The sequence below is a fragment of the Cellulomonas sp. NTE-D12 genome (assembly GCF_027923705.1).
Lineage (GTDB): Bacteria > Actinomycetota > Actinomycetes > Actinomycetales > Cellulomonadaceae > Cellulomonas.
In genome coordinates, this window is record NZ_AP026442.1 from 3,311,383 (window position 1) to 3,684,286 (window position 372,904).

Below are 372,904 nucleotides of genomic sequence, written 5' to 3' on the forward strand. Positions count from 1 at the left end.
CCTGGTGGGCATCGGGGCCGTCCTGCTGTGGCGGCGGCGCACGACGGTCGCAGCCCGCACCGTCCTGGCCGGCACCACGCTGCTCACCGCGGCATGGGCCTGGCAGCTGCTCGGCCGCTCGTCCACCTGGCTGCCGTGGCTGCGCGTGGCGATCCTGGCCGCCGCCGTCATCGCTGCCGTGCTCCTGCTGGCCGGTCCCGGGCTGGTGGGTGGGCGTGCCGGCCGGCGCATGGCCGGCGTCGGCGCCGCGGTGGCCCTGGCCGCCTCGCTGGCCGGGCCCACCGCGTACACGCTGCAGACGGTGTCCACCGCGCACGCCGGCTCCATCGTGACCGCCGGGCCGACCGTGGCCGGCAGCGGGTTCGGCGGCGGTCCAGGCGGGATGCGCGGCCAGCTCCGCGGTGGCCAGTTCCCGGGTGGCACGCAGGGTCAGCCCCCGGCGGGTGCACCGGGCGGGACGACGGGTCAGCTGCCTGGCGGTCAGACGGGCACCGGCACCGCACCGACCCAGGGCTTCGCCGGCGGACGGGCCGGCGGCGGCGCCGGCGGCATGGGCGGCCTGCTCAACGGCACGACGGTCAGCGCCACCCTCACGACGATGCTCGAGGCCGACTCCTCGCGGTACCGCTGGGTCGCCGCCACCACCGGCTCGCAGAACGCCGCGAGCTACCAGCTGGCCACGCAGCAGTCGGTGATGCCGATCGGCGGCTTCAACGGCTCCGACCCGTCACCGACCCTCGCGCAGTTCCAGGCGTGGGTCGCCGCCGGCCAGATCCACTACTACATCGGTGGCAGCGGCTTCGGCCGGTCGAACGGCGGCTCGGACGTCGCCAGTCAGATCAGCACGTGGGTGTCGTCGAGCTTCACCGCCCAGACGGTCGACGGGGTGACGGTCTACGACCTCACGGCCCCGGTATCCGGCTCGTCGTCGGCCTCGTCCGCCACGTCGTCGACGGGAGCCTGAGCCGCGACCATCGTCGTCACGTCGGTGCGGGGCAGGTAGGCCAGCGCACGCAGACCGGGCCCGGCGGTCCGCTCGAGCAGGAAGTCCCCGACCAGCTCGAGCGGGCCACCGGGCCCCGCCACGTGCCAGTGCGCGGTCACGACGAGACGGGCCGCACCGAGCCCCACCACGTCGACCCGCCCCAGCCGCGGCGCGGGCAGGTCGGACATCGCACGCTGCCTGCCGACGACGGCCGCGACGAACCGCTCGCTCGGCAGCGCCGTCGTCGACGGCGGGGCGCCGCCGACGATGCTGGCACCGCCGACCAGGATCACCGGCCCGAGCAGCCGCTCGGCCACCGCGGGGTCGTCGAGCCGGGTCCAGTCCTGGAGAAACTGCCGGACGGCGGGATCGAGGCCCGCCAGAGAATCGTCATGTGAAGACATGACATTCTATTATATCACAATTCTTGCATTTGTGTCACATTTGTCCGCCGTCGAGCGCTACCGCTGCACCGGCATCGACTCCAGCACGGCGCCCGAGTCCGCATCGAGCACCACCAGCTGGTTCCCGCTGAGCCCGCTCGGCGGCCGGAAGTCGGGGATCTGCCCGCAGGTGCGCCGGTCCCAGCTCGAGACAACGCGGCCCGTGGCCGCGTCCACGAGCGCGGTCCGTGGGTGCTCCCGCAGCTGGGCGGGCCAGTCCGCCGGATCGGTCAGCACGTTCCCGTCCGCGTCCGCCGGCGTGGAGCTCCACCAGCCCTCGACATCGCCGGGGAGCGGCGGCTGCGGCGGGAACTCGGCGCAGAGCGTCGGCGTGGGCGTCGGACTCGGCGGGCTCACGGGCGCGCTTTCGGGTCGGGCCGCCGCACCTGCGACACCGCACCCCCCGAGAAGCAGCACCGTCGCCACCGCCGCCGCGGACCCGTACCTCGTGCCCATCCCGACCGCCCCCTGACGTCACCGTCACCGTAGCGGCGGCGACCTCTCCGCCGAGGCCGTTCGGGCGTCGTCGCGCCCACCACCCCTGCCACCGGCGACCGCCCGCCTACCATCGGCGGATGCCCGAGCCGACCCTGCTGCTCCGCCCCCTGACGACGGCCGACGAGGCCCAGGCGCTGCTCGCCGAGCGCGAGCTCGCCGCCGAGGGTTTCGACTTCCTCGTCGGGCGCGACGGCCGGCCGTTCGACCGGTACGTCGAGCTCGTGGCGGCGACCCGGGAGGGGCACGACCTGCCGCCGGGCTACGTGCCTGCGACGTTCCTGGTCGGCCTGGTCGACGGCGACCTCGTCGGCCGCGTGTCCGTGCGGCACCAGCTGAACGAGCACCTCGCCCGCGTCGGCGGGCACATCGGCTACGGCGTCCGACCGGCCTTCCGCCGGCGCGGGTACGCGACCGCGCTGCTCCGCGAGGGCCTGGCGATCACGGCCGGTCTGGGCATCGAGCAGGCGCTGGTGACGTGCGACGACGCCAACCTGGCGTCAGGGGCCGTCATCGAGCGCTGCGGCGGCGTGCTCCAGGACGTGCTGGCCGACGGTGCCGCACGCGTGCGGCGCTACCTCGTACCGACGAGCGCGGTGTAGACGAGGGCGGTGCAGCCGAGCGCGGTGCCGACGAGCGACGAGGCCGCCCGGCTCAGAGCGGGAACGCCGTGTAGGCGGCGTACGCGTCCGCCGCGGGCGCGACCAGCATGAACACCGACTCGCCGTTGGTCCACACCGCCGTCGCGGTGCCGTCCCCGGAGTCCACCACCGAGTAGGTGCCGACCGTCGCGCCACCTGCTGTGACGTCCCCCGACCGCGGCAGCCCCGCGGTGGCGGTCGAGCTCGCGCCGGCCGACGGGGTCGCGACGGCCGGGGCCGTCGGTGCGGGCGTCGCCACCGCTGCGACCAGGGTCGCCGCGAACGCCTTCGCCTGGTCGGCGGTCTCCCACTGACCCGCCCGCAGCTTCAGCGTGTGCGCGGACCCGTCCGTGTACGTCTCGTCCCACGCCTCGAGGGCACCGGCGTTCTGCCACGCGGTGTCCGCCGTCGAGGTGGCGAGCGCGTACTGCAGCACGCTGCTCGGCAGCGCCTTGGCGAACGCGGAGGTCGCCTGCCGCGCGACCGCGGTGACGGTCGGGGTGGGCGACGGCAGCACCACGGTGGCGGCCGCTGCCGGCGAACCCGTCGCGCCGCTCTTACCCGAGCGCTGCGACAGCACGACGCCGACGACGATCCCGGCGACCACCACCACGGCGGCGACGATCGCCACCGGGAGCAGCCAGGCCGGACGCGCGCCGGTCCCCGACCCGCTGTGGTGTGCCGTCTCGCTCATGCCGTCCCACCCCCGCACCGCCGGCCGAGCGCCGGACGGACGGCAGCCTATCGACGCGCCCGCCGCGTCGTGCCCCTGCTCCGGGGCCGTGTCGGTGGCCCCGGCTACCGTCCGACCCGTGACCAGCACCTCCGTCCGCCGCCCGGCGACCCCACGTGGTGACGCCGCGCGCGCCGACCGCAGCCGCCCGGCCTTCCGCTGCGTCGAATGCGGGTGGACAACGTCGAAGTGGGTGGGCCGCTGCGGCGAGTGCCAGGCCTGGGGGTCGGTGTCCGAGGACGTCGGGCCGGGCGGCGGGGCGCCCCGCACGGCGGCGGTGGTGCCGACGCGGTCGCCCGCGCGGCCCATCGGCGAGATCGACGTCGAGGCCGCACGGGCCCGCCCGACGGGCGTCCCGGAGCTGGACCGCGTGCTCGGCGGGGGCCTGGTGCCCGGCGCCGTCGTGCTGCTGGCCGGCGAGCCGGGCGTCGGCAAGTCCACGCTGCTGCTCGACGTCGCGGCGCGCACGGCCGCTGCCGGCCGCACCGTGCTCTACATCACCGGCGAGGAGTCCGCGGGCCAGGTCCGGCTGCGCGCCGACCGCATCGGAGCGCTGCACCCCGGACTGCTGCTCGCGGACGAGACGGACCTCGCCACCGTCCTGGGCCACGTCGAGCAGGTCGACCCCGACCTGCTGGTGCTGGACTCGGTGCAGACGGTCGCGTCCGCCCTGGTGGACGGCACGGCCGGCGGTGTCGCGCAGGTCCGGGAGGTCGCCGCCGCGCTGATCGCCACCGCCAAGAGCCGCGACCTGCCCGTCGTGCTCGTCGGTCATGTCACCAAGGACGGGTCGGTGGCCGGTCCCCGCACGCTCGAGCACCTGGTGGACGTGGTCTGCCAGTTCGAGGGCGACCGCCACTCCCGCCTCAGGATGCTGCGCGCCACCAAGAACCGGTACGGCCCGACGGACGAGGTCGGCTGCTTCGACCTGTCGGAGCGCGGCATCGTCGGCCTGGCCGACCCGAGCGGTCTGTTCGTGTCCCAGGCGCTGCACCCGGTGCCGGGCACCTGCCTGACCGTGACGCTCGAGGGCCGCCGCCCCCTGGCCACCGAGGTGCAGGCGCTGGTGGCGCCCAGCGCGGCACCGAACCCGCGCCGGACGACGTCCGGCGTCGACTCCGCGCGGCTGTCGATGGTGCTCGCCGTGCTGCAGCGCCGGCTCGGCGCGCGCCTGTCCGACCAGGACGTCTACGTGTCCACCGTCGGCGGCGCCCGGGTGGTCGAGCCGGCGGCCGACCTGGCGCTGGCGCTCGCCACCGTCAGCGCGCGGGAGGACGAGACGCTGGTGCGGGGGCTGGTCGCCGTGGGCGAGGTGGGCCTCGCCGGCGAGATCCGGACGGTGGCCGGCGTGGACCGGCGGCTCGCGGAGGCGGCTCGGCTCGGCTTCCGGCGGGCCGTGGTGCCGGCCGGCAGCCTCGAGGGCCTCGTCGTCCCGGAGGGCATGCAGGTGATCGGCGCCGGCGACCTGGCACAGGCCGTCGACGCCGCGGGCGTCGGTGTCCCCGCCGGCGTGACTCGGCTGCGGGGTGGCCAGCACGGCTGACCTGCTGCGCGTCGACGCCGACGTGCCCGCCGCTCGGGCGGTGCCATCTCACCCGAACGCCCGCGGACCCCTCCAGGCTCCCCGCAGCATCGGCCTATACCATCGCCTGGTGCCTGCGCCGTCCCAGGAGGAGCTGCTCCGCTCCACCCTCAGCGCCGTCGCGCCCGGCAGCGGCCTGCGCGACGGGCTCGAGCGCATCCTGCGGGGGCGTACCGGCGCGCTGATCGTCCTCGGCATGGATCAGGCCGTGGAGCGCCTGTGCTCCGGCGGGTTCGTGCTGGACGTCGAGTTCAGCGCCACCCGCCTGCGCGAGCTGTGCAAGATGGACGGCGCCGTGGTGCTGGACCCGGCGACCAACCGCATCGTCCGCGCCGCGGTCCAGCTGCTGCCGGACCCCAGCATCGAGACGTCCGAGTCGGGCACCCGCCACCGCACCGCCGAGCGCGTCGCCAAGCAGACCGGCCTGCCGGTGATCTCGGTGTCCGCCTCGATGCGGATCATCGCGATCTACGTCGGCGACGCGCGGCACCAGCTCGAGGACTCGACCACAATCCTGTCCCGCGCCAACCAGGCGCTGGCGACGCTGGAGCGGTACAAGGCCCGGCTGGACGAGGTCAGCGGCACCCTGTCGGCGCTGGAGATCGAGGACCTGGTCACCGTGCGGGACGTGTCCGCCGTGGTGCAGCGTCTGGAGATGGTGCGCCGCATCAGCGAGGAGATCGACGGCTACGTCGTCGAGCTCGGTTCCGACGGCCGGCTGCTGGCGCTCCAGCTCGACGAGCTGATCGCCGGCGCCGGTGCCGACCGGGCTCTGGTGATCCGCGACTACGTCGACACCTCCCGCCGCGACGTCGACCAGGTGCTCGCCGCACTGGCCGACCTGACGTCCACCGAGCTGCTGGACCTGGCGCACATCGCCCGGGTGCTGGGCCTGCCCGGCAGCACCGACACGCTCGACGGCGCGGTCGGGCCCCGCGGCTACCGCCTGCTGTCGCGGGTCCCCCGGCTGCCCAGCACCGTGGTCGACCGGCTCGTCGCGCACTTCGGCGGCCTGCAGAAGCTCCTCGCGGCCGGCGTGGACGACCTGATGTCCGTCGACGGTGTCGGCGAGCAGCGTGCCCGGTCGGTGCGCGAGGGCCTGTCCCGGCTGGCGGAGTCCAGCATCCTCGAGCGCTACGTCTAGCGCCCGTCCCGCTCCGGTCGTCCGACGACCGTCCGCACCGGCCCCGTGCCGGTCCGGCTCAGTGCAGGACGAACACCGCCGGCCCGCCGGTCGCCCCGGCGAGGTTCACGGCGGCCTGGTAGGTGCCCGTCCCGGGACGTGACTGCCCACCCGGGCATCCCGGCGCCGACCGAACCCGGTTCCACGGCACCTGGGTGGTGTCCGACTGGCCGGCGGCCAGCAGCAGCGTCCGTCGCGGTGCGTTGGCCGCCGCGCAGTCCTTGGACGACCACACCCGGTCCGCACCGGAGGTGATCACCACCTCGCGGTAGGCGTCGCCGGCGTCGACCAGGCACGGCGCCGTCCCGGTGTTCTTGATGGTCACCGTGAACGTCGGGCTGACTCCGGCCGGCACGTCCACCGCAGCCGGGGTGAGGCCCAGCGCGAGCTGCGCCGGCTGGCAGTCGGCGACACCCCCACGCAGGGACGGTGTGGGGGTCGGCGTCGGTGACGTGCTCGCCGGCGCGGCGGGTGCCGCGGCCGCGGTCGTCCCCACCGCTGAGGTCGTCGTCGACGGGGTGAGCGGTGTGCGGGCGGCGGCACGGTCCGCGGCCCGACCGGCCCACGGGTGGATCACGACGAGCACCAGGAGCAGCAGCACCAACGGCACACCGAGCACCACCGCCCGCCGCACCCAGTACACCCGGGCCGGCAGCCTCCGGCTCGTCGTCGCCACGTCCGTAGCCCTCCGTCGTGCAGCCGGCAGCCCCCACCGGGCGCCGTCGGGCATCCACGCTACGAAGCGCAGGGAACGGATCGGCGCAGGACGCGCCCGAGCGACCCGACGACGACCGGGCCGGGCACCTACAGCTCGAGCCGGACGATCGCCCGCCCGTGCCGGGGCCGCGCCACCAGCTCGAAGCCGGCGCGCAGGAACAGGTGCAGCGTCCCCCGGTGCAGCGAGTCGCCCTCGGGCTCGGACCGCTCGGACGTGTCGGCCGGGTACCCCTCGAGCCAGCCGGCGCCGGACGAGCGTGCGTGCTCGACGGCCGCGTCGAGCAGGGCGGTGGCAACCCCGCGCCGACGGAACCCGGCGCGCACCACGAAGCAGGTGACGGACCACACCCCGGGGTCGTCGGGCTGGATGCCCGGCACCGACATCGCGCTGCAGCTGCGGGCGCGCACGAACTCCACGCGCGGCGCCACGGAGCACCAGCCGACCCGTTCGCCGCCGATGCTGGCGATCACCCCGGGGGCAGGCAGGTCCTGCGCGATGCGATCGGCGAGCCGGCCGCGCAGCTCCGTCGGCGTCAGGGTCCGCTGCTCGACACCGGACAGCCGGTCGGCCTGGCACCAGCAGTGTGCCGCCTGCCCGTGGGCGCCGATCACCTCGTCCACGTCGCCGATGGACCGGCACAGGGCGGTCTTCACCAGCGGACGGGCGGAGACCACGGGGATCCCGGCGGTGGTGGGCGGCGGCTGGTGAACGCCGGTGGTGGTCCCGGGCGTCGCGGACCGTTGCGTCACCCAGTGGGTCCGCACTCCGGTGTCCGCCGACGGACCGTCGACCATGTCATAACGGTACGCGTGGGACGCGCTCCCTGTCCCGGGACGAACGTCTGGGACCATGGTCCGGTGCTCGACGGCCCGGCTCCGCACTCGTCGGACGCCGCGGCGCTGCACGGCACGCTCCTCGACTGGTACCGGGACAACGCCCGTGACCTGCCGTGGCGGGCGCCGGACCGGACGCCCTGGGGCGTGCTGGTCAGCGAGGTGATGCTGCAGCAGACCCCGGTGGTCCGGGTCGAGCCGGCCTGGCGCGCCTGGATGGACCGCTGGCCCACCCCTGCGGCACTGGCCGCGGCGTCCACGGCGGACGTGCTGCGCGCGTGGGACCGGCTCGGGTACCCCCGGCGCGCGCTGCGGCTGCAGGAGTGCGCGTGCACGCTCGTGCAGCGGCACGGTGGGCAGGTGCCGGACGACCCGGACGAGCTCCTCGCGCTGCCCGGTGTCGGCGAGTACACCGCCGCGGCCGTGCTGGCGTTCGGGTTCGACCGTCGGTCCGTGGTCCTGGACACCAACGTGCGCCGCGTGCTGGGCCGGCTGCTCGGTGGCACCGCCCTGCCACCACCGGCCCAGACGGTCGCGGAGCGGCAGCGCGCCGCCGCCGTGGTGCCCGACGACGACGCCACCGCCGCCCGGTGGGCGGTCGCGACGATGGAGCTCGGCGCGCTGGTGTGCACCGCGCGGTCCCCCCGCTGCGCGGCGTGCCCGGTGGCCGACCGCTGCGCCTGGCTGCTGGCCGGGCGGCCGGACGACGAGCACGCCCACCGACGCCGCACCCAGGCGTTCGCCGGCACCGACCGGCAGGTGCGGGGCCGGGTGATGGCGCTGCTGCGGGAGGCGCTCGAGCCGGTGCCCGCCACCGGCGTGGAGGCCGTGTGGCCCGATCGCGTCCAGCTGGCGCGGGCGGTGAACGGCCTGGTGGCGGACGGTCTGGTCGAGGTTCTCGTCCCCGCGTCGGACGACGAGCCGGCGGCCTACCGACTCCCCGCCTGACCCCGGACAGCTAGAGCTCGAGAAGCATCCGGGTGTTGCCCAGCGTGTTCGGCTTCACGCGCGCCAGGTCCAGGAACTCCGCGACGCCGTCGTCGTGCGAGCGGAGCAGCTCGGCGTAGACGGAGGGGTCCACCGGCGTCCCCTGGATCACCTGGAAGCCGTGCGAGGCGAAGAAGTCCACCTCGAAGGTCAGGCAGAACACCCGGGCGAGGCCGAGGTCCCGGGCCCGCGCCACGAGCCCGCCGAGCAGAGCGTGCCCCACGCCGTGCCGGCGCTGGTCCGGGCGGACCGCCAGCGTGCGGATCTCGGCGAGGTCCGACCACATCACGTGCAGGGCGCCGCAGCCGACCACCTCGTCGTCGACCACGGCGACCAGGAACTCCTGGACGGCCTCGTAGTAGCCGACCCACTCCTTGGGCAGCAGGATGCGCTGCTCGGCGTAGGGCTCCACCAGGTCGTGGACGGCGTGCACATCGGCGGGCAGGGCGGCCCGGACCACGACCTCGCTCACGCCGGTCACGGTACCTGCCGCCCGGCGCAGGCCCCGACGCAGACCCGACCCGGCCCGGCGTCGGGCGGGGTCCAGTGCGGGCGCAGAGCCCTACGTCCGCGAGCGCTGCCGCCCGAGCCGCGGCACGTCGACGTGCTCGAGCAGGCCGGTGGCGGTGATCTCGTCCACCACCAGGTCGGTGACCACCCCGGCGCGCAGGGCGGCGAGCAGCGGTGCGACCTTGTTGTCGCCGGCGACCACGCACACGCGCCGCGGGATGTGCTTCAGCTCGTCCGGCGTGGGCCCGGTCGCGCGGGCGTTCAGCGGCACGTCGGCCCACGAGCCGTCGGCGCGCAGGAAGACGGTGCACACGTCGCCCACCACGCCCTCGTCGTGCAGGGCCTGCACGTCGGCGTCGTCCAGGTACCCGGCCGAGTACACGTGGCTCGGCACCGCCCCGGCCACCGCACCCACGCTGAACAGGGCGATGTCCACGCGCGCCTGCATGTCCAGCACGCGGCGCACGGACCGTTCGCGCCACATCGCCGCCTTGGTGTCCGGGTAGTCGAAGAAGGCGGGCACCGAGAAGTGGTGCACGCCCGCGCCGAACGCCGTCCCGAACGACGAGATCAGGTCCGACGCGTACTCGATCCCGCTGGTGCGCATGTTGGCCGCGCCGTTCAGCTGCACCACCACGGACCCCCGGGTGGCCTTCGGGGTCAGGTACCGGGAGACGGCGGCCAGCGTGGTGCCCCACGCGACGCCGAGCACCATGTCGGAGTCGAACCACGAGGTCAGCAGCTTGGCGGCGGTCATCGCCACCTGGTCCAGCCGCTCGACCGTCCCGGCGGAGTCCGGCACCGCGACCACGTAGGCGTCCACGCCGAACGCCGCGGTGAGCGAACGACCGATCCCCGGTGCACGCGTGCTCGCCGGGCGCAGGGTGATCTCGACCAGGCCGGACTGCCGCGCGCGCTTGATCAACCGCGACACCGTCGACCGCGAGGTGCCCAGGTGCCGGGCGATGACCTCCATCTTCATGTCCTGCAGGTAGTACATCGACGCCGCCCGGAGCACGTCCTGCTCCCGCTCCACGTACACAGGTGCCTCCTCGCCCCTGCGTGCACATTTGTGCACTGCTGTTGCGCGTACGTTCCGCCGCTGCCGAGGATAGGGCGAATCCGGGCCGTTCGTCCTGGGCCATCGGCCCGAACGGCCGCGACACCGTCGTCGCGAGAACCCGGGCGAACGTCACCAGCACCGAGGAGCCAGCCACATGAGGACCGCCCCGCTCACCGTCCAGGCCCGGACCGACTCGTTGGAGCGGTTGCGTCGCTCGACGGAGCGGGACTCCGAGCTGGACATCCTGGTGATCGGCGGTGGCGTGACCGGTGCCGGCATCGCGCTCGACGCGGTCACCCGCGGGCTGGACGTGGCGATGGTCGAGGCGCAGGACTGGGCCAGCGGCACGTCCAGCCGCTCGTCCAAGCTGGTGCACGGCGGTCTGCGCTACCTGCAGATGCTCGACTTCCACCTGGTGCACGAGGCGCTGACCGAGCGTGACCTGCTCATCTCCAAGCTGGCCCCGCACCTGGTCAAGCCCGTCAGCTTCCTGTACCCGCTGGAGAACCGCGTCTGGGAGCGCGCCTACGTCGGCGCCGGCGTGGCGCTGTACGACACGCTGGCCACCGCGTCCGGCACCCGCCGGGCGATGCCGATCCACCGCCACCTGACCCGCAAGGGCATGGAGCGGATGTTCCCGGACCTGCGGCACGACGCCGCCATCGGCGCCATCCGGTACTGGGACGCCAGCGTCGACGACGCCCGCCTGGTCGAGACGCTCGTCCGCACCGCCGTCTCCTACGGCGCGCACGCCGCCTCGCGCACCCAGGTGCTCGACCTGCACACCACCACCGGCGGCGCCGTCAGCGGCGCGCTGCTCGAGGACCTGGAGACCGGCGAGCGGTTCGACGTGCGCGCCCGTGCCGTCATCAACGCCACCGGCGTCTGGACGGAGAAGACCGAGGCGCTGGCCCGCAGCGGCGGCGGCCTGCGGGTGCTGGCCAGCAAGGGCATCCACATCGTCGTGCCGCGCGCCCGCATCCAGGGCGACACCGGCCTGATCCTGCAGACCGAGAAGTCGGTGCTGTTCATCATCCCGTGGTCCCGCTACTGGGTGATCGGCACCACGGACACCCCGTGGCACCAGGAGCTGACCCACCCCGTCGCCACCAGCGCGGACATCGACTACGTGATCGAGCACGCCAACGCGGTGCTCGCCCGCCCGCTGACCCGCGACGACGTGATCGGCGTGTGGGCCGGCCTGCGGCCGCTGCTGCAGCCGGGCACCAAGGAGGGCACCAGCTCCGCCAAGGTGTCCCGCGAGCACACCGTCGCCTCCCCCACGCCGGGTCTGACGGTGATCGCCGGCGGCAAGCTGACCACCTACCGCGTGATGGCCAAGGACGCGGTGGACTTCGCCATCGGCTCACGGGCGACGACGCTGCCGTCGATCACCCACGAGGTGCCGCTGGTCGGTGCCGAGGGGCTGCGCGTGTTCCAGCGGCAGGCCCGGGCCATCGGGCTGCGGTACGGCTGGGAGCAGCACCGCATGGACCACCTGCTGCACCGGTACGGCTCGCTGCTCGGCGAGCTGATCGACCTGGTGGACGCCCGTCCCGAGCTGGCGCAGCCGCTGCACGGCGCCCCGGCGTACATCGGTGCGGAGATCGTCTACGCGGCGACCCACGAGGGCGCCCTGCACCTGGACGACGTGATGATGCACCGCACGCGGCTCAACTACGAGCAGGCGGACAAGGGCGTCGGCGCGCTCGACCAGATCGCCGACCTGCTGGCGGCCGAGCTCGGCTGGGACGCCGCGACCCGCGAGAAGGAGATCGAGGCGTACAAGGCCCGGGCCAAGGCGGAGCACGAGGCCGCCGAGCAGCCCGACGACGCCTCGGCCGAGCGCGTCCGGCTGCAGGTGCCGGACCTGTCGCCGATGCAGCCGCTCGAGGGCGTCGCCACGCCCGGGACCGGCACCGGCTCGGTCGGCCCCGGGTCGGCCGGCACCACGGGGCACGCCTGACGGCTGCCCCCCTCAGGACCCCCGCGACCGATGTCGCGGGCGATGCAGACAACGACGTCGACGAAAGAGGTCCACGTGAACTACACGATCGGGCAAGCCTTCATCTCGGAGGTGCTCGGCACCGGAATGCTGATCCTTCTCGGTGGCGGCGTGGTTGCCAATGTGATCTTGCCCAGGAACAAGGGTTTCAACGGCGGGTGGATCGTCATCACCTTCGGATGGTGCATCGCCGTCATGGCCGGCGTGTACGTCGCCTTCAAGTCGGGCGGCTACCTGAACCCCGCCGTGGTGCTGGGCGTCTGGGCCTCGGGCGCCAAGACGCTGGCCCCCGGCATCGACATGACGGCGACGAACGCTCTGCTGTTCATCGTCGCCGAGCTGCTCGGCGCCTTCATCGGTGCCGTGCTGGTGTACCTCGCCTACAAGAAGCACTTCGACGAGGACGCCGACCCGGCCACCAAGCTGGGCGTCTTCTCCACCGGCCCGGCGATCCGCTCCTACTTCTGGAACTTCGTCACCGAGGTCCTGGGCACCTTCGTGCTGGTGTTCTGGGTGCTGGTGTCCGGCAAGACGCCGGCCCAGATCGGCCCGCTCGCCGTGTCGCTCATCGTGCTCGGCATCGGCCTCTCCCTCGGTGGCCCCACCGGGTACGCCATCAACCCCGCCCGTGACCTCGGCCCGCGCATCGCGCACTTCGTGCTCCCGATCCGCGGCAAGGGCTCCAGCGACTGGGCGTACTCCTGGGTGCCGGTCTTCGGCCCCATCGTCGGCGGCGTGCTCGCCGGCCTGACCGGTCACTGGTTCGTCGGCTGACCACCCACTGACAGCACTTCCTGAACGACCCTCGACGAGGAGGCACCATGGCTGACAAGTACGTGATGGCGATCGACCAGGGCACCACGAGCACCCGCGCGATGATCTTCGACCACGCGGGAACGGTGGTCTCGGTCGGCCAGAAGGAGCACGAGCAGATCTTCCCGAAGCCGGGCTGGGTGGAGCACAACCCGAAGGAGATCTGGGACAACACGCGTGAGGTGGTCGGCCAGGCACTCGGCAAGGCGAGCCTGAACTACGACGACCTCGCCGCGGTCGGCATCACCAACCAGCGCGAGACCACCGTGGTGTGGGACCGCGAGACCGGCGAGCCCGTCTACAACGCGATCGTCTGGCAGGACACCCGCACGCAGAAGATCGCCGACGACCTCGGCGCCCTCGGCGGCGGTGCGGACCGGTACAAGGCCCGCGTCGGTCTGCCTCTGGCCACCTACTTCTCGGGCCCGAAGATCCGCTGGATCCTCGACAACGTCGAGGGTGCCCGGGAGAAGGCCGAGGCCGGCAAGCTCGCGTTCGGCAACACCGACTCGTGGGTGCTGTGGAACATGACCGGCGGGGTCGACGGCGGCATCCACGTCACCGACCCGACCAACGCCTCGCGCACCATGCTGATGAACCTCGACACGCTGACGTGGAACGAGGAGATCGCCGGCGAGATGGGCATCCCGCTGTCGATGCTTCCCCAGATCCGCAGCTCGTCCGAGGTGTACGGGCACGGTCGCAAGGGCGGTCTTGTCCCGGGCGTGCCGATCTCCGGCATCCTCGGCGACCAGCAGGCGGCGACGTTCGGCCAGGCGTGCTTCGAGGTCGGTAACGCGAAGAACACGTACGGCACCGGCAACTTCATGCTGCTGAACACCGGCACGTCGCCCATCCCGTCCAAGAACGGCCTGCTGACGACGGTCTGCTACAAGATCGGCGAGCAGCCGACGGTCTACGCGCTCGAGGGCTCGATCGCCGTCACCGGATCGCTGATCCAGTGGCTGCGGGACAACCTCGGGTTCATCCAGAGCGCGCCCGAGGTCGAGCAGCTGGCCGAGACGGTCGAGGACAACGGTGGGGCGTACTTCGTCCCGGCGTTCTCGGGCCTGTTCGCGCCGTACTGGCGTGGCGACGCCCGCGGCGTCCTCGTCGGCCTGACGCGGTACGTCACCAAGGGCCACATCGCGCGGGCCGCCCTGGAGGCCACCGCCTTCCAGACCCGCGAGGTGCTCGACGCGATGAACGCCGACTCCGGCGTGGACCTGACCGAGCTGAAGGTCGACGGCGGCATGGTGGCCAACGAGGCCCTCATGCAGTTCCAGGCCGACATCCTCGGCGTGCCCGTGATCCGGCCGAAGGTGGCCGAGACCACGGCGCTCGGCGCGGCCTACGCGGCCGGCATCGCCGTCGGGTTCTGGAACGGCGAGCAGGACGTCATCGACAACTGGGCCGAGGACAAGCGCTGGACGCCGTCGATGGACGACGCCGAGCGTGACCGCCAGTACCGGTTGTGGAAGAAGGCCGTCACCAAGTCCTTCGACTGGGTGGACGAGGACGTGCGCTGAGCGCACGCTGACCCGACGAGGGGTCGCGACGACGGGTGGAGAAACCGGCGTCGCGGCCCCTCGTCGTGCGTGCCGGCGGGCGACGGGCGGCTCCCACCCGACGGGCCACCCGTCCGGTCGCGTGTCCGGCGTCACGTCGGCTCGGCCAGGAGGGCCGTCAGTCCCCGTGCTTACGATGCGCGGCGTGACGACGACAGTGCAGGTGGGCCACTCGGACCTCGCGGTCCTTCCGCTGGCTCTGGGGGGCAACGTGTTCGGGTGGACGGCCGACGAGGCGACGAGCCTCGACGTGCTCGACGCGTTCGTCGACGCGGGCGGGTCGATGGTGGACACCGCCGACGGGTACTCCCACTGGGTGCCGGGGCACACCGGCGGCGAGAGCGAGGCGATCATCGGCCGGTGGCTGGCTCACCGCGGCCGGCGGGACGACGTGGTGGTGGCGACGAAGGTCTCGCGGCACCCGCAGTTCCTCGGCCTGGCACCGGACACGATCCGCGGGGCGGTGCACGCCTCGCTGCAGCGGCTGGGCACCGACCACATCGACCTGTACTACGCGCACTTCGACGACCCGTCCGTGCCGCTGGCCGACTCCCTCGGGGCGCTGTCCGCCCTGGTGGACGAGGGGCTGGTGCGCTACCTCGGCATCTCGAACTACACCCCCGACCGCATCGACGAGTGGCTGGCCGTCACCGAGCGGGAGCACCTGCACCGGCCGGTCGCGCTGCAGCCGGAGTACAACCTCGTCGAGCGCGGGTTCGAGGACGGGCTGCAGGCCCGTGCCGAGACGTACGGCCTGGGCGTGTTCCCGTACTACGCGCTGGCCTCCGGGTTCCTCACCGGCAAGTACCGCGCCGACGGCTCGCCGAGCGGTCCGCGGGCCGGCCGGGCGGCGCAGTACCTCGAGGGCCGAGGTGCCGCGGTGCTCCCCGTGCTGGACGAGGTCGCGGCGGCGCACGGCGTCTCCGACGCGACCGTGGCGCTGGCGTGGCTGCGCCGGCGGCCGACGGTCGTGGCGCCCATCGCGAGCGCCCGGAGCCTCGACCAGCTGCCCGACCTGCTCGCCTCCACCACCCTCGAGCTGGCGGCCGACGAGGTCGCCGCGCTGGACGCCGCCTCGCGCTGACCCCCGCGACCGCGGGCGGACGGCGAGGCTGTCACCGGTCGCAGGTACCGTGCCGTCCATGCGCCTGGCCACCTGGAACGTCAACTCGATCCGTGCCCGCGTGGACCGGGTGCTCGCCTACCTCGAACGCACCGGCGTCGACGTGCTGGCGATGCAGGAGACCAAGGTGAAGGACGAGTCGTTCCCACGGGAGGGCTTCGAGGCCCTCGGGTACGAGGTGGTCACCAGCGGGTTCAGCCAGTGGAACGGCGTCGCGATCGCGTCGAAGGTCGGCGTGACCGACGTGGAGCACGGTTTCCCCGGCCAGCCGACGTGGGGCGACCCCGGGGCCGTCGAGGCGCGAGCCGTGGGCGCCACCTGCGGCGGGGTGCGCGTGTGGAGCCTGTACGTGCCCAACGGTCGCGACGTGGGCGACCCGCACTTCACGTACAAGCTCGAGTGGCTGGACGCCCTGCGGGAGGCCGCCGGCGGGTGGCTGCAGGCCGACCCCGCGGCCCGGATCGCCATGGTGGGCGACTGGAACATCGCCCCCCTGGACACCGACGTCTGGGACATCGGCTTCTTCGCCGGCCGGACGCACGTCACGCCGGCCGAGCGGGAGGCGTTCGAGGCGATCGCGGCTGCCGGGTACACCGAGGTGTCCCGCCAGCACGTCCCCGCCGAGCACACCTACACGTACTGGGACTACCAGCAGCTGCGGTTCCCCCGGAACGAGGGCATGCGCATCGACCTGACGTACGCCTCACCGGCCCTCGCGGCGGAGGTCACAGACGTGGTCATCGAGCGGAACGAGCGCAAGGGCAAGGCGCCGTCCGACCACGTACCGGTGGTGCTGACGATCGCCGACTGACGGCGCCGGACGTGCGGGTGGCGGCTGCTGCCTGCGGCCGGTCGGGCGAGGCGACACGGGTGCGCCGGTCGGCACAGATCGCCCGCCGACCAGGGCATACGTGTGGGAACGCTGCGCTACGTTGCGGCCCATGAGTCAGGACCCGGGCGCCCCAGGCAGCTCTGCGCAGCAGCCCGACCCGTACGCCGCACCGATCCCGCAGCCCGAGGGTGGTGGCAGCGCCCCGGCCCCGATGTACGCGCAGCCGAACCCCTACGGCGACGCACCGGTGTCGGGGCAGGCGCAGCCGGGGCATCAGCCGACGTACGGGCAGGAGCCGTACGGAGCGGCGCAGCCGTACGGACCGGCGCCGGTCTACGGGCAGCAGCCGGTCTACGGGCAGCAGCCGGTCTACGGGCAGCAGCCGGTCTACGGGCCACCGGGGCAGGTGCCGACGTACGGTCCGTACGGCTACCCCACGGGGCAGCCGTACGCCCCGGCGGGTGGCTGGGACACCCCCAAGACGGACCCGATGTCCATCGCGGCACTCGTCGTCGCGCTCAGCGGGTTCCTGGTCGGCCTCACGTTCCCGGTCGGCCTCGGGCTCGGCATCGCCGGCATGGTGCGCACCAAGCGCCGCCAGCTCCAGGGGCGTGGCCTCGCCATCGCCGCCGTGGTGGTCGGGGCCGTCGGGACGCTGCTGATCATCGGGTTCATCGTGCTGATCGCCGTGCTGGGGAGCAGCGGCAGGTTCGACGACTCGGCGTCGTCCTCGTCCCGGACGTCGTCGGGACCGGTGCACAGCGGCTCCGCGGCCGGCACCACGCTGCCGGAGTACCGACTGGTGCAGGGGCTGACGCCGGGTGAGTGCCTGCAGGGCGACGCCAGCTCCTGGTCGCTGGCCGACGCCGTCCCGGTCGCCTGCACCGCCCCGCACAACCTCGAGGTGGTGTCGGTGTACACGCTGGCCGAGCGGCCGGTGAACAGCACCGACGAGCCCGGTGCCGAGCTGGACAAGGCCCTGTCGACCTGCGAGGACGACGTGCTGGCCGCGAACTCCGCGCTGCTCGGCGCGGACGACTGGTCGGACGTCTGGCCGCCGCACCCGGACCAGTGGGACGCCGGCGAGAGGTCCGCCTACTGCCTGTGGGGCACGGACTCGACCGTCACAGGCTCGGCCACGCAGGGCTTCGGGGCGCAGAGCTCCAACCTCTGACCCACCGCGCCGGTCCCACCGGCCGCCCCGCACCGCCGGTCCACACCGCCCGTCCACCCTGCCGGCCCGACCGGCCGCACGTTCGCCCGTCAGACCGCGGCGATAGCCTGACCGCACCGCCGCCACAGGAAGGTTGCACCGATGGTCGACGTCGACCGTGTGCTCGCAGCACTGACCCTCCAGGAGAAGGCCGGGCTGACGTCCGGTGCGGACTTCTGGCACACCAAGGCCGTCGAGAGGCTGGAGCTGCCGGCCGTGATGGTGGCGGACGGGCCGCACGGCCTGCGCAAGCAGGTGGCGGAGGGCGGCTCGGCGGAGCTCGGCGAGTCGGTGCCGGCCACCTGCTTCCCGACGGCGGCCGCCCTCGGCTCCACGTGGGACCCCGACCTGCTGCGGCGCGTCGGGGCGGCGCTGGGCCGCGAGACCAGGGCGAACGGCGTCTCCGTCCTGCTGGGCCCCGGCGTCAACATCAAGCGGACCCCGCTGTGCGGGCGCAACTTCGAGTACGTCTCCGAGGACCCGTTGGTGGCGGGGGCGCTCGGCGCGGCACTGGTCGAGGGGGTGCAGAGCCAGGGCGTCGGCACGTCCCTGAAGCACTTCGCGGCGAACAACCAGGAGACCGACCGCATGCGCGTCTCCGCGGACATCGACGAGCGGACGCTGCGCGAGATCTACCTGCCGGCGTTCGAGCGGATCGTCACGCAGGCGAAGCCGTGGACGGTGATGTGCTCGTACAACCGCATCAACGGCACGTACGCCTCGCAGCACCCGTGGCTGCTGACCCAGGTGCTGCGGGACGAATGGGGGTTCGACGGGGTCGTCGTCTCGGACTGGGGTGCGGTGCACGACCGGGTGGCGGCCCTGGTGGCCGGCCTGGACCTGCAGATGCCCGGCGTCGGGTCGCGTCCGGACCTCGAGGTGGTGTCGGCGGTGATCGACGGCCGGCTCGACGAGCAGGTGCTGGACCGCTCCGTCCGCCGCGTGCTGCAGCTGGTGGACCGGGCGCAACCGGCCGTCGCCGACCCCGGCACCGCCGACCTCGACGCCCACCACGAGCTGGCCCGCGAGGCGGCGGCAGCCGGTTCGGTGCTGCTGCGCAACGAGCGGGTGGCCGGTGCGCCGCTGCTCCCGCTCGAGGCGGACGCGGCCCGCGGTGCCGTCGTCGTCGGCGAGTTCGCCCGCACCCCGCGCTACCAGGGCGCGGGGTCGTCGCAGGTGCGCGCGACCCGCGTCGACGACGCGCTGACTGCGCTCCGGGCGGTCACAGGGGTGGAGCTGCCGTTCGCCCCCGGCTTCTCCCTGGCGGGTGATGACGAGCACGACGAGGTGCTCCGCACCGACGCCGTGGCGGCGGCGCGCGACGCGTCCGTCGTGCTCGTGTTCCTGGGCCTGCCGGCCGCCGACGAGTCCGAGGGGTACGACCGGCCCCGCTGGGGCCTGCCCGACAACCAGGTGCGCACGCTCGCCGCGATCGCGCAGGTCAACCCCAGGATCGTCGTGGTGCTGTCCAACGGCAGCGCCGTCAACGTCTCGCCGTGGCGCGAGCTCGCGCCGGCGATCCTCGAGACGTGGCTGTCCGGGCAGGCCGGCGGCTCGGCGGTGGCAGACGTGCTGCTCGGCCACCGCTCCCCCGAGGGCCGGCTGACCGAGACGATCCCGCACCGGCTGGTGGACACCCCGGCGTTCGGCAGCTTCCCCGGTGAGGGCCGGCACGTCCGGTACGGCGAGGGCGTGCTGGTGGGCTACCGCTGGTACGACGCGCGTGACCTGGAGGTGGCGTACCCCTTCGGGCACGGGCTGACGTACACGACGTTCGCGTACGACGAGGTCGCGGCCCAGGTGCACGGCGAGGGTGCGGCCGCCACCGTGGACGTCAGCGTCCGGGTGACCAACACCGGGACGCGGGACGGTGCCGAGGTGGTCCAGGTGTACGTGGGCGACCCGGAGGCGTCCGTGCAGCGGCCCGTGCGTGAGCTGCGGGCGTTCCGCAAGATCTGGCTGGCGCCCGGCGAGTCGCAGGTGGTGAGCCTGACGCTGACGGCGCGCGACCTGTCGTACTGGCACCCCGACCTGCGCCGGTGGGTGGTGGAGGGCGGCACGTTCGTCGTCGAGGTGGGCGCCTCGTCGCGGGACCTGCGCGGTTCCGTGGAGGTCGAGGTGGTCGGCGAGCCGATCTGGCCGCCGCTGACCGCCATGTCCACGGTCGCGGAGTGGTTGGCCGACCCTGCCGGCGGTCCCGCGCTGCGGGCGGCGCTCGAAGACGGCGGGGTCACCGAGCTGGCCGCCCACTGGTCGGCGGAGCTGGCGCAGGTGCCGCTGCGGGTGGCGGTGGACCTCGGCATGGCGGCGGGCTTCGGTCCCGACGAGGTGAACAACCTGGTCCGGGACGTGACGGCGGAGGTACCTGCCTCCTAGTGCCAGGCCGGCCGCGGGTCAGTCGGCGAGGTCGGCGTCAGCCGGCCAGGTAGGCCGTGAGGCCTTCGACGACGAGCGCATGGTCGTCCTGCTGCGGCAGACCGGACACGGCGACGACGCCGACCAGCCGGCCGTCGACCCGCAGCGGGAAGCAGCCGCCGTGCGCCTTGTAGGTCTCGTCCAGGCCCGACGACTCCTCGAACGTGGTGCCGTCGACGCGGTACCGGGTACCCACCGCGAACGACGAGTGACCGTAGTGGCGCACCACCTTGGCCTTGGCTCCGATCCACCAGTCGTTGGTGGTGGACGAGCCGGGGAGGGCCCGCTGGAACACGGTGTGCGGCCCGTCCGGGGTGTCGACCTCGACCCGCACCACCACCGGCAGCTGCCGCTGCTCGGCCAGCGCCGCGACGGTGGCGCCGAGCCGGGCGGCGTCGTCGTACGTCAGGTGCGGCAGCACCAGGCGCTCCTCCTGCGTCTCGAGCTCGGCCAGCAACGCGGGGTCGGAGAACTTGACGGGGGTCGCCTGGGCGGCGGACTGGGCAGCGTCGTCGGTCACGCCGCGACGGTACCCCGGACGACCTGGCCTCCGGCCGGCGAGATGGGCACATGCACGCGAGCGGGGCATATGCACGTGCCCATCTCGCCTGGATGTGCCCGCCTCGCGGTCCAGTGCGGGGTGCGGGTCGGGGCCGCCGTCAGGCCAGCACGCTCGGCGAGCCGGTGGTCACCGACAGGGTGCCGGTGTCGTCGCGGTCCACCACCACCGTGTCGCCGTCGTGCACCTGGCCGGCGAGCAGGGAGCGGGCCAGCCGGTCGCCGATCTCCTTCTGCACCAGCCGGCGCAGCGGCCGGGCGCCGTAGGCGGGGTCGTACCCCTCGAGCGCCAGCCACTCGCGGGCGGCGGGCGTGACGTCCAGGGTCAGCCGGCGGTCGGCGAGCCGACGGGCCAGCGCGGCGACCTGCAGCTCGACGATCTGCCCGATCTCGTCGATCGACAGCGCGTCGAACAGCACGATGTCGTCCAGCCGGTTGAGGAACTCCGGCTTGAACGCCGAGCGCACGGCCGTCATCACACCCTCGCGCCGGGCGTCGTCGGACAGCATCGGGTCCGCCAGGAACTGCGAACCGAGGTTCGAGGTCAGCACCAGGATCACGTTGCGGAAGTCGACCGTGCGGCCCTGACCGTCGGTCAGCCGACCGTCGTCCAGCACCTGCAGCAGGATGTCGAACACCTCGGGGTGGGCCTTCTCGACCTCGTCGAGCAGCACCACCGCGTAGGGACGGCGCCGCACCGCCTCGGTCAGCTGGCCGCCCTCCTCGTAGCCGACGTACCCGGGAGGAGCACCGACCAGACGAGCGACCGAGTGCTTCTCGGAGTACTCGCTCATGTCGATGCGGACCATGGCGCGCTCGTCGTCGAACAGGAAGTCCGCGAGCGCCTTGGCCAGCTCGGTCTTGCCGACGCCGGTGGGACCCAGGAACAGGAACGAGCCGGTGGGGCGGTCGGGGTCGGAGATGCCGGCGCGGGCCCGACGGACGGCGTCGGAGACGGTGGCGACGGCCTTCTTCTGACCGATCAGCCGCTCACCGAGCACCTCCTCCATGCGCAGCAGCTTGGCGGTCTCGCCCTCCAGCAGCCGGCCGGCGGGGATGCCGGTCCAGGCGGCCACCACCTCGGCGACCTCGTCGGGACCGACCTTCTCGGCGATCATCGGGGTGCTGCCGGCGAGGTCCTCGTCGGCACCCTCCTCCGACGACTCGGCGGCGGCGATCTCCTTCTCCACGGCCGGGATCTCGCCGTACATCAGGCGGCCGGCGGTGGCCAGGTCACCCTCGCGCTGCGCGCGCTCGGAGTCGGCACGCAGCTGGTCCAGGCGGGCGCGCAGGTCGCCGACGCGGTTGTGGCCGGCCTTCTCCTTCTCCCACCGGGCGGTCAGCGACGCGAGCTCCTCGCGGCGGTCGGCCAGGTCGGCGCGCAGCTTGCCGAGCCGGTCGCGGGACGCGGGGTCGTCGGCCTCCGACAGCACGACCTCCTCCATCTCGAGACGGGTCACGGCACGCTGCAGCGCGTCGATCTCGATGGGGCTGGAGTCGAGCTCCATCCGCAGGCGTGAAGCCGCCTCGTCGACCAGGTCGATCGCCTTGTCGGGCAGCTGGCGGCCGGAGATGTACCGGTCGGACAGGGTGGCCGCGGCGACGAGGGCGGCGTCGGAGATGGTCACCTTGTGGTGCGCCTCGTACCGCTCCTTGAGGCCACGCAGGATCGCGATGGTGTCCTCGACGGACGGCTCGCCGACGAACACCTGCTGGAACCGGCGCTCGAGGGCCGGGTCCTTCTCGATGCGCTCGCGGTACTCGTCGAGCGTCGTCGCGCCCACCAGGCGCAGCTCCCCGCGGGCCAGCATCGGCTTGAGCATGTTGCCGGCGTCCATCGCGCCCTCGCCGCCGGCGCCGGCGCCGACCACCGTGTGCAGCTCGTCGATGAACGTGACGATCTCGCCCTCGGCACCGGTGATCTCGGCGAGGACCGCCTTGAGGCGCTCCTCGAACTCGCCGCGGTACTTGGCCCCCGCCACCATGCTGGCCAGGTCGAGGGAGACGAGGCGCTTGCCGCGCAGCGACTCCGGCACGTCGCCGGCGACGATGCGCTGGGCGAGCCCCTCCACGACGGCCGTCTTGCCGACGCCCGGCTCGCCGATCAGCACGGGGTTGTTCTTGGTGCGGCGGCTCAGCACCTGGATCACGCGACGGATCTCGGCGTCGCGGCCGATCACCGGGTCGAGCTTGCCGTCGCGCGCCTGCTGCGTCAGGTCGACGCCGTACTTCTCGAGCGCCTTGAACGTGCCCTCCGGGTTGGGGGTGGTCACACGTGCGTTGCCGCGGACGGTGGGGAGCGCGGCGACCAGGGCGTCGCGGGACGCGCCGACCGCGGTCAGCGCCTCGGCGATGCCGGACTGGCCGGTGGCCAGGCCGATCAGCAGGTGCTCGGTGGAGACGTAGTCGTCGCCGAGGGCGCGGGCCTCCTTCTCGGCGGCGTCCAGCGCGGTGACCGTCTGGCGGGAGGCGGACGGCTGCGACACCGAGGCGCCGCTGCTCGCGGGCAGCTTCACCAGCATCGCGCGGACCTGGCGGCCGAGCGTCGCCCGGTCGGCGCCGACGGCGTCGAGCAGGCCGTTGGCGACCCCGCCCTCCTGCTCGAGGAGCGCCGACAGGACGTGCGCCGGCTCGAGCTGCGGGTTGCCCGCGGCCGTCGCGTGCTGGATGGCGGCGCCGAGCGCCTCCTGTGCCTTGGTGGTGAACTTCGCGTCCACGGATGCGCCTCCCTGGGCGTTGCCGGATGTCGTCTGCTGCTGCCGATGAGGGCAACGGCGCCGAAGTTGAGTGTATTCCGCTCAACTCTGAGCGCCAGTGGTCGCGGGAGTGGCGCGAGCGAGGCCTCCGTGATCCTGGATCGGCGTGTCGTACAGGAGGGACGAGGCACACACTCGCCGACGTGGGCGACCCGGGCGTCCGCGCGCGCAGCGACACGCGAGAGGCGTTGTACACAGCTGCGCGGAGCCCCCCGGTGTCGAACAAATGTTCGATAGACTCTAGGCATGGAGCGGGGCAGAGGCGTGGTGACGGCGGCGGGCGACGGCCCCCTCGCCGACGTTGCTCGCTGGCGCGCGCTGCTCGCCGGGTGGGCCGGCGCAGCCGGCAGCCCATCCCAGCGCGGCGGCCCTGTGGCGGCACCGGGTCCGGCGGAGCTGGACCAGGCCGGCCGCATCCAGCTGGTGGCCGCACTCGAACAGCTCAAGGCTGCCGCGGCCGGACTCCAGGCGCGGCTGTCGGTGGACTTCGACGCGCACGAACGGCAGCTGCAGCGCGATGCCGGCGTGCCGCGGGAGAGGCGTGGACGCGGTGTGGCGGCCCAGCTCGGGATGGCGCGGCGCGAGTCTCCGCATCGGGCCGCCGTTCTCCTCGGGGCGGCCAAGGCACTCTGCGCCGAGCTGCCCTGCGCCTTCGCTGCACTGGCCGACGGGCGGCTCTCCGAGTACCGGGCGACGCTCGTCGTGCAGGAGACCGCCTGCCTCGAGCCTGAGGAGCGAGCCGCGGTGGATCGGGCGCTGTGCGCCGATCCCGGCACCCTGGACGGGGCCGGCACCCGACGGCTCGTCGCGATGGCGCGCGAGCACGCGTACCGCGCCGACCCCGCCGCCTTCGTCCGTCGGGCGGCTCGCGCCGAGAACGAGCGGAGCGTGACCCTCCGTCCGGCGCCCGACACGATGACGTACCTCACGGCTCTCCTGCCGGTGGCACAGGGCGTGGCGGCCTACGCCGCGCTGCGACGCGTGGCCGACTCGGCTCGGGCCACCGGGGACGGACGGGGGCGCGGCCAGGTCATGGCCGACACCCTCGTCGAACGGCTGACCGGTCAGGCGGCGGCCGACACGGTGCCGGTCACCGTGTCGCTGGTGATGAGCGACGCAGACCTGCTCGCCTCCGGTCACGGTGCCGCGGTGCTGGACGGCTACGGCACGGTGCCGGCGCAGGTCGCACGGACGCTTGTCGCCAACGGGCTCGATGCGGACGCCGCCTGGCTGCGTCGGGTCTACACCGACCCACGCGGCCGGGTCGTGGCGGCCAGCTCGCGCGAGCGGTTCCATCCCGAGGGCCTCGCGTCGCTGCTGCGCGTCCGCGACCAGGGCACCTGCCGGATGCCGTACTGCGACGCCCCCGTCCGGCACCTGGACCACGTGGTGCCGGCCGCGCTGGGCGGTCCGACGGACGCCGAGAACAGCCAGGGGCTGTGCGAGGCGTGCAACCACGCGAAGCAGGCAGCGGGCTGGCGCCAGGAGAGGTCCGAGGGAGCGATGCGGCACACGGTGGTCACGACGACCCCGACGGGACAGGTGTACCGGAGCGTCGCGCCGGAGCCGCCGCCACCGCTGCGGCGCTCGGACGACGACGCCGGCGTGGGCCACCCGCCGGAGACCTGGGAAGCCGCACGGCCCCCGGGCGGGATCGACGCTGCCTTCGCACGCCTCGTGGCGCTCGCCGCCTGACGGCATCCGCCAGCCGGGCCTCAGACCTCACGTTCCTGTCCGCTCTGTTCGCCGGACGATCACCGGCGCGTCGCCGAGCGTCCATGAACCGGGTCTAGCGTCGAGGGCGACGACAACCACGAAAGGGCGACGATGACCCTCACGCTGACGCTCGTGCGACACGGGCAGACCCACTTCAACGCACGCCGGCTGCTGCAGGGCAGCTGCGACTCCCCCCTCACCCGCGTCGGCCGCGAGGGGGTGCGCACCACGGCACGGCACCTCGCCGACGTGCCGTTCCTCGCGGCGTACTCCTCACCCTCGGGACGCGCGGTGTCGACCGCCGTGGAGATCCTGCGGCACCACCCGGACCTGCGGCTGCGCACCGACGCGGACCTGCGCGAGTACGACTTCGGCACCTTCGAGCGGCACCCCGAGCGGGACCTCGAGGCCGTGCTGCCGTGGACCGAGCTGGTCCCACAGGTGCTCGACGGCACGCACCCCGGCCTGCCGAAGGGTGAGCACGCCGCCGACTTCATGGCACGCACCCGCCGGGCCTTCTCGCTGATCGCCGACCGGCACCCGGACGGGGACGTGCTGGTGGTCGGGCACGGGCTGGCGCTGGGCGCCTGGCTGTCGACCATCCACCCCGAGGGACTCGTCGCGCTGCCGAACGCGTCGGTGTCCCAGGTCGAGGTTCACCCCGACGGCTCGACGCGCGTGCTGAGCATCGGGCTGGACGTCGCCGGCCAGGGCATGGTGGCCGCGCGGCCCGTACCGGTCCGGGAGGATGCGCTGCCGCAGGCGGTGTAGCAGGATCCGGCGCATGGCGGACGACGACGTCACCAGCGAGGTCACCGACGTTCTCGGCGAGCCCTGGCTCGCCCGCACCATCCCGCTGCGACCAGACGGCGTCACCGCGCGCACCGGCATCCCGCCGGTGGCCACGCTGGTGCACCGGGACGAGCCGCCGCGACGCCGGGCGGTGCTGTACGTGCACGGGTTCGTCGACTACTTCTTCCACCCGCACGTCGCCGCGGCGCTCGCCGAGCACGGCTACGACCTGTACGCCCTGGACCTGCGGGACTACGGCCGTTCCATCCGCCCCGGCCGTCCGCCGGACGACGTCACCGACCTGGGCCTGTACTCGGAGGAGATCGACACCGCCGTCCGGATGCTGCGACCCCGGTACGAGCGGCTGGTGCTGCTGGGCCACTCGACCGGAGGGCTGATCACGGCCCTGTGGGCCGATGCCCGTCGCGGGCTCGGGCTGGTGGACGCGCTGGTGCTGAACAGCCCGTGGCTGGACCTGCGCGGCAGCTGGGCGCAGCAGCACCTGCTGACGCCGGTGCTCGACGTCGTCGGCCGCGTCGCACCGACCGCCGTGGTCGCCCGTCTGGACCCGGAGTACGGCAAGGCCCTGCACTCCGCCACGGGCGGCGAGTGGGACTACGACCTGGCGTGGAAGAACTCGGACTTCCCGGTCACGGCCGGCTTCATCCGCACCGTCCGCCGGGGGCACGCCCGGGTGGCGCGCGGCCTGCACGTCGACGTGCCGGTGCTGGTGCTGCGCTCCGACCGCAGCGGGCCGAACAAGGGCTGGCACGACGAGCTGGTGACCACGGACTCGGTGCTCGACGTCGAGCAGATCGCCGCCCGCGCCCCGCTGCTCGGCGACGACGTCACGCTGGTGACCGTCGCGGGCGGCGCGCACGACCTGGCGCTGTCCCCCGCACCGGCGCGTGAGCAGTACCTGCGCGAGGTGACGGACTTCCTCGCCGCCCGGCTGCCCGAGTCGGAGCCGTCGGACCCAGCACCGTCGGCTACGGCTCCAGCGACGGCTCGTCCGGCTCCGACAGCGACAGCACCGCTCCCACCACCGCCGGCCGCTGCCTGAGCGACGCCTCGAGCCGCGCGAGCGCGTGCGACGCCTGCTCCTCCGGCTCGTCGCCCACCAGGTCCACGGCGCCGACGACGAGCACCTGCCCGGCACCCATCACCTCGAGGCGCAGCGAGGTCACCCGCGCCACCTCGGGCCGCTCGAGCAGCGCCTGCAGCACCATGCGGTGCACCTGCGGGTCCGCCGTCTCGCCCACCAGGAAGTCCCGGTTGCGCTCGATCAGCACCACGGCGACCACCCCCAGCAGCAGCCCGATGAGGATCGAGCCGACCGCGTCGGGCACCACCGACCCGGTCAGCTGGTGCCCCAGGATGCCGGCCGCCGCGATCACGATGCCGACCAACGCCGCCGAGTCCTCGAAGAACACCGCCCGCACCGTCGGGTCGGAGGTGCGCAGCACGTGCTCGCGCAGCGTCCGCTGCCGTTTCGCGGCCTGCCCGCGCAGCTGCCGCCACGCCTGCGCGAACGACGCGCCCTCGAGCACGAACGAGATGGCCAGCACCACGTAGGCGACCGTGAACGAGGCGGCCGGCTCCGGGTGCATCAGCTCCTGCACGCCGTGGGTCACCGAGACACCGGCCCCGACCGCGAACAGGCCGATCGCGGCGAACAGCGACCACACGTACACCTCGCGGCCGTAGCCGAGCGGATGCGCGGCGTCCGGCGGCCGGTCCGCCTTGCGGTGCGCGATCAGCAGGAACACCTCGTTGCCCGTGTCCGCCCACGAGTGCGCGGCCTCGGCGAGCATCGACGCCGCTCCCGTGACCACCGCGGCGACGGACTTGGCCAGCGCGATGAGCAGGTTGGCCCCCAGCGCCACGATCACGGTGGTCAGGGACTCGCCGCCGGCGCGGGACTCGCGGGCCACCTCGTGCGTCATGCCCCCTGGTTAGCACAGCCTCTCCGGTGTCGCGCGTGCGGCGGCGGTGATGTGATGGCGCCATGACGACGCAGCAGGTGCCCTGGTCACCCGGTACGGCGTGCTGGGCGGACATCACCGTGCCGGACCTCGAACGGGCCACCGGGTTCTACGGCCCGCTGCTGGGCTGGCGGTTCGAGACGGGCGGTCCGGAGACCGGCGGGTACACGCAGGCGTTCGTCGGCGACCGGCAGGTGGTCGGCCTGACGGAGCCGATGGGCGAGGACCCGGCTCCGCCCGCCGCGTGGTGCGTGTACCTGGCGACGGACGACCTGGCGACGACCGTGCAGCGTGCCGAGCAGCTGGGCGGCCGCACCCTGCTGGGGCCGATCGACGTGATGGGCTTCGGGTCGATGGCCCTGCTGACCGACCCGACCGAGGCCGTGGTGGGGCTGTGGTCGGGTGGCTCGCACATCGGCTGGGAGGTGGTCGACGAGCCGGGCGCGGTGGTGTGGACCGAGCACATGTCCCACGACCAGGCCCGCGCCCTCGCGTTCTACGACGGGCTGTTCGGGTACGACGTGACGGACCTGTCCGCCCCCGACTTCGACTACGCATCGGTCGCGGTGGACGGCGAGACGGTGCGCAGCGGGATCGGCGGCTACGGCCCGGGTGCGGGCGCGCAGGTGCCGGCCGCATGGACGGTGTACTTCCAGGTGCGGGTGGCCGACGACGCGGCGGCCCGCGTCACCGAGCTGGGCGGCACGGTGGTCAGCCCACCGGAGGACACGCCGTACGGCCGGATGGTGCTGGTGAAGGGTCCGTTCGGCGAGGTGTTCGCGCTGATGGAGCCGCCGGCCGAGCAGCCGCCGACGGGGACGCCGCCCGCCTGAGCCCTCCGCCCGGGCCGCCGGGTAGCCTGCGCCCGTGACCGGCGCCTCCCCCGACGACTTCCACCACGTCGCGGCGGGCCCGCACGAGCCGCTGCGGACGTTCCACCCACGCCGGGCGGCGCTCGGCCGCGACCGGGCCGACGCGCTGAACCGGCTGTGGCCGTGCTACGGCTTCTCGGTGCACGACGAGGCGCTCGGCCGCGGCCCCCGCACGCCGGACGGCCTGCTCGACACCGACGCCCTGTTCGGCCGGCATGCCCCGCTGGTGCTGGAGATCGGCCCGGGCATGGGCGAGGCCACCGTCGAGACCGCGGCCGACGACCCGGCGCGGGACTACCTCGCGGTGGAGGCGCACCTGCCCGGCGTCGCCAGCCTGCTGTCCCTCGTCGAGCGCGCCGGCCTGACCAACGTCCGGGTGGGCCACGGCGACGCCCTGCAGCTGGTGCGCGAGTCGATCGCCGCGAGCAGCCTGGCGGCGGTGCACGCCTTCTTCCCCGACCCGTGGCCCAAGGCCCGTCATCACAAGCGCCGGCTGATCCAGCCGGACCACGTCGCGCTGCTGCGCGAGCACCTTCTCATCGGCGGCCTGATCCACACCGCCACCGACTGGCCGGACTACGCCGAGCAGATGCGCGAGGTGCTCACCGCGGACCCGTGCCTGGCGGACGCCTCCGCAGACCCGCCGCAGGCAGCACGACGCCGCACGACGAAGTTCGAGCGGCTGGCCCTGGCCCAGGGCCGGACCGCCGTCGACCTCGTCGTGCGGCGCGTGTGCTGAGGCGCCCGCGAGGGCCTAGAACGAGTGCACCGGCTGCGTGTGCCAGATGCGGTCGATGTAGTCCTGCATCGACCGGTCGGACGAGAAGAACCCGCTGCGCGCCACGTTGAGGATCGCCGAGCGGGTCCACGCCTCGGTGTCCGCGTAGTGCTCGTCGACCCGCGCCTGCGCCTGCAGGTACCCGTCGAAGTCCGCGAGCGCCATGAACGGGTCCTGGTGCAGCAGGTTGTCCACCACCGCGGCGAACATGCCCGGGTTGCCGCCGCCGAACGCGCCGGAGGCGATCAGGTCGATCGCGGCCTTCAGCCGCGGGCTCGACTCGTAGAACGACATCGGGTCGTAGCCCTGCGCCACCAGCTTCTCCACCTCGGGCTCGAGCATCCCGAACAGGAAGAAGTTGTCGTCGCCCACCAGCCGGCGGATCTCGACGTTGGCGCCGTCGTCCGTGCCGATCGTCAGCGCGCCGTTCAGCGCGAACTTCATGTTGCCGGTGCCGGACGCCTCCTTGCCGGCCAGTGAGATCTGCTCGGACAGGTCGGCGGCGGGGATCAGCGTCTCGGCAAGCGTCACGTTGTAGTTGGCGGGGAACGCCACCGTCAGGGCGCCCTTCACGCGGGGGTCCGCGTTGATCGTCGAGCCCACGTGGTTGATCAGGCCGATGATCTTCTTCGCCATCTTGTAGCCGGGCGCCGCCTTGGCGCCGAACGCGAACACCCGCGGGGTGATCGAGGTCGGGTCGAGCTCGCCGGACAGGATCCGCTCGTACAGCGACACGATGTGCAGCACCTTGAGGGTCTGCCTCTTGTACTCGTGCAGCCGCTTGACCATCACGTCGAGCATCGCGCCCTCGGGCAGCACGACGCCGTCGCGCTCCGCGAGGACGGCCGCCAGCCGGGCCTTGTTGTCGGCCTTCACCGCACGGAACCGCTCACGGAACTCCTGGTCGTCGGCCAGCGGCTCGAGGCCGGACAGCATCTCCAGGTCGGTGACCCAGCCCGGGCCGATCGCCTCGGTGATCAGCTGGGACAGGCCGGGGTTGGCCAGCCGGACGAACCGGCGGGGCGTGACTCCGTTGGTCACGTTGGTGAACTTGTCCGGCCAGTACTCGGAGAAGTCCGGCAGCACCTTGTCGCGCAGCAGCTGGCTGTGCAGCTCGGCGACGCCGTTCACCTTGCAGCCCGCGACGGTGGCCAGGTACGCCATCCGAACGGCCCGGACGGGCTGCTCCTGGATGATCGACATGCGGCGCACGTGCTCCTCGTCGTCCGGGTACGCCGTGCGCACCTCGGCCAGGAACTCGTCGTTGATGCGGTAGATGATCTCGAGGTGCCGGGGCAGCAGCCGGCCCAGCAGCTCCGTGGGCCACACCTCGAGGGCCTCGGGCAGCAGCGTGTGACAGGTGTAGGCGAAGCACTTCTGGGTCAGCGCCCACGCCTCGTCCCAGTCCCAGCCCTTCTCGTCGACCAGGATGCGCATCAGCTCGGGGACCGCGATCACCGGGTGGGTGTCGTTGAGCTGGAAGATGATCCGCTCGTCCAGGTGGTGCAGGTCGAAGTCCTCCGGCAGCACCTCGTCGATGAAGTCGCGCAGCGAGCACGCGACGAAGAAGTACTGCTGCTGCAGCCGCAGCTCCTTGCCCTGCGGCGTGGAGTCCTCCGGGTACAGCACCTTGGAGATGTTCTCGGCGAAGGTCTGGCTGCGCACCGCCTCCGGGTACCGGCCGGCGTTGAACAGCTCGAGGTCGAACGCGTTGCTGGCGGTGGCGCTCCACAGGCGCAGGGTGTTGACGCGGCCGTTGTGGTAGCCGGGGACCATGTAGTTGAAGGGCACGCCCTCGACGCCCCACGCCGGCACCCACCGGGTGCGCGGTCGGCCGGCCTCGTCGACGTACTGCTCGGTGTGCCCGCCGAACTGCACCTGCACCGAGTGCTCGGGGTGCGGGAACTCCCACGGCGAGCCGAGGGACAGCCAGTTGTCCGGCTGCTCCACCTGCCAGCCCTCGACGAAGGTCTGCTTGAAGATGCCGTACTCGTACCGGATGCCGTAGCCGATGCACGGCACGCTCATGGTGGCGAGGGAGTCGACGAAGCATGCCGCCAGCCGGCCGAGGCCGCCGTTGCCGAGGCCGGGCTCGACCTCCTGCTCGGCGATCAGGTCGAGGTCGAGGCCGAGGTTGGCCATCGACTCGCGCGCGATGTCCTCGAGGTCGGTGGCCAGCAGGGCGTTCTCCAGCTGGCGGCCCAGGAGGTACTCGGCGGACAGGTAGGCGACGGACTTGGCCTGCGCCTTGCGCTGCCGGGTGAGGGTGTCGAGCCATCGGGCCATCAGGTAGTGCCGGACCGCTCGCGCCAGTGCGAGGTACTGGTCGTTGACGGAGGCCCGGGACAGGGTCACGCCCTGGCCGAAGTTGAGCTCGCGGAGGAACTCACGCGTGAACTTCTCGACGGTGTGCTCGGGAAGGATCACCGGGGTCGAGGAGAGAGGTTGGTTCTCGGTCACCGGCACACGCTAGCGGGTGCAACGACTTGCAGGGAATTTCGCAAGACAGAATCTGGACAGATGTTCAGACGACGCTCGCGAGCGGGCCGCCGCCGAGCCTCAGGACGCACTCCCGGGCGATCACCATGCCGGCCGCGGCGGCCCCGACAGGGTCGTCCGCGCGCAGCCAGGTGGTGAGGAAACCGGCGCAGAACGCGTCGCCCGCACCGGTCGTGTCGACGGCGTGCACGCGCTGCGCGGGCAGCGCGACGGGCTCCTCGCCACGGCGCGCGACGACCGCCCCGTCGGCGTCGAGCGTCACCACCACCGTGTCGTAGTGCGCCCCCAGCCGGCGCGCGGCCTCCACCGGGTCGGCCGTGCCGGCCAGCAGCGCGGCCTCGTCGCGGTTGGGGAAGACGAGGGACGCACCGGCCGTCCAGGCAAGGAACTGCTCCGGGCCGACGTCCTGCAGGAACGCCACCGAGCTCGGGTCGACGGACACCGGCACCCCGGCGGCCCGGGCACCGGCCATCAGGTCGAGGGCGGTGCCGCGGGCCGGCTCCTCGAACAGCGTGTAGCCGCTCAGGTGCAGCAGCGCGGCACCGTCCAGCACGTCCGGCGGGACGTCGTCGGGCGTCAGCGCGACGTTGGCACCGCGGTCGGTCAGCATCGTCCGCCCCCCGTCCGCGTCGACGATCACCACGATCGTGCCGGTCTCGCGCTCGGGGTCGGCGGCCAGGTGCGGGTCGATGCCCAGGCTCGCGAGCCGGGCCGCGTGCAGGTCGTGGTCCAGCGCACCGACGCGGCCGACGAACGTGACGGCGTCGCCGAGGCTGGCGAGCCAGCTCGCAAGGTTGGCCGCGCTGCCGCCCGGGCGGCGGACGATCTGCGCGCGGGTGTCGGTGTCCGGGGCCACCGGGCCGAGCGGGCGCACCAGCACGTCGTTGATCACGTCGCCGACGACGACCACGCGTGGTCGGGCCACGGTGCTCAGCCCTGCCGGCGCGCGGCCCAGGCCGTCGCGATCTGCCCGCCGAGCCGGATGTTGTTCACCACGATGTCGAGGTTCACCTCGAGGCTCGCACCGTGCGTGTGCGCCTGGAAGTAGTCCAGCAGGAAGGGTGTCACGGCCTTGCCGGTGATGCCGCGGCTGTCCACCAGCGCGAGCGCCTCCTCCAGCACCGAGTCGTGCACCGCCGGGTCCAGCTGCTGGTCCGCCGGGATCGGGTTGGCGACCAGCACGGCCTGGCTCTGGCCCAGCGCGTCGCGGGCGGCCATCACGCCGGCGATCTCCTCAGCCGAGTCGACCTTCCAGTCGATCTCGAAGCCGGAGTCCGACAGGTAGAAGCCGGGGTACCGGGTGGTTCGGTAGCCGAGCAGGGTCACGCCGAGGCTGTCCAGCCGCTCGAGGGTCGCGTGGATGTCGAGGATCGACTTGGCACCGGCCGAGACCACGGTGATCGGCACACGGGACAGCATCGTCAGGTCGGCCGACTCGTCGAAGGACTGCGCGGCGCCCCGGTGCACGCCGCCCAGGCCGCCGGTGGAGAACACCCGGATGCCGGCCAGGTTGGCCAGCACGGCGGTCGCCGCCACCGTCGTCCCGCCGGTCACTCCCTTGACCATCGCCACCGACAGGTCCCGGCTCGACACCTTCTCCACGGTCTCGTCCTCGGCGATGCGGTGCAGCGCCGCGTCGTCCAGCCCGACGTGCGGCACGCCGTCGACCAGGGCGATCGTCGCCGGCGTGACGCCCGCCTCGGTCAGCGTCGCCTCGAAGCTGCGGGCCGCCTCGAAGTTGCGCGGACGCGGCAGGCCGTGGCTGATGATCGTCGACTCGAGCGCGACGACGGGACGTCCGTCGGCCAGCGCCGCGGCGACGGCGTCGGACAGGACCACGGGGCTGCTGCTCACTTCTGGACTCCTTGCCGGGACGTGGTCCGCGCGGGTGCGCGCGGATCCGGCCCCAGGATGCCCCTGTCCGGGCTACCGGCGTGACACCCCCGGTTCTAGCGTGGTGACCAGCGGGAGCCCTCGCCGCGGCGTGCGCACAGGGGTCGAACCGGGGCCGCGCGGGGCCGGAGCGGGACGGACCGCGGTCCCGGGCGGGAGGTCGACGATGACACGGCGGGCGAGCTTCTACTGGAGGTTCTTCGGACGACCGGTCGGCCGTCTGGGGAGGGTCGGCACGCGCCTCATGGTGCGGATCAACCGGAACAACTACGCCCGGATGGCGGCGGCGCTGGGGCTTCGGCCGGACGACGACCTGCTCGACGTCGGCTGCGGCTCGGCGATGCTGCTCGCGGAGCACGCGAAGCGCGCGCGCCACGTCGCCGGCCTGGACGCCTCCGACCTGCAGCTGGACGTGGCGCGGCAGCGGCTGGCCGACCGCCTGGCGGCGGGCACCGCCGAGCTGGTGAAGGGCGATGCGGCGGCGCTGCCGTGGGCGGACGGCCGGTTCAGCGTGGTGACCTCGATGTTCTGCCTGAAGTTCGTGCCAGACCCGCTGAAGGCGCTCGAGGAGATGTTCCGGGTGCTGCGTCCGGGCGGTCGCGCCGTGGTGGCGCTCTGCGACCGGCTGCGCGACGAGAAGGCGTCCGGCACCGTGAACGCCTGGGGCCAGTGGGGATGGAACGCGTCGGACGCGCGGCTGCTGATGGAGAAGGCGGGGTTCGCCGAGGTCACGTCGTCGGTGATCGGCAGCCCCGCGTCGCAGCTGGTGCAGGGGGTGCGGGTGGCGTAGCGGCCCTAGTGCTCTCCGACTCCCGGAAGCTGCGGTCACGCGTGCGGGTGGATGGGGCCTACTGCTGCTGCGCCTTCCTCACAGCGCGCGCCGTGCGCCACAGCTCCCCACCGATCCACACGACGAGGAAGAACGGCAGAACCCACGTGAACAGGGAACGGTAGATGAACCAGGAGGCGTAACCGCCGGCGGCCAGGGCCAGCAGCACCTGAACCAGCATCCGACCCCAGTTCACGTGACGTACGACCTCTGAGGCAGTGAGCACGGGACAGCCTTCCATCACATCTGCACAGCGAACCTCGCCGTTGAAGGCTAGTAGGGCATCGACATCGACACGCTGACCGTTGGCAGCGGGCTCCGAGAACGTCTGATGCGTGGCGGTCGAGCAAGGGGGGCCTGGCCGTGCGTGCGGCCAGGCCCCCTCGTCGGCTACCGCCCTCCGGTCAGGTGTTGCGCTGGTAGGTGCGGAACGCGCGCGTCGCCACGCCCGTCAGCACCACGGCCAGCCCGGCGAGCAGGCCGAGGTGGACGAGCACCGTCCCGGCATCGGCGTGGCGGCTCAGGGCCTCGCGGCCGACCACGACCGCCCACTCGAACGGGTTGAACCGGGCCACGGTCGCCACCCAGCCGGCCGACAGCCGCGTGTCCATCAGCGCGGAGCTGAGGAACATCAGCGGGATGGTCAGCAGCTGGGACAGGCCGATCAGCACCGTCTGGTCCCGCGTCAGCAGGGCCGCCGCGTTCGACAGCGCCGAGAACGCCGCCGTCAGCAGCGCCGCGCCCAGCAGCAGCAGCAGGATGCCGCCGGCACCGCCGCCGAACCTCGCGCCGCCCAGCCAGGCCACGCCGAGCACCACGACGGTCTGCAGCACGGTGAGGACCGACTGGTAGACGAGCGTGGACACCATCAGCGCCCCGCGGCTGGTAGGCGACGTCAGCAGCCGGTCCATCACCCCGCGGTCCATGTCCTGGATGTAGGCGGTGCCGGCCCAGGCGCTGCCGGACAGGGCCATCATCATGACGATCCCGGGCGTGAGGAACTCCAGGTAGGACCCCCCAGCACTGAAGCCGGGGATGTTCACCACGGACCGGAACAGCTGGCCGAAGAGCAGCAACCAGATCATCGGCTGCAGCAGGTTCATCAGCACGAACATCGGCACGCGCCGAGCGGCGCGCAGGTGCCGGGCCGTCAGCAGCAGGGTGTGCCGCAGGCCGGTGAACGGCGCGCGTCGCGCCTCGACCGGCACGGCCGGCGACCGGGTGGTGGTCACGGCGCTCATGCCGCCACCTCCACGTCCGCACCGGCAGCGGAGTCGAAGCGGTGCCCGGCGTGGGACCGGTACACGTCGTCCAGGCTCGGCCGGGCGACCGTCGCCGAGGCGACCACCACCCCTGCCGTCTCCAGCGCCGCGAGCGCCGACGGCAGCACCGCGGCGCCGTCCGCCGTCCGGACGCGCACCTGCCGCCCCTCGACAGTCACGTCCGCGCTGCCGGCCACGCGCCGCATCACCTCGGACGCCCGTGCGACGTCGGTGGTCTCCCGCAGCTCCACGGCGACCGCGTCCCCGTGCAGCCCCGCCTTCAGCTCGTCCGGCGTGCCGGACGCCACCACGCGACCCCGGTCCACGATCGTCAGCCGCCCGGCGAGGTGGTCGGCCTCGTCCAGGTAGTGCGTGGTCAGCAGCACGGTCATCCCCTCCGTGCCGGCCATCCGCTCGATCTCCGACCACAGCTCGCTGCGCGCCTCGGGGTCGAGGCCGGTGGTCGGCTCGTCGAGGAACAGCACGCGCGGCCGGTGCATGAGGCCGATGGCGACGTCGAGCTTGCGGGCCATGCCGCCCGAGTAGGTCTTCACCTGACGGTCGGCGCTCACGTCGAGCGAGAAGCGACCGAGCAGCTCGGTGGCCCGGGCACGCGCCGCCGAGCCGGTGAGGCCGTGCAGCCGGCCCGCGAGCTCGAGGTTCTCCCGGCCGGTGTCCATGGGGTCCGCCACCTGCTTCTGGGCGACGAAGCCGATCAGCCGACGCACCTGGTCGGGGTGCCGGGCCACGTCCGCACCGGCCACCAGCGCGGTGCCGGAGTCGGGACGGGACAGGCTCGCGAGGATCTTCACGAGGGTGGACTTCCCGGCGCCGTTGGGTCCGAGCAGACCGAACACGCTCCCCGGCTCGACGCCGAAGCTGACGCCGTCCAGCGCGGTGACGCGCGGCTTGCCGCGTCCGCCGGGATAGGTCTTGACCAGCGATCGCGCCTCCAGCGCGAGCGCTGCTCGTGGTGCAGCCATGGTGCTCCTCCTTGCGGTCGGAGCCGTCCCGTCGTGCCCGTGCGGCGATACCATCGCGGCACGGCTCTGAGCAGACTGTTCGCACAGGTTTCAGTTCACGCTGGGACGACTCGGTGCCAGGTGGCTCGGATGTTGGCGCATCCGGGCCACCACTGTTCTGCGGTCCTCCGGCCGGTCGGTCGGAGGGTGGTGCACCCGGCGGTCAGGTCGACCGTCGGGAGATCGTGGTCACGGGGCGGGGCGGTGGCCCTGCCCCTTCGCCGCGCCCTCGGGCGTCTGCGGGGCGTCGCCCGCGGTGAGGACCGGCGCCAGCTCGGCCGCCAGCTCCTGGTGGGACCGGCCCTGGGCCAGCTGGTCGTGCAGCTGGGCCCACAGCCCGAACCCGCCCAGCTCCCGGCGCTCGATGCGCCCGGCCAGCTGGGCGACATAGTCGCGCTCGGCCTTGAGCATCGCGATCCGGTAGGTCAGCTCGACGACGAACAGCTCCGGCAGCCGGCTGACGACGTCGCCGGCCGCGAGCGCTTCACGCTCGGTCAGGTCGGCGTCCAGGCGGGCGAGCCGCTCCTGCAGCAGCCGGGCGGCGTCCGCCGGCGGCAGCATGGCGAGCAGCGAGAGGCCCGTCTCGAAGGCCGGGTACTCCTTGACCGGCTGGGCGATCAGCTCCCGCAACCAGGCGTCCGTCTCCTGGCGGCCGGCCGGCGTGATCGCGTAGACGATGCGCTCCGGCCGGTTGCCCTCGCGCTCGGTGCGCTCGACCTCGATCAGGTCCTTCTTCACCAGCTGCTGGATGACGGAGTACAGCGACCCGAAGTTGAGCCGGATGCTGTCCTCCTTGCCGCGCTCGCGCAGCGTGGTGGTGATCTCGTACGGGTACATCGGGCGCTCCCAGAGGCAGGCGAGCACCGCCAATGCCAACGGGTTCGACACGGGCCTGGTGGCCATCACTCACCTCCGGATACTCGCGCCAGAGTATTCGTGCTCGAGTTGTGACGCAAGACCCCCCACCGGATTCCGCTCGGACGGCTCGACGCAGCCGATGGGAAGGGCGAGTCACCCGTCACCGACGGTGATCGACGGCCCGTACCGCCCAGGAGTCACGATGACCGCGTCCGCCCTTCCCGTGTCCCCCTCGTTGCCCGGCTCGGCGCCCAGCACGGCCGCCGCCGCACGCAGCGGCTCCGGCTCGGCGACGGGCCTGTGGGCGGCGCCCGTCATCGCGGTCGCGGGTGGCGTCGCGGCGGTGCTCGTCGGGTCGGCACCGGCGTCCTGGATCGCCGTCGCGGTCGGCGCGGTCCTCGCGCTGGCGTTGGCTGCACGGTCGGTCTCGGGGCTGCGCCGGTCCGTGGCCGACCTGGAGGAGCTGGGGCGGGCGGGACGGTCGGGCGACTTCACCCGCGTCGCCGAGGCGGCGGCCGGTGACGGCACCGGTGTGACCGCGCTGGTGCGCGACGCGTTCAAGCGGCTGACCGGCCCGATGAGCGCCATCACCCCGGAGATCTCGCTGCTGACGATCGCCGGCGAGGAGCTCGGCATCATCGGTCAGACCATCACCGAGGGCGCTCGCGGCACCAGCGAGCAGGCGAGCCGCATCGAGCGGTCGGCCCGCGAGGTGTCCACCAACGTCTCCACCGTCGCGGCCGCCACCGAGGAGCTGCGCACGTCGATCAGCGAGATCGCCAAGACCACGTCCACCGCCTCGCACGTCGCCCGGGAGGCCGTCGGCTCCGTCGCCGCCGCCTCGCAGACCATCACCGTGCTCGGCGAGTCCACCGCACGCATCGGGGAGATCATCAAGGCGATCACCTCGATCGCCGGCCAGACCAACCTGCTGGCGCTGAACGCCACCATCGAGGCCGCCCGTGCCGGTGAGGCCGGCAAGGGGTTCTCCGTCGTCGCCGCCGAGGTGAAGAGCCTGGCCCAGGAGACGTCCAAGGCCACCGAGACGATCACCGACATGCTGAGCCGCATCCAGGCGGACTCCCACGAGGCCGTCACCGCGATGGCGGACGTCAGCCGGGTGATCGACGAGATCTGCGAGTCGCAGCTGACCATCTCCTCCGCCGTCGAGCAGCAGACCACCGTCACGCACGAGCTGAGCCAGACGGCCCAGGGCGTGTCCGACGAGGCCGAGGCGATCGCCGGTGCGATCGCGACCGTGGTCGACCTCGCCACGGTGAACGCGGACGCCGCGGCACGCAGCGCCGTCGCCGTCGGCGAGCTGACCCGGATGGGCACGGCGATGTCCCGGGAGACCAGCGGTCTGACGCTGACGACGGTCGAGGAGACCGGCTACTTCGACATCAGCTGGGACCGGGCGCAGAACCGCCTGTCCGACGTCTGCGTCGGCATGTGGAGCAAGGCGACCTGCGACGACTACGTGCGGGTGCTGTCCGCCGCGTACCGCGAGAACCGCCCGGGCTGGACGTTCCTCGTGGACTTCAGCGCCCACCCGGCGCAGGCCGAGCAGGTGCAGCGGACCCACGAGGCGATGATGGCCGAGGCCGTGAAGAACGGGCTGACGTGGTGCGCGTTCATCGCGTCGAACCCGCTGGTGGCCATCCAGATGCAGCGGCTCTCGGCCAAGACGGGCTTCCCGGTGACCTACGTCGCCACCCGTGAGGAGGCGCTGGCGGTGCTGGCCCAGCACTAGGCCGCCCACCGACGATCCAGCGTGAGCCGGGACACCGCCGCCGAGATCGAGCAGGTATGGAGAAGCCGCAGCCGGACCCCTGTCCGTAGGTTGACGCCATGACCGACACGAAGAAGACGAGCGGGTTCACCGCCGAGGAGCGCGCCGCCATGCGCCAGCGCGCCAAGGAGCTCAAGGCCCAGCAGTCCGCCGCGGAGTCGCTGCAGGCGGTGGTGGACCGGATCGCCGCCCTGGAGGAGCCGGACCGGACCAACGCCGAGCGCATCCACGCGATCGCGCTGGAGGTCGCCCCGTGGCTGCAGCCCCGGCTGTTCTACGGCAGCCCCGCCTACGCGAACGCGGAGGGCAAGGTGCTGTTCTTCTACCAGGAGCGCGCCAAGTTCAAGGTCCGCTACGGCAACCTGGGCTTCTTCGACGGCGCCCAGCTGGACGACGGCTCCCTGTGGCCGACGGCGTTCGCGATCACCGAGCTGTCCCCCGCCGACGAGCAGCGGGTCGCGGAGCTGGTGCGAAGGGCGACGGGGCAGTCGGCCTGAGGGCCCCGCACGAGGGACGAGCCCCGGACACAGCAGAGGCGCAGCACCGCGCGGGTGCTGCGCCTCTCGTCTGTGCGCCCGAAGGGACTCGAACCCCCAACCTTCTGATCCGTAGTCAGATGCTCTATCCGTTGAGCTACGGGCGCCCGGCCCGCGAACGGGCCACAGGAGAGGGTACAGGGTCGGACGCGGTGCGCCCAAACGGGCGCTGACCAGCGCGCTGTGCTGCGGCGTCGCATCCCTGCGCGGTCCATCCCTGCCCCCAGGTGTGGTTTACAGACGACAACACTGCTCTCTCCTCCGGTCGGATCACAGAGCCGTCGGCCACGCTGCGCAGGACGGCGACTTCCCCGGCGAACCGGCTCCTGAACCGAGGGCCATCGCCACTGCGTCGTCGACTGACCCGGGCTCGATGGAGCTCGGGCCCCGTGCACGCACAGGACACTCCGGGGCGCCGAATCACCCATTCGAGTAGGCGCGGCCTCCGTGCGGCTGAGCCCGTCGTTGGGACAAGCGGAGACCGTAGAGGCGAGTCGGGAGGCCTCCGGGGAGGGCGAGACCGTCGTCGTCATCAACCCGAACCTCGCCTCCCGGGCCAACGAGCTTCAGCGGCGCGAGCTTCGAGCGGCGTACCCGATGCCGGTCAAGCCCATCGCGCGCCTCGGGCGATGAGGACCGTGGGCATGAACGGGCAAGAAGTGGGCCGGCTCGGCCGCTGCTGGTACCCAGCGTCGAGACTTGCCGATCCTCGTTGAGGTGAACGAGCGATTTGCGGTCTAGACCAGCGGCCGTTCGGGGTGCCCACAGCCGCACGACTCGCGATGCGAGAGGCGAGCCGCGAGCCGCACGGTCGTCGGGGCCGCGTCCGGCTCGGCCAACCTCCGCAGCAGGAGTCGCATCGCTTCTCGACCCGCCTCGCGTGCCGGCTGCTCGGCGCTGGTCGGCGGGCTACGCAGCAGGTCGGGCGTCGGCAGGCTGTCGAAGGACACGAACGCGAGGTCTTCCGGGATCCGCACACCAAGGCCTGCCGCGGCACGCAACGTGCCGACGGTCATCGGTGAGCTTGCCCCGACGATCGCGGTGGGTCGGTCGGCCCGCTGGAGCAGCTCCCGGACTAGCGCCTCCGTCTCCTCCTCGTCACCGACGCCGGTGAGGACCAACGACGGGTCGACGGGCAGGCCCGCATCGGCGTGCGCGCGCTCGTACCCGCTGTAGCGCTCGCGCAACGTCGGCACGTCCAGGTTGCCCGCGGTGATGGCGATGCGGCGGTGGCCGAGCTGCAGGAGATGGGTGACCAGGGTGCGGACCGCGGCCTCGCTCTCCACGCCCACCTGGTCGAGCGGCAGGTTGGAGAGCCGGTCGAGGAGGACGAGCGGCACACCCTGTGCCTTCGGCCACTCGATCGCCGCATCGGTCGACCGAGCGGCCCGGGCGAGGATCAGGCCGTCGACACGACGGGACTGCAACGCCTCGATCGCTCGAAGCTCCTGCTGAGGGTCTTCGGACGAGTTGGCCAGCAGCAGCACGAGGCCGGCCTTCCGCGCGGCCTCCTCGACGCCGCGGACCATGTCGGCGAACGCCGGCTGCCCGCTGTCGGAGATGACCAGCCCGATCGACTCGGTCCGATCGCGTCGCAGCGAGCGTGCTGCCGCGTGCTGCGTGTACCCGGTGGCCTCGATCGCTTTCAGCACACGGCTTCGGATCGGCTCGCGGACGGTCTTCGTGCCGTTCACGACGTGGGACACGGTCGACGTGGACACGTCGGCGAGCCGCGCCACGTCGATGATGGTGGGTCTGAGTCCGACCGGCGTGCTGCCGTTGCCGTTGTTCTGCTGGGCCGCGCCGCGGCCACGCGTGGGCTCCGTCATGGCCTAGCCCTTCACCGCCCCGAATGTCATACCGGCGACGACGTAGCGTTGGAAGATGCCGTAGAGCGCCAGCTGCGGGAGCAGCACGAGTGTCGCGGACGCCATCATGGCGCCGTAGTCCACCGTCCAGAAGCCCTGGAACTGCGACACGCCGAGAGAGATGGTCGTCATCGCCGGGTTGTTGATCAATGTGACGGCGAACGGGAACTCGTTCCAGACGTAGATGATGTTGAGGATCAGCAGCGTCGCGATGACGGGGCGCATCAGTGGGAACACCACGCGCCACGACAGGGTGAACAGTCCTGCGCCGTCGATGATCGCGGCCTCTTCGATCTCGCCCGGGAAGTCGGCGAGGAAGCCGGTGAAGAGCAGCACGTTGAAGGGAAGCTGCGTCGCGATGTAGGGCAGGATCAGCGCGGCGTACGTGCCGTACAGCCCGAGCTCGATGTTCAGCTTGTACACCGGGAAAAGCAGGATGTAGACGGGGATCGCCAGCCCGGCGAGGAAGTAGAAGCGCAGGGACTTCTGCAGCCCCGGGCGGCGGAACACCATCCGGGTCAGCGCGTAGGCGGCCGTGAAGGAGATGACGACGCCGACGGACACCGACACGACCGCGAGGATCAGGGTGTTCTTGTACATCGTCATCAGGTTCAGCGTCGACATCGCCGTGCTGTAGTTCGCCCAGCTCAGGTGCGAGAAGTTCAGCGGGTCGCGGAGGATGTTGTCGTTGCTCTGGAACGACAGGAGCACCACCCACGCCATCGGCAGGATCAGGACGAAGGTGACCAGGTAGGCGACGATCGCCGCGATCCCGAGCCGACGTCGACGAGGACCTCGCGGCGACGGCGGAGCGTCCGGCCGCGCGAGGCGCGGGGCAGTCGTGCTGAGCGTGCTCATGAGGCCCTCCTCCGGCGCATGAACGCCATCTGTGCCACGGTCACGACGACGCCGAGCAGGCTGATGACGACCGCCAGCGCCATGCCGTAGCCGTACTTCTGGTTGGAGAACGTCATCCAGTACGTGTAGCTGACCAGCGTCTCCGACAGGTGGACGGGACCGCCGCCGGTCAGCTGGAACACGAGCTCGAAGATCTTGAAGACACCGGTGACGACGAGCACCGTGGTGATGCCGAACGTCTCCTGCAGCATCGGGACGGTCACGTACCGCAGTCGCTGCCAGCCGGTCGCGCCGTCGAGGGAAGCCGCTTCCATCACGTCGTGGGGAAGCATCCGGATTCCCGCGTAGAAGATGGTCATGATGAAGCCGACGGTCTGCCAGGTGTAGACCACCCCGATGGACCAGGGGCTCAACGTGGTCCCCCCGATCCACACCGGCGGGTGCTGAACGCCGAGGGTGTGCAGCAGCGAGTTCACCAGGCCGATATGCGGGTCGAGGATGAACACCCAGATGAGGCCGATGAGAATCGGCGCGATCACGTTCGGGGCGAAGATCATGGCCCGCAGGGCGCCCGCACCCTTGACACGTCCGCTCAGCAGGTGAGCGAGGAAGAACGCACCCGGCAGCAGGATGACGAGCGAGACCAGAAGGATGATCCCCGTGTTGCGCAGCGACCCCCAGAACAAGGTGTCGCGCACCATCTGCACGTAGTTCTTGCCACCGACGAGCTTCGTGGAGCCGAACGCCTGCGCATTGGTGAAGCTCTGGTACAGCGAGTACCCGATCGGGTACGCGAAGTACAGGCTGTAGACGGCGAACGCGGGAGCGATCATGAGCGCAAGGGCCCGCCGGGTGCTGAGCCACTTCACGTCGGCTCCTCCTGTCCTGTGTGACCGCTCGGGGCAGACCGCTCACCGCGGACCTGCCCCGAGCGGCGGTTGCTCAGTGGATCGTCTTCTGCACCACGTCGAGGGCCTGGGACGGGGAGTACACGCCCTGGATCACGCCGTAGATGCTGTCGTACATGGCGCCGGAGGTCTCCGCCGACACCACCAGGTCCGGCTGCGCGGCCGGGCTGTGCCAGCCGTCCTGCTGCAGCACCGCCAGGACCGAGGCGAAGACGGGCTGGGCGCTGGCGTCGACCTTCGGCTTGTAGGTCGTGACCGGCGTCTGCGCGTTGTCCACGAGGATCTGCTGGCCTGAGTCGCCGTAGTAGAACGCCATGAACTTCTTGACCGCGTCGAGCTTGGCCGCGGACTTCTTCACCTCAGCGCTGACCACCAGCGGCGCGGAGGGCGCGTTCATGTACAGGTTCTGGTCACCGACACCATCGGAGAACGTCGGGCCGGCCCAGAACGTGGTGTTGGCCGCGACCGAGCTCTTCTGGATGTCGCCGGCAGCCCAGACGCCGGAGTCGAGCATCGCGGCGTTGCCGCTGGTGTACTCCTCGACCGCCTGCACGTAGGTCTGGGTGGAGACGTTCTTGGAGAACGCGCCGGCCTTGGCCAGCTGCTCGATGTGCTGGTAGAGCCGCAGGAAGTCGGCGTTGTTGTAGCTGCTCTTGCCCGAGAGGATGTCCTGGTACTTGTCCTCGTACCCGTACCTGTCGAGCATCGTCAGGAACGCCCACACGCTGTAGGCCGACTTGCTCGCACCCTGCGCGATGGTCGTGACCCCGTTCTTGGACAGCACCTGGGCGACGTTGAGCAGGTCGTCGAACGTCTTGGGCTCGCTCAGGCCGTACTTCTGCAGGATCGCGGTGTTCACGTACAGACCGGTGACCAGCGACTGGTAGGGCACCCCGTACTGGGTGCCGTTGCTCGTGTAGCCCGACAGCATCGCCTTGGGGAAGTTGCTCGTCAGGTTCCCCTCCTGCAGGACCGGACCGAGGTCGAGCAGCTTGCCCTGCTGCGCCATCTGCGAGGCCAGGGAGTTGTAGACCCAGAAGATGTCCGGGAGGGTGCCCGACTGGGCCGCGACCTGCATGGCCTTCTCGTGCTCGTCGACCGTCTGCCCCTCGATCTTCACCGTGATGTCGGGGTTGGCCTTCTGGAAGGCCTGGACGATCGCGTACGTGGCGGGGTCCTGCTGCTGGACGTTGGGGTTCTGCATCGACAGCGTGATCTGAACCTTGCCGCCGGCCGACGAGCTGCCGGCACCCGCCGAGCCCGAGCTGCAGGCTGCCAGGCCGAGTGCCGTCAGCGCCGCCAGCGCCACTGCGGCTCCGCGCGGGTGTGCATAGCCCCACCGTCGTCGCTGGTTGTTCATCGTCTGCTCCACTCCTGTCGCACGTCGCTGTACTGGGCCGTCGGTCGATCGGCGACCGAAGGGTCGGGCCGGGCATCCGCACCACGGCTGCGGTCCCCAGGGCTTGCTCTTGGCAGTGCTCGGTGGCTCCGCGCCGACCAGGTCACGGTGCTCGACGATGAGCGAGGTCGACGCGAAACGTTTGCCTGGCGACCGTAGAGCCGCTTGCGGCGCATCGTCAAGTGGCTCGCACGCCGACGCCGTACCGGCCACCGCGGGAATGTGTCCGCCACCAGCACGGACATCCGCCGACGTCCACACTGCCCCGGGCCGGCCGCTGCGCGTGCGCCCCCACCTCGGGTGCTTGACGCAGCCCTCGCCGAGCACCATGCTGCACCCGACCGACAAACGTTTCGATGCCTGGCGGCCCCGATCTCTTGAGGCCCCGTCGCGAGTCGGCGCCTGCCTGCCGCAACGAGGCGACGCCGCGGTGTGCCGGACACTGCTGCCCGAGGCACCGAGGATGGGAGAACGACGATGGACCGTGAATCCGCGCCCGCGAAGGGCATCCTGGGAGACCTCACCCGCACCCGGGACGTGCGAACGGCACGCTCCTCGAGCTGGGACCAGACAGGGCGCAACCGGGACAACTGGCTGATCCGCCCCGGCGAGGAGCGGGTCCTGGCCGACATCGAAGGGCCGGGGGCGATCACCCACATCTGGATGACGCAGTCGTGCCGGCTCCAGCCGGGGCCGGGCCAGATCCCCCCGGACGTCGTCGGCGTGCCGATGCTCGAGATCCACAACGCGCTCGGAGTCAGCTGGGAGGTCGTCGACCCGGACTACTACCGGAAGGTCGTCCTGAAGATCTACTGGGACGACCAGGAGACCCCGAGCGTGATCGCCCCTCTCGGGGACTTCTTCGGGCTGATGAACTCCCTCTCGGGGTCCTACGAGTCGCTGCCGCTGTCCGTGTCGGCGAAGGAGGCTGAGCTGCACACGTTCGGCGGCTCCGCGGCGTTCAACAGCTACTTCCAGATGCCGTTCAACAAGCGGGCGCGAGTCGTCGTGGAGAACCAGAACGACGTTCCCTACCTGCAGTACTTCTACATCGACTACGAGCTGTACCCGCAGCCGCTGGCCGAGGACGTGGCCTACTTCCACGCGCACTACCGGCAGGCGCGTCCGTGCAATGGCTGGGGCCCGGACCTGCAGTCCAACGCGATCGAGGTCAACATCCCGGACCTGGACGGCAAGGACAACTACGTCGCGCTCGAGGTCGAGGGCCACGGCCACTACGTCGGCTGCACCCTGGCCGTCCGGCACTTCCAAGGGTCCTGGTGGGGCGAGGGCGACGACATGATCTTCATCGACGACGACACCTGGCCGCCCAGCCTGCACGGCACCGGCATGGAGGACTACTTCGGGCACGCCTGGGGTATGCAGCACAACAGCTACCTGATGAACGGCACGATCGTCCACGAGGAGGACGTGCCCGGCTTCCACCACAGCTACCGGTTCCACATGGTCGACCCGATCCGCTTCACCACGCGCATCAAGGTGTCGTTCGAGCACGGCCACGCGAACCACCTGTCCGACGACTGGGCCTCGGTCGCGTACTGGTACCAGACCCTGCCCACCGCACCGCTGACCATCCCGCCCGTCGAGGAGCGGCTGCCGCTGCGCCCGCGCGACGCCGTCGTCACCTCACCCTTGCCGCCGCTCAGCCCGGCGCAGCAGGCGGCACGAGAGGCGACCGCTGCGCGGATGGAGAAGTTCGTGGCCGAACGCGACCGGGTCCGTGCCGAGCGGGTCCCCGAGATCGACTCCTGGGAAGCGGGCAACGCCGCACAGGCGCGGGACGTCCGCGCACGCTTCGACCGGCAGCACTGAGAGCGACGGACACCGATGAGCAACGACCTGACGCGCCCCCTCATCCACTTCACCGCACGGGAGGGGTGGATCAACGACCCGCTCGGACTGACGTGCCACGAGGGCCAGTACCACCTGTTCTTCCAGTTCGTGCCCGGGCAGACCGAGTGGGGCCCGAACCAGCGGTGGGGGCACGCCACCAGTCCCGACGGGCTGCACTGGACGGAGGGACCTGTCGCCCTCGAGCCGGGTGACGGTGACGACGGCGTGTGGTCCGGCAGCATCGTGCAGCCCGACGGCGAACCGGCCGCGCTGTTCTACACGACGGTGCAGCTGGACGACGTCCAGATCGGCAAGGCCCGCATCGCACGCCCGTCCGACGCCACCTGGACGACCTGGACCAAGGGGGCCGTCGTCGCAGAGCTGCCCCCGGGCGTGGACGTCGTCGCGTTCCGCGACCCGTACGTGTTCCACGACGGCACCACGTGGCGCATGCTCATGGGCGCGGGACTGCCCGACGGCACCGCCACGGCCCTGACCTTCGCCTCCGAGGATCTCCAGGAGTGGCGTTACGACGGGTTCCTGGCGGAACGGCATCGCGACGAGACGACGCCGGTCTGGATGGGCGCCGTCTGGGAGTGCCCGCAGCTGTTCCGCCTCGGCGACAAGTGGGTCCTGACCGTGTCGGTGTGGGAGCCGTTCGTCCCGTACTACGAGGGCTACGCGATCGGCACCTATGAGGACGGCCGGTTCACGGCCGAGTCGTGGGGTCGTCTCTCGTACGGGCCGTCCTACTACGCCGGCTCGGCGTTCGAGGACAGGGACGGCGAACGCGGGCTGATCTACTGGCTGCGAGACGTCGACGGCCCTGCCGGGACGTGGGCCAGCGCACACTCGCTGCCGCACCACCTGACACTGGCAGGCGATCGCGTCGTCGCATCGCCCCACCCGAGCCTCACCAAGGCAAGGACAGCCGGAAGCACGGACGTCCGCGACTCCGCGACAGACGCCGGCAGCACGGTCGACATCACGATGACCCTCGACGGGCCCGGCTCACGAGCGACGCTCGCCGTCGGCGGTGACGCGGTGCGTGTCGTCGCGGCGGCTGCCGAGGTGACCGTGTCGACGTCGGCGGGAACGTGGACCATGCCGATCGACGGCGTGGACGTCCGGGTCGTGCTGGACGGGCCGGTCGTCGAGGTCTTCACCGCTGGTGGAGTGCTCGCCGCCCCCGTCTCCATCGATCGGGAGAACCGCGTCACGGTCGAGGGCGGCGCCAGCGCCGACGTGTGGACCCTGTCCTGATCTGCGAATCGTTGGACAGGCGCGCCGCGTTGTGGCCGCGCCTGTCCAACGATCCAGCCGGTTCTCCGCGGTCATCGAGAACCTAGTGACTGCGTGAGCCCGGCGTCCTTCAGGCGTCGGGCCGAGCCATCGCACCGCGCGGTCCGTACCCTTCCCCGGGGTCGCCCCTCGCCCTCTCACGCCTGCGGCCGGCGGGTAGGCCGCACGGTGAACCCCCGGTGCGCCTCCCTATCCGCCAGGGGCCTGGTGCGCCCTCGCGCGTGACCGCTTCGCTGAGGGCTCCTGGGATCGACGAGCTCCAACCTGGACCCCTCGCGTCGTCAGTGACCTCGAGGTCCGTCCGACGCTGCCGGACATCCCGACGGACGACGCGCTCCGCCCCCCAGGTGCGCATCGTGGCCGCTGTTCCGCACTCCAGCGCGCCGTGTCCGAACCGTGACGTGACGCGGGTTGACGCCCGGAGACGGACCCCTCTACCTTGTGCGTGAACGTTTTTGCAAAACGTTTGCGCACCCGGAGTCGCGGTGCGTCCCGACAGGACGAAGGAGTCCCCTCGATGAGGTCGTGGGAAGTTGGATCGCGCCGCCTGGTGCGACGTTCAGTGGTGGCGGGTCTGGCAGCAGCCACGCTTGTCACGGTCGCTGCCTGCGGCGCGGGTGGCACCACCAGCAAGAGCACCTCGTCCGGGACCGCAGGCGCCGGTGGTGGCAGCGGAACACTGACGGTGCTGGTCGAGGGTGGCGGTCACGGTGAGCTCCAGCCGGTGGCCGACAAGTACACCCAGGAGACCGGCACGAAGGTCACGTTCGTCGAGCTGCCGTACGACGGGCTGTACGACCGGCTCAACAGCGAGCTCTCCTCGGGCAACGTGTCGTTCGACGTCGCTGCGCTGGACGCCGTCTGGCTCACCGCGTTCAAGGACGGCCTGACACCGATCGACGACCTGTTCACCGACAAGGTCAAGGGCGACACGTTCCCGTCGCTGCTCAAGGAAGCGCAGTCGGGCGGCCACTTCATCGGCATGCCCGTGTGGACCAACGCCGAGCTGCTCTTCTACCGCACGGACCTGTTCAACGACGAGTCCAAGAAGGCGGCCTTCAAGGCCAAGTACGGGTACGACCTGGTGGTGCCGACGACGTGGCAGCAGTACCTCGACGTGGCCAAGTTCTTCACCCAGGACAGCGCCGCAGCCAACGGTGGCACGCCCAAGCTGTACGGCACGGACGTCAAGGGCAAGGTCGAGACCGAGTGGCTCGCCACGGTCCTGCAGGCCGGCGACAAGAACGTCGTGCTGGACGACAGCGGCAAGGTGATCATCAACGACTCCGCCCACAAGAAGGCGCTCGACTACTACACGCAGCTGGCGACCAAGGACAAGGTCGCACCGGCCGGCGCCTCCCAGATCGACTGGGCCGCCGCGCAGAACCTGTTCAACCAGGGCGGTCTGGCCATGACCCGCTTCTGGGCGCACGCCTACACCCAGATCCCGAAGGACTCCCCCGTCTACGGCAAGGTCGGCGTCGCACCCATGCCGGCGGGTGACGGCGGCATCGGCGCCATCCCCGGCGCGTGGTACCTGTCGGTCCCGAAGGCCACGAAGAACTCGGCCGAGGCCAAGAAGTTCATCGAGTTCGCGTACGAGAACAACGCGCTGGGGCTGAACACCACCCTGGGCCTCGCGGCGACGAAGTCGGCCCTGCAGAGCGCGGCAGCGCAGGCGGGCCACGAGAACCTGAACCCGCTGATCACCACTCTCGGCTCGAACGGGACCCAGCCGCGGCCGGCAAACGCCAAGTGGCAGCAGATCGTGGACACCGTCCTCGTCCCGATGATCCAGAAGGCCGTGGACGGCAACGGCACCGACAACCAGAAGCTGCTCGACGACGCCAAGAAGCAGATCGAAGGCATCGTCGGCTGAGCGGCCCGGGTGTGGCCGGCGTGCCCTGCAGCGTCGGCCACACCCGCCCCACCACGCGTCCCCATCCCCGTAGCGCGGCAACGCCGCCGGCAGAAGGTTCCCTGTGCGTCTCACCGACCGACGCTTCGCCGCACTCCTGATGGTGCCGGCGGCGCTCTTCCTCGCAGCCTTCGTGGCCTGGCCCATCGTGCGGCTGGTCATGAACAGCTTCTACGACATCTCGCCGATCGCCGGAGGTCCGCGCACCTTCGTCGGGCTGGGCAACTACACGACCGCCCTGGCCAGCTCCGGGTTCCGCAGCTCGGCTGTACGGACCCTGGCCTACACCGTTCTCGTCGTGTCCGCGGAGTTCGTGCTCGGCCTGGCCACAGCGCTCCTGTTCAGCGCGATCGGCCGCCGGTCGGCGGTGTTCCGGACGATCTTCATGTACCCGCTGATGATCGCGCCGGTCGTGGCTGGACTGCTCTGGCGGTTCCTGCTGATCGACAACTCCGGCATCGTCAACGCCCTGCTGGCCCGGGTGGGAATCCTGCACTCCGCGAGCGACATCGGCTGGCTGTCGAACTCCCGGATCGTGCTCTTCTCCGTCGCCATCCCCGACATCTGGCTGACCACAGCATTCATGGCGCTCGTCCTGTTCGCCGGGCTGCAGAACATCCCCGGCGACGTCATCGAGGCGGCCCGGCTGGACGGCGCCAAGGGCTGGACGCTCCTGAGGCGGATCATCGTGCCGCTGCTGCGCCCGGTGATCGCGGTGACCCTGATCGTGCGCGGCATCGATGCCGCCAAGGCGTTCGACATCATCTTGATCCAGACCGGCGGTGGCCCTGAGAACGCCTCGCAGACCCTGAGCCTGCTGATCTACCGGACCATGGTCCGGTTCGGCGAGCCCGGTCTGGCGAGCGCCATGGCGACCATGTACCTGCTCGTCATGCTGGCCGTGGCGGTCGCCGCGGTCGTGACGATCTGGCGGCCGGGGGCCGACGCATGAACGGCCTCGAGATCCGCCGACCGGCGACCCGGACCCTGCTGTGGGCTCTGCTCGTCACGGTGGTCGTGCTCTATGCCTTCCCCTTCCTGTACCTGCTCCTGACGTCGTTCAAGCCCCCGCTGGAGACGCTCGCCGTCCCGCCGACGGTCCTGCCGTCGCGCTGGACCGCCGCCAACTACGCGGCGGTGTGGGCGTCCCATGGAGTGCCCGCGTCCTTCATCAACAGCATCTCCACCGCCACGATCAGCACCCTGCTCTCACTGGTGCTGGCGGTACCCGCCGCCTACGCGATCACCAGGTTCCGCACCCGGGCCGGCCGCTTGTTCGTGATGCTGGCGCTGATCACCCGGATGGTTCCGCCGGTGGCCGTCGGCATCCCGCTCAGCTCGACCATCAACAGCCTGCACCTGCTCGACACGCCCACGGGACTGGCGATCGCCCACACGACGATCTCCCTGCCGCTCTCGATCTGGCTGATGTCCAGCTTCTTCGAGGCCGTTCCGGACGAGCTGGACGAGGCGGCCAAGGTCGACGGCTGCTCGCGCCTCGGAGCGTTGTGGCGCGTCGTGATCCCGGTCGTCTCCGGCGGCATGGCAGTGACCGCGATCTTCGCGTTCCTGGCGTCGTGGAACGAGTTCCTGTTCGCCCTGCTGCTGACCAGCGTCCGCGCACAGACCACACCCCTGGCGATCGCGAACTTCCAGACCCAGTTCGGCCTCGACTGGGGGTCGATGACGGCGCTGGCCGCCCTCTACTCCATCCCCGTGATCCTGCTGACGCTCCTGCTCCAGCGGCACATCGTCGCCGGCCTCACGCTCGGGGCTGTGAAGGGATGACCGTGACGCCGGCACGACTTCGACCCTCGAGCACTTCCCGTCCGACGGCGGTGGTGGCACGACCCAGGCAAGCAGGGCACCAGGAGGAACACCGCATGGCCAGCAACAACCGCTACGACGTCACGTCGTGGCCGGTGGGCGACCCGTACGAGGACCTCGGTGAGGTCATCAACAGCATCCTCGCCGACATCAAGCGCAGGCAGACCGCCACGGATCTGGACGACGGCGGCAAGCCCGGCGCCGTCATCTACCTCCCACCGGGCGACTACCACCTTCGCACGCAGGTGCACATCGACATCAGCTACCTGCGTATCGAAGGCTCCGGACACGGCTTCACGTCGTCCAGCATCCGCTTCAACGTCCCGGAGAACGAGTGGCCCGAGCTGCACGAGCTGTGGCCGGGCGGAAGTCGCGTGCTGGTCGACCTGCCTCCGAACGACGGTGCCGACCAGTCGGTCGCCGCCGCGTTCTCGGTGGAACGTGCCGGCAGCCCTCGGATCAGCTCCGTCGAGTTCTCCAACTTCTGCATCGACGGCCTGCACTTCGAGCCGGACGGTTCCGACCTGCACCCGGAGAACACCTACCGGAACGGGAAGACCGGCATCCTGGTCGCCAGTACCAACGACTCGGTCCGCATCACCGGGATGGGGCTGGTCTACCTCGAGCACGGGGTGTCGGTGTGGCACGCCGATGCCCTGTCCATCCACGACAACTTCATCGCCGAGTGCGGTAGCTGCATCGAGCTGCGCGGCTGGGGCCAAGCCTCGAAGATCACCGACAACCTCATCGGAGCGGGCTTCCGCGGGCGCTCGATCTTCGCCGAGAACCACGGTGGGCTGCTCGTCACCGCGAACAACGTGTTCCCCCGCGGGGCCAGCAGCGTCGAGCTCGCCGGGGTGACGCGGTCGAGCATCACCAGCAACCGGCTGCACTCGTTCTACCCCGGGATGGTGACCCTCACCGCGGCCTCCTCGGAGAACCTGGTGGCCTCCAACCACTTCCTCCGCGACAACGAGCCGTGGGCGCCGTTCCTCGGGATCGACAACGGGCTGGACGACACCACGGGGCTGCTGCGCATCGAGGGCAGCGGCAACTCGGTGATCGGCAACCACTTCTCCGAGATCGTCGACGCCACGAGGATCAGCCCCGCCAGCGCGACGCCCGTCATCATGCGTGTCGCCTCGGGGAGCGGCAACTACCTGGCCAACAACCACGTGGTTGCCAGCGACGTCCGGGCCGGCACGGGCGACTCCGCGTACGCGGCACAGGTCGACGCTCTCCTGACCACGGCGTCGTCCGGACAGCTGCCGGTGACCACTGTTCTGGTCGACGCCGCATCGTTCGGCAACACGGTCCTCGACTCGGGTGACGAGACACAGGTAGCCCTCGACCGGGCCGCCAACGCGTTCAGACCGACACCAACCATTGGCGGCTTGGTCGGATGAGCACCCGAGGACTGAGCCTCTTTCGCGAACGGTTGGCAACTGCGCCGATGGACCAAGCCGCGCCGCCGGGACGCGCTACCGCAAGCCGCGCCGTGAGCCATTCGCAGCCGGTTCGACCCGCATAACCTACGTGTGCTGCGCGACCCACGCACGCAGCACCAGCCGTGAGGAGTATCAGCGAAGTGGCTCGACGAGTCGGCATCAAGGACGTTGCCCGGGAGGCGGGCGTGTCCCTCACGACGGTCTCGCACGCCCTGAACGACTCGCTGAACGGCCGGGTCAACGCCGAGACCCGCGAGCGGATCAAAGAGGTCGCCCGGCGGCTGAACTACCACCCGAACCGGCTGGCCCGCGGGCTGCGGACCAACAGCTCCGGGATGATCGGACTGCTGACCGAGGAGATCGCCACCACTCCGCACGCCGGCCGGATCATCCTCGGAGCGCAGGAAGCCGCCAGCCGGCACAACCTGACCCTGGCGATCATCAATGCCGCCCTGCAGGCCGATGCCGACGAACGACGGAACGACGTGGTCGCCCTCCTCGACCGCCACGTCGACGGCATCATCTACGCGACCGTCTACCACGACACGGTGACCCCGCCGCAGGAGCTGCTGTCGGTGCCGGCGGTGCTCATCGGTGCGACCGACCGGACCGGGAAGCTGCCGTCTGTGGTGCCGGACGAGCGACAGGGCGCCGCGGACGCGGTGCGTGACCTGCTGGCCGTCGGCCACAGACGCATTGCCTTCCTCAACGGTTGCGAGGACGTCCCCGCGACCCGCGGGCGACTGCTCGGTTACCACGACGCGATGGCCGAAGCTGGTGTCCCGGTTGACCCCAGGTTGCAGGCTGAGGTCGAGTCGGAGGCTCGCGGTGGGTACGCCGGAACGATGCGACTGCTCGAGCAAGGTGGGGACCCGACCGCGATCTTCGCCTACAACGACCGGATGGCGATGGGCGTCTACCGCGCTCTCGCGGAGCGGCGCCGACGGATCCCTCAGGACGTGTCTGTCATCGGCTTCGACGACCAAGCACCGATCCCCGAAAGCCTGTTCCCGGGACTGACCACCGTGGCGCTGCCGCACTACGAGATGGGCGCGTGGGCCGTCGAGACCCTCGCCACGCTGCTCGGGGACGAGGCAGCCACCGCAGACTCCGTGCTGATGCCCTGCCGCACGGTCCAGCGCGAGTCGATCGCCAAGCCGCACAAGACGCGGGCGCGGACTGGCACGGCCGCGTCCTGAAGGCTGCGAGCGCGCGGCCGTCCGCGACTCCCCTGTGTTTCTCGGACTCTCCTTGAGTAGAGGTGATTGCATGCCCAACGGCGTCGATGTCGACGTGCTAGGCGAATGTGTCGCGGACACCATTCGATACAGCGCCCAGCACGAAGTGACCTACCCCGGCGGGAGCGCTGCGAACGTCGCGGTCGGGTTGGCCCGACTTGGCCGGCGCGTCGACTTCGCCACCTGCCTGGGGGACGACGAGCACGGACAGCTGATGCGTGCGCACCTCGCACGCGAGCACGTGTACGTGACCAACGTCGCGGCGGAGGGCACTCCGACGCCCTCGGCGGTCGCGGTGCTCGACGAGAGTGGTGCGGCTGCCTACGAGTTCTCGGTCACGTGGGCAGAAGGCCCGAATCTGCCGGCACCGCGAGGCTCGCATCTGCACCTCGGCTCCTTCCCCGTCTTCTTGTCTTCGGCCCCTGCTGAGCTGGACGCTCTGCTGCAGTCCGTTCGGGACCACAGCTCGCTCAGCCTGGATCCGAACGTCCGCCCCGAGCTGATGGGTGACCCGCACCGCTCGCGCGAGCGGCTGGAGAGCGTCCTTGGGTTCGTCGACGTGGTCAAGGCCAGCGACGAGGACATCGCCTGGCTGTACGACGGGGCCGACGCCGAGTCGGTCGCGCGAGGCTGGCTGGAGGCCGGTCCAGGCCTGGCTGTCGTCACGATGGGCGCCAACGGGTGCTTCGCGGTGAGCCAGCACGGCACGTGCCGTGTGCCGCCGGTTCGCGTGGACGTGGTCGACACGGTGGGCGCCGGCGACACGCTGATGGCGGCTCTCATCGACGGCTTGATGGATGCCCGCACTCTCGGGCCCCGGTCCAGCCACCGTCTGGCGGGACTGGACGCGGACGAGCTGCGGAAGGTCCTAGCTCGCGCTGGTCGCGCCGCGGCGATCAACGTCTCGAGGGCAGGAGCCAACCCACCGTCCAAGGAAGAACTCGACGGCTGACGCCCGCTGCCGTGCGCGACGGTTTGCGGGCGTCAGCCGTACGGGGCTAGCGGCGCCGACTGACTTCCCGCACCTCGACGCGAGACAGCGGCGAGGTGGCCAGCAGGCGTTCGCAGAAGGTGATGGTCCCGTCGGCCGCGAAGACCTCGACGACGGATCCGTCGACGATGATCGTGACGTCGATCTCCTCGCTCGCGGGAAGGGGAGCAGTCGCCGCCACGGCGGTTGCCGCCGGAGGCATCTCTCCGCAACCGCTCCGGTCGAGGCTCAGCGTTCCCGCGTCACCATCGACCGTCAGAACGACAGTCTGCTGATCGCGGTCGTCGAGAAGCCTGACGGACGCTGACGTGCCGTGCCCGCACGGCAGCCGCAGGTGTGTCACGGCCGGGCCGCCGCCCTCGTGTCCGCCCAGGACCGGCCGTTGCCTCAGTCGGCGAACTCCGTCCGTCCCTGTGACGACGTCGAGCTGGCGTACGAGTGACATGGCTCCACGCCACGGCGCGGAGGGCAGGTCGCGGGCGTACTGCCATGAGTCCGCCCACGCGATCGTCAGCGCCCGGCCGTCCGGAACTCCTCCCCATGCGACGGCGGCGTAGTAGTCGTGGCCGTAGTCCAGCCAACGGGGCGACTCATCGCCGTCGGGCACGAACGTGTAGCCGTCGAAGTCCCCCAGGACGTACTGGCTCGCGGATCCACCGGTGGGGCCGCCGGGGTTGACCGACAGCAGGAGGACCCACGCACGGTCGCCGTCCGCGGTCGGGACCGTGAGCAGAGCCGGGCACTCCCACAGCGCCTCGGTGGTCCAGGCGGGCCCCACTGTCGACGAGAAGGCCCACGAGCGCAGGTCACGGGAGGTGTAGAGGGACAGCCGGTGGTCGACGGACTCGGCGACGACCATCACCCAGTGGTCCTCGTGCCAGAAGACGTAGGGATCACGAAAGTCCGACGCGCCGACGTCGAGCACGGGGTTGCCCTCGTAGCGCCGCCAGGTGAGCCCCTCGTCGTTGCTGACGGCGAGGGATTGGGCCTGCACGCCAGCACGCGGAGACGGAGAGCGGTAGGCGCTGGTGTAGACGGCCACCATGGCGCCGGCCCCGAAGCCGGCGGTGTCGTCGGTGTCGACGACTGCGCTGCCGGAGAACACCATCTCGTCCGGAAGGGCCGGGATGGCGGTGCCGAGGTCGGTCCAGTGCACGAGGTCCGTGGAGGTCGCGTGACCCCACGACATCTCGCCCCACTCGGGACCGAACGGGTTGGACTGGAAGAACAGGTGGTAGGTGCCGTCGTGGAAGACGAGCCCGTTGGGGTCGTTGAGCCAGCGGTCGGCGGTGGTGAAGTGCCAGGACGGTCGCAGAACGGTGCTCACATCAACCCTTCACACCGGAGGACGCGATCGACCCGATGAACGCCTTCTGGAAGGCGAGGAACAGTGCCAGCACGGGAAGGGTGATCATCGACGCGTACGCCATGACCTGGCCCCACGACACGTTGAGCTGGAAGAAGTACTGGATGCCGATCATCACCGGCCGCAGCTCCTCGGACTGCACCACCATCAGCGGCCACAGGTAGGAGTTCCAAGCCGGCAGGAAGGTCAGGATCGCAACCGTGGCGATCGCAGGCCCGGACAGCGGCATGACGACGTTGCGGTAGATCCGGAACCACCCGGCCCCGTCCATCCGGGCCGCCTCGTCCAGCTCCTTCGGGATCGACGTGAAGTACTGGTAGAAGAGGTAGACCGAGAACGCGTTGGCCACGAACGGGATGATCTGCACCTGGTAGGTGTCCAGCCAGCCGGTCGTCAGCTGCAGGTGGAAGCCGTTCATCGTCAGCCACGGCAGCTTGTTCACCCACCACACCAGAGGCAGGGCAAGAGTCTCGAACGGCAGGATCAACGTCGCGATGATCCCGGTGAGCACGAGCTGCTTGCCTCGCCACTGCAGCCGCGCAAGGGCGAAGGCAGCCAGGGAGTTGACGAGCAGACCCAGCACGACCGTGAGCACGGAGATGCCGATCGAGTTCATCAGGAACCGGGCGAACGGCACTCTGGCGAACACGGCGCTGTAGTTGGCGAACGAGACGTGGCCCAGCGGCACGAACGCCCGCCACGAGCGCAGGTCGGCGAAGATCTGCAGGTCCGGCTTGAGTGAGGACACGAAGAGGAACAGCAGCGGCCCAGCGAAGAGCAGGGCGAGCAGGATTCGTCCTGTCTGGACGAGCCAGCCGGCGCGCCGGCGGTGCGCGGAACGGCCCGCGCGAGGCGGGTTCTCGACGACGGTGCTCATGGTCAGTCCTTCTCGCGAGTGAGGAACCGCTGCACGCCCGAGACGATCAGGACGAGCACGAAGAAGACGAGGGAGATCGCGGAGGCGTAGCCGGTGGCCAGCTGCTGGTACCCGGTGCGCACCGCCATGTAGACGACGGTCGTCGTCGAGTCCAACGGGCCGCCCTGCGTCATCACGCTGATCTGCGTGAACAGCGACAGCGCTGCGATGGTGATGGTGATGAGGATGAACGTGCGGGTGGCGAGCAGGCTCGGCCAGGTGATGTACCGGAACCGCTTCCAGCCGACTGCACCGTCCAGGTCCCCGGCTTCGTAAAGCTCAGCAGGGATGGTCTGAAGGCCGGAAAGCCAGATGATCATGTGGAAGCCGACGGCCTGCCAGATCGACATGACGATGATGGCCGGCATGGCGGTGCGCGGGTCGTTGAGCCAGTCGATCGGTGCATAGCTGGGATGCACGGCGCTGATCAGCGCGTTGAGCAGACCGTCCTTCTGGTACAGGAACCGCCACAGCAGCGAGACCACGACCATGGAGGTCACGACCGGCACGAAGTAGACGGTCCGGAAGAAGTTCGTCCCTCGCACCTTCGCGTTGACGAGCAGTGCCAGCACGAGTGCCAGACCGGCCTGGATCGGGACCACCACGACGGCGAAGTAGAAGGTGTTGCGGAGCGAGGCCCAGAAGACCGGGTCGGAGAACAGGTTGGCGAAGTTGTGCAGCCCGACGAATGTCGCCGGTCGTGGCGAGATGAGGCGGGCGTTGGTGAACGCGAGCACGAAGGCGAGCATCACCGGCACGACGATGAACAGGATGAGCAGCGCTACAGCAGGCCCGGCCATCCACAGGGCGGTCAGTCCTTCGTGGCGTCGCGCCGCGTGCGTTGCTGCTGGGACATCCCGCCGCCCGCGGAAGGCTCGTGCCCGAGCTGGGGAGATGACGGTCATGACAGACCTCCGGATGGGTCGCGCGGGCCGGCCGTCGGGCGGCCGGCCCGCGCGGGGACGTCAGAAGGCGTAGTCGCCGTTCTGCTTGATGTCGTTGTCGATGTCCGAGACGACCTTGTCGAGGATCGTCTTGGGGTCACCGCCGGAGAGGATGTCCTGCGTGGCCTTCTGGTACACCGAGGTGATGAACGGGTAGGCGGGCGTCACCGGGCGGACCACCGCGTACTTCTGGGCGAACGTGCGGAAGATCTCCGAAGCGCCGCCGGCCGCGTACTCCGGCATCGTGGCGGCCGCTGCGTCCGTGGCGGGGATGGTGCCCGTCGCCTTGGCCAACGCCGCGACGTACTTCGTCTGGTGGCTGAACTTCAGGTATGCCTGGGCGCCAGCGGTGTTGTCGCACTGGGCAGTGATCGCCCACTGCCAGGACCCGCCGCCGACCTTCGGCCCCTGGCCCAGGTCCACCGGCGGGATGACCAAGGCGTCGTCGCCGAACGCCTTCGTCACGGTCGCGTCGGCCCAGCTGCCCGAGTACAGGATCGCGGACTTGCCGTTCGCGAAGTCCGCCGTCGGGTCCGCGCCGGACTTGGCCGACATGTAGCCGTCCTTGACCAGGCCCTGCATCCAACCGGCCCAGTCGATCGCCTGGGCGCCGTTGAGCACGCCGTCAGCCTTCTTGTACGTGCTCCGGTCGATCAGATCGCCCCCCGCGGACTGCAGGAAGGGCGAGTAGGCGTAGGTGATCCACTCCCCCGTACCGCCGGTGCCCAGGTCGAGCGCGTAGGGGTACTTCCCGGTCGCCTTGAGCTTGGCCAGGACGTCCGCGAACTCGCTCTTGGTCCACGGCTGGGCGACCGTGGGCACCCGCGCCCCGACCGACTGCAGGATCGACTTGCGGGTGTAGAAGGCCAGAGCCACGTCGTAGTGGCCGAACGAGTAGACCTTGTCGTTCACCTTGCCCACCGTGCTGGCGAGCTGGCCGCTCCACTCGCTGTCAGGAAGGCCCAGCGGCTTGATGTAGCCCGCCCACGCCCAGTTGGGCACGTTGGGCGAGTCGATGTCCACGATGCACGGCAGCTTCTTCGCCGAGGCCGCCGCGACGACGGCGTCGTTGTACGACGCCTGCGGGAACGACTGGAGCTTGACCGTGTACTGCGACTGGCTCGAGTTGAAGTCGTCGACGATCTTCTGGTCGGCGGCGAGCTCGGCGTCGTTGCCGCCGTTGTGGGTCCACAGGCTGATCGTTCCGCCACCCGCGCCGCTGCTCTGCGGCGAGGACGACGAGCCTGACGAGCAGGCGGCAAGCGTGGCGACAACCGTCACGGCTAGGCTTGCTGCCGCGAGGCGTCGAACGGTGTGACGTGACACTGAAGGCCCTCCGAAATCACTGGATGTCGCTCATCTGGTGGTGTTCGACGCCGGAAGGCGTCGGCAGGATCGCCGCTCCGGCCGCTACCGGGGCGGCGATCCGACCGAGGCTCGGTGCACGACCTCGCCTCGGAGCTCTGCATGGCGCACCGGCGACGGCTGACCCGTCGCGCGCGCCGCGATCTCCACGTACAGCTGCTCAGCCGCCCACGCACCCATCTCGAGATGGGGCAGAGCGACGGTCGTCAACGCGGGGTCTACCGCCGCTGAGAGGATCGCCAGGTCGTCAAAGCCCACGACCGACAGGTCATCCGGGATGCGCAGGCCGAGCCTGCGTGCGCTGTTGTACGCCCCCATCGCCATCAGGTCGTTGAAGCAGAACAGGCCCGTCGGCCGGTCCGGGCGGTCGAGCAACCGCATGGCGGCCTCGGCCGCATGCCCTGCCGTGGGTGAGACGTACACCACGGTGACGTCCTCGGCAGGGATGCCAGCCGCGGCTGCGCGGGCAAGGAACCCGGCGGGGCGACCAGACGCGGCGGGGATGGGATCCGCATTGCCGATCATCGCCAGCCGTCGGTGTCCAGCGTCGATCAAAACCTGGGCCGCGTCCTCGCCACCCGCGTACTCGTCCGGGGAGACCCACGACCGATCGTCGGTGGTGCGGGCGTTGAGGACGACGACGGGTGCTCCGTGCAACGAGGCCGGCACGGTGACGACCCGGTGGTACATCGCGGCGTAGAGCACTCCGTCGATGTCGCGGCTGAGGAGCTCGCGGATCTCGCGGTTCTCCAGCTCCGCGTCGTAGCTGGTGTTGGTCACGAGCAGCACTCCGTCGTGCTGCCGCACGACCTCCTGTGCACCCAATATCAGCTTGCCGGCGAAGGGAGTGGTGGCGATCTCGTCGCCGACGAACCCCACGGAGTCGGAGCGCCGCGTGCGCAACGCCCGCGCCACGGCGTTGGCCGAGTAGCCCAGTTCGGCAGCAGCCGCATGCACACGAGCGCGGGTCTTCTCGGACGTACGGGTCCCCGGCGTGTTGTTCAGCACGTGCGAGACAGTCGTCGGCGACACGCCAGCACGGATCGCCACGTCACGGATGCTCGCCCGCTCGCTCATCATCGCCTCTCGCCCCGTTGCGGTTGCGACCCCGGTAAATCGGTTTGGCAGGTCGGTGACAAAACGATGTACCAACACGGGCGCACGTGTCAAGCCCGCAGGTGCAGCCGCCTCGATGGGGCTACCGAGTGGGCCTCAGGCGCTCGCCGTGCAGGGACGCCAGGTCTGCCCGCGGTGACTGACCGCCGAGGTCGTGCCAGCGGCGCGCCCTCGGGTCTGAACGGCGGAGGGTTCAGGACGGCCGCATCGCATGGCACCTGCTGGCGCCTCGTCCCGGTAACGGTCGGCCCACTTCTTGCCAGCCGCAGGCGAGCGCGAGTGTCGGCGACGCCTGAAGACTGATCAGGGATCGTCGGCTGAAATCTGACCAGGCTGCCGTGATCCTGCGGAGGGTGATCGGTGTGGAGGACTGGGCTGAGGTCCGTCGGCTGCGTCGGGTCGAGGGGATGGCGCTCTCGGCGATCGCGCGCGAGCTCGGCATCGCGAGGAACACGGTCAAGAAGGCGTTGGCCAGTGATCGGCCGCCGAAGTACGAGCGAGCTGCGAAGGGGTCGTTGGTCGACCAGGTCGAACCGGTCATCCGCGGGTTGTTGGCTTCGTGCCCGACGATGCCGGCCACGGTGATCGCGCAGCGGATCGGCTGGGCGCACTCGTTGACGATCTTGAAGGACCGAGTTCGGGTGCTGCGCCCGTACTATCTGCCGTCGGATCCGGCGACCCGGACCAGCTACGAGGCCGGGGCGCGGGTGCAGTGCGACTTGTGGTTCCCGCCGGTCGACGTGCCGCTGGGTGCCGGGCAGGTCGGGTCCCCGCCGGTGCTGGTGATGGTCGCGGGCTACTCGCGGATGATGTTCGCCACGATGCTGCCCTCCCGGCAGGCGCCGGACCTGATCGCCGGTCACTGGTTGCTGCTGTCGGGCATGGGTGTGGTCCCGCGCGAGCTGGTCTGGGACAACGAGGCCGCGGTCGGGTCCTGGCGCGCGGGCAAGCCGAAGCTCACCGAGGACTTCGAGGCGTTCCGCGGGGTCCTGGGCATCGGGGTGCACCAGTGCCGGCCGCGGGACCCGGAGGCCAAGGGGCTGGTCGAACGCGCGAACGGCTACCTGGAGTCGTCGTTCCTGCCGGGGCGCACGTTCACCGATCCGGGCGACTTCAACGCCCAGCTCAGCGAGTGGTTGCCTCTTGCGAACCGTCGCTCGCATCGGGCGTTGGGCTGCAAGCCCGTCGAGCGGTGGGCCGCGGACCGCGACGCGATGCTCGCCCTGCCGCCGGTCGCTCCGCAGCTGGGCTGGCGGGCGCGGGTCCGGTTGCCGCGCGATCACTACGTGCGCCTGGGCTCCAACGACTACTCGGTCGACCCGGTCGCGGTCGGCAGGTTCGTCGACGTGGTCGCCGACCTCGAGCGAGTCACCGTCAGCCTGGGAGCCAAGACCGTCGCGTCCCACGAGCGGTGCTGGGCGCGCTGGCAGACGATCACCGACCCCGCCCACCGGGCCGCAGCGCTGGCGATGGCGTCGGCTGCGGCGCACCGGCCGACGATCCCAGACCCGGCCGATGAGGTCGAGCAACGCGACCTGGGCGCCTATGACGCCGCGTTCGGTCTGACGGACGTGGCCTGATGACCACCAAGACCCCGACCAGGGACGTGACCAGCGAGCTCGCGTTCCTGACCCGAGCGCTGAAGGCCCCGACCCTGCGGGACGCAGTCGACCGGCTCGCCGAGCGGGCCCGCGCCGAGTCCTGGACCCACGAAGAGTTCCTGGCCGCCTGCCTGCAACGCGAGGTCGCCGCCCGCGAGGCCCACGGCGGGGAAGGACGCATCCGCGCCGCGAGGTTTCCGGCCCGCAAGTCCCTGGAGGACTTCGACTTCGACCACGCCCGCGGCCTGGCCCGCGACCAGATCGCCCACCTGGGCACCCTGGACTTCGTCACGGCCCGGGAGAACGTGGTGTTCCTCGGCCCGCCCGGCACCGGCAAGACCCACCTGGCCACCGGCCTGGCCGTCCGGGCCTGCCAGGCCGGCCACCGCGTCCAGTTCGCCACCGCCTCCGAATGGGTCGACCGGCTCGCCACCGCTCACCACGACGGGCGCCTGCAAGACGAGCTACGCCGGCTGGGTCGCTACCCCCTGATCGTGATCGACGAGGTCGGCTACATCCCCTTCGAGCCCGAGGCCGCGAACCTGTTCTTCCAACTCGTCTCAGCCCGCTACGAACGGGCCTCCCTGATCGTCACCTCCAACAAGCCGTTCGGCCGCTGGGGCGAGGTCTTCGGCGACGACACCGTCGCCGCAGCGATGATCGACCGCCTCGTCCACCACGCCGACGTCATCGCCCTCAAAGGCGACTCCTACCGCCTCAAGAACCGCGACCTCGGCCGCCCACCCGCGGCCACCACGGACTGAACGACAACCAGGCAGGGTGGTCAAGATTCAGCCGACGACCCCTGGTCAGGATTCAGCCGTCGTTGACAGCGAGGAGTCAACGCGGCGTTGGCGTGGCTGGCGTGAGACATGAAGGCCTCTTGTGGCCGGAGCGGTTCTTCGACAGCTCCACTCCACTACGGGAGGCCTTCCCTCATCTACACATCAGACCGCGGTATCGCACGATCTCGACCAACCTGCCTGGACATCACAGCTAGAGCGCTCGGTACTGCTCCTCCGTGACGTGCTCGAGCCAGACGGTCGACTGAGCGGGATCGTCGGCACCCTCGGACATCGCCAGGTGCTCCATGAAGTCGTCGGCCGTCGCGCCGTGCCAGTGCTCTTCACCCGGCGGGCAGTACACCGTCTGACCCGGCAGCACCCGCACGACGCCCTGGCCACGAGACTGCACGAGCGCGACACCGGACAGCACGTGCAGGGTCTGGCCGCGGGCGTGCCGGTGCCACGCGGTTCGGGCCCCCGGGGCGAACCGCACGAGCCCGACGACCATCCGCTGGTCGCCCTCCTGCGGTGCGGCGAGCAAGTCGAGCCACACGTCCCCGGTGAACTGCGCAGAGGGGTTCTTGATGGTCGGTGCCTTGCCGATCATCCGCATCAGCGTGCCTCCTGACTGGTGGTGATCGGCTCGGTCGTGAGGGTGGTGGCGGCCCAGGAGGCCAGGAGCTTGAGGCCGTCGTCGGACGGCGATCCGGGCACCGCGGAGTACACGTTGAGCTGCAGGCCCGGGTCGGCGGGCAGGACCAGGGCTTCGTAGTCGAGCTCGAGCATCCCGACGGCGGGGTGGTGGAACACCTTGGTTCCCGAGCGGTGGTACCGCACGTCGTGGGAGGCCCAGAGCCGGCGGAAGTCCTCGCTGCGGGTGGACAGCTCGCCGACGAGCTCGGTCAGGCGCTTGTCGTACGGGTTGTGGCCGGCCTCGGCGCGCAGGATCGCGACGGCGTCGTGCGCCATCCGATCGGCCTTGGCGCCCCAGAAGTCACGCGCGGCGGTGGGGTCGAGGAACTGGAAGCGGGCGGTGTTGACCGGCTGGCCGGGGACGTGCGTCGGGGAGTCGTACAGCGGCGCGTACAGCGCGCGGCCGAGCAGGTTCGCGTGCAGGACGTCGAGGCGACCGTTGCGGACGAACGCGGGCGCGTCGAGGGCGTCGACGACGCGCCGGACCGCGGGGCGCAGCACCCGGGCTGGGGCGCGCCGAGCGCGCGAGCGTGCGGCGCCGGAGGCGTTGGCGGCGCGGGCCAGGTCGAGCAGGTGCCCGTGCTCGGCCTCGTCGAGCTGCAGCGCCTCGGCCAGGGACTCCAGGACCTCTTCGGAGACGCCGGCGAGGTTGCCGCGCTCCATGCGGGTGTAGTAGTCGATGCTGACGCCGGCGAGCATCGCGACCTCCTCGCGTCGCAGCCCGGGCACGCGGCGGTTGCCGCCGTAGGCGGCCAGGTTCGCGCGCTCGGGTGTGATGCGGGCGCGCCGAGTGGTGAGGAACTCACGCGTCTCGGCTCTCAGGTCCATGTCTCGACGGTACGTTTCGCCGCTCCCGGCCGGGAGGTACTGGCGTTACCGGGCACGACCGGCACTCCCGAGCACGCCCGGAACGCCGTTGCCTGGTGGTCATGACGACGACCGCACCCCCACGTACCACCGCCCCCGCCCTCGGCACCGCGACCGCGCCGACCCGACGGGGGCCGGGCGGTGTGCTGGCGATCATCCTGGTCGGCTACTTCATGGTGATCCTCGACAACTCGATCGTGATCACCGGCCTGCCGCACATCGCGACCGAGCTGAAGCTGTCGGCCGGGGCGTCGGCCTGGGTCCAGAACGCCTACCTCCTGACGTTCGGGGGCCTGCTGCTGCTCGGCGCCCGCGCCGGGGACATCCTCGGCCGGCGGCGCATGTTCGTCGTCGGGCTCGCCCTGTTCGCCCTCGCGTCCGTCGCCGTCGGCCTCGCCCCGACCGGAGCCAAGCTGATCACGGCACGAGCCGTGCAGGGCGTCGGGTCAGCGATCTTGGCGCCGTCGACCCTCGCGCTGCTCACCGCGTCGTTCCCCGAAGGGCCGCAGCGCACGCGAGCGACGTCGGCATACGGGGCGGTGGCCGGGATCGGCGCCAGCGTCGGCCTCGTTCTCGGCGGGCTGCTGGCAGACCTGTGGTCCTGGCGCGTCGGGTTCCTGGTGAACCTCCCCATCGGGATCGCGATGCTGATCGCCGGCCGGCGGATCCTGCCCGAGACCGCTCGCACCCCGGGCCGGTTCGACCTGCCCGGCGCGCTGCTGGCCACGCTGGGGCCGGCCGCGCTGGTCTACGGGTTGGTTCGCGCCGGCGAGGCCGGCTGGTCGGACCCGGTCACCATGTCCTCGATGACCGCCGGCGCCGTGCTGGTCGTCGCGTTGGTCCTCGTGGAGCGTTCGGCCGCCGAGCCGGTGCTCGTTCTGCGGTTGTTCTCCGACCGCGAGCGGGTCGGCGCTTATGTCGCCCGCGCATTGTTCCTCGGGGCGATGATGGGCTTCTTCATCTTCACGAGCCAGTACCTGCAAGACGCGTGGAACTGGACTCCGCTGGCCGCGGGGCTCGGGTTCCTGCCGATGACGATCGTCAACTTCGCCGTCGCGATGGCGGTGCCGCGCTTGCAGCGCCGGACCTCCGGACCGGTGCTCCTCGTCGTGGGGCTCGCGTTGGCCACCCTCGGCATGGCCGCGCTCGGGCTGGTGGGCGAGCACAGCGTGTACTGGCTGGGCGTGGGCGTACCCATGGCGCTCATCGGCGCCGGGCAGGGCCTGGCGTTCGGGCCGCTGACCAGCTCGGGGATCGCCCGCGTCGACGCAGCTCATGCCGGTGCGGCGTCGGGGGCCGTGAACTCCGTGCACCAGCTCGGCGGCGCCCTCGGCATGAGCCTCGTCCTGGCGATCTCCACCACCTACCCCCAGGCCATGCGCGCCGGCGCGGTGCTCCTCGCCGCAGCCCTGGCCGGCGCCGCTGTGCTGGTGGTTCCTGCCGCCCGGTCCCGGCGAGCGGGGTAACACCAGACCCTCCCCGCCCCGGTCACCGGTACCTAGCGTGAAAGGCATGACGATGATCCCGACCCTCACCCTGAACAACGGCGTGACGATGCCCGCCCTCGGCTACGGGGTGTTCCAGACCCCACCCGACGAGACGGTCGTCGCGGTCCGCACGGCCCTCGAGGTCGGCTACCGACACATCGACACCGCCGCCGCGTACGGCAACGAGCGCGGCGTCGGCCAGGCGCTGGCACAGTCCGGCCTGACCCGCGACGACGTCTTCGTCGAGACGAAGGTCTGGGTGTCCGACTACGGGTACGAGCAGACGCTGCACGCGTTCGACAAGGCGACCGGCAAGCTCGGCCTCGACCAGCTCGATCTGCTGATCCTGCACCAGCCCGCCCCCGACCGGTTCGACCTGACCGTCGGCGCCTACCGCGCACTGGAGAAGCTGCTGGCCGACGGCGGCGTGCGGGCGATCGGTGTCAGCAACTTCATGCCGCACCACCTGGACTCCCTGCTCGAGCAGGTCGAGGTCGTGCCCGCGGTGAACCAGGTCGAGCTGCACCCGTACTTCGCCCAGCCGCAGGTCCAGGCCGCCGATGCCCGCCACGGGGTGCTCACCCAGGCGTGGTCTCCGATCGGCGGGATCACGTTCTACCCCGGCTGGGGCGACGACGACCGGCGCAGCACCCTGGACGACCCCACCATCGCGTCCATCGCAGTCGCCCACGGTCGCACCGCGGCGCAGGTGATGCTGCGCTGGCACCTGCAGCAGGGCCGCTCCGCGATCCCGAAGTCCGTGACCCCGTCGCGGATCGCCGAGAACTTCGCCGTGACCGACTTCGAGCTGACCACCGCGGAGCTCGCCGCGATCGACGCGCTGGACACCGGCGTGCGCGGCGGGCCTGACCCCGACGTGCCGCGCCCGGAGTTCTTCGCCCGCGCCATCCCCGAGGCCTGAGACCACGGGCCAGACCATCCCTGCCCGTCCACCGACGGGTCCTGCATCACCCCTTGGAGCTACTCGTGCTTGCCACTTTCATGTACGGCGCCGGCGACGTGCGCGTCGAGACCGCGCCCGACCCGGTCATCCAGCAGCCCACCGACGCGATCGTGCGCGTCGTGCGCGCCTGCGTCTGCGGGTCCGACCTGCACCCGTACCACTCCAAGCCCGCCGCGGGCACCGGCAACCCGATGGGTCACGAGCTCATCGGTGTCGTCGAGGAGACCGGGACCGCGGTGACCTCGGTCCGCAAGGGCGACTTCGTCGTGGCACCGTTCGCGTTCCAGGACAACACCTGCGCGTTCTGCCGCGACGGCTTCCAGACCTCGTGCGTGCACGGCGGCTGGTACGGCTCGCCGCAGACCGGTGGGCTGCAGGCCGAGCTGGCCCGCATCCCGCTGGCCGACGGCAGCCTCGTCGTGGTCCCGGACACCGACCCCGCCACCGCCGAGCCGGGTCTGCTCAACTCACTGCTGGCGCTCTCCGACGTGTACCTGACCGGGTACCACGCGGCGCACATGGGGCGGGTCGAGCCAGGCAAGACCGTCACCGTGATCGGCGACGGCGCGGTCGGCCTGTCGGCGGTCCTGGCCTCGAAGCGGCTGGGTGCCGAGCGGATCATCCTCATGGGCCGGCACACCGACCGCACCGACCTGGGCCGCACGTGGGGCGCGACCGACGTGGTCGCCGAGCGCGGCAAGGACGGCATCGACCAGGTCATGGACCTGACAAACGGCGAGGGTTCGCACGTGGTGCTCGAGGCCGTCGGGCACATGCCCGCCTACGAGCAGGCCTACGGCATCGTGCGCCCCGGCGGGGTGATCTCCCGCGTCGGGGTCCCGCAGTACGAGGACGCACCCGTCGGGTTCGGCTCGTTGTTCGGCAAGAACGCCACCCTGACCGGCGGCCCGGCGCCGGTGCGCGCCTACCTCGAGGACGGCATCACCCAGGTCCTGTCCGGCCAGATCCAGCCGGGCCTGGTGTTCGACCGCGAGCTGCCCCTGACCCAGGCGCCCGAGGCCTACCGGCTCATGGACTCCCGCGAAGCCCTCAAAGTCGCCCTGCGCCCCTGACCCTCACGACTCCTCCACCCAGCTAGAAGGACCCATGCCTACCCAGGCCGCACGCACCACCCACGACGCGCTGTTCCCCGGGCACGTCCCCACGTTGGACCGCACCGACCCCGAGCTCGTGGAGATCTTCGAGGACTTCGCGTTCGACGAGGTCCTCGCCCAGTCCCGGCTCGAACCGCGACTGCGGCTGATCACCCAGCTGGCCGCGCTCATCGGCGCCGGCGCGCTGAGCGAGTACCGCGTCATGGTCGGCGCCGCCCTGACCGGTGGCGTCACCCCCGTCGAGGTCAAGGAAGTGCTCTACCAGGCGGTGCCGTACGTCGGGATGGGCCGTGCGTACGACTTCGTGCATGCCACGAACGACGTGCTGACCCCGGCCAACCGGCGCCGCTGAACCACCCCCGCAGCCAACAGAGATGAGGAGCCCGACCATGGGCGACTGGGACCAGGCCACCTTGGCCACCATCGACCACGCCGGCGAGATTCACCTCGCCGCCTACCGGCCGGACGGAACACTGCGACCCGCCACCATCGTCTGGCATGTCGTCCTCGACGGCGCCGTCTTCGTCCGTTCCGTGCGCGGAGAGGAGGGAGCGTGGTACCGCGCCGCCCGCCGCACTGGCACCGGCACCGTTCGGGTCGGGTCCGCACACGCCGAGGTCACCTTCACCCCGGACGACACGCACGACACCGCGATCGACCGCGCGTACCACGCCAAGTACGGCAACGGATCACCCGTGCGCGCCATCACCAGCGCCGAAGCAACCGCCACCACGCTTCGTCTCGACCCCCGCTGACCGGGACGCGCCGCCGCGGTGGTCGATGGGGAGACAGGGCCGCGTGCTCGACTGACCCGGCGGGCACCTTCGTTTCCCTGGGGGCGGTCTGCGTTCTGCAGCTGACCACAGGTGCGTCGCGGATCCCTCATCCACTGCGGGCGCGACGCGCGCATCGCCTGGTACGCGGACGGAAACTCCAAGCCGTCCGCGGTTGAACCCGGCTCAGCGTCAAGAGCAAGCCCACAAGCGCACAGCAGGCTGCCGGGCAGCTCAGGGGCGTACGCCACGATCAAGGCCGGCCTCCCGCACCGGCAGATCCGGTTGCTCAGCGACCTGCTGCCGCCCGCTTACACGTGCTGATCGACCACCGGCGCGCGCAAACGACCGGGACCCGACCGAGCGAAGATCCACATCTCGTTGGCCCCGACGCCGGGAACGACTTCGCGGTACCCAGCCACGGTCAGGCGACCGGCATCAGCCGCACAGTAGACGACCGCCTGGGCGCGTGGCATCCGCCGGCCGTACAAGCGAGGTCCGTCCACAGACCGGGTGCGACGCCGTAGACAGCCTGCAGGTGCCCGAGGAACCGCGGCTGACGCCACTCGTCGGTGATCCGGGCCCGGCCTCGACCTCCAGAGCCCGGCGCAGCTCATGCCGAACAACGCGCGTGCCGTGCGCCCAAACCGCGGCGAGGCCGTCGTCGACCGCCAGCGAGCCCGGTCCCGGACGCCACGGCACCGCGCTACTCCTTCGTCGCGCCGCCCGTCGTGTTCATCATCCGGCGCTGGAACACGAAGAACAGCACGGCCACCGGGATGGTCATCAGGGTCGCGGCGGCCAGCTTGATCGGGAACTGGGAGCCGGCGCTCAGCGCCCCGGACGCCAGCTGCGCGGTGCCCTTGGTCAGCGTGAACAGCCGCGGGCTCTGGGTGGAGACGATCATCTGCGGCAGCTCGTTCCAGGAGGCCTGGAACGAGAGGACGAACAGGGTGATCAGCGCCGAGCGGGACATCGGCAGCACCACCGACCAGAACCGGCGGAACACCCCGGCACCGTCGATCCGCGCCGCCTCCTCCACCGACGGGGAGACCGACTCGAAGAAGTTGCGCATGATGAACACCCCGGCGGCGTCCGCCAGCATCGGCAGGATCATCCCGGGGTAGGTGTCGTAGATCCCGAGCTGCTTGATCACCAGGAACTTCGGGATCAGCAGCACCACGCCCGGCACGGCCATGACGGCCACCAGCCCGGCGAACACGGCGTTGCGCCCCCGGAACGGCAGCCGCGAGAGCGCGTACCCGGCCATCGAGTCGAACAGCACGCGGCCGGCGGTGACCAGCACGGTGACGATCACCGTGTTGGTCAGCCACAGCGGCAGGTCGGACTGGAACAGCCGCTGGTAGGCCGCCGTCGTGAACGTCTTGGGGATCAGCGAGACGGGGTTGTTGGCCGCGTCCTGGTCCGTCTTGAAGGAGTTGGCCAGGGAGACGACGAACGGGAAGACGTAGACCAGCGCGATCCCGACGAGCACCGCGTACCGGCCGGTGACGCCCAGCGGCGACCGGCGCCGCCGCACCCGGGTGCGCACCACCGGCCGGGTCACCGGCGCCTGAACCGCTGCCTCAGCCATGGGACCGCCTCCGCCGTGGCGTCCGCTCCCGCAGCGCCAGCCGCTGCAGCACGGTGAACAGCACGATGATCGCGAAGAGGATGAACGCGATCGCCGCGCCCCGGCCCCACGCGTTGTTGATGAACGACTGGCTGTAGGACAGGTAGGCGGGCGTCAGCGTGGTGTTGGCCGGACCGCCCTTGGAGCCGACGTAGATCTGGTCGAACAGCTGCCACGTGCCGATCAGCCCCAGCGTCACCACGGTGAACGTGGTGGGCCGCAGCATCGGCAGGGTGACGTACCAGAACCGCTTCCACGGCCCGGCGCCGTCCATGACGGCCGCCTCGTCGATCTCCTCGGCGATCTGCTGCAGCGCCGCCAGGTAGATCAGCATGAACGTGCCCGACGTGGTGAAGATCGCCATCACGATGAAGACGAGCATCGCGGGGCTCGGGCCGGCCACCCAGTCGAACCACGTCAGCCCCAGGAACCCGTTCCCGGCGGGCGCGTGCACGCCGACCGCCTGCAGCAGCAGCTGCACCACGCCCCGCGTCTCGGTGAACCACCCCGGTCCCGTGCCGCCCAGCCAGCCGATCACCGCGTTGACGGTCCCGGAGGCGGAGAACAGGAACAGGAAGATCACGGTGATCGCCACCGACGAGGTGACGGACGGGAAGTAGTAGGCGGTGCGGAACGCACCCTGCCCGGCGATCCGCCGGTTCACCAGCACGGCGAGCAGCAGGGACACCGCCGTCTGGACCGGCACCACCAGCAGCACGTACCAGGCGTTGTTGCGCAGCGAGGTGCCGAAGTCGGACTGCGCGAGCCCGGGCTTGGCCAGCAGCGCCGCGTAGTTGGCGCCGCCGACGAACTTCACGGTGGACGAGAAGGGGCTGCCCAGCCCGCTCCAGCTCGAGACCGACACCCACGCGGCCATCGCGATCGGCAGCACCAGGAACAGGCCCAGGATCACCAGCACCGGGGCGGTGAACAGCCAGCCGGCCACCCCGTCGCGACCCCGGATGCCGGGACCGCGACGGGTGGCCGACCTGGCCGGCGCGGACGTCGTGCCCGCCGCGCGCGCCATGACGGTCTCCATGCCGGTCTGCCTCAGGACAGGCCGGGCAGCGCCTGGAGGTTGGTCTGCACCTTGTCCAGGATCTGCTTGGGATCGGTGCTGGACAGCCCGTCGAGCTGGGAGTCGAAGTTCTTGATCACGTCGCTGATGCCGGCGACGCTCGGGATCGACTTCGACGAGGCGGCGCTGTCGAGGAACGCCGTCTGCTCGGGGAACTGCTGCTTCCACTGGTCGGCGATCGACTGCACGCTCGGCATCACGCCGAACGCCTTGGCGAACCCGAGCTGCTGGTCCGGCTGGGTCAGGTACGTGACCAGGTCGAGCGCGCCGCCCTTGTTCTTCGACTGCGAGGCCATGCCCCAGCCGCCGTCGTACTGGATGGTGCCCTCGCCCTTGGGGCCGGCGGGCAGCTTGACCACCTTGTACTTGACCGACGAGTAGTCCTTGGTCATCGCACCGGAGATCCAGTTGCCCTCGATGGTCATCGCGGCCTTCTGGGTGCCGAACGCCTCGCCGCCCCAGCCCGCACCGAGCTGCGACGCGTACTTCATCGCACCGTCGGACAGCAGCTTCTTGGCGTAGGTCAGCCCCTGCACGTTCGCGTCCGAGCTCGCGGCGGCCTTGCCGTTGTCGTCCACCAGCCAGCCGCCGGCCTCGGCCATGAACACACCGAGCCGCTCGAACTGGCCGGACACCGCCAGGCCCACGTGCTGCGGCGTCGTCAGCTTCTGCGCGACGGACTCCAGCTGGTCCCAGGTGGTCGGGTAGTCCTTGTCCGTCAGCCCGGCGGCGGTCCACATGTCCGTGTTGATCACCAGGGCCAGCGTCGAGAAGTCCTTGGGCGCGGCGTACTCCTTGCCGTTCACCGTGAACGCCTTGACCAGGGACGGGTAGAAGGAGTCCTTGTTCTTCAGCTGCGTGACGTACGGCTCGAGGGAGCCGTTGCTCGCGTACGTCGCCACCGAGTCGTTGGTCACGTAGAAGAGGTCCGGCGGGTTGCCGCCGGCGAAGCCCTGCGACAGCTGCTGGCCCAGGTCGGAGGCGACGTTGACGGTCGCCTGCGTGCCGGACTGCTTGGACCACGCGGCCACGGCGTCCTTGACGGCGTTGGTCTCCGCGTCGCCCGATGTGCCGATCAGGATGGTGAGCGGCTGGTGGTTGTCGGACGCCACGGCGGACGACGAGGCCGAGGCGGAGGCGGCGGGTGAGCCGAAGCCGCCGCCGCTGCTGCACGCGGCGAGGGTGGCGGTGGCCGTCAGTGCGGCACCCGCGGCGAGGAGCGCTCTCCTGGTGATCTTCATCGATGTGCCTCTCTAGCGCGTCGGATGGTGGACGGGTCAGGGGTGCGCGGCGGGCGCCGCGACGGAGCTCTCGCGGACGACGAGCGTCGGCACCAGCAGGCCGGAGTCGGCCGGGTCGCTGGGCCGCCCGTCGAGCTGGGCCAGCACGCTGTCCAGCGCCCAGCGGGCCGCCTGCTCCAGCGGCTGGCGCACGGAGGTGATGCCGAGGGCAGCGGCGGTCGGGCTGTCGTCGAACCCGACGACGGCGGCCTGCGCCCCCGCGGCCTGCACGGCGCCCCAGGCGCCGACAGCAAGCGAGTCGGAGGCGCAGACGAACGCCGTCGCACCCGCCTCGAGCAGCCGCCGCGCGGCCTCCGCACCGGACCGGATGCCGTCCGGCTGCGCGGAGTCCAGGCCGTGCCGGTGCCGCGTCGGCACGCCCGCGGCGCTCATCGACTGCTCCCAGCCGCGGCGCCGCTCGTCACCGGTCCCCGAGCCGGCGGGCCAGCCGACGAACGCGATCTCGGTGTGCCCGAGGCTGCGCAGGTGCTCCGTCGCCTGGCTGGTGCCGGCGGCGCCGTCGACGTCGGTCCACGCGTGCTGCGACTGCTTGCCGGACGCCTGCCGCGCCCACGGTCGGCCGAAGACCGCGTACGGCACGTGCCGCTCGGTCAGCCACCGGTACCGCGCGTCGTGCGCGTGCGTGCCGACCAGGACGAACGCGTCGACGCTGCGCGCCCGGGTCAGCCGCTCGAACTGGCGCAGCTCGGCCTCGTCGGAGTCGGCGGTGTAGAGCATCACGCGGTGGTCGTGGGCCTCCGCGTCGCTGGTCAGCGAGTGCAGGAAGGTGTCGAGCACCAGGCCGCTGATGCCGTCCAGCACCGGGTCGAGGCGGTAGGCCAGCACGCCCGAGCGGGCGGTGCGCATCTGCCGGGCGGCGGCGCTGCGGACGTAGCCGGTCTCCTCGATGGACGCGAGCACGCGCTTGAGGGTGTCCGGCTGGAGGCGCTCGGGGCTGTTGAGGGCGTTGGAGACGGTCTGCCGCGAGACGCCGGCGTGGGCGGCGACGCTCGAGACGGTGGGACGACGCCCGTCGCTGCTGTCCGGCGCCATCGCCAGCTCCTCTCCATCAAGGGCCTTGCCAGGAGCTTTGATCGATCAACTAGGATCGCGACTGCGGTTTGATTGATCAAATGCCCGGCGTGAGACACAGAGTCGGCCATCGACTTCGTACTGTCAAGCGATGCCCGACGGGGAGCCTGAACCATGAGCGAGCACCTGCAGCCCTTCCTGCACGACCTCGAGCTCGTGTTCCGCGCGCCCACCCAGGCGTGGTCCGCGCCCGACGGGCAGATCCGCCCCTCCGCACCCGGCCGCGCCACCGTGCAGGGGGTGCTGCACTCCGACGTCCGGGTGCTCAGCGAGGCGGTGCTGACGGTCGAGGGCGCCGAGGCGGAGCCGGCCGGCACCGTGCGCGACGGCGGGTCGGTGACGTTCGTCGGCCTCCCCCGGCACGTCGACCAGCCCGGGGCGGACCCCACGGTGCGCCTGCTCCGTACCCGCAGCGCGGAGCCGGGGTCGGTGTCCGAGACCCTCGAGCTGCGGTGCGCCACCGCCGAGCCGACCACGGCACGGCTGACCCTGACGCTGTCGTCGGACATGGCCGCCATGGAGGCCATCAAGTCGGGCACCACCGTCGACGCGGTGCCCGCGGCACGCACGCCGTCCGGGCTCGTCTGGACGGCGGACGACGTCACGGCCGAGGTCGAGGCCGAGGGTGCCGCCATCGACCTCGAGGACCCCGCTCGTCCCGTGCTGCGGTGGACGCTGACCGCGGCAGCCGACCGGCCGGCCCGCGTCACCTGGCGGCTGGTGGTGCACGACGGGATCGCGGTGGTGACGGGGGTGCGGACGCCGTCGCCGCTGGCCATCCCGGCCTTCGGCGCCTCCGCCGACCTACGACCCCGCCGGTTCCTCGACCAGTCCCTCGCCGACCTCGACGGCCTGCGCATGGCCCTGCCGTCGCTGCCGGACCAGGAGTTCCTCGCCGCCGGCGCACCCTGGTTCTTCACGCTGTTCGGCCGCGACTCCCTCTGGGCGGCTCGGTTCCTGCTCCCCCTCGGCACCGAGCTGGCGGAGGGGACGCTCACCGTGCTGGCGTCCTTGCAGGGCACGACCGACGACCCGGCCTCCCAGGAGGAGCCCGGCAAGATCCTGCACGAGCTGCGCCGCGCCGCGCTGACCCTGCCGTCGGACGGCCTGGCGCTGCCGCCCGTGTACTACGGCACCGTCGACGCCACCCCGCTGTGGGTGTGCGTGCTGCACGACGCCTGGCGTGCGGGGATGCCGGTCGAGGCCGTCCGACGCCTGCTCCCCCACGCCGAGCGCGCGCTGGCGTGGACCGTGGCCGGTGTCCGCGCCGGCTACCTCGCCTACCAGGACACCACGGGCCACGGGCTGGCCAACCAGGGCTGGAAGGACTCCGGCGACTCCATCCAGTTCCGCGACGGCCGGCTGGCGGAGGGCCCGATCGAGCTGTGCGAGGTGCAGGGCTACGCGTACGAGGCACTGGCGCACGGCGCGGACCTGTTCGAGGCGCTGGGACACCCCGGTGCGGAGGCCGACGGCACCGCGCCGGCCGCGCTGCGCGCCGCGGCCGCCGACCTCGCCGAGCGGTTCCGTCGGGACTTCTGGCTGGAGGACCAGCACGGTCCGTACGTCGCCATCGCCCGGGACGGTAGCGGCGCACCCGTGGACACCGTCACGTCGAACATGGGCCACCTGCCGGGCACCGGCCTGCTGCGTCCCGACGAGGAGGACGCGGTGGCCCGGCGGCTCGTGCACCCCGAGCTCAGCTCCGGCTTCGGCCTGCGCACGATGGCCACGTCGAGCACCGGCTACTGGCCGCTCAAGTACCACGGCGGCTCGGTGTGGGCGCACGACACGGCGATCGCCATCCGCGGCCTGCTCGCCTCGGGCCACCACGCCCAGGCGCAGCTGCTGGCCGAGGGACTGCTGCGCGCCGCGGAGTCGTTCGGCTACCGCATCCCCGAGCTGTACTCCGGCGACCCGACCACCGGCCCCACCCCGCACGCCCTGCCATACCCGGCAGCGTGCCGACCGCAGGCCTGGTCAGCGGCGTCCGCCGTCGTGGTCGCCCAGGCGCTGGGCTACCTCTGAGGGATCTGCCCGAGCGCCGCTCGCGCGCCGTCCCGAACGGTGTGGAGCGCCCGCTCGGCGGCCGCGAGGTCGGCCGGGTCGACGGCCTGCCAGACGGGTCCCATCAGCTGGTCCACCCGACCTGTGACCGTGACGATGAGCCGGCGCCCGGCCTCGGTGACCCGCCCCTCGGCCACCAGGCCCAGCGCCGCGAGCTGGTCGATCAGGTCGTCGGCGTCGGCGAGGTGCGCCTCCGCGCGGACCACGTCCGCCGCCGCGCGGGTGCCGTCCGTCTGGGCCGTCAGCCGCAGCGCCACCCACTGCCGCTGGTCGATCCGCGTGCCCGCGAGCACCTCCCCGAGCAGGGCGCCCAGCGCCTTCTCCGTCTGACCGATGAGCTGGGGACCGAAGCCTGTCATGGCACTCTTCCTTTCGTTGGCGCTGCCAACGGTATCGCACCGTTGGCGTCGCCAACAGACCAGTAGGCTCGGTGGATGGTCACTCCCCTGGACGAGCGCGTGACCTGGCTCGTCACCCGCGTGCACGCCCGCAGCCACGCCTTGCTGCAGCAGGCGTTCGCCGCCGGCGGTTCACGGCCGTACCACTACCGCGTGCTGCTGGCCCTCGCCGAGCACGGCCCCGCCAGCCAGGCCGAGGTGGGCCGGGTCGGCGGCATCGACCGCAGCGACGTCACGGCCGCGCTCGACGTCCTGTGCCACGCCGGCTTCGCCGTGCGCACTCCCGACGGCACCGACCGGCGCCGCAACGTCGTCTCCCTCACGAGGGGGGGACGACGCGAGCTCGAGCGGCTGGACGCCGTGCTCGACGACGTCCAGCACCAGCTCCTGGCCATGCTGACCGACGACGAGCGCCGTACTCTGCGGGAGCTGCTGACCCGCGTCGCGACGGCTGACCCGGGCGCCGTCTGAGGCGCCTACCGCTCGACGATCTCGTTGCGCTCGTCCAGCACGACGACCCGCGGCACGTGCCGGTGCGCGTCCTCGTCGCTCATCACGCCGTAGGCGACGATGATCACGCGGTCACCGACGTCCACGAGGTGCGCCGCGGCGCCGTTGATCTGGATGTCCCGGCCGCCGCGCGGCCCCGGGATCGCGTACGTGGTCAGCCGCGCACCGTTGGTGATGTCGAGCACGTCCACCTGCTGGTTCGGCAGCAGGTCGGCCGCCTCCATTAGCTCCTCGTCGACGGTGATCGAGCCGACGTACTCCAGGTCGGCCTGCGTCACCGTGGCGCGGTGGAGCTTGGACAGCATCATCGGCCGCTGCAACGTGCTCATGGCGCGGATCCTATGCGCGATGCCTGACGGCACCCTGGGACGGCCGGGCGCGAGAGAGGCCAGCGCACCGGGTGGTGGCTGGCCTCGTCACGGGCTGATCAAGAGCAAGAGCAAGAGCGAGCGGAGACGGTGGGATTTGAACCCACGGAAGGGGAGACCCCTTCACGGCCTTAGCAGGGCCGCGCACTAGACCTGGCTATGCGACGTCTCCAAGACGGTGGACAGGCTACAGGTGCCCTCGTCGTGCACCAAAGCGGCGGCGCGCCTCAGTGCTCGAAGCCCCACTCGCGGTCGGTGAGCATGCGGGCGATCGCGAGCCCGACTGCGAGCGCGGTGACGATCAGCGCGGCCGAGACGCCGTACCCCAGCGCCTGCATCGTGTCGCCGTTGCTGATGTAGTACACGGCCCGGTAGGCCGGCACGCCCGGCACCATGATCGTCACGGCCGGGACGTACACCGTGATCCGAGGGACGTTCATCCGCGGGGCGATCCAGGCGGCCAGCAGGCCGATCAGGCAGGCAGCGACCGCGGCGGCGGCCTGCGGCGGCCAGCCCGCCAGCGTCACGGCGGCGATCCGCAGCGTGTTGGGGATCATCGCGACGAGCGCCGCGACCACCGCCATCCGCCACGGGCTGTTGAACATCAGCGCGAAGCCGAGCACGCCGACCGCCGACGCCAGCACCCGCAGCGCCATCAGCACCGGCAGGCCCATGGCCATCGCCCGCGGCGGGTCGGGGCTCAGCCCGACGATGATCGACACGCCCCACACCGCGAAGGCGGCCGAGACGAAGATCATCAGCGCCCACGTCAGCCGCGCCACCCCGGCCGAGAAGTCGAGCTTGGCCAGGTCCAGCGCGCCGGTGACCAGGGGGAAGCCCGGCACCAGGAACAGCGCCGCCGCCACGTACCCCGCCTCGTGCACACCCCCGGTCAGCGCCGCCCAGTGCAGCAGCTGCACGAACCACAGGTACACGACGCTCGACAGCGCCGCAGCCAGCATCGTCACGCCGAACTGGTTGAACCCCTTGTGCAGCAGCACCCGACGCAGCCCCTGCCCCACCCCGGCACCGAGGAACGCGCCGATGATCTCGATGGGGCCCGCGTTGTTGAGGAAGGCGAACGCCGCGCACGCGAGCGCCGCCCACAGCGCGTTGAGGATCACCGGGTACAGCGGGGGCTTCGCGGCGATCCGGTCGACCTCGGCGCTGACCTCGCCGATCGTCACCTTGCCGCGAGCCTCGAGGCGCTGGGCCATCCACTCGAGCTCCGCCAGCCGGTCCGTGTTGACCCCGAGGGAGCGGACCTCGGCGACCTCGGTGCGGAACGAGCGGCCGCGGTGCGAGGTCGTCGTGATCTCGGTCAGCGTGACGTGGGCCTCGTGGCGGTCGACGTCGAGCGCATGGGCGACGCGGGCCATCGAGGCCTTCACCCGGTAGGAGCCGGTCCCGGCGGACAGGCTGAGCTTGCCGACCCGCAGCACGACGCCGGAGCGCCGGATCAGGTCGAGCTCGTCGTCGTCTGGCTCGGTGGGCACGGCACCATGATGACGGCCGTCAACGGGCCCCCACGGGACGTCTGGCCCGGCCCGGCCGCCTGTCAGGCGGTCTCCAGCGCCCGCTGGAGGCGTTCGAGCGTCCGCGTGTCCGGCGTCATGCCGAGACAGGTGAGCGCCACCGCCAGCTCGCCGCGGCTGACGGGCCTGACGGCCGTCGCCCGCACCAGGCTCGCGGCGCGCTGCACCGCGTCGGCCGAGGCAGCCGGCGGCCGCAGTGCGTGCCGACCGTCCCGCTGCATGCACCGGACCGTAGCGGGCCGGCGCCCGTTCCGTCACGTTCGGGGGATTCCTCCCGTCCGGACGTACGGACCACCGCCCTGACCCGGCCTGGCGGACGGCCCACGCCAGTAGTCTCTGCCGAGGGTCGGCAGCCCACCGCCACCGCCCCGGACCACACCCACGTCGGAGGCGCACGTGCACCACCACGGACCCGAGGAGCCGGCCCACCACCACGGCTCCCACACCGGCGACCCGCAGCGGATCGCCGCGGTGTGGCCGTGGGTGCGCGACCAGCTGGCGCCCAGCACCGGCCCGGTGCTCGAGGTGGGCTGCGGGCCCATCGGCGGGTTCGTCCCCGCGCTGCTCGCCGAGGGTCGGGACGCGGTCGGCGTCGACCCGGTCGCCCCGGACGGCCCCGCCTACCGGCAGGTCACCGTCGAGGACGTCACGCCCGACGGCTCGTTCGGTGCGGTGGTGGCGAGCACGTCGCTGCACCACGTGCGGGACCTGGACGCCCTGGCCGAGCGCCTCGCCGGGCTCCTGCGGCCCGGCGGTCGGGTGGTGGTGGTCGAGTGGGCGTGGGAGCGCATCGACGCCGCGACCGTGCAGTGGTGCTTCGAGCGGCTGCCGGAGGGGTCCGCGGACAGCTGGCTCGGCCGGCAGCGGACGGCCTGGCGGGAGAGTGGTCTGCCGTGGGACGAGTACGTGCGGCAGTGGGCCGTCGCGGAGGACCTGCAGCCCGGCGCCGGCGTCGGCCGGGCGCTGGCGAGCCGGTTCCGCACGCTCGTCGACGAGGACGCGCCGTACTTCTACCCGTACCTGACGGTCGACGAGGACGCCGAGCGGGCCGCGGCGGCCACCGGCGAGATCCAGCTGGTCGGGGTCCGGTGGGTCGGCGTGCTGGACGACGGGGGGCTCTGAAGGCAAGGTGGCCGGGATGGGCGTCAGGGGGCGGCGCGGCGCGACACGCGCCTCGGTGGGGCGTGCGGTGGCGATCGTCGCGGTCGCCGCCCTGCTGGTGCTCAGCGCCGCCCAGGGCGAGGGCGCGGTGCTGGCGCCGACCTGGGGCACGTCCGCCGAGGCCGCTGCCACGGTCCCCGCCGGTCCCGTCAGCTGCCACGACGGCGCGATGCAGATCGTGGCGCACGAGGACGACGACCTGCTGTTCCTCAGCCCGGACCTGCTGCACGACATCCAGTCGGGTCGGTGCGTGCGCACGGTCGTCGTCACCGCGGGAGACGCCGCGCAGGGGACGGCGTACTGGAAGTCGCGGGAGCGCGGCAGCCAGGCGGCGTACGCCCAGATGGCCGGCGTACGGGACGCGTGGACGACGACGGACGCCGGCGTGCAAGGGCACCCGATCCCCCTGCTCACGCTCACCGCCGACCCGCGCATCTCGATCGCCTTCCTGCGCCTGCCCGACGGCAACCGACGCGGCACCGGCATGCGGGTGCACGACCACGAGAGCCTGATGCGCCTCTGGCAGGGCGCGATCCCGACGATCACCGCCGTCGACGGCTCGTCGACCTACACCGCCGACACGCTGACCTCGACGCTGGCCGCACTGGTGAACGCATTCGCCCCGACCACCGTCCGCACGCAGGACTGGACCATCCCCTTCCAGACCGGCGACAACGCCGACCACACCGCCACCGCGTTGTTCGTGCGGTCGGCCGACCACGCCGTCACCTCCGCGCACGTGCTCCTCTCCTACGGCGGCTACCCGATCTGGACCCGACCCACAGTGGTCCACGGCGCCGACCTGCGGGACAAGACGGCCGCGTTCGTCGCCTACGCCCACCACGACCCCCTCATGTGCCTCGAGCCGTGGTGCGCGGACTCCGTGGTGGCGGCGCTGCGGCTCAGCCGCCAGTACGTGGTGGCGTCGCAGACCACCGTCGGCCCCGGAGCCGGCTGAGCCCGCTGTGCGAACGGTCGCCGGACCAGTGGCACGGGTGGCCCGTCTAGGCTGCTCCCCTGGGACCGGGGCGCCACGCGCCCGCACGACGGACCGTCGACGGTCCCGGACGCGAACCCGCTCGGACGGAGGCCCATGCTCGACGTCGTCTTCCGCCGGCACCACCGACGGACGAACCTCGTCGTGGCGGCCGGCCTGGCGCTTGTCGTCGCCGGCACGCTGACGGCGTGCGGCTCGGAGTCGAAGAAGCCGACGCAGCCCGCGGCGGCCGTCAGCACCCCACCGACCAGCACCGGCGACATCGCCGCGGCCATCCACCTGGCCGATCTGCAGAACGCCGAGCGGCCGGACACCGTGTTCTCCGCCGGCGCGACGCCGACGTTCACGCTGGTGGACGGCAAGGCGAAGATCACGCCGCTGCACGGCGCGAACGCCAAGCAGTGGGCGCCCGGCAACTACCGGCTGGTGGTGCGGTGCATCGGCACGGGCACGCTGACCGTCGAGCTGCAGATCGGTGAGTACCTGACCTGGACGACGCTGCCGGCATGCAGCGCGACGTCGTCGCCCGGGGTCATGGGGCTGACGCTGCCGCGCCGCGGCACCGGGATGTCCGTGACGATCACGCCGAGCGTGGACACCCGCGCGGCGGTCGCCTACCAGGTCCGGCTGCTGCAGCCGACCGACTGACGGGTTCGGCGCCCGCTGTCCGGCCACCCGCGCGGTGGTGCGTGGTGCGTGGCGGAGGGCAAGGGATTCGAACCCTTGGTGGGTTGCCCCACAACGGTTTTCAAGACCGTCGCCTTCGGCCGCTCAGCCAGCCCTCCAGGTGTGCCGGACGCTAGCAGACCCCTCGACGTGCTGAGGTAGGGCCGTGCCTTCCTGGATCACCGACCTGTGGCGCACCGCCACGTCCCCGCAGCCTGCGCCGTCCGCGGCCGTCGTGCTCGGCACCGCCGCTGCCGCGCTGCTGCTGCTGGGCGTCCCGACGGCCTGGCGCGCCCTGCGGCACCTGGTGACGATCGTGCACGAGGCGGGTCACGCGACCGTCGCCGTGCTGGCGGGCCGCAAGCTGTCCGGCATCCGCGTGCACTCGGACACCTCGGGGCTGACGACGTCGCGAGGCGCCCCCCGCGGTCCGGGGATGGTGCTGACCCTGGCAGCCGGGTACCCCGCACCGGCGATCCTGGGGATCGGTGTCGCGGCCCTGGTCGCCCGGGGGTACGCCGTCGGCGCCCTGTGGCTGCTGCTGGTGCTGCTCGCCCTGGTTCTGGTGCAGATCCGCAACCTGTACGGGCTGTGGGCGGTGCTGGCGACCGCCGCGGTGCTCGTGGGCGTCACGGGCTGGGCGCCGGTGACGTGGCAGGTCGCGGCCGGCCACCTCGCGGCCTGGGTGCTGCTGCTCGGCGCGCCGCGGGCGGTGCTCGAGCTCGCGTCGTCCCGACGAGGACGCCGCCACGACGGGTCCGACCCGGGACAGCTGGCGGTGCTGACCCATGTGCCCGGCGGGCTGTGGGTCCTGCTGTTCGGCCTGGTCACCGTGGGTGCGGCGGTGCTGGCGGGGCGATGGCTGCTGGTCGGCAGCCGTCTGATCGGCTGAGCCGACCAGGCCTCGACCAGGCCTCGACGCGGACCGTCAGTCCGGCAGCCGGTGCTCCAGCAGCACGACGTCGCGCCACTGCCCCGCCATCGGGCCGTAGCTCATGCGCCCGAGCCGGCTGCGGGTGCCGACGGTCCGGAAGCCCGCCGCGGCGTGCAGCGCGATGCTGGCGGTGTTCTCGGGGAACACCCCCGACTGCACGGTCCACACCCCGGCCTCCGCCGTCGAGCGCAGCAGCCCGTCGAGCAACGTCCGGCCCACCCCGCGCCCGCGGGCGTCCGGGTGCACGTACACCGAGTGCTCCACGACGCCGGCGTACACGCACCGGTCGGACACCGGGCTCGCCGCGACCCAGCCGAGCACGGTGCCGCCGTCGTCCAGCGCGACCAGCCGGTGCTCCGCAAGCTTGCCCGCGTCGAACTTCTCCCACGTGGGCGGCTCGGACTCGAACGTAGCGTTGCCCGTGGCGATGCCCGCCGCGTAGATGTCCCGCACCTGTGGCCAGTGCTCGGCCGTGAGCGGCGCGAGCCGAACCTCGCTCATGCCCGCACCCCCGGCGTCAGCACGTCGGCGAGCGCGGCCAGCGCCTCCGGCACCACGGCGTAGTACGCCCACGTGGAGCGCTTCTCGCGGGTGAGCAGTCCGGCGTCGTGCAGCACCTTGAGGTGGTGGGACACCGTCGGCTGCGACAGGCCGAGGGGTTCGGTCAGGTCGCACACGCAGGCCTCGCCGCCCGGGCTGGCGGCCAGCATCGAGACGAGTCGCAGCCGGGCCGGGTCGGCGAGCGCCTTCATGCGGTGCGACAGGGTGACGGCCTGCTCGGCGGTCAGCGGCGCCTGCATCAGCGGCTCGCAGCACGCGGCAGCGTCCGCCGGGGCGGGCTGGATGACGGGGAGCTGGACGACGGTCACCACTCCATGATGCCGCATACATCGACGTCTGTCACCATTGACACTGATCGATACCAGTGCCATCTTCCATCGCATCGACGGACATCGATCAATGGAGACTGTGATGAGCCAGACGGATGCAGACGCCCTCCGCGAGCAGGTGCGGGCCCACTACGGCCAGGCCGCGACGGAGGCGTCCGCGTGCTGCTCCCCTGCCGCGTCGTCGTGCTGCTCGACGCTCGACGCCGGCCCTAGCCCGTTCTACGGCGCCGAGGACCGCGCCCAGCTGCCGGTCGCGGCCGTCCGGGCGTCCCTCGGCTGCGGCAACCCGCTCGCGGTCGCCGACCTGCGGCCGGGTGACCGCGTGCTCGACCTGGGCTCCGGCGGCGGCATCGACGTGCTGCTCTCGGCGCGGCGGGTCGGGCCCACCGGCTACGTCTACGGCGTCGACATGACGCCCGAGATGCTCGCGCTCGCCCGCGCCAACGCCGCCGAGGCGGGAGCGACCAACGTGGAGTTCCGGGCCGGGACAATCGAGGAGCTGCCGCTGCCGGACGCCGCCGTCGACGTGGTGATCTCCAACTGCGTGATCAACCTGTCGGTCGACAAGACCGCCGTGCTGCGCGAGGCGTTCCGGGTGCTGGCGCCGGGCGGTCGGTTCGGGGTGTCCGACGTCGTCGCCGAGGACCACCTGACGCCGGCCCAGCGTGCCGAGCGCGGGAGCTACGCCGGCTGCGTCGCCGGCGCGCTGTCCCGCCGCGAGTACCTGGACGGGCTGACGGCCGCCGGGTTCGCGGACGCGACCGTCGAGTTCACGAACGAGGCAGCCGACGGCATGCACAACGCGGTGATCCGCGCCCGCAAGCCCGTCGCTCAGTAGGCCGCGGGAGCGCCCGTGGGGTCCGTGCCGACCGACTGGACGGCCGGGCCCCCGAGCGCCTCGCCCTCCCACGCCGTCACCAGCCAGCCCTCTGCGGTGCTGCCCTCGAGCACCACCGCACCCGTGTTCGTCAGTGGCCGGGCCGCCGCGAAGCCCGCGTCCACGTTCGCCGACCGGCCGGCGACCCACACCCGGATCGCGGTGCCGTGGCTCACCGCCACGGCACACCCGGCACCGGTCGCCTCGATGGCCGCCACCGCCTCGTCGTACCGCGCGAAGAACTCCCGTCCCCCCGCCGCACCGGGCATCACCGTGTCCAGCCGCCCGTCCGCCCACCCGAAGGCCGTCCCCTGGTACCGCTCGACGCTGGGACGGTCGGACCGCAGCGTCAGGTCGCCGGCGTCCACCTCGCGCAGCCCCGCCAGCACCGTCACGGGCAGGCCGCGGACCTCCGAGAGCGGCGCGACGGTGCGCTGGGTGCGGATCATCGTCGAGGCGAACAGCGCCGCGACGGGCTCGTCGGCCAGCGCCGCCGCCAGTGCGGTGGCCTGCTGCGCACCCAGAGGCGTCAGCTCCGGCCCGGGCGTGGTGGTCTCCAGCTCGCCCCGCACGTTCGCGGCGATCTGGCCATGGCGGACGAGGATGAGACGCAGCGGGATCACTCCAGACTGGTGGCGGCCCGACGATTTTCCCACAGCCGACGACGGGCACCTCCGGTCCACGGTCCCGGCCGGCGGTCCCGCCCGGCAGTCTCGGCCGACTCAGCCGACCCGCTCCCACCACCGGTCCGGCCACCCCGGGGAGACCACCACCAGCCCGTGCAGCACGCACACGCGCGCCAGGTCCGTGTCGTAGGTCGCCACCGTCCGCACGTCCGGCTGCGCCAGCGCCGCGCCCAGGTGCAGCGCGACGAAGGGCGGCAGCACGGCGGAGACCCGCGACGCCGCCTTGAGCGCCTGGTCGGAGAAGCGCACGACGTCGACCTGCTCCGCCGCCGCGTCCGCCTGGTCCCGGGCCAGCCGGCCGAGCAGCTGCGCGACCCGCTTCAGCTCCGTGACGCCGAGCACCGAGGTCACCAGCTCGCCCTGCCGGTCGGCGACGAACTGAGCCCACGCCGCACGCTCGGGCGCACCCTCGAGGAACCGGCTCAGCGCCGAACCGTCCACGTAGACCAGGTCCCGTGGCGGCCTCGGCCGCCCCACCCAGCCGTCCGCCTCGGCGGCCGTGCGCGGGCTCGGGATCACCACCCCATTCTCGTCCGCCACCGGGCCGCCCCCGGACGACACCGGGTCACCCCTCGACGACGCGGCACCGCCGCGGGACGAGGACGGCCGGCCCCCGGAGGGGCCGGCCGTCATCGTCGTGCGAAGGACGTCGGGCGCTGCGTGCTCAGCGTGCGCGCAGGCGGGCCATCGCCAGCTGCACCAGGGCGATCAGCGCCTGCTTGGTCGCGGCCCGCGAGCGCGCGTCGGTGTACAGCACCGGCACGTGCGGCGGGATCGCCAGCGCCTCGCGCACGTCCTCCAGGGCGTGCTTGGCGACACCGTCGAAGCAGTTGACACCCACGACGAACGGGATGCCACGGCTCTCGAAGTAGTCGACCGCCGGGAAGCACTGGTCGAGCCGGTCGGTGTCGACCAGCACCACGGCACCGATGGCGCCGCGGACCAGGTCGTCCCACATGAACAGGAAGCGGTCCTGCCCAGGGGTGCCGAACAGGTAGAGCCACAGGGAGCCCGGCAGCGCGATGCGGCCGAAGTCCATGGCGACCGTGGTGGTGGTCTTCCGGTCGGACACGCCACCGGCGTCGTCGACGCCGACGGAGTGCTCGGTCATCGCAGCCTCGGTGTTGAGGGGCTCGATGTCCGAGATGGACCCGATGAAGGTCGTCTTGCCGACGGCGAAGCCGCCCGCGACGACGATCTTGACGACGGTGGGTGCGGTGGACGCGGCCTGTCCCGTCGGAGCGGCGACGGCGGCGTCAGAGGGCGGAAATGCCATTGAGAACACTCTCCAGCACGCTCAGGGACAGGGCGGGGGACTCACCGGTGTTCACTTCCACCGGCTGCGAGGTGTGCACGCGGACGAACTGCTGGTCGGCGAGGTCGGACACGAGGATCCGGATCACGCCGAGCGGGAGGTGGAGCAGGGCGGACAGCTCTGCCACGGAGATGTAGCCGACCGACGCGTGGTGCAGGATCGCGCGCTTCTCGGGCGGCAGACCGGTGCCGGCGACGGCCCCGGGCATCTGCTCGACAAGGGCTTCCAGCGGCAGGTCGGACCGTGCCGACTTCACCCGGCCTCCGGTGACGGCGTACGGCCGTACCGTCCGGGCCTCGTACTCGAGGTGCTCTGCCATGGTCAGGCTCCGCTCAGGCGACGGGGGCGCGGGTAGCACCGTCGACGGGGAGCTGGCCGCGCATCTCCGAGATCAGCTGCGGCGTGAGCGTCGCCTCGGTACGGGAGACGAGCATCGCCATCTCGTAGCCGATCAGGCCCACGTCGCACGTGGAGTCTGCCACCACGGCCAGGACGGACCCGTTGGACACGCTCATCAGGAAGAGGAACAGGCTGTCCATCTCGACGATGGCCTGCCGCACCTCCCCGGCGTGCAGCTGGCGCGAGGCGCCACGGGTCAGGCTCGACATGCCCGAGACGATGGCCGCGAGCTGGTCGCCGCTGGTGCGGTCGAGCTGCTCGGACATCGCCATGAGCAGGCCGTCGGCCGACACCACCAACGTGTGGCGGGTGCCGGGCACGGTCCGGACGAAGTTGTCCAGGAGCCAGCCGAAGTTGGCTGCCTCGGTGCTGAGCGCGGTCACACTTCCTCCTTGATGGTGCAGTCGGGACGGACTGCTGTGCAGCCGACCCCCGGTGTGGTGCGGGGGACGTGGTGGGTGGGTCGAAGGTTCATCGGGCACCGTCCTGACCGGCGTCGCGACGACCGCGGGCGGTGCCGGACTGGAAGCTGGACAGTCGTGACCGCAGCTGGGCCGGGTCGCGCTCGGCTCCTGCGGCGGCGGTGTCGATCTCGGGTGCCTCGGGGATCGCCGTCGGCACGCGCTTGGTGAGGCGCTCGGCGGCGCCGGACACCACCTGCGGCCGGTAGGCCGACAGCTGGCTCAGCTCGGACAGAGCCTGCTCCTGGATGTCCGACCGCATCGCGAGCATCGCCGCGACGTCGTCGTCCAGGGCGCCGATCCGGGCGACCGGAGCGGGGTTCGGCTGCGGCACCGTGCCTGCCGCGTCACCGCGCGGAGCCCAGCCGGACGGTGCCCAGCTGTTCGACGCCGGCTCCGGCGCGCCCGACCACGCCGCCTGGCGCGTGTCGAGCACCGCGGGCATCAGCGGGGCAGGTGCGGCGGGTGCGGCCGGTGCCGGGTGCGGTGCCGGCGCAGCGGCCAGCGGCAGCGGGGCCGGTGCGGCGGGTGCCGGGGAGAACGTCGGCACCGGTGCCGCGAAGGCGGGAGCCTCGAAGCCGGGAGCCGGCGCGAACCCGGTCGCCTGCGGGGCCGGCGGGTTGACGGAGGGCTTGGCAGCCGCGCCGTCCGGGCCCCACACGGTGCTGCGGACCGGGGCCGCGGGGGCGGCTGCGACGGGCGCCGCCGGGACCACGGGCGTCTGGCCCGTCTCCGGGGCGGGTCGCCGACGCCCGAACAGACCGCGCTTGCGAGGTGCGCGCTCGCGAGATCGAGCCGGGGCTGCCGGGACCGGGGTGGCGTTGGTGGGGGCCCAGGCAGCCTGCTGCTGCCAGTCGACCGAGGCCGGCTCGGCGGGTTCGGTCGGCTCGGGCGCCGGCTGGCCGGCGAACGGCGCGGGAGCCGCGAAAGGCACCGGGGCGGCGAACGGTGCGGGGGCGACGGGCGCCACCGCCTCCGCGGCCTCGATCGGCGAGAACAGCTGGGTCGGCGCGGACTCCTCCGGCTCGGCCTGCACCGGCGGCCAGCTGCCGAACACCGGGTCTGCGACGTCCGGCACCGCAGCGCCGACGGGCTCCGGCAGCGCACGGGCGACCGGCAACGGCTCCGGCTCGGCGTCCGGTGCGAGACCGACCACCGGCAGCGGCGCCTCGGCGGCGGGCGCCGATGCGACCGGCGCCTGGTCGCTCCACGGCGACGACCACGTCGGCGGCTGCCAGGCCGGGGACTGCCAGGCCGGCTGGGGCCAGTCGCCCGCGGCCTCGTCGGACTGCTCGGTCGGGACCGGCGGCGCCCACGCGGCGGGCGGCTCCGGCGCGGCCGGCACCGGGGCGCCGGGGAAGCCGATCGGCTCGGGCACGACCGGGATGGTCCCGGTGGTCCACGCCCGGGCCTCGTCCATCGACCGACCGAACGGCAGGTACGCCGCCGGCTCGTCGAGCGGGGTCGTCTCGGTGGTCGGTGCCGTGGTGGGGGCCGACCAGCCGGCGAAGCCGCTGTACGAGGTGAAGGCCGCCGGCTCGGGCTCGAACGTCGGCACCTCCTCGGCGGGCGGTGCCCAGCCTGCGAGGTCGACCGCCGGTGCCGCCCAGCTCGGCATCGCCGGCTCGGTGACGGGCTCGGCGAGAGCCTGCGGCGCCGCCTCGACCACGTCGTGATCGGACAGCGAGGTGGGGACCCACGCGGGCACCTCGACAGGAACGGCGGGCTCGTCGGCGGCGACGTGCGGCTCGCCCGACGTCTCGGCCGGGGCGTCCGCGAAGGCGGGAGCGTCCTCGTACGCCGGAGCGTCTTCGTACGCCGGCGCGTCGGCGAAGGCCGGGGCGTCCGCGTAGACCGGAGCGGCCGGGTGGCCGGCGCCGTCCGCGTAGGCGGCGTAGTCGGCTGGCAGCAGGTCGTCGTCCGGCGCGAGCCCGGGCACCACCATCGGCTCCGGCTCGGGCGTCTCCGCCTCGATCGGCTCGGGCTCGAAGCTCGTCTGGGCGGGCCGCGGCTGGAAGAAGGCTGCCGCTGCCGGTGCCGCACCGTCGCCCGCCCGGCGCAGGCCGGTCGGCGCCTGGTCGACGGGACGGGTCGCGCCGAGGTCCCCGCGTCCGCGGAAGCCGGAGAAGAGCCCCGTACGGACCCCGGCGTCGGGGGCCGGCGCCACCGGCAGGGGTGCGGCGGCCGCAGCGGCCACGCCGGCGGCAGCATCCGGGGACCACGCCGAGGTGGCGGCACGGGTACGGCTCGGCAGGCCGGAACCCGCCTGCGAGTCGACCACGGCAGGTGCCCAGTCGGGTGCGTCCCCGGACAGCGACGGCGAGAGCGTCGGGGTGGGCGCCTCGGGCAGGACGATGGCGTTCTCGTCGAACGTCTTGCGCGGGCGCTGCGGCAGCCCGCCGGATCGCTGGTCCGCGGCGGCGGGCGCCAGCGGCGCGGCCGGCGGCAGCGGTGCCGAGGCGGCTGCGGGCTGGGCGGCAGGCGTCCGCGTCGGCAGCGACGCCGGCGGTGCAGCAGGATCGACCCCCGCACGACGACGAGGCAGGCCGAGAGTCGTCTCGCCGTCCGTGAGCGCTGCGAGGTCCACCGGCTGCGCCTCGGGCGCCTCCTCGAGCTCGGGCACCGGTGCCGACGGCATCGCCGGGCCGTAGCTGCCCAGCGAGGACACCTCGGTCGACTGGAACAGCGTCGACGGGAAGCGGACCACGGTCTCGGTACCGGTGGTGCCACGGCTGCTCTTGCGCAGCTCCACCTCGGCACCGAGGCGCTGCGCCAGCCGGCCGACGACGAAGAGGCCCAGGCGCTGGGCACCCAGCGCGTCACCGGCGCCGACCGAACGGATCTTCTCGTTGGCGGCGTCCAGCTCGACCTCGCTCATGCCGAGGCCCTGGTCGATGATGCGGACCTCGACCTGGTCGCCCCGGACACCCGTGGCCACCACGATCGGCGTCTCGGGCTCGGAGAACACGGTGGCGTTCTCCAGCAGCTCCGCGAGCAGGTGCGCGGCCGGCAGGGCGTTGAACCCGAGCATGGCCGGGTCGGCGGTGAGCTCCAGCTCGACGCGGTCGTACTGCTCGATCTCGGACGAGGCGGTGCGGATGACGTCCGACAGCGGCAGCGAGTCGCGCAGGCGGCGGCCGGAGTCGATGCCGGCGAGCACCAGCAGCGACTCCGCGTTGCGGCGCATGCGGGTGGCGAGGTGGTCGAGGCGGAACAGGTTCGCCAGGGTGCTCGGGTCCTCCTCGGACCGCTCGAGCGAGTCGATGAACGACAGCTGCCGGTTGAGGAGCACCTGGTCGCGGCGGGCCACGTTGACGAACATCTCGGCGATGGACCCGCGCAGCGCCGCCTGCTCCTGGGCGACCTGGACGGTGGTGGCGTTCACCGCGTTGAACGCGGCGGCCAGGCGGCCGACCTCGTCGGACGACGTCACGGGGATCTGCGGCAGCTCCAGCGAGGGGCTCTCACCGGGGACCTGCACCTGCTCGACCAGACGCGGCAGCTCGTCACGCACGTCCGCGGCGGCCGCGGTCAGGCGACGCAGCGGGACGACGATGGTGCGGGAGACGACCACCGCGAAGAAGAAGGACAGCACGGCTGCGCCGATGGCGATGCCGACCGTGATGATGGCGCGCTGGGTCTGCGCGTCGATCGCCCGGGTCGCCACGGTGTGGCCATTGCTCAGGACCTCGGTGCTGACCGCGCTGAGGCGTCCGGTCTGGTCGGTGACCGCCTTGGCGAACGCTCGGGGGTCGACCAGGGCGAACGCGGCGTTGGTGCCGATGCTGATCGTCGACCGCATCGTCATGAAGTCGGCGTTCGGGTCGGCGTACCCGATCTCGATGCTCTTGACGCCCAGGCTGGCCACCTGGTCACGGGCCAACGCCCGCTGGTTCTCGGTCTGCGTGCCCAGGTTGGCGAACTGGACGGACGAGAGCGAGGAGACGGCCTGCTTGTTCATCAGCGTCAGGCCGGCGACGGCCTCCTGCACCAGGTCGTCCGCCGTCGAGGCGACGGCGGCCTGCGCCGAGAGGTACTTGGCGACGTCACGGTTGCTGATCGTCTCTGCCACGAGCTGGACCAGGGCGATCTGGCGGCTGGCCAGGCTCGCGTAGGCGCCCTGGATGATCTCGGGTCGCGCCTGGGTGTCGACGTTCTGCCGCATGGCGGACAGGTCGTTGTCGAAGGACCGCTGCAGCTCGGTGAACTTGCCGACGATGTCCGGCGGGAACTCGGCGAGGTCGAGCTTGGCGGCGACCGGCTTGACGTCGGCGAGCGCCTTGTCGGTCGCCGCGCGGGCCGCCTTGATCTGGTCCGCGCTGCCGTTGGTGGTGGACACCACGCGCTCGGTCTGGAAGGCCTCGTTGAGCGGCTGGTACGCCTGCACCAGGTCGACGACTCCGCGGGTCGCGCGGTCGAGCCGCAGCTGCGTCAGGGCCGTCGCGGAGATGAACACGCCGGCGGCGAGGATGACGAGCATGGGCACGGCAAGAACCGCCAGAACCTTGGCGCGGATGCCAAGCCGTCGCAGCATGTCGTTCCCTTCCGACCCGGTGCCACGCACGCCTCAGCGCGTCGCGGTGACGTGGACCTCGTTCGGGTGCTATCGGTCGCAGTGGTGCGGACCATGAGGTCGCGGGGCGAGTTTGCCACGGACGTCACCCGCTCGGGGACACCCATTCGTCCGTTCCGGCGTAGTTTCACCGGGTGCGAGCGGTCGTGGTGCGTGCCCCCGGTGGACCGGAGCAGCTGCAGGTGGACCAGCTGCCGGACCCTGTGCCGGGTGCCGGTGAGCTGCTGGTCGAGGTCGCCGCAGCGGGTGTCAACCGCGCTGACGTGCTGCAACGGCAGGGTCACTACCCCCCTCCGCCCGGGGCGCCGGACTGGCCGGGGATGGAGATCAGCGGCGTGGTGTCCGCCCTCGGGCCGGGCACCTCGGGCTGGTCCGTCGGCGACCGCGTCGCCGCGCTGCTGGCCGGCGGCGGCTACGCCGAGCGTGCCGTCGCGACGTCGGCGCTGTGCCTGCCGGTGCCGGACGGCCTGGCGACCGCCGAGGCGGCCGCGCTGCCGGAGGCCCTGGCCACGGTGAGGTCGACGCTGCAGGCGGCGCGCCTCGCGGACGGCGACACGCTGCTGGTGCGTGGCGGCTCGGGCGGTGTCGGGTCCGTCGCCGTGCAGGTCGGACACGCGCTGGGGCACCGGGTGCTGGCCACCGCCGGCGGTCCCGAGCGGTGCGAACGCGTACGGGCGCTGGGTGCCGAGACCGTCGTCGACCACCGGCTGCCCGACGTCGCCGGCCGCGTGCTGGCCGCGACGGACGGCCGCGGCGTCGACGTGGTGCTCGACGTGCTCGGCGCCGGCGGCCTGGCCGAGAACCTCGCGATGCTGGCCGACGGCGGCCGCCTGGCCGTCATCGGCCTGCAGCAGGGACGCCGTGCCGAGCTCGACCTGGGGCTGCTGCTCGAGCGCCGCGCCACCGTGCTGGGCACCACGTTGCGGTCCCGCCCGTTGGTGCAGAAGGCGGCGATCATGGCCGAGGTCCGGCAGCACCTGTGGCCGCTGGTCGCGGCCGGGGCGGTGCGGCCCGTCGTGCACACGCACGTCCCGTTCGCCCAGGCCGCGCACGCGCACCAGCTGATGGAGTCCGGCGCGGCGTTCGGCAAGATCCTGCTGGTGCCGTAGCAGGCGCGGGGCGCCCGCCGGGCGGCACAATGCCCAGGTGAGCCAGGACGACGAGACGACCGTGGCGGACGACGACGTGACGACCTCCGCCGCGCGCCCCGAACCCGACGAGGACCGCGACGAGCAGGTCGGTTCGCTCGTGGAGCAGCCGGCCAAGGTGATGCGGATCGGCACCATGATCAAGCAGCTGCTCGACGAGGTGCGCAGCGCCCCGCTCGACGACGCGGCGCGCAGCCGGCTCGCCGAGATCCACGAGCGGTCGCTCGCCGAGCTCGAGGAGGGGCTGTCCCCCGAGCTGGTCGCGGAGCTGCACCGCATCACGCTGCCGTTCAGCGACGACGCACCGTCGGACGCCGAGCTGCGGATCGCGCAGGCCCAGCTGGTCGGCTGGCTCGAGGGCCTGTTCCACGGGATCCAGACGGCGCTGGTCGCGCAGCAGATGGCCGCGCAGGCGCAGCTGACCGGGATGCGCCGCGCGCTGCCGCCGGGCGTGCACCCGCAGCAGGCCGGACCCGGCGTCTTCGTCGTGCCGCGTGACCAGGACGACGACGGCGACACCTCCCGCTCCACCGGCCAGTACCTCTAGCCGGGGCGGTGCCCCGCCGGCGCGACGGCCGACGGGGCCGCGTCGTCACTTGAGGGTGACCACCTGGCTGGCCGGCGGCGCCTGGATGTCCACGGGCTGGCCCCAGCCAGAGAACGTCATGACCTGCTGCTCGCCCTGCACGTCCGACGTCATCTTGCGCACCAGGCCGTCGGCACCGAACCAGTACCGGTAGGTGATCTGCGCCGGCAGGGCCGTCTGCTCGTCGAACTGCTGCGAACGGACGGCGGCGCTGAGCTTCGTGGTGTCGACCACCACGTCGTACGCCTGGGTCGGGACGCCGCCCACCTGCTCGGTGCCGCCCACCGGCGTCACCGAGACGATCGCGTCCTGGAACGCCGCCATCCCCTGGTTCGGGTTCACGGAGTCGAACACGCCCGCCATGCCGGCGAAGGGGCCCTTCGGGTCCTTGGGGTCGCCCTTGACGAACTTGCCGCCCGTCAGCTCCCCGCCGCTGATGTACCAGGTGCCGGCCACCACGCGCAGGTCGATCGCCCCGGTGCTCGACGCCGTCATCTTCATGGCCATCTCGCTGGTCTTGTCGGGCAGCACGCGCAGGGCGCCGTCCGCCGTGATCGTCTGACCGTTGGTGGCGACCTGGAGGGTGAACGTGCAGCTCGTGGCCTTGGCGGCCGCCGCCTGCATCGCCTGGGCGAACGTCGCGGTGGTCAGGGTGTAGACCGCGGTCGGCGTGGGCGTCGGGGTCGGCGTCGGGGTCACGACCGCCTCCGAGGCGGCAGCGGCGGTGGCGGCGGCCTGCGGGGCCGACGAGCCGCAGCCGGCCAGGACCACCGCGATCGCGGCGACGGACGAACCCAGGACAAGCCGGCCGACAAGACGGCGCTGCAACGACATGTGAGCCCCCCGCTCAGGTGGCGCCGGTACGTCGGCGCACGTCCCGGTGACGGCCGGGCGGCGCGATCATCGCAGCCTGTGCACGGGCTGGGTGGCCGTTTCGAGGGCGAATCCCCCGGTCAGCCCAGCCCCTCGTCCGCGGCCGCTTCGGTCCGGTTGCGTGCCGCGCGGACCACCGGCGGTTCACGGCGGGCGGTCAGCGCGATCGCACCGCAGACGAGGGCGAGGCCGACGAGGTCCACCAGGTGCGGCAGCTGGCGCAGCACCACGGCACCCACCACGGCGGCGCTGGCCGGCAGCAGCGCCAGCAGCACGGCGAACGTCGCCGCGCTGACCCGCCGCAGCACCACCTGCTCGATGCCGTACGGCACCACCGACGAGCACACCGCCACGGCGAGCACGGCGGCGGCGAGCCGCAGGTCGTGCAGCACGGGCCCGGCGGCACCGGCGAACCCGGGGGCCAGCACCACCGCTCCCGTCGTCATGCCGACCGCCAGGCCCGACAGGCCCGACGCCTGACCGGCCACCCGCCGGCCCAGCACGATGTACCCGGCCCAGAAGGCTGCCGCCGCACCGATGGCCAGCAGCCCCACGCGGGCCGACCCGCCGGTGTGCAGCGACACCCCCGCGAGCAGCACCACGCCCACCGCCGCGACGGCGATCGCGGCACGCTCCCGCCACCCGGACCCGGTGACTGCGGCCACCGCCACGGGCCCGACGAACTCGATCGCCACCGCCGTGCCCAGCGGCAGGTGCGCGATCGCCACGTAGAAGCTGACGTTCATCGCCGCGAGCACCACGCCGAACGCCGCGGTGGTCACCAGCCGCCGGCGGTCCCACGGACCACGCCGCCACGGCCGTGCCCACCCCAGCAGCAGCACCGCGGAGACGGCGATCCGCAGCCACGCGACGGTGGCCGGTGGCAGCGCGCCGAACAGCCGCACGGCTACCGCCGCACCGAGGTACTGGGTCAGCCCCGAGAGCAGGAACAGCAGCGGGGCGGGCACGCGGGCCAGGCTATGCCTGCACCGCGCACCCGCCCCGTCGCGTCCGGGTCAGCCCTTGACCGACCCCGCGAGCAGCCCTCGCACGAAGTACCGCTGCAGGGCGAGGAACACGATCACCGGGACGACGATCGTGAGGAAGCCGGCCGGTGCCAGCAGCTCCAGGTGGGAGCCGTAGCTGCCGGTGAGGCTCTGCATCCGGGCCGTGACCGGTTGCAGTGCCGGGTTGGAGCCGCCGAAGGTCTTGGCCACCAGCAGGTCGTTCCACACCCACAGGAACTGGAAGATGGAGAACGAGGCGATCGCCGGCATCGACAGCGGCAGCACGACCGACCGGAAGATGCGCAGGTGGGACGCACCGTCCACCCGTGCCGCCTCGATCAGGGACCCCGGCAGCTGCGCGATGAAGTTGTGCAGCAGGAACACCGCCAGGGGCAGCGAGAACATCGTGTGCGACAGCCAGATCTGCGCCAGCGTGCCGTTCACACCGGGTGACGGCAGCACCGTGACCCCCGCGATCCGCAGGCCGTGCACGTAGTACTGCTGCAACGGCACCAGGGCCATCTGCAGCGGCACCACCTGCAGCGCGAAGAACGTGAAGAAGATCGCGTCGCTGCCCCGGAACCGCATCCAGGCCAGCGCGTAGCCGGCCATCGACGCGACGAAGATCGGGATGATCGTCGCCGGGATGGTGATCGCCAGGGAGTTCACCAGGGGGATGAACAGGCCGCCCTGCCCGGTGAGCACCTGCCGGTACCCGTCGAGGCTGAAGCTGGGGTGGACGAAGAACATCCACCAGCCGCTGGTGGCGGCGTCGGACTTCGACCGGAACGAGTTGATGAACAGCCCGAACGTCGGGATGGTCCACAGCACACCGATCGCGATCGCGACGATCGAGGCCGTGGGGCTGCTGAACGCCGTCCGGACGGCCCTGGTCGCCGCCGGACCGGTGAGGGGCTTCTTGACGTCGGTCGACGTCGTGCCGGTCGCGCTCATCGGGTCGGTGGTCGCGCTCATCGGATCTCACGCTCCCTGCGCAGCTGTCGGACGTTGTAGAGCACCAGCGGCAGGACGGCGAGGAACAGGATCACGGCCAGGGCGCTGCCGCGCGCGACCTGGCTGGTGACGAACATGTCGGCGTACATCTGACGGGCGAGGACGTCCGTCTTGAAGTTGCCGTTGTTGATGGTGAAGACGATGTCGAAGACCTTCAGCGTCGTGATCATCACCGTCGTCAGCACCACGACCAGGGTGTTGCGGATCATCGGGACCTGGATGGTGCGGAACAGCCGGAACCCCGAGGCACCGTCCATCCGCGCCGACTCGATCACCTCGTCGGGGATCGCCTTGAGGGCGGCGCCGAGCACCACCATCGCGAACCCCGCCTGGATCCAGATCATGATCACCATCTCGAGGAAGGTGTTCAGCGGCGGGGTGATCAGCCAGTTGGGCGGGTTGCTCCAGCCCAGCTTGATGACGACCTGGCTCAGCAGGCCCGTCTGCGGCTGGGACGGCGTCACGTAGTTGTAGACGTAGGACCAGATGACGGCCGCACCGACGAACGAGATGGCGGTCGGCAGGAAGACCATCGTCTTGGGGATCGACGCGTACTTCATGCGGTCGACGAGCAGCGCGACCAGCAGACCGACGGCCACCGCGACCGCCGGCACGATCACCAGCCAGAGCACCGTGCGCACGATGGTCTGCTGCGTGTACGGGTCGGTGAAGGCGAAGACGTAGTTCTTCAGGCCGACCTTCTTGGTCTTCTGCTGGCCGAGGAACTGCTGGTTGGTCAGGCTGTTGTTGATCGTCGTGATCGCCGGGATCACCAGCCCGAGGGCGACCAGGAACAGCGCCGGGCCCAGGCAGATGATCACCGCCAGCGGCTTCTCCAGCCGACCGGTCGCCCGGCCGGCGACGAAGAAGACGATCGCGAGGATCGCGACGAAGCCGAGGACGGCTTCGACGGCGCCGAGCAGGGTGGTGGCCGCCTGGCCCGCCACGCTCGACGCCAATGAGACGTAGGTAGCGCTCACCACAGACCCCCTTGTCTGTCTCGCTGCGAACAGGGTGCCACGGTCGGGCAGAAAGGGTGCTCCGGCCCGCGGGACTCGCCCGCGGGCCGGAGCACCTCAGATGTCAAGCAGGTGGAACGGGTGGGTCAGATCAGCTCGGCCACGCCGCGTCGATCGCCTTGGCGACGTCCGCCGCGGACTTGCCGCTGCCGAACCAGTCGACCATGCCGGTCCACTCGGCACCGGCGCCGACGGCCGCCGGCATGGCGTCCGAGGCGTCGAACCGGAACGTGGCCTTCGGGTCGGCCAGGTACTTGGCGGACAGCTGGTCGATCGGGTCGGTGTACAGGCTCTGGTCGACCTTCTCGTTCGCGGAGACCCAGCCCGGTGCGACCTTGATCCGGCTCTCAGCCCACTGCGGGCTGCTCAGGTAGTTCTGCACCGCCTGCACGGCCGGGTCGTCGGAGAACGCGGTCACGAACTCGCCGCCACCCTCGACGGGCGTGCTGATCGACGGGTCGACGGCCGGGAGCTTGAAGGCGAACACGTCGCCGTCAGGTCCGACCTTGGTGCCCTTCGGCCACTGCGCCTCGTAGAAGGACGCCTGCTGCAGCATGCCGCACTCGTTCTTCAGGATCGGCAGACCCGCGTTCTGGAACGTGGTGGTCGCGATCGTCTTGACGTCACCGACGCCGCCGTTGACCCACTTGGGGTTCTGCAGCCAGTCGCTGACGACCTTCATCGCGTCCTGGATCTGCGGGTCGGAGAACTTGACCTTGTGGCTGATCCAGTCGTCGTAGACCTGGCCGCCGTACTTGCCGAGGACGACCTCCTCGAGCCAGTCGGTGGCGGGCCACCCGCTCGCGGTGCCGGAGCCGATGCCACCGCACCACGGCTTCGCGGCGCCGGTCATCTTGCCGGCCATCTGGTCGGACAGCGACATCATGTCGGCCCACGTCGTAGGGACGGTGAAGCCGTTGTCCTTGAAGTACTTCGGCGAGTACCAGACCAGGGACTTCATGTTGGCGCTCATCGGCGCCGCGTAGAACTTGCCGTCGACCGAGCCGTAGCCCTTCCAGGCGGCGTTCCAGTTGTCCTCGTTCTTGACGGTCTGGGCCGGCGGGTCCTTCACCGCGCCCGTCGCCACCATCTGCGCGAGCAGACCGGGCTGCGGGATGATCGCCAGGTTCGGGGCGTTGCCGCCGTTGACCTTCACCGGCAGGTCGGACTCGAAGGTGTTGGAGCCCGTGTACTGGATGGTGATGCCGGTGCACTTGGAGAAGTCGGCCCACGAGGAGTTCAGCGAGTCCGACTCGGGGCTGAGGATCGACCCGAACATCGTGACGGTCTTGCCGCTGTGCCCCGCGTAGTCCTGGTACTGCGCGCAGTCGCCGGTGAGGGCCGCTGCCGAGGTGCCGCTCGAGCTCGAGGTGCCCGACGAGCCGCCGCTGGAACACGCGGCGACGGTCGCCAGTGCCGCCACGCCAGCGGCAGCAGCGGCGAATCGTGAGGTTCGCTTCATGTCTGTCCTTCCCGGTCACAACTTCGTTGATGCGACAGGTGGCTGATGTCTGCAAACGCTTACAGACCGGCTTGATCTTGACATTCGCAGCCCGGGAGCCGTCAAGCACCCCGACGTCACGATTTCGTCACGTAGCGAGATGCGCCACCGGAGCGGCGGTCGACGTGCGCACCACCAGCTGGGTCGGGAAGATCACCTGCTCGGGCGCCGGGGTGCCGGCGATCATGCCCAGGAGCAGCGTCGCGGCGGCGGTCCCCTGGTCCTCGGCGGACTGCGCCATCGTCGTCAGGCCGACGAGCTCGCCGAGGTCGTGGCCGTCGATGCCGATCACGGACAGGTCCTCCGGGACGCGTCGACCCAGCTCGCGGGCGGCGAGGATCGCACCCATCGCCATCTCGTCGGACGCCGCGAAGATCGCCGTCACGTCCGGACGCCGGGCCAGCAGCCGGCACGTCGACTCGCGGCCGCCCTCCACGTCGAAGTAGCCGTTCACCTCGAGCTCCGGGCTCGGCGCAGCACCGGCGCGCGTCATCGCCTCCTTCCACCCGGAGCGGCGGTCGATCGGCGGCGCCCACGGCGCGTTGTCCTGCGGCGACCCGGTGATGTGCCCGATGGTCCGGTGGCCCAGGCGCAGCAGGTGCTCGGTGGCCTCGGTCGCGGTGCGGAGGTCGTCCACCCGCACGGTCACCTGGCCGGGCGCGCCGGTGCCGATGAAGATCAGCGGATGGCCCAGGCCGACCAGCGCCGCGACCTCGTCGCGGTCCAGCGGCATGCCGACGACGATCACGCCGTCGACACGGCGGCGCAGCACGTCGGGGTCCACCTGACGTCGGCGCAGGTCACGGGAGATCTCGAACGTGTACAGCAGCGCGTCGAAGCCCTGGGCGCGCAGCGCCCGCTCGGCACCGTCGATCACGTTGGCGAAGAACCAGTGGTTCACCCACGGCGTCAGCAGACCGATGGTGCGGGTCCGTCCCGAGGCGAGGCTGGCGGCCGACGGGGAGGCGACGTAGCCGAGCTCGCGGGCCACCTCACGGACCCGTTCCCGGGTTTCGGACGACACGTGCGGGAGGCCTCGCAGCGCGCGGGAGACGGTCGCCGTCGAGACACCGGCGGACCGCGCCACGTCCTCGATGCGCGCCACGGGGGCCGATTGTGCACCGCGGACCGGCGGTGGTCCACCGCGGCGAGGGTCGGCGCGGCGCCGGCCGGCCCCGGCCCGCCGTGCGGGAGCGCTCCCGCAAAACCGCAGGCCAGCGTGCCGGAGCGGGACGGTAGACCTGCCGCGCACCGGCCGTGAGCAGGGCGGATGCCGCCGGCGGTCAGTGCAGCAGCGACCGCAGCACCGGCAGCACGCCGTCGTCGTCGATGGTGCCCGTGACCTCGTCGGCCGCGGCGCGCACCCGCTCGTCGGCGTGGCCCATCGCGATGCCGCGGGCCGCCCACTCGAGCATCTCGGTGTCGTTGGAGCCGTCACCGACCGCCATCGTCGCGAACGGCTGCACGCCCAGCTCGCGGCGCACCTGCTCGAGTGCGCTGGCCTTGGAGACGCCGCCCGGCGTCAGGTCGAGCCACGCGCTCCAGCCGACGGCGTAGGAGACCTCGTGCAGGCCGACGCGCTCGACCAGGGCGTGGAACTCGTCCGGCGTGCTGTCGGGGCTGCGGATCACCACCCGGCTGGCGGGTGCCGCGAGCAGCCGCTCGAACGGCACGACCTCGGTCTCGCCGCTCAGCTCCCCCGGCGGGAAGTCGGCGCTGACCAGGAACCCGACGCCGAGGTTCTCCACCGCGTACAGGGCGTCCGGCAGCTCGATCGCCAGGGCGCGCAGGGCCGGTGCCGGGTCGAAGGTGACCACCTGGTGCACCTCGTAGCCGTCGTCCAGGTCCGAGTCGAGGCGGGCGATGACCGCACCGTTGGAGCACACCAGCCAGCCGTCGGTCAGGCCGAGCGCGGCGGCCGCCTGGGCGGCTCCCTGCAGCGAGCGACCGGTCGCGAGCACGACGTGGACCCCGGCCGCGACCAGGGCGGACACGGCGCTGCGGACACCGTCGGACACGACGCCGTCGTACGTCATGACGGTGCCGTCGACGTCGAGGGCGAGCAGGCCGACGCGGCCCGCGGTGCCGGTCATGCCGTCGCCGCCGGGTGCAGCACCTCCACGCCGCCCAGGTACGGGCGCAGACCCTCCGGCACACGGACCGACCCGTCCTCGAGCTGGTGGTTCTCCAGGATCGCGACGAGCCAGCGGGTGGTGGCCAGGGTGCCGTTCAGCGTGGCGACGGTGCGGACGGAGCCGTCCGCCGTGCGCTCGCGGATGCCGAGGCGGCGGGCCTGGAACGTGGTGCAGTTCGAGGTGCTGGTCAGCTCGAGGTAGCGCTGCTGGCTGGGCAGCCACGCCTCGCAGTCGAACTTGCGGGCGGCCGACGAGCCGAGGTCGCCGGCGGCGGTGTCGATCACGCGGTAGGGCAGCTCGACGAGGCCGAGCATCTCCTTCTCCCAGCCGAGGATCCGCTGGTGCTCGTCGGCCGCGTCCTCGACCGTCGTGTAGCTGAACGCCTCGACCTTGTGGAACTGGTGCACGCGGATGATGCCGCGGGTGTCCTTGCCGTACGAGCCCGCCTCGCGGCGGTAGCAGGCGCTCCAGCCGGCGTACCGCTTGGGACCGGCGGACAGGTCGAGGATCTCGCCGGAGTGGTAGCCGGCCAGGGCGACCTCGCTGGTGCCGACCAGGTACAGGTCGTCGGCCTCGAGGCGGTAGATCTCGTCGGCGTGGGCGCCGAGGAAGCCGGTGCCGGCCATGATCTCCGGCTTCACCAGGGTGGGCGTGATCACCGGGGTGAAACCGGCGGCGAGCGCGCGGTCGACGGCGGCGTTCAGCAGCGCCAGCTCGAGGCGGGCGCCGATGCCGGTCAGGTAGTAGAACCGGGCGCCGGACACCTTGGAGCCGCGCTCGGTGTCGATCGCCTGCAGGCCCTCGCCGAGCTCGAGGTGGTCGCGGACGCGGAAGCCGTCGCCGTACTCGGCGGCGAAGTCGCGCGGCGTGCCCACGTGCTCGAGCACGACGTAGTCGTTCTCGCCACCGGCCGGGACGCCGTCCGCCACCACGTTGCCGATGCGGCGGGCGAGCAGGTCCGCCTGCTTCTCGGCGGCCTCGGCATCCGACTGGCGCGCCTTCACCTCGTCGGCCAGCTGCCGCGCGCGGGCCAGCAGGTGCTCCTTGTCGGCGCCGGTCGCCTTCGCCACGTCCTTGCCGAGGGACTTCTGCTCGGCGCGCAGCGTCTCGAACGCGGTCAGCGCCGAGCGGCGGCGCGCATCGGCGTCCAGGATCTCGTCCACCAGGTGGGGGTCGTCACCACGCGCGACCTGGCTGGCGCGCACCACATCGGGGTCCTCCCGCAGGAGCCGCAGATCGATCACGGCTGCCAGCCTATCGACCGGCCGGCACGGTCACCCGCGGCGTGCCCGGTCCGCGAACGCCGTCCTCACCCGCCCCGGCCGCGCGACGTCGCAGGTGGATGCGTAGATTGCCGGACATGACATGGCACGACTGGCTGGGGCTGACCGCTGCTGTGCTCGCGCTCGTGGCCATCGTGCTGGCGGTGTGGGTGGCGCGCCGGCAGGCGAGCGGGCGGCTGGGCCACGGCGCCGCGAGCGCCGCACCGGCGACGGCCGCCGGCGAGGTGCTGACGGGCCCGGACGACGAGGAGCGGCCGCTGGTCGCCTTCGTCGCCAACCCCTCCAAGCCGGACGTCGCTGCCCTGCGGACGCAAGTGGTGAAGGCTTGCTCGGAGCGGTACCTGCCCGAGCCGCTGTGGCTGGAGACCACCGTGGAGGACCCCGGGGTCGGGCAGGCGCGCGAGGCGGTGGAGCGCGGCGCGAAGCTCGTCGTGGCGGTCGGTGGTGACGGGACCGTGCGGGCGGTCGCCGAGGCGCTGGTGCACACCGACGTGCCGATGGCGCTGCTCCCCCTGGGCACGGGAAACCTGCTGGCGCGCAACCTCGACATCCCCGTGGGCGACCCGCCGGCTGCGATCGCGGCGGCGCTCGACGGCAAGGACCGGACCATCGACGTCGGCTGGATCGCCGTGCAGCGCTGGGCGGCCGCCGACGCCGAGGACCCGGACGAGGAGGTGACCGGGCCCGCCGCCGACCCCGACCCGGACCGCGAGCACATCTTCCTGGTGATCGGCGGGGTCGGGTTCGACGCCGCGATGGTGGCCAGCACCGACGACGCGCTCAAGGCGAAGGTCGGCTGGATCGCCTACTTCGTCGCCGGTGTGCAGCACCTGCACGGTCGGCGCAGCCGCGTCCGGGTGCGCCTCGACGGCCGGGCCTGGCAGGACCTGCGGCTGCGCAGCCTGCTGGTGGGCAACTGCGGCAAGCTGCCCGGCGGTCTGCAGCTGCTGCCCGATGCGATCCTCGACGACGGCTGGCTGGACATCGCGGCGATCGACACCCGCGGCGGGGTGGCCGGCTGGGCGCAGCTGCTCGGCGAGGTGGTGCTGCAGGGGTTCGGGGTGCGGAACCCGCTGCCGGCGCGGATCGGGCGGATCGACCACACCCGGGCACGGTCGGTGGAGATGCAGCTGTCCGGCGGGGAGCACGTGCAGCTGGACGGGGACGTGCTCGGCCGGGTGGCGCAGCTCGCGGCGCGGGTGGACCCGGGCGCGCTCGTCGTGCGGGTGCCGGCACCCGCGAGCTGATCCCGCGCCTGTCGAGGCAGGCGGGCGGCCGTCGTCAGGACGCCGGCTGGCGGTCGGCGACGACGTCACGCCACTGCGCCAGCCAGCGGCCAGGCGGCAGCCCGGTGGCGGTACGGAAGAACACCGAGAAGCTCGTCGCATCCGGGAAGCCCAGCTCGCGCGCGCAGCGGGCCGCGGTGAAGCCGTCGTGCGCGAGCAGGCGCTTGGCCTCGAGGACGACCCGCTCGGTCAGGTAGGCCTTGGCGGTGCTGCCCGTGGCGCGCTGGACGGCGCGCGAGAGCGTCCGTGGCGCGTACCCGAGCACGGATGCGTAGTGGCCGGCGTCCCGGTGCGTGCGGTAGCCCGCCTCGACGGTGTCCCGGAACAGCGCGAACAGCGAGCCGTCGGGCTCGGGGTCCCGGCCGGGCGGGTCCAGCCGCAGGAGGAGGGCCGACAGGAGGAGGCCGGTGAGCTCCGCCGGTCCGGCAGCGGCCTCGAGCTCGAGGTGGTCGAGCGCCGCGGCCAGCAGGGGCCAGTCCGGTCCGACCGTCCACGTCGACGCCTGGTCCGGCGCTGCCGTGAGCTGGCGGGCGGCCGCGGTGACGGGTGCGCTCGGGACGAACAGCACCAGCCGGCCGGACAGCGCCTCGATGTCGTCCCACCGGTGCACGGCGCCCGGTGGGATCCAGACGGCTGAACGGGGACCGAGCCCGTGCCGGCGGAAGTCGACGGTCACCGCGCCCTGGCCGTCGTCGACGACGGCGACGACGTGGAAGTCGGCCCGCTGGGTGCCTCCGGTGCTGAGCTCGCGGAGCCGGTCGAAGGTGAGCAGCTCGACGGGGCGCGGGACCCCGCCGAGCGGCTGGTACGTCATCTGCTGCACGGCCGGCACGTGTCCAGTTTCCGCCATCACGCGACTGGTTCGGCCGATGCTCGTCGGGCCTGCTGCCGGTGGGATAGAGCCATGAGCAGCAACGAGATCCTCGCCACGACCACCCGACCCTCGACCGATGCAACCTCCGCCGGCAGTAGCGCCCTGCCCACTTACGACCATCGTGCCGGTACCGGCCCGACCCTCGTCCTGCTGCACTACTGGGGCGGTTCGGCACGGACGTGGGACGGCGTCGTCGACCGGCTGCCGGGGCGCGACGTGCTGGCTGTCGACCTGCGCGGCTGGGGCCGCTCGCAGCACCTGCCGGGGCCGTACTCGCTGCACCAGCTCGCCGCAGACGTGCTCGGCGTGCTCGCCGAGGCGGGCGTGCGGGACCACGTGCTCGTCGGGCACTCGATGGGCGGCAAGGTGGCCCAGCTGGTCGCCGCCGGCCGTCCGGCCGGGCTGCGGGGGCTGGTGCTGGTGGCCCCAGGGCCGGCCAGGCCTGGCGCCGTCGTCACGCCCGAGTACCAGGCGCAGCTGGCGCACGCCTACGACACCGACGAGTCCGTCGCCGGGGCGCTCGACCACGTGCTGACCGGCACTCCCCTGCCGGACGGGCTGAAGATGCAGGTGCTGGCCGACTCGCGGGCCAGCGGCCCGGAGGCACGCGATGAATGGCCGCTGCGCGGCATCGCCGAGGACATCAGCGGGCTGACGCCGGCGATCGACGTGCCCACTCTGGTGGTCGGCGGGGAGCTCGACCAGGTGGAACCGGTCGAGGTGCTGCGGGACAACCTGCTGCCGCACGTGCCGGGGGCGCGGCTCGTGGTGCTGCCGTCCGGGCACCTGATCCCGTTGGAGGCACCCGCCGAGCTGGCGCGGGTGATCGGCGGGTTCGTGCCGCTGCTGCCGTAACCCGCGGTGCGTCAGGTGGCCTGGCCGGCGCGGAGGGCGCGGAGCCAGGTGCGGGCGTCGACGAACTCGGCGTCCGACGTGCCCGCGTGCACGGTCGGCGGGAGCGCGTCGGCGCGGGGGTAGGAACCGAGGAAGCGGACGTACGGGCAGCGCCGGCGCAGGCCCATGATCGCCTCGCCGACGCGCTCGTCGAGGATGTGACCCTCGGCGTCGATCGAGAACGAGTACCGGCCGAGAGCATCACCGATGGGGCGCGACTCGATGCGGGACAGGTTCACGCCCCGCACGGCGAACTGCTCGAGCATGGCCAGCAGGGCGCCCGCCTCGTTGTCCGGCAGGTGCACCACCAGGCTCGTCTTGTCGGCACCGGTCGGTGCGGGGACCTCGCCCGGGTGGCCGACGACCACGAACCGGGTGACCAGCGCGTCGTTGTCGGCGACCTGGTCGGCGAGGGCAGCCAGGCCGTAGGTCGCCACAGCGGCCGGCGGGACGAGCGCGGCGTCGAAGGCGAGCGGCGGGAGCGACGGGTCGGTCAGGCGCTCGGCGATCAGGGCCGCGGGCGCGGTGTTCGAGGTGGCCGGCACGTGCACCGCGTGCGGCAGGTGCTCGGCCAGCCAGCGCCGGCACTGCACCCAGGCGTGCGGGTGGGCGCTGATGCGGTGCACGTCGGCCAGCTGCCGGCCGGGTGCGGCCGCCAGCGTGAACTGCACCGGGACGAGGATCTCCCGGAGCACGACCAGGGGTTCGCCGGTGGCGAGCGCGTCGAGCGTGGCGGTGACGCCGCCCTCGACGGTGCTCTCGATGGCGACCACGGCGAAGTCGGCAGCACCCGCCCGGACGGCGCCGATCGCCGAGCCGACGTCCGTCTGCGGCAGCAGCACGGCCTCGTCGGGCCGCACCACCTGCAGCAGCGCCTCCTCGGTGAACGTGCCGGCCGGTCCGAGGTAGGCGTACCGGGGGCGGTCGCTCATCGGTCCTCCTGGAGGCCGTCGGGGTGGAGACGGGGTGCGCCCGTAGGCTAGCCGGGTGCGTGCCCGCGGCGGTGTCCCGTTCCGCGGTGGCCCTGCGGGTGGCCTGGTCAGAGGGCTGGTGGCGGTGGTCCTGGCCGGTGCGGTGGGCGCGCTGGTGAGCGGCGGGGCGGTGGCCGGCCCCGCGTCCGCGTCCGGAACGGCGACCGCGGTCACGGCCGGCGCCGTGCCCGGTCCGGTGCTGCTGATCGGCACCAGCGGGGTGCGGTGGAGCGACGTGTCCGCCCAGGTGACACCGGCCCTGTGGCGGTTGTCCCGCACGGCCGGGGTGGCGGTGGCGAGCACGCGCGGCGTCGAGCCGACCGGGTGCCCGGTGGACGGGTGGCTGACCGTGTCGGCGGGCACCAAGGCGGCGGCGGTGCGAGCCGGCGGGACGTGCGCGGCTCTCGACGAGCCGGTCGACGGCGCAGCGCCGGGGTGGGCTGCCGACCGGACGGCGCTGGCGTCGCAGCAGTACGACGCGAAGGCCGGGACGCTCGGTGAGGTGCTGCGCGGCGCCGGGGTGTCGGCCGTAGCGGTCGGTCCCGGTGCCGTGGTGGCGCTGGCCGGTGCGGACGGGCGGGTGGTCGGGCGGTACCAGGCGGTGCCGTCGTCGGCGCAGCAGGTGACCGGGGTGGTACGCGATGCGCTGGGGTCCGCTCGCGTCGTCGTGGTCGACGCCGGGGCCGTGCGTGCCGGGTCTGCGGACGGCTCACCCCCGGCCGGGGCACGCTCGGCACAGCTGACCGCGGTCGACTCGGTGGTCGGTGCGGCGCTCGATGCCGCCGATCCGGGCACCACCGTGCTGGTCGCCTCGCTGACCGACGCCGGCAGCCCCGACCTGCAGCTGGTCGCCGCGACGGGACCGGCTCCGGACGGCGGCCTGTACGACAGTGCCCTGCTCAGGTCCGGAGCGACGCGGCAGACGGGTCTGGTGCAGACGGCGGACGTACCGGCCACCGTGCTGGCCGCGCTCGGCGCGCGGGACCGCGGTGCCGGGCTGGTCGGCTCGACGATCGGCCACGTCTCCGGCCCCTCGACCGCCGACGCCCGGCTGGCCCGCCTGCTCGACGTGCAGCGCGAGGCGCTGACGATCACCCGTGTCTCCGGCACGTTCAACACCGCGCTGCTGATCGTCGTCGTGCTGTTCGTCGTCGTCGCGGTCCTGCTGCTGCGCGGCGGCCGACGGCCGTCGCGGCAGGTTCTGCGGGCGCTGCAGCTCGCCGGCACGGTGGTGGCGCTGCTGCCCGTCGCGTCGTTCCTGGTCGCGCTGGTGCCGTGGTGGCGGTCCGGCGCGCCGGGCGCGGCGCTCGGTGCGGCGGCCCTCGGCTGGGCGGTGCTGCTCGCGGTGCTGGCGGTGGTCGGTCCGTGGCGGCGCACCGTGCTGGGGACGGCGGCCACCGTGGCGGCCGTGACGGCCGGGGTGCTGCTGGCCGACGCGGTGCTCGGCTCACCGCTGACCGTGGACACGCCGATGGGCGGTCACCGGCTGCTCGGCGCACGGTTCTACGGCTGGAGCAACCAGGCGTTCGCCCTGGCGGCGACGGCCGGGATGGTGCTCGCGGTGGTGGTCGCCGACCTGCTGGTGCGCCGGGGGCGGCGGTGGGCGGGCGTCACGGCCGTCGCCGTGCTGGGCCTGGTGGTGGTCGTGGTGGACGGGACGCCGGGGCTCGGCAGCGATGCGGGCGGGCCGGTGGCCCTGCTGCTGATGTTCGGGCTGCTGGCCGTGGTGGTCAGCGGGCGGCGGGTCCGGTGGCGGACCGTGCTCCTGGGGCTGGGCGCCGGTGTGCTCGTCGTCGGGACCCTGATGGTGCTCGACTACCTGCGGCCGCCGGCGGAGCGGACCCACCTGGGCCGGTTCGTCGCGACGCTGCTGCAGGGCGGTCTGTGGACGGTGATCGCCCGCAAGGAGTCCGCGAACCTGCACGTGCTGGGCGACTGGCGCGTGCTGGCGCTGCTGGTCGGTGCCGTGGCGCTGGGCTGGCTGGCGCTGGTCCGGCACGCGGGTCGGCGCGGGCGCCGGTTGCGGGACACGGATCTCGGAGGGCTCGTCCCCCGCGTCCCGCTGCTGCGCGCCGGGCTCGCGGCGTGGGGGGCGGCGATGGCGGTCGGGTTCCTGATGAACGACTCCGGGATCATCATCCCGGCGACCGGGATTGCGCTCCTGGCTCCCCTGCTGCTCGGCGCCGTCGCGCGTCTGCGGGACGAGGACCAGGGCGAGCGCGCCCGGGACGTCAGAGCTGCGGACCCCGGGCCGGTCGCTTCGGGCTGAGCACGCCGCGCACCACGCCCGCGGCGGCGCGGGCTCGCCGGGCGCTCAGCGCCAGCTGCACGTCCCGGTACTGCGCCGCCCGGTGCAGCTGACCCTTCCAGTCCGCGCCCGACGGGCGGTGGCGCAGGTCGCACGGCACCTCGAGCACCCGGAACCCCTGCCGCAGCAGGTCGATGGTCATCCCCGTCTCGACGCCCCAGCCGTGGGCCAGCGGCGTCGCCGCCTCGAACGCCTCCCGCGTCAGGCAGCGCATGCCGGACAGGGGCTGCGTGGGCGTCCACCCGGTGAGGGCCGCGATCCCGTGGCGCGCGGCGCCGGTGACGATGCCGTGCCCACCCGCGCCGGGCTGCGGCGGCAGCAGGGCGATCGTCAGGTCCGCCTCGCCGGACAGCACGGGCGGCACCAGCGGGGCGGCGTGCACCGCGGACTCCGCCAGGTCGCCGTCGAGGAAGAGCAGGAAGCGCGGTGGCCGGTCCGGGGCGTCGCGCATGGCGACGACGGCGGCACCGGTCTCCATCGCTGCGGCCTTGCCGCGGTTGTGGGAATGACGCACGACGACGGCGCCGGCCTCCCGGGCGACGTGCTGGGTGGCGTCCTCCGAGCCGTCGTCGACCACGAGCACCAGGTCGACCCCGGGGATCGCCCGTGCCGAGCGGACCGTGGTGGCGATACGCCGCGACTCGTCCTTGGCGGGGATGATCACCGCCACCCGCTGCCGGCGCGGCGGGCGGCCGGCGCCGACGCGAACCGACTCGGCCCGCGCGGAGCGGGCCGAGGCCGACGACTGGTCCGCGTCTGCGGGGGCGGGCCCGTCCGTGGACGACGCCTCCTCGGCTCCCTGGTCGGTGACTGCTCCCCGCTCGCGGGTGCTGTCGCCGGACCTGGTCACGTGACCAGCCTAACGACGGCCTCCGCCACCTCGCCGGTCGAGGCCCACGTTCACCCGGACGGCCCCGCGCGGGCGCTCGAGGTCAGCGCAGGGTGACCTGGCGGGCCACCAGACCGGCGCGCGCACGGCGGGCGTCGGCGTCCAGCGGGGAGTCGTCGGCCACGGCCGCGGCGAACCGCGGCGCGAACGCCGCGAGCGCGTCCTCGATCTCCTCCGCCTCGGTGCCGCGAGCGAGCTCCCACACCGGCACGACGAGGCCGGCGGCGCGGAAGTAGCCGATGAACTTCGCGTCCTCGAAGCCCGACTCGCGGCGGCCGTGCAGGCGGGCCAGCCCGTCCAGCACCTGCTGCTCGTCCAGCGGCTGCACCCAGCGCAGGAACTCCTTGGCACCCATCCGGCACCAGTAGGCGGACTCGACACCGGGCAGCTTGCGGGTGTCGATGATGCCGGAGTCGGCCTCCTCGAGGGCTGCCTCCACGTCCGGCGTGCGCTCCGCGGCGGGGTCGAGCCAGTACTCGAACGAGTCGAGCAGGGTCACCTCGAACGGCACCGACAGGTCCAGCACGTCCTGCAGCCGGGGCCCGGGCGTCGGCAGGCCGAGGTTCTCGATCGCGGTGCCGGGCTCGGCGTCGAGCGCCCGCAGCAGCGCCTCGGCCAGGTCGCGGCTGGCGTCGCCCGAGCTGCTGCGCGTCTGCAGCGCCACCATGACCGTGCCGTCGGCCCGGTGCAGGGCCGCCCAGGCGTCGGGGAGGACGGTGGTGACGACGACCTCGCGCGCACCGTGCTCGGCGGTGGTCCGGACGGTGGCCGTCGCGGCCGGCACCAGCTCACGCATCGCGACCCAGTCCGTCTCGCCGGGCAGGTTCTCGAACGGTCGCAGCACGAAGGAGGTGGTCGTCTTGGCCATGGGGCACAACCTATCGGCCGGTTCCGGGCGGGTGCGCCGACCCCCGACGGTGGGAGAAGATCCCCCCATGGACCCGCGCGCCGGAACGCCTGCCCGCCCCGAGGACCTCATCGACGTGGACGCCCTGGTCGGGGCGTACTACGACCGGGTCCCGGACCTCACCGACCCCGCCCAGAAGGTGGTGTTCGGCACCAGCGGCCACCGCGGCTCGTCCCTCGACGGGGCGTTCAACGAGGCGCACATCGTCGCGATCACCGCGGCGATCGTCGAGTACCGCCGCGGCCAGGGCACCGACGGCCCGCTCTTCATCGGGCGGGACACGCACGGGCTGTCCGAGCCGGCGTGGCGCTCGGCCCTCGAGGTGCTGGCCGCGGCCGGCGTCGAGGTGCGGGTGGACGCGCGCGACTCCTGGACCCCCACCCCGGCGGTGTCCCACGCGATCCTGCTGTTCAACGGCGCCGGCACGGCGGCCGGGGTGCGCACGCAGGGGCCGGGGCTGGCCGACGGCATCGTCGTGACCCCGTCGCACAACCCGCCCCGCGACGGCGGCTTCAAGTACAACCCGCCGCACGGCGGCCCGGCCGACTCCGACGCGACCGGCTGGATCGCCTCCCGCGCCAACGAGATCCTCGCGTCCGGGTGGCGGTCGGTGCCGCGCGTCTCCGTCGAACAGGCGCTGGCCGCGGAGACGACCCGCAAGCACGACTACCTGTCCAGCTACGTGGACGACCTGGCCAACGTGATCGACCTCGAGGCGATCCGGACCGCCGGGGTGCGGATCGGCGCCGACCCGCTCGGGGGCGCGTCCGTCGAGTACTGGGCGGCGATCGGCGAGCGGTACGGGCTGGACCTGACGGTGGTGAACCCGACGGTGGACCCGCGGTGGGCGTTCATGACGCTGGACTGGGACGGCAAGATCCGTATGGACTGCTCGTCGCCGTACGCCATGGCATCCCTGGTCACGCGCATGAGCCCGGCGGCGGGGATGGCCGCACCGTTCGACATCGCCACCGGCAACGACGCCGACTCCGACCGGCACGGGATCGTCACGCCGGACGGCGGGCTGATGAACCCCAACCACTACCTCGCGGTGATGGTCAGCTACCTGTACGGCGGCGGGCGGCCCGGGTGGCCGGCCGGCACGGCGGTGGGCAAGACCGTGGTGTCGTCGTCCCTGATGGACCGGGTGGTGGCCGACCTGGGGCGGCGGCTGCTGGAGGTGCCGGTCGGGTTCAAGTGGTTCGTGCCCGGGCTGATCGACGGGTCCGTCGGGTTCGGCGGCGAGGAGTCCGCCGGTGCGTCGTTCCTGCGGACGGACGGCACCGTGTGGACCACCGACAAGGACGGGATGGTGCCGGCGCTGCTCGCCTCGGAGATCCTGGCGACGACGGGCAGGTCGCCCAGCCAGCACCACGCGGACCTCGTCGGACGCTTCGGGCAGTCCTGGTACGCGCGCGTCGACGCCCCCGCGACCCGCGAGGAGAAGGCGACCCTCGCGGCGCTCTCCCCCGAGCAGGTGAAGGCGACGACGCTCGCCGGCCAGGACATCACCGACCGGCTGACGCGGGCGCCCGGGAACGACGCGGCGATCGGCGGCCTGAAGGTGACGACGAAGGACGCGTGGTTCGCGGCCCGGCCGTCGGGGACCGAGGACGTCTACAAGATCTACGCCGAGTCGTTCGTCTCGGCCGAGCACCTGGCGCAGGTGCAGGCCGAGGCGAAGGACGTGGTGTCGGCGGCGCTGGCGGGCTGAGCAAGGCCGGCGCCGGACGGGGTGTCGGCGCCGGCTGACAGACTGGCGGCATGCTCACCCCGTACCGCGACGTCCTGTCGCGCCCGGGGGCGCTGACCTTCTCCGCCGCGGCGGCCGTCGCGCGGCTGCCGATGTCGATGGTGGGCATCGGCGTGGTGCTGGCGGTCAGCTCGCTGTACGGCTCGTACACGCTGGCCGGTGCGGTGTCGGCGACGTACATCGTCGCCCAGGCCGTCGCCGCGCCGGTGCTCGGCGGGTGGGTGGACCGCTTCGGTCAGTCGCGGGTGATGCGTCCGGCGACCGTGCTGGCCGGAGCGGGGATGCTGCTGCTGGCGGCGGCGTCGGCGATGCGGGCACCCGCGGTGTGGCTGTTCGGGGCCGCCGTGCTGATCGGCGCCGGCAGCGGCTCGTTCGGGTCGCTGGTGCGCGCGCGGTGGACGTGGGTGCTGGCCGGCGACGGGCGGGCGGTGCACACCGCCTACTCGCTGGAGTCCGCGCTGGACGAGCTGGTGTTCGTGGTCGGTCCGGTGACGGTGACGACGCTGGCGACGGCGGTCCGGCCGGAGGCCGGGCTGGTGGTGGCGGCCATCGGTGTGGTGGGCGGCGGGCTGTGGTTCTGCGCGCAGCGTGCCACCGAGCCGCCCGCCGTGCGGCGCACCGAGGGCCGCGCGCGCGGCACGGTGCTGCGGCTGCCGGCGATGGCGGTGCTCGCCGTGGTGTTCGTGCCGATGGGCGGCCTGTTCGGCGCCACCGAGGTGGCGACCGTCGCCTTCGCCGACGAGCACGGCAACAAGGGCGCCGCGGGGTTCGTGCTGGCCACGTTCGCGCTCGGGTCGCTGCTGGCGGGCCTGCTGTACGGCGCGCGGGCGTGGGCGGCACCGCTGCACCGGCGCTTCGCGGGGTCCGTCACCGCGCTGGCGGTCGGCGTGTGCCTGTTCGTCCTGGTCGACAGCCTGTGGGCGCTGGCTGCGGTGATGTTCGCCGTCGGGTTCACCATCTCCCCGTCGATCATCACCGGCAACGGCCTGGTGCAGGCGCACGTGCCGCCGGGACGGCTGACGGAGGGGCTGACGTGGGTCGGCACCTCGCTGAACGTCGGGGTGTCGATCGCGTCGTCGCTCGCCGGGGCACAGGTGGACGCCGGCGGCGCCCGCGCCGCCTACCTGGTGGTGGTGGCGTGCGGCGGGGCGGTCCTCGTCGCGACGGTGCTCGCGCTCCGCGTCCTGCGCGCGGGCACGCCGGAGCCCGCGGGCGCCTGAGGCGCCGCCGGGATCAGCCGTCCGACCGCATGCCGAACGACATGTGGCCGCCGAGGTAGCCGCTGGCGCCGGCGGCCCCGCCCGCGGCCAGCGCGGCGACCACGCCGAGCCCGTGGTTCCCGCGCCGGCGAGCCATCCAGGACAGGCCGTACAGGGCCGCGGCGACCCCGTTCAGGCCGGCGTGCACCACACCGACCCGGCGCGTCCGGTCGCCGCTGTTCTCCCAGTCGGCCAGGCCGGCCGCGATGGTCGGTCCGGTGGCGAGCAGCCCGAGCCCGATCAACCGCCGGGCGGCGGGGCGGGCCGACGGGCCGCCCACCAGGTCGAGCACGGTGGCGGACATCCACAGGCCGAGCGGCACGTCGGTCAGCAGCGGGTGCAGCTTGTGGCCGATCGGGTCGCCGCGCAGCACCGAGGCGCGGGTGTCGCTGCCCACCACGGCGCGGGCGACGGGTGCCAGCTGGTCCACCACGCCGTCGAGGCGCTCGTCGTGCTCGAGGCCCGCTGCCACGCGGGCCGCGGCCGGCTCGCTGGTCATGTGCCCGCTGGAGTGCGCAGAGGTCATGGTCGGCTCCGGTGGTCAGGGGACGAGCAGGACGTCCAGCATCACGCGGCGCCACCGAGCCCGCACGGCGAGCCCTAGGCTGACCGGCCGTGAGCACGGGCACCCAGGACCGGTCCACGGCGCCCGAGGACGTCGCCCCCGGCGCCGAGCAGCACGACGACGATCTCGCCGCCCTGCGTGGCGCCCTCGCGCCGCTGGGCCACGCCGCCCGGGCCGAGCGGCTGACCGGCGGCATGTTCGCCACCACGTTCCTGGTGACGTTCGACGACGGCAGCGAGGCGGTGGTCAAGACCGCGCCGACCCACCAGGACCGCCTGCTGACCTACGAGCAGGACCTGGTCCGCAGCGAGGCGCTGGTGTACCGGTTGCTCGCGGACGTCCCGGGCGTGCCGGTGCCGCGGGTGCTGCTCGAGGACTTCTCCCGGTCCGTGTGGCCCGGCGACCTGGTCGCGGCGAGCCGTCTGGGCGGCACGCCGTGGGGCGACTGCGGGCTGGGGACGGTGGACGACGACCCGCGTGCCGCCCGTGCCGAGCACGAGCTCGGGGCGCTGATGGGGCGGCTGCACCAGGTGACCGGGCCGGTGTTCGGGTACGTCGGCGAGGCGTCCCCGCTGCGGGGCGGCACCTGGGCAGAGGCGTTCAGGCTGATGGTCGAGGCGGCGCTCGGCGATGCCGAGCGGTGGGCGGTGCCCGTCCCGGCCGACGAGGTCCGGGCGACGCTGGCCCGGCACCGGCCGACGCTGGACCAGGTGCGCACCCCGGTGCTGGTGCACACGGACCTGTGGCCGGGGAACCTGTTCCTCGACCCCGCGACCGGTGAGCTGGTCGGGGTGATCGACCCGGAGCGGGCCGTGTGGGGAGACCCGTTGCTCGAGCTGGTGGGCGCCGACCAGCTGGGGCGCGGTCCGGTGCCGCCTGGCCTGCTCGCCGGCTACGCGTCGGTGGCCCCGGCGCCGGACCTCGACGACGACGGGGCCCGCGTCCGGCTCGAGCTGTACCGGCTCTACTTCGCGCTAGTCATGCGGGTGGAGCTGGTGCCCCGCGCGTACACCGGCGAGTGGGTGGACGGGCACCGCGCCACGCTCGAGACGAACCTGCGCGCGGCCCTCGACTCGCTCGCCTGACGCCGGCTCAGGGCTGCGGGTCCAGCGCGTCGTAGCGCCAGAACCGCGGCTGGCCGACGACGAGCAGCCACAGCACCACCAGGCACGCCGCCCCGCCGATCACCGCCGCCCAGCCCTCGCCGATCCGGGACGAGACCGCGCCCAGCCCCAGCTCGCCAAGGCGCGGCCCACCGGCGACCACCACGGTGAACACGCCCTGCAGCCGGCCGCGCATGTCGTCCGGCGTGGCGGTCTGCAGGATCGTCTGCCGGAACACCGCGCTGGTGTTGTCCGCCGCACCGGCCACCGCGAGCGCGACCAGCACCGCCAGCAGCGCGCCCCACAGCACCTGCACCGGGCTGTGCGGGCCGGCGTGCACCAGCACCAGCCCGAACGCTACGATCGACAGTCCCCACACCGTGATGGACCAGACGATGGTCTGGCCCTGCCACCGGACGCGGGCGAGCCCGCCGGACAGCAGCCCGGACAGCACGGCGCCGACGGCGACCGCCGCGGTGAGCGCACCCGTCGTCGTCGCGCCGCCGCCCAGGTACACCACGCCGATCGCCGGGAACAGCACGCGCGGGGACGAGAACACCATGGCCGCGAGATCGACCAGGAACGTCATGCGGACGTTCGGCTGGGTGCCCAGGTAGCGCAACCCGTCCAGCACCGAGCCGAGCCCGGCCCGCTGCCGGCCGTTGGCCGACCGCTCGGGCGGCACGGGCGGCAGCCGGTAGAGCGCCGCGAGCGCGAACGTGAACAGCACCGCATCGGTGCCGTAGGCCAGCCCGTACCCGCCGAGGGCCACCATGCCGGCCCCGACCAGCGGGCCGACGGTCAGCGCGATGTTCCATCCCAGCGTCTGCCAGGCGTTGGCGGCGGGCATGTGCCGGGGCTCGAGCAGCCGCGGGATGATCGCGCCGCGCGCCGGGGAGTTCACCGCACCGGCGCCGGACTCGAGCGCGACCAGCGCGTACAGGACGCCGACGGACGTGTTGTGCGCGACGGCCTGCACGACGAGCCCGAGCACCGCCACCCACGCGACGGCCGAGGCGACCAGGGCGACCGTGCGACGGTCGGCGTGGTCGGCGATCGCACCGCCGTACAGCCCGAACACCACCAGCGGCACCAGCGCGAACAGCCCCAGCACGCCGACCGCGAACGTCGACCGGGTCAGGTGGTACACCTGCAGCCCGACAGCCACCACGGTCAGCTGACCGCCGAGGTTGGACACCGACAGCCCGAGCCACAGCCGCCTGAACGCCGGGCTGACGCGCAGAGGTGTGGCGTCGAGCAGCAGGCGGGGCACCCGCAGATGGTAGGCAACCCCGCCCGCTGACCAGGACCTCAGCTCGTCTTGAGCACCACGGTCGCGCCACCGGCCTCGACCGCCTGCAACGTGCGCAGGCGCATCAGCGCCGGCTGCTGCTCGGCGAGCCGCGCCGCGTTGGCCAGCGCGCGCATCGCCGCGACCTCCGAGCGCGCACGCTCCAGGGTCGCCAGGCCCTGCGCCCGCGTGGTGGCCAGCTGGGCCGCGGCACGCCGCAGCTCCGCCGGGACGACGACGTCGCGCAGGGCGAGCTGCTGCACGGCGAGGCCCACCTCCGCGGCGGCCGGCTCCACGGCCGACAGCAGCTGGCCGGCGATGCCGGACCGGTCGGCCAGCACCTCGTCCAGCGTCCGCGACGCGACCGCGTCCCGGAGCGCCACCTGCACCGCGACGTGCACGAACGCGTCCGGCCCCTCGACCGCCTCGTGCCAGGCGCGCGCGTCGGCCACCCGGACCCGGACGGCCAGGCTGATGCGTACGGCGATCCCGTCGGAGGTCAGCACCTCCTGCAGCGGCACGGTCACCAGGCGCGGCCGGACGAAGACCCGCACGGTCCGACGGTGCCAGCGCCGCAGCCGGTGCCGACCGGAGGCGAGCTCCGTCTCGAACCGGCCGTCGCGGTACACCAGCACCCTCTCCCACTCCTGCACGACCACCTTCATGGCTCTGCCTCCTCTCGTCGCTCCGTTGCACGTCCTGCTCGGTGAGCCGGCCCACCGGTGCACGGTCGGGTGACGGCGGGGGACGGACGAGCGGACTCGCCGCCGCAAGCCGCGTCACCCGGGGTGACCGTGCACCGGCAGGTCGATCGGGATCTGAACCCGGGCGCTCTACAGGCGCTGCTCCTTGGCAGGTGCTCGCCGGGCGATGCGCAGGACCCGCGGCGGCGAACACCGCCCGGCTGCTGGTCCGGGAGCGGGCGTGACGCTAGACCTCGCGGACGGCGGGGCGCACGCGAATTGGGCGCCGGGGGCCGGGGAACCCCTCTTCTGCATGTACGCCTGGTGTACGTACATCGGGCGTACACGTCGAGACTCATGCCCGGGCGGCTGGGCCGAGACCGGGTGGACCCGGCTGGTCCCCGGTTTAGCCGGCCGACGTGCCGAACACCGAGCCGAGCAGGTAGGTGACCGCGGCGGCGCCGTAGCCGATCGCCAGCTGGCGCAGCGCCCGCTTCACGGGCGAGGCGCCGGACAGCACGCCGACCACCGACCCGGTGCCGATCAGCGCGATGCCGACCAGACCGGCCGACCACAGCACCGCCTGCAGGCCCGTGGCACCCAGCAGGTACGGCATGACGGGGATCGCGGCGCCGACGGAGAAGAAGCAGAAGCTCGCGCCAGCGGCGCCCCAGGCGGTGCCGATGGTCTCGTGCTCGTCCGTCGGCGGCGCCGGGGTCTGGCCGGACACGGGCGGCACGTGGTCGTCGTCACCGGGCAGTGCCGTCGACGAGCGCAGCAGGGAGGCGTCGAGCGCCTGCTGCTCGCGGTAGCGGTCCAACGAGCCGAGCACCACGGCCGCCCGGTCCGCCGCGGCGGCCGCGTCCAGGCCGCGTGCCCGGTACACCAGCGCCAGCTCGTTGGCGTCGACGTCGAGCATCGGCAGCGCCTCGCCGGCGGCCGCGGCCGGGCGGGACGCCTCGAGCAGCTCGCGCTGGGAGCGGACCGAGACGTACTCCCCCGCACCCATCGACAGGGCGCCGGCCAGCAGGCCCGTGAGGCCGCCGAGCAGCACGGTGCCGGCCGACACCCCGCTGGCGCCGATGCCGAGCACCAGCGCGAGGTTGCTGACCAGCCCGTCGTTGGCCCCGAACACGGCGGCCCGGAACCGGCCGGAGATCGCGTTGCGGCCGCGGGTGGCCAGACCGCGGATCACCTCGACGTGGATCCGCTCGTCCGCCGCCATCGTCGGCGTCGCGTCGGCGTCCGCGTCCGCCGCCCACCGCATCTCGGCGCGCTGCGCCAGAGCCAGGGTGAACACCGAACCGAACCGCCGGGCAAGCAGGCCGAGCGTGCGGGTGCGCCAGTCGCCGCGCTGCGGCCGGCCGACGTCGTCCCCGAGCAGCATCAGCCAGTGCGCCTCGTGGCGGCGCTCGGCCTCCGCCAGCGCGAGCAGGATGTCCCGCTCCTCGCCGGTCCGGCGCGACGCCAGGTCACGGTAGGCGGCGGCCTCGGCGCGCTCGTCGGCGAGGTTGCGGCGCCAGCGGCGGCGGTCGGCAGCGGTCGGCGGCGAGGCGGCGGGGGGCACGGCGGCAGGCACGGCGGGCTCCAGACGAGGGCGGCGGTGGTGGCTCGCGGTGCGCACGACGACGAGAACGGCGGCGTGCCCAGCGGGCGCTCGACCGTCAAGCCTACGGAGAAATGGCGCGGATCACCGCAGCGGCGGCATTTCCGCACCGTTCTCGTAATTCCGACAATGGGAGTTCGGTGGCACGGAAACTGATCCGGGCGACTGCCTCAGTCGTCCCAGGGCGGCGTCTCGTCGAGCTTCTTGTAGTACTTGGCCAGGTGGCTGCGGATGCGGTCGCGGTCCTTGTCCGGCACGTCGATCCCGCCGCGCGACCCCTGCATCACGGCCGCGGCGGCGAACACCGCACGCGGCACCGCCTGCAGCTTTCCGCCCACCACGTCCGCGATCAGCAGCTTGTAGCCGGTGAAGTTGTCCTTCGCGTCCGCGTCGTACCAGACGTGCGCGTCGCGGTACCTCTCGTTGGGCTCGTCGTCCGCACCGGCCCACTTCCGCACCCGGCGCTCGGCTGCGTCGCCGTCCCAGTCGCGGTCGCGGTCCGCCAGGGGCAGGTCCTGGAAGCTGGTCACCGCCATGGTCGTCTCCTCCCGTCGAGGGTCGTCGATGAACCAGCCTCACCCCGGGCCGGGTGCTCTGCCACAGCACCGCGGACGTGCCCTCAGGCGGTCGCCCACGGCGCCGCCGGCACCTGCACCGGCTCGCCGGTCCGGGCGGACTCCTCGATCGCCAGCCCCAGCAGGTGGTCCTGGCAACCCTCGGCCAGCGGGTACGGCGCCGGTCCGGTGCCGTGCACCCACTCCGCGGTCGCCGCGAGCAGGCCCGCCACCGCCAGGTCGTCGTCGGCGAGCCGGGTCCCCTCGAACGGGTTCCGCCACAGCACCTGCCCGTCCAGGCTGAGGTGCTCGGTGTCCCACCCGTCGAGGTTCTGCTCGATGCCCGACTGCCGCCGGACGATCGGCGACGTGACCACGGTCCGGTCCCCCGCCCAGCGGGTCACGGCGTCGTCGACGATCTCGCCGAGCGAGCCGCGCACCACGATCCGGTTGGCGCGCAGCGGGTTGTGCCACTGGTTGTCCGTGAAGTCGTAGAGGGCGCTGCGGTTCTCGCCCAGGTCGACGGTGGCCAGCACGGTGCGGGCACCGACCGGCCATTCGGCACCGGTCCAGCCGTCGCGGTTCCGCGGGTCCAGCAGCGGGGCGGTGAACGCCGACGCGCGGACCACGGCGGGACCCGGCGCCACCCCGAGCAGCCGCCTGACCAGGCCCATCGCGTGGTACAGGTGCGTCGAGGACACCTGGACGCTGGTCGGTTCGCCGATCAGGCCGGAGTCGACCACGGCCTCCCGGGCGGCGTGCGCCGGCATGAACACGCTGTGCTCGGCCACCTGCACCAGCTCGGTGGAGCCGACGTGGTGCCACAGCGTCACCAGGCCGTCGGCGTCGGGCGCCGGGGGCGTCTCCGCCAGCACCGGGATCTCGCGGTCCACCAGGGCGCGGATCGTCACCGGCGTCACCGGCCACGGGGTGGCCACCACCACCACGTCGACCCCGTCGATCTCGTCGAGCGAGCGCAGCGCCGGCACGCCCCACGTCCGCCGCACCCACTCGGCACGCTCGTCGGACCGCGTCACCACCCCGGTGCACCGGAACCGGTCCGGCATCAGCCGCGCCATCCGGACGAAGAACTCGCCGCGCCAGCCGGAGCCGACCACCGCGTAGGCCAGGGGTGCAGTCATGGTGCGTCCTCGTCGTCGTCCCACCTGCGGCGCTGCCGCGCCGTGGTCCCGACGCTACGCGGGAGCAACCGGCCGGCGTGGGTGGACTCCGCCCGGGCGCGCGGCCAGGCGGTCCGCCCGCTCGCCGCGCGCACCGGCGCTTCACCCGGTATGAACCACTTCATGCGGATCCGTGACACCGGCGACCTGTGGTGGAAGAACGCCGTCATCTACTGCCTGGACGTCAAGACGTTCATGGACTGGAACGACGACGGCTACGGCGACCTACCGGGCGCGGTCCAGCGCATCGACCACCTGGCCGACCTGGGCGTCACTTGCCTGTGGCTGATGCCGTTCTACCCGACCACCGACTACGACGACGGCTACGACATCACCGACTACTACGGCGTCGACCCCCGGCTCGGCGACGCCGGCGACTTCGTCGAGCTGGTGCGCACGGCGAAGGACCGCGGCATCCGCGTCATCGCCGACCTGGTGGTCAACCACACCTCGGACAAGCACCCGTGGTTCCAGGCGGCCCGCCGCAGCAAGGACAGCAAGTACCGGGACTTCTACGTGTGGCGGTCCGACGAGCCGCCGGACACGCACAAGGAGGTCGTCTTCCCCGACAAGGAGAAGGGGATCTGGACGTACGACGAGGTGGCCGGCGAGTGGTACCGGCACCACTTCTACCACCAGCAGCCGGACCTCAACACGGCGAACCCGCAGGTCAGGGACGCGATCGCGAAGGTGATGGGGTACTGGGCGCAGCTGGGGCTGTCCGGGTTCCGCGTCGACGCCGTGCCCTTCTTCCTCGCCGACGTGGCGTCCAGGCCCGACGACGACGTCGACCGACCGCACCAGTTCCTCACCGCGCTGCGGGCCTTCCTGTCCCGGCGGGTGGGCGACTCGATCCTGATGGGTGAGGTCAACCTGCCGTACGACCAGCAGAGCCTGTTCTTCGGCGACCACGACGACCAGGGCGTGGTGGAGGGCCGCGAGCTGGACCTGCAGTTCGACTTCATCGTGATGCAGAACCTGTACCTGTCCCTCGCCCGGCAGGACGCGCGGCCGCTGCGCACCGCGCTCGAGTCCCGGCCGGAGATCCCGAAGGACTCGCAGTGGGCGACGTTCGTGCGGAACCACGACGAGCTCACGCTCGACAAGCTGACCGACGAGGAGCGCCAGGAGGTGTTCGACGCCTTCGGCCCCGAGGAGGACATGCAGCTGTACGACCGCGGCCTGCGCCGCCGGCTTCCCCCGATGCTCGACGGCGACCCCCGTCGGGTGCGGATGGTGTACTCCCTGCTCTTCGCCCTGCCCGGCACACCGGTGCTGTTCTACGGCGAGGAGATCGGCATGGGCGAGAACCTCGCGGCCGAGGACCGGCGGGCGGTCCGCACCCCCATGCAGTGGACGTCCGGCAAGAACGGCGGGTTCAGCCGCGTGGCGCCGTCACGGCTGGTGCGGCCGGTGACCGACGGACCGTTCGGGCCGGAGCACGTGAACGTCGCCGACCAGCGGCGCGACCCGGAGTCGCTCCTCTCGTTCGTCCAGACCCTGATCCGCCGGTACCGGGAGGCGCCCGAGCTGGGCTGGACGCAGCGGGCGGAGATCCTCGACCAGCCGCACGACTCGGTGCTGGCGATGCGGTCCACCTGGGGCGACGCGTCGATGGTCAGCCTGCACAACCTGAGCAAGGAGGCCGTGGTGGTGCCCCTCGAGCTGCCGGACCTGCCGGAGGGCACCTGCCTGGTGGACCTGCTGTGCGAGGGGACGACGGAGGTCGACGAGAAGGGCCGCGTCGAGCTATCCCTGTCCGGCTACGGCTACCGGTGGCTGCGGGTCGAGGAGCCGGGCTCGCGGCGGCTGCTGTAGCAGCGGGGCGCGATCGGCACCCCGCGAGGGTGGCTCGCGGGGCGGGTGAGGTCTCGTCCCAGATGCGGAAATGGGCGTGACCGGCCGCGCGCGGCAGCGTTAGCATCGGTTCCGCTCGAATCGATTCGGGTGCCCCTCGTCTCCACCCCGACCTCCCTTCCCGCTGCTCGTAGAACGCCGCACCCCTGTGCCCACTGCCCTGACCTCCGGTCGCCCGGCCCGCCTGATCATCGCCTTCACCGTCCCGCTGCTCATCGGCAACGTGTTCCAGCAGCTCTACGGCTTCGCCGACGCCTTCGTCGTCGGCCGCACCATCGGCGTGGACGCGCTCGCGGCCGTCGGCTCCACCGGCGGGCTGCAGTTCCTGCTGCTGGGCTTCACCTGGGGCATGTCGTCGGGCTTCGCCATCCCCACCGCGCACGCCTTCGGGGCGCGCGACGAGCGCGGGGTGCGCCGCTCGGTCGCCGCCGGCGCCATCCTGACGGCGGCCGCGGCCGTGCTGCTGACCGCGGTGGCCACCACCATCACGCCGTGGCTGCTGGTGGTGATGCGCACGCCGCCGGAGATCCGCCAGGATGCGACCACCTTCATCGTGGTGACGTTCTGGGGCTGCACCGCGATGGTGGCGTTCAACTTCCTGTCGAACACCATCCGGGCGCTGGGCGACAGCCGGACGCCGCTCGTCTTCCTGGTGCTGTCCTGCGTGCTCAACGTGCTGCTGGTGTGGGCGTTCGTCAGCGGCCTGCGGATGGGCGTCGCCGGTGCCGCGCTCGCCACGATCACCGCGCAGCTGACGTCCGTGCTGGCGTGCCTGTGGCTGATCCGGGCGCGGATGCCGATCCTGCACCTGCACCGCGAGGACTTCCGGCTGACCCGTGCCGAGCTGCTCGAGCCGCTGCGGCTGGGGCTGCCGATGGGCTTCCAGATGTCGATCATCGCGCTCGGCACGCTGGTGCTGCAGTACGCGCTGAACCGGCTGGGCGCCCCGGCGGTGGCTGCCTTCACGGCTGCCGGACGGGTGGACGCGCTGGCCATCGCGCCGCTGCAGTCGTTCGGGTTGGCCATGGCCACGTTCGCGGCGCAGAACCACGGCGCCCGGCTCTACCACCGCATCCGGGTGGGCGTCGCCCAGACGTGCCTGATGTCGGCGGGGTTCGCCGTCGCGGTCGGTGCCGTGAACATCCTGGCCGGGCCGTGGCTGGTGCGGCTGTTCGTCGGGCAGGGCCAGGAGCACGTGGTGCAGCTGGCGCAGATCTACCTGGTGTCCAACGGCATCCCGTACGCGCTGCTCGGCATGCTGTTCGTGCAGCGCGGCACCCTGCAGGGGCTGGGTCGCACCGTGATCCCGACGACGGCGGGCGTGATGGAGCTGATCACGCGCGTGCTGGCCGCGCTGCTGCTCACCGGGCCGCTCGGCTTCCTCGGCGCGTGCCTCGCCTCGCCGCTCGCCTGGGTCGCCGCGCTGATCCCGCTGACGTGGGCCTACCAGCACGAGCGCCGCCGGTTGGTGGACCCGCGCACGCCGCCGCGCGACGACGCGCTGCTCGAGCGGGCGGCGGTCGACCCCGTCGTCCCCACTCCGCGGCCGGCGCGCGCCGTCCTCGAGGAGGCCGCGGTGCCGCCCGACGCCGTGGTCGAGGCGGCGTCGGAGGAGGCGCTGCTGCGCGAGCAGGCGCTGCCGCTGTAGCCCGCAGGACGGTCGGCCCGGCCGACTCCCAGGCTCGTCGCGTACCGTGCACGGGTCGCTCCCGACCCGGGCGCGCCAACCCAACCCGACCGGAGCCCTCCTGTGCGTCGCACCACAGCCGTCCGGAGCGCCGTCGCCGCCGCGCTCGCCCTCACCATCGGCCTCGGTGGCCTGGCTGCGTGCAGCGGCAACAGCTCCGCGAAGTCCACCGCGAGCCCGTCGGCGACCAGCGCGCCGACCGCAGCCGCGACGGGCGCCGCCACGGCCAGCCCGGCGGACTTCGCCGCCGTCGACAAGATCACCGTCACCGGCGACGCCAGCAGCAAGCCGACCATCACGCTGCCGTCCAAGCCGTTCACCGTCAGCGGCCCGGTGGTCAAGCTCCTGTCGCCCGGCACGGGTGCCGCGCTGGCGGACGGCATGATCATCCAGTTCCACAGCGTGGCGGTGCAGGGGTCGGACGGCACCGAGGGTCAGAGCAGCTACGGCGCCGCACCGGAGACGGTCGCGATCAGCAGCACCGGCCTCAACGCGGACCTGTACAAGGCCCTGAGCACCTCGAAGGTCGGTGCGCGCGTGCTGATGGCCGTGCCGTCGACCAGCTCCGGCTCGACGATCGTCGGCGTCATCGACGTGATCGGCACCGTCCCCTCGCGCGCCGCCGGCGCCGCGGTCACCCCGCCGGCCGGCCTGCCGACGGTCAAGCTCGACGACAAGGGCGCCCCGACGCTGACCCCCGTCAAGACGGCCGCCCCGACCTCCCTCGTCGTGCAGCCCCTGATCCAGGGCAGCGGCGCGACGGTCGCCTCCGGGCAGTCGATCACTGTGCAGTACTCCGGCTGGCTGTGGGACGGCACGCCGTTCGACTCGTCGTGGACCAAGGGCACCCCGCTGTCCGGCCTGACCATCGGCCAGAACCAGGTGATCAAGGGCTGGGACCAGGGCCTGGTGGGCCAGAAGGTCGGCAGCCAGGTGCTGCTGGTCATCCCGCCGGACCTCGGCTACGGGGACAAGGCGCAGGGCAGCATCCCGGCCAACTCGACGCTCGTGTTCGTCGTCGACATCCTCGCGGCGGGCTGATCAGCACCTCCGTCTCAATCGTTCGTACGCCCCCGGCGCCAGGGACCCCGGTCCTGTCGCCGGGGGCGTTCGTTCATTAGCCTGGCCGGACGAACCGCTCCACCGTTGGAGACGACATGGACCAGGCAACGTCGCCCAGAGTCCGCACCGTGGCGCTGCTCGGCGCCAGTGGTGCCGGCAAGACCACCCTCGTCGAAGCGCTGCTGCATCGCGGCGGCGTGCTGACCAGGCCGGGGAAGGTGGAGGACGGGTCGACCGTCTCCGACCACGAGCCCGAGGAGATCGCCCGCGGCATCTCCCTGACCCTCTCGGCCGTGCCCCTGACGTGGGCCGCCGACGACGGGCACACCTACGACCTCACCCTGCTGGACACCCCCGGCTACCTCGACTTCGCCGGCGCGGTCGACGCCGCGCTGACGGCCGCCGACATGGCCCTGATCGTGGTCAGCGCAGTGGACGGCGTGCAGGCCGGCACCCACCTCGCGTGGAAGGCCGCCGCGGCGGCCGGGGTGCCGCGGATGTTCGTCATCACCAAGGAGGACAAGACCCGCGCCGACTTCCACCACGTGCTCGACCAGCTGCGCGAGCAGTTCGGCGACGGGCTGGTGCCGCTGGAGCTGCCGCTCGGCGAGGAGTCCGGCTTCGCGGGCGTCGCCGACGTGCTGGCCGAGGAGGGCTACGCGTACGACCCGGACGGCCGGCACCACAACCAGGCGATCCCGCAGCAGGTGGCCGACGAGGAGCACCGCCTGCACGAGGAGGTCACCGAGGAGATCGTCTCCCACGACGACGAGCAGCTCGAGGCGTACCTGGGCGGCGAGGTGCCGACCGTCGCCGAGCTGGAGAAGACCCTGGCCCACGAGGTGCGCGAGGGCGAGGCGTTCCCCGTGCTGGTCGCCTCCGGGATCACCGAGGTGGGCATCGACCGCCTGGCCGACCTGGTGTGCGAGCTCAGCCCCGTGCCCACCGAGTCGGTGGCCACGGTGCTGGCCGGCGAGACCGAGGTGGAGGTGGCCCCCGACCCCGCAGGGCCGGTGCTGGTGCACGCCTTCCGGACCATGGCCGACCCGTTCGTCGGGCAGGTGACCCTGTTCCGCGTCCTGTCCGGCACGGTGCACGCCGGCGACAAGCTGACCAACACCACCACCGGCGCCGAGGAGCGCCTGCCCGGCCTGTTCCGGCTGCGCGGCAAGGAGCACCTGCCGGTCGACGCAGTGCGCGCCGGTGAGGTCGCGGCGGTGGCGAAGCTGACGGGCACGCCGTCGGGCTCGCTGCTCGCCGGCCGCGGAGCCCCTGGTGGGACGGCGCTGCGGGCGCGTCCGACGAGGTCGCGGCAGGCCGTCTACGGCCTGGCCCTCGAACCGGTGACGCAGTCCGACGACGACCGGCTCTCGGCCGCCCTGTCCCGGCTGGTGGCCGAGGACCCGACGCTGACCATCGACCGCACCGGCGACCGCACGGTGCTGCGCGGCCTGGGCGACACGCACCTGACGGTCGCGCTCGAGCGGCTGTCCCGGGTGTTCAACGTCAACGTCACCACGTCGCCCGTGCCGGTGGGCTACCAGGAGACCATCGCCGGCACCGTCGAGGTGGAGGGCAAGGTCAAGAAGCAGTCCGGCGGTCACGGTCAGTACGCCGTGGTGAACATGCGGGTCTCGCCGCTGCCGCGCGGCACCGGCTACGAGTTCGTCGACTCGGTGGTGGGCGGCGCCATCCCGCGCAACTTCATGGCGGCCGTGCACCGCGGCGTCACCGAGGGCATGGCGGCGGGCGGACCCCACGGCCACCCGATCGTCGACCTGCGGGTCGAGGTGTTCGACGGCAAGTCGCACCCGGTGGACTCCTCCGACATGGCGTTCCGGACGGCGTCCGCGCTCGGCGTGAAGGAGGCGCTGCTCGCCGCGGGGTCCGTGGTGCTGGAGCCGGTCAGCCGGATCGCCGTCACCGTGCCGACGTCCGTGCAGGGCGACGTGATGGGCGACCTGTCCACGCGGCGTGGGCGCATCGCCGACACCGAGTCGCTGGACGACGGCACCGTGCGGATCGAGGCGCTGGTGCCCGAGTCGGAGCTGAGCCGGTACGTGCTGGACCTGCGGTCGCTGACCGGCGGCCGGGCGGACCTCACCATCGAGCCGGACCACTTCGACGTGCTGCCGAGCCACCTGGTGCCTGCCTGACCAGCTGATCCACCGACGCACCGACGCCGGTCGCCGACGTCAGCCCCGTCGTCGGACCCGTCGTCGGACCTCGTCGTCGGGCACACCCACCTCCGCCCGGGCCGGCCGTCCCTCCACGAGCCGACCCGGGCGGACGTGCGCCGGCGCGGGGAGCCCCCTGCCTCCCCGCGCCCCGCCACCTGCCCCTGCCACCTGCCCCCTTCCCCCGAGATGGGCACATCCTCGCGAGAGGGGCACATGAAGGTGCCCAGCTGGAGTGGATGTGCCCATCTCGGCAGGGACCCTGGGCGTCAGACCCAGCCCCGGCCCGGCCTGGGGGGTCAGATGTCCATCAGCGCCACCGCCGGGGGGACGCGGCTGGCGCGACGACCGGGCACAAGGGACGCCACCACGCCGAGCAGCAGGGCGCCGGCGGCGACGGCCAGGACGAACAGCCCCGGCAGCTGGAGGGTGCGGTCGGCGTACTTGCCGTACGCGGACACCGCCCCGACCCACCCGAAGAGGCTGCCCAGCACCACGCCTCCGACCGCCCCGGTCCCCGCGACCAGCAGGCTCTCCGTCAGCAGCATCGACCGCGCCTGCCCGCCGGTGAACCCGACCGCTCGGAGCGTGCCGAGCTCGCGACGCCGCTGCAGCACGCTGATCGCCAGCGTGCTGGCCAGGCCGATCGCGGCCACCACCACCGAGAACGACGTCAGGGTGTCGACGGCGACGAGCATGCCGCGGATGGCCTGCTGCACCTGCTCGAGGTCCTGCGCCGGTCCGGCGTAGGCCCGGAAGGAGGTGACGGCCATCTGCCCGGCCACCTGGAACATCGTGAGCACCGTGACGCCGATCATCACGGCAAGGACGGTGCGGGACGTCCGCACGGCGTCGTGGCGCAGGTTCGCCGCGGCGAGCCGCGGGGCGGCGGCGCGGGGCGCCAGCCGGGCGACGAGGGACACGAGCGGCGGCAGGATCACGGGTGCCGCGAGGACCACGCCGATGCTGGTGAGCAGCCCACCGAAGAAGGAGATCATCAACCCGAGCGGCGGCATCGCGTAGCCGACGAGCACGCCGCACACCAGGAGCGCCAGCCCCAGGCCGCCGAGCACCACGCCGGCGGCGATGCGCCGACGTCGCACGGCGTTGCTCACCGGCCGACCCTCCGGCAGCGACCGGGCGGCCTCCGACGGGGAGACGCCGGACACCTCCCGCACGCCGACGATGGCGGCGAGCACGGTGGCGACCAGCGCACCGCCGAACGGCACGACGACCAGCTGCACCGACCAGGGGAACGACACGGTCAGGTGCGCCCACGACCGCATGAGCTCCACGCCGATCGCCCCCAGACCGAGTCCGGCGCCGATGCCGGTCACGGCACCGACCACGCCGACGGCCGTGCCGTCCACCAGAGCCGTGCGCCGCACCTGCTTGCCCGTCGCGCCGATCAGCCGCAGCACGGCGATGTCCTTGATCCGACCCGCCGCGATGGTCGAGAAGGTGTTGGAGACGACGATCACGGCGACGGTCACCGCGATGCCGAGGAACACCCCGCCGACCACCTCGAGGACCGCCTTGGTGGTCCCGACGTCGGCCCCCTGCGCGCGAGCCGCGTCCGTGAAGGCGCCGATCGCGGTGATCAGCAGCACGGCGAACGTGGTCACCACCGCCACCACCGCGACGCTGGCCGCGTACCGGCCGGCGGACCTGCGCAGCTCGCGCAGGGCCCAGGCGGTCATCGCCGCACCTGCGCACCGGCCGCGACGGGGTTGAGCACGTCGTCCTCGATCCGGCCGTCCTCCAGGCGCACCACGCGCTCGGCACGGCGCGCCGCGTCGTCGTCGTGCGTCACCAGCACCACCGTCTGGCCCTCCTCGCGGGCCAGCGCCGCCAGCAGGTCGAGCACGTCCGCGCTGGTCGCGGAGTCGAGCGCGCCCGTCGGCTCGTCGGCGAAGACGACGTCCGGGTGGGTGGCCAGCGCACGGGCGATCGCCACGCGCTGCTGCTGACCGCCGGACAGCTCGGAGGGGCGGTGGGTGAGCCGCGGGCCGAGGCCGAGGCGCTCGATCAGCTGCTCGATCCAGCCGCGGGTGTTGAGGTCGATCTGCCGGCCGGCCAGCCGGAACGGCAGCTCGATGTTCTCGCGGGCGTCGAGGGCCGGCAGGAGGTTGAAGGCCTGGAACACGAAGCCCATCCGGGTACGGCGCAGGCGGGTCAGCTCGTCGTCGCCGAGACCGGTGATGTCGTCCCCGCCGAGGCGGACGCTGCCGGACGTCGGCCGGTCCAGGCCGGCGAGCATCTGCAGCAGGGTCGACTTGCCGGAGCCGGAGCGGCCCATGATCGCCGTGATGCGGCCGCGCTCGATGTCGAGGTCGAGGTTGCGGAGGGCGTGCACGGTGGTCTCGCCGGAGCCGAACGTCTTGGACAGCCCGCGAGCGCTGATCGCCGGCGGCGCGAAGGTGTGGACAGAGGTGCTGGTCATGGGCTCGAACGTACGGACGGGGCCGGGTCCGGCGGATCGGCCTGCGGGCCGATCCTCACAGCCGGCGCTCATCCTCCGGGACGAGCCGTCGACCGCCCGTCGGGTGGCAGCTCCAGCCCCGCCGCGCGCACGGCGCTCAGGGTCGGGGACGGGTGAATCCGGGACCGACGGGTCCGCGGGGAGCCGGTCAGAAGAGACTGGAAGGAGCGCTTGCTCGAAGGGCTGGGGGCCTCATGAGGAAGCTCGTCGCGATCAGCACGTCCGCCGCAGCCGTTCTCACCGTCGGTCTGCTCGCCGCCTGCGACGGACCGCCGCCGCCCCCGCCGCCGACACCGACGTTCTCCACGCACACCGCCGGGCCGACGCACAGCCCCACCCCGTCGCCCGACGAGAGCACCACCCTGCCGCCGGAACCGACACCTGAACCGACGCCCGAGCCGCCGCTGCCCATACCCGAGCCCACCCCTGAACCGACCACCGAGACGCCGGTCGCTGCCGGTGAGATCTGGCAGTGGGCGCTGGGCCGCAACGTGTGGAGCGATCCCGACCTGCAGGCGTACACGCAGCAGCTCGGCCGCACGTGGGACACCGACGTGAACGTGCAGTCGCAGGGGTTCCAGCTGACACCGGACGCCGCCGGGGCGGTGGTGGCCGTGACCCTCTTCAACGACGAGAACGCCCTGGGCTACCCGGGTGCGGAGACGAACTTCCGCGCGTATCCGGGCATGCTCCCGCTGGGGCTGACGTGGGACCAGACGGCGACGGACGTGGAACAGCAGCTCGGCGCGGACAACCGGACGGGCGGGTGGGGCACGGAGATCACGTACAGCTACCTGACCACGGACGGGTACCGCATCGACGTGGGCTTCGTCGCCGGCCACGACAGCGAGCTGCCGGGCTCACCGATCCACTCCATCCGGGTCAGCCCGGCCTAGCACGTCTCCTCGGGGTGAGCCCGGCCTGAGCGGTCCGGGTTCTCCCTGAGGCCCGGTGGGGTCTCGGGACCTCGGGGGTCATCCCTCCGGACGAGCCGGCGGCGGGTCGATCACGGCGGTCCGCTCGCCCGGGGTGACCACCCCGGCCTCGTAGGCCAGGACGGCGGCCTGCACGCGGTCCCGGGCGCCCAGCTTGTCCAGGACGTGGGCGACGTGGGTCTTCACCGTGGTCTCGGAGAGGAACAGCTCGGTGGCGATCTCCGAGTTGGACCGGGCCGCGGCCATCAGCAGGAACACCTCGTGCTCGCGTGCCGAGAGGGCGGCGATGCGGCGGGCCAGGTCGGTGTCGGGGGTGGCCGGCGGGGCGCCGAGCAGGGGCGCGACGTGGTCCAGCAGCCGCCGGGTCATGCCCGGGGCGATGACGGCGTCGCCGCGGTGCACCACGCGGATCGCGTCGAGCAGCTGCTCGGGGTCGGCGTCCTTGAGCAGGAACCCACTGGCGCCGACCCGGATGGCCGCGAGCACGTACTCGTCCAGGTCGAACGTGGTGAGCATGACGACGCGCGGCACCGGGGGCGGTGCAGCCAGCAGCCGCCGGGTGGCCTCGAGGCCGTCCAGCCGGGGCATCCGCACGTCCATCAGCACCACGTCGGCCGGCGTGCGCGCCAGCAGGCTGAGCGCCTGGACGCCGTCGCCCGCCTCGGCCACCACGCGCAGGTCCGGCTGGGAGCCGATCAGCATCGTCAGGCCGCTGCGGATCAACGACTGGTCGTCCACCACCGCGACGCGGATCGGCGGCACGGCCGCCGGTGTCTCGCTCACTCGTTCTCCCCCCGCACCCCGGCCAGCGGCAGCCGGGCGTGCACCACCACCCCGCCGCTCGGGGCGTCACCGATGCTGACCTCACCGTCGTACATCGCGAGCCGCTCGCGCATGCCCCGCAGACCGCGGCCGATGCCGTCGCCGTCGTGCCGCAGCCCCGGACCCGTGTCGTGCACCGTCACGTCCGCGGCCACCTCGGTCCAGCGCACCTGCACGTCCGCCCGGGTACCCGGACCGGCGTGCTTGAGCACGTTGGTCAGGCTCTCCTGCACCACCCGGTAGAGCACCAGCTGCGCACCGGCCGGCAGGTCGGTGGGCGGCTCACCGTCGCGGTGCAGCACCACCTCCACGCCGGCACCGCGCACCTGGGCGACCAGGGTGTCCAGGTCGGCGACCCCCGGCGTCGGGGCTGTGGGCGGCTGGTCCGGCGCCTCGGAGCTGAGCACGCCGAACAGCCGGCGCAGCTCGGCCAGCGAGCCCCGCGCGGTGGAGGCGATCGCCTCGAGTGCGTCGGTGGTCGGTCCGGGCGGGGAACCGGCGGCGTACCGGGCGCCGTCGGCCTGGCGCACGACGATGGACAACGAGTGGGCGATCACGTCGTGCAGCTCCCGCACGATGCGGGCCCGCTCCTCCGCCGCCGCGAGCTCCCGCGCCTGGGCCTGCTCGTGCTCGAGCCGCTCGGCGCGGTCCGCGAGGGCCTGCCGCTCCGCGATCCGGCTCCGCGTCAGGTCGCCGAACAGCCACGCGGCGACCACCATCGACCACCCGAGCAGGGCGATGGTCAGCCGCGCCAGCGGGGTCTCGGCCGACGTCGCCACCAGGTGGCCGCGCACCGCCAGCCCGGCCATGCCGAGGATCGCGATGGTCAGCCCGGCGCGCGACGCCCACCGCGGGGCGTGCGCCGCGAGAGCCGCGACCATCAGCAGCACCGCGACCTGCCCCACCACCACGCCCATGCCGGAGAACAGCTGCACCAGGCAGACGACCACCATCACGGCGGCCGCCGGCACGGGACGCGTGCGCCGCCACACCAGCGGCAGCACCAGTCCCACCGAGACGGCGGCCGTGGCGACGCGGTCGATGGACGGCTGCCGGAGGGCGACCGCGACGAAGGGCAGCACGGCGAACAGGCTGATCACCGCCGCGATCAGCGCGTCGACGGGCAGCACGTGCACGCGCAGCCACCGGTACAACCGGCTCCCCGACGACACCCCCGTGCTCACGCCCGAACCCTAGAGCCGCGAGCGGGTGCGGCGGATCCTCCGGCTGGACGAGGCGGCCCCGCCGGGTACGCGCCGAGATGAGCACTTCCGCACCGAGGTGAGCACTTTGATGTGCTCGTCTCGGTGCGAAGTGCTCATCTCGCCGGCCCGCGGGCAGGATGGCCGGGTGGACGACGAGCGAGTGGACGACGAGCGGGAGATCGCCGAGCTGACCCGTCTGGTGCGCGAGTTCAGCACCGAGCGGGACTGGGAGCAGTTCCACGACCCGAAGTCGCTGGTGCTGGCCGTGATGGGCGAGGTCGGCGAGCTCGCGGAGCTGTTCCAGTGGGTGCCGGCCGACGCCGCTGCGCAGCGGTTCACCGCCGACCCCCAGCGGCAGGCCCGCGCTGGCGAGGAGATGGCCGACGTGCTGATCTACCTGCTGCGGCTGGCGGACGTGCTGGGCGTCGACCTCGGCGAGACGACGCGCGCCAAGCTGGCGCTGAACCACCGCCGGTTCGTCGCCGACCAGGTGCGGGGCGTCGCGCCGGACAAGCGCTGAGGCCGTGACAGCGGGCGTGCCGCCTGCCTAGCGTGACCCATGCTGATCTACTCGATGGGCGTCTCGGTCGACGGGTTCACCGCGGACCGGGACGGCGACTTCCAGTGGTCCGTGCCGACCGACGAGCAGTTCACGGTGCACCTCGAGGAGGTGCGCAGCCTGGGCGTGCACCTGTGCGGCCGCAAGCTCTACGAGACGATGCTGGTCTGGGAGACGGACCCGTCGATGCGGGACGACGAGCTGCAGAGCGCCTTCGCCGATGCGTGGACGGCCCTGCCGAAGGTCGTCTTCAGCCGCACGCTGACCAGCGTGCAGGGCAACGCCCGCCTCGCGACGGGATCGCTGGCCGAGGAGGTCGCCGCTGCCCGGGCCGCCACGGACAAGCACGTCGCGATCGGCGGCCCCGGTCTGGCTCGACAGGCCGTCGAGCTGGGGCTGGTCGACGAGTTCTGGATGTTCCGCAACCCCGTCGTGGTGGGCGGCGGCAACCCGTACCTGCCGGCGGTGGCGCAGCGCATCGAGCTGGACCTCGTCGAGACCCGGACCTTCGCCAACCGCGTCGTCTACGAGCGGTACCGCCGCACGCCGGGCCCCGTGGCCGGCGGCCCCAGCCCGGCCTAGCCTGACGCCGTGGCCCGCTACCTGGACGTCCACCCCACCACCCCGCAGCCGCGGCTGATCGCACAGGTGGTGGCGATGCTCCGCGACGACGCCCTGATCGCGTACCCGACCGACTCGATGTACGCCCTCGGCGCCCGGTTGGACAACCACGACGGTGCCGAGCGCATCCGCCGCATCCGGCACCTCGACGACCAGCACCACTTCACGCTGATGTGCGCCGACTTCGCGCAGCTGGGGCAGCTGGTGCACCTGGACAACAACGAGTTCCGGGCGATCAAAGCGGCGACACCCGGCCCCTACACGTTCATCCTCAAGGCGACCCCCGAGGTGCCGCGGCGGCTGGCGCACGCCAAGAAGCGGTCGGTCGGCGTGCGCATCCCGGACCACCCGGTCGCGCTGGCGATCCTGCACGAGCTGGGCGAGCCGCTGCTGTCGTCGTCCCTGCTGATGCCGGGCACGGAGTGGCCGCTGACCGAGGGGTGGCAGGTCAAGGAGGAGCTGGACGACCTGGTCGACGCCGTGGTGGACGGCGGCGACTGCGGCACCACCCCGACCACGGTGGTCGACTGGACGTCCGGCGAGCCCGAGATCGTCCGCGTCGGCGCGGGCGACCCCGACCGGTTCTGATCGATGCGCCACGCGACCGACGACGAGAGCCGATCCGGGCGCTACGTCGCGGTGGTGGGTCCGTCGGTGTGCACCCGCGTGCAGCAGGACGTGGCCGAGCGGCTGGGCCGGGCGCTGGCGGAGCGTGGTGACGTGGTGCTCTGCGGCGGTGGCGACGGGGTGATGGCAGCCGTCGCCCGGGGGGCGACGGAGTCCGGCGGGGTGGTCGTCGGGATCCTGCCCGGCGACGACCGGCACGCCGCGAACCCGTGGGTGACGATCGCCCTGGCCACCGGGCTGGGCGAGCTGCGCAACGGGCTGATCGTGCGGGCAGCCGACGCGGTGGTCGCCGTCGGCGGCAGCTGGGGCACGTTGAGCGAGGTGGCGATGGCGACCCGGACCGGTGTTCCGGTGGTGTCGCTGGACGGGTGGACTCCGGCGGTGGCCGGTACCTCCGCCGCGCAGGACGGCGTACCGGGACCGGTCGAGGCCGGCACGGTCGACGAGGCCCTGGCCACGCTGGACCGGCTGCTGAGGGTCAGGCGCGACGGGGTGCAGCTGCACGGGTGACGCGCGCTGACCGTCCGGACTTCCCGAAGGTCCTCCGCGCGGCCGATCATTCGGTCGACGGGATTCCAGGGGGTGATCCACATGGCCGTCAGGCTCTTCCGTCGCCGCGAGCGCATCCCCGCATGGGCCGCTGACATCGCCACCCTCGGCGCCGACGCGACCACACAGCTGCTGCGCCGCGTGCTTGTGCTGAGCCCCACGTACCTGGCGATCGACGCCTTCGAGATGCCCGGCACCGAGGCCTCGGCGGAACCGTTCCGTGCAGCCCTGCTCGAGCACTCCCCTGGTCGCCAGACGGGCATCCTCGTCCCCGTGTCCGACCACGGTCTGGTCGACGCGTTCTGCCGGTTCGCTCCGTACTCCGCCGACGCGGTCATCGGACGAACCGGCGCCGCAGACCTGATCGTCCAGTGCCTCGACGGCGAGACCGTCCTGATCGAGATGACGGACGAGGAGCTGCGGCTCACCGGGATCGAGCTGACAGCGCTCTGGCGGCGGCTCGACTGACGCCTTCGGTCGGTGTCAGTCGGCCCAGAGGGCGTGGAAGTGGTGCACCGGGCCGTGGCCGTGACCGATCTCCAGCTCGTCGGCGTGGCGCAGCGCCTCGGTCAGCCACGCCTTCGCGTCCCGGGCCGTGTCGAGCCACGTGTCCCGCTGCGGTCGCAGCGCGGCGAGCGCCGACGAGAGGGTGCAGCCGGTGCCGTGGGTGTTCCGGGTCGGGATGCGCGGCGCCTCGAGCAGCGTCGAACCGGTGGGCTCGGCGAGGACGTCGACCGCCGTCTCGCCGTCGAGGTGACCGCCCTTGAGCAGCACCCGCTCGGCGCCGAGCCCGCGGAGCGCAGCGGCCTGCGCGCGCATCTCGTCGACGTCGCGGGCCACCGGGCCGTCGAGCAGCACGGCGGCCTCGCCGAGGTTCGGCGTGATGACGGAGGCGAGCGGCAGCAGGGCCCGGACGGCCTCGACGGCGTCGTCGGCCAGGAGCCGGTCGCCGCTGGTGGCCACCATGACCGGGTCGAGGACGACGATCGGCGGCCGGTGCACCTCGAGGAAGCGCCCGACGGCGGTCGCGACCGCCGCATCGGCCAGCATGCCGATCTTCACGGCATCGATCCGCACGTCCGCGACCAGGGTGTCCAGCTGCTGCGCGACGAACTCCGGCGGCACCACGTGCACGCCGGTGACGCCGACGGTGCTCTGCGCGGTGAGCGCCGTGATCACGCTGGTGCCGAACGCGCCGAGGGCGCTGAAGGTCTTCAGGTCGGCCTGGATCCCGGCACCGCCGGACGGGTCGCTGCCGGCGATGGTCAGCGCCACCGGTGGGCGGCTCACAGCACGAACCTCTGGGTGGGGACCCCGGCCCAGGCGTGGGGTCCGGCGGCCGCGTCGTCCGGCCCGGAGCCGGCAGCACCCGAACCGACCACGCCCCCGCCGACCGCATGCCCGCCGAGCGCACCGTCTTCCGCCGCACCCGCGCCGACCGCGCCGTCCCACGCCGCGCGCAGGGCCCGTGCCGCGGCGCCGACGTCCGGCTGCCCGCAGATCGCACTGATCACCGCGACCCCCGCGGCACCGGTCGCGGCCACCGCCGGCACGCGGTCCACCGTGATCCCGCCGATCGCCACGCACGGCCACGGGCTGGCGGCGGACAGCTCGCGCAGCCGCTCCAGCCCGCTGGCCGGTGCCGCGTCCGGCTTCGAGCCGGTGGGCCACACCGGTCCGACGCCGAGGTAGTCGAGGGCGTCCGCCGGCAGGGTGGTGGCGGTCTGGACGTGCGACGCGGTCTGCACGGACAGGCCCAGGTAGGCGTGCGGGCCGAGCAGGGCGCGGGCGTCGAGCACGTCGGCGTCGCCCTGGCCGACGTGGGCACCGTCGGCACCGATCGCCTGGACCAGGTGCACCCGGTCGTTGACCAGGAGCGGGACCCCGGTACCGGCCAGCTCGGCGACCAGGGCGCGACCGAGCACGACGAGGTCGGCGTCGTCGGCGTCCGGGTCGCGCAGCTGCACCACCGTGACGCCCGCGGCGACGGCCGCGGCGACCGTGGCCGGCACGCCGAAGGCGCCGCACTGGCCGGTGTCGGTGATCAGGTAGACCGACAGGTCGAGCGGCGCGCGGCCGCCGCCGGTGGTCCGGGGTCCGGTGCCGTCCATCAGCCCAGCTTCACCTCAGCCGCCAGGGTGTCGGGCGTCAGCAGGCTGAGCTCGTCGAGCAGCGCCGTGGCGAACCCGCCGGGACCGCGCGTGGTCAGCACCGCGTGGTCGGCGCTGACCGTCAGCATCGCCGTCGCCGCCGTCGCCGCCAGCAGCGGGTCGTCGACCGCGGCCGCGAAGCCGGCCATCAGCGCGCCGAGCGAGCAGCCGACGCCGGTGACCCGCGTCAGCCACGCGTGCCCGTTGCTGACCAGCACCATGCGGTCGCCGTCGGTGAGGTGGTCCGTCGGCCCGCTGACCGCCACGACGGTCCCGCGCTCCCGCGCCACAGACCGCGCCACCTCCGCCGCCGCCTCCGGCGAGTCGGTCGCGTCGACGCCCTTGCCGCCGGCCCCGCCGGCAAGCGCGAGGATCTCCGAGGCGTTGCCACGCACGATCGTCGGCGACGACGCGCCGAGCAGCTCGATCGCCAGCTCGGTGCGCCAGCGCAGGCCGCCGGCGGCCACCGGGTCGAGCACCCACGGCGTGCCGGCGTCGGCCGCTGCGGCCGCAGCGAGGCGCATGCCGTCGGTGGTGTCGTCGTACGGGGTGCCCAGGTTCACCAGGACGCCACCGGCGATCCGGGCGAACTCGCCGGCCTCGTGCGGGTTGTCCACCATGGCCGGTGCCGCCCCGGCGGCGAGCAGCAGGTTGGCGGTCCACTGCGCGACGACGATGTTGGTCAGGCACTGCACCAGCGGTGTCGTGTCGCGGAACGCCTCGAGCGCCTCGCCGACCGCAGCGGCGGTCACGGGCTGACGGGTCATCGAGCACCCTCCTCGTCCTGCGCGACCAGCTCCGCCTCGGCGGGTGCCTCGTCGCGCGTCTCGTCGTACGTCGTCAGGTCGTCCGGCACGGCGGGGCCCCGCAGCAGCGGGCTGACCAGGGCAGCCACCACCCCGGCCACCACGAAGGAGAACAGCGAGGCGCCCAGCCAGCTCGGCGCGGTGAAGTGCAGCGTCGAGCCCAGGTGCGACCAGATGGGCACCCACCACGTCAGGGCACCGGGGTTGACCAGCTGGTAGGCGACGAACCCGGCAGCCCAGGCGATCAGCGTCGCCCACCGGGTGCGGCTCCCCGTGGACAGGTCCCAGCGCCCGCGGCGCAGCCAGAACCAGTCGACCAGCAGCACGCCGAGCAGCGGCACGAACACCGAGCCGATCAGCAGCAGGAAGCTCTCGTAGTCCGCGATGTTCAGGGCCACGGCGGCGACGGTGGACACCGCGCCGATCACCAGGGCCAGCACGCGGCGGTCCCAGCGGGGCCGCAGGTTCTGCACCGAGACCGCGGTGGAGTAGGTGTCGGCGAACGACTGGTCGAGCTCCCGGATGGTCAGCACGCCGAACACCAGGGCGCCCAGCGGCACCGCGATGAAGCTGCCGAAGATCTTGTCCGGGTCCCGGCCGGCGACCGTGACCAGGGCGAGCAGGCCCAGCGCGTAGCAGGCGAACTGCGTCACCGCGTAGCCGACGGAGGTCCCGACGAACGCCTTGCGCGGCGTGTGCGAGTGCCGGGCGTAGTCCGCCACGAGCGGCACCCAGGAGACGGTCACGCCGATGACGGTGTCCACCGCCACCCAGAAGCCGTCCCAGCCGCCGTCGTTCAGCGCGGGCAGCGGGTGCCGCAGCAGCTGCACGGCCAGGTACGCCAGCGCCACCATCACGACGATGGTCACGTACTTGCGCAGCACGCGGATCCACGCCAGCGGCCGCAGCGCGAGGGCGGTGCTGAGCACGCCTGCCGCCACCGCATAGGCCCAGCGCGGCACGCCCGGCGCCAGCTGGCTCAGCGCCGTGCTGATGGTGACCAGCTCGAACGTGGTCCACCCGATCAGCTGGACGATGTTGAGCACCGTCGGCACGTACGACGCCCGGGTGCCGAACAGGCCGCGGAGCAGCACCATCGACGGCGCACCGGTCCGGGCGCCCGGGATCGCGATCGCCCCGATGCCGAGCGACCCCAGCACGGTGCCGACGACCACCGCGACCAGCGCGGCGCCGAGCGACATGCCGGGGTCGGCGACGGGCACGAGCACGAAGATCGCGCCGGTGAACCCGAGCAGGCTCACGCCGAGGTTGCCCCACAGGCCCAGCTGGTCGGCCAGCCCCAGCACCCGTGGTGCCGGTGCCTCGAGGGTCAGCGGCGCCTCGGTGGGACGGTCCTGAACTGCTGTCATCGAATGCCTCCCTACGCCGGCATTACCCGGTCAGGTTCGTACGGTCGGCGACGCCTGGATGTCGCCCTCTCAGCCCGGTCGTGCCCGAGCTCCCGTGTGTGCGAGGCGACGGTACCCCTGTCCTGGCGCGGCGAGCACCTGCGCCCGGGAGCCGGTGGTGTCCTGCACCGGAGCTGCACCGGTCTGGCGGGGTCGAGCGCACCGGTCGGTCTGCCGACGGGCTCCCTCGGCCCATGCCGACGACGGGTTCGGCACAGGATCTCGGCATGTACCCCTCGTGTACGTACACCAGGCGTACGGCGCCGCAGCGGTGGTCGGTCTCGCTGGACCTCAGGGCTCAGGGCCGGTCGGTAGAGGCCGTCCGACGAATGCGCCGGCCCGCGGAGTGATCGCCTCCTCCGAGGCCTGACCAGGGCGTACGGCCCGCTCGGCACGCGTCCAGGGTCGCCCCCGCACGGGGCGGCACCTGTCCAGTCGGGTGGTCCCGCAGAGGTGGGTGCGTGGGACGGGATGATGGGACGACGAGGCGCAGTGCCGCGACCGGAAGAGGTACCCAGATGAACGACGAGCTGGCCCCCGCGGGCCGCGAGCGCAAGGTGGCCCCGGCCGCGCCCGATGCGGAGAGCGAGGCAGCCGCCCCGGCGCGAGTGCCCATCACCAGCGTGCTGTTCCGCCAGGTCGGCACGCTCGCCGGTGGCGCGCTGCTGGGCCAGGCGACGTGGGGCACGGGGTGGTTCGTCGCCGTCGTCGCGGCCGTGCTGGTGATCGAAGGGCTGATCGTCTGGGACTGGCGGCACCCGAAGCGTCGGTCGTAAGCGCGTCGTCGTCGCGCCGTAGCGTGCGGGGGTGACCGACGTGCAGGCCGCGAGCGCGGCAGCGGGGAGCCTCGACGAGCTCGACGCCGCGCTGGTCGAGTGCCGGGCGTGCCCGCGACTGGTCGCCTGGCGGGAGGCCGTCGCGGCAGCGCCGCGGGCGGCGTTCCGGGGCCAGACGTACTGGGCGCGGCCCGTGCCGGGGTTCGGCGACCCGCACGCGCCGATCATGGTGGTCGGCCTGGCGCCCGCCGCGCACGGCGCGAACCGCACGGGTCGGATGTTCACCGGCGACCGGTCCGGCGACTTCCTGGTGGCGGCGATGCACCGCGCCGGGCTGGCCAACCAGCAGGTCAGCATCAGCGCCGACGACGGGCTGGTGCTCACCGGCATCCGGATGACGGCCCCGGTCCGGTGCGCCCCACCGGCCAACGTGCCGGCGCCGGAGGAGCGGCGGACGTGCGCGCCGTGGCTGGGCCGCGAGCTGGAGCTGGTGCGGCCGCGGGTGCTGGTGGTGCTCGGCGGGTTCGGGTGGCAGGCGGTGCTGACGACGCTGAGCGAGCAGGGGTGGGCGGTGCCGAGGCCGCGGCCGGCGTTCGGGCACGGTGCCGAGCTGACGCTGACCAGGGACGATGCGTCGCTGGTGCTGGTCGGCTGCTTCCACGTCAGCCAGCAGAACACCTTCACCGGCCGGCTGACGCCCGCGATGCTGGACGCCGTGCTGGAACGGGCGAAGGAGCTGGGCGGGGAATGAGCGCCGCGCATGCGGCCAGGCTCGAGACCGCTGTCGCCGTGTCGCTGGAGGAGGTCGGATGCCGTCCCCGCAGTCGCTGAGCGAGGCCGAGCGCCGCACGGTCGCCGCGTGGGCCGCCGACTGTGCCGAGCACGTGCTGCCGATCTTCGAGGCCGAGGCGCCCGACGACGACCGGCCACGGGCACTCGTCGAGCGCACCCGTGCATACGCCCGCGGGGAGCTCAGCGCCGCCGAGGAGATCCGCCGGCGGTTCGTCGGGACCGTCGGCCGGGGCGAGGTCACGGCTCCCGCCGCTGCGGCTGCCGCCCGGGCCGCGGGTCAGGCGGTCGCCGTCTGCCACATGGGCGCGCACGCCCTGGGTGCCGCGGCGTACGCCGCCCGCGCCGTCGCCATTGCGCAGCCGGACAGGCCCGAGGCCGCCGAGGAGGAGCTCGACTGGCAGCTCGACCACATGTCGCCGGAGGTTCGCGCCGCGCTGCGCACGCTGCCGCCCGCCGGTCGGGACCGGTCCGGGCCGCTGGGTCCCGGCCTCCTCACGTCGGGCCCGGTCGGGCAGATCCTGCGCGACCTGCAGACGCGTCTCGCCGCGACCAGCTCGGGCTAGACGGCAGGCGGCCTTGGGGAATGCCAAACAGCTGGTCGGTACCTGATCGGCACCCGACGATGGGCCCGTGCGGACCTTCGACGAGCTCGTGGCAGAGGCGGAGTCGGCGGACGTCACCGGCTGGAGCTTTGCCTGGCTGGACGGCCGCGCCACCGAGGAGCGGCCGCCGTGGCGGTACTCGCGGCTGCTCGCCGAGCGGCTGGCGCGGGTCTCGTCCGCGCTCGACCTCGACACCGGTGGGGGCGAGGTGCTCTCGGAGGCGCCCCGACTGCCAGAGCGGATGTGCGTCACGGAGGGCTGGCCGCCGAACGTCCGACGAGCCCGTGAGCTGCTCGGGCCCCGTGGAGTCGAGGTCCACGAGACGACGCCTGGCGATCCCCTGCCGTTCGCCGACGAGTCCTTCGAGCTGGTCACCGCGCGCCACCCGGTGCGACCGGCCTGGGACGAGATCCGACGCGTGCTGGTGCCCGAGGGCCGCTACCTGGCCCAGCACGTGGGTCCGGGATCGGCGTTCGAGCTGATCGAGCGCTTCGTCGGCCCGCTGCCTGAGCAGCCGCGAGCGCGGGACCCGCGGACGGAGATGGCCGACGCCGAGCGGGCCGGTCTCACCGTGACGGGCCTGCGGACGGCGCGGTGCCGGATGGAGTTCTTCGACGTCGGGGCCGTCGTCTGGACGCTGCGCAAGTGCGTGTGGTGGGTGCCCGACTTCTCCGTCGACCGGTACCGCGACACGCTGCGGGAGCTGGACGACGAGATCCGGCGGACCGGGTCGTTCGTCGCGCACTCGACGCGGCACCTGGTCGAGGCGCGCCGGTAGGGCGCCGAGGCCGCGGCAGTAGCCCTCAGACGTGCTCGCTGATCAGCACCGCCCACGTGCCGGGGACGTGGGCGGTGAACACGTGCGGCTCGTCGCCCGGGTAGGAGATGTAGTCACCGGGCTCCAGCTCGACGGGGTCGTCGGCGGGACCGGCGAGCGCGCGGCCCGCCGCCAGCACGACGTGCTCGATGATCCCGTCGGCGTGCGGGTGGGAGTCGCGGCTGGACCCCGGCTCGGCGTGCACCACGTACACGTCGCGGCGGGCGCCGGGCGGGCACGTGGCGACCAGGGTGGCGACGTAGTCGGCACCGGTCGCGGGGACGGCCGGCCCTTCCCCGGCGCGGATGACGACGACGCGGCCCGACGGCGGGTCGACCAGCCGGGAGAACGGGACGCCGAGCGCGTCGCCCAGCGCCCAGAGCGTCTCGACGCTCGGGTTGCCCTGCCCCTGCTCGAGCTGGGACAGCGTCGACTTGGCGACGCCGGCGCGGCGCGCCAGCTCGGTGAGGCTCAAGCCGGTGCGGGTCCGCTCGCGGCGCAGCGAGCGGGCGATGGCCTGCTGGAGGGTCTCGGGCGACTCCGGCACGTGTTCGCTCCATCGGTCGGATCGTTCGTCTTGACGAACAGCGTACCGGGGACCCATGCTCGACCGCCATGACCCAGGACGCGCCCGTCGAGGTGCCCGACGAGCCCGCCGGCCACCCGCTGCGCGGCGCCGTCCGGACGCTCGGCCGGGCGCAGGTGCGCGACATCCTGCTGCTCTGCGTGGCGGACGGCCTGGTCGGCGCCTCGTTCGGCGCGATCACCGTCGCCGCCGGCATGCCGTGGTGGTACCCGACCCTGCTGTCGGTGGTGGTGTTCGCCGGAGCCGGGCAGTTCCTGGTGGTCGGCGTGCTGGCCGCCGGCGGCAGCCCGGTCGCCGCGGCGGCGGCCGCGATCCTGGTCAACGCACGGCACATCCCGTTCGGGTTCGCGGTGCGCGACGCCGTCGGGTCCGGACTGCTGCGCCGGCTGGTCGGCACGCACGTGATGATCGACGAGTCGGTCGCCTGGGCCCTCGCCCAGCCGACCCCAGCCCGGCGGCGGGCGGCGTTCTGGCTGTGCGGGTCGCTGCTGTTCGTGTTCTGGAACGTCGGCGTCGGGCTCGGCGCCCTGGGCGGCAGCGCGCTGACCGACACCTCGGCCCTCGGCCTCGACGCGGCGTTCCCGGCGGTGCTGCTGGCGCTGGTGATGCCGTCGCTGCGGCAGCGGCGCACGCGGCGGGCGGCCGTGGTGGGCGCCGGTGTCGCTGTGGCGAGCACGCCGCTGCTGCCGGCGGGGCTGCCGGTGCTGCTGGCGCTCGCAGGGCTGGCGGCGCGGGGACGGGCGAGGACCGCGGGACTCGATGCGGCGGGGCGGCCGACGACGGAGACCACGACGGACGGACCCGCGACCGCGGGGCCGACGGCGCCGGGTTCCGCGGCCGACGACGATGCCCTGGGAGGCTCGTCGTGATCGCGCACGGGACGCTGATCGGCGTCGCGGTGGCCGTCGGCGCCGCGACCTACGCGTTCCGAGCGGCGGGGCCGTGGCTCGGCGAGCGCCTGCGGATCCCGGAGGCGGTGGAGCAGCTGATGGCCGACTCGGCGGTGGTGCTGCTCACGGCGCTCGTCGTCGTCGCGACGTTCTTCGACGGGCACGCCTTCGCCGGGCCGTCCCGGGTGATCGGCGTGGCGGTCGGCGCCGTGCTGGCGTGGCGGCGGGCGTCCTTCGTCCTGGTCGTCGTCGCGGCCGCCGGCACCACCGCCGTGCTGCGGCTGCTCGGCATGCCCTGACCTGAAGACCTGCGATCGGGACCAAGCGCTCGCGAGGCGTGTGGGTGGTCCGGCATAGCGTGCGAGGCGTGATGGTGCTCGACGACGGCACGCTGGCGTTCTCGGCGTCCGACCTCTCGGCGGCGGCGGCGTGCGAGTTCGCAGTGCTGCGGACCCTCGACGGGCTGCTGGGGCGAGGGGCCCCGGTGCGCGCCGCGGCCGACGTGATGCTCGAGCGGGTGGCCCGGCTGGGCGGGGAGCACGAGCAGCGGGTGCTGCGGTCGCTGGTGCGGGAGCACGGCGTCTGGTCACCTGGCGGGTCGGGCGGGGTCGCGCAGCTAGCGCGACCGGAGCGCTACGACGTGCGCGACGCGCTCGTCGCCGGCCACGCCCGCACGGTGGAGCTGCTCCGGGACGGCCCGGACGTGCTGTACCAGGCGGGGTTCTTCGACGGGAGGTTCGTCGGCTGGGCCGACTTCCTGGTGCGGACGGCCGACGGCTGGCAGGTGGTGGACGCCAAGCTCGCGCGCAACGCCGCCGTGGTGGCCGTCCTGCAGCTGGCGGCCTACGCCGACCAGCTCGAGCGGTCCGGTATGCCGCTGGCGCCGACCGTGCGGCTGGTGCTCGGGGACGGCTCGTCGACCGAGCACCGGCTGGCGGACGTGGTGCCGGTGTACCGGCAGCGGCGGGCTCGGCTGCAGGCGCTGCTCGACGGTCACCGGCTCGGCGACCGGCCGGTGATGTGGGGCGACGAACGGTTCCACGCGTGCGGACGGTGCGACGTGTGCGCGCCGGAGGCCGCTGCGGCACGGGACCTGCTGCTGGTGGCCGGGGTGTTCGCCGGTCAGCGGGAGAAGCTGCGGGCTGCCGGCGTCCGGACCATCGACGAGCTGGCGGCCGGCGACGGGCCCGTGCCCGGCATGTCCGACGGCAGCGTGCGTCGGCTGCGGCTGCAGGCGCGGCTGCAGGTGGCGCAGGAGCACGGGACGGTGGGCACCGGCCTGCCGGAGGGTGCCGGGCTGGAGCGCGGCATCGCCGTCACGCTGGCCGACGCGGACGCGGTCGCGGCGACGCTGCCGCCGCCGGACCCCGGCGACATCTTCTTCGACTTCGAGGGCGACCCCCTCTGGTACGACGCGGCGGCCGCCGGCTCGGACGCGTGGGGCCTGGAGTACCTGTTCGGCGTCGTGGAGCTGCCGTCCGAGCCCGGGGCCGAGCCGGTGTTCCGACCGTTCTGGGCGCACAGCCGTGCCGAGGAGCGGGAGGCGCTGGTCGCGTTCCTGGACTACCTGGGTCGACGGCGCGCCCAGCACCCCGGGATGCACGTCTACCACTACGCGCCCTACGAGCGAGTCGCTCTGCTGCGGCTGGCCGGTCGGCACGGCGTCGGCGAGGCGGTGGTCGACGCGCTGCTGCGCGAGGGCGTGCTGGTGGACCTGTACGCCTCCGTGCGCGCCGGCGTGCGGACGGGGCAGCCGTCGTACTCCCTCAAACAGCTCGAGCCGCTCTACATGCCGGAGCACCGCACGGGCGAGGTGACCACCGCGGCGGCCTCGATCGTCGAGTACGCCGAAGCGGTGGCGGCGCGGGACGCCGGGCGGCTGGACGAGTGGCGGGCGCGGGTCGAGGAGATCGGCCGGTACAACGAGTACGACTGCCTGTCGACACTCGGCCTGCGGGACTGGCTGCTGGCGCACCTCGCGGCCGCGGGGCGGGGACCGGCACGGGCCGTGGTGACCGGGCCCGCCGGCGCCGAGGCGGTGGGCGCGAGGCTGGTGGGGGGCGGCGAAGGCGTCGGAGCCGCGGCGGACGACGAGAAGGCGTCGGCCGATGCAGCGCTGACCGCGCTCGAGCAGCGGCTGATGGACGCCGCCGGGCCGGGGCCCGGCGAGGGTGTCGCGCGCGAACCCGACCGGCAGGCGATCGCCCTGGTCGCAGCGGCGTTGCGGTACCACCGACGGGAGGAGCTGCCGTTCTGGTGGGCGCACTTCGACCGGCTCAGCAGCGAGCCGGCGGACTGGACGGACCGCCGGAACACCTTCGTGGCCGAGGCCGTGGAGGTGCAGCAGCGCTGGATGTCGGTGGGGCGTCAGCTGCCCCGGCGGCGGCTGTCGATGACCGGACGGCTGGAGCCCGGCAGCGAGCTCCGTCCGGGGTCGGCGGTGTACGGGCTGTACGACCCGCCGGCGCCGGTGGGCGCGCACGGGTCCGTGGACGGGTCGCGCGGCTGGCGCACGCAGCTGCTGGTGCTGGAGGTGGCGCCGCAGGACGGGCACGACGTGCTGCTGGTGGAGGAGCGGCTCGGCAAGCAGGAGGCACCGTTCGACGAGCTGCCGATGGCGCTGGTGCCGGCGCCGGGACCGGGGACGGGCCCCTTGCGGGACGCCGTGCGGAGCCTCGCGGAGCAGGTGGCGGACAGTCTGCCCGGGCTGCCCGACGGCGCCGCGACGGATCTCGCCCGCCGGCGGGCTCCCCAGGACCAGGGTCGGCGTGATCTGGTGCTGCCGCGGGCCGAGGGTCCGGACGACCTGCCGAACACCCTGGTCAAGGCGCTGCACCAGCTCGGCTCGTCGTACCTGGCGGTGCAAGGACCGCCCGGCACGGGCAAGACGCACACCGGCGCCCAGGTGATCGCCGACCTGGTCGCCGAGGGCTGGCGGGTCGGTGTGGTGGCGCAGTCCCACGCCGTGGTCGAGAACCTGCTGCGGTGCGTCGCCGCCGCCGGCGTGGACCCGGCCGCGATCGGCAAGCAGCCGTCGACCGAGCAGATGGTGGCGCACGGCGGGCCGGATCCCCAGGCGCCCTGGACGTGGCTGCGCACCGATGCGGCGATCGCCGCGTTCGAGGACGGGCACGGCGGTTCCGGGTGGGTGCTGGGAGGCACCGCGTGGACGTTCACCAACCCGAACCGCTTGCCGGACGAGCCCCTCGACCTGCTGGTGGTGGACGAGGCGGGCCAGTTCAGCCTGGCGAACACGTTCGCGGTGGCCGGTGCGGCGCGGCGCCTGCTGCTGCTCGGGGACCCGCAGCAGCTGCCGCAGGTCAGCCAGGGGACCCACCCGGAACCGGTGGACCACTCCGCGCTCGGCTGGCTGATGGACGGGGCCGCCACGCTGCCCGAGCGGTACGGGTACTTCCTCGCCGACACGTGGCGGATGCACCCGGCGCTGTGCGCCGCGGTGTCGAGGCTGTCCTACGACGACCGGCTGCGGTCGGCACCGGCGGCGTCGCGGCGGTCGCTGTCCGGCGTGGAGCCGGGGGTGCACGGGCTGCTGGTCGAGCACGGCGGCAACGCGGTGCGGTCGGCGGCGGAGGCGGCGGTTGTCGCCGACCTGGTGCACGACCTGGTGGGCCGGTGGTGGACCGACCCGGGCGACGCCGACGCATCGACCGGCCGACCGCTGCGGCCGGAGGACGTGCTGGTGGTGGCCGCGTACAACGCGCAGGTGTCGGCGGTGAACCAGGCGCTGGCCGAGGCCGGGCTGCACGGCGTACCCGTCGGCACCGTCGACAAGTTCCAGGGACGGCAGGCGCCGGTCGCGATCCTCACCACGGCTGCGTCGTCACCGGTCGACGTGCGCCGGGGCATGGGGTTCCTGCTCAACCGGAACCGGCTCAACGTCGCGGTGTCCCGCGGGCAGTGGTGCTCGTTCGTGGTCCGCTCGACCGCGCTGACCGACTACCTCCCTGGCCGGCCGGCGCAGCTCGCGGAGCTCGGGGCGTTCATCGCCCTGAGCACCAGCCATGTGGTGCACCTCGAGCGGTCGGTGGTGCAGGTCGCCTTCTAGCCGGCACCAGGGCCGTGACCAGGGCCGTGACCAGGGCCGTCACCAGGCGTGCACACCGAGCACCAGGCGGCCGACCGCATCGAGGCCGTCCACGCGGCGCAGGCGCGGGTGGGCCACCAGGTCGGCCGGCAGCTCGACGGTCGGGTCCATCGCCACCGTCGACGTCCCCGCTGCGAGCGCGGCCCGGACGCCGGTCGGCGAGTCCTCGACCGCGATGCAACGGCGGGGATCGACCGCCAGCGCCTCGGCAGCGTGCAGGTACGGATCCGGCGACGGTTTGGGCCGGCCGGGCCCGTCGCCGCTGACCACCGCGGTGAACACGTCGGCGGGAGCAGACGCCACCACGGCGTCGACCACCACAGAGTGGGTGGCGGACACCAGCGCCAACGGGATGCTGGAGTGGTGCAGCGCCGCCAGCAGGTGCCGGGCGCCCGGTCGCCACGGCATGCCACGGCGCAGCACGCCACCGACGTCGCGGTGCAGCCGCGCCACCACCTCGGCCTCCGTGAGCGGCACACCGCGGCGCAGCACCTCGGCCACCAGGGCCGGGACGGACCAGCCGACGATCGCCGCGTCGTCCACCGGGTGCCACGGATGGCCGTGCTCGCGCACCAGGGTGCCGACGGCCGCCGACCACATCGGCTCGGAGTCGATCAGGGTGCCGTCCAGGTCGAACAGCACCGCGGCCGGCCGTTCGTCGTCCCACGGCAGCGCCCGACCCGCCGCGGCGCCGGCCGCGGCGCCCCGCGGTCCAGGTCCCGGACCCGGCCCAGACCCAGACCCAGGCCCGCTCAGGAGATCAGCCACGTCCGGCGCTTCAGGTAGCGGGCCGCCACCTCCACCGTTCCGGAGGTCTGCTCCGCCCACAGGTCGGCGGGCAGCGCATCGGCACGGTGGGTGGTGGTCCACCCGAGCATCTGGAGCCGGCGCACCATCGAGAAGGCGCAGGCCCGGTTCAGCTGCTGCGTGGTCAGGGGGCGGACCTGCTGGTAGCCGGCGAGCCACTCGGCCGCCATCGCGCGGGCGTAGGGGACGTGCTCGAGGAAGGTCAGGGACGCGGCGAAGTCGTACCCGAACCAGCCGTAGCCGCAGTCGTCGAAGTCGATCACCGTGAGGCTGTACCCGTCCGTCATGACGTTGGACGGCCGGAGGTCGGCGTGGATCAGGCCCCAGTCGGGGCCGCCGACGCGGACGTCGGCCAGCGCGTCGAGCGCCGCGGCCTGCGCCCGGTCCAGCAGCGCGACCTCACCGGGGGTCAGCGGCGCGTCCTCCCAGCGGCCCCACCGGGCGGTCTCGCCGAGCATGTCCCGCAGCGTCCACGCGTGCCGCCGGAACGGCGTCGGCGGCCGCCAGCGCGAGGCGTGCTCGTGCAGCAGCGCCGTGGTGCCGCCGATCTCTGCGTAGAAGGGCACCGGGTCGGCGGCGTCCTCCAGCACGTCGCCCTCGATGAAGGCGAAGGACACGCAGGTCCACGGCGTGCCGTCGTCGTCCCGGACGGTGGCGACGTAGGTGCCGGCGGCCGTCGTCAGGCCGGTGGGGACTCGCGCCACGCGGGCGGCGGCGAGCGCGGCGACCCACGCGAGCTCGGACTCGAACGCCAGGGCGTCGCCCATGTAGCCGGGCCGGGCCACCCGGGTGACGGCGACGGGTTCGCCGTGCTCCCGGACCAGGAACGTCGCGTTCTCCGAGACGGTGATCAGCGTGACCGTCGAGTCGGCCGCGAATCCCCAGGCCTCGAGCACGCCGTCGCGCAGCCACGACGGCGCGGGCGCTCCCTTCGACAGCTCGTCGAACACGGCGAGGGTCGGTGCGCTGCGCAGGATCTGGTCGGTCATCGTCTGCCCCTGAACGGCGGGACCGCACGCCTGGAGGCGGCGGCCGGGCGGGAGAGGCGGGCCGGGCGGCGCCGCCATCCTCGGCCCGCGGCGTGCTGCGGCGCCAGGGGCCGCGGCCAGAGTTCACGATGTTGTAACGACCGGGCACGGCGTTGACCGGCCATTTACATCGGGCGGCCGTGCGTTAACGCAGTCCTTACGCGCAGGTATCAGGACGTGCGCACGACGAGCACAGGATGACCTCGTCAGCAGAGGCGGGCCGGGCGGCTCCCCTGCCCGACGAACGCCGCACCGTCGCACCGCACGAGCCCGCGCTCGGCCTCGGCGGTGCGCCCGTCGGCATGCCCGAGAGGACCACGGCCGTGGCCACGCGCTCGACGATCATGGACACCAACGCCTACCGAGCGGACTCCGGGGTGCCGCTGTCGCCCCGGACGGCACAGCTGGTGGCGCGTCGGCAGGACGTGCTCGGGCCGTCGTACCGGCTGTTCTACCGGCGGCCGGTGCACCTGGTGTCCGGGCACGGCGCGCACCTGGTGGACGCCGACGGGGCGGACTACCTGGACGTCTACAACAACGTGGCGTCCGTCGGGCACGCCCATCCGCGGGTGGCGGCGGCGATCGCCGAGCAGGCCGCGACGCTGAACACGCACACGCGGTACCTGCACGACGGGATCGTCGGCTACGGGGAGCAGCTGCTGGCGCTCCTGCCCGAGCAGATCGACCGGGTGATGTTCTGCTGCACCGGCTCGGAGGCCAACGACCTGGCCGTCCGAGTGGCGCAGACCGCCACCGGCGGGACCGGCGTGGTCGTCACCGCGGAGGCGTACCACGGGAACACGGCGCTGACCTCGGGGATGTCGCCGGCGCTCGGCACGGCGCAGCCGCTGGGCACCGACGTGCGCGTGGTGCCGGCGCCGGACCTGTACCGGGTGCGGGTGGGCGACCCCGGCGACCCCGCGGCGCTGGGCCGCTGGATGGCCGACCAGGTGCGGACGCAGATCGCCGACCTGGAGCGGCACGGCATCCGGTTCGCGGCGTTCCTGGCCGACTCGATCTTCAGCTCCGACGGCGTGCACCCCGACCCGGCCGGGTACCTGCGGCCGGTCGTCGAGGCGGTGCACCAGGCCGGGGGCGTGTGGATCGCCGACGAGGTGCAGCCGGGGTTCGCCCGGACCGGCGAGGCGTTCTGGGGGTTCGACCGCCACGGGGTTGTGCCGGACCTGGTGACGACGGGCAAGCCGATGGCCAACGGCATCCCCATGTCGGCGCTGGCGGCACGGAGCGAGGTGCTCGCACCGTTCGGCGAGCAGATCCCGTACTTCAACACCTTCGGCGGCAACCCCGTGGCGATGGCCGCGGCACAGGCGGTGCTGGACGTGATCCACGACGAGGGGCTGCAGCGGCATGCCGCGACCGTCGGCGCGCGCCTGCTGACCGAGCTGCGGCACCTGGCGGCCGACCACCCGAGCGTCGGCGACGTGCGCGGGGCCGGGCTGTACATCGGCGTGGACCTGGTGCAGGACCCGGTGACGCGGGCGCCGGACACCGCCACGGCGCTCGACGTGGTCGAGGGGCTGCGCGACCGGTACGTGCTCACCAGCGTGTGCGGGCCCGGCAACGTGCTGAAGCTGCGGCCTCCGCTGGTGTTCGACGACGACGACGTCGACCGGCTGTGCACCGAGCTGGACGAGGTGCTGACGGAGGTGGAGCACCGGCCCGCACGGCACTGACCACGCGCAGCGCACGTCGCTGGACTGCACGTCGCTGCGTCGCATGTCGCTGCACCGCACGTCCCTGTAGCTCACCGAACCGGGAGGACAGATGGCCATCACCAGCACCACCGACACCGGGACCGATGCCGCCGCGGGCGGCACCACCGTCTCGGGAGTGACCTACGCCCGGGCGGACGCCGGCTACTTCGACAAGCGGCAGCTGCAGCGCAGCGCCGGGTTCTGGGGGCTGTGGGGCATCGCCATCGCGGCCGTCGTCTCCGGGGACTTCTCCGGGTGGAACTTCGGCATCGGCCAGGCCGGCTGGGGCGGGTTCATGCTCGCCGCCGTGCTGGTCGCCGTCATGTACGGCGCGATGCTGTTCAGCATCGGGGAGATGAGCGCCGCGATGCCGCACACCGGCGGCGCGTACTCGTTCGCCCGTGCCGCGATGGGTCCGTGGGGCGGGTTCGTCACCGGCCTGGCGGAGACGGTGGAGTACGTGATGACCACGGCGGTGGTCGTCTACTTCTCGGCCGGGTACGCCGACCAGATCACGCAGGACCTGTTCGGCCTGTCGCTGCCCGTGTGGGTGTGGTGGGCGATCCTGTACGGCGCCTTCCTGGCGCTGAACGCCGCCGGAGCGGAGACCAGCTTCAAGTTCGCGATCGTCGTCTCGATCATCTCCCTCGCGGTGCTGGTGGTGTTCGGCGTGATGGCGGCGTTCTCGTCGCACCTGAGCCTCGGCTCGCTGCTCGACATCACGCCCGACGCCGGCCAGTCGACGTTCCTGCCGCACGGCCTGACGCCGGTGTTCTTCGCGCTGCCGTTCGCCATGTGGCTGTTCCTCGGCATCGAGGAGCTGCCGCTGGCCGCCGAGGAGTCGCACACGCCCAGCCGGGACATCCCGCGGGCGGGGCTGTGGGGGTTGGGGACGCTCATCGTCTCCGCGCTCGTCGTCGTCGTGCTCAACCCGGCCGTCACAGGTGCGAACGCCCTGGGCACGTCGGCGGAGCCGCTGCTCGACGGGTTCCGCGCCATGCTGCCGACCGGCAACGTGGCCGCCATCCTCTCGGCGTTCGCCCTGGTGGGGCTGCTGGCGTCGACGCAGGGGATCATGTTCGCCTACGGCCGGAACATCTACTCGCTGTCCCGTGCCGGCTACTACCCCAAGGTGCTGTCGCTGACCGGTGCACGCCGCACGCCGTGGGTGGCGCTGCTGGTCGGCGCGGTGGTCGGGTTCGTCTCGCTGGTGCTGGTGCAGTACGGCATCTCCGCCGCGGGGCCGATCGTGCTGAACATCGCCGTGTGGGGTGCGGTGATCAGCTACCTGCTGCAGATGACGTCGTACGTGCTGCTGCGGGTGCGGTTCCCCGGGGCGGCGCGGCCCTACCGCAGCCCGGTCGGCATCCCGGGCGCCGTGGTGGCCGGTCTGATGAGTGCCGCGATCTTCGTCGGCGTGATGCTCAACCGCGACTACCGGTCGGCGATCGTGGCGATCGCGGTGGTGTTCGTCGTCGGGCTAGGTGCGTTCGCGCTGTGGGGGCGCACGCGGCTGGTGCTGTCGCCCGAGGAGGAGTACGCGCTGGCGGGCGGGCTGCGCGCGGGGGCGGCGGACGGGACGACGACGGCGGGGGCCGGGGCGGTGGCGGCGGCCGCCGATGAGGCCGCGCCCGACGACGAGCCCGAACCCGCGGTGGTGTAGCCAGTTCTGTCACGTGGTCGCGAGGGATGGATGGCCTGCCGACGGCGCGCGACGAGGGCGCTGGCGGCGACGTACCGGTCTGGTCGTGGCGACGTTCGCGTCTGGTCGTGGCGACGCACCCGCCTCGTCGTGGCGACGCACCCGCCTCGTCGTGGGGACGCACCCGCCTCGTCGTCGCGACGCACCCGCCTCGTCGTCGCGACGTTCCGGTCTGGTCACGGCGACGTTCCCGTCGGCCATGCGTCGGTCGGCGAGCCGCCCACAGGGTGACGCCTGTGGACATCAGCGCAGTTCAGGCCTGGTTTTCGCGTGCCGGTGCGTGTCAGTGGTCGGTGGTGGGATGGGCTCATGGAGCTGGTAGCGGTGAGGGACGGGCGACTCGTCGCCCCGCTGCCGCTGCCCGAGCTGTTGCCGGCGACGGTCACGGGACCCGAGCCGCTGCCGGCGACGGTCACGGGACCCGAGCCGCTGCCGGAGCCCGGGCTCGTGCCGGTGCCGCTTCCGACCACAGTGCCGGTTCCGGTTCCGACGACGAGTCTGTGGCCGGGACAGCTGCCGCCCTTCCCCGGGGACCTGGTGGCGGACGACTCGTGCGATCCGGTGGCGGTGGAGCTCGCGGGGCTGGCGGAGCAGGCGCGGGCCGTGACCGCGGCGGCAGCCCGCTTCGACACCCGCCTCGCCGCGGCGTACGTGTGGGGTGCGTCCGAGCTCGCGGCGCGGTGCGCGGACCGCGACGCGCGCCGTCGTCGGGAGTGGGGTGCACGCGGGATGCTCGCGGAGCTCGCCGCGACGTTGCACGTGGCCGAGGGCACCTTGGCGCGCCGGTTGACGCGGATCACCATGCTCGCGGCCCTTCCCCACCTGCACGCCGCGCACACCGCAGGGCTGGTGTCGGGTGCGCACGTGGACGGGGTGCTGGACGTCTTCCACGGGGTGACCGACCCCGACGTGCTGGCCCGCGCGGACGCGGCACTGGCCGACCGGGCCGCTCGGCTGACCGCTCCGCAGCTGCGCTCCGCGGCCCGTCGGTGGCGTGCGCGGCACGTACCGACCACCGCCGAGCAGACCGCCCGGGCCGTCGCGGACCGGTTCGTCGACGTGACCCCCGCCGACGCCGACCTCTGCTGGTTGACGGCCCTGCTGCCGGCCGCCGCCGCGACGGGTATCGCGAACCGCCTCGACGACCTGGCCGCAATGCTCACCGGCCCGGACGAACCCCGCACCCGTCCCCAGCTCCGCGCAGACGTCCTGTGCGACCTCCTCCTGACGACCGACACCGGGGACGGACCGCAGAGCATCGCCGCGTCGCACGGCACCGCGTCCGAAGAGGGCGCGGGGACCCGCCCGGGAACCCTTGCCAGCACCCCGCGGGACCGCGACGCCGAACCCCACGAGCAGGTGGGGGCCTGCCGGGCAGCAGGTGACAGCACCGAGGAGTTCGGTGCCGGGGTCCCGTCGTGGGTGCGCGCGATCGCACCGCAGGTGGTGCTGACCGTGCCGGTGCTGACCCTGCTGGGCCACTCGGACGAGCCGGCCGAGCTGGACGGGTTCGGGCCGATCGATCTCGAGACCGCCCGGACCCTGTGCGCCAACGCGCCGACGTTCACGCGAGTGCTGACCCACCCGGAGACCGGCACGGTGCTGTCCGTCGGCCGGGACCGCTACACCGTCCCCGCCGACCTCCGCCGTGCCGTGGCGATCCGCGACCGGACGTGCCGGTTCCCCGGCTGCCGCCGTCGGGCGGCGAGCTGCGACGTGGACCACTCCACCGCGTGGGCCGACGGGGGCACCACCGGTCTCGACAACCTGGCCACGCTGTGTCGCAAGCACCACCGCCTCAAGCACGAGACCGGCTGGCGGGTGGTCCACGAGGGCGGTGGAACGCTGCGCTGGCACTCCCCGACCGGCCGCCGGTACCGGACCCGACCAGCCACCGCCCTGTGGCCACCGCCCCCGGCCCGGGTGGAGGGCGACGAACGGAGGCCGGTCCGTGCGAGCGGGGCATCCAGCGGTGCACCACTGACGAGGACCTCGTCGGGGTACCCCGCGGTGCCCTCGTTCTAGCCGGCCCGCCCGTCTAGCCGGCCTACGGTCTAGCCGTCCTGCGCTCTTACCAGCCCGCCACCTCGGTTCCCTGTGCGCCCGGGAGCGCCCTGCTGCACGCCCGCGCATCCATTCCGGCGCGGCCGCGCGACGCCCCGACCTCGTACCGGCATCCCGTGCACGTCGTTGCACCCGGTTGCCGTCCCTCGTCCGGCGCCTAGCCTGCTGATGGAAGTTGTGACACAGGTCACGTGAAGCGACGCGGGACGGGAAGTCGTCGTCACGGGCCGGGAACGGCTGCGCGCCGTCCTCCGGCGACGCCGTCGCGGTGCTCGCACAACGCCGTCGGCAAGGCTCGGGCCCTCGGCGTGCACGCGGGTCGGGCTCGACGCAACGAAGGAAGCACCTCATGACCACAAACCGTGTCGTCGTCTACAAGGGCCCCGGCAAGGTCGCAGTGGAGCAGATCGACTACCCCAAGCTGGAGCTGCCGGACGACGTCGTGAAGGGTCTCGGCGTGAAGAAGGACGCCCCGCACGCCGCGATCCTCAAGCTGGTCACCACCAACATCTGCGGCAGCGACCAGCACATGGTCCGCGGCCGCACCACGGCACTGATCGGGCAGACGCTGGGCCACGAGATCACCGGCGAGGTGGTGGAGGTCGGCGACGACGTGCTGTTCGTCAAGCCGGGCGACATCTGCTCGGTACCGTTCAACATCGCCTGCGGCCGTTGCCGCATGTGCAACGAGGGCAAGACGGGCATCTGCCTCAACGTGAACCCCGCCCGGCCCGGCGCCGCCTACGGGTACGTGGACATGGGCGGGTGGCTCGGCGGGCAGGCGGAGTACGTCATGGTGCCGTACGCCGACTTCAACCTGCTGAAGTTCCCGGACCGGGACCAGGCGCTGGCCAAGATCCTCGACCTGACGATGCTGTCGGACATCTTCCCCACCGGGTACCACGGCGCCTACACCGCGGGCACCCGCACCGGCTCGACGGTCTACGTCGCCGGCGCCGGACCCGTCGGGCTGGCGGCCGCCTACTCGGCGCAGCTGCTCGGGGCCTCCGTGGTGGTCGTCGGCGACATGAACGCCGACCGCCTGGCGCAGGCCCGCAGCTTCGGCTGCGAGACGGTGGACCTCAGCTCCGGCGACGCGCTGCCCGACATGCTCGAGCAGATCATCGGCGAGCCGCTGGTCGACGCCGCGGTCGACGCCGTGGGGTTCGAGGCCAAGGGGCACGGCGCAGGCGCCGCAGAAGCACCGGCGACGGTGCTGAACGACATCATGACCGTCGCACGTGCCGGTGGGGCGCTCGGGATCCCCGGCCTGTACGTCACCGGCGACCCGGGTGCCGTCGACGAGAACGCCAAGGTCGGTCAGATCGGCGTGAAGCTGGGGACCGGCTGGGCGAAGTCCCTGTCGTTCACCACCGGTCAGTGCCCGGTCAAGCGCTACAACCGGCTGCTGATGAACCTGATCCTGGCGGACAAGGCGCACATCGCGAAGGCCGTGAACGCCACGACGATCAGCCTGGACGACGCCCCGAAGGGCTACGAGGAGTTCGACAAGGGCGCGGCTCGCAAGTACGTCATCGACCCGCACGGCATGGTGCCGGCGGCGTGAGGCGCGCCGAGTGAAGGGTGCTGGGTGGGGACGGTCCGACGGCCGGGTCGTCCCCGCCGCCGCACGTCAGGCCACCCCCCGTACGTCAGCCGCCGCCGCACCTCAGGCCACCGCCGTACCTCAGGCCACCGCCGTACCTCAGGCCACCGCCGTACGTCAGGCCGCCGCCTACGTCAGGCCGCCGCCGCGGACTCCTCGCCACCACGCACCGGCACGTCGGCGCGGTTCCGCGGCATCGCGAGCGCCGCGATCGTCGTCACCACGGCGACCGCCGCGACGCCGACGAACCCCGCCGTCACCGCCCCCCGGAACCGGACGGGGTCCGCGCCGGCGTCCGCACCGTGCATCAGCCCGTTGACCAGGGCGCCCAGCACCGCCACACCCACCGCGCTGCCCATCGACCGGGCGAACATGTTCGCGCCCGTGACCACCGCACGCTCGCCCCAGCCGACGCTCGACTGCGCGGCGATCAGGCTCGGCGCCGCGACGAGCCCCAGCCCGAGCCCGACGACGAAGCACGTCAGCCCCACCACCACCACGGACGGCTGCCCGGCGGTCAGCGCCAGCGCCGCGGTGCCGCCCACCACCACCACGGACCCGAGCAGCACCGTGGCGCGGAACCCGAAGCGCAGGTACAGCCGCCCGGCCTGCGACGCGGCGATCGGCCAGCCGATGGTCAGCATCGCCAGCGTGAGCCCGCTGGTCAGCGGCGACACGTGCAGCAGCGCCTCGAGGTAGCTGGGGATGTACGACGTCAGCCCGATCAGCACCACGCCGACACCCACCGCGATCAGCGCCGTGGTGCCCAGCAGCCGTCGCGACATCACCCACAACGGCAGCACCGGCTCGGCCGCCCGGCGCTCGACCAGCAGGAACCCCACGAGCGCGAGCACGCCGACGCCGAACGCGGCGATGCTCTGCGGCGCGTCCCACGCCCAGGCGTTGCCGCCCTCGAGCAGCCCGAGGATCAGCAGGGTCGAGGCAACCGTCAGCAGCGCGCCGCCGGTCCAGTCGATGGCGTGCCGGCGCCGCTCGATGCGCTCGTGCAGGTGCCGCACCAGCAGCCACCCCGCCGCCAGGCACAGCGGCACGTTGACGAAGAAGATCCACCGCCAGGTCACGTACTGGCTGAACACACCGCCCAGCGTCGGCCCGACGACGGACGACAGCGCCCACACCGACGCGATGTACCCCTGTGCCTTGGCGCGCTCCTCCACGGTGTAGATGTCACCCGCGATGGTGATCGCCATCGGCTGCACGGCACCGGCGCCGAGGCCCTGGATCGCGCGGAACAGGATCAGCGTCGGCATGGACCACGCGAAGCCGCTGAGCACGGACCCGAGCAGGAACAGCCCCACGCCGATCAGCACGATCGGCTTGCGCCCGACGGTGTCCGCCAGCTTGGAGTAGATCGGCACCGCGACGGCCTGCGTCAGCAGGTACACCGAGAACAGCCACGGGAACGACGTGAACCCGCCGAGGTCCTTGACGATTGTCGGCACGGCCGTGGCCAGGATTGTCGCGTCGATGGCCACCAGGCCGGTGGTCACCATGATCGCGATGAGGATCGGGCCGCGCTCCGAGCGGAAGCCGACCCCGCCGCCGCGTGCGACGGTCGCGTCCGACGTGGGCTGGGGCTTCGTGGTGGTCAGGATGGCCTCCGTGGTCCGGGCTGGTGACGGAGCAGGTCCGCCGGTTCGGCGCTGACGTCGACGCTGACGGCCACCTCCTGCCAACCGGTGAGGTGCGTCACGCATTCCGGGGGACCGGCATCCGAGATCCGCTGCGACCATGGGGCACGTGCAGAGCACGGGCTGTCGACGCGGGGCGTCGGCGTGAGCGCCGAGATCGACACCACCACCGAGGACGGCGGTGAGCCGCGGCGGCGGCTCCGCGACTGGCTGAGCAGCGTCGCCCCGGAGCCGCCGACGTCCGGCTGGCGCCGGATGGTGGTCGCCGTGGTGCTGGTCGGCGTCGGCTCGGGCGCGGCCGGCGCCGTCTTCTGGCTCCTGCTGCACGGTGTGCAGCACCTGGCCCTCGGCGCCGTCTCGCACGGGTCCGTCGACACGGTGGCCGGTGTCCCGCTGCTGCGCCGGGTGCTGGCCCCGGCGATCGCCGGCCTGCTGTGCGGGCTGGCGTGGTGGTGGCTGCGCCGGCACGGCGGCGCGGAGCCGGTCACCACCGTGCTGCACGACCCGGACCGGCGGCTGGCGTTCGCCCGCACGTGGTTCGACGCGGTGCTGCAGACCGTGGTGGTCGGCGCGGGCGCGTCGATCGGGCGTGAGGGTGCACCGCGCCAGGGCGCCGCGGCGGTGGCGACCTGGCTGAGCGAGCGGCTGCGGCTCGACCGCACCGAGCGGCGGCTGATGGTCGGCGCAGCGGCCGGCGCGGGTCTGGCGGCGGTCTACAACGTGCCGCTGACCGGCGCCGTGTACGTCCTCGAGGTGCTGCTGGTCACCCGGCGGTGGCGGGCCGTGGTCGCGGCGCTGGCGGTGAGCGGGATCGCCACCGTCACGGCGTGGCCGGTGGTCGGCCGGCACCCGGTGTACCCGTTCCCGACCACACCGGTCACCGCCGGCACGTGGGTCGGCGCGCTCGTCGCCGTGCCGGTGACCGCCCTGGTCGGCATCGCGTTCGCCCGCACGACGAGCGTGAGCCGGCACCTGACGGTGCACCGGCCACGGCTGCTGCCCGTCACCCTGACCCTGGCGGGTGCCGCCACCGGGCTCGCCTCGTGGTGGCTGCCCACGCTGCCCGGCAACGGCAAGGCGGTGCTGGACGCCGCCTTCGTCGGCAGCCTGACCCTGCTGCCGGCGGCCCTGCTGATCGCCGCCAAGCCGGCCGCCACGGCGAGCTGGCTGTGGTCGGGTGCGGCGGGCGGGCTGCTGACGCCGGCCCTCGCCACCGGCGCGGCGACCGGTGCGGTCGTCGCGCTGCTCGGCCCGCACGTGGGCCTGTCGATCTCGGTGCCTCAGCTGGCGCTGATCATGGCGGTCGGCGTGCTCGCCGTGACCCAGCGGGCGCCCGTGTTCGCCGCGACGTTCGGCATCGAGCTGACGCACCCGCCGGCGCTCCTGTGGCTGGTGCTCGTGCTCACGGCGGTCGCCGCCCGGGCGCTCGCCGAGGCGGTCAGACGCCGGCGACCCACAGCCCGTCGCGCGCGCGGGTCATCGCCACGTACAGCTCCCGCATCCGCAGCCGTTGGTGCTCCTGCTCGGCACCGTTCCCGTCGACCGGGTCGGTGAACCAGCCCGTCGCGACGTCCGGCATCACCACCTGCCGGAACTCCAGCCCGGCGGCCCGGCGCACCGTGCCCACGCGCACGGCATCGGGCACGGCGCGGTCGTCGTCGTCGAGCAGCACCACCGGGATGCCGGCGCCGTTGAGGGCACCGACGGCGACGTCCATGCCCTTCATCGTCAGGCAGAGCACACCGACGTCCCCGTACCCGGTGCCGACCTGCTGCACCACGTCCTTCACGCGGGCCACCAGCCGCCGCGCGCGGTCGTCGTCGGTGCCGCAGCGCACGTAGAGCGGCTTGGGGCCGTGCCGGGGCACCGAGCGGGGACGGTCCGCGGGCCCGACGGACCCGTCGAGCCCGACCACCGGCTCGCCGGACACCAGCTCGGTGGCGAACGTGAGGATCTCCGTGGTGGTGCGGTGCGCCGTGGTCAGCATCACGGTGCGGCCGGCGACGTCGATCCCGGCCTCCGCCGGGGTGAACCCGCCGGGGTACAGCCCCTGCTGGGCGTCCCCGAGCAACATCAGCCCGTCCGGCCGGTCACCCACCATCGCGTGCAGCATGCCGAGCGCGGCGCAGCTGAGGTGCTGGGCGTCGTCCACCACGACGCCGCTGTACCGGTGCGCGTAGGACGTCTGCGGCACGTGCACGCCCGCGAGCGCCACCAGGTCGGCCCAGTCGCCGACGTCCCGCGCGACGAGCTCCTCCTGGTAGGCGACGTACACGTCCCACACGGCGCGTCGCTCGTCGGGTCCCAGCGGCCGCAGCCGGCCGAGCCGCGGGAGCAGGGCGTACTGCTCGAACCGGGTCAGCCCGCGGCCCTTGATCACCGCGGTGACCTCGTCGTGCCAGTAGCCCTGGTCCTCCGGGGACACGGGGAGCGTGTCGAGCACCGTCCCGGCACCGGCACGGGACCACGCCGCCGCCCAGGCCGAGGCGACGGGCCGCACGCCGGTGGCGAACGGGACCGCGGCCTCGTCGAGCACCTGCCGCGCGACACCGTTGACGTGCACCACGTCGATCCGGTCGACGACGTCCGGCGCCAGCCGGCCCAGCATCTCCGCCAGCACCGGCGGCTGGGTGCGCGTGAACGTCGCGACCAGCACCCGCCCCGGCCGGTTCCGTGCGAGGTACGCCGCGCGGTGCAGGCCGACCGTCGTCTTGCCGGTGCCGACCGCACCGTGCACCAGCGCAGGACCGTCGAACGACCGTCGGACCAGACGCGACTGCACGGGCTCGAGGAACGCCATCCACTGCTCGATCGGCGGCGCCAGCAGCCCCTCGAGCAGGGCCGCCTGCACCTCCTCGTCCGTCAGGCCGGTCCCCTGCACCGGCACCGCGGGCTCCGCCTCCTCCGGCTCGGCCGGGAACGAGGCCAGCGCCCGGGCCAGCACCGCGTCGACCTCGCCGGGGGTCAGTCGCGGCCCACGGCCGACGACCACCCGCAGCAGCTCCCGCTCGCTGACCACCAGGACGGGGCCGATCTGCCGCTGCACCCCCTGCCAGCCGCCGAGCGCCAGCACGGGCCGGACCTCGGCCGGCGCGAGGCCCGTCTCGACCAGCTCCGCCTCGATGCGGTCGGCCAGGTCGGCGAGCGCCAGCGCCTCCCCCGTGACGTCCTCGCTGCCGCGCAGCATGACGTCCTCACCGACCAGCACGTCCGTGCCGTCGAGCCAGCCGACGACGAACACGCCGGACGGTCCGATCACCACCACGTCGACCTGCGCGCGCCGGGTGCGGGGCCACTGCCGGCGGGTCAGCAGCCGGTACTCCCGGGACGCCAGCGGCTCGAGCATCTGCTCGACGTGCCCACGCCCGGCCGTGTCGGTCGGCACAGGCGCAGCCCGGCGCCGGGCACGGCCCCCCGCGGACTGCCCTGCTGGCATGGATCGACCTCCAGTGCACCTATCGGCGCGCACCGCCCCCGGATTGAGGACCCGATCGGGTGGTCCCGACCACAGCCCCGCGCGCCGCCCTCAAGCCTGGCCCCCCGCCCGCCGATCTCGCACCTGGGACAGAGCGGCTGCGCCGTCACCTGCGCAACCGGTCCGCCGGCGGTACCTGTCGGCCACTGAGGCGCGGGCGGCCGACGCGGGTAGATCAGGGCAAACAGGTGCCGTTGCGCAGCGTGTGCCCGGTGTACGTACACCAGGCGTACAGCGTGAAATGCCTGCCCACTCCCCCCGCCACCCGCGCCCGACAGGCAACGGGTCAGAGAGGCAACCGGTCAGCGAGGCAACAGGTCAGAACGGGTGCAGCAGGCGGTGCACGAACTGCCGGGTGCGCTCGTGCTGCGGCTCGCGCAGCACCTGGTCCGGCGGGCCGATCTCCGCGATGCGGCCGGCGTCGACGAACGCCACCCGGTGGGCCACCTCGCGGGCGAACTGCAGCTCGTGCGTGACGATCATCATGGTCCAGCCCTCGTGCGCCAGCTCGAGGATCAGGGACAGCACCTCACCGACCAGCTCGGGGTCGAGGGCCGACGTCGGCTCGTCGAACAGCAGCAGCTGCGGCCGGAGCGCCAGTGCGCGCGCGATGCCGACCCGCTGCTGCTGACCTCCGGACAGCTGCACGGGGTACACGTCCCGCTTGTCGGCCAGCCCCACCCGGTCGAGCAGCGCCTCGGCGTCCCGCACGGCCTCGGCGCGCGGGCGCCGCTGCACCACCACGGGACCCTCGATCACGTTCTGCAGCACGGTCTTGTGCGGGAACAGGTGGTGGTGCTGGAACACCATCGCCGACCGGTCCCGCAGCGCGTGCACCTCACGACGGCCGGGACGGGCGCCGAAGTCGACGCGGGCGCCACCGGCGATCTCGATCACCCCGGAGTCGGCCGTCTCGAGGCCGTTGAGGCAGCGCAGCAGCGTCGTCTTGCCGGAGCCCGACGAGCCGATCACAGCGAGCACCTCACCGCGGTGCACCGTCAGGTCGACGCCGTCCAGCACGCGCACGGCACCGAACGCCTTGTGCAGATCGGTGACGGTGACGAGCGCGGGGCCGACCTCGGCCCGGCTCGGAGGCACCGGACCGTCCGGGACCGCGGGATCAACGGGCGACATGACGCTCCAACCGGGTCTCCAGGCGGGCCTGCCCCGCGGACAGCACCAGGCAGATCAGCCAGTAGATCAGCGCCGCCTCCAGGTAGAGCAGCATGAACTCCTGGCTGAACGCCGCGATCTTCTGCGCCTCCCGGAACAGCTCCGTGACCAGGATCAACGACGCCAGCGAGGTGTCCTTCACCAGGCTGATGAACGTGTTCGACAGCGGCGGCACGGACACGCGCGCCGCCTGGGGCAGGATGATCCGCCCCAGCGCCCGCCGGTGGGACATGCCGATCACGTAGGCCGCCTCCCACTGGCCCTGCGGCACGGACAGGATGGCCGCCCGGACGATCTCGGCGGCGTACCCGCCGACGTTCAGCGAGAACGCGAGGATCGCGCTGGGCCACGGGTTGATCACCAGCCCGATCGAGGGCAGCCCGTAGAAGATGACGAACAGCTGCACCAGCAACGGGGTGCCGCGCACCACCGAGACGTAGACGCGGCCGACGCCGCGGGCCACCGCGTTGCGGGACAGCCGCATCAGCGCGATGCCGACGGCGATCACCATGCCGCCGACGAAGGACAGCGCGGCCAGCGGGATGGTCCCCCGGACGGCACCGAGCGCGATGGTCGGTGCCGACGCCAGGACCAGCGGCCAGTCGACCGTCGACAGGGCTCCGCCGGGAACCGTGGTGGGCAGCACGGCGGGCAGTACCGCGGGCAGGGCGGCGTGCACGGCCGCCAGCACGGTCGGGAGGGCCATCGGCTACCTGGTCACGTCGGCGCCGAAGTACTTCTGCGAGATCGACGTCAGGGTGCCGTCGTCGGCCAGCTGCTTCAGGGCCGTGTCGATCGCCTGGGTCAGGGCGGTGGCGCCCTTCTTCAGCGCGACGGCGCTCTGGCTCTTGTCGGTGGTCTCGGCGGCGATCTTCAGGCCGGACTGGCCGTTCGTCTTCACGTAGTCGAGGTACGTCAGCTTGTCGTTGATCGTCGCGTCCACGCGCCCCTGCTGCACCAGGGCGACGGACTGCGCCCAGCCCTCGACCGACTGCACGTCGGCGCCGCTGGACTGCGCGAGCTTGTACCAGTTGCTGGTCAGCGACTGGGCGGTGGTCTTGCCCTTGAGCGAGTCGAACGACGTGATCGACGTGTTGTCCTGCTTCACGACGATGACGCCGGTGGAGACGGTGTACGGCGTGGAGAACTCGTACTTCGCCTGACGCTCGGGCGTGATGGACACCTGGTTGGTGATCGCGTCGAACCGCCCGGCGTCCAGCCCGGCGAAGATCGCGTCCCACTGGGTCTCCTGGAACGCCGCCTTGACACCGAGCTTGCCGGCGATGGCCCGCGCGACCTCGACGTCGAACCCGGTCAGGTCGCCACCGCCGGCGGCGTGGAAGCTGAACGGCTTGTAGGTGCCCTCGGTGCCGAACGTGATGACGCCGGCCTTCTGCACCTTGGCCAACGACTGGTCGGCGCCGGCGGCCGCGGTCCCGGACGCCGCGGAGCCGGTGGCGGACGCCGATCCCGACCCGCCCGTGGAGGAGCAGGCGCCCAGGCCCACCACGAGGGCGGCGGCGATCAGGGCGGTGCGCAGATGACGGGCGTGCATGGGGGTGCCTCTTCTCGGTGGAGCGGGCCGTGGTGGCCCTGCGGAGCTGTGTCACAGACGGACGGACTCCTGGGAGTCGATCCTGCGGGGCGGTTCCCGGTGCCGCACGCGGTGGTGCCGGCAGGTGGAGCTGCGAGGGGAACCTGAGGGACGAGATCGTCCGGGGCGCCGCTCGACGGCGGCGCGGGGGTCGCTCAGCGGCGACAGCAGAGGCGACGACACGCACCCGCCACGGCCGCAGCCGTGGTGGTGAGGTCGTCGCGCATGCCGCCATGGCAGCACACGATGCCCACGCCTCGGAACGCCATCTCCCCTGGTGAGACGGAGTCGTCCGCGTCCGCGCGTAGGGTCGGCCCGTGATCCGCTCGTTCGTCCAAGAGTTCGCCTTCGACCCCGCCGTCGTCCAGCTCAACCACGCGTCGTTCGGCGCACCGACCCGTGCGGCGCTGACCTGGCACGACGCGGTGCGACGGGCCGGCGAGGCGGACACGTCCACGTCGCTGGGGGTGGCCCTGCAGGACGACCTGCGGCGGGTGGGTGCCGTGGTCGCGGGACTGATCGGCGCGGACCCGGCCGACGTCGCGATCGTGACGGCGTCGACGGAGGCGTCCGGGGCGCTGTCGACGTCCCTGCCCCTGGCGGCCGGCGACGTCGTGGCGCTGACCGACGGCGAGTACGAGTCGGTGATCCGCGCCTGGCAGGTGCGTGCCGAGGCGGTCGGCGCGACGGTGCTGCGGCTGCCGCTGCCGGTGCCGGCAACCTCCGCAGCGGTGACCGACCTGTTCACAGCCCTGCCGGCGCGGACCCGGTACGTGGTGCTCAGCTCGATCACGTCGTCCACCGCCCTGCGCATGCCGGTGGCGGAGGTCGCCCGCCTCGCGGCGGATGCCGGGGCGACGATGGTGGTCGACGCGGCCCACTCCGTCGGCCACGAGCCGCTGGACGTGTCGACCCTCGGCGCCGCCGCCGTGTACGGGTCGCTGCACAAGTGGCTGCCGGTGCCGCGGCCGCTCGGCTTCCTCTGGGTGGACCGGGCCCTGGTCGACGTCGTGCGGCCGGCAGCCGTCGCGCTGCACCTCGACGAGCCGCTGCTGCAGCGGTTCGGCTGGCGCGGCACGTGGGACCCGGCGCCGGTCCGCGGGCTGGAGCGGGCGCTCGACGAGTGGCGGACGTGGGACGACGGCGGCCGGCTCGATGCTGCCGCGGCGCTGGCCGACCGCGCCGACCAGCTGCTCACGGACCTCGGCTGGGTGCCGACCGGTGAGCCCTCGATGCGCCCGGCCCGGCTGCGCGGCTTCGTCGTCCCGACGCCGCTGCCCGTGCTGCGGGAGGCGCTGGCGGCCGCCGGGGTGCGGCTGTGGACCGGCGCCCTGCCGGACGGCCGCACGGCCGCTCGTCTGGCGACGCACGTCTACACCGACGAGACGGACCTGCACCGCCTGGCAGCCACCGCCCGCACCCTCCCCTGACCCGCCTGGCTCCGGCCCGAGATTGCGCCCTGCGCCAGCCGGTCCGCGCTGAGATGAGCACCTCGCACCGAGATGAGCACTTCCAACTGCTCATCTCGGTGCGAAAGTGCTCAGCTCGCGGCGCGCGGGAGCGGGATCGGGTCGGCGCGCGGGAGCGGGATCGGGTCGGCGCGCGGGAGCGGGATCGGGTCGGCGCGCGGGAGCGGGATCGGCCGCGGCGAGGTCGACGGCTGCGGCGGGCGGCTGACGGGACGGGAATCATGGGACGTCCCGTGCGGTTCGCTCTGCACGTGAGCCTCCTCTTCGCGCCGCTGACCCTGCGCGGCACCACCGTCCGCAACCGTGCCTGGCTGTCGCCGATGTGCCAGTACTCCGCCGTCGACGGCGTGCCCAACGACTGGCACCTGGTGCACCTCGGCGCCCGTGCCGCCGGCGGTTTCGGCCTGGTGCTGACCGAGGCGACCGCCGTGACCGCCGACGGCCGGATCAGCCCCCAGGACACCGGCTTGTGGAACGACCAGCAGACCGCCGCCTGGGCGCGCATCACCGACGTGATCCACGCACGCGGCGCCGTGGCGGGCGTGCAGCTGGCCCACGCCGGCCGCAAGGCGTCCACGTTCCGCCCGTTCCACGAGGGCCACGGCAGCGTCCCGGTCCCGGACGGCGGCTGGGGCACCGTCGCCCCGTCGGGTGTGGAGTTCCCCGGCTACGAGGCCCCGCGCGAGCTGTCCGACGACGAGGTCGCCGCGATCCCGGCCACGTTCGCGGCCGCCGCCCGCCGCGCGCTGGACGCCGGCTTCGACGTCGCCGAGGTGCACGCCGCGCACGGGTACCTGCTGCACCAGTTCCTCTCACCGCTGTCCAACCACCGCACCGACCGCTGGGGTGGGTCACCCGAGAACCGGGTGCGCCTGCTGCACCAGGTGGTGGACGCCGTCCGCGCGGTGTGGCCGGACGAGCGGCCGGTGGTGGTGCGGCTGTCCGCGACCGACTGGACCGAGGGCGGCCTGACGGTGGACGACGTGGCCGAGGTGGCCCGCGGACTGGCCGCCCGTGGCGTCGACCTGGTCGACGTGTCCACCGGCGGCAACGTGCCGGCGCAGATCCCCGTCGGCCCCGGGTACCAGGTGCCGGCCGCCCGCCGCATCCGCGAGGTGTCCGGTCTGCCGGTGTCCGCCGTCGGGCTGATCAGCGCCGCGACGCAGGCCGAGCAGGTGCTGGTCGAGGGCTCGGCCGACGCCGTCATGATCGCCCGCGCGGCGCTGCGCGACCCGTCGTGGGCGCTGCACGCGGCCGCTGAGCTGGGCGTGACCCTGCCGACCCTCGAGCACGTCGGTGCCGACGCCCGCGTCGCGCCGGGTCAGCCGACCGGCTGGCCGGTGCAGTACGAGCGGGCGGTGCGCTCCTGACGCGCTGACGCCGGAGCCCGCGCCCTCGCGGTGCGCACGGCGTCGAGCGCGCGGACGTCGACCGGACCAGGACGCCACGGAGGCCGCCCGCTGAGCGGGCGGCCTCCGCCGTCGGCGGTCGAGAGCCGCGTGCACGGGTCGGGACCCGCGTCTGTCCGGGTCCGAGGACCCGAGCTGGTGGACCGGTCAGCGACCGGAATCCCTGCCGGGGCTGTCCTCCGGCACCTCGTAGCCGGTCTCCGGCAGCGGCAGCCCGTCCGGGCCGGTGCCCGACCGCGGGCCGGGGCTGTCCTCCGGCACGTCGACCCGGTCCTCCGGCACCGGCACCCCGCCGACCGTCCCGGACGCAGGACCCGGGCTGTCGATCGGCACCTCCTCGAGCAGCTCGTCCTCCGGCACACCCAGGGGTCCCGTGCCGGACCGCGGGCCCGGGCTGTCCTCCGGCACCGAGCCGACCCACTCCTCGCCCTGGCCGGCGGCCGTCCGACGACGCAGCAGCTCCTCCTCGGGCGTCACCGGCTCCTCGTTGATGCTCACCACACGCCTCCATCAGATCGGTCGTGCACTGGTTGCTCGTTGCGGTGCCGGGCACGGTCGGCGGCCCTCTCGGCCGGCGGCCGGCTCGTCATCGGCGCCCTGTCCCCCGTCGTCCCCCGACGGGTCACGCGCGGGCCGACGGGCCCGCGTCCGTCTCGGGGACGTCCGCGACGTCGGGGTCCAGCTCGTCCGCGCGGCGGAGTCGCTCGTCGACCGAGGCCCGGCTCTCGTCCAGGCCGTCCGAACGGACCTGCGCCTCCTGCTGCAGCCGCGCGGCCTCCGCCGCCCGCGTCTGCGCCTCGGCCTGCGCCAGCCGAGCGTGCGCGTCCACGCGGGCCGCCTCCGCCTCGCGCCGCTGCAGCTCGATCCGGTCCGCCTCGGCGTCCTCACGGATCCGCTGCGCCTCGGCACGGCGCCGGTCCTCGGCACCCGCGGACCGCGACCGCGCGATCCAGATGCCGAGCAGGATCAGCACCACGACGACAACGAGCACGATCCACAGGGTCTGGTTCATCGTCACGCGCCTCCCTCATCTCGCTGGTCCCCCGGCGTCTTCGATTGGACGCGCCGGTCTGCAGACCCGCAACCGGAGAAGACGTCTGCCCTGGTCAGCGACGTGGGCCTGCGCGGGCCTACGTGGAGCGTCGCGGCTGGCCGTCGGCGGTCAGGACGACGGCCAGCCCGAGGGTGGCGCCACCGAAGCCGGGGGCGTGTCGGTGGTCCGGACGACGATGATTCCGGCCGCCGACGGCGGTCGATCCGATGAACGGGGGCGGTCCGCCTCCACGACGCGAGGAGCTCGACATGTCCGTGGTGCTCAACCCGTACCTCTCGTTCCGTGACAACGCCCGCGAGGCGATGGAGTTCTACCGGTCGGTGTTCGGCGGCGACCTGCGGGTCAGCACGTTCGACGACTACCACGCCAGCCCGGACCCGTCGGAGGGCGGCAAGGTGATGCACGCGATGCTCGACACACCGTCCGGCCTCACGCTGATGGCGGCGGACACGCCGAACTCGATGCCGCTGCCGGAGGCGTCGGCGTTCTCCATCTCGCTGAGCGGCGCCGCGTCCGACGACGAGGAGCTGCGGCGCTACTGGGCCGGCCTCTCCGAGGGCGGCACGGTCACCACGCCCCTGGAGAAGGCGCCGTGGGGGGACGCGTTCGGCATGTGCGTCGACAAGTTCGGCGTCACGTGGCTGGTGAACATCGCCGGGGAGGAGACGCCGTCGGCCTGACGGCGTGTCAGCGGCGGGACCGCAAAACACTCCCGTCACACGGCCTGGCTATCGTGGCGGACGACCCTGGTCGACGCAGTCGGCCGACCGGGCCGTCCGCCGTGCCCGGCCTCCCGCAGGACCGGTCACGGGCAGCCCTCGACGAAGGACCCGTCATGAGCACCGGCGTTCTGGTGATGATCGACCGACCCGCACTCGGGCAGACCGGTGACGGTCCTGCGTTCCGCGCCGCAGCCGCCGACTCCCCGCAGCTGCGCGTCACCGACCTGGGCGCCACCCGCGGCGACGGCATCTTCGAGACGGCCGCGATCCGCAACGGCCGGGTGCAGGCGTCCCGGGAGCACCTGGAGCGGTTCGCCCGCTCGGCGGCGATGCTCGACCTACCGTCGCCGGACCCGGACGTCTACCGCGCCGCGATCGAGCTGGGCATCAGCCTGCTCCCGGACGCCTCGGACGCCTCGGTGAAGTACGTGCTGACCAGGGGCGACGAGCACGACGCCGCCACCGGACCCACCGGCTGGGCGTTCCTGGACGCCAGCGAGGACTTCTCCGACGCGCGCGAGCGCGGCATCGGCATCGCGCTGCTGTCCCGCGGCTACGCCCTCGACGTCGCGGAGACCGCACCCTGGCTGCTGCAGGGCGCCAAGACGCTCTCCTACGCCGTGAACAAGTCGGCGCTGCGCGAGGCCGCCCGTCGCGGTGCCGAGGACGTGCTGTTCACCACCACCGACGGCTACGTGCTCGAGGGCCCGACGTCCAGCGTCGTGCTGCGGCTCGGCGACGAGCTGGTGACCACCCCGCCGGACGCCGGCGTGCTGCCCGGCACCACGCAGCAGGGCATCTTCGAGTACGCGCAGAGCCTCGGCCTGCGGACGGCGTTCCGCGACCTCCGCGTCGAGGAGATCGCCGACGCCGACGCGCTGTGGCTGACGTCGTCCGTCCGGCTCGCCGTGGCGGTGCGGGCGGTCGACGGTCAGGAGCGGCCGGCGGACCTCGAGCTGACCCGGAAGATCAACGAGTACCTGATCTCCCGCACCGACTGACGCACCGCCCCTCAGCCGGCGGTGAACCGCTCGCTGCGGAGGGTCGCGCCGGCGAGCCACTCGTCGTCCACCTGCGTCCCGAGGCCCGGCTCGGTCGGCACGGTCACGCGACCGGCGCGGGCGACGACCGGCGGCACGACGACGTCGCGCGCGTAGTACTTGTCCGACCCGGAGACGTCGGACGGCAGCGTGAACCCCGGCAGCGCCGACAGCGCCACGTTGGCGTACCGGCCGACGCCGAACTCGTGCATCCCGCCGCACCACACCGGCCACCCCGCGGCCTGCGCGGCGTCGTGGGCGGCGACCGCCGCGGTCAGCCCACCCATCCGGGACACCTTGATGTTGAGCACCCGCCCGGCCTGCAGGTGCACCGCGAGCGCCAGGTCGGCCAGGGTCTCCACCGACTCGTCGAGGCAGACGGGCGTGCCGACCGACGCGGCGAACCGCGCGTGCGCCAGCAGGTCCCGCGGCGCGAACGGCTGCTCGATCATCGTCAGCCCGTACCCGTCGAGCGCCCGCAGCGCCGCGAGGTGCTCGTCGGACTCCGTGTAGACGCCGTTCGCGTCGACGTGCACGTCGAGGTCCGGCCACGCCGCCCGGACCGCCCGCACCGGCTCGACGTCCCACCCGGGCGCGATCTTCAGCTTGACCCGCGGGTAGCCGTGGCCGACGTGCACCGCGACCTGTGCCAGCAGCTCGTCGACGGTCGGCTCGATGCCCAGCGACACCCCGGCCACCACCTCGGTGCGCGTCCCGCCGAGCGCGGTGGCCAGCGGCACCCCTGCGGCACCGGACCACAGCGTCCACGCCGCCATGTCGACGCCGGCCTTGGCGAACTCGTTCCCGCGCACCCGCCGCCACAGCGCGGAGACCTGCGCCGGGTGGTCCCACGTCGCCCCGAGCACCGCGGGCAGCAGGTAGCCGGCGGCGACGGTCCAGCAGGTGTCGACGTTCTCGGCGTTGTAGTACGGGGCCGCCGGCGAGGCGATCTCGCCCCAGCCGGCCGCGCCCGACTCGTCCTCGAGGCGCACCAGGACGTGGTCGAGGTGACCCTTGCGGTGCGAGCTCGTCTGGAACTCGTGCACCAGGTCCAGGCGGACCAGGTGCAGGCTGGCGGCGACCACGCGCACGGCGGCTCCTTCGGGTGGGTCGGGGCACGCCACGACCGGAGGGTTCGCGGCTCGCCGCCGCTACAGGTAGAGGTCCAGGTCTGCGGCTAGCTCGTCGCGGGCGGCGATCCGGCGGCGGGCCCCCTTGGCGGAGGCCGCCGCGAGGGTCGCGAGCAGGTGCGACACGGCGACGACGGCGGTGGGCGAGTCGGCGAAGGACGCGGAGTCGGTGGTCACCACGACGGTCTGGTGGGCGATCGAGGCCAGCGGCGCGTCCACGTCGTCCGTGATGGCGACCAGCGTGCCGCCCGCGGCGACGAACGCCCTGGCCAGCGCCACGGTCTCGCGGCGGTACCGGCGGAAGGAGAACGCCACCAGCACGTCGGTCGGAGCCACCTCGGCGAGCACGTCGAGGGCGCGCACGGTCGCGTCGTCCACCAGGTGCACGTGCGACAGCCCGACGGACAGGTCCGCCGCGAGCAGCGTCGCGTAGGCCAGCGACTTGGCGGTCCCCGCGACGTACCGGCGACGAGCGGCGACGACGAGCGCGGCGGCCTGCGGCAGCGAACCCTGCTCGACCACGGCGGCGAGCGCGACGGGCAGGTGCGCCGTCTCCTGGCCGACCACCCGCCGGATCAGCACCTCGGCCGAGGGGCGGCCGGCCAGCCGCTGCGCGAAGCGCTCGTCGGGGCTGTCCGGCCCGTGCCCGACGGCGCGTTCCCCGGCGGGCTCGGCCGCGGTCGACCCGGACGCGTCCGACCGTGCCCCGGTCCGCGGGTGCGGCGCCCCCGCGCCACCGGCAGCCGTCCGCCCGCCGGCGGCGGAACCCGCCCCGGCGCCCGCGGCCGGGGTCGCGACGCCCTGCTGCCGCAGCGTCGTCGTGCTGGTCATCAGCTCTCCCTCTCGAACCGGTACACGCTGGTCGCCACGTCGAGCCGGCGGCACGACACGGCGACGCGGCCCTCGTCGATCAGCGCCCCCAGCGCCTCGCGCAGCCGCGCCCGCACCGTGGCCGCCGCGGCGGGGTCGGCCGCGGCCAGCTCGCCGATGCGCGCCGGGAGGGGAAGGTACACCGACCCGTCGGCCCGCACCGGCACCCCCCAGTGCCGCCCCTCGGCGGAGACGGCCGGCGGCGGCGGGTCGGTGTGGCCCACGCCGGCGGTGGTCGGCGTCGTGTCGGTGACGTCCCACTCGACCACCAGCCGGTCCGACTCGGGCCCGTAGAAGTCCGGGTGGAACCAGCGCGCCCGGGCGCCGAGCACGTCGAGGTTGAAGTGGGCGTTGCGCGCGATCGCCGGGTCGTACGCCCAGCGCATGTGCCGGGCGCCGTGCTCGAGCGCGATGCGCGCCTGCTCCCGCTTGAGGCGACGGCCGAGCCCCCGGCCCTGCGCGGAGGCGTGCACCACCGCCGCCTGCGAGTAGTGGTAGGCCGTGCCGTCCCGGTCGACGCCCGGGAACCCGTACGCGAACGCGACCACGTGACCGTCCGGGGTGAGGACGCCGACCACCGACCCGCCGTTCGCTGCCAGTGCCGACAGCAGCCGGGGGTTCACGCCGTGCGCCGGGTCGGTGTACCCGAACACCTCCCGGTACAGCTGGGCGGCCTCCTGCAGCAGCACCGGGTCGGACATGCCGGTGACCAGCAGCCCGTCGTCGTCCGGCACGCTGGCAGGCACGCTGCCCGGCACTCCCCGCTCTGCTGCCCCGTCTGCTGGCACCGCACCCACCGTCCCGACGTCCTCGACCGCACGGCGCCGCACGGTCGCACGGCCCCGGCCAACGGCGCTGGCGGCTGATCCGGCATCATACGTCGCGTTCGTCGTACTCGTTACGCTCGTTGCCTCGGGATCAGGACGGGCATACGTTTCCTATCCATGACCACCGACCTCGGTGCCGCCCTGCGCGACGCCACGCTGGCGTCCGCCGACGCCGACCTGGAACGCCTCGTCGCCTACGCCCGTCACGAGACGCCCACCGGCGACCGCGACGCGATCGACGCCTTCGCCGACACGGTGGCCACCGACGCCGTCGCCCTCGGCGCGACCGCCCGGCGGCTGCCGCTGCCGCACGGCGACGCCCTGCTGGTGGAGCACCCCGGCAGCGGCGCCCGTGCCGACCTGCGTCCCGCCCTGCTGCTGGGGCACCTGGACACCGTGCACCCGGTCGGCTCGCTGGCCGGTGCCGTCCCGCTGCACACCGCGGGCGAGCTGCTGCACGGGCCGGGCGTGCACGACATGAAGGGCGGCCTGGTGGTGGTGCTCGCCGCCTGGGCGGCCCTGGCGGCGGTCGGTGCGCCCGCCCGCGCGGTGCGCCTGCTGCTCACGCCCGACGAGGAGATCGGCTCCCCCAGCTCGGGACACCTGGTCACCGCCCAAGCCGGTCAGGTCGCCTACGCGCTGGGCCTCGAGCCGCCGCACCGGGACGGCGCCCTGAAGACGTCCCGCCGCGGGTCGACGCGGTGGCGGCTGCAGGTGACCGGCCGTGCCGCGCACGCCGCGCTCGACCCGGAGTCCGGGGTGAACGCGATCGACGAGCTGGTGGACCAGCTGCTGGTGCTGCGTGCCGTGGCGGCGGAGCATCCGGACGTGCTGGTCAACGTCGGCACGGTGGACGGCGGTGGGCGCACCAACGTCGTGCCGGATGCCGCCGAGGCGGAGGTGGGGCTGCGGTTCGTCGACGCCGCCACCGAGACGGTGGTGCTCGACCGGTTGGCGACGCTCCGGCCGGTGCGGGACGGGGCTGTGGTCGCCCCACGGGTCGTGTCCCGACGGCCGGCCTGGGGTCCCAGCACCGCCACGGAGCGGCTGCTCGAGGCGGTGGCCGAGGCGGGGCGGACGGTCGGTCAGGACGTCGTCGGCCGCCCGGCCGCCGGTGCCGCCGACACCAACCTCTCGGGCGCCGCGGGCATCCCGTCGCTGGACGGCTTCGGTCCGGTGGGAGGCGGCGCCCATGCCGCCCACGAGCACGTGCTGATCGCGTCCCTGGCGCAGCGCGCCGCCCTGCTGGCGGCGGTCCTCGCGACCGCCTGACGTACCCCCACCCCCAGCGGGGCCGAGACGAGCACATCGGACCCGACCTGAGCACTTCTGCGTGCTCATCTCGGTGCGATGCGCTCATCTCGCACGGATACGCCCACCCGCACCGTGAGCCGCGACGGCCGAGTGGGCCGAAGGGCCCACCCCATCGGGCAGCGGGATGGCAACGGGCTCGCGAGCCGACGCCTCGTCGTGAAGTACTGGGCCTATCGTCCCGGGACCCCCGTGCGACCAGGTGCGAGCCTGCCGAGCATGGCCGTCACCCGCGTGGTCCGCACCGTCCGGCACGATCCTGCGGACCGGCCCCTGCTGGTCATCTGGGAGGCCACGCGCGCCTGCGCCCTGTCCTGCGTGCACTGCCGCGCGGAGGCCCACCCGGCCCGTGACCCGCGCGAGCTCGACACCGACGAGGCCACCGAGCTGATGCGCCAGGTCGCGTCCTTCGGCAAGCCGTCGCCGATCTTCATCATCACCGGCGGCGACTGCTTCGAGCGGCCGGACCTCTTCGAGCTGGTGCGCCGCGGCCGCGAGCTGGGCCTCTCGATGGCGGTGTCACCGTCCGGCACGGCCAAGCTGGACCGGGCCGCGCTGATCGGGCTGCAGGAGGCGGGCGTCACCGCGATGTCGCTGTCGCTGGACGGGGCGACGGCGGCGGTGCACGACGGGTTCCGCCGGGTGCCCGGCACCTTCGACCGGACGGTGTCGGCCTGGGAGACGGCCCGCGAGCTAGGGCTGAAGGTGCAGGTCAACTCGACGATGTCGAGCCGCACCGTGCACGAGCTGCCGGACCTGGCCCGGCTGGTCCGCGAGCACGGCGCCATGACGTGGAGCGCGTTCATGCTGGTGCCGATGGGCCGCGGCGTGGACCTCGGGGTGCTCAGCCCGCAGCAGGCCGAGGACGTCATGAACTACCTGTACGACCTGGGGCCGTACGTGCCGGTCAAGACGACCGAGGGCCACCACTTCCGCCGCGTCAACCTGCAGCGCCACGTGCTCGAGCAGAGGGGGGTCGACCACGTGAGCGCGCTGGGCCTCGGGGACCTGTACCGGGAGCTGACCGAGCGCACCGCGGCGTTCGGCTGGGGCGACGGCGACCGCAACCGCCGCCCGCCGGTGAACGTGAACGCCGGGTACGGGTTCGTGTTCGTCTCGCACACCGGCACCGTGCACCCGTCGGGCTTCCTGCCCGTCTCGGCCGGCGACGTGCGCGAGCAGCCCCTGCCGAAGATCTACCGCACGTCCCCCCTGTTCACCGGCCTGCGCGACGAGCACCGCCTGACCGGCCGGTGCGGCGACTGCGAGTTCGGCCGGGTGTGCGGCGGCTCCCGGTCCCGGGCCTACGCCACGTCCGGCGACCCCTACGCCGAGGACCCGCTGTGCGGGTACCAGCCGGGCAGCTTCCCGTTCGCGGACGACGTCACCGCGCTGCTGGCATCGTGAACGCCGTGCGGCAGACGCCCGTCTACTACTACTCGTCGGCCTCCGGCCTGGTCCGTTCCTTCGCCGAGCGTCTGGGCCGCCCGGTGTTCAACCTCGCCGAGCGCGAGCACCGCCGGTCGCGGGTCGACGGTCCGTGGGTGCTGCTCACGCCGAGCTACAAGACGGGCAACGAGGCGAACGACACCATCCCCGAGGGCGTGCACCGCTTCCTCAACGACGAGCACAACCGCCGGCTGATGGTGGGCGTGATGGGGTCCGGCAACCGCAACTTCGGCCGGTACTACCAGATGGCCGCCCGCCAGATCGCGGAACAGTCCGGCCGGCCGATGCTGTTCGAGTTCGAGCTGGCCGGCACGCCGTGGGACGTCGAGGAGTGCCGCCACCTCCTCGAGGACCTCGACGTGGCGCTCGCGGCCCGCCACGATGGGCAGCCCGAGGAGCGACCGACCGGGGACTGACCGGCGACCGACCGCAGGAGGGCGCGATGACCACGTCCCGCCCTGCGGCCTCGCATCCCGCGGGGAGCGGTGCGACCGGCACCAGCACCGGCATGCTGGCCGACGCGTGGCACTCGCTGTCCGGTGACCCGCAGCTGCTGCCGCTGGTGCACGTGACCGGAGAGAACACCGACCTGCTCTCGTCCACCACGGCCTGCACGGCCGCGATGGTGGCCGCGGTGGCGGCCGCCACCCTCGCCGCCTCGGCTCTGGGCGCTGCGCGCACCGGCAGGCCGGCCGGGTCCGTCGTCGTCGACGCCGAGCACGTCGCCGTGGCGGCCCGCAGCGAGCGGTACGCGCTCCTCGAGGGGACCGCACCTCCGGACACCCTGTTCGCGCCCCTGTCCCGGTTCTGGCGCACCCGCGACGGCTGGCTGCGCCTGCACACCAACTACCCGTGGCACCGGGACCGTGCGCTGCAGGTCCTGGGCTGCGCCGACGACCGCGACGCCGTGGCGGTCGCCGTGGCGGAACGGTCCGGGGAGGAGCTCGAGGAGGCCCTCGCTGCGGCGGGTGCGCTCGGCTTCGCCGTCCGGACGCGCGAGCAGTGGGCCGAGCACCCCCAGGGACGCGCCGTCGCGGCGCTGCCGCTCGCGACGTCCCGGGCCGCGAACGGTCCGTCCCGCCCACCCGCGCCGGCCCGCGACGGCACCGCCCTGCTGCACGGCATCCGGGTGCTGGACCTCACCCGCGTGATCGCCGGCCCCGTCGCGACCCGCACGCTCGCGGCATGGGGTGCCGACGTGCTGCGCGTCGACAGCCCGCACCTGCCGGAGATCGCCGCGCAGGCGCTCGACACGCTCCCGGGCAAGCGCAGCACCCTGCTCGACCTGGCGGCCGTGGGCGACCGCCAGCGGTTCGAGGAGCTGCTCGCCCTCGCCGACGTGGTGGTGCACGGGTACCGCCCGGGTGCGCTGGACCGGTACGGCCTCTCGTCCGCCGAGCTGGCGGAACGGCACCCGCACCTGTCCGTCGTCCAGGTGTCCGCGTGGGGGCCCGACGGCCCGTGGGCGGGACGACGAGGCTTCGACTCGCTGGTCCAGTGCCCCACCGGCATCGCCGCCGCCGAGGGGCACGACGGCCCGGCCCGCAGCCCTGCCGGCGCAGGTGCTGGACCACGCCACGGGCTACCTCGCGGCGGCCGCCGCGGCGCTGTCGCTGACCGGGGTGGTCCGGGGTGAGCCCGCCCGGCACACCCGGCTGTCCCTCGCCCAGACGGCGCACTGGCTGCAGCAGGCCGGGCCGGTGGACCGCCGGCCGGAGCAGGCCGTGGACCCGACGCCCTACCTGACCTCCCTGGCGGGTCCGTCCGGACGCGTGCGCGTGGTCGCTCCGCCCGGCGCCGTCGGCGACGTGCGTCCGGGATGGCGCGCCACGACGGAGATCGGCCGCGACGACGCGCGGTTCAGCGACCGGTGACCGTCCACCGGCCGCCGGCCAGGTCGATCAGCCGCGGCAGGATCGTGTCGCCGTGCACCCGCAGCCCGTCGTGCAGGTACTCGTTGGTCACCCACACCTGCGTGTTGCCCATCCCCGCCGCGGTGCCGAGGGCCAGGTCCAGGTCCACGTAGGGGTCGTCGAAGTACTGCACCGCGGCGACCGGCACCTCGTTGGCGGCCAGCACCTCCGGGTCGTACAGGCGCGGCCAGTGGGTCCGGGAGGCCAGCTCCTCGGCCACCGCCTTGAACGGGCGCAGCGCCGGGATCTCGTCGTACATGAACGGCAGGATCGCCTCGCCGGTCAGCTGCAGGGGGCGCTGGTCGGGCGCGTACTCCGGGTGCTGCGCCTGCTCGGCGGCGGCCGCCCAGCCGCCCGCCCGGCGGCCCTGGTGGTAGATCACCTCCTGCAGCACCGCGTACAGCGGGTTGCTGTCGAAGGACGTCCGGTGCGCCACCTCGGCGGCGAACGCCGCCGAGACCCGTCCGTCGGCGTCCAGCGCCGTGTCCAGCAGCCAGTGCAGGTCGTCGACCCCGGTGCTCATGCCCAGCGGCATGCCGAGCATCTGCAGCCGCTGCACGCTCAGCGTCGACCCGTCCGGCAGCCGCACACCGCCGTCCGCGACCTCGTCGGCCACCCGGTCCAGCACCTGCACGTCACCGGGGAAGGTGCGCGCCAGCTCCGAGCACCGGGCCAGCTGCCGCGGGTAGGTGCGGGCGTACACCTCCTCCGCCGTGGCCTCGACGCCCGGCAGGCCGCCGGTGACGTAGCAGGCGTCGAGCGCGTGGGCGTGCCGGGACAGGTACGCCAGCGTGAGGAACCCGCCGTACGACTGGCCGAGCGTCGACCACCGGCGGCCGCCGAACACCGTGCGCCGCAGGTGCTCCGCGTCGAGCACGATCGAGTCCTGCCGGAAGCAGCTGAGGTAGTCGGCGGCGGTCGCGGCGTCGTCGAACCCGCTGATCACCCGGCCGTCCACCCGCGACGAGCGCCCGGTGCCGCGCTGGTCCAGCAGCACCACGCGGTGGGTGCGCAGGGCGGTCAGCCACCAGCCGCCCGCCGGCATCGGCCGCGGGCCCGCCCCGCCGGGACCGCCCTGCAGGAACAGCAGCAGCGGCAGGTCCTCGCCGGCGCGCACCGGGTCGACGATCTCCCGGGCGAACACCTCGATGGCCCCGAACCGGTGCGGGTCGTCCCAGTCGACCGGCACCTCGATGCGGTGCTCACGGACGCGAAACCCGGTCATGTCGTAGATGTGGGGTGCCGGACGCTCCTCGTTCACCTCGTCAGGCTATCCATGTGCCTGGCGGGCGGCGCCGACCAGGAGGAACGTGGGTCCATGGCAGACGAGGACATCCACCGCATGATCGACACCCCTGCCGCCCGACAGGCCGCCCTCTACGAGAGGACCGACGGCCGCGAGGGCAACACGATGAAGGGCCTGCCCATCGTCGTCGTCACCAACACCGGCGCCCGCACGGGAGCCGTCCACAAGACCCCCGTGATGCGCGTCGAGCACAACGGCCGCTACGCCGTGGTCGCCTCGAAGGGCGGGGCGCCGCAGCACCCCCGGTGGTACCACAACCTGGTGAAGCACCCGGAGGTGCAGCTCCAGGACGGTCCGCACCGCCGCACGTACCTGGCGCACGAGGCGTCCGGTGCCGAGCGGGAGGAGTGGTGGGCGCGGGCGGTCCAGGCGTTCCCGGACTACGCCGCGTACCAGAAGCGGACCGAGCGGCAGATCCCGGTCTTCGTCCTGGTGCCGACCTCGGACGACTGACGCCCCGACCCGCCGCACGAGGCGGTCCGACGACGGACGACGGCGGCCGGCCGCGCTGGGACTCCGCGCGGTCGTCGTCGCGCGCTGCCGGCCCGGCGCGCGGTCACGGCGACGGGTAGTCGCCGAGCCCCGTCCGCAGCAGCGCGACGGCCCGCTCCCCTTCGCGCCGCACGTCCCGGGCGAGGCGGCGCACGTCCGGGTCGTCGTCGACCAGCCGGCTGCGCACGTAGTCGAGCAGCACGGCATGGAGCCCGATCAGGGTGCGCGCCGCGAGCCGCGGGCGCAGGTCGTCGGGACCGGCGCCCGTCTCCGCCGCCAGCACCCCGGCCAGCGAGTCGGTGTAGCGGGCGAGGATCTGCCGCTCGCGGGCCAGCAGCGCCGGGCTCGTGGCGATGACGCGTGAGATGGCGAGCAGCGCCTGCTGCGCCTCGGGGTCGTCGGTGGCGAGCAGCCCGCGCGGCGTGGTGACGAACGCAGCGAAGGCGTCCAGCACGGACGTGCCGCGAGGACGGGTGCGGACGGCGTCGAGCAGCTCCTGCTCGAACGCCTCCATGCCGTGGTAGACGAGGTCTTCCTTGGTGGTGAAGTAGTTGAACACCGTCGCCTCGGAGACGTCCGCCGCCCGGGCGATCTCCGCCACGCTCACCGCCTCGAAGCCGCGCTCGCACGCCGGCGACGGCGACAGGCCGCCGTCTTCCGGGTGGTGAACGTGCCGATGCGGCTGGTGCTCGGCCTGCCGTTCCGCACGCCGCTCAGCAGGCAGCTGATGCTGGTGCGCCACGTCGGCCGCACGACGGGACGGGTCTACCGGCAGCCGGTCAGCTACGTGACCGAGGGTGCCGACCTGCTGACGCCCGGCGGCGGCCGGTGGACGGCGAACCTGCGTGACGGCGTCCCGGTGGTGCTCCACCTGCGGGGGCGTGATGTGACGGCCCGCCCCGAGCTCGTGGCCGACGTCGACGAGGTGGACCGGCTGCTCGGCGTGATGGCCCGCGCCAACCCGCGTCTGGAGCGCTTCGTGCCGCTGCCCCGGGATGCCGACGGGCGGCTGGAGCGCGGGCCGCTCACCGCCGCGGTGCAGCACGGGTTCCGCGTGGTCCGCTGGCACCTGGACGCCGATGCCTCGCAGTGAGGGCGTGGGCGCGTCCGTCGGGACGCCCCGCACCGCGCACCGCTCAGGCCGCCGCGCCTCAGGTCACCGCGCCCCCGGTCAGCCGAGCAGCGCCTTCCACGCCCCCACGCCGATCACGCCGGCGACGATCGGCGCCACCACCGGCACCCAGGCGTACCCCCAGTCCGAGCCGCCCTTGTGCTTCAGCGGCAGCAGCTGGTGCACGATGCGCGGCCCGAGGTCACGCGCCGGGTTCAGCGCGGGGCCCGTGGGGCCGCCGAGGCCTGCGACCAGCGCCCACACCAGGAACCCGAGCGCCATGTGGGACACGCCGGGCTCGTTCGTCGCGAACGGTGACTTGACGATCGCCAGCGCGCAGAAGAACAGCACGAACGAGCCGAGCAGCTCGTTGGCGAACCCGTTGGACCGGCTGCGCACCGCGTTGATCGTGGAGAACGTCCCCAGGATGTCGTCCGGGTCGGTGGTGCGGTCGTAGTACGGCTTGTGGGTGGCGACGATGGCCAGCTGACCGGCCATCGCGCCGAGCAGCTGCGCGCCGATGTACGCGGGCACCTGCGACCACGGGAACAGCCCCCACACCGCCAGGCCGAGGGTGAACGCCGGGTTGATGTGGTTGCCGCTCACCTTGCCGAACATCAGGGCCGGGATCATGACGCCGAACCCGTAGCCCATGGCGATCAGGCTCCAGCCGGCGCGGTACCCCTTCGAGCCCGTGAGGTGCACGTTCGCCACCGAGCCGTTGCCCAGGATGATGAGGATCGCCGTCCCGAGGAACTCCGCGACCAGCCGGGTCCACAGCGTGTAGTCGCCCATGGCGACAGCGTGGCAGAACCCGGATCAGCGGTGCGGGCGAAGTGCGTGCGGGCGAAGTGCGTGCGGGCGCGGTCAGCGCCGCGCCGGGACGCCCTGCTCGGCCGAGCGGGCCGCCTCCTCCACCCGCGCCGCGCGCGTGTCCGGGCGCCGTGCCGTCACGATCCAGGTGAGCACCACCTTGCGCGCGCCCGGACCGAACCCGTCCCAGTGCTCCCGTGCGCCCGGGCGCGCGGCGAGCGCGGCCTCGAGATCGGGCGGGACGACGAGCGCCTCGACGTCGTCCAGCAGCGCCCAGGACCCGTCGGCCTGCGCCGCCTCGATCACCGCGGCACCGGCGGGCGTCATGCGACCCGCCTCCTGAACCCGCGCCACCCGCTCCTTGGACAGCCGCGACCAGCCGCTGCGCGGCTTCCGGTGGGTGATCCACAGCATCGAGGTGTCCGCGTCGATCGGCGCGTACTGGCCGTCGATCCAGCCGAACGCGAGCAGCTCCTCGATCAGCTCGTCGTAGGTCGGGGCGTCGCGGTCGGGACCGGGTCGCGGCCGCACCAGCCACACGCCGGACGACGAGGCGTGGTTCTCGACGAGCCAGGCGCGCAGCTGCGCCGCGGAGCTGACGGCGACCCGGGGCGCGTCCTTCATACCGGCCATGCGCGCATCCTCGCGCCGACCACCGACGGCCGAGAAGGGGTGGCGCGACAACAGCCCTGGTCAGTGGCTCGACGGCCGGCGGGACGGCGACCGTAGGTCCCGCTCGGACGGACGCGCGGACGAGAGTCACCGCGTGACCCGTCGCCCGGCGCCGCGACGGGTGGTCGTCTGGACGGCCGTGCTCGTCGCGTGCGGCGGGTTCGGCGCCGGCGTGCCGGTGTGGACCGATGCCCGGTCGGCCGCGCGGTACCCGGTGACCGCCGACGACCTCGCCGCGGCGCGGGCGGCGCTCGGGGCACTCCCGGTGCGGCCCCCGTCGTCGTCGTCCGGGTACAGCCGCGAGCAGTTCGGCCAGGCGTGGGCCGACGTCGACCGCAACGGCTGCGACACCCGCAACGACGTGCTGCGCCGGGACCTCACCGACGTGACGCTCAAGCCCGGGACCTCCGACTGCGTGGTCCTGTCGGGCACGCTGGCGGACCCGTACACCGGCTCGGTGGTCCGGTTCGAGCGCGGCGCGGGGTCGACGGCCGTGCAGATCGACCACCTCGTCGCACTCTCGGACGCCTGGCGCACCGGCGCGCAGTCGTGGCCGGCCAGCCGCCGGGAACAGCTCGCCAACGACCCGGCCAACCTGCTCGCGGTCGACGGGCGCACCAACCAGGACAAGGGCGACGGCGACGCCGCCACCTGGCTCCCGCCCGAGCACGGCTACCGGTGCGTGTACGTGATGCGACAGGTGCGGGTGAAGGCGGCCTACGGGCTGTGGGTCACCGCCGCCGAGCGCGACGCGATCGACCACCAGCTCGACCGGTGCGTCGTCGTGCGCCGGTCGTGACGCGAGGTCCGGACGCTCGGCGGTGCGTCGTGAGCGACACCGACCTCTCGGGCGCCGCGCTGGACGTCCCCCGAACCGGGGCTCAGGGGGTCGGCGTCGCCCCGGCCGGTGCGACCACGTCGTCGCCGGCCACGGTCACGTGCACCCCCGCCGGGACCACCTCCGCGGACGTGAGCGCCAGCCCCTGCGGCAGCCCGTTCACCGGCACCTGCAACCCGGTGAGCCCCTGGCGCAGGGCTGACGGCAGCGCCGTCGTCGGGATCGTCCGGCCGTCGAGCGTCACCTTGGTGGCGTCCACCAGCAGCCGCCCCGCGTCCACCCGCGGCGTCAGGTCCACGGCGAGGTCCAGGCCCAGCACCTTGCCGGTCGCCTTCATCGCCGCACCGTCGACGCTCAGCGTCACGTCGAGGCCGGTGCGCTGCGCCACCACCTGCTGCACGGTGGACGTCGGCAGCACACCGTCGGCGCTGACGTGCCGTGCGCGATGCGGCGAGGCCACCGCGACGTCCTGCGCGCTGACGTGCACGTCCGAGGCTGCGAGGCCCTGCAGCTGCGCACCGGCGAGCGCCACGTCGACCGCCCGCACCCGACCCTGGACCAGCTGCAGCAGGAACGGCGTCTGCTCGTGGATGGTCACCTGCGGGCTGCCCGACACCGCCACCGCCCGCGACACCGCCGTGGCGATGCGCTGCTCGGCGACACCCTTGGCCACCCGGTCGCCCACCACCAGCACGACGGCGAGCAGGGCGAGCACCAGCACCGTCCCGAGCAGCCTGCGCACACGTCCGCCTCTCGTCGCCCGCGGCCGTCGGGCGGCCGGTCCGGTGCCACGGTAGGGCGCCCCGGCCCGCGGTGCCCGCCGGAGGGCGGCCTCGGGTCCGCCGGACTTCAGCCGGTCATCCGTCCATGTCGACTGTGGCGCTGCTCACAGCGGGCTCTTACGCTTGAGGTGGTGGCCGGGGGTGCGCCCGTAGGTGTCGTCCCCGAGCCGCACCGGGTCGAGCAGGACTGGGGTGACCACGATGGTGTGGGCGATGGTGCTGACGTTGGCGGTGGCCCCCGCGGTGCTCTTCAGCCTGCTGGCTATGGCCATCCCGTCCGGACGTCCGGTCCCGAGGTGGCGGCTGCGCCTGGCCGACCGGCTGGAGCGCGTGGCGCTACGGCTGCGGCACCGGCACGCGATGCCGCCGGACCCGTTCCTGGCGCTGCGCGTGCAGGAGCGGCTGGGCGCGGTGGCCAACCACGTGCGGACGCTCGAGGAGGACCCGACGGTCTACGCGCGGGCGGAGCGGATCATCGCGTCGCAGCTCGCGTACGACGAGCTGCTCGCGGAGGCGTGCTCGCTGGCCGGGGTCGAGGTGCAGCGGCATGCCAAGGGCGACCCGGCGGAGCGGTTCCGCGAGGAGGTCGAGCTCGCGTCCCGCGGCTGGACCTGGTGAGCGGCTGCCTGACGCCGTGAACCGCCATCCGCCCGTCAGCCGGCGCGGACCGTCAGCGTGCTCGAGCCGTCGGGCAGGGGACGCACCTCGATGCGGTCGGCGATCGACTGCTTGAGCGCCTCGACGTGGGACACCACGCCGACCACCCGGCCACCGGCACGCAGCCGGCCCAGCTCGGCGAGCACCTGGTCCAGCACGTGCGGGTCGAGCGAGCCGAAGCCCTCGTCGACGAACAGCGTGCCGAGGTCGATGCCGCCCGCCTCGGCCGTCACCACGTCCGCCATGCCGAGCGCCAGGCAGAGGCTGACGTAGAACGTCTCCCCGCCGGACAGGGTGCGCGGGTCTCGCGGCTGCTCGGTCAGGTGGTCGACCACCCGCATCGCCAGCCCGGTGGTGCGGGCGCGCACGTCCTCCCGCTCGTCGGACCGCACCAGCTCGTAACGACCGTCGGACATCACCCGCAGCCGCTCGTTGGCCGCGGCGACGACGTCCTCGAAGCGGCTCATCAGCACGTACGTCTGCAGCGAGAGCCTCTGGGCGTTGTCCCCGGCACCGCCGGCCAGGGTCGCGAGGCGAGCCACCGGTGCCGCCTCTGCGATGCGGCCGGTCAGCGTGGCCGCCCGGCGGACGACCACCTCACCGGCGGCGGTCGCTGCGGCGAGCCGCTCGGCAGCCACCTGCGCCGCCGCGCCCGCGGTGTCGGCGAGCTGCCGTGCTGCGGTCTCCGCCGCGGTGGCGGCCGGCACGTCCACCACCAGGTCGTCGGGCAGCGTGCCGAGCTCCGGCGCGTCGAGGGCTGCCGCGACCCGGGCGACGTCCGACCGGTAGGCCGTCACCTGCGCGTCGAGGTGGGCGACCTGGTCAGCGGGCAGCAGGGCGGCACGCGCTGCCGCGGCATCCGGGAAGCGGGCGTCGTCGAGACCCTCCGCCAGCTCCTCCGCCCGGGTCGCCGCCGTGCGGCGTGCGGCGCTGCGCAGCTCCAGCGCGTCGAGCAGCTGACGAGCCGCTTCGGCGCGTTCCACCAGCGCCGAGTGCCGCGCGGCCACCGTCGGGTGGTCGGCCCGTGCCGCCACCACCTCGGCCTCTGCGGTGTCGAGCGCGACCCGGTCGGTGAGCAGCGTCGCCTCGGCGATCGCGCGCCGGCCGGCGGTGTCGTCCCGCTGCTGCCGGCGCAGCTGCGTCTCGGTGTCGAACCGGTCCAGCTCGGCGGCCAGCCGGACGGCGTCCGCGGCCGCCGCGTCGCACTCCAGCAGCGCTGCCCGGGCCTGTGCGACGACCGCCTCGGCGGATGTCCGGTCGGTCCCGGCCACCTGTGCCGTCAGCGCCGTCACGTTGCCGCGGAGCTCACCGGCACGTCCGGCGAGGCCGGCGAGCAGTCGCTCCGCCTCGCGGCACGCGTCCTCGGCAGCCTGCACGTCCTCGGCCGGCACGTGGCCGGCCGCCGTCGGCAGGGCGGGCGCCGGGTGGTCCGGCGAGCCGCACACCGGGCACGGTGCACCGTCGCGCAGGTCTTCGGCCAGCGAGCCGGCGAGGTCGGCGATCCGGGCCGTGCGCGCGGCGGCGGCGGCATCGGCCAGCGAGAGGGCCGTGCGGCCCGCGTCCTCGCGGTCCACCTCGACGCGTTCGAGCTCCGACTGCGCGGCGGCGAGCGCGAGCACCGCGTCGAGCATGGTGCTCGCCGCGTCGCGGGCGGCGGTGCGCTCGCCTCGGCGGGCCTCGAGCGCGCGGGCGGCGTCCAGCCCCTCCACCAGCGTCGCCCGCTCCTCCGGCCGCGCCGCCAGCCACGCGTCGTGCACCGCCAGCTCCTGCGTCAGGTCGTCGAGCAGCTCTGCCGCGCGGTGCAGCTGTCGCCGGCGTTCGGTCAGCCCCTCCTCGACGGTGACCAGTCGCTGCAGCCGGGCCGCGCCCTCCACCGCTGCGCGCTGCTCGTCGCGCAGGTGCTGGACGAGCGGCTGCGCGGAGGCCTGGCCAGCCCCCTCGCCGCCGTCCCCCGCGCCGGCATCGCCCACTCCCGCCGGCACCAACCCCGCCGGCGCGCCGTCCAGCGCGGCGCCCCACTCCTTCTCGGCCGCCTCGAGCGCCGCACGCGCCGCCTCGTCGCCGACCAGGAGCGGGCGCACCGCCGCAGCCCGGCGGCCCTGCTCCAGTCGTTCGACGTCGTGCGCGTGCCGCTCGGCCAGGCCGTCGAGCACCGCGCGCTCGGCCTGCAGCCGCCGCCGCCGCCCCAGCAGCTCGGCCGTCGCCCGGGCCTCCTCCGCCGCGGCCCGCGCCTGCAGCCACGCGGCCTCGGCGGTCGTCAGCGCCGCAGCCCCAGCCACCGCGTCCACCTCGAGGGCTCGTGCTCGATCCGCCACCACCCCGGCGACCGGCGCCTCGTCCACCAGCAGGGCGGCCGTCACCTCGTCCCGCAGGGCCGCCGCCTCGTCCTCGGCCAGCCGCGCAGCCCCCGCGAGGTGCGCCACGGCCTCACCGAGCTCGCCGCGGGCCGCCTCCACCGCCCGGTCCGCCTCGCGGCGCAGCTCGACCAGCCGCTCCGCCAGCCGCTGGTACACCTGGGTGCCGAAGATCTTCTGCAGCAGCCCGCGCCGATCCTCCGGCTTGGCGCGCAGGAACCGGGCGAACTCCCCCTGCGGCAGCACCACGGTCTGCACGAACTGGGTGCGGTCCAGGCCGATCGCGCGCAGCACCTCGGCACCGACCTCGTCGAGGCGGTTCGCCATCGGGGTGCCGAGCGCGTCCAGCTCGTCGTCCGTCGCCGTCGACGGCACGTCCGCCGGCAGCCGCCACAGCTTGGCGCTCGCCTGCTGCGTGGTGGTGCCCGTACCGCGACGCTTGGGCCGCTCGTACTGGGGTGTCCGGCGGATCCGGAACACCCCGGACGGCACCTCGAACACGAGGTCGACCAGGCTCTCCACCTCCGGCGCCGCGTGCGCGGAGCGGAGCCGGTCGTCCGACGCCTCGTCGGACGCGACCTTGCCGTAGAGGGCGAACACGATCGCGTCGATCAGCGTGGACTTGCCCGCACCCGTCGGTCCCTCGAGCAGGAACAGGCCCGACGCGCCCAGCTCGGCGAGGTCGATGGTGTGCCGGCCGGCGAAGGGGCCGACGGCCTGCAGCACCAGGCGGCGCAGGTGCATCAGGCGCTCCGCTCCGCGTCCGCGACGTCCTCGTAGGCCCGCCGCAGCACCGCCACCTCGGCGGGGGTCGGTGCAGTGCCGGTGACGCGACGGACGAAGGCATCCACCACCTCGAGCGGGTCGGCCGCGGCGGTGACGACGCGGGACGCGGTGGTCCGCGCCGCACCGTCGGTCGGGACGTGCTGCACCACCAGCGCGTGCGGGAACCGCTCGCGCACCCGGCGGAACAGCTCCAGGGGCCGCGCGGCATCCGTGACGGTCACCCGGACCCAGTCGTCCACCTGGGCCTCTCCCGCCGTGCCGAGCAGCTGGTCGAGCGTGCCGGTGACGTCCGCCAGCCGCCGCGGCACCGGCGCCGGGACGAGCTCGGTCACCGGCTCGGCACCGGACAGGTCCACCAGGACGGAGGACTTGGTGTGGTGCTGCTCGGAGAACGAGTACGCCAGCGGGGAGCCGGAGTAGCGCAGCACCGTCCCGTCGACCCCGGACAGTCCTTGCGGCCCGTGCAGGTGGCCCAGCGCGACGTAGTCCATCCCGGCGAACACCCCGGCCGGCACCTGGTCGACGCCGCCCACCCGGATGTCCCGCTCGGACTCGCTCGGCTGACCGCCGACGACGAACGCGTGCGCCATCACCACCGTCCGCCGCACCCCGCCCCGGCGGCCGGCCAGGTCGGCCCGCACGCGCCGCATGGCGGCGCTGGTCACCGCCTCGTGCGAGCGCGCCGGCAGCACCGGCGTGCCGCCCTCCTCATCGGCCGAGGCGAGGTCGCCCCGGGTCAGGTCCGGGTCCAGGTACGGCAACCCGTACACCAGGCCGTCCGCGACCTCCACCGGCTCGGCGAGCGTCGCCACGCGCGTCCGCAGCCGCACCCTCTCACGCATCAGCGCCGCGCCGAACCCGAGGCGCGTCGCCGAGTCGTGGTTTCCGGAGGTGAGCACCACGGTGGTCAGCTCGGAGAGCCGGGCCAGCGCGTCCGACAGCAGCGTGACCGCCTCGACCGGCGGGATCGCCCGGTCGTACACGTCCCCGGCGACCAGCACGGCGTCCACCCGCTCGGCCCGCACCACGTCGACCAGGTGGTCGAGGGCGGCCGCCTGGTGGTCCAGCAGGTCGACACCGTGCAGGGTGCGGCCCAGGTGCCAGTCGGAGGTGTGCAGCAGCCGCATGCGGCGACCGTAGCCGCGGCCACCGACACGGCTCGGCACCCACGCGGGCGGCCGAGCGGCGGGCCTCAGAGCGGGCTGACGACCTCGTCCGGGATCACGGCACCGAGCCCGACCACCGACAGCAGGTCCCGCAGCAGACCCCGGGAGTCGCGCAGCGACATCGGGATGCCGGCCTCGGCCGCCGCCATGTGCAGCTGCAGCACGAAGGCGATGCCGGACGAGTCGATGAAACGCAGACCGTTCGCGTCGATCACCACGGGGAGCCCGTGCATCAGCGCCAGCCCCATCGTGTTGCTCGCCTGCTGCCGGAGCGCCGCGTCGATCTCACCGACCAGGTGCACCACCGTGCTGCCGTCCACCACCTCGACGCGGATGCTGTCCGTCGGGCCGTCGTCGATCAGCTCGTCGATGCTCACTGCTGCTCCTCGTGCCTACTGCTGCCGGTACGCCGGTGGACCGGGACAACGACAGTACGTCCTGCGGATGACCTCGTCATCCCCCGGCGACACGGGGGTGTCGCCGGCGCACAGTGGAACGCGAACCTCCGACATCAGGTTCCCGGAGGTTCGCTCCCGGTCATGCGGCCGCCATGATTGCACCTCGGGACGGCGCTCGGAAGGTCAAGTCCACACCGCACAGGCGCTGTCCAGGCTCAGCTCGGGGCTGAGCTCCAGGTCACGCCTCCGGCGCCGGGTCCGTCACGTCCGCGACCGTCGCGCCCAGCACGCGCACCAGCTCGGCGCCCTCGAGCGTCGCCGAGACGCCGTGCGCGCCGGCGCCGATCGACACGAGCCCGTGCACGCGCGCGTCGGCGATCACCGGCCAGGGGTGCAACGAGCCGAACGGCGTGATGGTGCCGCGCTCGTACCCGGTGACGTCCCGCGCGGTGGCGGCGTCCGGCATCGACAGCCGGTTCACGCCCAGCAGCTCGCGCAGGCGGGGCCAGGCGATGGTGCGGTCGCCGGGGACCAGGACGAACAGGTAGTCGTCGTCACCACGGCGCACCACGATCGTCTTGACCACCTGCGACGGGTCGATGCCCCTGGCCGCGGCCGCCTCCGCGAGCGAGGAGACCCGACCGTGCCGCGCGACCACGTGCGGGATGCCGGACGCCTGCAACGCCTCGACCGCCCGCCGCTCGCCCTCTGTCGTCTCCACGGCCCCACGTTACGCGCGGGCGGTGCGTGGGTGCCGCCTGGGAGAATGGCCCGTCGTGAGCGGTCCCGACGAGCACGAGCGCGGTGCGGAGCGTCCGCGCCGACGCGGCGCCGGGCGTCCGGACCGGCACGCGGGCCGGGACGGGCACCGCCACGGCGACGGGGACGGCGCGCCGGGGAACAGTCCCGACCAGCGCGGCGCCCGCCGCCGCGAGCGCGTCGCGCACCTGCGCGCGCAGGTGGAGCTGCCGCCCGTCACGTACCCGGAGGAGCTGCCGGTCAGCGCCAGGCGGGCGGAGATCGCGGCGACCATCGCGGCCCACCAGGTGGTGGTGGTCGCGGGGGAGACGGGCAGCGGCAAGACGACGCAGCTGCCCAAGATCCTGCTCGAGCTCGGCCGGGGTCGGGCGGGGCAGATCGGTCACACGCAGCCGCGGCGGATCGCCGCCAGGACCGTCGCCGAGCGGGTGGCCGACGAGCTCGGCGTGCCCCTCGGCGGCGTCGTCGGCTACCAGGTGCGGTTCACCGACGAGTCGAGCGACCACACGCTCGTCAAGGTGATGACCGACGGCATCCTGCTGGCGCAGATCCAGCGCGACCCGCAGCTGCTCGCCTACGACACGATCGTGGTCGACGAGGCCCACGAGCGGTCGCTGAACATCGATTTCATCCTCGGGTACCTCACCCGGCTGCTGCCGCAGCGGCCGGACCTCAAGCTCGTCATCACCTCGGCGACCATCGACTCGGAGCGGTTCGCGTCGCACTTCGCCGCCGCGGACGGCACGCCCGCGCCCATCGTGGAGGTCACCGGCCGGACGTACCCGGTGGACGTGCGGTACCGCCCGCTGTCGCCGGACCGGGCGGCGGAGGAGTCCGCGCTCGGGGCGGGCGGCGAGGACGACGACGAGGGGGCGGACGACCACACCGCGCCTGGCCGGTCGAGGCGTGCCGGTGCCGCGGCCGCGCCGGGCAGACGCGGTGCCGGCCGGGGCAAGGGCTCGCCGGCGGCTGCCGCGAGGCGTCCGCGTGCCGAGGCGAAGGACCTGGTCACGGGCATCGTCGAGGCGGTCGACGAGCTGATGGCCGCCGGACCGGGCGACGTGCTCGTCTTCCTCTCCGGCGAGCGCGAGATCCGGGACGCCGAGGACGGGCTGCGCGGTGCGCTCGGCCCGCGGGTGACCGACCCGCAGCACCCGCAGGCCGTCGAGCTGCTGCCGCTGTACGCCCGGCTGTCCGCCGCGGAGCAGCGGCGCGTGTTCGAGCCGCACGGCAAGCGGCGCGTGATCCTGGCGACCAACGTCGCCGAGACGTCGCTGACGGTGCCGGGCGTCCGGTACGTCGTCGACCCGGGGACAGCCCGCATCTCGCGGTACTCGCAGGCGACCAAGGTGCAGCGGCTGCCCATCGAGCCGATCTCGCAGGCGTCCGCCAACCAGCGCTCCGGCCGGTCCGGCCGCGTGGCCCCCGGCATCGCGATCCGGCTGTACTCGGCCGACGACCTGGCGTCCCGCCCGGAGTACACCGAGCCGGAGATCCTGCGCACGTCGCTGGCGTCGGTGATCCTGCAGATGATCGCCGTCGGTGTGGTCCGCACCCCCGACGAGGTCGCGCAGTTCCCGTTCGTCGACCCGCCGGACGTGCGCGCGGTGCGCGACGGCGTCGCCCTGCTGACCGAGCTCGGTGCGCTGTCCACCGGACCGGGCGGCACCCGCCTGACCGGCACCGGCCGGGCGCTGGCCCAGCTGCCGATCGACCCCCGCCTGGCGCGGATGATCGTCGAGGCCGGCAAGCGGGACGTGGCCCGCGAGGTCGTCGTCATCGCGGCGGCCCTGTCCATCCAGGACCCCCGCGAGCGCCCGGCCGACCAGCGCGAGGTGGCCGACGCCCTGCACCGGCGCTTCGTCGACCCGTCGTCGGACCTGCTGACCTACCTGAACCTGTGGCAGTGGCTGCGCGAGCAGCGGCACGCGCTGAGCGGCTCCGCGTTCCGGCGGCTGGTGCGCTCGGAGCACCTCAACTACCTGCGCGTCCGCGAGTGGCAGGACGTGGTGACGCAGCTGCGCGACATGGTGAAGGGGCTGGGGATCGACGCCCGCGGCGGTCCCCGACCGGTCGGCGACGGCGCACCGGCCGGCGCGAAGGACGGCGCGGGCGACGGCAGTGGCGGGCGCGGACGCGGCGCCGTGGTGCGGGATGGTGGCCGACGGCTGCCACCCGGTGCCGTGGTCGCGGAGCAGCCGCCGACGGCCCAGCCGGCGAGCGAGGCCGCCGTCGTCGGGGCCCCTGAGGGTCTCACCGAACGCACCACCTGGGCCTGGGACGGCGATCGGATCCACCTCGCCGTGCTGGCCGGTCTGCTGTCGCAGATCGGCATGCAGGAGGCCACCGAGGTCACCCCCGCCGCGCGCTCGGGCCGCAACGCGCCGCCGCAGGGCCGCGGTCGCCCCCGCCCGCGCAACGAGTACCTGGGTGCCCGCAACGCGCGGTTCGCCATCTTCCCCGGCTCGGGCCTGGCCCGCCGACCCCCTGCGTGGGTGATGGCCGCCGAGCTCGTGGAGACGTCCCGCCTGTGGGCGCGCGACGTCGCCCGCATCCGTCCGGAGTGGGCCGAGGAGCTGGCCGGCCACCTCGTCCGGCGCAGCTACTCCGAACCGGCGTGGAGCACGCGGCAGGGCGCCGCGACGGTGACCGAGAAGGTGACGCTCTACGGCGTGCCGATCATCACCGACCGGCGCATCCTGCTCGGCTCGGTGGACCGCGCGCAGGCACGGGAGCTGTTCATCCGGCACGCGCTGGTGCAGGGCGAGTGGACCACCCACCACACGTTCTTCCACGAGAACCGCCGCCTCCTGGCCGAGGCGCAGGCGCTCGAGGCCCGCGCCCGCCGCCGCGACCTGGTGGTGGACGACGACGTGCTGTTCGACTTCTACGACGAGCGGGTGCCGGACGACGTGGTCTCGGCCCGGCACTTCGACACCTGGTGGAAGGGCGCCCGGCGGTCCCAGCCGGAGCTGCTGGCGTTCACCCGCAACCTGCTGGTGGCGCCTGGTGCGCAGCAGATCGACGAGTCGGCGTTCCCCTCGCGGTGGCCGCAGGGGGACGTCAGCATGCCGCTGACCTACCAGTTCGAGCCCGGCACCGAGGCCGACGGCGTGACGGTGCACATCCCCCTGGTCACGCTCGCGCGGCTGCGTCCGGAGGGGTTCGACTGGATGGTCCCGGGGGTGCGCGCCGAGCTGGTCACCGCCACCATCCGTGCGCTGCCGAAGCCGGTGCGGGTGCAGCTGGTGCCGGCGCCGGACGTGGCGCGGGCTGTGGACGCGTGGATGGACGAGCACCTCGCGTCCTGGGAGGACACCGTGCGGGCCGGCGACGCGGCGCCGTCGTTCCACGAGGCGTTCGCACAGGCGGTCCGGGCCATGCGTGACGTGGAGGTGCCGCCCGACGCGTTCGACGACGAGAGGCTGCCGCCGCACCTGCGGATGACGTTCCGCGTGGTCGACGCCGGTGGGGGCGTGCTCGACGAGGGCAAGGACCTGGTGGCCCTGCAGCGGCGGCTGGCCGGGGACGCGCAGGACGCGGTGTCCTCCGCTGTTCGGACGGCCGTGGCTGCCGCGCTCGCCGAGGCGCGCGCCGGTACGGAGCGGCCGGACCGCGGCGGGCGGGGACGCGGTCGTGCGGGCGACGCCCGTGCGGGCCGGTCCACCGCGGGGCCGATCCCGGCCGTCGACGGCTCCGCCTCCGGGACCGCACCCGGCGGCGCCCGCATCGCCACGACCGCCGGCGCCTCGACGTCCGGCCCCGGCCGGCCGGGCTCGTCCACCGACGGCCTGGCGACGCCGCTGCCGGGCGGCGACCTGGAGCGCAGCGGCCTGCGCACGTGGCCCGACCTGCCGGACCGCGCCGGTGAACCCGCCGGCACGCTGCCGGATCAGGTGAGCACCACCGCCGTGGGTGGCGTCGTGGTGCGGGCGTACCCCTCCCTCGTCGAGCTGGCGGCGACGGGCGTCACGGCACCGTCGGTCGGGGTGCGGCTGCTCGCCGACGCGGGCGCCGTCCCGGGCGAGTACCGCCGCGGCCTGCGCCGCCTGCTGTTGGTCGACGTCGGGCTGGCGGCCGCCCGGGTCTCGTCCCGCTGGACCGGCGCGCAGGCGCTCGCGCTCGCGGCCTCCCCGTACCCGGACACGGCTGCCCTGGTCACGGACGTGCAGCTGGCCGCGATCGACCGGCTGATCACGCGGCACCTCGCTGCCACGGCCGCCGGCGCCGCACCGGAGGCGGCCGTGCGCGACGCCGCCGCGTACACGGCGCTGCGCACCGCCGTCCGCGACCGTCTGGAGGACGAGGTGCACCGCCTGGTCGCCGACCTCGTCGCCGTCCTCACCGCCTGGCGCGAGGTGCAGGCCGCGGTCCGCGCCTCGTCGTCCCTCGCCCTGCTCGGCACCGCCCGTGACGTCCGCGACCAGACGGACGCCCTGGTGCACGACCGTTTCGTCACGGCGGTCGGCGCCGACCGCCTGCCCCAGCTGACGCGGTACCTGCGCGCCGCCGCGTACCGGCTGACCAAGGCGGCCGAGAACCCGCAGCGCGACGAGTCGCTGGCCGCCCAGGTGCGGGAGGTGCAGGGCCTGTACCGGGACACCGTCGCCCGCGCCGCCGGCCGAGCGCCGGACGCGGCCCGGACGGCAGCCCTGGACGAGGTCCGCTGGATGCTCGAAGAGCTGCGCGTCAGCCTGTTCGCCCAGCAGCTGGGCACCCCGGTCCCGGTGTCCACCACCCGCATCCGCAAGGCGCTCGCCGCCATCACCTGACCGACGAGAGCTCGGCCGCCCAGCCGCCCACGGCCCCGTCGCCACCCGTGCGGCCCGGGCCGGACCGGCCGCCATGCCCCGGCGTCGGTGGTCACCGGCAGACTCACGGGCATGGCTTCCACGGACGGTTCCGGCCGGTGCTTCGGTGACGGCGACCCCCTGCTCGCGCAGTACCACGACGAGGAGTGGGGCGTGCCGGTGCACGGCGAGCACGCGCTGTTCGAGCGCTTCGCGCTGGAGGGGTTCCAGTCCGGCCTGTCCTGGATCACCGTCCTGCGGAAGCGGCCGGCGTTCCGGGCGGCGTTCGCGGACTTCGACGCCGAGGTGGTGGCGGGCTTCGGGGCCGACGACGTCGCGCGGCTGATGGCCGACGCCGGCATCGTGCGCAACCGCGCGAAGATCGAGGCCACCATCGCCAACGCCCATGCGCTGCGCGCCCTGCACCAGCACGGCCGCACGCTGGACGAGGTGCTGTGGTCGCACGCCCCGGAACCCACGGCCGAGAGCCGACGCCGGCCGCTGACCTGGGCGGACGTGCCCGCCACGAGCCCGGAGTCCACCGCCCTGGCCAAGGAGCTGAAGCGGCTCGGCTTCCGGTTCGTCGGACCCACCACGGCGTACGCGAGCATGCAGGCGTGCGGGGTGGTGGACGACCACCTCGCCGGCTGCCCGGTGGCCGTCGCGCGGGATGCCGGGGACCCCGTCGACGTGGCGCCCGTGGGTGGTGACGCCCACCCCTGAGAGGTGCCCGTCACCGTTCGTCCGACGCGACGGGCAGCTCCCCGAAATCGGACACGTCGGGGCTAGCATCTGCGGCCGTGGCACTGGGGGACAACGAGGGCAGCGAGGCCCTGTACGCACCGATGCTCCGTCCGGCACCCGTCGACGCGGCACTTCTCATCGCGGTGCACCGCGGGCTGGAAGCGGTCCCGGTCCGGTCCCTGCACGCCGAGCAGAGTGCCGACGGTTCGGCAGGGGCGGTCCGGTCCGAGGGCAGCGGCACCGCCGTCCCGTGCGCCACGAGCGGCATCCCGGTGGCGCCGCACCCGTCACGTCAGCACAGCGGGCTGGCGCATCGTCTGCGCCCCTGAGGCCGTCTCACCCTGCACGCTGCCGCGTCTCATCAAACGGGCAATGGTGACCGCACTGCGAGACGCCAGGTATCGTCCTGCACACCATCCAGAGCGGCCGAGAGACCTGGCTCGTCGACGCCGCAGCAACCCCCCTTCCTTGCCGGGAGGGTGTGGGTGCTTCAGCCGGGACCGATGGAGTGACCATGAGCGTTGCCGACGCCCGGACCGCCACGAGCGGTCCCGTCGTTGCGCCTGTGGACCGGCCGACCGTCTCGTTCGAGCTGTTCCCGCCGCGCAACCCCGATGCCGCCCCGAAGCTGTGGGACACCATCCGCCGCCTCGAAGCGGTCCGGCCGGACTTCGTCTCCGTCACCTACGGCGCGTCCGGCCGCACCCGCACCACCAGCCGGGCCCTCGTCCGACGGATGCTGCACGAGACCACGCTGACCCCGATCGCCCACCTGACCTGCGTCGGCGCGTCCCGCGAGGAGATCTCCACCATCGTGCGGGAGTTCCTCGACGAGGGCGTCCGCTCGTTCCTGGCACTGCGCGGCGACCCGCCCGAGGGCGAGGCGCAGTGGCAGGCGCACCCGCACGGGCTGACCACCGCCAGCCAGCTGGTGGAGCTGCTGCGGGAGATCGAGCACGAGCGCTGCGAGCAGAGCCCGGCACAGGCCGTGCGCGCGCGGGTCAAGCCGCTGTCGATCGCCGTGGCGGCGTTCCCCCGCGGCAACCGGCTGACCGGCAGCTCCCGTGAGCAGGACATCCAGGCGCTGCTGGCCAAGCAGCGCGCCGGTGCCGACTTCGCCATCACCCAGGTGTTCTACGACGCCGACTCCTACCTCGAGCTGGTCGGCGAGGCCCGCCGGGCGGGCGTCGTCATCCCCATCGTCCCCGGGCTGATCCCCGCCACCGACCCCGCCCGCCTGGTCCGCACGGAGCAGGTGACCGGCGTGCCGGTGCCGCGCGACCTGCTCGCCCTGCTCGACGAGGCCGACGACGAGGCCGAGCGCCGCCGCCGCGGCCTGCGCTTCGGCATCGAGCTGATCGACCGGGTGCTCGAGGGCGGGGCCCCCGGCATCCACCTCTACACGTTCAACAAGCACGAAGCCGCACTCGACCTGCTGGAAGGGGCCGGCCTGGTCGGCCGCCCCACCGCCACCACCACCGCGAGGACAGACGCATGACGCAGCGCACCGCCTTCCCGACCGGCACGATCCTCGGCTACCCGCGGATCGGTCCCCGCCGCGAGCTGAAGAAGGCCCTGGAGTCCTTCTGGGCCGGCCGGTCCACCGCCGCCGAGCTGGAGCAGGTGGCCGCCGACCTGCGCAAGCGCACCCGCACCCGTCTTGCGGAGCTGGGGCTGCGCACCGACGTGCCGGCCATCCCGTCCGCCTTCTCGTTCTACGACCACGTGCTCGACGCCGCCGTGGTGCTCGGTGCGGTGCCGGCGCGGTTCGCCGACCTGCGCGACGCCGAGGGTCGCCTCGACCTGGCCGGCTACTCGACGGTGGCCCGCGGCCGCGGTGACGACCTGCCGCTCGAGATGACCAAGTGGTTCGACTCGAACTACCACTACCTGGTCCCGGAGATCGGCCCGGACACCGACTTCCGGCTGTCCGGCGACCGCCCTGTGCAGGAGTTCGCCGAGGCGCTGGCCGACGGCGTGCTGACCCGTCCGGTACTGGTGGGCCCGGTGACGTTCCTCGCGCTGGCGAAGGCCGCCGAGGGCGCCGCCGAGGGCTTCGCGCCGATCGACCGCCTGGTCGACGTGCTGCCGGTGTACGTCGAGCTGCTCGCCGCACTGCGCGCCGCCGGCGCCACCTGGGTGCAGCTCGACGAGCCCGCGCTGGTGTCCGAGTCGACCGGCGTGCCGACCGAGCGGCTGCTCGCGGCCGCTGAGGAGGCGTACCGGGTGCTCGGCGACGCCACCGACCGCCCGGCGATCCTGGTCGCGGCGCCGTACGGCGACCTCGGTGCCGCGCTGCCGGTGCTGGCCCGCACGGCCGTCGAGGGCCTCGCGCTGGACCTGGTCCGCGGCGGCCTGCCGACGGGCTCGGTGCCGGGGCTGGAGACCAAGACCCTGGTCGGCGGCGTGATCGACGGGCACAACATCTGGCGTGCGGACCTCGACGGCGCCCTGTCGACGCTCGAGCAGCTGGAGACGCTGTGCGCCGCGGCGGTCGCCGTCGGCACCTCCACCTCGCTGTTCCACACCCCGCACGACGTGGCCGACGAGCCGAACCTCGACCCGTCGCTCGCGTCGTGGCTGGCCTTCGCCGACCAGAAGGTCGTCGAGGTCGTCACCCTGGCCGAGGGCCTGACGGAGGGCCGTGAGGCGATCCACGACGCGCTCCGTGCTGCCGCGGACGCCCGGGCGGCCCGCGCGGCGGCGGCAGGCGTGGTGCGTCCGGAGGTCCGCGAGCGCGTCGCCGCGCTGACCGCCGAGCAGTTCCACCGCGGCTCGTTCGACGAGCGCCGGGCGGCCCAGGAGGCCCGGCTGCAGCTGCCGGCCCTGCCGACCACCACGATCGGCTCGTTCCCGCAGACCCCGGAGATCCGCGCGGCCCGCGCGGCGTTCGGTGCCGGCAAGCTCACCGCGGCGGAGTACGAGGACGAGATGCGCGCCGAGATCGGCCGCGTCGTCGACCTGCAGGAGCAGCTCGGCCTCGACGTGCTGGTGCACGGCGAGCCGGAGCGCAACGACATGGTGCAGTACTTCGCCGAGCACCTCGACGGGTTCGCGGTGACGAGCAACGGCTGGGTGCAGTCCTACGGCTCGCGGTGCACGCGCCCGTCGATCCTGTGGGGCGACGTGTCCCGCCCGGCGCCGATCACGGTGCCGTGGACGACGTACACGCAGTCGCTGACCGAGAAGCCGGTCAAGGGCATGCTCACCGGTCCGGTGACGATCCTCGCGTGGTCGTTCGTCCGGGACGACCAGCCGCTGGCGGACACCGCCAACCAGGTGGCGCTGGCGCTGCGCGACGAGATCGCGGACCTCGAGGCGGCCGGCATCGCGATCGTCCAGGTGGACGAGCCCGCCCTGCGCGAGCTGCTGCCGCTGCGCGAGAAGGACCACGCCGCCTACCTCGACTGGTCGGTCGCGTCCTTCCGCCTGGCCACCTCCGGCGTCCGTCCCGACACGCAGATCCACACCCACCTCTGCTACTCGGAGTTCGGGCAGATCTTCGGCGCGATCGACGGGCTCGACGCGGACGTGACCAGCATCGAGGCGGCCCGCTCGAAGATGGAGATCCTCGGCGACATCGCCGCCGCGGGCTACCCGCGGGGCATCGGACCGGGCGTGTACGACATCCACTCCCCGCGCGTGCCCAGCGAGGCGGAGGTCACCGAGCTGCTCTCCGAGGCGGTGCAGGCCATCGACCCGGCCCAGCTGTGGGTCAACCCCGACTGCGGCCTGAAGACCCGCCGCTACGAGGAGGTCAACCCCTCGCTCGAGCACATCATCGCGGCCACGCGCACCGTGCGCGCGGCGCTCTGAGACCGGCGGTGACGGTGGGCGGCGACTGTCCGGACGGCACGACGGCGCCTGCGGGCGACCCGAACGGCTCCGTGGCGGGCTCGGGTGCAGCGGTGGGCACGGCAGGCGCCGTCGCGGGCTACGGCGCGCCCCGGCGCGACCGCGGGCGGCTCCGGTCGGCGGGCGACGGTAGCGGCGCCGATACGACGCCGGCCGGCGGCCCGTTCGACGTGCCCATCGACCTGCTGCGCGCGCGCACCAGCGAGAAGTGGCAGGCGTACGGCCCGGACGTGCTGCCGATGTTCGTCGCGGAGATGGACGTGGTGCCACCGACGGCGGTCGCGGACGCCGTCGACCACGCCGTCCGCTCCGGTGACACGGGCTACGAGCACGGGCGGGTCTACGCCGAGGCGTTCGCCGGTTTCGCCGCCGAGCGGTTCGGCTGGGCGGTGGACCCGTCGTCCACCCGCACCGTGGCCGACGTGATGCGCGGTGTCGTCGAGGTGGTGCGGCTGTTCACCGCCCCCGGCGACGCCGTGGTGATCACACCGCCGGTCTATGCCCCGTTCCGCACCCACCTCGAGCACGCCGACCGACGCGTGCTCGCGGCGCCGCTGACGCCCGAGGGCCGTCTGGACCCGGCCACGCTCGACCGGGCGCTCGGCGAAGCTCGTCGGGAAGACCGCCCGGCCGTGCTGCTGCTCTGCCAGCCGCACAACCCCACGGGCGTGCTGCACTCGTTCGACGAGCTGCGCGCGGCCGGCGACCTCGCCCGGTCGCACGGGGTGCGCGTGGTGGCCGACGAGATCCACGCGGCGATCCTGCCGACCCGTGCGGACGGCACCCGACCGGCGTTCGTCCCGACGGTGACCGCGATCCCCGACGCCATCGCGCTGCACTCGGCGTCGAAGGCGTTCAACCTCGCGGGGTTCAAGGCGGCGCTGGCGGTTCCCGGTGCCGATGCGGTCGACGACCTGGCCCGCCTCGGCACGCCGGCCGTGCACGGCATCAGCCACGTCGCCTCGATCGCCCACCGGGCGGCCTTCCGTGACGGCGGCGCGTGGCTGGACGAGGTGCTCGGCGCGCTCGGCACCAACGCCCGGCTGCTCGGCTCGCTGCTCGCGGAGCGGCTGCCCGCCGTCCGCTGGACACCGGGCGACGGCACCTATCTCGCCTGGCTCGACCTGCGGGACGCCGGCCTCCCGGAGGGTGCGGACCCGGCCGCCTTCCTGCTCGAGCACGCGCGGGTGGCCACCGTGCCCGGGCCCGAGTTCGGCACCGAGGGCACCGGCTTCGTCCGGTTCAACCTCGCCACGTCGCCCGCCCTCCTCACCGAGGCGGTCGACCGCATCGCCGCCGTGCTGCCCCGGCGTGGCTGAGCCACCGGTGTGCGGCTGAGCAGAGCCGCCGCACCGGGCATGACGACGCCCCGGACCCGATCGGGTTCCGGGGCGTCGTCGTGACAGCGGCTCGCTGCTGGTCAGGGCGTCACGAACCCTGCTGCGACGCCTCCGCGGTGATCGTCGTCGGCTCGGCTGCGCCGTGCTGCACCTCGATGCGCCGCGGCTTGGCCTCCTCGGACACCGGGATGGTCAGCGTGAGCACGCCGTCCGTGTAGGTGGCGCTGATCCTGTCCAGCGCCAGGCCACGGCCGACCGTCAGCTGGCGGGCGTAGGTGCCGACCGGACGCTCCTTGGCCAGCCACTGCACGTCCTGCTCGGTGTGGGCCGAGCGCTGCGCGCGGATGGTCAGGGTGCGGTCGTCGACGTTCACGTCGATGCTGCCCGGGTCGGCGCCCGGCAGGTCGACGTGGAGCACGTAGTGGTCACCGCTGCGGTACAGGTCCATCGGCATGCTGGCGGAAGCACGCTCCGACGCGAACATCTGACCGAGCAGACGGTCCATCTCCTGGAAGGGGTCGTACCGCGTAGCCATGTGCGCTCACCTCCCGTGGCGGGGTTCGCGGACCTCCCGCGGACCCGGTGCAACCGGCGACCTCCGCGGCCGTCGATCGGCTACACCCACAGGATTAGCACTCGGCACGGGAGAGTGCCAGTGCCGTTCGCGGTCCGCGAACTGCTCCGGTCCGCGAGCTGCTCCGGGCTCAGCGGTCCAGCGGCTCGCACACCACGACGGGGATGTGCCGCGTGGTGCGCTGCGCGTAGCGGGCGTAGCCCGGGTTGTTGCGCACGACGAGGTCCCACAGCCGCTCGCGCTCCGCACCCTCAGCCGTCCGGGCGGTCATCGGCGTGACCGTCGCCCCGCGCTGCACGCTGACCTGCGGGTTCGCCACCAGGTTGAGGTACCAGGACGGGTGCGCGTCGCCCCCGTTGTTCGAGGCGACCAGCACCAGCCGTTCACCGTCGGGGGTGCCGGCCAGCGGGGTCGTGCGGGCCTTGCCGGTGCTGCGACCGGTGGTGGTGAGCAGCACCTGCTCGATGCGGCCGAACCGCCCCAGCAGCCGCCCTCCCGTCGCCCGGTACACGGCCCGGTGCAGGGCGACGAACATCAGCTGCGTGCGGCTCAGTCCCATGAGGTGACCCTAAGCGCGTCGACCGGGAGAGCCCCCGTCCGATGCGTCACTGCAGCACGACGGCGCCGGCACCCGGTCGCACCCCGACCGTCACGGGGTCGCCGATGCGCAGGCCGTCCGCACCGGTCCCGAGCACGTCGGCCGTCACCAGCCCTTCGGTCGGGTGCTCGACGACCGCGCGGGTGAACGCGCCGAGGAACGACAGCGCGACGAGCCGGGCCACCGGAGCCGCGCCGGCCGGTGCCGGCGCCAGCTGCAGCTGCTCCGGGCGCACCACGGCACGCGGCGCGGGCAGCACGTCCACGTCGTGGGCGACCGCGGTGGCCTGCGTCCCTGCGTCGTTCGAGCTGCTCGACGCCGCCACAGCGCCCGCCCCGACGCCCGTCCCCGAGACCGCGGTCCGGCCGGCGCCGTCCGCCACCTCGACCGGCGCGCCGAGCACCGTCCACGACCCGTCCGCGGCCTGCTGCGCCCGCAGCCGGTTCACGGTCCCGACGAATCCCGCGACGAACGCCGACGCCGGCCGGCTGTACAGCGCCCGCGGCGGGTCGATCTGCTCGAGCAGGCCGTCACGCATCACGGCCACCCGGTCGGCCACCGCCATCGCCTCGTGCTGGTCGTGCGTGACCAGCACCGTGGTGACGCCGACCTCGAGCTGCAGCCGCCGGATCTCGTCCCGCAGGTGCTCGCGCACCTGCGCGTCCAGGGCGGACAGCGGCTCGTCCAGCAGCAGCAGCCGCGGCTCGGTGGCGATCGCCCTGGCCAGCGCCACGCGCTGCCGCTGACCGCCGGACATCTGGTGCGGGTACTTGTCGGCGTGCTTCTCCAGGCGGGTCACCGCGAGCAGCCGGTCCACCGTGGCAGCCGTCTCGGCGGCGCCCTTGCGGCGGATCTTCAGCCCGAACGCGATGTTCTGCCGGCCCGTCAGGTTGGGGAACAGGCTGTAGTCCTGGAACACCATGCCGAACCGGCGGTGCCGGGGGGAGACGCGCGTGACGTCCTCGCCGTCCACCAGGATCCGGCCGGCGTCCGGCTGCTCGAAGCCGGCCAGCAGACGCAGCGCGGTCGTCTTGCCGCAGCCCGACGGGCCCAGCAGGCACACCAGCTCGCCGGACTCGACCCGCAGGTGCAGGTCGTCCAGCGCCACGGTGGTGCCGAAGGTCTTGCGGACACCGATCATCTCGATGGTGGCCATGGGGTTCTCCTCTGGTGCGGGACGTCGGGTGGTGCACGCGGTGGCGGCCGGCCGGGCACCAGCCGGAGGGTGTGTGGTCAGAAGCCGGTGGTGCTCACGCCCAGCCCGCGGCGCCGGAGCAGGTGCACGACGGCCCCCAGGGCGAGCGCCGTCAGCACCATCACGGCGAGCGCGAGCGCCATGCCGGCCTGCGGGGCGTCGCGCTGGTAGTCGACCAGGTAGGTCGGCAGGGTCGTCTTGAGCAGCAGCGACGCGAACGCGAACTCCCCGAGCACCAGCGCGGCGGTCAGCCCGCCCGCCGCCACCAGGGAGGCGCTGAGGTTGGGCATCAGCACCCGGAACAGGACAGTCGGCAGCCCGGCACCGAGGCTGCGCGCAGCCTCGACCAGCGTCCGGGCGTTGACGGCCCGCAGCCCGGAGTCGATCGCCCGGTAGGTGAACGGCATCGCCCACACCGCGTAGAACGGCACCAGGGCGAGCGGGCTCGTCAGGAAGCCCGGCGCCACCGTGCGGAACGTCGCCGCCACGCCCACCACCAGGGCGATGGGCGGGACCACCCACGGCAGCAGCGTCACCGTGGCGAGGACGGTCCGCAGCCGGGGCGCCCGGACCTCCGCGACGACGGCGAGCGGCAGCAGCAGCGCGAGGTCCAGCACCAGCGTCAGCACCGCGAGCAGTGCGCTGGTCCGGGTCGCCTGCCACAGCGCCGGCTCGTGCAGCGCCCTGAGCAGGGAGGCTGCCGACCAGCGCGAGAGCAGCGTGTGCTGGTCGAGCAGCACCACCGGCACGTTCTGGAAGGCGAACCGCGCCATCGCCAGCTGCGGCACCACGAAGTACAGGCCGAGCACGACGAGGAACGTCCAGCGCACCGCCTCGAGCCCCGGCCGACGCCGACGAGCGGCGCCGGGCCGACGTCCCGCGCCCGCACCCGTAGGCCGGCGCGAATCGGCCGGCTGCTCCGCCCCACCGGTCACGTCGTGCGCGACGCCGGAGGTCGCCACGGCGCTCATGCGCGCGACCAGCGGGCGGCCCGGCGCCGCAGCAGGTGCATCAGCACCAGCCCGGCGGCCATCAGCGCCACGGTCCACGTCACCAGCGCGTACCCCAGGTCCTGCTCGCCGGTGATCACGTTGCCCTGCAGCACGAACCGGATCGCCAGCGGCACCAGCTGCCCGCTCGAGTTGAGCACGTACGCCGTGGCGTAGGCGCTGAACGCGTTGATGAACAGCAGCAGCATCCCGCCGAGCACGGAGGGCGCCAGCACCGGCCCGCCCACGGCCCACCAGTAGCGCACCGGACCGGCCCCCATCAGCTCCGCGGCCTCGCGCCAGGTGGTGCGCAGCCCCGAGACGGCCGGCGCGACGACGAGGAACATCAGCGGGATCTCGAAGTACAGGTAGACGAAGGTCATCCCGGGCAGGGTCGACAGCGAGAACCCCGCACCGGCCAGGTCGACGCCGAGCGCCGCGAGCCCCTTGGTCAGCACCCCCTGCGTACCGACCAGCGCGACGAACGCGAACGCCAGCGGAACGCCGCCGAGCTGGGAGGCGACCGAGCTCCAGGCGTCGATCGTCGGACGCAGCCACGCCGGCCGCTGCAGCCCGCGCAGCGCGAACGCCAGCGCCAGCCCCAGCACCCCGCCGATCACCGCCGATGCGCCCGCCAGCGTCAGTGAGTTGGTGAACGCCGACCGGTACGGCCCGGACACCGCCCTGACCAGGGCGCCGATCCCCAGGCTGCCGCCCGGCGTGACGGAGTGGACCACCACCGCACCCACCGGCCACAGCAGGAACACGCCGACGAACACCAGGAACGGCACCAGCGCCACGGTGGCCCCGTCGGCCCGCCACCCCCGTCGAACCGCCGTCGACCGGCGCGCCGGGGAGGCGACCGCCCCGACGCCGGCGCTGGTGCTGACGTCGGGGACGGTCACCGGGGTGACCCCCGTGAGCGGGAGCTCGGTCACTTGTCCGCGACCATCGGTCCCCACTGCGCGGCGAGGACGGCCTTGGCGGCGTCCAGCTGCTTCTGCGTCGGGAACGCGATCTTGGCGATGGTGGCCGGGTCCGGCAGGTTGGCGGCCGTCGCCTGGTCCACCAGGCCGGCCTTCACCAGGGAGGCGTACCGGGCCGGGATCGCGCCGCCCTTGAGGTAGCCGAGCGCGCCGTCGTTGCCCACCAGGTGCTCGAGGAACAGCTCGGCGGCGCACGGGTGCGCCGACTGCGTCACGACGGACTGCGCGTAGTACCCGCCGTACACGCCGTCCTGCGGCACGGTGACCTGCAGGTCGAAGCCAGCCTGCTGCATCAGCGGCTTCAGGGCCGGGAAGTTGTAGGTCCAGTCGAGGGCGATCGGCACCTCGCCGGACAGCAGGTTCGCCTTGTTCACCTTGGTCAGCGTGAGGTTGCCGGACTTCTTCAGGTCGGAGAAGTACTGGATGCCGGGCTTGATGTCGTCGAAGCTGCCGCCGTTCGCCAGCGACGCCGCCATCACCGCGGCGAACGCCGCCCCCGCCTCGCGCGGGTCGCCGTTCAGCCCGATCTGGCCCTTGTACTGCGGGTCCTTCAGGTCGGCGAACGTCTTGGGGGCGTTCTTGACCAGCTTGGTGTTCACGCCGATCGACATCACGCCGTAGTACGCGGCGACCCAGTGGCCGTCGGCGTCCTTGAGGTTCGCCGGGATCTCGTCCCACACCGTCGGCTTGTACGTCTGCGCGTAGCCGTCGTCGATCATCTGCTGCGTGAAGGACGCGCCGACGTCCACCAGCTCGGGCTGGCTCGCCTGACCGCGGAGGGTCTTGATCGCGGTGATCTCGTCCGCGGACGACGCGTCGGGGTTGGCGACGGTGGCGTTGATCCCGTACGTCTTGCGGAACGAGTCCAGGATCCCACCGTAGTTGGCCCACGTGTCCGGCAGCGCGATGAGGTTCACCGCGCCCTCCTTCTTCGCTGCGGCGGCGATCTGCGGCACGGTGGTCCCGCAGCTGGTCGCGGCGGCCGTCCCCGAGGCGCTGGTGGCGCCCGACGAGGCGGTGCTCGACGTGCCGGCGGCCGCGGAGCTGCACGCGGACAGCGCGAGGGCCGCAACGGCCAGAGGAGCGAGCAGGGTCAGCTTGCGCATCGATGTCCCTCGGTAGGAAGTGAGGCCGACGCGATGTCGGCGCGTCACGGTGTCTACCGACGCAAGTCGACGTGCCAGGTGCTGACGGATGAACGGGACGTGGCGCCGCGGCGAAGTTCTGGACCGAGGTCCAGGTGGCGGCCCTCGGCGCGACGCTAGAGCGCTGCGGCCAGCGGGCCACCGCCGGCGAGAGCGTCGAGCAGCGCCGTCACGATGCGGACGTCGGCATCGAGCCACGGCACGTCGAGCCACTGCCCGGCGGGCAGCCAGCGCAGCTCGTCGTGCTCCACGAGAGGCTCCGGGATGCCCGACGAGACCTCGGCCAGCCACAGCCGCATCTCGTACCGCTCGGACAGCCGCCACGCGCCGCGCTCGGGGCCGACGATCTCCCGGCCCAGCAGCACGCGGACGCCGAGCTCCTCACGGATCTCGCGGTGCAGCGCCTCTTCCGGGGACTCCCCGGCGTCGACCTTGCCGCCGGGGAACTCCCAGCGGCCGGCAAGGCTGGCCGGGGTGGCGCGCCGACCGGCGAGGAGCAGCTGCGGGTCGTCGAGGTCGTCCACCAGTGCGGCGGCGACGACGAGGCTCGGTGCCATGGTCGCCAGTCTGCCAGTCGCACCGGCAGGGACATGACGGCCGACCGGTCAGCGGTGACCGGTCGGCCGGCGGATGTCGGGTGCTGCGGTACTGCTCAGCGGATGTGCTGCGGTGCTGCTCAGCGGATGCCCTGGGCGACGGCCCAGGCCACTGCCTCGGAGCGGGTCGAGACGCCGATCTTGCGATAGACGCTGCGGACCTGCGACTTCACCGTGTTACGGGTGACGAAGAGCCGGGTTGCGATCTCCTCGAGCGTGACGTCTTCGGCAAGCTCTGCGAGGACAACGCGCTCCCGGCGCGTGAGTGACTCGACCGGTGCGGTCGTCGTGCCGGCCGAGCCGGCCGTCTCCAACATGCTCATGGTGCCCTCCGGTTGCCTACGGACCCCGGCCCCTCCGGGTCCCGCTGTGCTGCTGCGTACCGGATGAGAGGAGGTCCGTGGCTCCCCATGACGCCACTTTCCGACTCTCGTCTTGCACAGGCCCCCCCGTGCCGCCGAACGCTTGCGCCCAGAATGACGCGCGCCATCCGGTCGAGATACACCGCTAGGCAATAGCACCCACGATTCACCCGAACGGGTCAAGGGACGAATGGCCCCTGGTTATCGATTCGAGATCCCGTGGCAGCAAATCGTTACGCGAATGAGACAAATCGCCCCTGTCGCGTGCGGTCAGTGTGCCAGACGAGGGGGCCGGGAGCCGCTCGAGCACCCCTCAGAGACTCGTCAGAGACCCCTTGAGGGGCCGTCCGCCGGGTGTCGAGCGGGTGAAAACTGGACGATCGCCCAGGATCGGGGCCTCCGGCGACGGGGTCAGGCCGGGTTGGGTCGGACCGGGTCGGGTGAGGCCGGGTTGGGTCGGACCGGGTCGGGTGAGGCCGGGTTGGGTGAGGCCGGGTCGGGTCAGACCGGGTCGGGTCAGACCGAGTTGCGTCAGGCCGGGTCGGGTCAGACCGGGTCGGGTCAGGCCGGGTTGAGCCCGGCGTACTCCTCGGCCGACAGCAGGGTGCCGGTCTCCGTCACGTCCACGCGCAGCAGCCAGCCGGCGCCGTACGGGTCGGAGTTCACCACGGACGGGTCGTCGACTGCGGCCTGGTTGACCTCCACGACGGTGCCGCTGACCGGAGAGAACAGCTCGGACACCGACTTGGTCGACTCCACCTCGCCGATCACGGCGCCGGCGGTGACCTCGTCACCGACCGTCGGCAGCTCCAGGTAGACGATGTCGCCCAGCGCATCGGCCGCCACCGACGTGATGCCCACCGTGGCGGGGGAGCCGGAGTCGAGCCACTCGTGCTCGACGGTGTACTGCAGGTGGACGGGGGGCTCGACGGCGGTCATGACGGTTCTCCTGACGGGTCGTGGTGCTGGCGGTGGTGGTGCTGGCGGTGGTGGTGCTGGCGGTCGGTGGTGCCGACGCTAACGGTGCGGCCGGGCGACGGCGGTGGTCCCGCGGGTCAGCGGGGGCGGCGGTAGAACGGCAGCGCGACGACGCGCACCGGCTCCGGGCGGCCCCGGACGTCGACGTCGAGCTGCGTGCCCTCGGCCGCCACCGACGGGTGCACGTACGCCATGGCGATCGGGTGGCCGAGCGTCGGCGACGGCGCACCGGACGTGACGGTGCCGACCACCTGGTCGGGACCGGCGAGCACCGGGTACCCGTGCCGGGCGGCCCGTCGACCGAGCCCCTGCAGGCCCACCAGCACGCGCGTCGGCTCGGCGGCCGCGCGGGCCTCGAGCGCCTCGCGCCCGACGAACGGTACGGGTAGCCCGTCGGCACCGGTCTTCCCGAGGGCGACCACGCGGCCCAGGCCGGCGTCGTGCGGCGTGGTGGTGCGGTCCAGCTCGTTGCCGTACAGCGGCATGCCGGCCTCGAGGCGAAGGCTGTCCCGTGCCGACAGGCCGGCCGGCACCAGGCCGAGCGGGGCGCCGACCTCGAGCAGCCGCCGCCACAGCACCGGCGCGTCGTCGGCCGCCACGTAGAACTCGAAACCGTCCTCGCCGGTGTACCCGGTGCGGGCCAGCAGGGCCGGCCGGCCGGCGAACGTGAACGGCAGGCAGGCGTAGTACTTGAGCGCCGTGACCTCGTCGTCTGCCAGCTCGATCCCGGCCGCGAGCACGATCTCCAGCGCCCGCGGGCCCTGGACGGCGACCAGCGCGGTCGCCGCGGACTGGTCGTCCACCACGACGTCCAGCCCTGCCGCGCGCTCCTGCAGCGCCGCCAGCACCGGGTCGTGGTTCGAGGCGTTGGCCACCACCAGGTAGCGCTCGGGCGCCAGGTGGTAGACGACCAGGTCGTCGATCACGCCGCCGTCCGGTGCGCAGATCATCGTGTACTTGGCGCCCAGCAGCCGGATCGCGGAGGCGTGACCGACCAGCGCCCCGTCGAGGAACGCCCCGGCGTCCGGACCGGTGACGACGATCTCCGCCATGTGCGACAGGTCGAACAGGCCTGCGGCCGTGCGGACGGCGGTGTGCTCCGCGAGGTCGGAGGTGTAGCGCAGCGGCATCTGCCAGCCGGCGAACGACGTGAGCGTGGCGCCGAGGGCGACGTGCTCGTCGTGCAGGGGGGAGCGACGGTCCTGCGTGATGGTGGCGTCGGTCATGGTGATCAGTCCTCGAAGGCCTCGACGGGCGGGCAGGAGCAGACGAGCTGACGGTCGCCGCGGGCGCCGTCGATGCGGCGGACGGGCGGCCAGTACTTGCCGTGCCGCAGGGCCGGGACGCCGTAGGCGGCGGTCTCGCGGGAGTACGGGTGGGTCCACTCGTCGGCCACCAGGGACGACGCGGTGTGCGGTGCGTTGCGCAACGGCGAGTCCTCCAGCGGCCACGTGCCGGCGGCGACCTGGTCGATCTCGCGGCGGATCGCGACGAGCGCGTCGACGAACCGGTCGAGCTCGCCCAGGTCCTCGCTCTCGGTCGGCTCGACCATCAGCGTGCCGGCCACCGGGAACGACAGCGTCGGCGCGTGGAAGCCGTAGTCCATCAGCCGCTTGGCGACGTCCTCCGCGGTGACGCCGGTCTCCTTGGTGATCGGGCGCAGGTCGAGGATGCACTCGTGCGCGACCAGCCCGGCGGGGCCCGTGTAGAGCACCGGGAAGTGCTCGGTCAGACGGCTGGCCAGGTAGTTCGCGGCGAGCACCGCGGTGCGGGTCGCGTGGGTGAGGCCGTCGGGACCCATCAGGGCGACGTAGGCCCAGGCGATCGGCAGGATGCCGGCCGAGCCCCAGTTGGAGCCGGCGACCGGGGCGGCGGAGTGCTGCCCGTGCGAACCGGTCTCCGTGGTGGTGCCGTCGGCGCCCGCACCGTCGTTCGTCGTGCCCGGCGAGCCGTGCCGGCCGGGCGTCGGGTCGCCCGGCAGGAACGGGGCCAGGTGCGCCGCGACGCCGATCGGGCCGACGCCGGGGCCACCACCGCCGTGCGGGATGCAGAACGTCTTGTGCAGGTTGAGGTGCGACACGTCGCCGCCCAGCTCGCGCGGCCGGGCCAGCCCGACGAGGGCGTTGAGGTTGGCGCCGTCGATGTACACCTGGCCACCGGCCTGGTGCACCAGCTCGGTCACCTCGCGCACCCGCTCCTCGTACACGCCGTGCGTCGAGGGGTAGGTGAGCATGATCGCCGCGACCTGCCGGCCGTGCTCCGACAGCTTGGCGCGCAGGTCGTCCAGGTCGATGGAGCCGTCGGGCGCGGTGCCGACGACCACCACGCGCAGGCCGGCGAGGGCCGCCGACGCCGCGTTGGTGCCGTGGGCGCTCGCCGGGATCAGGCACACCGTGCGCTGGTCGTCACCGCGGGAGCGGTGGTAGCCGGCGATCGCCAGGAGGCCGGCCAGCTCACCCTGCGACCCGGCGTTGGGCTGCACGGACACCGCGTCGTACCCGGTGATGTCCGCCAGCCAGCCCTCGAGGTCGGAGACGAGCTGGGCGTACCCGGCCTGCTGGTCGGCGGGCGCGTACGGGTGGATGTCGGCGAAACCGGGCCAGCTGATCGGCTCCATCTCGACCGTCGCATTGAGCTTCATCGTGCAGGAGCCGAGCGGGATCATCGTGCGGTCCAGCGCCAGGTCCTTGTCGGACAGCCGGCGCAGGTAGCGCAGCATCGCCGTCTCGGAGCGATTCACGTGAAACACCGGGTGGGCGAGGTAGCCGGTGGTGCGGAGCAGGGCGGCGTTGGCCGGGACCGCAGGGGGCGCGGTGGGGGTCACGACGGCGAAGCGGTCGTCCGTACCTGCGTCCAGCGTGGTGGCACCGGCCTCTGCGAAGGCGGTCAGCACCGCGACCAGGTCGGCCGGGATGGTGGTCTCGTCGCAGGAGGCCTGCACGTGGTCGTCGTCGGGCGCCCAGATGTTCACGCCCAGCTCGGCGGCGTGCTCGACGATCTCGCGTGCGCGGGAGCCGGGCACCTCCGCGCGGACCGTGTCGAAGATGTCGTCGTGCTCGACGGTGACGCCCGCCTCGCGCAGGGCGTCGGCGAGCCCGACTGCCAGGCCGTGCACCCGCTCACCGATCGCGCGCAGCCCCTCGGGGCCGTGGTAGACGGCGTACATCGCGGCGACGATCGCCAGCAGCGCCTGCGCCGTGCAGATGTTGCTGGTGGCCTTCTCGCGGCGGATGTGCTGCTCACGTGTCTGCAGCGCCAGCCGGTAGGCAGGCGCCCCGTCGGCATCGACGCTGACCCCGACGAGACGCCCGGGCAGGGTGCGCTCCAGGCCGGCGCGCACCGCCATGAACGCGGCGTGCGGACCACCGCCGAACAGCGGCACGCCGAACCGCTGCGCGGAGCCGACGGCGACGTCGGCGCCGACCTCGCCGGGCGCCGTCAGCAGGGTCAGCGCCAGCAGGTCCGCCGCGACCGTCACCAGGGCGCCGCGCGCCTTGGCCGCCTCGACCACCGGCGCCAGCTCGATCACCCGTCCGGAGGCGCCGACCTGCTGCACCACCACGCCGATCAGGTCACCCTCGACCTCCGGCAGCCCGTGCCGCAGGTCCGCCACCACCAGCGGCAGCCCGATCGCCGCCGCCCGACCGCGGGTCACCGCCAGCGACTGCCCGAACAGGTCGGCGTCCAGCACCACCGTGCCGGGCTTGTTCCGCTGCGCCCGCCACATCAGCGCGACGGCCTCGGCCACCGCCGTCGCCTCGTCGAGCATCGAGGCGTTGGCCACCGGCAGCGCCGTCAGGTCCTCCACCACCTGCTGGAACGTCAGCAGCGCCTCGAGGCGGCCCTGGCTGATCTCCGCCTGGTAGGGGGTGTAGCTGGTGTACCAGGCGGGGGACTCGAGCACGTTTCGCCTGATCACCGCAGGGGTGTGGGTGCCGTAGTAGCCCTGGCCGATCATCGGGCGGAGCACCTGGTTGCGGTCGGCCAGCTCGTGCAGCGCGGCGAGCACCTGCTCCTCCGAGCGGGCGGCCGGGAGGGCCAGCGGGCGGTCGGTGCGGATCGCCGCGGGGACGGCGGCGTCGGTCAGCGCGTCGAGGTCCGCGTAGCCGACGGCGCGGAGCATCACGTCGAGCTCGGTGCCGCGCGGGCCGACGTGCCGATCGACGAACGCCGCGGTCGTCGGCGCTGAGCTGTGCTGGTCGGGCTGGGTCACGCCGGGGCCTCCTGGGATCGCCCGGCGGCAGCGCCACCGGGACGGGTGTGGGGCCTCCCCGCTCTGTCATCGCGCGCGGAAGCACGCGACCTGAGAGTTTTGCCGGTCCGCCATCCCCTCGCGGGGCCGGGGCGCGCCGACTTGCACCGTCGGTGGGCCGTCACCCGCAGGCGGGGTGGGCCGCTTTCCAGAGTTGCCTCGCCACGGCGGTACGGGTGCCTGAGAGATTCCCGGGGAGGGTTGCTCCTACGGCGCCCCGCACGGGCGGGGACTCTCCCGCCGTGGTTCGAGCAGCGTGTTCAGTTGTCGCGGTCAGCGTACGCGACGGGTGGCGTCAGACCGCAGGCGCGCGCAGGACGAGGCCCTCCGACGTGCCCCCCTCGGCGCGCCCCGCGGCCACCACCGCCTCGACGGCGGCCAGCGCGCCCTCGATCAGCATCGGCTCGCCGTGCTGCGGGTCGCCGAACCACCGGACCGCGGCACCGGGGTCCGGACGGAACGACGAGCCGACCGGCAGGTTGAGCACCGCCGCGGCCCGCACCTTCGGGTCGCTGGCGGCCCGCACCAGCACGCCGCGGACCATCGGCAGCCGCGTGACGGCGCGGGTGAGGATGCGCTGGCGTCGGACGCCGGCGAAGAACGTCACCACCACCAGCCCGACGTCGCCGTGCACGTCACCGGTGGCCAGCGACTCGAAGTTGACGCCGCGGGTGGCGAACACCCCGGCGAGTGCCGCGATGGTGCCGGTGCGGTGGTCGGCGCGGACGTAGGCGACCCAGCGCTCGTCGTCCGGGTCCAGGCCGTCGGGTCCGGTGTGGCCGGTCGACAGGTGCGGCTCGCGCGCCGGACGCGCCGGGTGCGCGGCGTGGTGATGCACGCCGTGCGGGTGCTGGGGGCCGTGCCCGTGAGCGTCGGCGTCGCTCATGCCGGCGTTGCTCATGCGGGCACAGCCGTGTCCGACCAGGGCGCGAGCGTCGCGGCGATGCTGCGCGCGACGTCGGCCAGGCGCCGGTCCTCGTCGGGCGCCAGCTCGTCGAGCAGCACACGGGACCAGCCCTCCTGGCCCAGCACCACCGGCACCCCCAGCACGCCGTGCACCGGCGCGCCGCCGACGCTGATCTCCCCGTCCAGCGCCACCTGTCCGGCCACCACGATGTCGCGGCCGTCCAGGATCGTGTCGAGCAGGTCGATGGTGGCGTTCGCCGTGCCGGTGGCGGTCTTGGCGCCGCTCTGGTGGGTCATCCACGGCCGGGCCACCACGCGCAGGTCCGGTGGCCACGTGTCGATCAGGCGGAACGCCTCCGCGGTGTCCAGGGCGGCGAGCTGGGCCTTGGCCGCGGCGATCTCGTCGCCGAACGCGTCGAGCGTGCGCGGACCCCGCACGGCGGCGACGGCCCGCTCGCGCTCCGGCACGTCGCGGCCGCTGATCCGCACGGTCGACCACAGCGGCACCACGCCGTCCCCGTGCTCGCCGGCGACGAACCCGCCCACCCGGTGCCGGCGCACCCCGAGGGACACCGCCACCTCCCGGCGGAACCGCAGGGTGTCCAGCCACGCGCCCATGCCGATCACCCGGTGCCGGCCCAGGCGGTTGGCCATCACGGCGACGCCCAGCTCCACCGGGTTGGAGACGACCACCACCACCTCCGAGCCCGAGCCGTGGGCGGCGAGCGCCTCGGCGTAGGCGGCGAACACGGCGTGGTTGTCGGCGGCCAGCTCTGCGCGGGTGAGCGGCATGCCGTCGGTGGCGGGCGGTGAGGTGCGGCCGGCGGCGACGACGACGACGTCCGCCACCACGTCGTTCGGGTCGAGGGCGACGTCGATGATCGGCGCGTGCTCGTCGTACGCGTCGATCAGGTCGGCACGCAGGCCGTGCGCCGCACGCTCGGACGCGCCGCCCGCCCGGCCCACCAGCTGCAGCCGGGAGGACGTGGGGAGCAGCGCGCGCTCGACGAGCTGGGTGCACACCTGCCGCCCGACGTCGCCTGTCGCACCGAGCACCGCCACGTCCATGCGGCGGAGCCTATGCCGGGGGCGTCACGTCCACGTTTCGAGACGGCTGCCGCGCTAGGCCGGGGGCCGGGAGGGTCGCCTGCCAGGCGACGATGCGGTGCACCGCCGCCTCGACCACCTCGGGGGCCGCCGCGAACGACAGCCGCACCCACCGATGCCCCTCCGTCGGGTCGAAGTCCGTGCCGGGCGTCAGGGCCACACCGGCCTCCTCGAGCAGCCGTGCGCAGTACGTCACCGAGTCGAGCCCGAACCCGGACACGTCGCCGTACAGGTAGAACGCACCGTCGGCGGGGGCGACGGGGGACCAGCCGAGGTCCGGCAGCGCGGCCATCAGCAGCTCGCGGCTGCGCCCGTAGTCCGCCACGGAGGCGTCGGCGGCGGCCATCCCCTCCGGCGACAGGGCGACGAGCGCGGCGTGCTGGGCGACCGCCGGTGGGCAGAGCGCGACGTTGCCGGCCAGCGCGCTGACGGGCTCGACGAGGTCGTCGGGCAGCACCAGCCAGCCCAGTCGCCAGCCGGTCATGCCCCAGAACTTGGAGAACGAGCTGACGACGACGGCACCCGCCTCGCGGAACGCCGCGGCGGTGGCCGTCGGCGGTGCGGAGGCGTAGGTGAGGCCGTGGTAGATCTCGTCGGACACCAGCCGCACGCCGTGGTCCGCGCACCAGCGGGCCAGCGCGGTCAGCTCGTCGGGCTCGACCATCGTGCCGGTCGGGTTCGCCGGGCTCGCAAGCACCAGTCCGTCGAGCCGCCCACCGGCCCTGAGCAGGGATTCCAGCTGCGCCACCGTCGGCTGGTACCGCTGCTCCGGCCCGCACGGCAGGTCCACCACCTCGATGCCGAGCGTCCGGAGGATCGTCGCGTACGCCGGGTAGCCGGGGCGGGCCAGCGCCACCCGGTCGCCGACGTCGAACGCCGCGAGGAACGCCAGCACGAACGCGCCCGACGAGCCCGTGGTCACCGCGACGTGCGCCGGGTTGACGGTCACGCCGTACCGGTCCTCGTACAGGCGCGCCAGCGCCACCCGCAGCGCCGGGATGCCCGTCGCCTCCGTGTAGCCCAGGTCGCCGGCGGCCAGCAGCTCGGCAGCCCGGTTCCGCACCACCTCGGCGGCACCCGTCCCCGGCTCACCGGCGCACAGCACCAGGACGTCCTCACCGCGCGCGCGGCGCTCGTTGGCGGCCGCCAGGATCTCCATCACGGCGAACGGCGGCACCGCCGACCGGGCTGCGACCTTCATCGAGACGCCTCCTGCCGGCCGCGCGCCTCCAGGGCGGCCCGGACGTGCGCCACCACCCCGTCGGCACCCGCCTCGATCTGTGCGAGGCACGCCTCGAAGTCGTCCGGACCGCCGTACCAGGGGTCGTCGATGTCCAGCAGGTGCTCGCTGCGCGGGTCGTCGACCGCGGGGGCCTCGGGGTCGAACCGTCGGTACATCACGACGCGGTCGGCCAGCACGGCGTCCTGTCCCGCCAGGCGGCGCAGCGCGCGGGCGTGCGTGGACGTCATCGGCAGCACCAGGTCGCGCGCCGTCAGGTCCTCCGCGCGCACCCGGCGAGCCCGGTGACCGTCGCCGGTCGGGTAGCCGTGGGCGCGCAGCACCGCCCGCGCCCGGCGGTCCACCGGGTTGCCGTGCTCCTCGTCGCTGATGCCGGACGAGTCGACCAGCACCTCGTCGGCCAGACCGGCCTCGGCGAACCGCTGCCGCAGCACGATCTCTGCCATCGGGGACCGGCAGATGTTGCCGGTGCAGACGGTCATCACGCGGTACGGGCTGTCGGCGCTCACCGGTCCATCCTGGCGCGTCCGGCGTGGGGCGCCGTCCGGGCGCCGCCGGCGGCGTGAGCCCCTGACGGCGTGGGCGGCGGGGTGGCGGTGGTGGCTGAGCGGCGGTGGCGTGACGCGGCCGGGCGGTGGTGGCGGCGCACGCACCCCGGCCGACGGCGCGCGCTCCGGCCGGCGGTGCGCACTCGGGCCGCTGTGCGCAGGCCGGTGTGCACGCCCGTGGGGCCTGCGGGTGAACCAGTCCCGGCCCCTGTCGTCGTCGACGGACGGACCATACGTTCGTCGCATGGGCATGGTGGCGGTCACTGGTGCGACGGGGCAGGTGGGGGGCCGGGTCTCGGCCCGCCTGTCGGCGAAGGGCATGCGGCACCGGGTGCTCGCGCGGCACCCCGGACGGCTGCTCGCCTCCGACCTGGTCGAGGTCGCGGCGTTCGAGGGGTACGACGACGAGGCCGGGCTGCGGGCGGCGTTCGCGGGCGTCGACGACGTCGTCCTCGTCTCCGCCCACGAGCATCCCGACCGGGTGGGTCTGCACCGCACCGTGGTCGAGGCGGCCGCCGCGGCCGGCGTGCAGCGGGTCGTCTACGTCTCCTTCCTCGGCGCGGCGCCGGACGCGACGTTCACCTACGCCCGGGACCACTGGCACACCGAGCAGCTGCTCCGCGAGTCCGGTCTGGCGTGGGTGGCGCTGCGCGACTCGCTCTACCACGCGGGTTGGCCGCTGTTCGTGGGTGACGACGACACCCTGCGCGGGCCCGCCGGCGAGGGGCGCGTCGCGTCGGTGGCGCACGACGACGTGGCCGACGTGGTGGTGGCGGCGATCCGGATCGGTGTCGGCTCCCATGAGGGGTACGTCCGCGACGTGACCGGTCCCGAGGCGCTGACCCTGGAGGAGGTCTGCTCGCAGCTCTCCGCCGCCGTTGGGCGGACCATCAGCTACGTGCCGGAGACGGTCGACGAGGCCTACGCCTCACGGGCCCGCTACGGCGCCGCCGACTGGGAGGTCGACGGCTGGGTGTCGACGTACACCGCCATCGCGGCCGGCGAGCTGGACATCGTCTCGACGACCGTCGAGGACCTCACCGGCCATGCGGCTCAGTCGTTCGCCGACTGGCTCGCCGCCAACCCGGCCGCGCTGAGCCGGCTGCGGCACGGAGCGCGGTAGCCGAGTCGCGGGCGCGGCCGGTTGCACGCCGACCTCGTCAGGCGAGGCCGTCGCGAGCCGTCCCCGCAGAACGCGGCCGGTCGCGCGCGGCCGGGCTCAGTCGCGCGCGGTGAGGACGATGGTGCCGTTCGGCGTCAGGGCGACCGTGTGCTCGGCGTGCGCCGTGATCGAGTGGTCCGCCGACCGGATGGTCCAGCCGTCGGGGTCGATGACGTAGCCGTCGCCACCGGCCATGAACCACGGCTCGATGGCGATGACCAGGCCTTCCTTCAGCTTCTGACCTGTCCCACGCCGGCCGAGGTTCGCCACGTGCGGGTCCTCGTGCATCGTCCGCCCGACGCCGTGACCGCCGAAGTCGGCGTTGATGCCGAACCCGCCGGCCCGGCCGACCCTGCCGATCGCCTCCGACACGTCACCCATCCGGGCACCGACCCGGGCGGCCGCGATGCCCGCGTCGAGCGCCGCCTCCGTGGTGGCGATGAGCCGCTGAGCCTCCGGGGTGGTGGTGCCGAGCTGGAACGTCAGCGCGGAGTCGGCCACCCAGCCCTGCAGCTCGCACGCGAAGTCGATGCTGACCACGGCACCGTCCTTCAGCACCTCGTCGGACGGCAGGCCGTGGAGCGCGGCGTCGTCGACGGAGATGCACAGCACGCCGGGGTACGGCATCGCGCCGAACGACGGGTGGTAACCGAGGTACACCGACCGGGCGCCGGCCTTGGCGATGAGCTCGCGGGCGTGCGCGTCGAGGTCGTTGGTGGTCATCCCGATCCGCGCGAACTCGCGCAGCGACGTCAGCACCTCCCCGACGAACCGGCCGACGGGCCGCATCTGCTCGATCTGTGCTGGCGTCTTCAGGCTCACAGCGACACCTTCGCACGGATCGCAACCCACCTCGGCGGCACGGGCCTAGGCACCGGCGCACGGCAGCTGCGGGGACACGCCCGGCGGAGGTGCAGCCAGGGGTCCCGAAGCTCAGAACGGCGGCGGCCCGTCGTCGCACCGCGGGAGTCGTCGGGACGCGGCCACCCGCGCGGTCGACGACGAGAGCGGCGGTGACGGTGGCAGCACGGCTGGCTTTGCCGGTGGTGGCTGTGCGGGTGACGGAGGCCCAGCGGGTGACGGTGGCGGTGCGGCCGACGGTGGTGGATCCGGTACCGCGGCGCGAGCCGGCGCGGCCGGGCGTGGGCGTGCGGCTGTCACCAGCCGGCCGTCGGGGGTGCGGAACTCGTAGCGCGGCGGCGGTCGCACTCCGGGCGGTTCGCCGTTGGCATCCGGTCGGAGCCGACGTATACGCAGGTCAGCGCGGTGCACCTCGTGGTGGTGGAACACGCACAGCAGCACTCCGTTGTCCACTGACGTGCCGCCGCCGTCCCGGTCCCACCAGGCGATGTGGTGCACCTCGCCCCATCGCGCAGGCTTGCCGCAGCCGCCGAAGGCGCACACCTGGTCGCGGACGATGACGGCCCGCCGCACAGCACCCGAGAACAGGCGGACGGACCGACCGAGGTCGACCGGCGTGGAGTCGGCACCGAGCACCACCCGGGACACCTCGGCGTCGCACAGAAGCCGGGTCAGCTCCGAGAACGGCACCGGGACACCGTCCTCGGTGCACGCTGGCGTGACGCCGCCGAGGCCGGGCAGAGCGGTCGGCGTGACGCCAGCGGCCACGCCTGCACCGTCACCCACGGCGACGGTCACCCCAGCATCGTCCCCCACGCCGACGGTCACGCGAGCACCGTCACCCACCTCCGCCGTCTCCCGACCAGCCGCGTCGGCATCCGCCGTACGGGTCGCACGCCGGCCGAGCTCGGAGCGGACGGCCGCGAACGTCGGAGCGTCGACGACAAGGCTGACGTGCGGTCGGACGGATGCGACCGACCCCGACACTGGCAGGTCGAGCAGCGTGCTCGCCATGGCCATCAGGGCATCGGCCCGTGCCTGCTCGGAGGTCCGCTCGTCGTCGGGCGCCTCGCCCATGCGGTCGAGCGCTCGTCGGACGATCTCGCCCGAGACCCGGTCGAGGCGGCCCTTCAGGTACGTCCCGTCGGGCGCGTCTGAGACGTGCAGGAAGCGCGCGGCGCGCTGGGCCTGGTGATCCCGCTCGAGCTGAGCCGGGTCGAGCGTCGCGATCCACGCGCCGAGGTCGCGCGAGAAGCGCCGGACGTCCGTCGACTCGGCGAGCCGCACCACCGTCGCCTGACCCTCCGTCGAGGTCAGCGCACTCTCGACCGCGACGGACGACCGGTCGAGCACACGCGCCACCACGTCGAGATGGGCGACCGGCAACGCTCCGGCGTCCACGGCCACGGCCACGCGGGGCATCGCAGTCAGCGCCTCGGCCTGCCGCACCTGCTCGTGTGCCGCGCGCATGCCGCACCCGGACCGGCGGTCGATGGCTGCCGCGACCGAGCCGTCACCGAGCGCGGCGACCGTGCCCGCGTCTCGGTCCACCGAGAGCCACGCCGCCTTCGCCGCAGTCAGGGTGCCGGACAGGCGATCGAGCGCCGACCACATCGCCTGCCGCTCGGCTGCGGACCAGCCGGCACCAGCGCCGGACAGTGCGCCGAGCGCGGAGAGCTCCTCGCGGACCCGCGTGAGGCGCGCGAGAGCAGCGGTCGCACCGACAGCTCCTCGGTGAGGATCGATCCGCACGTCGGGCACCGGACGATGCGCCGAGCCGGCGGCCGACCGCGACGCGACGCCGGCCGGGTGGCGGCTCGGCGTCGGTGCGAGGGCGACCGCTTCGAACACGTGTTCGACTCTAGTAGATGCCACCGACATCCGACGGCGTTCTCCACAGCCCGCAATCGTGCCGCTGACCTGCGCATACAGAGTCCAGCAGCGCGGTGCGGGGCCAGAGCGGTGCTCGCGCACGCACGCGACACGCGTCCGGGCAGGGAACAGCCCGTGGGCCGGTACCTCTTTCGAGGCCCTGCCGCGAGGGACGAGGTCGCGGCTCCCACGGGCTGCGGTGACTGCCGGTATTCGCTGCCGTCCGGGCCGGATGACCGGCCGGGCAGCGGCGGACTCGACAATCCGTCCGATGCGTCGGGCGGCTAGCGGACAGCCACCTCACTCGTCCGGAAAGACTTCATCTCGCGGACCACCTCCTTCCCGTGTCCGACGAAGGTACGTCGCAGTCCTGAGACCGCCAACAGATTTCGCCTCCGACGAACAGGCAGTCGGACGACCCCCGGACGACGACCGAATCGACCGCTCGCCTCGCCCCCGCAGCCCCACGGACGTCGGTCCACCGACGACCCCGGCCGGGGCGGGTCCACGCTGACCCGTCCCGGCCGGAGCCCGCGTTCCGAGCAGCCCGGTCACCCCCGCTCGACGAGGAACTGCGTGTACGCCGGCACGGTGAGGAACGACGGGAACTCCTCACCCAGCGCCACCTCGGCGAACACCTGCGCGGCGTCGTGGAACCGGTCACCGTCCCACCGGTCCACCGACCCCAGCACGTCCTCCAGGACGGAGGCGACCAGCTCCCTCGTCACCGTCGACCCCTCGGCCGTCACCACCCCCCGGTGGATCCACTGCCACACCTGCGACCGGGAGATCTCGGCCGTCGCCGCGTCCTCCATCAGGTCGTCGATCGCCGCGGCGCCGACGCCCCGCAGCCACGACTCGAGGTACCGCAGCCCGACGGAGACGTTCGCCCGCAGGCCCGCCTCCGTGACGGCCCCGGGCTCGCCGCCCCCGGCCGACGGGATGTCGAGCAGGTGCGCCGCGGCCACGGCGACGTCGCCACGCAGCCGGTCACGCTGGTCCACCCGAGCCCCCGCCGTCCCGGCAGGTCCGCCGAACGCGTCGTCGAACACCCCCATCGCCACCGGCACCAGGTCGGGGTGCGCCACCCAGGTGCCGTCGAACCCCTGGGCCGCCTCGCGCACCTTGTCGGCGCGCACCTGCGCAAGCGCCCGCTCGGTGACCTCCGGCCGACGGCGGTTGGGGATGAACGCGCTCATCCCGCCGATCGCCTGGGCACCGCGGCGGTGGCAGGCGGCCACCAGCAGGTCGGTGTACGCCGCCATGAACGGGACCGTCATCGTGACCCGCCCACGGTCCGGCAGCGTGAACCGCTTCCCCCGGTCCCGGAAGGTCTTGATGACGGAGAAGATGTAGTCCCACCGGCCGGCGTTCAGCCCGGCGCAGTGGGCACGCAGCTCGAACAGGATCTCCTCCATCTCGAACGCCGCGGTGATCGTCTCGATCAGCACCGTCGCCCGGATGGTGCCGATGCGCAGGCCCAGGTAGTTCTCGGTGAACCGGAACACCTCGTCCCACAGCCGCGCCTCGAGGTGGCTCTCCATCTTGGGCAGGTAGAGGTACGGGCCCCGGCCCGCGTCGATCAGAGCCTGCGCGTTGTGGAACAGGTAGAGCCCGGCGTCGACCAGGCTGGCCGAGGCGGCACACTCCTGCCCCGCCCGGTCCGTGAAGCGCAGGTGCTGCTCGGTCAGATGCCAGCCGCGGGGCCGGAAGACGATGGTCGGCGTCTGCTCACCGACCCGGTACTCCTTGCCCTCCGGGGACGTGAAGTCGATGTTCCCCCGGATCGCGTCGTACAGGTTGGCCTGGCCGCCGATGACGTTCGCCCAGGTGGGGCTCATCGCGTCCTCGTGGTCGGCCAGCCACACCTTGGCCCCGGAGTTCAGGGCGTTGACCGTCATCTTCCGGTCGGTGGGGCCGGTGATCTCCACGCGGCGGTCCTCCAGGCCGGGGCCGGGGCCGGCGACCCGCCACGTGCGGTCCGCCCGGATGTGGGCGGTGGCGGGCAGGAACGACGGGTCCGCGCCGTCCCCGATCCGGTGGCGGCGGTGCCGACGGGCCTCGAGCAGGTCGTGCCGGGTCGCGGCGAAGTGGACGTGCAGGTCGGTGAGGAAGTCCATCGCCTCCTGCGTGAGCACCCGGTCGCGGTCGGGCAGCTGCGGGCCGGTGATCGTCAGGGTCGCCGGCGCGGCGGGCAGGCCGGGCGACGGCGGGTTCTCGCTGGGCGAGCTGGGCGGACGGAACACGGTGGTGGTGGACATGGCGGTCTCCTGCGGGGAAAGGAGGGAAGGAAGGGGACGACGGGACCGGGTCAGTGCGTGAACTGGGCGGTCTCGGTGGACCCGGCGAGCGCGAGGGTGGCGCTGGTCGGGTTGAGAGCGGATGCGACGAGGTCGAAGTAGCCCGTGCCGACCTCCCGCTGGTGGCGGGTGGCGGTGTACCCGTCGGCCTCGGCCTCGATCTCGGCCTGCTGCAGACGGACGTAGGCGCTCATCCCGGTCCGGGCGTAGTCGTGCGCCAGCGTGAACATCGAGTGGTTGAGGGCGTGGAACCCGGCGAGGGTGATGAACTGGAACACGTACCCGTGGGCCGCCAGCTCCGTCTGGAACCGCGCGATCTGCGCGTCGTCCAGGTGCGCCCGCCAGTTGAACGACGGCGAGCAGTTGTAGGCCAGCAGCTTGCCGGGGAACTGCTCGTGCACCCGCTCGGCGAACTCGACGGCGAGGCCGACGTCGGGTGTCGACGTCTCCACCCACAGCAGGTCCGCGTGCGGCGCGTACGCGCAGGCCCGGGCGACGACGGGGTCGAGGCCGGACCGCACCCGGTAGAACCCCTCGGCGGTCCGCTCGCCGGTGAGGAAGGGCTGGTCGCGCTCGTCGACGTCGGACGTCAGCAGGTCGGCGCCCAAGGCGTCGGTGCGCGCGACGACGATCGTCGGCACCCCGGCCACGTCCGCGGCGAGCCGGGCGGCGGACAGCGTGCGGACGTGCTGCGACGTCGGCACCAGCACCTTCCCGCCCAGGTGGCCGCACTTCTTCTCGGACGACAGCTGGTCCTCCCAGTGCACGCCCGCGGCGCCGGCCGCGATCATCGCCAGCATCAGCTCGTAGGCGTTCAGCGGGCCGCCGAACCCCGCCTCGGCGTCGGCGACGATCGGCGCGAGCCAGTCCCGGGACGGTCGCCCGTTCTCGGCGACGTCGATCTGGTCGGCGCGCAGCAGGGCGTTGTTGATGCGGCGCACGACGGCCGGCACCGAGCTGACCGGGTAGAGGGACTGGTCCGGGTACGTCTGGCCCGCGTTGTTCGCGTCGGCCGCCACCTGCCACCCGGACAGGTAGATCGCCTCGAGCCCGGCCTTCACCTGCTGCACGGCCTGGTTGCCGGTGAGTGCACCGAGCGCAGGCACCAGCGTCCTCTCGTGCAGCAGCTCCCACAGCCGCTCGGCGCCGCGCCTGGCGAGCGTGTGCTCCTCGTGGACCGATCCGCGCAGGGCGACGACGTCCTCGGCCGTGTGGGTGCGGACGATGCCGGCCCACCGGGGGTCCAGCTCCCACTCGGTCGCCAGCTCGGCGGCCGTCTGGGAGTAGCCACCGCTGCGCCGGCCGGTGTGCTCGCCGCTCTGCGTGCTCATCATCGCCTCCGTGAGTGTTCCGGGTTCTTCTCGGCCTCGTCGCCGTGAGATCCAGGTTGAGGCCGCCGAACTCAGCGGGAACCCCTCGGAAGGGCAGAAGATCGGCACTCCTTCTCCTCGACAGAACAACATCGCGGGTGCGACGGTGGACGGCATGACGTCGACGACGACGACACCGCCCCGCACCCCCTCCACCACGAAGGGCGCCACGGTCGCGCCCACCGCGACGCACCACGCCGACGGCCTCGACACCCTGGTGCTCGGCCGGCGGATCCGGCACCTGCGGACGCTGCGCGGCATGACGCTGGACGACCTCGGCGCCGCCATCGGCCGCGCCGCCTCGCAGGTGTCGATGCTGGAGAACGGTCACCGCGAGCCCAAGCTGTCGCTGCTGACCCACGTGGCGGACGCGCTCGGCGTCCCCCTGACCGACCTGCTGCGCACCGACCCGCCGTCACGCCGGGCCGCGCTGGAGATCGAGCTCGAGCGTGCGCAGCGCGGGCCCCTCTTCACCTCCCTCGGCATGGGGCAGGTGAAGGTCGGCAAGTCGCTGCCCGGGGACGCTCTCGAGGCGCTGGTGTCCCTGGTCGGCACGGTGCAGCGGCTGCTGACCGAGCACGCGGCGACCCCCGAGGAGGCGCGCCGGGCCAATGCCGAGCTGCGCGCGCAGATGCGGTCGCAGGACAACTACTTCCCCGAGCTCGAGGAGCACGCCCGGACGCTGCTGCGCGGCATCGACCACGCCGGCGGCCCCCTTGGCCAGCGGGCGACGGCGGACATCGCCGCCCACCTCGGCTTCACGCTGCACTACGTCAGCGACCTGCCGCACTCCACGCGCAGCGTCACCGACCTGGCGAACCACCGCATCTACCTGCCCGCGGGCAACCCCGGCTCGTCGGACTCTCGCTCACCGCTGCTGCAGGCGCTCGCGTCCCACGTGCTGGGTCACGGCGAGCCGCGGGACTACGCCGACTTCCTGCGGCAGCGGGTGCAGGCGAACTACCTGGCCGCGGCGCTGCTGCTGCCGGAGGACAGCGCCGTGCCGTTCCTGCAGGAGGCCAAGTCCGAACGGCAGCTGTCGGTGGAGGACCTGCGTGACCGGTTCGCCGTGCCGTACGAGACCGCGGCGCACCGGTTCACCAACCTGGCCACCCGCCACCTCGGCATCCCCGTGCACTTCATGAAGGTCCACGAGGGCGGCACCCTCCACAAGGCCTACGAGAACGACGGCGTGGTGTTCCCGTCCGACCCGTTGGGGGCCATCGAGGGGCAGCCGGTGTGCCGGCAGTGGACGGCGCGCGTCGTCTTCGGCCTGGCGGACCGGTTCAGCCCGTACTACCAGTACACGGACACGACGTCCGGCACGTTCTGGTGCACGTCCCGGGTGCAGCCCTCGTCGCAAGGGGCGTTCTCGGTGAGCGTCGGGACGCCGTTCGCGCACGTGCGCTGGTTCCGCGGCCGGGAGACGACGGAGCGCACCGCCTCCCGTTGCCCCGACCCGACGTGCTGCCGGCAGCCGCCGGAGCCGCTGGCCGACCGCTGGGCGGACCGGTCGTGGCCGTCCGCCCGGCCGCACGCGTCCCTGCTCGCCGCCCTGCCGGTAGGGGTGTTCCCCGGCGTGGACACCACCGAGGTGTACGAGTTCCTCGACCGCCACGCACCGCAGACCCCCTGACGCCGACCCGCCCGAGGCTGCCCTTCTTCGCTGTACGCCTGGTGTACGTACACCGGGCGTACAGCCGAAAAGGCAGTTCCGGTCGGTGGGCGACATGCGTGAAGGCGCAGCACGGGGCTCGGCGATCCGGCTCGGCGCAGCGGAGGTCCGAAGGTCCAGCTCGACCTCTCGTGGCGGGCTGGCACGCTGGCGTCTGTGAGCTCGCCGACGTCGTCGCCGCTGCCGTCGCGCTCGCCGTCGCCACTGCCGTCGGGGCGGCCCGTCACCACGCCGGGTCGGCGGCGGCGCGGGCCCGGGTGGGTGCCGCAGCAGCACGGGGCCTGGGCGATGCTCGTGGTGCCGCCCGTGGTGGGTGCTGTGATGTCCGGCGTGACGTGGCGGCACGCGCTGCTGCTGGTCGCCTGGCTGATCGCCTACCTCGCGTACAACGCTGTGGGCTTGTGGTTGCGGTCCGGACGCAAGGCTCGGTACTCACCTCCGGTGCGCGCGTACGGCATCGCCGCGGTGCTGGTGGGCGGTGGGCTGCTCGTCGTGACGCCCGGGCTGCTCGTGTGGGCGCCGGCGTACGCGGTGCTGCTCGGCGTGAGCCTGGCGGCGTCCGTGCGACGGGCCGACCGGTCGTGGTCCAACGACGCGGTGACGGTGGTGGCGGCGTGCCTGATGACGGTGGTCGCGGCCGGCCTCGGGTCCCGGGCACCGGCCGAGGCCGCGCGGTCGGCGGTGGCGTGGGGACGGTCGCTGGTGGACGGGTCCGGGGTGGCGCCGGGACACGTGGTGCTCGCGGCCGTCGTCCTGCTCGCGTACTTCTGGGGGACCGTCCTGTACGTCAAGACGATGATCCGCGAGCGCGGTCGACGCGACGTGCTGACGTGGTCCATCGGGTACCACGTGGCGATCGCGGCCGCTGGCGCCGCCGTGCACCCGCTGCTCGGGGCGGTCGGGGTGCTGCTCGCCGCACGCGCCGGAACGGTGCCCCGGCGCTGGCCACGAGCCACCCCCAAGGCCATCGGCATCGGCGAGGTCGTCGCGACCACCGCGGTGGCCGTCGTGACCCTCGCGGTGCTGTGAGCGCAGGGACCGCTGCTCCCGTCGGCGCTGCTCCCGTCCGCCCTGCTCCAGGCCCCGCCCCTCAGCGCGGCGGCAGCCCGGGGGCGAGCTCGAACGCCGCGAACACCTGCGCGTCCTGGAAGACCGCGTTCCGCTCGATCCCGCGCGCCCCGACGGTGAGCACCTGCAGCGTGTGGAGCCGATGCCCGCCGCCGGGCTCCGGGGCGTAGGCGGCCAGGGCCGGTTGACCGTTGGCCCGCAGGGGCAGCATCCGCCACCCCGTCCCGCGCCTCGCGAACACGCGCGCGATGAACCGGCCGTAGTCGTCAGCGCCGAGGAACCACAGCGGCACCGGCGGCATCTCCAGCACCACGTCGGCGGTGAGCAGCTGCACCAGTGCGTCGACGTCGGCCGCCTCGAAGGCCGCGACGTACCGCTCGACCAGGTCACGGACGGAGCTGTCGTCCGGGTCGCCGAGCAGGTCCTCCTCCGGGGCGGCCGTCGCGATCGTGGCCCGCGCCCGCTGCAGGGCGCTGTTCACCGAGGCGGTCGACGTGCCCAGCTGGGCCGCGACCTCGGCAGCGGTGAACGCGAGGACGTCGCGCAGCACCAGCACCGCACGCTGCCGCGGCGGCAGCAGCTGCAGTGCCGCGACCAGGGCGAGCCGCACGCTGCGGCGGGCCGCCGACCGCTCCGCCGGGTCCTGCGCCTCGGTGCGCACGTACCGGTCCGGCAACGGCTGCAGCCAGGGCACGTCGAGGTCCGGTCGGAGAGCGGCGTCCGGATCGGTGCTCGGCGCACCGAGACCTGACGGGAGCGGACGGCGGGCCCGTCCGTCCAGTGCGGTGAGGCAGACGTTCGTCGCGATCGAGTACACCCAGGTCCGCACGGAGGCGCGCGCCGCGTCGTACCGCTCGGCGGCACGCCAGGCGCGCAGCATCGTCTCCTGGACGGCGTCCTCCGCCTCGTGCACCGAGCCGAGCAGGCGGTAGCAGTGCACCACGAGCTCGCGTCGCAACGGCTCGACCGCCGCGACGAGCGCCGTGCCCGTCGTCACCTCCGTCACGCCCGTCCCCCCGTCGTCAGGCTCGCAACCGAGCGTCGCTCACCGGCTCGCACCCGAAGCGTGCCGTCACCCACCGATGAGTCTGCGCCGGCCCGCCGGTATCACCCGGTGTCAGGACGAGAGCACGGCCCCCGGGGCCGGGAGGGAAGCGACATGCACCAGGTGATCATCAGCGAGTTCGGCACGCTGGACGGCGTGGTGGAGGACCCGGACGGGTCCGGCGGCGGCGGCGCCGGCGCGTGGGCGTTCCGGTTCGGACGAGAGGCCATCGCGGGTGACGTGTTCCGCCTCGGGCCGCTGCTCGAGACGGGCACGCTGCTGCTGGGCCGGCGGACGTGGGAGCTGTTCAGGCAGCTGTGGCCGACTCGGACGGACCCGTTCTCGCTGGCGATGAACCGGATCGAGAAGGTGGTCGTGTCCCGCGGGACGCCGGACCTCAGCGGCTGGGACCGGTCGACGCTGCTCGCCGGTGACCTGCTCGAGCAGGTGCCCCGACTGCGCGACCGGTCGGACGTGCTGGTGCTCGGCAGCATCGGCGTGGCGCAGAGCCTGGTCGCGCACGACCTGGTGGACGAGTACCGGCTGCTCACCTTCCCGACGCTGGCCGGCGCGGGCCGTCGACTGTTCGAGCCGGATCGGCGTCCGGCCGAGCTCACGCTCGGCTCGGTGGAGCAGATCGGCGAGACCGTGCTGACCACGCACCGGCGCCAGCGCTGATCCGGGCGGCCCGGTGCCGGCTGCTGGGCAGGCGGCACCGGGCTAGCGTGGCGGCGTGCCAGCGCTGGGATCGTCGTCCGTCCTGCTCGCCCCGGGTTCGATCCACGGCTGGTCCGGACCGGACGTCGTGCTGTTCGTCGGCCGGGACACCGCCGGGTCCCGGGTGCACACCGCCTTCCCGGTGTGGGCGCGGGCGCTCGGGCTCGGCAACGTGGTGCTGCGGGGCGTGGACGTGCACGCCGAGGCGGACCGGCAGGTGTGGCGGGGCCTCGTCGGCGCGATGCGGAACAACCCGCGGGTGCGCGGTGCCGTGATCACGGATCACAAGCTGCGGCTGTACCGCGCGTGCGCGGACCTGGTCGACGTGCAGGAGCCGATCGTCGGGCTGATGGCGGAGATCAACAGCCTGCGGCTGGACGACGGCCGGGTCTGGGCCTTCGCGCGGGACGTGCTGGCGCTGCACACGGTGCTGGGGCACGTGCCCCTGCCGGCGGCGCCACCGGCGGTCGTCTGCCTCGGCTCAGGCGGTGCCGCGACCGCGTTGCTCCTGGCCACGGCGTTGGACGTGCCGGCGACGACGGTCACCGGGGAACCGACACCCGCCGCGGCACGGCCGGCGCTGACCTTCGTGGACCGTGATCCCGATGCGCTGGACGCGCTGCGGCGGGTGCTCGGCCGGCTGCCCGTCGACGCCGCTGCGGTGCGGATGCTGACGGCCCCGACCCCGCAGGCCTGTGCCGAGGTGGTCGCTGCGGCGCCGGCCGGCACGCTCGTCGTGAACGCCACCGGCCTGGGCAAGGCCGGTCCCGAGTCACCGCTGCCGGACGGTGCCGCGTTCCCGCCCGATGCCGTGGCGTGGGACCTCAACTACCGCGGCCCGCTGACCTTCCTCGCGCAGGCCCGCGCCGCCGGGGTCGCTGCCGTGGACGGTCGGGACTACTTCCTCGCCGGCTGGGCGTGCGCGCTGGGCGGCGTCTTCGACCTGGACCCGGCACGGGCACTGACCGCGATCCGCGGCACCGAGCCGGCGGCCGCCTGACCGCTCAGCGGCGGCGCAGGACCCGCGCCTCCCACGGGCGCAGCGGCGCGTCGACCGGCACGGTGTCGGGGTAGTTGCCGAGCAGCAGCTCGGCGTCGACCCAGCCGTCGAGCTCCGGCGGCAGCGGGCGGTCGGTGCCGGACCAGTTCGACAGCACCAGCAGCGGCGGGTAGCCCTCGAGCGTGCGCTCGAACACCCAGAGGTGCTCGTCGTCCGGCAGCAGCAGCCGGAACGCCCCGAGGGCGACCACCGGGTCCTTGTGCCGCAGCGCGATCAGCGCCCGGTAGTGCTCGAACACCGAACCGTCGGCACCGACCTGCGCGGCGGCGTTGAGCCAGCGGTGGTTCGGGTTGACCGGCAGCCAGGGCGTGCCGGTGCTGAACCCTGCGTGCGGGCCGTCGTCCCACTGCATCGGCGTGCGGGCGTTGTCGCGGCCGCGGCTGAGCAGCCCCTCGAAGGCCTTCGCCGCGGGCACCCCCGCCGCGAGCGCCTCGGCGTAGAAGTTGATCGACTCGATGTCGCGCAGCTGGTCGACGTGCTCCCACGGCGCGTTCGTCATCCCGAGCTCCTCGCCCTGGTAGACGAAGGGCGTCCCGCGGTGCAGGTGCAGCACGGTGGCCAGCGCCGTCGCCGACTCGCGCCACCACCGGCCGTCGTCGCCGAACCGCGACACGGCACGCGGCTGGTCGTGGTTGGACCAGTACAGGCTGTTCCAGCCGACGTCGCCGAGCCCCTCCTGCCAGCCCGCGAGCGACCTCTTCAGCGCCGGCAAGGACAGCGGCACCGGGTCGAACTTGGTGCGCCCCTGGTCCAACGACACGTGCTCGAACTGGAACACCATGCTCAGCTCGCCGCGGGACGGGTCGGTGAACAGGCGCGCCTGCTCCCACGTCACGCCCGGCATCTCGCCGACGGTCAGCAGGTCGTCACGGTCCGCGAGCACCTCGCGGTGCATCTCCGCGACGAACTCGTGGATGCGCGGCCCGGTGGCGTAGTGCGGGAACCCGTCACCGTAGGCGGCGCCTGGCGCGACGACGCCGTCGGGCAGGGCCGGGTCCTTGGAGATCAGGTTGATGACGTCCATCCGGAAGCCGTCGACGCCCCGGTCCAGCCACCACCGCATCATCGCGTGGATCGCCGCCCGCACCTGCGGGTTCTCCCAGTTGAGGTCCGGCTGCTTGGCGGCGAACAGGTGCAGGTAGTACTCGCCCGTCGCCTCGTCCCACGTCCACGTGGGCCCGGAGAAGAAGGAGCCCCAGTTGGTCGGCTCCGCACCGGGCGTGCCGCCGACGAAGCCCGGGCGCGGGGGCCGCCACCAGTACCAGTCCCGCTTGGGGCTGGTACGCGACGACCGGGACTCGACGAACCACGCGTGCTCGTCGGAGGTGTGGTTGACGACGAGGTCCAGCACGATGCGGATGCCGCGGTCGTGGGCGGCCGCGATCAGCTCGTCGAGGTCCGCGAGCGTGCCGAACACCGGGTCGATCGCCTGGTAGTCGCTGATGTCGTACCCGTTGTCGGCGTGCGGGGACGCGTACACCGGGGAGAGCCAGATCGCGTCGATGCCGAGGGTGGCGAGGTGGTCGAGGCGGGCGGTGATGCCGCGCAGGTCGCCGACGCCGTCACCGTCCGAGTCGGCGAAGCTGCGCGGGTACACCTGGTAGACGACGGCCGAGCGCCACCACGGCTCGGCGCTCACCGGGCACCGTCCAGGTCCACGACCACCAGCTGCCAGGTCGCCAGGGGCGGCAGCGGCGCGGCGGCGTACTCGCCGTCCGGCACCACCGGGACCGGCTCGAGCCGGCCGCTGCCGTCCGGATCCGCGACGAGCACCGTCGGCAGGGCCGACCCGGCGCGCCGCATCCGCAGCACCCCCGCACCGGGGTCGCCCGGCGGCTGGTGCGGGGCGTCCCACTCGGTGTCGGCCTGCCCGACCAGGTTCACCAGGTGGATCACCAGCCGCCCGTCGACGTCCACCACGCGCCGCCACACGGTCCCCGCCACGGCATCGCTGCTGGTCGGCGCCTCGGGATAGGTCACGTCGAGCGCCTCGTTGTAGGCGCCGACCCAGGCCCCGGTCACGTCGGCCGCCTGCGGCGCGAGCAGCAGCTCGTCGTGCTCGGCCAGGAAGTCGTACCACCGGTGCAGCTGCGCCAGGGTCGACGGCTCGGCGGCGTGGTGGCGCACGTAGTAGGGGTCGACCAGCACGTGGCCGCTCTCTCCCGCCAGCAGCTGCGTCGCGCCGTGCGAGAAGAGGGTCGCCATGGTCAGGGCGGTCGCCTGGTCGGCCTGCGCGGCCGGCGCCGTGGAGTAGACGTGCTGGTAGGCGGCGATCACGACGGGCCGGCCGGCGCCCGCCGCGCGGGCGCGCGTCACCACCTCGGCCAGGGACGCCAGCGTGGTGTGCGGCGGCCAGACCTCGATGTACACCGCGTCCTGCGGGGCGTCGGCCGTGGCCCACGTCGGGAAGTCGTTGACGTTGTTGAACACCAGGCGCTGCTCCGGCAGACCCGCGCGGACCGCCTCGAGGAACGACCGGAACGACCGTGCGAGGTCCACGGGCGTCCCGTCCACCAGCTGCGCGCGGCGCGGGAACCCGTACTGGTCGAGGTGGAACCCGGCGAGGCCGAGCTCGCGGACGGCGCCCTGCAGGTCCGCCACCAGGTGCTCCTGCCAGTCCCGGGCGGCGGGGTCCACCAGCCACAGGAAGTCGCCGAGCGTCCACGGCTCGCCGTCGGTGCGCAGCATCGCCCGGTGCGCCCAGGACGCCCACTCGTCACGGCCCACGGCGTACACCGCGGCGTAGCCGAGCGCGTCGCTGCCGGCGTCCGCGAGCGCGGCGGCCAGGCGCCGGACGGTGGCCAGCGAGATCGTCTGGCCCAGGGCGTCCTGGTACTCCGGGCCGCCGCCGAGCAGGTCGGCGTGCCGGTAGGCCCAGTCGTAGAGCTGGACGGCGTCGAGGTGCAGCCGGCGGGCCAGGTCGACGACGCCGGCGACGTCCTTGTCCTGGCCGTACGAGGCGACGAACCCGTACCGCATGCGGGCCCGCGGGCGGTCCGTGACCAGGACGGCCGTGCGCAGCGGCGCGGCCTCCGGCGCGTCCGTCGCGTCCGAGCCGACGGACGCATCCGGCCCGTTCGACGACGGCACCAGCCGCACGCCGTACCCGCCCTCCGGCAGCGTGCCCAGGTCGACGACGCCGACGCCGGCGACCGGCACGGTCCGCACCAGCTCGCCGAGATGGTGCACCTGCAGCTCACCGGTGACGTCTCCGCGCACCTCGACCAGCACGGGCTCGTCGGCGGCGTAGCGCGCCTTGGTCGGCAGCAGGTCGGGGGCGGCGGGCGGGACGGATGACGTGGGCATGGTGCTCCTGCACCCCGGGGGTGCTCGGTCGTGGCGGGAAGGGTCGTGGCGGGAAGGGTCGTGGTGGGAAGGGTCGTGACGGACGGAGTCGGTGGGGTGGCCCGCGGAGGGTGGCGGGCCGGCGGGTCAGCTCTTCAGGGCGCCGTTGGTCAGCCCGGCGACGAGCTGGCGCTGGAACGTCACGTACACGGCGATGACGGGGACGACGGCGATCACCGACGCGGCGAACACCAGCCCCCACGACGTCCCGTGCTGCCCCTGGAACAGGGCGATGCCGATCGGCAGGGTCCGCTTGGACACGTCGTTGATCACGGTCAGCGCCCAGACGAACTCGTCCCAGCTGCCGAGGAACGTGAAGATCGCCACCGTGGCCAGCGCGGGCTTGGACAGCGGGATCGCCAGGTTCCAGTACCGCCGCCAGGCGCCGGCGCCGTCGATGACCATCGCCTCGTCGAGCTCCATCGGGATCTGCTCGAAGAAGGCGCGGAGCAGGAACGTCGAGAAGGCGATCTGCGTGCCGACGTAGAACGGCACCAGGCCGGGCAGCGAGTCCAGCAGCCCGAGGTTCTTGGCCAGCAGGAACTGCGGGATGATCAGCAGCATCGTCGGGATGGTCAGCCCGACCACCACCGTGCCGAACAGCACGCCCTTGCCGGGGAACCGGAACCGGGCGAACCCGTAGGCCATCATCGAGGCGAGCAGCACGGTGCCGACCGTCGTGGCGACCGCCACCGACGCAGAGTTGAGGAAGTACCGGCCGAAGTTGTTGGCCCCCCACGCCTGCGTGTAGTTGTCCAGCGTCGGGCTCTTCGGGATCAGCCGCGGCGGGTACTCCAGCAGCAGGGTGTGCGCCTTGAGCGACGTGGACACCATGTAGCCGAACGGCAGCGCCAGCACCACCGCGGCGCCGATCAGCAGCGCGTACCGGACCCCGGCGACGGTGACCCGCCGCGAGCGCGGCCCGGCGATCACTTCGCACCCCCGTCGGCAGTACGCCGCGCCCACCAGTACTGCAGCCCGGCGATCACCAGCACCAGGCCCGTCAGCAGGAACGAGATCGCCGACCCGTACCCGAAGTCCAGGTACCCGAACGCCTGCCGGTACATGTAGGTCAGCGGCACCTGCGTCTGGTCCAGCGGGCCGCCGTTGGTCATCAGCAGCACCGACGTGAACACGTTGAACCCGCCGATGACCAGCAGGATCACCACCGTCACCATGGTCGGGCGGATGAACGGCATCGACACGTGCTTGAACCGCCGCCAGGCCCCGGCACCGTCCAGCGCGGCCGCCTCGTGCAGCTCGCGCGGCACGCCGGTCAGCGCTGCCAGGAAGATCAGCATCGACCAGCCGACGCCCTTCCAGACGCCCAGCGCCCCGATGGCGACCATCGCCGTCCACCGCTGCCCGAGCCAGTTCACGGGGTGGCCCACCACGCCGAGCACGTCGACCAGGAACCAGTTGACGACGCCGTGGTCGGTGGCGAACAGGTACTGGAACAGCAGCGACACCACCACCCAGCTGGTGACCACGGGGAGGTAGAACAGCACCCGGAACAGCGTTCGACCGGGCAGGACGGTGTCGAGCAGCACCGCCAGGCCCAGGCCGATCAGGATCTGGGTCGGCACCGTGGTGAGCATGTAGACGCCGGCGTTGACGAACGAACGGGCCAGCACCGGGTCGTGCAGCGCCCGGGTGTAGTTGGCCAGCCCGATCCAGGGGCTCTCGGCACCCGGCGTGATCTTGTAGTCGCGCAGGCTGATCAGCAGCGCCTGCACCGCCGGCCAGCCGATCACCAGCAGGTACAGGGCGAAGCCGGGGACGATGAAGACGAGCCCCGCCCAGCCCGCCCGCCGGCGGGGCGAACCGGGCGTGCGCCGGTCCGTCCCGCCGGGGGCGGTGCGGGTGACCGACCCGATCGCCGGGGTGGTGGTGGTCATGGTCGGTCCGTTCCGCTGGTCGGGGTGGTGCGGTCGAACAGGTCAGGCGGGGCGCGTCAGCCGGCGTACTTCGCCAGCAGCGGGTCGATCTGCGCGGCGGCCTGGTCGAGGGCGTCCTGCACGCTGACGTCGCCCTGCAGCGCCTTCTGGATCTGCGCCTTGAGGATGTCGTCGATCTTCGGCCAGGCCGGGGTCGGCGTCCGCGGCCGGGCGGTGGCCAGCTGCGTGACGAACGGGCCGTAGTAGGCGTTGATGCTGGTCAGCTGGTCGCCGAGGTTGGACAGCACCGGCATCTGACCGACCTTGGCCATCGCCAGCTGCGCGTCCTGCGACAGCAGGTAGCGCAGGAACTCCGCAGCCGCGTCCTTGTTCTTCGAGGACTTGGTCAGCACCACCGACTCGCCGCCGACCACGGAGATGCTGCCGCCGTCACCGGACGGCACCGGTGCCGCCTTGAGCTGGAACTGCGGGTACTGCGAGGCGAAGATCGGGTACATCCACGGGCCGTCGAGGATCGTGGCGTACTTGCCGGTCGCCAGGCCGTCGGACGTGGCGGTGCCGCCCGTGCCGCCCAGGATGATGTCCGGGATCGCCTTCTGCTTGTACAGGTCCACCAGCAGCTGCACACCCGCGACGGACGCCGCCGAGTTCAGGTAACCGGTCGCCTTGGTCACCTCGTCGTCGGTGACGGCGCCGCCGGCGCTCCAGATCCAGGGCAGCACGTTCCAGCCGGACGTGCTGTTGTCGGCGAAGGTCGAGACGCCGGCCGCGGTCAGCTTGGGGGCGTCGGCGCGCAGGTCGGCGAACGTCGCCGGCGGCGTGGTGATGCCCGCCTTCGCCAGGGCGTCGGAGTTGTAGAGCAGCACGCGCGTGTTCGTGTCGAGCGGCAGGCCGTAGTAGTGGCCCTTCCACGCATTGGTGGCCAGCGCGCCCTTGTAGACCTGGGCGGAGTAGGTGCTGAAGTCCGGCATCTGCTGGTCGAGCGGCACCAGCACGCCGAGGTCAGCCAGCTCGGGGACCCACATGATGTCGGAGCGCACCAGGTCGGGCAGCGTGTCGCCGGCGACGGCCGTCACCAGCTTCTGGTGCAGCTGGTCGTAGGGCACCGCCACGTCGGTCACCTTCACGCCGGGGTGCAGCTGCTCGAACTTGGGGATGATCACCGTCTCGAGCGTCTTCACCTCCTGCGAGTCCGCCGAGTAGGCGTGCCAGAAGGTGACCGTGCCGGAGATGGTGGCGCCTGCGGACGCGATGGGCGTCTGGGCGGCGCCCGCACCACCGCCCGAGCTGCAGGCGGTGAGGGTCAGGGCGAGGGCCGCTGCCGCACCGATGGCGGTCAGGGCGGTCCTTCGGGCGGTGCTGAACATCGTCGGCCTCCGGTGTTGGGACGTCATCGTCTCGCCACGCCTGCGGCGAACCCTGCCCCCGCCGGACCTGTCCGGCAACGGTCATCCGTGGCGTGTTTTCTTCGTGCCAACACAAAGTGGCAGACAGCCAGACATCCGTCAAGCCAGGTGAAGTCACGTTCCGATCACGGGGTGGTGGCCGAGGATCGTTCCGCTGCGGCATAATCTGGCCACGTCGTCACGCCGTCCCGTCGTCCGACGTCGAACCAGGAGAGCGCCGATGCCCGCCACACCGTCGCGGTGGACGCAGCTGTCCGTGTCCGAGCGCCGGGTCGCCCTCGAGGTGCTGGTGCACGGCCCGCTGGCCCGTACCGAGCTGGCGCAGCGGCTCGAGCTGTCCACCCCGAGCCTGACGCGCCTGACCAAGCCGCTGGTCGACACCGGCGTGCTGCACGAGGTCGACGACCCGACGGACCCCGCCGCCCGCAACGGCGGCCGCCCGCTGCAGCCGCTGGACGTCGACCCCGGCCTCGACCACTTCGTCGGCATCAAGCTCACCGGCACGCGGGCGTTCGCGGCGCTCACCGACCTGCGGGCGGACATCGTGCACGCCGCCGACCTGCCGGTGGAGGACCACCGGCCCGAGGCGGTGGTCGAGCTGCTCGCCCGGCTGGTCGCGCAGGTCAGCGAGGGGCGGCCGGATGCGTGCGTCTGCGCCGTCGGAGTCGGGCTGGGCGGCATCGTGCGCGAGGACGTGCGGGTGGGGCGGGCGCCGTTCCTCGGCTGGCGCGACGTGGACCTCGGGGTGCTGCTGCGCGAGCGGCTCGGTCTCCCGGTGGTGCTGGCCAACGACCTCGACGCACTGATGGAGGCCGAGCACTGGTTCGGTGCCGGGCGTGACGTCAGCGACTTCGTCGCTCTGACCATCGGCGCCGCGGTCGGCTGCGGCCTGGTGGTCCACGACCGGCTGGTGCACGGCCGCGACTCCGGCCTGGGCTTGCTGGGCCACTTCCCGCTCGACCCGCTCGGGCCCGCGTGCCCCGACGGTCACCGCGGCTGCGCCAACGCGCTGCTGTCCATGGACGCGATCCAGACGCAGGCGGCGCTCGCGTCCGGCCGGGCGCTGACGTACGACGAGGTGCTCGACCTGGCCGTCGCCGCCGACCCGATCGCTGACCAGATCGTCGGCAACGCCGCGCGCGCCTTCGGCGTCCTGATCGCGGACGTGGTGAACATCGCCCAGCCGCAGCGCGTGGTGCTGACCGGTGAGGGGATCCGGCTCGCCGAGGTGGGCTGGGACCGGCTGGTCGCCAGCATCCGCGAGCACCGCAACCCGGAGGCGAGCGACGTCGACCTGCTCCTGGTCAAGGACGACCCGACCCTGTGGGCCCGGGGCGCGGCCGCCGTCGCCATCCAGCGCACCGTGCTGGCCACCCTGCCCTGACCGCGCCGTCCGCACCCTCGTCGTCCGCACCTCCCTCGATCTCGACGCCGCCCGGACCCCTGCTGTTCACCGACGTCAGCCTGGGGAGGACGCCTCACCCCTTCGCGCTGTACGCCTGGTGTACGTACGCCAGGCGTACGACGTGAAATGGCACCCCCTTCCCCGCCGCGGCGCGCCGGGCGGGCTCCCGAGGGAGACGCCCGCCGAGACACCTGCGTGATCGCGCGCACGGCGACCGGCGCTCCCGTGGCCGCGCGGCGCCCGTGCGCCGGGGGTTCGATGGCGGGGTGGTCAGCACCGAGTGGTGGCGCAACGCCACCGTGTACCAGGTCTACCCGCTGAGCTTCATGGACTCCGACGGGGACGGCACGGGGGACCTGCGCGGCATCGTGCAGCGGCTCGACCACCTCGCCGGCAGGCCGGACAGCCTGGGTGTCGACGCGATCTGGCTGTCCCCGATCTACCGGTCGCCGATGGTGGACTTCGGCTACGACGTCGCCGACCACTGCGACGTCGACCCGCGGTTCGGCACGCTCGCGGACGCCGAGCACCTGGTCGAGGAGGCGCACCGGCGCGGGTTGCGCGTGCTGCTGGACTACGTGCCGAACCACACGTCGGACCAGCACCCCTGGTTCGAGCAGGCGCGCAGCTCCCGCGACGACCCCTACCGGGACTTCTACGTCTGGCGGGACCCGGCTCCGGACGGTGGCCCGCCGACCAACTGGCTGTCCGCCTTCGCACGAGTCGGCCCCGCGTGGACCCTCGACCCGACCACCGGTCAGTACTACCTGCACTCGTACACCGCCGAGCAGCCGGACCTCGACTGGCGCAACCCCGCCGTGCGGGAGGCGATGCACCAGGTGCTCCGGTTCTGGCTGGACCGGGGGGTGGACGGCTTCCGCATCGACGCCCCGCACCGGCTCGGCAAGGACGCCATGCTGCGGGACAACCCGTCGGACGTCGCCCACCTGCGGATCGCGACGCAGCTGGACGACCGGCAGCACCGCAGCATGGGCGACCCCTATGTGCACGACGTGCTGCGCGGCATCCGGGCGGTGGCCGACGAGTACCCCGGGACCGTGCTGGTCGGCGAGGTCGGCGTGCACCACCCCGGGCGGCGGCTGGCGTACCACGGCAGCGGTGACGAGCTGCCGCTGGTGTTCGACTTCGGGTTCTGGAGCAACCCGTGGAGCGCGGACGCGTTCCGTGCGGGCGGCGAGCAGATGGCGGACGTGCTGGCGGTGGGCGGCTGGCCGACGCATGCGCTGTCGAACCACGACATCCCCCGGCACGCCACCCGGTACGCGCTGCGGCACCAGGACCCGTCGCAGCCGGACCCCCGCACCCGCGTCGCCGCGGTGATGCTCGCCACGCTGCCGGGCGCCACGTTCCTGTACTACGGCGAGGAGATCGGCATGACGGACGTGCCGGTTCCGGCCGAGCTCGCCACCGACCCCAACGGCCGCGACCCCCTGCGCACGCCGATGCAGTGGGACCTGACCGCTCCCGGTGCGGGCTTCACGACGGGCGTGCCGTGGCGGCCGGTGCCGCGGGGCGGCGTCGACGTGGCGACCCAGACGGGCGACCCCGGCTCGCTGCTGAGCCTGTACCGAGACCTGCTGCGGCTGCGTCGGACGCATCCGTGCCTGGTCGGCGGGGACTACGCGGCGCTCGACGCCGGTCCGGACGTGTACGCCTACCGCCGGTCGGTCGAGGACGCGACGCTCGTCGTCCTGCTCGGCTTCGCCGACGCGCCCCGGCACGTGACCCTCGCCGGACCGGGCGCCGGCCGGGTGCTGATCGCCAGCCACGGGCCGACGCCCGGCACGCCGGTCGACCTGGCCGCCCTGGACCTCGACGCGAACCAGGCGCTGGTGGTGGAGCTCGACGAGTCCTAGGCGGCCGCGTGCGGGTCGAGGCGGTTCAGGGTGGCCACCACCTGGTCGTAGTCGCCGCGGGCCTCGCCGTACCGGAGGAACTTCACGTTCTCCACCTGGATCTCGTGCGCGTCGGGGTTCGCCTCGACCAGCGCCATCACCTCGTCGACGAAGTCGTCCAGCGGCATGGCGAACTCGCTGCTCTCCTGGCCCGGCATCAGCTCGGTGCGCACCGCCGGCGGCTCCAGCTCCATCACCTGCACCGACGTGTCGGCCAGCTGCAGCCGCAGGCTCTCGCTGAGCAGGTGGATCGCAGCCTTGGTCGCGTTGTAGCTGGGCGTCACGCGCAGCGGGGCGAAGGCAAGGCCGGAGGACACCGTCATGATCGTGGCGTCCGGACGCGAGGCGAGGTGCTCGACGAAGGCGGCGATCAGCCGGATGGGGCCGAGCAGGTTGGTGGTGACGGTCGCCTCGGCGCTGGCGAGGAACCCGGACGGGGTGTGCCAGTCCTCGACCCGCATGATCCCGGCCATGGTGATCAGCACGTTGAGGTCCGGGTGCCGCGCGAGCACCTGCGCCGCGGCCGCGGTGATGCTCGCCGGGTCGGTGGTGTCGATCGCGACGGTGTCGAGGCCGGGGTGCTCGGCGGCGATGGCCGCGAGCCGGTCGGTGCGACGGCCGCCGACGACGACGGTGTTGCCGCGGGCCTGGAGCCGGAGCGCCAGCGCCAGACCGATGCCGCTGGTCGCGCCGGGGATGAAGACGGTGTTTCCGCTGATCTGCATGCCGTCGAGTCTTCGTCGGCCGTCGCGGATGCTCCAGGGCAGGCTCGTCCAGGGACCGCGGATCCCTGGTTCGCGACCGGCTCGTGGCGCACCATGACGCGGTGGACCGTCCTGCCCTCGCCGACTTCCTGCGCCGTCACCGCGAACAGCTGCAGCCGCAGGACGTCGGGCTGCCGGCGGGCCCCCGCCGTCGCGCCCCGGGCCTGCGCCGCGAGGAGGTCGCCCAGCTGGCGACCATGTCCACCGACTACTACACCCGCCTCGAGCAGCACCGCGGACCGCAGCCCAGCACCCAGATGCTGGCCGCGCTGGCCCGTGCGCTGCGCCTGACGGACGACGAGCGGGACTACCTGTACCGGGTCGCCGGCCACGCCGCGCCCGACCGGGACGCCGGCTCCGACCACGTGTCGCCCGGCATGCTGCGCGTGCTCGACCGCCTGACGGACTCACCGGCCCAGGTGCTCACGCCCCTGAACGAGACGCTGGTGCAGAACGACCTGGCGCGGGCGCTGTTCGGCGACCAGACGTCGTTCACCGGCCTGGAGCGCAGCGGCATCTACAGGTGGTTCGCGCACCCGGACGACCGGGGCCTGTACCCGCCCGGGGCGCACGAGCGGCAGAGCCGGTCGATGGTGGCGTCCCTGCGAGTCGCCCACGGGATGGCGTCGACCCGGGAGCGCGCCGACCGGCTGGTGCGCGAGCTGACCCGGATCAGCCCCGAGTTCACCGCCGTCTGGGCGCGGCACGAGGTCGGCCGGCGGTTCGAGGCCCACAAGGTGCTGCTGCACCCGGAGGTCGGAGCGATCGAGGTCGACTGCCAGGTGCTGTTCACGGAGGACGGCTCGCAGACCCTGCTGGTGCTGACCGCGGCGCCACGCAGCGAGGCGGAGGGCCGGTTGCGCCTGCTGTCCGTGCTGGGCACGCAGGCGTTCACGGCGGGCCCGCCGGTGGGTACGGCGTAGACGCGACTGGGGCCCGTACCGCGCTCCTGTCAGGATGACCCCCGGGAAGCCCGACTCGAACCGAACGGATGTCACCTGATGGGTCTGCTCGACGGCAAGAAGATCCTGGTCACCGGCGTGCTGACGCAGGGCTCGATCGCGTTCCACGTGGCACGCCTCGCGCAGGAGCAGGGTGCCGACGTGGTGCTCACCTCGTTCGGCCGGCAGTACAAGCTCACCGAGGTGATGGCCCGGCGGCTGCCCGTCGAGGCTCCGGTGGTGCAGCTCGACGTCACGTCGGACGAGGACCTGGCGGCGCTCGAGGGGCGGCTGCGCGAGCACACCGACCACCTGGACGGCGTCGTGCACTCGATCGGGTTCGCGCCGCAGTCGGTGCTCGGCGGCAACTTCCTCACCGGTCAGTGGGACGACGTCGCCACCGCGCTGCACGTCTCGGCCTACTCGCTCAAGGCGCTGGCGGTGGCGAGCCTGCCGCTGCTCGGCACCGGCGGCTCGATCGTCGGGCTGACGTTCGACGCGCAGTTCGCGTGGCCGGTCTACGACTGGATGGGCGTGGCCAAGGCCGCGTTCGAGTCGACCTCCCGCTACCTGGCCCGCGACCTCGGCCCGCGCGGCATCCGGTGCAACCTCGTCTCCGCCGGTCCGGTGCGGACGACGGCCGCCAAGTCGATCCAGGGCTTCGAGACGATCGAGGGCCGCTGGTCCGACCGCGCGCCGCTCGGCTGGGACATGACCGACCCGGTGCCGACCGCCCAGGCGGTCGCCGCGCTGCTGTCCGACTGGTTCCCGGCGACGACGGGCGAGATCGTGCACGTCGACGGCGGCGTGCACGCGATGGGCCAGTGACCGACCGTCGCCAGTGACGCCGTCGCGAGAGCGACGAGGCCGACACCGTTCGTGAGACCGCCGGTCTCAGGACGAAGGTCACGCGCCATCGTTGCGACCCTCAACCTACGGTGACGTAACTTACGCCACCGTAACCTGCGGAGAGGGTCCTCGTGACCGCCCAAGCCGATGTGCCCGTCTCCGCCGCCCTTCCGGGGCGACCCCCGCAGGCGTCAACCGTGGGACCACTGCAGGGGCGACCCCTGCCGAGGGTGATCCAGGGCGGGATGGGCGTCGCGGTGTCCTCGTGGCAGATCGCCTCGTCCGTCGCCCGCGCCGGTCAGCTCGGCGTGGTCTCGGGCACGGCACTGGACCTGGTGCTGGCCCGGCGGCTGCAGGACGGGGACCCCGACGGTTCCGCACGCCGCGCACTCGCGGCCTTCCCCGTCCGCGCGGTGGCCGACCGCGTGCTGGCCCGGTACTTCCTGGCCGGCGGTCGCCTCCCCGGCACCCCGTACTCCCCGGTGCCTCGGCTGGCGGTGCGGCAGAGCCGGCCGGCGCAGGAGCTGGGCATCCTCGGCAGCTTCGTCGAGGTGTGGCTGGCCAAGGAGGGGCACGACGGGCTCGTCGGCATCAACCTGCTCGAGAAGATCCAGATGGCCACGCCCACCGCGGTGTACGGCGCGATGCTCGCCGGTGTCGACCACGTGCTGATGGGCGCCGGCATCCCGCGGGACATCCCGCACCTGCTGGACGAGCTGGCCGCGCACCATGCCGTCGACCTGCCGGTGGAGGTCTCGGGTGCCGCGGGCGGAGGGCACGCCGTGCACCTCGACCCGCACGCCCTGCTCGGCGCGGAGCTGCCGGCGGTTCGTCGTCCGGCGTTCCTGGCGATCGTCTCGGCGCACGCCCTGGCGTCGTACCTGGCCAAGGACGCGCACATCCGGCCCGACGGCTTCGTGGTCGAGGGGCCGCTCGCCGGTGGCCACAACGCGCCGCCGCGGGGTCAGCTGGTGCTCGACGAGGACGGTCAGCCGGTGTTCGGCCCGCGGGACCAGGCGGACGTGGCGAAGGTGGCCGCCGTCGGGCTGCCGTTCTGGCTGGCCGGCTCGCAGGGGACGCCGGAGGCCCTGGCCGCCGCACTGGCCGCCGGTGCCGCCGGCGTGCAGGTCGGCACCGTCTTCGCCCTGTGCGAAGAGACCGGACTGACCACAGCCCTGCGCGACGACCTGCTGACCCGCCTGCGCGCCGGCACCCTCACCGTCCGCACCGACCCCCTCGCCTCGCCGACCGGCTTCCCGTTCAAGGTGGCGCAGCTGCCGGGCACCCTCTCGGACCCGCCGGTGGTCGCGGCCCGCGAGCGCTTGTGCGACCTCGGCTACCTCCGCACGCCGTACCTGCGGGACAACGGCGCGGTGGGCTACCGCTGCAAGGCCGAGCCGGTGCACGTGTACGTCCGCAAGGGCGGCGCGGCGGAGGACACCGTCGGGCGCACCTGCCTGTGCAACGCGCTGACCGCGGACATCGGCCTGGGCCAGACCCGTGCCGACGGCTACCAGGAGCCTGCGCTGGTCACCCTCGGGTCCGACCTCGACGGTGCCGCCCGTCTGGCCGCCGACCACCCCGGCACGTGGACCGCCCGGCAGGCCCTCGACTGGATCCTCGGCGCGGCCTGAGCCGGACGCGTCCGACGCTCACCACCCCACGCACCGCTCCCGGCCGACCATTCCCGCAGGCCCCGCCGACCATCCCTGCGCACGGCGTACGCTTCCCATAGTTGTCCCGACAATCTTGGAGCCGACCGTCATGCCGTTCCCCGTGCAGCTCGAGCGCTCCGCCGTCCTGACGGGCGGTGCACCGGCGCCCGCCCCGCTGCTGCTCCTGCTGCACGGCTTCGGCTCCGACGAGCGCGACCTCCCCGGGCTCACCGCCCACCTGCCGGCGCGCCTCGGCTGGGCGTCCCTGCCCGGACCGTTCCCGGCGTCCCCCTACCCGGGCGCACCGGGCCGCGCCTGGTTCCCGATCACCACCCCCGGCAGCCCCGACCCCGCCCCTGTGCACGCCGCCACGGCCACGATCCTCGAGTGGCTGGACCAGACGGTGCCGGCGGACCGCCCGGTGGTGCCGCTCGGCTTCTCGCAGGGCGGCCTGATGGTGACGCAGCTGCTGCGGGCCCGTCCCGAGCGGTTCGCCGCCGGCGTGGTGCTGTCCGGCTTCGTCCTGGCCGGCGAGCAGCCGCACGACGACGAGCTCACGGCCGTGCCGGTGTTCTGGGGACGTGGCGACGCCGACGGGGTGATCGCCGCGGACGCCGTCGACCGCACCGACGCCTGGCTGCCGGCGCACACCAAGGCCACCGTGCGGGTGTACCCCGGCCTGCCGCACTCGGTCAGCGCCGCCGAGCTCGCCGACGTCGCCACCTTCCTCGAAGCGGCCCTCACCGCCTGACCTCGGCTCGCCCCGCCAAGCCCCCGACCTCCTTCTTCGCGTTGTACGCCCGGTGTACGTACACCAGGCGTACAGCCGTCAGCTGCATCCCGTTCTCCCCGGGTCACGAGCACGCTCGCGCGTGCGACGACCACGCACGGCGACGAGACGACGGTCTCGAGGAGCGCTGTCCCCCGGGGCGGTAGCTGCCTGGACCCGAGCCGCCACTCCTCGTGCGCCCTCTCGCGCTGTAGACCTGTCACCGCACCCCCGACGGTGGGCGGTGGACGACGGCGGAGGGATGTCATGGACGCGTCGATCGAGGACGTCGACCTGCTGGTGGTCGGCGGCGGCAAGGCCGGCAAGTCGTTGGCGATGGACCGGGCCAAGGCCGGTTGGTCCGTGGTGATGGTCGAGCGGGACAAGATCGGCGGCACCTGCATCAACGTCGCCTGCATCCCCACCAAGTCGCTGGTCGGCTCGGCCCGCACGCTGCTGTCGGCGCGGCACGCGGCGGCGATGGGGATCGTGGTCGACGGCACCCCGCGGGTGGACCTGCCCCTGCTGCGGGCGCACGAGGAGGGCGTGGTGGGGGGCATGGTGGACGCCCACGTGCACCTTTTCCACGACTCCGGGATGGACTTCGTGCTCGGCACGGCGCGGTTCGTCGGCGAGCGCACGGTGGAGATCAGCACCCGGCAGGGTGACGTCCGGCGGGTGCGCGGCCGCGACGTGGTGGTCAACACCGGCACCACGCCGGCGCTGCCGGACGTCCCGGGGCTCGCGGGGGCCAGCCCGTGGACGTCGGAGACGATCCTCCAGCTCACCTCGATCCCGAGCCGGCTCGTCGTCCTGGGCGGCGGGTACATCGGGTGCGAGTTCGCCTCGATGTTCGCGATCTTCGGCTCCACGGTGACGCTGCTGCAGGGTCCGGACCGGCTGCTGCCCCGCGAGGACCCGGACGTGTCCGACGAGGTCGCAACAGTGCTCCGGGCGCAGGGCGTGGACGTGCGGCTGGGCGTCCGGGCCGTGTCGGTGCGCCGCGAGTCGGTCGACGCCGGCCTGTGGCACGACGAGGCGTGGCACGCGGGCCAGGGTCACGACGAGGTGGTCGTCACCCTGTCCGACGGCTCGCACGTCCGCGGCGCGCAGCTGCTCGTCGCCACCGGACGCGCCCCCGTCACCGCCGACCTCGGCCTGGACGCCGCCGGTGTGCGGCTGACCGAGCGGGGGTTCGTCGAGGTGGACGACCACCTGCGGACCAGCGCGGACCACGTCTGGGCCGCCGGCGACGTGGCCGGCACGCCGCAGTTCACGCACGCCTCCTGGAACGACTTCCGCATCCTGCGCACCCTGCTGACCGGCGGCGACGCCACCACGGCCGGCCGGCTGATCCCCTACTCGGTGTTCATCACCCCCGAGCTGGGCCGCGTCGGCCTGACCGAGACCGAGGCGCGCGCCCAGGGGTACGAGGTACGGGTGGCGCGGATCCCCGTCGCGGCGATCCCGCGCGCCAAGACGCTGCACGAGACGGTCGGCACCTGGAAGGCGGTGGTCGACGCGCACACGGACCAGATCCTCGGCGTGTCCCTACTGGGCGGGAACGCAGGTGAGGTCATCGCCGCGGTGCAGGTGGCGATGCTGGCGCACCTGCCCTACCAGCAGCTGCGGGACGCGGTGCTGACCCACCCGACCATGACGGAGGGGCTCAACCTGCTGCTCGACGCGCTGGGCTGACCGGCCGGGCTGACGCCGAACGTACCGTCAGCCGGTCGCCGCCGGGGCCAGCGAGACCGCGAGGATCCGGTCGTCACCCGGGTGCGGGGTGCCGCGGCCGTCGGTGTTGTCGGTGAGGATCCACAGCTGGCCGTCCGGCGCACGCACCACGTCGCGGATGCGCCCGTACCGGCCCTGGTACAGCGGCGTCGACCGGCCCAGGTCGGCCACCGGCACCGCGCGCAGCACCGTGCCGCGCAGGTTGGCGACGAACACCGTGCCGTCCACCACCGCGAGGCCGGACGGGCTGGCCTCGTCCGTCGGCCACGTCTGCACCGGGTCCACGAAGCCGCGAGCGGTGCCGCCCGTGCCCTCGACCAGCGGCCAGCCGTAGTCCTTGCCCGGCACGATCGCGTTGAGCTCGTCCCAGGTGTCCTGCCCCAGCTCGCTGGCGACCATCCGCCCGTCGGCGGTCCAGCCGATGCCCTGCACGTTGCGGTGCCCGTAGCTGTAGACGGGTGAGCCCGGGAACGGGTTGTCGGCCGGGACGCCGCCGTCAGGAGTGATCCGCAGGATCTTGCCGCCGAGGAAGCTCAGGTCCTGGGCCCGGGATCGCTGGCCGGTCTCGCCGACGCCGACGTAGAGCATCCCGTCGGGACCGAACGCCAGCCGCCCACCGTTGTGGATCTGGCCGGACGGCAGCCGGTCGATCAGGGTCGTCGACGGGCCGAGCCCGTACGAGCCCGGGGCGCCGGTGAGCGTGCACCGCTGCACCCGGTTGCCGTCCGCGCCGGTGGAGTAGGCGTACAGCCGGTGCTGGCCGTCGACCGCCAGGCCGAGCAGCCCGCCCTCTCCACCGTGCTTCACCCCCGGCACGGTGCCGACCACCCGCATCCCGCCGGCGCCGGTCAGCTCGACCACCTGGCCGGTGTCCCGCTCGCTGACCAGGGCGGTCGTCCCGACGAACACGATGGACCACGGCGACCTCAGCCCGGTGACCACGTCGACCGGGTCGCCGGTCGGGAGCAGGGCCGGCGGCGCGGTGGGCGTCGATGCGGGCGCTGCCGCGGTCGTCGCAGCGGCACTGGTCGTCGGCGCGGCGCCGGTCGTCGGCGCGGGCGCCGCCGTGGCCGTCGGTGCCGACGTCACGTCGGGTTCCGTGGTCACGCCCGGCGTGCAGGCACCCACCAGCAGCACCGCGCCGACGGCCAGCAACGCACCCGCTCGGCTCCCGCGCATCGCTGCCCCCTGACGAACCCTCGGCCCTGCGACGACCTCTCGGCCCCGGATCGACGATGCGCCGTCGACCTCGAGCGCGCCAGAGGTCGGTGTTGACACCGGCGGTACTCGGTGTCACTGTATACCGGTACCTAGGGCTACTGGATACCAGCGACACCGAGTAGAGGGGGTGAGGCGATGAAGGGCCTGACGGAGCTGCTCAAGGGAGCGCTCGAAGGGTGCGTGCTCGAGCTGATCGGGCGCGAGGAGACGTACGGCTACGAGATCACGCGGAAGCTCAACGTGCTGGGTTTCGACGACGTGGTCGAGGGGACCGTCTACACGATCCTGCTGCGGCTGGAGAAGAACGGTCTGGTCGTCGTCACCAAGAAGCCGTCCGAGGTGGGACCGCCGCGCAAGTTCTACGCGCTCAACGATTCGGGGCGCGCCGAGCTGGCGGACTTCTGGGCACGGTGGGATTTCGTCACGTCGAAGATCGACCAGCTGAAGGGGCACAGCGATGTTTGAGTGGATCACCGTCGCGTACTGGCGCGACGTCTCGCGGCAGAAGCGCGAGTACAAGGCGATGCAGGCCCGGATCAACGCGATGCCGGACGACTACCGGTTCGTGTACCGGCGCATCGAGAAGTACCTGTGGCACCACGCAGGCGGCGACGGGATGGACATGCTCACCGTCCTGACCGACCTCGCCGAGCTGTTCGAGTCCGGCGTCGCCAACGGGCAGAAGGTGCTCGAGCTGACCGGCCAGGACGTCGCCGCGTTCGCCGACGAGCTGCTCGCCAACGCTCACACCTACACGGGCGACTGGCACGAGCAGCTGAACAAGGACGTCCGCCGGCACCTGGGCGGAGGCGAGGGACGATGAGCGCCGCAGCGATCGAGATCCGCGGGCTGCGCAAGTCCTTCGGGACGACGACCGTGCTCGACGGCGTCGACCTGACCGTGCAGCAGGGGCACATCGTTGCGCTGCTGGGCTCCAACGGTGCCGGCAAGACGACCACCGTGAACATCTGCGCCACGCTGCTGAAGCCGGACGCCGGCGAGGTGCGGGTCGCCGGTCACGACGTGGTGCACGCCGGTGACCAGGTGCGTCGCAGCATCTCGCTGACCGGCCAGTTCGCCGCGGTCGACGGGATGCTGACCGGCCGGGAGAACCTGGTGCTGATCGCCCGTCTGCGGGACCAGAAGGACCCGGCCGGCATCGCACGGCGGCTGCTCGAGCGGTTCGGGCTGACCGACGCCGCCGACCGGCGCGCGGACACCTACTCCGGCGGCATGACCCGCCGGCTGGACATCGCGATGAGCCTGGTCGGCAACCCGTCGGTGATCTTCCTCGACGAGCCAACCACGGGGCTCGACCCCGAGGGCCGGCTCGAGGTGTGGGCGACCGTGAAGGAGCTGGCTGCTGCCGGCGCCACCGTGCTGCTCACCACGCAGTACCTCGACGAGGCCGAGCAGCTGGCGGACCGGATCGCCATCCTGCACGGCGGCCGGATCATCGCCGACGGCACCCTCGCGGAGCTCAAGGCGCTGTTCCCGCCCGCCCAGGTCGAGTACGTCGAGAAGCAGCCGAGCCTGGAGGAGATCTTCCTCGCCATCATCGGAAAGAAGGAGGCGGCCTGATGAGCGCGCTTTCCCACACCACGGCACTGACCGGTCGTTCGATGAAGCACATCCTGCGCAGCCCGGACACGATCATCACGGTGGCGGTCACCCCGATCGCCATGATGCTGCTGTTCGTGTACGTGCTCGGCGGCGCCATCTCGGCAGGTGGCGGTCACTACGTGAACTACCTGCTGCCGGGAATCCTGCTGATCGCGGTGGCCAGCGGCGTCTCCTACACCGCGTTCCGCATCTTCACCGACACCCAGAAGGGCATCTTCGCCCGCTTCCACTCGATGCCGATCGGCCGGTCCGCAGCATTGTGGGCGCACGTGGTGACATCTGTGGTCTCGAACTTCATCTCGTTGGCGCTGATCGTCGGCGTCGCCCTGCTGATGGGCTTCCGGTCGAGCGCCGGGGTCACGGCGTGGCTCGGTGTGGTGGGCATCCTGGCGCTGTTCACCCTGGCGCTGACCTGGCTGGCCGTGATCCCCGGGCTCACCGCCAAGTCCATCGACGGGGCGAGCGCCTTCGCCTACCCGCTGATCTTCCTGCCGTTCATCAGCTCGGCCTTCGTGCCGACCGCCACCATGCCGGGACCGGTCCGGTGGTTCGCGCAGAACCAGCCGGTGACGTCCATCGTCGAGTCGCTGCGGCACCTGATGGAGGGCCAGCCGGTGGGCGGCGCGATCTGGACGGCGCTCGCCTGGTGCGTCGGCCTGGCCGTGGTCGCGTACGTCTTCGCGATGCGGCTGTACCGGAAGACGGCGTAGCGGGGATCAGCCCCACAGGGACCGCAGCCGTGCTGCGGTCCCTGGTCCGTGGGCGGCAAGGGGACTGCGCCACGCAGGCGACTGCACCGCTCATCCGGCTGCACCGCTCATCCGGCTGCACTGCTCCATCCGGCTGCGAGTCTCGCCCGACCGAGTGCCCGCACCAACGACCCTGGCCCCCTTCCCGCGCCGGACGTGCAGGAGAGCCGATGTGTTCTCGGGCTGTACGCCTGGCGTACGTACGCGAGGCGTACAGCGCCGCAAGATATGTCGGCTCCGCTGGCTCCGGGCGGCGCGCGCCGGCTGCTCACCAGCGCGGCGCGCGCTCCGTGCCGAGCTCTGTATCGCGGAGCCGGCTCGCGGCGTCGAGCTCGATGACGGTGTCCAGGTCGAGGCGGTGCAGGAACGGGTGGTCGTGGCTGACCACCAGCACCGCGCCGCGGTAGGCGCGCAGCGCCTCGACCAGCTGGTCGACGCTGGTCAGGTCGAGGTTGTTGGTCGGCTCGTCGAGCACCAGCAGCTGTGGGGGCGGGTCCGCGAGCAGCAGCCGCGCGAGCGCCACCCGGAACCGCTCACCGCCGGACAGGACGGAGACCGGGCGGTCGACGGCGTCGCCGCGCAGCAGCAGGCGCGCGAGACGGTTGCGCAGCTCGCCCGTCGGCACGCTCGGCACAGCGGCGCGGACGGCGTCGAGGGCGGAGCCGTCGTCGTCCAGACCGTCCAGACGCTGCGGCAGGTAGCCGACCCGGTCCGTCAGCAGCGCGCCTGTGGGGCGCGGGCCATCGGCGCCGTGGACCAGTCGCTCGAGCAGCGTCGTCTTGCCGACGCCGTTGGGACCGATCAGCGCCACACGCTCCGGGCCCTGGATCACCACGGTCCGGTCGGTGCCGACCAGCTCCGCCAGGCGGCGGCTGCGCGGCACGTCGGGATCGGGCAGGTCCAGGCGGATGTGCTCCGTCTCGCGCACCCGCGCCGCGGCCTCGTCCGCCGCGGCCTGCGCTGACGCGATGCGCGCCTCGAACCCCGTCCGCGTCTTGCCGGCCGTCACCTGTGCCGCCCGCTTGCGACCCCCGAGCAGGATCTTCGGCATCCCGCCGTTGTCCCGGTCCGCACGTCCGGCCCGGTCGCGGCGGGAGATCGCGGTCTCGGCCGCCGCGCGCTCACGTCTCTCGACCCGCACCGCCTGCTCCGCAGTCCGCACCGCCTGCTCGGCGGCGGCCTGCTCCGCCTCGAGGTGCTCGCGCCAGGCGCTGAACGGGCCGCCGAACACCGTGAGCCGGCTGGCGTGGAGCTCCGCCGTCTGGTCCATCCGCTCCAGCAGCTCCACGTCGTGACTGACCACCACCAGCGTGCCGGGCCAGCGGTCGACCACGGCAGCGAGCGCCGCGCGGGACGGGCGGTCGAGGTTGTTGGTCGGCTCGTCGAGCAGCGTGATCGGTGTGCAGGCCAGGCGCAGACCGGTGATCGCGACGAGCATCGCCTCCCCGCCGGACAGCTGCCCGACCCGTCTGTCCAGGTCGGCGGCGGTGAGGCCGATCTCGCGGAGCGCGTCGGCAGCGCGGGTCTCGACGTCCCAGTCGTCGCCGACCGCCTCGAAGTGCCGCTCGTCCACGTCGCCGGACTCGATGGCGCGCAGCGCCGCGAGCGTGTGGGCGATGCCGAGCAGCTGCGCGACCGTCGTGCCGCTGGTCAGCGTGAGGGTCTGCGGGAGGTAGCCGACGTCGCCGGTGGTGGTGATGCGTCCCGACGTCGGCGCGAGACGGCCGGCAATCAGGCGCAGCAGCGTGGACTTGCCGGCGCCGTTGTCGCCGACCAGCCCCGTGCGGCCGGTGCCGAGGGTTCCGGTGAGGCCCGCAAGCGCCGTCGCACCGTCCGGCCACTCGAGGGTGACGTCGCGCAGGTTGATGGCGGGCGCGGGAGTGCTGGGGGATGACGGCATCGGGTGCTCCGTAGGTCGACGGGGGTCGTCGCGCCGCCGGCAGCGGTGCGCTGCGGCTGGCTGGTGGACGACCGGGGCGCCGTCGAGGCGACGGCTGCGGTCAGTCGACGTGGATGAGCACGGCAGCAGGGTGCCGTGGCGGCGCCGCGGGCGTCGAACGCATTTCCCGGAGCGCCTGGGCCCGGGGCCTAGACATGCAAGCGGACACTTGCCTATTGTCGAGCCGTGGGTGACGTGTTCAAGGCGCTGGCGGACTCGACGCGGCGCACCATCCTCGACGAGCTCGCCGAGCACGACGGGCAGTCGCTCTTCGAGATCTGTTCGCGGCTGACGATGCACCACCAGAACACGTCCACCCGCCAGGCCGTCTCGCAGCACCTGGCCGTGCTGGAGGAGGCCGGCCTGGTCCGGTCCCACCGCGAGGGGCGGACCAAGATCCACCACCTCGACACGTCGCCGCTGCGCTCGATCGTCGAGCGCTGGCCCCTGCCGGCCGACCCACCCGCACCCGAGCACGCACCCGAGCCCCGACCCGAGGAGGAGCAGCCATGCCCCGCATCACCCTGACCAGCGTGCTGGTCGACGACCAGGCGAAGGCCCTGGCCTTCTACACCGACGTGCTCGGCTTCGTCGTGAAGAACGACGTGCCGCTCGGTGAGCACCGGTGGCTCACGGTGGTCGGCCCGGGCGAGCCGGACGGCGTCGAGCTGCTGCTCGAGCCAGACGAGCACCCGGCCGCGCGCGTGTTCAAGGACGCCCTTGTGGCCGACGGGATCCCGTTCACGTCGTTCGCGGTGGACGACGTGCACGCGACCTATGAGCAGCTCGCCGCCCGTGGCGTCCGGTTCACCCAGCCGCCCGCCTCGATGGGCCCGGTGGTCACCGCCGTCCTCGACGACACGTGCGGCAACCTGATCCAGCTCACCAGCCCGGCGTGAGCGGAGCGGCCCTGACACCGCACACCACCGAGCACGGTGAGCATTCATCCCGTCAGGCATCTTGGGCCCGGGATACTCCCGACGATTCGGATGTTGCGACTGCTTCGAATATTGCGGTTAGATCTGAGTCATGGGTACCGCGTTGTCGAAGAGCCCCACCCCTGACGCCGAGGACTCGGCCGCTGCACGCGAGGCGCTCCGCGCCGTGAAGGAGTTCCTCGCCACCAGCGAGGCCCGACAGGTCGCCCTCCGGGTCGACGACACCGACGCGGTCGTCGTGCCGCGTGAGGTGGCTGAGGTGCTCGCCCGCGTCCTCGCGCACATGGCCGCCGGCGAGGGGGTCACGGTGCTGCCGGCCCACGCTGAGCTGACCACGCAGCAGGCCGCGGACCTGCTGAATGTCTCGCGGCCCTACCTCATCAAGCTGCTCGACAACGAGGCGATCGCGTACCGGACGGTCGGCACGCATCGTCGGGTCCCGCTCGACGCACTGCTGGCCTACAAGCGCGATGACGAGCAGAAGCGACGCAAGGCGGCCGACGAGCTGTCTGCGATCTCCCAGGAACTCGGGCTGGTCTGAGCCGTGGCCTTCGTCGTCCTCTACGACGCCTGCGTGCTGTACCCCAACACCGTCCGCGACCTGCTCATTCGGATCCATCAGGCCGGCCTGGTGCAGGCGAAGTGGACGGACAAGATCCTCGACGAGACCTTTGCCGCGTTGCGACGCAACCGCCCTGACATCAGCGACGATCAGCTGAAGCGCCTGCGACGGCTCATGGTGAAGGCTGTCCCGGACTGCCTGGTCTGCAACTACGAGCCTCTGGTCGAGGGTCTCGAGCTGCCAGACCCGGCGGACCGGCATGTGCTCGCGGCCGCGATCCGCGCACGCGCTCAAGTGATCGTCACCAACAACCTGCGCGACTTCCCGGCGTTGTACCTCGCTTCCTGGGACATCGACGCGAAGACGGCCGACGAGTTCGTGCTCGACCAGATCTCGCTCGACAAGCAGACTGTCTACGGCGCGATCGTCCGGATTGCCGACTCGCGCTCGAACCCTCCCGAGAACGTGGACGACGTCCTTGCCCACCTCGAACGGAGCGGGTTGGTCGAGTCGGTCGCGGCGCTGGCATAGCCCTTGGAGGGCTACGCCTCCGCTCCTACGTCGTCGACTCCGAAGTGGCTCATCAGGCGGTCGAGCGTGAACTCCTGGCGAAGCTTGCAGGCACTGTTCTGATTGGCGAACATGCCCTTCTCCCAGTACGCCCGTTCGGCGGGCGATGCGCGCAGCCAGCGGACGGGCACCACGTACTCGGCGTTGTCGTCGGTGATGGGTTCGCCAGGCTCGACGTGCCGATAGGGCCCCTGGAGCGTCTGATCAGCGAGCGGCACCCACCGCCCCTCGACCTCCACCTGGGCCTCATCGAACCGACGTGCCTCTGCCGTGGTCACACCCACAGCGACGTAGCCGCGCTTCGGCACATGCACCCACACCCGCGCTCCGACGGGAAGCGATCGGAGGGTGCGCGAGTACCACGGGTCTCCACCAGCGGACACGAATCCGTACCGGCGACCGTCCTCCCACGCTCGTCCTTGCCCGTCGCCGAACGAGACGAACCAGTCGCGCCCGTTCCAGTCCGCGCGCTTGCCGGCCTTACCCGTGCCCGACGGTGAGCCCGGCACCTCCTCCGACGAAGCCAGCCACGACCTTGCGAGGTATCGGCGGCCCTCGTCTTCGAGGTGAGCGAAGAACACGGCGTTGATCGGCACTCCGAACTCGCGCAGGTACGTCACGATCCGCTCCGACGACGCATCCAGCTCGCTCGCCACGATCGTCAGCTGAAGCTCCTGGTTCAGCTCGTCCGGCGGCGACGCGTCGAAGACGCCCGAGAAGGCAACCTCGAACGGCTCGGGAAGGTACGCGTTCGCTATGGCGATCACCTCGTCGCGATCAAGGTGCGACACCCAGGAGCCGTAGTCGAGCGCCTGCGCCACGACCTCCCTGGGGGTCTTGTCCCTCTTGAGCTCCAGGACCTGAAGGTTCCCGTCCTGGTCCATGGCGAGGAGGTCGATGTACTTGCCGTACGGCGTGCGCACCTGCTGCCCGATGACCAGGAGTCGCTCACCCAGCAGCGACGGGTCGCGCTTGAGGAACTCCTCGAGCATCGCCTCGGTCGGCAGGCTGCTCGACGCCAGACGTCGCGGCGTCTCGCCGTCGATCCGCCACAGACCCATCTCCACCGGCATGTCCCTACCCCGATCGCCGAATTCCCTAGAGGGTCACTACGCCACGTGCTTCGACTCAAGTCGCCTGCGCCTTAAGCCTGACGCCCGCACCGAAGCGCACCACTCGTCTGGATGGTTTCTCACTTCCCAGCCGGACTTGCCGCTGCGCCGGCTTCAGTCGGTGCGCATTGCCTCCGAGGTACCTGGTGAGACGACGGCTACCGACGGGTCCGCAGGCCCGTGGCAGACTCGCGTCTCGGCGGCATTGGCAAAGGGGGCCACGCACGTGGATGTGTTCTCGATCAGGGATGACCTGATCCGGGATTACCGATCCTTTACGTCCGGAAGCGTCCCGGTTCGGGACCGCCGCGTCAGCGAGCACGTCGCGACGCTGCTGGACGAGGGCGCCCAGTGGCCGGACCCTTGGCTGAGCCTGAACCCGGCTTTCGCAACGGGTGGATCGATCACCGACCTGGTGCGCGATGGACTGCTTCATCCCGAGGCAGAGCGGATCTTCCGGGTCAAGGAGCACCACAACGACCCTGGCCAGCGAGCCCTGATGCTGTACCGGCATCAGCGCGAGGCGATCGAGACGGCACGATCCGGCAAGTCCTACGTGCTGACCACCGGCACGGGCTCTGGGAAGTCCCTCGCCTACATCGTGCCGATCGTCGACAGCGTTCTGCGGGAACGGGATCTGTCCGCCGAGCGCGCTCCGGGGGTCAAGGCGATCGTCGTCTACCCCATGAACGCTCTTGCCAACTCCCAGACCCTCGAGCTGCAGAAGTACCTGCAGTTCGGGTATCCCGAGGGCGGCGAGCCGGTGACGTTCGCCCGGTACACCGGTCAAGAGTCGGACGAGCGCCGGCGGGAGATCCTCGCGAACCCGCCGGACATCCTGCTGACGAACTACGTCATGCTCGAGCTGGTCCTGACGCGACCGGACGAGCGGAGTCATCTCATCCGAGCGGCGCGAGACCTTCGGTTCCTCGTGCTCGATGAGCTTCACACCTACCGGGGCCGCCAAGGCGCCGACGTCGCCATGCTCGTTCGCCGGCTGCGGGACGCGTGCGCCTCGCACGACCTGCAGGTGATCGGTACCTCCGCGACGATGGCGTCCGGACCCAGCGTTCCGGACCAGCAGCAGGCGGTCGCCGACGTCGCCAGCAGGCTGTTCGGGACCGAGGTCACGCCCGGACGCGTTATCGGTGAGACGCTCACGCGAGCGAGCGCGGGCCGCGACGATGACCCGGCGACGCTCCGAGCGGCTGTCGAGGACCGCGCCACGATCTCGTCGCTCGACTACGGGGCCCTGGCCGCACACCCGTTGTCGGTCTGGGTGGAGACGACGTTCGGCCTGGACGTCGACCCCGCGTCTGGTCGAACCGTTCGCCGTCAACCGACCACCGTCGCAGCAGCAGCCGAGGCGCTCGCGTCCCTCGCCGGATGCGACGAGGAGAGTGCCGCCCAGGCGATCCGCGCGACTCTGCTCACGGGGTCGGCGAGACGCGACCCCGCCACCAACCGCCCCCTCTTCGCCTTCCGCCTGCATCAGTTCCTCTCGAAGGGCGACACCGTCTACGTGTCGCTCGAGGACGAGGCCCACCGGCACATCACCAGCACCTACCAGCTGCGGGTGCCCGGAGACGCCTCGAAGTCACTCCTGCCCCTGGGCTTCTGCCGCGAGTGCGGTCAGGAGTACCTCGTCGTGGCGCGCACCGGGGGACCGACGCCGACGTTCGTCCCGCGGCAGGACGCCGATGCCTCCGGCGGCGACGCGGTGAACGGCTACCTCTACGTCTCATCGGACCTGCCGTGGCCGTCGGACCCGGCGCTGGTCAGCACGCGGATCCCTGACCACTGGCTCGCGGCGGCGCCCGACGGGCACCTCGAGGTCGTGGCCACCAAGCAGAAGTACCTGCCCACCGAGGTGTGGGTGACACCCGACGGTCGGGAGGCGGCCCGCGGGGAGGGCCTGCGCGCCTGGTTCGTGTCCACGCCCTTCACGTTCTGCATGCGGTGCCGCGTCTCCTATGAGCAGGTGCGCGGCAACGACTACGCCAAGCTCGCGACGCTCGACCGGGAGGGCCGGTCCTCGGCCGTCACGGTGGTCAGTGCGAGCGTCGTGCGAGCGCTGAAGCAGCTGCCGACATCCGACATCCCACCCGAGGCCCGCAAGCTGCTGACGTTCGTCGACAACCGGCAGGACGCATCGCTGCAGGCCGGTCACTTCAACGACTTCGTCCAGGTCACGCAGCTGCGGGGTGCGCTCTTCCGCGCGACGACCGAGCATCCCGGCGGCCTCACCCACGAGGTTGTCGCCCAGTACGTCGCCGACGCCCTTGGGCTCGGGCTGGGCGATTATGCCGCGAACCCGGGCGCCAAGTTCTCCGCGAAGGACAACGCGGAGAAGGCGCTGCGGTCTGTCATCGAGTACCGCATCTACGCCGATCTGCAGCGTGGCTGGCGCATCACCATGCCGAACCTCGAGCAGACGGGCCTGCTGCACGTCGACTACCTCGATCTGCCGGAGATCGCGGCGGACCAGAGCATTTGGGACTTCACGGTCGCCCCGCTTCGCGACGCACCACCGCCGCTGCGCGCGGAGCTTGCCCGGATCCTGCTCGACGAGATGCGCCGGGTGCTCGCGATCGACGTGGACTGCCTCACCACCACGGGGTACGAGCAGCTTCAGCGCATCTCGCGGCAGCACCTCGACGGGCCTTGGGCCCTCGCGGAGGGCGAGCAGATGGTCGCGACGGGCACCGTGTACCCGCGCACGGCGAAGCCCCGCAAGGGCTGGGGCGACCTGTTCGTGTCGGGCCGGTCGGCATATGGCCGATACCTCCGCCGCGACTCGGCGCTGGGATCGACTCTCACGACTGACGACGCCCAGGCGGTCATCGAGGCTCTCTTCCGGGTGCTGTGCGAGCAGGGCGGCCTGCTGAGCCAGACGTCGGTCGACGACGGGGTGCCTGGCTACCGGCTCAAGGCCTCGGCGATCCGCTGGCGCGCCGGCGATGGCGCCAAGGGTGCCGAGGACCCGCTGCGCAAGGCCACCGACAGCGAAGCGACGATCCGCGTGAACCCGTTCTTCCGCGATCTCTATCGGGAGACCGCACTGGGGCTTCGCGGCCTGCAGGCGCGGGAGCACACGGCGCAGGTGCCGAGCGAGGTCCGCGCCGAACGAGAGGACGAGTTCCGAAAGGGGTCTCTCCCGCTGCTCTTCTGCTCCCCGACCATGGAACTCGGCGTCGACATCTCAAGCCTGAACGCCGTGGGGTTGCGGAACGTCCCTCCCACGCCTGCGAACTACGCGCAGCGCTCGGGTCGAGCGGGCCGCAGCGGCCAGCCGGCTCTGGTGGTCACGTACTGCGCGACGGGCAACGCGCACGACACCTACTACTTCCGGCACTCCCGGGAGATGGTGGCCGGATCCGTCGCGGCGCCACGCCTCGACCTGACGAACGAGGACCTGATCAGGTCGCACGTGCACGCCATCTGGCTGGCCGAGACCGGGCAGTCGCTGCGCTCACGGATCACCGACATCGTCGACGCCGCCGGTGAGCACCCGAGCCTCACGGTCCTGCCGGAGGTCTGGCGTGCTCTGACGGAGCCCGAGGTCGCGATGCGAGCGACGCACCGGGCTGAGTCGGTGCTCGCCGAGCTGCGTCACACGTGGGTGACATCCGACGAGTCGGTCCCGTGGTGGTACGAGGGCTGGGTCGCCGACCAGGTGCAGCGCGCCGCGGTGAGTCTCGACACCGCTCTCGAGCGGTGGCGGTCTCTGTACCGTGCCGCACTGGCGGAGTACCACGAGCAGAACAAGCTGGCGGTGGCACCTCACGCGCCACGTGGTGAGAAGGACGCAGCGGGGCGTCGCGCGTGGGAGGCGAAGAACCAGCTCGCCCTGCTCCGGAACGAGGACTCCGAGAAGGGCCAGACCGACTTCTACACCTACCGGTACCTCGCATCGGAGGGCTTCCTCCCCGGCTACTCGTTCCCCCGCCTGCCGCTGGCGGCGTACATCCCCGGTGGGCGCGGGCGCGGCGACGGCGACTACCTGCAGCGTCCCCGCTTCCTGGCCATCAGCGAGTTCGGGCCCGGTGCGCTGATCTACCACGAGGGTGCCCGGTACGAGGTCGACCGGATCCAGGTGCCGCAAGCGTCGACGCCGGGCGGGTCCACGCAGACGGAAGAGGCACGGCGGTGCACCGCGTGCGGCTACCACCATGCCGTCGCCGTCGGCACCGACGTGTGCGACTCGTGCGGCGCGAAGCTCGGCACCAAGACGTACGGCTTGCTCCGACTGCAGACGGTGTTCACGCGGCGGCGTGAGCGGATCAGCAGCGACGAGGAGGAGCGGCGCCGCGCCGGTTTCGAGCTCGAGGCGAGCTACCGGTTCCAGGATCACGGCGAGCGGCCGGGTCGGGTCGACGCAGTGGCAACCTCGAACGCGAAGGACGTGCTCGAGCTCGCCTACGGCGACAGTGCGACGATCCGGGTCGCCAACGTGGGGCGCCGCCGGCGCAAGGAGCCGGACGTCCGTGGTTACCTGCTCGACACCCTCAAGGGTCGGTGGGCCACCAAGAAGGACGCGGGTGACCTCACGCCGGACGCGGAGGACCTCGCCGACTTCGAGGACGTGAAGAACCACGTGCTGCGGGTGATCCCCTACGTCGAGGACCGCCGCAACATCCTCGTCCTCAGGCTCCCGCACCAGGTCGACCAGGCGACTGCGACGACGCTCCGCTATGCCCTGGAGCGCGGAGCGGAGGCCGCCTTCCAGCTCGAGGACTCGGAGCTGGAGAGCCAGTCCCTTCCTGATCAGGACGGGCACGGCCGCATGCTGCTGATGGAGGCCGCTGAGGGTGGTGCCGGAGCCCTCCGCAGACTCGTGTCCGAACCGGCCGCGCTCGCCATCGTCGCCAGGCGCGCGCTCGAGATCATTCATGTCGACCCGGACACGGGCGAGGATCTCGGCGGCCCCGCCACCACGTCGGGGCGACCGTCGGAACGGTGCGAGCTCGCCTGCTACGACTGCCTGCTCTCGTACAACAACCAGCACGAGCACTCGCTGATCGACCGCCACAAGGTGACGGATCTGCTGATCCAGCTGCGCGACTCTGCGGTCCGCGCCGGCGCGGGTGGCCGCTCACGCGCGGATCAGCGCAGCGTCCTCGACGCGCTGGCGGACTCGAGCCTCGAACGGCGGTTCGTCACCTGGCTCGACGATCACGCGTACCGCCTGCCGGACCGCGCACAGGTTCTGGTCCCGGAGGCGACTGCACGGCCGGACCTCGTCTTCGACCTCCCGTCGGGTCCGGTGGCGCTGTTCGTCGACGGCCCGGTACACGACCACGACTCGCAGCGAGAGCGCGACGCGGCCGCACAGGAGCGGCTCGAGGACGCCGGATGGATGGTCGTGCGCGTCCGGCATGACGACGCATGGACGGCCGTGGTGGCGCAGTACCCGTCGATCTTCGGGACGCCGAAGTCGTGAACAACGGAGCGAGATGACGACGTCGACGTACACGGCTGGATCCCTGGTGCGAGCGAGGGGCCGCGAGTGGGTGGTGCTGCCGGACAGCACGTCGGAGTTCCTGGTGCTGCGGCCCCTGGGCGGCGGTATCGACGACGTCGCCGGTCTGCACACTGCGCTGGAGAAGGTGGAGGACGCCACCTACCCCCTGCCGTCACCCGACGACCTCGGAGACGCGTCGAGCGCCGGACTGCTGCGGACCGCCCTTCAGCTGGGCTTCCGGTCGTCTGCCGGACCGTTCCGCTCGCTCGCCGCGATCGCGGTGGAACCCCGTGCGTACCAGCTGGTGCCGCTGCTCATGGCGCTGCGGCAGGACACGGTCCGGCTGCTCATCTCGGACGACGTCGGCATCGGCAAGACCGTCGAGGCGGGCCTGATCGCCGCCGAGCTGCTGGCGCAGGGCGACGCCCGCCGGCTGGCGGTGCTGTGCAGCCCGGCGCTGGCCGAGCAGTGGCAGCGAGAGCTGCGCGAGAAGTTCGCCATCGACGCCGAGCTGGTGCTGACGTCCACGGTCCGCCGCCTCGAGCGGGACCTGATGATGAACGAGTCGCTGTTCGACCGGTACCCGTTCGTCGTCGTGTCCACGGACTTCATCAAGTCCGACCAGCACCGCAGCGAGTTCCTCAACCACTGCCCCGACCTGGTCATCGTCGACGAGGCGCACACCGCGGTCTCGGACAGTGGGGCAGGGACCCGCCAGCGCCACCGCCGTCATGAGCTGCTGCGCGACCTCGCCAAGGACCCGAAGCGCCACCTCCTGCTGGTCACCGCGACCCCGCACTCCGGCAAGGACGAGGGCTTCCGCAACCTCCTCGAGCTGCTCGACCACGAGCTCGCGACCCTGGACCTCGACCAGCCCCGCGGCCGCGAGCGCCTGGCACGCCACTTCGTCCAGCGTCGTCGCGGTGACATCCGGCGCTACCTCGACGAGGACACGCAGTTCCCCTCGGACCGCGAGACCCGCGAGGTGCCCTACACCCTGACCCCGGAGTACCGGCGCCTGTTCAACCAGGTTCTCGACTACGCGCGCGAGCAGGTCCGGAGCGCCGGCGACAGCTCGCTCCATCAGCGCGTTCGCTGGTGGAGCGTTCTCGCACTGCTCCGTTCGCTCGCCTCGTCACCGGCCGCCGCGGCCGCGACGTTGCGGATGCGCGCGGTGACGGCGGACGCCGCAGACGTGGACGAGGCTGACGAGCTCGGCCGTGCCGCGGTGCTGGACAGCTCCGACGACGAGGCGATCGAGGGCATCGACGTCACCCCGGGCGCCGACGACGCTCCGGGCGACGGTGAACCGACAACCGGCCACGCGCAGCGCGTCCGGTTGCAGGCGATGGCCCGCGCGGCCGACGCCCTGCGCGGGCCGTCGGGGGACGCCAAGCTGGCCCGTGCGACGGCCGAGGTGAAGGCCCTGCTGGCGGACGGGTTCGACCCCATCGTCTTCTGCCGGTTCATCGACACGGCGGACTACGTGGCGGACCACCTGCGCACGGCTCTCGCCGGAACGGCGGAGGTCGCCTCGGTGACGGGCACGCTGCCCCCGGCGGAGCGGCAGCAGCGCATCGCCGACCTGACGGCCACTCCGGCGCGGCACGTCCTGGTGGCCACCGACTGCCTGTCCGAGGGTGTGAACCTGCAGGACGCGTTCCAGGCGGTGGTGCACTACGACCTGGCCTGGAACCCGACTCGTCACGAGCAGCGCGAGGGCCGGGTGGACCGCTTCGGGCAGACGGCGCCGACCGTGCGCGCGGTGACCATCTACGGGGTCGACAACTCGATCGACGGGATCGTGCTGGATGTGCTCATCCGGCGGCACCGGGCGATCAGCAAGGCCACCGGCGTGATGGTGCCGGTGCCGAGCGAGTCCGACAGCGTGCTCGAGGCCCTGATGGAAGGCCTGGTGCTGCGGGGGATCGACCACGAGCAGGGCGAGCTGGACCTGGGGCTGCGGCAGGCCGATGAGCGGCTGGACCGGGCGTGGCGCTCGGCAGCCGAGGCGGAGCGAGCCTCTCGGACCAAGTACGCCCAGGGGGCTATACACCCGGACGAGGTGGCTCAGGAGATCGCCTTGGTTCGGCAGGCGCTGGGCAGCCACGGCGAGATCCGGCCGTTCGTCGAGGAGACGCTGCAGGCGCTCGGCGCGATCGTCACCCCGATCCAGGACGGCATCGAGGCGACGACTGCGAACCTCGTGGCCGGCGTTCGCGACGCTCTCCCGTTGTCCCACGCCGAGCCGCTGCCGTTCCACGACCAGCTCCCGGTTCCCCGGCACCATGCCGTCCTAGGCCGCACCGACCCGAGCGTCGAGGCGCTCGCCCGGTACGTGCTGGACACCGCGCTCGACGGCCAGGCGCCCGACGAGCTCCGGCCGGCGCGGCGCGCCGGCGTGATGCGGACCCATCACGTGCACGCCCGCACCACGCTCCTGCTGGTCCGGTACCGCTTCCACCTCGACGTGCCGGCACGAGACGGCATCCGCCAGCTCATCGCGGAGGACGCGGAGCTGGTCGCGTTCCGCGGGTCGCCGGAGGCGCCGACGTTCCTCCCGGACGACGAGGTGAGCGAGCTCGTGCTGGCCGGCCCGGACGCGAACATCCCCCCTGACCAGGCGCGCAGCTTCGTGATGAGTGCGATCACCAACGCCGGTCTGCTGAGCGCCCAGCTGGCCACCCGCGCGGATGCACACGCCGACCAGCTCCTGGAGAGCCATCGGCGAGTACGTGCGGGGGCCGGTGCCTCACGCCAAGGCCTGCGAGTCCGGGCGCAGAAGCCCGTGGACGTGCTCGGCGTGTACGTGTATCTCCCGGTCAACCAGGGGAGCGCGCTGTGAGTGCGGAGCTGACGTCCATCCGGTCCGTTGGGGCCCTGCTCCCGTCGGACGTGCTCACACGCATCGCGGCCGGAGACGCGGACCTAGGCGGCCTGCGTCCGGCGGACTTCCATCTGGCCCCGGGCGAGTCGCCACGTGAGGCGGCCAACCGGGCCTGGGCGTACCTGCTCTCCGTGTGGCCGGCGTTCCGCGACGCGCTGGCCGACCTCCCCGAGAACGACCCTGCGGTGCGGCTCACCCGCGAGCGCTGGCTGTTGCTGCTGTTCCGCGAACTCGGCTACGGCCGCCTGCAGTCCGCGCCTTCCGGTGGCCTGCAAGCCGGTGAGAAGGCCTACCCCGTCTCGCACCTGTGGGGCTCGTTCCCCATCCACCTGCTGGGTTGGGGCGTCGACCTCGACCGCCGCACCAAGGGCGTGGCGGGCGCAGCCGAACGGGCGCCGCACGCCATGGTCCAGGAGCTGCTGAACCGGAGCGACGACTACCTGTGGGCGGTGGTGTCCAACGGTCAGGCGCTGCGGCTCCTGCGGGACTCCTCCACGCTGTCGACGCTCTCCTACGTCGAGTTCGACCTCGACGCGATGTTCTCCGGCGAGCTGTTCTCGGACTTCGTCGTCCTGTTCCTGCTGCTGCACCAGTCCCGGGTCGAAGTGACGGAGGGCGGCACACCCGCGGACTGCTGGCTCGAGCGCTGGCGGTCCACTGCGATCACGTCGGGCACCCGCGCGATGGCGCTGCTGCGCGAGGGGGTCCAGCGGGCCATCGAGCACCTGGGGACCGGCTTCCTCCGCGCTCCTGCCAACAACGCCCTGCGCGGTCAGCTGGCGGACGGCACGCTCGCCCTGGCGGACGTGCACCAGGGGCTGCTGCGGCTCGTCTACCGCCTGCTGTTCCTGTTCGTCGCGGAGGACCGTGAGGCGCTGCTCGATCCGGACGCCGATGCGCAGGCCAGGGCTCGCTACCGCGAGTACTACTCCACGGCCCGCCTGCGTCGCCTCGCGCTGAAGCGTCGCGGCACCGCGCACACGGATCTGTGGCATGCCCAGCGCCTGGTCATCTCACGCCTGGGCGACGAGGCAGGATGCCCCGAGCTGGCTCTTCCCGGCATCGGTGGCCTGTTCGACGACCAGGGCGCCGAGGTGTTCGCCGCGGCGGACCTGCCGAACGACGCCCTGCTCGCAGCGGTCCGCGACCTGAGCGTGGTGAAGCCCACGGGTCAGCCGCAGCGGGTGGTCGACTACAAGAACCTCGGCGCCGAGGAGCTGGGCTCCGTCTACGAGTCCCTGCTCGAGCTGGTCCCCCGGTACAACCCGGCCACGCACACCTTGACGCTGGAGAGCCTCGCCGGCAACGACCGCAAGACCACCGGCTCCTACTACACGCCCTCCGAGCTGATCGACCTGGTGCTCGACGAGACGCTCGATCCCCTGCTGGATGAGGCCGAACGAGCCGCCGACCCGGAGACGGCACTCCTCGAGATGACCGTCTGCGACCCGGCCTGCGGCTCCGGCCACTTCCTGGTCGCCGCGGCGCGGCGCATCGCCGAACGCCTAGCCGTGGTCCGCTCCGGAGAGACGGACCCGACGCCCACCGATGTGCAGACCGCGGCGCACGACGTGGTGGAGCGGTGCATCTACGGCGTGGACCTCAACCCGCTCGCTGCCGAGCTGGCGAAGGTCTCGCTCTGGCTGGAGGCGATGCAGGCCGGACGGCCGCTGTCGTTCCTCGACGCGCACATCAAGGTGGGCAACGCCCTGCTCGGAGCAACCCCGGCACTGATCGCCGGCGGGATCCCCGACGACGCCTACGTCGCGCTCGGGGACGACGACAAGGCCACCACCACGGCGTGGAAGAAGCGCAACAAGGCCGAGCGCGACAACGGCGTGCAGTCGCTGTTCGAGCTCGACGTCGCGACGACGGACGACCGCCGCACGGAGCCGCCAGACCTGGTCGCGAAGCCGGGCGCGCGGCTGGCCGACGTGCACGCGCTCCGCACTCGTTACGAGCGCTACCTGGCCTCGCCCGAGCTCGTTCGCGAACGGACGCTCGCCGACGCGTGGTGCGCCGCGTTCATGCAGCACAAGCGGCCGGGCGACGCCGCCGTCACCGGAGCCACCCTCGACGCGATCCGTGAGGGGGCTCTCGACCCGCAGATCGCGCAGACCATTCACTCCCAGGCCATCGCCCACCACTTCTTCCACTGGCACCTGGAGTTCCCTGCAGTCACCGCGAGCGGCGGGTTCACTGCAATGGTTGGCAACCCGCCTTGGGACACCGTCCAGATGTCGGAGAAGGAGTTCTTCGCTGCCCGTGATCCGGAGATAGCGGCGGCCGCCAACGCGGCGGCCCGTAAGGCAGCCATCGCACGCCTGGCTGAGACAGACCCTACGCTGCTGGCGGCATTCGGCCAGGCTGCGCGCGACGCCGCCGGTCAGGCGCAGTTCATTCGCGCGAGCGGCCGCTACCCCCTGTGCGCTCGGGGGAAGATCAACACCTATGCAGTGTTCGCCGAATTGTTCCGGGACTCCGTCCGGTATGACGGGCGAATGGGGATCCTCACGCCGACTGGCCTGGCCACTGACGCAACCACCTCAGCGTTCTTTGCGGACACCGTGACGACCCAGCGGCTCACCGCTTTCTATGACTTCGAGAACGAGGCGAAGATCTTTCCAGAAGTGACCAATAAGGCGCGCTTCGCTCTCACATGCATGACCGGTGGCACACCAATCCAGACCGTGCGTCTCGCGTTCTACATTAGGTTTGTCCGGGATGCGGTCTCTCGTCGATTCGGCCTGGTTGCCAACGAGATCCTGCGCGTGAATCCGAACACGGGAACTATGCCGACGTTCCGAAGTCGCAGGGACGCGGAGATCACCATCGGCATTTACAACCGACACCCCATCTTGGTCAACGACGCGACCGGAGCGAACCCATGGAGCGTTTACTTTCGCCAAGGACTATTCAATATGGCGTCGGACTCCGCGTTGTTTCTGACAGCCAAACAGCTTGAGGCCACTGGCGCTGATTTCGCCGGCTGGGAGTACGTGCGCGGCGCCGGTCGGTGGGTGCCGCTGTACGAGGCCAAGATGCTTGCGCACTTTGACCACCGCTTCGCGACGTACTCGGGAGCGACCGAGGCGCAGGTGAACAAGGGCACCCTCCCCCGAGTGGCGGAGGAAGAACACGACGATCCCGAGACCGAACCGCTGGCGCGCTACTGGGTTCCCGCCTCGGAAGTCCGCGGCGTTACCGGTCCCCGGTGGGACCGTGCATGGTACTTTGGCTGGCGAGACATCGCCTCTACGGTCAATGAGCGGACGCTTATCCCTTCCGCCACTCTTGAGTCAGGCGTCGGCCATAGCTTCCCTCTCATATTCTGCGCAAGCCCCCCGTCGATTGCACTTCTCCAAGCCGTACTGTCTTCGTACGTGTGCGACTACGTCGCGCGCCAGAAGATGAGCGGATCACACGTGACCTATGGTGTTGTGAATCAGCTCTGCGTCCCTCTCCCGGCGAGTTTCGAAGACCCCCTTCCAGGCGTGGAGGCCAATAGGTTCGAGAGTTTCGTACGTAGCCGCGTGCTTGAGTTGGTCTATACATCGCGCCGTATCGCCCCCTATGCGATCGACATCCTCGCTCTGGACCCGACCCAGGAACCCGGCCCACCTTTTCGATGGCGGCCTGAGCGCCGTGAACAGCTGCGAGCGGAGCTCGACGCCGCGATGTTCCACCTCTACGGCCTGGCACGCAACGAGGTCGAGCACGTCATGGACTCGTTCTTCGTCGTGCGCAAGTACGAGGAGCGCGACCACGGCGAGTTCCGCACCAAGCGTCTGATCCTCGAGACCTACGACGCGATGGCGGCGGCCGCAGCAGCCGGCACCGTCTACACCACCCCCCTCGACCCACCGCCCGGCGAGGGCCCGCGCCACCCCGCGGCCCGGATGTAGCTGCGACCAGCCTTTCCGGAGAGGCTGTCGGTGGTCCCCGCCACCATCGGCCGCACACGGCACCACATGAAGCGAGGACGGATGGACGAGGTCGACCACCACGATCAGGTCGGCGATGCGCCGACCCTGCTTGCCACAGGGCTCGCGCCGTTCGTCGCGCGCACGCTCGCCGAGGTGCTGCCTGCCGGGGTCGCCTGGACCGAGCTGCTGCGTCAGAAGGACGCCGTGGCGGGCCGGCGCGGCGGCGTGTACTCCGAACGGGACCTGTCGCTCGCGTTGCGCGCGATGACGGAGCGGCTCGGTGACCTCGGCTTCCCTTTCAGCCGCGTGCTGTCCCGGCAGGCCCAGAACTACGCCAGCGAGCTGCGCGAGATCCGCAACCAGTGGGCGCACAACCAGCCGTTCTCCGCAGCGAGCGCATTCCGGGCTCTCGACTCCGCCGAGCTGCTGCTGCGTGAGGTCGGCGCCACCGACCACGCCGACACGATCAGCCGCTCGAAGGCGGACCTTCTGCCGACCCCCACGGTCGCCGAACCGCCGTCTACGACGTTTGCGACGGGCGACGCTGACGCAGCAGAGCGCACCGACGTGGTGCCAACGCCGAGTGGCGCTCCGGGCTTCGGGGCTCCACACATCACGCTGGGCGCGCTGCCCGTGCTCAGCTACGCCATGGCGCACTGCCAGGTGGCCGTCATCGACGAGATCTCGGTCGCCCACCAGGGGCCGGATGCGCGCGGCGCCACGCTCGAGGTCGAGGTGGTCTGCGCCGGCGGATCGCTCGGCGGTCCCAAGGTGCTGATGCTCGACCTGGCAGACGGCCAGACCACGACGCTGCGGAACGTCGACCTGCTGCTCGACCCGGCGCGGATGCTGGCCGTCGAAGAGCAGCAGCCGGGCCGCATCCTCGCCACCCTCCGCAACGGCGCCGGAACGGCGCTGGCCACCGCGTCGTCCGACGTGCGGGTGCTGGCGGCCTCCCAGTGGATGGCGCGCCCCCTCCAGCTGGGGATGGAGATGCTGGCGGCGCACGTCCAGCCGAACTCCGCCTCGATCCAGCCACTGCTGCTGGAGGCGTCGGACCGGCTGGGTCCGCACACCGGCGACACGTCGCTCAACGGCTACCAGAGCGAGAACCCGGAGCGGGTCGACGCGATCGCGCAGTCGGTGTACGAGGCGATGGCGGCGCGAGACATCCGCTACGCCGAGCCCCCTGCGAGCTGGGGTGACGAGGGCCAGAAGGTCCGCACGCCGCAGGAGGTGCTCGACGGCCGTCTGGGCACGTGCCTCGACACCACGGTCACCATGGCCGCCGCACTGGAGCAGGCGGGCATCAACTCGACGCTCTGGCTGCTCAACGGCCACATCGTGCTGGGGTACTGGCGCGTGGACTCGAGCCTGGGCTCGGTGGCATCCGCCGAGGTCAGCGAGATCGTCAACCTCGTCGACCTGGGTCACCTGGCGCTCGTCGAGACGACCATGCTCACCGGCGGCACAAGCTCCGCACCCTTTGCCGACGCCTGCCGGTCCGCACGCGGCCGCATCGAGCACGACGTCGACCACGTGCTCGGGGTCACCGACATCCGCCAGGCCCGCCGGACCAAGATCTTCCCGCTGCCGAGCCGCGCCGCCGGTGCCGACGGGCAGGTGGTCGTCTCCGTCTACGAGCCCGGCGCCGGCCCCGTCATCGCCCCCTACCAGGGGAAGCCCGCCGAGCAGAGCGGCTCGGGTGACCCGCGGCGACAGGCACCGCCGCGGGTGGCCCGGTGGAAGAACGCCCTGCTCGACCTGAGCCTGCGCAACAAGCTGATCAACTACACCGACCGGGCGGGCTTCCACCTCGAGGTCCCCGGCAGCGCACTGGCGCGGCTCGAGGACCAGATCAGCGCGCACGCGCCGATCACCCTGGTGCCGTCCGACGCCGTCGGAAGCGTCGACCAGGCCCGGGGCATCCGATTCGGCCGCGACCTGCCCGACCGTGATCGCGAGGTGCTCCTGGCGGAGAAGCGCGCCGCGTTCATCGACGTCACGGCCGCCAGCTACCAGAACAGGCTTCGCTACCTGGCGTACAAGGCGAAGACCATCGTCCAGGAGACGGGATCCAACAACCTCTACCTGGCCTTCGGCATGCTGCGGTGGCGGTTCGCCGACCGCGACCTGCGCTCACCGCTCGTCCTCGTCCCCGTCACCCTTACCACCACCAGCCGCGGTGAGACCTACCGCGTGACGCTCGACGAGTCCGGCGCCTCGACGCCGAACTACTGCCTCCTCGAGAAGCTCCGCGTGAGCTTCGGCCTCGAGGTGCCAGGGCTCGAGGAGCCCACCGAGGACGCCTCGGGGATCGACCTGCCGGCCGCTCTCGGCGCGCTGCGGGTGGCGGTGGCACAGGCAGGGTTGCCGTTCCGCGTCGAGGAGACCGTGGAGCTGGCGATCCTGCAGTTCGCCAAGTTTCCGCTCTGGAAGGACCTCGACGAGCACTGGTCGACTCTGTCGGCGAACAGCCTGGTCAAGCACCTGATCGAGACACCGCTCGAACCGTTCGCGGATCCCGTCGAGCCGATCCCGGCCGACCTCGACGAGCTCGGCGCGCTGGTCCCGGTTCCCGCGGACAGCTCGCAGCTCGAGGCGGTGCACGACGCGGTCGCCGGCCGCACGTTCGTGCTCGAGGGGCCGCCCGGAACCGGCAAGTCGCAGACCATCACCAACGTGCTGGCCCGAGCGTTGGCGTCCGGCAAGCGCGTGCTGTTCGTCGCCGAGAAGCGCGCAGCCCTGGATGTCGTCAAGAAGCGGCTCGCACAGGTGGGACTGGCCGAGCTCTCGCTCGACCTGCACGACAAGGGCGCGCGGCCGGCCGACGTGCGCGCTCAGATCCGTGCCGCCCTCGACCTGCACGTGCAGGCCGACGACGACGCGATGAGGTCGAGCGCTGAGACGCTCGACGCCTCCCGGCGCCGCCTCGCGCTGTACGCCGAGCGACTGCACGAGACGAACGGGATCGGTCACTCCCTGTACTCCGCCAGGGCGTTCGACCTCGCATCCGACCAGACGATCCAGCCGATCGAGGTCCCGCGTGCGTTCGTCGCCACCGGGACCGCCGAGCACGTGGAGGCGCTGCGCCAGGCGCTGCGCCGGGTTCCGGAGGTCGCTGATCTCGCCCGTCCACGGCCCAGGCATCCGTGGCGTTTCATCGACGCCGGGGCCGGGCCCGTGGACGTCGCGGCGACCCTGGCCGCGGCACGCATGCTCGACGACGCGCTCGGGCGCATCGAGGCGTCAGGGTTGGGCGTGGCCGCCCTGGGCTACCTCGCCTCGCCGGACGACGCCGACGTCTGGGGGCGGCTCGCCGACGCACCGCGCCACCCCATCGAGGCGCTCGATGCTCTCCGCACGCGCCAAGGACTCACCTACCTCGACGCGCTCTCCCAGGAGCTCTCGGCGCTGGCGACCGACTCGAGCGAGTGGCGGCGTGTGGTCTCGCCCGAGGTGATGAACCGAGACGTCACCGCCCTCCACCAAGCGGCCGTCGCCGCCGAGGCCTCCGGCTTTTTCGGCCGGAAGAAGCGCTGCCGTGCCGTGCTGTCCCAGTTCGCGGACCTGCTGCTCGTCCCGACGGAGTCCCTCAAGCGCACGCCGCTGTCGAAGCTGACCAGCGACATGGCTCAGACATACGACCACGTGACCCGCGCCCGGACGGCACTGAGCCAGCTCCCGATCCCGCTGGCGCAGCCGGGCTGGAACCCCGCCTTCACCGACCAGGCTGCTGGTGCCCGTGACGAGCTGGCGTGGGTGCGCTGGACTCTCGACGCGTTCGCACCCGACGGCACGCCGGTGCGTGATCAGCTCCGCGGGTACTACACAAGTTCCCCGCGCGGTCAGCATCGGCAGGAGCTGACCGGTCTGGCGGCCGCGTGGCAGGTTCTCGACCGAACCGGCGCCGTCGACCGCGAGCTCGCGCGCGCCTGGGCGGGGGCCGCTGGGTTCCTGCCCACGTGGTGGGCCACCCGGAGCGAGCGCAGCACGGCGACCGCTGTGAGCCTCGAACGGTGGGTGAACCTGATCGGCACCCTCGAGCCGCTTCGCACGTACGGGCTGCTCAGCGGCCGTCGTGCTCTTCTCGACGGTGTCCTGGCACCGGACGACGCTGTGATCGCCCTCGACCGCGGCCTCGCACTGGCGTCCATCGAGGAGCGCCGCGAGGCGACCGCCCTCGGCGACTTCGACATCAGCGCTCACAACCGCACCGTCGAGCGGTTCACCGCATCGTCCCGCGCCGTCCGCGCCGAGCTGCCGCGCGCCATCCCTCAGGACATCCTCGCCGCGCGCCGGTTCAGCACCAGCTCCCAGAACGGCCAGATGGGCGGACTGCGACGCCAGCTCGATCGGCAGCGCGGCGGCATGAGCGTCCGCACCCTGATGGCCAGCTACGGAGAGCTGATCACGCAGATCCTGCCCTGCACGCTGACGAGCCCCGAGTCGGTGGCGCGATTCTTCCCGCCACGCGCGGACCTGTTCGACGTCGTCGTGTTCGACGAGGCCTCCCAGATTCGCGTGGCAGATGCGGTCGGTGCGATGGGGCGCGGCCGGTCCGTCGTGGTGGTCGGCGACAGCAAGCAGATGCCGCCCACGCAGTTCGCGGAGGCGAGCGCCTCCTCGTCCGACGACGAGGAGTACCTGCCGGAGGAGGTGCTCGACGAGGAGTCGATCCTCAGCGAGTGCGTCCAGGCGCGTGTGCCGAGCAGGTGGCTGTCCTGGCACTACCGCAGCCAGGACGAGTCGCTCATCGCCTTCAGCAACCGGCACTACTACGAGAACCGGCTCTCCTCGTTCCCCGCGCCGCTGCCCCGGGACAGCCGCAAGCACCCGGACGGCTACGGGATCTCCCTGGTCAGGGTGGCCGGCACCTTCGAGCGCAGCGGGCGGGGCCGTGCGCTGCGCACCAACCGGGTGGAGGCCGAGGCGATCGTCCGGGACGTCCAGCAGCGCTTCTGGGCCTCGGCCGACGTGGCGCCCTCGCTGGGCGTCATCACGTTCAACGCCCAGCAGCGAGACCTCATCGATAACCTGCTCCGCGACAGCGGCGACGACCGGATCGTGCTCGCCCTCGACGAGCCCGACGGGCTGTTCGTCAAGAACCTGGAGAACGTCCAGGGCGACGAGCGCGACTGCATCCTCTTCTCCGTCGCGTTCAGCGCCAACGACAAGGGCGTGGTGCCCCTCAACTTCGGACCCCTGTCCAAGCCGGGCGGGGAGCGGCGCCTCAATGTGGCTGTCACGCGTGCCCGCCGGCAGGTGGTGCTCTACGCCAGCTTCGATCCGGCCCAGCTGCGCGCGGAGGAGACCACGCAGGTGGGCACCAAGCACTTGAAGGCGTACCTGGAGCTTGCAGCGCACGGCGTCGATGCCATCCAGGACACCGGCGGCAGACTGGCTTTGGTCGACCGTCACCGCGACGACATCGCGGACTCGCTCCGGGCCGCCGGATTCACGGTCTCCACCGACGTCGGGCTCTCCGACTTCCGGGTGGACATCTCCGTGGCGGATGCCTCGGCGCCCGAGCAGCCGTTGTTGGCGATCCTTCTCGACGGGCCCGGTTGGCGCGCGCGACGGACGGTGGCAGACCGCGATGGGCTGCCAGTGGATGTGCTCAAGGCGATGATGCGGTGGCCCGGCGTCGCTCGGGTGTGGCAGCCCGAATGGCTGCGGGACCGCGAGGGGACGCTGGAGCGTCTGGCGCAAGCACTGGTGGATGCGCGCGAGGCACGGCGCGCAGCACCGTCGATCACAGTTGGCGAGGCGACCGCCGCCGCCCAGCCCGTCGCCGCGACCGAACCGGTCGCGCCTCGAGCGGCCGAGGTCTCGACGCCTTCGCGGTCGGTCGAGGACCTGGTGCCTGTCCGGAGCCTTGCGACCACCTCCGCCCGGCCCTCGTCCAACCGCCACCCGCACCTCGCGGAGTACGCGGAGTGGATCCCACCCCGCATGGGCGCACGTTCGGTGCTCGACGAGCTGCCCTACCCGCACGCCGCTCGCCGGGTCGCACGGGCCGCGACGGCAGCGATCGAAGCCGAAGGGCCCATCCACCCGGATCGACTGGCGAAGCTCGTGGCATCGGCCTTCGACCTCAGCCGGGTCAACGACGATCGTCGACAGGCGATCCTGCGGACGGTGCCGCAGGAGCATCGCCCCACGCACGGCGAGGGCTTCTACTGGCCCGCCGGTGTCGACCCGATGACGTGGCGAGTCGTGCGCGTGCCCACCCCCGGAGAGAGCCGGGCCCTCGAGGAGATCTCCCTGCACGAGATCTCCAACGCCATGCGCGTCGCGGCAGAGGAGGCGGGCGGCATGACCGGTGAGGAAGTCAAGCTCGCAGCCCTGAACCTCTTCGGCGGCCGGAGACGGACCGACGCCATCCGCGATCGACTGAGTCAGGCGCTGACGCACGCGACGCAACGAGGTGTGGTCACCATCGGACCGGACGGCATCTACCGGCCCGGGCAGGTGTGAGCCGCGCTCGTTGTCAGGACTTCCGCGCAGGTCAAGACAGGAGAGATCGATGCCGGACGACGTGTACGAAGGTGGCGAGGTCACCATCCGCCGCGCCCTGCTGCTAGGCACGATGCTTCGCGTCCTTCGTGATGCCGGCCGACCGCTGACGCCCAACGAGGTGTTCGGCCAGGTCGAGGCCGCGGAAGCATTCACACCTCGAGAGCTGAGCCTGAACAACAGCGGCTCACGCCGTGCGGACACCTTCATCCGCTTCGCCTCCGGCTGGGCGAACGTGGTCGGCTGGATCACCAAGGTGCCCGGCTGGCAGATCAGCGACGCAGGCCGTGCAGCAATGGATGCCGCAAGCTCGGACGAGGAGCTGCTCGCCACCATCAAGCGCATCTACCAGGACGAGTTCAACAAGCGTCAGGCGGCGCGATCGGCCGACGAGGTCAACGCGAAGCTCAAGCGTCTGCTCGCCGCACTGGACACCGTCGACGTCGGATCGTGGACCGCCTACAGCGACCTGGCGACCCTGGCGGGGCTCGCCAACCAGAACGTGGGGACGTTCTTGGCCGAGAACCGCCATCCGAACGGGCACCGCGTACTGAACGCCGACGGCACGGTGGCGGCAGGCTTCCGCTGGCCCGATCCCAACCGGACCGACGACGTGACCGCGGTGCTCCGAGACGAAGGCATCGAGTTCGACGACCACGACCGCGCGAGCCAGGCGCAGCGGCTGACCGCCTACGACCTCCAGGAGTCGCTGGGCGAGACGAGCGACGTGCCGATGTCGCGTGCGTGGCTGGTGCGCGGCAACAACGTGAACGGCAAGAACCTCGTGCCCATCTGGCTCGAGCGTGGTTCGTGCTCGGTTGCCGCGAGCCAGATCCGGTCCCTTGACCTGCCCCTGAGCAGGGCGGGAATCGTGGCCGTCGTCGAGGAGGACTACGCACAGAAGTCGTACAACACCCGGAACGAGAAGGTCACCGAGCTCGACCTGTTCCTCAACCGGATCCAGGTCGGCGACCTCGTCGTGACCAACGACGGAGCGAGCTTCTACATCGGTCAGATCTCAGGCGACGCCGTCTCGGTGCAGAGCACCGACGAACGCTCGAATCTGCGCCGAAAGGTGACCTGGGCGAACCCGTCGTCGCCGGTCGACCTCAACGACCTGCCCGCCTCGGTGAAACCGAAGCTGTCCAGCCAGCATCCGATCGTCGACCTCACCAGCGAGCTCGCCGCGCTCCGCGCGTTGGTCCAGCAGGACGAGCCCACCCAGCTCATCGCCGACAAGGTGGCCGCACCCGAGCTACGGCTCGCGGCGGCCACAGATGAGCTCGCCGACCAGCTGCTGGTGACCCGCTCCTGGCTCCAGGAGTGCGTCGACCTGCTCGCCGACCGGCGACAGATCATCTTCTACGGGCCGCCGGGCACAGGAAAGACATTCCTGGCGCAGGCGATCGCCGCACACCTCACCGACAGTGCGGCGGTGAAGCTGGTGCAGTTCCACCCCGCCTACAGCTACGAAGACTTCTTCGAGGGGTACCGGCCCGCGCTCGCCGCCGACGGGAGTGGCGCCGTCGGCTTCGCCCTGACCCCCGGGCCTTTCCGTCGGCTCGTCGATGCCGCGCGCGAGAATACCGCGACCCCGTACGTGCTGATCATCGACGAGATCAACCGCGCGAATCTCGCGAAGGTCTTCGGCGAGCTCTACTTCCTGCTCGAGTACCGGGACAGAGCGATCGACCTTCTCTACTCAGCGGGTGACGAGGCGACGTTCACCATGCCGCCGAACGTCTTCATCATCGGAACGATGAACACGGCGGACCGCTCCATCGCCCTTGTGGATGCCGCGATGCGCCGGCGCTTCGCATTCAAATCCCTTCACCCGGACACCGAGCCGACCCGAAGCATGCTGGCGTCCTGGCTCAGCCGCAGGGGCCTGCCGCCGACCGTCGCTGCAGTGCTCGACCGGCTCAACGCACTGATCAAGGACGACGACTTCAAGATCGGCCCGTCGTACTTCATGCGCGACAGCGTCTACCGCGACGGTGGGCTCGCCGTCACCTGGGAGACATCCATCCTCCCGCTGCTCGAGGAGCATCACTTTGGTGACGGAACCGACGTAGCCAAGGAGTACGCGCTCGACCGCATTCTTCGGCGGGTCACCGCAGGCGGACCCGCCGAGGGCGGCGAGACTTGTGAGGCGCCCGCTGATTCGGTCGACGAGGCGCCCGGTGACGAGTAGCCGAACGTGCACATCGACCTGACCGAGAACGGCGACCCCATCGAGGTCGAGATCCCGGCCGCCGTCGGCATCCTGCTAAGAGCCTCCGGGCTCGTCACCGCTGCGCCGTCACTCGAACCCGGTTGGTGGACGGTCGGTCCGGCCGGCAAGGTGGGAGTTGCGCGGGTCGGGTCGCTGGAGATCTGGGTGGCTCCCAAGCTCGTCATCCGCCGGCTGTTCTTCTTGATGGGCTACGCCCGTGACCTGCGCGCATGGCGAGACGAAGACCTCGGCCTGCGCGAGGACGCTGATCTCGTGACGGCGATCGCGACGGCCTTCGCCAGGCAGGCGGACCGGGCCACCCAACAAGGTCTCCTCCAGGGCTACCGAGTCGAGGAGACGTCGTCTCCCGTGGTGCGAGGCAAGATCCGGACCGCCGACCAGGTGCGACACCGATATGGCATCGCCGTCCCGGTGGAGATCAGGTATGACGAGTACGGCGTCGACATCCCCGAGAATCAGCTGCTCCGCGGTGCCGCGGCGGTCCTCCTTCAGCTCGGCGGCCTCGATCTGCTGACGCGAAAGTCGCTCCTGCGCCTCGTCCGCGCTACGGCTGACGTCACGCCATTGCGTCGCGGCGTCCCACTACCGTCCTGGCAACCCTCCCGACTCAATGCTCGCTACCAGCTCGCGCTGCACCTCGCGGAACTCGTCCTCCGAGGGGGCTCCGTCGAGCAGGCCCCGGGGTCGACACAGATCAGCGGGTTCATGCTGGACATGGCCGCGCTGTACGAGGACTTCCTCACCGTGGCGCTGGGGATGTCGCTGACGCGGGCGGGAGGGATCTGCCGGCCACAGGACCGCTGGCACCTCGACGAGGCCGACTCTGTGCCGATGCGGCCCGACCTCGTCTGGTACGCCGCCGGGTCCAGCGACCCAACCGCTGTGGTCGACGCCAAGTACAAGGCCGAGAAACCGAGTGGCTTCCCCAACGCCGACCTCTACCAGATGCTCGCTTACTGCTCCGTGATGGGTCTGCCGCGCGGACATCTCGTCTATGCGAAAGGCAACGAGCCCGCGACCACCCACGTCTTCCGGCGCACGGGCATCGAGGTGACTCAGCACACGCTCGACCTCGACCAGGACCCCGCCGACCTTCTCGCCCAGGTCGACCACCTCGCGACCAGCATCGCCGTGGCTTCGGCACCCGCAGGCCCGAGTCCGGGGTCGAGGAGCGAACTGGCGATGTAGTTGGTGGCATTGCGGTCGCCGTTCGGGGCAGTCAGTAGGTCCGCGGTACGCCCTTCATCGTCGGGCTGCACGTGACGGCCTCGAAAAGGGCGCTTCGGGACACGTGGACGGCATCCTCAGCAAGGAAGCGCCTCCGATGTCAGTGAGGTTCGCTACCGTCGACACACCCCTGAGGCGCAGCGAACAAAGGAGTCTCGGCGTGCTTGGATATCGGACGATCTTCGACGTCCCCCAGACGGGCGACGACACCGAAGTCGTGGCCCTCTCTGAGCTTCGATCGTGGCTACGCGAGAAGAAGCTTGACGCGGACGCGCTCGCGTTCGGAAAGCGCGTAGGACTAGCGCCTGGAGTCACCGGGTTCCTCCAGGAACTGGACAACGGCGACGGGTCACGTTCGGTCCGTGCCCGAATCGTCGAGCGCCGTCGCGCTCAACGATGGGTATCGACGTTGACCATCCACCGCCCGAGCGACGGCCACCGACCTCCGTGGGTATGGGTTGACATCGACGGCCCAGACGGCCAGGTAGCAGGCATCCCTCGGCTCGCTCGGAATCTGCTCGGCGTGTTCACGCCCGCCAACACGCAGGTTGCACATCTGAGTGCCGCTCCCGAGATCGTCTCGTCACGCGACGTCGACGAGCTCACGGACGCGCTCTTGGACGACTCCCGGCGCCGACTCATGTTCATCGCCGGCTCGGACGACCAGATGCCACTCGTCCGCTGGCAGGCGCTCCTGCGCACGATCCTGCGCGACACCGTCGGCCTCGCCTCGGCATACGTCCTGGATGCAGGCGCGACCGGGGCGCTCTCCGAACGCCTTGGGAATACGCACGTTGTGCTGCCCGGCACCGTGCGGACGTTCGTCGATCACGTGCGGCCTTACGACGCCCTGGACGCGCAGCGGCACCGCGTACTCTCCACGCGCCGGATCGTGAACAGCGACCCGAAAGCTCTGGCCCGCATTCTCGGAGATCGCGCTAGGGCCGTCGCGCTCCAGCAGCCTCTTCCGCGCGCCGCAATTCGGATCGACCGGCTGTTCGAACGCCAGATCGATGCGCTGGTCCTCCTGGAGCCCGAGGGCGGCCACACCACTCCTCCAGGGCAGAGTGCACGCATCGCGATCGTCGCCGCAGCCGCCACTATCGATTCTGAAGCGCTCCCCGACGAGCGGGCCACCACCGGGCGCGACGAAGGCACCACCTCAGGCGCCGGCGCGGTACCCGAGGCCCAGCAGCGCGAAGCGTCGGCCGGGTCTGCTGTCGCGGACGAGAGTGTCACGGAGGCAGCTGAAGGATCCCTCGCACTGCGTCGGCTGGGACACGATCTATTTGGACGCGACCAACTCTCCGCCGAGGACATCGACCGTCTCGTCGAGCTCGCGCAACGCGGCTTGTCGGCAGAACAACAACATGCCGCGTTGTCCGAGCGGCTCGCTGAGCTTCAGGACGCGGTCGAGGCGAGCCAGGACGAGGTGGATGGTCTCAAGCGCCGTCTTGACGACGAGCAGCTCGAGGTGGCGACAACAACGCAGGAGCTGCGAGACGCGGACCGCCTCGTTCAGAAGCTTCGCCAACTGCTTGCCTCAACGGACGCTGCCGCCGAGGCGTGGCTCGATCCGGAGGTCGAGGACGCACCTGAGCCATCATCCTTCGGCGAAGTCCTCGCGAGGTTCTCGGAACTGCCGCGTGTGGTGCTGACGATGCCCAAGACGGACGTCGCCCACGGGCTGGATATCCATAACCCGCTCGGCACTTGGGCCGGCAAGACGTGGCAGGCCCTCGTGGCACTTCGCGACTATGCGGCTTCCAAGGCCGACGGGACGTGTGAGAAGGACGTCGACGGATACTTGCGAAACCCACCCACCGGACGGTGCACGTTCTCCGCGACCCGGCACGCCCGCGACGAGAGTGAACCGGTGAGGAACACGCCGAAATTCCGGGACGCACGAGTGCTGCCCGTTCCTCAGTCCGTCGACCCGGACGGGGTGGTGTTCATGGGCGCGCACTTCAAGATCGCCCAAGCGGGGCTGATATCCCCGCGCGTCCACTACTACGATGCGACCGCCGTAGATGGCAACATCTACGTCGGCTACATCGGACCGCACCTACCGACCAAGCAGACAAATTGACGTCAGGTGCGTTGCGGTTTGTCGCGCTCTTGTCGGATGGCGACCGAATCTGGTGCGTGCAGCGGGAACCAACTGCCGAACGGCGAGGCCCGGGACCACAGCTCCTCGAGCCTCGCCGTTGACGGCAGCGGCTCGTCGAGCAGCCGTATGAACTCCTCGTACTGCCACTTCGTCGCCGTGAACCGCAGTCGGTCGTCGTACATGGCGCGGTCCGACGGCTCATCGGTCGGTCTCGCGGTCGCCACCCGCGAAGCCTCCAGGCCGCGTCTCTACCGCGCCACACCTTTTGGCCTGGGGAGCGACGCTCGCGGCTCTACCGGGCGCCCGCCAGCTGCGCCACAGGTCCCAGGCTCTGCCGCTCCAGCACGGCCACCACCGCGGCCTTCTCCTCAGCGTTCAGGTTCTGCAGCGGCGCCTGCAGCAGGTCGTTGGCGATGATGCCGCGGTGCACCTGGGCGGCCTTGAACGCCCCGAGGGTCGCGCTGAACGGGCTGATCCGCTTGGCGGCGATCTTGGCGATCAGCCGCAGCTTGTGCAGCCGCTCCTGCTCGGCACGGGCGGTGTCCCAGTCGCCGGCCACGGCGGCGTCGTACACGCGGACGAAGCCGTGGGGGTCGATGTTCGCGACGCCGACGATCATCCCGTGCGCGCCCTGGAAGACGGCGGCGTCGCCGGTGATGTCCGAGCCCGTGATCACCGCGAACCCGGGCAGGTCGCGGGTCTCCTCGATGATGTAGCGGAACCCGTCCTCCTCGTCGCTGGTGTCCTTGACCCCGGCGATCACGCCGTCGTGCGCCAGCTGCACCGTGAGCTCCGCGGGGAGCTTCACGCCGACGAAGCCCGGGATGTCGTAGGCGTACAGCGGCAGGTCGGCGTGGGCGGCGTGGATGGCCCGGAAGTGGGCGTCGATCTCGGTCCAGCCGACCGAGCCGTAGAACGGCGGGGTGCTGACCAGGCCGTCGATCGGGTAGCGGACGGAGATCGCGGCGTTGTGCAGCGCCCGACGGGTGCCGATGTCGGTGACGCCGACCAGGACGGGGATGCGCCCGGCCACCACGCGGGTCACGGTGTCGAGCACCGTCTCGCGCTGGTCGTCCGTGAGGTACGGCCCCTCGCCGCCGGTGCCGAGGGCGAAGATCGCGTGCACCCCGGCCGACACCTCGAACTCGACGAGGCGTTCGAGGGAGGCGACGTCCACCTCGCCGTCGGGGGTCAGCGGCGTGGTGATGGGCGGGATGACGCCGTGCAAGGGCACGTTCGGGTCGATCGTGGTCATGTTCCTGCAATTCTCTCGGAGTTCGGAAAAGAACAGAGAAGGGCGCTCAGCCCCACTGCGCCTCGGTCATCGGCCGCAGCGCCGTCTCGAGGATGCGGAAATGGCGCGGGCGGGTCAGGACGAAGTAGATGAGCTCCGCGATGTCGTCGGGCCGCATCATTCCCTGCAGCTGCTCGCTGCCGTCCGTGCGGCCACGGTGGTCGTCGATCGCGAAATGCGTCCACACGCCGCCCGGAGCGATGTTGGTGGCGCGCACGCCCTTCTCGCGCAGCTCGTTGTCCAGGGCACGCGTCAGGCCGATCTGCGCGAACTTGCTCGCGGAGTAGACCGCCTCGCCGGGCAGGCCACGCCGGCCCGCCTCGCTCGCCACCGTCACCAGGTCGCCGCCGCCGGCGGCCACGATGTGCGGCACGGCGGCGTGGTACAGGTTGATGGTCCCCTGCACGTTGGTGCGGATCATCTCGTCCTCGTGCGCTGTGGGGACGTCGAGGAACTGGCCGTACGACCCCACCCCGGCGTTGGCCACCGCGATGTCGATCCGCCCGAACTCGGCGGCCGTGTCGGCGACGAACGCCTCCACCGTCGCCCGGTCGCCCACGTCACCGGCGCGGACCAGCGACCCGTCCAACCCCAGGTCCTTGCCGGACCGGGACAGCAGCCCCAGCTTGACGCCGTGCGCGTGCAGCAGCCGCGCCAGCGACTCCCCGATCCCGGAGCTCGCTCCGGTGATCACGGCCACCTTGCCGCTCAGGTCCACCGTCTCGTACGTCATGTCAGTGCAGTCCTTCCGTGCGTTCGGGGAGTTCAGAGGGAGAGCGCGTGGGCGCGCAGGTAGTCGCGGTCGAGCGTGAGCCCGTGACCAGGGGTTGTGGGCGGGTGGTAACGGCCGTGCTCGACTCGGCCGGCCGAGGCGACGATGCCCAGGTCGGTCCACGTGCCGCCGTCGGTCATCTCGGCGCTGGCGATGTTCGGCACCGCGGCGAGGATGCTGGCGCTCAGCTCCATGACGAAGTGCGGGGTCATCGGCAGGTTGCGGGTGCGGGCCGCCGCCGCGATGTCGAGGTACCCGGTGATCCCGCCGACCCGGCCGAGGTCCGCCTGCACGAAGTCGACGGCCTGGGCGTCGAAGTACTGCACGAACTGCGCGGCGGTGTACACGTTCTCGCCCAGGGCGATCGGCGTGGTGACGTGCTCGGCGAGCCGGCGGTGGGACGGGATGTCGTCCGACGGCAGCGGCTCCTCGATCCACAGCAGGTCGAACTGCTCGAACCGCGTGAAGGCGCGCACGGCAGCCGGGTAGTCCCACCCCTGGTTGGCGTCCACGGCCAGCGGGAACATGCCGACCGCCTCGCGGATCTTGGCGAGCCGCTCGACGTCCTCCTCGAGGTCCGGCTTGCCCACCTTCACCTTGGCGGCGACGTACCCGTCGCGCTGCCAGCGGCGCACCTGCTCGACGACCTCCTCGACCGACTTGTTCAGGTTGATGCCGCTGCCGTACAGCGGCACGACGTCCCGCACCCGGCCGATCAGGTCCACCACGTTCACGCCGAGCGACTTGCCCAGCAGGTCCCAGAACGCGATGTCGAACGCGGAGATCGCGTGCGTGGTGACGCCCGCTCCGCCGACGTCGTGCACGTACCTGTACATCTCGTGCCACAGCCCGCGGGGCGAGACGGGGCGCCCGACGACGGTCGGCGCGATCTCCCGGGCCAGCGCGCCGATGGTCGCGGCGCCCATCCCCGACGTGTGGCTGAACCCCGTCCCGACCAGGCCGTTGTCGCCCCGGACGTCCACCACGGTGACCTCGATGTCGGTCACCCGGTGGATCTGGTCGCCCCACGGCCCCTCGGGCAGCGGCACGCGGGCCAGGGTGATCTCCACCTCGTCGATCCGCGGCACCGCGACCGGCGCTCTGCGCGCCGACGAGACCTCGGCAGCAAATGCGATATCAGACATTCGTCTTTCCTATCTGTGAAGTCGAGCTCAACCCTTGACGGCACCCGCCGCCAGCCCCCCGATCAGCTGCTTCTGCACCAGCATGAATCCGACGAGAACGGGAACCGCCGCGATCACCCCGCCGGCCGTCAGCAGGTCCCACCGGATCTGGTAGTCGCCGATGAACAGCTGCAGCCCCACGGGAATGGTCTGGCTGGCGGTGCTGGACGTGAACGTCAACGCGTACAGGAACTCGTTCCAGGCGAAGATGAAGATGTACGTCCCGGCGGCGGTCAGCCCGGGCCGCAGCAACGGCACCAGGATGTGCCGCACCATCTGCGTCGGGCTGCAGCCGTCGACCGTCGCCGCCTCGTCGAGCTCCTTGGGCAGCCCGTCGAGGAACCCCTTGAGCAGGTAGGTGGCGAACGGCGTCGCGAAGGTGACGTAGATCAGCACCAGGCCGGCGCGCGAGTTCAGCAGGTGCCCCGAGCGGAGCATCGTCGACAGCGGGATCACCAGCAGCACCGCGGGGAACAGCTGCGCCACCAGCAGCGCGGTCAGCACCGTCGTCCGGCCGCGGAAGCGGAACCGGGACAGCGAGATGGCCGCGGCACTGGCCACCACCAGGGCGAACAGCACCGTGCCCAGGGCCGTGATCGCGCTGTTCACCATGTAGTGCACGAACGGCGTGGTGGCGAACAGCTCCGCGTACCCCTGCACCGAGAAGCGCGTGGGCAACCGGCTCATGCCGTACGCGATCAGCTGGTCCTGCGGCGTCACGGAGGTCACCGCCATGACGACGTACGGACCCAGCGTGCACACCATCCACAGCGCGATCACCACGTACAGCGCCGGCTTGCCGAACGTCCGCTTCAGCCCGACCCCCAGCGGGACGGACCGGCGCTCGACGACGGCGCGCGACCGCCGCTCGCCCCGGGTACGGCCGCCGGCCACCCCGGCCCTCTCCAGCACCACCATCACGCCTCCCTCCGTTGCGTCAGCCGGATGTAGACGGCGACGAGCACGGCCAGCACGGCGGCCTGCACCACCGCGTAGCTCGCGCCGGCGCCGAGCGCACCCTGCTTGTAGGCGGTCAGGTACGACGCGAGCGGGATGGTGGTCGAGGCGATGCCCGGACCACCGCCGGTCAGCACGTACGCCAGGTCGATGTAGTTCGCGGTCCAGATCAGCCGCAGCACCAGGGTGATCAGCACCGTCGGCAGGATGCTCGGCACGGTGATGAACCAGAACACCCGCAGGAACCCGCACCCGTCGGTTCGTGCGGACTCCTTGAGCTCCTCCGGCACCGCCTGCAGCGCGGCCAGCACCATCACCGCGAAGAACGGGATGCCCTGCCAGGCGTCCACCACGATCAGCGTGGCGAGGGCCGTGTGCGGGCTGCCGAACCACGCCACCGGCGAGTGCATCAGCCCGGTGCGGGTCAGCACCGCGTTGACCAGGCCGTGGTTCGGGTCCAGCAGCCACATCCAGATCAGCGCGACCAGGACGCTGGGCGTCGCCCAGGGGATCATCGCGAGCCCCCGGACGACGCCGCGCAGCCGGAATCGCTGGTTGAGCAGCAGTGCCCCGATCACCCCGAACACCAGCTGCAGGCCGACCCCGCCGACCGTCCAGACCACCGAGTTCCGCAGGAACGTGCCGAAGCTCGGGTCGGTGAACAGGGTGCGGAAGTTGTCCAGGCCGACGAACCCGAGGGTGCCGCCGAGCAGGCTGGTCTCGGTGAACGAGAGCCAGATCGCCCGCAGGAACGGGTAGGCGACGAAGACGACGAGCAGCAGCAGCGTCGGCGAGAGGAACAGCGGCACGGTCAGGTCGAGCCGCCGCTTCCTCCTCGTCGGCCCCGTCGGCCCGCTCGGCCGGATCGGCCGTCGCGTGGTCAGGGTGGTCATCGGTCGGCTACTTCGACAGGTCCGCGGACAGCTTCTGCAGCATCTGCGCGCTGCTGGACTGGCCGCCGAACGCCTGCTGGATGGTCGGCGACCACGTCGCGTTGACCACGTTGGTGGTGCCGTTCAGCTGCGGCCAGCTCTGCGCCGTCTGCGCCGCCTTGAGGGCCACCTGGTAGCCCTCGTCCTTGGTGAAGGCGTCGTTCGTCGCGACCGCGGTGGTCACCGGCAGCTGGCCCTGCGGCGAGGTGCTCATCTTGAGCATCTGCGCGTCACCGAGCAGCCACGTCTCCCACTGCCAGGCGAGCTCCTGCTTCTTCGACGACGTGAAGACGACGTTGCCGCTCATCGTCTGCAGCGACGACGGCTTCGACGGGTCCTGGGACGGCACGGGGATGACGCCGACGTCCTGGCCGAACTGCTTGCGCACCGCGGCGAGCGAGCCGACGTGGTGGATCATCATCGCGGTCGTGCCGGACAGGAAGTTGCTCTGCACCTGCGCGAACGCCGCAGTGGCCGATCCCGGGGGCGCGAACTTCACCAGGTCCAGGTAGGACTGGTTCACCTGCTCGCCCGTCGGGCTGTCCAGCGTCACCTTGCCGCTGGAGTCGACGAACTGCGTGCCGCCGGCGTACATCCACGCCGCCCACTGGTCCTGGCCGCCGGCCCCGCCGCGCACGTCGAACGCGTAGTGACCGTTGCCGGTCAGCTTGGGCGCGTCGGCGATCACGTCGGCCTGCGTCTTGGGTGCGTCGAGGCCGGCCGCGCTGAACAGCTTCTTGTTGTAGTACATGTACAAGGCTGTGTTCTGGTGCGGCATCATGTAGATCTCGCTCTTGCCGGGCACCTTGCCGGCGTCCCAGCTCGAGCTGATGACGCTCGACTTGCCGCTCCAGGCGTCGATCTTCTTGCTCAGGGGCGCCAGGACGCCGGCCTTGACGAACTGGCCGATCCACTCGTCCTTCATGCGCGCCGCGTCAGGGCCGTTGCCGCTGCTCAGCGCCGTCTGCAGCTTGTCCAGGTACTGCGCGGCGGGCACCACCTGCAGCTGCACCTTGCCGTGGCCGCTCTCGGCGTTGAACTGGTCGGCCAGCTGCTGCCACGTCTGGTCGGTGGCGTTGTCCACCCACAGCCAGTAGTTCAGGGTCTGGCCGGTGGTGTCGGTGCTCTGGCTGGCGGCCGGGGCCGACGACCCGGACGGTGAGCTGCTGCTGCAGCCCGCGAGCGCGATGGCTCCGGCCGTCAGCGCCGCACAGACGGCTCCGGCCCGACGCCATGAAGAGTGCTTCATTGCAGTCCTCTCTCTCTTGCGGTTCGGGGGACCTCAACGGCCGGCTTGCGTCGCCTCTCGGGAGGCGGCCGGACCGAGCGCCCGTTCCTTCGCCCGCAGGGCGGTGAACCGGGCGCGGACGTCGAAGAAGTGCACGTTGAGCTCGTGCGTCGCCAGCGAGGTGTCGCCGGCCTCGAGCGTCTCGACGATGCGCAGGTGGCGCAGCGCCGTGCTCTGCAGGTCGCCGCCCACCTGGAACTGCTCGGACAGCTCGTCGAACAGCCGCCAGAAGGCGGCGATCAGGCCCTGCAGGGTCTTGTTGCCCAGCTGCTCGTAGAGCGCCTCGTGGAACTGGGCGTCCTCCTGCACGAACGGCTGCCCGCGACCCGCCTTGGCGACCATGCGCTCGGCGATCCTGCGCAGCTCGCGCAGGGTGTTGGCGGACATCTTGGCGACGGCGATCGGGAAGAAGGCCGCCTCCAGCACCCGCCGCACGTCGAGCATCTCGAGCATCAGCTCGGTGGTCGGCTCCATGTAGCGGGTCAGCGACTCGACGACCGTCTCCATGTCGAAGGTGCCGAGCGTGCGCCGTGCCCCCTGCCGCGAGACGACGAACCCGAGGGCCTCCAGCGCGGCCAGCGCCTCCCGCAGCGCTGGCCGGCTGACCTGGAGGTCGTGCACCAGGTCCTGCTCGCGCGGCAGGGGGTCGCCGGGCACCAGCTCGAGCAGGCGGAAGTGGCGGATCAGTCGGAACTCGAGATCGGAAGCCACGGCGCTCACCACCACTTGTCTGACAGGTTCGGGCCTCATCGCCCTCACAGCGAGCCCGACTGTAGGAACGACGTGGCGAAAGCCTCAAGAGCGGGCACCAAACAGGCCGCACATGTCAGACAGGTGTGGATCGCCGGCTGGCGGGTCGTGCCGCACTGGCCGAGCGAGCCGTCCGGCACGGACCACGGGGACCCTTTTCGCGCTGTACGCCCGGTGTACGTACGTCAGGCGTACAGCGCGAAACACCTCCCGGAGGTCGGACGGGCAGGTGTGGGCGAGACGTCGCAGGTGTGGGCGAGACGTCGCAGGTGTGGGCGAGACCTCGGACGGGCGGGTGTGGGTGCGTGGTGTCGGCGCGATGATCCGAGAACAGGTCCGCGGGACGGGCGGTTCGCCAAGGGCCCCGGCTCGCCCGCGGCTCAGCCGAGCGCGCCGACCGCCCCGCGCAGCCGTGCCAGCGCCTCACGGACCAGCTCGACCAGCCCGGGTCCGCCGTCGGACGCCGTCCACGTCGCGAACCCGTCCCGGAAGGCCAGCATCCCGATCTCCGCGGCGAGCGACGCCACCGGGTCCGGCACCCCCCGGGCCTGCAGCGCCGCCGCGACGTCCGCCACCAGGCTGACGTGCTTGAGCTGGTCGCGGGCCTGGAGCTCGGCGCTGCTCGCGATCACCGCCCGCACACGCGGGGCCAGCTCGCGGTTGAACGACGTCATGGAGCCCGCGACGTTGTCCAGCCCCGCGGCGACGGCGTCGAGCGGGCTCGCGCCATCGGGTGCGCCGGCGATCCCCTCGACCAGCAGGCGGGACATCACGGCCTGACCGGCGGCCAGCACGTCGCGCTTGTCGGGGAAATACCGGAAGAAGGTGCTGCGGGTCAGGCCGGCGCGCTCGGCGATCTCCGCGACCGTGACCTCGTCGTACCCGCGCTCGGCGAACAGGTCGAGGGCGGCGGCCACCAGCCGTGCACGTCCGTCGGGTTCCCATCGCGCCATGGCCGCAGCATAGTGATGCGACATCAGTCGCATCACGGCGGTACAGTGATGGGACACGAGTCGCATCACTCGGTGCCGACCGTGAGTCCCTGGAGGTCGTCATGCGCGTGTTCGTCACAGGTGCCACCGGCGGGATCGGCTCCGCCGTCGTCGCCGAGCTGCTGTCCACCGGCCACGAGGTGCTGGGGCTGGCCCGGTCCGAGGCGTCGGCCGAGCGCCTCACGGCGGCCGGCGGGTCGGTGCTGAGGGGCGACATCTCCGACCCGGACGTCCTCCGGGCGGGGGCGCAGCAGGCCGACGGCGTGATGCACCTCGCGTTCGGCCACGACTTCACCGACTTCGCCGGGGCCATCGCGCAGGAGGGCGCCGCGACCCGCACGCTGGGCGAGGCGCTCGTCGGCACCGGGAAGCCGTTGGTCATCGCCTCGGGCACGCCGGCCGTCCCCGGTCAGGTCACCACCGAGGAGACAGTGGCGAACGAGGGCACCGCCGGCGGTCGAGGTGTGAACGCGCAGCACGTGATCGGCCTCGCCGAGCAGGGGGTACGCAGCGCCGTCGTGCGGCTGCCGCGCTCCGTGCACCAGGCCGGTGTCGCGTTCGGCTTCGCCGGGATGCTGATCAACGCCGCGCGCCGCACCGGCGTCTCGGGGTTCGTCGGCGACGGCTCGCAGCGCTGGCCGGCCGTGCACCGGCTGGACGCCGCGCACCTGTTCTGCGTGGCCCTCGAGCAGGCCGAGCCCGGCACCGTCCTGCACGCGGTGGGCGACGAGGGCGACACCATGCGGTCCCTGGCCGACGAGATCGGCCGCCAGCTCGGGCTCCCCGTCGAGCAGGTGCCGGCCGAGAGCTTCGGCTTCCTCGGCACGATCTTCGGCGTCGACCAGCCCTCCAGCTCCGCCCTCACCCGCGAGCGCTTCGGCTGGGCGCCGACGCACCCGAGCCTGCTGGCGGACCTGGCGACGGGTGACTACCCGGCCTGACCAGGGCAGACAGATCGGGATCCCGACCGGCTAGAGGTACCCGCCGCCGATGTCCGTCCCGTCGAGGTCGGTCTCCGGGGGCATCGGCGGCGGAGCCGCGACCAGCACCTGCTGGTGCCGGAGCGGACGTCCGGACGGCACGGGCAGCCTGTTGAGCGCCAGCCACGCCGTCCCGGTCAGCGGGCACCCGAGCACCGCGAGGGCCCGCGGGTTGACCACGCCGGCCAGGGCCGCATACGTCTGCTGCGGCAGAGCCAGGGCGAGCGGCACCAGGTGCTGGTCCGCGTAGTGGACCGCCGCCTCGCCGACGATCCCGCGCAGCTCCCAGCAACGGCACGTCACCGTGGCCGCCGACGCGCCCGCCTCCTTGACCAGCCGGATGCGCTCCGCCCTGAGCACCACCTGGCGACGCACCTGCTCGGCGACGACGGCACCGAGGACCGTCCCGCCGGGGAGGAGGACGACGTACAGGGCGATCGCCCACCGCGCGGCGCTGGCACCGAGGGGACCGGACGGGTCCGCGAGCAGCGCGGCACCGAACAGACCGGCGACGAACCCCAGCGTGCCGCCGACGAACAGGTGGCCCGCGTCCCGGGACGTGATCGGAGGCTTCCGCGCGCCGTCCACACCGAGCGTCCGGTACCGGGAGCGCAGCCACGACTCGGCCTTGGTGTGCCCCGGATAGACCGGGAAGCGCAGCCGGAGCCGCGTACCCCATCCGGTCAGGGCCAGCAGCGGGACCAGCCAGATGGTGGTGTACATGCTGTCGAAGAGGATCAGCCCGGTCGCGGCCAGAGCAGCGGCCACCAGGTAGGGCACGACCCGTATCGCGAGGTTCCTGCCCCACAGCAGCGGGACGTCCCAGCGCTCCCGAACCGCGTCGAGGCCCGGTGACGGTGCGTGGAACCTCGTCATCACGTCGACCACGAGTGCGGCTCCGACCACGTCCCCGTAGGCGGTCAGATCGCCACAGATGCGGTCGACGAGCGGTACGCGCATCGTCGGCTCGTTCCGCCAGGACGCCGCCACCGTTCCGATCACCGACGCCAGGGCGTCGTCCATCGCCTGCGCGTCCTCGCGGTTGCGCCGCAGCACCGTGCCGACGCACACGTTGACCATCGCCTCCGGATCGGAGGTTCCGGCGCTGCCGACGTAGGCCGTCCAGGCCCCGTCGGCCATCGCCCGGTCCGGGTTGGTGGAGGCGGCCAGGGCGAGGAGCCGGGCGTGCTGGACCCTCAGCTGACCCTCGAGCTGGACGGCGGCGAGCACCTGGAGAGCGTGCAGGTCGCCGCGCTGCGCCCGGGCGGCGAGCACGACGAGGTCCGACCAGCGCGACGGTGCCGTGATCGGTGCCGTCGGGTCTGCCTGCAGCGCCGAGAGCACCTCGTCCGGCCGACCCGTCTCCAGCAGCGCCGTCGCCCGCCAGATGGTCCGCTGCTCGCCGTCCGGCATCAGCGCGGCGCCGAGCTCCCTGTCGTCGAACAGCACCGCACCGGAGGCCCAGAGGGAGAGCTGCTCGTCCGTGGCCAGCGTGGTGGTCGTCGGGAGGGGAGCCATGCCGGACACATCGGACTCCGGGTCGTCGGCCTTGACCTCCGAAGGTCCTGTGACAGGTCCACTCGACGCGCGTCCGCCGGTCGTCCGGGTCCGCACGCAGGTGGGACGGGGTCGCTTCCCCCTGCGGAGCGACCCCGCCTCACCGCCGACCGGTTCAGTGCCCGGGGCTCACGGCACCGTCAGCCGGACAGGCGCTGCCACCACCTGCGTGTCGGTGCCGTCCGGCAGCACCAACTCGGTGAAGGCGTAGATCGTGTAGCTGCCCGACGGCCAGGTCGTACCCCATGCCGTCGTGCACGTGTAGGGACCGACGCTGGTCTCCAGGTCGAGCGAGCCGCCGCCGGCGAGCACCATCCGGGGCGTCCACGACGGCGTGGGGCCGCCGAGAGAAGCGGTGCCGCTCGTGGTGGCCATGCCGATGTTGCCGGTGTGCATCACCCGCCCGGCGGCGAAGGGCTGCGCGTTCGGGTCCGTCGTGTACGGGTCCGGGATCGGGTTGTCGTTCACCACGAAGTAGGACGGGTACCGGACCTCGACGTCGTTCACCGCGGCACCCGTGTTGGTCACGTGCATCCTCACCACGACGTTCCCGCTGTCCAGCGCGGCCGACGCCTGGCCAGTGACCGCTCCGGTTGTCGGCGTCCACGTGTCCGAGGAGAGCTGGGGATCGGTCGCGCAGAACGACTGGTCGCTGTGCGAGTCGAGCCGGACGGTGCCCGCAGGCAGGTGGGCCCGCGCCGGCGACACCCCCACGTCGCCACCGGCGGTGGACGTCGGTGCAGCATCGAACGCACCGTAGGCGAAGCCCCACGCGGAGCTGGTCTTCCCGTCCTTGACGACGTCGAACCGGGTCCACACCACATAGGTGCCCTCGGGCGGAGGCCCCCCGGCACCCTGGACGCCGGGGCACATGACGTACGTGAATCCGAACCGTGCCTTCACGCCCACGCTCGCACCTCCACCGCTGGTCGGTGGGACCGCCGCGAGCACCCCCTCGGTGGGGGCGGGCATCGATGCCGCGGCGACGCCGACGACCTTCGGCGCGGCGTTGCCGAGCTGGCTGCCGTCCACCAGGAACGTCGCGGCCGGACGGACGGTGACCCGGTCGCCCACCGCACCGGCGAGCACGAGCTGGTAGATCGGAAGCACGGAGTCGCCCACCGTGGCCTGCCACGCCTCGGGGGCGTACGCCGAGAAGTCGCTGCCCGTGGTGTCCAGCGTCATCCCGCATGCCGCGAGACCAGTCGGGAGCGTCGCCGGGGCCGTCGCCGACGGCGAGCTGCTCGGTGTCGAGGTCGGGGTCGGGGCCGGGGTCGCCGTGGTGGACGGCGTGGGCACCGGAGCCGTCGTCGTCACGACCGGTGCCGGTGGCGCCGGATGCTGGTCCAGCCGCCCGCCCAGGCCGATGCCCGCGACCGCCACGGCGGCGGCCGTGCCGATCCCGGCGGCGCTGTACCCGGTCCGCACCAGAGCCCGCCGGCGGCGCGCCAGCGTCACCAGCGGACCCGCGGACAGCTCGGGCGCCCCTCGGCGCGCGTCGTCGTGCATCGACCGCAGGGCGTCACGCAGGTCGGTGGTCATCATCGCCCCCCTACTCGTCCGGCCGCTGGCAGGACGTCGACGGTCTCGCCGGGAGGCGGGGCCAGCGGACCCAGCCGCGTCTCCAGCTTGTGCGTGGCGTTGGACAGGTATCGCTTGACGGTGCCCTCGGCGAGGTTCAGCTCCCGGGCGACCTCGGCGACGGTGCGGTCCGCGAAGAACCGCAGGACGACGCACGCCCGCTCCTGCCGCGACAGGACCGCGAGCGCGGCCCGGACGTCGAGGACTGCGTCGTCGTCCGACTCCCGCGTCTCGGGCTCCAGCAGAAGGTGCTCGAGCCCGGCGTACCGGCGTCGGCGCCGGTAGCCGTCGATGTACAGGCTCGCGATGGTGCGACGGGTGTACGCCTCGGCCGACGTCGCGTCGAACCCCGTGCGGAACCGCCCGAACACCTTGACGAACGCGTCCTGCACCAGGTCCTGGGCGGCCGCGAGGTCACCCGTGAACAGATAGGCGTAGGCGACGAGGTCACGGCCTCGGTCCCGCGCCAGACATGTCAACAGCTCGTCGCTGCCGGACATCGAACCCCCCTGCTCCAACTTCCTGCCGCGTCTACGAACGGCGCGGCGGTTTCGTTGTAGCGGACGGCGGAGCCCGGGACGGAGAGGCGCGGGCGGAGATCAGTCGGTGGTGGTGGTGCGAGCGCCCCGGCGGTTCGGCGGCTCGATGGGGCCGGCGTCGACGAACGTCCGCGCGAGCACGGCATCGTCGTCGTCCACGAGCCACACGTGCAGCCGCGCGGACGCCACCGGCCGCGGCGCGGGGACCCGGATCGTCGTCGGGCCGCTGAGCACGAACGGCTCGGCGTCCACCGGCGCGGACTCCACCGCGGGCGCCACGGGGCTCGCGCCGAACGCCGCACCCGCCGACACCCACGCCAACCGCACCCGCCCCCGCACCGGGGCCGGCCCGTGGTGGGACACCCGCACGACGAGGTCCCACGGCTGCGTCGGCACCGGGACGTCCGCCCCGGCGGCCGCCGGGACCACGTCCAGCACCAGCACCGTTGTCGCGTTCACGTCGGCCGGGTCCAGCCCACCACGGTCCTTCTCGCGGCGGTCGGCGTCCACCAGACCGGCCATCTCGTGCTCGACGTCCGCCAGCTCGGTGTACACGTACCCCGCGAACCGGTCGTGCCGGCGCAGCTCCTGCGTCTGCCAGCGCAGGTGCCAGGCACGTTCCAGGTTGGTGAACCCGGAGCCGTACTCGCTGTTCAGCACGGGTATCCCCGTGCGCGGGTGGTCCGGGGAGCCGTGCAGCGACTTGTCCACGGTGAAGTCCGGGCCGAGCATCACCGGGAAGTCCTCGCGGCTGCCGTCCGCGAGCGCCGCCACGTTGGCCGCCCACGCCGTCGGGTCCGCGTCGTAGTAGTGCCAGTCGACCAGGTCGGTGCGCACGTGCGACCAGCCGGAGTTCTCCACGATCGGCCGGCTGGCGTCCAGCAGGTGCATCACGTCGTACGCGTGGGCGGCCGCTTCGGCGCGCTCGGGGCTGCCGGGGATGTCCCAGTCCAGCCCCCACTCCTCGTTGTACAGGCCCCAGACGACGATCGACGGGTGGCTGCCGTCGCGCTCCACCAGGTCCGGCAGCTGCGCCTCGAACGCACCGGCCGCCTCGATCGAGTACCGGCTCGGGGCCGGCGGCTCGGACCAGACGAGCATCCCCAGCCGGTCGGCGTGGTGCAGCCAGCGCGGCTCCTCGAGCTTGATGTGCTTGCGCACCAGGTTGTAGCCGTGCCGGCGCGCGAGCTCGAGGTCGAGGACCAGCGCGTCGTCGTCGGGCGCCGTCAGGCCCGTGCGGGGCCAGTAGCCCTGGTCGAGCACGCCGCGCACGTACAGGCGCTCACCGTTCAGCGTGAGGTGGTCGCCCGTGACGGCGATGCGGCGCAGGCCGGTGGTGGCGACGACGCGGTCGGCGGCCGCGCCCGCGCCGGTGCCCGTGGTGAGCTCGACCCGGTACAGGTGCGGGTCGTTGGGCGACCACAGGTGCGGGTCGGTCAGCTCGAGGCGGCCGGCGAAGCGGCCGGTGGCGTCGGGCTCGAGCACCAGGACGGCGGCGGCAGACGAACGGTCCGCGCCCGACGAGCCGTCGGAGCCGGCCGTCCCCGCCGCCTCGTCGAGCACCCGCACCCGCACGGGCGCGGTCGGCTCGTCGCCCACCACCGTGCCCGACACGTCGATGCCGGTCAGCGAGTCGCCGCGCAGCGCCAGCTCGGCGACGTACGACCGTCCGCGCGCCTCCAGCCACACGCTCTGCCAGATGCCGGAGGTCGGCGTGAACGAGACGCCGTCGTAGTCGTCGCGCGGGACCGACCGCTGCTTGCCGTGCGGGATCGACCGCTTGTCCGCGGGTGCCTCGACCTCCACCGTCAGCACCACCGAGGTCCCGGGTGCCGCGACCGTCGTCAGGTCCAGCTCGAACGACGTGTACCCGCCGACGTGCACGCCCACCTCGACGTCGTCCACCAGCACCCGCGCCCGGTGGTGCACCGCACCGAAGCACAGCAGCACCCGCGACCCGTCCCACTCGGCCGGCACGGTGACCGACCGCCGGTAGGTTCCGCGCTCCAGCCAGGTGCGCTGCACGCCGGACGCCTCGGTCTCCCAGGCGAACGGCACGGTGATCGTCGTCGTCCCGTACTCGGACTCGAAGTGCCAGGACCCGTTGAGGGTCAGCCACGCCGCGGAGCGGTCGCGGTCCGGCCGGGGGTACTCGGGCTTGGGGACGACGACGCCCGCGGCCGCAGCCGTGGAGGCGCTCGGGTCGGTGGAGGACGTCGCCGCGGCCGGCACGCTGGGCGCGCTCGGCTCGGTCGTCTCGGCGGGGACCGCGACCACGTCGGTCGCGCTCGGCGTCGCAGGGCTCATGGGGGCTGGACCTCTCACGGTCGGCAGTGGGGCGAGGGGAAGGAGGCGGGAGGTCCGGTCAGCCCTTGACGCTTCCGGCGATGATCCCGTTGATGAAGTGGCGCTGGAGCACGACGAAAACGAGCAGCAGGGGGACGAGGGCCACCGAGCTGGCGGCCAGCAACTCGCCGGTCACCGTCGCGTAGTCCGCGCCGATCCGGTTGCCGCTGATGTTCTGGGCGAGGGTGGACAGCACCACCTGGAGGGTCGCCATCCGCTGCGAGCTGGCGATCACCACGGGCCAGACGAAGTCGTTGTAGATGTTCATCACGGTCAGCACCGCCAGCCCGGCCAGGCTGGGCCGGATCACCGGCACGAGGATCCGGGCGAAGATGCCGAACTCCCCGCAGCCGTCGACGCGGGCGGCGTCCATCAGCTCGTCGGGCACCGCGGCGATCACCTGGCGCATCCAGAAGATGGCGAACGCGTCGACCGCCCCCGGGAGGATCAGCGCCTGGTACGTGTTGACCCAGCCGAGCTCCTTCATCTCCAGCAGCAACGGGATGATCAGCACGATCGTCGGCAGCATCAGCGTCACCAGCACCGTGCCGAACAGCGCGTTGCGCAGGGGGAACCGGTACTTGGCGAACCCGTAGGCGGCGAGCGGTGCGAAGAACAGGGTCATCGACCCCTTCACCGCCAGCACGACCAGCGTGTTGGCGAACCCGCGCCCGATCGGCACGTCGGTGAACATGGCCGTGAAGTTCTGCGTCGTCAGCCGCGACGGGTCCAGGCTCAGCGGGCTGCTGACGATCTGGCCGGCCGGCTTGAACGCCGAGACGACGGCCCAGACCACCGGAGCGAGGAAGGCGAGGGTCAGCAGGCCGAGGAAGGCGTGCGACCCGACGGACCCGAGGGCGCGGTGCCGGGGTCGGCGGCTCGCAGGCCGGGGAGCAGCGGCCGCGGGCCGGGCGGGTGCGGTCAGCGTGGTCATGTCAGTCCTCCGACCGGAGCAGGCGCACGAAGATCAGGGACAGGGCCATCACGACGATGACCAGCAGGAACGAGTTCGCCGCCCCGGTCCCCAGGTCGGACCGCGTGATCGCGTTGTACAGGTGCAGCCCGGCAGTCGTCGTCGAGCTGTACGGGCCGCCCTTGGTGACGACGTAGGGCTCCGCGAACATCTGGAACACGGCCAGCGTCTGCATCACCAGGGCGAACATCAGCGTCCGGCGCATCAGCGGCACGGTGATCGACCACAGCTGCCGGGCGCGGTGCGCGCCGTCCAGCGCCGCCGCCTCGTACACCGACCCGTCGATCGACTGCAGCCCGGACAGCAGGATGATCACGATGAACCCGGTGGTCTTCCACAGGAACAGCAGCGCCAGCGTCGGCTTGGCCCACGCGCTGGTCACCAGCCACCCGACGGCCGGCAGGCCCAGCAGCTTGAGCACGCCGTTGACGGCGCCGTAGTCCTTGTCGAACACCACCACCCAGATCTGCGCGATGGCGACCAGCGGCGTGACGAACGGGACCAGGAAGGCCACCCGGTAGAAGCCGCGCATCCGGGTCCGGGCGTTGTCCAGCAGCACGGCGGCCAGCAGGCCGACCACCAGCTGCACCGGCACGATCAGCAGCCACAGCACCGCCGAGTTGCCCAGCGACTGCCAGAACGACGAGCTGGTCAGCAGGTACGTGTAGTTGCCCCAGCCCACCCACTGCGGGGCGCGGGCGCCGTGCCAGTTGGTGAAGCTCAGCCGCAGCGTGAACAGCATCGGGTAGACGCTGAACGCCACGAACAGGGCGAGGAACGGCAGGACGAAGACGTAGGGCGCCAGCCGGCGCCGCAGCCGGGACCGGTGCGATCGGCGCCCGGGCTCGGGACGGCTCGTCCGCGGGACGTCGGTGACCACGGAGCCGAGTGTCATCGGAGGGGTCCTCTCGGACGAGCAGGGTGTCGGTCGGGTCCGGGCCCGGCGGTCAGCAGGAGGGCTGCCGACCGCCGGGCGTGCGGCCTACTGCCGGTCGACCAGGTTCTTCTGGATGTCCGCCGTGGACTGGTCGATCACCTGCTGCGGCGTCATCGACCCGTCGAGCATCTTCTGCACGTCGTTGCCCAGGTAGTCGACGGCGCCGGCCCACCACTTGGGGATCGGCGTGCCGCCGGGGATCTGGTTGCCCGCCTCGATCGCCGTCTTCCACAGGTCCTGGTTGCCCAGTGCCGGGGAGGGCTTGAACAGCGGCTTCGTCGGGTCGGCGGCCGGCTTGTAGGCCGGGATCGACGTGTCGAGGCCGTTGGGGTAGACGCTGTTGGACCCGTAGACGGCGGTGTAGCCGGCGGGGTCGAACATGAGGAACTGGTAGAAGAGCCACGCGAGCTGGGAGTTCTTCCCGGCCTTCGGCAGGACGAACGACGAGCCGCCCATCGCACCGGACCGCGCGCCGCCGGCGCTCCACGCCGGGAGCGGCATGGCCCGCCATTCACCCTTGGTGGTCTTCAGCTGCTGCTCCGGGGCGAAGTCGAACCAGATGGACCAGGGGTAGAACACCTCCTTGGCCGAGTCGAGGGCGCCGACGTCGCTCTGGCTGAGGTACTCCGCCCGCGTGCCGAGCCCCTGCTTCTGCACCGAGTCCAGCCACCCGAGGATCTGCTTGTACGCCGGGGAGTCCAGGCGCAGCTTCCCGTCGGCGTCGGCGAGGCTGGTGCCCTGCTGGCTGGCGTACATCTCCAGCTGCAGCTGTCCCAGGAAGCCGGTCTGCTCGAGGTGGATGGGGCCGGAGTCGGGGACTGCGGCCTTGTACTGCTTGGCGGCGGCGACCAGGTCGTCGTACGTCTGGATCTTGGTGGCGTCGACGCCGGCCTTCTGCAGGGCCGTCTCGTTGTAGAACAGCAGGCCCGGGTCCAGGTCGAACGGGACGCCGTAGATGCCGCCCTTGACGGTGCTGACGTCCACCTTCTGCTTCGCGATGTCCTTGACGTACGGCTTGAGGACGCCGCTCAGGTCCCAGAGGTAGTCCGAGTAGCCCGCCACCAGCGCGTCGTCCAGGAACACGCCGTCCGGCACGTCGCTGCCGGTGATCAGGGTGTTCTGGAGCTTGGCGTTGATGTCGACGGCCTGGTGGTTGACCTTGATGTTCGGGTACTTCTTGTTGAAGGCCGCGATCGCCGCGTCGAACACGTTGTAGAGGTCGCCGGAGCGGTCCCAGACGGTGATCGAGCCGGACGGGTTCGCGTCGCTCGGCGCCTGGAGCTGGTCCGGGTTGGCCGACGAGGTCGCGGTACCGGTGGCGCCGGAGCCGCCGGCGGTGACAGCGGGCCCGCACGCCGCGAGGGCGACGGCGGCCGCTGCGGCGGTCAGGACGGCGGGAAAGGTGCGGCGGAGGCCGCGAGCCCGGCCCGCGAGGTCGCGCGGCTGACGAGGTCGCCGCGGCAGTGCCTGGTGCATGAACACTCCCTTGTGGACATGGGGACGGCCGATCGTCGCGCCGTTTGCCAACGTGCGCAAACCTAGCTCGCCTTTGCACACGTTGGCAAGTAGGCTGAGCGTGCGATTCCGGCGCTGCTGTGCGGCGGTTCCCGCCAGGGTGTACGGGACGCGTCCGACCAGGTGCGTGAGCACGAGCAGGGGAGTTCGATGGCCGCCACCCTCCGTGACGTCGCCCGCACGGCGAACGTCTCGATGCGCACGGTGTCCAACGTGGTCAGCGGGTACGAGCACGTCAGCGAGGCGATGCGCCAGCGCGTGCTCGCCGCGATGGAGGAGCTCGACTACCGCGCCAACCCCGTGGCGCGCACGCTGCGCACGGGCCGCACGGGCGTGCTGGCCCTCGTCGTGCCCGAGATCGACGTGCCGTACTTCTCCCAGCTCGCGCGCGAGGTGATCAACGCGGCAGCCGCCGTCGGCTACCGCGTGATGATCGACCAGACCGGTGACGACCACGAGCGTGAGCGCCGGCTGCTCACCGGCGCCGACCGGACCATGCTGTTCGACGGCATCCTGTTCAGCCCTCTCGTCACCGCCACCGAGCTGCTGGAGATGCGCGCCGGGCGGTCCATCCCGCTGGTGCTGCTCGGCGAGCACGACTTCGACGGCCGGTACGACCACGTAGCCATCGACAACGAGCGTGCGGCCTACGACGCCACGGCGCACCTGGTGGCGCTGGGCCGGCGCCGGATCGCCGCGATCGGCGCCCAGCCGCAGGAGGACTACGCCACCCCCCGCAAGCGCACCGCCGGCTACCAGGACGCGCTGCGCGACGCCGGCCTCGAGCCGGACCCCGACCTGCTTCGCCCCGCGCCCCGGTACAGCCGGGCCGACGGCTACACCGCCGCCCAGGCGCTGCTGGCCGGTCCTGACCGGCCGGACGCGATCTTCTGCTACTCGGACCTGATGGCGATGGGCGCGATGCGGGCGGTGTTCGACGCAGGCCTGTCGGTGCCGGACGACGTGGCGATCATCGGCATCGACGACATCGAGGAGGGCCGGTACTCCCGGCCCACGCTGAGCACCGTGTCGCTGGACATCCCGTTCATCGCGCGCGCCGCCGTCGAGCGGCTCGCGGTCCGGATCGACGAGCCCGACTCGCCGGCGCAGGAGGCGCTCGCGCCGCACGTGCTGCTGCCCCGGGAGAGCACGGGGGAAGGCACGGCCGGGACCGCGCCGGCCTTCCGCCCCTGACGGGCCGGCCTCCGGGCCTATTCGATCACTGGGAATCTAGTGACGTGACATCATGTTGCGATGAGCATGGACTTCTTCGACGTGCTGGTCCGCTACGAGACCACCCTCTGGAACCACCTCGACGACCGGCTCGCCGCCGCCGGCACCGTCCGGCTCGGGACCCTGTCCGCGCTCCGGGTGCTCCGTCGGCACCCGGGTACCGCGCGGGTCCAGGAGCTCCGGACCGAGCTCGCCATCACCGTGGGCGCAGCGAGCAAGCTCGTCGACCGCCTGGAGCGCGACGGCCTCGCCACACGCTCGGCCCACCCCGACGACCGCCGCTCCTCGCTGATCACGCTCACGGCCGCGGGTGAGGCGGCGCTCGAGGAGGGGACGGCGATCGTCGAGCGGACTCTGCACGACCACCTGGGCGACGAGCCGGCTGCAGCCGCGGTCACGACGATCCTCGAGCACCTGCTCACCACGCTCAAGCCGGTCCCGGCGGCGACCCGATGAGCGGCACGATGCGCGCCGTCGTCGTCGACCACCCCGGCGGTCCCGAGGTGCTCCAGGTCCGCGACGTCCCCCTCCCGCACGCGGAACCCGGTCAGGTGCTGATCCGGGTGCACGCCTTCGGCCTCAACCGCTCCGAGCTGCACTTCCGCAGCGGGCAGGCGTGGTCGGGCACCTTCCCACGCATCCCGGGCATCGAGGCGGCCGGCGTGGTGGAGGACGCCCCGGGCGGTGAGCTGGCCGCCGGTACGCAGGTGATGGCGATGATGGGCGGGATGGGTCGCACCATCGACGGCGGCTACGCCGAGCACGTCGTCGTCCCGGTCTCCCAGGTGGTGCCGTTCAGCAGCGAGCTGCCGTGGGAGGTGCTCGGCGCCGTCCCGGAGATGCTCCAGACGGCGTACGGGTCGCTGGCCGTCGGCGTCCGACCGTCGGCCGGGGACACCCTGCTGGTCCGCGGCGGCACGTCGTCCGTCGGCCTCGCGCTGGCCGTGCTCGGCCGCCTGCAGGGCCTCACGGTCCTGTCCACCACGCGCTCGCCCGGGCGGCGCGCTCTGCTCGAGCAGGCCGGCGCCCACCACGCGCTGGTGGACGACGGCCACGTCGCCGACCAGGTGCGCGAGCTGGTCCCGCGCGGGGTCGACGGGGCCGTGGAGCTGGTCGGTTCTGACGTCCTGCGCGACACGCTGCGCGCCGTCCGACCCGGCGGAACGGTGTGCTTCACCGGCATGCTGTCGGACCGGTGGACGATCCCGGAGTTCTACCCGATGGACTGGCTGCCGAACGGCGTCCGCCTCACCGCCTACTCCGGCGATGCGGCAGACCTGCCGCCGACCGTGCTGCAGGACTTCCTCGACGCGGTCGCGGCGGGCCGAGCCCGAGTCCCCGTGGGGAAGGTCTACGCGCTCGACGACATCGCCCGGGCGCACGCCGACATGGAGGCCGGCGTCGTAGGAGGCAAGGGCGTGGTGCTGCTGTCCGCCGGATGACCCGGCATCACGTGCGCGGGCCGTGGACGGTCCACGAGAAGTCGAAGGATGCGCTCGCGCCGGGAGCGAGCTCGTGGAGCGGTGACAGGATCTCCAGCTCCACCAGCCGCGCCGACGGGTGAAGCCCCTCCAGCCCGCCGATCGGCTCGGCCGTCGGGTACTGCATCCACAGCTCCACCCGGCAGCCGCCGTCGGGGTACACGGCGCCCCCGTCCACGGGGAACGTCAGGTCGATCCCCGCGCCGTCGGGGCGGCGGTAGCGGACGGACCCCGTGGCGTCGGTGAACCCGACCTTGGCCACCACGTCGCTCACCTGCACGGCACGGAAGCCGTCCACCAGCGGGCCGACCTCGATAGCACCGTCGGCCTCGACCATGGAGATCGGCTCGGCGGTGCCGGACGAGCCGACCTCGACCGACCCCCCGGGCTGGTGCGCGAACGCCTCCGTGTCCACCTGGCACACCTCCCAGACGGACCACCGCACGGGTCGGTCGGACACGTTGGTGAACGTGTTGCGCTGCCGGACGGTGGTGCCCGAGCGGGGGACCACCAGCCGGCGCTCCACCCGCAGGCCGGTGCGCGCGTCGTCCGGGCTGGTCAGCAGCACCACCCGCCCGTCGAGCTCCTCCGACCACTCGTCGCCGATCGTCCAACGGCCGGAGTCCAGCACGCCGTCCGGCGGGCCCGGCCACTCGTCCGGCGATCCCCAGCCCTGCGGCGCGGGCCACGTCTTCGAGCCGCCCACGTTCGCCCAGGACCCCATCGCCTCGGTCAGGGGCGCCCAGGTGGACCGCGGTCGCACCGTCCCCAGGTCGGCGTCCAGGTACTCCGGGTTGCGCCACAGCAGCTCGGCTCCGCCGCACCGCAGGGAGATCAGCCGACCGCCGACACCAGGCAGGAAGGCGAGCTCGAGCTCGTCGTTCGCCGCGCGGACCACCTCGAGCCGGTCGTCGTCACCTGCGGTCCGCGTCAGCGTCGGCAGGCCGCTCACAGGGACGGCACCAGGACGACCTTGCCCGCGGCACCGGCGGCCGCGAGCGCGTAGGCCTCGTCCGCCTGGTCCAGCGTGAACCGGTCGCTGACGATCTCGTGCGGGTGCCGGCCGGCCTCGGCGAACAGCCGTGCGACGGCCTCCATGCCCTGCAACGAGGTGACCCAGGAGGCGTAGATCGTCAGCTGCTTGTGCAGCATCAGGTCGGACACCTCCGCCTCGAGCCGACCACCCTCGCCGATGAGCGACACCCGGCCCCACTCGGCGGCACCGACCAGCGCCGCGAGCCGTCCGGGCGTCGAACCGCTGCAGTCCACGGCGACATCACAGCCCCGACCGCCGGTCAGCGCCAGCACCTGCTCGCCCGAGTCGGACGCCGCAGGCACCACGTCGTCGACGAACCCGCCGGCGAGCGCGAAATCGGAACGCTCCGGCCGCGCCTCGACGCCGATCACCCGCCGGGCGCCGAGCAGCCGGCCGATCATCGACGCGGCGAGCCCCACCGGTCCGAGGCCGACCACCAGCAGGTCCTCGCCACCCCGGACGCCGGTGCGTTGCAGCCCCTCGTACGCCGTCCCGAAGCCGCACGCGATCAGGGCGCCGTCCACGTGGTCCAGGTCGGGGAAGAGGGGCACGCACGTGCTCTCCTCGACCAGGACGTAGTCCGCGTGACCGCCGTCCCGCTGCCAGCCGTACGCCTCGCGGTAGCGCGGGTCGGAGCAGCTGATGACGTGCCCCGAGCGGCAGTTGGGGCACCGCCCGCAGCCGACGATGTGGTAGACGATCACGTCGTCACCCACCCCGAACCGACGGCACCCGGCTCCCGCCGCGACGACGCGTCCGCTCGGTTCGTGGCCCGCGATCACACCCTTGTACGCCGGCTTGCCGTCGAGGCCCTTGTGCGTCTTGTACTCGCGGTAGATGTAGCCGATGTCGCTGCCGCAGATGCCGGACGCACCCATGCGGATCACCAGCTGCCCCGGTCCCGGCTCCGGCACCGGGTACTCCCGGACCTCCGCGGTCGAGTTGCCGGGAAGGAAGACGCCTCGCATCGACGTCGGCATGGGCGATCACTGACCTCTCGTCGGACTTCTAGTCGGTGGTGGTGCCGGCGAGCGCGCGCCGGCCGGACAGGGTGACGTTGATCAGGACGGCGAGCACGATGATGGCGCCGGTCACGACCGTCTGGAGGAACGAGTTCACGCCGAGCAGCACCAGGCCGTTGCCGATCAGCGTGATGAAGATGACGCCCAGGAAGCTGCCGAACAGGCTGCCGCGTCCGCCGGCCATCGCCGTCCCGCCGATCACCACGGCGGCGATCACCTTGAACTCCAGGCCGCCCGCGGCGCCGCCGTTGCCCGAGCCGAGCCGTGCGGCGAGCAGCACTCCGCTGATGGCGGACAGGGCGCCGGTGGTGACGAAGATGAGGATGCGGGTGCGGTCGACGGGGATGCCGGCCAGGCGGGCGGCCGGCGCGTTGCCGCCGATGGCGTACACCGAGCGTCCGTAGGCCGTCTTGCGCGCGACGAAGCCGAACACGACGAAGGCGATCACCATCACCCAGGCCGGCGTCGGGATGCCGAGGACCCGGTCGGACAGCACGTTCATGATCCGGTCGCGCGGAGAGAACGGCACCGGCAGCGCGTTGGTCGTGTACAGCGCCAGCCCACCCAGGATGTTCCAGAGCCCCAGCGTGCCGATGAACGACGGCACCTTGAACCGCGCCCGCAGCACCCCGACGACCCCGCCCCATGCCGCCCCGATCGCGACCGTGACCAGGATCGCCAGCACCGTCGGCAGGTGCCACGCGGTCATCGCCTTGGCGACGATCACCGACGCGAACGCGACCGCCGGGCCGATGGACACGTCGATCTCGCCGGCGATGATCACCAGGGTCATCCCGGTGGCGGCGACCCCGATCAGCGCCGCGTCGCGCAGCAGGCCCAGCTGGTTGGCCGGGCTGGCGAACCCGCGGGCGGTGCCGGACAGGACGGCGTAGAGCACGACGATGGCGACGAGCAGCCCGACGATGTTCAGCGCGGTGGTCGACCGCGGCACGGCGAGCTCGCGCCACCCCCGACGGCTCGGGCCGGTGGCGGTGCCGTCGGTCTCCACGGTGGCTGTCTTGGTGGTCATGACGGCACCTCTCAGACGGTCGCGGCCATGGAGGCCGCCAGCAGACGGGACAGCTCGATGTCGGGCGCGACCAGCTCGTCGGCGATCCGGCCCTGCCGGAGGACCAGCACGCGGTCGCAGGCGAGCGGCAGCTCCTCGAGCTCGCTCGAGACGAACACCACGGCGGCGCCCTCGTCGGCGACCGACCGCATGATCCGGTAGATCTGCGCCTTCGCCTCGACGTCGACGCCGCGCGTGGGCTCGTCCAGCAGCAGCACCGTGCTGCCGGCGTGCAGCCAGCGGCCGATCACCGCCTTCTGCTGGTTGCCACCGCTGAGGTTGGCGATCGGCGCGGAGAGGTCGGCGACCTTGATCCGCAGGCGGTCGCGCACGTGGCCCGCCGCGTCCTGCACGCGGCGGCGGGACAGCACCCCACGCGGCGCCACGGAGGCGTACCGGGACATGACGATGTTCTCGTCGACGCCCATCTCCAGCACGACGCCGTCCCGCTTGCGGTTCTCGGGCGTCATGCCGACGCCGAGGCGGCGCATCAGGGCCGGACGCGGCCGGCACGCCCTGCCGTCCACCTCGACGCGGCCGCCCGTGATGCGGTCGTAGCCGGCGACCGCCCGCAGCAGCTCCGTCCGCCCGGAGCCGAGCAGCCCGGCGATGCCGAGCACCTCTCCCGCACGGGCCTCGAACGTCACGCCCGAGAGCTTCGGCGGGACCACCAGCTCGTGCACCGCGAGCCGCACGGCACCGTCCCGCCGCGCCACCCGTGCGGCCCCGGCAGCCACGCGCTCCTGGTCACCGACCATGGCCGACACCACGTCCTGGGTCGACGCGTGGCCGGTGTCGAACGTCGCCACCACCCTGCCGTCGCGCATCACGGTGATCGCGTCCGCCACCGTGCGGATCTCGTCCATCCGGTGGCTGACGAAGATGACGCCGACGCCGCGCGCCGCGATCGCCCGGACGGTCCGCAGCACCAGCGCCACCTCGGCGCTGGCCAACGCACTGGTCGGCTCGTCCAGCACCAGGAGCTGGGGCTGCTCCTGCAACGCCCGCGCGATCTCGACGATCTGCTGCTCGGCCAGGGTGAGGGAGGCCACCTCGCGCCGCGGGTCGATGTCCACGCCGAGCGAGGTGAGCGCGGTACGCGACGCCGCGCGCATCGCGGCGTAGTCCAGCCCCGAGCGGCCACGCGGCCAGTGCCCGAGGAACAGGTTCTCGGCGACCGACAGCCCCGGCACCAGGCTGAGCTCCTGGTACACCGTGGCGACGCCCCGCGCCGAGGCCTCCTTGACGCCGCCGTCGCCCAGCGGCTCGCCCTGCAGCAGCACGGCTCCCTCGTCGGGACGCTCGACACCGGCGAGCACCCGGATCAGCGTGGACTTGCCGGCGCCGTTGGCACCGAGCAGCGCCCGCACCTCGCCGGCGTGTACCGCGAAGTCGACGTGGTCCAGCGCCTGCACACCGGGGTACTGCTTCGAGACGCCGCGCGTCTCCGCGATCACCGCAGCCATCTGCCGTCCTCCTGACTGAGCCGGTGCACCGTCTCCGGCCGGGCCGGCCGGGGCCCGTGCAGACCCCGGCCGGCGGTGGGTCGAACGATCACGGCAACCCGTCGGGGTGGCTGTCCAGCCACGCCTGCGCATCCGCCGGCGTGTAGAGCTTGATCGGCGCCTGGATCACCTTGTCGTCCAGCTTCTTGCCGGCGATCGCGTCCTGCGCCGCGGCGAAGGCGAGCTTGCCGACCTCGATGCCGGAGATGTCGACCACGCCCTTGAGCACGGTCCCGGCCTTCAGCGCCGTGGCGATGTCGGTGGTCATGTCCGACCCGAAGGCGGCGATCTGGCCGTCCTTGCCGCGGTTGGAGATGCTCTTGAAGGCACCGACCGTCGCACCGCCGGACTGGCCGTACATGCCGGTGACGTCCGGGTGCGAGGTGAGGATCTGCTCGCCGACGGAGATCGCCGTGTCGGACTCCGTGCCCTGCTGGTCGGCGGCGATCGTGGCGCCCGGCACCGCCTTGGTCAAGGCGTCCTTGAAGCCCTGCATGCGCTGCTGGCAGACCTCGTACTGCTCGCAGTTGATCACGCCGATCTTCGGGTCGGCCACCTTCTGGTCGGTGAAGTACTTGCCGGCGAAGTCGCCCATCATCTGCCCGAACTTCACCGGGTCACCGAGGATGTACGCCGAGACGTACTGCTTCACGGCGTCGTCGTTGACGCAGGTGTTGTAGCAGATCACCGGGATGCCGGCGTCGTGCGCCTGCTTGACCGCGGCGACGGAGCCGTCGGTGGAGACGGCCGACATGATGATCGCGTTCACGCCCGAGGCGATCAGCGAGCTCATGAAGGAGTTCTCCTTCGAGACGTCACCGGCCGAGGTGCTCTCGACGATGTCGACCTTGACGCCCGAGGCGTCGGCGGCCTTCTTCACGCCGGCGCGGACGCCGCCGTAGTAGCCCTGGGAGTCCAGGTACATGGCGCCGATCCGGATGTGCTTCGCGCCACCGGACGCGCCGGCCGAGCCCGAGGACCCGGAGCCCGAGGCGCCGCTGGAGCATGCCGCGAGCAGCGTCACGGTCGCCGCCAGGGCGACGGTCAGTGTCACCCGTCGTCGCATGATGTGGAACATCGTGCTTCCTCTCCGTTGGGGAAACCATCAGTCGTGGGATGCGGCGTCCTGCGGACCTGGTCGGGGCTCCGCGGTGGTCACGCCGTGGTGGTGCGGTCGCTACGGGTGCTGCGGGGCGGGTCACTCTCTGTCGTGTCGGACCTCCCGGAGCAGAGAGGTCTGCAGGACGTGCAGGTGCGGGTTGCAGGGGTCGATCGCCCGCACCTCGTCGCACAGCCGCCGGGCGGACGCGTGGTCACCCCGGACGGCTGCGGCCTGGGCCCGCAGGATGCGGGCGGTCACCCGACGCCGCAGCGTCAGGTCGTCGTCGAACAGCAGCAGGGTCGGCAGCGACGTCGCGAAGTAGTCGATCGTCGCCTCGGCGCTCTTGGCCACCGTCGCCTCCGCGTCCAGCCCCTCGAGGAGCGCACCGGCCCGGACGTGCTCGCCGAGGCGCTGCCATGCGAGGACGGAGAACACGGTCTTCTCGCTGACCGCGGTGGGGGCCATGTCGAGGAAGTCCCCGTCGGCGGTCGCGGCCCGGAGCCAGGACGCCCTGGCAGCGTCGCCGTCGCCGGCTAGCGCCGACGCGTCGCCGAGCGCGAGGTCCAGGTCGGCGCGGTTCGCCAGCAGGTGGCGCCCCTCGCCCAGGTTCGCCGGTGGGTCCAGCGCCGCTCGAGCCGCCGCCTCGGCGGCTGACGCGTCACCGGCCGCGAGCGCCCGCTGGCACAGGTCGAGCTGTGCGAGGTCCCAGGCACCGAGCACCACGCCCTCGCCGCCCTCCCACGGCTGGAACGTCCGGGACCCGAGGACGGCGACGGCGGCCGCGGGGTCGTCCGTCAACGTGAGCAGCACCGCGAGCTGCGCCGACAGGTCGTCGCGCTCGGACACCAGGTCCGGACGCGCCGCCAGACGCTCCAGCCGCGCGGCCGGGTCCTCCCCGGAGCGGCGTGCGAGCTGGTCGCGTTCCGACAGGAGGCGCGCGTCGTCGGGCGCCAGCGCGAGCGCCCGCGCGTACCGGGCTGCCGCCTCGGCCGCGTCGTGGGCGTCGTTCCAGGCCGCGATGCCCAGGTTCCGCGCCACCACGGGGTCCTCGGGGTCGGCTCGTCGCCAGGACTCGACGGCGTCGGCGTGCCGCCCCTGGGCGTACAGCCAGTGGCCGAGCAGGCCGCGGGCCACCCCGTCGGCCGGGCGCTGCCCGATCGCCCACTCGAGCACCAGCGCGTCGGCCAGCCGCCCGGGGAAGCACCACGCCACGTCGGCGGCGGGCGCCTGGTCGAGCGCCGCTGCGGCCCCGGCCACGTCACCGGACGCCGCAAGGACGTGTGCCCGGTGGTAGCCCACCAACGGTCCCAACCGCGGCTCCCCGAGCACCGGCCGGGTCGCCTCGGCCTCCGCCGCCGCGTCGAGCAGCCGGAACGCGTCGGTCCACGAGCCGCACGCGGCGTACTCGAGGGCCACGTCGAGCAGCAGCTGCGCGCCGGCGTCCAGCCGCTCACCCAGCAGGTCGCGGAGCCACCAGTCGAGCGGGTCGACCGCGCGGGCGGCCGTCGCCGCTGCCCGGGCCTCCTCGTGCCGGCCGAGCGCACGCAGCGCGAGGACGCGCAGCGCCACCGCACGCAGGTGCCCCGACTCGACACCCAGCACCCGGCCGGTCAGGTCGAGCGCCTGCTCGGCACGTCCGGCTGCGAGGTCGATCGTCGCCATGACCGTCCAGGCCCCGACCCGCCACGGTGCGTTCCACGAGGCCTTGGCCAGGACGTCGTACGCCTCTGCGGTCCGGCCCTGGTCGCGCAGCACCAGCCCCAGCCGGTAGAACGGCTCGCCGTCGCGCGGGTTGGGGTTGCGCGCCGTCAGACGTGCGACGGCCCGGTTCGCCAGCGCCTCCGCCTCGTCGAGCAGGCCGGCATCGTGGCGTCGACGTGCGAGCGCCGTGCAGACCCGGCTGTCGTCGGGGTCCCGGCGCAGCGCCTCCTGCCAGTACACCTCCGGCGAGCGGGTGGCGTGCCGGTACTGCTCCAGGTGCAGTCCGGTCAGGTACAGCTCCTCCACGGTGGCCAGCTGCTCGGGCGGCACGGGCTCGGTGGCGGGCGCCGGTGCCGGCTCGGCCGGCGGCCGCTCGTCCGACCAGGCGATCAGCTCGTCGTCCCCGGCACGGACCACCACCCGGACAGCGCCCGTGCCGGCTGCGACGGTCGTCAGCAGCGGCCGACCCGGCTCCGCGGCGCCCGACGCGGTGCCGACCACGTCTCCTGCACCGTCGTGCACCGTCACGGTCAGCTGCGGGCGCCGCCGGGTCACGGCGACCCCGACCCGCACGGCCCCGTCGAGCACCTCCGCGCTGAGCGCCGCTTCGGCGTTCGCCACGTCGGCCGGGCCGATCTCCTGGATCGGGTACCAGCACTGCGTGAAAGTCTTCGTCTCGCCGGGGGCGAGGAACGAGAAGTCGGGCTGGTTGTCGGTGTAGACGCCGGCCATGAGCTCGATGTACGGCCCGTCGCCGTCCGTCAGGTTACGGTCCCACGCCCGCCCGAAGGGCGCGTTCCCCCAGGTCCACTGCTTCTTCCCGGGGGAGATGCGGTGGTCCGCGACGTGGACGAAGCCGGCCCGGGCGCGGTGGTCGTAGCCGCCGAAGTGGTCCCCACGCGACCCGACGCCCATGTACGACGTGGGCACGGGGATGTTGCGGAACCAGTCCAGCCGGTCCGCGTCGGGGTGCGCCTCGTCGACGCGTGCGGCGTAGTCCACGCCGTAGTACCGGGCGTCCGGGTGGGGGAAGGACACGACGGCCCGCTTGGCGTGGTCGGCGACGAACCGCACGTCGGCGGGGAAGAAGGACTGGTAGTGGTCGTTCACCGGCGCGGCGACGTTGGCCCACCACAGGAACGTCTGGACGGAGTCCGTCCTGTTGTAGAGCCGCACGCGCAGCTCGACCACCGCGCTTTCCGGGCGCAGCCGCACGCCGTGCATGCCCTTGAGCCGCATGAACGGGTCGAGATCGGCGCACCACACCGTCGCGGAGCCGTCCGGCTCACGCTCGATGGTCACGTCCGTCGGCAGGAACGTCGCCGGACGGTGGTGCTGCGGCCAGTTCAGCTCGACGCCACCCGAGATCCACGGTCCCAGCAGGCCGACCAGGGCGGGCTTGACGACGTTGTTCCGGTAGAAGAAGTCGTAGCCCCGCGTCTTGTCGAGCCCGACGTGGATCCGCCCCCCGAGGTCGGGGAGCACCATCACGCGGAGCCACTCGTTCTCCAGGTGCACCGCCTGCCAGCGCTTGGGCCGCTTGACCGGGTCGATCCGCTCGTGGAACGGCATGGGGTACACCCGGCCCGACGAGCCCTGGTACACCCGCCGGTCGAGGTAGAGCGGGAAGCGGGTCGGCGCCAGCGGCTGGTAGGTGTCGATCACGACGGGTTCCGACCAGGCGGCGACCCCCTGGTCCCAGGCGTCGCCCGGGGCCTCCGGGAGCTCGAGTCGCGACTCGTCGTTGAGCATGCGGCCGACGCTACGGACGCCGACGGTGGCCCCGGAATGTCGGAACCGACGGCACACCTGGACGAAACGACGATCTGGGGTAAGGATCGCCGCATGCCGCGCGCCGAGGGTTTCGCCGGTCAGCGCCTGCAGGTGCTGCCGCGCCCGCTCGTCGCCCAGGCATTGCGGCGCCCCGCGACGGGCCGGCTGGTCGTCACCGACTGCGGCTACTTCCCCCGGGCCACGGAGCACGGCCGTGAACGACCACGCGGGGCCGCCCAGGCGATCGTCATCCTGGTGACCGAGGGGTCGGGCTGGTGCCAGCTCGGGGCCGACCGGGTGACCGTGACGCGGGGGCAGGTGCTCGTCGTCCCCGCCGGCGAACCGCACGTGTACGGCGCCGACCCCGACACCCCCTGGACGATCTGGTGGATGCACGTCACCGGACCCGACGTCGCCGACCTGCTGCACGCCGCTCGGATCAGCGCCGCACGGCCGGTGGTGACCCTCCGCGAGCCGTACTCCGCCGCCGCCCTGATCGAGCAGGCGCTCGAGCGGATGGAGCACGACGACTCGGTGCCGAGCCTCGTCGCGGCCGCCGGCGCCGCCTGGCACTTCATGGCGCTGCTGGCCGCCGACCAGGTCTCGGGACGCCCGCAGGACGACCCCGTGACGCGCGCCCGCGAGTACCTGCAGTCACACGCCGGTACACGGACCTCCGTCGCCGAGCTCGCTGCCCTGGTCGGCCTGTCCCCGTCCCGGCTCGCCGAGCTGTTCCGGCTGCAGACGGGGACCAGCATCCTGGCGTACCAGACCCGGCAGCGGATGGCCCGGGCGCGGGAGCTGCTGGACACCACGACGGTGCCCGTGTCGGCGGTCGGCCGGGCCGTGGGGTACGACGACCCCTATTACTTCTCGCGCCACTTCCACAAGGTCCACGGCATGAGCCCGACGTCGTACCGGTCCCACGACAAGGGCTGACCTCGACGGCACCGGCTCGGCCACTTCCGGCGGCAGGCCGCGCCGGTGCAGGGTGCTCCTGTGACCGTGCTGATCCTGCTGCGCAACGGAGAGAGCCACGCGGATGCCCGGCAGTCCTATGCGGGCCTGCTGGATCCCGGCTTGACGCCGACGGGGATCGCCGAGGCGCAGACGGTGGCCGACCTGCTCGCGAGCAGGGGAGTGCGCCCGGACGTCGTCGTGACCTCTCCGCAGGCCCGAGCCGTCGAGACGGCGGACGCCCTGCTGGCGCGGCTCGACCTGGCCAAGCTCCCGCGAGTGACGTCCTGGCGCCTGGCGGCCCGTGACCTCGGCTGCCTGACGGGGGTGGCGAAGCCGCGCGCGATCAGCCTGTTCGGCGCGGAGTCGATGAGCGAGTGGCGGTTCTCCCCCGGCGGCAAGCCACCGGCAGCCAGCCCCGAGCGGATCCGAGCACTGCCGTGGCGACCGACGGCCGACCTGGTCCAGAGCCTGCCCTTCGGCGAAGGGGAGTCGCTGCGCGAGGTGGAGGACCGGCTGCGACCGTTCTGGGAGAGCCCGCTGCGCACGGAGCTCGCCGCCGGGCGGACCGTCCTGGTCGTCGCGCACACCGACTCGCTCCGAGCGCTGCGCCGGGTGATCGAGAGCTGCGGCCCCGACGAGGTCGACACCCTCCGGGTCGTGCCGGGGCAGCCGTTGGCCTACCGCACGGACACCTCCGGGAACGTCCGTCCACCGGCCCTGTACCTGGAGAACCACGCCGCCCTGTGAGCCGGCGCTCCGGCGTCAGGCCCGCCGAGGCGCGGGGAACATGTGCCCGAGCTGCTCGGCCAGCGCGCGGTCCCCGGTGACCCTGAGGCATCGCGCACCCTCGGCCGCGCTCAGCGTCTCGCGCCCGAAGGCGAACGCCCGCAGGGTGGCGGCGTCGGTCTCGAGCACCACGTCCGCGTCTGTCGTCCAGCCGGCGTGGATGTCGAGAGAGCCCTGCGTGATCGTGAGGGTGAAGGGCTCGTCGTCGATGCGGATCGCCACGACGCCGTCGCGGGAGGCGCCGGGGTCGAACACCGTCTCGAGGGCGACGAGCAGGGCACTCGTGCTGAGCTCCCGGTCCGTCGTCAACGGTTCCAGGCTGCCCCACCTGCCGAGCTCGATCAGCACGGGCTCGAGCGCCCGGCCGCGGTCGGTGAGCTCGTAGAGGGTCACGTCGCCGGGGGGCTCGAGGACGGTGCGGCGGAGGACGCCACCGGCCTCCAGCTCGCGCAGGCGTTGGGACAGCACGTTGGGGCTGATGCCGTGCAGACCCTTGCGGATCTGGGCGAACCGCTTGCCACCGAAGACGAGCTCCCGGACGACCAGCAACGCCCAGCGGTCGCCCAGCACGTCGAGAGCGCGGGCGATGCCGCAGGGGTCGTCATAGCGCGAGGTCGTCGGCACGATCGATCTCCATGTGGTTGTTTTTTAGGATCGCTAGTCCCATATTAGGACGATGCAGACGATCGTACTGACGACTCCCACGACGAGCGGGCCGACGGACACCCGATCGGCGCGACGCCCCCGACGGTCGGCCTGATGTGAGCGCCTACGTCCTCGTACCGGGTGCCGGCGGCGACAGCTGGTACTGGAGCTACGTCGCGCGCATGCTGACCGACGCGGGCCACGAGGTGACCGCCGTCGAACTTCCCGGTCCCGACGAGACGGCTGCGTTGCCCGAGTACGTCGATCTGGTCTGCGCCGCGACGCCCGACCGGGACGACGTCGTGCTGGTGGCGCAGTCCCTCGGCGGGTTCACCGCACCGCTGGTCGCGCAGCGAGAGCCCGTACGGTCGATCGTCCTGGTGAACGCGATGATCCCGACGCCGGGCGAGAAGGTCGGCGACTGGTGGGACGCCACGGGCTGGGCCGAGGCACGGACGGCGGCGGCCGTCCGCGGCGGCTATCCCGTCGAGTTCGACCTGGCGACGTACTTCCTGCACGACGTCGATCCGGAGGTCGCCGCCGCGGGTGAGCCGTACCAACGCCCGGAGGGCGATGCCGTCTTCGCGTCGGTCTGCGACTTCCCGTCCTGGCCCGACGTCCCGCTCCGCGTCGTCATCGGCGCCGAGGACCGCTTCTTCCCGGTCGAGTTCCAGCGGCGGCTCGCGCGTGAGCGCCTCGGGGTCGATCCGGAGGTGCTGCCCGGCGGGCACCTCATCGCGCTCTCGCAGCCTCGCGCGCTCGCCGACCACCTGCTGGGGGTGTGAGGTGGCCACGGTGCTGCTGGACGGCCTCGCGATCGGCGAGTCGCCGCGCTGGCACGAGGGCCGCTTGTGGCTGTGCAACTGGACCACGGGCCAGGTGCTGGCGGTCGACGTCGCGGGCCGGAGCACGGTCGTCGCGCAGGTCGACACCACTGTCCCGTACTCGATCGACTGGCGGCCTGACGGGACGCTGCTCGTCGTCTCCGGTCAGGAGGGCACGCTGCTGCGCCAGGAACCGGACGGGTCGCTGGTCACGCTCGCCGATCTGACCAGCCTCAGCCCCGTCTTCAACGAGATCGTGGTGGATCAGCGCGGCAACGCCTACGTCAACGGCACCGTCATCGCCGTGGTCCGTCCAGACGGCACCGCACGCCAGGTGGCCGAGGACCTCGCCTTCGGCAACGGGATGGCGATCACCCCGGACGGCCGGACCCTCATCGTCGCCGAGTCGCACGCCCACCGCCTCACCGCGTTCACCATCGAGAACGACGCGACACTGACGGACCGGCGCGTCTGGGCAGACCTCGGCGACGGCGTCCCCGACGGCATCTGCCTCGACGCCGACGGCGCCGTCTGGTACGCCGACGTGCCGAACGAGCGCTGCGTCCGGGTCCAGGAGGGCGGCCGGGTGCTGCAGACGGTCGACGTCGATCGGGGTGCGTTCGCGTGCATGCTCGGCGGTGACGACGGGACGACGTTGTTCATCCTCGCCGCGCGCTGGCGCGGCATGGCGCACCTCCTCGACGCGGAGGCGACGGGTCAGCTCCTCGTCGAGCGAGTCCGGGTGCCGCACGCCGGCCGCCCGTGACGCCGCACCGACGGACAGAAAGAGCCGGGAACCCTGAGGTTCCCGGCTCTTCGTCCTTGCCCATCTTGTCTGTGGCGTGTTCGTCCAAACCCGATCACACGCGCATTCCGCTCGCCCGGGCTTGACCGAGTCGATGGTCGATTTCCTGGATGCGGAGGCGGCGAACACCGTCGAACGCGCTGTGAACCCATGGCCTGGACCGTCCCCCGCCACCGCGTGTCAAGGTGCGCCGGGCAGCTCGCCGCGTGAACCGTTCACCACCTCAGACCAGGTGTCCGGAGAAGAGGGTCAGGCTCCGACCGTTCGAGGGTGAGTGCGCGAGACGGGAAGACCAGGGAAGTCAGGACCGTCTCCCCGTCATTGACGAACACTTCGACACTGCACGAGTCCGTGATGATGTGGAGCCTGACAGGTCCTTCGCCCCCAACAAGCACGGAGGTGCGCCTCGCGAAGTCCGGATGAAAGGACGTTTCTCCTGACGTTCGCCGATCGAGGGTGAGCACGCGGGAACGCGGGTGGTAGGTCAGGCTCGTGGTCTCGCCAGGTCCTCCGCCGAGCTCGATGGAATCGACTTCCTCCGGATCGGCACCGACGGTGATGTCCCATCCGAAGATGCCAGCTGCTCGGAGCTCGTCGACGGGTCGTTGCACGAGGATGACGTGGTCGTGCCGTGTCTCGAGTGTGAGTTCGCGCGGGATCGTCATCGCCCCACGCCAGGGGTGCGTCGGGGTGGCAGCGGCGTAGGACCAGTTGCTCATCCAGCCGATCAGGACGCGCCGCGAGCTGGGTGCGTCGTTCCAGGTAACGGCGGCGTAGCAGTCCCACCCGAAGTCGAGGCGACGAAATCCCGCTTCATCGCTCGCGAAGGTCACGCCGTCGAAGTGTCCGAGGGCGTACCAGGTTCCGCATCCGGCTGCGTCGCGTTCGTCGTTTGCACTGAGGATCAGAACATGCCGCGTTCGACCCGGGTCGCCGTCGACAGGTAGTTCGAACAGGTCTGGGCACTCCCAGAATCCGGCCGGCCGTGGCAGTGGGCCGAACGCGCTCAAGAACCGCCAGTCGCGTAGGTCTGCCGAGCGGTAGAACACAACCTGACGTGCCTCGGCTTCGACTGCGGCCATCAGCCAGTACCCGTCCGAGCCCGCCGAACCCGGCCACCATGTCACTTTCGGGTCCCGAAAGGCATGGGATTCGCGGTCGAGGACGGGGTTGCCTTCGTACTTGGTCCACACGGTCCCGTCGTCAGACCAGGCCAGGGATTGCGCCTGTCGTCCGGTGCCGTAGGCGCTGGTGTAGATAGCGACTTGTGGACCGCGTGCGCCCGTGCCCAGCCGTGAGGAGTCTGCCTCGTCGTTCACGATGGAGCCTGAGTAGATGGCTTCTGCCCCTGGACCGGCTCCCTCGTTCGCGAGGGCGACGGCGTGCTCGGTCCAGCTCACCAGGTCGGGGCTGCTTGCGTGCCCCCAGCTCATGTTGCCCCAGTCGTCGCCAGCAGGGTTGTACTGGTAGTAGAGGTGCCAGCGCCCGTCCCGGTGGGTGAGCCCGTTCGGGTCGTTGATCCAGTGCTGTCGTGGAGTGAAGTGGAACGCGGGCCGGTACCGCTCCGCGGGGGTGGTCATCGGGCGCGCACTGGCGCGGCGGTCGAGTTGCGTTCCACCGGCGGGCACGCGATGCGCGTAGCCCCGTTCACCGCCGGTGCGTCGATACCTAGCAGGAGTCGCACGCCGGCGACGCCGAGCTCGTAGTGGGGCAGCCCAACGGTGGACAGCGTTGGGCGCAGGTGGGCGGCGATGACCTCTTGGTTGTCGAACCCCACGACGGCGATGTCGTCAGGGATTGCGATCCCGTTCTCCCGCAACCCGTCGTAGACACCCATGGCGACGCGGTCGTTGTGGCAGAAGACGGCTGTTGCGCCTGTCTTGAGCACGTCAGGCACTGCGCCGAAGCCGCCTTCCTGGTCCGGTGCGGCGTCGATCACCAGTGCCGGGTCGAACTCGATCCCGGCGTCGGACAGTGCCCGGCGGTAGCCGGCGAGACGTCCGGTGCGCGCCGGGGACTCCGTCGTGGTGTTGATGAAGGCGATCTTCGTATGCCCGTGCTCGAGCAGCATGGTGGTCGCGGTGTAGCCGCCCTGCGCTTCGTCGGGCACAACGGCGGGCGCGTTGCCATCCTGGTCGGAGCAGTTCACGAGGACGAAGTCGGTCTCTCGCAGAGCGTCAGGAACCTCGACGGGCCGGTGGTACCAGGTGGAGTACAAGATGCCGTGCACCTTGTGCTCGAGCATCATCGCGATGGCGTCCTTCTCGACGTGCTCGGACCCTTCGGTGTTCGCCACGAGCAGGACGTAGCCGTGCTTCCACGCTTCGTCCTGGGCGCCGTGGATGATCTGCCCGGCGAACGGGGTGGACGCGATCGCGTCAGCGACAAGGCCGATGAACTTGGACGTGCCACTGACCAGAGTCTTGGCCATCGCGTTGGGTCGGTACCCAAGGTCCTTGACCGCGTTGCGAACACGCTGGCGGGTCTCCGCACCGATGCGAGCACCCTTCTTGTTGTTCAAGACCAGAGACACGGTCGCAACGGAGACGCCAGCTGCCTCCGCGACCTCGCGCATCGTGACGGGGTGGCGTGGGTGCGATCCGCTCCCCGCGGTGTCGGGGCCGGGGGCTCCAGACTGCGTGGACATCACGTGCTACCCCTTCGTTGCGCCGCTCTCGAGCCCGTAGATGATCGCCTTGTTCAGGACGAGGAACACAAGCAGGAGTGGCGTGATCGTGACACACACGGCCGCGAAGGTCGCGGTCCAGTCGATCTTGCCCATCGCGCCGATGTAGTTCTGGAGCCCGAGCGGGACCGTCTTCAGGCCCTCGGACAGCACGAAGGTGTTGGCGAAGATGAAGTCGTTCCAGATGAAGATGCTGTTGACGAGCACCACGGTGACGACCGTGTTGACCGACAAGGGCAGCGTGATGGACCAGAACACGCGGTACGGTCCGGCACCGTCCAGCGACGCGGCTTCGTAGTTCTCTCTCGGGATGTACTCGAAGAACGAGGTGAACAGGTACACAGACATCGGTAGGGCGAATCCGGCGAGCGGGATGATCATCGACTGGTAGGTGTCGAGCAGGCCGACTCGCGAGTAGTCGATGAACAGCGGCACCAGGGCGATCTGGACGGGGACGATGATTCCGATGAGGAACAGCCCCCGTACGAACCGCGCCAACCTGAAGCCGAGGACTTGGATGGCGTAGGCGGCCATCATCCCGAACACGACGATGCCGACGTTGGCGCCCGCGGTCACGATCAGACTGTTGACCATGTAGGTGCCGAGGCGGCCGATGGCGAAGGCACGCGAGAAGTTGTCCAGTGTGACCGTGTGCGGCAGGGCGAAGGGGTTCCCGGACGCGAAGTCGGCCTCCGGCCGCACGGCGGTCAGGAACACCCAGATCAGCGGGTAGATCTGGATGACGGCCAGCGTGATCACCAACGCGGTCGACAGCGCTCGGTGGCCGTCACGCCTCGAGCGTCGTGGCGCCTTGCGGAGCTGGGGTCGCCGCGGCTGGGCGATGGTCGTGGTGGGGTGCGCGAGGATGGTCATGACAGCGCCTTCCGGCGGTAGAGCAGGGCGATGAGGCCGACTGCCACGAGGCACTCCAGGACGATGAACACCGAGATGGAGCTCGCGTAGCCGTAGTCGGTGCTGGTGAACGCGGTCTTGTACATGTACGTGGTCAGCAGCTCGGACGACTGACCCGGGCCGCCGTTGGTCATGATGTAGGGGATGTCGAAGCCGCGCAGCCCGTACGTGGTGGCCATGATCGTCGTCGTGGTCCACACCGGCCGGATGTAGGGGAAGCGGATGTTGACGAAGACTCGCCACGCGGAGGCTCCGTCGAGGCGGGCCGCTTCCTCCAGCTCCTGAGGCACGGCGAGCAGGGCGGCGTAGATGATCAACGTGTACAGGCCAAGGAACCGCCACCCCTCGGGGATGGAGACGGCGGCCAGTACCGTGTGCACGTCTGAGGTCCACGAGCGTTCGAGACCGCTCAGGCCCACCCAGTGCAGTACCTGGTTGAGCAGGCCGACGGGTTCGATCGAGTAGATCCGGGCGAACAGGTAGGCGATGGCGACCGTGGAGATCACCGCCGGCAGCAGGTAGAGGGTCTTGAAGACCTCACGGCCACGTCGCACTGAGGTCAGCAGGCTCGCGACCAGGAGTGCACCGCCTAGCTGGAGCACCAGGCAGATCGCCAGGTAGCCCAGGGCGTTGCGGAACGCCCGCCAGAAGACGTCGTCGCCGAAGAGCATGTGGGTGTAGTTCGTCGTGCCGACGAACCGCAGGGAGCTGATGCCGTCCCAGGAGAAGAAGCTCAAGAACAGCGACTGCAGGATCGGGAAGAGCACCGCCACGCCGTACAGCAGCAACGGGGGGATCAGGAAGACCAGGACGGACTTCCGAGATCGGTGGGGAAGCATGGGTTGGGCCTTCCAGGTGGGGCCGGCTCAACGGGTTGAACCCGATCGGTCGAACCGGCCCCACCGTCTCAGAGCGGAGGCTGTCAGGATGCGCCGCGAGTGAGCGCGTTCACCCGAAGAACTTCGGTGCGTTCTCGCTCAGTGTCTTGTCCATCGTGTCGATGAACGCCGATGCGGATGTGTCGCCCTGAACGAGGAGGGTCTCCTCCTGCTGCAGGCGGGTGTTGGTCGTCGGGTCGAGCTGGGTGTCCCAGGGGAAGCAGATCGCGTTGCCGAGGTCATTCGCCTCGTCGAGGGCCTTCTGGTACAGAGGGGACGCGTTGCCCGGGACGGTGGTCTTCACGTTCGTCGTCGGGGACAGCGAACCGGAAGCGGCGTACGCGGCGGGGTACTTGGTGAGGGCGAACTTGAGGAAGTCCTTGACGAGGGGGTCGTAGGACTGGGCGCTCACGGCCATCCCGATGCCCGACGTGGCGACGTACTCGTTGGCCGCTGTGGCTGATCCCGCCGCGGCGGGCAGCCGGAAGAAGTCAACGTTCTGACGAACGGACGGGTCGAGCTTGTCGGTCGCCAGGCTGGACAGCTCCCAGGTCCCGATGTTGTACATCGCGGCCTTGCCCGAGGTGAACAGGTTCTGCGCGTCGGAGTAGCCCTGGGAGGCGAACCCGTCCTGGAAGCACTTGTTCGAGCCGAGCTTGGCCAGCCAGTCCGCTGCCGCGGTGCCGGCCGCGTCGGAGAACTTCGCACCGCCCGTCTTGAGGGTCTTGACGTAGTCAGGTCCAGCGGTGCGGAACGGGTGGTAGGACATGTACCGCTCGAGCGGCCACTGGTCCTGCCCGTCAATCGCGATCGGTGTCACTCCGGCCGTCCGCAGCGCCGTGCACATCGCCGGGATGTCATCCAATGACGTCGGCACCGAGACGCCGGCCTTCTGGAAGAGCGCCTTGTTGTACCAGAAGAACTCCAGCTCGAACTGCATCGGCACCATGTACAGCGACCCGTCGTCGAAACGCTGGTAGTTCAGCGCGTTCGCCCGGTAGCTGTCATACAGGCCCAGGTCCTTCAGGAGCTTGTCGACGTCCACGAGCTTGCCCTGCTTGGCCAGCTTCTGCGCGAACGGGGTCGCGTCGGTGTCGAAGAGCTCGGGCAGCTTGTTCGCCGCTGCGAGGGTCTCGTACTTCTGGATGTAGGACGGTCGATCCGGGGTGGTGATCAGGTTCAGTGAGAATCCCGGGTGCGTGGACGCGTAGTCCTCGGCGATCTTCTTCATCGTGGTGATGACCGCCCCGTCCGCAGGCCGGGACAGCAGCCATGAGATCTGCCGACCCTTGACCGGCCCGGTCGCGTTCCCGCTCGCCGTGGCGCCGCCACCGCCGCTGCTGCACGCGGCGAGGAGAGCCACCGCGGCGGCCACGGCGGTCACCTTCATCGTGTTCTTCATCGAACAGCTCATCTCCTTGATGGGGTGGTGGCTCTCTTCACAACGAAGAGAGGTGGAGCATGGACGGGCTCAGCTGTCAGCTCGAACCCGCAGGCTGAGGTCGGTCACCGTGGCGCGCCCTTCCCCGACGAAGACTCCGACCCGGCCGGCGTTCCGGTCGTAGATCCGAGCACTGAGCGAGACGGCACCGTCGACGACGGCCACCAGCAGGTCGTGATCGAGCACGACCTCCAGGACGTGCTCACCGGCCGGAAGGGTGCACGGACGTTCCAGGTCGAACGGCACATCGCCGGAGATCTGCCACTGCATCGGGCCGGTCGAAGCGCGTGGCCACCGGTCGAGCACCATCCGATGGCGGCGCGGCTCCAACCGGACCACGTACCCCTCGTCACCGTCGGCGCTAGCCCGAAGGAGTACGCCCGCCTCGGTGGTGCCGTCGGTGATGTCGAAGGCGACCCTCAGGTAGCCGGTCACCGGCGCGGCGACGGTCGACACGACCGCCGCGTACCCGTCTGGGGCGTCCAGGACCAACGGTGTCGGGATGTCGATGACCGGCACATCCCGGTTGAATCCTTCGACCAGCTCGGCCGGCAACCCGAACCGCAGGCTTCCGTCGTCGTTCTGGTGCGCCTCCAGAGTGGACAGGGTCCCCGCCCACTGCCAGGCCCCCGCGTCGCAGTTACCTTCCTTGCTGGCGATCCAGCCGAAGAAGAACCGACGATCGCCGCGCGCGGCGGACTTGGCCGCGTAGAAGGCGCGGCCATCGACAGTGTCGTGATCCGGGACGGTCCAGGGACCGGTCGGGCTCGTACCGACGCGGTACCGGGTTGTGAACGTCTCCGAGAACTCGGAGAACACCAGGTACCACCAGTCGCCCCACGCGAAGACGTCCGGGCACTCGTGCATCAGGAACCGGTGCGGATCCCAGAACGGCTCCGTCAACGTCCAGTCGACGAGATCTGTCGAGGTGAGCTGCGCCAGGACTCCCCGACGACGGTCGGGCCCTTCCTGGTGGCGTCCGGCGATCACCATCCGCCAGAGCCCGGCCTGGTCGTCGTAGAAGACGAACGGGTCGCGCCAGTCAGCTGTCTCGTACCCGGCCGGTGCGCCCAGCTCCCAGGCGGCATCGCGCACCCACGTGCCCATCTCGTCGGCACTTGTCGCGCGACGCACGACCTGCAGCGGCAGTCCGTCTGCTCCGAGGCGTTCGGGGTTCTGAGCTGTGTAGAACAGGTGGAAGACGTTGGCGTCGTCGCGCACGACGCTGCCCGTGTAGGCATTGAAGTCGGGGTCGGCCGGTCCACCGCACTCGAAGCTGATCCCTCGGTCGTCGAACCGGACAAGATCCTTCGTCACGGCCAGAGCCCACGGAGTTCCAGGCTTCGGGTCGTCACGCCGCTCCAGCAGGTAGAAGAGCCAGAACGCACCATCGACGGCCACGGGGATCACGTCCCCCACCCAGCCCGACTCCGGCTGGAAGAAGGCCGAATACTCGATCGTCACTTCGGGAGCCCCTTCGCTCAAACGTTTGATCTGAGGCTAGCCGGTGCGCCGCGCGATGGTCAAGCGTTTGATCTGCGCCGGCCACGAGCTCCGTTGCCGCAGACTCCGCCCCGGAGCCGGCGGCCGATTGGGCCGCCGGCGCCTCCCCGCCCGGCACGGACACGACAACGACGAAGGCCATCGGTTGAGCGAGTCCCACGGCGTGAAGGATCCGCGGGGCGTGCACGACCGGCAGCCGCAGGAGAGCGCCGTGGCGAGGTCCACTGAGGGCGCAACCGCGGCAGCAATGCCGCTTCGTCTCGCGAGGAGTTGGGGTCGTCTAGGGGTCAGCCTTCTCTATGGAGCGGCCCGACGTTGTGGGGCTAATGGGTCAGGTGAGACGCTCGGCCGCCAACCGCGGGAGTGGTGCGCCCCGCGCGGCGGTTCCCCCTTGGTACCCGCATGGTGAGGCGAGGTCTGAGGCCAGCGCACGCCGGTCCTGACTGCGACCGCTGTGACGTTGAAGGGCGAGGCCGGGAGCACGAGCACGAGCAGCTGAGTCGAACGGTCCCCGGTGGGCCCGAGCGACTGGCCGCAAGCCACAGCACGGCCAGTCGCTCGTTCCGCTACGACGGTGAACCCGGGCCAGGTGCGGCTGCCCGGTCAGGACGTCTTCGCGCGTGCGTAGGAGGTCCGCACCACACCTTCGGCGACCCACACGCCGGGCAGCGGTCCACCTGGCCTCGCAGCCTCTCGCCGTTCGTCATGGCTGTCATGGGTGTGTACATCCATGTCGGTGCTCGCCGGGGTCAGGACGCCGGCTTGTTGGAGAATGTGACCTGGTCGAGAGAGATGTGACCCCACGAGCCGGTGTTGTTGTCGACGACTTGCAGCTCCGCGGTCTGGCCGACGAGGTCGTTCACGTCCCAGGTCTGCCACGTCAGGTGCTCGTCGTCGTGGCCGGTCATCGTGCGCACGACCTGGCCACCCACGAGGAGGTTCACCGTGGTCTGGTCGTCGGACTCACCGACGACTGCATTCGGCACGCTGCTGAAGAGGATCTGGTCCACCATCAGGTGCCCCCAGGACCCCGCCGCGTGGTCGACGACCTCGAGGTGCGCCGTCCGTCCGATGAGGTCATGAACGTCCCAGCTCACGCTGGACATGGTGGCCGAGTCGTGACCTGTGGCGGTGCGCATCACGGTGTTGTCGACGATCAGGTTGACCGCGGTGGCACCGCTTGCGAAGTAGGGGTGGTTGCCACCCGCGATGAGAAAGTCGATGTAGTCGCGTGTGATCGTGAAGTCGGGCGACCGGACTGCGCCCATGGCGGAGTCTCCGCCGCCGACGTAGGTGTCGAGCACCTGGGAACCGACCTGGTTCGGCAGGGAGTCGGCGCTCGGTCCCTGGCTGGCGAAGTCGCCTGATGCGGTCCAGCCGCTTCCCCACGTGGAGCCCTCGAAGCCCTGGAACAGCGTCGACGGCCGTGGATGATTGCCGCCGCCGACGAGCGCGTTGATGTAGCGCGCCCCGATGGTGAACGACGGCGAGGTGAGCGTGCCGGTGGAGGCGTCGCCGCCGTTGTAGCTGGTCGCAAGCCTGGATCCTTCGTAGCCGCTGACGGGCTGCTGGCCGGGCAGGGTGCCGGACGCCGGACCCGCGCCGAAGGCAGTGCCGGACGTCGTCCAGCTCCCATACGTGGAGGACTCGAAGTCGTCGTAGGGCATGTCGGGTGCTGCAGCGGTCGTGATGCTGTCGAGCTCGCGGATGGAGGTGTTGCTGAAGGTGGCGCTGCCGCCCGAGCTGTAGAGCAGGATGCCGTTGTCGTTCGGGTCGAACATCACCTGGTTCGACAGCACCTGCCGACCGTCGTCGATGAAGACCTCCACGCTCGAGCGGTCGACGAGGATCCTGAGATGGAGGGACGTGCGCCCTGCACCCACGGGCGCCTGGGACTGCTTCAGGCCGCCGAAGGCGTGTGCGGTGAAGTCCGAGGCGGTCCGGTCGACGTACACGTTGCCCTGGTAGTAGCCGATGCTCGTCTTGTGGTCCAGGTCTGAGGAGACGCCGACGGAGACGCCGACGTTGGTGGCGCTCGTCCAGGCAACGTCGGTATCGAGCTCGTAGGCCGCGCCGTGGTACGCAAGCTGGCCTTGGCCGTCGACAGTCTGAGTCGGAAGGGTCGACGTGCGGCTGGTGATGCCATCCAGCCCGGAGGTCGGTTGCGAGAGCAGGCTGTAGACCCCGCTGCCCTCCGACTTCAGCGTCAGGTCGCGCACGACCGACATCTGGCCGTTGTAGCCGTCACTCAGGTCGGTCTTGATCGGGTGGGGGGCGTAGTTCCAGTTGTCCATCCAGCCGATCGCATGCCGCACCGTGTCGGGGCTGGTGCTGTCGGGCCACGTCACGCCGGCGTACCAGTCCCAGCCGTAGTCCAGCCACTGCGGTGCCGACTGGTCGGGGGTGTACGACGTCCCGTCCCAGTTCCCGGGCCAGTAGGCGTAGGTGTCAGGTTGGCCGCTGTAGTCGCCCTGCATGCTGGCTCCCAGGACCCAATGGGTGGTGCCGTCGTCGGCCTTCATCTGGAACAGGTCGGGGCACTCGAACCCGCCGATGTTCGGGCTGGTGTACGAGAAGGTCGAACTGTAGGTCCAGTGCTTGAGGTCGACCGAGGTGTAGAAGACCGCCTTCTGCTGCTCACCGATGACGGCGACCCAGTCGGAGTGGGTGCTGTCCCAGGCGATCTTCGGGTCGCGGAACCAGTTGGAGCCGTCGGTGTTCGTGATGACCGGCGCCCCGTAGGGCGTGAACGTCGAGCCGCCGTCCGTGGAGTACCACAGGTACTGCTCCTGCTTGTACGCATCGCCGTCGGTGGGTTGCGTCGCCAACGCCACCACAGCACCTGCGCCGAAGCCGGCGGTGTTGTTGGTGTCGACCACCGACGACCCAGTCCACACGGGGAACCGGCTAGAAAGAGGGATGGCCGCGCCCTGATCCGTGAAGACGGCGTTGTCGGACGTCGTCGTGTGTCGCCATCCGCCCGGTCCGTTGTCGAGTGCGCTCGAAAGGTAGTACAGGCTCGTCGTGCCGCCGATCGTTATCGGGCGCTGCGGGTCACTCAGCCACCCCGAAGGAGGCGTGAGGTGGTAGACGGCGCGCTGGGTGTCGGCTGGAGCGGTGGTCTCCGTGACCAACCGTGCACCGCCCAGATGCAGCGACGGTGCGGCCAACGCAAGTGCCGCAACCGCAGCCCCGGCTGCAGCAGCCGCAGTTGCACCGACGGCAACACGGCGGACGGCGGCCCAAGGCCGGAAGTTCTTCAGAGCGCGCACGTTCATCGGACTCCTTGATCAAACGCTTGACCAGCGTGACGCGCGTCACTGTATTCGTGCTCAAACGTTCCATCAAGGGGCATCTTGGTGTCGCCGGAAGTCTCCTTCGAGTGGTCACCAACCCCACCGCCGGCACCACACAGCCGGCGGGCGTGCCCACCCAACAAGCCACCACCGCGACGACCACCCGGGCTAGCACGACAGCGTGCTAGCGAACACCCAGGTCAGCCCCGCAAACAGCAACTCCCGGCCGAGGAAGACCCCGACCGGGAGTTAGCCGAACCCAAGAGCATCCGTTGGACGGACACCCCTCTGTGCGCGAGGCGGGATTTGAACCCGCACGCCCTTTCGGACACTGGCACCTGAAGCCAGCGCGTCTGCCGTTCCGCCACTCGCGCGCGCCGGAGAACATTAGCACGGTGCCAGGGGCCCCCGACGCCACCGTCATGACCCCCCGCAAGCGCCCCTCCAGCCCCCGCCGCGGGCACGGACGAGCCCTCCCCACGGCCCCGCGCCGCACCGGCAGCGGTCCCCCCAGACCCGGCACCAACGGCCCACACCAGCGCGCCGAGCAGCACCGACGCCGCAGCGCGCTGCCCACGCGGATACGATCGAACCGGGTCGGCGCGCACCCACGCTCGCGCACACCCCCTCGCCTGGCCCCTCCGCCGGCGACGACCGGTGAAGGAGGTGGCGTGATGGGCATCCTCGACAAGTTCGAGAACGGGGTGGAGCGCGCGGTCAACAACGCCTTCACCCGCTTCGCCCGGAGCGAGGTCAAGCCGGTCGAGCTGGTCAGCGCGCTGCGCCGCGAGGTGGACGACCGGGCGGCGGTGGTGGACCGGGACCGGACCGTCGTGCCCAACGACTTCGTCATCGAGCTGTCCACGTCGGACTACGACCAGGTCGAGGCGTGGGGCGCCGAGACGCTGGCCGACGAGTTCGCGGCGAACGTCACCGACCACGCCGCCAGCCAGCGGTACGCCTTCGTCGGGCCGGTGACCGTGTCCTTCGCCGAGGACCCGGACCTGGAGACGGGCCGGTTCACGGTGAAGAGCTCGACGGTGCGCGGTGCGGTGGCGCCGGCCACCACGGCTGCGCCGAGCCCGCGGCACCCGCTGCTGGACATCGACGGTCAGCGGTACCTGCTGACCGGTCCGGTGACGGTGATCGGCCGCGGCTCGGAGGCGGACATCATCGTCGACGACCCCGGCGTCTCCCGTCGGCACCTGGAGATCCGCGTCACGCCGGACGGTGTGATCGCCACGGACCTCGGCTCCACCAACGGACTGTTCGTCGAGGGCCACCAGGTCCCCGCCGCCACCCTGCTCGACGGCAACACGCTCACCATCGGCCGCACCCGGATCCTGTTCTGGACCGGTGGCGAGCCGGAAGCGGACGGGTGACACCGGCGCATGAGCGAGGTCACGGTCACTCTGCTGCGCTGGGGATACCTGGCGCTGCTGTGGGTCCTGGTGCTGTCCGCCATCTCGGTGCTCCGCCGGGACCTGTACGGCACCCGGATCGTCGACCGCCGACGCGCCGCGCAGGCCGCCCGCAGCAGTAACGCCCAGCCGGTCCCCGCGTCCACCATCCCGGAACCGCCGAGCCCCGCGGCACCCGAGGCCGCCGCACCGGCCCGGCAGCCGCGCCGCTCGCGCTCCACCGGCGGCCCCACCCGCCTGGTGGTGACCGAAGGGGCGCTGCGCGGCACCATCCTCCCGCTGGGCTCGTCGTCCGTGCTGGTCGGCCGCTCGCCCAGCTGCACCCTGGTGCTGGACGACGACTACTCGTCCTCCCGCCACGCCCGCCTGTTCCAGCAGGGCGACCAGTGGTTCGTCGAGGACCTCGGCTCCACCAACGGCACGTTCGTCGGCGAGCGTCGCGTCGAGTCACCCACCCCCGTCCCCACCGGCACGCCGGTGCGGGTGGGCCGCAGCGTCCTCGAGCTGCAGAGGTAACCGGGTGAGCATCGGCCTGCGGTACGCGGCCCGGTCCGACGTGGGGCTGGTCCGCGCCAACAACCAGGACTCGGCCTACGCCGGTCCGCACCTGCTGATGGTCGCGGACGGCATGGGCGGGCACGCCGGCGGCGACGTCGCGTCCTCGGTGGCGGTGGCGGCGTTCGCGCCGCTGGACGACGAGGCGCACGGCCCGGACGACGCGCTCGCCGAGCTGGAGCAGGCGATGGAGAGCGCGCGCGAGGAGATCATCGCGCGTTCCGAGGCCGAGCCGGACCTGACGGGCATGGGCACGACGGTGACGGCGATCCTGCGCACCGGCAACAAGCTGGCGATGGCCCACATCGGCGACTCGCGCGGCTACCTGCTGCGCGACGGCGAGCTGACGCAGGTCACCACCGACCACACGTTCGTCCAGCACCTGGTGGACACCGGCAAGATCACGCCGGAGGAGGCGGTGCACCACCCGCAGCGGTCGGTGGTGATGCGCGTGCTCGGCGACTTCGACACCGACGTCACCCCGGACCTGTCGGTGCGCGAGGCCCGCCGCGGCGACCGGTGGCTGCTGTGCTCGGACGGGCTGTCCGGGTTCGTCAGCGGGGACACGCTCGCCGAGACGCTGCGCGAGATCCCGGACGTCGACGCCTGCGCCGACCGCCTGGTGCAGCTGGCGCTGCGCGCCGGCGGTGGCGACAACATCACGGTGATCGTCGCGGACGTCGTCGAGCTCGACGACCTGCGGGACGGCACCGCCCCCGGCACCGCGACCACGGTGGTCGGCGCCGCCGCCAGCTCCCGCAACCGGCCCACCTCGGCGGCGGACGGTCCAGCGGCACGTGCGGCGAACCTGACCAAGCGGGCCGCTCGCGCCGTCGGGCTGGGTGGCGCGGCGCACGAGGCGGAGGACGACGACAACCACGCCGCCGCGGTGGACGACGAGGAGGCGGCCGACGAGCGCGCCGCCGAGTCCGGCCCGACGCGCCGGAGCCTGCTGGTGGTGTGGTCCGCGGCGCTCGGCCTGGTGCTGGTGCTGCTCGGTGCCGGCTACGCGTGGAGCCAGACGCAGTACTTCGTCGGCGACGACGGCGGCCGGGTCGGGGTGTTCCGCGGTGTGCCGTCGTCCGTCGGACCGCTCCAGCTCTCGTCGGTGGTGGAGCACAGCGACGTGCAGGTCGGCACGCTGCCGGACTACCTGCAGCAGCGCGTGCGGGCGACCATCCGGGCGACCTCGCTCTCCTCGGCGCGTGACCAGGTGTCGGCCCTCGCCCAGGCGGTGCCGACCCCCGAGCCGTCCGCCAGCCCGACGCCGACGGCATCGGCCACACCGAGCCCGACCACCAGCCCGGACGCGACGTTCACCGCCTCCCCGCTCCCGGCCCCGGTCCCGACCGTCGTCGGCCCGTGATGGCGACCGTCCAGCCCCTGCGGGTCCGCTCCGGCCGTGGCGTCGAGCTCGGCCTGCTCGTGCTCGCCCTGGTGCTCGGCGTGGCGGCGTACGCCCTGGTCGGCCTGGGGGTGAAGGACAAGGTCCCGTCGAACGTGCTCTGGTACGGCGTCGGCATGGCGGTGATGGCCGTCGGCATGCACCTGGTGCTGCGGTGGCGGGCTCCGTACGCCGACCCGGTGATCCTGCCGATCGTCGTCGCGCTGAACGGCATCGGCCTGGCGATGATCTACCGGCTGGACCTCGCCGCCGAGTCCAAGGGCCACCCCACCGACTTCGCCGGCAAGCAGCTGGTGTGGACCGCGATCTCGGTGGTGCTCGCCGCCGTCGTGCTGATCTGGCTGCGCGACCACCGCACCCTGCGCCGGTACACGTACACGGCGGGCGTCGCAGCGCTGGTGCTCATGGCCTCGCCGATGCTGCCGGTGATCGGCAAGGACGTGAACGGTGCCCGGATCTGGGTCCGGGTGGGCGGCGTCGGCCTGCAGCCCGCGGAGCTGGCCAAGATCGCGCTGGCGATCTTCTTCGCCGGCTACCTCGTCACCAACCGGGACACGCTCACGCTCGCCGGGCCGAAGGTGCTCGGGCTGCAGCTGCCGCGCGTCCGCGACCTGGGCCCGATCCTGGTCGTCTGGGGCGTCTCGCTGGCGATCCTGGTGCTGCAGAGCGACCTCGGCACGTCCCTGCTGTTCTTCGGGCTGTTCGTCGCGGTGCTCTACCTCGCCACGGAGCGGATCTCCTGGGTGGCCATCGGCCTGGTGCTGTTCGCAGGCGGCGCCGCCGCAGCGGTCGCGGCGATCCCGCACGTCGCCGTGCGCTTCTCGGCGTGGTCCGACGCCCTGTCGAACGCCGAGTTCAACCGGCCCTTCGGTGGCTCCGGCCAGCTGGTCCGCGGCCTGTTCGGCATGGCCAGCGGCGGGCTGTTCGGCACCGGCTGGGGCCAGGGCCGGCCCGACCTGGTCCCGTTCGCCGAGTCCGACTTCATCGTCCCGTCGCTCGGCGAGGAGCTGGGGCTGACGGGCCTGCTGGCGATCCTCGTCCTCTACGCGGTGCTGACCGAGCGCGGGCTGCGCACGGCGATCGGCGTGCGGGACGGGTTCGGCAAGCTGCTGGCCGGCGGCCTGGCGTTCGTGATGGCGTTCCAGGTGTTCGTCGTCGTCGGCGGTGTGACGCGCCTGATCCCGCTGACCGGCCTGACCACGCCGTTCCTGGCGTACGGCGGCTCGTCGCTGCTGGCCAACTGGGTGATCGTGGCGCTGCTGCTGCGGGTGTCGGACGACGCCCGGCGGCCGGCACCGGCGATGCGAGCGGTCGCCACGCCCTCCGGCGGCACGCCCGCGGTCGGCAACCCGGCCGTCGGCGGCCCGGTGGTCCGGCGTCCCGCGCCGCGCGGTGCCGAGCCGGACGAGAACCCGACGGAGCGGATCGGGGGTCTGCCGTGAACACCCCGCTGCGCCGCCTCGCGACCATGATGCTGGTGATGTTCGTCGCCCTGATGGGCAGCGCCACCTGGGTGCAGTTCGTCCAGGCGAGCAAGCTGAACAACGACCCGCGCAACGTCCGCACCCTGTACCGGGAGTTCGGCAACCCGCGCGGGCCCATCGTGGCCGGCGGCACGGCCATCGCCTCGAGCACCAAGGTGAACGACGCCTTCGGCTACCAGCGGCAGTACGCCGCCGGCGACGTGTACTCGGCGGTGACCGGCTACTACTCGGTGGCCAACGGTCGGTCGCAGCTCGAGCTGGCCGCGAACTCCCAGCTGACCGGCCGCAGCGACCAGCTGTTCTTCACGCGCATCCGCGACCTGCTCACCGGCAAGGCGACCGAGGGCGCGGCGGTGGAGACGACGATCCTGCCGGCAGCCCAGCAGGCGGCGCGGACCGCGCTCGGCAACCAGCGTGGGGCCGTCGTCGCCATCGAGCCGTCCACCGGCAAGATCCTCGCGATGGTGTCCACCCCCGGGTTCGACCCCAACGCCCTCGCGGTGCACGACACCGCCGCCGCCAACGCCGCCTTCCAGCAGCTGAACAAGGCGGACGGCAACCCGCTGCTGAACAAGGCGATCAGCGACCGGTTCGCCCCCGGCTCCACGTTCAAGCTGGTCACCGCGGCGGCGGCGCTGGCGAGCGGGAAGTACACCGCGCAGACGCAGGTGCCCGCGCCCCTCCAGCTGACGCTGCCGAACACCACTGCCACCCTCAGCAACTTCGGTGGCGAGAGCTGCGGCGGTGCGACCGTCAGCCTCGCTGACGCGCTGCGGGTCTCCTGCAACACGGCGTTCGCGCAGGTGGGCCTGGACCTCGGCGCCGCGGCGATCAAGGCGCAGGCGGACAAGTTCGGCTTCGACGACCCGTCGCTGACCGTCCCGATGCCGGTCGTGCAGTCGGTGGTGCCGGCCGGGCTGGACGCACCCGAGACGGCGCAGTCGGCCATCGGCCAGCGCGACGTGCAGGCGACGCCCCTGCAGATGGCGATGGTCGCCGCGGCGATCGCCAACGGTGGCGTGCTGATGCGGCCCTACCTGATCCAGACGGTGCGTGCTGCGGACCTGACGGTGGTCAGCCAGGCGCAGCCCAGCACCTACTCCCAGGCCATGTCGTCCGCCGACGCCGCGACGCTGCGCGACATGATGCTCGGCGTCGTCAACAACGGCACCGGCACCGCGGCGCAGATCCCGGGCATGCAGGTGGCGGGCAAGACGGGCACGGCCGAGACGGCCGCCGGCCAGGCGCCGCACGCGTGGTTCGCCGCGTTCGCCCCGGCCGACGCACCGAAGGTGGCCGTCGCGGTGTTCGTCGAGCACGGCGGCAGCCTCGGCAACGACGCGACCGGCGGTGCCGTCGCCGCGCCGATCGCCAAGGCCGTGATCAAGGCGGTGACCGGAAAGTGAGGACGGCACCGGGGGTCGCGCTCGGCGGCCGGTACAGGCTCGCCCGCCGCATCGCGGTGGGTGGCATGGGCGAGGTGTGGGAGGCGCAGGACGAGGCGCTCGGCCGGCCCGTCGCGGTGAAGGTGCTGCGTGAGGAGTTCGCCGGCGACCGCGGCTTCCTCGAGCGGTTCCGCACGGAGGCCCGGAACTCCGCGGCCTTGTCGCACGGCAACATCGCCGCGCTGTACGACTACGGCGAGCAGGACGGTTCGGCGTACCTGGTCCAGGAGCTCGTCGTCGGCGAACCCCTCTCCGACCTGCTGGAACGCGAACCGGTGCTCGAGCCCCGTCGGCTGCTGCCGATCCTCGCCCAGACGGCCCGCGCGCTGCACGCCGCGCACGAGGCCGGGGTGGTGCACCGCGACGTGAAGCCGGGCAACATCCTGATCGGCCGCGGCAACCGGGTGAAGATCACCGACTTCGGCGTCTCGCTGGCGCAGGACCAGCCGACCATGACGGCGACCGGCATGGTGATGGGCACCGCCCAGTACCTGTCCCCGGAGCAGGCCGTCGGCCGGCCGGCCACGCGTCTGTCGGACCTGTACTCCCTGGGCGTGGTGGCCTACGAGGCGCTGGCCGGCAAGCGGCCCTTCACCGGGCCGACCGCGGTCGACATCGCGGTCGCCCACGTCAACGACCCGGTCCCGCCGCTGCCGTCGTCGGTCGACCACGCGCTCGCCGACCTGGTGCTCCGCCTGCTGTCGAAGGACCCGGCCAAGCGACCGCAGTCCGGCGAGCAGCTGGCCGTCACCCTCGACCGGCTGCTGCCGCACACGCCGGTGTCCGGCGTCCCGATGGTGGTCACCGCACCGGAGCCGCCGGTCCGGGTGCCGACGGGCACGGCGACGGGCACTCCGACGGGCACGGTCGCCGGGACCGCAACGGGTGCGCCGGCCGGGACCGCGGCGCGCACGGGCACGTCGACCACCGGCACGTCGGACGCTCGCACCGCGACCCCCGCCGCTCGCTCCGCCGACGCCGTCCCCCCGTCCTTCCCGCCCCGCCACCGCGTCCGGCCGGCAGAGGCCTCCGCCGGCCGGCACACCGCTCCCCGCACGGCACCGGCCGCCGGCACCCGCTCCACCCGCTCGGGAGCGGCGTCGCCGTCCACCCCGGGCTGGGTGACCGAGGTGACCACCCGGGGACCGGCCCGGTGGCGCTGGATCGTGGTGATCGCGGTGCTGATCGTGGTGGCGCTGCTGGGGGCAGCCCTGGCCAGCAGCCTGACCAGGGCGGACGCGGTCCCGGGGACGACGGCACCGGGCGCCGTGCTCGCAGCCACGCCGGACGGCACCGGTCCGACCGCCGTTACGGATGGGATGATCGGGCAGGACGGCCGGTGGCACACCACCGCCGACGGACGACGCTGAAGGGCACCTACGTGGTGGATGAGGGGACCCGCATCCTCGCCGGCCGGTACGAGGTCGGTGAGCTGATCGGGCGCGGCGGCATGGCCGAGGTGCACATCGGTCACGACCGGCGGCTCGGCCGCACGGTGGCGATCAAGATCCTGCGCTCCGACCTGGCCCGCGACCCGTCGTTCCAGAACCGGTTCCGCCGCGAGGCGCAGGCCGCCGCGTCGCTGAACCACCCGGCGATCGTCGCCGTCTACGACACCGGTGAGGACGTGGTGACGGAGCCGACCGGCCTGGTCGCGCACGTGCCGTTCATCGTCATGGAGTACGTCGAGGGCCACACCGTGCGGGACATCCTGCGCGACGGCGCCGCGGTGCCCATCGAGGAGGCGGTGGAGATCACCGCCGGCGTGCTGTCGGCGCTGGAGTACTCGCACCACGCCGGGATCGTGCACCGCGACATCAAGCCGGCCAACGTCATGCTGACCCCCACGGGGGCGGTCAAGGTGATGGACTTCGGCATCGCGCGCGCCGTGGCGGACTCGGCCGCGACGATGACGCAGACCCAGGCCGTCATCGGAACCGCGCAGTACCTGTCCCCGGAGCAGGCGCGCGGCGAGCAGGTGGACACCCGCTCCGACCTGTACTCCACCGGCTGCCTGCTGTTCGAGCTGCTCACCGGGCGCCCGCCGTTCACCGGCGACTCCCCGGTCGCGGTGGCCTACCAGCACGTCCGTGAGAACCCGCCGGCACCGAGCGACATCGCCTCGGACGTGCCGGACACCCTGGACCGCATCACGTTGAAGGCGCTGGCCAAGGAGCGGGACGACCGCTACCAGACGGCCGGCGAGTTCCGGGCGGACCTCGAAGCGGTGCTGCGAGGCGGTGCGGTGGGCGCACCGCCGGTCGGCGCCTTCGCGGTGGCCGGTGCCGCCGGTGCCCTCGCTGCAGGCGAGGCCACCCAGGTGATGGCGCCGGCCACCGCGGCCACCCAGGCGTTCACGCCCGGCTCGGCGGCGTGGGGGGCGACGGGCATCACGACGCCGGGCGCGGGTATCCCCGAGGACGACGAGCGCGGCCGGCGCTGGCTGGTCTGGCTGCTAGTCGGTATCGCGGTGCTGGCCGTCGGCGGGCTCGTCTGGCTGCTGCTGTCGCAGCGCGCCCCGGCGACGCCGACCACGACGAGCGTCCCCGACGTGGTCAACCTGACGGAGCAGCAGGCCAGGGACAAGCTGGATGCCGCGAAGCTCAAGGTGTCGGGCACCCAGCAGGAGAACTCCGACTCGGTCCCGGCCGGCAGTGTCACCCGGACCGACCCCGCGGCCGGCACCTCCCAGCCGGTGAACAGCTCCGTCCTGCTCTACCTGTCCAAGGGTCCGTCCAACCTCAAGGTGCCGGACGTCACCGGCAAGACGGTCGCCGACGCCACCACCGAGCTGAAGGGCGCGGGCTTCGTCGTCGACCCCACGCAGACGTCCGACGACAACCCGAACTTCCCGCAGGGCCAGGTGACCAAGACGGACCCGATCGCCGGCCAGACGGTCGCGGCCGGTTCCACCGTCAAGCTGTCGGTCTCCTCCGGCAACGTCGTGCTCGGCAACCTGGTCGGCCAGAAGCAGGCCGACGCGGTGGCTGCGCTGACCGCACTGAAGCTGGGCAACAACGTGCAGACGCAGCCGGTGACCAAGCCGGACCAGGTCGGCGTCGTCATCGCCCAGGACCGGCCCGACAAGTCGATCCTCAAGCAGGGCACCGTCGTCACCATCACGGTGGGCGCGGCGCCGACGACGGCCACCATCCCGTCGGGGATCACCGGCCCGACGGTGACCGTGGACGCCGCCAAGGCGGCGCTGACCAACGCCGGCCTGACCAACATCCAGGTCACCACGCTGGACCCGAAGAAGAACCCGTCCGACCAGCCGGCCGGCACGGTGATCAGCGTCAGCCCGCCGTCGGGCACCAACGTGGCGATCAACCAGCAGATCACGCTGACCGTCTCAGGCGGCCCGGGTCCCAGCAGCACCTCGACGGCCACCTCAGCTCCGTAGTCACCGGGCAGCACGACGACGGCCGCTCACCGAACCCGGTGGGCGGCCGTTCTCGTCGTCGGACCGGCCGAGCCGGCCGATCAGCAGCGCCGGATCAGGCGCGCACCAACGGGTGCAGCCCCTCGGACCGCCCCACGGCCCCGTCGTCCCCGCACATCGCCAGCCAGTTGGCGAGCAGCCGGTGACCGCCCTGCGTCAGCACCGACTCGGGGTGGAACTGCACGCCGTGCAGCGGCAGCGTCCGGTGCTGCAGGCCCATGATGATGCCGTTCGCCGTGGCGGTGACCTCGAGCTCGTCGGAGAACGTCCCGTCCACCACGGCCAGCGAGTGGTACCGCGTGGCGGTGAACGGCGACGGCAGCCCGGCCAGCACGCCGCGGCCGTCGTGCTGCACCTCGCTCGTCTTGCCGTGCATCAGCTCCGGTGCGTGCGTCACCACGCCGCCGTACACCTCGCCGAGCGCCTGGTGGCCCAGGCAGACGCCGAGCATCGGCGTCCCCGTCTCGGCGCAGTCCCGGATCACCTGCATCGACGAGCCGGCGGCCGACGGCGTCCCCGGTCCCGGAGACACCAGCACGCCGTCGAAGGCCACCCGGTCGGACACGGGCGGGACGGTGTCGTTGCGCACCACCACGGTGTCGGCACCGAGCTGGTTGAGGTACCCGACGATCGTGTAGACGAACGAGTCGTAGTTGTCGACCACCAAGATCTTCGTCATCACTCACCCACGGTCGTCTGGTTGAAAGGCATGTGCGGGGCGATCGCCGGGTACACCCACTCGAAGCAGGCCGCGAGCACCGCGGCGGCCAGCAGCACGCTGATCAGCACCCGCACCCACACCGGCCCCGGCAGGTGCCGCCACAGCCACGCGTACATCATGCGCTCCCGAGCAGCTCGGCCGGCACCCCGTCGGAGGCCGGCGCCCAGTAGTCGAGCACTCCGTGCACCACGTACCGCTGGGCGGCGGAGTACATCGGCGTGCAGGTGGTCATGGTGATCGACCGCGCCGTGGGGGTCGCTCCCGGCTTGTCCGGCACCGGCGCGATCACCTCGGTCTGGTGCGGGTAGACGATCTCCGTCGACGCGACCTTGTAGACGTACCAGGCGTCCTCGGTGCGCACGACGAGGGCGTCGCCCACCTGCAGCTCGGCGATCCGGTTGAACGGCTTGCCGAACGTGGTGCGGTGGCCCGCGACGGCGAAGTTGCCGACGGCACCGGGCATCGCCGTGCCCTGGTAGTGCCCGATGCCGAGCACGTCGAGCACGGTGGCGCGGTCGGTGCCCTCGCTGATCGGGCGTTCCGGCTCACCGGCCCACCGGGGGACCTGCAACGTCGCGAACGTCGTCGCATGGCCCGGCTCGGCCAGGACGGGCGGGTCGTCGTGCCGCGGCGTCGCCACCTTCGGTCCGGCGACCGCCGTCGCCCCCGCGGCCGCGCTCGGGGCGCTCGTCGGCACGGGCGTGGCCCACGCCAGCGACTGCACCACGCGCGCCTGTCCCGCGTTCCCCTGCACGTCGGTCCACCACAGCTGCCACGCCAGGAACCCGAGCAGCAGCACGCCCACCGTCAGCAGCACCTCGCCGAGCACGCCGACGGCGCCCCACACCAGCCCGTGCCGACGGGCGGCCCGCCTGGCGACCCGCCGGTTCGGCGCGACGTCGGTGGTCATGCGGCCGCCCCCCGCCTCGTCCGGCACCGCCTCGTCCGGCTCGTACCGCACCGCCCCGTCCCGCGCCCCCTCATCCCGCACCGCCGCGGCGGGTCGGTGCGCCGGCGGTCGCGGACGGCTCGGGCAGACCGGGCAGCACCTGCACGCCGGCCGGCACCGAGGCGTAGGTCAGGTCGGTGACCGAGTAGGCGGGCAGCTGCAGCGAGGACGACTCGGTGACCTGCCACCCGAGGCCCACCTGGACGGAGTCGCGGACGTAGGCGCGCACGGCCGGCGCCTGGTCGAGCGCCGCCTGGAGCTTGTGCGGGTCGCCGATCGCACGGACGGTGTACGGCGGCGAGTAGACGCGGCCGTGCAGCCGCAGCACGTTGCCGACGCAGCGGAACGCGCTGGTCGACACCACCCGCTGGTCCTGCAGCTCCATCGCCTCGGCGCCACCCGCCCACAGGGCGTTCATCACGGCCTGCAGGTCCTGCTGGTGGACCACCAGCACGTCGGGGCTGACGTTGCCGCGCCGGGGAGAGTCGGCCGGCGCGTCGTTCAGCTGCACCGTCAGCCCGATGCCGCTGACCGCCACACCACCGCCGGCCACCAGGTAGCCGGTCCCCACGGCGTCCGCCGACGCCCCGGGAAGGGCGCTCTGGGCCGTCAGCACGTCCACCTCGGCGCGGAGCTCGTCCACCTGCGCCGACAGCCGGGCGACCTTGTCCGACTCCGCCTGCGTCAGGCTGCGCAGATCGGTGGGGTGCCGTGAGATCGACCCCGCCGCGCTGCGCGCCGACATGGAGAACAGCACCGCCGAGAGCAGCAGCACCACACCGACGGACACGCTGCCGCGCGGCAGGCGCAGGCGGTGCGGGCGGTCGCTCACGCAACGCTCCTGGTGACGGGCCGGTGCACGCGGTCCGACGGCGTGCACCGTCTAGGCTAGGTCACGTTGCGCCCGGTCTGTGCGGCTCGCCTCGAGCACCGCAGCACGGGCGACGGCCCCCGGTTCCGCCTCGGCCACCGGCCTGCGACGGCCACGGACGCGGCGGCCACCCATCGCCTGAAGGAGCACCCGGACGTGCCTGAGTCGAGGTCGCGGAAGAAGGTCGCGTACACGCCGCCCCCCGGGAAGGCTGTCCCGCGCAAGCCGAACCCGCCGTGGTTCGTGCCGGTCATGCTCGGGCTGATGGTGGTCGGCCTGGCCTGGATCGTCGTGACGTACCTGACCGCCCAGAGCGGCCACACGTACCCGATCCCCGCGATCGGCCAGTGGAACCTGGCGTGCGGCTTCGGGCTGATCCTGGTCGGCTTCGGGATGACCACCCGCTGGCGCTGAGCCACGGTCCGTCGGGCCGGTTGTCCCCAGTGGTGAACAACCCTGTGGAAAACTACACCGATGTCATTCCGCAGGTCACAGCCTGTGGATGGCTCAGAGGAGCCCGACCGCTCGGTAGGTGAGGACGGTCGACGCGACGAGCAGGACGCCGACCACCACCGGGGCCGCCACGGCGACCAGCCGGCGCCGCGGTGCCGGCGCGTGGGCGTACGCCGCACCGAGCAGCAGCCCGACGACGAGCCCGCCGACGTGCGCCTGCCACGCGATCCCCAGCCCCGGCACGAACCCGATCACCAGGTTCACCACGATCACGCCGAGGATGCCCCGGGCGTCGGCACCCACCCGGCGCAGCACCACGAGGATCGCGCCGAACAGCCCGAACACCGCACCGGACGCCCCGACGATCGCCACGTTCCAGCTGTGCGTCACGGGCGCGAGCAGCACCGCACCCACCGACCCGCCCACCGCCGCCATCAGGTACAACGTCAGGTACCGGGCCCGGCCGAGCAGCTGCTCGAGCAGCGGTCCGACCGTCCACAGCGCCACCATGTTGAACACGATGTGCAGGAAGCTCGCCGGTGAGTGCAGGAACGCCGCGGTGAGGAACCGGTACGGCTGCACCGATCCCACCACCGGGCTGAACGCCCACCGCGACGTCCACGTCGGCGTCGTCAGCTGCAGCAGGTAGCTGAGCGCGTTCAGCCCGATCAGGGTGAAGGTGACCAGCGGACGTCCGTCCCGCACCCGACCCCCGAGCGCCGTCCGGCGCGCCGGCACCGCGCGGTTCGCCTCCGCGACGCAGTCCACGCAGTGCACCCCGACCGCCGCCGGCCGCTGGCACTCCGGGCACACGGGGCGTCCGCAGCGCTGGCAGCGCACGTAGCTGATCCGGTCGGGGTGCCGCGGGCACACCGGGGGCGCCGCGGTACCGGCACCCAGAGGGTCGGGAGTGGTGATGGTCAGTCCTCGACGGTGATGGAGTCGATCACCACGTCCTGCACGGGACGGTCGCCCGGGCGGGTCGGGGTGGTCGCGATGGCGTCGACCACGGCCTTGCTCGCGTCGTCGGCCACCTTGCCGAAGATCGTGTGCTTGCCGTTGAGCCACGGGGTGGCCGCCACCGAGATGAAGAACTGGGAGCCGTTGGTGCCGCCCATCTTCCCGGTGACCGGGTCGAGGCGCTTGCCGGCGTTGGCCATGGCCAGCACGTACGGCTCGGAGAACGTCAGCTCGGGGTGGATCTCGTCGTCGAAGTTGTAGCCCGGGCCGCCGCGGCCGGTGCCCTGGGGGTCACCGCCCTGGATCATGAAGCCCGGGATGACGCGGTGGAAGATCACGCCCTTGTACAGGGGGTCGGTGCGCGTGGCGCCGCTCGGGTCCGTCCACTCCTGGGAACCGGTGGACAGCCCGGTGAAGTTCGCCACGGTGCGCGGTGCGTGGTTGGGGAACAGCTCGACACGGATGTCGCCGGCGGTCGTGTGCAGGGTCGCAAACATGACCTCAGTCTCGCACGGAGCCCTCCTGCGCAGCGGGGCCCGCGGTGGCAGAGTGGGAGGTCACAGCCTCGAGACCAGCAACGACGTCCGGGAGTGGCAGATGACGAAGCACAGCAAGCTCGACGTTGACCCCGACAAGCTGAAGGAGCAGGCAGCCGACCTCGGCGCCACGCTGACGGGCGCCGCCGTGCATGCCAAGGAGTGGACGACACCTCGGGTGGAGGCCTTCATCGACTGGCTGCTTCCCCGCCTCGAGAACGCCTACAACGAGAGCGTCAAGGCCGCGGCCCCGCGGGTGGAGAAGGCGGCCGAGAAGGCGGGTCCGGCGATCGACACCGCGCACGACAAGCTGGTGGACGAGCTGATCCCGCGCCTGGTCACCGCCCTGAACGAGGCGGCGGAGAAGGCGGGCGCGGCGGCGGTCAAGGCTGCCGACACCGCGGCGGAGGTCGCCAAGGCGAACGCGGCCGAGCTGAAGAAGCAGGTCCACGTGGCCCCGCCGAAGAAGTCGCACAAGGGTCTGAGCACGTTCATGGTGGTCGGCCTGCTCGTCGGTGCCGGCGCGGCCGGTGCGGCCTGGTTCCGGTCCCGCTCGACGGTGGACCCCTGGGCCGAGCCGTGGGAGCCGACCGACCCGACCGGTGGCACCGGGGCGGACGCGCTGCACACCCACACGCACGACGTGCGCGCGTCGGTGACCGATGCGGTGGGCGACGCGGCCGATGCCGTGGGCGAGGTGGCCGGTTCGGCCGTCGCGAAGAGCCGGGAGGCGACGCGCAAGGCGGCCGAGAAGCTCGACGAGGCCCGCGCCTCTGCCGAGGAGGCGGCCAAGAAGGTCACCCGGCGCACGGCCAACAAGGCGGAGGACGTCGCGGACGCGACCGAGGACGCCGTGGAGAAGGACAACCCTTCGGGCGACATCTGATCGGTCGCCGCACGGGCGGCAGCACGTCGAGCGGCGGGGTCCCGGGTGCCCGGGGCCCCGCCGTCGTCGTGCCGGCGTCCCCGGACTGGCCACGCACCACCCCTGGGCCGCACGGCCTCCCCGCGAATGCGGTTGACCTGCGCGCGCAGCGGCGGCGACCCTCGACCGATGGACGAGGACCTGACCCAGCTCTGGCCGGTGGCAGGCCTGCGCGTGGTCTCCGGCGACCTCGAGCTGCGCTGGCCGGACGACGAGCTCATGGTGGCCGTCGCCCACGAGGCCGGACAGGGGATCCACGCACCGGACCTCATGCCGTTCACGTTCCCGTGGTCGCGGGGCACCGCCCAGGCGGTGTCGCGCAACGTGCTGCAGTACCTGTGGGGTCAGCGGTCGTCGCTGAGCGCCGACTCGTGGTGCCTCGAGCTCGCCGTGCTGGTCGACGGGGTGCCGCTCGGCCTGCAGTCGGCCAGGTCCAGCCACTTCCCGGTGACCCGGACGGCCGAGACCGGCTCGTGGTTGGGGCAGCGGCACCAGGGCAACGGCGTCGGCACCCGGATGCGCGTCCTGATGCTCCACCTGCTGTTCGAGGGGCTCGGTGCCCGGGAGGCCACCAGCGGCGCCTTCCTGGACAACGGTCCCTCGAACGCCGTCTCCACCAAGCTCGGCTACGACCGCAACGGTCTGGTCACCGTGGCGCGGGAGGGGGTCGCGGCGCAGCAGTGGCGCTACCGGATGGACCGCGAGCGCTGGGACGCCCGTCCCGGCTGGATGCGGCCGGACGTGACGCTGCACGGCGTCGAGCCGGTGCGTGAGCAGCTGGGCATCTCCTGACCGTCCTTTTGCCATCTGCGGACATCTGCGTGGACAACCCACCAGATGCCGGATGTCCGCGCGGTACCGTCTGGCCATGCAGCTGGGAGACCTTCAGGCACGCGTGCGCATCGCGCTGACCAACACGATCGCCAACGAGTGGACGCTGTTCACCCCGTCGAGCGGCACCAGCAGCGCCTCGGAACGCACCATCGCCTTCCACCTCGGCTGGTACCTGCGGCCGATGATCGAGAACGCCTGGGACATCGACGCGGAGTACGACCGGTCGGCGATGGCCCTGGAGAAGGCGGTCCGCCTCGAGGACGCGGACTCCGAGGGCCGGCGCATCCCGGACCTGATCGTGCACCGCCGTGGCCACCTCGGCCCGGAGGAGAACCTGCTGATCCTCGAGCTGACCGCCGACCACGCGACCCGCGGCTCGACCGCCGGCGACTTCGGCCGTGCGACGGCCATCCAGCGCCGGTTCGGCTACCGCTACGCGGTGCTGCTGGACCTGCGCCTCGGGCTGGAGGGCGGCCAGCCGACCGTCCAGCCGACGTGGCACTGGGCCACGCTCGAGGAGGGCCCGGTCACCCGCGAGCCGGAGGACGTGTACCCGGCGGAGGTGCTGGCGGACATCACCGCGCGCGGGGCGGCGTACCGCCGCGGCTGATCGCCGGACCGCCGGGCTCAGTCGGCCCGGCGGTAGTTCAGCAGCCGCTGCATCACCACGACGGTGACCAGGAACGCGCCGCTGACCACGTTGTTCCAGGTGGAGTCGAGCTGCAGCTCGCGGATGAACGCGTTGATCGTGCCGAGCAGCAGCACGCCGGCGGCCGTGCCGATCAGCGAGCCGGCACCTCCGGTCAGCAGCGTCCCGCCGATCACCACCGCGGCGATCGCCTGCAGCTCGTACCCGGTGGCGATGATCGGGCTGGCGGACACCAGCTGCGCGGCCTGCAGCATCCCGGCCACGCCCGCGAGCGCCGCCGAGACGACGTAGAGGCTGACCTTGGTGCGGCGCACCTTCAGCCCCATCAGCACGGCGGCGTCCTCGCCACCGCCGATCGCCAGGGTGGTCAGGCCGAACGGTGTCCGCTCGAGCACCACGTGGAACACCACGTACAGCGCGATCGCGATCAGCACCGGGTAGCCGATCGTCAGGAACACCCCGGTGCCCAGGTGCGCGAAGAACGAGTCGCTCGGCACCGAGTACGTCCGGGCCCCCGCGCCGGTCAGCTGGTACACCAGCCCGCGGACGCCGAACAGCGTCGCCAGGGTGACGATGAACGGAGCCATCCCGGCGTAGCCGATCAGCATGCCGTTGATCAGGCCGATCAACCCGCACGCGAGAATCGTCGCCAGCACGGCGGCGACCGGTCCCGCCTGGTTGCTCACGTACACGCCGACCACGCCGCCGAGGGCGAAGACGGAGCCGACCGACAGGTCGATGCCACCGGTGATGATCACCAGGGTCATGCCGATGGCGACGATCCCGATGTACGAGTTGCCCAGGACCGTGTTCCGCAGGTTGTCCAGCGTGTGGAAGCTCGGCCAGAGGACCGAGCCGACCAGCACCAGCAGCGCCAGCGCGGCGAAGGCCGCCACCCCGTTGCGCTGCAGCGCCGCCGCGACGCGGGACCCGGTGGCGGCGACGGGTTCCACGGGGCGCGCCGCCAGGCCGGTGCCGGCGGTGGCCGGGCCGTCCGGGACGCCCGTCGGTGCGGTGGTGCTCATGCGCGTGCCCTCACTCGCTGGATGTAGACGGCGCCGACGATCACGACGGCGGTGACCATCTGGGACACCGCGTCCGTCGCCGAGTGGAAGATCAGCGTGCTGCGCAGCAGCTGCATGAGGATCGCGGCGGCCACGGTGCCGACCACCCGCACCCGTCCGCCGGTGAGCGGTGTCCCGCCGACCACGACGGCGGTGATGGCGAACAGCTCGTAGTTCAGGCCGCTGGACAGGGCGTTCGCGGACGTGATCGACGCGGTGTCCATCACCCCCGCCCACGCGGCCAGCACCCCGCTGAGCACGTAGACGCCGATCAGCGTGCGCCGCACGGGCACCCCCGACAGGTACGACGCCCGGGCGTTGTCCCCGACGGCGAGCAGCTGGCGGCCGAAGTTGGTCCGCCGGACGGTGAACGCCACCAGGCCGACGGCGACCAACGCCGCGATGATCAGGCCGTTCACCCCGAGCACGTGGCCGGAGGAGATCCCGAGGATCACCTTGTCGTGGATGCTCGGGTTCTTCCCGGCGAGGAGCAGCTGCGCAAGGCTCCGGCCGGCGAACAGGAACGCCAGGGTCGCGACGATCGGCTGGATCCCGACGACGCCGACCAGGAACCCGTTCAGCACCCCGACGAGCCCGCCGATCACCAGCGCCAGCGCGATCGCCCCGACCCCCGGGACGCCGCTGAACTGCACGAGCAGCGCACCGGACAGGGCCATCACGGCGCCGACGGACAGGTCGATCCCGGCGGTGCCGATCACCATCGCCATCCCGAGGGCGACCACGACGATCCGGGTGCAGAGCACCAGCTGCACGTCCAGGTTGTCCCAGGTGATGAAGCGTGGGGTGAACAGCACGTTGTAGACGACGATCAGCACCAGGGCGACGTAGACGCCGTTGTCCCTGGTCCAGCGCAGCACGGTGGCGCGGTCGGCCTTCGCCGCCGTCCCGGCGACCGCGGTGGACAGGTTAGTCACGGGTGGGGTCCTCCTCCGGGGACGGGACTGCGGCGATCGCCTGCACCAGGTCGTGCTCGCTGATGTCGTCGCCGTCGAGCACCGCGACGACGGCCCCGTCCTTGAGCACCACGATCCGGTCGCTCTCGTCGACCAGCTCCTCGGTCTCGGACGAGATCAGCAGCACCGCGAGGCCTTCGGCGGCGAGCTCGTCGATCGTCTGACGCACCTCGAACTTCGTCCCGACGTCGATGCCCCGGGTCGGCTCGTCGAGCACCAGCACGCGCGGGCTCAGGCACAGCCACCGCGCGAGCATCACCTTCTGCTGGTTGCCCCCCGACAACGTGCTGACCTTCTGGCCGGGTCCGGTGGCGCGGATGTGCAGCCGTGCCATGAAGTGCTCGACGAGCTGGTCGATCCGCTTGTCGGACACCAGGCCGAGGCGGGACATGCGCGGCAGCGCCGCGATGGCGATGTTGTCGCGGATGGACAGGTTCGGCAGGATCCCCTCGAGCTTGCGGTCCTCCGGCAGCAGCGCGACGCCGGCCTCGATCGCCGCTCCCGGCGATCCGGTGCGGATGGGCTTGCCCTCCACGAGCACGGCGCCGGAGTCGAGCTCCTGCGCCCCGAGCACGGCCATCCCGGTCTCGCTGCGGCCGGCGCCCAGCAGTCCGCCGAGCCCGACGACCTCTCCGCGGTGCACCTCGAGCGAGACGTCGTGCAGGCGGTTGCGGCGGGTGAGGCCGCGCAGCTCCAGCACCGGTGGGCCGGCGACGATGCGGTCGCCACCGCCCGGCGCCGAGCGGTGCAGCGCCGTCTGCAGCTCCCGGCCGAGCATCGTCGCGACCAGCTGAACCCGCGGCAGCTCCGCCATCGGCCCGGTGTGCACCAGGCGGCCGTCGCGCAGCACGGACACCGTGTCGCAGATCCGGTACAGCTCGTCCAGCCGGTGGCTGACGTAGACGATCGCCACGCCCTCCGACCGCAGCCGCCGGATGATCCCGAACAGCGTCTCCACCTCGCGGGACTCCAACGAGGAGGTGGGCTCGTCCATGATCACGACGTTCGCGTGCAGCGCGACCGCCCGGGCCACCGAGATCATCTGCTGCGTGCCCAGGCCCAGGGTGTTCAGGGGCACGTCGACGTCGGCGCGGATCTGGTAGTCGTCGAGCAGGGCGTTCGCCTCGCGCCGCATCCGGGCGAAGTCGACGAGCCGCAACCGGGTGCGCGGCTCGCGGCCCAGGTACAGGTTGCGGGCCGCGCTCTGCATCGGCACCAGGTCCAGCTCCTGGTAGATGGTGCTGATGCCGGCCGCCTGCGCCGCCCGCGGGTCCGCGAACGTCACCGGCTCGCCGCGGTGCCGCAGCTCGCCGCTGTCGCACTGGTACACGCCGGTGAGGATCTTGATCAGCGTCGACTTGCCGGCACCGTTCTCGCCGACCAGCGCGTGCACCTCGCCGGCGCGCACCGTGATGCTGACGTCGCTGAGTGCCTTGACGCCCGGGAAGGACTTGCTCACGCCCCGGGCCTCCAGCACGGGGGGCGCCCCGGCCGTGGTGAGCTCCGCCATCGAGTGCTCTCCCTGGTTGTGCTGGGTGTGGACATCCTGCACCCGCCGCCGTCCGGGCCGACGGCGCCGGGCGGGCGGCGGGGGCAGGTGGGTCGCTCGGGTCAGAACGACTTGGAGAGGTTCGCCGAGGCGTTGTCCGGCGTGTACTCGTTGTCCGAGATGATGATCTTGGCGGGCACCGGGGTGTCGTTCTCGAAGTCGGCGAGCGCCTTGAAGGCGAGCGGGCCGAACCGCGGGTTGGACTCGATCACGCCGTTGTACTTGCCGTCCACCAGCAGCTGCACGGCGTCGTGCGTGCCGTCGACCGAGACGATCTTGATGTCCTTGCCGGGCGTCTTTCCGGCGGCGGCGATCGCGGTCTCGGCGCCGATGCCCATCTCGTCGTTCTCGGCGTACACGGCCGTGATGTCCGGGTGCGCCTGCAGCAGCGAGGCCATCACCGTCTGACCGTCGGTCCGCGCGAAGTTCGCCGTCTGCTGTGCGACGACCTGGATGCCGGGCGCCGTCTTGATCTCGTCGACGAACCCGCTGGTCCGGTCGGTGGTCACGCCGTTGCCCGACGAGCCGAGCAGGATGGCGACCTTGCCGGTGCCACCGGTCTGCTTGATCATCGCGTCGGCCGCGCGCTTGCCCTGGGACACGAAGTCGGAGCCGATGAAGGTCAGGTAGTCGGTGCAGGCCTTGGAGTTGACCAGGCGGTCGACGGTGACCACGGGGATCTTCTTGGCACGGGCCGCGTCGAACGCCGGCTGCAGGCCGTCCGAGTTCAGCGGCGCCACGATCAGCAGCTGCACGCCCTGGTTGATCATCCCCTGGATGTCCGTCACCTGCTTGGCGATCTCGCTGTTCGCGTTCGTCTTGATCAGCGTGGCGCCCTGGGCGGCCGCCTCGTCCACCATCGACTTGGTCTCCGCGATGCGGAACGCGGCGGTCTCCGGCTCCGACTGGGAGAAGCCGACCTTGGCGCCCTTGAGGCTGATCTTCGGGTAGCCGAGGGCGCTCGCCGTGCAGCCGTCGCCCGACGCCGCGCCGGACGAGGCGACGGTCGGGTTGGCGGCAGCGGCGGCCGTCCCTCCGGAGGTGGATCCGGCGGACGACGACGAGCATCCGGCGGCGGCGAGGCCGACCGCCAGCGCGAGGGCGGTGACGGTCGTGCGCCGCGAGGTCTTCATCGACATGGGTGTGTGGCTCCTTGGACGAGGTGGAACGAGCACCTGCGAGGCGGGCCGGGCCGGACGGCGTCCCCTTCGACGCCCGGCTGGACCCGCGGACGTCCCGCGGTGTCGCACCCTTGCGACGACGCCGGCGGAACGTGCGTGTGATCGATATTGACGAAGTTCTGATCGGACCGTCAACAGCCCGTCCATCACGTGATCAAATCGTGACCTGGCTCGTTCGCTTGCGCCACGTCGGGGGCCACGACCGATCGAGCTCGGAAGCGCCGGAGCACCCGCGAACGCTACCCTTGGCCTGACCAGGCCGCTCGTCCGAGCCTGACGGTTCATCGTGCGGGTCTGACCTGGAGGGGCAAGGAGGGACATGTTCGGCGCCGAGCGTCGCCAGCTGATCCTCGAGCTCGTCCGTGCCCAGGGCGCGGTGTCGATCCGCGACCTCGCTGTGGCGGTCAACGCGTCCGAGGTCACCGTGCGGCGCGACGTCACCACCCTCGAGAGCCGGGGGCTGCTCGACCGCAGCCACGGCGGCGCGCTGCTGCCGGACGGCGAGCTCGGCGGGGCACCCCTGTCGCACCGGGAGCCGGGCGGCACGTCCCAGCCGGAGCGAGGCGAGACGCTGGTGCCCGGCGAGGCGGCCGGACCCCCCCGCACGACGATGTTCGGCGCCGAACGCCGCCGCCTGATCTGCGAGTACGTGCGCGCCAACCGCGTCGTCTCGTTGCGCGACCTCGCCGCGGCCGTCAACGCGTCCGAGGTCACCGTCCGCCGCGACCTGGTCACGCTCGAGCGGCAGGGCCTGATCGAGCGTGCCCACGGCGGCGCCCAGCTGCCGGACGCGCTGATCATCGAACCCTGGCCGACCGCGCCGCCCGACCCGGAGACGACGGCGAAGTCCGCCATCGCCACGCTCGCCGCGACGCTGGTCGGCGACGCGACGGCCATCATGCTGGGCGCCGGCACCACGGTGTACGAGCTGGCCAGGAGGCTGGCGCCCCGCTCACCGCTGACGGTGCTGACCAACTCGATGCTCGTCGCGCGTGCGCTCGCGCGGACGCCCAACGTCGAGCTGGTGATGACCCGCGGCTCCCTCGACAACTCCACGCTCGCGCTGGTCGGCAGCGCCGCGGAGCACTGGATCGCCGGTCAGCGCGTGACCCGCGCCTTCGTCTCCGGCGGTGGACTGACCACGGAACGCGGGCTGTCCAGCACGCACCTGGCGGTGTCCGAGGTGGAGCGGGCGATCGTCGGCAGCGCCAAGGAGCTGGTGGTGCTGGCGGACCACACGAAGCTCGGCGTGGAGAGCACGTACCCCGTGGCGCCGGTGACCAGGATCGACCACCTGGTCACGGACACCTCCGGCGACACCTCGGTGCTGGAGTCGCTGTCGTCCCGCGGCGTGCACGTGCACGTCGCGCCGTCCGACCTGGCGGGCGCCACCGCCTGACCCCACCACGACGGGCGCGGTTGACGACGCGGTGAGCCCTCCGAGCCATCACGCCGCCTGACCGCTTCCGACCGGACGGGATCGGTGCGCGACCGTTCCGGCCGCGATCTGACAGCAGCACCGATCCCGTCCAGTACCGTGAGCCCGTGTTCGCGACGGAGCGGCGGCGCCGGATCCTCGAGCACGTGCGCCGTCATGGCACCGCCGACCTGCGCGAGCTGGCCCGGGCGGTCGACGCCTCCGAGGTCACCATCCGTCGGGACCTGCGCGCGCTCGAGCAGCAGGGGCTGATCGCCCGGCACCGCGGCGGCGCGGCGGCGTTGCAGGACCCCGGGGCGGGAAACCTGTCGACCGAGGGCGCCGACCCGGCCGCCCGGCCGGAGCAGGTGGCGATCGCGCGGCTGGCGGCCACCTTGGTGCACGACGGAGACGCCGTGGCGATCGGCGCAGGGACCACCGCCCAGCAGCTGGCCGCGACCCTGGTCGACGCCTCGGAGCTCACGGTGGTGACCAACTCCTTGCTGGTCGGCGAGGTGCTCGGCCAGGCCCGCGGCGTGTCGGTGGTGATGACGGGCGGCTCGCTGCGCGGTGCCACGTACGGCCTGGTCGGCAGTGGTGCCGAGCAGTCGTTCGCCGACCTGCGCGTCCGCCGCGCGTTCCTCTCCGGCGACGGGCTGACCGCGGGCTGGGGACTGTCGACCTCCGACCTCGCGGAGGCCGGTGTCGACCGGGCCGTCGCCGACGCCGCGCAGGAGGTGGTGGTCCTCGCCGACCACACGAAGCTCGGAACCGACGCGCCGTTCCAGAGCGTGCCGATCGACCGCATCGCGCACGTCGTCACGGACGACGGTGCCGACGCCGGCACCCTCGCCACCCTGCGTGCGGTCGGCGTCCAGGTGCACGTCGCCGGCACGCGGGACGACGGGTGACCACCCTGAGGTCCACCACCGGGGAACCCCATCCGGACGGTGGTCGCCTAGTGTGGGGCGCCAGCACGCCCGACGTGGGGAAGGAGGCGCCCGCCGTGCCCGCCTCTGCCCCTGAACCGGCCTCGTCCACCGTCCTCGAGGCGCGCGCCGTCACCAAGTCGTTCCCCGGCGTGACGGCGCTGCAGGACGTCGACCTGGTGCTGCGCCGCGGGGAGGTCCACGCCCTGGTCGGGGAGAACGGCGCCGGCAAGTCCACGCTGATCAAGGTGCTCACCGGCGTCTACCCGCCGGACGCCGGCCAGGTGCTCCACCACGGCCGGCCGGCGACGTTCCGCAGCCCGGGTGCGGCACAGGCCGCGGGCATCAGCACGATCTACCAGGAGGTGAACCTGGTCCCCACGCTCACCGCCGCGCGCAACCTGTTCCTCGGCCGCGAGCCTCGCACCCGCCTCGGCCTGATCGACTTCCGGGCCATGAACGCCCAGGCGCGCGAGGTGCTGCAGCGCTACGGCGTCGATGCCGACGTCGAGGCGCCGCTCGGTTCCCTCGGTCTCGGCACCCAGCAGATGGTCGCCGTGGCGCGCGCCGTCGCCGCGCGTGCCGATGTGGTGATCATGGACGAGCCGACGTCGTCGCTCGAGGCCCGTGAGGTCGAGACCCTGTTCGCCGCGATCGACCGCCTGGCGTCCGACGGCGCGGCGGTGCTCTACGTGAGCCACCGGCTCGACGAGCTGTACCGCATCTGCGACACCGTCACGGTGCTGCGGGACGGGCGGCTGGTGCACACCGGCCCCCTCGCGGAGCTGCCCCGGCTGCAGCTGGTCGCGGCGATGCTCGGCCGCGAGCTGCTCGCCGAGACGCGCCGCCGTTCCGAGGCGGAGCCGAACGACGGGCTCGACGACGAGGTGCTGACGGAGCCGGTGCTGACGGTCGACGGGCTGACGCGGCGCGGCGTGCTCGACGGCGTCTCGTTCACGGTGCGTCCCGGCGAGATCGTCGGCCTCGGCGGGCTGCTCGGTGCCGGCCGCAGCGAGACCGGCATGGCGGTGCTCGGTGCGCAGCGGATCGACTCCGGCACGGTCACGGTCGACGGTGAGCCCATCCGCACCGGCTCACCGGGGGCGTCCATCGCGGCCGGTGTCGCGCTGCTGCCGGAGGACCGCAAGCTCGAGGGGATCCTGCCCAACCTGTCGATCCGCGACAACATCATCCTCGGCGCCCTGCCGCGACTGTCCCGAGCCGGCCTGATCTCGAACGGCCGCATCGACGCCATCGTCGACGGGTTCATGAAGCAGCTGAAGATCCAGGCGTCCAGCCCCGACCAGAAGGTCGGCACGCTGTCCGGCGGCAACCAGCAGAAGGTGCTGCTGGCGCGCCTCCTGTGCCTCGACCCGAAGGTGCTGATCCTCGACGAGCCGACGCGCGGCATCGACGTCGGCGCCAAGATCGAGGTGCGGGTGGCCATCGACGCCCTGGCGGCGGACGGTCTGGCGGTGCTCCTCATCTCGTCGGAGACCGAGGAGCTGATCGACGGCTCGGACCGGATCGTCGTGCTGCGGGAGGGCAAGGTCACGGACGTGCTCGGTGGTGACCGCCTCACCGAGGAGGACCTGATCCACGCCATCGCCGGCGAACCCGGGGAGCGGCCGGCCGAGTGAGGCCGTGGCTGCGCACCGGTGCTTGACTGGGTGCACCGACCGGACGATCGAGAGGCGGTCAGCCATGAGCCGCGCACATGCTTCCGCTCGACGGCCTTGGTGGCCATGGCTCGTCCTCGCCGTCGCGGCCCTCGCCGTGATCTCGTACCTCGTGCTGGACGCCCTGGCCGGGACGCACGGCGTCTGAGCGGCGCGACGAAGCCCCTCGTCCGGGACGGAGGAGGGGCTCGGAGTGGAGCCAACGGGACTCGAACCCGTAACCCCCTGCTTGCAAAGCAGGTGCGCTACCAATTGCGCCATGGCCCCCGGGGAACCGGACCGGTCACGGTCCGGAGCGGCGGGTCACTCGAAGGTGTCGGTGACCTCGGCCCACAGGTCCCGCTCGTCGCGGTCCTGCACGTACCTCTGGTAGACGACGTAGCCGACGGCGGCAGCGGCGGCGAGGACCAGCAGCTTCTTCATCGGTACCTCCTCGAGTGGGCCTAACAGGACTTGAACCTGTGACCTCTTCCTTATCAGGGAAGCGCTCTAACCGTCTGAGCTATAGGCCCCGGGCGCGGTGACCGGGAGCCGGGCTGCGCGCGCCGGTCGAGACTACCCCAGCGACGCTTCCCGGCCCAAAACGCGACGGCGCCGCGGCTACTCGTCCGTCATCGTGACGTGCACGCCGCCCACCAGCGCCGCCACGATGTTGTAGAGGAACGCGCCGATGGTGGACATCGCCGTCAGCAGGAAGACGTCGATCACCGCGACGAGAGTCGCGCCGGAGATCACCTTCCGGAAGCTGATCACGTCGGTGACGTTGACGGCGCTCTCCGGGCCGACCACCTGCTTGACCAGGTCGTTGATGCTGGCGAACACGTGCAGACCGTCGAGCGTGAGCCACACCACCGCGGTCGCCACCACCAGGATGATGCCGAGCGCGAAGGACAGCAGCAGCGACAGCTTCATCACCGACCACGGGTCCAGCCGGGAGATCGCCAGCCGTACCCGCCGAGGTGCGCCCGGTGCAGGCGCGCGCCCGGACACCGGGTGCGGCGGGGGTACCGGTGCCGGCCGCGCGGACGCGGCGGGAGCGGTCGGGTTGGCGGTCATGGGCTCTTCCTGGGGCCGAGGGCGTGTCAACGAAGCGTACGCGGCGCTCAAGCCCGCACCAGCGACACCCGCCGTCTTCTTCAGCCAGACGGTCGAACGGTCGACGGCCTCCAGCAGCGGCGACGGCGAGGCTGCCTCGTCCCGCGGGCCCGTCGTGGCATCGGCCTCGGGAGGTGCGGCGCCCTCCTTCGGACGAGCGGCAGAGGCGGCGACGCCGACCGCGGAAGCCCCGGCGGTGGCCGTCACGGGGCCGCCGTCCTGCGGGGACCGTGCCTCCGCTCCGGCGGGGGGGTGCGCGTCCGTCGCGGCCTGACGCCGTTCGGGTGCGTCCGCTCCGGACACCGGAGCCGACGCCGCCAGGCCGCCGTCCGTCACCGACGCGACGGAGGCCGGGTCCTGGCTGACCGGTCCGGTGACCCGCGTGGTGCGCGGGTTGGTGCGGGACCCGCGCTTGCCGGCCGGTCGGGCGGTCTCGCCGCTGACCGGCCGCGTCACGGGCCGCGGCGTCCGGGTCGGAGGCACGCTCGCCGGCAGGCCACCGTCCGTCGTGCCGGGCACGACAGCCGACGCCCGCGCACCGGTCTCGACGCGCATGGTGTCGTCGGCCGGCCCGCCCTGGCCCGGTACCCCCCCGACAGTCCGGACGTCGCCCTGACCTGCAGGGGACGGTCGCTTGCGCGGCGGGATCGAAGGCGGTGGGGCGTCGGTCATGCGTCCTCCGCGGGCTCACCGTCGGCCGGTGGCTGGGCACCGTCCGACACGGGTCCCGGGTTGGGTCCGATGGCCACGGCGGTGCTGTCCGGCAGGTCTGATCCGTCCGGTCCGCGGCCGTTGTCCGGACCCACGCTACCGGCATCCTCGCCGAGGTGCCGCTCCGTGTTCCGGGCGACGGCGATGATCCGGTCACCGGCATCGGGCTTGGCAAAGATGACGCCCTGGGTGCTGCGACCGGTCGCGTGCACCTCGGAGGTGGCCGACCGGACCACCTTGCCGCGCTCCATGATCACCAGGACCTCGTCGTCGGCGTCCGTCACCAGGGCACCGACCAGGTCGCCGTTGGCCTCCGGCAGGTTGGCCACCTTGATGCCGAGGCCGCCACGGCCCTGCTGCCGGTAGTTCTCGACCGTGAGCGCGGTCCGCTTGGCGATACCGCCCTCGGTGACCGTGAACAGGTAGGCGTCCTCCCGGACGACGTCCATCGCCAGCAGCTCGTCGTCGCCCCGGAACTTCATGCCGGTGACGCCGCTCGTCGCCCGTCCCATCGGACGCAGCGCCTCGTCGGACGCCGTGAACCGCACGGACTGACCCTTGCGCGACACCAGGATCAGGTCCTGGTCGGCGTTCACCAGCCGCGCCGACACCAGCGCGTCCGGGTTCCCGTCCTCGTCCTCGCGCAGGTTGATGGCGATCACGCCACCCGAACGGTTGGAGTCGTACTCGGACAGCACCGTCTTCTTCACCAGCCCGCGCTGCGTGGCCAGCACCAGGTACTCCGCCTGGCCGTAGTCACGCAGGTCGAGCACCTGGGCGATGCGCTCGTCCGGCTGGAACGCCAGCAGGTTGGCGACGTGCTGACCCTTGGCGTCACGACCGCCCTCGGGCAGCTCGTACGCCTTGGCCCGGTAGACGCGGCCGAGGTTGGTGAAGAACAGCAGCCAGTGGTGCGTCGTCGTGACGAAGAAGTGGTCGACGATGTCGTCCTCGCGCAGCTGCGCGCCGCGCACGCCCTTGCCGCCGCGGCGCTGCGCCCGGTAGTTGTCGCTGCGCGTCCGCTTGGCGTAGCCGCCGCGGGTGATGGTGACCACCATCTCCTCCTCGGCGATGAGGTCCTCCACCGAGACCTCGCCGTCGAAGGGCAGGATGCGCGTGCGGCGCTCGTCGCCGTACTTGTCGACGATCTCCCCGAGCTCGGTCGAGACGATGTCCCGCTGCCGCTGCTGCGAGGACAGGATCGAGTTGTACTCGGCGATCTTCGCCTCGAGCTCGGCGTACCGGTCGAGGATCTGCTGCCGCTCCAGGGCGGCCAGCTGGCGCAGCTGCATCCGCAGGATCGCGGTCGCCTGCTCCTCGTCGATCTCGAGCAGCTCCATCAGGCCGTCACGGGCGGCCTCGGCGCTCGACGACGCCCTGATCAGGGCGATCACGGCGTCCATCTGGTCGAGTGCCTTGAGGTACCCGCGGTAGATGTGGATCTGGCGCTCGGCCTCCGCGAGCCGGTGCCGGGTCCGCCGGACGACGACGTCCAGCTGGTGCGTCGTCCAGTGGCGGATGAAGGCGTCGATGCTGAGCGTCCGGGGGACGCCGTCGACCAGCGCCAGCATGTTGGCGCCGAAGGTGTCCTGCAGCTGCGTGTGCTTGTAGAGGTTGTTCAGCACCACCTTGGCGACGGCGTCGCGCTTGAGGACGATCACCAGCCGCTGGCCGGTGCGCCCCGACGTCTCGTCGCGGATGTCGGCGATGCCGCCCACCCGGTTCTCCCGCACCAGCTCGGCGATCTTCTTCGCCAGCGAGTCGGGGTTCACCTGGTACGGCAGCTCGGTGACCACCAGGCACTGCCGGCCCTGGATCTCCTCGACCTCCACCACCGCACGCATGGTGATCGAGCCCCGGCCGGTGCGGTACGCCTCCTCGATCGCCTTGTGGCCCAGGATGGTCGCGCCCGTGGGGAAGTCCGGACCCTTGATCAGCCCGAGCAGCGCCGCGAGCAGCTCTTCACGCGTGGCGTCCGGGTGGTCCAGGTGCCACTGCACCCCGGCCGCGACCTCGCGCAGGTTGTGCGGCGGGATGTTGGTCGCCATGCCGACGGCGATGCCGGCCGAGCCGTTGACCAGGAGGTTCGGGAAGCGGCTGGGCAGGACCAGCGGCTCCTGGGTGCGGCCGTCGTAGTTGTCGCCGAAGTCGACGGCGTCCTCGTCGATGTCCCGCACCATCTCCATGGCGAGCGGGGCCATCTTGCACTCGGTGTACCGCGGGGCCGCGGCGGGGTCGTCGCCCGGGGAGCCGAAGTTGCCCTGGCCGGCGACCAGCGGGTACCGCATCGACCAGTCCTGCACCAGGCGGACCAGCGCGTCGTAGATCGCCGTGTCGCCGTGCGGGTGGAACTTGCCCATCACGTCGCCGACGACGCGGCTGCACTTGGAGAACTGCCGGTCCGGCCGGTAGCCGCCGTCGTACATCGCGTAGAGCACTCGGCGGTGCACCGGCTTCAGGCCGTCACGCACGTCCGGCAGCGCACGCCCGACGATGACCGCCATGGCGTAGTCCAGGTACGACCGCTGCATCTCCAGCTGCAGGTCGACCTGGTCGATGCGGCCGTGCTCGATCCCGTCGGGACCGGTTGTCTCGCTCATGATGCCCTTCGTCCGTCGTGCGGCTGCCGCGGTGCACGCCGGGGGCGCTCGCCCCCGCCGGTCCGGCCGCCTAGATGTCGAGGAACCGCACGTCCTTGGCGTTGCGCTGGATGAACGAGCGACGCGACTCGACGTCCTCGCCCATCAGCACGGTGAACGTCTCGTCCGCCGCGGCGGCTTCGTCCAGCGTGACCTGCAGCAACGTCCGGTGCTCGGGCGACATCGTCGTCTCCCACAGCTCCGAGTAGTCCATCTCGCCGAGACCCTTGTAGCGCTGGATCGCGTTCTCCTTGGGCAGCCGCTTGCCGCTCGCCTGCCCGTCGGCGAGCATCACGTCCCGCTCCCGGTCGGAGTAGACGTAGTCGTGCTCGGCGTTGGTCCACTTGATCCGGTACAGCGGCGGCTGCGCCATGTACACGTGGCCCTGCTTGATCAGCTCGGGCATGTACCGGAACAGGAGCGTGAGCAGCAGCGTGCGGATGTGCTGGCCGTCGACGTCCGCATCCGCCATCAGCACGATCTTGTGGTACCGGAGCTTGGAGACGTCGAAGTCCTCGCCGATGCCGGTGCCGAACGCCGTGATCAGCGACTGCACCTCCTGGTTGCCCAGGGCGCGGTCCAGCCGCGCACGCTCGACGTTGAGGATCTTGCCGCGGATGGGGAGGATCGCCTGCGTCCGCGGGTTGCGGCCGCGGACGGCCGAACCGCCGGCGGAGTCCCCCTCGACGATGAACACCTCGCACTCGGCGGGGTTGTTCGACTGGCAGTCCTTGAGCTTGCCCGGCATCGAGTTCGACTCGAGCAGACCCTTGCGGCGGGTCGCCTCACGGGCCTTGCGCGCCGCCATACGGGCGGCCGAGGCCTGGATCGACTTGCGGATGATGTCCCGCGCGTCGGACGGGTGGGAGTCGAGCCAGTCGCCCAGCCGCTCGTTGACCACGCGCTGCACGAAGGTCTTGGCCTCGGTGTTGCCCAGCTTCGTCTTCGTCTGGCCCTCGAACTGCGGCTCGCCGAGCTTGACGGAGACCACCGCGGTCAGGCCCTCGCGGATGTCGTCGCCGGTGAGGTTGTCGTCCTTGTCCTTGAGCAGGCCCTTGTCGCGTGCGTACCTGTTGATCAGGGACGTCATCGCCGCACGGAAGCCCTCCTCGTGCGTGCCGCCCTCGGTGGTGGAGATCGTGTTCGCGTAGGTGTGCACCGACTCGCTGTAGGCACCGGTCCACTGCATGGCGATCTCCACGGAGATGCGCCGCTCGGTGTCCTCCGCCTCGAAGTCGATGACCTCGGGGTGCACCGCCTCGTACTTCTTGGCTGCGTTGAGGTGCTTGACGTAGTCGATCAGGCCGCCCTCGTACCGGTACGAGACCGTGTGGCTGGCAGCCTTCGCCTCGTCGGTGTCCGCCCCGCCCGCCACCTCGTCGTCTGCGTCCTGGTGCTGGGCGCGCTCGTCCGTGAGCGAGAGCCGCAGGCCCTTGTTGAGGAAGGCCATCTGCTGGAACCGTGACCGGAGGGTCTCGAAGTCGTAGTCCGTGGTCTCGAAGATCTCGTCGTCCGCCCAGAACGTCACGGTCGTGCCCGTCACGTCGGTCGGCTCGCCCTTCTCCAGGGGGGCGACCGGTGCGCCGCGCAGGTACGACTGGCGCCAGACGAAGCCCTGCGTGCGGACCTCCACCTCCACCCGCGTGGACAGCGCGTTCACCACGGAGACGCCCACGCCGTGCAGGCCGCCGGACACCGCGTAGCCGCCACCGCCGAACTTGCCACCGGCGTGCAGCACGGTCAGCACCACCTCGACCGCCGGCTTGCCCTCGGACTCGACGATGCCGACGGGGATGCCGCGGCCGTCGTCGACCACCCGGACACCGCCGTCCGGCAGGATCGTCACCTGGATGTCGGTGGCGTAACCGGCCAGCGCCTCGTCGACCGAGTTGTCCACCACCTCGTACACCAGGTGGTGCAGGCCGCGCTCACCGGTGGAGCCGATGTACATGCCGGGACGCTTGCGGACCGCCTCGAGACCCTCGAGGACGGTGATCGCGCTGGCGTCGTACCCCCCGTTCCCTTCCGGGCGCCGGGGGGCCGGGTCGTTCGTGGTGCCGTCCTGATCCTGCGGGGTGGTCTCGTCAGCCACGGGCGGCGCGTCTCCTCAAGGTTTCACACGCCGCGGAGCGCGCCGCCCGGCGACGGACAGGGCGGATCAGTCCACGGTGTTGGAGTTCTCGTCTCAGGACCGGCACGGAACGCGCCAGAAAGACCCTCTCAGTCTACCCTCTGGACGCCTTCGAACCCGGTCGCCGGGGCGGACGGGCCCCACACGGTCGCGGCAGCGGTCTTGTGGGCGGGTCGAGGGGCCGCCTCGGTGTCAGCCCCAGGTGTCGCGCGCACCCCGGCCACGCACCGTTCGCGGGCCCCTGTTGAACGTCGGCGTGCTGGGACCGAGCACCCGGACCTCGAGCACGACGTCCTCACCGAGCCGTGCGGCGAAGGCCCGGAGCAGCTCCTGCTCCATGCCCACCAGCTGGGTGCGCCAGGACGTCGACGACGCCTGCGCGACGAGCAGCCCCGCCTCGAACGACACGAACCGCAGGTTCTCGGCCACCATCGGCCCGACCAGCTCCGCCCACCGGTTCTGCAGCTGGCCGGCGACCAGCCCGCCCTGCCAGCCGTGCTCGTTGACCAGCCGGCCGACGAGGCGCCCGAGCGGCTGCGGGTCACGGCCGTCCGGGCCGGCGGCGGTGGGCGGAGCGATGAGCGGAGGGCGAGAGCGCTGACCTGGGCGGACACCACGGGCGCGGGCGGCCTGGACGGCTCGGGCCAGCGCGCGGCGGGCGACCTCGGCCGGGGGGGTCGGCGTCCAGGTCGCAGCTGCGTCGGACGGACCGTCGGACGCACCGTCGGCCGGTGCGGCGGCGGGCGCCGTCGACCGCGACCCCGTGGAGGCCGCCCGGCGTCGGCCGGTCGCCTGGGACGGCGCCGGGGCCCGGCGCTGGGGGGACGGTCCGTCCCGGTCCGACGTGTCAGAGGACACGGGCGACCTCGCCACCCATCACGTCGACCCGCCCCCCGGACAGTGCCTCGGGCACGTCGCCGGGGACCGCAGCAGTGATGAGCACCTGGCCCGCGGGTGCGACCAGCTCCGCGAGACGGTCACGACGGCGCGAGTCGAGCTCGGCGAACACGTCGTCCAGCACCAGCACCGGGTCGCCGTCCGGACCCCAGTCCGCCGACCAGCCCTCGTCGTCGTGGATGCCCGTGCGCAGCAGCGAGGCGGACCCCAGCCGCAGGGCGAGCGCGAACGACCACGACTCGCCGTGGCTCGCGTACCCCTTTGCCGGGAGCTCCCCGAGGGTCAGCACCAGCTCGTCGCGGTGCGGTCCGACCAGGCTGACGCCGCGCTCGATCTCCTTGCTGCGCAGCCGACCCATCGCCTCGAGCAGCTGCGCCTCGACGAGGTGCGCCTGCGCCGGCTGGTCCGACTGCTGGTCGTCGGCCCCCATCGGGTCCGGGGTGTCCACCGAGGCCCGTTCCGGCCCACCGGTCGCCGCGAGGTTCTGCAGCGACGAGCGATAGACGATCCGCGCCGCGCCCTGCCCCGCGCTGACCTGCTCGTACGCCGCCGCGACGGGTCCGGCGAGGGCGCCCACCAGCCTCCGGCGCGCCACCGTGATCCGTGCGCCCGTCTCGGCGAGCTTCCCGTCCCACACGTCGAGCGTCCGCAGGTCGGCCCCGCGGGACGAGCGCAGCGCGGCGCCGGCGGACTTCAGCAGCGCCGACCGCTGCCGCAGCACCCGCTCGTACTCGGCGACCACCGCCGCCATCCGCGGGCTGAGCTGGACAAGCAGCTCGTCGAGGAACCGGCGTCGACCGTCGGGGTCGCCCTTGACCAGCGACAGGTCCTCCGGTGCGAACTGCACGGTGCGCAGGATGCCGAGCACGTCGCGTGCCCGGACCGGCGAGCCGCCGTTGACCCGTGCGCGGTTCGCCCGACCGGGGGTGATCTCGAGCTCGACGGTGGTGGCGCGGCCGTCGCGGACCACGCGCGTCCGCACCACGGCACGCTGCGCACCGGACCGGACCAGCGCCGCATCCGTCGGCACGCGGTGGCTGGACAGCGTCGCGACGTAGCCGATCGCCTCGACGAGGTTCGTCTTGCCCTGACCGTTGGGCCCGACCAGCGCCGTCACACCGGGCTCGAGCGGCAGCTCGACGGTGGCGTAGGAGCGGAAGTCGGTCAGCGACAGGTGCGAGACGAACACTCAGGCCTCGGACGAGGGCGGTGCCGTCGGTGTGACGGTGTCGGCACTGGCGGCGCGGACCGCGTGGCCGCCGAACTGCTGGCGCAGGGCGGCGACGGCCTTGAGCGCCGGCGACTCCTCCTGTCGCGAGGCGAACCGTGCGAACAGCGACGCGGCGATCACGGGGGCCGGCACGGCGAGCTCGATCGCCTCGTCGACGGTCCACCGGCCCTCGCCGGAGTCCTCGACCCAGTCGTCGATCTTGTCCAGGCCCGGGTCCTGCTCCAGCGCCGCGACCAGCAGGTCCAGCAGCCAGGAGCGCACGACGGTGCCTCGGGTCCAGGCCTTGATGGTCCCGTGGACGTCTGTGACCAGGTCCTTCGCCGCGAGCAGCTCGTACCCCTCGGCGTAGGCCTGCATCAGGCCGTACTCGACGCCGTTGTGCACCATCTTCGAGAAGTGCCCCGCGCCGACGGCGCCGGCGTGCACGAAGCTCTCGGCCCGCGGGCCCTCGGGCCGGAGGGCGTCGAACACCGGCATCGCCCTGGCCACCAGGTCGGTGTCGCCGCCGACCATGAGGCCGTACCCGTTCTCCAGGCCCCAGACCCCACCGGAGACACCGGCATCGAGGAAGCCGATGCCGCGCTCGGCGAGCAGGTCCGCGTGCGGCTTGTCGTCCTGGTAGTACGAGTTGCCGCCGTCGATGACGGTGTCGCCGGCGGTCAGCAGCTCGGCAAGCTGGTGCACCACCGCGTCGGTGATCGGGCCGCTCGGCACCATCACCCAGACGATCCGCTCGCCGGCCGGCAGCGCCTGGACCAGCGCCTCCAGCGACGGGACGTCGCTGACGTCCTGGTTGCGGTCGTACCCCGTGACCTCCACGCCGCCGCGCCGCAGGCGCTCGCGCATGTTGGCACCCATCTTGCCCAGACCCACCAACCCGATGTGCATGGGCCCCACTGTGCCTTACGCGCGGTGCCGGTGCAGACGCCGGTCAGCCGGCGAATCGGATGGGGACCAGCAGGTAGCGGTACGCCTGGGAGTCCTCGCCGTTCAGCTCCGCCTGCCCGGTGAACTCGACCGGCTTGTTCGGGTGGGTGAACGACAGCCGGACGAACGGCGAGTCCAGCGCGCCCAGGCCGTCGAGCAGGAACTGCGGGTTGAACGCCACCGAGATCGGTTCGCCCACCAGCACGGCCTCGAGCGCCTCGGACGCCTGCGCGTCGTCGCCCTGACCTGCCTCGAGCACCACCTGACCGTCGGTGAAGCTCAGCCGGATCGGGGTGTTGCGCTCGGCGACCAGCGCCACCCGCTTCGCGGCCTCGGTCAGCGCCGGCTTGTCGATCACGGCGTGGATGGGAGTCTCGTCCGGGAACAGCCGGCGCACCGCCGGGTAGTCCCCGTCCACCAGCAGCGACGTGCTGTGCCGGCCGCCCGCCTCGAAGCCGATCAGGTCGACACCGCCGCCCGTCGACAGCGCGACGGTGACCGATCCGGATCCACCGAGCGACTTCGCGGCGTCCGACAGGGTGCGCGCACGGACCAGGGCCACGCTCGAGTACCCCGGCGTCGCCGGCTTCCACGACAGCTCGCGGAGCGCGAGGCGGTAGCGGTCGGTCGCGAGCAGCGTGACCTTCTCACCGTCGATCTCCATCCGCACGCCCGTGAGCAGCGGCAACGTGTCGTCACGGCTGGCTGCGACCGACACCTGGGCGACCGCGTGGGTCAGCTCCTCGCCGTCGACGACGCCTGCCACGGGAGGCATCGCGGGCAGCGTCGGGTAGTCCTCGACCGGCATGGTGAGCAGCGTGAAGCGGCTCGCACCGCATGTGACCTGCACCTTCGTGCCGTCGAGCACCACGTCGACGGGCTTGGCGGGAAGCGCACGGGAGATCTCGGCGAGCAGCCGGCCGGAGACGAGCACGGTGCCGGCCTCGGTGACGTCGGCAGGGATCTGGGAGCGGGCCGAGACCTCGTAGTCGAAGCTCGACAGCTGCAGGGTGCCGGTGGTGTCCGCCTCGATGCGAACACCGGCCAGCACCGGGACCGGAGGGCGGGTCGGCAGGCTTCGCGCGGTCCACGTCACCGCGTCCGCCAGGACGTCACGGTCGACCCGGAACCTCATGCGCCACTCCTCGTCGTCGGACCTCGTGCCACCCGGTGCGCGGTAGGGCCGCGACCATGCCGGTGCATCGGTCGGGGTGGGGCACGGGTTGAGCGGAACACTACGCGACGGCCGTCAGCCGGACAGGAGGCGCCCCGGTCGCGACCGAGGGACGGTGGGGGTGTGGGCGGCTCGGCGTGCAGCAGCCGTCACGGCGCGGGTCGGCCGGCGTCGGGCTGGTTCCTGTCAGACGTTGGTGTGCACCGGATCTGGATGACAAGAAGTGTCGTCATCGTCATCGCACCTGTGGGTGATGTGGACGAGGTGGTCTCGCCGCAGGTCGCATGGCACGTCGGCGTGTGGACGCGACCTGTGGGTGACGCGCGCCGGTCGGGGACGTCGGTGGACGTGTGATTCGTCGTCCACGGCGACGCACAGCTGTGTCTGATTCGGTCCACACGATTCGGCAGCTCATCCACCGTCATCCACAGGTGTGTACACAGGTGTTGACGATTCGTCCCATGCAAGTTTCAGGGAGTGGATGAAGGTTGTTCGAGCCTGCCCGCAGGCACTCCCGGCGGGGCGCTCGTGGTGCCGGCGGGGGCTGCACGCCAGCTGTGGAGTGTGGGATGGGCGACGCGTCGCTGCAGGTCAGCGCGGCGCGAGGGGCGTGGCGTCACGGTCGGGCTCGGCGGTGGGCGACGTTTGTCGACGGCCATCGAGGGTTATCCCCAGCCTGGGCTCAACCCTGTGGACAACGGATGGGACGATCGTCCCGTCAGCCGCGGTTCTGCTGCTTGATGCGGTTGGTGAGCTCGGTGACCTGGTTGTAGATCGACCGTCGCTCAGCCATCAGCTCGCGGATCTTGCGGTTGGCGTGCATGACCGTCGTGTGGTCGCGGCCACCGAACGCCTGGCCGATCTTCGGCAGGGACAGGTCGGTCAGCTCACGGCAGAGGTACATCGCGATCTGCCGCGCCGTGACCAGCACCCGGGAGCGGCTGGAGCCGCAGATGTCCTCGATGGTCAGTCCGAAGTAGGCGGCCGTCTGGCCGATCACCGCGGTGGCCGTGATCTCCGCGGAGTCGTCGTCTGTGATGAGGTCCTTCAGGACGATCTCGGCGACCGTGAGGTCCACGGGTTGGCGGTTGAGGTTGGCGAACGCCGTGACGCGGATCAGCGCACCCTCGAGCTCGCGGATGTTGCTGGAGATCTTGGACGCGATGTACTCGAGCACGTCGTCCGGGGCCTGGAGGCGTTCCGACCCGGCCTTCTTGCGGAGGATCGCGATGCGCGTCTCGAGGTCCGGGGGCTGGACGTCGGTGATCAGGCCCCACTCGAAGCGGGACCGCATGCGGTCCTCGAAGCCGTTGAGCTGCTTGGGCGGCAGGTCGGAGGTGAGCACCACCTGCTTGTTCGCGTTGTGCAGGGTGTTGAACGTGTGGAAGAACTCCTCCATCGTCTGTTCCTTGCCCTGCAGGAACTGGATGTCGTCGACGAGGAGCACGTCGACCTCCCGGTAGCGGCGCTGGAAGGCGCCAGCCTTGCCCTCGGAGATCGAGTTGATGAAGTCGTTGGTGAACTCCTCCGAGTTCACGTACCGCACGCGGATGGCCGGGTAGAGGTTCTGCGCGTAGTGCCCGATCGCGTGCAGCAGGTGCGTCTTGCCCAGTCCCGAGCCGCCGTAGATGAACAACGGGTTGTAGGCCTTGGCGGGCGCCTCGGCCACGGCGACCGCGGCCGCGTGCGCGAACCGGTTGGACGACCCGATGACGAACGTCTCGAACAGGTACTTCGGGTTAAGCCGCGCGTGCTCCACCGGCGGGCGGCGGTGCGCCGCCGAGGGCCGGTCGTCCGCCGAGGCGACGGGGGAAGGGGCCGGGGGTACGACGGTGAGCGGCGGGCGTGCGACGCCGTCGTGACCGAGACCGTCCGACGTGAGGGATGCGCTGGTGCCCGCACCCGTCACCGCAGCACCTGAGGTGAGTCCGTCGCCGGAGCCCGAGGCGCCCTGCTCGACGGACGGGTCGACCGTGATGGCGAACCGGGCCTCGCGCTGGAGGGACTCGCGGAGGGCGTCGGTCACCTCGGCCCGCACCCGGGTCTCGAGGTACTCCTTGGTCAGCTCGTTGCCGACGGCGAGGAGCAGGGTGCCGTCGACGAGGGCGAGCGGACGGGCGAGGCGGACGAAGGCGAGCTGCCGAGGCGTGATGTCGGGGCTCTGCTCGAGGTTCGCGACCACGTGACCCCACACTGCGGCCAGCTCGTCGTCCTGTGTCACGTCCCGCCCTCGTACTCGATCGCCAAGGTCGCCGAGTCTGGCACGCACGCCACCGTCCACACGGTTGTCCACACCTGTGTGCGAAGCGCAGGGGTGTGCCGCGAGGCGTGCGTGGGGCGATGACGGCGGTTCGTTCGACCGCGCGACGACCACAGATGCTAAACCGTTCGCCGGTGTGGTGGGAGTGTCTGAAAGGGTGAGGTCGGCGAGTCGTCGGTGTGTCGACTGGACAGGACCACTCCCGACAGTCAGGGCGCCCGAGCCCATTTGACCCTTATCCAGCCCCCGGCGTACCGTGGTCCAGCCTTCTGAAGGCTCCTGCTGGCGCGCCCAGACGCCATCGCGCACACGTGGCGCGACACCACGGAGCCGTCCAGCCCGGCACCGGACCTGCACCACCACCTGGTGCGCGTGGCACGCGCGCCGAATGCCCTTTGGAGACCGACGTGACCAAGCGCACCTTCCAGCCGAACAACCGGCGTCGTGCGAAGACCCACGGCTTCCGCCTGCGGATGCGTACCCGCGCCGGGCGCGCCATCCTCTCCGCGCGGCGCCGCAAGGGCCGTGCGGAGCTGTCCGCCTGACAGCTGCGCCGGTGCTGCCAGCAGCGCACCGGATGCGCCGTTCCGCGGACTTCGAGCGGGCGGTGCGAAGGGGTGCGCGTGGCGGGCGCGAGTCGTTGGTGGTCCACCTGACGTTCGAGACCGACCCCGGGCCTGCGAGCCCGGTGGTCGGTCTCGTCGTGTCCAAGGCGGTGGGCAACGCGGTGACGCGCAACCGGGTCAAGCGGCGGTTGCGTGAGCTGGTGCGCACTCGTCTCGACGCCCTGCCGCAGCGGTCGTCCGTCGTGGTCCGGGCACTGGCGCCGGCGGCTCGGCTGCCGTACGAGCAGCTGGGCGCCGATCTCGACGGCGCGATCCGGACGGCCGTGCGCCGCGCTGGTCGGGCGGCCGCGGCATGACCGCCGCCGGATCTCGCGTCCCGTGGTCGCCGTGGCACGTGCTTCGAGTGATCGCGGGCATCCCCCGGGCTGCGCTGCTCGGAGCGCTCCGGCTCTATCAGCTCTACGTCTCGCCGATGCGTCCCCCGACGTGCCGGTTCTACCCGTCCTGCTCCCAGTACGCCGTCATCGCGGTGACCCGTCACGGCGCGCTGCGGGGCAGCTGGCTCGCCGCGCGCCGGCTGCTGCGGTGCAACCCCTGGAACCCGGGCGGCGTCGATGACGTTCCTCCTGCCGGTGCCGGGCACCGGCACCATCACGTGGCCCCGGCCACCCGCTGAGTCTCGAGGAGACCCACCGCATGAACTGGTTCGACGGTCTGCTGTGGCCGATCATGGTCGCGGTCGCGTGGATCATGGTGCAGTTCCACAAGCTGTTCACCGCCCTCGGTCTGCAGGAGTCCGGCGGTGCGGCGTGGACGCTGTCCATCGTCGGCCTGGTCATCGTCATCCGGGTAGCTCTGATCCCGCTGTTCGTGCGGCAGATCAAGGCGTCCCGCGGGATGCAGCTGATCCAGCCCGAGATGCAGGCGATCCAGAAGAAGTACAAGGGCAAGACGGACCCCGCGTCCCGCGAGGCGATGAGTCGCGAGACGATGGAGCTGTACCGCAAGCACAACACGAACCCGTTCTCGTCGTGCCTGCCGATCCTGGCCCAGTCCCCCATCTTCTTCGCCCTGTTCCGGGTGCTGAACTCCCTCACGCTGCTGTCGCAGGGTAAGTACGCAGGCGGCAAGACGCACATCGGCCCGCTGACGCAGGAGCTCGCGCGGCAGGCTGAGTCGGCGACCGTCTTCGGTGCGCCCCTGTCCGGCACCTTCATGCGGGCGGCGGGGAACACGCAGGTGCAGGTGGTGACGATCATCCTGATCGTCGCGATGGCCCTGACGACGTTCACCACGCAGCGCCAGCTGACGATGAAGAACATGCCGAAGGCGGCGCTGGAAGGTCCGATGGCGCAGCAGCAGAAGATGCTGCTCTACCTGATGCCGCTGATCTTCGCGTTCTCGGGCGTCAACTTCCCGATCGGTGTGCTCGTCTACTGGACCACCACCAACCTGTGGTCGATGGGCCAGCAGTTCTACACGATCCGGCGGATGCCAGCGCCGGGCTCGCAGGCCGAGGCGCAGCTGAAGGAGCGTCAGGCACGTCGAGCCGCTCACCATGGTGGCGGCGCGGCCGACGCCGCCCCGCTGCTCGAGATGGATGAGAAGCCGCGGCTGAGCGGTCAGCGTCAGCAGCCGAAGCGCAAGGACCGGGCGAAGGCTCGTCCGGGCTCCGGTGAGGCCCAGACCGGCGCTGCCACGTCCGCGTCGGGCGCCCCGTCGTCCACCGCGGACTCGGCCGTCGAGAGCTCGCCGGCGCCAAAGGTCGCGTCCAAGCAGGCGGCCGATGGCGCCGTGCAGCCGGAGAAGCGGAGCTCAGGTGCTCGAACCGTGCCCGGTGCGGGTGGGACGGACGCGGCGTCGGAGAGTGGAGCGGCGGCCAAGCCGGTGCGGAAGAAGAAGTCTGACGGCGGGTCGACGACGTCCCGTCCGGAGATGTGACGACGTGGCTGGAGCACAGGAGACGATGAACGACGTGACGACCACACCCGACGTGTCCGGCGGGGCCGACCAGCTCAAGCGCCTCGAGGAGGAGGGGGAGATCGCAGCCGACTACCTCGAGGAGCTGCTCGACATCGCGGATCTCGGTGGAGACATCGACATCGACGTGGAGCACGGGCGCGCCGCGGTGGAGATCGTGGCCGAGGACAGTGCCGACCGGTCGCTCGGACGGCTCGTCGGTCGGGACGGCGAGGTCCTCGAGGCGTTGCAGGAGCTGACGCGGCTGGCTGTCCAGACGAAGACCGGCGACCGCAGCCGGCTGATGCTGGACATCGCCGGCTACCGGGCCGGTCGGCGTGCCGAGCTCGTCGCCATCGCCGAGGAGGCCATCGGCCGGGTTCACGCGAGCGGAGCACCCGTTGCGTTGGAGCCGATGAACCCCTTCGAGCGCAAGGTGGTGCACGACGCTGTCGCCGCCGCAGGGCTGCTGAGCGACTCGGACGGCGAGGAGCCCAACCGGTTCGTCGTGGTGCGGCCCGCGTAGAGCACGTCCAGCCGCCGGTCGGTGGCGGGAGACGGAGACCCTCGGTTTCACGTGAAACCGAGGGTCTCTGCGTGTGAGCGCTGGGTATGGACGAGAACGGTGGACGCGCCGCTGTCTGTCCCGCTAACCGTTGCCCCGACCGTTTCGGCTGACTGTGCCGTGGCCGGCGGCTGCATGGGCTGTTTCGCTTCCCGCGGGGACCGATGGCAAGGGGTGACGCGAAGGCGACCACGGTACTTTCCCGTCCGGTGCGATCGCTGCGGGACCGACGCCGGCCACCTTTTCGGGGACGAGGTCGACGGTTGACGCGCCGCGGACTGTGCCGCTGAGCGTTCGGGGCGGCAGATGGCGTGGCGGGTTGTGGCCGGCCAGTCCCCCTTGGCTAGGTCCATCGCGAGGGCTCGAGCGGGGTCGGGGGTGGAGGTGCGTGGGTGTCGCGGCACCCGGTGACGGGGCCGGCGGACCATTCCTGTCGTCACCGGGACGCCGCTGTTTCACGTGAAACAGCGGAACACGTAGCCGCACGTGGGTGCGGCGCGCGGCAGAGGGCCCAGGCGAGGCCGTCGTGTCTCCGGACTGCACGGCGACGCGACGGTCCTGCTCGGGCTCATGTCGTTGTTCGCACGCGTCGATCCAGATGTCTCCCTGCTCTAGCCAGCGGCGCTGCAGACGCCGGAGCATCCACTCGCTTGCGGGGCGGCGGCTCTCGAAGCGAGGCGTGGTCCGGTTCGGAGGCTGTGCGATGCCGCCGCGGCACCCGAGGGCGGGTTGTCAGGGGGTGTCGCGGGGACCGGGAGTGCGAGGCGGTGGAGTCAGTGACGGGCGTCGGTCGGAGAGGGCTCTTGTGCGGACGGGCGCTGACCGAGGTCCCGCCGCGCGCTTGGCGATGAGACGGCGTTCAGCGCAGCACGCCGGGGTGTCGCGCGCCGTCGCCGTCATCCAGCGCGCACATCGTCCGCAGGGTGGCCTGGAGGCGCCTCGACGGATTGTCGTCCGCTTGCTCGAGCGGAAGGGAGAGCTGGTGCGACCGCGTCGCGGCGAAACGCAGGCTGCAGTGCCCAACGCCAGGGCGCCGGCGTTGCGTGCAAGACGACTCCCTGGTTGCGGCAGTTGCGCCCTTCGCCGGGACAAGCGCCAGGCCGGCTCGCGTAGGGACGCGCGGCACGCGAGCTCTCGGAGCGCCGCACCGTGATCCGGGCCCTGCTTCCCCTTGGGGCGCGGTCGGCGTCGTCGGGTGGTGACGGGCTCGGTCCCCTGGGTCGTCGCGTCCGTCCCGCCGGCCGTCCGGGTGGTGCTGGTTCTTCGTGAAGCAATGCGGCCCGGGCCGACTCGATCTGGTGGGGCCGCTGGAGCGCGCCGCCCCCCGGTCAGGTCGGTGAGCCGATGATCCGCGTGCCTGGGGTGACGGGGGAAGTACCGACCAGGGTCCGGGTGGGCCCCGCGGTCGTGAGTGCCGGACTACAGCAAGCGTCGCTCGACGCAGCCCGGCCCGGCGGTGACGGCATCTAGCTCCCAGACCAAGGCGTGTGAATTCCTGCGTGACGGTTGGAACCACAGGCGCCGCGCAGGTTGCTCGGTGGGCGCAGACGTCGGTCCCGAGTGCGTCATCGCCGTGGCGTCGAAGTTTCACGTGAAACCGACGCCGGCAGAGACACGGGCCAGGTCGCCGGGTCGTGTGCTCATCGGACAGACGGCCGACCATCGGCTGCGTGGGGGGGTGCGACGGATGAACCGGCTCGGGGTGCCGACCGGGTACCGTGGGCCGGTCCGGTCGCCGAACGTGGCGGCTGGACCCGGGCGGCGATGGGTGGAGCGGGGTGCGGGTGGGCGCGGATCAGGACGTGGAACTCACCGACCCGCTGGACGGGGACGCCCGACTTGCCGACGCCTTCGGTTCGGCGTGGCCGGCCGTCCAGCGATTCCACCGGCTCCTGGTCGATGAGGGGCCTGTTCGTGGGTTGATCGGTCCGCGCGAGACAGGGCGGCTCTGGGAGCGGCACCTGCTGAACTCAGGGGCGGTGGTCGATCAGCTCGGTGGCGTGGCCACGTTGATCGACCTGGGAAGTGGCGCCGGTCTCCCGGGAGTCGTCATCGCCGCGATGGTGCCCGCCGTCCGCGTCACCCTCCTCGAGCCCATGGCCCGGAGGGTCGCGTGGCTGGAACACGTGGTCACGGAGCTCGGGCTCCCGAACGTGGACATCGTGCGGGCACGGGCCGAGGAGGTCGCAGGCCGGCTGCGGGCCGACGCGCTCACAGCCCGGGCCGTCGCACCGCTCGAGAAGCTCTACGGGTGGGCGGCACCGCTGGTGGTACCCGGGGGTCAGCTGCTGGCACTCAAGGGAACCCGCGCCGGTGACGAGATGGTGTCCGCGCGGGAGAGTGCTGCGCGGTTCGGCTGGGAAGACCCGATGATCGTCACCTCGTCGCTGCTCGACGGCGTGGAACCGACCACCATCGTGAGGGCAGTGCGAGCAGCGGGGGCGCGGCGTGTTCGGTAGGAAGCGGAGGCGGACCGACCCGGTGCCCGCCGAGCCGATGAGCACGTCGCCGGATGCCTTGGCATGGCTCGCGCCGGGCGCCGCGAACGGCCCGCAGGGCGAACGTCGCAACGGTGATCGTTCCGAGCCGCCTACGGATCGGCGAGGGGTGGATGCAGACCCCAGCCGCAGCGCCGCCATGCACCAGCACGAGTCACGAACCGACGCGCCGGCCGCCCGCGACGCCGAGCCGACACCAGCCCCGGGTGCGAACGGTCCGGCCATCGACGCGCGAGTCGACCACCGCTCCGCAGCCGCAGACGAGTCGAGTGTGTCGCCGTCCGCCGGTCCTGTTTCACGTGAAACCATCGGCGTCGTACCAGCGACAGACCCGCGTGATGTCGAGGCACCACCCGACGTCCCGGCGTACGGACACGAGGGTCCGGCCGAGGTTTCACGTGAAACGCCGCAGGGAACCAGGACCCCAGGCCACACGGACCAGCCGCCGCAGCAAGCGGGGGACAGCAGCACGACGAGAGGGCTGAACACCGGCATGGAGACGCCAGCGACAGTCGACACGGCGACGTCCGCGCCGGGCACCGACGCGCCGGCACCGGCGAGCGCTCCCATGCCCGGCGGTCCGACGGCCTCATCCAGTTCCGCCACCGTCTGGTCCGAGCGCATGCCCGCGTCGCCGCGACGGTCCGACGAGCCTGCAGCGAAGCGACACGTCGATGCACCAGCGCCCGAGTCCGACGAGCAGCGGCGCGCAGCACTCGTGAAGAGCCTGCCTTCTGTCTCGGCAGACACCCCGCTCATGGCGGAGCTCCACGAGGACGCACGACGGCGGATCGAGCTTCGTGGGCGGAGGTTCCCGCGACCGGCAGCGACGCGGGTGATCACCGTTGCCAACCAGAAGGGTGGTGTCGGGAAGACCACCACAGCGGTGAACCTGGCCGCTGCCCTGGCGCAGTCCGGGCTGACGGTGCTGGTGCTCGACAACGACCCGCAGGGCAACGCGTCGACGGCGCTGGGAGTCGAGCACCGCGCAGGCACGCCGTCGATCTACGAGGTGCTGATCGAGGACCTCCCGATGGAGAAGGCCGTTCAGGAGAGCCCGGAGATTCCCGGGTTGTGGTGCCTGCCGGCGACCATCGACCTGTCGGGGGCGGAGATCGAGCTCGTCTCGATGGTGGCGCGCGAGACGCGCCTACGCACCGCCCTGGACCGTTACCTGGGCTGGCGGCAGGCCAGCGGGCTCCCGGATGTGGACTACGTCCTGGTTGACTGCCCGCCGAGCCTCGGGCTGTTGACGGTGAACGCCTTCGTCGTCGCGAGAGAGGTGCTCATCCCGATCCAGTGCGAGTACTACGCACTCGAGGGTCTGAGCCAGCTCCTCAAGACGATCCAGCTGATCCAGGCGCACCTGAACCCGACGCTGCACGTCTCCACGATCCTGCTCACCATGTACGACGCCCGGACCAACCTGGCGCAGCAGGTCGCCGCCGAGGTGCGTCAGCACTTCCCGGACCGGACGCTGCGCACCACTGTGCCCCGGTCTGTCCGCATCTCCGAGGCACCCAGCTACGGCCAGACGGTGATGACGTACGACGCCGGGTCGTCCGGAGCGCTCGCGTACCTCGAAGCGGCTCGCGAGGTGGCGGAGCGTGGGGCGGCTCCCACGAACGGTTCCAGCACGGGGATGCCGGCGATGGCGGCCGGCGAGGAGGAGGAACGGTGAGCGAGAAGCGACGCGGTCTGGGACGAGGACTTGGTGCCCTGATCCCGACGAGCCTGGACGGCGCCCGCTCCACCCGGGAGCGACCGGTCGACGTCTTCTTCCCGGATGCGCGCCCGCAGGCTGCCGCCGACGGCCCCGGCGACACCGTTGTGGCGACGATCGATCCGGACGGTGCGGCCCTGGACGGCGACGCGATCGAAGCGGCGTCGGACTCGGACGTGAGCGCGATCGACGCACCGGTCAGCGATGTTCCGGAGGCCGCGCCTGCGAGCGCCGGCGATGCCACGGAGCCGACCCCTGAGGACGACGACCGGGACCCATCGGGCGCGGCGGTCGAGCCAGCTGGCCCGTCCATGCCGGCTGCTGCGTTCGACGGGCTGCACGGCGAGCTGTCCGCCGTACCGGCTCCTCGTGCATCCGGCGAGCCCGCCTCTGACAGCGCGGGCGGGGGCACCGAGCTGGTGCCTGTGCCGGGCGCCGTGTTCGCAGAGCTGCCGCTCGACGAGATCCGGCCCAACCCGCGGCAGCCGCGCACGGTGTTCGACGAGGACGCCCTGGACGAGCTGGTGGGCTCTATCCGGGAGATCGGTGTGCTCCAGCCCGTCGTCGTGCGGCGAGCGGGCGACGGCTACGAGCTGATCATGGGCGAGCGGCGCTGGCGTGCGGCCGGCGCAGCCGGCCTCGACGCGATCCCGGCGATCATCCGGGAGACGGGCGACGAGGACCTGCTCCGGGACGCCCTCCTGGAGAACCTGCACCGATCGCAGCTGAACCCGCTCGAGGAGGCGGCGGCCTACCAGCAGCTGCTCGACGACTTCGGGTGCACCCATGACGAGCTGGCGTCCCGCCTGCACCGGTCGCGGCCGCAGATCTCCAACACGCTGCGTCTGCTCAAGCTGCCGCCGCTCGTCCAGCGCCGGGTCGCGGCCGGGGTGCTGTCGGCAGGTCATGCGCGAGCACTTCTGGGGCTGGCCGACGGAGGAGCGATCGAGCGACTCGCGCAGCGGATCGTCGCCGAGGGTCTCTCGGTCCGCGCGGTCGAGGAGATCGTCGCGCTCGGCGGGGACGGACTCGTGGCGAAGCGCCGCACGGCGCCACGGGCCGGGGTGCGGAACGAGGCGCTCGACGCGTTGGCGACGCGCCTCTCCGACCGGTTCGAGACGCGGGTCAAGGTCGCTCTCGGCAAGAGCCGTGGACGGCTGACGGTCGAGTTCGCCTCCGTCCAGGACCTGAACCGCATCCTGAACACCCTCGCCCCGGAGGATCCTGGCCTGTTCCACGGCTGAGGCGGAGGGTCGCTCAGCATCGCGTCGGCAAACGCCGCGTAGCCCCGTACCGTGGCGCGTCCCGCGCCGGCGTGCCATGGGCGGCCCCGTGCCGGGGCTCGAGCCCACGCCGAGCCGTCGGAGCCGAGGCGCCGGCAGCCACCATCGAACTGGTGTGCGATATCAGCCAGCACGCTGAGATAGCTGCTTGGGTGCGGGGTCGCGCGCTGAGCGCGCAGGGGTAGTTGGGCGCGGGAGAGCCGGGTGGACGCGGGAGAGCCGGGTGGACGCGGGAGAGCCGGGTGGACGCGGGAGAGCCGGGTGGACGCGGGAGAGCCGGG

Annotated in this window: 319 protein-coding genes, 6 tRNA genes and 3 riboswitches (1 of these 328 cut by a window edge); of the genes, 149 read left to right on the top strand and 176 right to left on the bottom strand. The window is 72.4% G+C overall.

Translation table 11 applies throughout. From position 1 onward, the window contains the following. On the top strand, positions 1-964 hold the final stretch of the coding sequence (locus QMF98_RS15315) for a glycosyltransferase family 39 protein (RefSeq protein ID WP_337973785.1). 1,271 nt of this gene lie to the left of the window's left edge; the window shows 964 of its 2,235 coding nt (coding positions 1,272-2,235); its start codon lies off the left edge, out of view; its stop codon occupies positions 962-964. Here the strand turns inward: QMF98_RS15315 and QMF98_RS15320 are convergent. Together QMF98_RS15320 and QMF98_RS15325 are read right to left on the bottom strand one after the other, a co-directional pair. After that, the gene (locus QMF98_RS15320) at positions 895-1,389 is read right to left on the bottom strand and encodes a hypothetical protein (RefSeq protein WP_337973786.1); all 495 of its coding nucleotides are present in this window, start codon (positions 1,387-1,389) and stop codon (positions 895-897) included. The two genes, QMF98_RS15315 and QMF98_RS15320, sit on opposite strands and share 70 nt — an antisense overlap. Before the next feature lie 57 nt (positions 1,390-1,446). Next, positions 1,447-1,785, bottom strand: a complete 339-nt coding sequence (locus QMF98_RS15325; RefSeq protein ID WP_337973787.1) for a hypothetical protein — start codon at positions 1,783-1,785, stop codon at positions 1,447-1,449. Between the two features lie 218 nt (positions 1,786-2,003). On the opposite strand from QMF98_RS15325, the gene QMF98_RS15330 reads away from it, so the two are divergent. Further along, a complete protein-coding gene (locus QMF98_RS15330; RefSeq protein WP_337973788.1) occupies positions 2,004-2,525 on the top strand; it encodes a GNAT family N-acetyltransferase in 522 nt (173 codons plus the stop codon). Between the two features lie 52 nt (positions 2,526-2,577). On the opposite strand, the gene QMF98_RS15335 is transcribed toward QMF98_RS15330, so the two are convergent. Further along, positions 2,578-3,258 carry a hypothetical protein gene (locus QMF98_RS15335; protein ID WP_337973789.1) on the bottom strand — a complete coding sequence of 227 codons (681 nt, stop codon included), beginning with the start codon at positions 3,256-3,258 and terminating at the stop codon, positions 2,578-2,580. 118 nt (positions 3,259-3,376) lie between these two features. Here QMF98_RS15335 and radA point away from each other — a divergent pair, with 118 nt between their 5' ends. Together radA and disA are read left to right on the top strand one after the other, a co-directional pair. After that, entirely contained in the window at positions 3,377-4,840 is a 1,464-nt protein-coding gene (gene radA, locus QMF98_RS15340; RefSeq protein ID WP_337973790.1) for a DNA repair protein RadA, read from the top strand. A gap of 109 nt (positions 4,841-4,949) precedes the next feature. Next, entirely contained in the window at positions 4,950-6,023 is a 1,074-nt protein-coding gene (disA, locus tag QMF98_RS15345) for a DNA integrity scanning diadenylate cyclase DisA (RefSeq protein ID WP_490715623.1), read from the top strand. Positions 6,024-6,081: 58 nt separating this feature from the next. On the opposite strand, the gene QMF98_RS15350 is transcribed toward disA, so the two are convergent. Together QMF98_RS15350 and QMF98_RS15355 are read right to left on the bottom strand one after the other, a co-directional pair. Beyond that, positions 6,082-6,738 carry a cupredoxin domain-containing protein gene (locus tag QMF98_RS15350; protein ID WP_337973791.1) on the bottom strand — a complete coding sequence of 219 codons (657 nt, stop codon included), beginning with the start codon at positions 6,736-6,738 and terminating at the stop codon, positions 6,082-6,084. 128 nt (positions 6,739-6,866) lie between these two features. Then, the gene (locus tag QMF98_RS15355; RefSeq protein ID WP_337973792.1) at positions 6,867-7,574 is read right to left on the bottom strand and encodes a GNAT family N-acetyltransferase; all 708 of its coding nucleotides are present in this window, start codon (positions 7,572-7,574) and stop codon (positions 6,867-6,869) included. Positions 7,575-7,637: 63 nt separating this feature from the next. Here QMF98_RS15355 and QMF98_RS15360 point away from each other — a divergent pair, with 63 nt between their 5' ends. After that, positions 7,638-8,561, top strand: a complete 924-nt coding sequence (locus QMF98_RS15360) for an HhH-GPD family protein (protein WP_337973793.1) — start codon at positions 7,638-7,640, stop codon at positions 8,559-8,561. 10 nt (positions 8,562-8,571) lie between these two features. Here QMF98_RS15360 and QMF98_RS15365 read toward each other — a convergent pair whose 3' ends face one another. Further along, a complete protein-coding gene (locus QMF98_RS15365) occupies positions 8,572-9,072 on the bottom strand; it encodes an amino-acid N-acetyltransferase (RefSeq protein ID WP_490715624.1) in 501 nt (166 codons plus the stop codon). A 90-nt stretch (positions 9,073-9,162) separates the two neighbouring features. After that, positions 9,163-10,152, bottom strand: coding sequence for a sugar-binding transcriptional regulator (locus tag QMF98_RS15370; RefSeq protein ID WP_337973795.1), 990 nt, complete (start codon positions 10,150-10,152; stop codon positions 9,163-9,165). Between the two features lie 175 nt (positions 10,153-10,327). On the opposite strand from QMF98_RS15370, the gene QMF98_RS15375 reads away from it, so the two are divergent. The 7 genes from QMF98_RS15375 (at position 10,328) to QMF98_RS15405 (ending at position 20,103) form a co-directional block, all read left to right on the top strand. Then, positions 10,328-12,139 (top strand): glycerol-3-phosphate dehydrogenase/oxidase, encoded by a 1,812-nt coding sequence (locus QMF98_RS15375; protein ID WP_337973796.1) that lies wholly within the window; start codon positions 10,328-10,330, stop codon positions 12,137-12,139. 42 nt (positions 12,140-12,181) lie between these two features. Then, positions 12,182-12,952: an MIP/aquaporin family protein gene (locus QMF98_RS15380; protein ID WP_378096770.1), complete on the top strand. Its 771-nt coding sequence runs from the start codon at positions 12,182-12,184 to the stop codon at positions 12,950-12,952. Between the two features lie 47 nt (positions 12,953-12,999). Further along, a complete protein-coding gene (gene glpK / locus QMF98_RS15385) occupies positions 13,000-14,520 on the top strand; it encodes a glycerol kinase GlpK (RefSeq protein ID WP_337973798.1) in 1,521 nt (506 codons plus the stop codon). A gap of 175 nt (positions 14,521-14,695) precedes the next feature. Next, positions 14,696-15,643 carry an aldo/keto reductase gene (locus QMF98_RS15390; RefSeq protein ID WP_490715625.1) on the top strand — a complete coding sequence of 316 codons (948 nt, stop codon included), beginning with the start codon at positions 14,696-14,698 and terminating at the stop codon, positions 15,641-15,643. A 58-nt stretch (positions 15,644-15,701) separates the two neighbouring features. Then, on the top strand, positions 15,702-16,493 hold the full coding sequence (locus QMF98_RS15395) for an exodeoxyribonuclease III (RefSeq protein ID WP_337973800.1): 792 nt from the start codon (positions 15,702-15,704) through the stop codon (positions 16,491-16,493). A gap of 130 nt (positions 16,494-16,623) precedes the next feature. Then, positions 16,624-17,688: a DUF4190 domain-containing protein gene (locus tag QMF98_RS15400; RefSeq protein WP_337973801.1), complete on the top strand. Its 1,065-nt coding sequence runs from the start codon at positions 16,624-16,626 to the stop codon at positions 17,686-17,688. Positions 17,689-17,829: 141 nt separating this feature from the next. After that, entirely contained in the window at positions 17,830-20,103 is a 2,274-nt protein-coding gene (locus QMF98_RS15405; protein ID WP_337973802.1) for an aryl-beta-d-glycosidase, read from the top strand. Between the two features lie 37 nt (positions 20,104-20,140). On the opposite strand, the gene QMF98_RS15410 is transcribed toward QMF98_RS15405, so the two are convergent. Both QMF98_RS15410 and clpB read right to left on the bottom strand, forming a co-directional pair. Further along, the gene (locus QMF98_RS15410; protein ID WP_337973803.1) at positions 20,141-20,662 is read right to left on the bottom strand and encodes a heme-degrading domain-containing protein; all 522 of its coding nucleotides are present in this window, start codon (positions 20,660-20,662) and stop codon (positions 20,141-20,143) included. A 139-nt stretch (positions 20,663-20,801) separates the two neighbouring features. Beyond that, the gene (clpB, locus tag QMF98_RS15415; RefSeq protein WP_337973804.1) at positions 20,802-23,417 is read right to left on the bottom strand and encodes an ATP-dependent chaperone ClpB; all 2,616 of its coding nucleotides are present in this window, start codon (positions 23,415-23,417) and stop codon (positions 20,802-20,804) included. 285 nt (positions 23,418-23,702) lie between these two features. Here clpB and QMF98_RS15420 point away from each other — a divergent pair, with 285 nt between their 5' ends. From QMF98_RS15420 to QMF98_RS15430, 3 genes are all read left to right on the top strand, one after another. Beyond that, positions 23,703-25,151, top strand: coding sequence for an HNH endonuclease (locus tag QMF98_RS15420; protein WP_337973805.1), 1,449 nt, complete (start codon positions 23,703-23,705; stop codon positions 25,149-25,151). Positions 25,152-25,283: 132 nt separating this feature from the next. Beyond that, a complete protein-coding gene (locus QMF98_RS15425; RefSeq protein WP_337973806.1) occupies positions 25,284-25,943 on the top strand; it encodes a histidine phosphatase family protein in 660 nt (219 codons plus the stop codon). 13 nt (positions 25,944-25,956) lie between these two features. Beyond that, positions 25,957-27,027, top strand: coding sequence for an alpha/beta hydrolase (locus tag QMF98_RS15430; RefSeq protein ID WP_337973807.1), 1,071 nt, complete (start codon positions 25,957-25,959; stop codon positions 27,025-27,027). Here the strand turns inward: QMF98_RS15430 and QMF98_RS15435 are convergent. After that, the gene (locus QMF98_RS15435; protein WP_337973808.1) at positions 26,954-27,910 is read right to left on the bottom strand and encodes a cation diffusion facilitator family transporter; all 957 of its coding nucleotides are present in this window, start codon (positions 27,908-27,910) and stop codon (positions 26,954-26,956) included. The two genes, QMF98_RS15430 and QMF98_RS15435, sit on opposite strands and share 74 nt — an antisense overlap. Positions 27,911-27,972: 62 nt before the next feature. On the opposite strand from QMF98_RS15435, the gene QMF98_RS15440 reads away from it, so the two are divergent. Together QMF98_RS15440 and trmB are read left to right on the top strand one after the other, a co-directional pair. Next, on the top strand, positions 27,973-28,782 hold the full coding sequence (locus tag QMF98_RS15440) for a VOC family protein (RefSeq protein WP_337973809.1): 810 nt from the start codon (positions 27,973-27,975) through the stop codon (positions 28,780-28,782). Between the two features lie 34 nt (positions 28,783-28,816). Beyond that, the gene (gene trmB, locus QMF98_RS15445; RefSeq protein WP_337973810.1) at positions 28,817-29,560 is read left to right on the top strand and encodes a tRNA (guanosine(46)-N7)-methyltransferase TrmB; all 744 of its coding nucleotides are present in this window, start codon (positions 28,817-28,819) and stop codon (positions 29,558-29,560) included. A gap of 15 nt (positions 29,561-29,575) precedes the next feature. On the opposite strand, the gene QMF98_RS15450 is transcribed toward trmB, so the two are convergent. The 3 genes from QMF98_RS15450 to QMF98_RS15460 form a co-directional block, all read right to left on the bottom strand. Further along, positions 29,576-32,059 (bottom strand): glycogen/starch/alpha-glucan phosphorylase, encoded by a 2,484-nt coding sequence (locus QMF98_RS15450; protein ID WP_337973811.1) that lies wholly within the window; start codon positions 32,057-32,059, stop codon positions 29,576-29,578. A gap of 64 nt (positions 32,060-32,123) precedes the next feature. Further along, entirely contained in the window at positions 32,124-33,023 is a 900-nt protein-coding gene (locus tag QMF98_RS15455) for a carbohydrate kinase family protein (RefSeq protein WP_337973812.1), read from the bottom strand. Between the two features lie 5 nt (positions 33,024-33,028). Then, positions 33,029-33,952: a pseudouridine-5'-phosphate glycosidase gene (locus QMF98_RS15460; protein ID WP_337973813.1), complete on the bottom strand. Its 924-nt coding sequence runs from the start codon at positions 33,950-33,952 to the stop codon at positions 33,029-33,031. Between the two features lie 205 nt (positions 33,953-34,157). Between QMF98_RS15460 and QMF98_RS15465 the strand changes: the two genes are divergently transcribed. Next, on the top strand, positions 34,158-34,781 hold the full coding sequence (locus tag QMF98_RS15465) for a class I SAM-dependent methyltransferase (protein ID WP_337973814.1): 624 nt from the start codon (positions 34,158-34,160) through the stop codon (positions 34,779-34,781). A gap of 58 nt (positions 34,782-34,839) precedes the next feature. Here the strand turns inward: QMF98_RS15465 and QMF98_RS15470 are convergent, their stop codons facing one another. From QMF98_RS15470 to QMF98_RS15485, 4 genes are all read right to left on the bottom strand, one after another. Continuing rightward, positions 34,840-35,016 (bottom strand): hypothetical protein, encoded by a 177-nt coding sequence (locus QMF98_RS15470; RefSeq protein ID WP_337973815.1) that lies wholly within the window; start codon positions 35,014-35,016, stop codon positions 34,840-34,842. A 208-nt stretch (positions 35,017-35,224) separates the two neighbouring features. Next, positions 35,225-36,061, bottom strand: a complete 837-nt coding sequence (locus QMF98_RS15475; RefSeq protein WP_337973816.1) for an ABC transporter permease — start codon at positions 36,059-36,061, stop codon at positions 35,225-35,227. Continuing rightward, a complete protein-coding gene (locus tag QMF98_RS15480) occupies positions 36,058-37,065 on the bottom strand; it encodes an ATP-binding cassette domain-containing protein (protein ID WP_337973817.1) in 1,008 nt (335 codons plus the stop codon). The genes QMF98_RS15475 and QMF98_RS15480 overlap by 4 nt, the downstream gene beginning before the upstream one ends. A gap of 228 nt (positions 37,066-37,293) precedes the next feature. Beyond that, on the bottom strand, positions 37,294-38,007 hold the full coding sequence (locus QMF98_RS15485) for a PadR family transcriptional regulator (RefSeq protein WP_337973818.1): 714 nt from the start codon (positions 38,005-38,007) through the stop codon (positions 37,294-37,296). Between the two features lie 157 nt (positions 38,008-38,164). Here QMF98_RS15485 and QMF98_RS15490 point away from each other — a divergent pair, with 157 nt between their 5' ends. Then, positions 38,165-39,715, top strand: coding sequence for a methyl-accepting chemotaxis protein (locus QMF98_RS15490; protein WP_337973819.1), 1,551 nt, complete (start codon positions 38,165-38,167; stop codon positions 39,713-39,715). 98 nt (positions 39,716-39,813) lie between these two features. Beyond that, positions 39,814-40,251: a DUF1801 domain-containing protein gene (locus QMF98_RS15495; RefSeq protein WP_337973820.1), complete on the top strand. Its 438-nt coding sequence runs from the start codon at positions 39,814-39,816 to the stop codon at positions 40,249-40,251. 73 nt (positions 40,252-40,324) lie between these two features. On the opposite strand, the gene QMF98_RS15500 is transcribed toward QMF98_RS15495, so the two are convergent. The 5 genes from QMF98_RS15500 to QMF98_RS15520 form a co-directional block, all read right to left on the bottom strand. Then, positions 40,325-40,397 (bottom strand) — tRNA-Arg (locus QMF98_RS15500). A 630-nt stretch (positions 40,398-41,027) separates the two neighbouring features. Beyond that, positions 41,028-42,119 (bottom strand): LacI family DNA-binding transcriptional regulator, encoded by a 1,092-nt coding sequence (locus QMF98_RS15505; RefSeq protein WP_337973821.1) that lies wholly within the window; start codon positions 42,117-42,119, stop codon positions 41,028-41,030. A gap of 3 nt (positions 42,120-42,122) precedes the next feature. Beyond that, positions 42,123-43,016: a carbohydrate ABC transporter permease gene (locus QMF98_RS15510; protein ID WP_337973822.1), complete on the bottom strand. Its 894-nt coding sequence runs from the start codon at positions 43,014-43,016 to the stop codon at positions 42,123-42,125. After that, positions 43,013-43,885, bottom strand: a complete 873-nt coding sequence (locus tag QMF98_RS15515; RefSeq protein ID WP_337973823.1) for a carbohydrate ABC transporter permease — start codon at positions 43,883-43,885, stop codon at positions 43,013-43,015. Before QMF98_RS15515 ends, QMF98_RS15510 begins: the two co-directional genes overlap by 4 nt. Positions 43,886-43,958: 73 nt before the next feature. Continuing rightward, complete coding sequence (locus QMF98_RS15520; RefSeq protein WP_337973824.1) at positions 43,959-45,284, bottom strand: ABC transporter substrate-binding protein; 1,326 nt, start codon at positions 45,282-45,284, stop codon at positions 43,959-43,961. 516 nt (positions 45,285-45,800) lie between these two features. Here QMF98_RS15520 and QMF98_RS15525 point away from each other — a divergent pair. The 8 genes from QMF98_RS15525 (at position 45,801) to QMF98_RS15560 (ending at position 55,862) form a co-directional block, all read left to right on the top strand. Beyond that, positions 45,801-47,156 carry a glycoside hydrolase family 172 protein gene (locus QMF98_RS15525; protein ID WP_337973825.1) on the top strand — a complete coding sequence of 452 codons (1,356 nt, stop codon included), beginning with the start codon at positions 45,801-45,803 and terminating at the stop codon, positions 47,154-47,156. 15 nt (positions 47,157-47,171) lie between these two features. After that, positions 47,172-48,440 carry a glycoside hydrolase family 32 protein gene (locus tag QMF98_RS15530; RefSeq protein ID WP_337973826.1) on the top strand — a complete coding sequence of 423 codons (1,269 nt, stop codon included), beginning with the start codon at positions 47,172-47,174 and terminating at the stop codon, positions 48,438-48,440. A gap of 556 nt (positions 48,441-48,996) precedes the next feature. Further along, entirely contained in the window at positions 48,997-50,358 is a 1,362-nt protein-coding gene (locus QMF98_RS15535) for an ABC transporter substrate-binding protein (RefSeq protein ID WP_337973827.1), read from the top strand. A 103-nt stretch (positions 50,359-50,461) separates the two neighbouring features. Then, positions 50,462-51,349: a carbohydrate ABC transporter permease gene (locus tag QMF98_RS15540; protein ID WP_337973828.1), complete on the top strand. Its 888-nt coding sequence runs from the start codon at positions 50,462-50,464 to the stop codon at positions 51,347-51,349. Further along, complete coding sequence (locus QMF98_RS15545; RefSeq protein WP_337973829.1) at positions 51,346-52,185, top strand: carbohydrate ABC transporter permease; 840 nt, start codon at positions 51,346-51,348, stop codon at positions 52,183-52,185. The genes QMF98_RS15540 and QMF98_RS15545 overlap by 4 nt, the downstream gene beginning before the upstream one ends. Positions 52,186-52,280: 95 nt before the next feature. Then, positions 52,281-53,630, top strand: a complete 1,350-nt coding sequence (locus tag QMF98_RS15550) for a NosD domain-containing protein (RefSeq protein WP_337973830.1) — start codon at positions 52,281-52,283, stop codon at positions 53,628-53,630. A 182-nt stretch (positions 53,631-53,812) separates the two neighbouring features. Then, positions 53,813-54,871 carry a LacI family DNA-binding transcriptional regulator gene (locus QMF98_RS15555; RefSeq protein ID WP_337973831.1) on the top strand — a complete coding sequence of 353 codons (1,059 nt, stop codon included), beginning with the start codon at positions 53,813-53,815 and terminating at the stop codon, positions 54,869-54,871. Positions 54,872-54,941: 70 nt separating this feature from the next. Continuing rightward, positions 54,942-55,862: a carbohydrate kinase family protein gene (locus QMF98_RS15560; RefSeq protein ID WP_337973832.1), complete on the top strand. Its 921-nt coding sequence runs from the start codon at positions 54,942-54,944 to the stop codon at positions 55,860-55,862. A 46-nt stretch (positions 55,863-55,908) separates the two neighbouring features. Here QMF98_RS15560 and QMF98_RS15565 read toward each other — a convergent pair whose 3' ends face one another. From QMF98_RS15565 to QMF98_RS15585, 5 genes are all read right to left on the bottom strand, one after another. Beyond that, positions 55,909-57,228, bottom strand: a complete 1,320-nt coding sequence (locus tag QMF98_RS15565; RefSeq protein WP_337973833.1) for a glycoside hydrolase family 32 protein — start codon at positions 57,226-57,228, stop codon at positions 55,909-55,911. A 1-nt stretch (position 57,229) separates the two neighbouring features. Beyond that, entirely contained in the window at positions 57,230-58,144 is a 915-nt protein-coding gene (locus QMF98_RS15570; protein WP_337973834.1) for a carbohydrate ABC transporter permease, read from the bottom strand. A 2-nt stretch (positions 58,145-58,146) separates the two neighbouring features. Then, on the bottom strand, positions 58,147-58,983 hold the full coding sequence (locus tag QMF98_RS15575; RefSeq protein ID WP_337973835.1) for a carbohydrate ABC transporter permease: 837 nt from the start codon (positions 58,981-58,983) through the stop codon (positions 58,147-58,149). A 165-nt stretch (positions 58,984-59,148) separates the two neighbouring features. Then, positions 59,149-60,408, bottom strand: a complete 1,260-nt coding sequence (locus tag QMF98_RS15580) for a sugar ABC transporter substrate-binding protein (RefSeq protein WP_337973836.1) — start codon at positions 60,406-60,408, stop codon at positions 59,149-59,151. Positions 60,409-60,537: 129 nt separating this feature from the next. Then, complete coding sequence (locus QMF98_RS15585; protein ID WP_337973837.1) at positions 60,538-61,662, bottom strand: LacI family DNA-binding transcriptional regulator; 1,125 nt, start codon at positions 61,660-61,662, stop codon at positions 60,538-60,540. Between the two features lie 299 nt (positions 61,663-61,961). On the opposite strand from QMF98_RS15585, the gene istA reads away from it, so the two are divergent. Both istA and istB read left to right on the top strand, forming a co-directional pair. Beyond that, a complete protein-coding gene (gene istA, locus QMF98_RS15590; protein WP_337973838.1) occupies positions 61,962-63,188 on the top strand; it encodes an IS21 family transposase in 1,227 nt (408 codons plus the stop codon). After that, a complete protein-coding gene (gene istB, locus QMF98_RS15595) occupies positions 63,188-63,973 on the top strand; it encodes an IS21-like element helper ATPase IstB (RefSeq protein ID WP_337973839.1) in 786 nt (261 codons plus the stop codon). Before istA ends, istB begins: the two co-directional genes overlap by 1 nt. Before the next feature lie 232 nt (positions 63,974-64,205). Here the strand turns inward: istB and QMF98_RS15600 are convergent, their stop codons facing one another. Then, positions 64,206-64,607, bottom strand: a complete 402-nt coding sequence (locus QMF98_RS15600; RefSeq protein ID WP_337973840.1) for a (R)-mandelonitrile lyase — start codon at positions 64,605-64,607, stop codon at positions 64,206-64,208. After that, on the bottom strand, positions 64,607-65,515 hold the full coding sequence (locus tag QMF98_RS15605) for a helix-turn-helix transcriptional regulator (protein WP_337973841.1): 909 nt from the start codon (positions 65,513-65,515) through the stop codon (positions 64,607-64,609). The genes QMF98_RS15600 and QMF98_RS15605 overlap by 1 nt, the downstream gene beginning before the upstream one ends. A gap of 101 nt (positions 65,516-65,616) precedes the next feature. Between QMF98_RS15605 and QMF98_RS15610 the strand changes: the two genes are divergently transcribed. The 5 genes from QMF98_RS15610 (at position 65,617) to QMF98_RS15630 (ending at position 69,875) form a co-directional block, all read left to right on the top strand. Then, positions 65,617-67,020 (top strand): MFS transporter, encoded by a 1,404-nt coding sequence (locus QMF98_RS15610; RefSeq protein ID WP_337973842.1) that lies wholly within the window; start codon positions 65,617-65,619, stop codon positions 67,018-67,020. 52 nt (positions 67,021-67,072) lie between these two features. Beyond that, positions 67,073-67,963, top strand: a complete 891-nt coding sequence (locus QMF98_RS15615; protein WP_490715672.1) for an aldo/keto reductase — start codon at positions 67,073-67,075, stop codon at positions 67,961-67,963. A gap of 65 nt (positions 67,964-68,028) precedes the next feature. Beyond that, the gene (locus tag QMF98_RS15620) at positions 68,029-69,078 is read left to right on the top strand and encodes a zinc-binding dehydrogenase (protein ID WP_337973844.1); all 1,050 of its coding nucleotides are present in this window, start codon (positions 68,029-68,031) and stop codon (positions 69,076-69,078) included. 34 nt (positions 69,079-69,112) lie between these two features. Further along, on the top strand, positions 69,113-69,472 hold the full coding sequence (locus QMF98_RS15625) for a carboxymuconolactone decarboxylase family protein (RefSeq protein WP_337973845.1): 360 nt from the start codon (positions 69,113-69,115) through the stop codon (positions 69,470-69,472). 37 nt (positions 69,473-69,509) lie between these two features. Beyond that, a complete protein-coding gene (locus QMF98_RS15630) occupies positions 69,510-69,875 on the top strand; it encodes a DUF2255 family protein (RefSeq protein ID WP_337973846.1) in 366 nt (121 codons plus the stop codon). A 724-nt stretch (positions 69,876-70,599) separates the two neighbouring features. Here the strand turns inward: QMF98_RS15630 and QMF98_RS15635 are convergent. From QMF98_RS15635 to QMF98_RS15650, 4 genes are read right to left on the bottom strand one after another with little or no spacing between them, the layout of a single operon-like run. Next, positions 70,600-71,487 (bottom strand): carbohydrate ABC transporter permease, encoded by an 888-nt coding sequence (locus tag QMF98_RS15635; RefSeq protein ID WP_337973847.1) that lies wholly within the window; start codon positions 71,485-71,487, stop codon positions 70,600-70,602. Beyond that, complete coding sequence (locus QMF98_RS15640; RefSeq protein WP_291758479.1) at positions 71,480-72,565, bottom strand: carbohydrate ABC transporter permease; 1,086 nt, start codon at positions 72,563-72,565, stop codon at positions 71,480-71,482. The genes QMF98_RS15635 and QMF98_RS15640 overlap by 8 nt, the downstream gene beginning before the upstream one ends. Before the next feature lie 11 nt (positions 72,566-72,576). Then, on the bottom strand, positions 72,577-73,845 hold the full coding sequence (locus QMF98_RS15645; RefSeq protein ID WP_337973848.1) for a sugar ABC transporter substrate-binding protein: 1,269 nt from the start codon (positions 73,843-73,845) through the stop codon (positions 72,577-72,579). Positions 73,846-73,881: 36 nt separating this feature from the next. Further along, positions 73,882-74,937 (bottom strand): LacI family DNA-binding transcriptional regulator, encoded by a 1,056-nt coding sequence (locus QMF98_RS15650; RefSeq protein ID WP_337973849.1) that lies wholly within the window; start codon positions 74,935-74,937, stop codon positions 73,882-73,884. A 153-nt stretch (positions 74,938-75,090) separates the two neighbouring features. Here QMF98_RS15650 and QMF98_RS15655 point away from each other — a divergent pair, with 153 nt between their 5' ends. Next, entirely contained in the window at positions 75,091-77,004 is a 1,914-nt protein-coding gene (locus QMF98_RS15655; protein WP_337973850.1) for a glycogen debranching N-terminal domain-containing protein, read from the top strand. Here the strand turns inward: QMF98_RS15655 and QMF98_RS15660 are convergent. Continuing rightward, positions 76,995-77,402 carry a hypothetical protein gene (locus tag QMF98_RS15660; RefSeq protein WP_337973851.1) on the bottom strand — a complete coding sequence of 136 codons (408 nt, stop codon included), beginning with the start codon at positions 77,400-77,402 and terminating at the stop codon, positions 76,995-76,997. The genes QMF98_RS15655 and QMF98_RS15660 overlap by 10 nt on opposite strands. A gap of 75 nt (positions 77,403-77,477) precedes the next feature. Between QMF98_RS15660 and QMF98_RS15665 the strand changes: the two genes are divergently transcribed. Next, positions 77,478-77,912, top strand: coding sequence for a MarR family winged helix-turn-helix transcriptional regulator (locus QMF98_RS15665; RefSeq protein ID WP_337973852.1), 435 nt, complete (start codon positions 77,478-77,480; stop codon positions 77,910-77,912). Between the two features lie 5 nt (positions 77,913-77,917). Here QMF98_RS15665 and panD read toward each other — a convergent pair whose 3' ends face one another. The 4 genes from panD to QMF98_RS15685 form a co-directional block, all read right to left on the bottom strand. Next, positions 77,918-78,280, bottom strand: coding sequence for an aspartate 1-decarboxylase (gene panD, locus QMF98_RS15670; RefSeq protein ID WP_348773378.1), 363 nt, complete (start codon positions 78,278-78,280; stop codon positions 77,918-77,920). A 121-nt stretch (positions 78,281-78,401) separates the two neighbouring features. After that, positions 78,402-78,491, bottom strand: a tRNA-Ser gene (locus QMF98_RS15675). 55 nt (positions 78,492-78,546) lie between these two features. Beyond that, complete coding sequence (locus QMF98_RS15680; RefSeq protein WP_337973853.1) at positions 78,547-79,815, bottom strand: threonine/serine exporter family protein; 1,269 nt, start codon at positions 79,813-79,815, stop codon at positions 78,547-78,549. A 62-nt stretch (positions 79,816-79,877) separates the two neighbouring features. Then, entirely contained in the window at positions 79,878-80,075 is a 198-nt protein-coding gene (locus QMF98_RS15685; RefSeq protein WP_337973854.1) for a hypothetical protein, read from the bottom strand. Positions 80,076-80,250: 175 nt separating this feature from the next. On the opposite strand from QMF98_RS15685, the gene QMF98_RS15690 reads away from it, so the two are divergent. The 3 genes from QMF98_RS15690 to QMF98_RS15700 all read left to right on the top strand — a co-directional run bounded on the left by QMF98_RS15690 (position 80,251) and on the right by QMF98_RS15700 (position 82,660). Then, positions 80,251-80,976, top strand: a complete 726-nt coding sequence (locus tag QMF98_RS15690) for a class I SAM-dependent methyltransferase (protein ID WP_337973855.1) — start codon at positions 80,251-80,253, stop codon at positions 80,974-80,976. A gap of 16 nt (positions 80,977-80,992) precedes the next feature. Continuing rightward, on the top strand, positions 80,993-81,973 hold the full coding sequence (locus QMF98_RS15695) for a PIG-L family deacetylase (protein WP_337973856.1): 981 nt from the start codon (positions 80,993-80,995) through the stop codon (positions 81,971-81,973). Between the two features lie 135 nt (positions 81,974-82,108). After that, on the top strand, positions 82,109-82,660 hold the full coding sequence (locus tag QMF98_RS15700; protein ID WP_337973857.1) for a hypothetical protein: 552 nt from the start codon (positions 82,109-82,111) through the stop codon (positions 82,658-82,660). A 49-nt stretch (positions 82,661-82,709) separates the two neighbouring features. Here QMF98_RS15700 and QMF98_RS15705 read toward each other — a convergent pair. Further along, a tRNA-Ser gene (locus QMF98_RS15705) sits at positions 82,710-82,797 on the bottom strand. A gap of 47 nt (positions 82,798-82,844) precedes the next feature. Between QMF98_RS15705 and QMF98_RS15710 the strand changes: the two genes are divergently transcribed. After that, positions 82,845-83,570, top strand: a complete 726-nt coding sequence (locus tag QMF98_RS15710; protein WP_337973858.1) for a M50 family metallopeptidase — start codon at positions 82,845-82,847, stop codon at positions 83,568-83,570. Positions 83,571-83,606: 36 nt separating this feature from the next. Here QMF98_RS15710 and QMF98_RS15715 read toward each other — a convergent pair whose 3' ends face one another. Together QMF98_RS15715 and QMF98_RS15720 are read right to left on the bottom strand one after the other, a co-directional pair. Further along, positions 83,607-84,113 (bottom strand): GNAT family N-acetyltransferase, encoded by a 507-nt coding sequence (locus QMF98_RS15715; protein ID WP_337973859.1) that lies wholly within the window; start codon positions 84,111-84,113, stop codon positions 83,607-83,609. Beyond that, positions 84,110-84,499 carry a metalloregulator ArsR/SmtB family transcription factor gene (locus tag QMF98_RS15720; RefSeq protein WP_490715626.1) on the bottom strand — a complete coding sequence of 130 codons (390 nt, stop codon included), beginning with the start codon at positions 84,497-84,499 and terminating at the stop codon, positions 84,110-84,112. Before QMF98_RS15720 ends, QMF98_RS15715 begins: the two co-directional genes overlap by 4 nt. Positions 84,500-84,584: 85 nt before the next feature. On the opposite strand from QMF98_RS15720, the gene arsM reads away from it, so the two are divergent. After that, positions 84,585-85,340 carry an arsenite methyltransferase gene (gene arsM, locus QMF98_RS15725; RefSeq protein WP_337973860.1) on the top strand — a complete coding sequence of 252 codons (756 nt, stop codon included), beginning with the start codon at positions 84,585-84,587 and terminating at the stop codon, positions 85,338-85,340. On the opposite strand, the gene QMF98_RS15730 is transcribed toward arsM, so the two are convergent. The 6 genes from QMF98_RS15730 to QMF98_RS15755 form a co-directional block, all read right to left on the bottom strand. After that, positions 85,334-86,002, bottom strand: a complete 669-nt coding sequence (locus QMF98_RS15730; protein WP_348773379.1) for a histidine phosphatase family protein — start codon at positions 86,000-86,002, stop codon at positions 85,334-85,336. The genes arsM and QMF98_RS15730 overlap by 7 nt on opposite strands. Before the next feature lie 99 nt (positions 86,003-86,101). Continuing rightward, complete coding sequence (locus QMF98_RS15735) at positions 86,102-86,584, bottom strand: type II toxin-antitoxin system VapC family toxin (protein WP_337973861.1); 483 nt, start codon at positions 86,582-86,584, stop codon at positions 86,102-86,104. Between the two features lie 145 nt (positions 86,585-86,729). After that, positions 86,730-87,341 (bottom strand): GTP-binding protein, encoded by a 612-nt coding sequence (locus QMF98_RS15740; RefSeq protein WP_263731194.1) that lies wholly within the window; start codon positions 87,339-87,341, stop codon positions 86,730-86,732. Beyond that, positions 87,322-87,699: a DUF742 domain-containing protein gene (locus QMF98_RS15745; protein WP_263731193.1), complete on the bottom strand. Its 378-nt coding sequence runs from the start codon at positions 87,697-87,699 to the stop codon at positions 87,322-87,324. Before QMF98_RS15745 ends, QMF98_RS15740 begins: the two co-directional genes overlap by 20 nt. Positions 87,700-87,712: 13 nt before the next feature. Beyond that, a complete protein-coding gene (locus QMF98_RS15750) occupies positions 87,713-88,162 on the bottom strand; it encodes a roadblock/LC7 domain-containing protein (protein ID WP_291759706.1) in 450 nt (149 codons plus the stop codon). A gap of 88 nt (positions 88,163-88,250) precedes the next feature. After that, positions 88,251-92,720 carry an ATP-binding protein gene (locus QMF98_RS15755; RefSeq protein WP_337975655.1) on the bottom strand — a complete coding sequence of 1,490 codons (4,470 nt, stop codon included), beginning with the start codon at positions 92,718-92,720 and terminating at the stop codon, positions 88,251-88,253. A 227-nt stretch (positions 92,721-92,947) separates the two neighbouring features. Here QMF98_RS15755 and QMF98_RS15760 point away from each other — a divergent pair, with 227 nt between their 5' ends. Next, positions 92,948-93,922 carry an NAD(P)H-quinone oxidoreductase gene (locus QMF98_RS15760; protein WP_337973862.1) on the top strand — a complete coding sequence of 325 codons (975 nt, stop codon included), beginning with the start codon at positions 92,948-92,950 and terminating at the stop codon, positions 93,920-93,922. Between the two features lie 76 nt (positions 93,923-93,998). Further along, positions 93,999-94,508 (top strand): bacterial proteasome activator family protein, encoded by a 510-nt coding sequence (locus QMF98_RS15765; protein WP_291761513.1) that lies wholly within the window; start codon positions 93,999-94,001, stop codon positions 94,506-94,508. Between the two features lie 45 nt (positions 94,509-94,553). Here QMF98_RS15765 and QMF98_RS15770 read toward each other — a convergent pair whose 3' ends face one another. The 8 genes from QMF98_RS15770 to serS form a co-directional block, all read right to left on the bottom strand. Next, a complete protein-coding gene (locus QMF98_RS15770; protein WP_337973863.1) occupies positions 94,554-95,381 on the bottom strand; it encodes an SCO4651 family lipoprotein in 828 nt (275 codons plus the stop codon). 119 nt (positions 95,382-95,500) lie between these two features. Then, positions 95,501-96,388, bottom strand: coding sequence for an EamA family transporter (locus QMF98_RS15775; protein ID WP_337973864.1), 888 nt, complete (start codon positions 96,386-96,388; stop codon positions 95,501-95,503). 48 nt (positions 96,389-96,436) lie between these two features. Next, positions 96,437-97,402, bottom strand: a complete 966-nt coding sequence (locus QMF98_RS15780) for a carbohydrate ABC transporter permease (RefSeq protein ID WP_337973865.1) — start codon at positions 97,400-97,402, stop codon at positions 96,437-96,439. Beyond that, a complete protein-coding gene (locus tag QMF98_RS15785; protein WP_337973866.1) occupies positions 97,399-98,421 on the bottom strand; it encodes a carbohydrate ABC transporter permease in 1,023 nt (340 codons plus the stop codon). The genes QMF98_RS15780 and QMF98_RS15785 overlap by 4 nt, the downstream gene beginning before the upstream one ends. A gap of 130 nt (positions 98,422-98,551) precedes the next feature. After that, the gene (locus QMF98_RS15790; RefSeq protein ID WP_337973867.1) at positions 98,552-99,922 is read right to left on the bottom strand and encodes an ABC transporter substrate-binding protein; all 1,371 of its coding nucleotides are present in this window, start codon (positions 99,920-99,922) and stop codon (positions 98,552-98,554) included. A gap of 127 nt (positions 99,923-100,049) precedes the next feature. After that, positions 100,050-101,066, bottom strand: a complete 1,017-nt coding sequence (locus QMF98_RS15795; RefSeq protein WP_337973868.1) for a LacI family DNA-binding transcriptional regulator — start codon at positions 101,064-101,066, stop codon at positions 100,050-100,052. Between the two features lie 178 nt (positions 101,067-101,244). Next, positions 101,245-102,054: an HAD family hydrolase gene (locus tag QMF98_RS15800; protein ID WP_291759730.1), complete on the bottom strand. Its 810-nt coding sequence runs from the start codon at positions 102,052-102,054 to the stop codon at positions 101,245-101,247. After that, a complete protein-coding gene (gene serS / locus QMF98_RS15805) occupies positions 102,051-103,340 on the bottom strand; it encodes a serine--tRNA ligase (protein WP_337973869.1) in 1,290 nt (429 codons plus the stop codon). Before serS ends, QMF98_RS15800 begins: the two co-directional genes overlap by 4 nt. Positions 103,341-103,456: 116 nt before the next feature. Here serS and QMF98_RS15810 point away from each other — a divergent pair, with 116 nt between their 5' ends. Continuing rightward, entirely contained in the window at positions 103,457-104,626 is a 1,170-nt protein-coding gene (locus tag QMF98_RS15810) for a diacylglycerol/lipid kinase family protein (RefSeq protein WP_337973870.1), read from the top strand. Between the two features lie 34 nt (positions 104,627-104,660). On the opposite strand, the gene QMF98_RS15815 is transcribed toward QMF98_RS15810, so the two are convergent. Next, positions 104,661-105,497 carry an AraC family transcriptional regulator gene (locus QMF98_RS15815; protein WP_337973871.1) on the bottom strand — a complete coding sequence of 279 codons (837 nt, stop codon included), beginning with the start codon at positions 105,495-105,497 and terminating at the stop codon, positions 104,661-104,663. Positions 105,498-105,569: 72 nt separating this feature from the next. Between QMF98_RS15815 and QMF98_RS15820 the strand changes: the two genes are divergently transcribed. After that, positions 105,570-106,394 (top strand): alpha/beta fold hydrolase, encoded by an 825-nt coding sequence (locus QMF98_RS15820; RefSeq protein WP_337973872.1) that lies wholly within the window; start codon positions 105,570-105,572, stop codon positions 106,392-106,394. Positions 106,395-106,405: 11 nt separating this feature from the next. On the opposite strand, the gene pheA is transcribed toward QMF98_RS15820, so the two are convergent. Next, complete coding sequence (pheA, locus tag QMF98_RS15825) at positions 106,406-107,365, bottom strand: prephenate dehydratase (RefSeq protein WP_337973873.1); 960 nt, start codon at positions 107,363-107,365, stop codon at positions 106,406-106,408. 55 nt (positions 107,366-107,420) lie between these two features. Between pheA and QMF98_RS15830 the strand changes: the two genes are divergently transcribed. Beyond that, positions 107,421-109,673 carry a hypothetical protein gene (locus QMF98_RS15830; protein WP_337973874.1) on the top strand — a complete coding sequence of 751 codons (2,253 nt, stop codon included), beginning with the start codon at positions 107,421-107,423 and terminating at the stop codon, positions 109,671-109,673. Here QMF98_RS15830 and QMF98_RS15835 read toward each other — a convergent pair. Together QMF98_RS15835 and QMF98_RS15840 are read right to left on the bottom strand one after the other, a co-directional pair. After that, on the bottom strand, positions 109,636-110,562 hold the full coding sequence (locus QMF98_RS15835; protein ID WP_490715627.1) for a glycosyltransferase family 2 protein: 927 nt from the start codon (positions 110,560-110,562) through the stop codon (positions 109,636-109,638). The two genes, QMF98_RS15830 and QMF98_RS15835, sit on opposite strands and share 38 nt — an antisense overlap. A gap of 82 nt (positions 110,563-110,644) precedes the next feature. Beyond that, positions 110,645-111,469 carry a DUF5926 family protein gene (locus tag QMF98_RS15840; protein WP_337973875.1) on the bottom strand — a complete coding sequence of 275 codons (825 nt, stop codon included), beginning with the start codon at positions 111,467-111,469 and terminating at the stop codon, positions 110,645-110,647. Between the two features lie 67 nt (positions 111,470-111,536). Between QMF98_RS15840 and pgm the strand changes: the two genes are divergently transcribed. Both pgm and QMF98_RS15850 read left to right on the top strand, forming a co-directional pair. Further along, positions 111,537-113,222 carry a phosphoglucomutase (alpha-D-glucose-1,6-bisphosphate-dependent) gene (gene pgm, locus QMF98_RS15845; protein ID WP_337973876.1) on the top strand — a complete coding sequence of 562 codons (1,686 nt, stop codon included), beginning with the start codon at positions 111,537-111,539 and terminating at the stop codon, positions 113,220-113,222. Positions 113,223-113,272: 50 nt separating this feature from the next. Beyond that, on the top strand, positions 113,273-114,481 hold the full coding sequence (locus QMF98_RS15850) for an MFS transporter (protein ID WP_337973877.1): 1,209 nt from the start codon (positions 113,273-113,275) through the stop codon (positions 114,479-114,481). 13 nt (positions 114,482-114,494) lie between these two features. Here the strand turns inward: QMF98_RS15850 and QMF98_RS15855 are convergent, their stop codons facing one another. Then, entirely contained in the window at positions 114,495-115,046 is a 552-nt protein-coding gene (locus QMF98_RS15855) for a DUF2231 domain-containing protein (protein WP_337973878.1), read from the bottom strand. A gap of 89 nt (positions 115,047-115,135) precedes the next feature. On the opposite strand from QMF98_RS15855, the gene QMF98_RS15860 reads away from it, so the two are divergent. Next, positions 115,136-116,170, top strand: a complete 1,035-nt coding sequence (locus QMF98_RS15860; protein WP_337973879.1) for a phosphotransferase family protein — start codon at positions 115,136-115,138, stop codon at positions 116,168-116,170. Between the two features lie 7 nt (positions 116,171-116,177). On the opposite strand, the gene QMF98_RS15865 is transcribed toward QMF98_RS15860, so the two are convergent. From QMF98_RS15865 to QMF98_RS15885, 5 genes are all read right to left on the bottom strand, one after another. After that, positions 116,178-117,461 (bottom strand): MFS transporter, encoded by a 1,284-nt coding sequence (locus QMF98_RS15865; RefSeq protein ID WP_337973880.1) that lies wholly within the window; start codon positions 117,459-117,461, stop codon positions 116,178-116,180. A gap of 38 nt (positions 117,462-117,499) precedes the next feature. Further along, entirely contained in the window at positions 117,500-118,144 is a 645-nt protein-coding gene (locus tag QMF98_RS15870) for a slipin family protein (protein ID WP_337973881.1), read from the bottom strand. A 424-nt stretch (positions 118,145-118,568) separates the two neighbouring features. Further along, on the bottom strand, positions 118,569-119,741 hold the full coding sequence (locus QMF98_RS15875; RefSeq protein WP_337973882.1) for a VIT1/CCC1 transporter family protein: 1,173 nt from the start codon (positions 119,739-119,741) through the stop codon (positions 118,569-118,571). Between the two features lie 197 nt (positions 119,742-119,938). After that, positions 119,939-120,304: a hypothetical protein gene (locus QMF98_RS15880; protein WP_291759770.1), complete on the bottom strand. Its 366-nt coding sequence runs from the start codon at positions 120,302-120,304 to the stop codon at positions 119,939-119,941. An 83-nt stretch (positions 120,305-120,387) separates the two neighbouring features. Then, on the bottom strand, positions 120,388-121,464 hold the full coding sequence (locus QMF98_RS15885) for a Gfo/Idh/MocA family protein (RefSeq protein WP_337973883.1): 1,077 nt from the start codon (positions 121,462-121,464) through the stop codon (positions 120,388-120,390). A gap of 162 nt (positions 121,465-121,626) precedes the next feature. Here QMF98_RS15885 and QMF98_RS15890 point away from each other — a divergent pair, with 162 nt between their 5' ends. The 4 genes from QMF98_RS15890 to QMF98_RS15905 all read left to right on the top strand — a co-directional run bounded on the left by QMF98_RS15890 (position 121,627) and on the right by QMF98_RS15905 (position 128,265). Beyond that, positions 121,627-123,321, top strand: a complete 1,695-nt coding sequence (locus QMF98_RS15890) for an alpha-amylase family protein (protein ID WP_337973884.1) — start codon at positions 121,627-121,629, stop codon at positions 123,319-123,321. Between the two features lie 187 nt (positions 123,322-123,508). After that, the gene (locus tag QMF98_RS15895) at positions 123,509-125,008 is read left to right on the top strand and encodes an MATE family efflux transporter (RefSeq protein WP_337973885.1); all 1,500 of its coding nucleotides are present in this window, start codon (positions 123,509-123,511) and stop codon (positions 125,006-125,008) included. Positions 125,009-125,110: 102 nt separating this feature from the next. Continuing rightward, the gene (locus QMF98_RS15900; protein ID WP_337973886.1) at positions 125,111-126,088 is read left to right on the top strand and encodes an FKBP-type peptidyl-prolyl cis-trans isomerase; all 978 of its coding nucleotides are present in this window, start codon (positions 125,111-125,113) and stop codon (positions 126,086-126,088) included. Positions 126,089-126,204: 116 nt separating this feature from the next. Beyond that, on the top strand, positions 126,205-128,265 hold the full coding sequence (locus QMF98_RS15905; RefSeq protein ID WP_337973887.1) for an elongation factor G: 2,061 nt from the start codon (positions 126,205-126,207) through the stop codon (positions 128,263-128,265). Between the two features lie 320 nt (positions 128,266-128,585). Here the strand turns inward: QMF98_RS15905 and QMF98_RS15910 are convergent, their stop codons facing one another. Further along, positions 128,586-129,986 carry an ABC transporter permease gene (locus tag QMF98_RS15910; RefSeq protein ID WP_337973888.1) on the bottom strand — a complete coding sequence of 467 codons (1,401 nt, stop codon included), beginning with the start codon at positions 129,984-129,986 and terminating at the stop codon, positions 128,586-128,588. Then, positions 129,983-130,729 (bottom strand): ABC transporter ATP-binding protein, encoded by a 747-nt coding sequence (locus tag QMF98_RS15915; RefSeq protein WP_337973889.1) that lies wholly within the window; start codon positions 130,727-130,729, stop codon positions 129,983-129,985. Before QMF98_RS15915 ends, QMF98_RS15910 begins: the two co-directional genes overlap by 4 nt. A 233-nt stretch (positions 130,730-130,962) precedes the next feature. On the opposite strand from QMF98_RS15915, the gene QMF98_RS15920 reads away from it, so the two are divergent. Then, complete coding sequence (locus tag QMF98_RS15920; RefSeq protein WP_337973890.1) at positions 130,963-131,664, top strand: hypothetical protein; 702 nt, start codon at positions 130,963-130,965, stop codon at positions 131,662-131,664. Positions 131,665-131,742: 78 nt separating this feature from the next. On the opposite strand, the gene QMF98_RS15925 is transcribed toward QMF98_RS15920, so the two are convergent. Continuing rightward, positions 131,743-132,486 carry a response regulator gene (locus tag QMF98_RS15925; protein ID WP_337973891.1) on the bottom strand — a complete coding sequence of 248 codons (744 nt, stop codon included), beginning with the start codon at positions 132,484-132,486 and terminating at the stop codon, positions 131,743-131,745. After that, complete coding sequence (locus QMF98_RS15930; protein ID WP_337973892.1) at positions 132,483-133,709, bottom strand: sensor histidine kinase; 1,227 nt, start codon at positions 133,707-133,709, stop codon at positions 132,483-132,485. Before QMF98_RS15930 ends, QMF98_RS15925 begins: the two co-directional genes overlap by 4 nt. Positions 133,710-133,875: 166 nt before the next feature. On the opposite strand from QMF98_RS15930, the gene QMF98_RS15935 reads away from it, so the two are divergent. From QMF98_RS15935 to QMF98_RS15955, 5 genes are all read left to right on the top strand, one after another. Continuing rightward, the gene (locus tag QMF98_RS15935) at positions 133,876-134,250 is read left to right on the top strand and encodes a nucleotide pyrophosphohydrolase (protein WP_337973893.1); all 375 of its coding nucleotides are present in this window, start codon (positions 133,876-133,878) and stop codon (positions 134,248-134,250) included. A gap of 39 nt (positions 134,251-134,289) precedes the next feature. Continuing rightward, positions 134,290-134,871, top strand: coding sequence for a dihydrofolate reductase family protein (locus QMF98_RS15940; protein WP_337973894.1), 582 nt, complete (start codon positions 134,290-134,292; stop codon positions 134,869-134,871). Between the two features lie 9 nt (positions 134,872-134,880). Next, a complete protein-coding gene (locus QMF98_RS15945; protein ID WP_337973895.1) occupies positions 134,881-135,498 on the top strand; it encodes an L-threonylcarbamoyladenylate synthase in 618 nt (205 codons plus the stop codon). Positions 135,499-135,501: 3 nt separating this feature from the next. Then, complete coding sequence (locus tag QMF98_RS15950) at positions 135,502-136,047, top strand: TIGR00725 family protein (protein ID WP_337973896.1); 546 nt, start codon at positions 135,502-135,504, stop codon at positions 136,045-136,047. 81 nt (positions 136,048-136,128) lie between these two features. Next, the gene (locus QMF98_RS15955) at positions 136,129-136,554 is read left to right on the top strand and encodes a hypothetical protein (protein WP_337973897.1); all 426 of its coding nucleotides are present in this window, start codon (positions 136,129-136,131) and stop codon (positions 136,552-136,554) included. Positions 136,555-136,569: 15 nt separating this feature from the next. Here QMF98_RS15955 and thiD read toward each other — a convergent pair whose 3' ends face one another. From thiD to QMF98_RS15975, 4 genes are all read right to left on the bottom strand, one after another. Next, complete coding sequence (thiD, locus tag QMF98_RS15960) at positions 136,570-137,376, bottom strand: bifunctional hydroxymethylpyrimidine kinase/phosphomethylpyrimidine kinase (protein ID WP_337973898.1); 807 nt, start codon at positions 137,374-137,376, stop codon at positions 136,570-136,572. Beyond that, positions 137,373-138,197, bottom strand: coding sequence for a thiamine phosphate synthase (gene thiE / locus QMF98_RS15965; RefSeq protein WP_337973899.1), 825 nt, complete (start codon positions 138,195-138,197; stop codon positions 137,373-137,375). The genes thiD and thiE overlap by 4 nt, the downstream gene beginning before the upstream one ends. Beyond that, positions 138,197-139,003, bottom strand: a complete 807-nt coding sequence (thiM, locus tag QMF98_RS15970; RefSeq protein ID WP_337973900.1) for a hydroxyethylthiazole kinase — start codon at positions 139,001-139,003, stop codon at positions 138,197-138,199. Before thiM ends, thiE begins: the two co-directional genes overlap by 1 nt. Further along, a complete protein-coding gene (locus QMF98_RS15975) occupies positions 139,000-140,412 on the bottom strand; it encodes a purine-cytosine permease family protein (protein WP_337973901.1) in 1,413 nt (470 codons plus the stop codon). Before QMF98_RS15975 ends, thiM begins: the two co-directional genes overlap by 4 nt. Next, positions 140,403-140,518, bottom strand: a riboswitch (TPP riboswitch). Its footprint overlaps the gene before it by 10 nt. A gap of 451 nt (positions 140,519-140,969) precedes the next feature. Here QMF98_RS15975 and QMF98_RS15980 point away from each other — a divergent pair. The 4 genes from QMF98_RS15980 (at position 140,970) to QMF98_RS15995 (ending at position 143,399) form a co-directional block, all read left to right on the top strand. Further along, positions 140,970-141,227: a hypothetical protein gene (locus tag QMF98_RS15980; protein ID WP_337973902.1), complete on the top strand. Its 258-nt coding sequence runs from the start codon at positions 140,970-140,972 to the stop codon at positions 141,225-141,227. Positions 141,228-141,258: 31 nt separating this feature from the next. Beyond that, positions 141,259-141,978: a uracil-DNA glycosylase gene (locus QMF98_RS15985; protein WP_337973903.1), complete on the top strand. Its 720-nt coding sequence runs from the start codon at positions 141,259-141,261 to the stop codon at positions 141,976-141,978. 58 nt (positions 141,979-142,036) lie between these two features. Further along, positions 142,037-142,582: a putative immunity protein gene (locus QMF98_RS15990; protein WP_337973904.1), complete on the top strand. Its 546-nt coding sequence runs from the start codon at positions 142,037-142,039 to the stop codon at positions 142,580-142,582. Positions 142,583-142,649: 67 nt separating this feature from the next. Further along, on the top strand, positions 142,650-143,399 hold the full coding sequence (locus QMF98_RS15995) for a class I SAM-dependent methyltransferase (protein ID WP_337973905.1): 750 nt from the start codon (positions 142,650-142,652) through the stop codon (positions 143,397-143,399). Positions 143,400-143,424: 25 nt separating this feature from the next. On the opposite strand, the gene QMF98_RS16000 is transcribed toward QMF98_RS15995, so the two are convergent. Then, positions 143,425-143,985: a helix-turn-helix domain-containing protein gene (locus tag QMF98_RS16000; RefSeq protein ID WP_337973906.1), complete on the bottom strand. Its 561-nt coding sequence runs from the start codon at positions 143,983-143,985 to the stop codon at positions 143,425-143,427. Positions 143,986-144,053: 68 nt separating this feature from the next. On the opposite strand from QMF98_RS16000, the gene QMF98_RS16005 reads away from it, so the two are divergent. From QMF98_RS16005 to QMF98_RS16015, 3 genes are all read left to right on the top strand, one after another. Then, entirely contained in the window at positions 144,054-144,893 is an 840-nt protein-coding gene (locus tag QMF98_RS16005; RefSeq protein ID WP_337973907.1) for an AzlC family ABC transporter permease, read from the top strand. After that, on the top strand, positions 144,890-145,213 hold the full coding sequence (locus QMF98_RS16010; RefSeq protein ID WP_291759840.1) for an AzlD domain-containing protein: 324 nt from the start codon (positions 144,890-144,892) through the stop codon (positions 145,211-145,213). Before QMF98_RS16005 ends, QMF98_RS16010 begins: the two co-directional genes overlap by 4 nt. A gap of 71 nt (positions 145,214-145,284) precedes the next feature. Further along, positions 145,285-148,980: a TM0106 family RecB-like putative nuclease gene (locus QMF98_RS16015; protein ID WP_337975657.1), complete on the top strand. Its 3,696-nt coding sequence runs from the start codon at positions 145,285-145,287 to the stop codon at positions 148,978-148,980. Between the two features lie 39 nt (positions 148,981-149,019). Here QMF98_RS16015 and QMF98_RS16020 read toward each other — a convergent pair whose 3' ends face one another. Both QMF98_RS16020 and QMF98_RS16025 read right to left on the bottom strand, forming a co-directional pair. Further along, positions 149,020-149,661 (bottom strand): HAD family hydrolase, encoded by a 642-nt coding sequence (locus tag QMF98_RS16020; RefSeq protein ID WP_337973908.1) that lies wholly within the window; start codon positions 149,659-149,661, stop codon positions 149,020-149,022. Between the two features lie 110 nt (positions 149,662-149,771). Further along, entirely contained in the window at positions 149,772-150,815 is a 1,044-nt protein-coding gene (locus QMF98_RS16025; RefSeq protein WP_337973909.1) for a phosphotransferase enzyme family protein, read from the bottom strand. A gap of 236 nt (positions 150,816-151,051) precedes the next feature. On the opposite strand from QMF98_RS16025, the gene QMF98_RS16030 reads away from it, so the two are divergent. The 4 genes from QMF98_RS16030 to fdhA all read left to right on the top strand — a co-directional run bounded on the left by QMF98_RS16030 (position 151,052) and on the right by fdhA (position 157,902). After that, positions 151,052-152,548, top strand: coding sequence for an aspartate aminotransferase family protein (locus QMF98_RS16030; RefSeq protein ID WP_337973910.1), 1,497 nt, complete (start codon positions 151,052-151,054; stop codon positions 152,546-152,548). A 91-nt stretch (positions 152,549-152,639) separates the two neighbouring features. After that, positions 152,640-154,232, top strand: a complete 1,593-nt coding sequence (locus QMF98_RS16035) for an amino acid permease (RefSeq protein WP_337973911.1) — start codon at positions 152,640-152,642, stop codon at positions 154,230-154,232. 363 nt (positions 154,233-154,595) lie between these two features. Beyond that, positions 154,596-156,296, top strand: a complete 1,701-nt coding sequence (locus QMF98_RS16040) for an HNH endonuclease signature motif containing protein (RefSeq protein WP_337973912.1) — start codon at positions 154,596-154,598, stop codon at positions 156,294-156,296. 388 nt (positions 156,297-156,684) lie between these two features. Next, positions 156,685-157,902 carry a formaldehyde dehydrogenase, glutathione-independent gene (gene fdhA / locus QMF98_RS16045; protein WP_337973913.1) on the top strand — a complete coding sequence of 406 codons (1,218 nt, stop codon included), beginning with the start codon at positions 156,685-156,687 and terminating at the stop codon, positions 157,900-157,902. Between the two features lie 173 nt (positions 157,903-158,075). Here fdhA and QMF98_RS16050 read toward each other — a convergent pair whose 3' ends face one another. Further along, positions 158,076-159,455: an MFS transporter gene (locus QMF98_RS16050; RefSeq protein ID WP_337973914.1), complete on the bottom strand. Its 1,380-nt coding sequence runs from the start codon at positions 159,453-159,455 to the stop codon at positions 158,076-158,078. A gap of 282 nt (positions 159,456-159,737) precedes the next feature. Between QMF98_RS16050 and QMF98_RS16055 the strand changes: the two genes are divergently transcribed. Continuing rightward, positions 159,738-161,147: a chloride channel protein gene (locus QMF98_RS16055; protein WP_337973915.1), complete on the top strand. Its 1,410-nt coding sequence runs from the start codon at positions 159,738-159,740 to the stop codon at positions 161,145-161,147. Here QMF98_RS16055 and QMF98_RS16060 read toward each other — a convergent pair. The 4 genes from QMF98_RS16060 to QMF98_RS16075 form a co-directional block, all read right to left on the bottom strand. Then, positions 161,032-162,978 carry a UvrD-helicase domain-containing protein gene (locus QMF98_RS16060; RefSeq protein ID WP_337973916.1) on the bottom strand — a complete coding sequence of 649 codons (1,947 nt, stop codon included), beginning with the start codon at positions 162,976-162,978 and terminating at the stop codon, positions 161,032-161,034. The two genes, QMF98_RS16055 and QMF98_RS16060, sit on opposite strands and share 116 nt — an antisense overlap. Positions 162,979-163,386: 408 nt before the next feature. After that, complete coding sequence (locus tag QMF98_RS16065; RefSeq protein ID WP_337973917.1) at positions 163,387-164,202, bottom strand: amino acid ABC transporter ATP-binding protein; 816 nt, start codon at positions 164,200-164,202, stop codon at positions 163,387-163,389. Beyond that, on the bottom strand, positions 164,189-164,947 hold the full coding sequence (locus QMF98_RS16070; RefSeq protein ID WP_337973918.1) for an amino acid ABC transporter permease: 759 nt from the start codon (positions 164,945-164,947) through the stop codon (positions 164,189-164,191). The genes QMF98_RS16065 and QMF98_RS16070 overlap by 14 nt, the downstream gene beginning before the upstream one ends. Positions 164,948-164,950: 3 nt before the next feature. Next, positions 164,951-165,796, bottom strand: coding sequence for an amino acid ABC transporter substrate-binding protein (locus tag QMF98_RS16075; RefSeq protein WP_337973919.1), 846 nt, complete (start codon positions 165,794-165,796; stop codon positions 164,951-164,953). Positions 165,797-166,152: 356 nt separating this feature from the next. Here QMF98_RS16075 and QMF98_RS16080 point away from each other — a divergent pair, with 356 nt between their 5' ends. Next, a complete protein-coding gene (locus QMF98_RS16080) occupies positions 166,153-167,265 on the top strand; it encodes an aminotransferase class V-fold PLP-dependent enzyme (protein WP_337973920.1) in 1,113 nt (370 codons plus the stop codon). Positions 167,266-167,555: 290 nt separating this feature from the next. Beyond that, a complete protein-coding gene (locus QMF98_RS16085; protein WP_337973921.1) occupies positions 167,556-168,674 on the top strand; it encodes an NADH:flavin oxidoreductase/NADH oxidase in 1,119 nt (372 codons plus the stop codon). 186 nt (positions 168,675-168,860) lie between these two features. Here QMF98_RS16085 and QMF98_RS16090 read toward each other — a convergent pair whose 3' ends face one another. Continuing rightward, positions 168,861-169,211 (bottom strand): hypothetical protein, encoded by a 351-nt coding sequence (locus QMF98_RS16090; RefSeq protein WP_337973922.1) that lies wholly within the window; start codon positions 169,209-169,211, stop codon positions 168,861-168,863. A 124-nt stretch (positions 169,212-169,335) separates the two neighbouring features. Beyond that, a complete protein-coding gene (locus tag QMF98_RS16095; protein WP_337973923.1) occupies positions 169,336-169,725 on the bottom strand; it encodes a hypothetical protein in 390 nt (129 codons plus the stop codon). Between the two features lie 290 nt (positions 169,726-170,015). Between QMF98_RS16095 and QMF98_RS16100 the strand changes: the two genes are divergently transcribed. Both QMF98_RS16100 and QMF98_RS16105 read left to right on the top strand, forming a co-directional pair. Beyond that, a complete protein-coding gene (locus QMF98_RS16100; RefSeq protein ID WP_337973924.1) occupies positions 170,016-170,447 on the top strand; it encodes a VOC family protein in 432 nt (143 codons plus the stop codon). A 155-nt stretch (positions 170,448-170,602) separates the two neighbouring features. Continuing rightward, a complete protein-coding gene (locus QMF98_RS16105; protein WP_337973925.1) occupies positions 170,603-171,490 on the top strand; it encodes an aminodeoxychorismate lyase in 888 nt (295 codons plus the stop codon). Positions 171,491-171,501: 11 nt separating this feature from the next. Here the strand turns inward: QMF98_RS16105 and menC are convergent, their stop codons facing one another. From menC to QMF98_RS16120, 3 genes are read right to left on the bottom strand one after another with little or no spacing between them, the layout of a single operon-like run. Continuing rightward, complete coding sequence (gene menC, locus QMF98_RS16110; RefSeq protein WP_337973926.1) at positions 171,502-172,620, bottom strand: o-succinylbenzoate synthase; 1,119 nt, start codon at positions 172,618-172,620, stop codon at positions 171,502-171,504. A 60-nt stretch (positions 172,621-172,680) separates the two neighbouring features. After that, positions 172,681-173,490, bottom strand: a complete 810-nt coding sequence (locus QMF98_RS16115) for a MurR/RpiR family transcriptional regulator (RefSeq protein WP_337973927.1) — start codon at positions 173,488-173,490, stop codon at positions 172,681-172,683. Further along, entirely contained in the window at positions 173,490-174,275 is a 786-nt protein-coding gene (locus QMF98_RS16120; protein WP_337973928.1) for a GNAT family N-acetyltransferase, read from the bottom strand. The genes QMF98_RS16115 and QMF98_RS16120 overlap by 1 nt, the downstream gene beginning before the upstream one ends. Before the next feature lie 198 nt (positions 174,276-174,473). On the opposite strand from QMF98_RS16120, the gene QMF98_RS16125 reads away from it, so the two are divergent. The 5 genes from QMF98_RS16125 to QMF98_RS16145 all read left to right on the top strand — a co-directional run bounded on the left by QMF98_RS16125 (position 174,474) and on the right by QMF98_RS16145 (position 178,990). Continuing rightward, positions 174,474-175,628, top strand: coding sequence for a M20/M25/M40 family metallo-hydrolase (locus QMF98_RS16125; RefSeq protein WP_337973929.1), 1,155 nt, complete (start codon positions 174,474-174,476; stop codon positions 175,626-175,628). Between the two features lie 258 nt (positions 175,629-175,886). After that, complete coding sequence (locus QMF98_RS16130; RefSeq protein WP_337973930.1) at positions 175,887-177,074, top strand: TIGR04053 family radical SAM/SPASM domain-containing protein; 1,188 nt, start codon at positions 175,887-175,889, stop codon at positions 177,072-177,074. A 5-nt stretch (positions 177,075-177,079) separates the two neighbouring features. Then, positions 177,080-177,532 (top strand): class Ib ribonucleoside-diphosphate reductase assembly flavoprotein NrdI, encoded by a 453-nt coding sequence (gene nrdI / locus QMF98_RS16135; RefSeq protein WP_337973931.1) that lies wholly within the window; start codon positions 177,080-177,082, stop codon positions 177,530-177,532. Positions 177,533-177,558: 26 nt separating this feature from the next. Next, the gene (locus QMF98_RS16140; RefSeq protein WP_337973932.1) at positions 177,559-178,752 is read left to right on the top strand and encodes a CoA transferase; all 1,194 of its coding nucleotides are present in this window, start codon (positions 177,559-177,561) and stop codon (positions 178,750-178,752) included. Then, positions 178,679-178,990, top strand: coding sequence for a hypothetical protein (locus QMF98_RS16145; protein ID WP_337973933.1), 312 nt, complete (start codon positions 178,679-178,681; stop codon positions 178,988-178,990). Before QMF98_RS16140 ends, QMF98_RS16145 begins: the two co-directional genes overlap by 74 nt. On the opposite strand, the gene QMF98_RS16150 is transcribed toward QMF98_RS16145, so the two are convergent. Beyond that, positions 178,977-180,290, bottom strand: coding sequence for an alpha/beta fold hydrolase (locus QMF98_RS16150; protein WP_337973934.1), 1,314 nt, complete (start codon positions 180,288-180,290; stop codon positions 178,977-178,979). The genes QMF98_RS16145 and QMF98_RS16150 overlap by 14 nt on opposite strands. A gap of 57 nt (positions 180,291-180,347) precedes the next feature. Here QMF98_RS16150 and QMF98_RS16155 point away from each other — a divergent pair, with 57 nt between their 5' ends. After that, a complete protein-coding gene (locus QMF98_RS16155; protein WP_337973935.1) occupies positions 180,348-180,788 on the top strand; it encodes a nitroreductase family deazaflavin-dependent oxidoreductase in 441 nt (146 codons plus the stop codon). A 103-nt stretch (positions 180,789-180,891) separates the two neighbouring features. Here the strand turns inward: QMF98_RS16155 and QMF98_RS16160 are convergent, their stop codons facing one another. Beyond that, on the bottom strand, positions 180,892-181,569 hold the full coding sequence (locus QMF98_RS16160; protein WP_337973936.1) for a TetR/AcrR family transcriptional regulator: 678 nt from the start codon (positions 181,567-181,569) through the stop codon (positions 180,892-180,894). On the opposite strand from QMF98_RS16160, the gene QMF98_RS16165 reads away from it, so the two are divergent. After that, entirely contained in the window at positions 181,498-181,920 is a 423-nt protein-coding gene (locus QMF98_RS16165) for a hypothetical protein (RefSeq protein WP_337975677.1), read from the top strand. The two genes, QMF98_RS16160 and QMF98_RS16165, sit on opposite strands and share 72 nt — an antisense overlap. A 78-nt stretch (positions 181,921-181,998) precedes the next feature. On the opposite strand, the gene QMF98_RS16170 is transcribed toward QMF98_RS16165, so the two are convergent. Next, the gene (locus QMF98_RS16170) at positions 181,999-182,733 is read right to left on the bottom strand and encodes an MIP/aquaporin family protein (protein WP_337973937.1); all 735 of its coding nucleotides are present in this window, start codon (positions 182,731-182,733) and stop codon (positions 181,999-182,001) included. 72 nt (positions 182,734-182,805) lie between these two features. Next, entirely contained in the window at positions 182,806-183,384 is a 579-nt protein-coding gene (locus QMF98_RS16175) for a YdeI/OmpD-associated family protein (RefSeq protein WP_337973938.1), read from the bottom strand. A gap of 133 nt (positions 183,385-183,517) precedes the next feature. Between QMF98_RS16175 and QMF98_RS16180 the strand changes: the two genes are divergently transcribed. After that, positions 183,518-184,222: an HNH endonuclease family protein gene (locus tag QMF98_RS16180; protein WP_337973939.1), complete on the top strand. Its 705-nt coding sequence runs from the start codon at positions 183,518-183,520 to the stop codon at positions 184,220-184,222. Positions 184,223-184,304: 82 nt separating this feature from the next. On the opposite strand, the gene QMF98_RS16185 is transcribed toward QMF98_RS16180, so the two are convergent. Beyond that, positions 184,305-185,003: an LmeA family phospholipid-binding protein gene (locus QMF98_RS16185; RefSeq protein WP_337973940.1), complete on the bottom strand. Its 699-nt coding sequence runs from the start codon at positions 185,001-185,003 to the stop codon at positions 184,305-184,307. A 241-nt stretch (positions 185,004-185,244) separates the two neighbouring features. Between QMF98_RS16185 and QMF98_RS16190 the strand changes: the two genes are divergently transcribed. Then, on the top strand, positions 185,245-185,661 hold the full coding sequence (locus QMF98_RS16190) for a hypothetical protein (protein ID WP_291761525.1): 417 nt from the start codon (positions 185,245-185,247) through the stop codon (positions 185,659-185,661). Between the two features lie 35 nt (positions 185,662-185,696). Here QMF98_RS16190 and QMF98_RS16195 read toward each other — a convergent pair whose 3' ends face one another. The 4 genes from QMF98_RS16195 to QMF98_RS16210 all read right to left on the bottom strand — a co-directional run bounded on the left by QMF98_RS16195 (position 185,697) and on the right by QMF98_RS16210 (position 191,125). Continuing rightward, positions 185,697-188,798: an AAA family ATPase gene (locus QMF98_RS16195; RefSeq protein ID WP_337973941.1), complete on the bottom strand. Its 3,102-nt coding sequence runs from the start codon at positions 188,796-188,798 to the stop codon at positions 185,697-185,699. Next, the gene (locus QMF98_RS16200; protein ID WP_337973942.1) at positions 188,798-189,967 is read right to left on the bottom strand and encodes an exonuclease SbcCD subunit D; all 1,170 of its coding nucleotides are present in this window, start codon (positions 189,965-189,967) and stop codon (positions 188,798-188,800) included. The genes QMF98_RS16195 and QMF98_RS16200 overlap by 1 nt, the downstream gene beginning before the upstream one ends. A gap of 65 nt (positions 189,968-190,032) precedes the next feature. Next, positions 190,033-190,383, bottom strand: a complete 351-nt coding sequence (locus QMF98_RS16205) for an STAS domain-containing protein (RefSeq protein ID WP_291759933.1) — start codon at positions 190,381-190,383, stop codon at positions 190,033-190,035. 259 nt (positions 190,384-190,642) lie between these two features. Then, positions 190,643-191,125, bottom strand: a complete 483-nt coding sequence (locus tag QMF98_RS16210; protein ID WP_337973943.1) for an aminoacyl-tRNA deacylase — start codon at positions 191,123-191,125, stop codon at positions 190,643-190,645. Here QMF98_RS16210 and QMF98_RS16215 point away from each other — a divergent pair. The 6 genes from QMF98_RS16215 to QMF98_RS16240 all read left to right on the top strand — a co-directional run bounded on the left by QMF98_RS16215 (position 191,070) and on the right by QMF98_RS16240 (position 201,871). After that, positions 191,070-195,935 (top strand): DUF3418 domain-containing protein, encoded by a 4,866-nt coding sequence (locus QMF98_RS16215; RefSeq protein ID WP_490715628.1) that lies wholly within the window; start codon positions 191,070-191,072, stop codon positions 195,933-195,935. The genes QMF98_RS16210 and QMF98_RS16215 overlap by 56 nt on opposite strands. Before the next feature lie 111 nt (positions 195,936-196,046). Continuing rightward, complete coding sequence (locus QMF98_RS16220) at positions 196,047-196,676, top strand: DNA-3-methyladenine glycosylase I (RefSeq protein WP_337973944.1); 630 nt, start codon at positions 196,047-196,049, stop codon at positions 196,674-196,676. 77 nt (positions 196,677-196,753) lie between these two features. Continuing rightward, positions 196,754-197,026, top strand: coding sequence for a hypothetical protein (locus QMF98_RS16225; protein ID WP_337973945.1), 273 nt, complete (start codon positions 196,754-196,756; stop codon positions 197,024-197,026). A gap of 81 nt (positions 197,027-197,107) precedes the next feature. Beyond that, a riboswitch (SAM riboswitch) is annotated at positions 197,108-197,207 on the top strand. Positions 197,208-197,211: 4 nt separating this feature from the next. Continuing rightward, complete coding sequence (locus QMF98_RS16230) at positions 197,212-198,195, top strand: methylenetetrahydrofolate reductase (protein WP_337973946.1); 984 nt, start codon at positions 197,212-197,214, stop codon at positions 198,193-198,195. Next, the gene (gene metE / locus QMF98_RS16235; protein WP_337973947.1) at positions 198,192-200,513 is read left to right on the top strand and encodes a 5-methyltetrahydropteroyltriglutamate--homocysteine S-methyltransferase; all 2,322 of its coding nucleotides are present in this window, start codon (positions 198,192-198,194) and stop codon (positions 200,511-200,513) included. Before QMF98_RS16230 ends, metE begins: the two co-directional genes overlap by 4 nt. A 92-nt stretch (positions 200,514-200,605) precedes the next feature. Then, positions 200,606-201,871: a MalY/PatB family protein gene (locus tag QMF98_RS16240; protein ID WP_337973948.1), complete on the top strand. Its 1,266-nt coding sequence runs from the start codon at positions 200,606-200,608 to the stop codon at positions 201,869-201,871. Positions 201,872-201,980: 109 nt separating this feature from the next. Here QMF98_RS16240 and QMF98_RS16245 read toward each other — a convergent pair whose 3' ends face one another. The 15 genes from QMF98_RS16245 to QMF98_RS16315 form a co-directional block, all read right to left on the bottom strand. Continuing rightward, positions 201,981-202,427 (bottom strand): Hsp20/alpha crystallin family protein, encoded by a 447-nt coding sequence (locus tag QMF98_RS16245; protein ID WP_337973949.1) that lies wholly within the window; start codon positions 202,425-202,427, stop codon positions 201,981-201,983. 169 nt (positions 202,428-202,596) lie between these two features. Then, positions 202,597-203,025: a nitroreductase family deazaflavin-dependent oxidoreductase gene (locus tag QMF98_RS16250; RefSeq protein ID WP_337973950.1), complete on the bottom strand. Its 429-nt coding sequence runs from the start codon at positions 203,023-203,025 to the stop codon at positions 202,597-202,599. A gap of 46 nt (positions 203,026-203,071) precedes the next feature. Continuing rightward, the gene (locus QMF98_RS16255; protein WP_337973951.1) at positions 203,072-204,220 is read right to left on the bottom strand and encodes an ABC transporter ATP-binding protein; all 1,149 of its coding nucleotides are present in this window, start codon (positions 204,218-204,220) and stop codon (positions 203,072-203,074) included. 77 nt (positions 204,221-204,297) lie between these two features. Continuing rightward, positions 204,298-205,230, bottom strand: coding sequence for an ABC transporter permease (locus QMF98_RS16260; protein WP_337973952.1), 933 nt, complete (start codon positions 205,228-205,230; stop codon positions 204,298-204,300). Continuing rightward, entirely contained in the window at positions 205,227-206,186 is a 960-nt protein-coding gene (locus QMF98_RS16265) for an ABC transporter permease (protein ID WP_337973953.1), read from the bottom strand. Before QMF98_RS16265 ends, QMF98_RS16260 begins: the two co-directional genes overlap by 4 nt. After that, the gene (locus tag QMF98_RS16270; protein WP_337973954.1) at positions 206,183-207,340 is read right to left on the bottom strand and encodes an ABC transporter substrate-binding protein; all 1,158 of its coding nucleotides are present in this window, start codon (positions 207,338-207,340) and stop codon (positions 206,183-206,185) included. The genes QMF98_RS16265 and QMF98_RS16270 overlap by 4 nt, the downstream gene beginning before the upstream one ends. A gap of 155 nt (positions 207,341-207,495) precedes the next feature. Next, positions 207,496-207,936 carry a (deoxy)nucleoside triphosphate pyrophosphohydrolase gene (locus tag QMF98_RS16275; protein ID WP_291759965.1) on the bottom strand — a complete coding sequence of 147 codons (441 nt, stop codon included), beginning with the start codon at positions 207,934-207,936 and terminating at the stop codon, positions 207,496-207,498. Positions 207,937-208,055: 119 nt separating this feature from the next. Beyond that, positions 208,056-208,298 carry a helix-turn-helix domain-containing protein gene (locus QMF98_RS16280; protein ID WP_337973955.1) on the bottom strand — a complete coding sequence of 81 codons (243 nt, stop codon included), beginning with the start codon at positions 208,296-208,298 and terminating at the stop codon, positions 208,056-208,058. Between the two features lie 600 nt (positions 208,299-208,898). Beyond that, a complete protein-coding gene (gene gcvH / locus QMF98_RS16285) occupies positions 208,899-209,276 on the bottom strand; it encodes a glycine cleavage system protein GcvH (RefSeq protein ID WP_337973956.1) in 378 nt (125 codons plus the stop codon). A 116-nt stretch (positions 209,277-209,392) separates the two neighbouring features. Next, entirely contained in the window at positions 209,393-210,541 is a 1,149-nt protein-coding gene (gene gcvT / locus QMF98_RS16290; RefSeq protein ID WP_337973957.1) for a glycine cleavage system aminomethyltransferase GcvT, read from the bottom strand. 5 nt (positions 210,542-210,546) lie between these two features. Then, on the bottom strand, positions 210,547-213,528 hold the full coding sequence (gene gcvP / locus QMF98_RS16295) for an aminomethyl-transferring glycine dehydrogenase (protein WP_337973958.1): 2,982 nt from the start codon (positions 213,526-213,528) through the stop codon (positions 210,547-210,549). 197 nt (positions 213,529-213,725) lie between these two features. Next, a riboswitch (glycine riboswitch) is annotated at positions 213,726-213,817 on the bottom strand. Between the two features lie 45 nt (positions 213,818-213,862). After that, positions 213,863-214,453 carry an ACT domain-containing protein gene (locus tag QMF98_RS16300; RefSeq protein WP_337973959.1) on the bottom strand — a complete coding sequence of 197 codons (591 nt, stop codon included), beginning with the start codon at positions 214,451-214,453 and terminating at the stop codon, positions 213,863-213,865. An 11-nt stretch (positions 214,454-214,464) separates the two neighbouring features. Further along, the gene (locus tag QMF98_RS16305) at positions 214,465-215,541 is read right to left on the bottom strand and encodes a lactate/malate family dehydrogenase (protein WP_337973960.1); all 1,077 of its coding nucleotides are present in this window, start codon (positions 215,539-215,541) and stop codon (positions 214,465-214,467) included. 10 nt (positions 215,542-215,551) lie between these two features. Further along, entirely contained in the window at positions 215,552-216,781 is a 1,230-nt protein-coding gene (locus tag QMF98_RS16310; protein WP_337973961.1) for a pyridoxal phosphate-dependent aminotransferase, read from the bottom strand. Next, positions 216,778-217,302, bottom strand: coding sequence for a low molecular weight protein-tyrosine-phosphatase (locus QMF98_RS16315; protein ID WP_337975659.1), 525 nt, complete (start codon positions 217,300-217,302; stop codon positions 216,778-216,780). The genes QMF98_RS16310 and QMF98_RS16315 overlap by 4 nt, the downstream gene beginning before the upstream one ends. Before the next feature lie 310 nt (positions 217,303-217,612). On the opposite strand from QMF98_RS16315, the gene QMF98_RS16320 reads away from it, so the two are divergent. Further along, complete coding sequence (locus QMF98_RS16320; RefSeq protein ID WP_337973962.1) at positions 217,613-218,491, top strand: NAD(P)H-binding protein; 879 nt, start codon at positions 217,613-217,615, stop codon at positions 218,489-218,491. 96 nt (positions 218,492-218,587) lie between these two features. Here the strand turns inward: QMF98_RS16320 and map are convergent, their stop codons facing one another. The 4 genes from map to aceA form a co-directional block, all read right to left on the bottom strand. After that, positions 218,588-219,352 carry a type I methionyl aminopeptidase gene (gene map / locus QMF98_RS16325; protein ID WP_337973963.1) on the bottom strand — a complete coding sequence of 255 codons (765 nt, stop codon included), beginning with the start codon at positions 219,350-219,352 and terminating at the stop codon, positions 218,588-218,590. Between the two features lie 111 nt (positions 219,353-219,463). Next, entirely contained in the window at positions 219,464-221,242 is a 1,779-nt protein-coding gene (locus QMF98_RS16330; protein WP_337973964.1) for an HNH endonuclease signature motif containing protein, read from the bottom strand. Positions 221,243-221,814: 572 nt separating this feature from the next. Further along, complete coding sequence (aceB, locus tag QMF98_RS16335) at positions 221,815-223,524, bottom strand: malate synthase A (RefSeq protein WP_337973965.1); 1,710 nt, start codon at positions 223,522-223,524, stop codon at positions 221,815-221,817. Between the two features lie 50 nt (positions 223,525-223,574). Continuing rightward, complete coding sequence (gene aceA, locus QMF98_RS16340; RefSeq protein WP_337973966.1) at positions 223,575-224,894, bottom strand: isocitrate lyase; 1,320 nt, start codon at positions 224,892-224,894, stop codon at positions 223,575-223,577. A gap of 154 nt (positions 224,895-225,048) precedes the next feature. Here aceA and QMF98_RS16345 point away from each other — a divergent pair, with 154 nt between their 5' ends. Together QMF98_RS16345 and QMF98_RS16350 are read left to right on the top strand one after the other, a co-directional pair. Next, entirely contained in the window at positions 225,049-226,569 is a 1,521-nt protein-coding gene (locus QMF98_RS16345; protein WP_337973967.1) for a helix-turn-helix domain-containing protein, read from the top strand. Between the two features lie 195 nt (positions 226,570-226,764). Beyond that, entirely contained in the window at positions 226,765-227,637 is an 873-nt protein-coding gene (locus tag QMF98_RS16350) for a YwiC-like family protein (protein WP_337973968.1), read from the top strand. A gap of 61 nt (positions 227,638-227,698) precedes the next feature. Here the strand turns inward: QMF98_RS16350 and QMF98_RS16355 are convergent, their stop codons facing one another. Further along, complete coding sequence (locus tag QMF98_RS16355; RefSeq protein WP_337973969.1) at positions 227,699-228,682, bottom strand: RNA polymerase subunit sigma-70; 984 nt, start codon at positions 228,680-228,682, stop codon at positions 227,699-227,701. 153 nt (positions 228,683-228,835) lie between these two features. Between QMF98_RS16355 and QMF98_RS16360 the strand changes: the two genes are divergently transcribed. Beyond that, entirely contained in the window at positions 228,836-229,399 is a 564-nt protein-coding gene (locus QMF98_RS16360) for a dihydrofolate reductase family protein (RefSeq protein WP_337973970.1), read from the top strand. Positions 229,400-229,454: 55 nt separating this feature from the next. Continuing rightward, positions 229,455-230,438 carry a hypothetical protein gene (locus tag QMF98_RS16365; protein WP_337973971.1) on the top strand — a complete coding sequence of 328 codons (984 nt, stop codon included), beginning with the start codon at positions 229,455-229,457 and terminating at the stop codon, positions 230,436-230,438. 4 nt (positions 230,439-230,442) lie between these two features. On the opposite strand, the gene QMF98_RS16370 is transcribed toward QMF98_RS16365, so the two are convergent. From QMF98_RS16370 to QMF98_RS16390, 5 genes are all read right to left on the bottom strand, one after another. Continuing rightward, positions 230,443-232,137: an alpha-glucosidase gene (locus QMF98_RS16370; protein ID WP_337973972.1), complete on the bottom strand. Its 1,695-nt coding sequence runs from the start codon at positions 232,135-232,137 to the stop codon at positions 230,443-230,445. Next, positions 232,134-233,804, bottom strand: a complete 1,671-nt coding sequence (locus tag QMF98_RS16375; RefSeq protein WP_337973973.1) for a glycoside hydrolase family 66 protein — start codon at positions 233,802-233,804, stop codon at positions 232,134-232,136. Before QMF98_RS16375 ends, QMF98_RS16370 begins: the two co-directional genes overlap by 4 nt. A gap of 126 nt (positions 233,805-233,930) precedes the next feature. Continuing rightward, the gene (locus QMF98_RS16380; RefSeq protein WP_337973974.1) at positions 233,931-234,776 is read right to left on the bottom strand and encodes a carbohydrate ABC transporter permease; all 846 of its coding nucleotides are present in this window, start codon (positions 234,774-234,776) and stop codon (positions 233,931-233,933) included. Continuing rightward, positions 234,773-235,741 (bottom strand): carbohydrate ABC transporter permease, encoded by a 969-nt coding sequence (locus QMF98_RS16385; RefSeq protein ID WP_337973975.1) that lies wholly within the window; start codon positions 235,739-235,741, stop codon positions 234,773-234,775. Before QMF98_RS16385 ends, QMF98_RS16380 begins: the two co-directional genes overlap by 4 nt. Before the next feature lie 56 nt (positions 235,742-235,797). Beyond that, on the bottom strand, positions 235,798-237,108 hold the full coding sequence (locus tag QMF98_RS16390) for an extracellular solute-binding protein (RefSeq protein ID WP_337973976.1): 1,311 nt from the start codon (positions 237,106-237,108) through the stop codon (positions 235,798-235,800). A 259-nt stretch (positions 237,109-237,367) separates the two neighbouring features. Here QMF98_RS16390 and QMF98_RS16395 point away from each other — a divergent pair, with 259 nt between their 5' ends. Both QMF98_RS16395 and QMF98_RS16400 read left to right on the top strand, forming a co-directional pair. Next, positions 237,368-238,531 carry an ROK family transcriptional regulator gene (locus QMF98_RS16395; protein WP_337973977.1) on the top strand — a complete coding sequence of 388 codons (1,164 nt, stop codon included), beginning with the start codon at positions 237,368-237,370 and terminating at the stop codon, positions 238,529-238,531. Between the two features lie 287 nt (positions 238,532-238,818). After that, complete coding sequence (locus QMF98_RS16400; protein WP_337973978.1) at positions 238,819-240,429, top strand: alpha-amylase family glycosyl hydrolase; 1,611 nt, start codon at positions 238,819-238,821, stop codon at positions 240,427-240,429. Here QMF98_RS16400 and QMF98_RS16405 read toward each other — a convergent pair. Beyond that, positions 240,426-241,193: an SDR family oxidoreductase gene (locus QMF98_RS16405; protein ID WP_337973979.1), complete on the bottom strand. Its 768-nt coding sequence runs from the start codon at positions 241,191-241,193 to the stop codon at positions 240,426-240,428. The genes QMF98_RS16400 and QMF98_RS16405 overlap by 4 nt on opposite strands. Before the next feature lie 101 nt (positions 241,194-241,294). On the opposite strand from QMF98_RS16405, the gene QMF98_RS16410 reads away from it, so the two are divergent. The 5 genes from QMF98_RS16410 to QMF98_RS16430 all read left to right on the top strand — a co-directional run bounded on the left by QMF98_RS16410 (position 241,295) and on the right by QMF98_RS16430 (position 247,144). Continuing rightward, positions 241,295-242,155 carry a helix-turn-helix transcriptional regulator gene (locus QMF98_RS16410; protein WP_337973980.1) on the top strand — a complete coding sequence of 287 codons (861 nt, stop codon included), beginning with the start codon at positions 241,295-241,297 and terminating at the stop codon, positions 242,153-242,155. Positions 242,156-242,233: 78 nt separating this feature from the next. Further along, complete coding sequence (gene fabI, locus QMF98_RS16415; RefSeq protein WP_337973981.1) at positions 242,234-243,001, top strand: enoyl-ACP reductase FabI; 768 nt, start codon at positions 242,234-242,236, stop codon at positions 242,999-243,001. A gap of 218 nt (positions 243,002-243,219) precedes the next feature. Next, a complete protein-coding gene (locus QMF98_RS16420; protein ID WP_348773380.1) occupies positions 243,220-244,656 on the top strand; it encodes a nitronate monooxygenase in 1,437 nt (478 codons plus the stop codon). A 130-nt stretch (positions 244,657-244,786) separates the two neighbouring features. Next, entirely contained in the window at positions 244,787-245,428 is a 642-nt protein-coding gene (locus tag QMF98_RS16425; RefSeq protein ID WP_337973982.1) for an alpha/beta hydrolase, read from the top strand. Positions 245,429-245,713: 285 nt separating this feature from the next. Continuing rightward, a complete protein-coding gene (locus QMF98_RS16430) occupies positions 245,714-247,144 on the top strand; it encodes a dihydrolipoyl dehydrogenase family protein (RefSeq protein WP_337973983.1) in 1,431 nt (476 codons plus the stop codon). Between the two features lie 27 nt (positions 247,145-247,171). On the opposite strand, the gene QMF98_RS16435 is transcribed toward QMF98_RS16430, so the two are convergent. Then, a complete protein-coding gene (locus QMF98_RS16435) occupies positions 247,172-248,362 on the bottom strand; it encodes a PQQ-dependent sugar dehydrogenase (protein ID WP_337973984.1) in 1,191 nt (396 codons plus the stop codon). Between the two features lie 177 nt (positions 248,363-248,539). On the opposite strand from QMF98_RS16435, the gene QMF98_RS16440 reads away from it, so the two are divergent. From QMF98_RS16440 to QMF98_RS16455, 4 genes are read left to right on the top strand one after another with little or no spacing between them, the layout of a single operon-like run. Next, a complete protein-coding gene (locus QMF98_RS16440) occupies positions 248,540-248,869 on the top strand; it encodes a PadR family transcriptional regulator (RefSeq protein WP_337973985.1) in 330 nt (109 codons plus the stop codon). After that, a complete protein-coding gene (locus QMF98_RS16445) occupies positions 248,862-249,227 on the top strand; it encodes a DUF1048 domain-containing protein (protein WP_337973986.1) in 366 nt (121 codons plus the stop codon). The genes QMF98_RS16440 and QMF98_RS16445 overlap by 8 nt, the downstream gene beginning before the upstream one ends. Beyond that, positions 249,224-249,985 carry an ABC transporter ATP-binding protein gene (locus QMF98_RS16450; RefSeq protein WP_337973987.1) on the top strand — a complete coding sequence of 254 codons (762 nt, stop codon included), beginning with the start codon at positions 249,224-249,226 and terminating at the stop codon, positions 249,983-249,985. Before QMF98_RS16445 ends, QMF98_RS16450 begins: the two co-directional genes overlap by 4 nt. Then, a complete protein-coding gene (locus QMF98_RS16455; protein WP_337973988.1) occupies positions 249,985-250,737 on the top strand; it encodes an ABC transporter permease in 753 nt (250 codons plus the stop codon). Before QMF98_RS16450 ends, QMF98_RS16455 begins: the two co-directional genes overlap by 1 nt. 307 nt (positions 250,738-251,044) lie before the next feature. On the opposite strand, the gene QMF98_RS16460 is transcribed toward QMF98_RS16455, so the two are convergent. Further along, on the bottom strand, positions 251,045-252,676 hold the full coding sequence (locus QMF98_RS16460) for an ATP-binding cassette domain-containing protein (protein ID WP_337973989.1): 1,632 nt from the start codon (positions 252,674-252,676) through the stop codon (positions 251,045-251,047). A 225-nt stretch (positions 252,677-252,901) separates the two neighbouring features. Between QMF98_RS16460 and QMF98_RS16465 the strand changes: the two genes are divergently transcribed. The 4 genes from QMF98_RS16465 to QMF98_RS16480 all read left to right on the top strand — a co-directional run bounded on the left by QMF98_RS16465 (position 252,902) and on the right by QMF98_RS16480 (position 254,746). Next, on the top strand, positions 252,902-253,243 hold the full coding sequence (locus QMF98_RS16465; protein ID WP_337973990.1) for an ArsR/SmtB family transcription factor: 342 nt from the start codon (positions 252,902-252,904) through the stop codon (positions 253,241-253,243). Then, complete coding sequence (locus tag QMF98_RS16470; protein ID WP_337973991.1) at positions 253,225-253,614, top strand: VOC family protein; 390 nt, start codon at positions 253,225-253,227, stop codon at positions 253,612-253,614. The genes QMF98_RS16465 and QMF98_RS16470 overlap by 19 nt, the downstream gene beginning before the upstream one ends. A 130-nt stretch (positions 253,615-253,744) precedes the next feature. Beyond that, the gene (locus tag QMF98_RS16475; RefSeq protein ID WP_337973992.1) at positions 253,745-254,194 is read left to right on the top strand and encodes an excisionase family DNA-binding protein; all 450 of its coding nucleotides are present in this window, start codon (positions 253,745-253,747) and stop codon (positions 254,192-254,194) included. A gap of 3 nt (positions 254,195-254,197) precedes the next feature. Next, positions 254,198-254,746: a PIN domain-containing protein gene (locus QMF98_RS16480; RefSeq protein ID WP_337973993.1), complete on the top strand. Its 549-nt coding sequence runs from the start codon at positions 254,198-254,200 to the stop codon at positions 254,744-254,746. Between the two features lie 11 nt (positions 254,747-254,757). On the opposite strand, the gene QMF98_RS16485 is transcribed toward QMF98_RS16480, so the two are convergent. Beyond that, positions 254,758-255,777 (bottom strand): DUF8606 domain-containing protein, encoded by a 1,020-nt coding sequence (locus QMF98_RS16485; RefSeq protein WP_348773381.1) that lies wholly within the window; start codon positions 255,775-255,777, stop codon positions 254,758-254,760. Positions 255,778-256,123: 346 nt separating this feature from the next. On the opposite strand from QMF98_RS16485, the gene QMF98_RS16490 reads away from it, so the two are divergent. The 7 genes from QMF98_RS16490 (at position 256,124) to QMF98_RS16520 (ending at position 280,245) form a co-directional block, all read left to right on the top strand. Further along, the gene (locus tag QMF98_RS16490) at positions 256,124-261,340 is read left to right on the top strand and encodes a DEAD/DEAH box helicase (protein WP_337973995.1); all 5,217 of its coding nucleotides are present in this window, start codon (positions 256,124-256,126) and stop codon (positions 261,338-261,340) included. 13 nt (positions 261,341-261,353) lie between these two features. Beyond that, positions 261,354-264,206: a DUF8741 domain-containing protein gene (locus QMF98_RS16495; protein WP_337973996.1), complete on the top strand. Its 2,853-nt coding sequence runs from the start codon at positions 261,354-261,356 to the stop codon at positions 264,204-264,206. Next, positions 264,203-268,153 carry an Eco57I restriction-modification methylase domain-containing protein gene (locus tag QMF98_RS16500; protein ID WP_337973997.1) on the top strand — a complete coding sequence of 1,317 codons (3,951 nt, stop codon included), beginning with the start codon at positions 264,203-264,205 and terminating at the stop codon, positions 268,151-268,153. Before QMF98_RS16495 ends, QMF98_RS16500 begins: the two co-directional genes overlap by 4 nt. Before the next feature lie 81 nt (positions 268,154-268,234). Continuing rightward, positions 268,235-274,654, top strand: coding sequence for an anti-phage protein ProA (gene proA, locus QMF98_RS16505; protein ID WP_337973998.1), 6,420 nt, complete (start codon positions 268,235-268,237; stop codon positions 274,652-274,654). A gap of 49 nt (positions 274,655-274,703) precedes the next feature. Continuing rightward, positions 274,704-276,887, top strand: a complete 2,184-nt coding sequence (locus tag QMF98_RS16510) for an AAA family ATPase (RefSeq protein ID WP_337973999.1) — start codon at positions 274,704-274,706, stop codon at positions 276,885-276,887. A gap of 6 nt (positions 276,888-276,893) precedes the next feature. Beyond that, a complete protein-coding gene (locus tag QMF98_RS16515) occupies positions 276,894-278,117 on the top strand; it encodes an McrC family protein (RefSeq protein WP_337974000.1) in 1,224 nt (407 codons plus the stop codon). 103 nt (positions 278,118-278,220) lie between these two features. Next, on the top strand, positions 278,221-280,245 hold the full coding sequence (locus QMF98_RS16520) for a hypothetical protein (RefSeq protein WP_337974001.1): 2,025 nt from the start codon (positions 278,221-278,223) through the stop codon (positions 280,243-280,245). Between the two features lie 2 nt (positions 280,246-280,247). Here the strand turns inward: QMF98_RS16520 and QMF98_RS16525 are convergent, their stop codons facing one another. From QMF98_RS16525 to QMF98_RS16565, 9 genes are all read right to left on the bottom strand, one after another. Next, complete coding sequence (locus tag QMF98_RS16525; RefSeq protein WP_337974002.1) at positions 280,248-280,448, bottom strand: hypothetical protein; 201 nt, start codon at positions 280,446-280,448, stop codon at positions 280,248-280,250. A 110-nt stretch (positions 280,449-280,558) separates the two neighbouring features. Continuing rightward, positions 280,559-281,521, bottom strand: a complete 963-nt coding sequence (locus tag QMF98_RS16530) for a dihydrodipicolinate synthase family protein (RefSeq protein WP_337974003.1) — start codon at positions 281,519-281,521, stop codon at positions 280,559-280,561. 46 nt (positions 281,522-281,567) lie between these two features. After that, positions 281,568-282,293, bottom strand: coding sequence for an SDR family oxidoreductase (locus tag QMF98_RS16535; protein ID WP_337974004.1), 726 nt, complete (start codon positions 282,291-282,293; stop codon positions 281,568-281,570). 32 nt (positions 282,294-282,325) lie between these two features. Then, positions 282,326-283,477, bottom strand: a complete 1,152-nt coding sequence (locus QMF98_RS16540; protein WP_337974005.1) for a mandelate racemase/muconate lactonizing enzyme family protein — start codon at positions 283,475-283,477, stop codon at positions 282,326-282,328. 27 nt (positions 283,478-283,504) lie between these two features. Next, on the bottom strand, positions 283,505-284,434 hold the full coding sequence (locus QMF98_RS16545; protein ID WP_337974006.1) for a carbohydrate ABC transporter permease: 930 nt from the start codon (positions 284,432-284,434) through the stop codon (positions 283,505-283,507). Further along, positions 284,434-285,366 carry a carbohydrate ABC transporter permease gene (locus QMF98_RS16550; RefSeq protein ID WP_337974007.1) on the bottom strand — a complete coding sequence of 311 codons (933 nt, stop codon included), beginning with the start codon at positions 285,364-285,366 and terminating at the stop codon, positions 284,434-284,436. Before QMF98_RS16550 ends, QMF98_RS16545 begins: the two co-directional genes overlap by 1 nt. A 7-nt stretch (positions 285,367-285,373) precedes the next feature. Further along, entirely contained in the window at positions 285,374-286,654 is a 1,281-nt protein-coding gene (locus QMF98_RS16555; RefSeq protein ID WP_337974008.1) for an ABC transporter substrate-binding protein, read from the bottom strand. A gap of 33 nt (positions 286,655-286,687) precedes the next feature. Beyond that, on the bottom strand, positions 286,688-287,404 hold the full coding sequence (locus QMF98_RS16560) for a FadR/GntR family transcriptional regulator (RefSeq protein ID WP_337974009.1): 717 nt from the start codon (positions 287,402-287,404) through the stop codon (positions 286,688-286,690). Positions 287,405-287,823: 419 nt separating this feature from the next. Next, the gene (locus tag QMF98_RS16565) at positions 287,824-288,396 is read right to left on the bottom strand and encodes a TetR/AcrR family transcriptional regulator (protein WP_337974010.1); all 573 of its coding nucleotides are present in this window, start codon (positions 288,394-288,396) and stop codon (positions 287,824-287,826) included. Between the two features lie 101 nt (positions 288,397-288,497). Here QMF98_RS16565 and QMF98_RS16570 point away from each other — a divergent pair, with 101 nt between their 5' ends. Further along, complete coding sequence (locus tag QMF98_RS16570) at positions 288,498-289,376, top strand: SDR family oxidoreductase (RefSeq protein WP_337974011.1); 879 nt, start codon at positions 288,498-288,500, stop codon at positions 289,374-289,376. A 30-nt stretch (positions 289,377-289,406) separates the two neighbouring features. On the opposite strand, the gene QMF98_RS16575 is transcribed toward QMF98_RS16570, so the two are convergent. The 7 genes from QMF98_RS16575 to QMF98_RS16605 form a co-directional block, all read right to left on the bottom strand. Then, entirely contained in the window at positions 289,407-290,933 is a 1,527-nt protein-coding gene (locus QMF98_RS16575; RefSeq protein ID WP_337974012.1) for a hypothetical protein, read from the bottom strand. A gap of 168 nt (positions 290,934-291,101) precedes the next feature. Continuing rightward, positions 291,102-292,514: an RAD23 family protein gene (locus QMF98_RS16580; protein WP_337974013.1), complete on the bottom strand. Its 1,413-nt coding sequence runs from the start codon at positions 292,512-292,514 to the stop codon at positions 291,102-291,104. Continuing rightward, a complete protein-coding gene (locus QMF98_RS16585; protein WP_337974014.1) occupies positions 292,514-293,053 on the bottom strand; it encodes a sigma-70 family RNA polymerase sigma factor in 540 nt (179 codons plus the stop codon). The genes QMF98_RS16580 and QMF98_RS16585 overlap by 1 nt, the downstream gene beginning before the upstream one ends. A gap of 99 nt (positions 293,054-293,152) precedes the next feature. Beyond that, on the bottom strand, positions 293,153-295,399 hold the full coding sequence (locus tag QMF98_RS16590; protein WP_337974015.1) for a glycoside hydrolase family 2 protein: 2,247 nt from the start codon (positions 295,397-295,399) through the stop codon (positions 293,153-293,155). 58 nt (positions 295,400-295,457) lie between these two features. Then, the gene (locus tag QMF98_RS16595; RefSeq protein WP_337974016.1) at positions 295,458-296,372 is read right to left on the bottom strand and encodes a carbohydrate ABC transporter permease; all 915 of its coding nucleotides are present in this window, start codon (positions 296,370-296,372) and stop codon (positions 295,458-295,460) included. 1 nt (position 296,373) lies between these two features. After that, positions 296,374-297,306, bottom strand: coding sequence for a carbohydrate ABC transporter permease (locus QMF98_RS16600; RefSeq protein WP_337974017.1), 933 nt, complete (start codon positions 297,304-297,306; stop codon positions 296,374-296,376). Between the two features lie 87 nt (positions 297,307-297,393). Further along, entirely contained in the window at positions 297,394-298,824 is a 1,431-nt protein-coding gene (locus QMF98_RS16605; RefSeq protein ID WP_337974018.1) for an ABC transporter substrate-binding protein, read from the bottom strand. Between the two features lie 189 nt (positions 298,825-299,013). Here QMF98_RS16605 and QMF98_RS16610 point away from each other — a divergent pair, with 189 nt between their 5' ends. From QMF98_RS16610 to QMF98_RS16620, 3 genes are read left to right on the top strand one after another with little or no spacing between them, the layout of a single operon-like run. Then, a complete protein-coding gene (locus tag QMF98_RS16610; protein ID WP_337974019.1) occupies positions 299,014-300,057 on the top strand; it encodes a LacI family DNA-binding transcriptional regulator in 1,044 nt (347 codons plus the stop codon). 60 nt (positions 300,058-300,117) lie between these two features. Then, positions 300,118-300,552: a MarR family winged helix-turn-helix transcriptional regulator gene (locus QMF98_RS16615; protein ID WP_337974020.1), complete on the top strand. Its 435-nt coding sequence runs from the start codon at positions 300,118-300,120 to the stop codon at positions 300,550-300,552. After that, positions 300,549-301,538 (top strand): zinc-binding dehydrogenase, encoded by a 990-nt coding sequence (locus QMF98_RS16620; RefSeq protein WP_337974021.1) that lies wholly within the window; start codon positions 300,549-300,551, stop codon positions 301,536-301,538. Before QMF98_RS16615 ends, QMF98_RS16620 begins: the two co-directional genes overlap by 4 nt. Before the next feature lie 7 nt (positions 301,539-301,545). Here the strand turns inward: QMF98_RS16620 and QMF98_RS16625 are convergent, their stop codons facing one another. The 6 genes from QMF98_RS16625 to QMF98_RS16650 form a co-directional block, all read right to left on the bottom strand. Further along, a complete protein-coding gene (locus QMF98_RS16625; RefSeq protein WP_337974022.1) occupies positions 301,546-302,529 on the bottom strand; it encodes a hypothetical protein in 984 nt (327 codons plus the stop codon). Then, positions 302,526-303,593 carry a zinc-dependent alcohol dehydrogenase family protein gene (locus QMF98_RS16630; protein WP_337974023.1) on the bottom strand — a complete coding sequence of 356 codons (1,068 nt, stop codon included), beginning with the start codon at positions 303,591-303,593 and terminating at the stop codon, positions 302,526-302,528. The genes QMF98_RS16625 and QMF98_RS16630 overlap by 4 nt, the downstream gene beginning before the upstream one ends. A gap of 28 nt (positions 303,594-303,621) precedes the next feature. Then, positions 303,622-304,665: an ABC transporter permease gene (locus QMF98_RS16635; protein ID WP_337974024.1), complete on the bottom strand. Its 1,044-nt coding sequence runs from the start codon at positions 304,663-304,665 to the stop codon at positions 303,622-303,624. A gap of 11 nt (positions 304,666-304,676) precedes the next feature. Beyond that, positions 304,677-306,170 carry a sugar ABC transporter ATP-binding protein gene (locus QMF98_RS16640; RefSeq protein ID WP_337974025.1) on the bottom strand — a complete coding sequence of 498 codons (1,494 nt, stop codon included), beginning with the start codon at positions 306,168-306,170 and terminating at the stop codon, positions 304,677-304,679. 88 nt (positions 306,171-306,258) lie between these two features. Then, positions 306,259-307,287: a substrate-binding domain-containing protein gene (locus tag QMF98_RS16645; protein WP_337974026.1), complete on the bottom strand. Its 1,029-nt coding sequence runs from the start codon at positions 307,285-307,287 to the stop codon at positions 306,259-306,261. A 120-nt stretch (positions 307,288-307,407) separates the two neighbouring features. Beyond that, positions 307,408-310,764 (bottom strand): DUF5107 domain-containing protein, encoded by a 3,357-nt coding sequence (locus QMF98_RS16650; RefSeq protein WP_337974027.1) that lies wholly within the window; start codon positions 310,762-310,764, stop codon positions 307,408-307,410. A 93-nt stretch (positions 310,765-310,857) separates the two neighbouring features. Here QMF98_RS16650 and QMF98_RS16655 point away from each other — a divergent pair, with 93 nt between their 5' ends. Then, a complete protein-coding gene (locus QMF98_RS16655; RefSeq protein ID WP_337974028.1) occupies positions 310,858-311,724 on the top strand; it encodes a helix-turn-helix domain-containing protein in 867 nt (288 codons plus the stop codon). Positions 311,725-311,784: 60 nt separating this feature from the next. Next, positions 311,785-312,492, top strand: coding sequence for a 2,3-bisphosphoglycerate-dependent phosphoglycerate mutase (locus QMF98_RS16660; RefSeq protein ID WP_337974029.1), 708 nt, complete (start codon positions 311,785-311,787; stop codon positions 312,490-312,492). 15 nt (positions 312,493-312,507) lie between these two features. Here QMF98_RS16660 and QMF98_RS16665 read toward each other — a convergent pair whose 3' ends face one another. Continuing rightward, the gene (locus QMF98_RS16665; RefSeq protein ID WP_337974030.1) at positions 312,508-313,155 is read right to left on the bottom strand and encodes a winged helix-turn-helix transcriptional regulator; all 648 of its coding nucleotides are present in this window, start codon (positions 313,153-313,155) and stop codon (positions 312,508-312,510) included. Between the two features lie 137 nt (positions 313,156-313,292). Between QMF98_RS16665 and QMF98_RS16670 the strand changes: the two genes are divergently transcribed. Next, positions 313,293-313,961, top strand: coding sequence for an alpha/beta fold hydrolase (locus QMF98_RS16670; protein WP_337974031.1), 669 nt, complete (start codon positions 313,293-313,295; stop codon positions 313,959-313,961). 1 nt (position 313,962) lies between these two features. Then, positions 313,963-314,766 (top strand): SMP-30/gluconolactonase/LRE family protein, encoded by an 804-nt coding sequence (locus QMF98_RS16675; RefSeq protein WP_337974032.1) that lies wholly within the window; start codon positions 313,963-313,965, stop codon positions 314,764-314,766. Positions 314,767-315,020: 254 nt separating this feature from the next. On the opposite strand, the gene QMF98_RS16680 is transcribed toward QMF98_RS16675, so the two are convergent. From QMF98_RS16680 to QMF98_RS16715, 8 genes are all read right to left on the bottom strand, one after another. Continuing rightward, positions 315,021-316,385: a glycoside hydrolase family 32 protein gene (locus QMF98_RS16680; RefSeq protein ID WP_337974033.1), complete on the bottom strand. Its 1,365-nt coding sequence runs from the start codon at positions 316,383-316,385 to the stop codon at positions 315,021-315,023. Continuing rightward, positions 316,382-317,380 carry a LacI family DNA-binding transcriptional regulator gene (locus tag QMF98_RS16685; protein ID WP_490715629.1) on the bottom strand — a complete coding sequence of 333 codons (999 nt, stop codon included), beginning with the start codon at positions 317,378-317,380 and terminating at the stop codon, positions 316,382-316,384. Before QMF98_RS16685 ends, QMF98_RS16680 begins: the two co-directional genes overlap by 4 nt. A 78-nt stretch (positions 317,381-317,458) precedes the next feature. After that, entirely contained in the window at positions 317,459-318,364 is a 906-nt protein-coding gene (locus QMF98_RS16690; RefSeq protein WP_337974034.1) for a carbohydrate ABC transporter permease, read from the bottom strand. Next, entirely contained in the window at positions 318,361-319,242 is an 882-nt protein-coding gene (locus QMF98_RS16695) for a carbohydrate ABC transporter permease (protein WP_337974035.1), read from the bottom strand. Before QMF98_RS16695 ends, QMF98_RS16690 begins: the two co-directional genes overlap by 4 nt. A gap of 109 nt (positions 319,243-319,351) precedes the next feature. Beyond that, positions 319,352-320,683, bottom strand: a complete 1,332-nt coding sequence (locus QMF98_RS16700; protein WP_337974036.1) for an ABC transporter substrate-binding protein — start codon at positions 320,681-320,683, stop codon at positions 319,352-319,354. Between the two features lie 69 nt (positions 320,684-320,752). After that, positions 320,753-322,180 carry a GH32 C-terminal domain-containing protein gene (locus tag QMF98_RS16705; RefSeq protein WP_337975662.1) on the bottom strand — a complete coding sequence of 476 codons (1,428 nt, stop codon included), beginning with the start codon at positions 322,178-322,180 and terminating at the stop codon, positions 320,753-320,755. 794 nt (positions 322,181-322,974) lie between these two features. Then, positions 322,975-325,503, bottom strand: a complete 2,529-nt coding sequence (locus QMF98_RS16710) for a glycoside hydrolase family 32 protein (protein WP_337974037.1) — start codon at positions 325,501-325,503, stop codon at positions 322,975-322,977. Positions 325,504-325,812: 309 nt separating this feature from the next. After that, positions 325,813-325,895, bottom strand: a tRNA-Leu gene (locus QMF98_RS16715). A 300-nt stretch (positions 325,896-326,195) separates the two neighbouring features. Between QMF98_RS16715 and QMF98_RS16720 the strand changes: the two genes are divergently transcribed. From QMF98_RS16720 to pknB, 7 genes are read left to right on the top strand one after another with little or no spacing between them, the layout of a single operon-like run. Next, positions 326,196-326,903 carry an FHA domain-containing protein gene (locus QMF98_RS16720; protein ID WP_263731025.1) on the top strand — a complete coding sequence of 236 codons (708 nt, stop codon included), beginning with the start codon at positions 326,196-326,198 and terminating at the stop codon, positions 326,901-326,903. Positions 326,904-326,912: 9 nt separating this feature from the next. After that, positions 326,913-327,458: an FHA domain-containing protein FhaB/FipA gene (locus QMF98_RS16725; protein WP_337974038.1), complete on the top strand. Its 546-nt coding sequence runs from the start codon at positions 326,913-326,915 to the stop codon at positions 327,456-327,458. A 4-nt stretch (positions 327,459-327,462) separates the two neighbouring features. Next, complete coding sequence (locus QMF98_RS16730) at positions 327,463-328,863, top strand: Stp1/IreP family PP2C-type Ser/Thr phosphatase (RefSeq protein ID WP_337974039.1); 1,401 nt, start codon at positions 327,463-327,465, stop codon at positions 328,861-328,863. Beyond that, positions 328,863-330,344, top strand: coding sequence for an FtsW/RodA/SpoVE family cell cycle protein (locus QMF98_RS16735; protein ID WP_337974040.1), 1,482 nt, complete (start codon positions 328,863-328,865; stop codon positions 330,342-330,344). Before QMF98_RS16730 ends, QMF98_RS16735 begins: the two co-directional genes overlap by 1 nt. Then, positions 330,341-331,792, top strand: coding sequence for a peptidoglycan D,D-transpeptidase FtsI family protein (locus QMF98_RS16740; protein WP_337974041.1), 1,452 nt, complete (start codon positions 330,341-330,343; stop codon positions 331,790-331,792). Before QMF98_RS16735 ends, QMF98_RS16740 begins: the two co-directional genes overlap by 4 nt. Next, a complete protein-coding gene (locus QMF98_RS16745) occupies positions 331,789-333,201 on the top strand; it encodes a serine/threonine-protein kinase (RefSeq protein ID WP_337974042.1) in 1,413 nt (470 codons plus the stop codon). Before QMF98_RS16740 ends, QMF98_RS16745 begins: the two co-directional genes overlap by 4 nt. Before the next feature lie 11 nt (positions 333,202-333,212). Beyond that, positions 333,213-335,234, top strand: a complete 2,022-nt coding sequence (pknB, locus tag QMF98_RS16750; protein ID WP_337975663.1) for a Stk1 family PASTA domain-containing Ser/Thr kinase — start codon at positions 333,213-333,215, stop codon at positions 335,232-335,234. A gap of 94 nt (positions 335,235-335,328) precedes the next feature. Here pknB and QMF98_RS16755 read toward each other — a convergent pair whose 3' ends face one another. The 4 genes from QMF98_RS16755 to QMF98_RS16770 are packed head-to-tail and all read right to left on the bottom strand — an operon-like array spanning position 335,329 to position 337,775. After that, complete coding sequence (locus tag QMF98_RS16755; protein WP_337974043.1) at positions 335,329-335,952, bottom strand: aminodeoxychorismate/anthranilate synthase component II; 624 nt, start codon at positions 335,950-335,952, stop codon at positions 335,329-335,331. Further along, complete coding sequence (locus QMF98_RS16760) at positions 335,952-336,110, bottom strand: hypothetical protein (protein WP_337974044.1); 159 nt, start codon at positions 336,108-336,110, stop codon at positions 335,952-335,954. Before QMF98_RS16760 ends, QMF98_RS16755 begins: the two co-directional genes overlap by 1 nt. Beyond that, positions 336,110-336,955, bottom strand: a complete 846-nt coding sequence (locus QMF98_RS16765) for a class E sortase (RefSeq protein WP_337974045.1) — start codon at positions 336,953-336,955, stop codon at positions 336,110-336,112. Before QMF98_RS16765 ends, QMF98_RS16760 begins: the two co-directional genes overlap by 1 nt. 19 nt (positions 336,956-336,974) lie before the next feature. Beyond that, positions 336,975-337,775, bottom strand: a complete 801-nt coding sequence (locus tag QMF98_RS16770; RefSeq protein ID WP_337974046.1) for a DUF881 domain-containing protein — start codon at positions 337,773-337,775, stop codon at positions 336,975-336,977. A 195-nt stretch (positions 337,776-337,970) separates the two neighbouring features. On the opposite strand from QMF98_RS16770, the gene QMF98_RS16775 reads away from it, so the two are divergent. Beyond that, complete coding sequence (locus QMF98_RS16775; protein ID WP_263731014.1) at positions 337,971-338,228, top strand: cell division protein CrgA; 258 nt, start codon at positions 337,971-337,973, stop codon at positions 338,226-338,228. A gap of 93 nt (positions 338,229-338,321) precedes the next feature. Here QMF98_RS16775 and QMF98_RS16780 read toward each other — a convergent pair whose 3' ends face one another. Both QMF98_RS16780 and QMF98_RS16785 read right to left on the bottom strand, forming a co-directional pair. Further along, entirely contained in the window at positions 338,322-339,035 is a 714-nt protein-coding gene (locus tag QMF98_RS16780; RefSeq protein ID WP_348773383.1) for a rhomboid family intramembrane serine protease, read from the bottom strand. A 152-nt stretch (positions 339,036-339,187) separates the two neighbouring features. Further along, positions 339,188-339,724 (bottom strand): peptidylprolyl isomerase, encoded by a 537-nt coding sequence (locus QMF98_RS16785; protein ID WP_337974047.1) that lies wholly within the window; start codon positions 339,722-339,724, stop codon positions 339,188-339,190. Between the two features lie 100 nt (positions 339,725-339,824). Here QMF98_RS16785 and QMF98_RS16790 point away from each other — a divergent pair, with 100 nt between their 5' ends. From QMF98_RS16790 to QMF98_RS16800, 3 genes are all read left to right on the top strand, one after another. Next, positions 339,825-340,649 carry a hypothetical protein gene (locus QMF98_RS16790; protein ID WP_337974048.1) on the top strand — a complete coding sequence of 275 codons (825 nt, stop codon included), beginning with the start codon at positions 339,825-339,827 and terminating at the stop codon, positions 340,647-340,649. A 168-nt stretch (positions 340,650-340,817) separates the two neighbouring features. Further along, a complete protein-coding gene (locus QMF98_RS16795; protein ID WP_337974049.1) occupies positions 340,818-341,480 on the top strand; it encodes a GNAT family N-acetyltransferase in 663 nt (220 codons plus the stop codon). A 76-nt stretch (positions 341,481-341,556) separates the two neighbouring features. Then, positions 341,557-342,132, top strand: a complete 576-nt coding sequence (locus QMF98_RS16800; RefSeq protein WP_337974050.1) for a hypothetical protein — start codon at positions 341,557-341,559, stop codon at positions 342,130-342,132. A gap of 17 nt (positions 342,133-342,149) precedes the next feature. On the opposite strand, the gene QMF98_RS16805 is transcribed toward QMF98_RS16800, so the two are convergent. The 4 genes from QMF98_RS16805 to QMF98_RS16820 all read right to left on the bottom strand — a co-directional run bounded on the left by QMF98_RS16805 (position 342,150) and on the right by QMF98_RS16820 (position 346,897). Continuing rightward, a complete protein-coding gene (locus tag QMF98_RS16805; protein ID WP_337974051.1) occupies positions 342,150-343,196 on the bottom strand; it encodes an ABC transporter permease in 1,047 nt (348 codons plus the stop codon). Next, entirely contained in the window at positions 343,193-344,170 is a 978-nt protein-coding gene (locus QMF98_RS16810) for an ABC transporter permease (protein ID WP_337974052.1), read from the bottom strand. The genes QMF98_RS16805 and QMF98_RS16810 overlap by 4 nt, the downstream gene beginning before the upstream one ends. Continuing rightward, positions 344,163-345,719 (bottom strand): sugar ABC transporter ATP-binding protein, encoded by a 1,557-nt coding sequence (locus tag QMF98_RS16815; RefSeq protein ID WP_337974053.1) that lies wholly within the window; start codon positions 345,717-345,719, stop codon positions 344,163-344,165. Before QMF98_RS16815 ends, QMF98_RS16810 begins: the two co-directional genes overlap by 8 nt. A 101-nt stretch (positions 345,720-345,820) precedes the next feature. Beyond that, a complete protein-coding gene (locus QMF98_RS16820) occupies positions 345,821-346,897 on the bottom strand; it encodes an ABC transporter substrate-binding protein (RefSeq protein ID WP_337974054.1) in 1,077 nt (358 codons plus the stop codon). 361 nt (positions 346,898-347,258) lie between these two features. Here QMF98_RS16820 and QMF98_RS16825 point away from each other — a divergent pair, with 361 nt between their 5' ends. The 4 genes from QMF98_RS16825 to QMF98_RS16840 all read left to right on the top strand — a co-directional run bounded on the left by QMF98_RS16825 (position 347,259) and on the right by QMF98_RS16840 (position 351,112). Further along, on the top strand, positions 347,259-348,338 hold the full coding sequence (locus QMF98_RS16825; RefSeq protein WP_337974055.1) for a DeoR family transcriptional regulator: 1,080 nt from the start codon (positions 347,259-347,261) through the stop codon (positions 348,336-348,338). A gap of 146 nt (positions 348,339-348,484) precedes the next feature. Beyond that, positions 348,485-349,267 (top strand): DeoR/GlpR family DNA-binding transcription regulator, encoded by a 783-nt coding sequence (locus tag QMF98_RS16830; RefSeq protein WP_337974056.1) that lies wholly within the window; start codon positions 348,485-348,487, stop codon positions 349,265-349,267. Between the two features lie 95 nt (positions 349,268-349,362). Continuing rightward, the gene (locus QMF98_RS16835; protein WP_337974057.1) at positions 349,363-350,925 is read left to right on the top strand and encodes a sugar ABC transporter ATP-binding protein; all 1,563 of its coding nucleotides are present in this window, start codon (positions 349,363-349,365) and stop codon (positions 350,923-350,925) included. Positions 350,926-350,989: 64 nt separating this feature from the next. Continuing rightward, complete coding sequence (locus QMF98_RS16840; protein WP_337974058.1) at positions 350,990-351,112, top strand: hypothetical protein; 123 nt, start codon at positions 350,990-350,992, stop codon at positions 351,110-351,112. A gap of 46 nt (positions 351,113-351,158) precedes the next feature. Here QMF98_RS16840 and QMF98_RS16845 read toward each other — a convergent pair. The 11 genes from QMF98_RS16845 to dnaA all read right to left on the bottom strand — a co-directional run bounded on the left by QMF98_RS16845 (position 351,159) and on the right by dnaA (position 363,990). After that, positions 351,159-351,231 (bottom strand) — tRNA-Ala (locus QMF98_RS16845). Positions 351,232-351,267: 36 nt separating this feature from the next. Continuing rightward, a complete protein-coding gene (locus tag QMF98_RS16850; protein WP_263731002.1) occupies positions 351,268-351,387 on the bottom strand; it encodes a DLW-39 family protein in 120 nt (39 codons plus the stop codon). Between the two features lie 15 nt (positions 351,388-351,402). Next, positions 351,403-351,476: transfer RNA gene (locus QMF98_RS16855), tRNA-Ile, on the bottom strand. Between the two features lie 88 nt (positions 351,477-351,564). Continuing rightward, positions 351,565-352,020, bottom strand: coding sequence for a DUF3566 domain-containing protein (locus QMF98_RS16860; RefSeq protein ID WP_291760229.1), 456 nt, complete (start codon positions 352,018-352,020; stop codon positions 351,565-351,567). Between the two features lie 707 nt (positions 352,021-352,727). Then, on the bottom strand, positions 352,728-355,370 hold the full coding sequence (gyrA, locus tag QMF98_RS16865) for a DNA gyrase subunit A (protein ID WP_337974059.1): 2,643 nt from the start codon (positions 355,368-355,370) through the stop codon (positions 352,728-352,730). A gap of 70 nt (positions 355,371-355,440) precedes the next feature. Continuing rightward, positions 355,441-357,501: a DNA topoisomerase (ATP-hydrolyzing) subunit B gene (gyrB, locus tag QMF98_RS16870; RefSeq protein ID WP_337974060.1), complete on the bottom strand. Its 2,061-nt coding sequence runs from the start codon at positions 357,499-357,501 to the stop codon at positions 355,441-355,443. Positions 357,502-357,732: 231 nt separating this feature from the next. Continuing rightward, positions 357,733-358,398 carry a DciA family protein gene (locus QMF98_RS16875; RefSeq protein ID WP_337974061.1) on the bottom strand — a complete coding sequence of 222 codons (666 nt, stop codon included), beginning with the start codon at positions 358,396-358,398 and terminating at the stop codon, positions 357,733-357,735. Beyond that, the gene (gene recF, locus QMF98_RS16880) at positions 358,388-359,626 is read right to left on the bottom strand and encodes a DNA replication/repair protein RecF (RefSeq protein WP_337974062.1); all 1,239 of its coding nucleotides are present in this window, start codon (positions 359,624-359,626) and stop codon (positions 358,388-358,390) included. Before recF ends, QMF98_RS16875 begins: the two co-directional genes overlap by 11 nt. After that, positions 359,627-360,556, bottom strand: a complete 930-nt coding sequence (gene gnd, locus QMF98_RS16885; RefSeq protein ID WP_337974063.1) for a phosphogluconate dehydrogenase (NAD(+)-dependent, decarboxylating) — start codon at positions 360,554-360,556, stop codon at positions 359,627-359,629. It lies immediately after the preceding gene. Positions 360,557-360,599: 43 nt separating this feature from the next. Then, positions 360,600-361,730: a DNA polymerase III subunit beta gene (gene dnaN, locus QMF98_RS16890; protein WP_337974064.1), complete on the bottom strand. Its 1,131-nt coding sequence runs from the start codon at positions 361,728-361,730 to the stop codon at positions 360,600-360,602. A 757-nt stretch (positions 361,731-362,487) separates the two neighbouring features. Next, on the bottom strand, positions 362,488-363,990 hold the full coding sequence (dnaA, locus tag QMF98_RS16895; RefSeq protein WP_337974065.1) for a chromosomal replication initiator protein DnaA: 1,503 nt from the start codon (positions 363,988-363,990) through the stop codon (positions 362,488-362,490). Between the two features lie 446 nt (positions 363,991-364,436). Here dnaA and rpmH point away from each other — a divergent pair, with 446 nt between their 5' ends. From rpmH to QMF98_RS16935, 8 genes are all read left to right on the top strand, one after another. Then, positions 364,437-364,574: a 50S ribosomal protein L34 gene (gene rpmH / locus QMF98_RS16900; protein WP_263730993.1), complete on the top strand. Its 138-nt coding sequence runs from the start codon at positions 364,437-364,439 to the stop codon at positions 364,572-364,574. A gap of 11 nt (positions 364,575-364,585) precedes the next feature. Then, on the top strand, positions 364,586-364,951 hold the full coding sequence (rnpA, locus tag QMF98_RS16905; RefSeq protein WP_337974066.1) for a ribonuclease P protein component: 366 nt from the start codon (positions 364,586-364,588) through the stop codon (positions 364,949-364,951). 47 nt (positions 364,952-364,998) lie between these two features. Continuing rightward, positions 364,999-365,271 (top strand): membrane protein insertion efficiency factor YidD, encoded by a 273-nt coding sequence (gene yidD, locus QMF98_RS16910; RefSeq protein WP_348773384.1) that lies wholly within the window; start codon positions 364,999-365,001, stop codon positions 365,269-365,271. 20 nt (positions 365,272-365,291) lie between these two features. Next, the gene (gene yidC, locus QMF98_RS16915) at positions 365,292-366,536 is read left to right on the top strand and encodes a membrane protein insertase YidC (protein WP_337974068.1); all 1,245 of its coding nucleotides are present in this window, start codon (positions 365,292-365,294) and stop codon (positions 366,534-366,536) included. Between the two features lie 25 nt (positions 366,537-366,561). Next, positions 366,562-367,080, top strand: coding sequence for a Jag family protein (locus tag QMF98_RS16920; protein WP_337975665.1), 519 nt, complete (start codon positions 366,562-366,564; stop codon positions 367,078-367,080). A gap of 1,841 nt (positions 367,081-368,921) precedes the next feature. Further along, positions 368,922-369,578, top strand: a complete 657-nt coding sequence (gene rsmG, locus QMF98_RS16925; protein ID WP_337974069.1) for a 16S rRNA (guanine(527)-N(7))-methyltransferase RsmG — start codon at positions 368,922-368,924, stop codon at positions 369,576-369,578. A 796-nt stretch (positions 369,579-370,374) separates the two neighbouring features. After that, entirely contained in the window at positions 370,375-371,298 is a 924-nt protein-coding gene (locus QMF98_RS16930; protein WP_291760268.1) for a ParA family protein, read from the top strand. After that, positions 371,295-372,584 carry a ParB/RepB/Spo0J family partition protein gene (locus tag QMF98_RS16935; protein ID WP_337974070.1) on the top strand — a complete coding sequence of 430 codons (1,290 nt, stop codon included), beginning with the start codon at positions 371,295-371,297 and terminating at the stop codon, positions 372,582-372,584. The genes QMF98_RS16930 and QMF98_RS16935 overlap by 4 nt, the downstream gene beginning before the upstream one ends. Positions 372,585-372,904: the final 320 nt, after the last annotated feature.

What these genes read in the sequence shown, in the direction of transcription:
- QMF98_RS15320 (WP_337973786.1), bottom strand. Translation starts at nt 1,389, where the DNA reads ATGTCTTCACATGACGATTCTCTGGCGGGCCTCGATCCCGCCGTCCGG.
- QMF98_RS15330 (WP_337973788.1), top strand. Translation starts at nt 2,004, where the DNA reads ATGCCCGAGCCGACCCTGCTGCTCCGCCCCCTGACGACGGCCGACGAG.
- QMF98_RS15335 (WP_337973789.1), bottom strand. Translation starts at nt 3,258, where the DNA reads ATGAGCGAGACGGCACACCACAGCGGGTCGGGGACCGGCGCGCGTCCG.
- QMF98_RS15355 (WP_337973792.1), bottom strand. Translation starts at nt 7,574, where the DNA reads ATGGTCGACGGTCCGTCGGCGGACACCGGAGTGCGGACCCACTGGGTG.
- QMF98_RS15375 (WP_337973796.1), top strand. Translation starts at nt 10,328, where the DNA reads ATGAGGACCGCCCCGCTCACCGTCCAGGCCCGGACCGACTCGTTGGAG.
- QMF98_RS15380 (WP_378096770.1), top strand. Translation starts at nt 12,182, where the DNA reads ATGCAGACAACGACGTCGACGAAAGAGGTCCACGTGAACTACACGATC.
- glpK (WP_337973798.1), top strand. Translation starts at nt 13,000, where the DNA reads ATGGCTGACAAGTACGTGATGGCGATCGACCAGGGCACCACGAGCACC.
- QMF98_RS15390 (WP_490715625.1), top strand. Translation starts at nt 14,696, where the DNA reads ATGCGCGGCGTGACGACGACAGTGCAGGTGGGCCACTCGGACCTCGCG.
- QMF98_RS15395 (WP_337973800.1), top strand. Translation starts at nt 15,702, where the DNA reads ATGCGCCTGGCCACCTGGAACGTCAACTCGATCCGTGCCCGCGTGGAC.
- QMF98_RS15400 (WP_337973801.1), top strand. Translation starts at nt 16,624, where the DNA reads ATGAGTCAGGACCCGGGCGCCCCAGGCAGCTCTGCGCAGCAGCCCGAC.
- QMF98_RS15405 (WP_337973802.1), top strand. Translation starts at nt 17,830, where the DNA reads ATGGTCGACGTCGACCGTGTGCTCGCAGCACTGACCCTCCAGGAGAAG.
- QMF98_RS15420 (WP_337973805.1), top strand. Translation starts at nt 23,703, where the DNA reads ATGGAGCGGGGCAGAGGCGTGGTGACGGCGGCGGGCGACGGCCCCCTC.
- QMF98_RS15425 (WP_337973806.1), top strand. Translation starts at nt 25,284, where the DNA reads ATGACCCTCACGCTGACGCTCGTGCGACACGGGCAGACCCACTTCAAC.
- QMF98_RS15430 (WP_337973807.1), top strand. Translation starts at nt 25,957, where the DNA reads ATGGCGGACGACGACGTCACCAGCGAGGTCACCGACGTTCTCGGCGAG.
- QMF98_RS15435 (WP_337973808.1), bottom strand. Translation starts at nt 27,910, where the DNA reads ATGACGCACGAGGTGGCCCGCGAGTCCCGCGCCGGCGGCGAGTCCCTG.
- QMF98_RS15440 (WP_337973809.1), top strand. Translation starts at nt 27,973, where the DNA reads ATGACGACGCAGCAGGTGCCCTGGTCACCCGGTACGGCGTGCTGGGCG.
- QMF98_RS15465 (WP_337973814.1), top strand. Translation starts at nt 34,158, where the DNA reads ATGACACGGCGGGCGAGCTTCTACTGGAGGTTCTTCGGACGACCGGTC.
- QMF98_RS15475 (WP_337973816.1), bottom strand. Translation starts at nt 36,061, where the DNA reads ATGAGCGCCGTGACCACCACCCGGTCGCCGGCCGTGCCGGTCGAGGCG.
- QMF98_RS15480 (WP_337973817.1), bottom strand. Translation starts at nt 37,065, where the DNA reads ATGGCTGCACCACGAGCAGCGCTCGCGCTGGAGGCGCGATCGCTGGTC.
- QMF98_RS15485 (WP_337973818.1), bottom strand. Translation starts at nt 38,007, where the DNA reads ATGGCCACCAGGCCCGTGTCGAACCCGTTGGCATTGGCGGTGCTCGCC.
- QMF98_RS15490 (WP_337973819.1), top strand. Translation starts at nt 38,165, where the DNA reads ATGACCGCGTCCGCCCTTCCCGTGTCCCCCTCGTTGCCCGGCTCGGCG.
- QMF98_RS15495 (WP_337973820.1), top strand. Translation starts at nt 39,814, where the DNA reads ATGACCGACACGAAGAAGACGAGCGGGTTCACCGCCGAGGAGCGCGCC.
- QMF98_RS15505 (WP_337973821.1), bottom strand. Translation starts at nt 42,119, where the DNA reads ATGACGGAGCCCACGCGTGGCCGCGGCGCGGCCCAGCAGAACAACGGC.
- QMF98_RS15510 (WP_337973822.1), bottom strand. Translation starts at nt 43,016, where the DNA reads ATGAGCACGCTCAGCACGACTGCCCCGCGCCTCGCGCGGCCGGACGCT.
- QMF98_RS15520 (WP_337973824.1), bottom strand. Translation starts at nt 45,284, where the DNA reads ATGAACAACCAGCGACGACGGTGGGGCTATGCACACCCGCGCGGAGCC.
- QMF98_RS15525 (WP_337973825.1), top strand. Translation starts at nt 45,801, where the DNA reads ATGGACCGTGAATCCGCGCCCGCGAAGGGCATCCTGGGAGACCTCACC.
- QMF98_RS15530 (WP_337973826.1), top strand. Translation starts at nt 47,172, where the DNA reads ATGAGCAACGACCTGACGCGCCCCCTCATCCACTTCACCGCACGGGAG.
- QMF98_RS15535 (WP_337973827.1), top strand. Translation starts at nt 48,997, where the DNA reads ATGAGGTCGTGGGAAGTTGGATCGCGCCGCCTGGTGCGACGTTCAGTG.
- QMF98_RS15545 (WP_337973829.1), top strand. Translation starts at nt 51,346, where the DNA reads ATGAACGGCCTCGAGATCCGCCGACCGGCGACCCGGACCCTGCTGTGG.
- QMF98_RS15550 (WP_337973830.1), top strand. Translation starts at nt 52,281, where the DNA reads ATGGCCAGCAACAACCGCTACGACGTCACGTCGTGGCCGGTGGGCGAC.
- QMF98_RS15560 (WP_337973832.1), top strand. Translation starts at nt 54,942, where the DNA reads ATGCCCAACGGCGTCGATGTCGACGTGCTAGGCGAATGTGTCGCGGAC.
- QMF98_RS15570 (WP_337973834.1), bottom strand. Translation starts at nt 58,144, where the DNA reads ATGAGCACCGTCGTCGAGAACCCGCCTCGCGCGGGCCGTTCCGCGCAC.
- QMF98_RS15575 (WP_337973835.1), bottom strand. Translation starts at nt 58,983, where the DNA reads ATGGCCGGGCCTGCTGTAGCGCTGCTCATCCTGTTCATCGTCGTGCCG.
- istB (WP_337973839.1), top strand. Translation starts at nt 63,188, where the DNA reads ATGACCACCAAGACCCCGACCAGGGACGTGACCAGCGAGCTCGCGTTC.
- QMF98_RS15600 (WP_337973840.1), bottom strand. Translation starts at nt 64,607, where the DNA reads ATGCGGATGATCGGCAAGGCACCGACCATCAAGAACCCCTCTGCGCAG.
- QMF98_RS15605 (WP_337973841.1), bottom strand. Translation starts at nt 65,515, where the DNA reads ATGGACCTGAGAGCCGAGACGCGTGAGTTCCTCACCACTCGGCGCGCC.
- QMF98_RS15610 (WP_337973842.1), top strand. Translation starts at nt 65,617, where the DNA reads ATGACGACGACCGCACCCCCACGTACCACCGCCCCCGCCCTCGGCACC.
- QMF98_RS15615 (WP_490715672.1), top strand. Translation starts at nt 67,073, where the DNA reads ATGATCCCGACCCTCACCCTGAACAACGGCGTGACGATGCCCGCCCTC.
- QMF98_RS15625 (WP_337973845.1), top strand. Translation starts at nt 69,113, where the DNA reads ATGCCTACCCAGGCCGCACGCACCACCCACGACGCGCTGTTCCCCGGG.
- QMF98_RS15630 (WP_337973846.1), top strand. Translation starts at nt 69,510, where the DNA reads ATGGGCGACTGGGACCAGGCCACCTTGGCCACCATCGACCACGCCGGC.
- QMF98_RS15635 (WP_337973847.1), bottom strand. Translation starts at nt 71,487, where the DNA reads ATGGCTGAGGCAGCGGTTCAGGCGCCGGTGACCCGGCCGGTGGTGCGC.
- QMF98_RS15640 (WP_291758479.1), bottom strand. Translation starts at nt 72,565, where the DNA reads ATGGAGACCGTCATGGCGCGCGCGGCGGGCACGACGTCCGCGCCGGCC.
- QMF98_RS15645 (WP_337973848.1), bottom strand. Translation starts at nt 73,845, where the DNA reads ATGAAGATCACCAGGAGAGCGCTCCTCGCCGCGGGTGCCGCACTGACG.
- QMF98_RS15650 (WP_337973849.1), bottom strand. Translation starts at nt 74,937, where the DNA reads ATGGCGCCGGACAGCAGCGACGGGCGTCGTCCCACCGTCTCGAGCGTC.
- QMF98_RS15655 (WP_337973850.1), top strand. Translation starts at nt 75,091, where the DNA reads ATGAGCGAGCACCTGCAGCCCTTCCTGCACGACCTCGAGCTCGTGTTC.
- QMF98_RS15660 (WP_337973851.1), bottom strand. Translation starts at nt 77,402, where the DNA reads ATGACAGGCTTCGGTCCCCAGCTCATCGGTCAGACGGAGAAGGCGCTG.
- QMF98_RS15665 (WP_337973852.1), top strand. Translation starts at nt 77,478, where the DNA reads ATGGTCACTCCCCTGGACGAGCGCGTGACCTGGCTCGTCACCCGCGTG.
- panD (WP_348773378.1), bottom strand. Translation starts at nt 78,280, where the DNA reads ATGAGCACGTTGCAGCGGCCGATGATGCTGTCCAAGCTCCACCGCGCC.
- QMF98_RS15685 (WP_337973854.1), bottom strand. Translation starts at nt 80,075, where the DNA reads ATGCAGCGGGACGGTCGGCACGCACTGCGGCCGCCGGCTGCCTCGGCC.
- QMF98_RS15695 (WP_337973856.1), top strand. Translation starts at nt 80,993, where the DNA reads ATGGGCGTCAGGGGGCGGCGCGGCGCGACACGCGCCTCGGTGGGGCGT.
- QMF98_RS15700 (WP_337973857.1), top strand. Translation starts at nt 82,109, where the DNA reads ATGCTCGACGTCGTCTTCCGCCGGCACCACCGACGGACGAACCTCGTC.
- QMF98_RS15715 (WP_337973859.1), bottom strand. Translation starts at nt 84,113, where the DNA reads ATGAGCGAGGTTCGGCTCGCGCCGCTCACGGCCGAGCACTGGCCACAG.
- QMF98_RS15720 (WP_490715626.1), bottom strand. Translation starts at nt 84,499, where the DNA reads ATGCGGCATCATGGAGTGGTGACCGTCGTCCAGCTCCCCGTCATCCAG.
- arsM (WP_337973860.1), top strand. Translation starts at nt 84,585, where the DNA reads ATGAGCCAGACGGATGCAGACGCCCTCCGCGAGCAGGTGCGGGCCCAC.
- QMF98_RS15740 (WP_263731194.1), bottom strand. Translation starts at nt 87,341, where the DNA reads ATGGCATTTCCGCCCTCTGACGCCGCCGTCGCCGCTCCGACGGGACAG.
- QMF98_RS15745 (WP_263731193.1), bottom strand. Translation starts at nt 87,699, where the DNA reads ATGGCAGAGCACCTCGAGTACGAGGCCCGGACGGTACGGCCGTACGCC.
- QMF98_RS15755 (WP_337975655.1), bottom strand. Translation starts at nt 92,720, where the DNA reads ATGCTCGTCATCCTCGCCGCCGGCGTGTTCATCTCCGCGACGGCCCTG.
- QMF98_RS15770 (WP_337973863.1), bottom strand. Translation starts at nt 95,381, where the DNA reads ATGTCGTTGCAGCGCCGTCTTGTCGGCCGGCTTGTCCTGGGTTCGTCC.
- QMF98_RS15780 (WP_337973865.1), bottom strand. Translation starts at nt 97,402, where the DNA reads ATGAGCGCGACCACCGACCCGATGAGCGCGACCGGCACGACGTCGACC.
- QMF98_RS15790 (WP_337973867.1), bottom strand. Translation starts at nt 99,922, where the DNA reads ATGAAGCGAACCTCACGATTCGCCGCTGCTGCCGCTGGCGTGGCGGCA.
- QMF98_RS15800 (WP_291759730.1), bottom strand. Translation starts at nt 102,054, where the DNA reads ATGACCGGCACCGCGGGCCGCGTCGGCCTGCTCGCCCTCGACGTCGAC.
- QMF98_RS15810 (WP_337973870.1), top strand. Translation starts at nt 103,457, where the DNA reads ATGACATGGCACGACTGGCTGGGGCTGACCGCTGCTGTGCTCGCGCTC.
- QMF98_RS15820 (WP_337973872.1), top strand. Translation starts at nt 105,570, where the DNA reads ATGAGCAGCAACGAGATCCTCGCCACGACCACCCGACCCTCGACCGAT.
- pheA (WP_337973873.1), bottom strand. Translation starts at nt 107,365, where the DNA reads ATGAGCGACCGCCCCCGGTACGCCTACCTCGGACCGGCCGGCACGTTC.
- QMF98_RS15840 (WP_337973875.1), bottom strand. Translation starts at nt 111,469, where the DNA reads ATGGCCAAGACGACCACCTCCTTCGTGCTGCGACCGTTCGAGAACCTG.
- pgm (WP_337973876.1), top strand. Translation starts at nt 111,537, where the DNA reads ATGGACCCGCGCGCCGGAACGCCTGCCCGCCCCGAGGACCTCATCGAC.
- QMF98_RS15850 (WP_337973877.1), top strand. Translation starts at nt 113,273, where the DNA reads ATGCTCACCCCGTACCGCGACGTCCTGTCGCGCCCGGGGGCGCTGACC.
- QMF98_RS15855 (WP_337973878.1), bottom strand. Translation starts at nt 115,046, where the DNA reads ATGACCTCTGCGCACTCCAGCGGGCACATGACCAGCGAGCCGGCCGCG.
- QMF98_RS15870 (WP_337973881.1), bottom strand. Translation starts at nt 118,144, where the DNA reads ATGAAGGTGGTCGTGCAGGAGTGGGAGAGGGTGCTGGTGTACCGCGAC.
- QMF98_RS15880 (WP_291759770.1), bottom strand. Translation starts at nt 120,304, where the DNA reads ATGGCGGTGACCAGCTTCCAGGACCTGCCCCTGGCGGACCGCGACCGC.
- QMF98_RS15885 (WP_337973883.1), bottom strand. Translation starts at nt 121,464, where the DNA reads ATGACTGCACCCCTGGCCTACGCGGTGGTCGGCTCCGGCTGGCGCGGC.
- QMF98_RS15890 (WP_337973884.1), top strand. Translation starts at nt 121,627, where the DNA reads ATGCGGATCCGTGACACCGGCGACCTGTGGTGGAAGAACGCCGTCATC.
- QMF98_RS15905 (WP_337973887.1), top strand. Translation starts at nt 126,205, where the DNA reads ATGGACCAGGCAACGTCGCCCAGAGTCCGCACCGTGGCGCTGCTCGGC.
- QMF98_RS15910 (WP_337973888.1), bottom strand. Translation starts at nt 129,986, where the DNA reads ATGACCGCCTGGGCCCTGCGCGAGCTGCGCAGGTCCGCCGGCCGGTAC.
- QMF98_RS15915 (WP_337973889.1), bottom strand. Translation starts at nt 130,729, where the DNA reads ATGACCAGCACCTCTGTCCACACCTTCGCGCCGCCGGCGATCAGCGCT.
- QMF98_RS15920 (WP_337973890.1), top strand. Translation starts at nt 130,963, where the DNA reads ATGAGGAAGCTCGTCGCGATCAGCACGTCCGCCGCAGCCGTTCTCACC.
- QMF98_RS15940 (WP_337973894.1), top strand. Translation starts at nt 134,290, where the DNA reads ATGCTGATCTACTCGATGGGCGTCTCGGTCGACGGGTTCACCGCGGAC.
- QMF98_RS15950 (WP_337973896.1), top strand. Translation starts at nt 135,502, where the DNA reads ATGCGCCACGCGACCGACGACGAGAGCCGATCCGGGCGCTACGTCGCG.
- QMF98_RS15955 (WP_337973897.1), top strand. Translation starts at nt 136,129, where the DNA reads ATGGCCGTCAGGCTCTTCCGTCGCCGCGAGCGCATCCCCGCATGGGCC.
- thiE (WP_337973899.1), bottom strand. Translation starts at nt 138,197, where the DNA reads ATGGACGGCACCGGACCCCGGACCACCGGCGGCGGCCGCGCGCCGCTC.
- thiM (WP_337973900.1), bottom strand. Translation starts at nt 139,003, where the DNA reads ATGACCCGTCAGCCCGTGACCGCCGCTGCGGTCGGCGAGGCGCTCGAG.
- QMF98_RS15975 (WP_337973901.1), bottom strand. Translation starts at nt 140,412, where the DNA reads ATGACAGCAGTTCAGGACCGTCCCACCGAGGCGCCGCTGACCCTCGAG.
- QMF98_RS15980 (WP_337973902.1), top strand. Translation starts at nt 140,970, where the DNA reads ATGAACGACGAGCTGGCCCCCGCGGGCCGCGAGCGCAAGGTGGCCCCG.
- QMF98_RS15990 (WP_337973904.1), top strand. Translation starts at nt 142,037, where the DNA reads ATGCCGTCCCCGCAGTCGCTGAGCGAGGCCGAGCGCCGCACGGTCGCC.
- QMF98_RS16005 (WP_337973907.1), top strand. Translation starts at nt 144,054, where the DNA reads ATGACCCAGGACGCGCCCGTCGAGGTGCCCGACGAGCCCGCCGGCCAC.
- QMF98_RS16015 (WP_337975657.1), top strand. Translation starts at nt 145,285, where the DNA reads ATGGTGCTCGACGACGGCACGCTGGCGTTCTCGGCGTCCGACCTCTCG.
- QMF98_RS16025 (WP_337973909.1), bottom strand. Translation starts at nt 150,815, where the DNA reads ATGACCGACCAGATCCTGCGCAGCGCACCGACCCTCGCCGTGTTCGAC.
- QMF98_RS16030 (WP_337973910.1), top strand. Translation starts at nt 151,052, where the DNA reads ATGACCTCGTCAGCAGAGGCGGGCCGGGCGGCTCCCCTGCCCGACGAA.
- QMF98_RS16035 (WP_337973911.1), top strand. Translation starts at nt 152,640, where the DNA reads ATGGCCATCACCAGCACCACCGACACCGGGACCGATGCCGCCGCGGGC.
- fdhA (WP_337973913.1), top strand. Translation starts at nt 156,685, where the DNA reads ATGACCACAAACCGTGTCGTCGTCTACAAGGGCCCCGGCAAGGTCGCA.
- QMF98_RS16050 (WP_337973914.1), bottom strand. Translation starts at nt 159,455, where the DNA reads ATGGTGACCACCGGCCTGGTGGCCATCGACGCGACAATCCTGGCCACG.
- QMF98_RS16065 (WP_337973917.1), bottom strand. Translation starts at nt 164,202, where the DNA reads ATGTCGCCCGTTGATCCCGCGGTCCCGGACGGTCCGGTGCCTCCGAGC.
- QMF98_RS16070 (WP_337973918.1), bottom strand. Translation starts at nt 164,947, where the DNA reads ATGGCCCTCCCGACCGTGCTGGCGGCCGTGCACGCCGCCCTGCCCGCG.
- QMF98_RS16075 (WP_337973919.1), bottom strand. Translation starts at nt 165,796, where the DNA reads ATGCACGCCCGTCATCTGCGCACCGCCCTGATCGCCGCCGCCCTCGTG.
- QMF98_RS16095 (WP_337973923.1), bottom strand. Translation starts at nt 169,725, where the DNA reads ATGAACCAGACCCTGTGGATCGTGCTCGTTGTCGTCGTGGTGCTGATC.
- QMF98_RS16100 (WP_337973924.1), top strand. Translation starts at nt 170,016, where the DNA reads ATGTCCGTGGTGCTCAACCCGTACCTCTCGTTCCGTGACAACGCCCGC.
- QMF98_RS16105 (WP_337973925.1), top strand. Translation starts at nt 170,603, where the DNA reads ATGAGCACCGGCGTTCTGGTGATGATCGACCGACCCGCACTCGGGCAG.
- QMF98_RS16115 (WP_337973927.1), bottom strand. Translation starts at nt 173,490, where the DNA reads ATGACCAGCACGACGACGCTGCGGCAGCAGGGCGTCGCGACCCCGGCC.
- QMF98_RS16125 (WP_337973929.1), top strand. Translation starts at nt 174,474, where the DNA reads ATGACCACCGACCTCGGTGCCGCCCTGCGCGACGCCACGCTGGCGTCC.
- QMF98_RS16130 (WP_337973930.1), top strand. Translation starts at nt 175,887, where the DNA reads ATGGCCGTCACCCGCGTGGTCCGCACCGTCCGGCACGATCCTGCGGAC.
- QMF98_RS16140 (WP_337973932.1), top strand. Translation starts at nt 177,559, where the DNA reads ATGACCACGTCCCGCCCTGCGGCCTCGCATCCCGCGGGGAGCGGTGCG.
- QMF98_RS16155 (WP_337973935.1), top strand. Translation starts at nt 180,348, where the DNA reads ATGGCAGACGAGGACATCCACCGCATGATCGACACCCCTGCCGCCCGA.
- QMF98_RS16170 (WP_337973937.1), bottom strand. Translation starts at nt 182,733, where the DNA reads ATGGGCGACTACACGCTGTGGACCCGGCTGGTCGCGGAGTTCCTCGGG.
- QMF98_RS16175 (WP_337973938.1), bottom strand. Translation starts at nt 183,384, where the DNA reads ATGGCCGGTATGAAGGACGCGCCCCGGGTCGCCGTCAGCTCCGCGGCG.
- QMF98_RS16190 (WP_291761525.1), top strand. Translation starts at nt 185,245, where the DNA reads ATGGTGTGGGCGATGGTGCTGACGTTGGCGGTGGCCCCCGCGGTGCTC.
- QMF98_RS16195 (WP_337973941.1), bottom strand. Translation starts at nt 188,798, where the DNA reads ATGCACCTGCGCCGCCTGGTGCTGCAGGCCGTCGGCCCCTTCGCCGGC.
- QMF98_RS16200 (WP_337973942.1), bottom strand. Translation starts at nt 189,967, where the DNA reads ATGCGGCTGCTGCACACCTCCGACTGGCACCTGGGCCGCACCCTGCAC.
- QMF98_RS16215 (WP_490715628.1), top strand. Translation starts at nt 191,070, where the DNA reads ATGCCGGACGCCTGCAACGCCTCGACCGCCCGCCGCTCGCCCTCTGTC.
- QMF98_RS16220 (WP_337973944.1), top strand. Translation starts at nt 196,047, where the DNA reads ATGGCTTCCACGGACGGTTCCGGCCGGTGCTTCGGTGACGGCGACCCC.
- QMF98_RS16230 (WP_337973946.1), top strand. Translation starts at nt 197,212, where the DNA reads ATGAGCGTTGCCGACGCCCGGACCGCCACGAGCGGTCCCGTCGTTGCG.
- metE (WP_337973947.1), top strand. Translation starts at nt 198,192, where the DNA reads ATGACGCAGCGCACCGCCTTCCCGACCGGCACGATCCTCGGCTACCCG.
- QMF98_RS16245 (WP_337973949.1), bottom strand. Translation starts at nt 202,427, where the DNA reads ATGGCTACGCGGTACGACCCCTTCCAGGAGATGGACCGTCTGCTCGGT.
- QMF98_RS16250 (WP_337973950.1), bottom strand. Translation starts at nt 203,025, where the DNA reads ATGGGACTGAGCCGCACGCAGCTGATGTTCGTCGCCCTGCACCGGGCC.
- QMF98_RS16255 (WP_337973951.1), bottom strand. Translation starts at nt 204,220, where the DNA reads ATGGCCACCATCGAGATGATCGGTGTCCGCAAGACCTTCGGCACCACC.
- QMF98_RS16260 (WP_337973952.1), bottom strand. Translation starts at nt 205,230, where the DNA reads ATGAGCGCCGTGGCGACCTCCGGCGTCGCGCACGACGTGACCGGTGGG.
- QMF98_RS16270 (WP_337973954.1), bottom strand. Translation starts at nt 207,340, where the DNA reads ATGCGCAAGCTGACCCTGCTCGCTCCTCTGGCCGTTGCGGCCCTCGCG.
- QMF98_RS16275 (WP_291759965.1), bottom strand. Translation starts at nt 207,936, where the DNA reads ATGGCACCGAGCCTCGTCGTCGCCGCCGCACTGGTGGACGACCTCGAC.
- QMF98_RS16280 (WP_337973955.1), bottom strand. Translation starts at nt 208,298, where the DNA reads ATGAGCATGTTGGAGACGGCCGGCTCGGCCGGCACGACGACCGCACCG.
- gcvH (WP_337973956.1), bottom strand. Translation starts at nt 209,276, where the DNA reads ATGACCGCCGTCGAGCCCCCCGTCCACCTGCAGTACACCGTCGAGCAC.
- gcvT (WP_337973957.1), bottom strand. Translation starts at nt 210,541, where the DNA reads ATGACCGACGCCACCATCACGCAGGACCGTCGCTCCCCCCTGCACGAC.
- QMF98_RS16300 (WP_337973959.1), bottom strand. Translation starts at nt 214,453, where the DNA reads ATGAGCGACGCCGACGCTCACGGGCACGGCCCCCAGCACCCGCACGGC.
- QMF98_RS16305 (WP_337973960.1), bottom strand. Translation starts at nt 215,541, where the DNA reads ATGGACGTGGCGGTGCTCGGTGCGACAGGCGACGTCGGGCGGCAGGTG.
- QMF98_RS16310 (WP_337973961.1), bottom strand. Translation starts at nt 216,781, where the DNA reads ATGAAGGTCGCAGCCCGGTCGGCGGTGCCGCCGTTCGCCGTGATGGAG.
- QMF98_RS16315 (WP_337975659.1), bottom strand. Translation starts at nt 217,302, where the DNA reads ATGACCGTCTGCACCGGCAACATCTGCCGGTCCCCGATGGCAGAGATC.
- QMF98_RS16320 (WP_337973962.1), top strand. Translation starts at nt 217,613, where the DNA reads ATGGGCATGGTGGCGGTCACTGGTGCGACGGGGCAGGTGGGGGGCCGG.
- aceB (WP_337973965.1), bottom strand. Translation starts at nt 223,524, where the DNA reads ATGTCCACCACCACCGTGTTCCGTCCGCCCAGCTCGCCCAGCGAGAAC.
- aceA (WP_337973966.1), bottom strand. Translation starts at nt 224,894, where the DNA reads ATGAGCACGCAGAGCGGCGAGCACACCGGCCGGCGCAGCGGTGGCTAC.
- QMF98_RS16345 (WP_337973967.1), top strand. Translation starts at nt 225,049, where the DNA reads ATGACGTCGACGACGACGACACCGCCCCGCACCCCCTCCACCACGAAG.
- QMF98_RS16360 (WP_337973970.1), top strand. Translation starts at nt 228,836, where the DNA reads ATGCACCAGGTGATCATCAGCGAGTTCGGCACGCTGGACGGCGTGGTG.
- QMF98_RS16375 (WP_337973973.1), bottom strand. Translation starts at nt 233,804, where the DNA reads ATGCCCACGTCATCCGTCCCGCCCGCCGCCCCCGACCTGCTGCCGACC.
- QMF98_RS16385 (WP_337973975.1), bottom strand. Translation starts at nt 235,741, where the DNA reads ATGACCACCACCACCCCGGCGATCGGGTCGGTCACCCGCACCGCCCCC.
- QMF98_RS16390 (WP_337973976.1), bottom strand. Translation starts at nt 237,108, where the DNA reads ATGTTCAGCACCGCCCGAAGGACCGCCCTGACCGCCATCGGTGCGGCA.
- QMF98_RS16395 (WP_337973977.1), top strand. Translation starts at nt 237,368, where the DNA reads ATGCCCGCCACACCGTCGCGGTGGACGCAGCTGTCCGTGTCCGAGCGC.
- QMF98_RS16405 (WP_337973979.1), bottom strand. Translation starts at nt 241,193, where the DNA reads ATGCAGATCAGCGGAAACACCGTCTTCATCCCCGGCGCGACCAGCGGC.
- fabI (WP_337973981.1), top strand. Translation starts at nt 242,234, where the DNA reads ATGGGTCTGCTCGACGGCAAGAAGATCCTGGTCACCGGCGTGCTGACG.
- QMF98_RS16425 (WP_337973982.1), top strand. Translation starts at nt 244,787, where the DNA reads ATGCCGTTCCCCGTGCAGCTCGAGCGCTCCGCCGTCCTGACGGGCGGT.
- QMF98_RS16430 (WP_337973983.1), top strand. Translation starts at nt 245,714, where the DNA reads ATGGACGCGTCGATCGAGGACGTCGACCTGCTGGTGGTCGGCGGCGGC.
- QMF98_RS16435 (WP_337973984.1), bottom strand. Translation starts at nt 248,362, where the DNA reads ATGCGCGGGAGCCGAGCGGGTGCGTTGCTGGCCGTCGGCGCGGTGCTG.
- QMF98_RS16440 (WP_337973985.1), top strand. Translation starts at nt 248,540, where the DNA reads ATGAAGGGCCTGACGGAGCTGCTCAAGGGAGCGCTCGAAGGGTGCGTG.
- QMF98_RS16445 (WP_337973986.1), top strand. Translation starts at nt 248,862, where the DNA reads ATGTTTGAGTGGATCACCGTCGCGTACTGGCGCGACGTCTCGCGGCAG.
- QMF98_RS16450 (WP_337973987.1), top strand. Translation starts at nt 249,224, where the DNA reads ATGAGCGCCGCAGCGATCGAGATCCGCGGGCTGCGCAAGTCCTTCGGG.
- QMF98_RS16455 (WP_337973988.1), top strand. Translation starts at nt 249,985, where the DNA reads ATGAGCGCGCTTTCCCACACCACGGCACTGACCGGTCGTTCGATGAAG.
- QMF98_RS16460 (WP_337973989.1), bottom strand. Translation starts at nt 252,676, where the DNA reads ATGCCGTCATCCCCCAGCACTCCCGCGCCCGCCATCAACCTGCGCGAC.
- QMF98_RS16470 (WP_337973991.1), top strand. Translation starts at nt 253,225, where the DNA reads ATGCCCCGCATCACCCTGACCAGCGTGCTGGTCGACGACCAGGCGAAG.
- QMF98_RS16475 (WP_337973992.1), top strand. Translation starts at nt 253,745, where the DNA reads ATGGGTACCGCGTTGTCGAAGAGCCCCACCCCTGACGCCGAGGACTCG.
- QMF98_RS16485 (WP_348773381.1), bottom strand. Translation starts at nt 255,777, where the DNA reads ATGCTCGAGGAGTTCCTCAAGCGCGACCCGTCGCTGCTGGGTGAGCGA.
- QMF98_RS16495 (WP_337973996.1), top strand. Translation starts at nt 261,354, where the DNA reads ATGACGACGTCGACGTACACGGCTGGATCCCTGGTGCGAGCGAGGGGC.
- proA (WP_337973998.1), top strand. Translation starts at nt 268,235, where the DNA reads ATGGACGAGGTCGACCACCACGATCAGGTCGGCGATGCGCCGACCCTG.
- QMF98_RS16510 (WP_337973999.1), top strand. Translation starts at nt 274,704, where the DNA reads ATGCCGGACGACGTGTACGAAGGTGGCGAGGTCACCATCCGCCGCGCC.
- QMF98_RS16525 (WP_337974002.1), bottom strand. Translation starts at nt 280,448, where the DNA reads ATGTACGACGACCGACTGCGGTTCACGGCGACGAAGTGGCAGTACGAG.
- QMF98_RS16530 (WP_337974003.1), bottom strand. Translation starts at nt 281,521, where the DNA reads ATGACCACGATCGACCCGAACGTGCCCTTGCACGGCGTCATCCCGCCC.
- QMF98_RS16535 (WP_337974004.1), bottom strand. Translation starts at nt 282,293, where the DNA reads ATGACGTACGAGACGGTGGACCTGAGCGGCAAGGTGGCCGTGATCACC.
- QMF98_RS16540 (WP_337974005.1), bottom strand. Translation starts at nt 283,477, where the DNA reads ATGTCTGATATCGCATTTGCTGCCGAGGTCTCGTCGGCGCGCAGAGCG.
- QMF98_RS16545 (WP_337974006.1), bottom strand. Translation starts at nt 284,434, where the DNA reads ATGGTGGTGCTGGAGAGGGCCGGGGTGGCCGGCGGCCGTACCCGGGGC.
- QMF98_RS16550 (WP_337974007.1), bottom strand. Translation starts at nt 285,366, where the DNA reads ATGACCACCCTGACCACGCGACGGCCGATCCGGCCGAGCGGGCCGACG.
- QMF98_RS16555 (WP_337974008.1), bottom strand. Translation starts at nt 286,654, where the DNA reads ATGAAGCACTCTTCATGGCGTCGGGCCGGAGCCGTCTGTGCGGCGCTG.
- QMF98_RS16565 (WP_337974010.1), bottom strand. Translation starts at nt 288,396, where the DNA reads ATGGCGCGATGGGAACCCGACGGACGTGCACGGCTGGTGGCCGCCGCC.
- QMF98_RS16570 (WP_337974011.1), top strand. Translation starts at nt 288,498, where the DNA reads ATGCGCGTGTTCGTCACAGGTGCCACCGGCGGGATCGGCTCCGCCGTC.
- QMF98_RS16575 (WP_337974012.1), bottom strand. Translation starts at nt 290,933, where the DNA reads ATGGCTCCCCTCCCGACGACCACCACGCTGGCCACGGACGAGCAGCTC.
- QMF98_RS16580 (WP_337974013.1), bottom strand. Translation starts at nt 292,514, where the DNA reads ATGACCACCGACCTGCGTGACGCCCTGCGGTCGATGCACGACGACGCG.
- QMF98_RS16585 (WP_337974014.1), bottom strand. Translation starts at nt 293,053, where the DNA reads ATGTCCGGCAGCGACGAGCTGTTGACATGTCTGGCGCGGGACCGAGGC.
- QMF98_RS16590 (WP_337974015.1), bottom strand. Translation starts at nt 295,399, where the DNA reads ATGAGCCCTGCGACGCCGAGCGCGACCGACGTGGTCGCGGTCCCCGCC.
- QMF98_RS16595 (WP_337974016.1), bottom strand. Translation starts at nt 296,372, where the DNA reads ATGACCACGCTGACCGCACCCGCCCGGCCCGCGGCCGCTGCTCCCCGG.
- QMF98_RS16600 (WP_337974017.1), bottom strand. Translation starts at nt 297,306, where the DNA reads ATGACACTCGGCTCCGTGGTCACCGACGTCCCGCGGACGAGCCGTCCC.
- QMF98_RS16605 (WP_337974018.1), bottom strand. Translation starts at nt 298,824, where the DNA reads ATGCACCAGGCACTGCCGCGGCGACCTCGTCAGCCGCGCGACCTCGCG.
- QMF98_RS16610 (WP_337974019.1), top strand. Translation starts at nt 299,014, where the DNA reads ATGGCCGCCACCCTCCGTGACGTCGCCCGCACGGCGAACGTCTCGATG.
- QMF98_RS16615 (WP_337974020.1), top strand. Translation starts at nt 300,118, where the DNA reads ATGAGCATGGACTTCTTCGACGTGCTGGTCCGCTACGAGACCACCCTC.
- QMF98_RS16620 (WP_337974021.1), top strand. Translation starts at nt 300,549, where the DNA reads ATGAGCGGCACGATGCGCGCCGTCGTCGTCGACCACCCCGGCGGTCCC.
- QMF98_RS16630 (WP_337974023.1), bottom strand. Translation starts at nt 303,593, where the DNA reads ATGCCGACGTCGATGCGAGGCGTCTTCCTTCCCGGCAACTCGACCGCG.
- QMF98_RS16635 (WP_337974024.1), bottom strand. Translation starts at nt 304,665, where the DNA reads ATGACCACCAAGACAGCCACCGTGGAGACCGACGGCACCGCCACCGGC.
- QMF98_RS16640 (WP_337974025.1), bottom strand. Translation starts at nt 306,170, where the DNA reads ATGGCTGCGGTGATCGCGGAGACGCGCGGCGTCTCGAAGCAGTACCCC.
- QMF98_RS16645 (WP_337974026.1), bottom strand. Translation starts at nt 307,287, where the DNA reads ATGTTCCACATCATGCGACGACGGGTGACACTGACCGTCGCCCTGGCG.
- QMF98_RS16650 (WP_337974027.1), bottom strand. Translation starts at nt 310,764, where the DNA reads ATGCTCAACGACGAGTCGCGACTCGAGCTCCCGGAGGCCCCGGGCGAC.
- QMF98_RS16655 (WP_337974028.1), top strand. Translation starts at nt 310,858, where the DNA reads ATGCCGCGCGCCGAGGGTTTCGCCGGTCAGCGCCTGCAGGTGCTGCCG.
- QMF98_RS16680 (WP_337974033.1), bottom strand. Translation starts at nt 316,385, where the DNA reads ATGACCACCCCCGCGGAGCGGTACCGGCCCGCGTTCCACTTCACTCCA.
- QMF98_RS16685 (WP_490715629.1), bottom strand. Translation starts at nt 317,380, where the DNA reads ATGCGCGAGGTCGCGGAGGCAGCTGGCGTCTCCGTTGCGACCGTGTCT.
- QMF98_RS16690 (WP_337974034.1), bottom strand. Translation starts at nt 318,364, where the DNA reads ATGACCATCCTCGCGCACCCCACCACGACCATCGCCCAGCCGCGGCGA.
- QMF98_RS16695 (WP_337974035.1), bottom strand. Translation starts at nt 319,242, where the DNA reads ATGCTTCCCCACCGATCTCGGAAGTCCGTCCTGGTCTTCCTGATCCCC.
- QMF98_RS16700 (WP_337974036.1), bottom strand. Translation starts at nt 320,683, where the DNA reads ATGAAGAACACGATGAAGGTGACCGCCGTGGCCGCCGCGGTGGCTCTC.
- QMF98_RS16710 (WP_337974037.1), bottom strand. Translation starts at nt 325,503, where the DNA reads ATGAACGTGCGCGCTCTGAAGAACTTCCGGCCTTGGGCCGCCGTCCGC.
- QMF98_RS16720 (WP_263731025.1), top strand. Translation starts at nt 326,196, where the DNA reads ATGGGCATCCTCGACAAGTTCGAGAACGGGGTGGAGCGCGCGGTCAAC.
- QMF98_RS16725 (WP_337974038.1), top strand. Translation starts at nt 326,913, where the DNA reads ATGAGCGAGGTCACGGTCACTCTGCTGCGCTGGGGATACCTGGCGCTG.
- QMF98_RS16735 (WP_337974040.1), top strand. Translation starts at nt 328,863, where the DNA reads ATGGCGACCGTCCAGCCCCTGCGGGTCCGCTCCGGCCGTGGCGTCGAG.
- QMF98_RS16755 (WP_337974043.1), bottom strand. Translation starts at nt 335,952, where the DNA reads ATGACGAAGATCTTGGTGGTCGACAACTACGACTCGTTCGTCTACACG.
- QMF98_RS16760 (WP_337974044.1), bottom strand. Translation starts at nt 336,110, where the DNA reads ATGTACGCGTGGCTGTGGCGGCACCTGCCGGGGCCGGTGTGGGTGCGG.
- QMF98_RS16785 (WP_337974047.1), bottom strand. Translation starts at nt 339,724, where the DNA reads ATGTTTGCGACCCTGCACACGACCGCCGGCGACATCCGTGTCGAGCTG.
- QMF98_RS16790 (WP_337974048.1), top strand. Translation starts at nt 339,825, where the DNA reads ATGACGAAGCACAGCAAGCTCGACGTTGACCCCGACAAGCTGAAGGAG.
- QMF98_RS16795 (WP_337974049.1), top strand. Translation starts at nt 340,818, where the DNA reads ATGGACGAGGACCTGACCCAGCTCTGGCCGGTGGCAGGCCTGCGCGTG.
- QMF98_RS16800 (WP_337974050.1), top strand. Translation starts at nt 341,557, where the DNA reads ATGCAGCTGGGAGACCTTCAGGCACGCGTGCGCATCGCGCTGACCAAC.
- QMF98_RS16805 (WP_337974051.1), bottom strand. Translation starts at nt 343,196, where the DNA reads ATGAGCACCACCGCACCGACGGGCGTCCCGGACGGCCCGGCCACCGCC.
- QMF98_RS16815 (WP_337974053.1), bottom strand. Translation starts at nt 345,719, where the DNA reads ATGGCGGAGCTCACCACGGCCGGGGCGCCCCCCGTGCTGGAGGCCCGG.
- QMF98_RS16820 (WP_337974054.1), bottom strand. Translation starts at nt 346,897, where the DNA reads ATGTCGATGAAGACCTCGCGGCGCACGACCGTCACCGCCCTCGCGCTG.
- QMF98_RS16825 (WP_337974055.1), top strand. Translation starts at nt 347,259, where the DNA reads ATGTTCGGCGCCGAGCGTCGCCAGCTGATCCTCGAGCTCGTCCGTGCC.
- QMF98_RS16840 (WP_337974058.1), top strand. Translation starts at nt 350,990, where the DNA reads ATGAGCCGCGCACATGCTTCCGCTCGACGGCCTTGGTGGCCATGGCTC.
- QMF98_RS16850 (WP_263731002.1), bottom strand. Translation starts at nt 351,387, where the DNA reads ATGAAGAAGCTGCTGGTCCTCGCCGCCGCTGCCGCCGTCGGCTACGTC.
- QMF98_RS16860 (WP_291760229.1), bottom strand. Translation starts at nt 352,020, where the DNA reads ATGACCGCCAACCCGACCGCTCCCGCCGCGTCCGCGCGGCCGGCACCG.
- gyrA (WP_337974059.1), bottom strand. Translation starts at nt 355,370, where the DNA reads ATGAGCGAGACAACCGGTCCCGACGGGATCGAGCACGGCCGCATCGAC.
- gnd (WP_337974063.1), bottom strand. Translation starts at nt 360,556, where the DNA reads ATGCACATCGGGTTGGTGGGTCTGGGCAAGATGGGTGCCAACATGCGC.
- dnaN (WP_337974064.1), bottom strand. Translation starts at nt 361,730, where the DNA reads ATGAGGTTCCGGGTCGACCGTGACGTCCTGGCGGACGCGGTGACGTGG.
- yidC (WP_337974068.1), top strand. Translation starts at nt 365,292, where the DNA reads ATGAACTGGTTCGACGGTCTGCTGTGGCCGATCATGGTCGCGGTCGCG.
- QMF98_RS16920 (WP_337975665.1), top strand. Translation starts at nt 366,562, where the DNA reads ATGAACGACGTGACGACCACACCCGACGTGTCCGGCGGGGCCGACCAG.
- QMF98_RS16930 (WP_291760268.1), top strand. Translation starts at nt 370,375, where the DNA reads ATGGCGGAGCTCCACGAGGACGCACGACGGCGGATCGAGCTTCGTGGG.